The sequence below is a fragment of the Chitinophaga niastensis genome (genome assembly GCF_003014755.1).
Classification (GTDB): domain Bacteria; phylum Bacteroidota; class Bacteroidia; order Chitinophagales; family Chitinophagaceae; genus Chitinophaga; species Chitinophaga niastensis.
Genome location: NZ_PYAW01000001.1, coordinates 1,384,113 through 1,845,485, shown reverse-complemented (window position 1 = coordinate 1,845,485; position 461,373 = coordinate 1,384,113). Strand labels below are relative to the sequence as shown.

The window sequence follows — 461,373 nt, the reverse complement described above, 5'->3', positions numbered from 1 at the left end:
AGTAAAAGTTGTTTATTTCAAATTAAATAATACTTTTGCGGAAAATTAAAAAGTAAAAATTTTAATAAGATGTACTGGACATTAGAATTAGCTTCATACCTGGAGGACGCTCCATGGCCAGCTACTAAAGACGAACTTATCGACTACGCCATTCGTTCCGGTGCACCGATAGAAGTAATCGAGAACCTTCAGGAGCTGGAGGATGAGGGAGAAATTTATGAGGGGATTGAAGATATCTGGTCTGATTATCCGTCGCAGGACGACTTCTTCTTTAATGAGGATGAGTATTAGACACAGCATTCGCTGACCGGACTCCCATCCATACTATGACAAATAACATTTAAGCCGCTCCTGAAAAGGAAGCGGCTTTTTATTTTGTCATTTTTTTAATGCAGCTATTTAGTTCCGGGGCAGCTATGCTACTGAAACTAAATAGCCGGATACAAAAAATTATTTTTCCATTTGATCAATTACCGGTTTGGATACACCGGTAAAGGAGAAACCACCATCGTGGAACAGGTTCTGCATAGTCACCATTTTGGTGAGGTCAGAGAACATAGCCACCGCATAGTTAGCACACTCGTCTGCTGTAGCATTACCCAGCGGACTCATTGCTTCTGCATAAGCCACAAAGCCGTCAAAACCTTTTACACCACTACCTGCAGTTGTTTTTACCGGTGACTGGGAAATAGTGTTTACACGTACTTTCTTGTGTGTACCATAGTGGTAACCGAAGCTGCGGGAAATAGATTCCAGCAACGCTTTGGCATCCGCCATTTCGCCATAGTCAGGGAATACCCGCTGTGACGCGATATAGGACAATGCAATTACAGATGCCCACTCGTTCAGTGCATCCAGCTTGTAAGCAGTTTGCAGCACGCGGTGCAGTGACATCGCAGAGATATCAAATGTTTTATGATTAAAATCGTAATCCAGGTCGGTATAGCTTCTGCCCTTACGGATGTTCATACCCATTGCCACAGAGTGCAGCACGAAGTCGATCTTACCACCAAAATGCTCCATGGATTTGTTAAACAGGTTGGCCAGATCATCCATATTGGTAACATCAGCTGGAATTACAGGTGCTTTGCAGGTTTCCGCCAGTTTGTTGATCTCACCCATACGCAGGGCAATAGGGGCATTGGTAAGCACAATTTCAGCGCCTTCTTCCACACAACGCAGTGCAGTTCTCCATGCAATAGACTTTTCATCCAGCGCACCGAAGATGATACCTTTCTTCCCTTTTAATAAGTTATGAGCCATTTGGTCAAAAATTAATTTCGGCAAAAATAGTCGTTATAGTTGAAAAAAAAAGCTGTTAGGCATCAGCTGTTAGCTATTAGCCCCTTTTCTTTAGTGTTATACCTGGAATGATAGCATTAAAAATGCCAGCAGCTAAATACTAACAGCCAACATTTCGCGTGCATTCTCCAGCGCAGCAGCTGTGGGCTTTTCACCACTCAACATTTGCGCAATCTTATTTACGCGTTCTTCTTTCGATAACAAACGTACGCTGGTCGTCACTTTGTCTGCTTTTGCATCTTTATATACAAAGTAATGTGCATCTGCTTTTCCGGCTATCTGTGGTTGATGTGTGATACAAATGATCTGATGCGCCTTTGCCAGATCTTTCAGAATAACGCCCACCTGACGGGCAGCTTCCCCTGAAATACCGGTATCTATCTCATCAAAAATGAGGGTAGGTAATGCTACGGACTGTGCTACCAGCGACTTAATACATAACATTAAACGGCTTAATTCACCTCCTGATGCTACTTTGCCTACCGGTGCAAACTGGTTACTCTTATTGGCATCAAATAAAAATTCTATGGTATCCTGTCCAAACGGATTCAGTTCCCCCACAGCAATATCTGCTTTCAGGCGCGCATTGGGCATACCCACTTGCGCGAGCAGTGTATTAACATTCTTTTCAAACGGGGCTGCCTGTTCCTGGCGCTGAGCCGTAATAATGGTGGCAGCTTTCAGCAGGGTATCATGCAATTGTGCCTGTTCCCGCTCCATGGTGGCCAGTTGTTCATCCAGATTCAGCACGTTATCTACCTTCCTGGTCAGTTCTTCTTTTATTCTTAATAAGTCATCAGTGGTTTGCACCGCATGTTTTTTGAAGAGGCGGTACCCCAGCGTCATGCGTTCATTCACCAGCTCAATGCGCTGTGCATCGTACTGTACCTGGTCGTTAATACTTTCCACTTCTCCTGCAATGTCCTGCAGTTCCAGGTAGGATGATAACAAACGTGCTGAAACACCCGGCATATCCTTGTGGAAGGCTGCCAGGGATTGCAGAGAGGTATGCAATTGTTTGATCTGCTGTAAAACAGGCTGCTCATCTTCTTTCAGCTGGAAATATACCCGGTTCAGTGTATTCTTAATTTCTTCTGCATGACTCAGGGTTTGCAGTTCACTTTCCAGGTCTTCTATTTCATTAGGGCTGAAATTCGCTTCTGACAGCTCATCCAGCAAAAAGCGGTTATAATCCAGCTCCTTGTTGGCACTGTCGCGATTATCAAAAAGCTGTTTGTATTTTCTTTGCACCTGCACATATTGCAGGAAGATGTGATGGTATTGTTGCAGTTCAACCGGTTTATTTACCAGTGCATCTATTACTTCGCGCTGGAAATCCGAATTGCCCAGATCCAGCGTATCAAACTGCTGGTGAAGGTCTACGAGATAGCTACTTAGTTCCGATAACTGGGAAATATTTACAGGCGTATCATTTACAAAGGCCCTGGATTTACCGGCTGCACTGATCTCCCTGCGGATGATCAGCTGGTCTTCCAGGTCCAGTTCATGCTGCTGGAAAAAAGCAGCTACCTGGGATCTCTTTACTTTAAAGAGTCCTTCAATAATGCACTTACCAGTTTTATCGAACAGCACTCCCGGATCCGCTCTTTCTCCCAGTATCAGGGAAAGTGCACCCAGCAGTATAGATTTACCGGCACCTGTTTCACCGGTGATCACATTCAGATTACCTGAGAAATCCACTTCCAGGTGTTCGATAATTGCGTAATTCTTGATCGTTAGTCGCTGTAACATAAGTAAGGAAATTCCTTTATGATGTTGAAAGCACAATTTTTTAATTACTATCCTTCTCTCAGGTCCCGTTTACGCGCTGAATACCTGCTTTAGCGCGCTGGTCCAGGGAGTTCTTATAATCATGCCCTTTCATGTTCAGACATTGCTGATAACATTCAATGGCTTTGGCTTTTTCATTTCGCTTTTCATAAATGTAACCCATTTGAAGGGAAGCTCTGGCTGCATAATATTCCGGCCTGTTGCTACCCACTTTAATAGTTACTTCATACATGGCAATGGCCTGATCATACTGTCCGCTCTCATCATAGATCCGGCCTAAACGATAGGCATATTCCAGCTTATCTTCCATGGCTGCAAAGTCGGATGCTTTTTTTGTCAGCAGCATGCTGAGTGCTTTATTGAAATAGCCGCCATCACTCAGCAACCGTACCCGTAGTAATAACGGATTAGGCCACCTGCCGTTTTTAGCCTCTTTTAATGCCTGCTTATCAGCATCTGTTTCAGTACCACCTTTGGTCAGAATCATCTGCCGGTATTTATCAGCTGCAGCCTGATTTCCTTCCAGATAATAAAACCAGCTCAATCGCTGCAAACATTCCTTCACATAAAACTTGCCTTTGAAATTATTCACAAACCGCTCCAGGTATATATGTGCATCACTGTCCAGGTGCGTTAATTTCAATAGCCCCACTACATAATTGTAATACTGGATATCGGCATATTCTGCAGTATCATTCCTTTCCTGCAATACTTTCAATCCCACGGCTGCTTTCTGATTATTCAGAGACAGATTAGCCACCATTAAGGCAAAAAGATAATTATTCTTAGTATCCAGCTGCTTCCGGTGTAAAAAATCCCAGGTATCTTCCGGTTTATTTACAATGAAAAGCATCAGGTAACAGTAATAGTAATAGGATTCCTCTTTAAATAACTTAGCCTCCGGTGCATTGCTGTCTATGAACTTATTCACATTGGCCATCCCCTGCTTGATGCTGCCTTTGAGCCCCAAAATATTGGTGATCCATTTATATCCTTCCGGAATGGTTCCAAAAACTGTTTGCATGGCGCCCATTAACAGGTTGTTGGGAACAAAGTCCGGAAACCGTTGCTGGTTATCTTTCAGCATCATATATGCTTTGCGGATTTCCCAGGTAGCGTCCCATTTCTCGTCGAACTTTATTTTTATCATCGCCCACTGAAACTTAATAGCTGCCTGTGTATACAGGTAGTAAGGAGAATCCGGAGATCCTTCTTCCATCTTATTCAACCTGAAAGCCCGCAAACTTCTTTTACGGGAATATTCTGCCGGATCTTCATTAAAAAAGAGCGGAAAAAAATCCGCATAATTATCAAGAAAATAAGGCGCCAGGTTATCCGGGTGCTCTTTCTTTTCTGCTTCCAGCAAGGCCTTCCCGGTGTTCAACCGCAGCTGCATAATGGCATTATATGCCTGCTCACAGCGGGTGTTAAAATCAAATACTTTTTGTCTCGCACTCACATTCAGTCCAACACTCAGCAAAAACAACAAAGAAAAAATAATACGCATACGGGCAAAAATTCCTGAAATTAAAGGCCAAATCTCACATATCATCTCACAAATCCCAAATAACAATTCATAACTTTTAAGGTTGCATGCCCATCCAATTCCCTGCCACAAAATAACAGCACTACTACGCAAACAACCTGCGTATAGGTATCGGAGGCAAAGCTAATATAATTAGTAAAACAAAACTAAATAAATTAGTATATTTTTATACGAACATGCATAAACGAAAAAAGGGCATCCCAAGATGCCCTTTTCCAATTTCATATAACTGATTTGTTAGGATCAGATAGTAATCGTTGCTTCCAGATCATTATCCACCAGGATACGACCACAGTGTTCGCAAACGATAATCTTTTTGTGCTGACGGATTTCCGCCTGACGTTGAGGAGGAATTGCGTTATAGCAACCACCGCATGAATCACGCTCTACTGTTACTACGGCCAGACCGTTACGGTAGTTCTTACGGATTTTCTCGTAAGCCTGCAGTAAACGCGGGTCTACTTTAGTACGGGCTTCTTCACTTTCTTTACGGAAAGCTTTCTCTTCTTTATCAGTTTCGCCAATGATCTTTTCCAGTTCACCTTTCTTGTGCTTCAGGTTGGATTCTTTATCAGCTACTGCTTTCTTAGCTACTTCAAGGACACGGCTCTTCTCTTTTATTTCTTCATTTGCATCCTTGATATGCTTTTCAGCCAGCTTGATTTCCAAAGCCTGCATCTCCATTTCCTTGGTGATCGCTTCAAACTCACGGTTGTTCTTTACGTTATCCTGCTGCTTCTCGTACTTCTTGATCAGTGCTTCTGCCTCTTTGATAGCATTTTTCTTGCTGGCAACGAAGTCCTGGATACCTTTCATCTCATTTTCAATGTGAGACTGACGGGTATTCAATCCTTCTATCTCGTCTTCCAGGTCTTTTACCTCCATCGGCAACTCCCCTTTCAGCACCTGGATCCCATCCAGCTTGGAATCAATCTTCTGTAATCTGAGTACAGACGCTAATTTTTCTTCAACGGAGTATTCTTTTACGGTTGCCATGTATTATAAATAATTTACCGGGTTTGTTTTAATCGTAGATTTAAGAGGCGCAAAATTACGGAATTTTTCAGTCAATATATGATAAAATAATTCCACTGTAAACTGCTCGCTCTCAAAATGTCCAATATCTGCTATAATCAATTGATTATCAGCATCAAAAAATTCATGATATTTAAAATCTGATGATATGTAGACATCTGCTCCGGCACTTATCGCCTTCTTTAACAGAAAACTACCTGCTCCTCCACACAACGCTACCTTTTTTACCCGCCGCCCTCTCAACGGGGTATATTTCACACAACCTGTCTGAAATTGCTGCTTCACATATTGCAAAAATTTCATTTCATCCATGGCTTCCGGCAAGGTACCTATTAATCCTGAACCTACATCCTGGTAAGCATTCTCTAAGCTGATCACATCATAAGCAACCTCCTCATAAGGATGACTGCTCCAGAGCGCCTCTATAATTTTGCCTTCCAAATATACCGGAAAAATTACTTCCAACTTTATTTCTGCCTCAAAATGTCTTTCTCCAACTGTTCCAACATGCGGAACAGCTCCTTCCCCGCCCTTGAAACTCCCCTGCCCGGGCCCGTTAAAGCTAACTTCACTATAGTTGCCAATATGCCCGGCACCAACAGCAAACAAGGCTGCCCGTACCGCTTCAATATCAGCCTCCGGTACAAATGTGTATAACTTTTTCAATAATCCCCGCTTAGGCTGCAGCACCTGGCAATTTTCCAACCCCAGCTTACCGGCCATTTGCTTACAAACACCATTTCGCACATTATCCAGGTTGGTATGCGCAGCATATACCGCGATATCATGCTTAATAGCTTTAATGGCCACCCGCTCTACATAATTGTTCCCATTAATTTTTTTAAGCCCTCCAAAAACTATTGGATGGTGGGCAATCACCAGGTTACACCCACGCGCAATAGCTTCGTCTATCACCTCCTCCGTTGCATCCAGTGTAAGCAGCGCATTGGTCACCTCCTGATCAGCACGACCAAAAATAAGCCCCGCATTGTCGTAGCTCTCCTGGTACTGCAAAGGAGCAAACTGCTCAATGGCCTGTATGATCTCTTTTACTTTCATATCTACAAAAATTAATGGTTCAATCCTGTCAACACCTAAATTTGCAAAAAAAACGCAGTATGCCAGGAAGCAAATCTACAGCAGAACTATATGCCGATTACAAAATAAAGGTGCAAAAAATTGCAGACGTTAGAAATGCCCTGGCGGTTTTAGGCTGGGACCAGGAAACCTACCTGCCCGAAAAAGGCGCCGGATTCCGTGGACAGCAAATTACTACACTCAGCACCATCGCACATGAACTTTTTACTGCACCGGAACTGGACAACATCCTTCAGGCGCTGAAAGGCAATACAGACCTGGACCCTGTGCAACAAAAAAATATCCTCCTCTCCACGGAAGATTATGAAAAGAATAAAAAATATCCGGCCGCTTTCGTGGCAGATATGTCCCGCGTTACCAACGAAAGTTATCATGCCTGGATCAAAGCCCGCAAAGCCAATGACTACAACGTGTTTGCACCGGCACTATCCAAAATGATTGCACTGAAGAAACAGGAAACAGATATACTGGGCTACGAAGGTCATCCTTACAATGCCTTGCTGAATGAATATGAAAAAGGCGCCAACACCGCTATGCTGGATACAATCTTCAACGAAGTGAAGACAGCCCTGTCGCCTTTACTGACACAGATTGAACAACATCCTCCCGTTAATAAAGATTTCCTGCACCTGCATTATAACCGCGACGTGCAATGGCAACTAGGCATTCATCTGCTGAAAGATATGGGATACGATATGCAGGCAGGCCGTCAGGATATTTCTGAACATCCGTTTACTACCAGCTTCAGCCCGCAGGATGTTAGGGTTACTACCCGCATAGATGAAAATGATTTTGGTAACATGACCTGGAGCTGCATCCATGAAGGCGGACACGCATTGTACGAACAGGGACTCCCTACAGAACAATATGGCCTCCCTTGCGGCGAAGCCACCAGTCTTGGTATCCACGAATCACAATCGCGCCTGTGGGAAAATAACGTTGGTCGCAGCCTTCATTTCTGGCAACATCATTATCCGCGTTTACAGCAGCTGTTTCCCGAGAACCTGCGTGCAGTAAGTCTTTCCGATTTCTATAAAGCTATCAACAAAGTACAGCCTTCACTGATCCGCACGGAAGCAGATGAGCTGACTTATCACTTTCATATCATGATCCGCTACGAAATCGAAAAGGGATTAATGGATGGAAGCATTGCGGTGAAAGACCTGCATCATACCTGGAATGAATATTACCGTCAATACCTGCACGTAACAGTTCCGGATGATGTACACGGTGTACTCCAGGATATTCACTGGTCACATGGCAGCTTTGGCTATTTCCCTACCTATTCCCTCGGTAGTTTCTATGCCGCACAGTTCTTTACAGCTGCACAAAAACAAGTACCGGAACTGGATAACAATATTATTGCAGGCAACTATCAACCTTTGCTGGAATGGTTACGTACCAACATCCATCCTTTCGGCAGATACTATACTTCCAATGAATTATGTAAGAAGGTAACAGGGAAAGAACTGGTGTTCGGGGACTTCCTGGACTATGCGAAGAAGAAGTACGGCGGGATATATAACTTTTGATAATTGTCTTTCCCAGGATTAGACTGATTTTTATGATTACCCGATTTTATTTTTTTGATTATAAAAAGATTAGCGAAGATAAGAGCGATATTATTCGCCTCCATCTTCGCTAATCTTTTAAAATCTTTCGAAATCAAAAAAATAAAATCGGGTAATCATAAAAATCAGTCTAATCCTGGGAAAGACAATTTCTCCAGCTCCGCCAATTCCATCACACCCTGTTTTCTTCCAATTTCTTTTCCATCTTTATAAAAAATAAAAGTGGGCAAACCGCTGCTCCGGATGGCTTTCATTACATCCACATCTTTACCGCCATCTACTTTTACTTTTTTTACATTTTTATGTTGCTGAAAGAATTTTTCCAGTATTGGCTCCATTTGTTTGCATGGAGGGCACCAGGTTGCGCCTACATCAGTCAATACCAATCCTTTATTACCAACTGCCTTGTTATACTCTTCTATCGTCAGCTGTACCTCGTTATCGGCAACACCTTGTAATGGTTTACCAGCCTGTTTCCAGGCGTTAATACCTCCCTGTAACTCCACTACATTGGCAAATCCATTTTCCCGCATCCATTTGGCAGCAGCGCTGCTGCGTCCTCCTCCCAAACAATAGATATATACGGGCTTCTGTTTATCGAGGTATTGCACCCGATCTTTAAATTCTTCTTTTTTTGTAAAGTCCGCCTGTAAGGCATCAGGAAGATGACCTGTATTATATTCTCCGGCGGTACGTACATCAAATACCTGGATGCCAGGTCGTTGAATATCTTTCTCAAATGCAGCAGCGTCTTCGGCCTGCTTTTGTTGCGCCATTAGTGAACTGCCCGATAGCATCACTACGACGGCTAATAAAAATTTGCCCATGGCTTTATAAATTTCGGCATAAAGTTAATAAACAACTCACTCCCTTTTCTTGCGGGGTGAGAATTATAACATGCTTGCAATACTTTAAAATCAAAATAAGGAGCAAACAATTCCCGGTATTCAGCTGCTGAACCACCAAACGGAGGGCCGGCCTGCTGAAAAGTACGATCAAATAATACACCTGCCAAATGACCACCGGGCTTAATCAGGGAGTGCATATGTTTTACATAATCTGCTCTGCGTGAAGGATCTATGGCACAAAAGAAAGTTTGCTCCAATACGAGATCATAGCTGCCGGTATGTGAAAAGAAGTCTTCTTCCAGTACTTTCACACGGGTACGGGTAAACGTTTTCTGCAACTGCTCTACCAGCGCCGGTGCAATATCCAATACCGTTACATCACTAAAAGCCTGACCGGCCAGATAAGCTGCCTCATAACTATTGCCTCCACCGGGAATGAGTATACGAAGATCCCGATTATGTACCTGGTCAATATACACCTGTAACGGAGGCGATACACGACCCATATCCCAGCCGGTTTCTCCCTTTATATACCGTTCATTCCAATATTGACTATCCATATTACTAGATTATTTTATGCTAAGTTACGGCCATTCAATCACATAGATAAAACGATTATATTTCCAAACATTATTGCTATTTTTATACTTTGAATGTACCTATGAAACCGGCCTTTACCAGCCATCCTTTGCCATGAAAAGCCTACAAAATTACCTCTTGATTGTCATCAGACGCGCATTTTGCAGTCTGTTCGCTATAATTGTCATGGTCTTTTCTGCCCATGCACAAAACGTAGCTATAAAAGCTGACAAAACCAGCGACTGTCCGCCGTTCCCCGTCAATTTCACCGCTACCCTTGATAATGGATATCAAAGTGTTGTGTGGGATTTTGGAGTAGGCGCCAACGTTACCGGCAATCTTACACCTTCCAAAATTTTTCAGACACCGGGCACTTATCACGTTAAGTTCACTGCTACTTATCCCGGCAATATAATAATCGTCAAACAAATAGACATCACCGTATACAATAAACCCATCGTTAGCTTCACCACCACAGCTACCACGGGATGCATACCTTATACGACCACCTTTACCGATAACTCTAAGCCCGGCGATGGTACCATACAGGATATTACCTGGGACTTCGGCGATGGCGGAGGGGCTACAGGAGCCAATGTTACGCATGTCTATACACAACCGGGCACTTACAATGTGATTAGCGTCGTAACTAACAGCATGAGCCCAACCTGCAAAAGTCCCAGTGAACCATTTCCTGTAAAAGTACAGGACGCTCCACAACCAGGCTTCGCAGCCGACAAAACACAAAGCTGCACGGTGCCATTTGATGTACAGTTTTTTAATACTACGGTTAACAACACCTCAGATGCGCTCACCTATCTCTGGGATTATGGCGACGGTACAACAGGCAGTATTAATACACATACTTATACCAAGGAAGGAAAATATACGGTTATATTAACCGCCATTACTTCCGGTAAATGTCAAAAGCAGGAAATCAAAAAAGATTATATCATTATTCAAAAAATCAAACCTGATTTCACTGCTACCAATCTTTGCGCTGCTCAGAATATTAATTTTAAAAATACCACACAACCCATACCGGATAAGGTTTTATGGACATTCCCGGATGGAAGTACATCAACTAATATAGATGCTGCAAAACAATTTCCTGCTACCGGTGATTATCTTATTAAAATGCAGGCATGGCTGGGCAACTGCACCGCAGAAACACAACAGACCATCCATGTAAATCCAACACCAACAATTGATCTGTCGGCGAACCCGCTAAGTGCCTGTTCGGTGCCGTTTACCACGCAATTCAGCGCCAATACCCAAAATGCATCAACATGGAACTGGAACTTTGGCGATGGCACTAACTCCACGCTGCAAAATCCTTCGCACACTTATACTAACGAAGGCGCCTATACGATTAGTCTTACAGCTTCTAACGCTTTTGGTTGTACCAATACTGAAACCAAACCGAATTATATTAATATCGTTAAGCCTCAGATCAATATCTTCCGCAGCGTGGCATCAGGATGTATACCATTGAGTGTTGATTTTTTTGCTACCATAAACATTGCAGATCCCATCATCAGCTACCAATGGAATTTTGGTGATGGAGGCACAGCCACTACCGCTAAACCGCAATATATTTTTACCAAACAAGGTACTTTTACCGTAACGCTGAATATTACAACAGCATCAGGTTGTACTGCCAGCGCAACTACTATCATTATGGCAGGCACCCTGCCGGTAGTAGATTTTAGTGCTACCCCATTAAAATCATGTGCCAAAGATCCTATTCAATTTACAAACCTTTCCACCCCTCCGGGAACTTCCTGGTTATGGATTTTCCCGCAGGATAACAGTACCAGCACAGATGAAAATCCTAATCATCAGTTTAATCAAATAGGCAGCCATGATGTAACATTACAGGTGAACAACAACGGATGTATAGCGCAGATAACTAAAAAAGATTATATCCAGATTATTCCGCCTATCGCCAAATTCAATACTGTACCGGATTGCATGGACCCTTATCATCGTAAATTCACTGATAATTCTACCTTTGGCCCGATTCCCACCGTCATAAAAACCTGGCTTTGGGATTTTGGCGAAGGAGGTGCTACATCCACATTACAAAGCCCGGATTTTCATTATAAAACAACTGGTATCAAGCAGGTAACACTTATTATTGACAATGGAACCTGTACTTCTACCTCCAAACAATCAGTCAATATTATTGATGAAAAACCGATCATAACAGCAGATAAAACAAGCATCTGCCAGGGTGACAAAATAAACATAACACTCGGTCCGCTGAACCCGGATAATATCAATGAATACTTCTGGGATTGGGGAGATGGCAATACAACTGACCTTGCAGGATTCGCTTTTAATCCGGCCGATGGGATATCCCATCAATATAATCAAATAGGCACCTTTACCATCAAGCTAACTATTACAGATAAAAATGATTGCAAAAGAGACGCTCCTCCCGTAACGATCACAGTATATGGCCACACAGCAGATTTTGATTTTACCGGTAAGAAATGTAAGGGAGAAGAGATCACTTTTACAGATAAATCCACATTCAATGTCGGTAACGAAATCACAAAGTGGAGCTGGGATTTCGGCGATCTGAGCCCTGTAGTAGATTATAGCACACAACCGTTAAATACCAAACACATATATACTAACGTAAACACCTATACGGTAATACTCAATACTATCGACAAATTCGGTTGTAAAGTAAAAGCCTCAAAAGATATCATATTTGAACAGGTTACCGCTGATTTTATGCTACCGGTAAATATTGCCTGTCTGGATAAGGACTTCACATTCGTTGATCAATCTACTCCCAATGCGATCAATTATGCCTGGAATTTTGGAGATAATACCACCGGCACCGGCAAGCAGCCCACCAAAATATATACAACGCCGGGCAATTATAATGTAACGCTGAAAATCACTACCGCAGAAAGTTGTACAGACCAGGTCACCAAAACAAATGTAGTAAAGGTGCCAAATCCAAAAGCATCCTTTACAATCCCTGGTAACCTGGATTTATGTCCGCCTGTGAAGGTGCTGTTTACCAACACCTCTACTGACTTTATAAAGTCTGAATGGAATTTTGGAGATAATGGTTTCTCTGCTAAAAATGATCCGGATGAACATATTTATGCAAGGGCCAAAAAATATGATGTAATACTCACCGTTTATTCGGAAGGTGGCTGCTCCAGTGCCGACACACTGCCACTTACCATCAAAGGCCCCGATGGCACCATGAATACCACTCCCACAACCGGTTGCGTGCCATTGCCTGTAAGTATCAGTGCCACTGCAGTTAAGACAGTCAGCTACATGTGGGATTTTGACGATGGTACTGTTATCACGAGCACGACACCCGTTTCTCCTCCTCATACTTATATACAATCCGGCATTTATTACCCGCGCGTATCACTGACAGATGATCAGGGCTGCGCTGTTAAAGCAGTAGGTAATGATAGGATCATTGTAGATAAAACCATCGCAGATTTTACGGTAGATAATGCCCAGGCCTGCGGCGGCGGCGTGGTAACGTTTCATAACAATAGTAAAACGCTGACGAAAGACTCATTGGCACTGGATTTCACGAATGCCTGGAGTTTTGGTGTGCCTGGTGATCCGAACAATATAGCTGCCAGCTTTGACGGATCATTCAACTACACACAACCAGGAACATCCAATGCAAAACTGGTGGTTACCAGTGCCTATGGCTGCAAAGATGAAAAAACATTGCCCGTTATTATTCCACCAAAGCCACAGCCGGTAATTGCGCCAATTTTACCATTATGTGTATCCGGAAAAATACAGCTGTCCGGCAGTGATGCTAAAAATCTGCCAGGCACAACATGGTTGTGGAAGGTGTCTCCCGACAAGGAGTTCGCGGTACAAACACCACCGGAAATAACCTTAAACAACGTAGGTACTATACCGGTAGAATTAACCATTACCAATGGCGATGGTTCCTGCCCCACTAAGGCCACCACTCAAATAGTGGTGAATCCGTCGCCGGCATTAAATCCATCTCCTGTATTGGCTAATATATGCCGCGGTGCAGCCTTACAGCTGCAAGCCAATACAACGCCCAATGTAATTGTAAACTGGACAAACTATAAGATCTCCGACAACACCAGCCAGTCGCCACAGATAACGCCCAACATGGATACGATATACCAGGTGCTGGCTACTAACGAATTCGGATGTACGAATAAAGGAGAGGTGCGGGTTACAGTTACCCAACCATTCCGCATATTTGCACAGGATGCAGAGATATGCGCAGGTAAAAGCACGCAAATGCTGGCAGGTGGCGCCTTACGTTATCAGTGGATTCCGGCGAGAGGACTCGATCGTACTGATGTGGCGAACCCCATCGCCAATCCCGATGGCAACATCACCTACCAGGTAGTAGGTTACGATAATGGCGGTTGTTTCACAGATACAGCATTGGCCAGGGTATATGTGCGCCCGGCGCCACAGGTAAATGCCGGTCCTGATATAGTGGCTACCACCGGCTCTATCCTGCCGCTGCCGGTAACGGGCAGTAACGATATTACCAACATAGTGTGGACACCGCAAACAGGGCTGAGCTGCTACGACTGTCTAACGCCTACGGCTACTCCAAAAGGGAATATTACTTATCATGTGGCTGTTACCAATCAATTTGGCTGTGTAAGCTCCGCTGCTGTGTCCATCAAACTGGTTTGTAATGAGGGAAATATATTCATTCCCAACTCTTTCTCTCCCAATGGAGATGGGCAGAACGATGTTTTTTATATCCGGGGCAAAGGCATGCAAACCGTGCGCATTTTCAGGATATATAACCGCTGGGGACAAATGGTATTTGAGCGGGCCGGTGTTAATGCAGACGACCCTGCAATGGGGTGGGATGGACGATTTAAGGGGACGCCGCTAAACCCGGATGTATTTGTGTATTACGTGGAAGTAGTGTGCGATGCAGGAGCTGTTTATGTGCTGAAAGGAAATGTAACCCTGATCAGATAGTCTTTCGGGCTTTTCCATAACTATCTGATAGCACCAATAAATGAGAAAATATAAACAATCATAAATTTAATATATATTTTTTTCGTTAATTTGTGGTATCAAATAGTTATGGAAAACCTGTGCAACCTATGAAATACCTACAGGCAAAGTGTTTTAGGGCATTACTGCTCCTGATATTCCTCTTGCAAGCAAACTGGTTACTGGCCCAGCAGGCTAACTTTACCTATACTGCAGCCCCTGCTACATTATGCACACCTGTAACCCTTACTTTTAAGAATACCAGCACAGGAACACCCACCGGTTATAGCTGGGATTTTGGAGATGGCAGAACTTCTCATGATCCGTCACCACAAATTACCTATACTACAGGCGGACCAGTAAAAATAACGCTTACAGTACAATACAGCAATAGCAGCAGCACCTATTGGCGCGACATCGTTATAGGTACTACCCCGCAAATAGCTTTCTCTGCAGATGTTACCAAAAGCTGTAAAATATACACGGCCAACTTTACAGATGCCACGCCCAACGCCGCAAGCCGCGTATGGGACTTTGGCGATGGCACTCCACCGGTAACCACCAGTAATGCCTTCTATCCGCACAACTATACTACAGCAGGAAAATATGATGTCACACTCTCCGTTACTAACATTAACGGCTGTACGGCAATATTAAAAAAACCAGCTTACATAGATGTTTCACTACCGGAAATAACACTAAGTTCCCCGGTATCCGGCTGTGTTCCTTATACAGCAACATTTTCCGCCACTTCCACGAATGGTGTAAACGACCCCGTGACTTCCTGGATCTGGACATTCGGCGACGGCAACACACAAACCACCAATAACGGAAATGCTACCCACGCCTATACGCAAACAGGTACCTACAATGTGGGCGTTACCGTAAACACGCAAAATAGATGTACCACCACCAAATCATTCGATAAATACGTACATACCGGCAATCCTCCTACCAATGTGAGCTTCAGCGTTTCACCTACCAGCACCTGTGTGGGTGATCCGGTAAGATTGCTGGCCAATGCAAATTTTGCGGATACCTATAGCTGGAACTTTGGCGATAGCCAAACAGCAGAAGGCCCCGCCAATGATATCAAACATACTTTTACTGCCAATGGTAACCTCACCGTGCAAATGAAAGCTGGCCTCAACGGCTGCTTTACTACTGCAACACCGGCCACTGTAGCGGTAACCGGCCCTGTATCTCAGTTTGCAGTGGTACGCGACTGTAGCAATAAAAGCAAATTCATCTTTACCAATAACTCCATAGGAATCAACGTCAACTCTACCTTCATATGGGATTTCGGTGATAACTCACCAACCGTAAATACGCAGGATGCGGTACATACTTATACTACACCCGGTAATTATACCGTTCGGCTCACCATCGGAGAAACCGGCAATAACTGCAATAGCAGCAGTTTCCAGACAGTATACAATTTTAAAGCCGACTTCACTACCGGTGTAAGTTCTATCTGTCGCGGCGGAAAGGCCACCTATGAAGTCCTGAACGTGCCACTGGGACTGGTTTCCAGCTATACCTGGCAACTGGGCGATGGAACTGTTTATACCACTACAGATCAAACTTATGTGAAAACATGGGCGATAGCAGGCACCTTCAATGACCAGTTGACAGTCCATTACAAGAACCCCGCCTATTGCGATGATATCGTGTATAAAAGTGCTGATATTAACATCCTGGCACCACAGGCAAATTTTACTACAGGCCCTTCTACCTGCGCAGGACAACCGGTTACATTCATCAATACTACTGTTACCTCTCCTAATATTCCTGTTACCAACTGGAGCTGGGATCTTGGCAACGGACAATTATCCATCTCGCAAACGCCCCCTGCCACCAGGTATTCTACTTCCGGTGGCCAGCTGGTGAAACTGGTGATAACAGATGCCCGCAATTGCCAGGACTCTATTAGCAAAAACATCAACATTAATCCAACACCTTATGTACGTGCTGCTGCACTACAACCTAAAATATGTGAAGGGAACAGTGTAGGTCTCAATGCCTCGTCAGACGGCAATATACAGTGGCTCTCCGCAAACAATATCAGTTGCATTTTTTGCCCGGCCCCCATCGTTTCTCCTGTTAGCAATGCCCGCTACCTGGTACAGGCATCTAACAGTTACGGCTGTACGGTATTTGACTCTGTGGATATTGCAGTGGTACCTAAAGTAAACCTGACGGTTAGTAATGATACCATTGTATGCTATGGCAGCTCTGTAAAAATGCAGGCTTCCGGTGCTGCTATCTACGACTGGACACCGGTTACCGGTTTAACTAATAACACCATCGCCAGCCCGGTATCTACACCTATAGCGGACATCACCTACCAGGTAACTGGTACCAACGATGCCTTGTGCCCAATGAGTGCGCCACTTTCAATTAAAATAGCAGTGAAGCCCGTACCTGATGTCAGCGCGGGAAAAGATCAGACAGTGATGGTAGGCGATATTGTGAAGTTGATGGCCAGTGGCAGTCCGGACATTGTGAAATGGTCGTGGTCCCCCACAGATTACCTGGACAATCCTTCCTCTCCGTTTGTAACGGCGGCTGTGCGCAAACCCATGACCTATAGTGTTACCGCTACTAACCAGTACGGCTGCACGAAAAGTGATGTAATGAACATAGATCTTATTTGCAACACAGACGTGATGTTTATACCAAATACTTTCAGCCCTAATGGCGACGGGCAGAATGATATCTTTTATCCACGTGGTAAAGGAATAAGTTTCATCAAATCATTTCGCATTTTTAACCGCCTGGGGCAAGAAGTATTTCACCGGGAACATATTAACATAGAAGATATCAGCGCAGGATGGAATGGCACCTTCAACGGCAAGCCACAACCTTCAGATGTATATATTTACTTCATTGAAGCATACTGCGATACCAACGAATTTTTTCGGATGAAAGGCAACGTAACATTACTCAGATAATTCTTTTAACCTGGCCAACATGAAAACCGTATACCGCATATTACTGGCGATAGTTTGCCTTACAGGTGCCTCCCGCCTGTATGCACAGGATATACACCTGTCACAGTTCTATGAAACACCTATACTACGCAACCCTGCACTGATAGGCATTTTCAACGGAGATGTGCGCGTTCAGGCGGTATATCGCAACCAATGGAACAGTGTCACCATTCCTTATCAGACAGGTACAGTGAGTGGCGAAATTAAATTTCCGGTGGGCCGTAGCAACGACTACCTGACTACCGGTTTACAACTTACGTATGACAGGGCGGGTACCTCCAAACTACAGTCTACACAGATCTTTCCGGCTATCAACTATCATAAATCCCTCGATGCAGATAAAAGCAGTTTCCTCTCATTAGGTTTCATGGGCGGATTGGTGCAGCGTCAGTTTGATCCTACCAACATGACCTTCAATAACCAATATACCAACGGACGCTTTGACCCGGCATCATCTACCGGAGAAGAAGGTAAACTGGCGCTCAAAGGCTACAGCTACCTGGATGCAGGTGTGGGATTGAGTTATAACGGTGTGATAAGGGAAGATGTGAACTACTTTATCGGGGCAGGATATTTCCATTTCAACAGTCCGAGAATATCTTTCTACAATGATAAAAATATTCAGCTGGAGCCAAAAATCACCTTCAACGCGGGTATTACCATACCTGTGGATGAGAGGGTAAAGGTGATTGCTCATTATAATCAGTTACACCAGGGTACTTATTCAGAATATATTGGCGGCGCTTTGATAGGGTATGGATTAATGAACCAGGGATTGGAATCCACCAGAGCTATTTATGGCGGGCTCTTCCTGCGCTGGAATGATGCCATCATTCCTACTATAAAAATAGATATGGAGAAATATGAGATCGCGATGAGTTATGATACCAATATCTCCCAACTCAGAACAGCCAGCCAAACTTTTGGCGGCTTCGAAATATCATTGGTTTTCAAAGGATTTTTAAACAGCAGGAATACAACGCTGGAAAGCTTGAATTGCCCTCGCTTCTAAAAAGCTGACAATCAATACATTATTAAGTTTATTTATCAAGCGTTAAAATTTACCTAAAATGAGGCGGAATGCTAACAATATGGCTCGTGGTTTGTTATTTTTATGAAGAAATAGGGCCTTTGGAGTGTATGAATTCGTCAAACAAAAATTAGGAAATATTTGAAAAAATCTTTATTTTTATAACACTATGTGGAAAACCTCTACCCTAGTTCTCATAATAGTTTTAAGTCTTTTTTCCTTCATTGGTAAGGCTCAAAGCGACAAATCCCAACCTAATTCGGATGGGGGTAGTAAAATTGTGAAATTATATCCCAACCCTGCTACTACAATTATCAATTTTCAAATTCAACAACATAATAACGACCAGATATACGATCTTATTGTTTATAATTTTCTGGGAAAGAAAATGGAGCAACTGAAAGCGATAAGCGATCGTACTACTGTAAGTCTTGATAATTATTACAACGGAATATACATATTCCAGCTGCGCGATCAGCGGGGAAACCTGATAGAATCAGGGAAATTCAATGTAGTTAAGTAAAAAAACCTCATCTGGTATTCATAAAAAAGTCACGATAAGTATCGTGACTTTTTCTTTTTTTATATAGATAAATTATTCTCAGGAAACTTCTACTATCAGGAATTTCAGATAGGTAGTGTTCTCAATATTTCTCAAAATAGGATGATCCTGTGCCTGTGTCTGAAAAGTAACCTGGCGCAATTTCTTCTTGGCATCTTTGGCAGCTGCGTCTATTGTTTCCAGGAAAAGATTAGGCGATACGAGGTTTGTGCAGGAAGCAGTTACCAGGAATCCACCTGGTTTCAGCAACTTCATACCACGCAGATTAATCTCTTTATAGCCAGTCACTGCTTTCTGAATATTCTCACGGCTTTTGGTGAAAGCCGGCGGATCTAAAATAACCACATCAAACTTCCTTTGTTCGGAAGTCCATTGTTTCAGCTGATCAAAAGCATTAACAGCCTGGAATTGACAGATATCCTGCAGGTTATTCAGCTCCGCATTTTTACGGGCAGTATTTACAGCCGTTTCAGAAATATCCAGTCCCAGTACGCTTTTAGCACCATAAAAACCAGCATGGCAGGAGAAAGTACCGGTATAGCAGAACCCTTCCAATACATCAGCGCCTTTTACAATATGCTTAATCTCACGACGGTTATCCTGCTGATCCAGGAAATAGCCGGTCTTCTGGCCATTTACTATATCCACATGAAATTTAAGGCCATTTTCATTGATGATCAGATTGGTATCGAAAGGAGCACTGAGGAAACCTTTTTGTTGTGCCATACCTTCCAGTTCCCTTACTGGTACGTCATTACGCTCATAGATCCCTTTGGGTGAGAATATACGGTTAAGGGCATCTACGATGGCATCTTTCCATTTCTCCATACCCAGTGCCAGCGTTTGCAGCACAAAGTAATCATTGAATTTATCTATCACCAGGGCCGGCATCTCATCTGCTTCACCGTAAACCAGGCGGCAGTTTTCCACATAGCCGAGTTTCTGGCGGTATTCCCAGCATTTCAACAGGCGGCGATAAAAGAATTCAGGGTTTATCTCTTCATTTTTATCACGGGTAAGCAGTCGTACCAGTATCTGCGATTGCGGATTGATATACCCACGACCAAGGAAAAAGCCTTTGTGTGTGTATACATCCACAATATCACCGGCATTTACGTCTCCCTTAATTTCGGCTACTTCATTGCCAAAAATCCAGGGATGCCCTTGTAATACCCTGTTCTGTATCTGCTTCTTTAAAAAAACTTTAGTCATTTATTGTATTTCGAGGGGCAAAGGTAGTGAATGTTTTATGGGTGGGGGATTCCTGATAGTGGAAATTACGAATTACGAATGGCGAATTACGGTGATCTTCGCTTATAACCGTAATTCGCCATTCGTAATTCGTAATTATTCCCTATTCTGCCTTTTTGTCGCCAAAACCGGTGTTGGCAAAGAAATTGACTGCTTACCGTTGCAGACAATCATTACTATTATGACAGAAAACGAAAAAGACATGCAGACAAACGGACAGGCTAACACTGGTAGCGAAAACGAAAAAAGCATGCCAGATATCAATACTGACGAGAATATAAGCGAAAAATCAGATACGAATAAAGAGTTGGATGAAGAAGGAGAGCTGGAAAAGAAAGAGAGAGAAGTAAGCGAAATACGCGACAAGTACCTCAGACTACAGGCAGAATTCGACAATTACCGCAAACGTACTGCTAAAGAACGTTTGGAGTTGATGCAAACAGCTAGTAAAGAAGTTATCATATCTTTGCTGGATGTGCTGGATGATAGCGACAGAGCTACAAAGCAGCTGGAGAACGCTACAGACTTCAATGCCGCTAAAGACGGTGTTATGCTGGTGTTCAACAAACTGAAAAGTACCCTGCAGGCCAAAGGGCTGAAGCCAATGGAGAGTATACACACCTCATTTGACGCGGATCTGCACGATGCAATTACTGAAATCCCCGCTCCTACACCGGATCTGGAAGGAAAAATAGTAGATGTATTACAACCTGGTTACTACCTGGGTGACAAATTGATCCGTCACGCGAAGGTAATAGTGGGTAAATAAAATGACGATGTGGCATAATCTGCAACAATTACCTATGCTGAAGGCTGACGTAAAACAATATTTTTTACCGAAACAAAAGCTGGTGCCCTGCACTGGCATTAAGTGATTTTTATAATGTCTACCAAGAGAGATTATTACGAGATACTGGTTGTTGCCAAAACTTCTTCCCAGGACGAAATAAAAAAGGCCTACCGCAAGGTGGCCATGCAGTTTCACCCTGACCGCAACCCAAATAACAAAGAGGCAGAAGAAAAATTCAAGGAAGCAGCTGAAGCTTACGAAGTGTTGAGCGACCCTGATAAAAGGGCACAATACGACCGTTTCGGCCACGCAGGCATGAATGGCAACCGCGGTGGCGGCGGATATGGAGGTGGCGGCATGAATATGGACGACATCTTCTCCAATTTCGGTGACATTTTCGGTAACGACGATATTTTCGGAAGTTTCTTCGGTGGCAGTGGCGGCCGTGGTGGCGGCGGAAATCGCCGTGGACGTGGTACCCGTGGTTCTAACCTCCGTGTAAAGATTCGTCTTACCTACGAGGAAATTGCCAAAGGCGCCAACAAGAAAATCAAAGTAAAGAAATACGTTCCCTGCCAGCATTGCGGTGGCCTGGGCGCTAAAGATAAAAATGCCTTTCAATCCTGTAACACTTGCGGTGGCTCCGGCCAGGTAAGGAAAGTAACACAAACTTTCCTCGGACAGATGCAAACAGTTACTACCTGCCCTACCTGTCATGGTGAAGGCCAGATCATCACCAGCAAATGCGGCCACTGTAAAGGGGAAGGTCGTATGTATGGCGAAGAAATGGTAAGTATCGACATCCCGGCTGGTGTACAGGAAGGTATGCAACTGAGCATGAGCGGAAAAGGTAATGCCGGCGAAAGAGGCGGCGCACCCGGCGATCTGCTCATCCTGATTGAAGAAGAACCACATGCAGAACTGCAACGCGACGGCCTGAACGTAGCGTATGACCTGCACATCTCCTTCCCGGATGCGGTATATGGTACCTCACTGGAAGTACCTACCATTGATGGTAAGGCCAAAATAAAGATTCCTGCCGGTACACAAAGTGGCAAGATCTTCCGCCTGAAAGGCAAAGGCTTCCCTTCCGTAAACTCCTATGAAAAAGGCGACCAGCTGATTCATGTGAATGTATGGACCCCTCAAACGGTTACTGCGGAAGAAAAAGACATGCTCGATAAATTACAATCGTCCGATAACTTTAAACCAAACCCTGAAAAATCTGAGAAAGGATTTTTTGAAAAGGTGAGAGATATTTTTAGTTAAGAGATTTTGCAAATCATAAGATAGATGATGTGCCGTTAGATACAGCATATCGGTAACAGAAGAAAATTTTCTACCGATATACTATATCCCTGACGGCACATCTTATTTTTGATATTGTTTGCTATCAATACACTATCCCGGCAGGGCAAATCGTTGCGCTACTTTCATTATATATCATGGATTCCAAACTGCAGATGTTCGAAAACCGGCTTACCAAAGTATTCCGGCATATTGCTAAACTGGCCAGACGGCAAAACATCACCTGCTACCGGGTGTACGATGATGATATTCCCGAATTTCCTTTTAGCATAGAAATGTATGAAGACCATGTATACATCGCGGAATACAACCGCCGGCACGGAATGGAAGAAGATGCCCATGAAGCGTGGCTGGACACCTGCCTGGAGCTGATCAGCAAAGTGCTGGAAGTAGCGCCGGAAAAGATCTGGGTAAAACAACGGCAACGGAAAGAAAACAGGAAAAGCCAGTATGAAAAACTGAGCCTCGAAAGCCATATCATGACGGCATATGAAGCCGGTTTGAAGTTTAAAGTAAACTTATCTGATTACCTGGATACCGGTTTGTTCCTGGATCACCGCATTACACGCGGCATGGTAAGGGAAGAAGTAAAGGATAAAAAAGTGCTGAACCTGTTTTGTTACACCGGTTCCTTTTCTGTGTACGCAGCCGCTGGTGGCGCAGCGGAAGTTACCTCTGTAGATCTTTCCAAAACATACCTGGCCTGGGCGGAAGAAAACATGCGCCTGAACGGATTTGATAATCCCGCACATACTTTTATACATGCAGATGTACTGCAATACCTGGACACCCTTAAATTAAATACTTACGACCTGGTGATCATGGATCCTCCTACCTTCTCCAACAGCAAGCGGATGAAGGATTTCCTGGATATCCAAAGAGATCATGCGGAACTGCTGAATAAAGTTTTACTGGCCACTAAAAAAGATGGTATTGTATATTTCAGTAACAATTACCGCAGATTTGTGCTGGAGGCAGATAAGATCAACGCCGCCAGTATAAAGGATATCACCAATCAAACATTGCCTTTTGATTTTCAACAGAAGATGATCAGGAAATGTTATAGGCTGATTAAGTAAATGGCTTAGCGCTTCGCTTTACGCGTCATTTTTATCATCTTCAAAAACTCCAGGCGATAGCCGCCTTTGTCGGTACCCAGGGCATTACGGGCAATCTCCATCACCATGCCCGTACTGCCGTTACCACAATAGGCTGATTTGCGCAATATCAGCCCCAATAAAGCTACCGAGGCCGCAAAGCGGTAATCATCCGGTGTCTTATCGAAAGTGGTTAAATCAGCAGGAATAATACCAGGTAAGTATCTTACTACAGTATCCTGCGGATCACGATACGATATTTTTACACGTGCCAGCAGACTATCTGTTCCGGCGCTGTTTTCCCGGGGAATGATTTCATACAATGCTACAGAGCAATGCCCGCTGCCGATAATGCCCCCACTATATCCTGCTTCACTCAATGAATCTGCAGGTAATACTTTGTTTTCATAACCTATAAGCCTATACGATTTTACCAATGCAGGATTAAACCATACTTCTGTTTGTACATCCCTTGCAATGGTGAAAAGTGTACTGCCAAATTCACGGGCAAATATTTTGTTGGCTTCTTCCAGGTCATCTATATATGCGAAATTACCATTTCCTTTGCTGGATAAGGATTGCAGCTTGGAGTCTTTATAATTTTTCATACCAAAACCCAAACAGGTCAGCAGTACACCGCTTTCTTTTTTCTGCATAATGAGTTGTTCCATTTCCTCATCGCTGGTAAGCCCTACGTTGAAATCACCGTCTGTAGCCAGGATCACGCGATTGTTACCGCCAGGGATATATTCCTTTACTGCAATCTGATAAGCCATCCTGATGGCAGCTTCGCCGGCAGTGGCGCCGCCTGCGTGGAGGTTATCAATTGCATTAAGTATTTTCTCCTTCTGATCACCAGCAGTGGCGGGCAACACTACACCCGGTTCACCCGCATAGGCTACAATAGCCACTTTATCAGCAGGACGCAGGTTATTAACGAGTATGCGGAAGGCCGCCTGCAGCAAGGGAAGTTTATTGGGTGTATCCATGGAACCGGAAACATCTATCAGGAAAACCAGGTTGCAGGCGGGTAAGCTGTCTGTATCAAGTGCACGGGCCCTCAATGCAATCTGGAGCAGGTTGTGTGCAGGTTCCCAGGGACAATTGGCATAGCGGCTGTAAAGTGCCATGGTATTGCCCGCAGCAGGTAGCGGGTAACTGTAATGAAAATAATTGATCATCTCCTCAATACGTACTGCATCAACTGGTACTTGCGCTTTCTGTCGCAGGAAACGACGTACATTACTATAAGCAGCTCTGTCTACATCTACCGCAAAAGTAGACAGCGGATGGGCCGCTGTCTGCATAAATTTATTTTCGTAGGTAGCGCCGTATGTTTCATTGTAAAAAGAGTGAATGCCCATGCTTACATTACCGTAGTTGGGATTACTGCTATGTATCATCCTTGACCGGGCTTTAGCCATGGCCACAGGGTCTGCAATTATTCGTACAGGCGACAGCGTTATTAACAGGCGGTCATATTTTTTTACAGTTATCTGTTTGGAGAGATAACCGTCCTGCGAGAGCAGCAATCCGGCGGTAGCCGTGGGGAGTACGATTTTAAAGAGACCGAAAGCGTTTGTGATCACACTTGCTGTGTCATGCATTACCTTCACCACCACACCGGAAATAGGGCGATGTGTTACACTGTCTTCTACTGCCCCTGATACCCAGATTGTTTGCGCTTGCAGTCCTCCACCCCAAAATAACAAGAGCCAAAGGAACTTCCGCATGTATTAAGTTAACTATTTTTTTTCACGCAAAGACACAAAGTAGCAAAGGCGCAAAGAGATTTTTAATAATCCTTTTGCGCCTTTGCTACTTTGTGTCTTTGCGTGAAAAACTACTCTACCAGCTGATAAATTTCCGGCAGATTGCGGCCTAAGCCATCATAGTCCAGTCCGTAGCCCAGCAGGAACTTATTGGGTACGGAAAAGCCCAGGTAATCAATTTTAATGGGATATACCATGGCTTCCGGCTTGGTGAGCAGGGAAGCAACCAATAACTTTTTAGGCTGCTGATGGTCCAGCTGTGGCAGGAACTGGCTCAGTGTTTTGCCGGTATCCACAATATCTTCCAGTATTACCACGGTACGGCCAAAGAGGTCTTCGTCCAAACCGATGGCCTGTATTACATTACCGGTAGATTTGGTGCCTTTGTAGGAAGCCAGTTTAATAAATGATATCTCCGCATCTATATTGAGATATTTAAACATATCCGCGGCAAACATAAAGGAGCCGTTGAGGATGGCAATAAACAAAGGGCGCTCTCCCTTCAGATCATTGTTGATTTGATCCGCCATCTCTTTGATTCGCTGCTGCAGCTCTGTTGCACCGATATAGGGCTGGAATCTTTTGTCATGCACCTGAATTACCGACATAATACTTCTTCATTTCCTTATTTAACAATTGTAAGCGCAAAAAAGATCACTGCTTACTTATTCACCAACAGGCGCTGTCCTATTTTAATATCGAAGCCCTGCAAATTATTCCACTCCTGTAACTGAGTGATAGATCTGTTATACATTTTAGCAATGCCATACAGTGTTTCCTTAGGTTGCACATCATGGTACTGCATGCCTGTCTTTTGTACTGGTGCCGGCTGCGTTGCCGGTGGCTGCGCAGCTGGTTGCGGCATGGAAGCTTTGGGTGCAGATGAACCATTGGTAGTGGTTACCTGTCCTGCCTTCTTCAGGTCTTCTATCATGGCCACAGGCACGCCGCCCTGCTGCTGCTGTTGTGTTTGTGGCTGTGGTTTCGCCTCAGGAACAGCGGTACCACCTGCGGGGGTAGCCTTCGCTATCTCTTCTTTCATATTCTCTATTGCCTTACGGGGAGAGAAGTCTTCCGGTGGTTCCTGGTCTTCTTCTTTCAGCACACGGGTACTTTTAGCTAACCGGGGAGCATTGGATGCGAAACCGTCGAGGGTTAAACGCTGGCCTGCAGCGGGTTCTTCGCCTTCATGCATTTTATTGCGGCGGCGTAACCACCTTAGCTGTATGCCTTCGGCCTGGGCGACATCATGTATAGATTCGCCGCTGGCCACATTATGAAATTCTTTACTTCCTCTCTTACTTTTCTTTTGCAGAAAGAGGATCATGTCTTTAGGCAGCGGGCTATCATCTTCCAGGTCATTAAAACGTACCAGCTTACGCAAGCGAATATTACGCTGATCGGCTACCTGGATCAGGGAAGTACCTGCACGTACATACACCGCCTTACGGCCATTGATGTCAAATATACCTTTGGGATAGTTACCGGCAACTGGTTTATTACGTGAATTATAATGTTTTGAAGGAGATGTTTTGTTCTCCTGTTTGCCGGGGGTAACCGCATATATATCCGTTCCATCGCCGGTTTCGGGAGCTGCTTTACCCATTGCAATCAGCGTGTATTGCTGCAGGTTATTATCCTCAATTATTTTAATCAGCTGCTGTGGATAGGTTCTGTTGGTAGCATATCCGGCTTGTTTCAGTCCAAAAGCCCAGGATTTATAATCATCGCCGTTAAACTGAAAAAGAAAAGCATAACGGGGATTATTGTGCAGAAAATCTGAGTGATCCTTATAGGAGTCGCTGGCAGATTCGTATACCCGGAAACATTCCTGGGCAGCATCGTCATCGTATTTGATGGTTTTGCCGGTCCAGGTATTTTTGCATTTAATACCGAAGTGGTTGTTGGATTGTAAACACAGGGTTCCGTTGCCGGACTGTGATTCTACAACACCCTGCGCCAGTGTAATAGCGGCAGGAACGCCTGATCGGCGCATTTCTTCAATAGCTAAGTTCTTATAGGTGGCAATATACTGCTGCGTGGTCATGTTTTGCGCCTGCAGCAGTGTTACGAAGCCAATAAGAAAACTGACTATCAACAAGAATTTTCTTACTTGCATGTATGTTCGAATTTAATGGGCAATGTTTATTTCTTTCGGATCATCAGCACTCCATCGCGGATGGTGAGTAATACCTGCTCGGCACGATCATCTGCCAATACTTTCTCACAAAACCGCACCATGGCCTTTGCCTGACTACCCTGTTCACTTTCCGGTGCCAGTACCTGACCGTGATACAGTACGTTATCTGCCAGGATAAATCCGCCGGGACGCAATTTATCCCATACCTGATCATAATAATGTACATAACCGGCTTTGTCTGCATCTATAAATACCAGGTCAAATACTTCGTCTAATTGTGCGATGATGTCAGCGGCCTTACCAATGTGCATCTTAATTTTATCAGCATTACCGCTTGCCTCAAAGTATTGGTGGCAAAGCGTTTCCAGCTCTTCATTTACATCTATTGTGTGTAATATACCGTCAGTCGTAAGGCCTGCAGCCAGGCATATAGCAGAATATCCGGTGTAAGTGCCCAGTTCCAATACGCGGCGCGGACGAATCATATGACTTACAATACGCAGGAATTCTCCCTGTACCTGACCGCTCAACATATGCGGCAACTCAAATTTCAGGTGTGTTTCCCGGTTCAGTTTGTACATTAATCCGCTTTCCGGACTTGTATATTTTTCTGAAAAGGCCTCCACTGCTGCCGGTATGAGCTCCATATATAAAATTTCTGCAAAGCTAAGGAAAAAGCGTTTAGCTATCAGCAGTTAGCTTTTAGCAATTAGCAGTTAGCCGATCGGAGTGGATATATCCATTAACGTTATTCTTAAAGATTTTATTCTCCCCAAGATTAACATACGGGTATGTCCGCTCCGATCGGCTAACTGCTAATTGCTAAAAGCTAAGTGCTAACGGCTAGAAATTCGGCCTTAGTTTGTTGGTAGTATAAAATACACGGAAATATTCCACCACTTCATCTGCTGTATCAAACAGTTTCAGCAATCCCAGATCCTGTGGATTAATATTATTTTCTTTTTCCATCATTACGGTGCGGATCCAGTCCAGCAACCCGCTCCAATATTCACGACCTACCAGTACCATAGGCGTTTCTTCCATTTTCTTGGTTTGGATGAGGGTGGCTACTTCAAAAAATTCATCCATGGTACCAAAGCCGCCCGGCATCATCACAAAGCCCTGGGAGTATTTGGTGAACATAACTTTGCGCACAAAGAAATAATCGAAGTTGAGGCTTTTCTCAGGATCAATGAAGTGATTGGGGTTTTGCTCATGGGGCAGGGAAATATTGGCGCCTACTGATTTACCATGTGCTGCCTGTGCGCCTTTATTGGCTGCTTCCATTACACCAGGACCGCCACCGGTAATAATACCGAAGCCCTCTTCAGCCAGTCTGGTGGCTATTTCCTGGGCCAGATCATAATAACGGTTGCCGGGTTTTGTACGTGCCGAACCAAATATGGATATACAGGGGCCTATTTTTGCCAGTTTTTCGAAGCCTTCTACAAACTCCGCCATGATCTTGAATATCTGCCAGCTGGAATGCGCTCTCGTCTCCGTCCAGTCTCTTTCTTTGAGGTTTTTTAAACTATCATTCATGCAATTGCTGTTTTTAATGCCTTAAACACTCCCATTATGCAAACATGGGGAACAATGTAATTTATATAATTATTGGCTTACAGCGATCGGTATTCAGACAAAAAAAAGCAGGTAACTATAAAGAAACCTGCTTTACATTTAACACGTTATGAACGTGCAGCGATGCTTATAAGACATCGCTGCAGAAACGTTGCTAATGCTGGCAATTACGAAATAAATATTGTTGAAAAAAGTGTCGAAGGCTATTATCGTTTGAACCGACGGGTATTTGCATAACGTAAAATCTACACTTAATTTATAAATTATTTCCCCAACCACCTAATTTAAATTTATCGTGTTTACACGAAGTCCGTCTATGCACAAAAAAAGCAAGCAGTTAGAAAACCGCTTGCTGTGTATTGTTTATGAAACACCCTTACGGGATTTAGAAATTCTTTGTAATCTCTTCTGCCAGCCCGAATGACAGGGTCATACCAGCGCCGCCCATACCATTCACTACAGTCACATTTTTTTCCGGAGAAAAAACTAAATCCGTTTGCCCGTTGGTTAGTTTAGGATAGATACCATGCCATTGTTCCTGGATGGTATAAGTGGGTGCCTGCAGAAAAGTGTGCATATATTTCAGGATCAGATCATTGATGAATGTTTTATCAAATGGTTCGAAGTCCGGACCATATTCATGTGAATCACCGATAGTCAGTTCTCCTGCGCCGTTTTGCGAGATGAGCAGGTGAATACCCCATTTTACATAATCCGGCATGTCCTGTGCAAAGCGTTCTTTCAGCGGCACCAGTGTTTTACAGCTTTCAAAAGAGCCATAATGCGCCAGCGTTAAACCAGCGCACAGTGCGGGTCCCAGTTGCCAGTTGCCCGGTTGCGGGATGGTACGCATCATCTGCAGTTTGCATTTTTTCAAAGGGGCCGCTGCAAATGCTGCCGGGTAAAGCGTTTCGAAGTCGGCACCACTGCACACAAATACTTCTTCTACTTTCCACTTTTCTTCTTTTGTTTCAATGAACGGCATGTTGATGCCGTTAACAGCGGTACCAAAACGAACCGTTACGTTCATTTTTTCTTCCAGGTGCTTTGCGATGGCAGCACTTGCCTGTCGCGGGTTTACCGTCATTTCCGTATCACTCCACAAGGCACCTTTCAGTCCATTTGTATTGATAGCCTGTGTATATTTTCCTATTTGCGCCGGTGTAATCAGTTCGCATTTGTAACCATTGCCTGGTGCTGCCAATGCAAATTCTTCCAGCACGGCAAGTTCATCTGTTTCATATGCAAGGTGCAATGATCCTGTTTCGTTACATTGCAGTCCAGTAGCGGCAGACAACTCTTTCCAGGTACGGCGGCTACGCATGGCGCGGTCGTACATTTTACCGGCTGTTTGCCCGATGGGCCATATCAGTCCGAAGTTGCGGATAGAAGCACTAATGGCCTTACTGTTCCGTTCAAATAAAACTACCTTTTTTCCTTTGGCAGCCAGGTGATAAGCCATAGCCAAACCTACTATGCCAGCACCTATTACAGCTACATCTGCCTGTTGTTGTTGCATGATATACGAATGTAGAAAAGATTAAAGAATGGAGAGTAATTCATCCAGAGAGGCCACCAGGTGGGTATGCGGACCTTTTTCCAGGTCCTCACGGGAGTACGCACCTGTAGTAACACCTATTACATAACGACAACCTGCGTTAGTACCTTCTTCCAGATCGGAAGTAGTATCACCTATTTTAGCTACGGATTGTATACTGCGGATTTCCAGTTCCTCCATGATACGATAGATCATATATGGGTACGGACGGCCATGAGGTACTTCATCACTGGTAACTACAGCATCAATCAAACCTTTCTGCTGCCAGCCTACTCTTTCTACGATCACGTTGGTGATGGCACGGTCAAAGCCTGTGTCCAGCGCCACTTTGATACCCTTTGCTTTCAGTGCGGCAAATACGGCGGATACGCCTTCCTTTTCGCGAACAGTAGGGTGATTAGCGTAATGTGCTTTCATGTCAGCTACAAAGCGGGTATGCAGCTCCTGGATAAATGCATCTTCACTGTAACGGCTATCCTTTTTTTGTTGTAACAGATAACGGATGGCATATGGCTTGGCATATCCCATTACTTCATTTACTTCCTCCAGCGTTACGGCAACACCTGCCAGCTGTATGGTTTGTTGTAAAACCAATGCTACATTGGATTCATCGTGCAGGGTAGTACCTGCAATATCAAAAACTGCTAACGCTATTCCCATCTTTCCTTATGATTAATATGGCGCAAAGATAAGGACTGAGTAAAATAAAGTTTAGCATTTATAAACATTTAACATGCGGTTAATATTGGCAGCGGCCCGAAGGCCGCTATACCTGCTAAAAACCAAGACCCGCGCCTACTCTATAGATCAGGCTATTACGATAAGGAGATCTGTTATCCTGGATCACATCATATAATACAGAAATACCAATACCCACACGGCCTCCCACACTTTGTGTATAGCCCGCACCTACTAATAAACTAGGCACCCCATAATTGGATTTCAACGTTTGTTTGGGGTCCGTATAATAAGTAGACGTTTGTGAAATGAAGTTATACTCCGGCTGTATATGTACAAACAACATAGGAATAGGATATACACGACCCCAGATGCCACCACCAAAGATGGTATACTTATCACGCTGCAGCGTATTACCATTATAATCCCGTGATCTGAAACTCCCATACTGAGCATTTACATTGATACCGGCAGCAATATAATCGGAAAAGCGATAACCCACCAGCGGAGAAACATCTACGTTGGTATAATCACCAAACACCATTCCCAAAGAACCTCCCAGTATCAGGCGGGAATGATCAAAACCCTTATGGGCGGATGTATCTGTTTTATAATACTGGGCATGTGCCATCTGCATACCTGCCAGAAAGAAAAGACCCAACAATAAGCGTTTCATACTCTGATTTATTAAGTTTAACTATTTACCGGGCCCAAGGTTTAACAATCAAATATTTTACCCCGGTTCAGGATATTTTTCGGATCAAATATCTGCTTTATTTGCTTCATGAGCTTCATGGAAGTTTGGTCAAAAATAATATCCATATAGCTCTTCTGCACCAACCCAATACCATGCTCTCCGGAGATAGTACCTCCCAACTGTTTTACCAGTTCAAATATTTCGCGTATACCTTCCCTGAGTGTACCATTCCATTGTTCTTCCGTGAGGGTGCCCCGGATGATATTTACATGCAGATTTCCATCACCGGCATGCCCATAACATACAGAATGAAAACCATATTTTTTCCCGATATCTTTTACCCCTTTCAGTAATACCGGCAATTCTGCGCGCGGTACCACAGTATCTTCTTCTTTATAAACAGAATTCGCTTTAACGGCTTCGGCTACACGACGACGGAGTTTCCAGAGTTCTTCCTTTTGCTGGGAATCTTCCGCAAACAATATCTCCCCGATATCAAAACCTTCTACCACTGTGGCTATTCCTTCCATTTCCTGCATCAGCACTTCCGGGTAATTACCATCTACTTCTATCAGTAAATGCGCCTGTATATCCTCTTCAATTTTAACTGAACTGCTTTGTACATATTGCGATACCCATTCCAGTGCATCTCTTTCCATAAACTCCATAGCAGAAGGTGTAAACCCTGCGCGGAAAATAGCACTCACTGCAGCGCAGGCGCTTTCAGCAGAACGGAAAGGCACCAGCATCAGCAAATCATTTTTAGGCAAAGGGATTAACCGCAATACTATTTTTGTAACAATGCCCAATGTACCTTCGCTGCCTACTACCAACTGCGTAAGGTTGTAGCCGGTAGCGTTTTTTAATACATTGGCACCGGTCCATATCACTTCCCCGCTGGGTAATACCAACTCCAGGTTCAGGACATAATCCTTTACCACACCATATTTTACGGCTTTGGGACCACCAGAATTTTCAGCAATATTGCCACCTATAAAACAGGTACCCCGGCTACTTGGATCCGGTGGATAAAATAAACCTTTCTCCTTCACTGCATTTTGCAATTCCTCTGTAATCACGCCTGGCTCTGTAGTTACCTGCAAATTTCTTTCATCAATTTGTATGATGCGGTTAAAACGCTCCATGGAAATAAGCACGCCTCCAAATTGGGCCAACGCACCGCCGCTCAGCCCTGTACCGCCACCACGTGGTGTTACAGGCAACAGTTCCTGGCTGCATAACTGCATAATTTTACTTACCTGTGCTGTGGTATTTGGTTTTACAACTACTTCCGGCAGATAGTGCAGGTCTTCCGTTTCATCCTGTGCATAACGGCTCATGCTTTCCTCATCAGCCAATACATATTGCGTTCCCGCTATTTCACGTAATGCCGCTATATGAGCAGCAGTTACCTTATTAAACGTTGTCATGTAACAAAAATAATCATAAAGCCGGTTAGGTGGTAATATCCGGCAGATTAAAAAGAAGGGCAGAGAGTGGCTCGCTTAGCACTATTAAAGCTCCTGTTCTTGTATAAACCTGTGTAAACAATACCTATTTCATAAGCACCACGGCGGCTGTTAGCGGAAGATAACCCTGATGTGGTAATATCGTAATTAAACATCATTTTTATGTTATTCAGCTGATAGCCCACCAGGAATATGGCGGCATCATTTCCCCGGTAGTACAAACCACCGAATACCTGCTTAGCACCGTCGCCGGAGAGATTGTAAGCCGCATTCATGCCAAGCATATATTCCCTTGCACCAGCCTGTGTGGCGTAATATGCACTGGGATTGATGATCACCATATCACTCATTTTGATACTGGCATTCAGGAATCCGATATAACGGCGTGGCACTACGTTGTTACCATCGTAAAAGGTTTCCCTTGGTGTATTGATATGCTGTACAGAGAAACCTGCATTGATGTATATATTTTCTGTTGGAAAGTAAGCGTAATTCATACCCGCCTGTAAATCAAAATAATTAATGCTGGTTTGCGTAATAGGCTCTCCTGTGGGCATTTGTGAGTCAAAGAATTTTCCGTTCCACTGATCACCGAAAGTAAGTTTGGTGATATCTACCCGCTTATTAGCAGATCCTGCATTGAAGCCCAGTGACAACAAACTGCTTTGTCCTAATAACTGATGATATGCAATAGACGCATAACCTTTGGTAGAAGTAAGGTTACCGCTACCCGCCACATCGCGGAGGATTACACCGCCTACACCTACCCATCCGTATTCCAGTTTGTCGCGGAACAGTTGGAAATCGCCGTATACTGACATGGTTTTGTAAGGCACCGGAATGGTAGCCCACTGGTCACGGTAGTTAATACCTATCCGATAATTTCCATCGGGAATAAAACCTGTATTAGCCGGGTTAGTGGTTAACGGCGAATTAAAATACTGCGAAAAGTGCAGATCCTGTGCATACCCACTGATAGCTACGACTATCAGTATAGCCAAACATGCTGAAATTTTAACGATCTGATTCATGGCTCATCATCTTAACAAAGTTACGCTCCCTGATCTATTACCTTTGGTACCATCTGTAAACTCGAGGTTTACGATATAGGCATAAGCATCCATGGGTTGAAGATTACCTTTAAACCGGCCATCCCAGCCGATTCTTGGATCGGAGCTTTCAAAAACCAATTGTCCCCATCTATTAAATATTTTAAGATTGAATTTGGTGGCACCAAATGCTTTCACATAAAAAATCTTATTTAATCCGTTTGGTGCAAAAGCAGTAGGTACGTCAAATAACGGTACTACAATTGCGCTCACCGGACTGCATTTAGTATCTGTACAACCCTCTTTATTAGTAGCAGTAAGACAAACAGAATAAGAATTTGTTTTCAGGTATTGGTGTTGCGGATTCACGGCAGAAGAAGTATCTCCGTCTCCAAAGTTCCACAGGTAATGATCAGCCCCGATAGACGTATTAATAAATGTTACCGGTGTATTTTCTATTGGCTTGGTGGGCGAGTAGTCAAAATCTGCTTTTGGAGGTGGTGCAACCAATATTATTTTGGTAATACTGTCTATTTTATTACAGGTATTCGGATCTACTACAACCAGCTTAATCTTACAAGGGCCGGCCTTACTAAAGGTATGCACCGGATAAGCAGCTGTAGAAGTACTATTATCGTCGCTGAAGCTCCATTGAAAACTTTCACCTCCCAGGGATACGTTGTCCATTTGTAAGGTGGCGCCTACGCAAACCGTATCCGGTACATTAAACAGCGCGGTCACGTTAATGGCTACACGCAGTGGTAATGTTATTGTTTGTGGCGCATTACAGAAGTTGGTATCTATCAGTGTCAGTGTAACATTGTAAGTACCGGCAGTTTTGAAATAATGGATGTAAGGGAATTTAGTTGGCCCCACATATGCCGGCGCTGAGCCATCATCCATATTAAGGATGAATGAGCTGTCGGTAAACTGTCCGGCCGGGGTTGAATTATTTAAAAACAGGTATTTTAAACTGTCGCAAGGTGCCTGCCTGGTGCCTGTAAACTGCAGGTCAGCTCTGTTAGTCCCCAGTTTCACATCAATATAGGCTGTATCTGAAAAATTACAGGTGTTCTGATCAAATTTCACCAGGCGTACGTGGTAGGTACCTACTTTTGTGAAAGTATGCTTAATGGTATCTCTTCCTATTTCCGGTGCGGAGCCATCATCAAAAGTCCATTCCCATTTATCTGCCGGCAAATTGGTGGTATCTACAAAAGTGATCGTTTCCGGTACGCAATAATTTTTTCTGCGGTCGAGGGTTTTTATACCTGCTTTTACACCATCGAGGTTAAAAGCTATTTTCAGGGCACCAAAGTTACATCCTGGTGGTGGTGTGCTGGAATAGGCTCCCGGTGTAGTAGGATATCGTGGTTTAGTACCGTTGGCATTTACATTACACCAGGCACAAATACCCTGATAAATAATACCGTTCCTGTCGAAACGACTGGTACCACCATCCACATGTTCGTATAATCCGGAACCACCAAAATAGCTGCCGTATAACTGACTAATGCCATCGCGTTTCAGCACAAAGAAATAGAAATCCATTCCATCCGTTGTTCGCTGCAATGCATCCGGAGTGATCGGCATCCCTGTAGTACCGGAATTAGGATAATGCAGGGCTGTATTAATACCACCACCCCAGCCGGATACATATACGTTTTCGCAACGATCTACCAGGAAAGCAACAGGTGAAATAGCCGGTGTACCAGCCAGATTCCTGGACTTACCAAATGTGGTAGAATAAACGAGCGAAGAAAGATCCGGTTGTAGTTTAGTGATGAACTGCAGGGAGTTATTATTATATGAATTGGCCGATAATAGCTTAATCGGCCAGGTTCCTTCGGTAGTACCCATTACGTATACATATCCATTTTTATCCAGCTGAATACCATATACCTGATCAGCAGCGGCATCATCAGATCCCAGGTAGGTAGCCTGTAAAATAGCGCTACCGTCATTAGCGATATGTGCAATAAAACCATCGCATACACCACCACGGTAGTTAGGATAAACAACACCTCCTTTTACCGGGAAATCGGTACTGGCTGTACCGCCAGCCACGTACAAGGTATTGAGGCCGTTTAAGGCAATTACATAAGCGGCATCTTCTTTTGAGCCTCCCAGGTAACTGGCCCATACCAGCCCTTTACATAATGGATTTATTTTCAGGACCACACCATCCTGTAAACCGTTATTCTGTCCCTGGAAAACACCGGGTGTTACCGGAAAGTCTTTGGAACGGGTACAGCTGGCTACATAAATATAGCCGGCATTGTCTATCACTACTTCACTACGTGCATCATCGCCATAATTGCGCAAGAGTACCCAATCGCCACCTTCACGGTTTTCTCTCATATTCACGCCATCATCAGCACTGCCTCCGATGACCAGTGAACCAATGATACCGGTACCTGTAGCATTTAATTTTGTTATTGCTATATCCCATCCTCCTCTTGGCCCCAGCAAGGCATCAGCAGGATAGTTAGTAGAAGTAGTTCTTCCGGAAATTACCAGCTCTCCCTGCGGATCTACAAATAAGCTGTGTGGTTGTTCCAGTCCGTTGCCGCCCACATAAGTGGCATAAATAAGACGGTTACCATTTGCAGAAAACTTAGAAATGCCGATATCAAATTTATCCCCGTTAAAAACACTTTGCACTGCTCCGGGTGTAACAGGGTAACCGTTACCAAACACAATACCACCGCCGTAAAAATTACCCGCATCATCATAAGTGGCAGTAAAGCCCCAGTTATCAGAACGGGAGCCGGACACGGTAGAAAAAACATATGCCGGATCAATCACCAACGGATAGGCGGGATTATAATCACCGGATATTTTGAAACCAATTTTATTATCATTTAAACGATAGGATACTTTTACAGTAACGCGCTCATTATTGATAAACTGGTAAGCAAAAGGTAATTGTTCAATTACATCGCCTACAGAAGTATGTATATATAACTGGCCTTTTTTCAATTCCATACCAGTGGGGCCTTCATACGACAACTGGATTTTATCCGGATTAGCACCCGGCTGTATGATCAGATCATATTTCAGCTGAGAAGCGTCAGAATAAATATGTGCATCTATGCCCGGATAAATGGAGTTGTAATTGATACCCTGAAAAGATTTAACATTGGAGGCCCACTTGCTGCGATCGTTACCAATAAAGTAGTTACTGATAGCTTCCTGTGCTTTTTCAGGTACTACTTCCGGATCAGGATTAGCGTTGAGGAAAGTTACATTGTAAGCGTGGCCCCTTACATCGGGTAGCTGCCCTGATGGCCTTGGGGGTGGCTTTTCGCCCTGTTGAGCGGTAGTCTTGTAATTTATATTTCCGGGAATGAATACGGTATCTGCGCGGTGAGAATGACCATGTACGTATTCATTCAATGCGTACATATCTTGCTGACTATACATCAGGAATGTAAATCCTGATTTTTTCAGGTAGATAACAGCCCCATCTAAATCTGTTTTGTATAATACCTCCTTTTCCCACTGACCTTTATTTTCAGTAAAATTCAATGGTGTAAAGTTTGTACTTCGCTGTGCCTGGGCAAACTGTCCGGGTAAGAAAAAGCAAATCATCATTCCAATAAGGCCGGTCGGGAGGGTAAATTTCAACGGGATCAGATTTATTTTAGACTTAAAAACTAATATAATACTATAAACGCAGAAGCCTGTCAATTTGTTACGGGAGCACACATAAAGCCACTGCTGTTATTACGCACCGCCTGTCTTTATACTAAACCTTAGACTGTATAAATTAATAAACGTTAAAACGCTCAGGAAATTTTACTCCAGATAGATTTACTTCGTTGTGCAGCTAAAAAATCTTTTAATGATTGATTTTCAGGTAACACCAGGTCGGTATCATCCTCCAGTATTTTTTCCGCACTGGCGCGGGCGGCATCAAGAATGGCCTTATCGTTGATAATGTCTGCCAGTTTAAAGTCCAGCACTCCACTTTGGCGGGTACCTTCAATATCACCCGGACCACGCAACTCCATATCTTTCTCAGATATGATAAAACCATCATTGGTTTGTACCATTACATTGATACGTTCTTTGGAAACCTGGTTTAACTTGTTGCCAGTCATGAGTATACAAAAAGATTGTTCCGCGCCGCGACCTACCCGGCCGCGCAGCTGGTGCAGTTGTGACAGCCCGAAGCGTTCGGTGCTCTCTATTACCATCACAGAGGCATTGGGTACGTTAACACCGACTTCAATAACAGTAGTCGCTACCATTATGTTTGTATCGCCGGTAACAAAGCGATGCATATTGGTTTGGCGCATTTCTGCCGGCTGACGGCCATGCACCATACTGATATAGTACTGAGGTTCAGGAAAAAAAGCTTTTACCTCTTCATAACCTTTCATCAGGTTTTCATAATCCAGCTTTTCTGAATCTTCAATCAACGGATATACGACGTAAGCCTGACGGCCTTTTTTCACTTCTTCCTTAATAAAATCCATTACCTGCGGTCGCTGATATTCAGTACGATGCACAGTGGTAATAGGTTTACGGCCTGGCGGCATTTCATCGATCACAGAAACATCCAGGTCGCCGTAGATCGTCATCGCTAATGTTCTTGGTATAGGCGTTGCCGTCATGACCAGGATATGCGGTGGTATATTATTTTTTTCCCATAGCCGTGCCCGTTGTGCCACACCAAAACGGTGTTGCTCATCCACAATTGCCAGGCCCAGGTTCTTAAACTGTACTTCTTTTTCCAGCAAAGCATGTGTGCCCACCAGGAAATGAATGCTGCCATCCAGCATTCCAGCCAGTATTTGTTTGCGGGCTTTCCCTTTGATACTGCCGGTGAGGAGCGCTATGTTGACGTCCATTTTTTGCAATAACTCCGAAAGGCCTTTAAAATGTTGCTGCGACAAAATTTCGGTAGGTGCCATCAGGCAAGCCTGAAAGCCATTGTCCTTAGCGAGTAACATAGCCAGCAACGCCACCATTGTTTTACCGCTACCTACATCTCCCTGCAGCAAACGATTCATTTGCCGGCCATGCACAGTGTCCATCCTTATTTCTTTCAGCACCCGCTTTTGCGCACCTGTTAAGGAAAAGGGGAGATGATTATTGTAGAAGTCATTAAATGATTCTCCTACTGCACCAAAAATATAGCCATGCGATTGTTTATGTCTTTTCAGTTTTAATCTGCAGATACGTATTTGTGCGATGAATAGTTCTTCAAATTTTAAGCGTCGTTGCGCCAGGCGGGCCTCGTCTTCATTGCCGGGCAAATGTATCTTAAAATAGGCCAGGGACCTGGGCATGAGCCGGTATTGCTGTAATACTTCCAGTGGAATATTTTCCCTGATCTCTGCAGGGGATAATTGCTCCAGCAATGTTTTGGTAAGTTTTCCTATAGCCTTTGCCGTTAGTCCGCGTGCTTTTAGTTTTTCAGTAGTATAATATACCGGTTCCAGGAATTGTTTTCCGGTGGCAATTTCTTCTGTGAGTAAATCCATTTCAGGATGTGCCAACTGGGTAACACTGTTAAATACAGAGATACGGCCAAACACCAGGTAGGCTACATTTTCGCGCAACGATTTCTGCATCCACTGCCAACCCTGAAACCATACGAGGTCAATAGTGCCGGATTCATCTTTGAAGGTAGCTACCAGTCTTTTAGACCTGTTCTCTCCCATCACTACCATATTGATGATCTTCCCGCGTATCTGCACAAAATCTTCATAACCGCTCAGGGAAGCGATCTTGTCTATCCTGGTACGATCTACATATCTGAAAGGGAAGTATTGTAGCAGGTCGCCAAAAGTATGGATCTGAATTTCTTTGCGCAATAGTTCTCCCTTCTGCGGGCCTACGCCCTTCAGGTATTCTATCGGATTTGATAATATGGGTGTAAAAGTAGAAATAGCTGTTTCGGTTTTTATGAGCACAAAAATAAAAAAGGCAAATGGTAAAATCACCACTTGCCTCTTTTATAAAAAAACAATTATAACTAGTCGGCTATTGCATCTACTTTTCCTTCCACAAATTCTTTCATCCATTCGGTGGTAACAGATTTTGGTCTTTCCAGGGAAAGGCCCAGTGCTCTGTCCCAGCAAAGGGAAGCCAGTACACCCAGTGCACGGGATACACCAAACAATACAGTGTAGAATTCATATTCTACCAGGCCGTAGTGAACGAGTAATGCGCCGGAGTGTGCATCTACGTTAGGCCATGGGTTCTTTACTTTACCCAGGTCTTTCAAAATTGGGGGAACAGTTTCATACACCATCCATACAATTTTCACCAGTTCATCGTTAGGGAGATGTTTTTTAGCAAACTCCATCTGTGCGCTGAAGCGGGGATCTGTTTTACGCAATACAGCGTGACCGTAGCCCGGAACAACTTTACCTTCTGATAAAGTTTTACGAACGTAGGTTTCAATTTGTTCTTTGGTTGGCATACCACCACCCAGTTCTTCGCGCATTTGCAGGATCCACTTGATCACTTCCTGGTTAGCCAGTCCGTGCAACGGACCTGCCAAACCATTCATACCAGCGGCTAATGACAGGTAAGCATCGCTGAGGGCAGAACCTACCAGGTGCGTCGTATGTGCGCTCACGTTACCACCTTCGTGGTCAGCGTGAATCACCATGTACAGGCGCATCAGTTCTCTGAACCCTTCGTCAGAATAACCCAGCATATGTGCAAAGTTACCTGCCCAATCCAGCATGCCATTAGGCTGAATATGCTGGCCACCTTTATATTTGCGACGATAAATGTAAGCGGCAATACGGGGCAGACGCGCAATGAGGTTCATTGTATCCTCATAGGTTTCGCTCCAGTAGTCTTTTTTATTGAGCCCTTCGGAATAAGCATGTGCAAAAGAAGATTCTGTTTGCAATGCCATAATTCCTACGGTAAACATAGTCATTGGGTGTGCAGTAATAGGGAGTGCTTCAATAGCATCAAATACATGGTTAGGTACATGAGAACGGCGTCCCCACATGCTGGAAAGATATTGTACATCCGCTTCAGTAGGCAATTCACCTATTAACATCAGATAAAATAACCCTTCTGGTAATGGTTCTGCACCGTTTGGCGCTTTTGGTAAATGCTCTCTCAGTTCAGGAATTGAATACCCGCGAAAACGAATACCTTCATTAGCATCCAGCAGGGAAGTTTCTGTTACCAGGCCGGTTATACCGCGCATACCCTGGTAAACCTGTGCAATAGTTACGCCCTCATCAATTTTTTTAGTGCCGTAATTCTTTACCAGCTCCTTTACTTCAACGTTAAGTTCATCCGCTTTAACCTTGAACTTTTCTTTTATGTACCCCATTTTACTGCGTTGATATTAAAAATGAAAACAAAATCGATCAATAGTCAAAAGTAATGATTTGTTAACGAAGTTAGTACCATTTCGTGGTATTTAATGCCAAATTAACAACGACAAACACGGCTACCAATCGCAGTATTCATCTCCTAAAAACTAATTTAAAATATTGATTTAAAATACCTTAACTAATATAAATAAATATAATTTATATGGCATTAAAGAAATGTGAAATTTTTCAGAATGAATTGAAAATTGTGAAAGAAGAATACCTTAAAAATTGATTTTTATGAAGGAAAATACCCTGGTTTTTGAATAACAGCAGGAAAATATTTGCGTGTAATTGCATCATTTTGGTGCCCGGCGATATAAATAAAGTGCCAGTCCGCCAAACAGGATATTGGGGATCCACACAGCCAGCAAAGGATTCAGGTCTGCTTTCACAGAAAACACGGTAGCAAACTGCAGAAAAATAATGTAACTGGCGCTGATAACGATACCTACTGCCAGATGCAGGCCACTACCCCCTCTTACTTTTTTGGCAGCAATGATACCGCCAATGAGGGTAAGGATCACCACCGCAAAGGCGGCGGCTGTTCTGCGATAATACTCTACCCAATAGGTATTCAGACCTTCCGATCCCCTGATAGATTCACGGTTGATGTATTTCCTGAGGTCCGGAGTAGTCATGGCTTCCTGGAGATTCTTTTCATCCACCAGGTCTTTTGGTACCAGCGCAATTTTAAGCAGGGTATCCTGCTTGCTGGTCCAATGTTCCTTTAACCCATTCATGGTGCGCATGGAAACATAGTCCAGGCGCCACTTTTTGGTGGTAGAATCCCAGGTAATACGATCTGCCTTCAGCTTAAAAGACATGTTCTGCTTATCAACAGTAGACAAAATAAAATTGCTGCCGCTCTTATAATTAGGATCGTAGGTACCAAAAGTAACGTAGGTAAAGCTGTCGATACGCGTGGTACGGTCGTACTGCGATTTCTCATCATCATGACTATGCAGGTACTTATTCTCAAACGATGTACGGATGCGGTTTGCATTAGGTACTACCCAATAGTTGGCCAGCCATAAAATGCCGCCAAACAGGAAAGCACCTACCCAGTAAGGCCGCAGGAAACGACGGAAACTCACGCCGGCACTCAGGATCGCAATAATCTCTGAGCGATACGCCATTTTGGAAGTGAAAAATATTACCGACAAAAATATAAACAGCGGAAATAGTAAAGCCAGGATATGCGGAATAAAACCGAAATAATAATCCACGATAATTTCATGCAGCGACAGATGATGTTTCATAAAGTCATCCACCTTTTCCGTAGTGTCTATCACCACGGAAATCAATAGGAATATCATCAGGGAATAAATGAAAGTACCTATGAGCTTGCGTAAAATGTACCAGTCAATTTTAGTCATGACCCCAAAGATATTAGTTTATTTTATAGTCCGAACTTTTACAGGCGTGTTTTCAGCTGATTCACCATACCTGTTTTCCAGGTGGCGAAGGTTCCTGCCAGTATCTGACGACGGGCTTCCTGAACCAGCTCCAGGTAAAATGCAAGGTTATGTATACTGGCCAATGTCATGCCTAATATTTCTCCGGCCACAAACAGGTGACGCAGATAAGCCCTGGAATAGTCGCGGGTAGCAAAGCAGGCGCTGTTTCCATCTATCGGATTAAAATCGGTTGCCCATTTTTTATTGCGGATGTTGATAACGCCGTTCCAGGTAAATAACATACCATTACGACCATTACGGGTAGGCATTACGCAGTCGAACATATCCACGCCCAATGCTATATTTTCAAGGATATTCCAAGGTGTGCCCACCCCCATCAGGTAACGGGGCTTGTCTACCGGCAATGATTCACATACCAGTCCGCACATTTCATACATCTCATTTTCCGGTTCTCCCACGCTCAGGCCACCAATGGCATTACCGGCACAGTTGCGGGAAGCAATATATTCAGCCGAAGCCTTGCGGAGGTCTTTATAGGTACTACCCTGCACAATCGGAAACAACGTTTGTTCATGACCGTAGGCAGGCTGGGTATCGCTTAAACGTTGTATGCAGCGGTCCAGCCAGCGGTGCGTGAGGTCCATAGACTTACGCGCATAGCGGTAATCAGACGGATAAGGCGGGCATTCATCAAAAGCCATAATAATATCGGCTCCGATGGTACGCTGGATATCCATTACATTTTCAGGGGTAAAAAGATGACGGGAGCCATCTATATGCGATTGAAACACCACCCCTTCTTCCTTGATCTTACGGTTGGCAGCCAGGGAAAATACCTGGTACCCGCCGCTGTCGGTAAGGATTGGCCGGTCCCAGCCATTAAATTTATGTAAGCCGCCGGCAAGTGACAACACTTCCAGACCAGGTCTTAAATATAAATGATAGGTATTACCAAGAATGATTTGCGCCTGCACAGCATCGCGCAGCTGCTCCTGTGTAACAGCCTTTACGCTGCCCACTGTGCCAACCGGCATAAAAATGGGTGTTTCTATTTCTCCGTGGGCAGTAGTTATTTTTCCGGCCCTGGCATTGCTGCCGCTATCTGTAGTTATCAGTTCAAAATTCACTCTTCAATATTTCAGGCCGCAAAGATATTGAAATGAAAATTACGAATGAGGAATGTGGTGCTGAGCTTATTCAACTTTATCTATATTCACCACAATCAATTCATATTCAATAATTTATAATTTTTATATTAGTTATTTACAGTTAATAGACTATACAATAGCATATTTTGCCAGATTAAGTATATTTATAATATCCCTTCACGCTTTCCAGGAAATGTTCCTTCTTCCTCCTGGAAACTTCCAGCTCTTTATTATTACTCATAATAACGGTCCCTCCTTCTCCTTTCAGGTATTCCTTAATATGCTGCATATTTACCAGGTAAGATTTATGAATACGACAAAAAGAACTATCCTGCAGCAGGAGCTCAAAATCAATGATAGATTTAGACGACACCAGGGATTGACCATTAGCCAGGAAAAAGGTAGTATAGGTATTATTTGCCATGCAATAAATAATATCGGATAACACGACCAATGAAAATCCTTTGGTATGCGGAATACAGAGCTTCATATCCTGTGGATGCTGCACTTGCTTCAGGTTATACTTAAAGGCCTCTATCGCCATCATATTCCGGGCTGTCTTTATTTTCTTTTTCACCCTGTTCACCGCCATGATCAACAGCTCTTCATCTATGGGTTTTAAAATATAATCTATTGCACTGAACCGGAAAGCCTGCAGCATAAACTCATTATGAGCAGTCACAAAAATAATGTCGAAGTGTATGTCATCCAGCTCATCCAGCAGGTCGAAACCACTTTTACCCGGCATGGCAATATCCAGGAATAACAAGTCAGGCTGATATTCCGCTATCAGTTTCCGGGCGGATGTTACATTGCTGCATTCTGCTACAATTTGTACGGAAGGGCAATGCAGTTCCAGTAATTTCCTTAGTGTTTCCACACTACGGGGCTCGTCGTCTGTAATGATGGCTTTAATCATGTTATTTCCCATATTAACGTTACGATAGTACCGCTTTCACCTTGACCTTTATCGCTTTTGTCTGTAAAATTAAGGAGACAGTTTATTTTATACTTCTGGCGAAGCAGTAGTATTCTTTTCCTGATATTATCGACACCCATAGACAAATGAGACGTTTCCTCTTTCGCTGCCGCAGCATTATTGATGCCAACACCATTATCTTCAATACAACAGATCAACTGATTACCACTCCTGGAAAAAGTAATCTGCAATATCTTTTTTTCCTCCAGCGTCTGTAGTCCATGCCAGATAGCATTTTCAACCAGGGGTTGAAGCAGCATCGGCGCTATGTGTATGTTATGGGTGTTTAGCTGCCGGGATACCTTCATCTCATATTCAAAATCAGCAAATCGCAGTTGTTCCATTTTAAGGTAATGGTGCAGGTAACTGATATTCTGTTGCAATGTAATAAACGATCGTCGGCTATGATCCAGATTTTCACGGATCAGATGTGCAAAATGGTTCAAATACCTGGAAGCCTCTGCGTTCCTGTTATACACGATCATCCCCTTAATGCTGTTCAGGCAATTGAAAATAAAATGAGGATTCATCTGCGCATGCAATGCCTTCATTTCCATTTCTGCCAGTTGTTGATTCATCAATGCCAGTTCCAGTTCTTTTTGGCGGGCGTTCAGTTTTTCTTCGTTGACCCTGTTCAATATATGCTCTCTCCATTTTAAGACAATCACAATGCCACCTGTTAACAGTAACAGCGCAAGTATCCTGCACCACCATGTTTGCCAGAATGGAGGACGTATAACGATCAACAATTGTTTGATCTGTTCATCCTGGTACCGGTCTGCAGATCTGATCTGGAACATATACTTACCCGGCGAAAGGCGGTTCATATAGATCGTTCGTTGATTGTCCAGTGGTACCCAGGCAGCATCCTTATTCAATCTGTAGAAAAAATGGTATCCGGCAGTCTTCGTATAACTGATCTGTGTATACCGGATAGCCAGATCGTTTTGATCATAGGACAAGCGGATAGTATCCCCCGGATAATTACATACTATGCCCGACGCCTTTATCTGCTCAATAATGATAGGATGAACCGGTACTTTAACCCTGGCATCGTCCGGTGAAAACACTAACAGGTAATTGCTGGTAAGGGCATAACATTTATTGGCTTCTTCATCATAGTAAATAAAACGGGCCCTGGATATTTCGTCAGGAATCCCATCTGTCTGCCCATAAGTCGTCAGCCGTTTTGTTTGTAGGTTAATGTTGCCAATCCGGGCATTAGTAGTAAAGAACCATATTTTCCCTTTCACTTCAACATTAGATACACTTGCCAGTACGTTGGAGGGAAGCCCCTCTGCCAATGAATAATTTATAAATCTCTTTTCCCCGATTCTATATTCCTGTAGCCCATTTTCTACGCTATGTAACCAAAGTGACCCTCTTTTATCCGCGCTCATGGTGAGGATATTATCTTCCTGCCTGTTTAATCCCTGGTAGGCGGTGATCAATGTATCAAAGCGTTGCTCCCGGTTGTTCCAACGGGCTAAACCATGACCAGAAAACCAGACATTACCATACGCATCATATGCCAGGTGTTTTGCCATATCAAAAGGCAAGGCCGGTTTTGTTCCGGAGGTATAACAGGTAAATGCCCTGGAACGGATATTATAGCGAATAACGATCCCTTCTAACGGGGATACCATCCAGGCATCTCCATTGGACATAACTGGTCCAACGAAAAGGTTTTTTCCTGCCATCACAGGTGGCACCTTCACTTTGCCATAGTGGTAAGTACGGGTATCCAGCCAGAGCAGGCCACCGTTTGTACCGATATACAAAGTATCCGGATAATACTGCTGTATTGAATAAACTTCATTCCAGAGTGCATCTTTGCTGAAAAAAGAAAGGTTCCTCACAATATGCATACCGGCCGTATCAACAATCGTCAGGGATATTTTACGGGAGAAATGTCCGATATAAAGCAGGTTTTTGTAACGAAAAATGCTGTTAAAATGAGCATATCTCACAGCCGTATCGTTATTCAGATAATATGCAGCAAAAAAAGGTGGGGTCTTCTTCTGACATAATAGTCCTATGGAGGTACCTACCCATAAACGCTGTTCTTTATCAGCAAACAGGTAATTACATTTATATTCTTTCAGGTACCTTTCCTTATTAAAAGTAATAGCACCTGTTTTCCTGTTAAGATGAAAAATATAAAAACCTACTACTCCGGAATTAACGGCGAAGGTGCTGTCTGTGAGCCTGAAAATCCTGCTTTCGTACGTGAAGTTATCCAGCATTTTGAAAGGTACAGTTGACACTACTTCCTGCTTCAGCCGATGGTTGTACCAGGTGATGGTGTTATCGCGGAACCTGATCAGTATAAAATGATCCGCATCTACCTGGCCACATGACATGCCACCCTCTTTAGGTCCATAAAAACCAGACCAGGCGGAAGGCAGCTTCATATCAAGCGTTGTATATTTTCCTATAGCCGGTTGATATAAAGCAATCCCATTATCCCGGTAATAGGCCAGTACATTACCATCCGGCAGTGCAAAAACATCCCTTCCATAACCTGTTCCCAGTACATTGCCAGTACTGTTGCCGGGCATAAAATGATCATATCTGAAAATAAGCCGGCCATTCTTATTCATTACATAAAAACCGGTAGCAGTGCTTAATGCCCATGCACTATCTCCCTGTTGTGCTACATCAGCCAGGCTATTCAGGTGCACATCAGATGCGGGGAGAACAGGAACCAGGTAGTTCCTGCTTTTCAGCGTTTGGCTATTCAGACATTGAAAACCTTTACTGGTGAGGATACCGATATTATCAGAATCTACCTTTTTCAGCTCTCTTATAAAATTGGCCGGAATACTATTGCTGTCTGCGTTATGGTAAGAAACGCTGAAAGTATTACCATCAAAGCGGTTCAGTCCATTTTCAGTACCTATCCACATATATCCCAGCTTATCCTGTGTAATGCATAGCACATTATTATCTGAAAGGCCCTCTTGTATCGTATAATGTTCAAAAGAGGGGGCGGTTAACTGGGCAAAAGCGATTGCGCTTTGCAACAGCAGGTATAAATGCAACAAGACATGCCGTACATTTTTCATCATGGGGTGAGCAAATGCTGTAGTAAAGCTACAGTAAATATCCCTATAGGCTGCATGGCATCCGTTTACAAGAAGAGGATAGCCATTAACAGCGGAAATCTGCCGTTACCTGTTTTCTCCTTTATCAAATAAAATAATGCCCTTAATTTCAACAACGAATCAACGAGGCAATGCGCCATACCCCAAAAGAAACAAACCCGAAATAGGCATAACAGTCATGTCACTGTTTAACAACTGTCAGGCAATTAATGTACAAGTAAGCACCCCAATTTTATAATCAACCCTTCAATTATGAACTCAGAAATTTTCAGGTTTTCAGCCATTCGTCCCCCTCAGCAAGTACCTGTTGCTACTGCCACAGATAATAGTATTGCACTACACAAAAACACCAGCCCTTTCCTGGATGCACTGCGGCAACAACGTCTTACTAATTCGAGAAGCGCCATGCTGGCGTTGAAAGATACGTATGTGAAGTCGGTAGATTTTCTGTATACAACGCAACAACTGGATGCCCCTTATGCAGCCTTTTATGTCTTTGCACTCAATGGTCAGAATAAGCTGACCAATGCATTGCTCAATGCTGAGTTTACAAAGGACTTTGGTACTACGCCCAATAAAATCGTGGGCACCGATCCATTTAAAGCCTTGTCCCTGAAAGTAGTTAACAGCCTGGTAGCAGCTATTATGGATGCTTCCATTACACCCGCTAAGAAATTATTTATTACTAAACTGGTATATCTTTTTGAGATCATTCAAAGATTATCTGCTAACGATACCCGTGATCCAAATCTTGCTTTCAAAGCTAAGATCTTATTGCCTGATGGTATATTTCCACTCCCATTAGTCGGCGATAGCCTTGCTGCACAGCGAAAAGATGACGCAGCAAAAAAGAAAGCGGCCGACGACGCCAAACAAAAAAAGACACTTGAACTGGCCACAACATTGAATCGCTATAATGGCGCGGTAAAAGAAATTATTAGCGCCTATGAAAAAAGTAATATCCTGGAATCTCCTTACGGCGGGACTATAACTACCCCTCCTACACCTGCAGCAGCTACTGCAAGCGCTCCGGTAAGGAAATTTACACTGCCGGTTGCTGCATACGCACAATTAAGCAACGATACCAAAGATGTGATAAAAAATATCGGTATAACAGATACGGAGATTGACATCGTAAAATCCACATTCCTGGTACAGAAACAGGCGAGTGAAATAGCCCAGCAACTATATAATAATCCGAGCAACGGGAAAGTAATGGTACGCATTGGCAACAATATTTTACCAGTAGAAAATATAGTGCTGAACGGTAACATACTGATAGATGACGGCACATCCGTACCAACACCCGGCATCTGTCCGCCTGCTACGTTGGCCAGTGACCCAACAATGGGCGATATTACCTTACCATCCGGGCATGGAGAAGCCAGGATATTAGGTATTGCCGACCTGATGATCGTTGAACAGGAATTATTGCGTTACGAACAGGGCGAAATTGCCCATGTTGAAAATGTATTGAAAAGTGAAATGCGGGAACGCAAACTGCGCACTTTAACATCGATAGAAGTAACCAATACCACTGAAACCCAGATAACAGATACAAAAGAAAAAGACCTCAGCTCTACAGAAAGATATGAATTGCAAAGCCAGACACAGCAGGTGATCAGTGACAATAGTAGTAAACAGACGGGCATCACGGTGAATGCTTCCTACGGTCCATCTGTAAGTGTTACCGCCAATTACAATACCAGTAACAGTAGTGCCCAACAGGATTCAAAAACTGCTTCTTCCAATTTTGCCAGGGAAACCACTTCCCGCGCGGTTAGCCGTATTGAACAACGCACACTGGAAAGCCGGGTGTTAAAAACACTCCAGGAAACGGAAGAAACCAACACACATAGCTTTGACAATAAAGCTGGTACAGATAATATATCCGGCGTTTATCGCTGGCTGGATAAATATTATCACGCACAGATCATCAATTATGGCAAACGCCTGATGCTGGAATTTGTAGTACCGGAACCAGCAGCATTCCTGCGTTATGCCCTTGCCAAACAACCGGCGGAAGACATTACGGTGGCTAAACCGGATGCCCCCGGCTACTGTATGCCCGACAGGCAAACTTTTGTTTCTTTGAAAGTACAGGATGTTACAAGGGATAACTATCTCTATTGGGTAAGCAAATATAATGTAGAGGATGTAACCCCTCCGCCTCCTGCTATTTCGATAGCGTCTGTAGCAAAAAACGTAGATGGTATAAGTGCTACCAACCAGGGCGGCACTACGCTGCTCAATTCCAGTATGATTGAAGATGTGGGTATCCAGGAAGGCTATATACCCAAGAGTGCGAATATCAATGTATATGGCGAAAACCAGGTGGATGATTTCAAGCATGTGACCATCCAGATCCAGAATAAACAACTCATCTACCGGAACGCTGTAGATGAATTCGGGTTTATAGAGTTACTACCCATCAAAACCAATAAGCTACCTATAACGATCAATTCAGCAAGTTTCAATAACTACGAAGTGCTGATTACCGTGCTATGCACCCTTTCTCCTGAAAAATTCCAGGAATGGCAGCTAAATACATTCAAGGCCATCATGAATGCCTATAATGACCAGAAAACAAAGTACGATAATGCAATAGCCACACTGAAAATACAGGCAAATATCGGGGTGATACAAGGTACAAACCCTGCCCAGAACCGTGAAACAGAACAAATAGAATTAAAAAGAGGTTGCATTTCTTTGCTCACTGGCCAACGCTTTGAGCTGTTTGATGCAATGAACCGGAATGTAGCGCCATACGGTTATCCTGAAATTGATTTCGCGGAAGCAAAAGCTGAAGGACCTTATATTGAATTCTTTGAACAGGCATGCGAATGGACTAACATAACCTATGTATTTTATCCTTATTTCTGGAGCAAAAAAGATGAATGGATCACACTAATAAAATTAGATGATACGGATCCCCTCTTTGGTAAATTTTTACAGGCAGGTGCTGCCAGGGTACAATTACCAGTGCGGCCGGGTTTCGAAAATAGCATGTTGAATTACCTTACACTGGGGGAAATCTGGAATGGAGAAGCGCCTATGGTTAATACCGATGGAGGTAACGCCGATCCTTTACAACTCTCTATCCTGGACGAACTGAAAGCCCAGCTTGGCAACAGTAATTATGAAGGTAACGGAAAGATCAATGTTAACAACGGCTCAGACGCTATTACTGGTATAAGTACGGAATTCACAGCAGACGACGAAAACAGACGGATCATTATTTCAGGGAAGACTTATATCATTAAAACAGTAGTTAATACGACACAGATCCAGTTAAGGACTGCCTACGCAGATACCTCTACTACTGGTATCGGCTACTCTCTCGGTGCAAAGCTGGTGGGCGAGCCCTGGGAAGTAAAAATACCTACCAGCCTGGTTAGAATTGATCCAAATCCTCAATCCATCATTCTTTAATTATGCAGTTATACACTTTATTATGTGGTCCGGTCCTAAGAAGGGTTGAGCCCTCAAAAGTCTGTATCTGGCTGGCTACGAGCATTCAACCTGAAGAGTGTGATGCCATTATTAATCTGCTTTATAAGAATAAAGGAGATAATAAATGGATAGAAAAATATATTATCACCCATACAAAATACAATGTTCACCAACTGGGCAGTAACCTGTTTGTTATTTTACTGGAAATAACACCCGCCGAAGGAGAAAGTGCATTTAAGCCATTAACACCATATGGGTATGATATTCACTTCCGGTTTAGTGAAACAGATAAAGTAATCCTGAATGACAAAGATATCTACTCAAAAAAGGGTGCAGAAAAAGAAGTGTTCTTTACTAAAATTTATAATACACAAAAACAATATTCTTACGCCGATTTACCCTACCCGGTATTTGTTATCCCTCAACAGGATACTCCCAATACAAGAATTTTTTATGGTTCCTGTAGAAAAACCCACGGACATGGAAGTGATGCGTTAAATACAGCTGCTAAATACCTGGAAGAACAATGGAAGACTTACAGTGGTAATCAAAAAAAAGAGATACCGGATCATGTTATATTCCACCTGGGCGACCAGATATATACAGACGATCTGAATGAAAAAGTTTTTGACGCGGTACAGGATCTTGCCCTTTCGATAATGGGATATGAGGAAATAATTCCTGCCTATGTCAATGCAAAGGAAATAACGAATAAGGGCCTGACTATTTTTTTATATAATTATCTGGACGGAGTAGCAGGTTTTGAAATAGAAGATCTCAATCTTCCGGCTAAAATAACTTATGCTGATAAAAGCATTCCTGGCAATAGAAGGAAAAACATTCATACTTTCGTTGTGGCTTATTTAGGGGTACCGAACTGTAATTTTATTCCCAATATCCTATTAATTAATAGGGGTTTAATATATAATTTAATAGATAAAAGAGCGCCTGATATACTTGAACATTTTCTGGCTCATTCTCCACTGATTGATTTAAATGAAGTGCTCCCCCGTGAATACCTCAGAACGAACTTACCTACTCAACTGGTAAAGGTGAAAGATATAAAATATAAAGACAGAAAAGGTTTTGTGAGAAGAAATAGTTCTATCACTACGGAAGATGATGGTCACCTCATTTCAATGGGTGAATTTGCAGCGTTGTACTTATTAAATTGGGGAAGGTTTAAAGTAGATACCACCGGTTACAAAGTGGAAGCGATACCGGCAACCATAGCAGACCAATTCAGCTCCGTCTGGCTTGAAAAAGAGGAGAATTTAGAAGGCCTCATAAAGATGAATGCAAATGTGATCAGGTTATTTGCCAATGTTCCTTCCTATATGATCTTTGATGACCATGATGTAACGGATGACTGGAATTGTGATATAATATGGAGAAATGCAGTTGAACGTTCAGTAACAGGCAAAAGATTAGTCTCCAATGCATTGGCCGCCTATTGGGCATTCCAGGGCTGGGGAAACAATCCCGGTAATTATCCTGATGATTTTATCAGTGCAATGATAGATCATTTGAAAAATCCACTTTACAACCAGGGTGTTGATGATCAGTCAAAAGCAAAAAAATTTGAAGACAGTTTGTTTGCATTTCAGGACTGGGCTTTTATTGCTCCAACAAATCCCATTGGTATTTTTTTAGATAACAGAACATTAAGAGGTGGGGCAGAAGAGATGGATTATAATACCAGTCTGAATGAAAATAAAATGTATAAAGGAGCCCGTTTAATGTCCCAGGTAGCATTCGACAAAATAGAAGCTTTAATCAAGTCCGTGAACTACAAGAGTGGCACACCCCTTATATGCTGCGCCCCCACTCCCATCATTGGATCTACACTTTTTGAAGCAGGGCAACTTCATATGGTTGATGGTACCTTTAACACTGACACAATCCTTGCCGGTTTCAAGCCCAAATCTACCGGCAGATACGATAATGACTATGAATGTTGGCGTGCCAATCCAAGAGGGAAATATGAGTTCTTTAATTTCATTGATACTAAAATAAAGCCCTCAAAGGTGATCATTCTTTCCGGTGATGTCCATTATGGCTTCCATACAAAATGTATACTCAGCAGTTCACTCACCCGATCAAATTATGATATTGATCAATTCTCTAGTAGCGCATTAAAAAATAATACTTTAGATAAACTGGATAAGATAAACCTGTTAGCGGATCTTTCCTTTTTTGATACAAAAGATGAGAAATACAAACAGGTAAATGAACTTTACCCTTTTCCAAATCCCATTGGTTCGCAGGCGCTTACTCCACATTTTGCACTAAAAGGACATTTAGTAAAATATACTAAAATCATTGATGAAGATACCTGGTTAATCTTTCGAAATAATATTGGATTATTGAATGTATCAGAACTGGGTAAAACATTGATTACATCAAATCTCTTTTTATATGCTGCATATTATGATAGTCCGGTAATCGTATCGGCTCCTGCACCCTTGGCTCATTTTCATCTGCCAAAGGTGAGGACTATGTAGTAACAAAGGCAGATTCAATGCTATTCCAGTAAAACCATCGTGGGGATCCGTTGCGCTATGTGTTTTCTCAGTTCTCCCCGGGAGGTTACGTATAACAAATTGCTTATTACATTAAATGCTCCCGGTTTGTTTTTACCTGGTCGCTGATTCAATGTATCAAGAGCAGTAGCTTTTTTTACTGGTTTCCTGCATGTTACCGCTTGTAATACGGCAGTGATGGTGGGTATGGCAATTTCCGCTTTCAGCATTTTCATCGCTATACCAGTGAGTTTTCTATACAGGACATGTTTCTTTTGTTCCTTCGGCAAGGCCCGGTATACAGCTGCTGCCATACGAGAAGCTGTTGCCAGGATACCGGCATACTTCATCGTATTGCGAAAGACGGGGTCTTTTTTTACGCGCTTGCCGCTAAGCGTGCTTTTTCTTCGCAAATAATATTTGTCGCCCAGTTTGTAAAAACAACATATGCCGATGGTACCTACATATACAACCGGTCCGCTTTGCCATGCCATAACAGGATGATTTTAAATGAATTTAAAGAATATCCAGGTCAGGGGCAAGTGTATTAACAATTTCTTCGATTACCATTAACAAATGATGCACTTCTTAGTGTCTTCCTCCTATCATCCTCCTATTATCAGTCGGAGTAAAAGCGCATATTACCGACATCTGGTGCAAAAGCGCTTGTACTCAATTTAAAAACAGTTTTTTTTAGCCTTAGCCAGGCTCATTATTGCCGGCAACTTTGTAATTCTCATTCTATCATTCGTAATTAATTATTTTACAGATAATAAAAATATTATATTTTTGCCAGCATTATGCTTGACCATCTGGGTGAAATTGCCTTATACTTTTTTGCTGCTGTTGCAGGGATACAAATTATTTATTTCCTTTTTGTGTTTTCCCGGGTAGCTTTTTACAGACGTAAATTTGACCTGGACCACACACCGGACGGGCCTTTTTCCGTTATCATCTGTGCCAAGGATGAAGAATTGAACCTGCAGAAGAATCTGCCGGGGGTATTACAGCAGCGTTATCATCACCACCTGAAACCGGAATACGAGGTAATTGTGGTGAATGATAATTCTGAAGATGATACCAAATACTACCTGCGCTCTATTGAGCCGGGTTATCCACATTACCGTCACATTGAGATAAAACAGGCCGCCAAGTTCATTCCAGGCAAAAAATATCCTTTATCTATTGGCTTAAAAGGCGCTCAGTATGAGCATGTATTGCTCACAGATGCAGATTGCAAACCAGGCAGTACCCACTGGCTTTCCTTAATGAGCCAGGGCTTCAGTGAAAATAAAGAAATTGTACTGGGATACGGTGCTTACCATAAGAAACCGGGCTTTCTGAATAAGATGATCCGGTACGAAACCTTTTTCAGCGCGCTGCAGCACCTGTCCTTTGCCATGAGCGGCATGCCTTACATGGGCGTGGGCCGCAACCTGGCTTATAAAAGGGAGTTATTCTTTAAACATAAAGGCTTCACCGGCCACCAGCATATAGCCAGCGGCGATGATGACCTGTTTGTAAATGCTGCCGCCAATAGAAAAAATGTAGGCGTAGTGATCAACAAGCAGGCCTTTACCTATTCGGAGCCTAAGATCAGCTGGATGAGCTGGTTCCGTCAGAAGACCCGGCACATGTCTACCGGCAAGCATTACCGCTTTGGCCACAAGTTTGTGCTGGGATTATTTTCACTGACACATTTCCTTTTTTACCCTGCCTTTATTCTGGGATTGTTCTTTCCACCACCTATACTTTGGTATGTGCTGGGCATCTTTACCACAAAAGTGATCATACAATCTGTGATTACCTATGCTGCTATGCGTAAACTGGACGAGAGTGATCTGTTTAAATTCAGCTGGCTGATGGATATTTTCATGGTGTTATACTATATCTTATTCACTCCTGCACTGCTGTTCAAGTCTAAAAACAGGTGGTAAATTGTCTTTCTCCCGATTAGGCTGATTATACTGATTACCCCGATTATATTTTTTTGATTATAAAAGAAAGATTAGCGAAGATTAGAGCGGATTTACCTGCTTCGATCTTCGCTAATCTTTTTACATCAAAAACAAAATCAGGGTAATCAGTATAATCAGCCTAATCGGGAGAAAGACAAATTCTCCTTATTTTTGCGGCATGGAAATTATTTTAAAGTATTTCAGCGATTTCACGCCGGAGCAGCTGGCACAGTTTGAGGCACTGAAAGGATTGTATGAAGAATGGAATGAGAAGATCAATGTAATATCCCGGAAAGATATTGAATCCTTATACGAAAAGCATGTATTGCATTCTCTCAGCATAGCCGCCATAGCGGATTTCCAGCCAGGCACACAAATACTGGATCTTGGCACCGGTGGTGGATTTCCTGGTATACCACTGGCCATTTTCTTTCCCGAAGTTAAATTTCACCTGGTAGATTCTATCGGCAAAAAAATAAAAGTAGCGCAGGGCGTAGCTGATGCACTGGAATTAAAGAATGTTACCACCGCCCACAGCCGGGTGGAAGATATCAAGAACCGTAAGTTCGATATTGTAGTATCCCGCGCAGTGGCCCCACTGGGTGATTTATGGCGCTGGAGCAAACCCGTACTGAAAAAATCTGCTGTTCCCGGCAAACAATTCGAAAAAGGTTTGATCTGCCTGAAAGGCGGTGATCTGGCACAGGAAATATCTGACAGTCGTCTAAAACCACGGTTGGTCAACGTTTACGACATCTTCCCGGAAGAAAGTTTTAAAGAGAAATTTGTTGTGCTGGCAAAAAGCTAACACCCTGTTTCCAGTGTAGCATGGGTAATGCCCAGGTGCTCAAGTTCATGACGCAATTCTTTTTTCAATGCTTCTATCCCGGCAGCAGTCATTTGTGCATCTACTTTCACCTGGGCCGTTAATGCATTTTCAGTGGTGCTGATGGCCCATACATGGATATGATAGATGTCTTTCACCCCGTTTACCCCTATAGCAGCGTTTTTCACCTCGTCTATATTAATACCCGGCGGTACCCCGTCCATAGATAAGCGTAAACTATCCCGCAGCAGTCCCCATGTGCTATATACTATTACTACCATTACCACAAGGCTGATCAAAGGATCCAGCCAATACCATTTTGTGTAGATAATCACAATACCGGCCAATACCGTACCGAGAGACACCAGCGTATCTGCCGCCAGGTGCAGGTATGCCCCTTTTACATTGAGGTCGCGATCCTTGTCTTTAAAGAACAGGAAGGCGGTGAAGCCATTTACCAGGATACCAATGCCCGCCACTATAGCAATGAGAACTCCCTGTACTTCATAAGGTTCTGTAAAACGACGCACTGCTTCATATCCTATACCACCTACCACAATCAGTAAAAGCATGGCATTAAACAGGGAAATAAGAATTGTACTTTTGCGATAACCATAAGTATAACTGGTTCTGGATTTAACTTTGGCGAGGCGGAAAGCCAGCAGTGATAGCCCCAGACTGGCCACATCGCTGAGATTATGGCCCGCATCGGCCATCAGGGCAAGGGAATGGGTAACAAAGCCTGCGGTGAACTCGGCCACCACAAAGGCCATGTTTAGTGCCATACCCCAGATAAAAGCCCTGTTAATACTGGCTCCCTGCAGCGTAGGGGTATGGGCATGAGCGTGATCGTGCATAAGACAAATTTCTATCTGCCTAAATTAAGTTGAATTTTTTTCAGCAACCGTAAAATATCTGCAACGTTGTTTCGTCATCCTTATTAAGATGAAACAGCTGGTCCTTACAAATAGCATTATGGCCATAGAGCAAAACGAACGCATACAGGCAACCGTGAAGCAGGAACGCAAGCGATTGCTGCACTTTATCCGGCAGCGGGTAAGTAATGCGTCCGATGCTGAAGATATTTTACAGGACGTTTTTTATCAGTTTACAGAATACCTCCGGCTGGGAAGCCAGATAGATTCTATCACCGGGTGGCTGTTTGCTGTAACGCGTAACAGAATAACAGACTGGTTCCGGAAGAAAAAAGAAACACCCTTTGCCGATTATGCACGTGAAATAGAAGGCGAAGAGGTACTATTCCTTCCTGAAATACTGTCGGATGAAGCGTTACAGGCAGATACCCCTATGGTGCGGAAAATCATGTCGGAAACTATTATGGAGGCAATAGATGAATTACCGGCAGAACAACGACAGGTATTTTTACAACATGAGCTGGAAGGAAGATCTTTTAAAGAAATGAGTGAAGAAACCGGTATCAGCGTAAATACCCTGTTATCGCGCAAACGCTACGCAGTATTATATTTGCGGGAGCGGTTAGCAGACTTGTACAGTGAATTATTAAACAACTAAGTTAATTTATTAAAGATATGAGAAACGAATTTGGCAAACGCAGAGGCTTCCACATAGCAAAGTTCCTGGTAATGGGTGTGGTGTTTATAATAGTAGTTGGATTTGCAACCATGCTGTTGTGGAACTACCTGATCCCCGAACTATTCCATGGTCCGGTGATTACTTACTGGCAGGCGTTAGGGTTACTGTTATTAGGTAAACTTCTCTTTGGCTGGCATAACCACCAGCGCTCATGGGGTGGCGGTGGCCGATGGGGCGGCGGTGGCGATTGGAAAGCCCGCATCAAAGAGAAGATGGCTCATATGACACCAGAGCAGCAGGAAAAAATGAAACAACATTTAAGGAATCGTTGCAGACCAGGCTACGCTTGGGGAGCAGACTGGGACTGGGATGATACTAAAAAGGAAGACGAGGATATTAAAAAGGAAGACAAAGAATCACACTAAAAAACATTGTGCGATGATAGGTATATTCAAAACCAATATAGGCAGCCAGAAAGATCGTCAACACATGATCCAGGCCATAGCATCCAGTTTTCCGGTGGGCTCCTGCCACGTTGACCTCGACGACTGTGATAAAGTACTACGCATTGCTGATTTACAGGTGGAGGAAAATATTATCATAGATTTTGTTAAAAAGCAGGGTTTTGTATGTGAGGTGCTGGAATAATTTTAAGAAATTATTAGCCTATTGATAATATTCCAGCCTAAAAGCCCTTTTAAATACATATACACGTATTTTATATGTTTATTTCCTGTTGGCCGGCTCGTAAATCTGGTGTAACTTCAGAGAGAATGCAATGGCCAGGGTATGTTAATTAAAGCGCCAGGGTTTTGTGTTTTCTGCACCCTCTAAATCTTCCTCCTATGTACCTGAACCAGCATGAGATTCAATCTCTACTGAATAAGACTTTTGACAATTTCGTTGATTTTGTCAATACGTTGCAGGATATACGTTTTACCGCATCACCCTACGGTAAATGGTCAGCAGGTCAACAACTGGATCATCTGACTAAATCCATCCGGCCGGTAAGCAGTGCATTGGGGTTTCCTAAAATAACCCTGCTTTATTTTGGTGTTAATCAACGGCCATCCCGCTCCTACGATACCCTTGTATCTCATTACCAACAAGTATTGACAGCCGGCGCTAAAGCTACCAGGGCATATCAGCCGGGTGTAATTTATCCGGCACAACGCCCGGCACTCATACGGAGCTTTATGAATCAAAAAAATAAACTGGCCACTAAACTATTAACCTGGTCTGAAAATGACCTGGATAGATATCGTTTACCACATCCACTCCTGGGGAAGATTCCCATCCGTGAAATGTTGTATTATACTGCTTATCATAACCAACATCACTTAACCAGACTAAAGGATCAGGAATTACAAGGTCATACCTGGCAAAATCAATTACAACAACTAATTTTTTAATCCTAAATTGGCCCTGGGATACTAAAAAATTACCATGGCTAAAACTGCATTAGTAATTAGCGGCGGTGGCTCCAGAGGTGCCTTTGCTGTTGGCGTACTTAAATATTTATATGCACACCGACGTGATATTCAATTTGATCTCTTTTGTGGTACCAGTACCAGTGCAATCATTGCCCCACTGGCTGCGCTGGGAGAGATTAATTTGTTAGAGAAATTATTCACCAGCAACAGTACAGCGGATATCGTTACTACCGCTAACATGGTACAGCGTTTTACCAATAACAACGCGCTGTATAATGCTACCCCATTGGTACATAAGCTAAACAGTATCTTTACAGATGCCCGGTTTGTAGCACTGGAACAATTAAAAACAGCCGTATTTGTAACGGGTTTGTGCTTACAAACCGGCCGTACTACTTACTTCTCACCTACACGTGATACCATAACAAAAAAAGATTATGATATAGTCAAATTGTCCGATACACAATCGCTCCGGGAAGCTGTGCTGGCCTCCTGCAGTATGCCGGTTTTCATGCCACCAGTAGAGATGTCCTCCCTGCCGGACCAGGTGCAGCAATTCACCAACGGTGGCGGAAGTCACTACGCCCCCATTCAGTTGGCCATTGACCATGGCGCCACTAACATATACACCATTCTGTTGACACAGGAAACACCACCAGAAGATGATATTCAATTCAAGAATGTAATCGATATCCTGGAACGTCATATAGACAATAACACCAACGAACTCGCCGCCACAGACGTGAAGATGACCCTGTTACACAACAAGGCATTAACCTACCTGGATGCTGTAAAAAATAAAATGAAAAAGGCTGGTATTGCTGCTGCAGATATCAAAAAATATTTCGACATCCCTGATGCAGATCCTTTTAAAGAAAAGAAGCTCGTGGAATTGCATGTCATCCGGCCGGATAGAGCCCTGGATGTAGAAATGGGCGGAATGGAATTTACACCGGAAGTGATGAAGGAAATGCTGGCCGCAGGAGAGGAAAAAGCGGCAATGCTATTCGGGTGAAATTGTCTTGCTCCCGATTAGACTGATTATGATGATTACCCTGATTATTTTTTTGATTTTGAAAGATTATAAAAAGATTAGCGAAGATCGAAGCCGGTAAATTGGCTTTAATCTTCGCTAATCTTTTTATAATCAAAAAAATATAATCAGCGTAATCATCATAATCAGTCTAATCGGGAGCAAGACAATTTACGATACTGCTTTATTATTACTTCTGTCTACATCTGCCATACGCTGACTCGGATCTATCTCCATCTCTTTAATATCAGATAACGGAATGTCCAGCTCTATTTCATAAGTAGGATTGGTCCAGTACCATACGGTATCGACTATACGTTTTACGCCTGTATATTCATTAGGCTTTTCACCATACATGATAGACAATGGAATATAGTGCAGTACTTTATTTCCATTCTTATCGGTTACCATAAAGTCAACAGGCATAGGCATATATCCTATGCGGCGCAAACGCACAATAGTTTTGTTACCCTTATCATATACACTATCAATACTGTAATCAATATGCTTGGTGGAATTGATAAAGTATTGTTTGTACCAGTCCAGTGCAATGCCACTTTCTTTCTCCATCACGCGGATAAAATCATTCACGTTAGGGTGTTTAAAACGCCACTCTTTGTAGTAGCGTAACAGGCCATTGTCGCGGTTTTGAGCGCCAATAACATATCCCAACTGCTCCAGGAATACTGCACCTTTGGAATAAGCAGTGAGGCTGTATCCGTAGTTAGTGTTGTAATGATCAGCGTGCGTGGTAGCCGGTTCTTCAAAAGCGCTTCTTGCCAGTGCAAAATAACCTGCATAAGAATCGTCGTGCGGGTTACGGCCTTTCAGGGAATCGACAGTATTATAAATAGTATTGTCCTGTGCGAAAGTGGTAAAACCTTCATCCATCCATGGATACAGGCTTTCATTGGTAGCCAGCATCCCCTGGTACCAGCTATGCATCCATTCGTGTATAGCTACACCATATAAGCCATCCATTTTACCATTGCCCATGATCAGGGTAGCCATTGGATATTCCATACCACCATCGCCACCTTGAATAAAGGAATATTGCTCATAAGGGTAAGCGCCGTAATGTGCTTTGATATAGCTGTATGCTTTAGGGATCATCTTTGCCAGCTGTGGCCAGGTATTGTGAGTATTATCATTATCCAGGTAGAGGAAATGTGCAGTAAAACCGTCTACTTTTTGTGTAATGTGCTTGTATTCAGGATCAGCAGCCCATACAAAATCGTGTACATTGGGTGCAATAAAATGCCAGGTCAGGGTATTACCGGCCGGCCTTGTAACTTTAGCGCCGGGCGCTTCATAGCCATAACCAATCTGGTTGGGATTCTGCAAGTATCCGGAACCGCCCAGCACATATTTTTTATCGATGGTAATTTTCACGTCATAGTCGCCCCATACACCGTAAAATTCGCGGGCAATGTAAGGTGTAGCATGCCATCCTTCGTAATCATACTCACACATTTTAGGATACCACTGCGCCATAGAAAAGTCCACACCTTCAGAATTATTACGACCACTGCGACGAATCTGCACCGGCACCTGTGCCTCAAACTCCATATCAAATGCTGCTTTGGCATGTGGCAGGATAGGCTTATCCAGCGGCACTTCCAGGATGGTTTCTACTACTTTAAAGCGTTGTGGTTTACCATCGCGTTTCAGTGAAATCACTTTCTGGTAGCCTATTTCATCAGGCCCCAGTTTAGAAATACGATCACGTACACGGTTATCCCAGTCCAGGCGATTATTGCCTTTTCTGTCTTTCCCTACGGATATTTTACCCAGCTCACGGCTGCGTACATCCATCATGCTGTTAGGCTGAAATGCGTTCCAGTACAGGTGATAAAAGACTTTCTTTAATGTATCGGGGGAGTTGTTATAATATTCCAGGTGTTGTTTGCCTTTGAATTGGTTGGCAGGTGCATCTACTGCAACATCCATGGTGTATTTTACTCTTTGTTGCCAGCGATCAGACTGTGCCTGAAGTTGTAACCAACTGCCTGCCAGCATAGCAATGGCAAGACAGCTTCCTAATACCCGGTGCTTCATTCCGTAAAAATTTGATTCAGGCAGCTAAAATAAGCATTTAGGGATAGTATCAGGCCATAAAGCCATATAATTACACCAATGGCAATCGGCAGATAATTCTTAAATTTAGTAAAATCATACACCCATGTCATCCAAGAAACTTATTGATGGTTACCCTTTTGTCAGTTATACACACGACACCTACGATGCTCCTGGCATGATTTCGCAGGCAGCATCCTTTCTAACGTGGATGGATAAACGAAGAACAGTCCGCGATTTTTCAGATACACCCGTACCTAAAGAAGTGATCGCAGACATCATCCGCACGGCCAATACAGCACCTTCCGGCGCCCATAAACAACCATGGACTTTTTGCGCGGTGCAGAACCCGGACATAAAAAAAGTGATCCGTGAGGAAGCCGAAAAAGAAGAATACAAAAGCTACAACAGCCGTATGCCAAAAGAATGGCTGGATGATCTGAAACCCTTGCAAACAGACTGGCATAAGCCATTTCTGGAAGTAGCTCCCTGGCTGATCATTCTATTTAAACGCATTTATGAAACAGATGACAACGGCAAAAAAAGGAACAACTACTATGTACAGGAAAGTGCCGGTATCGCTGCGGGCTTCCTTTTAGCAGCTATTCATCATGCAGGACTTGTTGCATTAACACATACACCCAGTCCGATGAATTTTTTAGGAGATATTTTAGGCAGACCAGACAATGAAAAAGCATTTCTGCTGGTGCCTGTTGGTTATCCTGCAGCTGAGTGCTGGGTACCGGATATTCACCGAAAACCATTGGAAGAAGTAGCTGTATTTTATTAATGAAAGCCTGCCAGTTTCAGATCCAGAAACTGTGCATATTGCAGACCGGCGGCTTCTAATGCTTTCTGCTGGGCTTTCTTCAGGGGCTTAAAGGGCGCCGTTTCAATAGTAACGGTATCCTTTTTAAAAGTTCGTTTCCATGTTCCCACTACCTGTCCATTGATAACCATCACCGGGTTAAAGATGCCATTGATAGTCATTACTTTGTTTGCATGAGCCATATCTATCACGTCGCTGCGATCTTTATAAGCGATGAAATATTCATCAAAAGCAGGTAATAAAAAGGCGGTATCATCCGGCACATTAACTTTCCCGGGGGCTGTCCAGTATTCCGCTTCATTGATACGATGCGATACCAGGGATTTTTTTACCATTTCCAAACCGGCCCTGGCATCCGTAACGGATAATCCTGACCACAATGCAAAATCAGCCACCGTAGCGGGTCCATGGCTGGTAAAATAACGTTGCGCGAGGGTTGATAATGATTGCTCTCTGCTAAGTTGTTTCGAAACAGGCAACCATTCATCCAGGAGTGTATGTGTGTGTTGTTTACCTCTCAGCGGACCATTGCAGATAATACCTGTCAATGAAGCCCGGTAAAGGATATGGTTCATTCTGTTCTCTTCTGTATTGATACCTTTTTCCTGCATTAACGCTATCAGCTCTTTGCGAATAAGCTGCTGTCCGCCCTCTAATGCCTTTTTTATCAACTGATTGGTTTTGTCGAACAGATGATCATCCATACCTAACTTCCGTTCTATACTACGCATACGCGTCATCACATTAGGTTGTATGAGTGTAAGTATCCAACGGATATCTTCTGCAGCCATCAGATGTAATGTACCACGCAATGCGGAGGTACGGACAATAGATTTATTGCTGATTGCTTTTTCGATATCTGCATCGGTGCTGCCGGGCAGGCGCACACCTATGCCCCACTTGCTGTTGGCATATTCCTGTGACTGCATAGCGCCAAACCAGGATACCACTTCATGCGGCTGTTTGAAGGAAGTTTGCAATAATTGCTGGTGGAATAAACGTTGTCCGGCAATATCAATAGTGGACATGGGTAAATGATTTGAAATACAAAACAACTACATGCATGTGACAACGGTATGTCAACAGGAAATAACCAGGAGAAAAAATTATTCCACGCCCTGTACCACCAATACTATTTCGCCTTTCACCGGTTTAGCGGCAAAGTGATCATGTACTTCCTGCAAGGTACCGCGTTTGTTTTCTTCAAACATTTTAGTGAGCTCGCGGCTTACGGAGCAGGGGCGTTCAGGTCCGAAGTACTGTATCAGATCAGCCAGGGTTTTGACCAATCGCATAGGTGATTCATAAAAAACGATGGTACGTTCTTCCGTTGCGAGTTGTGTAAACAGGGTATGGCGGCCCTTTTTGAGTGGAGGAAAACCTTCAAAGGCAAAACGGTTCATTGGAATGCCACTATTCACCAGTGCAGGTACAAAGGCGGTAGCACCAGGTAAACATTCTACGGGTACGCCTGCACGATTACATTCACGTACCAGTAAAAAGCCGGGATCAGAAATACCGGGAGTACCGGCATCTGTGAGCATGGCCATCGTTTTGCCACCTTGTAATTGCGACAGCAGGTGCTGCACAATCTTATGTTCGTTATGCTGATGATAGGGCGTAACTGGCTTGTTAATCTGGTAATGCCGTAGCAATACACTGGAAGTACGGGTGTCTTCAGCCAAAATCAAATCTGCTTCCTCCAGTACTTTTACAGCTCTGTAGGTAATATCGGCAAGGTTGCCGATAGGAGATGGAACGAGGTATAATTTCATTAATTACGAATTACGGTTCACGAATTACGGATCGAAGAGGAGAAATCATCGAAGATCTTCGTAAAAATCTCCTCACAACTCCGTAATTCGCAATTCGTAATTCGTAATTATTTATTGTATCTGTACTTCAAAAGATTCCATTACCTGGTTAGCCAACAGCTTCTGGCAGGCACTTTCAGCGATCTGCTGTGCTTCTTCCTTGCTGGCGGCTTCAATTTGCAGGGTAATGTGTTTACCAATCCGTACATCTTGTACCTGGCCCATGCCAAGGTTTTTGAGACCACTCATCACCGCTTTACCTTGCGGATCCAATAATTCTTTCAGTGGCATCACATTGATATGTGCAGTAAAAGTCATTGTGCTAAAAATTTTGCCGCAAACCTACATTAAAATTACGAATTACGAATTGCGAATTACGGCTTTATATGAAGATCTACCCGAAAATCTACTCACCAAACCGTAATTCGCAATTCGTAATTCGTAATTTTATTAGTTTGTTTGCATTTTAGGAGGAACTACTATTGATAATATTACGTAACAAATGAATATCAAAGGTACTGTAGCAAACTTCAACAAAGGTATTCCAACCAGTGTAAGTATAATCAGTAAAAACCGGGTCCAGTTGTCGGCCAGGCTTTTATTTTTAAACTTCAGGCTGATCATCGGGATCTCTGCCACCATGAGGTAACAGAGCACTGCAATGATCACATATAATACCCATATATTCTGGAACCAATGCGCCAGATTAAACGGATTAAACAGTACAATTAATGGAAAAGATGCCACCAGCAAGGCTACTGCCGGGGTTGGTACGCCAATAAAATTTTCTGACTGACGGATGTCCAGGTTAAATTTTGCCAGTCGATAAGCCGCAAAACAAGGCACCAGTAAAGCCGGAGCCAGGTTTACAATAGATACATCAAACACATCCGGTTGCTGAAAGTAGGCGCTGCGGAGGAGTCTGTATAACATCATACCCGGTACCACACCAAACGTTACCATATCTGCCAGTGAATCTAATTCCTTACCCATAGGGGATTGTACGCGCAACAAGCGGGCTGCCAGGCCATCAAAAAAATCGAAGATACCGGCCAGTACTACCAGGGCAGAGGCCCAGTAAACCGGCTCCGGGCTTACAACCGTATAGTCGGTACCGTTAAATTCTGCATGGTATTCCGGCGCATGTAATATGCATATAATCGCCAGTGCCCCGCAAAAGAGGTTACATAGGGTAATAATATTGGGTACTTGTCGCATTCAAATTGGTTTAAAAAAACACAAAATACAAATAGCTTTTAGCTTTTAGTATTTAGCTTTTAGTAAAAAATGCAGCGGAGATCAGTTATAACACTTATTCTCCGCTGCATTTTTTACTAAAAGCTAAATACTAAAAGCTAAAAGCTATTTCATCAGGGCTTCTATTTCATCTGCCGTGATAGGAATATTCTTCATCAGATCTACATTGCCAGCCGCAGTGAGCCAGATATTGTTTTCTATGCGGATACCCATTTTTTCTTCTTCAATATAAATTCCTGGCTCGATAGTCATTACCGCGCCTTCAGGAATTGGTTGATGTAAAGAAGGACCAAGATCATGTACATCCACTCCCAAATGGTGAGAGATGCCATGGTACAGGTATTTGCGGTAAGCTGGTGTTTCAGGATCCTGGTTTTTCACGTCTTCTTCTGTAATTAATCCCAGTTTCACAAATTCTTTAGTTGCTTCCTCTCCTACCATTTCATGGTATTTAGCAATGGTAATACCCGGGCGCAGGATGGATTTAGCGTAGTTATGCAGGTGCAAACAAGCATCATATACCTGGCGCTGGCGTGGTGTAAACTTGCCATTTACGGGTATTGAGCGGGTAAGATCCGCATTGTAACCACCGTATTCCGCACCAAAATCCATAAGGATCACTTCACCATCTTTACATTCCTGATTATTGGAGATATAATGCAGGGTGCGGGCACGATCGCCGGAAGCAATGATAGAGCCATAAGCCTCGCCGGCAGAGCGGTTGCGCAGGAACTCATGCATAATTTCTGCATGAATTTCATGTTCCCATACGCCGGGCTTAATAAATTTAAGTACACGACGGAATGCTTTTTCAGTAATATCCATCGCTTCCTGTATTACCTTAATTTCTTCCGGTGTTTTTACAGCCCGTAATTCTTTAAAGATCACTGCTGCGCGGAGATAATTGTGCAGCGGGTAACGTACTTTCATTTCCTGCGCATAGCGGTAATCTCTTACCGGCACCAGGTTGGATTTACGGTTATTTTCGTTAGAATTCAGGTAGATATTGGCAGCATCGTTGATCCATTGCTGAAGCAATGCGTCCAGGCTATCCAGCCACACTACCGTAGACATTCCGGAAACAGCATATGCTTCCTCTTTGCGTAAGCGGTGTCCGTCCCATTTTTCTTTTAATTCGTTAGGGCGCACTAATACCAGCACTTCGCGGTATTTCGGATCCGGATTATCCGGAAACAATACCACCATTGTATCTTCCTGATCAATACCTGTAAGCCAATACAAATCAGAATTTTGTTTGAACTTAAACAAGGCGTCACCATTGGTGGGCAGTTCATCGTTGGAATTGATAATAGCTATAGACTGTGGCAACATTTTAGCCACAAAACGCTGGCGGTTCTTAACAAACAGCTGCGGATCCAAGGGCAGATTCTTCATATATCCTGATTTTCAAATAAGGCTTCAAACCTAGGTAAATTTTTGGATGTAGAAATGTCAGTTGTAGTTGAATTGTCAAATCGGTTAATATCTGCAACATAAAATGACAAAATCGTACTAATACTTACTTGCAAATACTTAATGTTATATTAACACATCCAATGTTTGATAATCCTACAAGGAAATGAATACATATTGAAGATATTGCAAAATTACGGCCGAGTACCACTACAAACTTCTAAATTTTAATGGTATAACACCGATAAAATTTGACAATATCAAAAAATCGGTAGTTTTGCTTTTACACCAAAACAATCTTCCTTTTATGCAAATGAGTAGCGTAAGGAATCCTGTTGCTGACTTACGGGAATTAGGCATAGAGAACGCAGCGAACGTTTATTACCAACTTTCACCCGAGAAACTGGCAGAGCAAACAATTGCCAGAAAACAAGGGGTATATGCAGACAGCGGCGCACTGGCCGTTAACACCGGTGAATTTACCGGTCGTTCTCCAAAAGACAAGTTTATCGTGAAAGATGCCATCACAGCAGATACGGTAAACTGGAATGATTTTAACATTCCTATTTCTGAAGCAAATTTTGATCGTTTATATAGCAGAATCACCAGCTATTTTTCCGGCAAGGATGTATGGGTACGTGATTGCTATGCCTGTGCAGATGAGGATTTCCGGGTAAACATTAAAGTAATAACAGAACTGCCATGGTCTAGTCTGTTTGCTTATAATATGTTCCTCCGCCCTACTGAAGAAGAGCTGGAATACATGCTTACCGACTGGACGGTGATACAAGCTCCTGGCTGTCTCGCTGATCCTGCCACTGATGGTACCCGTCAACAGAACTTCTCTGTAGTGAATTTCACTAAAAAGATGATCATCATAGGCGGCAGCGCTTATACCGGTGAAATCAAGAAAGGTGTTTTCACTATTCTGAATTATGTTTTACCACACAACAAAAATGTGCTGAGCATGCACTGCTCTGCTAACCAGGGTAGTGATGGCGATACTGCTATATTCTTTGGATTGAGCGGTACCGGAAAAACCACGCTGAGTGCAGATCCTGCACGTAAGCTGATAGGTGATGATGAGCACGGCTGGACATCTACCGGTGTATTTAACTTTGAAGGCGGTTGTTATGCAAAATGTATTGACCTCTCTGAAGAAAAAGAGCCACAGATATTTCATGCGGTACGCAAAGGCGCGCTGCTGGAAAATATCACGTTCTTCCCCGACACTAATACTGTGAATTACGCAGATAAAACCATTACGGAAAATACCCGTGTATCTTATCCGCTGACATACATTGACAATGCCCTGGAACCTTCTGTAGGAGGCATTCCTAAGAATATATTCTTCCTTACCTGCGATGCTTATGGTGTATTACCACCAATATCAAAGTTATCGCCGGGACAGGCCATGTACCAGTTCATTTCCGGTTATACTGCAAAAGTAGCCGGTACAGAAGCGGGTGTTACAGAGCCTAAATCTACCTTCAGCGCATGTTTTGGCGCACCATTCCTGCCGTTGCATCCTGCACAGTACGCGCAGATGCTGGGTGAAAGAATGCGCAAGTATGCAGTAAATGTATGGTTGATCAATACCGGCTGGACTGGTGGTGCTTATGGCACCGGTAACCGTATTAAGCTGAGTTATACACGTGCAATGATTGCTGCGGCACTTAATGGTGGCCTGAATAATGCTACTTTCCAGGCACATCCTGTATTTGGATTTGCAGTTCCTGATGCTTGCCCCGGCGTTCCGGACAACATCCTGGATCCGCGCAATACCTGGGAAGATAAGGCAGCTTATGATGCCAAATCAAAAGACCTTGCTGCCCAGTTTATCCGCAATTTTGAAAAATATGCATCAGCAGCTGAAGCCGAAATACTGGCAGCAGCACCAAAAGCCTGATAATACGATGTGATCTGAGTCTTCCTGTTATTAACATCAACAAGAAGAATTATATTTAAGTTTTGCCTTATAACTTCCACCAATACGCAAGTTCTGACAGGTGCAATGCCTGAGCAAAACAAGTTCCAGCACAGGAACTTGTTTTGCTGGACTTCCGAATAAGCTTTTCACACAAAGACACAAAGGAGCAAAGGCGTAAAGGTTTTTTTATTTAAAAAATGATCTTTGCGCCTTTGCTCCTTGTGTCTTTGCGTGAAATTTCTCCTTTTTCCTTACCTTTGCACATGCAAATTTTAGACGGTAAACTAGTTTCTGAGGCTATCAAGGCCCAATTAGCCATTCAGGTGGCTGAATTAAAAGCCGCTGGTAAAAAAGTTCCTCACCTGGCAGCCATATTGGTGGGTAACAATCCGGCGAGTGAAACCTATGTAGCTTCCAAAGTAAAATCATGTGCAGAGTGCGGGTACAATTCTACCTTACTTCGTTTTGATGCACAAATCTCTGAAAAACATCTGTTGGATCAGATCACATTGCTGAATGAGAATCCGGATGTAGATGGCATATTGGTACAACTGCCTTTACCTAAACATATCAACGAAGAACTGGTCATCAATACCATTGATCCCAGCAAAGATGTAGATGGTTTTCATCCAATGAATGTTGGTAAAATGGTAAGCGGTTTACCTGCTTTCATTCCTGCTACACCATACGGCATTATGCTGATGCTGGAACATTATAACATACCTACCAAAGGCAAACATGCGGTGGTGATTGGCCGCAGTCATATTGTGGGTACACCGATGAGCATTTTGCTGAGCCGTAATACCAATCCAGGTAACTGTACAGTAACACTCACACACTCGCAAACCCATAACCTGCCGGAAATCTGCCGTCAGGCGGATATCATCATCGCTGCCATTGGCAAGCCTGATTTTGTGACCGCTGATATGGTGAAAGAAGGTGCTGTGATTGTGGATGTTGGTATCAACCGTGTGGAAGATGCTACTAAGAAAAGTGGCTTCCGTTTGAAAGGCGATGTGAAATTTGATGAAGTAGCGCCTAAATGCAGTTACATTTCTCCTGTGCCCGGTGGCGTAGGACCAATGACTATTGCGGCTTTACTGAAAAATACCTACCACGCCTCTATTGGTTTGAAAGGAAGTATGAACTAAAAGAAATTCCGGCAATAAAAAACCGGACCTTTGTGAAGTAAGTCATGTCTGTAATAACTACAAATATTAATACCAGTACCCTCCCCGTGATGGAGCGCTTTTACACTATTCAGGGTGAAGGCTATCATCAGGGCAGGGCAGCCTATTTTGTGAGGCTGGGCGGCTGTGATGTTGGCTGTGTATGGTGCGATGTAAAAGATAGCTGGGATGCTGAAAAGCATCCGCAGGTACCCGTAACCGATATCGTAGCGGAGGCCGCGAAGTTTCCCGGTCGCATAGCAGTGATCACCGGTGGTGAACCACTCCTGCATCAACTCGATGTGCTCACAAAAACCTTGCATAAACAAGGTTTTCAAACACATATAGAAACGTCCGGTTCTTCTCCCCTCAGCGGTAGCTGGGACTGGATTACCCTGTCTCCCAAAAAGTTTAAAGCACCTTTACCGGATATCTGTAAAGCAGCACACGAACTGAAGGTGGTTATCTTTAACAAAACTGATTTTGCCTGGGCAGAAAAATATGCTGCACTGGCAGGCAAACACTGCAAACTCTACCTGCAACCGGAATGGGAACGCAGTGCAGAAATGACACCGCTCATCATTGATTATATCAAGGATAATCCGCAATGGACCATGTCTTTGCAGATCCACAAGTATATAAACGTACCGTGAAATTGTCTTTCTCCCGATTAGACTGATGATGCTGATTTTACTGATTTTATTTTTTTGATTTTGAAAGATTTTAAAAGATTAGCGGAGATCGGAACGAATATTATTCGCGCTGATCTCCGCTAATCTTTTTATAATCAAAAAAATAAAATCAGTAAAATCAGCATCATCAGTCTAATCGGGAGAAAGACAAAAGCCGAAGGCTTTCCATTTAATACGTAATCTTTTCATAGTAATTTCGTTAATTACATCAGCGAATATATACTATGAGAAAAACCGCCCTATTATTAGTTACCTTATTTTGTATTGGACTGCAGTTGCAGGCCCAAACGGTTACCTATGAAACAGCACCTAAAAAGGCAAAAGCCAGCTTTGACCGTGCTGTGGAAGCAGTTCGCAATTATCAAAGCCAGGCTGCTATCGGCTTCCTGCAGGAAGCGATAAAGTCGGCGCCTGGTTTTACAGATGCATACGGACAAATGGGCTTATGTTATGTAGAATTAAAAGACTACAAATCAGCAGTGGCCGCCTTTGATAAATTAAAACAGCTGGACAGCAGCGCTTTGCGTCCTATAATGGTATCCTATTCCCGGGCAATGGCCGGAACAGGAAATTTCGTAGGGGCGTTACAGTTAATCAATCAATATCTTTTCATTGCAAAATCAAAAAATCCTGTTGCTGAAAAGTTAAAAGCAAACTATGAATTTGCGGTAAGTAATAGTCAGCATACAGTGCCTTTCCATCCGCAAAATTTAGGTGATCACATTAATACTAAAGACCCGGAATACTTTCCTTCTCTCACTATAGACAGTAAAACCCTCATCTTCACCAGACGCGTAAATAACCGCAATGAAGATTTTTATATCACCTACCGGGACAGCAGTGGCTGGTCGCTTGCACAAAACATGGGCGAACCCGTTAATTCCTCTTTCAATGAAGGCGCGCAAAACATTTCACAAGATGGTACCATGTTGGTATTCACCGGCTGCGAATTTCCGGAAGGCAAAGGCAGCTGTGACCTGTATTACTCGGAGAAAACCCCTAACGGATGGACTGCTCCAAAAAACTTTGGTGCCCCGATCAATACCCGTGATTGGGAATCGCAACCCTGTCTCACAGCAGACAAACAAACACTTTATTTTGCAAGAGAAACACCTGATAACGGTGCAGATATATTTGTAACCAACCATTTGCCAAACGGCCAGTGGAGCGTTCCGCAGAAGCTCGGCCCCAATATCAATACCAGTGGCCGGGAAACCACTCCTTTTATTCATGCTGATGGACAAACACTTTATTTCGCATCTAATGGCCATCCCGGTTATGGCGGACTGGATATATTTTATTCCCGCCGTCAGCCGGATGGCAGCTGGGGACCAGCCACCAATCTGGGCTACCCGATCAACACGATTGATGAAGATGCTTCACTCGTAGTGGATGCCAATGGTAAAACAGCTTACTTTGCATCTGATCGTTCTGATACCCGCGGCGGACTTGACATCTACAGTTTTGAGCTGTACCCGGAAGCAAGACCACTGCAAACATTATATGTAAAAGGTTATGTGTATGATACGCTCACGCATGAACGCTTAACTGCCAGTATAGATGTGATAGATCTGCAGGGTGGTTATAACATTGCTACCGTAAAAACCAATGCCACCGGGGATTATCTGGCACCATTACCTGTAGGAAAAGATTATGCTTTTCACGTAAATAAAAAAGGATATCTCTTTTACTCTGATAATTTTTCTTTGAAAGATCACAATCCAGGTGTGCCTTATGAGAAAAATATTCCCTTGCAACCACTGGCAGCTAACGCAAGTATTGTATTGCACAATATCTTTTTTGATACCAAACAATACAGTCTGAAACCATTGTCGGTAATAGAGTTGAACAAGCTGGTAACCCTGTTACAGGATAATCCGTCTGTAAAGATTGAGATAGCCGGATATACAGATAATGTAGGTAGTGATAAAGACAATCAGCTGTTATCTGAAAACCGTGCAAAAGCAGTTGTTATCTATTTAACTGAAAAAGGTATTGCTGCGAATCGCCTTGCATCCAGGGGTTATGGCAAAACCAATCCCGTTGCCACCAATGATACGGAAGAAGGCCGTGCAGAAAACAGACGCACTGTATTCCGGATTATCAGCCTGTAGATTGTCTTTCTCCCGATTAGGCTGATTACACTGATTACCACGATTTTATTTTTTTGATTTAAAAAGATTGGCGAAGATGATATGCTTTTGTCTGAACCAGGATTAAACAGATTTGAAGGATTACCCTGATGGGTGTTATGTTGTTTTTATCCGAAAATATACGCGGATATCTCCGCTACAATCTTCGGCATCCATCAGGGTAATCCTTCAAATCTGTTTAATCCTGGTTCAGACAATATAATCTTTGCTCATCAGGATAATCACATGAATCACAAAAATCACAGTTAATAATTCTTCAATCTACTCTTTAACACAGAATCTTTTTGTTGAGTATTTAGTTTGTATTGATAATCATACAACGCCCCTTCCCAGTCGCCATACATAGGATTAGGCAATACAATAAAGCGGCTGCCGAAGCTGGCAGCGGATTGCATTGCAGCGGCATTTCTTTCTTCAAAAGGTTTTTTATCAAATATGGCGGCAAAATCGCTCAGGTTATCTCCAAACAACATCACTATCTCAAATTGTTGTAGTACCTGTTGACGGCGGGATTCTTTACCAGATGTTGTTGTTTTCAGTAACAGGTGCTGATCATCTGCATCGGGGAAATTATAACGTTGCAGGTTTTTTAATGTTACTGCTCTTTCTGCTTCCAACCTGTTGGTGATGTAAAATACTTTTACGCCTTTGGATGCTGCATATTTAAAAAAAGCTGGTGCGCCGGGAACCGTATCTGCAACTACTTTTGCAGTCCATTCCATCCAGCTTTTATCATCGTATCCTTTGCCGCTTAATGCCTGGTGTACGGAATATGGGCTGTTATCCAGCACTGTTTCATCGATATCTGTAACCACCGCCAGTGGCTTATTTCCTTTAGTTGCCAGGTATTGATCCAATCGTAATGCTGCCAGTTGATATGCCTGCAAACACAACGCCTTGTACTCACCGGATTGTTGCTGCCACAACGCAGCCCATGCCGGCCCTTCCGGAACCAGTTGTGTATGTTGTGCCTGTTCAGCCAGCGGCTTTGTTGTTTTACATGCAAATAGTCCTACTATCAGCATACCTGTCAATAACCGTTTCATCATCATAAAATTATCTGTTGATAACTGCAAAAATAATTCACGCTCACCACAAAAAGTGACGCAGGAAAATTGTAATTTAAGCTGAAATAAGTTTGTTATGCCCCAGGAATTAATGTATCAGATTGCATTAACCCGGATTCCCCTGATCGGTGATGTAATTATTAAGAAATTGCTGGAACATTTTGGTAGTGCCGGCAATATATTCAAAGCAAAAAGATATGAACTGGAGAGAATCGAAACAGTAGGTACGGTAAGGGCCGCTGCTATCCGTCATTATCACAACTTCTCCGAAGTAGAACAGGAAATTGCTTTCCTGGAAAAATACAGGATACAACCTTTGTTTTGCACAGATCCGGCGTATCCTAAAAGGCTGTTGCATTGCTACGATAGTCCGGCTATGCTGTATTTCAAAGGAAATGCTTCCCTGAATCCACCTCGTATGGTGAGTGTGGTGGGCACCCGGCATCCATCCCCCTATGGTAAAGCAGTGTGTGAAGAACTGGTAAAAGAGCTGGCAGCCGCCAATATCACCATTGTAAGTGGTTTGGCATATGGGATAGACATCATTGCCCATAAGACAGCCCTGGCCCTGCAAACGCCCACTATAGGCGTGCTGGCGCATGGACTGGATCGTATCTATCCTTCTTCGCACAAACAGGTAGCGGTGCAAATGCTGGAACAGGGTGGTTTATTAACTGATTTTATGAGTCAAACAGCGCCTGATAAACAGAACTTCCCTAAGCGCAACCGCATCGTAGCGGGCATTTGCGATGCCACCATTGTAATCGAAAGTGGTATCCGCGGCGGCTCGCTTATTACCGCTGATCTGGCTAATGGCTACAATCGCGATGTATTCTGCATTCCGGGGCGTATCCATGATCCGCTGGCAGCAGGCTGTAATCATCTTATAAAAAATAATAAAGCGATACTACTGAGCAGCGCGGCAGATGTACTGGATATGATGGGTTGGCAGGCACGCGCTACACCCGCGCCAGTAAAGCAACCGGAGCTATTTTTACAATTAACGGACGAAGAGCGGCTCATCATGACTTTATTCCGGGAAAAATCGCAGCGACACCTGGAGGAATTGTACCTGCAAACGAGGTTATCCGGTAGCCAGGTAGCCCTTGCCGTGTTTAATCTGGAGATGCAAAGCATGCTTAGAAGCTTACCAGGACAGCGTTACGAGCTCGTTTAGCTGTTAACAGCTAAATGCTAAAGGCTAACAGCTAAATGCTATTATTTTATTTATTGGGTAATAAGGTGTACATTTGCGTGCAATTATTTTTTAACTGATTAATAGTTGCATCATGCCTGCGGGAAAATCTAAACCCAAATTTGTAGCTGACGGACTTACATTTGATGATGTGCTCCTGGTTCCGGCCTACTCTGAAGTTCTGCCTAAAGAAGTAAATCTCTCTACGCAATTAACAAAAAACATACGTCTGAATATACCGATGGTATCTGCAGCGATGGATACTGTTACAGAAGCCACGCTGGCGATTGCATTGGCGAGAGAAGGCGGAATAGGTATTCTCCACAAAAACATGAGCATCGAACGGCAAGCCGAAATGGTAAGACGGGTGAAGCGTAGTGAAAGCGGAATGATCATAGACCCCGTTACACTGAAAGTTGACGCCACTATCGGTGAGGCTTTGAGGCTGATGAAAGAAAACGGCATTGGTGGTATTCCCATTATTGACGATCACAACAAACTGGTAGGCATCCTGACCAACAGAGATCTGCGGTTTGAAAAAAATAAAAAACGCCTTGTAAAGGAAGTAATGACCAGCGAAAACCTGATCACCGCTCCGGAAGGCACTGACCTGAAGAAGGCAGAAAAAATTCTCCAGCATTACAAAATCGAAAAATTACCGGTTGTTAATAAGCAAGGTAAACTGGCAGGTCTGATCACTTACCGTGACATCCTCCAGCTGACCAGCTATCCTAACGCTGTTAAAGACGAATTTGGACGTTTACTGGTAGGTGCGGCACTCGGTATCACCGCCGACCTCCTGGAGCGCGCACAGGCCCTTATAAACGTAGGAGTGGATGTTGTTTGCCTGGACAGCTCACATGGTCACTCTATTGCCGTATTAAACAACCTCAAGAAATTAAAGAAAGCTTTCCCTAAACTGCAGGTAATTGCCGGTAACGTAGCTACCGCAGAAGGTGCACTGGCACTGGCTCACGCAGGTGCTGATGCAGTTAAAGTAGGTGTAGGCCCTGGTTCTATCTGTACTACCCGTATCGTAACAGGTGCTGGTTTCCCACAACTGTCTGCTGTAATGGAAGCTGCCGATGCATTAAAGAAACTGGGTATCCCGGTAATTGCAGATGGTGGTATCCGTTATACCGGTGATATGGTAAAAGCCCTCGCTGCAGGTGCTTCCACCATCATGGCTGGTTCTATCTTTGCCGGTGTGGAAGAAAGCCCCGGAGAAACAATCATCTACGAAGGACGTAAATTTAAATCCTACCGTGGTATGGGCTCTATTGAAGCCATGCAGGAAGGTAGCAAAGACCGTTACTTCCAGGATGAAGATGATATCAAGAAACTGGTACCGGAAGGTATTGTAGGCCGCGTTCCTTACAAAGGAATGTTATCAGAAATAGTGCAACAGTTTGTTGGTGGCTTACGTGCTGGTATGGGCCTTACTGGTTCCAAAGATATCAAAACCTTACAGGGTGCACAGTTTGTGAAAATTACTGCTGCTACTGTAAAAGAAAACCACCCGCATGATGTGGTCATCACTAAGGAAGCACCAAACTATAGCAGGTAATCAATTACGAATTGCGGATCTGAGCGTAGATCGGCATTTGTAACAGTAAAAAATAATTATAAAATAACGGAACGCCGGGCATTAAAGTGCCGGGCGTTTTTGTTTTCAGACATTCCGCTCTTATCTTCGCTCAGATCCGTAATTCACAATTCGTAATCCGCAATTTTTGAATGAAACTACCTCTTTTTATATATAGTTTGCTTGCTGCCTTACTACTGTGGCTTGCCTGGCCTACTATGCCACTTACTCCGCTCATTTTCATAGGATTTACTCCCCTGCTGTATATCAGCGAAAAAGTACAGCATCGCTGGAAATATTTCGGGCTGATATTCATGGCACTCCTGGTATGGAATGTAGCCACCACCTGGTGGGTGGGCAATACTACCCTGCCACTGAGCGGCGTGTTTGCCAACTGCTTTAACGCGCTGCTGATGAGCATTCCCTGGCTGGCATATAAAAATACCCGCCGGAAATTACCGGAAGTAGTGGCTTATTTCTCGCTCATCGTATATTGGTTAACGTTTGAATACATTCATCAAACCTGGGAATTCAGCTGGCCATGGCTGGTACTCGGCCATGCTTTTGCTTTAAGACCCGGATGGATACAATGGTATGAATATACCGGCACCAGCGGCGGAACCCTCTGGGTGTTATTGTCTAATATCGTTATTTACAACGTGTGGAAACGGGCACGCCTGTACGATTTTTCCTGGAAGCAACTGCTCCGTAATGAAATATGGAAACCGGCAGCAGTGGTATTTCTTCCGATGATATTATCTTCCTTTATCTATCCTTCACCGGATGATCCGGCCCGAAAAACGGAGGTGGTGATTGTTCAACCTAATATTGATCCGTACGATGAAAAATTCAGCAGCGGCTCTGCTATACAGCAACTGGAAAAATTTATTCATCTCACAGAACAAAAAGCAGATAACAATACCCGTTATATCATCTGGCCGGAAACAGCACTGTTTCCGCAGGGTGCATGGGAAAATGAATTGAACTATCAACCCGAAGTAATTGCCATCAGAACAATGCTCCGCAAATACCCAAAAGCTAAACTGATCAGCGGAGCGGCTACACTGAAGCATTACCGCAGTACAGACGAAATACCTGTAACGGCAAGGCAGCTGAACGATGGCAGCAGATGGGATGCCTACAACAGTGCAGTACAGATAGATACTTCACAAAACATCCAGGTTTACCACAAATACGAACTGGTGCCCGGTGCAGAACTGGTGCCCTATGTTCGCTACCTGTCGTTCATGCAAAGCGTGGCACTTGATTTTGGTGGTATTTCCGGCAGCTATGGCCGCACCCCCGGGGTGGAGTTGTTTACCAATCCGGCAGACAGTACCAACATCTTCCCGGTTATCTGCTACGAATCTGTATTTAGTGATTACATTGGTACGCATATTAAGCCTGGCGCTGACTTACTGGTCATTATCACCAATGACGGCTGGTGGGGCAATACGGAAGGACACCGGCAGCACCTGCAATATGCCCGGATACGTGCCATTGAAACCAGGCGCTGGGTAGCCCGCTGCGCTAATACAGGCATCTCTGCAGTGATTGACCCGGCAGGAAATATTTTTCAACCGCAACCTTATTGGAAGGAAGCTGTTATTAAGGCAAATGTAACACCCAGGTCAGGAATTACGTTCTACGTAAGAAATGGCGATCTCCTTTCAAAAGGGGCATTAATATTTTGTATCTTGTTATTGGTACATGCTTTTATTTCACGATTTATTCCCGGGTTAAGACATGCGGAAATCAATCAATAACGGAAACGTCACCTGGCTGGATGAAGGCGAAGGTGCACCGGTAGTACTTATACACGGTTTTTCAGAAAATGCCGGTTTATGGGAGATACAAACAGCATGGCTAAAAGCGCATTACCGTGTCATTATCCCGGATTTACCAGGAACCGCAGCTGCGCCACTTTCTACCCCGCTAACAATTGAATCGATGGCGGAGTACGTGTATGCGATACTGTTAGCTGAAGATATTAAGACAGCAGTGATCATTGGTCACTCTATGGGTGGTTATATTGCACTGGCACTGGCAGAAAAATATCCGCAGCTGCTGAAGGGGCTTGGATTATTTCATTCCACTGCAAAAGCAGACAGTGAAGAGAAAAAAGAAGGCCGTCGCAAGTCCATTAAATTAATGGAAGAATACGGAGGAGAAACATTTTTAAGGCAAACATTACCTAACATGTTTAGTCCTGTTGCCAAAGCCAGTGATCCGGATCTGGTAAATGTGTACATAAAAATGGGCATGGAATGCCAACTGCCGGCCCTGGTGGCTTATTATGAAGCGATGCGGGATCGTCCGGACAGGACAGCCGTATTAAAAAGCATTAACGTACCGGTATTGTTTATAATAGGGAAAGATGATAATGCAGTGCCGTTGGATAACGTGTTGCCGCAAATAACTTTACCACGTATAAGCAGTATACACATTTTTGAAAACGTGGGGCATATGGGGATGTGGGAAATAGTAGCCCCCAGTAATGTGATACTGCAGGATTTTGTAACATTTTGTCAACTATAATCTTCTAAACCACTGTTTTGAAAAAAATCCTTGTCATCCTTTTATGTATGATATGTGCCCAGGTGGCGCATGCCAGCCATATTATAGGCGGACAAGTGTATTATAAATATAAATCCAGAACAGGCAACCTTATCACGTATACGGTATCTATGAAGCTATACCGTATTTGCGGAAGTGGGGCAAGGATAGCAGAGATGCCCACCACTATTTATCTCGCCTCCTTTGATAAAAGTGACAATAGTTTTATAGCCAGTTACAGGATTGACCGCAGCAATTTTCAGATCAAAACCCTCGCGCAGGTTGACCCTTGTATTGTAAATCCTCCTCCCGCTTGTTTCCAGGTTGGTTTGTTTGAAACAGACATTACTTTACCGGTTAACGCCGAAGGCTATACGATTGCTTTTCAGAGTTGTTGCCGTGACCCGTTCATGATGAATATTATTGCAGAGCATATTCCCGGTGGCGGCCCAAATGATCTGGGTACAGGCGCCACTTATTTCACGGAAATACCTGGTAGTAACAGCGGTGCATTAGTTAATTCCAGCCCGGTGTTTAATAAAGAAGAAGCAACCCTGGTATGTGCAGAAAAGAAATTCACCTACGACTTTTCAGCAACAGATCCTGATGGCGATCAGCTCACCTACGAATTTTGCGATGCGTATAAAGGAGGCAGTACTACCGACCAGAGTGGTATTCCGCCACCGGCTGTGAATCCACCTTACAGCTTTGTATCTTATCAGTCTCCTTATAGCGGTCAGCAGCCCCTGGGGCCCAATGTGACCATTGACGCCAAAACAGGGATCATATCCGGCCTTGCCCCTTCAGCAGGTAAATACGTGGTAACAGTATGTGTGAATGAATTCAGGAATGGGGTGAAAATAGGAACACTACGCAAAGATTTCCATGTGAACGTAACCACCTGTGTAAAGCAGGTAAACGCATCTATGCCCGATAAATATGCTGATTGCAGTGGCTTCACCATTACCTTCAGCAATAGCAGTACCCCTGGTAAGCCCTACTACTGGGACTTTGGAGATGGCACAACAACAACAACCAACAGTCTTGCATCATTCCCGCATACTTATACCAAGGAAGGCACCTATACTGTAAAACTGTACGTGGATAAAGACAGTAACTGCGGCGATAGTGCTACTGCCATCGTATATGTGTACCCCGTATTCAAAACAGACTTTAAAGCAGTAGGCTTATGCACGCAAGCCGCAACAAATTTTACAGACCTTACCCGTTCAGATGCAGGCAGCATAGTCTATTATAAGTGGGACTTTGGCAACGGCGATACTTCCAATCTTAAAAATCCTTCTTACCAGTATAAAGTTCCCGGTAATTATACGGTAAAGCTCTATGCCCGTTCTATTAAAGGCTGCGAGCAAACAATACCGCATGACATCACAATTTATGACAAGCCACCTTTTAATGCCACCTCAGATACTTTGTTGTGTGCAAAGGACAGTTTGCATATGTGGGCCAGTAGCAGCCTTCCCGGTAACTATACCTGGACACCCAATAATTATTTCATATTACAACCCAATGCACCGGACCCAATTGTATTTCCACCGAAAAGCGCTACCTACAAGGTTACTTTTCAGGATACACAGGGTTGTACAAATGATAAAAGCATTTTTGTAGATGTAAGAGATACACTCCATGTACATACCATTCCTGACAGTACCGTATGTACCGGTGATACGATTCATTTGCCATCTGTGGCAGATGGTCAATATACTTACCGGTGGACAAATCTGGGCAGCAACCAGGTGGTGAGCACCAGTGCAGGTGCGGATGTAATACCTGCTCCACCCAAACAATCTTATGAAGTACAGGTAGCCCTGGGCAGATGTCGTGCAGCCGATACCGTTAGTTTAAAAGTGGTAGATCCGCCTAAGCCTACAGCTGCACCTGATACTACCATCTGCTTTGGCATCCCCGTAACACTGCGTGCTACTGGCGGGGCCTATTACCGTTGGTCGCCTGCCTACTATGTGGATAATGCTTCTCAGGCAATCAGCGTAGCTCATCCTCCGGACACCACTACCTTTACAGTAACGGTAACGGATACACTGGGATGCCCCAAACCCGCCACCGCCAGCGTATTGGTAAATGTAGTACCACCCGTGCATGCGTTTGCCGGCAATGATACTATTGTGATGCTGAATCAACCTTTTCAGCTAAATGCCACAGGCGGTATACGTTACACCTGGGCGCCACCGGATGGTTTGAATAATCCCAATATCAGCAATCCTGTCACTACTTATAACCACGATATTACCTATACCGTTACCGCCTACACGCAGGAAGGCTGCAGCGGCAAAGATGGTATCTTCGTGCGCTTCATCAAAGGGCCGGATATTTATATACCTAATGCATTCTCTCCCAATGGAGATGGTTTAAACGATATTTTCCGGCCGCTGCCGGTTGGCATTGTAAAGATGGAATTCTTCCGCGTATATGATCGCTGGGGAAAGCTGATGTTCTCCACCACTGCCTATCTCAAAGGTTGGGATGGTACGGTAAACGGACAACCTGCCGCAGTGGGCGCCTATGTTTGGGTAGTACAAGGAAAAGATATCAACAACAAAACAATTCTTCGCAAAGGAACAGTAACGCTTATAAGATAAAGTAACTCCGATTGAACCGGATGTGCTCTTTTTTTGTTAAATTCAGAGAGCAGTACCCCCCATCATGAAGAGAGCTATACTACTGGTATTGAGCTGCTGTTTGTTACACCTCTTTGCAGCTGGATACCACATCATTGGTGGCGAAATATATTATAAGACATTAGGTATGAATGGAGATAACTCCCGCTACCGTTATCTCATCACCCTGAAATTATATCGCGACGCAGACTTCACCTGTGGCGACCGACAAGGTTGTATCGACAGATTTGAAAACCCGGTTTCCGCAAATGTGTTTACTGCAAATGGTACAAAAATTTTAACATCTGTATATCTATATATATCAGCTACACGTCCACTCATAGATACGCTGAAGAACCCTTGCCTCGCGCCACAGGCACAACACCTTGAAGTAGCTTTTTATACCGCTGTCATAGAGCTGGAACCAATACAGGGTGGTTATTATGTGTCGTCACAGCGCTGCTGCCGCGGCGAAAAGCTCACCAATATTTATAATTCAGAACACGAAGGCTCCACTTTTTTCACTGTTATTCCCGGTATAGAATCCAGACCTGGCAATAACAGTGCATACTTCAACAAGGATACCGCTATCGTCATTTGCAATGCAATACCTTTTACGCTGGATTATGCAGCTTATGATGAAGATGGAGACAGCCTGACTTATAACCTTTGCAGCGCACTTACAGACGGTTCTGCCATCAATGAAACCAATTCTACTACACCACCTCCCTATACAGCGACGGTACGCTATATCCCGCCTTATTCAGGCAATAATCCTATGGGAGGCAATCCTTCTATTGCAATATCATCCAAAGGCCTGATCAGCTGTACGCCAGGCAGAGCAGGAAAATATGTGGTGACGGTATGTGTAAATGAATACGACCGTGTTACAAAACAATTCCTGGGTACACATAGCAAGGATATCCTGCTCACTGTATTTGATTGTACGACCAACATCGTTGCAAGTTTTCCATCTGTATTAAATAACTGTTCAGAAGATCCGGGCCTGCAGGTAGCTATTCCCAACTACAGCACTTCCGGCTTTACCTCTACTTACTACTGGACTTTTGGCGATGGCACAGATACCCTTACGCGTAATAAAACATTGTTCATGCATCAATATCCTGACACAGGTATCTATAAGGTGAAGCTGGTAGTGAATCCTACGCTGGCTTGCCGGGACAGTACAGAAGGTGAGGTACATAATTATCCCGGATTAAAAGCAGATTTCACCATCGATGGGTTGTGTAAAGGCAAGCCTATTCAGTTTGAGGATCTCTCTTCCTACAAATATGGGAATATCACCAGTCGCGCCTGGGATTTGGGTGCAGTAGATACTATCGTTACGCCTGCTGCTGTCAGATCATTCAGTTACACTTTTTCCAAAGGAGATATTTATACGATTTCACTGACGTTGCACACTGATAAACAATGCGAAAAAACAGTAACCAAAAACATACACATCTACGAAGTAAATCCATTTGCGGGGAATGATACCATACTGGCCAGAGGACAGCCATTGGTAATGCAGGGCAGCGGCGGCGATATTTATTCCTGGACACCGGCCGACGGGCTGAGTGACCCTACTATTGCTCACCCGGTACTCAATTATAACAAGGACATCTCTTTCATTTTGCGTGTATCCAATGAGCAGGGATGCTTTGGTTACGATACCATTAGTGTAAAGTATTATACCGGCCCCGAAATGTATATTCCCAACGCTTTTACGCCTAACGGTGATGGGCAGAACGATCATTTCCGTTTCATTCCGGTGGGCATCACTAATTATAAATTCTTCCGCATCTATAATCGCTGGGGGGTGGAAATTTATTCTTCCACCGACTTCCGGACCGGCTGGGATGGCAGCTACAGAGGTATGCCGGCGCCCGTAGACACTTACATATGGATCTTGCAGGGCACCGATTTTACCGGTAAAGAGATCATGAAAAAAGGAACCGTGACGTTGATCCGGTGAACCTTAGTAAATTGCACGAAAAATTACATCTCATGGGTATTGTTCTTATTACCGGCGCAACTGCCGGTTTTGGCCAGGCATGTGCAACTACGTATGCCGGTAAGGGTTATGATGTGATTATTACCGGTCGCCGCAAAGACAGGCTGGACGCACTTCAGACACAGTTAACACAGGAATTTGGTATCAATGTACTGGCGTTGAATTTTGATGTACGAAAGGAAGAAGAAGTAAAAGCAGCGCTGGGTGCTATTCCGGAGAAATGGAGAAATATTGATATACTGGTGAACAATGCCGGTCTAGCAGCCGGATTAAACACCATTGACGAAGGTAGTACCGCCGACTGGGATGCTATGATAGATACGAATGTGAAAGGGTTGTTGTATGTATCACGCATGGTTATTCCATGGATGCGTGCACGTACAACCGGGCATATTATTAACATTGGTTCTACTGCTGCCAAACATGTATACGCCAAAGGCAATGTATATTGCGCCACCAAAGCTGCTGTGGATGCTATTTCGCAAGGTATGCGCATTGATCTGTTGCCTTACCGTATTAAGGTAACCGCCATCCATCCCGGTGCTGCCGAAACCGAGTTTTCGCTGGTGCGATTCAAAGGAGATGAGGCAAAGGCGAAAGAGTTCTATAAAGGCTTTATTCCGCTGAGTGCACAGGATGTAGCGGACGTTGTATACTATTGCACCTCCCTTCCACCGCATGTTTGTATTAATGACCTGGTGCTGACACCTTTACAACAAGCCAACGCATATTATATAGATAAAAATTAACACGATGATGTGATTTCATTTTTTGATGATAGTTTATATTTTGTGAAACATTTATATCTTTCTTGCATTAGTATCCCTTCCTGTGCAAAAAATTTATACCAATGCCAACAGACTAACGACTATCCAAATATGAAACCATATCCCTATGCTTACATTTCTAACTATGTACTTGCTGCGCCTGTACTATCCAACATGGAAAGATCAGTGGCGCCTCTATTTCGACAGATCCAGAAAGGGCAACTACGGCCGATGGGCATCGCGTAAAGATTGGGCCGGACAAAAAGGTTATTCTTTCGGTTACAGTTGAAAAAGATTTTACAGACAGACTAAATCCTGTCAACATTATGAATTTTGGGGCATTTCATTGTTGTAATAACAGCAATGAAATGCCCCAAAATATTAGTGACAGTAAGGACCAGCTACTATGGCAGCTGCACTAACTGATACACCACAGCTCCCACATTACCGGTCCTTCTTTTATAAGCAACCAGCGTTTCTTTACTTTTCAGTGCACCTATTACCGGATAATTAGCATAGCTGCTATCAGTGGTGAGCATACCAGCCTGTATCGTCTTACCATCCGCTGCCTTATACTGAAAGCCTATCCTGCTATTGAAGTCCTGTTTCCATTTTACCGGTTCATCCCATACGATCATCACCTGATCACCGGTTGTGGTTACTATTTGCGGATGTTTTGCCATGAGGACCTTACTCAGCAACTCTTTCTGCGTATAGGTGTGCCCGTTATCTATTGAACGGCAGTAAAAAACACCCTGTCCACTCCCCATAGTAAACCAGGCAAAATGTAATCCCTGGCTGTTGGCTGTAAGCGCAGGTCCTGTATGCGGACAACCATTCACTACCCAGTTATCTGCACTGATACGCACCGGTGCGGAAAATGTTTTGCCACCATCAACAGATACCTGGTGTACCATATCACGGATAGAATCATTGATGATATCGCGGTAGGCTACGTGGATATCACCATTGGCAGCTACATACATTTTGGTACGACAACACTGGCACACTGTTCCTGCAACGGGCATTGCCTGCTTAAAACCTGACTTACCAGCTGTTACTGCAAAATACAATGTAGATCCTTCCGCGTTGGTATTCTTGCGGTTGTCGAGCCATATAGCTGCAGCCTCGCCATTGGGCAACAGCGCCATATCAAAATAACGCTGATCATAGCCGGCAGTATCTGTTACCAACGGCACTGCATCCTGCCAGGACCGGCCATTGTCAAATGATTGTGCATACATCACTTTACCGGCATATTTATTACGCGGATCATTTGCTTCTACACCAAAAAGCGCTATCACTTCCCCACCAGGCTTAAACAACAGTTTAGGCAGGTTTTCATCATGTGGATATACGCCCGCTGTAACAGGAATATTTACCGGTGCAGAAAACGTATGCCCGTTATCGTTAGATACTGCGTAATACATCATTCCGGTAGTGGCAGCCGTATCTTTTTCCACCCAACTGATCACCACATTATCTGTGGCGTCCTTTGTAATAAACGGACAGGATGCATCCTTTCCTGCATGTGATAGTACGATCTCCATACCAGGCTGTATATTGCTCCGGTGGCAGCCTAACGTAAATATCATCATCAGTATAACAACTTGCTTCATCCTGTTATTTTTTACCTGTAAATGTATAAGCCACTCCAAAATTGAAAGTCTGACGTGGCCCTACACGATACGTTTTACCATAGGCCGATTTTTCCGCCGTAGTAGCATACAACTGATCGCCTGCATTCATGCAGTTAACCCAGCATTCAACACTTCTAAACGCATAACCAGCCCGCACATTAAATAAATCGTAGCCATTATAAAGCGAGGTATTAGCAGCATCCATATAATATTTACCAATGTGCTGCCACTCTGCTCCGAGCCTGAAACCCTTTAAACATAATGGTTTCCAGGTAACCTCTGTATTGCTGATCCATTTAGGCGCCCCATTCATCTGGTTATTGTTATACACTTTATTGCCATCCGTATAAGCGTTGAAGATATGTTCTGCATAAGTGCCACTGGTGCGGACAAAAATGCTGCGCAATGGTGTATACTTTGCATTCCATTCTACACCACGATGCGTGGTTGCACCGGTATTGCGGTTTTCATATACACCATCTGCATTTCTCACACTCACAATTTCATTGCTTCCTTTCATTTCATAGATACTCATATCTACATAACCATTGTTATGATCAAACCCAAACCAGCCACCGGCTTCATAATTCTGGTACGTAGCCGATTTCAGCACGGGAACCTTTACACCGGTATATAGTTCTGAAATATTAGGTGGTGCAAACCCTACGCTGTAATTGGCATACAAACCACGGTTATTACCCAGGTTGTAAGTAAGGCCCAGCTTAGGTGTGAAAGCATTAAAATTATTTCGTTCACTGGGTGCACCGGTGTAAGCAGAGGGTGTGAGATGATTATCAAAATTATAATCCATCCGGTCGTAGCGCAATGCCGCCACCACTCTTATTTTTTCCAGCGGAGAAAATTCAAATTGCGTGTATACGGCACTGTTAACCAAGCCTACATGATAATCTGTTAAAGTAGAATCTGTTTGCCGGTAGCTGGCATAATAACCAGCTGCATCTTTTGTGATATCAATATAATTAGCAAGATAGCTAGCCGGGCTGTAATCTGCGCTCACACCTGCTATCAGCGCCGCCTGTTTCCAGTTAAACTGCTTTTTATGCTGTACAATAATGCCGTAACTATTAAATCCGTCGCTGTTAATTTGTCCGTTTGCTTTTTGTGTACCCCTGATATCTTTAATGGCATAAAAAGGATTTTGTCCGATGGTATTATTCCGGAAAAATGCCGTAAAAGTAGTGTGGTTACTGCTGTTCCACTCATGGTCCAGCGTACTGCGTACGCGCAGTGCTTTTACTTCCCGGTAGCTGAATGTCTGGAAATTGCGATAGTCTTTAGCGAAGAAGTGCGCACTATCAAGGCCACCGGTTTGATCTGTTTTATAGTTGATCAGCGTAGCAGCGTTGGTCCATTTATTTTTTTCGTTGATCTGATAATCAATTTTGGCGGTAAGTGCCAGTTTGTGAAAATCGCTGTGATCCATGTAGCCATTACTTTGGTTGGCGTAATAACCACTTACTGCAAAACCTACTTTCTTAACGGTGTTGGATACACTGAAATCAGCCCGTTTATATCCCCAATTGCTGCCTTCCAGCTGTACTTTGGCGGTAGGTACCAAGGTAGGAGATGCAGTGATAAAATTCACCGCGCCGCCTACTGCTTCGCTGCCATATAGAGAAGACGCCGGTCCCCGGATCACTTCTATATTTTTCAGGGCGGCCATGTTAATTTCTATCAGCGCATTATGGTTAAAATCACCGATGGTACGGATAGGTATCCCATCTTCCAGGTAAAGAAATAAGCTCTTATAACCAATAGGTTGCCGGATAGCCATAGTATGTTGCTCATTGCCCAGATCAACCATGTACACACCACTTACCTTATTCAGCACCTGGTCCAGTGTAGTGGCTTTGGTATCCTGCAAAGTTTGTGGAGATATCGTACTAATAGCAATGGGCGCCTCTGTGCGGCGCTGCTTATCACGCGAGGAGGATACAATTATTTCATTCAGATTGGTAGCTTTTTGTTGCAGATAGATTACCCGTGTTTTCTCTGCTGCATTTACAGCTATCTGTTTTGTTATATAACCGATATAAGATATTTCTATAGTATCTGTTGCCGTTGCAGATAATTCGTATTTCCCCTGTATATTGGTATTACAGCCGCTTGCTGCATGTAATAATCTCACATTAACGCCTGGCAGGGCTTCTTTTGTTTGGGCATCTGCCACACGCCCATGCATTTGCTGGGCATAACTGTTGCATACAGCCATGCTCGCAATGATGAGTAAACAACATTGTTTCATGTATCATAATGGTTTGCTGCCCACAGTGCGGGCAGGGTTAGTCAGGTAGTATAAGAAGGATAAAACTTAGCTAACCATTGACTGTGGCGGATGGAAGATGGAGAATACGAAAGTATCCAGGTTAGGATCTTTATAAAAAACAGTGAAAGTAATTTGATCAGCAGGGGGTGCAGTGTGGAAAATATGGAGGGCATCTACAAACATTACCTCATATTTATCCTTGCTGGTATTGTTGTTTTTTTCCTGTTGCGCGTCCCGATCCAGTTCTTTTTTGAGGTGACACCTCCCATTACAGTGCATTTCAGGCTTGTTTTTGTTTTCGCAAAGCACTTGTGCAATGTATGATTGGTTGGCGCGAAACTGCATAACAATCAGGCTCCTGCTGAAATTCTGCAGCAAAAGACCTATGAAGATGCATATGATAAGAAAATATTTCACACAACCACTTTTATCGGCGCAAAGGTAAGGAGTTGAAATTATCCTGCGCAAAAAAAATCCCGGATAACTCCGGGATTCATATTGTTTATTGTGATAATACAAATCGGAAAGTAATACCTCCCCGCGTACTCGTAATAGGATACGCTGTGGAGATGACCGGTATCGTCTGCCTTCGGTCATAGAAGAACCGGAGGTTGAGGCGGTTATTAACAACATAGTCAATGGACGGCGCAATGCCCACTACTTTTTGCCCACTGGTAGGAATAACCAGGTCTGCATCCAGTCGGTTATTGGCCGTTTTATCATCCCGGAAGCTCAGGTCCAGCCGGAAGTTCATATCATTCTGTAGTTTTTTGTTGCCGTTTTTATTGAGTGCAAAAGGCAGCTGAATACCTCTTACCCGATAGCCCGCGCCTATAATGATTTCGCTGGAACGTAATTCTGTCAGCTGGTAATCAATAAGGCTCAAACTAAGTGAACGGCTTTTCCTGAATTCTACCCGTGCATTAAAACTATTGACAAATGTCAGATCCACCCCCAGCAGTGGTGAAAACGACTCTGTGAGGGTGAGGTTAGGCACCAGGAAATAAGGGAAATAATTACCGGATACTGTATCTCTGAATGCCGGGAAACCTGTCAGGCGCGGATCTTCAAAATACATAGATGTATTATAAGAGTTCATGCTCAATGTACCGGTATATGCATGTGTAATGGTAAAATTCGTCAGGAAAGAGTGGAACGGCTCCAGTTTGGTTAATCCGTTGTAAGTAAGGCGCCAGTTAGGTTTCGGGATGAAATTACTGAAAGGATTACTTCTTACATTACCATTTCCTTCTTTCAACAATCCTATCTTATCCGGACTCTTACCCGTGTAAGCCGCCAGGAAGGCAGGTATCAGCACGTCCTGTGCATATCGGGTATAACCGTAACGATACGCAGGATCTTTAGGATCATTAACAGGAACGCCTGGCTGATTATTGTATGGGTTGGCGGTTCCCAGTCTTTGAGAAATGGTATTACGATATGCTTCAAAATTGCGGAAGGTCTGAGAAATACCGTCTTTGGTATTAATCTGTCCAAACATTGTTTTGATAGCGATATAAGTAATTTCAAAGCCCCCGGCATCATATGGACTCAGGTGCTGGAAATCCGATGGATCCGTCAGATTTTTAAACAATTCCGTATGTGTTTTGGTAAACGACTTGGTCATGTTCAAATCTATACGCAGATCATTAAACGGCTCCAGCTGGGCTTGTGCATCCCATCTTTGCGTGAACTGCTGTTGCGCCTGTACGTTAAAAAGCGTATCTGGTGTAATCAGGCCTTTTTTGGCAAAATTATCCAACCACTTCCTATCGGGCTGATAGCCAAATACAAAAGGCAGCCCCGGAGCCATAGAAGCCCAGTTCATACCCAAAATCTTGGTACTGTCTATATATCCCGGCAAACGGGTACCTGCATTTTCATTATAGTTAAAACCAACACGTTTCAACATCATGAGCGGCTTCAGTATCCCTTTCACCCACGGTGATATTTCATCTGCTGCGGCCTGGTTTTGTTGCGCCTGATTAGCAGCAGCTGTTTTATTAGCGTTATTATTATTGTTATTATTCTGCGAATTATTATTGTTCTGCGGTTTGCGCGTATTTATCTTTCGCAGATATTTTGATTTATTATATAGCTCTGTAAACTTGAATTCTGCTGTCAGTGTTTTTTGTTGTGAGTTCTCAATCGCATTACCGAGGTATATAGCCAATTGAGATGCACCTGTCCACCGGTATTCCGTGCTGTAACCAAAGGCAATATTGGTCCAGCTTAATGCCGGGAATTTAGCCATAGGTAGTGTATACGTGAAATTGGCGTTATGCATATAGTTGGTGCTACGTCCTCCTTTGAAGAAGTTGTGGCGCACTGTATCCTTCTTGGCAGAATTATCTATACGACCATTCGGTTCATCAATGCGGGCATTGTTAACCGCATTAAATTCAAAGTTGATACTCCTGGTAAAGTCCCATTTTAATGTATAGTAGCGGTCAAACGTAAAGTATTTATTGTACGTTTCCGGTAGCTGGTATTTGACATCACCTCCTACATTCCGGATACGGGTAGCCCCAAACTGCCTGGAAATATCTGCCCGGAAGCTAAGGATAGATGGAACATAGTTGATGTTGAAATCACGTATCAGGTCCAGCCAATGCGTTTTGCTTTTGATCAGTTTTTTAAATGGCTCCAGGTAATGCGGTTGCCCGGCATAGTTATAGCCCATGCCCCCACGGTGTTTGGTAAGCTGATCATTTTTTATCAGTGGGTTATGCCGGAGGATCTGAGAGAAGGAGTAACTGATGTCAAAATTCTCAATATCCCACAAATGGTGCTTTCCGCCCCCACCCAGATTAAGTTTTCGGACGTTCGTAAAGTTCAGACTTTTAATGGAAGTGAAGTCCTGCGCATCTTTCTTGATAGAATCTCTTTCCTGGCGGTTTCTGGCCAGGGCAATCTTATCTTTCAACTTAATATCCAGATCATAAGGATCATATTGCGGATTGCTGGCAGATTGTGAATAACCTGCATATACCGGAATAGAGATACCTGCTTTTTTAGGTAATAGCTTACCCAGATCCAGGTTAGCTGCTGCATCATATTGCAGGAAGTTATCCCTGAAGCGCTCATTCACCCGCTGATCAATATTACCGAAACCGGCTGTGTGCATATTACCCGAAACGGAAATAGTACCCAGATCTGATAGCTGTACATCTACTCTACCCAATGCAGCATAGCCACCTTTTTCATCAAAGTCGGCGAGGCGCAATTCATCCAGCCATACTTCCGCACAACGCGGTTGCCCATCATCTTTAGGATTGAGTATGCCTATCATCATGGTACGTGCATCTCCCAAACTTGGGTTACCAACCACCGACATAAAATTACCATATGCATCTGCAACCGGTACTGCCGGGTAAGGTAACAACGGGGTACAGGAATCGCACATATTACGTTTCTGTTTCAGCGCACTCAATTGTGACATCACCAGATCCAGATTATTACGATCCGGCCAGATATCCGCGGCAGTTTTAGGGCCATTCCAGTCAGTTACTTTCAATGGAATGCGATATTCATAGTAGTTACTAACAAAGTCGCTACCAATACGAATTACTGCCTGTATCTGTCCATCTTTCAATGCAGTGGCAGATCCAGATGCTTCCGCATGGATATACATCTGCAGTTTTTTATACTGACGCATATCCATGTTTAATGTTTTGTAGAGTGCTCGTGTTTCACCGTCCTTGAGGTTACAAACCTGTATAGACAATGATTGCTCATTCAATTGCAGGGTAGTATTATTGGTGCTGATAGTATTCTGTCTTACTACTCCCGGAGGTAACACATACGGAATAGGTGTACGGGAAGAGTTTTCTTCAATATTTACAGCGGAAGAATTAAAGGCCGTTGACTGGTCCAATGGAATAGGATCACCCGGTTTCAGCTCATACATATAACGGCGCCATTGGTTGCGCACCAGTTCCAGCTTCGCGAAACGCACCACCACTGAGTCATTGAAGTTAGTGAGGAACATACGCATGAAACGAATGGATTTAAAATCCGGTATGTTGCCTATCTTATTGTTATACTGGTTCAAAGGCACCTTAAACTGGTACCATGTTTCTGTTGTTTTTTGTCCGTTCGGTAAATCTACTGCCGCATCTATCTTATCCACAATAAAGTTAGATCCCACGGCCATGTTAGGTTTCAGATCCACCCGGTATTGGAAATACTCTTCCGTTTCATTCATGGTACCATCCCTGTTCAGATCTTCAGACTCCGGAATATTGGTGGCAGCTGTAGAGAACTGGGAATTAGGATCAGATACCGGGGAGTTACCTTCAGGGTTGCTATAGTTTTTGTAACGGCCCAGGATATTGGTACGGGCAGCATCATAATCCGCACTGCGATAATGTTTGTAATCATCGTTCGACGGATCTTTAATCGCCTGTGCCATTACGGGTGTTCCACCAAAGAACATGTTCAGCGTATCCATATAGCCTTTGAAGAAAGCCGCCTCATCTTTTGATTTCAAACCATCGTAACCAACGTCCTGGTAGCTGCGGATGTTAGGATCGTTGTCAAACGCCTGGGTAATCTGCTGCTGAAACTTAGGTACACGGCCCCATTTGGAGGAGTCGATCTTGTTAGGGTCCTGGTTGGGATCGGGCATACCATTTTCAAAAAACTTCTTAGAGTCTTTGAGAATATCTTCCGATACGTTTCCAAGGTTAAAGTACAATGATCCACCGCTGCTGGTAGGCTGTTTGATAAAAGGATCCTGTATCCAGAATTCGATGTATTCTATATTAGCTGTTTCAAAATCACTGTTATCAATGGCACGCATGATACCGCCCCATTTGCCCTGCGGTCTGGCTAAACGGCCATTCCGGTCCATCGCCAGGGGGCTGTTGGTAAAGTTATACGGACCTCTTTCTGTAGGATAATAAGCCAAATCAAGTGTACTCAGCTGGCTCTGTCCAAAGTCGGTAGATCTGTTCTTAAAAACTTCTTTCTGATATACCAGCCTTACGCGCGGATCCGACTGATCATCAGCAGAGATACCTGGTGGCAGGTTGGGCGACTTAGGTATTTGCAGCGTAGGTTCAATAATATACCAGGCCAGTTTAGCCCTGTTTTTACCATACTCCAGGACGTTGTTAAGCTCTGCTTCCGGAAAAAGCACCCTTCCACTGGCATCTCTGGCTCCTTTGGGAGTAGATGCCAACGCCCAGCTGGTAGCCGGGAACTTCAGGTCGTACCCGCTTTTCACACCTTCAAAATCATCTATATATGCCGTACCCTGCTTGCTGCCGGGTTCATTAATCAGTTTACTGTGGCCAGGGAATAACCGGGCTACTTCACCAGTGAATAAAATGTGAGAAGGAGAAGTAGAAGTATAGTTAGGCAACTTATCCAGGAACCTGGAGAGTCCTTTCCATTCTGAGGCATAGTTTGCATCCAGACCTACCATGGTGTTTTTGATAGGGTCTTCGCCGTAGTTCACCTTCTGATAATAAGGTCTTTCGCTCATGCGCACAACGGTACCTCCCAAACTTAATTTATCATTAACGATGTAATCCAGTCGCGTACCAAAATAGTTACGTACCTGTTGACCAAACAAAGCATTGTTTTCAAACTGTACATTGATAGGTACACCGGAATTCAATACGCCGCTGTTAATGATTTTGAGCTTACCCAAGTTATAGTCAATGATAAAATCCACGTTTTCACGCAGCTGCTGCCCGCCTGCCGTTACTGTTACAGAGCCTTGCGGAATGGTAATACCGCCACCCAGACTGATTTCGGAGGAGTTAGCTGATTTATAGGAACCACGTATCACGTAGCGGTTTAGTTGCGGGAATTGTTGGGCCACTACTTTGATGGAGTCATACAACACATTGTAGAGGTATTGTTTTTCCAGGCTGGCATCTCCACCGAAGGCCTTTTTAAGTCCGCCTGCAAAGGGTTCCAGCACAGGGAACATAATCTTTCCTGTGAGTGAATTTATCGTATAGCCTTCTACGTAGTCAAACACTCCATCGGGCTGTGGATCCAGTTGATTGTTGAGCCGATCCAGGTTAAGGATAGTAATGATAGGTGCGCCGGCAAAATCTCCCTTGGCATCAGGGATATACCGTTTATCGCTGGGGGGCCTGCCTTCAGCACCCGGATCTTTATAGTATACATCCATCCGGAAATCTTCCTTATTTACCTGGAAGCCGCCGGTGGCGTAAATATTTTTCATCATCAGTTTCCAAATCGGCAGCGTGGGACGTGCGGAAGTAGCTTTCAGCAATTTCAGGAACAGAATAGGCTGATTGGCGCTGTTATTTTGATCCGGTGGTACATCCTGCGAAAATTCCCCTACCTGGTACACCCTTCCATTATAGGTGTATTGATAGGCAACCGCCAATACTTCATCTGGTTGCAGTTGTTGAATCAGGGAGATGTAGCCCAGTTGTTTATTATAAGTATATTCTGTGGAGTCCAGTTTTCTGGCAAATATTTTTTCAAATTCAGATACCGGTTGCAGACCTAATCCCAGCAATCGGCTAACTACTGTCCCAGTGTTACGACTGGCCGGGTCACGGATAAGGTTTGTATAGAGGTCATTGGTCGCCCTGTCCGGCAACTTGGAACTGGATGTTACATGTATACTGGTAGTGTTATAGGGTTCATGTTCTGCCAGGTCCATCAGCCCCACGATATCGCGGGTTTGCGTAGTGGCTCCTGTTTTGTTTGTAACCCAAACTTCCATGCGGGTAATATTCACCAGGGATTTTATTACCGGCAGGTTAGACATGGCATCATTGAACTGATTCCTGAAATACTGTGCCAGCAGGAAGTGACGGTTATCTTCGTATTCATCGGCACGGATATTATAATCCTGTACCTGGGTACCTCCTTTTAACATGAGGTTCTGCTTCTGCGACTTCTGATTAGAAAGTACGCTGGTTACTGTTAAGCGACCAAACTGTAATTGTGTTTTTACCCCGAAGAGTGATTGAATACCTGAAATAAGAGAGCTGCGCAACGGGAAGCTTACGTTACCTGCTTCGATCTTCTTGATAATTTCGTCGTTGTAGCCGGTATATTCCAGTTTTACCTGGTTTTCAAAATCGAATTGAGATTGGGTGTTATAGTTGGTGATAAGTTTTAGCTTATCGCCAATTTTACCTACCACATTCATGTTGATGCCCATATCAAAATTAAATCCGCCGTTCTTACGCGCCTGCTCTACCAGCACGGGATTTTTGATATTTTGTCCCTGGTAACCGAAAGTGAGGTCCAGGCTACCTTGTGGACGTATGTCTACTTTACTGCCACCAAAGATGCGGTCAAAGAGGTTGTTACCATTATATAATGCGGGTCCGTTACTACGTTGGTTCAGGTTACCTAGGGCGCTGGCTCTTTTTTGCCAGTAATCCTGTTCACTCTGTTTGGTTTGTAGTTTATAGAACTCGTCGAAGTTCATGTAGGTAGGGTTACGATAATACTGGCTACCGATTTTTTCGGTAACGGTATATTGTTTGGTAACCGGATCGTATTCTACCGTTTTGTTGATATTAGCGGGGTCCTTAAGGTCAATAGCATTCCTGGACGCAGGATCCGTGATATTGGGGCCGCGTCTGTCCTGAAGGGGGTATTTCAAGGTATCTTTTTTCCCGGTAGTATCGATTTTGGTTTGACCTGTAATGGTGGTATCCGGCTCCCAACTCTTCTTTTTCGATAATTTCAGATTCCCAGAACGATCCCTAGCGGCAGTATCAACAATGATAAAGGACACAATTGCTAAAACTGCAAAAGCACCATAGAATGTTTTTCTTGCCAAGAAAAATAGGTTTTTATAGAGGATTTCATTTAATTATAAACTCTTCAGGGCCTTTTTTATCAGCTCTTCCAAGTTTTGCAATAGTGGTTCATTTTTCATAACTCTCTGGATCGCCGATTCTGCCATATTCCGGGCTATGCCAAGAGTTACCAGAGCATTTAACGCATCTTCGTGAATTGTATTGTTTGTCACGGCAGATAAATGTGTTCCGGTATCCTTATGCTTTGCTAATTTGTCTTTCAGTTCAAGAATAATACGTTTGGCTGTTTTTGCCCCGATACCTTTCACGCCTTCGAGCATCTTTTCATTTTCCATCAGGATAGCACGCTGTACATCTTCCGGTTGCAAAGATGATAACATCATACGTGCAGTACTGGCTCCCACACCTGATACACTGATCAACAAAAGGAAAAGACTTCTTTCTGCCTCTTCAAAAAAACCATATAAAGTATGTGCGTCCTCTTTAATCTGAAGAAAGGTTAACAGCTTACAATTCTCCATATGCTGTATACGGGAATAGGTATTAAGGCTGATCTGCACCTCATATCCAACTCCATTCACATCGATATGAACAAGAGCGGGTGATTTATAGGCCAATTTTCCATTCAGATAAGCGATCATACAAGGTAAAGGTTCGGTAATTTAAGTAAACTTACGGAAAATGAATAAAATGTATTTCGGGTAAATCCGGGCAAAGATGCTAACTTTTAACGGATTGACAATTCTTAATATTTGTCAAATGCGACTTTTTTAGGAAATATTCGTTTATATCGTATTTTTACGCCTCGTTTTAAACACATATTTAGTTTATATGAATAAAATAACGGCCGCTATTACAGCGGTGGGTGGGTATGTTCCCGATTACGTGCTAACCAACCAGGAATTAGAGAAATTAGTAGATACAACAAACGACTGGATATTAACCCGGACAGGCATTTCTGAGAGAAGAATTTTGAAAGGAGAAGGCAAAGGTACATCTGATTTGTGTGTGCCGGTAGCCCTGGAGATCTGCAAAAAAAGAGGTATCTCCCCGGAAGAAATTGATCTGTTGATAGTTGCCACTGTTACCCCGGACATGACTTTCCCGGCAACAGCCAATGTTGTAACCGATAAAATTGGCGCTAAAAACGCTTTTGGCTTTGATATCAGTGCTGCCTGCTCAGGCTTTTTGTATGCACTGGAAACAGGTGCCCGCTTCATTGAAAGTGGTCGTTACAAAAAAGTAATGGTCATCGGCGCCGACAAAATGAGTTCTATTATTGATTATACCGACAGAACTACCTGCATCATCTTTGGCGACGGTGCCGGCGGTGTATTACTGGAGGCTGACACAGAAGGATACGGTTTGATTGACAGCATCCTGAAAAGCGATGGTCATGGCCGCGAATACCTGCACATGAAAGCCGGTGGCTCTGTTAAACCTGCCAGCATTGATACAGTAAACAACCGAGAACACTATGTATACCAGGAAGGTAAAATGGTGTTCAAATATGCAGTAGCCAATATGACGGAAGCTGCTAAAGGTGTCATGGAACGTAATAACCTGACTGCTGAAGATATTGCATGGCTGGTACCTCACCAGGCAAACAAACGTATTATCGCTGCTACTTCCCAATATATCAATGTACCAGATGAAAAAGTAATGATGAATATTCACCGCTATGGTAATACCACTGCGGGTACTATTCCTTTATGCCTGTGGGATTATGAAAAGCACCTGAAAAAAGGCGACAACATCATGATGGCAGCCTTTGGTGGCGGCTTTACCTGGGGCGCCAACTATATCAGGTGGGCTTATGATGGGGATAAAGTAGGTAAATAACAAATAGCTTTTAGCAGTTAGCTTTTAGTGCTTCGGAAAACGATATACTTCTGAAGCACTAAAAGCTAAGGGCTAAGAGCTAATTACTTTTAGTGTATACGTCAACGTAAGATATCTCCCTTCACTCTCCCCCACACTTATCTCTCCGTTCATTTTATCAATAAAATCCCTGGCGATAGCATATCCCAGGGCATACATGTCCTGCTGCCAGTCTGATAATGATTTTACAATGGCCGATACTTCTCCTCCTGTATCCGCTATGACCTGTACATATACGGTTGTATTTTCTTTCCAGGAAATAATGGCCAGCAAACTACTTCCCACTGCATAATTTACCGCTACCTGCAATAACTGAAGGTTCACTAAACGCAACATTTCCACATCTGCGGACACTTCTACATCAGGTGGTATCTTATTCACTACTTCCAGCTTCTTTTGCACTATTACCGGCTGTAATGGCTGTAAAGCCGTCTGCATAGCGTTTTGCAGCTGACAGGGTGCAGGACGGTACACAAAACCTGATAACTGCAGCCGTATCCATTTTAAAATATTATCAAAGACAGTCAGTGTTCTACCGGAAGCACCTGCTATTTCTTTCAGTAAACCCGCCACAACAGCCTGATCCATCTCATTATTTTTTAAATGCACCGCTACTTCAACAATATATTGAAGAGGCGCCCTGAAATCATTGGCTATAATAGCGATCAGCTTATTTTTAAATTCATCATTTGCCCGTAGTGTAACATTTTTCAGAGAGATGTCTTTGTATTTTTTTGACAACAACGCTTCCTGTTGTTGTGAGGTAATGTACTGCCTGTAACGGCTGAAGACTAACGCAATTAATAATATAACAATGGTAAATATACCGGCCATTATAAACTTGTTATGCCTTCTGATCACCCTTTCTTTTTCCAGTTTCTGCTGCTGATCAAAATTTCGCTGCGTTATTTGCTGCAACGCACGTTCCTTCAGAAAATAATTGATATAGTTGATAGGCCCTGACCCCTGTTGGTAGCGGCTCTGCGCAGCCAGTCGCATAATTTCGTTACTGTAGTAACTTATTTTTGAAAGGTCCTTTTTTTGACTGTAATAATCATATAATCCTGCCAATGTGGAAAGATTTAATTCAATGCAACCAGCCTTTTTGGCCAGTTCATAAGACAATGCTCTGTAGCGGGTAGAGTCTATAAAATATCCTTGCTGCAGATAGGCTTCCAACCGGTTATACATATCCATTGCTACATAGGGCAACCCTCTTTTAAGCGCATTATCTGCCAGCATATTAATTTTAGCTTCCGCTTCTTTTCCATGTCCGTGTTTTGCCAGCTCATCTGCTGCATAAGCATCTATATAAAATATCAGCCTGCTGCGGGGATATTTTTCACTAATGTGCCGGGCCTTTTTCAGCGCCCATTGCACAGAATCCCGGTGAATGCTGTCTTTATAAAAACGCATGGCATAATTCACCAGCAATATGCTGTACATAGAATCCTGTGATGGCGGCAATCGGGCAGCCATATAGAATGCTTCATTAAAATAATTATTGGCTTCTACCGGCCGGCCCAGGTTACGGTAGTACAGGTAAATATTACTCAACGTTTTGCTGATGCGCGCAGAATCAGATAACGCCTTATGCAGCTGCAATGCTTTATAGGCATAGACATTAGCGATACTGAAATCAGTTTTCAGTGCGTAGCAAAAACTCATAACGTCATAGGCATCAGCCATGCCCGCTTTATATTGTAAACGGGCGGCCAGCTCTTCTTCTTTTATCGCATACCAAAAACTACTATCAATGTTAATCATCAAATACAGTGCTCCCATCTTTCCCATCACATCTGCATAGCGGGTACTGTCATGTTGCTGCGTCAGCTCCTGCTGCAGTTCAGGTAATTGCGGACTTTGCGCCATTCCTTTTTCCGCCAGGCACAAAAACATAACGACTGCACAAAAAGCAGTTGTTATATGCTTATAACGTATATGACTAAACGTCTTTATCATTAGTGTACATCCGTTGGTTTCCGGACTTCCGGCAAACGGTAAAAGAAAGTACTTCCTTTATCTGCATTATTGCAGGCGCCTGTCTCTCCGTTCATTTTATCAATAAAATCCTTGCAGATGATCAAAGCCAGGCCAGCGTCTTTACCGGAATGTTCCCGCTCATGAACAGCGCTACTGTAGGAGAATAGCCGCGATAATATTACCTCATTAATACCAGGCCCTTCATCAATAAAATATACTTCGATCCATCCATTTTTGCGTATAACCTTCACCGTTATAACTCCATTTTCCGGAGAGAATTTAATGCCATTGTGCAAAAAATTACGATGAATAAATTGCAGCATTTCAAAATCAGCTAACACCATCGTACCTGGTGGAATATCCAGTACCAGCTGCAACTTTTTTTCTGCCAGCAAATGCTGCAAACTCTGTTGCATAACAGCGATCATATCCGCCAGTACAAATGATTTGGGATGATATACAAATCCGGATAACTGGGTATGCATCCATCTCAATATCTCATCAAATACCAACAAAGTTGTAGCCGCTGTTTGTTCTACTTCCAGGATCATTTCAGCCGCATCGGTTACCGTAAGCGTTTCTTCATCTACAAAGCCGGTAATATTAACAATGTTATAAAGAGGTGTTCTGAAATCATGTGCAATCATTGAAATCAACTTATTCTTAAAATCATCATTGGCTTGTAATGCTTCATTTTTTATCCTGATCTCTTCCTGTATCAATGCCAACTGCGCTGCGTTACGCCGGGAAATACCGTAGGCCCGGATAAAATACAGGAGCAATACCAGCAACAGCAGGGCGATGACGGTTATAATGATCAACTGATAATACCAGAAATGATTCGCTTTTTCACTATTCAATAAGCGCTTTGTTTGTGAAATATGTTGCAGCTGCAATGAATCTATGAATTGATCGCCCAATGAATAAGCCAGGTAATCGGCCTCCCCTTCCTGCATATCCTCCTGCTGCTGTTGCATCACCTGGAGTGCAAGACGGCTATACCGCGCCGCATGCGCGCTATCTCCCCGTTGGTGATAATAGGTATATAGTTTTGTTGTTACAGGCAGCATCAGTCCGGTGTAACTACCTGCTACCGCGTACTCCATGGATTTACAATGATATAATAATGAATCCGCCTGCTGCTGCCAAACCATATATCCTGCCAATTGCATACAGGCGTACATAGCCAGATAATTCAACCCGGTACTATCTGCTGTGAATATTACTTTTTTCAAACGGTCTTCTGCGTCTTTTACTTTTCCTGCACGCAATGCTTCATGTGCCAGGAATAATTGCGTATATAACATTTCCCGCTTATCGTGGTACCTGGCGGCCAATACAGCCGATTGTTGCAATGCCTTTTGAGCCAAAGGAAGCATCGCTGTATCTGCTGAATTCATCACATAGTAATTGGCTAAAATCACTGCCCGCAGAGAATCGTTATGCAATTGCCAGGCTAATTGGAGCGCCTTGTTCAGGTAGTTTTGTGCAGTAGTATGTGCTCCCTGGAATTGATAATAAATCCCAATGTTCATCAACAGCGCGGCTACACTGATGGAATCGCCTGCAGCGCGGCTTTCCGTTAAGGCATTATCATAGAAAAGAAAAGAGAGATATTTATGCGGTCTGAATGCATAATAACTGCCCAGGTTCCGTAATGCTATAGCGAGGCCTTTGTTATAATGGATACGGGTAGCCATATCCTTTGCGTTTCTGGCATACAATCCGCAACTATCCAGCTGAGTGGGCTGGTACAATCCCGAAAGTTTGTTCAGCGCATCTACATATTGCGTGCTGTCCCGCAGAGATGACAAGGTATTCTTAATTGCCTTAATATCATTATTTTGGGCAGGCAGGGCCCCACAAATGAAAAGCAGGCAAAAAAGGCCTACCCATCTTGGATATGGAATGGTTGGAATCAACTGTATGTAAAATAATCATAATTGCGGGAAAGGCCGCTAACCATTTTATTCATTTTTTTACTGACATCAATTCCCTAATTTTAAAGAAATCAATTGTTAATTCTTTGTATATGCCTGCAGAAAAAAATGATAAAATACCCGCAAAGCTTTGCTACAACCATCTCGGCGGCAAACTGGGCTCATTGCTGTTAGACAATTTTATAGAGAAAGGATGGATTGCCAGGGATCTCAGCAGCGAAAAACATTACTACATCACCGAAGCCGGTGACAAAGGATTAAAGAAAATGGGAATAGATACAGCGCTCATTAAACCCTAGATTTCGAATACCAGGCCTTTATGTTTCAGTGCGTCATACTTCTTCGGATCAAAGCGATAGAGGTGCGCTCCTTTTTTGGAAGAAGTTTTGTCTTTTTCCTCCAGCTTCTCCATCACATCCAGCGACAATATTTTTTTGCGGAAGTTGCGCTTGTCCAGTGTTTTCTGGTAAATTTCTTCGTAGAGACATCTTAGTTGAGAAAGGGTGAACTTCTCCGGCAATAATTCAAACCCTATAGGATGAAACTGTGCATTATTGCGGAGTGCGGCCATCGCATCTTCAATCATCTTTGTATGATCGAAAATCAGCGCCGGAATTTCATGCAGTTCCAACCAGTGTGCACCATGCTCCCGTGCCAGCGGACGATCATGATCCTTGATGCGGATCAGCGCATAATAAGTGACGGATATTACCCTCGCACCGGAGTCGCGCGCTACCTCACCATAACAATGCAGCTGGTTCATGTAGATATTATCTAAACCTGTAGTGAGTTCCAGTACCCTGGCTGCTGCTTCATCTGTACTTTCGGCCGACTGTACAAAACCACCCACAAGCGACCACTCGCCCGCCATTGGCGCTACTTTACGCTGAATTACCAATAGTTTCAAACGACCCTCATCAAAACCAAAGATGATACAATCTACAGCCACCAGGTGTTTCGGGGCTTTTTCATAAAAAGAAGCGGCAGTCATAAAGGAATTTTAAGGCAAAAAGTATCCAGTAAAAATAACATAAAACAGCCTATTTTTTCGGTTTAAAACGATTATAATCTGTATCAGGTATTTTACTTACCCCCAGCTGTTGAAGCATATATACCAACTGTCCGCGGTAAAATGCAGCGTGATTACATGCATGCATGATCACCTGGTGCACGGCTATTTTATGATGTTCACTTTTTTTCTGTGTATATGCAATAGTGTGATTCAATTTCACAGGGGTAGCCTTTTGCACCCATTCCTGCAGTTGTAACGATTGTCGCACCCAGTGTTCACAAGCTGTGGCAAAGGAGCCGCTGAAATCATTAGTAGGATCTGTGGCTTTCTCCACCAGCTGTAACCGTTGATGCCAAAGACTTTCCTCGCGCCATAAATGGTACACCGTTTTGCGCAGCGAAGATAAACTACCTCCCAGCTCACGGTCCTGCTGTTCATCAGTTAGTTTTAGCAACACCTTCAACAACTGCTGATTAGCCCAGTAGTTGTAAGACGAATAATGCACGAGTATTTCTTTCATGTACAAAAGTGGTTAATGCTATCTCCCAGCAATCATCCTACAAATTACAATATTGTTTTTCATTTTACCTTACGATCTTTGTCCGCTCCTTAACCTATATACTATGCATGCACTACTGCCTGTATTGTAATGCAACATAACCATATCCTGTTTAAGTCTTATTTAAACGCCTGCACACAAAATGATATTAACACTTCCTTTTCAATTGCCAGATCCATGACGTCCACGGGGTATTGCGCAGGAAGAGGGTGCCATTGATAGCATACAGGCCCCTGCAGGCGCTTACATTCCGCAATACAAGGCACCGGGACTGAATAAAATCAGCCACCAATCCGGCTTTACCAAAATGGAGGGTGGCTTTAACGCCCTGGCCGGTAGTCCACATGGATACTACAAATACCTGTGGTGGGGCTACAAAACAGATACGCACAATTTTGATTATTTTGCATTAGGTGTAAAAGAACAGCTGATTTATATTTGTCCCCGCAAACAGGCCGTGATTGTATGTTTTGGCAAACGTTGGGGTAAAATAGACTGGTGGCCCAAATTATTAAAACAAATTGCCGATTCACCGGATTAATACTTACGCATATGGAGGATATAACGTTAAGGGTTGCACGAAAAGAAGATTGTCCGCGTTTACTGGAGCTTATCCGTGAACTGGCTGCATATGAAAAAGCATTACCCGAAGTAACAGTAAGCCTGTCGCATTTTGAAGAGGCCGGATTTGGTGCTAATCCTGTTTGGAAAGCATTCAATGCTATTGCGCAGATAAATGGCAAAGAGGTGATCATAGGTTTTGCATTGTACTATATCCGCTACTCTACCTGGAAAGGTTGCCGTATGTACCTGGAAGATATCATTATAACGGAAAACTGGCGTGGTAAAGGTGCCGGCAAGCTGCTCTTTGATCAGCTGATTATTGAAGCACAGGAAAAGAAATTCAGCGGCATCGTATTCCAGGTACTGGAATGGAATACGCCAGCCATTAATTTCTACAAAAAATATACGGATAAATTTGATCCGGAATGGATTAATGTAAGCATGGAATTGCAATAATTTTTCCGCTCATATAAATCCCGGCGGGTATGTCATCAATCATTATTAATATTGGTGACATACCATTCCACTATGATTTTTCTCAACGATTTCCGCACACTTCACAACGTATCTACAGAGAATATCTGCAACACTTTTAATGCAGCTTTCAGCGATTACATTGTGCCCATGCACCTGACCACCACGATACTGGAGCAAAAGATGAAAGGCGAAAACCTCCAGCGCGATTTTTCTATCGGTGCTTTCACCGGCGACATATTAGGCGCTTTTATCCTGCACGCACCAGACAACAATGAAAAGCCTACTGTACTATACAATGGCGGTACGGGCGTTGTACCAGCTTATCGTGGTCAACACCTTATTCAAAAAATGTACGATCAGTTTATCCCTGTTTATCAACAACAGGGTATTAAAAAGATTATCCTGGAAGTAATCAGCACTAACCTGCCGGCTGTCAAAGCCTATACAAACAGTGGCTTCCATAAAACACGCATTATTCACTCCTTCAAAGGTCATGTAAATACAGGTAAAATCGCGGCAGACATCTCCATAAAAGAAAATACAGCGCCCGACTGGAGCATATTATCTACCTTTCTGGATATGGCGCCTACCTGGTCTAATACTACTAAAAGTATTCAGCGGGAAACGTCCTTCACCGGTACCTGGGAAGCAATGATAAACGGTCAGCTAGCGGGCTTCATCAGTGTACACAGAGATACCCGCAGAATAAGAAGTATAGCTGTACATCCTGACTTCCGCAGAAGAGGCGTAGGCAATGCTTTATTGCAACATGTATCCACCGAGCTGGATGGGCAAATGAGCATTATTAATATTGATGAGAATTTTCCGGAGATAGGGACCTTCCTGAAACAGGCGGGATTCGAACACTATATATCACAGTACGAAATGGCACTGGAGATGTAATTTTTTTCAGATAATAATTTTAAGGGGAGATACAAGCGTAGTTATTCGCTTATATCTCCCCTTAAAATTATTATCTGAAAAAATTAATTGATGCCATTCACAACGGCTTCCTTATTGATCTTCTGCACCAGGCCTTGTAATACTTTACCAGGACCAACTTCAGTGAATTCGGTAGCACCGTCGGCTATCATAGCCTGCACAGATTGCGACCATTTCACCGCACCGGTTAACTGATCAATCAGGTTTTGTTTGATCTGCACCGGGTCTGTTACTGCAACAGCCACTACGTTTTGATAAACGGGGCAGGAAGGTGTATTGAAAGTAGCCGTATCAATGGCTGCCTGTAATTCTTCTTTTGCGGGTGCCATTAACGGAGAGTGGAAAGCACCGCCCACAGGCAGTATCAGCGCTCTTTTAGCACCAGCTGCTTTCATTCTTTCGCAGGCAATTTCTACTCCTTTGATAGTACCTGAAATAACCAGCTGACCAGGACAGTTATAGTTGGCAGGTACCACTACTTCGCCGGTTTCAGCAGTTACTGCCGCACAGATCTCTTCTACCTTTGCATCATCCAGTGCCAATACAGCAGCCATTGTAGAGGGTTGTACCTCACATGCTTTTTGCATGGCATTAGCACGGATCGCTACCAGGCGCAAGGCCACTTCAAATGATAAAGTACCATTTGCCACCAGGGCAGAAAATTCACCTAAAGAGTGACCAGCTACCATATCCGGCTGCGAATGCTCCGTGCAGAGGAATGCTATCACAGCATGCAGAAATACAGCAGGCTGTGTAACGTTTGTTTGTTTCAGATCCTGGTCAGTACCATTAAACATGATATCAGAAATGCGGAAGCCTAAAATATCATTGGCTTGTTCAAAAAGTTCTTTTGCTTTTGCATTGGTGTCATACAGGTTTTTGCCCATACCCGGAAACTGAGAACCTTGTCCGGGAAATACGTATGCATGCTTCATGTGGATATATTGTATTTATCTTATCAAATAAAAAATAATTCAAATATACAATCAATTAATTTTTAAGAAAAAGAGATTGACTATTTTATTTCAACGACATAACGTCCAAACAAAAATGGTCCCGGCTTAGCCTGGACCATTTTTTACGTAAACAGGCAATACCTATTTACCAATCAGTTTCATGAACTCTGCTCTTGTAGTGCCATCTTGAAATTGGCCACTGAATGCAGAGGTGGTGGTAAGGGAATTCTGTTTTTGTACACCCCGCATCATCATACACAGATGCTGCGCCTCTATTACAACTGCAACACCTTCCGGCATCAGGGATTCCTGTATAGCATCCAGGATCTGATGTGTTAAACGTTCCTGTACCTGCAATCTACGCGCATATACATCCACTACACGTGCTATTTTGCTCAAACCGGTGATGTAACCGTTGGGAATATAAGCTACATGCGCTTTTCCGAAGAACGGCAACATATGATGCTCACACATAGAATACAATTCTATATCCTTCACGATCACCATTTCACTATACGCTTCTGTAAATCTGGCACCATTCAGGATTTCGCGTGCATCCTGCTGATAGCCCTGGGTAAGGAACTGCATCGCCTTAGCTATCCGCTCCGGCGTTTTCAAAAGCCCTTCCCTCTCCGAATCTTCTCCCAACAATTCCAGGCATTCTTTGTAATGGTCTACAAGACCGGACGTGACCTTCTCATCGAAGGTTTCAATTTTATTATACGCCATTCTTATATGATTTTAGCAAATTCCAAATGCTGGTGATATATACCTGTCTGCACAGCCCTACATAAGCATTACTTTCCTCCGTAATATTCTACGTATATGCGTGGCGTTTCATACAACTTGATACAATGCAATTGCACATCAGTGGGCAAATGTTTGGCCAGCTGATCCCAGATAGCGATCGACAGATTTTCGGCAGAAGTGAACTTGCCCACCATAAAATCAACATCCATATTCAGGTTGCGATGATCTATCTTCTCAATCACTACGTCCTTGATAATGTCACCTAAAGTCTTGGCATTGAATACAAAACCTGTTTGAGGATCTGGATTTCCTTTTATTGTTACGTGCAGTTCGTAATTATGGCCATGCCAGTTTTCGTTGGCACATTTTCCAAATACTTCTTCGTTCTTTTCTTTACTCCAGCCCGGGTTAGATAACTTATGCGCTGCATTAAAGTTCTCTACTCGCGTTAAATAAATCATTATTGCAAAAAATTTTTGCAAAAATACCACTATTAAGTGAGTAGAGCCAATTTATCCTAATTCTTGTCAATTGTTTTACACTTGGAAGAACCATTTTTGATGTAATTTTGCCCCATGAAAATATTGGTTACCGCGGCTACCACACTGGAAATACAGCCTTTTCTGCACTTCCTGGACCAACATAGCCAAACCGTATCTGCCTATCAATACCGCCTGGCCAACTGCGATATAGAAATTCTGATTGCCGGCATCGGCATGATGCACACTGCCTTCAGCCTGGGCCGCTATCTGGCGGCAAATAAGCCGGATATAGCTATTCAGGCCGGCATAGGCGGCTCTTTCCGCCATGATTGGGAGCTGGGTATGGTGGTACTCGTTGCAAAGGAATACCTGGCCGATGTGGGCGCTGAGGACAATGATCAGTTTAAAGATTTATTTGATATACAACTCTGGCAGCCGTCGCAGCCTCCCTTTACAGGCAACAGCCTGGTAAATACGTTTGCCGGACTATCTTACCTTCCGGCACTGCCCACGGCTACCGGCGTGAGCGTTAACCTGGTAAGCGGAAGCCAGCCTACAATCAGCCGCCTGGAAAACAAATATGCCCCCGACATCGAAAGCATGGAAGGAGCTGCTTTTCACTATGCCTGTCTGCTGGAAAATATTCCATTTATTCAACTCCGCAGCCTCTCTAACTATGTGGAAATAAGGGATAAAAGCAAATGGAAAATTCCCCTGGCCGTGAAAGCATTAAACGATGAACTGGTGAAAACAGTGGAAACACTCTCCGGTCTTTAATTACTGACAATAAAATTTTGATTGTATATGCATTTATCTTTAGGTTTTTCACCTTGCCCAAATGATACTTTCATTTTTGACGCACTGGTAAATAATAAAATAGACACGCAGGGCTTTACATTCGATACGCACCTGGAAGACGTGGAAACACTCAACAACTGGGCAATACAGGGTAAACTGGCCGTTACTAAACTGAGCTTCGCAGTATACCTGAAAGTAAAAGATCAGTATGAACTGCTCAATAGCGGCAGTGCGCTGGGTCGCGGTTGTGGCCCCCTCCTCATTGCTAAAAGAGATATCTCTAAAGAAGAAATCAACAACCTGAAAATCGCTATTCCCGGCGAAAACACCACCGCTAACCTCTTGTTCTCTATCGCTTTCCCGGAAGCTAAGAACAAAAAAGTGATGAAGTTTTCAGAAATAGAAAATGCTGTGCTAAATGGTGATGCAGATGCAGGTGTGATCATCCATGAAAACCGTTTTACCTATCAGCTGAAAGGCCTGGTAAAACTAATGGACATGGGCGAATTCTGGGAACAAACTACCGGCAACCCTATTCCTTTAGGCGGTATTTTTATTCGTAAAGATGTACCGGCAGCTACCCGCGCACAACTGGATACACTCATTCATAAAAGCCTGCAATACAGCTACACTACCTATCCGCAACTCTCTGATTATGTGAAATCACATGCACAGGAAATGGATGAACAGGTGATGCGTCAGCATATTGATTTGTATGTAAATGATTTTAGCCTGGACCTTGGCAAAGAAGGAAAAGCCGCTGTAGAAGCCCTGATGGAAGCAGCAGCGAGCGTTCGCGTGTAAATTGTCTGAACTGTGATTTTTATGATTAATATGATTATCCTGATGAGCGAAGATTAGTGCGGATGTTGTCTGAACCAGGATTTTTAAGATTGAATGGATTACCCTGATGGATGTTATGTTGTTTTGTCCGAAAGATATAAGCAAATATCCTCGCTGAAATCTTCCGCACCCATCAGGGTAATCTGTAGAATCCTAAAAATCCTGGTTCAGACAACATCCGCACTAATCTTCGCTCATCAGGATAATCATATTAATCATAAAAATCACAGTTCAGACTATTGGAAAATGTTTCTCACCTGCTATAAATCCCATCTCTTTTAATTTTAATGAAGGAAATTTTATCGGTGATTATTTATGTAGGTGAGAGGAATATTTTTAATAGCGCTACAACATTCCTTCATGCAGTACTTCATGTAAAATAGCAGCAGTAGCATTTCCATAGCTGCTATCACGGAAAAGGCCCACCCAGCGGATACCATAGATAGCGTTCGTTAAAAATATTTCATCCGCATTTTCCAGGTCTTCAATAGTAATGGGTTTTTCTTCTACTTTAAAAGGCAGTTCTGTTTTGAGCAGGTGTTTACGCATCACGCCGCATACACCGCCATCAGACAAAGGGGGTGTATAAATTACTTTATGATGCACCACAAAAACATTAGCAATGGTACTATCCGCTACACGGCCATATTGATTCAGGAGAATGGCTTCATTCAGGCGATGCTGTTTCGCATACATGGCTGCCATTACGTAAGGGAGACAGTTATTGGATTTGATAGAAGACAACTTATCACAGCTCTTTTTTACATCCGGAAATATATCTATTACCAATCCGTTCTCATTTAATTCCAATACTGTTTTACTCAGCTCCCAGCATTGAATAATGTAGTTGGGTAAATTATTAACAGGGTCGTACAATCCCCCGTCAGAGCGGAATATAGCCAGACGCACACGCGCCAGATGCGTTATGTTATTCTTGTTACAAAGATCAATGATTTGTTTAACAAAAAAGGCTTTGGTAAAATGCGGGGGGATATCAAAATGCAGCAGGTGAAGACTGGCGAGTAATCGCTCAAAGTGAAGATCTGCCAGCATTACATTACCCTGATATACTCTCAGGGTTTCAAAAAATCCATCCCCGTATCTAAATGAACGATTGTCTGCAGTAAAAATCGGGTCAGCTGCGGGAATGTATTTACCGTTATAACATAGAAATCCAACTTGCACCTCGAACTATTTTAGCAAGTTGTAAGATACCGATTATTTAGGGATTTTCGAATGTAGAGATGTAGATATTTTGTTTTCAAAATACATACTTCACTGAAACAAAATATCTACATCTCTACATAAAAAAACTATAAATTATTTACGTTGCTGTAATCCACCAACACGGAAGCCTATAAAGCCATCCAGCTGATGAGAAGAACCAAATAATGCGCTCAATACACTGCCGGAACCCACAAATAATGGACCTACACGGAAGCTCGCACCTGCGTTTAATTTAGACAAAGCATTGTAACTGATTGGCAGGAAGCAACCGAATACTTTGCCATCATAACGCGGCGTAACACTGAAGCCACTGTAATACTGTGTATTATAAGGCTTGTTGTTACCACTTGTCAGCGCCAGTTGTACACCCATATTTACATAAAAAAAGTGGTGAATATGGTAATCGCCATCCAGTTGCAAAGTGGTAGGTAAACTGACAGAATAAGTAGATTTATTATTGTCTGCAGATGGTGTGAAATAAGGATATTTACTCAATTCTGATTTGTAGTTATCCAGTTTTACGCCATCTAAATTTTTAAGGGAAAATTGTTGACCTGCCGGAATACCTATTTCAAAGGCACCACTACGTAGCATATCTCTCTGGTACCTGATTTTACCGAAATCTACCAGTGACAGGCCGAAACGAAATTTGTACTTACCGGAGCCGCTTTCATTAGCCGGACGGTATTCATATACCATGCCCAGGTCAGCACCAAAACCATGACCGGTAGCGTGCATAGCATCACTGGCATTAAAATCAGATAAATTAATACCTGAGAAATTCATGCCTATACGTCCGGAAGCATTGGTCAGATAAGCATCCTGCTTGACTTTATCTACATCCATAGTAGCATGCAGCTTGTCGATGTTCATGCTCCCGTTACCTGCACCCGACAGGTATTTCAGGGTAACCCCTGCTTTCAGGAAGTGTGGTCCTGCGCTGATCACTTCACGTGCAGCAGATACGCCATATTCTGCCCAGGCATTCACCGCCACACGCATATTGTCGTTAGACGCAATGTTATAAGGCAGCGACACATCAGTACCGGAAAAACTGTTCATTACTTTGTCAGCCAGCTTGCCATTGAGATCTGTAACATTGGCTACCGCCCTAACGCGGGTAGATACCGCGAAAGTGAACTTTTTCACATTGAACATAAAGGACGGCAAATGAACACTTGCATTTACTAACGCTTTAGTCAGCCCTGTACTTTGTCCAAACAACTGGTTCCTGATAGTGTCTCCGTTAAATGAAGAACCCACATCTCCCAGCTTATATTTCAGCTGGTTGTTGGAAATACCAACATTCACAGCTACCAGGTTAACGTCCCAGCTATAGCGGCTATTGGCAATGTTAGCAGGGTTGGAATAAACACTGTTCACACCTGCATAATTACTTGTACGAAACCCCGGAAAATCCTGGGCGTGCAAAGAAAGTGTACCGCATGACAGTAACAGGAATGTAGAAATCCTCTTCATAAATCTATTGTAGGTTAAGAATTAATAACAGCATCAATAGTTTAAAGATACAAGAATATAAATATTAAAATTAATATATAAGTATATAAAAGGTCTTTCAGAAAAATAAAATGCCCTACCTCACTATAAGTGAGATAGGGCACGGTAATGTATATACGTAGTTATTTAAAATTTCATTTCCGGGATATCTCCTTCGATGATCAGCTTACCTGCGGTTTTAGATCTGATCTCTTCCACACTTACACCAGGCGCCCGTTCCAGTAGTTTAAATCCTGCCGGTGTAACATCCAGCACAGCGAGATCCGTCACTATTTTTTTCACGCAGTTTACACCTGTAAGCGGGAGCGAACACTGTGGCAGCAATTTGCTTTCGCCTTTGGGATTTGTGTGCATCATTGCTACAATAATATTCTTCGCAGAAGCCACCAGGTCCATAGCGCCACCCATCCCCTTTACCATTTTACCGGGAATTTTCCAGTTGGCGATATCACCATTATCAGATACTTCCATAGCACCTAATACAGTCAGATCTACTTTACCGGCGCGGATCATACCAAAACTTTCGGCAGAATCGAAGAAGCTGCCACCTGCCAACAATGTCACCGTTTCCTTACCGGCATTGATCAGGTCTGCATCTACATCTTCTTCCGCAGGATACGGGCCCATACCCAGTAACCCGTTTTCTGACTGCAGCATAATAGAAATACCGGCAGGGATGTAGTTAGACACAAGTGTAGGAATACCTATACCCAGGTTTACATACATGCCATCCTGCAATTCCTGCGCTATTCTTTTGGCAATGCCATATTTATCGAGAGGCATAAAATTTCAGATTTGAAGAGTGGAAAATTTGATGAACGAAGGGTGAGCACCTACATTTTTACTGTTTTACGTTCAATCCGTTTTTCATAGTTGCCGCCCTGGAAGATGCGGTGCACGTAGATGCCCGCCACATGTATATTATCAGGGTCCAGCTCTCCGGGTTGCACCAGCTGCTCTACTTCGGCAATGGTGATCTGTCCGGCTTTAGCCATAGAAGTGCTGAAATTGCGCGTGGTTTTGCGGAATACCAGGTTACCCAGCGTATCCCCCTTCCAGGCCTTTACGATCGCAAAATCCGCGTGCAGTGCCAATTCCATGAGATGCTGTTTACCATTAAATTCGCGCACTTCTTTGCCTGCGGCAATTTCGGTTCCATAACCGGCGGGGGTAAAAAAAGCGGGAATACCCATACCAGCCATCTGGATGCGGGTGGCTAAAGTACCTTGTGGAATCAGGTCTACTTCCAGCTCACCAGCGAGCAACTGTCTTTCAAATTCTGCGTTTTCGCCTACATAAGATGACATCATTTTCCGGATCTGCCGTGTCTGTAACAGCTGTCCCAGTCCGAAGTCATCTACGCCGGCATTGTTGGAGATACAGGTAAGCTGCTTAATACCCTTGCGTACCAGCGCAGCAATACAATTTTCCGGAATTCCACACAAACCAAATCCTCCCAGCATCATCACCGCGCCATCCCGGATATCATGTATGGCTTCGTCTGCATTTGCTACTACTTTGTTCATGTTTTGGTGTTTTATATATTAGGGCTGCCGTTTCACGAAAGGCCGTATGGTATCGGTTTTCGGCAACAGGATCACGCTATCTGCGTATGGGAAAAGGGCCTTTGCACGAAAACGGATAGGAGCATTTTCATCAATCGGATTACCCAGTTTACTTTTTCTGCCGGAGATATCTGACTGCACCAGCTGGAATACTTCTTTCATCCTGTTAGGATGACTCTCATAGTATTTATAGCTACTCATAAATTCTGTCACGCTAACTTTATGCAGATCCAGTATCTGCTTGTACAGGATCTTTACTTTTTCCTGCCGGAGAGAATCGGATGATGGCAAATGCACGGCTTCCATCTGTACTTCATTACTATAAGCATCTGCCATAGACATATCTGCTAAAATGGCACTCATTTTTTGTTTGGGTATAATATTGCGCGGCACATTATCACCGTCACCGCAGGCGAACAAAAACAATAATAATACTGCCAGGGCAGTGAGTTTCGTAATATTCTTCATTGTAACTTTTAGCTTTTAGCCATCAGTGGTTAGTTAATAGCTAATAGCTAATAGCTAACAGCTAACAGCTGTTACTTCATCTGTTGATATTTCTGCGCATTGGGTATATCCATCTGTGACAACAACTCCGCTGCACGGCTTTTTTCCTGTGGCATCGCTTTGGAAAAAAGCTTCAGCAGTTCATCTGATTTGGCAGTGAAAAATGCCTGTACCAGCATCGTATTGGGCACATCCTGATGAATAGCATACATCAGGTTCAAACAATTCATGATAGCAGCACGACCTTTATTCACATCGTCATACATCACATCCAGTCCCATGCGATGGTATTGGTACATCACATCATGAAAAGGCATGAACTTGGCATTCAGCAGATTATCCTGCAACCAGTACCGGTTACGGTTACCTTCGAAAGCTTTCCATCCGGTGATATCTTTCCCGTCTGGTGCATTATTCACAATATTGAGTGCTTTCTTAAAATACAGATCTCCTCCACGTGGAGAAAAAGAATCATAGTCCAGCCCCAGGATGATATCCACATAATACGCCATAATAGCCGTGAGATTGGAGGCCAGCGGATCATTACCCACCACCCTGTTATCACTGAATTCCAGCGGCTGAAATTCTGCATAACGGAATACGATGTTATTATCCTGCAGGTTAAGAAGACTGGTAACATAACTACTGTTGAAAACCGGTCTGGTAGCCTGTATAGTAAGACTTGCCTTATAAGTATCACTACCGGTGGTACCGGTTACATTCAGCAGAAAATTGCACTCAATGCGCTCTGCCGGTGTAAATGCATCGTTGGCCCAGTGACGGTTATTCAGGAATTCTTTGAGGGCAGTTTGCAGCGTAACAAATATTTTTTTGTCGACGCCCTGTACCTGGTTGGCTACTACCGTTACGTTGGCCCTGATTTCCTGTGCATGAACAGGACGGCAGAAGGATAAAACCAGTGCGCCGGTGAGGAGCACGGTGTAAAAAAAACGATTAGGCATGTTGCAGTTCGATTATAGCGGAAACAATATCCTGTGCCACGGCTTGTTTTGACTTCAATGGAAAATTGCTTTCTTTTCCATCGCGGTCAAACAGCGTTACCTTATTGGTATCATAATTAAAGCCAGCACCCGCATCTGCCAGGGAATTCATCACAATCATGTCCAGGTGCTTTTCACGTAATTTCTTCAGTGCATATTCCTTTTCATTGTTCGTTTCCAGGGAGAAGCCGATCAGCAATTGCTGTGGTCCTTTACTGTCGCCCAATGTACGCAGGATATCAGGTGTTTTTTCGAGATCAATATGCAGCTGTGCTTCGCCCTTCTTGATCTTTTTGCCGGCCACATTTACTGGCCGGTAATCCGCCACAGCGGCGGCGGCCACCACAATATTAGCTATCGGATAGATCTTCATTACCTGGTCAAACATTTCCTGGGCAGTTTGTACCCGGATCGTTTCAATACCTGTATGTGTTGTTTGCCGGGAAGTGGGTCCCAGTATCAGTTTCACCCGGGCGCCGGCATCTGCGAGGGCTTCCGCCACTGCGATGCCCATCTTTCCACTGGAGTGGTTACTGATGTATCTTACGGGATCAATATGTTCAATAGTAGGTCCGGCTGTAACTACCACAATTTTATCGTGTAGTGGCTGTGGCGCGGCTGTTTGACTGAAATGACGTTGCAGCCAGGCAACCATTTGTTCAGGTTCTGCCATACGGCCTTCTCCAAACAGGCCACTGGCCAGTTCTCCCGTGGCTATTGGTATCTGCTGATGTCCATAGGACTGCAGTTTTTCCACATTGCTGCGGGTAGCCGGATGATGCCACATATCTTCATCCATGGCCGGTGCAAACATAACCGGGCAGGTAGCAGAGAGGTAGGTAGCCAGCAACAGGTTATCACATAATCCCAGCGCCATTTTAGCGATGGTATTGGCAGAAGCAGGGGCGATGAGCATTACATCCGCCCAGCGGCCGAGCATTACATGGTTATTCCAGCTGTTATGATCACTGATATGGAGTGGCACCTCATTTTTTGAGAGTGTAGCCAGGGTAAGTGGTGTGATGAAATCAGCCGCAGCGGGCGTCATCACTACTTTTACAATAGCACCTTCCTTCACCAGCAGGCGGATGAGGGTAGCGGCTTTGTAGGCAGCAATACTGCCGGAAACACCCAGGAGGATCTTTTTTCCTTGTAGCATCTTGGTAGCGTCCATGGATATATAAAAACAAAAGCGGCAGAAATCATTCTGCCGCCATGAAATTAATATTTTTATTTTTCGCAATCGCGCACCTCACAAAATAATGTGTGGCGGATTAGCTAAACAAATCGTCGTCGTTCTTGCGGAAATAAATTTTGTTATCCAGAAATTCCTGTGTTGCCTGGATAGCAGGATTTGCCAGTCTTTCGTAAAAACGGGAAATCTCAATCTGCTCCTTGTTCTCATGCACTTCCTCGAGATTGTCAGTATGGCTGGCAAACTCTTCCAGTTTGGAATGGAGCTCCTCTTTCACGGAAATATTGATCTGATTGGCGCGTTTGGCTATCACGGCAATAGACTCATATAAATTACCAGTCCTGTTCTTAATATCGGTAGTATTTTTAGTTTCTACCATTGGATTAAGACTACTGGTTAGACTTCGCTTTAATTTGCTCATTATCCAGTGATTTTATGTTGTTTTGTGCTAAGGTATAAAATTTTTCGGCATCCGGCTTCAATTTGCTGTTCGGATAGTGGTCTGCAAAGTCCAGGTATTCGCCCAAAACTGTTTCGTAGCGCTCCTTTTGCTTCTCCGGAATACTATTTTTAGCATAATTGTAGTAAGCCCTGATGGCCATTATCTTGTACCCATCGCTTTTATCAGAGTCTGGGTAGTTGCGCATCAGGTTTTTGAAGGCAATACCGGCTGCTTTGAAAAAGCCCAGGTTATAGTATAATTCAGCACTGGAATACTCTTTCTTTTCCAGCTTGCGGCGGCACAATTCGATTACCAGGTTAGCTTCTGCCACTTTTTCTGCGGTGGGATAGTTGTTAATGAAGGTTTGCATTGCCGCAATAGCCTTCATGGTATTGGTTTGATCCAATGCTACCTTGGGTGATTGTTTATAATAGCAATAAGCCTGCATATAATCTATTTCCACGGCTCTGGGGCTGTTTGGGAAGATATCCAGGTAATTCTTAAACTGAAATGCGGCCTGAACATAATCCTTTACATAATAAGAGCAATATGCGAAATTATAATACAGCGGCTCAAACTTTTCTGTTCCCTTATACACCTGTATGAGGTCAGTGTAGAGTGTTATCGCCGTATTGTATTTTTTCTTCTGGTACAACTTGTCGGCATACGCCAGCTTCTTTTCAAAGTTGTTGCTTTTCTCTATCCTCCGTAATTCTGTATTACAGGATGTAGATACTATAAGCGCAAGAACACTAATGTACAATAAAAATTTCCGCATAAAAGAGTGGCAAAATTAAGAATTAAATGTAAATGTAAGGCAGAGAGATTTTCAATGCTGTTAAAATTTTGCAAAAGACCGAATTAAATCGTCGAAACAAGAGTTTTCCACCGTCGTTGCGTTTTTGACATTTCTCCCACTGAAAATAAAAAAAGGCGGTTTTTGATCGGAAAAAGGCGCAAAAAAGGCTTCAAATTAAAATTTTTCTTCACGCATAAATATTTCAACGCGCTTTTTTCCCACCCGGGTGCATTTCGCGAACAGCAAGAGGAGTCGATGATCCGATGGATATGAACATCTCAATTAAACATATTAACACATTATCCACATGTATTAATATACAATGCACATAACTGGTGAATAAATGATAGCAGAAGGCCATCTATGGCAGCAATCCCTCCTGTGGAAAAAATTTATAAAGTATTTTTTCGTTAAAAAGTGGGAAAAAGTGTTATTTTGTGTTAGAAAATGGATTTTCAAGGACTTTGCCCCATGGTATGACAGGATTTCTCGGCGAATATGAATCGACGCTGGACGCAAAAGGACGCTTTCTTTTACCTGCTGGATTTAAAAAGCAGCTATCAGACGGGGCCGGAGGACAGTTTGTGATTAACCGAGGGTTTGAAAAATGCTTGTCCCTGTATCCCATGAATGAATGGCAGCCTATTTTTGAGCGTATTAGCAAACTGAATGACTTTGACCCAAAAGTAAGGGAATTCAGGCGCTACTTCTTAAACGGAGCCACCATTCTGGAGTTAGATAGCGCCGGAAGACTGCTGGTACCGAAAAACCTGCTGTCGTACGCCAATCTGGAAAAAGATATTGTGCTGGCAGCAGCATCCAATAAAATCGAGATCTGGGATAAAGGTAAATACCAGGAGTTCTTTGAAAATTTCTCACCAGGGGCGTTCAGTGATCTGGCACAACAGGTAATGGGAGGAGGAGACAACAATATTTCAATTTAAAGGTAGCATATGGGCGAACAAGAATATCACTTACCCGTTCTGCTGCAGGAAACAACGGAGCTTTTACAGATCAATCCCGAAGGGACATATGTAGATGCTACGTTTGGAGGCGGAGGACACGCAAGAGCAATACTGGAGAAACTGGGTGATAAAGGACGGCTGATCGTATTTGATCAGGATGAAGATGCTTACCGCAACAGGATCATAGATGAGCGCGTAACGTTTGTACAACAAAACTTCCGGCATCTGCAACGCTTTCTGAAATTACACAAAGCAGAACAGGTGGATGGAGTACTGGCCGATCTGGGCGTTTCATCGCACCAGTTTGATACAGCAGAAAGAGGATTCAGTACCCGCTTCGAAGGCGATCTGGATATGCGGATGGACACACGAACAACATTTACTGCTGCACAATTGCTGGCCACATGGGGAGAAGCAAGGTTACAACTGATTTTCCAGGAATATGGAGAAGTAACTAACGCCAAAACCCTGGCACAAACAATTGTGAAGCAGCGGAAAACACACCCCATGCGCACTATCACAGAATTTAAATCCGTGATACAGCCCATCGTAAAAGGCAATCCGCAAAAATACCTGGCACAGGTTTTCCAGGCATTACGTATAGCCGTTAACGATGAACTGGGCGCTTTGAAAGATTTACTGGAACAAGCCACCAGTGTATTAAAACCAGGAGGCAGGCTCGCCGTCATTACCTTCCACTCGCTGGAAGACAGGATGGTGAAAAATTTTATGAAGACAGGAAGTTTTGAGATAGCACAGGAAGATCCGTTTGCAAAGGAAACACCCCCTAAATTGTTCAGATTAATCACAAAAAAACCGGTTACCGCCAGCGATGCAGAATTGAAGCTCAATGGTAGATCCAGAAGTGCAAAACTGCGGGTGGCCGAAAAAACATCGTGACACGGTAGTACACCGGCTCACAAGATCCTACCTATCCTATACACATCTGTTTTGATTTGCGTTCAATTTTATATTGTCAATTTTTAAAAAGGCATAGAGCGTGTTGCAGGAAGAAGATATAGATACAAACCAGGGCATTCCGGCTGAAGAAAATACGATTCCCCCGGAACAGCGAAGAGAATGGCGTTTACGCATCAACTATAAAGCGTTGGTGCAAAACATGCCCTTCATTGGCTTCCTGTCCATTCTGGCCCTGATCTATATTGCCAACAGTCACCTCGCTGAAAAAAAAATCCGGCGTATAAATCAACTTGGAAAAGAAATAAAAGAGCTGAAGTGGGAATATATCAATGTGAAAAGTGAGCTCATGTTTCGAAGCAAAATGAGTGAAGTCAGTAAATCTGTAGAGCCGCTGGGACTTAAAGAACTCAGCTCCCCTCCACAAAAGATTGTGCTGAAAAAGGATACAGAAAAATGATTTTAACATTGATACCTGACGCTGCCCGCCTGACATGACCTCAGGTCGGGGATGCTGGTAAATCAAATAATGGCAAGCATCTCAAATACAAATGCAGCCAGTGTCAGGTATCTTCTCAAAATAGCCTTTAGCTGTTAACCGGCCACTTTTAGTAACATAAAAGGACCGGCTAACAGCTAAAGGCGAATAAATTAACAGGTAACTGCTAAAAAACATCGTGGATGTAAAAAAGGACATATTGTGGCGAGTGTATCTGTGCCTGATCGGCATGGCACTGTTTGGCGTGGCCATCCTGGTGAAGATATTCTATATCCAGAATGTACAGGGCACCTACTGGCGTAGCATGGCAGATAGCCTGCACACCGGATACGTAGCGCTGGACGCTGAAAGAGGCACTATCTACTCTGAGGAAGGCAGAATGCTGTCTACCTCTATTCCCTATTTCGACATCCGTATTGACTTTGCAGCGGAAGGACTACGTGATAAAGGTGGTAAAGCATTTAAAGATAATGTAGACTCCCTCGCATACAGGATGTCTGAAGTATTTGGCGACCGTAGCAAAGCTTCCTACAAACAAATGCTGCAGGAAGGATACAAATCAAAAGACCGTTACTTTTTACTGAAAAGAGACGTGCCTTTTAATCAATATCAGGAAATGCGCACCTTCCCGATGTTCCGTCTCGGCAAGAATAAAGGTGGCATGATCGCAGAAACAAAAAGTAAGCGCATCAACCCTTTTAAACTGCTGGCTAACAGAACAATCGGACTGGCCCGCGAAAATTCACAAAGCGTAGGACTGGAAAGAACCTACAACGAATACCTGAAAGGGGTTACGGGTAAAAGACTCATGCGCCGCATTGCTGGTGGCACCTATGTTCCTGTAGATGGCTACGATATTGAACCGGAAAACGGTCGCGATATCATCACCACCATTGATGTAAACATGCAGGACATTGTGGAAACAGCACTCATGAACATGATGGTGCAAAATGAAGCAGATCACGGTACCTGCATCCTCATGGAAGTAAAAACAGGTAAGATCAAAGCCGTAGCTAACCTGGGCCGTCAGCCTGATGGCAGCTACTGGGAAAATATGAACTATGCACTGCAGGTAGGTGAGCCGGGATCAACATTTAAACTGGCGACCGTTATTGCAGTACTGGAAGATAAATACGCTACCATGAATTCCATGGTAAACATGGATGGTGGCCGCTGGCAGGTAGGACGCAGAACGGTATTCGATTCCGAACCGCATCCGGGCCCGCAGAATGTTACCATTAAACATGCATTTGAACTGAGTTCAAATGTAGGTATGGCCAAACTGGCCTACCAGTTTTATAGCAGGCAGCCGAACAACTTTGTAGCACATCTGAAAAGATTAAAGCTGGATCAAAGTACCGGTATCGACCTGGTAGGTGAAGGAAGACCGGTAATTAAAACCACCGCCTCCAAAACCTGGAGCAACACTACCCTGCCATGGATGGCCTTTGGGTACGAAGTGCTGATTAGTCCGCTGCAAACATGTATGCTGTACAATGCAGTGGCTAACAATGGTAAAATGATGAAACCCTACCTCGTCAATTCCGTACAGGAGTATGGCCAGGTAGTTAAACAGTTTGAGCCCACTGTAATGCTGGACAGTATCTGTTCGCAAAGCACACTCAAACAATTACAGGCAATGCTGGAAGGCGTAACAATAGATGGTACCGCAAAAAAATTGCATAACCCATACTACAACTTCGCCGCTAAAACCGGTACTGCACTGGTAGCCAACGGTAACCGCGGCTATGCAGACAAAATCTACCAATCCTCATTTGCCGGTTATTTTCCGGCCAATGATCCGCAGTATACCTGCGTGGTGGTGATCAAAAATAAGCCGCATGCACTGCGTTTTTACGGCGCTGCCATAGCAGGTCCTGTATTCAGGGAAGTAGCAGATAAACTGTTTGCTATCGCTGTAGAAAGACAAAAGCCCATGCAGGCTACCATGCAACTGGATACCCTGCTGGCACTGAAGAACGGTAAAGGTGCAGAATGGAAACAAATACTCAGTACCCTGCAACTGCCTATCCGCGGAGCATTAGCGAATAACAGCTGGGTAAGTGCTAAAGTAACCGATCGGAAAATTACTTTCCAACAGGTAGCACAAACCAAAGGCGCGGTACCTGATGTAACCGGAATGGGATTAAAAGATGCACTGTACCTGCTGGAAAATGCCGGGCTGCGCGTAGTGGTAAAGGGTGCAGGCAAAGTGAAATTACAATCACTTCCGGGTGGAACTAAAATAGGAAACGAACAAACAATCGTAATAGAACTGAGCTAGATGAAGACGCTGAGCGACATATTGTATAATGTAAGCATCCAGGCGGTGCATGGTAATACAGATATTACCGTGAACACGCTCACTACCGACTCCAGGTCCGTTGGATCCGGAGATGCTTTCATTGCGGTGAAAGGCGTACACGTAGATGGACACGTGTACATTGAAAAAGCTATTGCACAAGGAGCCACAGCGGTGATATGTGAAACATTACCAGCACAACTGGCAGATAATGTATGTTATGTACAGGTAACCAACAGCGCTAATACCAGCGGTATCATGGCAGGCAACTTCTATGGCAACCCATCGCATAAGCTGCAACTGGTAGGCGTTACAGGTACCAATGGTAAAACAACGATCGCTACATTGTTATTTCGTTTGTTTACCAAACTGGGATATCACTGTGGGTTATTGTCTACCATACAAAATCAGATAGGCGATACCGTTATACCAGCCACACATACTACACCTGACCCCATCAATTTGAATGCGCTACTCGCAAAAATGTTGGAAGATGGTTGTCTGTATGTATTTATGGAAGTAAGCTCCCACGCTATCCATCAGCAACGCATTGCCGGGCTGAAATTCGCGGGAGGCATCTTCAGTAATATCACCCATGATCACCTGGATTACCACAAAACATTTGATGAATATATCAAGGTGAAGAAATCATTCTTTGATAACCTGCCAGCCGGCACTTTTGCACTCACCAATCTCGATGATAAAAGAGGTACCGTGATACTGCAAAATACAAAGGCCAAAAAAGCAACATATAGTTTGCGCACACTGGCGGATTTCAAAGGAAAGATCCTGGAGAACAATCTTACAGGCCTCGTAATGCTGGTAGGTGAAACAGAAGTACATTTTCGGCTGATTGGTGAATTCAATGCCTATAACCTGCTGGCTGTTTATGGTGCAGCCGTGTTACTGGGTATTGATAAAGCAAAAGTATTACAAGCCCTCAGCGATACGCAAGGCGCTGAAGGCCGGTTTGACTATATCATATCTGACAAGGAACAAATCATTGCTATCGTAGATTATGCACATACACCGGATGCATTAAAAAATGTACTGGCCACTATCAAAAATCTCCGTAAAGGCAATGAGCAGGTGATTACCGTAGTTGGTTGCGGCGGCGACAGAGATACCACCAAACGCCCGGTGATGGGTGATGTAGCAGCAGAAAACAGTGACCGTGTAATCCTTACTTCAGATAATCCCCGCTCGGAAGACCCGGCAGCGATTATTCATGAAATGGAAACAGGTGTACCCGTTCATCTGAAGAAAAAAGTTATTTCCATTACCGACAGGAAAGAAGCCATTAAAACCGCTATCACCCTGGCTAACAGAGAAGACATTATTCTCGTGGCTGGTAAAGGACATGAAAAATACCAGGAAATAAAAGGGGTGAAACATCACTTTGATGATAAAGAAGTGCTGCTGGAAATGTTGAAGATGATGGAGAAATAATTTTTTTAGAAGAGATAAGATACTTAATAATCCAATGACTTAACAGCTTGCCCTCCGCCAGTGGTGGATGACAGGTTACGACTAAAACATATGTTATATTATTTTTTAAATTACCTAAAAACAGAATTTAAGATCAGCGTCATCGGCGGTGGTATGTTTCAGTATATCACTTTCCGTGTAACGATGGCATTATTGCTGTCGCTGATTATTTCTTTGCTGTTTGGTAAACGTATTATTAAGTTCCTGCAACACAAACAAATCGGTGAAACCATCCGTGAACTGGGTCTGCAGGGTGAAAACACCAAAAAAGGAACCCCTACTATGGGTGGTCTGATCATTTTATCAGCCATCGTTATACCTACTTTACTCTTTGCACAAATAGCAAATGTATATATCTGGCTCATCCTGCTCTGCACCGTATGGCTAGGCCTGATAGGCTTCGTGGACGATTACATCAAAGTATTTAAAAAGAATAAAGAAGGACTGGCTGGAAGATTTAAGATCATGGGGCAGGTAGGACTTGGATTGATTGTTGGCTGTACTCTTTACTTTAACAACGATGTAGTAGTATCCCGTGAGGTAATGGGCGCAAAAAAACTGGCACCATATGAAAGACAGATCGTTACCCACCCCGAACGTGTAACCCGCGATGGTCACAGGTTTGTGGATGTTAAAACGCCCATCACCACTATTCCGTTTGTAAAGAATCATGAATTCAATTACTCCAAACTCATCTCCTGGATTCCGGGAGCAGAGAAGTACACATTCATTCTTTACATTTTCATTGTCACCTTTATTATTACAGCCGTTTCTAACGGTGCTAATATAACAGATGGTCTGGATGGCCTGGCAACAGGGGTTTCAGGGATCATAGGTGTTTGTCTTGGCATCTTTGCCTATGTATCCGGTAACATACAGTTTGCAGAATACCTGAACATCATGTATATCCCTAACCTGGGAGAACTGTCCATATTTATTGCTGCTTTTGTAGGTGCCTGTATCGGCTTCCTCTGGTACAATGCTTATCCGGCGCAGGTTTTCATGGGAGATACAGGTAGCCTCGCTTTGGGCGGCATCATTGCTTCCCTGGCGTTCATTGTACGCAAAGAATTACTGATACCCATCTTCTGTGGTGTATTCCTGATAGAGCTTTTATCTGTGATGATACAGGTATCCTACTTCAAATACACTAAGAAAAAATATGGTGAAGGCAGACGCATTTTGAAAATGTCGCCGCTGCACCACCACTATCAGAAAATAGGGTACCACGAAAGCAAAATATCTGTCCGCTTCTGGATCATCACCATCATGTGTGTGGTAGTGGCCATTGCAACATTAAAAATGAGATAACAATTAAAACTAACGTAGAAGAATATACGAATGAAACATAAACTCATCATATTAGGAGCTGGTGAAAGCGGAATAGGTGCGGCCTTGCTGGGAAAACAGCAGGGGTATGATGTATTTGTTTCTGACGGAGGCACAATAACAGATAATTATAAACAGGAACTGGCGGTAAACCACATCTCTTTTGAAGAAGGTCATCATTCCTGGGATATCATTCTCGGCGCAAACGAAATAGTAAAAAGCCCGGGTATCCCTGAAAAATCGGAACTGATGAAAAAGGTACGCGAAAAAGGCATACCTGTAATCTCCGAAATAGAGTTGGCCTACCGTTTCTCGACAGGTAAAAAGATCATTGCCATCACCGGCAGCAACGGCAAAAGCACTACTACAGCCCTCACCTATCACATCTTTAAAACCGCAGGGTTGGATGTGGCCATGGTTGGCAATATTGGTGTAAGCTATGCAAGGCAGGTGGCGACCGCACCGGCGGAGTATTATGTGATTGAAATCAGCAGCTTCCAGCTGGATGACATTAAGGACTTCAAACCCCATGTGGCCATCCTGCTGAACATTACGCCTGATCACCTGGATCGCTACGAATACAAAATGGAAAACTACGTAGCATCCAAATTCAGAATTGCCATGAATCAGACAGAAGAAGATTTCTTCATCTATTGCATGGATGATCCTGAGATCATGCAACATTTAGCGCAGCAACCCATTTATTCAGCATCAATACCTTTTACCATCATGAAACCACTGAAAGAAGGCGGCTTTATTGCCAACGACCAGTTGAACATCGATGTCAACGGAGATCCGGTTATCATGTCCATGTATGACCTGTCACTAAAGGGAAAACACAATTTATATAATTCGATGGCAGCAGGAATTGCAGGCAGAACCATGGATATAAGAAAAGAAAAAATCCGCGAGAGCCTAACCTCATTTGAAAGCCTCGAACACCGGATGGAATATGTGACAACAGTGAAAGGAATAGATTTTATTAACGATAGCAAAGCCACCAACGTGAATTCCGTATGGTTTGCCCTGGAGAGTTTTGACAAACCCATTGTACTGATCATGGGTGGTGTAGACAAAGGCAACAACTACGACGCTATCCGCGACCTGGTGAAAGAAAAAGTGAAAGCAATTATTTGTATGGGTGTAGACAACACGCCTATTGTAGCTGCGTTATCAAAAGATACACCGCTGATGGTTAACACCACCAGCATGCACGATGCAGTGCAGGCTGCATTTAAAGCTGCTACAAAAGGAGATATCGTCATGCTGTCTCCCGCTTGCGCCAGCTTTGATCTGTTCAAAAATTATGAAGACAGAGGACGCCAATTCAAAGAAGAAGTAAAAGCATTATAGCTATTAGCCCTTAGCTATTAGCTGTTAGCTGTTAGAATAAATAGAAGAAGAAGAAGTAGTAGTAGTAGTAGAAAAATAACAACAAAAATAAACAACAAAAAGCAGGCAGCTAAATGCTAACTGCTAAAAGCTACAAATGATAGGTTTGCTCTATAGAACTAAAGGCGATAAGGTTATCTGGACGATAGTGTTTTTTCTATCGCTGGTTAGCTTGTTGGCTGTATATAGCGCTACCGGCTCACTCGCTTACCGCGAAAGGGGCGGCCATACGGAGTACTATCTCCTGAAGCAGCTCACTGTACTGGTAATGGGTTTGCTGATCATCTACTTTGCTCACCGTGTGAATTACACCATTTATTCCCGCGTGGCACAAATTGGCTTCCTGATATCTATACCATTGCTGATGTATACACTGGCCTTTGGTTCACATATCAACGATGCCAGCAGATGGATCAGGCTACCGATCATTAACCTCACCTTTCAAACATCGGATGTAGCCAAACTGGCAATATTCATGTATGTAAGCAGGCAGCTGTCCAGAAGACAGCATATGATCAACGATTTTAAAAAAGGATTTCTGCCTATCATTATTCCGGTGGGTATTATCTGTATACTGATTATGCCTGCCAACATGAGTACAGCCCTGTTATTGGGCGCCAGCTGCATGTTGCTGTGTTTTATAGGCAGGGTGCCGGTAAGGTTCCTCGCTTCTATGGTAGCAGCAGGTGCGGTATTGGTAATGCTCCTGTTTTTTGTGGCAAAAATTACCGGTATGGAAATGCGTACCAAAACATGGGAAAAGCGTATCGACAATTTCATGCATGGTGATCATACAGAAACACCTTACCAGGTACAACAGGCCAACATCGCTATTGCAGGTGGGGGTATTATTGGTAAGGGCCCTGGCAACAGTACACAACGTAACTTTTTACCACATGCCTATTCTGATTATATCTATGCAACGATTATAGAAGAATACGGTATGTTCGGTGCCTTCCTTATACTGGCAGCATATATGATTTTGCTGCTGCGCAGTATCAGGATTTATAAAAGATGTCCGTATGCTTTTGGTGCATTCCTGGCAGTAGGACTAAGTGTAACACTGGTGATACAGGCGTTGACCAACATGGCGGTAAACGTACAACTGTTCCCGGTTACAGGAGTTACCCTCCCATTGGTAAGTATGGGTGGTTCTTCTGTTTTGTTTACCAGTATGGCCATCGGTATCATCCTGAGCGTATCCAGAAATGTGGAAGAGATGGAAGGTAAACAGGCAGAAAAAGAACGTTTGGAAAAAGTAATGGCAAATGCAGAAAACGCTGCAGTGGCTTAATTCGTATTTATAAAGCATTAATAGCAATTAGTATAACATGCAACGCAAAGTGATCATAGCAGGTGGTGGTACCGGAGGACATATCTTCCCGGCGATAGCGATCGCGAATGCGTTGAAAAAAATTCAACCGGATATTGATATTCTTTTTGTTGGCGCAACAGGAAAAATGGAAATGGAGAAAGTACCGCAGGCAGGTTATCCCATCGAAGGATTGGAAATAGCTGGCTTCAATCGCAGTAATATCTTCAAAAATATCCTGCTGCCTTTCAAAATATGGAAAAGCCTGCGCCAGGCAAAGGCCATCCTGCAAAGGTTTCAGCCGGATGTGGTAGTAGGTGTAGGTGGTTATGCCAGTTTCCCGATGCTCAACAGGGCACAAAAGAATGACATTCCTACACTGATACAGGAACAAAATTCATTTGCTGGTAAAACCAATAAGATCTTAGGTAAGAAAGCAAAAAAGATTTGTGTGGCCTACGATGGCATGGAGACATTTTTTCCGAAAGATAAGCTGGTGATGACCGGTAACCCGGTAAGGAACAACATCTCACAATCTGCTGTAACAAGGGAAGATGCACTGCAACACTTTGGTTTGCGTACAGACAAACAAACCATATTTGCTGTTGGTGGCAGTTTGGGTGCTAAATCCATTAACGAAGGATTACAACCGCTACTGGAGAGCATGGTGGCAAAAGACATACAACTGATCTGGCAAACAGGTAAGCCTTATTACGAAACCGCTAAAGCAGCAGCTGCACCATATGCATCGCATATAAAAGTATACGACTTCATCAACGTGATGGACTTTGCATATAAAGCGGCAGATGTAGTGCTATCAAGGGCCGGCGCATTAGCTATTGCTGAATTATGTGTGGTAAAAAAGCCGGTGATATTTGTGCCTTACCCCTTTGCAGCAGAAGATCATCAGACTTCCAATGCAATGAACCTGGTAAACAAAAAAGCTGGTTTAATCATTAAGGATGAGGAAGTAAAAGTGCAATTGAGTAATGTATTATTCAGCCTCCTGCAAAACAGGGCGCTGATGGAACAACTGGAAAACAACATCGGCGGACTGGGAAATCCAAATGCTGACATGGTAATAGCGAAACAAGTACTGGCAATCATTTAAAGCATCAGAGATTCAGAAGAAAATATGGATTTGAATAACATACAACGGGTTTATTTCATCGGTATCGGTGGTATTGGCATGAGCGCCATTGCACGCTTTTTCAACGAAAAAGGTGTGAAGGTAAGTGGCTATGACCGTACCGCTACAGCGCTCACAAAGCAGCTGGAGGCAGAAGGTATGCAGATCCATTACACAGATGATATACATGCAGTAGACGCACAAACTAACCTGGTGGTATATACGCCGGCAATACCGGCGACACATACTGAGTTGCAATGGTACCGTGATAATGGCTATGAAGTGGTAAAACGCAGCGATGTATTGCAGGAAATTACGCGTTCACTGTTTGCTATTACAGTAGCAGGCACGCATGGAAAGACAACCGTTTCTACCATGATCGCGCACCTGCTTACAGATAGCGGATATGGCTGTAACGCTTTCCTGGGAGGCATCAGCGTGAACTATAATAAAAATTTCTGGAGCAGCGATAGAGCAGTTGCAGTTATTGAGGCAGATGAATATGACCGCTCTTTCCTGAAATTAAACCCTGACATAGCGGTGCTGACTTCCATGGATGCAGATCACCTGGATATTTATGGTACACCGGAAGCTATGGAAGATGCTTTTATTGAGTACACACATAATATTAAACCCAATGGCACGCTGATTGCCAGGTTCGGCCTGCATCGCGACAAAGAGCTCAATGCAACAAACAAGTTGTTGTACAGTTTACAAAACGATGTTGCCAACGCTTATGCTACCAATATCCGCATGATCAACGGTGGATATGAGTTTGACATAAAACAGCAGAACTGGGCGATTGATAACATCCGGATGTACATAGGTGGTATGCACAATGTGGAAAACGCAGTCGCAGCTATCACCGTAGCACAACTGCTGGGAATCAGCGCCGATAAGATTAAAGCCGCCATAGGCAGTTTCAAAGGCATCAAACGCAGATTTGAGTACATCATCAAAAATGATCAGCAGGTTTATATAGATGATTATGCACACCATCCGGAAGAACTGCGCGCACTGATCAGCAGCGCGAAAGCATTATTCCCCGGTAAAAAATGCACGGTTATTTTTCAACCGCATTTATTTACCCGCACCCGTGATCTGGCAGATGGCTTCGCAGCAAGCCTTTCACTGGCGGATGAAGTTATCTTACTCCCTATCTACCCGGCACGCGAACTACCGATTGAAGGTGTAACCAGCGAAATGATTGCAAATAAAATTACAGTACCGGTGCAGATACTGCCGAAAGAAGCAATAACAGAATGGCTGCAAAAAACAACCGTTCCGTTACTGATCACTGCAGGCGCCGGAGATATAGATCAGTTAAGAGAACCAATTGGTCATCTGCTTAAATAAAAAATTAAAAATAGATAATGTCCAAAACCAGTAAAATATTAAAAAGACTAGGCATCGTTGTCCTCTGGACAATGGCGCTGGCAGGCTTTGTAGTATTGCTGGCAGCGGCTATACAGGATAAAGATGCAGGAAAATGCAAAAGTATCCAGGTGAAATTTGAAGGGAAAGATGACAACTTTTTCATTGAAACGAAGGATATAAAATCTTTGATTACGAAAGATAAAAACCTGAACCCGGTAGGCAAACCAATTGGTACGATCAACATCGGGCAGCTGGAAAACATTGTAGACCAGGACCCCTGGGTCAAAAATGCGGAAATTTATTTTGATAACCGGCAACAGCTGAATATCAAAGTAACACAACGCGAACCAGTAGCACGGGTGTTCACCTTTTCCGGCAACAGTTTTTATCTCGATGAAGCAGGGGAACATATCCCGGTATCCAATCGCTACGCCGCAAGGGTGCCCGTTTTCACCGGCTTTCCTACGGATGCTGATAAGTTGCAGAAACCAGACAGCCTGTTAACTGCACAGATTGTAGACATGGGAACTTTCATTGGTAATGACCCTTTCTGGATGGCACAGGTAGAACAGCTAATGATCACGGGCGACCGCAGATTTGAGTTTATACCTAAACTTGGCGACCAGGTTATTGCTTTTGGAGAAGGCGTGGACATAGAAAAAAAATTCACCAAACTGCTGGCTTTTTACAAAGAAGGATTGAACAAAGTAGGCTGGAATAATTATACGCGCATCAACATCGCATTTGAAAACGAAGTGGTGTGCACCCGTAAAGATGGCGCAGCTCCGCTGCAACCCGTTATCAAAACTGATAGCTTGAAACTGGGTGGCCCGGATGAACCGCCAATCGCGGACAGCGAAGACTCAACAGCGAATGTATCGGCTGTAAAACCGACACATTCCGAAGCTGCAAAACCGGTGGTAAAACCGGCACCCGCAGCTAAAGCAAAGGCTAAAACGCATACAGAGAAAGTAGTGAAGAAAGCAAAAGCAGCAGCAAAGCCTAAGCAACAACCTAAAGCAGTGTATAAGCCAGGGAATAAATCTGTTAACACATCAAAAAAACAAAAAACGCCATGAATCAGGAAGCTCCCATCATTGTAGGCCTCGACATAGGAACTACGAAGATTGCTGCCATTGCAGGACGGAAGAATGAATACGGGAAACTGGAAATCCTGGGATTCGGTAAAGCTACATCGTTTGGTGTGCAGCACGGTATGGTGCTAAACATTGACCAAACTATAAAGGCTATCAGGCAAGCACTCGAAAATTGTTATGCATCCAACCCCAATCTGGAGATTAACGAAGTATACGTAGGCATAGCCGGTCATCATATAAAAAGTTTGCAAACCCGCGGCGATATTGTACGCAACGACACCGATGCGGAAATATCACAAAAAGATATTGATCAGCTCATCAACGATCAGTACAAAACAGTTATTCCTGCGAATGATCAGATCATTGATGTGATTCCGCAGCAATACATTGTGGACAGTTTGCAGAATATCACCTACCCCATTGGTATGTCGGGGGTGAAGGTGGGTGCAAACTTCCATATCATTACCGGTGATAAAAATGCTATCCGCAACATTAACCGCAGCGTGGAAAAATCAGGTCTGAAAATTCGTGACCTGGTACTCCAGCCCCTCGCTTCTGCTGCTGCTGTTATGTGCGATATGGACTTTGAAGCTGGTGTAGCCATTGTGGATATTGGCGGTGGTACTACCGACCTGGCAGTGTTTTACGAAGGTATTCTCAAACATACCGCAGTAATTCCCTACGGTGGTGAAAACATTACCAACGACATCAAAAACGGCCTCGGTGTATTAAAAACACAGGCGGAGCAGATGAAGGTGCAGTTTGGTTACGCACTGGCTGATGAAGCCAAAAGCAACGCCTATATCACCATTCCCGGCTTAAGAGGTCAGAGCCCCAAAGAAATTTCAGTGAAGAACCTGGCACATATCATCCAGGCGCGCATGAGTGAAATACTTGATTTCGTAGTATACCATCTCAAACAAATCGGTATGGATAATAAAATGCTGAATGGCGGTATTATCCTTACTGGTGGCGGATCACAACTGAAACACCTCATACAGCTGACAGAATATACTACCGGCGCCAGTGCCCGTATAGGTTTCCCCAACGAGCACCTCGCAAGTGGTCACATAGATGAATTAACCAAACCTATGTACGCTACCTGTGTGGGACTCATCCTGAAAGGTTACAATGATTTTGAAAATGATCGTAAAGCATTAGAAGAAAATTATGTAAAAATTAATACAAGCTATCTGGCCAAAGAACAGGCTGCGCAGTCACTTACTCCACAGGACGACTGGATAGAAGAAGCTGCCCCCACCAGCCAGGAAATACAGGACAGGAAAGCAAAAGAAAGAAATGCATCGCTCAAAAACTTCTTAGACAAAATGAAAACAAAGATCATTGACATGTTTACAGAAGAAGAAGATGCTAAACTTTAAAAGGTAAATGGCGCAATTGTTGCAACCAGCAAACGTTTATTAAAATAAGAATTAAGATACGATAATTAATAATGATAGGACCAATGAACCATAGTAACAGTAAAGCATATACGCACTTAATTCTTAATAGTTCATTATTAATTATTCGTACTAACCCATAAAAGTATAGAGTCATGATACATTTTGATCTTCCTAAGGAAAAATCTTCTATCATCAAAGTTATCGGCATTGGTGGCGGTGGAAGTAATGCGGTGAATCATATGTATAGCCAGCGCATTGAAGGTGTAAATTTCATTATCTGCAATACTGATGCTCAAGCTATTGCAAACAGCCCTGTGCCCAATAAAATACAGTTGGGACCACACCTCACACAGGGGCTGGGGGCGGGTGCTAACCCCGAAATCGGTAAACAGGCGACAGAAGAATCCTTTGAAGAAATCAAAAAAATACTGGAGGTGAATACCAAAATGGCCTTCATTACTGCCGGTATGGGCGGTGGCACCGGAACAGGTGGCGCTCCTATTATCGCCAAAATATGTAAGGAATTGGGTATTCTGACCGTTGGTATTGTTACCACCCCGTTTTCTTACGAAGGCAAAAAAAGAATGTTGCAGGCAGATGAAGGCGTTTCCCGCCTGAAAGAATATGTGGATACACTGCTCATCATCTCCAATGATAAATTACGCCAGAAATTCGGCGATCTGAAGTTTAAGGCTGCCTTTGAAAAAGCAGATAACGTACTTGCTACGGCCGCCAAATGTATTACCGATGTGATCAACTCTACCGGTCAGATCAACGTGGATTTTGCCGACGTTTGTACCGTTATGCGTAACGGTGGCGTGGCTATCCTCGGTGCTTCCCTGGCAGAAGGTGAAAACCGCGCACAGAGAGCCATTGAAGATGCATTGACTTCACCACTGCTGAATGATAACGATATCCGCGGTGCTAAATGGATACTGATCAACATCTCTTCTTCTGAAGGCGAATTTGAACACACACTGGATGAAATGGATATCATTCAGGCCTATGTTCAAAGCCAGGCAGGTGAAGATTGCGATGTGATCCTCGGTGTGGGCTACGATCAAACGCTGGACAGACAGCTGGGCGTTACCATCATTGCTACCGGTTTTGAACAAAAACCAATCACACAACAAAAGATCACACCCTCCAACACAGAGCGTGTAGAACCTAAAATTGTGATGCAATTAGGTAAGGACGGTGACGAAAAAAAAATGAGCATGCAACAGGCACAGGGACTTTTGTTCCAGGAGCCGCAAGACCTGATGGCACCACGCCTGATGGAACCAGTAATTGTTCATCCTGAGCCTGGTATGGGCTACACACCATCACAGCCACAGCAGCAGGCGCCCATTGCACCTGCCCGCCAAAACTATGTGCTGAATGTGCAACAGGTACCAGCACAACCGCAGCCGCAGCCACAACCTGATCAACAGCAGATACAACAACAAATACAGCAACAGATACAACAAGCGCAGCAACAGGCGCAACATCAGGCACAACAACTGCAGCTACAGCAATTGCAACAACAACAGCAGCAAATGCAGCAGCAGCAACAAATGCAGCCTGTTCAACAAATACCGCCCGCACACACGCAACAACCGAATGTGAACGTCATTCAGCCACAAGCGGGTAACAGTGCAGGAGGATATTTAAGCAGACCGGCACACATTTATGTTGAACCTGGTAATACACCACCTCCGGAAATGAAGATGGTGTATAAAGAAGATGATGAAGCTGTTAATATACCGCCCGCTCCTCCTGAAGTGCCTATGCAACAAGCATATGAAGACCTGGAAGAACAGAAGCGCAAACAGGCAGAAAGAGTAGCCAAATTACGCAGCATCAGTTTCAATGTGAAGAACATGGACAATAACGCGGAACTGGAAAACGTACCTGCTTACCTGCGTCGCAATGTAAACCTGGATAACAGTGCAGGCTCTGCTGAGCACTTCTACTCCAACTATACAGTAAGTGATCCGGGGCAGAACAACCATACAGAAATCAATACTATCAATACCTTTTTAGATGGGAAAAAGCCTGATTGATGAACACATTTGATTGTTTTTTAGTTGTGTTAAAAAAAATCCTCCGGTTCTCCGGAGGATTTTTTTATTTAGAATTCGTTCAATCCATTTTTTGCTGTTTGCAGTATTGCTGCTGCCGGCGTGATTTTCAGCGCGTCTATTTCAAAAGGCTGTAATAATTTATCCAGCTTTTGCAATGCAGCAGTATTGTTAGTTTTTGAGAATTCTGCGCGCAGCAATCTTATTTTTTCATAATCCTGTATCCCCTCTACCATTCTTTCAAAACGAATAGAAGATCTCGGTCCCGGATATACGAAATAAGTATCTCCTGCAGCCCAGGCACGGAAACGCGAGTCCTGCAAAGGGGCCTTCACCCAGCAGTTATATGCCCAGCGCAAATAACCGGTATAACCTTTATGTGCAGCATGCCAACCCATCCAGGCTGATTCTGCGGGCGGTGAAAAGGTGAACGTATTCGGAAAACCTTCTGTACAACAAGTGTAAAAAGTAGTAGGCAATCCTTTTGTCAAACGTGCCTTCATTACATCAGCAGGGAATGCTTCTTTAGAAGCAATACAATAGTCATAAATTTCGTTGGCAAGCGGTGCATGGTAGCTACCAGCCAGTGATACTTTAAAGTCTTTATCTGCCTTCCTGATTACAGCCAGCGCCTGTTGCATATCTTCCATAGGTCTTTCATCCATAGCAATAGCGGTGATGTTAAACCAGCCTTTGGTTTTCAGGTGTTTCACAAAATCATTCAACATAGGCTGCCAGTGCGCAGTGTATTCCGGTGATCCTGGTTTGGCTACAATGAAAGTATCTTTTGCAGCTGCTTCATCATAATAATAAAATTTCAGGTTCCATGGAATCATGCTGTAGCAGTTGATTTCTTTACGAATACCCAGGTCCATCATGAATTGCACCCATTTATCAAAAATGGTATAGTCGTATGTCCAGCTACCATTTTTCTTCTTCGTCCATTTCACCATCGTGCCATATACATCTTGTGTTTGACTATTCCATGGATCATAGATGATTGTTGTCGTGATTACCTTCTGACCTGCATCTGCCAACATTTTCATGTAAGGCTTCATCGCCTTGAAGTGTGCATCGCTCCAGGGTTTCACACCATATACACGTGCTATCGCATCCGGACTTTGCCACAGATCCAGGTGGAATTGCCAGTCCTTTGGTGCGAGAAGTATGTGATTCAATACTTCCACTTCATATGGCATGCGCACTACAGTGGTACCTGCTTTTACAGTTACAGCACCTTTATACACACCTGCGGGCGTATTGGCCGGCACCTGTATACTCAACCAAACCGGTTGTGTTGTACGCGCTGCTATTTCTTTTTTGTTGATGATATCAATGCCATCGGCCGACAGCGAAGAATCGAAATCTACGGTTTTACGATAACCGCAACCGCTGCCATCTTTGTTTAGTTCATCTGTCATTACATACCTTACAAAACCCGTAGTTATTGCAGTGGCAGCAATCTTATTGCCTTTGCTGTCTTGCAGTGCAGTGGCTTGCATACTCACTGCCGGCTGCGCGGAAGTTGTCCAGATAACCAATTGGGTATGTATCCGTTCTCCTTTCCAGGCTTTGGCATTCCACGTTGGTGCGAGACCGTTATTATCCGGCGCATTCCTTTTTTCATAGCGGGTGTCAGCAGTACCAAAGGCTACGTGGAGTTGATTGCCTTTCACAGCTTCCCAGGAAGTATTATTAACAGATTTAGGATCGGGCAATTCCCTGTAATCACCGGCAGGAGCCGTTTGCGCCCATACGTTTTGTTGCAGTGCCAGCATTACCAGCACGCCAAAAAATTTGTTCACCATATAACATTTAGCATTTTCGGATGTGAAGATTTTTCAGATGTTATATCCGATCTGAAAAGTCTTAAACCTAAATATCTATAAAAAAAATGGGATTTTCAGATTTGAAAACAAATCTGAAAATCCCAAAAAAATGTGGTGTATCTAAATTAACGTACTATTCTTTTCAACTGCAAATTAGTCACAGGTGCCACTACCAGCGGATATTTCTCAATAGTCACATAGCTGGAATCCAGCCCGAAACCTCTTTCTTCTGACAAGCTCACTTTTTTCAGGAAGAAATACATCTTCATGATCATGCGCTCATATAAAGGCAGGTCATTATCATGTGACAGGAATTTTTCCATTACAATAAACTGGAAATCACCTACCACATTATTTTTACTCAACGATTCGTAACGGCTGGTAATATTCACTTCCTTGTTGCGTACCATATCTTCCACTACCATTCTGAACATCAGGTTAATGCGTTGTTCCACTCTGAAACCAAGACGGAACTCAACACGTATCACTTCGTTAGGGATAATTGTTTGTACAGAATATTCACTCAGATAAGGTTCATCTACCACATCTACGTGCACAAACCAGTAGATATCCGCACGTTTTGGTTTTTTATTAAGAATAGAATAGATGATCTTATGTTCTATTTCTTTTGGGTTATCTGCACTACTCATATACACCAGGTGGGTAGCATATTTAGGAATAGTGGTATCATTACTCAGTTCCTGTATGATGGGCAAATAATCTTCCAGGCGCACAAATTCCACATAGCGGTTTTTGATCTTCCGGGATTTAAACCAAACGATCATCACAATGAAAAGGGCACCTGCCACAATCACAGTTACATAACCGCCGTGCATAAATTTCACCATATTGGCAAAGAGGAAGGAGAACTCTATCGTGAAATAGACGACCAGGTAAAGTAAGATCCACCCTATCCATACCCGCTTGGTATATAAATAGAAGGCAAACAAACACGAGGTCATAAGCATACAGATAGTGATAGACAATCCATAGGCTGCTTCCATATTCGACGATTCCTGGAAGAAGAGCACGATGGCAGAACATCCTACAAACAACATGGTGTTAAGTCCGGGAATGTATAGCTGTCCACGCATTTCTGTCGGATAATTCACACGCATCTTAGGCCACAGGTTCAGGCGCATAGCTTCTGCGATGAGCGTAAACGAACCGGATATTAGCGCCTGACTGGCAATTACAGAGGCCAGTGTAGCTATCAATACACCAAAAATGATAAACCATTCCGGCATAATGGTAAAGAATGGATTTTGATCTTTTGGTAAGATTTGTCCTTTTTGAGTGAGCAACCAGGCACCTTGCCCCAGATAGTTCAAAATAAGGCAGGATTTAACGAATATCCAGGATATCCTGATGTTACCCCTACCGCAGTGACCGAGGTCAGAATAGAGTGCCTCAGCCCCCGTAGTACACAAAAATACCGCTCCCAGGATCAGGAATCCTTTTGGGTAAGTAGTTAAGAGTTCAATAGCGTAATGTGGACTGAATGCTTTAAAAATGCTAAGGTCATCAGCAATGTGTGAAATACCGAGGATGCCCAGCATAGAGAACCATAGCACCATGATAGGCCCAAACATGCGCCCGATGGATACTGTACCAAACTGTTGCATTACAAACAGGCCGGTAATAATGGTCAGTACTATTTTTACGATGGTCATCTGCCCAAGGTCTTTAAACACTCCCAGGGTACGTAAACCTTCGATGGCGGAAGTTACAGTAATAGGTGGTGTGATAATACCATCTGCCAGTAAGGCTGCACCGCCGATCATGCCGAAAACAACGGCCCATCTGGCGTGGCGACGTACGAGTGCGTACAGGGAAAAGATACCTCCTTCCCCTTTATTGTCTGCCCGAAGGGTTAAAATCACGTATTTAACAGTGGTTTGTAGAGTTAACGTCCATATGATACAGGAAATACCACCAATAACCAGTAGATCGCTAATGGGGTTGCCGCCTACGATGGCCTTGAAAACATATAGCGGAGAGGTTCCGATGTCGCCGTAGATAATGCCGAGCGCTACTACCAGACCTGCCAGGGATACCTTGTTAATGTTTATTCCCACGTAATAATAAGTTGGTTAAAAAAGCCTTCAAAATTAGGGGTAAATATTGAGACTCCAACAATAATTCGTAATGGAGTCATTTTCCATATATAAAAAATCCTCTCCCGAATGAACGGGAGAGGACTCTTAATTATCATCTCAATGAGTGATACTGATTAGTTAGCAGGAGCTAAATCAACAGTGCCAGACTCACCAGGAGTGTTTTGTTTGATGAAACGACCGCGGTCGATTCCTTGTTTGTCAGCCAAGTAGTCGATAACTGAATCAACACGACGGCTGCTCAGATCAACACCACCTTTCTTACCTTTCGCACCTGCGTGACCGGTAACCAGTACGTTGCAGGAAGGATTAGATTTCATGGTAGCTGCAACAGAAGCCAGGATAGCTTCCTGATCTTTACCAACTTTGGTAGAGCTGCCTTTGAAAGAACAGCTAGGCAGAACCAGGCTGGAGCAAGTTGCTTCAGGCTTGATGTTCTTGCAGCATTCTGGATCCGGGCATTTACCAACGCCATCAGCATCAACTGGTTGGCAATAAGTAGGCGTGATCAGTTGTTTGTCTTTGTAATCAGGAACACCATCACCATCAGTATCTTTCGCTACACCGTGAGAATCAACAGGAGCACCTGCTGGTGTGTTAGGCTCGCGATCAAACTGGTCAGTAACACCATCACCATCAGCATCAGGCAGAATTGGAGTTGGCAGTTTCATGTGACGTGGGTTGCTCAGCTCGCTGTAAGCATATTCCAGTGGGTTGATCCACCATAATGGCTGTACGCGTTTAGCAGGGTTACCCAGGTTGAAGTTCAGACGAACGCTGGTGTAAGAGTAGAAATCTTTAGATGATCCACCAGGGCCAGGATATCCGTCCAGGTAAGCATCGAAAGGCATAGTAATTTTTTCTTCCAGACCGATATTGAATCTTTTAGAAACTTTGAAAGCTACACCAGTACCGAGATCCAGTGCGTGACGGATCAGTTGGTTGTCTTTGTGACGACCGATAGAAACTCTGTTACCCTGAGAAGGAGCATTTTGCTCATACTTCTTATCTCTCAGGTTGTTCAGTTGTTTTCTGATGTCGCTGCGTTTAGCGTTAAAGTTAATGGAAGAATAATCGTAACCATTACCGTTAGCATCCAATGCATCAACATCTACATCAGCCATTACAATTGAGTAACCAGCCAGTAAGTACCAGTTAGTTTTAGGTTCTGCTCTGTAGAACAGGATGTTGCTCAAAGAAGCAATAACGTCCAAAGACAGTTGATGATTCTGTGATTTGTAGTTAGGTACAATCATACCATGGTTTAAAGCAGCTGTTTTAGCCCATGGATTGATACCACCTGCTGGCATATTAGGGCGCAGCTTGTAGTCCTGTCCTTTATCAATGGAACCGATGTACTCAGCTCTCAAGGAGAAGGTATGACCCAGTGCTTTTCTCAGGGAGATACCACCACCGAAACCTGGTTGAGCAGGAACGGTTCCGTCGATCAGGTGTAAACCACCACTTAAACCCAGTTCCCACATATCTCTCGGTTTCGCCGGGAAATTTGATTGGTGGTTCGTGAAGTTATTTTGTTGTACCATACGCTTGCTAGACACTTTGGATGAATCCAGAGCATCGTAGCCGGTTGGTTGAACCTGTGCAAAACTAGAAGATGCTGCTAGTAAACCCACAGCGCCTGCCAGTAATAAGTACTTTTTGCTTGCCATAATTGTTTTTTTTATTAAAAACTGTTAAAAATTTACTAATAACCCGTTTTTTACCTAGCAAAGGTAAATATCATAAATGAATATACAAATTTTTCTTGCAATATTATTTTCATTGATAAGTCCCTCAATATTAGAGCTTAAATGAAACTATTTATATACCTTAATTACAGTTAAGTTAAAGATCTGTATATGTCATGTTAATGGAATCCTTAACTCTTGTTAAAGGAATGTTATACTCCTTATACAAATTAGAGGCCAAAATGTTAAAATGTGGTATTTAAAACCTAGCTTAGCAATCCTTTTTTATTTAATACATGGACGATATTAAACACCTGATAGGTAAAGAATTACAGGATTTTGAAAGTAAGTTTGCGGATTCAGTAAAAAGTCATGTGCCTCTGCTGGATAGGATCATGCATTATATTGTGAAGCGCAAAGGGAAGCAGATCAGGCCCATGTTTGTTTTGTTATCAGCTAAACTTTTCAGTGACAACATCCAGGAAAGCACTTACCGCGCTGCTGCACTGGTAGAACTATTGCATACTGCTACCCTGGTGCATGATGATGTAGTGGATGATGCCAACCAACGCCGTGGCCTGTTTTCTATTAATGCATTATGGAAAAACAAAATAGCCGTACTCGTAGGCGATTATCTATTGTCCAAAGGATTACTGCTATCACTTAATAATAATGACTTCCGGACTTTACAGATATTATCCGAAGCGGTAAAGGAAATGAGTGAGGGAGAACTACTGCAGATCGAAAAAACCCGTAAGCTGAATATCAAAGAAGATATCTACTTTGAAATTATCCGTCGCAAAACAGCCTCCTTACTCGCTTCTGCCTGCGCCGCAGGCGCATGGAGCTCCAGCAATGATGAACATACTACGGAACAAATGCGCCTTTTCGGTGAAAAAGTAGGCGTGGCCTTTCAAATCAAAGATGACCTGTTCGATTACGGGGCTGCTAAAATCGGCAAACCAACCGGCATAGATATCCGTGAGAAAAAAATGACCCTGCCACTTATTTATACACTGGAACATGCCTCTGCAGAAACCCGGAGAAAAATTATTAATATTGTAAAAAATCATAATACAGAAAAAGACCGGGTGGAAGAAGTGATCAATTTAGTAAAGGCTTCCGGAGGAATTGACTACACCCAACAAAAAATGTTTGAATACCGCGACGAAGCATTGGCAATCCTGAACAGTTTCCCGGAAAATGCTATCAGAAACGGGCTGGAATCGCTGGTGCGGTTTACGACTGACAGAACGTTTTAGAAAGAAAAAAATATAAAATGTAAAATAATAAATGTAAAATGCAGAAGGCGAAAAAGCAGAAAGCTTTCTGCTTTTTCGCCTTTTAAATTTACCTGAAAATATAATGCAAAAACGCTGGACAGTAAAAGCATATCAACCAAATCAGGAACAGTTACTACAGTCATCATTGCGTATACATCCGCTGTTATGCCGACTGCTGGTACAACGTAATGTTACCAACTTTGAGGCTGCCCGGCAGTTTTTTCGCCCCACCCTTGCTGATCTGCATGATCCCTGGCAGATGAAAGACATGGACAAGGCTATCTCCCGTATAGAACTGGCTTTTTTTCAACATGAAAAAATACTGATATATGGCGACTATGATGTGGATGGTACCACCGCGGTAGCTACTGTGTACGCTTTTCTACATAACCTCTACAGTAATATTGAGTTCTATATTCCCCATCGTTACCGCGAAGGATACGGCATTTCTGTACAAGGCATCGAATATGCCCGCGCAAATGATTTTAGCCTGGTAATAGCACTGGACTGTGGTATAAAATCTATAGAACATATTACCCATGCAAAAGAATTGGGAATAGACTTCATCATCTGTGACCACCATCTACCGGATACAGAATTACCACCTGCTGTGGCTATCCTGAATCCAAAACAATACGATTGCCCTTATCCTTATAAAGAACTGAGTGGCTGCGGCATAGGCTACAAGCTCATCTGCGCTTTTGCACAAAAAAGAGGTCTTCCACAAAAAGAAGCCAACAAATTCCTGGACCTGGTAGCTACCAGTATTGCAGCTGACATTGTACCAATGACCGGCGAAAACCGGATACTGGCCTTTCACGGTTTGATAAAAGTAAATGAAGACCCATTACCTGGCATCAAAGCATTGATTACACTCAGCGCTTTAAAAGAACAGCTCACTATCGCCAACCTGGTATTTGTAATTGCACCTCGTGTAAATGCTGCCGGCAGAATGGATGATGCCAGAAAAGCAGTGAATCTTTTCATTGAACATGATGTAGAGAAAGCCGCAGCTATTGCGGAAGTATTGCATGCTGATAACTTCGACAGAAAAGAAATTGACAGTACCATCACGCAGGAAGCCATACAGCTCCTGCAAAATGATGTCAACATAGCGGACAGAAAATCCACCGTACTATACCAGGCGCACTGGCACAAAGGTGTTGTGGGCATTGTAGCGTCCAGACTGATAGATAAACACTATTATCGCCCAACCATCATTCTAACGCAATCAAATGATAAAGTAGCAGGATCCGCACGTTCTGTAATGGGATTTAACGTGTACGAAGCTATCCATCAGTGCAAAGACCTCCTGGAAAATTATGGAGGACACTTTTATGCTGCCGGCATGACACTGAAAACTGAAAATGTGAAAGCATTCCAGGAACGCTTTGAAGAAGTGGTAGCCAGAACAATACATCCGGATCAACTGGTACCTGAAATAGTAATTGATTCAGAAATTCACTTTTCAGATATCACGGCTGCCTTCTACAATATCCTGAAACAATTTGAACCACTGGGACCAGAAAACCTTCGTCCTGTTTTTCTCGCCAGAAACCTCACTGACAACGGGTTTTCCCGCATCGTAAAAGATGATCACATCAAGTTTTCAGTTAAACAGGGCAGGTCCGGGCCAACCATGTCCGGTATCGGCTTTTACATGGCTGAAAAATTTCCGATCGTGACCAGCAAAAAACCATTTGATATGGTTTTTACTATCGATGAAAATGAATGGAATGGCCAGACTACCCTGCAACTGAAAGTAATTGACGTAAGAGCCGTTAGCCGTTAGACATTAGCTTTTAGCTAAAAGCTTTATTTATGTTGTTTTAACATCCACGTATATACCTCTGCATTGGCATAAGTACGCGTCCAGGCATCATGGCCACCAGTAGGATATTCAGTGTACTGCACATTGCCTCCCATATCCTTTAAAGCCTTTACCAGTGTACGGGAATTAGTCACATTTACAGTAGGATCATCCGTACAATGGAACACCCACACCGACATCGTTTTAAGCTTCACCATTGTATTTACATTACCACCACCGCAAATAGGAACAATAGCAGCAAATCTTTCAGGGTGAGCGGAACTCCAGTCCCATGTACCAAATCCTCCCATGCTTAAACCAGTCAGGTATACGCGGCTGGGATCCACATGATATTTATTGATCACTTCTTTATAAACTGCCTCCAGGTATTCTGTATTCCACCAGCCGCTCAAACATTGCGGTGCTACCATTACAAAGGGTTTTCCGCTAACAACCTTAACCAGTCCAACATTCCTGAGTACATTGATATTATTCCCAATTTCACCAAGACCGTGTAGGAAAATTACAACAGGCCATTTGTAATCTTTCTTTTCATTGTATCCATCAGGAACGTACAACAGGTAATCACTGATATTCCCCCCTTTGATAGCTATTTTTTGAGCAGTAATACCTGGTGTTTGCCGCGCAAAAGAATCGCCCACCGGTGGCGGTATAACAGGTGGTGTAGTGACCGGGGGCTTTGTTTCAACCGGTGTAGTTGTTTCCTTTTTAGAACAGGCAAAAAGTGTGAGCGCACTCAACACAAAGACATGGCTTAAAATTTTAATTACTCTTTTTTTCATATAACAGCTATAAACTAAAAATCCCCCGGTATATGGCCGGGGGATAGGTTTTACAATATTTTTCTCCTGCTTTATTTCAATGTTGCAGTTTGTGGGGTAGCTGCAAATAAAAACTAAAAACCGGAAATGAAATACTTTTTTTTATTGTATAGCTATACTATTTTTTTTCGCCCATCAATTCCACACTTCTGTTTACAAATGCTGTAAGATCCGCACCAGTCAACAGATTCTGGGATAACAATGCCAGATCTGCCAGATTCTTTATCTGCTTTTGTTGCAATGTGTTATCATTTTCTTTCAGTATCTGCACATACACCGGATGATTGGCATTTACTGTCATATTAATTTCATCAGGCAAACCAGCGTACCAGTTCATGCCACCACCCCCACCCATAGCAGCCATATCTTTCATACGACGCATGAGTTCCGGACGGGTAACAATTACTGGCTGTGCATCTGCACTCAGGCCTTTCATCTCTACCTTAATATTAGGTTGATTAACCTGTGCGCCAAATAATTCCTTCAGTGTGCCTTCCTGCTCCTGTGATAATACAGTAGTAGCATTTTCATCCTTATCTATCAGGTTATCGGCAATGTCTGCATCTACACGGGTGAAGGAAACCTTATCCCATTTTATTTCGATATTATTGATGAAAGCTGCATCTACCAGCGTTTCCATCTTCACTACTTTGTATCCTTTATTTTTGGCAGCCTGTACATAACTATCCTGCTGTACCGGATTGGTAGCATACAAGATCACCAGCTTCTCTTCCTTATTGGTTTGCAGTGCTGCAGCCTCGACGCGGTATTCTTCCTGTGTATAAAATTTACCTCCGTCTACATCTTCCATTAGCAGGAATTTGTTGGCCTTCTCCATGAACTTGTCGTCGGTCATCATACCGTACTTCACAAACAGTCCGATGGAATCCCATTTCTCTTCAAAAGCTTTACGGTCATTGCGGAATATTTCATCCAGTTTATCCGCTACTTTTTTAGTGATATGCGCATTGATTTTTTTCACATTCGGATCGCCCTGCAGATAGCTGCGGCTTACGTTGAGCGGAATATCCGGGCTATCGATCACACCATGCAGTAACATCAGGAATTCCGGAACAATGTCCTTTACTTCATCTGTTACGTATACCTGGTTGGAATACAGATTGATCTTATCCTTCTGCATTTCGTAACTCTTGTTGATCTTCGGAAAATACAGGATACCTGTGAGGCTGAAAGGATAATCCACATTCAGGTGAATCCAGAATAATGGCGCTTCTGCAAAAGGATATAATTCTTTGTAAAAATTCTGATAGTCTTCTGTAGTTAACTCGCTCGGCTTTTTAGTCCATGCCGGGTTAGTATTGTTGATCTGATTACCTTCAAATGTAACCGGTACAGGCAGGAACTTACAGAATTTTTCGAGGATAGAACGGATGCGGCCTTCATCCAGGAATTCTTCACTTTCTTCGTTGATATGCATCACGATTTCAGTGCCTCTGTCTTCCTTGCTTACTTCCTCCAGTTCGTATTCCGGACTACCATCACATTCCCAGCGAACAGCAGCTGCATCCTCTTTCCAGGATTTTGAGAAGATTTCTACTTTGCTGCTCACCATAAAAGAAGAATAGAAACCAAGACCAAAATGCCCGATGATGTTGGTACCGTTTTCCTGTCCTTTATATTTTTTCAGGAATTCTTCTGCGCCTGAAAAAGCTACCTGATTAATGTATTTATCCACTTCTTCCGCCGTCATACCCACGCCATGATCAGCAATGGTGATGGTCTTTTTCTCTTTATCCAGTCTTACATCAATCGCTATATCACCCAGTTCGCCTTTGAATTCTCCTACACTAACTAATGTTTTCAGCTTCTGTGTAGCATCCACGGCATTACTTACCAGCTCACGGATAAAGATTTCATGATCTGAATACAGGAACTTTTTGATAATAGGAAATATGTTCTCTGTCTGAACACGTATTGCGCCTTTTTGCATTGGTTATCTGATTTTTTTCGTGTACTTTTTTCAAAGTGTGTGCCAGTAGGGTTATAGCTGACAAGATGACAAGACACGACTTTTAAAAATATGAAATATAAAATTACCGCTTAAACTGTTATAATAATATTTTGTTTTAAACTAATATTAGTATACGTCTCAAATTAACAAAAAAATCATATTAAAATTAATAAGATCGATTGTAATTCAGTAGATTTATATCTACCTAAATTCTGTATCCCCCCTCACATAAAATCAGTCTATGAACAAGCCTTTACGCGCTATTTTATTTCTTTATCTGATAGCTTGCGGCACTGTAGCAGCACAAACTAATCCCGCCGCACAACTACTACCCTATCAGCAAAACTTTGATGCGTTGCCCGCTACTTCCACTGCTTTTCCTGATGGATGGCAAGGATGGTTACTCTCCGGCGCTCCCTCCGGCAACTTCAATACTGCAGCGGCTTCCGGCGATAAACCCCTGATTGCCAGTGGTAGCGCATCTGCTACTGGTAATGGTGTTTACAACTACACCGGTAAGCTCGGTTTTTTAAACACCGGTACCGTAGATAATGCATTGGTAGTGGCGCTCAATACAAGCGGACAAAATAACGTGACTGTCAGCTTCGATGTGATGACAATCAGGAATCCTTATGATGGTGCATCCAACACACGGATCAATGAAGTAATATTGCAGTATCGTATAGGCGACACCGGTAGTTTCACCAACATCAGCGGAACGGAATACCAAAATAATACTACCACACAAACTGCCTCCGGTATTACGCTTCCACAGAACGTTGTAAATAAATCTACCCCGTTACCCGCAGCCTGTAATAATCAATTACGGGTACAACTGCGGTGGGTAAGCAGGCAGATTGGCGGTGGTGGCTCCAGACCCGGCTTTGCCATTGATAACATACAGGCAGGTGGATCGGGAGGAGATGTAACGCCCCCGGTTATCAGCAACCTATTTCCTGTCAACAGCACTACGGATGTATCTCCTGTAACACCGCTGGTAGCCACCTTCAGCGAAAATATACAGGCGGGTAATGGTTATATACTGCTTCATAACAGCAGCACCGGTATAACTGACAGCTTCGCTGTAAACAACCCGGCAGTGGTGATCAGTAATAATACACTTACTATTAAAAAGATAGGGAAGCCCCATCAACATTATTACATTACAGCAGATAGCGGTGTAGTGAAAGACTTGTCAGATAACGCTTTTGGAGGTATTGCTGATAGTACGCAATGGAGCTTTACCACCGGCAGCCAGGAACTGAACTATAACTTCAACGACTGCACCCCTAGTGGCAGTAGCCAGCTGAGTAGTGGTTTCACGCAGTATAGTGTAAGTGGTGCACAATTATGGGGTTGTACCACCTTCGGACAAAATAACAGCAATGGCGTACAGATAAACGGTTACAGTGGCGGAGCCGTTGAAAATGAGGACTGGCTGATCTCTCCCGCTTTTGACCTGACTGGTTTACAGTTCCCGTTGCTGCATTTTAGCAGTCGCACTGCCTTTGCCGGTCCCGGGCTCGCTTTGCGCGTATCCACCAATTATAGCGGCAGCGGAGATCCGCGGCTGGCTACCTGGACCACGCTCAACGGTCGTTTTCCGGATACGGGCAGTGACGCCTGGAAATTATCTTCCGGTATTAATCTTACGTCCTGCAAACAAACCAGCGTGTATATAGCCTTTGTGTATACATCTGGTCCGGCAGTACAAGCCGCCCGCTGGACCGTTGATGACTTCAGAATAATGGACACTACAGCTGCACCGGCGCCTACATTGAGCAGCAGTCCTGCTTCGCTGGACTTTGATTATGTAAAATCCGGCCAATTATCCACTGCACAAAGCATTACTTTCTGGGCCAATGATTTCACCGGTGACCTGAAAATCAATGCTCCGGCAGGTTTCCAGGTATCAGGTGACAACAGCAGTTTTGGCAGCCAGGCAATTTTTACGCAGACAGCAATAAATGCAGGTCCGCTGGAGGTATGGGTAAAATTTGGCCCTACGGCCGCCAATCAGGCATATAATGGCGCCCTGACTTTTAGCGCACCGGGCTTCATGGATAATCATATCCTGCTGACAGGTACTTCCCTTCGTTCTTTAAAGGTGGTGAACTGGAATATTGAATGGTTTGGGAGTCCTGTTCAAAACCCCGCCAATGACAGCCTGCAACAGGCCAATGTAACCACCATACTCCAAAAGCTGGATGCAGATATATTTGCGCTGGCAGAAGTGGTGGATACTGCACGTTTCCGCGCAGTGGTGAACCAGCTGCCTGGCTACAGCTATGTATTGTCGGACTTTGGCTCATATGCAGACAGCTTAACCGATGTGGATTATGTAAGTGCACAGAAGCTGGCTTTTGTATACAAAACGTCTGTGATCCGGAAGATCCGGACCTATGGTGTACTTCGGCAGGGAGGCAGCAGTACGGCTTATTACAACTGGTCGTCCGGCCGCTTCCCATACCTGATGGAAGCTACCGCCAAACTGGATAATGACTCCGCACGTATACAGTTTGTACTGTTACATGCAAAAGCCAATACCGGTACCAAATCTGATAAGATCACTTCCTGGAACCGGCGAAAGAACGGTTTAAAAGAGCTGAAAGACACGCTGGATCTACAATATCACTACAGTAATATTATTATGTTGGGAGATTTTAATGATGATCTATCCAAAACCATTACCACGGAACTGGCGCCGGATACGACTACCTCCTACATAGATTTTATGAATGACAGTGCAGATTATAAGCCACTGACTTTGCCATTGAGCCTGACAGGTCAGCGTTCTACGATCAGTTTCCCTTCTGTTATCGACAATGTAATTGCTTCCAATGAAGTGGGCGTGGCTTATGTGCCCGCTTCTGCGAGGATACAAACACAGGTAGAGAAACTGGTGAGCAGCTATGGCACCACCACTACGGACCACTACCCGGTAATGAGTTGCTACAACCTGCAGATATTGGGGAATCCTTTACCGTTGCAGGGTTTCAATGCCAAAGCCGATGGTAGTAAGGTATTGCTTACCTGGAATACGCCATACGAGATCAACAGTGCCTACTTTGTGATAGAGCGTTCCCGTAATTTCCGCACTTTTGAGCCGGTAGATACAATAGCAGCTCATGGTAGTACCAGCATAGCTTCCAGCTATCTGGCATATGATGAAAAGCCATGGCCGGGGTTTGTACAGTACCGGTTGAAGCTGGTTGGGCTGGATAGCAGCATTAAATACAGCCCTGGTAAAACTGTATTTTTGACAGATAAAGATCTTTGGCTGAAACTTTTATGGTGTATATTTGGCCACCAGTTACAATACTGGCTGGATTGGACCAGGAGTGGACCGGCCAGTGTGCAGTTGATCGATTTACAGGGGCGTATACGCTTCCAGGGTAGAACAGACCTGGTGAAGGGTAGAAATTACAGGGCAATTGATATAGATAACCTGCCGGCAGGTGTTTATTTCCTGAGAGTGCAGTCGGGCGAGCAGGTGCAGGTTAGCAAGATTCTCGTTAACCACTGATCTTTTTGAAAAAACCATGCAACGAGACGCCGTCCTGGAGAAACCGGGACGGCTTTTTATATTATATCTCTCTGATTAATAATATCATACACATTAATCCATATAAAAGGCAATATATTTAAGGATTTAGGTCGGTTTCACGTGGAAATACAGAATAGTTCTGTATCTTTGCGGTCCTAATTTTTTAATTAAACCATTTAAAACAGGGAATTATGAACTACGAATTGATGGTGATCTTTACCCCTGTGCTTTCTGAGGACGACTACAAAGCCGCCCAAAAGAAATTCGCTGATATCATTAAAGATAACGGCGGAGAAATCACGCACGAAAATCCCTGGGGATTAAGATCACTGGCGTATCCTATCCGGAAGAAAACTACAGGAATGTATGTTGTTCTGGAGTACAATGCGCCATCCGACCTCAATGAGAAGCTGAAAATCCAGCTTAATCGCGATGAAAATGTATTACGCCACATGGTTACTGCGCTGGATAAGCATGCTGTAACGTACAACGGCCGCAAGAGACATGGCGTAAATGCTGAATCTAAAACCACTGAAGCTTAAAATTATGGCAGTTAAACCGAAACAAGAAATCAAATACTTAACGGCCGTAAAAACCGAGAAACGCCAGAAGAAATACTGTCGTTTTAAGAAAATGGGCATCAGGTATGTAGATTACAAAGACGCGGAGTTTTTGAAGAAATTTTTGAACGATCAAGGCAAGATGTTGCCACGTCGTATTACGGGTAACTCCCTGAAATTTCAGCGTAAAGTAGCCCAGGCTATTAAGAAAGCTCGTCAAATGGCTTTATTGCCTTATGTTACTGACCTTTTAAAGTAAGAAGTTATGCAAATTATCTTAATACAAGACGTAGATAACCTGGGTCAGAAGAATGAACTGGTTAACGTAAAAAATGGTTACGCCAGGAATTTTCTGATTCCTCAGAAATTTGCAGTGGAAGCAAGCCCTTCTAACATGAAGCAACTGCAGGAACGCCTGAAGGTGCAGAAAGTTAAAGAAGAGAAACTGCTGGCAGAAATTGCGAAAGTGGTTGAAGTGCTGAAAGCTTCTCCTGTTAAAATTGGCGCTAAAACCGGTACATCCGGTAAGATCTTCGGTAGCGTAACCGGTGTTCAGATTGCACGTGCAATTAAAGAACAGAAAGGTTACGAAATTGACCGTCGCCGCATCCACATCCTGGATGATGTAAAAGAATTGGGTACATACAAAGCTCGCCTCGATTTCGGTAAAGGCAACGAAACCGAACTGGAATTTGAAGTAGTAGCTGAGTAATATTCCAACTTTGTTGGAAAAAGAACTTCCCGGACTGAATCAGTCCGGGATTTTTTTTTGTGTCAGAATGAGAGCGTTTGAATTTGATTAACAAACGGAGATGAGGAAGCTGGTATATTTGGTTATATTTGTAATGTAATAACAATGAAACCAGAAAAAAACATATCAAAACCTGAACCCAGGATCATCACTGTTCTCAAAAAAATGATTGAGGACAAAAAGGTGATTCATGAACATCTTTCAAAAGGTGGAAAGCTATCTGAATTAGAGGCTAAAGGGTTCAAGTTTGTTAAATTCCTATAACATATCCCAATTACAAGAAGGGGGCTACTTTTTCACAACCACATCCGGCGTTATATACAATGTGTATCTACTGGATGACTCATTATATTTTGATGATTTCCCTGAATTTTCAGGAGATGTATCTACTTTCGGTTTTGATATTGTATCTAATCCTTTAATGAAAACACCCTTTGATACTAGGGTGAGAATAACTATTTCCAATATTATAATTGATTATCTTTCTGCACAGCCAGAGAAAATTCTTTTTTTCGTTTGTGACAGTGCTGACACCAGGCAAAAAGGTAGAATGAGAATATTTGAACAATGGTATAATTACCTGAAAGTAGATTATATAGAGAAATATAATGAATCTATTCAGGCTGCAGACATGGACATCTATTGTTCCATCATCCTCCATACCAACAACAGCCTCAAAAACCACATCATTTCTTCTTTCCGGAATCTTAGTCACACCACCAGCGAAAAACTCAAATCTTATTAGTATTTTCATACCCTTATTCCGCCATGAGTATGAAAAATGTTATTTATTGTTTGCTCATTACAGTGTTCGTTTCCGCCTGTAGTACCAACAGATGCAAAAGCACTATCCCGCGCCTGACAAGTATCGGCATTCACGGGGATACTATTCCGCAATACAGCTTCCGCTATAATATCGCCGGCAACCTCGTGGAGGTGGTAAAACATAACTGGCCAGCCGATACCAATGTAACCGTCTTCTCTTACGATAGTTCCAACAGGCTCACAGGTATGGTAACATCTACCCGGGAGATCAACACCACCAGGGTGTATGAAAGTGCTACCGTAAAATCCTGGGATGAAGATGGCAATATTGCAGCAATACAATATTTTGATGATGCGCAAAAACCTACCCGCATTGCCCGGATACGCTGGAAAAAAGGGCTGCCCGCTGTGATGAAATACTCTGACTCCACAAAAGCCATCAGCTGGAATTATAATACCGGTACCCCTAACCGGAAAGATATTTGTGTAGATACTTCCTCAGGAAATTACAAAGATACCCTCATCACTTTCCGGACTACCAATTATGAATGGGATGATTCTATTAATCCATTGCGTCCCATGGTAAATCAGCTCCTGATGTGCGGTGGCATATCACCCGTAGACCACATTTCACCTTTCGGCAGTTTATCACAAATATTGATGCATTACAGCGCCAACAATCCGTTTCTCATTAAGATTAAAGAAAAAGAAAAATCAATTTTCAAGCAACATTTCCAGGAATATGAACGGTATACTACTGTCCAATATTCCTACGCCTATAATGGTAACGGTTTTCCGTCAAAGGCAAATGTACACCTGCACAGTGAAGGCTATACCAAATTGGGATCTGATACACAATTTGTGCTCGATTACCGGTATGAGTAAAGTTATTGGTGATTTTTCACTAACTTTTAGGAGATGGAAATCACAGCCCGACTTAAAGCAATGCCGGTTACCTTATTGCTGATCGGTTTAAATCTACTGGTGTTTCTGTTCACCGCACTAACGGGTATGGATATATGGTGGGGCAATGGTTTGCAGCTGCTACACCTGGGCGCTAATTACTGGCCACTGACCGTGCAGCAGCAAGAGTATTGGAGACTCTTTACCAGTATGTTTCTGCATGCCGGATTATGGCATATTATTACCAATATGCTGGGATTATTTATAGCTGGTATGTTCCTGGAACCGGTATTACGCAGTGTTAAATACAGTACTGCTTACATTATTACGGGCATCATAGCAGACTATGCAAGCATCTGGTATCATAAAAGTGCAGTAGGTGTAGGTGCTTCCGGTGCCATCTTTGGCATTTACGGCGTGTTTCTGGCCCTGCTCACCACTCCCCTGTTCCATAGGGAAGCCCGCAAAACTTTCCTCGTATATATAAGTCTGTTTATAGGATTAAATATAATAACCGCACTATTTTCACCTGGTGTTGACAATGCAGCACATCTGTCAGGATTTTTTAGTGGCCTCATTACCGGGTATATATTCTACTTTACACTAACAAAAGCAGACGGAGAAAGATTATCCGGTTAATCCTCTCCTGAAATTCTAAATACTTACATTTGTACACTTAAATGCCAATAAAGATGACGAATAAAATATTGTTCCTGCTGTGTGCAAGTGCCCTCCTGATATGGGGATGCAATAACAAACCTGCTACAGTGGCTACAGCAAAGGATTCCACTCCTCCTGCCATTAATAAGACCCCGGAAGATACCGTTCAAATAGGCGATAAAACATTCTTCGTGTATTTTATTGAGAAAGCTGATTTTGATAAATACCCGCTTACACCAACAGATTCCAGTGAAGCAGATGCATTGAAAAAAGATACGCTGGTGAAACGCAACGGTGATAAACTAACCTTTCAGCTGGGAAATGGTAAACAACGGGTATTTACCAACAATTTCAATGACGACAACTATATTGGCTACGCTTACGCTGCCAACTACCCTACCATTAAGCGAAAAGGCGCCATCATCAGTTATTATGAAGGTAGTGGCTATCAGCTGATAAATCCACAAAATGGGGATACATTGATGACATGGTCTGCTCCTGCCATCTCCCCTGATAAAAAATATATCCTCTGCGCGTCTATGGACCTCGTGGCAGCCTTTGATCCAAACGGATTCCAGCTGTTTTCTGTGAATAATAATGATATTAAACCCATCGGTGAAAATAACCTGGAAGACTGGGGCCCCGGTATGATCCACTGGATTAACAACAAAACGGTACTGTCTGAATATATTACAATTGATGAAGAAGGAAATACACAGGTACGCTACATAAAAATGGTGATGCAATAACAACTATTTAGTATATTTAAAATAGTAATTGACCAAAATCCAATCCACGCTGTACATGAAAAAACTGATCATCTCAGGCTTCATGCTGTTGTGCACTTGTTGCTATACAGCCTTTGCCTCCATGTTACCTGCAAACACCCTGTTTCAGGCACCCACCATGAATGTTGAGGGTACAGCCAATTCCATCGTAAGCAAACTGGATAAGTCGCTTTTTCTGACAAATGCACAGAAACCTAAATTGCTTACTATTGTCACTAACTATTTAAAACAAAAATTAATTGTACAGCCATTACAGCAAAGTAATTTAGCTGCCTACAATACCAAATTAAACAGCATGCAGCATGGATTACAGATAAAGCTGAAACCATTGCTTACCCTTACACAGTATACAGAGTATATGGGGCTAAAACCTAAGTCATACGATGAAACAAATATTTTATCGCAACTGTATTATTAAGTCGTCTTATGCCTGTAAACAGGCGCCAGGGACATTTACAACAGATTAGCATTTACTGCCCATTCCAAAAGATGAATTACAAAACAAAAACATGACGCAGCATAAACCTTGGTAAACTGCTACTCAATATCTATTTTAGTAGTTATAATGAAAACCCTTCGCGCATATTGCACGAAGGGTTTTCCATAAATAAAGTGAACAATGAAATATATCATCAGTAGTGTCTTGGCAGCAACTGCTTTTTTGCATGCCCAACACCTATCTGCTCAACAATCTGCAGATTCAGTGGCCTTTGCAAAAGCAATAGCAGCAATAGCACCTATGCCGGCCATCAAAAAAGATGCGCAACAAATTACACCACCCACTGCACCTCCAGGTTATAAATTACTGCTCAGGGGCACTGACCGGCTACCGGTAATTGACCGCGAAGGCCACATCAGCACACCATTAACGGATGCAGCGGTGAGTTTATATTTTGTTTTACAACGTACGCAGGACAGCGCAGTAATGGATGTACCAAATATAAATGTAACAGTGCCCGGCAAATATGCAATGAATAATGCCGGTAATCCTGCACCATTTGTAATTCCTGCGCTACGCGAATGGTACGGCGAAAAAGGAAATTTTATGTTACCCGATAAAGCAGGGATTGTAATAGATCCCGTATATGCATTACAGTTACTTCCTATTGCTACCACCTTCCTGCATGATCTCCGCACACTCACCGGAAAAAATAATTATACAATCAGAAAAGGTAAGCCTGCAAAAGGAGATATTTATTTCACCTTACAACCTACCGATAAAAGTTTAGGGGAAGAAGGATACCTGATGAAGATCGGCGGGTATATTAATATTGATGCAATACAACCCCGTGGCGCATTTTGGGCTACCAGAACTATATTACAGATACTTGAACAGGATAAGCAGCATCAAACCATTCCACAAGGTATTACACGTGATTATCCTAAATATGCTGTACGTGGCTTTGTATTGGATGTAGGCAGAAAATTTTTCACATTGGAATTCCTGCGGCACTATGTAAAATTTATGTCGTACTACAAGATGAATGATTTTCATATTCATCTCAACGATAACGGTTTTGAAAAATTCTTTGGTAATAACTGGGACAGCACCTATTCCGCTTTCCGCTTAGAAAATGATACCTATCCCGGTTTAACAGCCAAAGATGGTTCCTACACAAAAAAAGAATTTATTGCATTACAACAACTGGCCGGTAACTACGCTGTAACCATTATTCCGGAAATTGATATTCCTGCGCATTCCCTGGCATTCACCAAAGCGGTACCACAAACCGCAAGTCTGAAATACGGCCGCGATCACCTCAATTTAGACAGCGCCTCCTACGCCATGGTGGACAATGTATTTAAAGAGTACCTGCAAGGCCCGGATCCGGTGTTTAAAGGCGACGAAGTACACATCGGGACAGATGAGTACGCAAAGAAAGAATCGGAGAAATTCAGGACATTTGCGGACCATTATATCCGTTATGTAGAAAGTTTTGGCAAAAAGGTACGCATGTGGGGCTCACTCACACATGCACAAGGGAAAACGCCGGTGAAATCAGCCGGTGTAACCATGAATGCCTGGTATAACGGTTATGCAGATCCAAAAGAAATGATGCGCCTGGGCTATGACCTTATCAGCACACCAGATGGAGAACTTTATATTGTACCCGCTGCCGGCTATTACTGGGACTACCTGGATACCGATAACCTGTATCAGAAATGGGAACCAAACATGATAGGCAATGTGGTATTTCCTATGGGGCATCCGCAAATCCGAGGTGGCTCATTTGCTGTATGGAATGATCATGTAGGTAATGGTATTACTGAAAAAGATGTACATGACCGCGTGTTTCCAGCCATGCAAACGCTGGCAGAAAAAATGTGGAACGGCCATACGGCGCAAAGTGATTACTTCCGCTTCTTAAAAGGAAGTGAAAATATTGGAGAAGGGCCAGGTCTGAATATGCGCGCTAAAGTAACAGGTACAGATTCCGTAGTATTAGCGTACGATTTTTCAGCAGAAAAAATTACAGACAAGAGTGGTAATAAGAGAAATGTACAACGGGAAGAAAACGTACGCATCACTGCTGCTAAAACTTTACAGCTGAAAGGTAATAACAGCTTTATTACTACACCACTCACAGAAATCGGATATAATTATACCGTACAATTTGATATCAAACCTGCTGCCGATAACAAACCCAATGCAGTGATCTTTTCATCACCTAATGCCACCGTTACTTTATTGCAGCAGCAAACAGGAAAGTTAGGTTTTACAAGAGAAGCTTATCATTATCATTTTAACTATGTCGTACCGGCTGAAACATGGACACACATTGCCATTACAGGCAATAATCTGGGCACTGCATTATATGTAAATGGTAAGTTGATTGAACGTTTGCAGGGAACCAAAATTTCTTTCCCCAATACAAAAGATAGTATTGCCAAAATACAAACACTGGTATTTCCGCTACAGATAATTGGTGATCAGGAAAACGGATTTAAAGGAGAAATAGATAATCTGAAAGTGTGGAATGTGGAGATGAAATAAATTTATCTTCCCGAAATTATATAAGCCCCGTAGGAGCAGGACACTGCTTCAACGGGGCTTATTATTTTTCGTCAGCATATTCAGTGATCAGATAATAATTTGTCTGTCACGGGCAATAACACGCCAGTTGGCCACAACGGAATTATTCTCCACTACATATGCTTTTTCATATAACGCGATAGTAGGACAAATATGTAATGGCACACCATAGAGCACAGTGCCCACAGGATACGCCTCTGTGTCTTCCACTTTCAGCACCAGGTGTTCTTCACTTTGTGACACCGGCTCTGCATCAGGTGCATTCAGAAAGGAAACACGTGGCTGCGGGTTTTCAGCAGCTACAGATTTATGTCCGAGGTCAAGACAAATATGATATTCATCAATTACTGATACTACCCTACTAATGACCAATGCGGCCCACTTAAAAGTTTGTTCCGGTAAATTATTAGCATAACCCCAATCCCAGAATACAAAGGTGCCCGGACTACACTGTATATCCTTTCTTTTTGCGTGAACAGGAAAAGTAGGTGAGCCACCCGCCACAATTAACGGCTGCGGCAGGCCACTGTCAACAATCTCCTGCGACAACATTATTACCGGAGCATACGCTTCATCACAACGCTCTTTTCGTATAGTCATCTCCGTATCATGCAGATGACCATCGTAAGCGTGCAGTCCTACCGGTGAAATACCTGGCAAAGTATGCAGGTATTGATATAATTCCAATGCAGTTTTGCCGGGTTTAATACCCGTACGGTTCATGCCCACATTGAGATCCAGGTAAACAGGCAATCGGCGCTGTTGCGCTGCAAACGCTACACTGATAGCAGCGGCAGCCTGGTGGTTATCTACTATGCAGGAGAAAGTAGTGTGAAGATACTTTTGCACCAACTCCAGCAAACGCACTATTTTAGGACCTACCGGCTGATAGGCGAGCAGTACATCTTTGGCAGCAACCATCCCCAGCATTTCTGCTTCAGCAATAGTAGCGCATTTATAATTTTGAATACCTGCATCCAGCATGAGTTGCACTACTTCTGCAATCTTGTTGGTTTTTACGTGTGGGCGTAAACGTTGTACATCATCGATCATTGTTTTTACCAACGCAATATTATCTGTTACCCTGTCCTTATAAATAAGAATAGCCGGAGAATCAATCTGGTCTGCGTTTGTAAGTTCGTACCAATTCATGTAACATTTTTTTATCTGTTCATTTATAAATGCGCAGAGATGATCAGTGGATGATTACACTAATTCAAACAATGCTTCTATTTCTACGGGAATATTGTCTGGCAATGATCCAAATCCTACTGCGCTGCGCACGCCAATGCCATTCTCCTCTCCCCAAACTTTTGCAAACAATTCACTGCAACCATTAATCACATAAGGATGACGTGTAAAGTCGGGCGTACAATTTACCATGCCCAACACTTTGATCACACGCTTTACTTTATCCAGGCTACCGAGGTTAGCTACTAATGTAGATAAGATAGCCAGCCCTACTTGTCTCGCTGCCAGCTTACCGGCTTCTATATCCATATCCTGCCCGATGCGGCCAATGATCAGGCTTCTATCGTCTTGTACAGTACCGTGTCCTGATACATACACATGTTTTCCGTCTATCAATAATGGTTTATATACGCCCAGTGGTGTTGGTGCCGGTGGAAGATGTAATCCTAATGTGTTAAAGTTTTCAGTAGGTGTCATTTTCGTTTATTCATTTACGTTATACAATGAGGCTTAGTAACAAACAACCAATCAAACCTGTTACAGAAACAATTGTTTCCATCACTGACCATGTTTTGATGGTATCTTTTACTGACAAGTTAAAGTATTCTTTGAACATCCAGAAACCAGCATCATTTACATGCGAAAACATAAGGCTACCGGCGCCGGTGGCCAGTACCATCAGATTGGGATTTACACCCGAAGTGGCTATCAGTGGCGCTACAATACCGGCAGTAGTTAAACCGGCTACCGTAGCCGATCCTATGCATATCCTGATAATAGCAGCAATGCCCCAGGCCAGCAACAATGGATGCAGGTGCATGTTCTGCAAAGTAGTAGCAATGTAATCACTTACTTTACTATCATGCAGCAACTGTGTGAGTGCACCGGAACCACCTATAACAAGAATGATCACTGCTACATCACGTACGGCATCATCCATTATGCTCATCACTTTTTTCACCGGCATCTTTCTTCTTAAACCTAAGAGATACATACCGTTTAATACCGCCAGCAACATCACTATCAGCGGCTCTCCCAGCCAGGAGGCAATATGATAAAGGATATTATCTTCCGAAACACATAATTTAACCAATGCTGTAACAGCCAGTAAAAATACCGGTAACAGCGCTGCAAACAGACTCGCCATCATGCCTGGCAACTGATCTTCCGGTATAGGTGCTGTTACAAACATTTGTCCCGGAGGTGTAGTGTAATGTTTTAGAAAACGTGAAAACACAGGCCCTGCCAGGATAATAGCCGGGATGGCCACCATAATACCAAAGAGTAAGGTTAATCCCATATTGGCATGAAACTGCTGTACCAATGCAGTAGGTGAAGGATGTGGCGGCAAATAACCATGTGTAACTGACAGCGATGCCAGCATAGGAATACCCAGGTATACCACCGGCAATTTGGTACGTGCTGCTACCGTGAAGATCAAAGGCACCATCAGTACAAATCCGATATTATAAAACAGCGGAATACCTACAATGAAACCTGTCAACATCAGCGACCATTGTACATATTTTGGTCCGAACATATTCATTAGTCCGCCTGCAATCTTTTGCCCTGCCCCGCTTTCGGCCACCAGCTTGCCTAACATGCTGCCAAAAACAATGATCACTATCAACGAGCCCAATGTTTTACCAATGCCTGTCTGGATGGACTGTGTAATATCAGTCACCTTCATATGCAGCGCCAAACCCATCAGCAACGACACTATCAGGAAGGACAGGAAAGTATTTAAGCGACACCAGGTAACAAGTATCACCAACAAAATAATGGCTGCTATAACAATTAATAAGGGCATACGACTTGCTGTTTTACATAACCATGGAAAACAACAAGATAATAAATTGATGTTGAGATTACTCGTATCTCAGCGCAATAATTGGATCCAGTTTAGATGCCTTGTAAGCCGGGTAAATGCCGGAAATCAGTCCCACTATGGCACACAGGCTTACGCCGATGAATATCCATAACCATGGAATGATAAAAGAAGAAGATAAAAGAGCGGATACAATGTTGCCCAGCAACATACCCATAATTACACCAATAACACCGCCCATTACACTGATAATAATGGCCTCGTATAAGAATTGGGTACGTACTACATGGCTGGTGGCGCCTAAGGCTTTGGTAACGCCTATTTCGCGGGTTCGCTCTGCCACAGACACCAACATGATGTTCATGAGGCCGATGGCGGAACCAAAGAGTGTAATAAATGCGATAGCTATAGCAAAGAGATTTACTTTACTCAAACTGGCGAAGAGCATCTCAGCGATTTTGTCACTTTTGGTGACAACAAAATTATCTTCCTCATTAATTGCCAGTCCGCGGATAATCCGAAAGAGCCCTGTAGCTTCTCCCTGCGCAGCCTCCATTTGTTTAATATCCTTTACTGCCACACCTACCTGGTAGCTGGCACCAGGGCGGTCGAAAACTCTTCGTGTATTGTTGACCGTAGTAATGACCACATTATCTGCACTCATCATTTTACTGCTGCCTTTTGCGGACAGCACACCTATTACGCGATAACGGATATCACCTACCCGCACCGTATTATTCACGACGTTTTTCAGTTTCTTGCCAAATAGTTTTACAGCTACATCATTGCCCAGAATGGCTACATTTCGGCCCGACTGCACATCCAGCTGATTAAAATCGCGTCCCTGCAGCACTTCATAGTTGGAGATATTCAGGTAGAACTCATCACCACCAATTACCTGCACATTGGGATTCGTTTTCTTCTCATCCTTATACACAGTAGCAATACCACTGGCCCTGAAGGAAATACTGACGATTGCCGGGAAATGATACCGGTCCCGGAAGGCAACAGCTTCCTGGTAACGAATAGGCTTATTACTATTGGATTTTTTTACTTTTTTGATATTCTTATTCCCTTTGGAGGCCTTCTCACTATCATCTCCTATATGTATCTGCATATCCCGGCTACGAAGCGAAAAGCTATTGGCGCCCATACTGGCAAAGCTGCTATAGATACTGCTTTTCATGCTGTCGATAGCGGTAAGTATACCTACCAGCACTGTAATGCCTAATGCAATAATTGACACAGTAAGACCTGTGCGCAATTTGTTGCCAGTTACAGAACGGTATGCCAGGGAAAAAATATCTCGTGATTGCATAATAACGGGTTACCTATAAAGTTAATATAATAAAGCTATTTCACCCATTCAATTTGGGATGAACGGCTGGAATAGCTTTTAGCATTTAGCTATTAGCATTTAAGGCGAAGACCGAAGCGGATTATGTTAAATAATCAATCGCTTCGGTCTTCGCCTTAAATGCTAATAGCTAAATACCAATGGCTAGAGCCAGCACAACAACAGGTTAGGGAACAATCCCAATACCAATACCAGTGCAATGGCCAAAATCAGTGCAGCTTTAAAGCCGCCGGTAATATTTTCCACACCGGGATCACCTTGTTTGAAATACATGGCGATGATCACGCGGAAGTAGTAGTACACGCTGATAGCAGCACACAACACCGCCAGGATCACCAGCCACAGTAAGTGACCATGCTGGATAGCTGCAGACAGTACAAAGTATTTGGCAAAGAAACCAGCTGTGATGGGAATACCTGCCAATGAAAACAGGAAGATAGTTACCGCTACCGCCAGCAAAGGCTGCTTGCGGGCCAACCCATTGAATCCTTCGAAAGTATAGTCTTTCAGTTTCATCAGTACCGCAAATACCCCGATGGTAGCGATACTATATGCAGCGGAATACAGGATTACACCCTGCGTTCCCATATTATTCATGGCAATTACAGCAAACAACATAAAACCTGCCTGGGCAATACTGGAGTAAGCCAGCATACGCTTCACACTCTGCTGGAATACTGCACTAAAGTTACCAAGGATCAGCGTGGCCGCAGTGATGATAGACAGGATGAGTGTCCAGTGTTCGCTGATGGTTCCACCGGCAAAGCTGGTATGGAACATCCGCAGGAACGCTATAAAACCACCCGCTTTTACTACTGTAGACATGAAAGAGGTAAATACGGTAGGAGAACCATCGTATACATCCGGTGTCCAGAAATGGAATGGAACAGCAGATACTTTGAAGGAGAGTGCAAATACCATCAGGATGATACCACACAACGCCAACGGATGTACGCTTTCTGCACCGAGCCCTAATTCTGTAATATTAAATGTACCGGCAGCTCCATAAATCAGGGTTATACCCATGAGCAGGATACCGGTAGAGAAAGCCCCCATCAGGAAATACTTCAGGGATGCTTCATTACTTTTCAGGTTCTTTTTATCTGCTCCTGCAAGGATGTACTGCGGAATAGACATGATTTCTATTGCCAGGAACAACATCAGCAGGTTGCTGAAAGAGGCTGCCAGCGAAATACCTGCCAGGATGAAGAATATCAGGGCAAAATAATCCGCCACATGTTCTCCCACTTTTTCAAATTCACTGCCTGATAACAGGAAATATAATAAGGTGGCACCCAGTGCTACTGCATTGAACAGCACGCCAAATTTGGTCACTTCAATCATGCCATACATAACATAACCGCCAAGCTCCACAGATGGATACTGTGCGAGGTTAGCAATAAATGCTATAATGACGGCCGCGATGGCGAAAAATTTAATATGCTGCTTATTGCGTACAAATAAACCAACAAACATCAGTACAACGCCCGATAAAGCAGTAGAAATTAGTGCATTCATATTTTTGCGTTACAAAACCCCATTAAAAATTCTCGATTTTGCTATTTTGTTATTCAGATAATAAAATGTTCAACACCAAATGTCAATCTATCTAAATGACTAAATATCAAAATAATTTATTTACCACTTCAGAAGTGCTGCTCACCAAATCCAGCATTGGTTTTGGATAAACACCCAACACCAGGATCATGATCACCACCAGGCTTAATGCCAGCGTTTCACCAGGCTGAAGGTCTGTAGTAGTATCTGTTAATGTATTTCCCTGACCGAATATTATTTTCTGTATCATACCCAGTGTATACACCGCGGCCAGGATAATACCCAATCCGGCAAATGCCATAAACCAATGGTTGTATTGGAACAATCCGCTGAACATCAGGAACTCACCAATGAAACCATTCGTAAGCGGTAATCCGATATTAGCCAGACTGATGATAACCAGGAAGATAGCCATGCGTGGTGCTTTCTGCGCCATGCCACCCATCTGATCCAGGTTCTTCACACCCAAACGTTGCTGAATGATTTCTACAATGATCCACAAACCAATGATGTTGATACCATGGTTAAACATCTGTATCATCACGCCTTGCAGGCTTTGTTCGTTATTAGCAAAGATAGCCGCGCACATCAGGCCAATGTGGGCAATAGAAGAGTAAGCGATCAAACGTTTCAGATCATTCTGTACCATAGCAATGCAGGATGCATAGATGATACCGATGATACATAATACGATGGCCACATCAGACCACATAGCAGCGCCCTGTGGTATTACCGGCAGCAACCAGCGGAGCACAGCAAATAAACCCATTTTCACCATTACACCGGAAAGGATCATGGTAACGGGTGTGGGTGATTGTTCGTAAGTATCGGGCTGCCAGGTGTGGAAAGGGAAGACCGGCATCTTGATGGCAAATGCCACAAAGAACAGCCAGAACAGCCATTTCTGATCTTCCGGATTCAGGTGCATACTGGTAAAAGATGCCCAGCTGAAAGAATGATCAGGTGTCTGGAAATACAGGTAGATAATACCTACCAGCATTAACAGCGAACCCAGGAAAGTATATATGAAGAACTTAAAGGTAACGGCTATACGTTTTTCTCCTCCCCACAGTGAGCAGAGGAAATAAACAGGTATCAGGGCCAGTTCCCAGAATATGTAAAACTGCAGGGCATCAAAAGCGGTGAATACACCCATTAAGCCAGCCTGCGATAATAACATCAAACCATAAAAGCTGTTAGACCTTTCGTAGTTGCGGTTATAAATGGTGATGAAAACAAGCAGAAAAGCAATCGCTGTGAGTAAGCAAAGCATTACACCCATTCCATCTAACCCTACACGGAATTGACTTCCTAATTGCGGAATCCAGTTGGCAACAAAGTTCAGACTGTCAGGGGCGGTACCAAAACGGCCCCACGCTCCTATTGCGATCACCACTGTTGCCAGCGACGAAATCATGCCCAGCACTTTTGGCCCGGACCCCTTCAGACCAAATGCAATAAGGCCCGCTATGAAAGGAATCAATATTAATAAAACTGTCAACATAATTTATCTGCGCTTGTAACTTCTGCTATTGGTTTATAATAAGAATCCGATCACAAATAATAAGATCATACCGATCACCATGGCGAAGATGTAAAATCCTACCTGGCCGTTCTGTACAAGGCGGATCTGCTGACCACCCCATTGTACACCGCGTCCTACGCCATTCACCAGCCTGTCTATACCTGCTTTTTCCACAGTATCGCGGAAGAAACGGGACAGCTCATAGAGTGGTTTTACGATGATAGCATCATACAGCTCATCTATATACCATTTGTTTTCGAGCACTTTTGCAAAACCTGTGCTTTCCTTGCCGGCATCTTCATAGTTCGCAAATTTCTGACGTGCGAACAGGATGAATACAATCACCAGTACACTGCTCACGCCCATCAGTAACCATTCTGTGCTGTGTGCCAGGTGATGTTCTACCGCGAAAGGCGCAGAAGGAGCGAAGATGGGTGACAGGTAATCTGCCAGCAAATTTTTCGCACCAAATACTTCCGGTAATCCGATGTAACCACCAAAGATGGACAATACCGCCAGTATTATCAAAGGAATGGTAATAGCAGCGGGACTTTCATGCAGATGATGTTCCTGGTCGTGTGTACCGCGGAACTTACCGGAGAAAGTAATGTAGTATAAACGGAACATGTAGAAGGCGGTCATCAGTGCACCGAGGAGGCCCAATACATATAATACAGGATTGTTTGCGTATGCCTGCGCCAGGATCTCATCTTTGGAGAAGAACCCGGAGAAGCCCGGTATGCCTGCAATAGCAAGGCAACCTACGAGGAATGTCCAGCTGGTGGTAGGCATGAATTTTTTCAGTCCGCCCATTTTACGGATATCCTGTTCTCCGCCCATAGCGTGAATAACAGAGCCGGAACCGAGGAACAGTAAGGCTTTGAAGAAGGCATGCGTCATTACGTGAAACACCGCCGCACCATAAGCACCTACGCCCAGCGCCAGGAACATATAACCTAACTGGCTCACAGTTGAATAAGCCAGTACTTTCTTAATATCATTTTGTTTTAAAGCGATAGAAGCCGCAAACAGCGCCGTAGCCAGACCGATGATAGCAATCAGGGTTTGGATATGCGGTGCCAGTGTATAAATTACGTTGCTGCGTGCAATCATGTAGATACCGGCAGTAACCATGGTAGCCGCGTGGATCAGCGCCGATACAGGTGTAGGACCCGCCATCGCATCCGGTAACCAGGTATATAAAGGAATCTGCGCCGATTTACCCATTGCACCAACAAACATCAGCAACGCAATAGCGGTGATGACGGAGTTGTTCATGCCCAGCGGTCCTGCTTTTGCAAACACTTCCGGGAAAGTAACCGTACCAAATTGCATAATCATGAAGAATATAGCGATCAGGAAACCAAGATCACCAATACGGTTCATAATAAATGCTTTCTTAGCAGCATTGTTATAGCTATCGTTTTTAAACCAGAAACCGATGAGGAGATAAGAACATAAACCTACTCCTTCCCAACCAATGAACATCATTACGTAGTTGGCGCCCAGTACCAGTATCAGCATGGAAAAGATAAAGAGGTTCAGGTAAGCAAAATACCTGGCGAAGCTCTCATCACTTTCTTCATGCATGTAAGAAGTGGAATAAATATGAATCAGTGCACCTACGCCGGTGATAACCAGCAGGAACAAGGTACTCAGCTGATCTACCTGGAAGGCAAAAGGAATGTGCAGGGTACCTACGGAAATGAAATCAAACAGGGGTACTACCTGTGCAGAAAATCCCGGAGCTTTTACTTCCAGAAATATCAATACGCTTATTACGAAGGAAGCCAGCACTGTGCCGCTGCCAACAAATCCTACCAGGGACTTGGATAAAAATCTGCGTCCCAATCCATTCACCAGGAAACCCAATAATGGTAAAAATGGTACCAGCCAAACTAGATTAATCATTTATCAATTCTATTTACGACGTCGAAAAATTTAATAATTATGAAAGCAGAATTATTAATTTTTCAGCCTGTTAAGAATGTTAATATCTACTGAGTGTGTATTTCTGTAGACCATTGTAATTATAGCCAGGCCTACTGCTACTTCCGCAGCTGCCACCACCATAATAAAGAATACAAACAACTGTGCAGATCCGGCATCTACTCTTCCTGCATCTGCCCACATTTTGGAAAATGCCACCATAAGCAGGTTCACCGCATTCAGCATCAGCTCTATGCACATAAAAATAATGATCGCATTTCTGCGCATCAGTACACCCATCACACCTATGCAAAACAAGGCGATACTCAGGAATATGTAATATTGAACAGGCATAAAATAAATTACGAATTACAAATTGCGAATTACGATAAACGATTCACGTTATTCACTTACTGTTAGTCCTTTTTACCAATCACTACTGCACCTACCATAGCGCTGAGGAACAGGATACTGCTCACTTCAAATGGCACTACGTATTGCTTGAATAATGTTTGACCCAGATTTTTGATCAATCCGATATCGGTAGACTGAGGGCTTAATGCCGGCATACTGGCGTCGCGCAAAGCGGCTACCAATACTACCAGTAATGCACCTCCGCTGATAGCACCCGCATATTTCAACCAGTTACGCTTTTGCGGTTCCAGGTCGGCGTTCATGTTCATCAGCATCATCACATAAAGGAACAATACCATGATGGCACCTGCATATACTATAATATGCACTACTGCCAGGAACTGGGCATTCATCATGATATAATGCCCTGCTATGGTAAAGAAGGTTACGATCAGGCACAATACGCTCGTCACGGGATTCTTGCTCAATACCACGCCCAACGCTGATACCAGCGCGATGACCGACAGCACCATGAAAATTATTTGTTGTATACTCATTCCCATCTCTGCTATGTTTGACTATTGTATTTTTAGCTTAATGTGCGCTGTGAATAATATTATTTGCCCTGCTCTTTCGGATCAGGAATCAGTAAATCATCTTTTCCGTAGATGAATCCTTTACGCTCATAGTTAGAAGGAGCAAAGGTTTCAGACATGTATATGGCATCCTTCGGACAAGCTTCTTCACAAAATCCACAGAAGATGCAACGCAGCATATTGATCTCATATTTTGCTGCATATTTTTCTTCTCTGTAAAGATTTTCTTCCCCGGGCTTTCTTTCTGCTGCCTCCATGGTAATGGCTTCAGCCGGACAAGCTACTGCGCATAATCCGCAGGCAGTACATCTTTCGCGTCCTTCTTCATCACGGTTCAATACATGTAAACCACGAAATACCGGGCTAAAATCGCGTTTCTGCTCAGGAAAACTAACGGTGGCCTTACGTTTGAAGATATGTTTGAAAGTAATGCCCATCCCTTTGGCAATAGCCGGGATGTACATTTTTTCCATGAAGGTCATCGGACTGCGATCTACTGCTTTTGCCCTGTTTGTTAGTGCTTGCATAATAAATGCTTTATTTAATCCACACAGTCAGGTGTGTATTTAATTAGATGATTATTTAGTGTTGACGCGCCAGTATCACAGCTCCTGTGATCAGCATATTCGCCAATGCCAGCGGAATCAATACTTTCCAACCCAAACGCATCAGCTGATCATAACGGAATCTCGGTATGGTCCAGCGTACCCACATAAAAAAGAATATGAAGAACAATGTTTTCAGGAACAATGCCAGGAAACCTAAAATGGTTACCATGTTCGGATTCAAGCCAAGGCTGTCCATATACGGGAAGGCATAACCGCCAAAGTACATGGTAGCTATCAGGGCAGAACTGATAAACATGTTGATATATTCTGCGAAAAGGAAAAATCCAAGCTTCATAGAAGAATACTCCAGGTGATAACCACCATTCAATTCATTCTCTGCTTCCGGCAAGTCAAACGGTGTACGGTTACACTCTGCAAAAGCACAGATCAGGAAGATGAAGAAACCGAGCGGTTGATATACCACATTCCATAAACCATGACGTTGCTGCTCTACTATCTCTTTCAAACTCAATGTACCTGTGAGCATCAGCAATGCTATCAAAGCCAGGCCCATAGGGAGTTCGTAGGAGATGATCTGAGAAGCCGCACGCACAGAGGCCATCAGGGAATATTTGTTATTGGAAGCCCAGCCACCAATCATGATACCGTAAACGCCCATGCTTACTACTCCGAAAATGAAAAGGACACCAATGTTTACGTCAGCCACCTGCAATGAAACAGGATGTCCGGCAATAACAAGTGTATCTCCCCACGGAATAACAGCGCTGGTCATACAGGCTACCATCATGGCAATAGAAGGGCCCAGGATAAAGAGGAACTTGTTGGCATTTGTAGGAATAATTTCTTCTTTAAAGAAGAGTTTACCACCATCTGCCAGGGGTTGCAACAATCCCATCGGGCCGGCACGGTTAGGACCTAAGCGGTCCTGTATCCACGCGGCTACCTTTCTTTCACCCCAGGTAGAATACATTGCCACTACCAGTGAAAGTACCAGTACCACTGAAATCAGCAATACTTTTTCAATAATAAAAAACCAGTCTATGCTTAATAACGTCATACTTACACGTAATTACGATTGTTACTTCTTAAAATCATCTGAATGTGCGGGTCCGTCGATCTTAGACAGATCAACATCCGGCCTGTTTACCTGACTTTCTGAGTGAATATCAAACAGCAGTTTAGGCTGTCTTCCACTCAAAACTTCCACCAGCGGATCTTTAGGTGTCACGGTATTTACGTAATGTCCCTGAGAGATAACGCTGTGGCGGTCTATTTTACGCGGACCTTCTATTACCCAATCTTTCGCTTCTTTTTTATCAAAGCGGCAGGTATCGCAGATAAAATCTTCCACTTCACCGTATTTATCTTTACGGGCAGTTACACGGAATACTTCATCACCACGCATCCACAGCACCGTTTTACCACAACATTTTTCGTTTTCACAGTTACGGTGTGCATCTACCGGTTTCAGGAACCATACACGATTTTTGAAACGGAAAGTCTGATCTGTTAAAGCACCTACCGGGCAAACATCGATCACATTTCCGATAAAATCGTTATCAAGCGACTGAGAGATATAAGTACTGATTTCAGAAGCATCACCACGGCCAAGGATACCGTGTTCTCGTTTGTTGGTGAGCTGATCGGCAGTGTACACGCAGCGGTAGCAAAGGATGCAGCGCGTCATGTGTAATTTGATCTTATCTCCTATATCTATCTTATCGAAAGTTCTGCGTTTGAATTCGTAGCGGGTGCTGTCTGCGCCATGTTCGTAGCTCAGATCCTGCAAATGACATTCACCGGCCTGATCGCATACCGGGCAATCCAGCGGGTGGTTAAGCAATAAAAATTCTACTACTCCTTTACGTGCTTCCAATACTTCCGGAGAAGTGATGTTGGCGACTTCCATACCATCCATTACAGTAGTACGGCAGCTGGCCACCAGTTTAGGCATAGGGCGCGGATCGGCTTCGGAACCTTTGGATACTTTTACCAGACAGGTACGGCATTTACCACCACTGCCCTGTAATTTGGAATAGTAGCACATGGCCGGTGGCACAACATCTCCTCCTATCTTCCGGGCCGCGTTCAGTATGGTTGTACCGGGTTCCACCTCCACGGAGATGTTATCGATTTTAACCTTAAATAATTTTTTTTCCTCCGCCATCTTAATATCTTTTGTGCTCTTAGGAAGAGCAACGTTTATTTATATATTGATTCCTTATTTCAGTATATGCATGCCCGTTATACAGCCGCTGGTTCAGGCACCGGCAGCGGATCTGCGTAATGTGCCAGACCAAAGTTGCGCGTCAGCGCTTCATCTGAATGCGTTATATGCCATTCAAATTCGTCGCGGAAGTGACGGATAGCTGCTGCTACCGGCCATGCTGCGGCGTCGCCGAGTGGACAAATGGTATTACCTTCTATTTTACGTTGTATATCCCACAGTAAATCAATGTCACTCATTTTACCTTTACCGTTCTCAATGTTCTGCAACACTTTTTTCATCCAGCCGGTACCTTCACGGCAAGGGCTGCACTGGCCACAGCTTTCGTGGTGGTAGAAGCGGGCAAAAGTGAGTGTGTTACGCACAATGCACTGGTCTTCATCCATCACAATAAATCCGCCGGAACCTAACATAGAACCGGTGGCAAAGCCGCCATCAGCAAGACTTTCGTAAGTCATCATGCGGGCTTCTCCTTTGGCAGTTTTCAGCAGTAGGTTGGCCGGTAACACAGGAACGGAAGAACCGCCAGGGATACAGGCTTTCAGGCGTTTGCCATTTTTGATACCACCGCAATATTCATCGGAGTAAATAAATTCTTCTACAGAGATGTTCATCTCGATCTCGTAAACACCGGGCTTGTTGATATTTCCACAGGCAGAGATGAGTTTGGTACCGGTAGATTTACCGGTGCCATATTTAATATATTCGTCGCCGCCGATGTTTATGATAGGTACTACCGCCGCGAGGGTTTCTACGTTGTTAACAACAGTAGGGCACATCCATAATCCTTTTACCGCCGGGAATGGTGGCTTGATACGTGGGTTACCACGTTTACCTTCCAATGATTCAATGAGGGCAGTTTCTTCTCCACAGATATAAGCACCCGCACCGCGTTGTACATATATTTCCAGGTCAAAGCCGGTACCCATAATGTTTTTTCCGAGCCAGCCTTTATTCTTTGCTTCTGCGATGGCCTGTTCCAGGATATCCGGAATCCAGGCATATTCACCACGGATATAGATATATGCACTGTTAGCACCCAAGGCAAAGCTGGAGATCAGCAAACCTTCTATCAGCAGGTGAGGAATGAATTCCATCAGGTAGCGGTCTTTGAACGTACCTGGTTCAGATTCATCCGCATTGCAAACGAGGTAACGGGGAACGCCTTCAGGTTTAGCAATGAAGCTCCATTTCAAACCGGTAGGAAAACCCGCACCACCGCGACCTCTCAGGCCACTCTTCTTCACTTCTTCCAGTACGCCTTCGGGGCCCATGCTTTTCAGCGCTTTTTCAGCTGCAGCATAACCGCCGTTACTCCGGTAGGTGTCATAATACCGGATACCTTCTATATGTGCTTTGTCTAACAGTAATTTGCGTCCCATTTTCTTCCTTATGGTGTAACGGTGCCGGGAAATCCAGGCGCCATCAACAGTTTTTGTATATATCTTTTATGCCTTACGTATGCCGTGTTGTGAAATGCGGTCTGCCATTCTGTAAAACAGCAGCCCGGCGCTAAGACCACAAATGATGGAAACAAACCAGTTATCGATTCGCCATAATGCAGTGAGTAAGCCCATCAGCAGTAATGCTTCCACGAATTGTAATTTGTGTCGCTGATACATTTCCTTTATACGCATGGATATGTTGTTTTTTGGATGCATCAGTTTGCGTTTGCGTTAGCTTTGCATTCTGCAATGATTTCATCTACTTTAGCTGGTGTCAGGTGTTCGCGGTAATGTTTACCCAATTGCATCATGGGCGCATATCCGCAGGCACCGAGGCATTCTACCGTTTTAAGGGTAAACAGCCCATCAGACGTAGTTTCACCTACACCGATACCCAGCTTATTTTTAATGTAGTCAATGATCTGATCGGAACCACTTACCATGCATGGTCCTGTTTGGCATACCTCAAAAAGATATGTGCCTACCGGCTTCAGGTTAAACATACTATAGAAAGTTGCTACTTCGTACACTTCAATTGATTGCAGTTGCAATAAAGATGCAACGTAGTCCATTGTTTCAGCACTCAGCCATCCACCAAATGCTTCCTGAGCCAGGTGCAGCACCGGTATCAGTGCACTTTTCTGCTTCCCTTCCGGGTAGCGTGCAATGATTTCTTTTACTTTATTCAGTTTCTCTTCCGAAAATTGAACCACAGCCATTATTTTAATCAGCTTTAATCTTCAAAATATTCAATAGGGCCTGTTACGCATCCAACTCACCCGCAATCAGGTTCAGGCTACTCATACAAACGATCGCATCGCTCAGCATGGAACCCTGTACCAGTTCGGCATACGCCTGATAGTAAATGAAACATGGACGGCGGAAATGCAGTCTGTAAGGACTACGGCCACCATCACTGATCAGGTAAAAACCTAACTCCCCATTAGCTCCTTCTACCGCATTATATACCTCACCAGGTAACATGTCTGCTTCACCCATCACAATTTTAAAGTGGTAGATGAGCGCTTCCATTTTCGTATATACATCTTGTTTATCCGGCAGATAATAAGCAGGTACATCTGCATGATATACGTCGGATGGTAAATCTTTCAATTTATCCATCGCCTGACGAATGATGCTTAAACTTTCCCACATTTCTGCATTACGTACCAGGTAACGATCGTAGCTGTCGCCGGTAGTACCTACAGGCACTGCAAAATCAAAATCCTGGTAAGAGCAGTAAGGATTTGCAACACGTACATCGTAATCCACACCTGCTGCACGTAAGTTAGGACCGGTAAAGCCATAACTCATTGCTCTTTCTGCACTGATACCACCAACACCCTGCGTACGTTCCATGAAGATACGGTTACGGGTAAGCATGGTTTCAAATTCTTTCAGTACGGCAGGATACTCTGCCAGGAAACGTTCTATTTTCTGGAATGCTACCGGTGTGAAATTTCTTTCAAAACCGCCGATACGACCAATGTTAGTGGTCAAACGGGAGCCGCATATTTCCTCGTAAATTTCGTATATGAGTTCACGGTAGGTCATCAGGTATACGAAACCTGTTAACGCACCGGTATCAACACCCATTACAGAACTACAGATCAGGTGATCTGCAATACGCGCCAGCTCCATGATAATCACACGCAGGTAATCCACCCGCTTAGGCATTTCAAGGCCCAGCAGTTTTTCTACGGTGAGTATCCAGCCCATATTATTAATAGGGGCAGAGCAATAATTAAGACGATCTGTAAGTGGTGTAACCTGGTAATAAGGACGGCGTTCTGCGATCTTCTCAAATGCACGGTGAATATACCCTACGGTAGATACAGCGCTGACAATGCGTTCGCCATCGATTTCCAGAATATTCTGAAATACGCCATGTGTAGCCGGGTGTGTAGGACCCAGGTTCAGTGTGGTCGTATTTTTTTCTATGGAGCCTTCCGGCAGCTTTATATGTTGTTTCTGATCTAACATATCCTAATTGAATTAAATGTTTCCGCCCCGACCAAACATCTCGTCGTCTTTATCTATTCGCATAGAGTCTTCCAGCGGGAATTCCTTTCTCATGGGGAAATAGTTCATTTCGTCCACGTTCAGGATACGTATCAGGTTGGGATGTCCTACAAAGTCGATCCCGTAAAAATCATATGTCTCACGCTCCATCCAGTTGGCAGATGCATACAGTTGTGTAGCTGTAAAAACCTGCGGTGCTGCTACGGGCGCAAATACTTTCAAGCGGAGCCTGATATTATCCTGAAAATTGTGCAGATGATAAACTACTGCCAGCTCTTCGTTTTTTCTGTCAGGATAATGCACAGCAGTGATATCTGTCAGAAAACGAAAACGCAACTCCTCGTCGTCAAACAGGAATTGCATTACTTTCAGGTTATAATCTTTCTGTGCGGTGAGGGTAAGCATCCCAAACGGCTCTTCAAAGCCGGTGAGCACATCTCCAAACTTCTCCGTCAGGCGTTGCTGTATGCGTTCGTTTGTTAAAGACATTAACAATTTGAAATTTACGATTTACAATTAACCATTCACCCTTGTTTACTTAATACCGTAGGATTCCATCAGTTCTTGGTATCTGTCGGAGTTACGGCGGCGCAAACTTTCCTGACCCACGAGGTCCTGTATTCTCATGAAACCATCAATGATGCCTTCTGGTCTTGGAGGACATCCTGGCACATATACATCAACCGGTATTACCTGGTCAATGCCCTGTAATACAGAATAGGTATCAAAAATACCACCGCTGCAGGCGCAGGCACCTACGGCCATCACCCAGCGTGGTTCAGCCATTTGCAGGTACACCTGGCGCACAATAGGGCCCATCTTTTTAGAGATAGTTCCCATTACCATGAGCAAATCGCACTGGCGGGGCGTAAAAGCCATACGTTCCGCACCAAAACGAGACATGTCATAGGTAGCTGCCATAGTAGCCATGAACTCAATACCGCAACAGGATGTTGCGAATGGTAAAGGCCAGATGGAGTTTTTACGCGCCAGACCTATTACCTTATCAAAAGACGTGGCATAAAATCCTTCACCAGAATATCCCTCAGGGATTTCCACCGTCTTCACCTTGTTATTATATTGAACCGGACGAGCCATTGAATTTAATTTAGAGATTTAAGATTAGTCTTCCCACTTCAGTGCTCCTTTCTTTGTGATGTAGATAAATCCACATAAAAAGAAAGCTACAAACATCAGCATAGCCATAAAACCATCCCATCCAAGGTCTTTAAAGTTAACAGCATAAGGATAGAAAAAGATTACTTCCACATCAAACAACACAAAAAGGATGGCAGTCAGGAAGTACTTAATGGCCATCGGCTGCCGGGCGTTGCCCTTTTGCTCGATTCCACTCTCAAAGTTAATAAGCTTATCGCTGGTTTTGCGCTTGGGACCTAAAAAGTGAGTAGCTAACATCGTGATCCCGACGAAACCTAAAGCAGCAATTAATTGCAATACAATAGGGAAATAGCTAAAAGGAGTAGTCGTTGCTGACAAAAATTCAGTATCTGTATACATAAGCTTCCCGATAAAACATTGTCCGAATGCGCAAAAATACTGCAAGTAAACCAAATATCAAATCTATTAGGATTTAAAATATTATCTTTTTTTAACAACCGGAAACTAAAAAACCTCCTGGAGTACAGGAGGTTTTAGCTATTATAACAATAAATGTTTACTTATTTTTTATTCTGGCCTTGTTTTGCGGCTGGTTTACCAGCAGGTTTATTAGGCTGTTTTTCACGTGCATTCATGTTATCCTGGATCTGTTTAACAGCCTGATTAGTAGGATCTACTACCAGCAGCTTATCTGAATACAGTTTCACGTTTGCTTTATCTTCCTTAAAATAGTAGTACAACAGCTCATAAGTATAAGCGTTTGTTAAGGTACCCTTATTTCTATCCAGGTTAGATTCAGACATTTCTATGTATTTATCAAAGTAAGGCTTTGCAAGACCAGCCTGTGCCTGTTGATCCTTGGCATAGTTAGTCATCCCTCTCTGATAATAACCAACAGCCAGATCAGGCTTTACTTCTGTTACTTTCTGGAAAGCAGCATCTGCTTTATTCAGCAACATGGTATCAATTGGTTTCATATTTACAGCACCGGAGTAATAGTTAATACCAACGTTGTAGTAATCAATCGCCTGCAGTGTTTCTTTGTTAGCTACTTTCAGGTCATTTGCTTTTGCATACCATTCAGCAGCCGGCACAAATTTTCTGGCTCCTTTAAGTGCATCCGCGATCTGTGTGTAAGTGTCAGGATCTTTTGCGGTGGTAGCATTGGCATATTTTTCCAGGTAAACCAGCGCTTTATCTGTGTATTGATTCTGCGTAGCAGTATCAGATGATCTCAGTTTAATGTAGATAGCGCTCAACAGTTTGTAGTCAGCAGAATCTAATTTGCTATCACCTACAGCCTGTGCATAGTTATCCATTACTTTCTTCGCATTCAGTGAATCTCCTTTCTGCAAATAAGAATCACCCACCAGCAATGTTAACCTGTTTTTTGTAGCTTCAGTGGCAGTAGGCAAAGCAGCCTGACCTTTACTGATAGCTGCATCATAATCTTTCTTGAAGAAAGCGATGGAAGCCGCCAGCAATTGGTTTTTGCTATTATCAGCAGGATCTGCTACCGCCATATATTTTTCCAGGTACTGTGCTGCATTTTCCCAGGAAAGCTGATCTTTCTTAGGTGTAGTGTAAAACAGGAACAGTTCGTAAAGCGCAGGACCGTATTTAGGATCCATGTTGACAGCCTTGGTGTAGTCTGCTACTGCTTCTGCTTTCAGTCTGGCGTTGTAATTCACCAAACCTTCTTTCATTACTGCTTCCGCATTATTAGGATCTAACTCCAGTGCTTTTTCATAGGTAGAAACAGCTTTACCACCATTTTCACCACCCAGGTAACGGTAAGCATCTCCTAATTCAATATAATCAGCTGCAGTTGCAGTGTATTGTTTTTTCTTACTGCGACCTTCATTGTTCAACAGTTTTTCCATTACTGTTAAAGCATAAGGACGGTCACCACCTTTTACTTCTGTGTTAGCATCAGCAACAGCACGTGCTACATCACCATCACGGCCTTCTGTAGCCGCAATTGCAGCATCAAACTTCTGTTTGGCCGCAGCTGCATTACCATTGAGCAGATCAATACGACCCATACCCGCCTGCAGTAAAGCAGAAGTAGGAACAGCTGCTAATCCTTTCTGGAAGGTAGCGGCAGCGCCAGCGTTGTCTGAAAGTCCGAGTTGTGCTATACCAAGGTAATAATAAGCTTTGTCCTCCGTAGGTTTTGCTGCGATCACTTTCTCTAAATTCTGCTTTGCAGACAGATACTTACCATAATACAGGTCTTTTAATCCATCCTCCACAGATTGGGCCATCACACTACCTGAGGCAGCGCATAGCAATGCTACGATTAAACTTTTCCGTTTGTTCATGCAATCTGGTTTTTTAGTTTTAGTTGTGTTGTTTTATTATTTAAGATTGGCTTCCCTGAATACTACATTCAATCTCGCCGGAAATAATCTGAACTGCTTGATAACGAGCTGTCCTTCATAACTACCAAGGAAAGTTGCAAATCCTGTGCCTAAGCCATGGTGAGGCTCTTTCAGGCAATAAAAGAAACCACGCTTTAATGGATAGGAACCAATACCAATATACGCCTGGTATGGTTTCACAAAATCTGATCCGCCGTCTGCTCTTAATCTTACTACCGATACTTTATTCGTAAAAGCCATAGACGTTGAATCATTAGGATCAGAGATCCAGCTTACACCTATCACACCAATAGCGTCTTTGTTTTTTGATACGTAATCCACTACTTCAGGATTTGTTTTTGCTGCCATGGTATTGGCTGGCAAAGGTTTACCTTTATTGATGGAGTCCATTATATAACGAACGGTGCTTGAGTTGGCATTATCAAACACCAGTTGCCATTTCTTCTCTGTATTGGTACCGTCCATAATACCACGCACCTGTTCCATATTCAAAATAGAATCAGGATTGTTGCGATTAACTACCAGTGCAAGTGCATCCCATGCTAATAACAGGCTATTGGGCACTATCCTGGAATGTTTGATATAATCAAGCTCCTGTTGATTCAGATCGCGGGTAACGATCACCAGGCGGGCACTATCATTTAAAAGATCTTTAAAGCAATCAGCCTCCGGTTTATAGGAAGGAATGATGTGTGCTTTGGGATACAGCGATTCAAAAACTTTTATTTCAGAATCTATCAGTGGTCTGTATGTTTCATCCACGCTAATGTGAATCGTGCCTTCTGTAGCTGTATCTAATTTCTTCGCATTGGGATTAGGGCCACAAGCCACCAGCAAAGTTACTGCCGCTAAATATACGGCATTCATTTTTGTAAAACTGAAAAACATATCACATTCCCTTTAGTTCCTGTTAAAAAAAAGCTTTCTTATCCCATTGTAGACTCTGAAGAGGCCATACAGTAATAATACTGCACCTACTACGCTCATTGATGTTGGGGATATACGGAACTCTCCCATACCCAGTTTTTCCGCAAAAATTGCGAACAGGCCAAAGAGAATAAAAATAATACCTCTGATCAGCTCACCCATGGGCCGATACTTATTTTCCTGTCGACTGTTTGTTTGTTCTTCTTGTCTTTCCATGTTGCGAATTACAATTATACAAAAAAATATTTTTTAATCGGGCATTGAGAATTTTAGAGAAATGTTAAAAAAATATGTTAAAACCTATCTCATTTGCTTTATCAGTCGCAATTTGAGGCATTTTTCCAACATGTTGTAATTTTTTGATTTAAAATTTCATCATTTCCCGGGAATTACAATTGACATAAGATGAAGTTTTGTCGTAAAGGGATGTTACTGCTATCCTCGCTATTTCGAGGCAACCAACATTATAAAGATGCAAATGGATGCAGATTTCCATAATATCTTGTAGGTTTGCGGGCTGATATTCAAATATTCGTCACCATGAAGATATTGATGGTATGCCTGGGTAATATTTGTCGTTCTCCACTGGCAGAAGGCATTATGAGACACCTGGCAACAGTGCGGGGACTAGGCTGGGAGATTGATTCAGCCGGCACCGGTGACTGGCACGTGGGCGATCCACCAGACCACAGGGCCATAAAAGAAGCCAGGAGACAGGGTGTAGACATTTCCGGCTTACGCGGCCGCCAGTTTAAGACAAGTGATTTTGATTCATTTGACCGCATATACGTGATGGACCGCAGCAATTACACCAATGTGCTCCGCCAGGCCCGCAACGAATCTGATAAAGCAAAGGTCCATTTCCTGTTGCCGGAACAACAGGATGTACCGGATCCGTGGTTTGATGAGGCTTTGTTTGCACCGGTATATAAAATGATTTATGAGGCCTGCGAAAACATTGCAGACCAGGAACAATAACTTTTTTAATAATTTTTTGAGATGATAAAACCCGGCATTCCTAAAGGTACCCGTGATTTTGGTCCGGTGGTAGTAAGAAAACGTAATTATATTTTCCAGACCATCCGCGAAACCTTTGAGGTATTCGGTTTCCAGCCGCTGGAAACTCCTGCAATGGAGAATTTATCTACCCTCACCGGTAAATACGGAGAAGAAGGAGATAAACTGATGTTCAAAGTATTGAACAACGGAGATATTTATAACGAAGCCCAACAAGCAATAGATAACAAAGAACTGGTATCTGCTATCACTGAAAAGGCATTACGTTATGACCTTACGATTCCTTTTGCCCGTTATGTGGTAATGAACCAAAATGAACTGGCGCTTCCATTCAAACGCTACCAGATGCAACCGGTATGGCGCGCAGACAGGCCGCAAAGAGGCCGCTATCGCGAGTTTTACCAATGTGATGCCGATGTGGTAGGTAGCAATTCCCTGCTAAATGAAGTAGAACTCCTGCTGATTTACGATACGGTATTAACCAAACTAGGCTTGCAAGGCTATGAATTACGCATCAACAACCGCAAAATATTGTTCGGTTTAGCAGAAGTAATTGGCAAGCAAGAACTATTAACAGATATTACCATCTCCATCGATAAGCTGGATAAGATAGGCGCAGAAGGTGTTAGAAAGGAATTACAGGAACGTGGTTTAACAGATGCAGACATTACTACCATTGAAAAATTCCTGGCTATTGAGGGTACAAGTGACGAAAAGCTGGCGAAGCTTACAGACTTGCTGCAATCCTCTCCCACTGCCCTGAAAGGTATTGAAGAACTATCTTTTGTAATTAATTCCGGCTACGGCAATTTCACTACTACTCCCATCATTGATGTAACACTCGCGCGTGGTCTTAACTACTACACCGGGTTAATCGTGGAAGTGAAAGCACCTGCTACCGTAAAAATGGGCAGCATAGGGGGCGGAGGCCGATATGATGATCTGACGGGCCTCTTCGGCTTACCCGGCATTTCCGGCGTTGGTATTTCCTTTGGCGTAGACCGCATCTACGATGTACTGGAAGAACTGCAGTTATTCCCGCAAACCGCACAACAATCTACCCGTGTGTTATTCCTGAACCTCGGAGAAGCCAGCGCCCGCGCTGCTTTCAGCTATATGATGCAACTCCGTGGCAAAGGTATTGCCGCTGAATTGTTCCACGAAAATGCAAAGATGGATAAGCAGATGAAATATGCAGATAAAAGAAGTATCCCTTATGTAATTATCCTGGGAGAATCTGAACTGCAGGAGAACCTGGTAAGCGTGAAGAACCTTACCAATGGCAAGCAGGAGAAGATCCCCGCAGGTGAATTGCTGTCATACGTGTTTTAATCATCTACCTAAAAAAATAAACGAGAAGGGCTATACAAATCGTATAGCCCTTCTCGTTATATAAAAACAGCGTTATTATTTAGCGCTCTTAAATGCTTCCAGACCACATTTCAGCCAGTCAGCATATGCTTTTGCATCCGGTGTATAACCAACAGGATGTGTCAGCAGTTTTTCATCAGGGCTGATCAACACATAAAAAGGCTGGGAGTTATTGGTGAAATTTTCTGTTTGCATAGTAGCAAACTTATCCCCAATCGTTTTGATTTCCTTCTTATGCCCATTGCTGGTAGTGAACAGGAACTGCTGATCTTCCGGCAATAATTTCCGGTCATCCACATACAGGGAAACCAGGATATAATCCTTCTGGATCAATACTTTTACTTCATCATTCGGCCACACGTTTTCTTCCATTTTACGGCAGTTTACGCATGCCCAGCCGGTAAAGTCGAGCAGGATCGGTTTGTTTTGTTCTTTAGCCAGTTTCAGCGCTTTCTCATAATCATTTACCACATTGGCTTCTACCCCTTTCGCTGCATCTTCTCCATAAATGCTGTAACTCAATGGTGGCGGGAATCCGCTGATCAATGAACGGTTAGCATATTTGGTATTGGTAACGCCCGGCACCAGGTAAATGGTAAATGCCAGGAAAACCAATGCCAGCGTAATTCTTCCTTTACTCAGTTTTTTGATAGGAGAATCATGCGGGAAGCGGATCTTACCAAACAGGTATAATACAATACAAACACCAATGATGATCCAGATAGCAAAAAATACTTCACGTTTCAGGATACCCCAATGTTTTACCAGATCAGCATTTGACAGGAACTTGATAGCCATTGCCAACTCCAGGAAGCCCAATACTACCTTTACAGAAGTAAGCCATCCACCGGATTTTGGCAGTGAATTCAGCCATCCCGGGAATAAAGCAAACAGCGCAAAAGGCAGTGCCAGCGCAAATCCAAAGCCACCCATACCTACAGAAAGCTGAATAGCTCCACCATCTGTAGACAGGGAGCCTGCCAGTAATGAACCAAGAATGGGGCCTGTACAGGAGAATGATACCAGTGCCAGGGTCAATGCCATAAAGAAAATACCTACAAGGCCACCCACACTGCTTTTTGCATCTACTTTGTTTGCCAGACTGCTTGGCATACTGATTTCAAAGTATCCAAAGAAAGAAATAGCAAATACAATGAAGATGACAAAAAAGGTCAGGTTCAACCAGATATTGGTAGAGATATTATTCAGTATTTCCGGATTTAATGAATCCAGGAAGTGGAACGGTAAACTCAACAGCACATATATCAGGAAGATGAAGAAACCATAGATGATAGCATTCATCACCCCTTTTTTCTTATCCTGCGATTGTTTTGTGAAGAAAGAAACCGTTAACGGAATCATAGGAAATACGCATGGTGTAAATAAGGCAATGAAACCGCCCAGCATACCCAGGATAAATAAACCCCAGAGGCTTTTTTTACCACCGCCTTCCTGTCCGGTACCGCCGCAGGCCTTTACAGGATGCTGCAAATCAATAGCGGTGCGCTTGAGCGTTTGCGCGTTATCCGCAGATTCCTTTAATCCGGCTGCAACGTTGGTCAGATTTCCGGAGGCATCTTTAGTAAACTTAAACGCTTCTTCCTCAGGTCCTACAGCTTCGTCTCCTTTCAGTGCCATGTAATTAACACTTCCTTTAAAAACGTTGGGAACAGCGCCGGTAAATTTCACCGTTGTTTCCAGGTCAACTGTATTTTCAAAGTATTTGATCTCTAAATTATCAAAGAGTGGTTCCTTACGGGTATTCAGTTTACCAGCTTCTTTAATGGCTGAAATACCGGCTACTGATGCTGCTACGCTATCCAGTACCACTCTCGTATTAGGATCATCATTTCCCATAGTAGTGGAAAAAAGCAGCCAGCCTTTTTCTACGGTGCCTTTCAGGTGCAACACATATTCCTGGTCATTTTTCTTTTCTGCAGAAAACTGCCATTTCACAGGCTTCGGGCTTTGTTCCTGCGCATTTGCGCTGAGCGCAAAAAGGGCAAAAACAGGTATCAAAAATGAAAGCAAATGCTTCATAAAGTCAATAGGCTTTAAATAATATAGATCTGAAAAAAACAACAAACGAGTTCCCCGGACAGGAACTCGCTTGATGATTATCTTTATCAGTTACCGGATACAATTTATTTTCCTCCTACACTAACCGCAAATTCCACTTCTTTTGGAGGCAAGCATTGATGGTCATCACAAACCATGAACTCTACAGAACCTTTCACCTTAGTAGCAGCTTTACCTTTTACAGTAACTTTCTGTACAAAATCAACTGTGCTTTCGTAATATTTCAGCTCTGAGTTGAAGTTTTTATCAAATGATTTATGCAGTTTACCCACTTCTTCTACTTTACCAGCTAAGGCAGTCAGCGGATTTTTAGTGAATTTGAAGGTAGTAGGTACCGGGCCTTCTCCGGCTACCTGCGCGTATACATGCCAGCCAGCATCAATAGTAGCGGTAGCGTGTACTTCGTAAGTAGTGGCATTAACCTTTTTAGCAGTGAAATTCCATTTTACCGGATTCTCTATTTGTGCACTTGCCAGAATGGGCAAGGCGAACAAAGCCAGTGCTGTTAATAATTTTTTCATGCTTTTCTTTTTAATTGGTTGGTTGGTTTGGTTTGACGTATTCGTATTATTAATTATTATTGATCAGACTCTGTAAAATCAGCTGCCCGTCTGTATTACCCAAGGCCAGGCTGGTAGCCCTTTCCGGGTGAGGCATCATACCAAACACATTTCTTTCTTTATTACAGATACCTGCGATATTACGGATGGCACCGTTATGGTTAGCCGTTTCAATAATATTGCCAAATTCATCGCAGTAGCGGAACAATACCTGGTTGTTTCTGAACAGTTCATCCAGGGTTGTATCATCCGCATAGTAACGGCCTTCTCCGTGTGCAATAGGGATCATCAGCGGTCTGCCGGTAACGTCTTTGGTAAGGGAAGTAGCTGCATTTTCACTTTTCAGGAATATATTCTTGCAAATGAACTGCTGATTTTGATTCTGTAATAATACACCTGGCAACAGGCCGGCTTCACACAATACCTGGAAACCATTGCAAATACCTATTACACGACCACCTTTGTTGGCAAACTCAATCACACTCTGCATCATAGGGCTGAACTTCGCAATAGCACCACAACGCAGGTAATCTCCAAATGAAAAACCACCCGGTAATACAATACAATCTGTTGTGCTGAATGCGCTCAGGTCTCTATCCTTATGCCACAGCTCTATTACTTCTTGTCCCAGATCATTACGCAGGGAATCAATCATATCATGATCACAGTTAGAACCCGGAAAGGTGACAACGCCAAATTTCATCTGAAAATGTTTTGTGTTTATGTGTAAATAATGCTTTTAAAAGTTTCTTTTTCCCCGCGTTTTTATCACATTATTCATGATTGACAAAACTAACGGGAAAGGACAAAATTACTTCGCCGCTCGCAATTTTCCATTGCCGTTTATCCTGATTTAACAAATTACTGGAAATCAAGCTCTTAAAAAGAGGATTTAGCTGAAATATTGCATAACAATCACATATGCCAGCACAATAAAGTGGATAATATTGGCAAAAGTGTCGTTGGTAACGGACCAGAATACATTGCCGGCAAACATGGCTACCGGCAATACTGCCAGTACCCAATAAGCAGCAGAAAAGTGCGCGTTAAAGAACGGCACAAACATGGCTACCAATACATATATGATTAATACCGCCCATATTTTACGGCCCTGTATCAACATTTTTTTCAGCGGTCGTTGTAATAATAACCAGCCTATTATAAAAAAGAATAAACAGGCGACCATTGCTCCCCATACCTTATAATCCTTAATCATGGGCAATGACAACCCTATGTTTGGGATCTTTCGCAATAAAGTCATTTGGTTAGTAAGGAATAAATAAGTGCCTATCAGATACAGTGGGCAAATCAACCCCAGCAACGCAATAATCCATTCTGCCAGCCGAAAAGCGCGCATAATCAGCATGCTCGCCAGTAACAGCACACATAAAATAACGGACGGGAAATAAAACAGTCCACATACGCCCAATGCAAAACCTATATTAAATACCACATCACGCGCAGATGTACGTGTATACAACTCCGTTATACTGGAAAATACCCAGAGCATAATCAGGTTGACGATTAAAGCAGGTGAAAATATATTCCAGCTTTGCAACATAGACGTGAAAAGCAGGAAACACATAGCCGGCAAATATGTAGGCCTGGCAAACAACCGGTGATGGTTGATAATTTTGGTAAACAACAGTGATTGCAACAATAACAGCAATACCGCCAGGGATGTAAAAAACAAGGGGCTGCTCCCCACCAGGCTTTGCATCCACTTTACCAGCAGATGATATAAAAGCCCTTCTGATCCGTCGGCCATAAAGGTAGACGGATGAATCAGATAGTAAAACTTAACAAGCAGTGTATATAATAACAACAGCAATACCGTTAGTGGATTGCCTGAACGGAAAAATCTTATCACAATACAAAGGTGTGATTAAAAGTCAATTTTAGCAAAGCAAATATAATTCCTGTAGATACATGGTATTACTACAGTACGGCCGCTGATTTGTTTACCATATCTGGGCATCCAGGTGAAACCTTTGTCCAGGTTGCGCAGCGTAGGCATACGGTTTACTTTTCCTCCGGGCGCCAGGCTCACATCTGTCAGCAAATAATTTCTTCTGTCTAATTCATTATAAAGGAAACGCAACTCACTGCCAACGTTTACCATCAGGTAAGACAAATACAGATCAGCATTATCATCAAACTGGCTCTTATGCAGAAAATTATTCCATTGCATATTTCCCTCTTCATCAAAAGACAATACCACTACATTATCATAATGATACCGCAAACCCTGTGAATTATTCCAGTTCAAAGGATTATAATACATGGGAGAATAAGGAGAATAATAATAAGGTGCATACATGCCGCCATAAGGGCTGCCATACATGTAATTCCAGCGGTTCCAGGGTTGGTAGCGGGAAGATGTATAAAAAGATTCTGCGGTAAGCAGGAATCCACCATTATTGGTATTGATGATCTTCCTGATGAAATAATCGTTGAAAGCACTGTTGGTACTGGATTCTCCACGGGCATTCGTTTTCAGGTCTTCCGGAAAGACCGTTGATTTTTCATACAGAGTTTTATTATTACTCAAATCATACTTATACAGATACATACCTTCCACATTGCCTCGCTTCTGTTTGTAATAAAAAGCGGTTACCAGGGCAGTATGCCTGTTGTTATCCAGTTTCATCTTCACTTCATCGAGCAGCTGGGCTTTAAACTGCATGGCCGATGTCTCGAAACTATCCACCAGCGTACGTTTCATTACCATACTACCGCTAATTACATAATCCCGGTTGGAGGTACGTTCCAGTTTATTGAAGATAAAATCACCTGTATTAGTAAGATTGAAATTACTGAGGAACTGCTTTTTTGTTTGCATCGGAAGCGACAACCGGCTGTTGTTTACCAGGCTCATGGCGCTGTCGTACAGGAAAGTATAAAAAACATTATTATCTTCCTTATCCTGGTTAATCTTATACACCATAATGCGGTGCTTATCTTCCGACACTTCTACTGAATACACTTTGTTCTCTTTGGAATAAAGTCCTATGCGGGTAGAATCAATCATCAGCGGCGCATCGTTGAACTTAGCGTCCGGCGTCATAGTAGCGCAGAAGCTGTATACCGCATCCTTGTGCTGAAACTGATAGATCATGAGCACTTTATCAGGATAGGCCACAAAGTCCATGCTGATCACTTTGCGGGGAAGGAAATCCAGCTTCACCCTATCTTTCAGCTGCATAGCATTATCGTAAACAGATACGGAATAATCTCCACGATCTGTTTTATAAACGAGCATATTTCCTCCTACCTTACCAATGATTTCAAACTCAGTGCTTTTGTAATCATCTTTTTCAGGTTCGGAATAGGATATTTTCTGAGCCATTGCTGCAGTGCCGGCGAAAAGCAGCAACAATAACAACTGTATGCGGTATAGCGTTTGCATGCGATAGATAGATTTCAAATATTGTGGTGATAAAGCAGTAGGCACATTTGTATGCACCATTTTCAAACTTACATTAAAATTCAGAAATAATCTGTCAATTTCAGTCCGGTACGCTTTGCTTTTACTTAAATTCCAAAAGGGGCAATTTATTGTGTATTTTTAATAAATTATTTTAAAAAAGCAGCTATACTGAATGGAGACCGTTATTATAACCGGTGGCACAGGACTGGTAGGTACGGCGTTAACCCGGCTGCTGCTGGAGCGCGGCTACAAAGTGATCATTCTTAGCAGACGCCCCGGGGAAGGCAGCAACGAAGCAGTTACATATGCCCACTGGAACATTGATACGCAAACAATAGATAAAGATGCCCTGCTAAAGGCGGACTATATTGTACATCTGGCAGGCGCCAATGTAGCAGAAAAACGCTGGACAGCCGCCCGTAAACAGGAAATCATCGACAGCCGCACAAAGAGTGGCGAACTCATTTTCAAAACACTTCAATCCTATCCCAATAAGGTTAAAAAAGTGATCAGTGCCTCGGCAACGGGCTACTATGGCGAATTTAAAAACCATACTTTCATAGAAACAGATCCTGCGGCAACAGATTACCTGGGTACCACCACGGCTGCCTGGGAACAAAGTATTTCGCAGGTAACTACACTTGACAAGAAACTGGTTATTTTCCGTACAGGCATTGCGCTGAGCAGAGATGGCGGGGCTTTGCAGGAATTCTACAAACCACTCCGGTTTGGATTTGCCACTATTTTAGGTTCCGGTGATCAGCTTATCAGCTGGATACACCTGCAGGATCTGGTACGGTTGTATTTCAACGCTATCGTAAATGATAAGCTGGAAGGCATCTATAATGCGGTTGCGCCTAATCCGGTTACCAACCGGGAACTGATACTCACCATGGCACGCGTAGCCAAAGGACGTAGCTTTATGACTACCTATGTACCGGCCTTTGCCCTGAAACTGGCGCTGGGAGAGATGAGTGTGGAAGTATTAAAAAGCATGAAGGTCTCATCCGATAAAATACAGCAAACGGGATTTCAGTTTTCCTATCCTACTATCGGAGAAGCGATGGAGCAGTTATTCAGCCGGTAATGGTTTTTTCCATGGCAGCAGCTTTCAGTAAACATTCTTCCCATTCTTTTTCCGGATCACTATAGAAGGTGATGGCGGAACCTGTCTGGAAGGAAAGATATTGATCAGCTGCATTATACAGCATACTGCGAATCACCACATTAAAATCAAAATCACCTGTTGGCGTGATGTAGCCTACCGCACCGGAGTAAAGTCCGCGGCGGGTTTGCTCATATTGCTCTATCAGTTGCATTACCCTGATCTTAGGCGCTCCTGTCATAGAGCCCATAGGAAAGGCGGTGCGCAGCACTTCCGTTACAGGTAGTTGGGGAGATAATTGTGCGGAGATGGTAGATATCATGTGATGCACATGTGCAAAGGAATAGATGCCAAAGAGTTCTGTTACTTTAACGGTGCCTTTCAACGCGGTGTGAGACAAATCATTTCTGACCAGGTCTACTACCATTACATTTTCCGCGCGCTCTTTTGCGCTTTGATACAGCTGTTGCTGTAATTGCTGATCTATAACAGGATCAGGATCTTTTCTGCTGGTACCCTTGATAGGTTGAGAGATAACAGTATTCCCTTTTTTCTGTATAAAACGCTCCGGGCTGGAACATACCAGGTATTTATCATGCAGCCGATAATAGGCAGCAAAAGGTGCCGGCGACAAGGCATTCAGCTGTGCGAATAACGCCGGCGGGTATACGTTTACCTGTTCCATGTAATTTTCGCGGCAGAAATTCACCTCATAACAATCGCCATGCAGAATATGCTGCTGCAGGTCTTTTACGGCACTGATATATTGCTGATGATCCAAGCGAGCCTGTAGTGGCTGCGTGTGCAGCACAGTAGCGGGGGCCACGTTAACGGGCATACGTAAACAGGCAGTATATACGGCGTGTGCATCCTGTTCACTGAATGCTTCTCCTCCTATGTGTACCAGTCCTTTCTGCAATTGCATGACCACACGTGGGCGAAAAAAGCACATGTCAGGAAAACCAATACCATCGTAGTTATTAGACTGCAAGCCTGGTACGACTTCATTTTTCAGATCGTATGCAAGATGTCCGAAAAGCCAGTCCTGGTGTGTATCATAAAAATCCTGCAAAGCAGGGAAGGCATTACCGGCGTTTACTTCCAACGTTTGCAGCGCATCTGCAGCCAGTAAAGCTTCGAATTGATGATAAGGAGAGGGATAATTATTATTGTCCAATAAACAACAAATGTTGAACTGGTTTCCCCAATCCAACATTTGTTGCTTAAATATGTTTTGATTATCAACCGGAAAAGTGTGGAATATCCTGATAACAATCGCTTTTATTGCTTAAAAATCATCATCCTCATCATCAAAACGATCATTGAAAAGATCCATGTCTTTGAATTCATCGTCTATGCCCAAATCGTCATCGTCATCAGCTTTCTTACCGACGCCAGTACTTGGACGACCGCGTTTACCCTTTGACTTAGGCAAGTCGAATTCTTCAAAATCAGGATCGTAATCCTCATCTTCTCCCTTCTCCCAGGCATCATCTGCATCTTCGCTATCATCATCTCCGTCATCATCATCCTCATCGTCGTCTTTACGCTTGGATTTTGACGCGGACTTATCTGATTTCTTTGAGGCAGATTTAGAAGTCGTTTCCTCCTCTTCATCACCCTCCTCATCATCATCATCCACCTCTTTCTTAGGCTTGGCCGCAGCTTTAGGAGCGTCTTTTGCAGTCTTAGGAGAAGTAGTTTTTTTGGTCTCTTTCTCTTTATCAGATTTTGATTTCATAATAGGTTACCTTAATTTCTTTGCCGTAAAGTTTTAATAGTTTTTTTTATTCGCCAAATTTTTTTTGCCGTTTTTTTTCCTTACTTTTTTGCTTCTACTTTTCCAGTATCTGATCGCGTCCCGGTCCGTTGGAAACATATTTCACAGGAACGCCCAGATAAGTATCCACAGTTGCTACCAATGCTTTCATCTCAGCCGGTAACTCGTTGAACTGCTTGCAGGTAGAAGTTTTATCACTCCAGCCTTTAAATGTCTCCCATACAGGTTTAATGTCCAGGCCGTTTAACTGAAAAGGTAACTCTTTCGTTTGCTTACCATTTATTTCGTAAGCAGTACAAGCTAATATTTCGTCAAATTCATCCAGCACATCACTTTTTGTCATAACCAGTTGAGTAACGCCACTCAGCATACAGGTGTAATTTAGTGCTACCAGGTCAATCCAGCCACAACGGCGTGGACGGCCGGTAACCGCACCAAATTCGTGACCTGCAGCGCGCAGTTTTTCACCGGTTGCATCATGCAGTTCAGTAGGGAATGGTCCGCTACCAACGCGGGTACAGTAAGCTTTGGTAACACCTATCACTTCTTTGATCCACTGCGGGGCAATACCTAAACCAGTACATACACCGGCAGAGATAGTGTTAGAAGAAGTAACAAAAGGATAAGTACCAAAATCCACGTCCAGCATACTTCCCTGCGCACCTTCCGCCAATACTTTTTTACCGGCTTTTAGTTTTTCATTCAGGAAATATTCGCCGCTTACAACATTCATCGTTTTCAGGAAAGGAATAGCTGCGAAAAACTCAGCTTCCCAGTTGGCAATATCTTCAGTGAATTCATTTACATCATATTGAGACAACAGTTGCAGATGTTTCTGTTTCAGTTTCTCATACTGATTTTTAAAATCAGGAGATAATACATCACCTACGCGCAAACCGTTTCTACCGGTTTTATCCATGTAAGCAGGGCCTATACCTTTTAAAGTAGAGCCAATCTTATCATTTCCCTTTGCTATTTCGGAAGCCTTGTCCAGCGCACGATGTGTAGGAACAATAATATGCGTTTTTTCCGCTATAAAAAGATTTTTTGTCAGATCCACTCCCAATGCTGAAATGTCTTCGCTCTCTTTCTTGAAAGCTACAGGGTCCAGCACCACACCGTTACCGATAAGATTGATGGTCTTTTCATGGAAAACACCGGAAGGAATAGTACGCAGTACTACTTTCTGTCCATTTACATATAAGGTGTGACCAGCGTTCGGTCCACCCTGAAAACGGGCAATCACGTCGTACCTGCCGGCAAAATAGTCCACAATCTTACCTTTACCTTCGTCGCCCCATTGCAGGCCTAACAAAACGTCTACCATAATGATTTAATTAATTATCGGAGGTTGTTGCTTTAAAAGAAGTCGCAAAATTAAGGCGAATTATAAGAAATACAAATTACGAATTGCGAATTACGGCGTTGTAGGTAGATATACACGAAAATATTCGAAAATATCTATACAACGCCGTAATTCGTAATTAATAATTCGTAATTCTTTTATGATTCCTCCAGTCTTTGTATAGATTGAATACCATCGAGCTTTTTAAGCCTCTCCACGAGTTCATCCAACTCTTCCTTATCATGCACATATACTTTGATCAGCCCTTCAAATAACCCCTCTTTAGACTCAATGCTAAGGGCGGAGATATTTATTTTCAGCTCACCGGAAATGATATTGGTAATCTTATGAATAACGCCTACATCATCCATTCCGATAATACGCAAACCTGTCAGGAAAGAGATTTCACGGTTCTTCACCCACTTGGTTTTTACCACCCGGTGCCCATAATTAGCCAATAGCTGTGCGGCATTGGGGCAATTGGTCCGGTGAATCTTCAACCCTTCACTGGCAGTAATGAAGCCAAAAACGTCATCACCGGGAATGGGGCGGCAACAATTAGCCAGTTTATAGGCAATTTTGTCTGAGCTTTCTCCGAAAATGATTAGTTCCGCATCTTTTTTAGATGGCAACGAGTGTTTGACATGTTCTTCCGGCACATGTTCCGGTATTTTCACCGGCTTGGGCGGTTCCAGCTTATCACCCAATATAGAAAACTGCTTGAGCTCTTTCAGGTCAATATTCTTTACCGCTATCTGATAATACAGGTCCAGCGGTGAAGGTTGTTTATAGAACTGTACCAGTTCACTGATATTATGCTGACTGGTAGAAATTTTCATGTGATCCAGCTTACGCTCCAGCGTAGCTTTCCCGTCCATGGCCACTTTACGCTTCTCTTCCTTCAGCGCATCCTTGATCTTGGATTTTGCTTTGGCAGTAAGCACAAAGTTCAGCCAGTCTTCCGAAGGCTTCTGTTTATTGGAGGTAATGATCTCAACCTGGTCGCCACTGCGCAGTTTATGGCTCAGCGGTACCAGTTTGTAATTCACCTTTGCCCCAATACACTTGTTACCTACCGCACTGTGAATAGAATATGCAAAGTCAAGCGCAGTGGAGTTTACCGGTAATATTTTCAGATCCCCCTTGGGAGTATACACATAGATTTCTTCTGTAAAAAGGTTGCTTTTGAAATCGGCCAGGAAGTCCAGTGTGTTGGAATCGGGATTGTTCAGGATTTCACGTATCTGGGTAAACCACTGATCAAACTTGGATTCCTGCTGCGGATTGGGACTGCCTTCTTTATAGCGCCAATGTGCCGCCACACCTTTTTCCGCATAGTCGTTCATTCGTTTGGAGCGGATCTGCACTTCCACCCATTTACCACTGGGGCCCATCACGGTTACGTGCAAAGCCTCGTAACCATTGGATTTAGGGTTACTGAGCCAGTCGCGCGTTCTTTCGGGGCTGGGATGATAAAAATCCGTTATAATGGAATACACCTTCCAACAATCCGCCTTTTCCTTGTCCAATGCGGAGTCCAGGATAATACGGATAGCAAAAAGATCATATACTTCCTCAAAGGCGACGCCTTTGGTTTTGATTTTATTGTGAATAGAATGGATAGATTTCGGGCGGCCATAGATCTCGAATTCAAATCCTTCTTCCTGCAGCACCTCTTTGATAGGTTTGATAAACTCGTTGATATAGCGGGTACGCTCACGTTTGGTTTCCTTGAGGCGCCGGGCTATTTCGCGATAGGTTTGCTGCTCGGTATATTTCATGGCCAGGTCTTCCATTTCGGATTTGATGTTATACAAACCGAGACGATGGGCCAGTGGCGCATAGATAAATACTGTTTCAGAAGCTATTTTCAGCTGTTTTTCACGGCTCATGCTATCGAGGGTACGCATGTTATGGAGCCTGTCTGCCAGCTTAATCAGTATCACCCTTGGATCATCTGCCAGGGTGAGTAATATCTTTTTGAAATTTTCTGCCTGTGCGGTACTTGTACTGGAATCTATGACAGTAGATATCTTGGTGAGCCCGTCCACAATATGTGCGATCTCACTACCAAATTCCCTGGCAACGTCTTCCAGTGTCACTTCCGTATCTTCCACGGTATCATGCAGTAATGCGCATATAGCAGAGCGCACACCTAATCCGATTTCTTCCACACATATCTGTGACACCGCCAGCGGGTGCAGGATATAAGGTTCACCGGATTTGCGCCGCATTTCCTTATGTGCATCCGCTGCCATTTCAAAAGCAGTACGTACCAGCTCCCTGTCGCCTTTTTTTAAACGGGGTTTCAGCGCCCTTAATAAAGCACGGTAATGCCGAACGATCTCTTTCTTTTCCTGCTCTTCGTCTAAATTATATTTTTGAACTACCACTGTTTCCATTGGATTAAAGTTACGATTTAATATAATCTGAAAGAAAAGCGGGATACTAAAAAGCGGCATTCAATAGAAAACGGCCTGCAGCACCTGATTTATAGTGCGCAGTAAAGGCAGTGAGCAGTAAATATCCGGAGAGGGAAAGGATTAACAGCAATCAGTAATGCTAGTCTTTTTTAATAGGAACACAAATTTTTTGCAGCTCCAGTGTTTTGGGGACATTCAATCGCAGGCCTACGTTATAGACCGTTTCCAGTTCGAGGCACGGATCTATTTTCAATTGCCGGCGTACGCGGCCTATAAACACATCCATACTACGACTGGTATGAAAATCTTCTTTTCCCCAGACCCGCAGCAGCACTTCATCCTTTTTTACAATGATGTTGGGGCGATTAAAGAAATACCGCAGCATTTTTGCCTCTATGGGCGAGAGTTTCCCCAACACCACCTTGGTTTCGGTATTATACACCTTCAGTTTCCTGTAGTGATAGGTATTAACGCCGGCAGTATGCCCCACCAGCAATTCGGATTTCTCTGGCCGGGTCCATTTCAGGATAACACGCATGCGTTTCAGCAATTCGTTAAAACTAAATGGCTTGACCATATACCCATCGCCACCCAGCTGAAAACCATTGATGCGGTCTTCATCCAATGTTCTTTCAGAAGAAAGGAAAAAAATAGGTGTCAGCATACTTTCTTTGCGGATGGCAGCAGCCAGTTCAAACCCGCTCATCCTGGGAATTACAATATCCACCAGGCAGATGTCGTAGCGGCTCCGCTGATAATGATGTAAGGCATCAATGCCATCAAAACATTGTTCTACGGTAAACCCGGCTTCTTCCAGATGTTGCTTAACAATACTGCTGAATGCCTTATCATCTTCGACAAGTAAGACTCTTGGATTTCTGTTCATAAAACTATCTTTTGTGAAAAATGTCAACTATAAAACAAGAAAGAGGTTGCCGCGGGTAAGCGACAACCTCTTCTTTGTTTATTAACACTGTAATCACATTAAATTAACATCATATCAACATTTTTTCCACACTTGAAATTCTGATAGCCACAGCATGCTGAAATCCTTTCTGTTGAATAGTTTCAGGTATTTTTATTTCTACACCGGCAGCAGTAGTTTTCCACATCAGCTTAACAGTGGTTCCTAACAATTGCAAACGGGCACCTTTAGCGGGTGTGAGTCCTTTGAAAGTAATTACGGCTGGTACCTTCTCATTTTGATCCAGCAAATAAATGGCATATACGCTACCATCTTTTTTACGCGTAAAACACACTTTACCATCTTTATATGGCGCCACTGCGCGGGTGCCATAAATCGCCTCCCCATTTATATGCATCCATTCACCGATACCTTTCATGGTAGTATAAGCTGCTTCATGCAACTCGCCATCAGGCCCTGGTCCTACATTCAGCAGGTAGTTGCCGCCTTTGGCTACAATATCCACCAGGTTATGAATAATGGTAGTAACTGATTTGTATTTATCGTCCGGTACATAAGACCAGGAATTACCCATCGTCATACAGGTTTCCCATGGATAGCTCAAAGGCTTCTCAGGAATCTGTTGTTCCGGCGTACGATAATTTTCATACGGACCATGTACACTGCGATCTACCACTATCAATCCGGGCTGATGACTGCGGGCCATCGCTGTAATTTTACCCATATCAATATCCTGATCCTGTGGCGCTGTCTGACTCCAGGAAAGCGATTCCTTACTCTGTTGTTTCAGAGGACGCACCCAGCCTCCATCCAGCCAAAGAATATCCAGCTTACCGTAACCGGTCATCAGTTCTTCGATCTGATTATAAGTATACTGCTTAAACTGATTCCATCTTTCGGGATACTTCTTCACATCATAGTTCACATTTCTGTCGCGCGGCGGAAAATAGTTCCACCAGTAGGAATCCGTGTGCCAGTCTGGTTTTGAGAAGTAGGCACCAGCATGAATCCCTTCCTGACGGAAAGCTTCAAACACTTCCTTTGCAATATTAGCGCGGGGATTTTTGCTGAAAGCGCCATCCGGTGCGGTTACTTTATAATCCGTTTGTTTGGTATCAAACATACAGAAGCCATCATGATGTTTGGTGGTAAATACCAAATACTTCATGCCTGCGTCTTTAGCCGCTTTAGCCCATTTTTCAGGATTAAAATGAACAGGGTTAAATGATTTACCCAGTGCTTCGTATTTTTTCAGATAGTCGTAATAAGGAATACCGGCAGGTTTACGCTGCGTCCAACCTTCATCTTCCGGACAAATACTCCAGGACTCTACCACACCCCATTGAGCGTAAGGCCCCCAGTGCATGATCAATCCAAATTTCCAGTCCTGCCACTCATCCAGCTTTTGGATGACTGCTTTGTCAGTTTCCGGAACATAAGGCGGCTCTTCGTTTTGCGCATTAGCAAAGCCAATGCCCATCAACCCGCAACCCAATAACATCCAAAATTTCTTCATTGTCATTATTTATAAGAATCAAACAAAGTTGTTATTTTCAGGGCCTGATGGATGATTACAGGCGAGCGTTTCGTTTGCAGCCTGATCGTTTTAGTTTCTCCCGGTAACAGGTCAAAATAATTTTCCTCAAAATGTTCTGATGGCTGGGAATTGTCAAGTGTCAGACAAACACTTCTCGCCAGCTTATCAGATCTCAGGCGGATATATACAACATCGTTATTCTGCTCCACTTTACTGGTTACAATATCCAATTGCGGGGCTTCAAGGTTCATATCTTTCGCCGGAGCAAAGTAAAAGATATTCCGCTCCATATTCTTATTGTCTATTCGCAGTTGCGCATAGAATATTACCATTGCCGGGTTTCTGCCCTGTAATAATTTAGCTGTATCAATGGCATGGAACCTTTCGCTCGTATTGTTTTTTAATCTTATTTCATTTAATTCCTTGTGCCAGATCACATTGCCCTGAAGATCAGTCACCATCAGGTGCAGATCTACCAACCCCTGGTATTCATCTGTAACAATATAAGTATTCAGATTTCCATTTTCTATTACATTAGATACCAAACGGGGTTTAAAAGCCTCTTTAACATGGTATTGCAGTGCTTTCCAGCGACCATAATAATCCATACCAGACCAGGAAGCACCCGGCCAGCAATCGTTGAGCTGCCAGTATAAGGTACCCATGCAATAAGGCATTGCCCTGCGATGTGTTTCTATAGCCACTTTCATGCCCTCTGCCTGCAATACCTGGCTGAGATACACGAAGGAAGGAAAATCCTTTGGCGCCTTATAATAGTGCAACATATAGGTTTTGATAGCCGTATTTCCTTTAGCAGGGCTCTTCTGATGCGATTGCATCACATTGGAGAAAATATCATAGTCGTCTTTGGTAGCAAAAGTGTTGATGGTTTCCATAGCAGGAAACGACTGAAAACCATACTCACTCATGAAGCGCGGTATATGCGTATTAAATGCTTCAAACCATTCCATACCATGCCATACGCCCCAGTAGTGGTTATCTCCTTTCGTAAAATCTTCTTTGGTACCCCAGTTACTGATTGGAGAAGAATGAAAATAAAAAGTACCCGGATTGAGCTCCTGCACCTGTTTGGGCAAAACCTCTTTAAACAACAGCTCATACCCTTTCAATAAGCGTTGCCACTGTGTTGCTGTATAAGCATAGCCACTTTGCCAGCCCCAGTTCTTAATGGCTACCGCCACTTCGTTGTTGCCACACCACAGCGCCAGCGACGGATGATTACGCAGGCGTTTGATATTATCGGCAGCTTCCTGTTTTACATTCTCTATAAAAGCGGTATCAGATGGATACAAGGTACAGGCAAACATAAAATCCTGCCATACCAGTATTCCTTTCTCATCTGCCAGTGAATAAAAATTATCATCTTCATAAATACCACCACCCCAAACGCGGACCATATTAAAATGCGATTCCACCATATCATTAAACAACTTCTCCTGTTTTTTGGTGGTTACGCGTGGCAGAAAATTATCCTGCGGAATATAGTTGGCCCCTTTCATAAACACGGGTCTGCCATTCACTTTCACGAAGAAAGATTCCCCCAGGCTGTCGGGTTTATTTACCACTTCTATGGTACGTAATCCAACAGCATCTTTACGTACATCTATTGGTTTTTTATTGCTCAACAAAGTGGTACGCAGCGTATAAAGGGTTTGTGTGCCCATACCTGCCGGCCACCACAACATTGGTTTTTTAATAGAAAAAGGCACATTCACTGTATTGGCGCCGGCGTTTAAAGTAACCGGCAATGTTGCCAGTTGCAATTGTTTACCGCCGGCCTGCTGTTCCTGTACCTGTAACGTGTAAGCGCCTGCTACAGCGGCTTCCACAGTCACCACAGCCTGCATATCTGCCTTCAGTGAATCCAGTTGTTGTTGTTGCCACCATATATTACGGATGCTGGCTTTGTTCCACATACGCAGGTGAATCGGGCGCCAGATACCGGAGGTCACCAAACGCGGGCCCCAATCCCAGCCATAATGATAAGGCGCTTTACGGGCATAAATACTTAATGGAATATCGCTGGCATCATTGCCGGCAGGGTAGATAATACTATCCCGTAAAAATTGAGGCATGTCCTGTTTAACAGGACTCCTAAACAAAATACGCAATTCGTTATCGCCGGCTACCAGCCACTCTTTTACATTTATAGTATGCGATACAAACATATTCACAGATTGTAATACCAGGTGATTATTCAGGTATACATCTGCATAAGTATCCAATCCCTGGAACTCCAGTTCGATCACATCAAAATTCAGGTCCTGCTTTCTCTGTTTCCACCTTTTGCGATATTGCCAGTCTTTTTTATCAACCCATTGCACCGCTTTTTCATTGGTACCTACAAAAGGGTCGGGGATTAATTTCTGGGCTAACAGATCTGTATGGACCGTGCCGGGTACTGTGGCAGGGCGCCAGATACCTTCATCAACACGGGAAAACTCCCACCCGGTAAGCATGGGATTAGCAGCATTTTCCTGTGCATATACATGGATAGTAAAACAGGATAAAAAAATGGTTACGGTTAACAGTAGATATCTCATCATGTCCTTATTTTTCAGAAGTGCCAAAAATAGTACTGATTTACGATCTTTGGATCATGAAAAGTATCTGGAAACAAATATTAAGGTATCTGTATATTGGCAAAAAGGATCCCAATGCACCTAAGACCCGCTATGTGGCTATGATGCATGGGATGAACAGGATATCCATCTTACTGTTTTTGATAGCCCTGATTATACTTGTAATCAGGTTAATAAGAAGACATTAAGCGAGACGTGCGTAGTCATAAATCACTTCTGCTGCGCGCCGGGAAGCATCTTTCTCTCCCAGCTTATGCCATAGCTCTGCATAATCCTTCATTACACGGTTTCGTGCAGCGTCATCTTTTAATAAACCGGTCAATTCTTTTAACAGATTTTCTTCTGTCAGATCATGCTGAATAAGCTCTTTCACTACCAGCTTATCCATGACCAGATTTACAAGAGAGATATATTTTACTTTGATCAGCTTTTTAGCAAAAAAATAAGAGATGGGATTGCCTTTGTAACATACTACCTCCGGAACGCCGAACAGCGCGGTTTCCAGCGTAGCAGTACCGGACGTTACGAGGGCGGCTTTGGCCTGACGCAACAATTTATACGTTTGTCCTTTTACCATAGACACGTTCGCATGTTGGCCGGTAAGGCTCTCCAGGAAATGATCATCCAGGCTGGGGGCCTGTGCTACCACAAACTGGTACTCCGGAAAGTGTTTAGCCATGGTTAACATAATAGGCAGCTTTACACTTACTTCCTGTTTACGGCTACCAGGTAATACAGCAATAACCGGCTTATCAGATAAAGGTGTGTCCGCGGCTTGTTCTTTGGCAGCTTTAATTACTTCTACCAAGGGATGCCCTACATATTCTACTTCATAATTCCATTTATGGTAAAACTCCTGTTCAAAAGGCAGGATACACAACATTTTATCCACGCATTCCTTAATCTTTTTTACCCTGTTTTCTTTCCAGGCCCATACCTGCGGAGAGATATAATAAACTATTTTATAACCCTGCTGTTTACCCCATTCTGCAATACGCATGTTAAACCCTGGGTAATCTACGAGCACCAATACATCGGGCTGAAATGCAGCGATATCTTTTTTGCAAAGATCCATATTGCGTAAAATGGTGCGCAGGTTCATCACCACTTCCACAAAACCCATAAAAGCCAGTTCCTTGTAATGCTTTACCACGTGGGCACCTGCCGCTTCCATCAGATCACCACCCCAGCTACGTATATCCGCAGCCGTATCCATCTTTTTTAATTGTTTTACAAGGTTACTGCCATGCAAATCCCCTGACGCTTCTCCCGCAATAATGTAATATTTCAATATAGTGTTGTATTAAGAATTATCTGATCAGTTTGAGCAATAGTATACCAATAGCATACAGCATTGTCATCAGGAAAATACCTTTGGCGGTGATATCTCTCCGCTTCCTGGTATACAGAAAAAATACCAGCCCGTTCAGTAATAAACAGATGCTGGTGAGCTTCGGAATCATTTGTTTGTTATCTTTTAAGATACCTAAAAATTGTCCCAGCCCAACATTATTATGTGGTCTGATCACAAACAAATAGTAGAGGAAAAATGCTGCTACCGGTGTCAGAAACCCCAGTAAAATCCCTAATGGAAGATTGTCTTTTTTTAACATAGTGTTATTATAGTAGCTTTTAGCGGTTAGCGGTTAGCTTTTAGTAAATGCAGCGGATAAAATACCATATTATTTTTGCTGCATTTACTAAAAGCTAAATGCTAAAGATTAAAAGCTGTTTAAAACGATTTATTACAGGTCTTTCCAATCCTCTTCCAGCTTCTTCTTCAGTGTGTAGTTAGTCAGATCAAACTGCACAGGTACCAGCGATGCATAATGATTATCCAGCGCCCACACATCTGTATCCTCACCTGTATCCCGGTTTTTAAACTCACCGGTGAGCCAATAGTATTTTTTACCATGCGGATCTCTGCGCTCATCAAACTCCTCTACCCATTTGGCATCTGCCTGACGGCTGATCTTAAGTCCTTTATAGTCCTGTTCACTCACTACCGGAATGTTTACATTAAACAAGGTCCCCGCCGGCAAATCCGAAGCCAGCATTTTTTGTGTTACCTCAAATGCTACTTTTTTAGGCAACGTAAAATCAGCATCGTAGCTATACTCCAGAAAAGAGAACCCTACTGAAGGAATACCTTCAATAGCTGCTTCCATAGCAGCAGACATGGTACCGGAATAGATAACATTAATAGAATGGTTTGCACCATGATTGATACCACTTACGCAGATATCCGGTTTACCGTGCAGGATCTTATCACGGGCCAGCTTTACACAATCTACCGGTGTGCCGGAGCATTGCCATGCTTCAATGCCTTCAAAAATATCTACCTGGTTTAAACGTAAAGGAGTACCAATAGTGATGGCATGCCCTTTACCAGACTGCGGACTATCCGGCGCTACCACTACTACTTTGCCCAGCGGCCTCACTGCTTCAATTAATGCACGTATGCCTGGTGCTGTTATACCATCATCATTCGTTACTAATATTACACGCTCCTGTTTTTCCATAATTCACATTTTAACTTTGCACAACAAATTTAAGTTGTCTGCTAAACATTTCGCTTTAAAAGAATGTGAAATATATAGATAATTTTAAAGATCCGATTTTAATACTTTCCTGAAAACCAGGAAGATACCGGCAGCAACGTAAACAAACATAGCCGTTACGTACACGTAAGTATCATACTGATTGCCGGATGGCAGCATTTTTCCTATCAATGGAAACGGCAGCAATTCATCACCGCTTTGCAACGGCAACAAGCCGCCAATATTACCCACATATCTTTTAAGTATAAATGACAACAACTGATCAAGCATCATGTTATAAGCCATAAACAGCACAATTGCCAGCCCTGCACGCTTTGCCAGCACACTTATCAATAAGGCGATAGTGAGCATCACAGTAAGCTGCATAAAATAGTACACCATATAACTGTACCCCTCCAGGCTAAAAGGTTTGTTGCCATAGATAGCCCCTAACACAGCAGCGCTGAGTGTGGCCACAGCCAAAGCTGTCAGCGATAACGCCACCAGCCAGAATAACTTGGCATATACAAACTGTTTTCTCTCCCAGCCGTCAATTACGTTCTGCCTGTTGGTACGGTAAGTATATTCATTGGTAACGAGAATGATCAGCAGTGGTCCAAATAAAACAGAAATATAACTGTTTAAAGAGGCCATGGTAAGCCATATGTCCGGGAAACTGAAGGGATTACCCATCAGTTTACTCACATTTTGAAAATCGGGAGAGCTGAACCTGTCTGCCACCATCAGGTTACCAGCGAGGATAATGATGAGTGCCAGCAGTAACATTACCCAAAACGTGCGGTAGTTCTTCACTTTCAGCCACTCTGTATGTATTATTTGTTTCATGAGGCAGGGTTGTTAGTAATTTCCAGGAAGGCGGTTTCCAAACTTTTCTTACGTAGTTGCAGGTGATTTAACCAGATACCCTGCTGCGAGCAATAGCTGTTGATAGCAGCGGCATCAGGTTGTGTGGTAAAGAAGGTTTTTACCAGTGACCCGGTAATGTCAGCACTGGTACAGGAAGGGTATTGCAGCAAAGCTACCCGCAATGCATTATTATCTGCGGCAGACAGCTCCAGGTAATCGTTTCGGCTGATCACTTCATTTACCGCACCGGATAATAGTAATTTTCCTGACCGCAGTATAGCCACATGCGTACATACTTTTTCCACTTCATCCAGCAGGTGACTCGCCAGAATAATAGTTTTCCCTGTATTGGCCAGCTGACGCACCAGGTCGCGCACTTCTGCTATACCGGAGGGGTCCAGCCCGTTGGTAGGTTCATCCAGGATCAATACTGCGGGATCGCCCAATAATACGGCAGCAATGGCTAACCGCTGTTTCATTCCCAGTGAATAAGTTTTGAAAACAGAGTGTTGACGCTGGGTAAGTCCGCAGATCTCCAGTACGCGGGCAATATCATCTTTGCCACGTTGTTTGATGGTAGCAGATATTTCCAGGTTTTTATACCCGCTGAGATAATGATAGAAATTAGGTGTTTCCAGCAAAGTCCCTATCTGCCGGCGTTCGTGGGCAGTAGCAGGTTTATCGAAAAGCGTAAAGCTACCGCTATCTGCTTTCAGCACGTCGGTTACAATGCCCAGCAGCGTGGTTTTACCGCTACCATTAGGCCCCAGCACACCAAAAACACTGCCTGACGGCACCTCAAACGATACACCAGACAATGCCTGAACAGTTCCATATTTTTTGGAAATATTTTGTAAGGATAGAATTGGCACGTGGATAATATGAAAGATGAAAAATAAAAGGGAAATGCAGCGAATGATCTTATGGCTAATCTTCACTACATTTCCCAGAATTAAAATAACAGTTTTTAGTTTCGTACCGGCTTACCCGTCTTTATCACACTCTGCAGACGTTCCAACGTTTTGCGCTCACCACATAAACTCAGGAAAGCTTCGCGTTCCAGGTCCAGCAGGTATTGTTCGCTCACGAAAGAAGCCTCTGATAAATCGCCACCACACATTACATAAGCCAGTTTATTAGCTACTTTCTGGTCGTGTTCTGAAATGTAATTACCGAACTTCATGGCGTAAACGCCGGCCAGCAAGGCTCCCAGCGCACCACGACCCATTACTTTGATATCGGTTCTTTCCACAGGTTTCGTATACCCTTCGTCTGCGAGTGCTATCACACTGCGTTTTGCATCGGCTATGAGGCGGCTCAGGTTCATGGTTACTTCATCATGTCCTTTGCGCAACACACCCATATCAAAACCTTCAAAACCAGAAGTGGCAACCTTGGCAGTAGCTACGGTCATGAAGTAATCTTTCAATGGTTCTTCTTCAATGCGACCATCTTTATATTCCAGGCTGGCGCGGAGTGCCATTTCTTTAGTACCGCCACCGCCGGGAATTAGGCCCACGCCCAGTTCTACCAGACCAATATATGTTTCGGCTGCTGCCTGTACTTTATCCGCATGTAAACACATTTCACAACCACCACCCAACGTGAGTGCATGTGGCGCTACTACCACCGGAATGGAGGAATAACGTAAACGCATGGTGCTTCGCTGGAACAGGCGCACCGCCATATCCAGTTCATCAAATTCCTGCTCTGCGGCCAGCATGAAGATCATACCCACATTAGCGCCGGCAGAAAAATTGGTACCTTCGTTTCCTACTACCAATCCGCGGAAGTCTTTCTCGGCGCGGTCTACCGCCTTATTTAATCCTTCCAGCACTTCTCCGCCAATAGTATTCATCTTTGTTTTCCAGTCAAAACACACCACCCCGTCTCCTATATCAATAAGATTGCAGGCACTATTTTTCCAGACAATATTGTTGGAGAAATTTTCGAGGATGATGAATTCACCTTCTCCCGGTAATGGTTTATAAGCTTGTGTAGCTACATCGTAATACAATTTTTTACCATTCTCTACTTTGTAGAAGCTCTTAATACCCTTTGCCAGCATATCTTTCACCCACTGTGCAACCGTAAGCCCTTTTTCTTCCACTAATTTTACAGATGCTTCCACACCCAGCAGATCCCATGTTTCGAAAGGGCCTATTTCCCAGCCGAATCCGGCTTTCATGGCATCATCTACTTTATATAAATCATCTGCTATTTCCGGAATGCGATGGGATACGTAAGAGAATAAATACGCATGGAATTGCTGATAGAACTGACCAGCTTTATCAGTGGCAGCTGTTAGCATTTTTATGCGTTGTTTCAGGTCCTCCACGGGTTTGGCGGCTTCAATGCTGCCAAACTTAGGTTTCTGTTTAGGACCATATTCCATGGTTTGCAGGTTCATGGTAAGGATTTCCTTACCACCCTCACCTTTTGTTTTCTTATAGAAGCCTTGTCCTGTCTTGTCTCCCAGCCAATTGTTCTCTACTACTTTCTGCAGGAATCCGGGTATTTTGAAGATGCCGATAGCCTCGTCATTGGGGCAGTTATCCATTACACCTTTGGCTACTTTCACCAAAGTGTCTATGCCCACCACATCGGCAGTGCGGAAGGTGGCGGACTTAGGGCGACCAATCACCGGACCGGTTAAGGCATCTATTTCATCAATACCCAATCCCATTTCCTGCATGATGTGGAAAATGGCCATGATAGAAAATACACCTACCCTATTGGCAATAAACGCAGGCGTGTCTTTACACAATACTGTTGTTTTGCCGAGAAACAGGTCACCATAATTCATCAGGAAATCAATGATAGCCGGATCTGTATGTGGTGTAGGAATTATTTCGAGTAAGCGTAAATAACGGGGCGGGTTAAAGAAGTGGGTACCACAGAAATGTTTTTGAAAATCTTCACTGCGGCCTTCCGTCATCAGGTGAATAGGAATACCGGAGGTGTTGGAAGTGATGAGGGTACCGGGTTTACGGAACTTTTCCACTTGTTCAAACACTGTTTTTTTCACATCCAGGTTTTCCACCACTACTTCAATGATCCAATCCATTTCACTGATGCGTTTCATATCATCCGTGAAGTTGCCTGTTTTAATGCGTTTGATGACATCTTTGGTAAATACAGGCGATGGATTTGATTTGATAGCAGCCTGCAAAGCATCATTCACAATCCGGTTCTTCACAGCGGGACTATCCAGCGGCAGGTTCTTCTTTTTTTCTGCATCGTTTAATTCCCTGGGCGCTATATCCAGCAGTAAAACCTGTACGCCAATGCCCGCAAAATGACAGGCAATCCTTGATCCCATTACTCCCGAGCCTAATACGGCTACTTTATTGATGTGTCTTTGCATAGCTTTTAGCGTTTAGCTGTTAGCTGTTAGTCTTTAGCGGAGCTTCCAGCGATTGTGACTTAAGTTTACCGATCATTGAATTTAGCATTTTTTGGACTTCAATCATCAAGGGAAATAGTATTTCTGTGATACTTTTTTCCAAATCCGGGTAAATTTTGCAGGAGATTAACAATTGCGACTCCATTTCAAATGCTGACCCGATAGCATCTTCCAAAAACTTCTTAAAATATAAATCTGAAGATTTAGCAGCACCTTCTGCAATATTACTGGTTATAGAAACTGCTGCTCTTCTGAGTTGGCTTATCAAACCAAATTTCTCTTCTGAAGGAAACAACTTTGTAAGTTCATAAACTTTGACAGAGAGCTCTAATGACTTCTGCCATACAACAAGGCTCCTAAAATTTCTCATGGGTTAACTTTTATTAACCTAAATATAAAAATAAAGCCGATACAAAATTGTATCGGCTAAATGCTAATCGCTAAAAGCTAAAAGCTATTATCAGCTAACACCGCTACCGGGTTTCACGGCTTCAGCGGGGTTTACGAAAATAAGTTTGCCGTTATCTTCTGCCATCAGGATCATACCCTGACTTTCAATACCACGCATTTTGCGGGGAGCCAGGTTAGCCACCAGTGTTACCTGTTTGCCTACGATATCTTCCGGTTTAAAGTGCATAGCAATGCCGGATACCACCGTACGTTGTTCTGTACCGATATCTACCAGCAGTTTCAGTAATTTATCTGCTTTCTCTACTTTTTCTGCCTGTAAGATAGTGCCTACACGCAGGTCCAGCTTTGCAAAATCATCATATTGGATTTCGGGTTTTGCAGGTGCAGCAGGTGCTTCTTCCACAACCGGCACTGTAGTCGCCGCCGCAGTAGCTGCAGCAGATTGTTTCAAACCGGCATGCAGTTTTTCTACCTGTGCTACTATCTGCTCATTTTCTACTTTTTTGAACAGTAGTTCCGGTGCACGCAATGTATAACCTACTTTCAGCAATTCTACACTACCAGCGTTTTCCCAATCCAGCATACGGTCTACCACTTTCAACATGTGACAGATCTTTTTGGATGTGAAAGGCAGGAAAGGATGTAAGAAGATAGCCAGGTTTGCCGTTAGTTGTAAGGAAACATGCAAACAGTTATCAATGCGGGCCTGCAGCATTGGAACATCCTTCAGTTCGTACTTAGCATGCGGCTGTCCGCTATTCAGTTTCTCTATAGCACTTGCCAGTATCCAGGGTTCACTTTTTTGCAGGTACTGATTTCCTTTTCTGGAAAATTCTATTACCTCTGACAGTGCTTCCCTGAAGCGGTAGTTCTCAATGCTGTTTTCTATTTTCTCTTTTGCAACACTGAATTCCTTTAAGAGTTCACGATCTGTATCATCCAGGAACTCATCGTGCAAACGCGGCACTTTCCCGCCACATAACTTATGCATCAGCACCATAGCGCGATTCACAAAGTTACCGAGGATAGCTACCAGTTCATTGTTATTACGGTCCTGAAAATCTTTCCAGGTAAAGTCGTTGTCTTTGGTTTCCGGTGCTGTAGCACAGAGTACATAACGCAATACGTCCTGCTGATCAGGGAAATCCTGGATATAATCATTTACCCATACTGCCCAGTTACGGGAAGTAGAAACTTTTTCTCCTTCAATATTCAGGAACTCGTTTGCAGGTACATTTTCAGGTACAACAAAGCCACCGTGGGCTTTCAGCATGGCCGGGAAAATGATACAATGGAAAACGATATTATCTTTTCCGATAAAATGTACCAGTTTGGTATCCTCTTTACACCAATAGTCTGACCAGTTATTGGTAAGCTCTTTAGTAGCAGAGATGTACCCGATAGGCGCATCAAACCACACGTAGAGTACTTTTCCTTCGGCATCAGGTAAAGGCACCTTAATTCCCCAGTTGCTGTCGCGCGTCATGGCACGACTCTGCAAACCATTGTCCAGCCAGCTTTTGCACTGACCGTATACATTATTTTTCCATTCTTTATGTCCTTCCAGTATCCATTCTTTCAGCCATGGTTCGTAGTTCTGGAGGGGCATGTACCAGTGCTTTGTTTTCTTTTTCACCGGCACTGCATCGCTGAGGGCAGAATGCGGGTTAATCAGTTCGTCCGGGCTTAATGAGCTGCCGCAACGTTCACACTGATCACCATAAGCCTTGTCATTGCCACATTTGGGGCAGGTACCAATTATATATCTGTCTGCCAGAAAAACATTTTTCTCCGGATCAAAATATTGCTCACTTTCTTTTACTTCAAACAAGCCGTCGTTATACATCTTCAGAAAAAAGTCTGAAGCTGTTTCGTGATGTATGGGATCACTGGTACGGGCAAAGATGTCGAAAGAGATACCCATTGCCGCAAAGCTGTCGCCAATGATTTTGTGGTATTTATCCACTACATCCTGCGGAGACACTTCTTCCTTCATCGCTTTGATGGTGATAGGTACACCATGTTCATCTGTTCCGCAAACAAATTTTACATCAGCTTTTTTTGCGCGCAGGTATCGCACGTAAATATCTGCAGGCAGGTAGCAGCCGGCAAGGTGTCCAATATGCACCGGGCCATTGGCATACGGTAATGCCGCAGTTATTAAATATCTATTAAATTTTCCCATATTATCTTGAAGAATGCTTAAATAAACTTTAAATCAGATGATTGTTTTTGGAATCACCATAACAATTTATCACCTTAGTCAGCGAATAAAAAATGAATTTACGCTAACTAATCTGCAAAGGTAAACAAAAGGTACAATGGTAAAAATTCCGCCATATTTGAAAAAAGGTGATCTGATCGGAGTTACCTGTTCCAGCAGCAAAATGGAGCTGCCCGTAGCAGAGTATGCAGCCGCGGTGTTGAACTCCTGGGGATACCGGGTGCACATGGGTATCACGGTAGGCACCAGCTTCCATAATTTCTCCGCACCGGATGAACTGAGACTGGAAGAATTGCAGGACATGCTGGATGATCCCGAAATAAAGGCGATTTTATTTGGCCGTGGTGGTTATGGCATGGTATGCATCCTTGATAAACTGGATTTCACGCGCTTCCGCAAGCATCCCAAGTGGTTGTGCGGCTACAGTGATGTTACAGCACTACACGCCCATGTGCAACAGCATTACGGCATTCCAACCATACATTCCATGATGTGCAGCGGCATTACTGCCGACACTTTTGAGGATGAATACGTACATAGTTTGTCTGCTGCGCTGAAAGGCAAGGCATACCGCTATACTACTGCAGCGCATCCTTTAAACAAAGAAGGCAAGGCCACCGGTGAATTGGTAGGCGGCAATTTATCAATGCTGGCCAATCTCTCCGGCACCTCGTCACAAATAGATACTAAAGGAAAAATTCTGCTGCTGGAAGATATAGGCGAATACCGGTATAATGTGGACCGTATGATGTATAACCTGAAACGTGCGGGCTGGCTGGACAAACTAGCAGGATTAGTAGTAGGCGGCTTCTCCGATGGAAAAGAAACGGATACTCCTTTTGGACAAACAGAATATGAAATTATTCTCAACCTGGTGAAAGACTATAAATATCCGGTTTGCTTTGGCTTTCCGAGTGGGCACGGTGCAGCTAACTATGCATTGAAGCTGGGGCTAAAACATGAACTGAGGGTTGGGGCGAAGAGTATATTGTCTGAACTGTGATTTTTATGATTTTTTTGATTATCCTGATGAGCGGAGATTAAAGTAATGATATACGCGAATATCTCCGCTCATCAGGATAATCAAAAAAATCATAAAAATCACAGTTAATCTTCTACATCCGGTACAATCTCCAATCCATACTCATCTGCTGTTAAAATACCTGCTGCACAGGTATTTGCCAGGACTTCCGCATCCGGCTGCAGTTCATGTACCTGGGTTTGATTATGCAGATAATCAATACCATAGAGTTTTCCGGCAATACCTCCCGGAACATCCATCAGATATTTTAATATTTCACATACCATATGCATGCCGGTAGCGCCGTGTGTAGCGCCGATTGCGCCAGCATCAAAGTTGCGATATTCTTCTGTTAATGGTAAAGAACAGCGATAGGAAGCAGAAGTAGTACCATCCGGCATTGGCATATTAAAGCCTGCCCACCAGGCCATCCAGTTATGTACTTCTCCTGTTATAAATGGTTTGTTGTGTACGATGCAGGCATCATTGATAACCAGGTGTGTAGGCAGATGCTGGGAACAATCTATTACCAGGTCAAATCCTACCAGCATCAGTCCTATTGTTTCCGGCTTTACCTGTACTAAAATAGGGTAATGCTTTGTATATGGATTCACCGCCCATAGACGGCTGGCAGCCATTTTAGCTTTATGCTTGCGAATATCCTGCATCTGGTATACAGGCTGGCGGTGCATATCATCATCATTGATCACGCCATAGTCTGCAATGCCCAGCACACCAACCCCGCTGGCGCTAAGATATTGCAATACAGGGCTTCCCAAACCACCGGCACCTACTACCAGTACGCGGGCTTCTTTCAATTTTTCCTGCATAGAAACACCTATACCGGGAACGGCTATAGGATTTTTGAAATGCAGTATTTCTTTTTCACTAAGTATCATACGCTTTATCCTTTATCTATTCCTGTGGGAATTCCAGAGTAAACTTACTGCCTTTACCGATGGTGCTTTCCACTTTAATTTTTCCTTTATGTGCATCCACGATCGCCTTTACATAGGTAAGTCCGAGGCCAAAACCTTTTACATTATGAACATTACCGGTATGTGCGCGATAGAACTTTTCAAATATACGTGAAATAGTATCGCGGCTCATCCCGATACCATTGTCTGCAATCACTATGAACAAGCTTTTACGGGTATTATAGGTTTGTATTTTTATTTCCAGGTTGTCGTTGGAGTATTTGATGGCATTGTCCATCAGGTTGAAGATCAGGTTGGAAAAATGTACATCATCCGCCATAATTACCGGATTGATAGCGTCCAGTTGCAGGTCTACCACCCCATTTTTGGCAGCCAGCTGCAATTGCAGGTTATCAGTAGTACTCTGAATCACAGCATGTGCATCTGTCGCCTGCAGTTTAAGACCAATTTCATCTTTTTCCAGCAGCGCAGATTGCAGGATACTTTCCACCTGTTTATTCATGCGTTTGTTCTCTTCCTTAATGATACCGGAGAAGTAATGGATCTTTTCCGGTTTCGACATCACTTTTTCATTTCTGATAGCATCAATGGCCAGGGAAATTGTGGCCAGCGGCGTTTTCAGTTCATGGGTCATGTTGTTGATGAAATCCGATTTTATTTCCGATAGTTTTTTCTGATTCAGCAGGGTGCGGATGGTGAGTGCAAAAGCCGTAATGATGATCATTGTAAACAATACTCCCCCGGTAATCATAAGGCCTAATTGTTTAGCCACTGAATCATCGGTGGGTATAATAACCATCAGGCTTTCAGCTTGTTGATTAAGATCATTTGGCTCTACCAGCGGAATCAACTGCACTTTGTACTTGTTGTTATTGGCAAGATTGCTGTCTGTAGCAGCGTGGTACATCTTTTCAAAACCGGCAGATTGTTTTTTTATGCTGGCTGAGTACCCTGTAGATGGTACCAGCACGGCAAACTCGAAATGTGTAGAATCGAGGTGATTTTTCCTCATATTGGTCTGGATGCACTTTCTCAGATCCTGGACACTGTAAAAGTCGCTCAGGGGAGTTGGCGTATAAGGCAGCGCATTTACGTCTATCGTAAACCCTTTGGGACTGGGGGTTACCCTGCCATCCAGTTTAAACATCAGGGCCGTTTGCCGGGTAGACAACATATCGTTGAGTACATCCCTGATCATACCTACTGACCTTTGAAAAAGCTGTTCTTTTTTTATCTGCACGGCACTTCTGATCCAACTAACCTGGATATAGATAATGCCCATCAGGGATAGTGTGATCAGAATTACAATTACAGGGAAAATTCGCTTCAGTGGTATCATGAAAAATATGTCAGGCTTAAATATACTTCAAAGATAAGCGCGATGAAAAATTAAAAATTGTTAAAAAAGATATTTGCTATAGCAACTATGATACAAAATTAGAAGCTTAATATAGCATCCTTGCTTCCCTTCTGCAATACAATATCACTTTAACGTAATTTTAACTGGCTACTGCTGATTTTATTAATACTTCTTTCCTTACCTTTGCTTCATAATCTTGGTACTAAATTTGATTAGTTCAAGATCATAACAAAGTAATTAAACTTTCTACATACATCGATGTGGATTCGTTCCATAAGCGATTTAGATTTTGGTTGATAAAATGGTAAGGAGGCTTTCTAGCCTCCTTTTTTATTTATACCTATTTGGGAGGGACTCCTTTCTTTTTCCCTTTATATCAATCATTTAATTAAATTTGAGCAAGCGATAAAATTTGTAAGCATATGGTAACCTTGTCGCCCGGCATTTTGCTGATAGCTGATCCTTTTTTAAAAGATCCGAACTTCGCACGTACTGTGATACTGCTCTGTGAGCACAAGGATAAAGGTAGTTTTGGTTTTGTAATCAATAAGTTATTTGATCAATCATTGGACAACCTTGTTCCGGAAGTATTGCTCAGCAACATTCCTGTGTATTATGGTGGTCCGGTGCAGATGGATACCATTCATTTTGTGCACCAGCAGCCTGAACTGATAACAGGTGGATTGGAAATCCTGCCAGGCACCTACTGGGGTGGCAAATTTGACAGCGTGGTAGCTGCCCTGAATAACGGGCTGCTGAACCTCGACAAAATCAAATTCTTTATAGGTTATTCCGGGTGGACCGACGGACAACTGGAGGGTGAGGTAAAGGATAAATCCTGGATACTTTCTAACACCGATGCGGCCATAATATTTGAACCCAAAGAGCAACAAATCTGGCAACAATCCCTCAAAAATCTCGGTAGTACCTTTGCCATGATGGCAAACTTCCCGATTGACCCATCCTTAAATTAATGGTAATATTCTGAGTTAGAAGGACATCGGAGCAGCACGCTCCCGGAAGTGAAAAATGAACAGAATGAATGCTGTTTATTTAAAACAAATTAAATATCTTGCTAAAGTAATTGCTAATAAAAAACGATAGCATAACCCGTTTTCAGGTAAGCATAACCGATAAGAATACACCTATGAAGGCAAAACCTATGAAAAACATTTTGCTTCTTCTATAGACCGATACCAGATTTTTTACCTGATCACTCATTTTAATTATTATCGAAAATTATCATCAAAGGCATATTCATTAGGTAATATACATAGCCCTTGATAAGGCTGTCTATTGATGTACATGCATGACTGCGGATTATCTCGTATAACCCGTGCAGGTAATGTATTGTGCATAGATGAATAGAGCGGAAATCCCGGTGGGTAATCTTACGCATTACCGGGTCATCTAAGATTGGAATAGTTAGGACAAAACAAAGGCCGGGTAATCTTACCCGGCCTGGCTTTTATTATCTTTTACTGTTGGTATGCTTATTTTCCCACTGCTACAGCGCCTTCTACGAGTACGGTAGCCTTATTGCGCAACACTTCTACAAATCCACCGCTGATAGTAAAAAACTCAGCATGCGTTTTATCTTTCAGCACTTTCATTTTACCATTTCCGAGAGCTGCAATTAATGGCGCATGTTTATCCAGTATTTCAAAAGAACCGTCAATGCCCGGCAGTTGTACTCCGTACACTTCGCCAGCATATAATTTTCTTTCTGGTGTTAATACTTCTAATAGCATGTTATAATCGTAAATGGTGAAGGGTGAATGATCCCGGCAAAACCGGGATCATTGACTTAATTAGTTATTCGCTGCTTCCAGTAATTTCTTACCTTTTTCAATAGCTGCTTCGATGTTACCTACCAGGTTAAAAGCTGCTTCAGGATACTCATCTACTTCACCGTCCATGATCATGTTAAAACCACGGATAGTTTCTTCGATAGGTACCAGTACACCTTTCAGACCGGTAAACTGTTCTGCTACGTGGAAAGGCTGTGACAAGAAACGTTGTACACGGCGGGCACGGGATACAGTCAGTTTATCTTCGTCGCTCAATTCATCCAGACCGAGGATCGCGATGATATCTTGCAGTTCTTTATAACGTTGCAGGATCATTTTCACACGCTGAGCACAGTTGTAGTGTGCTTCACCTACGATAGAAGGAGACAGGATACGGGAGGTGGATTCCAGCGGGCTCACAGCAGGGTAGATACCAAGATCGGAGATCTTACGATCCAATACCGTGGTAGCATCCAGGTGGGAGAACGTTGTAGCCGGAGCCGGATCTGTCAAGTCATCCGCAGGTACATAAACCGCCTGTACGGATGTGATGGAACCATTTTTAGTAGAGGTGATACGTTCCTGCATCAGACCCATTTCAGTAGCCAGTGTAGGCTGGTAACCCACCGCAGAAGGCATACGACCTAACAGCGCGGATACTTCAGAACCTGCCTGGGTGAAACGGAAGATGTTATCTACGAAGAACAGGATATCTTTACCACCACCTGCAGTACCATCTCCATCACGGAAATATTCTGCCAGTGTTAAACCGGACAAAGCCACACGTGCACGGGCACCAGGAGGTTCGTTCATCTGACCAAACACAAACGTAGCCTGTGATTGTTTCAGTAATTCTTTATCTACAGCGGTAACATCCCAGTCACCGTGTTCCATGGATTCTTTAAATTTATCACCGTATTTAACGATGTTTGCTTCAATCATCTCACGCATCAGATCGTTCCCTTCACGGGTACGCTCACCAACACCGGCAAATACAGACAAACCTTCGTAGCCTTTTGCAATGTTGTTGATCAATTCCTGAATCAATACAGTTTTACCTACACCGGCACCACCGAACAAACCAATTTTACCACCTTTTGCGTATGGCTCAATCAGGTCAATTACTTTGATACCAGTAAACAATACTTCTGTGTCAGTAGCCAGATCCTCAAATTTAGGAGGATCGCGGTGAATAGGATAACCGTCTGTATTGTCGACATCGCCCAAACCGTCAATAGCTTCACCTATCACATTGAACAAACGTCCTTTAACCTGGTCGCCAACTGGCATTTTAATAGGCGCGCCTTTATCAACTACAGCCATGCCACGAACCATACCGTCTGTGGAGTCCATTGCCACGCAACGTACACTGTCTTCACCCAGGTGTTGTTGTACTTCTAATACTACCTTCTGACCATTTTCGCGGGTAATTTCCAATGCGCTGTAGATTTCGGGCAATTTGTCATCAAAGTGCACGTCCACCACGGGACCGATAATTTGTTTGATCTTACCTGTGTTAGGCATATTTTTAAAGAGGTTTATAAAATACTAAAATGTTACTTCCTCAAAAACTGAAAGCACTCGCAAACAGTTTCTAAAATTTGCCGCAAAGGTAATAGTTAATGGGTGAAAATCAAAACGCTATTGCCGAAAAAAATCCTTTTCCCGTCGCATTCCTGACCAGTTTTACCATTAATAAACTTTTATGTCCCGCCAATGTAAAGCGCAGCCTATCAAATTATTAATTTTTACTATTTATAAATAACATTAAAATAGCTGGCCCCATTCATATAAAAATAACTCCCTTTTATCCTTTGCATATTATTTTTAGCCCCTATCCACATATAGTTAATATATAAATATGAAAAAAGTCAACAGTGAACAATCCCGCAGGTCATTCCTCAGTAATCTTTCTAAAGCAGGATTATTGGGCGTAACCGGACTGGCTCCTGCTGTAGCCAAAGCCGGTATCCTGTCCAAACATGAAAAACAAAACGATACAGCACATGCATTCCTCTGTAAACCCTATCTGCAATATCCCGGTCCGCATACCATTTCCGTGATGTGGCTCACGGCACGCCCCTGTTACAGCTGGATACAATTCGGTACAGACGGACAACTGAACCAGAAAGCACATCATGTGAGTGATGGCCTGGTAGACGCCAACAACCGCCTGCACCGTATCGAACTGGATAACTTGCAGCCCGGAAAAAAATATAGCTACAAGGTGTACTCAAAAGATATCTTATCCTTTGAGCCTTACAAGCTCACCTACGGCACTATTATAGAAAGTGATACCTACACCTTCACTGCACCTGATCCGCAGGCTAAAGAAGTCTCCTGGGTTATTATTAATGATATCCATGATCACCCGGCATCGATTCCTCATCTCCTGAAAATGAACGGCAACGACCCGTATGATTTTGTATTTTTCAATGGAGATGTATTTGACTATCAGTCGGACGAGCAGCAGATCATAGACCATATGCTCACGCCCTGTGGCGATACTTTTTCCACACAAACCCCTTTCCTGTACGTACGCGGCAACCACGAAACCCGCGGTAAGTACGCCCGTGAATGGCATCAGTATTTCGACAATCCTGGCCATGCCAATTACTTTTCCTTTACCTGGGGACCTGTATTCGCTATTGTACTGGACACAGGAGAAGATAAAGAAGATGAACACCCTGTATATGGCGGCATTGTTGACTTTGACGCCTATCGCGCGCAGCAGGCCAGGTGGCTGGAACAGCAACTGCAAAGCACCGCCTTTAAAAAAGCAAAGCACAAAGTGGTGATGATGCATATCCCGCATTATCATTCCGGCGAATGGCATGGCTCAACACATTGCCGCGAAATGTTCGGTGAACTCTTTAACAAACATAAAATCGATATCCTTATTTGCGGCCACACGCACCAATACGGCGTGTACGCTCCTGTTGCAGGACAACATGAATATCCGCTGATCATTGGTGGTGGCCCTAAAGAAGGCTACCGGACCCTGATAAAAATAAAGGCTGATCAAAAAAAGCTGGTCCTGACCATGCTGAAAGATGACGGTACCAAAGTAGGAGAATACATGGTGTAAATATAAGGTAAATAGGGAGTAAACAGGGAGTAAGTACAAAGTGCCGGAGTGGTACTCCGGCACTTATATTAATCTTTTTTATTAGTAGCAGCGATAAATGCATTACCCAATGCCAACAATTTCAACAGCACCCAGGCAGCAGCGGCGGCAAAAAACACACTTGCCACAAAAACAGCAAAGTACCTGATCGTCCACTCCAGCGATACTTTCAACCTGGTAACAAAACTGATGGTCTTCTCTGCCGCTCCTTCGTACATAGAAAATTGTACTGTACAGAATTCATTCTCCGAATCAAAATCTCCCAGCTCTACACCCAGATCCTGCAGTTGCGTTTCTACCTCAAAGATCTTATCATGTAACGCTATAAAGTCTTCAATCTTCCCGTCTTTTGCCTTCAGGTCATTGAAAGAAGCGAGTGTTTTTTCGAGAGATATTTTCCTGGCATTGAGCTTACGGTATTCATTAGTCTTATCAACTTTGGTGATCTCCGTAGATTTGGTGATCCCAATACCCTGCGTGGCCGTATAAAAAGAATCAAATTTCTCCGGCAATACGCCCAGCAGCAGCTGTAATTTGCGATTGCCTTTATTCCCGGATTCCTGCTGGTATTGTACAATCGCATCAAATTTTCTGATAGTGTTATGCAACAACTTTTCATCCTCCGGAAAATGCGTGGACTTTGATCGTACATTGGCTACTTTCTCATATTTCTGATTGCTGGAAACATTGACAGGTGCTGTATTTGTGGTGCTAAAGGATTTCATTTTTTCAGAAGCATAATTCCTTCTGTACTTCATACCGGATAAAAAATTATCGCTTCCCAACTCATCATACTGGTGGCCTTTGTAGCAGTACCCATAGAGGATCCGGAAAAGAAACATTAAAATAAAAATAGCAGCAAATATCAGGGCGATGCGCCTGAATTTTTGTTTTACAACAGAGAACATAGGAGGTATTTAGGATTTTAAAGATTGTTGTTTATATTCTTTTAACCATTTTATCAGCCCCATGGCGGCTATGATCAGTAAAATAAAGTATTCTATCCCCAGAAACTTTACATCTTTCAGAAAATAAATGAAGGTGGCAATCACGTTTACAACAACCCACAGCAGCCAGTTTTCCCATATTCTTTTAGCCAGCAGGATGTTTGCAATAACGCTTAATACCGCCACCAATGAATCTGTATAGGGATACGCCGCCGGATGTACGAAAATATCCGGCCACCAAAGATGCAACCGGCTAATGATCCAGCCGGTGAGGCCAGACAGCAGTAGCGCTAATGTTCCCAGTAACCACCGGTGATGGCGGCTTAAAGCGTATACCGGCTCATTTTGTGGTTGTTTTCTATACCAGAAGATCCAACCGTATATTCCGGTAGCAAAGAAATAGATCTGCAGGAACATATCTGCATATAACTGTAATTGCCAGAATAAAATAAAAAAACAGCTTACATTCACCAAACCCACCGGCCAGGTAAAAATATGGTCTCTGGCGGCGAGCCATACACAAAGCAAGCCTGTTATAGTACCAATAAATTCCACATAACTAACGGAATATCCAAGTGCAGTGAAAAAGTGATGATGGATACTGAAAAATGTAGTCATCTTATATAAATGAATCAATCCGCACAATATTACAGGAATGTTTTATTATTTACCTATCGATTCTATTAAATGCTGTACCACAGGCAATTGCAGGGACAAAATTTATTTGGAATCATTTTTGTCATATAGATAATAACGCCCGAACTGCAGCAAAAGCGTTATAAAAATTTTAACAAAATCCTTTAACAATTAAAACAATACTGCCTTTAAAGATTATTTATAAAGCAGCAAAAAAAACAACAGTCATTGAACCTCCATAGTCTAAATAACTATACCAATCAAGACTTAAAAACAGGAGTATGAAAACATTAATAAAACACACAGGATTATCTCTCTTACTTATATCCTTTTTTCTGGGCAGTTGCGCATCTACTTATTACACTCCGTATTCCTCAGATGTTCCCCAGCAGCAAGTACAGGTAAGTGGCTCCATTTCTTTCTATGATGAATTGAGCCCTTATGGCCGATGGGTAAATTACCCTGGCTATGACAGAGTTTGGATACCAAATGCCGGTAGTGATTTCAGACCTTACTATAGTAATGGTCACTGGGTTTATACAGATTATGGATGGACCTGGATGTCTGATTATTCATGGGGATGGGCACCATTCCACTACGGCCGCTGGTTGTATGACGATTTTCAGGGCTGGATGTGGGTTCCTGGTAATGATTGGGGACCAGCATGGGTTAACTGGAGAACTGGTGGCGACTACTACGGATGGGCCCCAATGGGACCACAGTATGATTACGGTTACAATGCGCCGGCTCCATATTGGGCATTTGTTCCAAGACAATATATCAACAGTCCACGTATCAATAACTACTACGTAAATAATAGCCGCAATGTGACGATTATCAACAACACTACGGTTATCAACAATACCAACACTTACAACAGGAACAGGATCTATACCGGTCCCAGTGCCAACGAAGTGCAGCGTTATGCCGGTCAGCCAATAAGACCAGTAAGAGTTACTGACACCAACAGGCCAGGCGCCGGACGGGTAGACAATAACCAGCTGCGTATTTATCGTCCAGATGCTACTGCCATTCAAAGAGGCCGTGAGGCAGACAGGGCAAGGCCGGTACAAAACATAGACAACAGTCGCCCTTCCCGCATAGATAATGGTAATAGTAATAATACCAACAACGGCAGGATCACACCAAATCAGCCTGGAAATAATAATAATAATCCCAGCAACAGGCCTAATCAGCCAGTGGACAATAACAACCGTCCATCAAGGATTACACCCGGAACAACAACTGATCAGTCACAACAACAGCAACGTATACAAAGGGATCAACAAGTACAACAGCAACAACAGATTCAAAGACAACAACAGCAACAACAACAGCGTATACAAAGGGATCAGCAGGTACAACAGCAGGCTCAAAGACAACAACAGCAACAGCAACAACAACAGGAGCAACAGCGGATACAAAGGGCACAGCAACAACAACAGCAGCAGCAGCAGCAACAACAAGAACAACAGCGGGTACAAAGGGCACAACAGGAACAACAACAGCAGCAAAAACAACAACAGGAACAACAGCGTATACAAAGAGATCAACAGCAGCAACAACAACAGCCACAGCAACAGCAACAATCAGAACGTCCGTCACGTGTAGGTTAATTGCCCGGAATATAAAAGTATAAGCACATAAATTAATTGATAAAGTACGAATGATGATGAGATGGTTGGTGAGATGATATCACCTTCACACCTGATTATCATTCGTACTTTTTTTATTTGTTATAGACAGACTTATACAACTGATCTTTTATCTGTGCAAAAGCAGTAGCTGTATGTGGCATACCTTTCTGCATCAAACGCAATTCCAGCGGAGGATAATCCGGATAGTACGGAGGTTGCTGGTAAGACTGAGAGAAAGTCTGATAACCCAGGCGTTCATAAAATTTAATACGTCGTATAGCCTGTTCCGTTAGTGGCGGTTCCACTTCCAGTACAATGGTCCCAAGCTGCGCTTCCAGCAACTGCATTACTTGTGTACCGGCACCACCACCGCGTGTATCCGGGTGAATAGCAAAATGTTCTATAAAGCTGAATGCCGGCAATTGCCAATAGCATACAAATCCCGCAAAAGCAGCTTCCTTTGCCAGGGTTAATAACCGGATTTTCCCAGTGGCTATCAACTGCAATTCCTGCTCCCACGGCCTCCTTTCTTCTTTCGGGAAAGCCGCTTCGTACAAGCTTTTTACTGCATCCTCTGCAATATTAGTTGGTATCATACTGATCATGCGACGAAGTTAGTGATTATCGGGAGTGGAGGGTACACACTCAAAGGGGTCCGGATTACCGGCAGGGGCGGGCTTATTCACTGACCAGCAAAAGTTCATAGGCTGACTGGTGATGCTGATCAGTTTCACATTTATCTTGCTTCCTTTACGGCTATTAGATGCAGCGATAGAACGGGTCCCCTTTTCAGGGATATTGTTAATAGTATATTGCTCTGTTTTAAAAACATCGTTATTATTACGCATATATTCTACCGTTACTACCACATTATCCAAAGGATATTCAGTTTGATTACGCACGGTAATGCTGAGATCTTTTATACCACCGAGAAAGCCTGTACGGTAATCCCCGGCTGTTACGGCAATAAATTGCTGCCAGTTGCGGCGATAATAAGCCCGGCGTTCAATGAACTGTCCGGCTACCCGTTGTTGTACATCCTGGTGATTAGTAATTTGCCGGTCAATATTCCCGGATTGTTCCACACTTTTACGCAGATCACGGTTCTCATTCCACAAGCGTTCATTTTCTGACAGGATCTTTCGTGAATGCCGTTGTTCCTGACAGTAGCCCAATCCGAAGATGACAGTAACGAGCAGCAGTATGATAGGATAAATATAATTCCGTTTCATAAGGTAGGTAACAGAAAAAATAATGCCAATGCAGTTTTTATTACATTTGTACAAATGGTCCCAATGCAACTGATTATTGTAGATAATGAACAAACAGCAAGGCAATTTCTGGAAGTACATGTAACATTAAATAAAGATGTACCGGGATGGATAAGGCCACTGGACAAGGATATCAACGAAGTATTTGATCCGGCAAAAAACAAGGCGTTCCGCCATGGAGAATGTGTGAGATGGTTGCTGAAAGATGATCAGGGTAAACTAATAGGCCGGATAGCGGCATTTGTAAATAAGAAGTATAAGTCCAAAGGAGATGAATGCCCTGTTGGCGGTGTGGGTTTCTTTGATTGCATCAATAACCAGGAAGCAGCTGACCTGCTTTTTAATACCGGTAAACAATGGTTACAGGAAAGGGGTATGGGTGCAATGGATGGCCCTATCAACTTTGGAGAGCGTAATAACTGGTGGGGGCTGCTCACGGAAGGTTTTTTCGAACCCTTGTACTGCATGAACTTTAACCCTCCTTACTATATTCAATTATTTGAACAATATGGGTTTCAGCTTTTCTTTAACCAGATATGCTACGGCATGAAGGTGAGTGACCAACTGCAACCTAAATTCTATGAACGGCATGAAACCATTGCCAGTGATCCTGCTTTTAAGGCAGTACACATAAAGAAAAATGAACTGCCAAAATTTGCAGAAGCATTCAGTACTGTGTACAACAAAGCCTGGTCTCAACATGCCGGAGGCAAGGAAATGAGCAAAGGTCAGGCCCTGGCCATCTTTAAACAGATGAAGCCATTGATGGATGAAAAAATCGCCTGGTTTGCTTACCACAACGAGGAACCTATTGCTATCTGGCTCAATCTGCCAGACCTGAATCAGTATACCAAACATATGAATGGTAAATTTGGTTTGTTACAGAAATTGCAGTTTGTTTGGTTAAAAATGACAGGGCGCTGCAAAAAAATGGTAGGGATCATATTTGGCATTGTTCCTGAATACCAGGGTAAGGGCGTTGATGCTTATATGATTGTGGAAGGTGCCAAAATAATTCAAAGCGATCTTGCCCACTATATAGATTACGAAATGCAATGGATTGGAGATTTTAATCCGCGGATGCAAAATGTTGCTGAAAGCCTTGGTGCACATCCATCCAGGCAATTAACTACCTATCGTTATTTATTTGATCGCACTATTCCATATAAAAGACATCCGATGGTAGGATAATAAAATATCATCAATATCAAGATAATATTAATCGGCGCATGTTTGTATCAGACTATGCGCCGATCCTGTATTGTACTTTTGAAAACCCTTGCAAAAAAACGTACTTATCATGTATAATGATTAAAAATATAAGAAAATTAATTCCTGTAAAAGCCGCTACAGCAGGGTAATCAGTGGCCTCATATGAATATCCTATACAACGTTGAAAGCTAATAAGTTAATATTATATACTTTTAAATCCCTTTTGAAGTTACTATCGTATCTAATCTGATGTATCGTTATGACCAACTTATATCCTGTGAGCCCGGGGAATGCTGACCCTGTGCTTATACAACCCACGCTATTGTTTAAACAACGGATAATAAAAGTGATCAGCTGCGTTGTGTTGTTCTTTCTGTTGTACATAGTGCTGTTATTAACAGCTGTCGCATTGGCTATATCCGGCATAGCAGGAGGTATTGTGCTTTTTCGTGCTTATCCCACATGGATAACCGGTATCATAAGTTTAAGTCTTATGTTGCTGGGAGGAATGGTATTGTTTTTTCTGATTAAGTTTCTTTTTAATAAACGTCAACCCACAAATCCTTATCGCACGCAAATTCACGCCAATAGTCATCCGCAATTGTTCGACTTTATCACACAGCTGGTAAAAGATACAAGGATCAGTTTTCCGAAGAAAATATTTGTTGTACCTGACGTGAGCGCAACGGTATTTTATAATTCCAGCTTTTTAAGCTTGTTCTGGCCGGTGCGCAAGAACCTGGAAATTGGGCTGGGACTTGTAAACAGCGTAAACATCAGCGAGTTTAAGATGGCACTGGCAAATGAGTTCGGACATTTTTCGCAGCGGAGCATGAAACTGGGTAGCTATGTGTACGCATTAAACAAGATGCTTTACAACATGCTGTATGAAAATGATAACTGGAATGAGCTGGTGATACGCTGGGGCAGTGCCGGAAGTTTGTTCAGTTTTTTTGCGCATGTAACCACCAGAGTTGTTAATGTGATGCAATTTCTATTGAGAAAAATATATCATCTTATTAACCGTCAATACCTGGAATTAAGCCGGGAAATGGAATTTCACGCTGATGCGCTGGCAGTATCACTGTCAGGTACAGCGGCGGCTATGAGCAGTATGCGCCGGGCAGAAATCGGTAGTTATTGCCTGGATCATTGTCTGCATAAATTACCTGAACTGGCAGAAAAAGCTTTGCGTTTCCGCAATATTTTTAAGGTGCAACGTGCGCTGATCCAATACTACGCAGCCCAGCATCATGCAGTATTGGATGATGCAGCACTGCCTGTTATTCCGGACACCTACTTCCATACCTTTCTCAAAAGCCGTGTGCAGCTGCGTGATCAGTGGACCTCACATCCCACGCGTGAAGCGAGGGAAGCACGTTATTTACTGGCAAATGTGTCCTGCGAACAGATCAATACCAGTGCCTGGGACCTATTTAATGAACCAGAAAGTTTACAGGAACATGTTACAGCGCTGATATATGATTTTACAACACCTGCTGATGAAACTTTCAACTGGATAACACCTGCCGGTTTTATAGAAGAGCTCACCCAACGCCACCGGCTATACGAATATCCCAAGTCATTTAACGATTATTACGACAACCGGACCTTTGCCAGCATGGATGCGGCTTCCACGCAACTGCTAATGCCGGAGGAAGCGCATTCCTGTACTTTGCGAACTATTTATCATCCGGATATCATTACGCGGATGCGCTCCTTTTATCGCGATCAGCAAGACGTAGAAACACTGCAGGCCATTGGTACAGGACAGTTTCAGACACGGTATTTTGAATTTGACGGGCAAAAGTACAGGGCAGGCAAAGCTCCGCGGCTGGCAAATAAGTTATCCGCACGGGTGCAGGAAGAACTGGCATGGCTGCTGGCACATGATCGGCTGGCCTACAGGTATCATTATACCATGGCCATGCGCAGGAGCCCCGCCATGGCCATTGCGCTGACAGACAAATACCAGGAAATATTACAGCATCAGCAAACCAGCAACCGGCTTAGCGACCAGGTTATCCGGATTATTCATTGTATCAGCCAGTTATTTAATACCAACGGGTGTACTATTGAAGCACTGGCGCCTTCTTTAGATGAACTGTCTGCTGAATGCTGGAATTTCCGGAAGCTGGTACAGGATATCACCACCAGCTCCAATGTATCCCGCACCCTGCTTCCGGTTATGGAAGAGAAATTAAAAAGATTCAGGCTGCATGATTGTGTATTTATAAAAGATATGGTGCCGGATTACATGGCCATAAAAGAACTACATGAGATCAGTTCTGCTATGATGGAGCATTATAACAACAGTATCATATTATTAAAAAAGTCATATTTAGAATTTATTTTAACTTTAGAATCAGCAGGATAAGACCCTGGGAAAGCGACGCCTATGCTCCGCATTTTTCTCTTACTGAATTTGTGCGTATTTTCGGCGCTCGCGAAAGCGTAGCAGTCATATGGAGAATTTTATCGTTTCAGCCCGTAAATACCGTCCACAAAACTTTTCAACGGTTGTAGGACAAGCACATATTACCACCACTCTTAAAAATGCCATCCGCAATAACCAGCTGGCGCATGCCTTTCTGTTTTGCGGGCCGCGTGGGGTAGGGAAAACTACCTGTGCGCGCATCCTGGCTAAAACCATTAACTGCGAAAATCTGCAGCCGGATGGGGAAGCCTGTAATGAATGTCATTCCTGTAAATCATTTAATGAAGGCAGTTCTTTTAACATTCATGAGCTGGATGCGGCTTCCAACAACTCAGTGGATGATATCCGTACCCTGGTAGAGCAGGTACGTTTTGCTCCACAGGCAGGAAAATACAAGATCTATATTATAGATGAGGTACACATGCTTAGTTCCTCAGCTTTCAATGCTTTCCTAAAAACGCTGGAAGAACCGCCATCATATGCGATCTTCATTCTGGCCACCACAGAAAAGCATAAGATATTGCCTACCATCCTGAGCCGGTGCCAGATATTTGATTTCAAACGCATTACTATACAGGATACCGTAGATCATCTGCAGGAGATATGTACCAAAGAAAATATTGAAGCAGAAGCAGATGCCCTGCACCTGGTTGCGCAAAAGACCGATGGGTGTATGCGCGACTCGCTGAGTACACTGGACAAAATAGTAAGTTTTACCAGTGGGCATCTTACCTATCAGAATACATTGGAGCACCTCAATATCCTGGATTACGATTATTTTTTCCGGGTGATGGAAACTGTATTACAACAGGACATTGCTACTGCCCTGCTGATATTTGATGAAATTTTACAGAAAGGTTTTGAGGGAGATAATTTCCTGAACGGCTGGGCAGAATTTTTACGCAACCTGTTACTGTGTAAAGAAGACAAAGCCCTTCATCTTGTGGAAGTATCGGGTAATCTGAAAGAACGCTATAAACAGTTATCCGGACAGATAAGTCCTGCTTACCTGATCACAGCACTGCATCTGCTTAATGAAACAGAGATCCATTACCGTATGGCACGCAACAAGCGCTTACATGTGGAAATGGCGCTGATAAAGCTGTGTTACCTGCAGCAGGCCGTAACCCTGGTGAGCGATGACAGTAATGGGGAGGTATCAAAAAAAAAGTTAGTAGCTGACGGATCTGTGCCGCAAAAGCTGCGTGCCCCAGCCGCACAGCCGGTAACGGCTAAAACTATTACTGAACGCCCGGCTACAGCAGAAAGTATTACGCCTCCGCCGGCAGCCCGTTTAACAGTAGATACCGTAACCGCACCTCCTGCGCCGCCCGTAAGCGAAAATGCACCTGCACCCGCTGCAGTGGCTCCTGTTGCGCCCACACCAGCACCAGCAGCTCCGGTAAATATACCTGCGCCGGCAACCGATACAACCACTGCTGCACCAGCAGCTACCAAAGCTGCACCAGCCCCGGCGAATAAATTAACAGGGCTTGCCGCCATGAAAGAAGCCATGGCAGCCAAACAACAGGACACTACCCAGATACAGATCATTCCGCTTACGATGGGTGCCATCCATGTGTACTGGGAAGAATTTATTGATCTGTACCGACAGGCCAATAAAATGACGGTGGTAAGCAATCTTCAGCTGGCACAGCTGAAGTTACTGGCTCCTGCCGAAGTGGGTATTGTGAGCCGGAACATTGTACAATTCCGGTTTATGGAGGAAGAAAAACTGGTGATTGCTGATTTTCTGAAACAGAAATTTAACAATCCGGCGATCGTTCTCACCCTGCAACTGGATGAAAGCCAGCAAACGCAGGACATAGGACCAGCACCGCTTTCCAGCAGAGAGCAGTTTCAACAAATGTCAGAAAAATACCCACTGGTAAAGGAGCTGAAAGACAGACTTAATATGGAGCTGGATTTTTAATCATATGTTCTCTGATTAAATATTAACGATAGATAGTCATTTTTAAACAGTTTACAATTCCTTCTTTGCGTTTTTGCGCAAAAACATGTAGGTTTGAACAAAATTTTGAATAAAACACTATGGCAGAAGTTATCAGAATGCCCCTTTTGAGTGATACGATGACGGAAGGGGTGATTGCGGAATGGCATAAAAAGGTGGGCGATACAGTAAAGGCAGACGATGTTATAGCTGAAGTAGAGACCGACAAGGCAACAATGGAAGTAATGGGTTATGTAGAAGGAACCCTGTTGTATATTGGTGTGGAGAAAGGGAAAGCAGCTAAAGTAAACGGAATTATTGCCATTGTAGGTAAACCGGGAGAAGATTACAAATCTTTACTGGAAGATAATAAAAGCGCCGCTCCTGCTGCGCCGGCTCAGTCAGCCGCTGCTCCTGCACCACAGGCCGCTCCCGCTGCTGCACCTGCCGTTGATGATGCTGCGTTAAAAGAAGCACTGAAAAATGCGACTGTTATACGTATGCCGCTGTTAAGCGATACTATGACAGAAGGTAAGATAGTAGCCTGGCATAAGAAAACAGGTGATGTAGTGAAGAATGACGATGTACTGGCAGAAGTGGAAACTGATAAAGCGACCATGGAAGTAATGGGCTATGCCGACGGTACTTTATTATATGTAGGTGTAAAAGAAGGTGAAGCTGCTAAAATAAACGGCATCATCGCTATTGTAGGTAAACAGGGTACTAATATAGATGCAATCCTGGCGGCTGAAAATGCTGCGCCGGCGGCAAAAGCAGCTCCTGCTGCTGAAAGTGCTGCTCCGGCATCTACTGTAACTACTGCAGCAGCTACAGGTTCTAATAATAATACAGATGGTCGTATCAAAGCTTCCCCACTGGCTAAAAAGCTGGCGGAAGAAAAAGGTATCGACATTCACCAGGTAACCGGTTCCGGTGATGGTGGCCGTATTATTAAGAAAGATGTAGATAGCTTTGTTCCTGCTGTTGCCGCCACTGCGGCTCCTGCTGCACAAAATGGTGTAGCTCCTGCTGCTCCTGTTTTTGTACCAGCCGGACAGGAAGGTTATACCGATACACCGCTCTCTAAAATGCGCCAGGTAATTGCCAAGCGTTTGAGCGAAAGCAAATTTACTGCTCCTCACTTCTATCTGAAGATAGATGTGAATATGGATAAGGCGATGGATGCACGTAAAGCCATCAACGAAATTTCTCCGGTTAAAATTTCCTTCAATGACATGGTGATCAAGGCTTCTGCCCTGGCGCTGCGTCTGCACCCTGAAGTAAACAGCAGCTGGATGGGCGACTTTATCCGTCATAATCAACATGTACATATTGGTTCTGCTGTAGCAATAGAAGATGGCCTGATAGTTCCGGTGATCCGCTTTGCTGATCAAAAGACACTGAGCCAGATTGCTGGTGAAGCAAAAGGATTGTACGAAAAAGCAAAAAACAAGAAACTGCAACCACAGGAATTCAGCGGCAATACTTTCAGCATTTCCAACCTTGGTATGCTGGGTATCGACGAATTCACTGCTATCATTAACCCGCCGGATTCAGCGATCCTGGCAGTAGGTGGTATCAAAGAAACTGCGATTGTGGAAAAAGGTCAGGTGAAAATAGCCAATATCATGAAACTGACCCTGAGCTGCGACCACAGAAGTGTGGATGGCGCTGTAGGCGCACGTTTCCTGGCTACCCTGAAAGGTTACCTGGAAAATCCGGTGACTATGCTGGTTTAAACTAACGATAATAGCTATACGAAAGGCGGAGTGAATACTCCGCCTTTTTTTGTGCCTGTATGAAAGTGTTTCATTAGATTTTGAAAGTTCAAAAACTTGATATACATTTGGTCTTATAAATAGTACACGCTATAAAACTACGACCTACATGAACTTAGTGGAAGCAAAAGCACAGTTTATTCAAACATGGGGATCTTTAGGAGCTCAATGGGGCATTAACCGCACCATGGCTCAGATTCACGCGTTGCTGCTGGTGATGCCCGATCCCTTGAGTGCAGATGATATCATGGAGCAACTGAACATTTCCCGTGGTAATACTAATATGAATGTAAGGGAGCTGATTAACTGGGGCCTGGTAGAGCGTATCCTCATTCCCGGCGAAAGGAAAGAGTTTTTTGTAGCAGAAAAAGATATCTGGAAAGTGGCTACCTATATTGCCCGCGAAAGAAAGAAACGTGAACTGGACCCTATTATGAAAGTGCTGCTGCAACTCCAGCAGGCAGAAGGTGACCCTAAAGACAAAGAACTGAAAGCGTTCAAAGATTCCATCTCCAACATCAACAAGTTTGCACAACAAACTGATAGAACTATCAGTGCCTTTATTAAATCAGAAGAAAACTGGTTTTACAGCAGCTTGCTAAAACTCATCAAGTAATTTTTTTTTGTTAATACATTTCAATACTTACTGAAAATTTTGAATTGACAAAAATTTAAAACCGAAACTGCTAACGATAGCGGATGGTTTTATACAGCCTTTCTGGAAAATGCAGACCTGCTCATTAACCTGACCGGCAAGCGTGCGAACTGCCGTTATACAGACAAAAATAAACAGGCCATATTTGACAGCAGAATCAATGCCACCAAGGTGCTCGGGGCTGCCATTCACACTTTAAAAACGCCACCAGCATTATGGATCAATGCCACCAGCGCTACCATATACCGACATGCAGAAGACCGTCCCATGGATGAATTTACCGGAGAAATACAAAACGATTTTTCTGTGCAGGTTTGTAAACTGTGGGAGAAAACTTTTAATGATATAACGCTAACACATACACGAAAAATAATACTACGTATAGGCGTTACGTTAGGATGGCAAACAGGTGGTGTAATGCAGCCTTATATGAACCTCATCAAATTCGGACTGGGCGGCTACCAGGGCAATGGTAAACAAATGTTTACCTGGATTCATATCACCGATGTTTGCCGGATGATGGAATGGATGATGGTAAACGAAGCGCTTACCGGAGTGTATAATTGTACTGCACCAAACCCTGTTTCCAACCAGGCATTTATGAAAGCATTACGCAATACGGCAGGTCACCATTTCGGAATTCCGGCACCTGCCCCTTTATTAAAGATGGGCGCATTATTAATTGGTACCGAAACAGAATTATTGCTAAAAAGCAGATGGGTAGTGCCTGCAAGGGCTTTACAGGACGGTTTTACATTTAAGTATCCGGTGGTGAATGAAGCCTTTAAAGATATCCTGGCTCACTTGCCCCGCAGCGTTTATCACTTGTTCTGAATTTCGTAATTTTGATACATGGAAACCAATAACAATAAAAAACTCACCGTTGTGCTGGGTGCATCACCCAACCCGGAAAGATATAGCAATATGGCTGTTACCAGGCTTACTGGCAAAGGGCATCCGGTGGTGGCCATCGGAAAACGTGCTGCCACTATCGGAGACACACCTGTGATTACAGAACATCCGGCACTGGAGCAGGTAGATACTGTGAGCATTTACCTGAATCCTGTTTTGCAGAAGGAATATTACGACTATATCCTGCAGTTGCAACCCCGCCGCATTATATTTAATCCCGGTGCAGAAAATGAAGAACTGGAAGATATTGCCAGGCAACATAATATTCAGCCAGTGGAAGCCTGTACGCTGGTATTGCTGAGTACTGGTCAGTTCTAGCCGGTCATCTCCTCCAAATATTAATGCTTTTTTAATAATGAGCTGTTAGTGAATGCTAACAGCTTTTTCGTATATTCGTAATGTATCGATGTTATCCCCCCATGAATACATCCCATATTGTTGACCCATTAAGCGCATGGTATTACTTCATCAGGCAGGCATTATAACGGACCCAATACGCATGTTCACCCTTTAATTATAATTTTTATGCAATGGAGAAGATTTAATGGAGAGGTTATTCACCTTCCGGTTAAAGACGAAGTTCGTCAGGCCATTATTCGCGAAACAGGTAACGGCTTTCGGCTGAAAGTGTGCATTGGTACTGATTCCCAGGTAAAAGGATTGGATACTGAATTTGCTACCGTAATCGTTTTCCTGCGGGAAGGTCATGGCGGATTTATGTTTATCCATAATGAAAAAACGAAAGACCGCTATTCTATCAAAGAACGTATGCTGGTAGAAGTAGCCAAAAGTATTGAGATTGCGTATGAACTGTGCGACCTGTTTACTGAATATGATGTAGACATGGAAGTACACGCAGACATCAATACCAACCCTCAATTTAAAAGTAACCTGGCACTCCGTGAAGCCATGGGTTATATCCTGGGTATGGGTTTTGCCTTCAAAGCCAAGCCAGAAGCCTTTGCCAGCAGTAGCTGCGCTAATAAGGTAGTTAATTAAGCCTCCTAAGGCACCTGAATATTGTACCTCTCCCAAATATTATAATGATGTGATCCTCACGTCAGGTGATTTTTTCTCCCCTTATCAAGCTATTTTGTTTATTTACGGTCTGTAACTTTTCCTTTCTTTCCCCGCTATACATACAGTTAAATTATCTCAATACACAAACCTTTATTATGATATCAGCCAAATCAACTGTAGCGGCATTGCTATGCCTAAGCCTATTTTCTATAGCCTGCAAAAAAGATAAAGGAGCTCAGGTGAAAAGTGATTACCTGGATATTACAACCGGGGGATTTAGCGTAATGAAATCTAATCCGGGTGTTTACAGAATTACGGCCAGCGCCGCCTATAAAGTACAAGACAATGGCCATCTTACCCAGCTTTCGGATGCTTTATCAGACAGCTTAATACCTTACTTTAAAATATTTCCGCTGCAACAATTAATTGCCGAGGGAGGTAAAAGCTTCAGTCTCGGAGGCGCTGCAGATATGCCTTTCTGGACCTTTACATCAAAGGGTTCAGCGAATGATACTGCCAGGGTATTTTATATAGATTTTGGTGGCGGACCAGTTTACATGAAAGGCTATCTGGAAAAAATAAACCAAACCTTCATCAATTGTAAATTATAATACTACAAATACGTTATGAAAAAAAATTACTTTCTTATTTTCCTCCTTGCCGTCACTGTATTTATGGCCTGCAAAAAAAGTCACCCTAATACAATACCACAAGGTATTGAAGGCGGATGGCAGCTATTTTCCTACACGGGTGGTATCAGTGTTGAAACAGTTATTGTTAATTACACGGAGATACTAACGATTAAGAATGGTACGTACAAGAGAGTAAAGAATGGTGTGCTGCAGGATTCTTTAACCTACCGCCTGATAAAGGTAGACAGTAATTTTATTATGCAGCCGGAATGGGTGCTGGAGTTAAGTAACCAGGAAATACTAGGCGCAAAGCAGTCTCATGACTCTCTGATATTATGGGAGAAGAATGTAAGTGATGGTTACTTTTGGTTTTATCGCAGGTTAAAATCAATTGATTAATATTAGGTTAAGACATAAGAGGCCGCCCGAAAGCATATCAGCACTTTTCGGGTCGGCCTCTCTTTATGCTACTAGTCTTTTAATAACCACATCACGGCATTCACATTATCGCTTCCTCCGAATTGGCTTTGAATGGCAGCATCCAGGTTAGCATTATTGTAGCTTAATTCATTTGATGGATAAAGCCATCTCACAGGAAACTGTGTAGTAGGTGTATTCAGGTTGGTAGCTGAATTCAGCACAAATACAGGGTATCCGGTACGCCTTTGTTCATACCACGCATTATAATTGCAACCCTGCAGGAAACCAGCGAGATATTTCTGCGTAATAATCTGCGATAACTGATTTTGTACACTGCCCGTCAACGCTACAGCAGTGATGTACGTTTGAATATAGTTGTCATCTATTTTCATGTTGTGATGATAATCTTCCAGATCGGGCGTAAAGGCCGCAGTAAACTTCATTGCGTTAGTGATACCTGCTGCATAGTAGGATTGCGCCGGTGCACCGGAGATCCATCCCCTGAGCGTGGCTTCGGCAAGTACAAACTGTAGTTCCTGATAACTGAAAACGCTTACCGGCTCTGCATTTACGAGATTTACATAACGGTTATTAAGATCAGCATAATCTTTAGACAAACGCATCGTTTGCAGATCGGGGAACGAATTAGATGGCTCAGCTCCTACATAAGCATCCCAGTCGGAAGCCAGTTTACCTGCTGCTATCTTCACCTGGGAAGGCTTTGCATAATAAAACAAGCGACGATCCTGTAACGACTTCAATGGGTTTATCAACGTAGCGGAGAGCATGGTGTAATTAGATTTTACGAAGGAATTACCTGAACCTGCCGGCACATCTGACCAGGGATAGTTTTGTCCTGCCGCTGATGTATAGGTAAGTGCAAAGTTATCTGCGTAAGTACGCATCAGCGGCCTGTTGGCAACGATATCTTTAAAACGTTCCACTACTTTCAGATCTCCATCACTCGTTTTTTTATACAAGTTCATCAACACATGTAGTTGAAAACTGTTTGTAAGCCTGCGCCAGTTATCCACCTTACCACCATAGATGGGATCTCCGCTAAAATCTGTTCCCTGTGCGAAAAGAAGGTTAGCACTATCCAGCTCATTCAACACTCCCATGAAAACGTTTTTCTGTGTATCATAAGCCGGTTGGATGATATTCTCTGATTCCCCTTTTACTGCCTGCGCATAAGGGATATCGCCCACGCGCATCGTCACCTGAAAAAATTGCCAGGCCCTGATGAAGTGCCCCAATGCGCTATATGATTTCCTAAGACCATCATCCGGCGCATTGGCAATCATGGGCGGTATGTTGCGCAACAGCGTAATCCGGTCAAAGTTGGCTCTTCCGAATTTATTATACTGAAAACCTTCCTGTCCTTCTCCCCAGGTAAGATATTTACTGAGCAGAAAAGGCTGCATAAATCCTTTGGTTGAACTGATATCACTCCGGGTAATGTTCAGGATCATGTTGGTAGCCAGCATGGCAGCACTCACCTGTGTAGTTCTGTTTGGATTGGTATTGATCGTATCAAACTTGGAGCATCCGGCACTCATAACCATTACCAGCGGTATCGATAATATATATTTCAGTGTGTTATTTTTCATGAGATTTTTCTTTGATGATGGAAGATATTAGAACCCTACTTTGAAGTTAACCCCTACCATACGCTGCGATGGCGCATTCAGGTTTTCATTATCCACATCAGGATCTGAAAATTTGAATTTTGTAAAAAGGAATAGGTTTTGTGCAGTTAATGAAACAGAAGCATTCTTTATACCGCCCTTTGCCAGCATAGCAGCCGGAAACCGGTAACCGACAGATATTTCACGCACTTTTACAAATGTTTTCTTTTGTGCGCCGTGATCTCCACCTCTGAAATTCTGCGCATAATTCTGGTAAGAAACTTTGGTATCATTCACTGCATACTGACGGGTATCGCTGGTGATTTTTCCGAAGTTGTCGTAAGCTACACTTCCGGAAATTACTTTCACGCCTTTACCTACGTAATTGGTTAATCCGTTCACCACTTCATCATAACGATATTGGTTATCAGATTCAGGATTGGTACCGGAATCCCACATCTTATCATAAATATAGTTATACAACAGGCCTCCGATACGTCCGTCTATATTAAGACCTACGGTAAAATTCCTGATGTTGACACTGTTGATAAACCCAAAACTGAAAGCAGGATCGCTGTAACCATATTTTTGTACATAATCACTTTCTACCGGATAACCGTTGTTATGAATAACATTTCCATTGGGATCTCTCAGCCAGTAGTTATCTGTATAGGTATCCATTCTTTCGTTTTTCTTTACCCATGGGCTTTGAGCAGAATATACAGCATCGAGGTTCACGTAGTAACGGTGTTGATTAGACCAGTTAATAGTTGACATCCATTCGAATCCTTTCTTTTTGATCACAGTACCACTGAGCGTTATTTCCATTCCTTTTCTCACGTATGTTTCGCCGGTATTCACCAGTGTAGAAGAGAATCCTGAGGAGCCGGGAATATTAACGGAAGTTTGCTGGTTATAGTAGTATTTATTGAAGTACGCAACATCTACATTCAGGCGTTTTTTAAACAGGTAGGCAGCGGTACCTATTTCCCAGGTACGCTGTGAACTGGGTAACAGGTTGGCGCCAAGCAAGCCGCTGGGGTAACTTGCGGCGTTTAAAGTATTCCATGCGGATGTGGTGGTGCTATACAGGCGGTTAATAGCATATACATCTGCCGGTGTTTTAAAGGTAGCCCAGGAACCGCGGATCTTCCACATATCAGTAAAAGCAGGCATCTTTATTAATTCTGACAAAACTATACTTGATCCGATAGAAGGATAAAAGTAAGCCCTGTTATTTTTGGGTTGTGCAGAATTCCAGTCATTACGGCCGGTAGCATCAATAAACACTGTATTTCTCCAGCTGATAGCTCCTCTTCCGTACAAGCTGTTTACTTGTCTGCTGCCATAGGAAGGTGAAAAGGCAGGCGGCTCTACAGATCCGTTCAGTGAAAAGAAGGTAGGGGAAGTTAGTCCGTTTTTGGTGCTGGCTTTAAGACCTTCATCTACCCAGTAGTAAATAGTTCCACCAACCATGGCATCAAAGCTCCAGTCACCCACTTTTTTATTATAGCTCAGCATTGCATCATCATTTGTGCTCCAGCCCCAGGTATTATTGATGCTATATAAACCTTTTGCATTCCAGCCGCCTCTTGTTGAATAGATATTTGCAGTGGGATTGGTGAGTGTTTCTTTATTACTGTACATATCATAACCAATACGTACCAGCAAATTAAGATCGGATGAGAACTTATAGTTGGCCGTCATGCTGGCATTGGTTGTATTTTGTTGTATGCCGTCCAGTTTTTCATTGGCAATAAGGTAAGGGTTATCATACCAGTTGGTGTACATCCAGTTCTGTGTTTGGTTGGGTGTTTTCCAGTAATCGCGGTACTGACGGATATCGTATTCGGCGCCTGTCCACATAGTCAGCTGGTAAATATATCCCTGGTTGCCATAGCCGGTGCCCCATATCTGCGGAGCCATTCTTTTACTCACACCCATGTGGCCTTCGAGATTAAATTTATCGCTTGCTTTTAATTCACCGCCCAAGGTGAAATTGTACATATTTAATTTGGCGTTGGGAAATTGTCCTTTGTTATAAATGTGGTTCATGGAAGCGCGGAAGCTGCCATATTTTCCACTCTGTGATACGTTGATATTGTTGTTGGTGACAACACCCGGTTCCATGAAATTTTTAAGGTTATTTTTGCCCACGGAATTAAGTGGTCTGTTGTCTTCAAACTGTTTGGTGACAGGGTTCCAGTCTCTTGCTGTATTGCCGGCATCCAGTTTTGGTCCCCAAACATAATCGTTATCTATTTTTCCGTTTTGTCCGCGGCCATAAGAGCGCTGTGTTTTAGGGATGGCGAGGAAGCCGCTCTGGACCATTGTATTGCTGTTGATATTCACAGACAGGCCGGTACCATTTCCTTTTTTAGTAGTAACGAGGATCACACCACCGGAAGCCCGGGAGCCATACAATGCAGATGCAGTGGGTCCTTTCAGTACATCCAGGCTTTCGATATCATCTGTAGGAACATCACGCAGGGTCATGTTACCATAAGGCACACCGTCAATTACCAGCAGCGCACCTTCGCCTCTTAATTCAATAGTAGGTTTTGCAAAAAACTCCGTAGAGTTTTTAATCACAAGCCCTGAAACCTGGCCGGTCAGCGAGGTAACCATGTCTACTCCTTTCACCGTTTGTACCGCTTCTCCTTTCACTTTCTGTACGGCATAACCGAGTGCCTTTTCCTGTCTTTTGATACCGAGGGCTGTTACTATTACCTGGTCCAGGGAGGTGGTTAATTCAGTTAATACCACATCAAATGACAGCTGTCCTTTTACAGTGTATTCAGATGGTCTATAGCCTATCAGGCTAAATACCAATACGTCGCCATCGTTTACATTATCGATGGAAAAATGCCCGTCTTTATTTGTAGTTACCCCTCTGGAAGCGCCTTTCAACTGAACGGTAACTCCAGGAAGTACGTTGCCTGCGGTGTCTTTTACGGTGCCTTTTATATTTTGTTTTGGCGCAACCGCTGCCGGCGATTGCGATATGATCAGGTCCGTTGTTTTATCAGCTTTTACTACATAAAGTTTTCCTCCTATTTTTTTGCAAATAAGATCCAGTGGGGAGATATACTTATTCAGGGTGGCTTCAATATTATCCGCCTGGAAGATAGTGGTGCCCGGAATGACCACCGTTTTTTCTTTCAGCAGATTGGTATTGTAACTAAAGCGGATATCGAATTTACCTTCGAGCTCATTGATTACTGAGATGAGTGATACTGCAGGTGGGCGGCCATCGCGGTTGGTGGCCATTAAATTTTGTGCGGCTGACCATTGCAGGCAGCATAGCAAAGCAGTAACCATTATCAGTTTGGAACTGATTGATTTGACTTTTTTCATAATGTAATTTTGGTTGTTGCCTAAGCAGACTATTTATTGTTCACGTGTATAAGCTTATCCTTTAAAAAGATTTTTATAGCGAAAGTTTGTTCTAATGTTAGCAGTGCCTGTTGCAGGTTGTCGGATGCCAGGTACCCGGTAAAAACAAGATTGTCAATATTACGGCTGTCAAATACAATATCATATCCATATTGTTCTTTCAGTTTCAGCATTACTTCTTTCAATGGCTGGCCTCTGAATGCTATCAGGTTATATTTCCAGGAGGTGTGGAATAAGGTATCCACCTTTTGCATGGACAATGTTTTGGTGGCAGCATTGAAACTAGCCATCTCACCGGGTTTCAGCAGTATCGCTGCGGCATCAGGGATGTCATTGGCATTTATCTTTACACTCCCTTCGTTCAATACTACTTTTGTATTTCCGTTAAATGTGTTCACATTAAATGCTGTTCCCAGTACATTCACATCTATTGTATTGGCAGCATGAACGATGAATGGTTTTACAGCCTGGTATTTTACAGCAAAGAAGGCTTCCCCTTCCAGCCACACTTCGCGGCGCTTACCGGCAGTGAAAGTTTTACTTACGGATAAGCTGGTTCGTTGATTCAGCCTGATCACTGTTCCATCTTCCAGTTGTATGGTTTGTACTTTCCGGGTATTATTCACATAATGTCTGAATTCAGCTTTCTGTGTATACTGTAATATAAAAAATGAAGCCAGGCCAATAACGGGTATCAATGCCGCTGCAATCCTTATCCAGCTTCTTTTCCATAAAGGAATCAGTTGTTTAACAGGCGTATGCTGTATAATATTTTCAAATACAGCTTCCGCTGCTGCTGCTGGCATAACAGGCCATTCTCCGGTAGATGCCAGTTCTTCCACAGACGGAAGCGCTTCCCGGGAAGGGTCCTTTTCCAGATACGCAATGATCTGTAAACGCTCTTCCGGCGTACATTTCCCTTCGGCAAGCTTTATAAAAAGTGATTTGATCCTATTGTTATATTCATCCATTGATTACCGTTGACATACCAGTAATACGATCGGGAGGGATCCAAAGACGATCCGCAGGGAAAATTTTTTTTCAGGATGATAAGATATGACAGAAAGCAGTGGCTACGATGGCTATATCGGCATGCTGATGCAGGTAGTGTCGTACAAAACGGGAAGCCTTTACCAGCTGGTCCCTTACCGTATTGATAGAGATACCCAGGTGATCCGCAATTTCCTGGTTGGTCCATCCTTCTATCTTACTCATTTTAAATATCAGCTGGCGCTGTAGCGGCAAACGGGAGATGGCGTTCATCTTAATGACCTCCAGTTGCCTGGTATAAAGAAGATTGTCTAACGTACCATCATCCTCTACATATGTTTCCAGAAAATATTTGCGGAATTTTTCTTCATGCACTGCTTTTTTCAGATAGTCGAATACGTAGTTCCTGGCGCTGCTGAACAGGTAAGCTTTTAACGACAGGAAAGGATTTAGTGTATCATACTTTATCCAGATCTTCATAAATACTTCCTGCACTGCATCCAACGCCACATCCGGCAATCCGCATAGTTTCAGCGTATATCCATATATCTGGTTTCTGTATCTTTCATATAATACGTGAAAGGCCTCCTTATCTCTCTCCATTATCTTTTTACACAGCTCTTCATCAGTAGCATCCAACATGACAACAAAGATTTTGGTAATACAATGCCATATTTAAAACAGGATAAGGATCAAATATAAATAAATATTTATCCCCTGCTACCAGGATTATAAAGCCCCGGAAAAATCACACAGATGTTGGAGAGAGGAGGATTGTTTATTAAATTTCATCAGGCAATTGCCCGGAACTGTGCATTCATTTCATCAATATAATTCAGTATCGCATCTCTGCCGGTTTTCTTTACTGTAGATGTAACGAAGTTAGGAGGCAGGAATTGCCAGGTTTCGCGCATTTTATTCAGAAATGTTTTCACATTCTTACTTACTATTGCCTGGGTACTTTTATCTGCTTTGGTAAATACCAGACTAAAGGGGATATTCCATCCTCCCAGCTGATTAACAAATTCCAGATCTATTTTTTGTGGTTCATGGCGGCTGTCGATTAGCACAAATACGCTTACCAGGTTGGTACGTTTACGGAGATAATTTTCTATCATCTGTTCCCACTGTCTGCGTTGTGATAAGCTCCTTTTGGCAAAACCGTATCCTGGTAAATCCACCAGGTACCAGGCATTATTTATAGCGAAATGGTTAATCAGCTGTGTTTTACCGGGTGTACCGGATGTTTTGGCCAATCTTTCGTTGTTAGCCAATATATTGATCAATGAAGATTTTCCCACGTTGGAACGGCCTATAAATGCGTATTCCGGCCATACCGGTGTAGGGCATTGTTCCCAATCGGGGCTGCTGATAAGATATTCTGCTGTTTTGATAACCATAGTAATATTGCTTTGTTCCATTAAAAATCCCGCATCCCTGTATTTGCATTCTGTCACATGACTACATTTCTTTAACTTTGCGGACTATGTCAGAAAATGCAAATGTTCAGAAGATCGTTCCCTTTGAAGGGTCAAAATTAAGCAAGAAGGAGCAGATAGCGACCATGTTTGATGATATTGCTTATCGTTATGACTTCCTTAACCACTTTATGTCGCTCGGAATCGACATCATCTGGCGGAAAAAAGCACTGCGTTATTTAAAGTCGCTTCAGCCCAAACATATGCTGGACGTAGCTACCGGTACCGGTGACTTTGCTATTATGGCAGAAAAGCGGCTGCATGCTGATAAAATTGTAGGCATTGATATTTCCGAAGGAATGTTGACCCATGGCCGGGAAAAGATAAAAAAACTGGGCCTGGGCGATAAAATTACGCTGCAACTGGGTGATAGTGAAACAATAAGTTTTCCGGACCAGACGTTTGATGCCATAACGGTGGCCTTTGGCGTGCGTAATTTTGAAAACCTGGAAAAAGGGCTGTCTGAAATGAGACGTGTACTGAAGCCAGGAGGTAAATTAGTGATCCTTGAATTTTCCAATCCCACAGTTTTTCCTATTAAACAATTATATAATTCGTATTTTCGTTACATAACACCGCTGATCGGGAAATGGATAGCCAAAAGCCAGGCGGCCTACAGCTATCTGCCAGAATCTGTGAAAGCGTTCCCACAGGGAGAAGCAATGCGAATTATTTTAACTAACACAGGATTCCAGGCCGTTACATGCAAAACGCTATCATTCGGCATATGTTCTATTTACTGCGCTACGCGCTGATATTTTTGTTATTAATGATTGTGCTACCGGCAAAAGCACAAACTAACATGAATATGCTGGAACATGATGCAAAACCCTATTACTTTGGAATAACCCTGGCTGCCAACCAGTCCAATTTTAAATTGACGCACTCCACTGCCTTCCTGGCTAGTGATTCCATTACGATTGCAGAACCCCTGAAATCAATGGGCTTCAATCTTGGATTACTGGCCAATGCCAGGCTGAGCGAGCACTTTGATCTACGCTTTAACCCGCAGCTCATCTTTGCCTCTAAAAATCTGTACTACCGGGAAACCTATCCCAAGCCACAGGATACCGACAAAAAGATAGAATCTATCTTATTAAGTTTCCCGCTACAAATTAAATTTAAGTCGGACCGCATAGGCAATATGCGTGTATATACTATCGCCGGACTTAAATACGATTACGATCTGGCCTCCAATGCCCGTGCCCGTAAAGCTGACGATCTCGTGAAAATCAAAAAAAGCGACTACGGCTATGAAGTAGGCGCCGGTTTTGAATTTTATTTCGAGAGCTTCATTTTTTCACCCGAATTTAAGATCAGTAACGGCTTTGGCAACGTGCATATAAAAGATCCTAATCTGCGCTTCTCCAATGTGGTAGAGAAGCTGCAATCCAGAATGGTGGTGTTTTCCATTCATCTGGAAGGATAAATGCTGAAGAATTACGAATTACGAATTGCGAATTACGTTGATCATAGCGGATGATCTTTGCGGATGATCAACGTAATTCGCAATTCGTAATTCGTAATTCCAATTTTTCTACCTTTGCGGAATGCAAAACTACCTCATCAGGAATATAGCCGTGGTAAACGAAGGCCATACCACGGTACAGGATGTATGGATCAAGGATAACCGCATTGAAAAGATAGCGCCTCATATCACTCCCAGCGGTAATTACACGGAAATTAACGGAGAAGGGAAACACCTGCTGCCGGGCATTATAGACGACCAGGTGCATTTCCGCGAGCCAGGCTTAACACAAAAAGCCACCATTTACACAGAAGCACGTGCAGCCGTTGCCGGTGGCACTACCAGCTTCATGGAAATGCCTAATACCAAGCCCGCAGCACTTACACAGGAATTACTGGAAGATAAATACACCATCGGGAAACAACATTCCCTGGCTAACTACTCCTTTTTCATGGGTGCTTCCAACGATAATGTGGAAGAAATCCTGAAAACAAATGCTAAAAAAGAAAGCGTTTGCGGTGTCAAAATATTCATGGGGTCTTCTACCGGCAATATGTTGGTAGATAATTATCTTACCCTGGAAAAAGTATTTTCTACCAGCGAACTCCTGATTGCTACCCATTGTGAAGATGAAAAGATCATCCGCAGCAATATGGAAGCATTTCAGCGCGAAAAAGGCGACCAGCTTACTGCTGCGGACCATCCGCTGATACGCAATGTGGAAGCCTGCTTTGAGTCGTCTTTGGTAGCCATTCAATTTGCTCAGAAACATGATGCCCGCCTGCATATCCTGCATATTTCCACGGCTAAAGAATTGCAACTGTTCAGTAACATGATGCCACTGGCAGACAAGCGCATCACCGCAGAGGTTTGTGTGCATCACCTGCATTATACCGCAGATGATTATGCACAGTACGGCAATCTGATTAAATGTAATCCGGCCATCAAATCTCCGGAGAACAAAACAGCGCTATGGCAGGCCCTTCTGGACGATCGTCTGGATATCATTGCTACAGACCATGCGCCACATACCTGGGAGGAAAAACAGCAGCCTTATCTGCAGGCGCCATCAGGCGTACCATTGGTACAACACAGCTTGTTGCTGATGCTGGAACATGCCAGACAGGGTGATATCTCCATAGAAAAAGTGGTAGAAAAAATGAGCCATGCACCTGCGGTCTGCTTCCAGATAAAAGAAAGAGGATTTCTGAGAGAAGGATATTTTGCTGACTGCGTAATAGTGGACCTACAGAGCCATACCGCTGTTAACAAACAAAACATTTACTACAAGTGCGCCTGGAGCCCGTTTGAAGGACATACCTTCCCGGCTGCCATCACACATACTTTTGTAAACGGTCACCTGGCATATGCAAATGGAACATTTGATGAATCAGTAATGGGAGAGCGATTAGCGTTTAGCCGTTAGCTTTTAGCCGTTAGCTTTTAGCTTTTAGGAAAATGCAGCGAAGGTTAAACAGGAAGTGCCATCTCCGCTGCATTTTCCTAAAAGCTAATGACTAAAAGCTAAAAGCTTATGGATTTTTTCCTTCCTTGCATCTTCCACTTTATATTCACTAAAAAGACGCTGCATGCAACTGGACAAAACTTCCTATTACGACCTGTCTATTTTTAACCGCGACGAAGAGTATTCCCTATTCCACCGACTCGACTTCACTACAACTTCCGGCGGACGCGATTATTTGCGTCAATTGTTCAGTAATCCGCTACCCGATATCAACACCATTGAGAACCGGCAGAAAGCATTACAGTATATCCTGGAACAGGAAAGCAACTGGCCTACTATTATTTCCAACGGTACCATTGTAGTAGTGGAAAACTATATGGAAGCGCAGATTGAGCCGATCTCCAATACAGAAGGCATTCCTTTGCATATACAGGCGTTGATCAATAAAACACTGTATGCGCCTGACTATGGTTATATCAAATTCGCTTTTACGCAGCTGGTGAATTTGCTTCAGGGCTTCCGTACGTTTATTAATGTATTTAATTCCGACGAAACACCTAAAGTGCTGAAAATATTGCTGGACAGGGCACAGCACCTGTTAAGCAAGCGCGATTTTTTTGAAATCCTGAAAACAGAAGAAGAAGGAAAATTAAATTATGTACAGATCCTGCGCTATGATAATTATATCAGGAAAAGACATAAAAAAGTAATTGTGGAACTGGTAACCCTTTATCAGCAACTGGATGCTTACTATGCCATGGCCAAAGCCATTAAGCATTATAACCTGCAATTTCCCCGTTTTTCCAACAGCACACGTCCGCAGATAAAAGCATCTCAACTATATCATATTATTCTTGACGAGCCTGTAGCCTATGATCTTTCCCTGGATGAAGCCTCGCATTTTATGTTCCTCACAGGCGCTAATATGGCTGGTAAAACCACCTTCATCAGAGCGGTAGGTATAGCAGTATTCCTGGCGCATATTGGCATGGGCGTACCTGCAAAAAATATGGAGCTGAGCTTCTTTCATGGTATCGTCAGTAACATACAGGTACAGGATAATATTTTTAAAGGAGAGAGTTATTTTTACAGCGAAGTACTGCGCATTAAGAATACTATCCTGCAGATTAACAATGGTCAAAACTGGCTGGTGCTGATAGATGAAATGTTTAAAGGCACCAATGTAGAAGACGCCAGAAACTGTTCCCTGGCTGTTATCAGGGGATTGCTGCGGAGTACAAATTGTTTGTTTATCCTCTCTACACATCTGTACGAAATAGTAGATGGATTAGATAAGGAAGACCGTATTCAATTCAAATATTTTGAATCAGAAGTAATAGATGATAACCTGCGGTTTACCTATCTTTTGAAAGATGGTATTGCAAAAGAAAAAATCGGTTATCTGATACTGAAACGTGAGAAGGTATTGGATCTGTTGCAACAGATCCGATAGCTTTTAGCCGTTAGGTTTTAGCTTTTAGCTTTTAGAGAAATGCAGCGAAGATTACAGTTGATCTTTGCTGCATTTCTCTAAAAGCTAAAACCTAACGGCTAAAAGCTTATCTTAGTGAATACACGTTAACCCAATATCCATATGATTGTTAAAACCTTCGGCAGCGCCATTCAGGGCGTTAATGCCATTACCATCACTATTGAAGTAAATGTTTCTTCACAGGGGAATCGATTGTTTATTGTAGGTCTGCCAGACAACGCCGTGAAAGAAAGTGAACGGCGCATTGAATCTACCATTCAAAGTTTGGGATTACATATGCCCAGAACCAGGACTGTAGTAAATATGGCGCCGGCTGATATCCGCAAAGTTGGTGCAGCCTATGATCTTCCTATTGCCATTGGTATCATTGCCGCATCCGGTAATATGGCTGCCACCTCCTGTGCGCAATACCTGATGATGGGAGAGCTCTCGCTGGATGGTACTGTGTTACCTGTTAAAGGTGCTTTGCCTATGGCCATACAAGCACTGAAAGATGGTTTCAAAGGATTTATCCTGCCCAAACAAAATGCGCGGGAAGCCGCTATGGTAAAGCAACTGGATGTATACGGCATTTCACACATCTCTGAGGTATTACGTTTCTTTGAGCAACCGGATAGTTTGCCGCCGGTAAAAACAGATGAGGATGATTTTTATACGGCGCAAGCTATTTTTGATGTAGACTTCAGCGATGTAAAAGGACAACATCAAATTAAACGAGCCCTGGAAATAGCCGCAGCAGGCGGTCACAACGCTATATTGATTGGTCCGCCGGGAGCGGGCAAAACCATGCTGGCAAAAAGATTGCCTACCATATTGCCGCCACTCACGCTACAGGAAGCATTGGAAACAACCAAGATACATTCTGTTGCCGGTAAGCTGCCGGAACATTCCTCTCTTATTGCAAAGCGGCCTTTCCGCTCACCGCACCACACTATCAGCGATGCTGCATTAGTGGGTGGTGGCGGCATTCCACAGCCTGGCGAAATTTCGCTGGCACATAACGGGGTGTTGTTCCTGGACGAATTACCAGAGTTTAAACGCAAAGTGCTGGAAGTAATGCGACAACCGGTGGAAGAAAGGAAAGTCACCATTTCCCGCGCCAGAACAGCCATTGATTTCCCTGCCAGCTTTATGTTGCTGGCTTCCATGAATCCCTGTCCCTGCGGGTATTTCAATCATCCGGAGAAAGATTGTACCTGTGCACCCGGACAAGTACAAAAGTACCTGAATAAAGTATCCGGTCCTTTGCTGGATCGCATAGATTTACATGTGGAAGTTACACCGGTATTATTTTCAGATCTGTCTGTTCCGCAGGCCACTGAAAAAAGTACGTGTATCCGTGACCGTGTGATGGCTGCGCGCGCGATACAGGCCCGTCGCTTTGCCGGCCATGAAGGGATTTACTGCAATGCGCAAATGCATAGCCAGTTACTGGGAACCGTATGTGTGGTGAGTGACAGTTGCCGGGAACAACTCAGGCATGCTATGCAAAAGCTCAAATTATCTGCCAGGGCTTATGACAGGATACTGAAGGTAAGCAGGACCATTGCAGACCTGGATGGCAGTGAAAGCGTAGAGCCCCCGCACATGGCGGAAGCGATACAATTCAGGAATCTTGACAGAGAAGGATGGGGTAATTAAATGCTCAGATCTTCCTTATAGCTGTCGCTTAATTTCTTTTGTAATTCTGGTGGCACAGGCGCATATTCTGCAAACTGGGATTTCAGCTTTGCTTTACCCTGCGTAACGTTTCGCAGCGCAGCGAAGAGTTTGTCGAGTTCCGCTTGGGGTGTGCGTGCTTTTATTACCTGGTAGCCGTTTATTGTATCCATGCCTGTTATAACGCTGCGGCGACTTTGTAATTCGCTCATAATATCGCCCATCATTACATCGGGGGCTATGGCTTCGAGGTCAAATACCGGTTCCAGCAGCTGTGGCGCTGCCTGGTGGAAAGCATCGCGGAAAGCCATCATACCGGCTATTTTGAAAGAAATATCGTTACTGTCTACCGGGTGCATTTTACCATCGTATACGCTTACCCGTATATCGCGTACATACGATCCCGTTAGCGGGCCTTCCTGCATTTTTTCCATCACTCCTTTCAGGATAGATGGCAGGAAACGATTGTCTATAGCACCTCCTACGATACAATTGTTGAAAACCAGCTTACCGCCCCAGTTAAGTGCTATTTCTTCCGTATCGCGCACAGTATGTTCTTTATAGGGTGGCATGCCTTCGTACCAGGGCTCTATCCGCATAAATACTTCTCCAAACTGTCCTGCGCCGCCGGATTGTTTCTTATGCCGGTAAGATGCCAGTGCAGGTTTTTGAATCGTTTCGCGGTAGGGTATTTTTGCAGCGTGAAAATCTACCTGCATCTTATAAATATTTTCCAGTCGCCATTTGGTAACGAGTAAATGCAGGTCGCCTTGTCCGTGCAGGATCACCTGTTTCAGTTCGCGGTTAAATTCCACTTCGAGTGTAGGATCTTCCATGTGGATTTCTGCCAGTACTTCGCTGAGTTTTTCATCATCACCTTTATTTTTCGCTTCAATGGCTACACGTACTTTAGATCCGGGAAAATCGATAGGGACTATTTCTCCGGGGAAATTTTTCTCTGCTAAAGTATGATTGGTAAGGGTGTTCTTCATTTTAAGGGTACAGCCGATGTCTCCTGCGCGCAAGCGTTCCACATTATTGCGGTTTTTTCCATCTGCAATGAATAACTGGCTGATACGTTCTGTGGTATTACCTTTTTCATTGATCAGTTCCATTCCTCCCCTTACTTCTCCGGACATTACTTTAAAATAGGTGAGGCGGCCTATATGTGGTTCCTGTAGGGTTTTGAATATAAACAATCCGGTGGAGCCAGCGGCATCGCAGGGTACCTTTTTGCCATCTTCTGTAATTTCCGGCGGCATTTCCACGGCAGAAGGAACTACATTGTCTATAAAGCCCATAAGACGGCCGCTGCCCATATTATTTTTAGCTGATAAACAAAATAGCGGGAACACCTGGTGGTTAAGCATGCCTGTTTTAATGCCTTGCCGCAGTTCATCTTCATCCAGGCTGCCTTTTTCGAAATAAAGTTCCATGAGGGTATCATCATTTTCGGCTGCTTTCTCTACCAGCTCGTTGTGTAGTTGGTCGGCACGTTCCTTTTCATTATCGGGGATGGGAAGTTTTTCGGGTTTTCCGCCATTTTCGGGGAAGCGGTACATGGTCATTTTGAGGAGATCGATGATAGCATTGAATCCGGTGCCCTGGTTAACAGGATATTGCATCACTGTTACCGGGCGCCCTAGTATGCGCGTAGCCTCCTCTACTGTTTTGTTGAAGTTAGCCAGCTCTGCATCCAGTTGATTGATAGCCAGGATAGTAGGTTTACGATACTTATCTACATAATCCCATATCAGTTCTGTACCTATTTCCACCCCATATTGCGCATTCAGCAGCAGAATAGCGGTATCGGCTACACGAATAGCGGCAATTACTTCGCCTATGAAGTCTTCCAGGCCGGGGGTATCGATAATATTGATCTTATAGTCTTTCCATTCCGTGTGCAACAGGGTAGCATATACGGAGTTACCTCGTTCATGCTCAATTTCGTGGTAGTCAGATATAGTGTTTTTTTCTTCTACTGTTCCGCGCTTGCCAATGATGCCGGCTTCGAACAACATAGTTTCGGAGAGGGTAGTTTTGCCGCTTTTGGGAGCCCCTAACAGTACGATGTTTTTGATATGTTTTTCATCATACGTCTTCATATGTGGAGATTTATGTAGATAATCCTTAATCACCGATGCCTTTAAAAAGAACTTACTATTAAGTTAACCTTTTTTGACCAAAATAGCCAGGACTTTTACTCATAATATGTGGCAACATACAGTAACTTTGCACCTCAGGAAATTGGACTTATGAAATTATTACTGCATTATTTAAAGAGATATAAATGGCTGGTAGTGTTAGCAATGGCGTTAGCCAGTATAAACCAGCTGTTTTCCTTGATGGACCCGATGATTTTCGGGTGGATTGTAGACAGATTTGCTTCTCATCCACACACAACCCTCAAAGGAGGAATTATTTTCCGGCCGGAAAATAATTATTTATGGGGCGTATTGCTCCTGGTAGGCGCCGCAGTGGGCGTAGCCATGGTATCCAGGATTGCCAAAGCCTTCCAGGATTACTTTGTAAATGTAATTGTGCAGAAATTTGGGGCACAGGTGTATACCGATGGCTTGAAACACTCACTCAGACTGCCGTACCAGCAATTTGAAGATCAGCGTAGCGGAGAAACACTGGCTATTTTACAAAAAGTGAGAATAGACTGTGAAAAGTTTATCACCGCCTTTGTGAACGTACTCTTTGTATCGTTGATAGGCGTGCTGTTTGTGATGGTGTACGCAGCAGCAGTGCACTGGACTTTGCCTTTTGTGTATTTAATCGGCTGTATTTTACTGACGATCCTGATGAGTTTATTGAGCAGGAAGATTAAGGTTATCCAGAAAACAATTGTAAAGGAAACCACTGCACTGGCGGGTTCTACTACCGAATCGCTTCGTAACATAGAGCTGGTAAAGAGTTTAGGGTTAACCAACCAGGAAATCAGGCGTTTAAATTCTACTACGCTGAAAATTTTACTGCTGGAGCTAAAGAAAGTGAGGAGCATTCGCAGTATCAGCTTTGTGCAGGGTACTTTTGTGAACCTGATGCGTCAAAGCATTTTATTCCTGCTCCTGTTTTATGTTTACCGCGATGTAGTAACCATGGGACAACTGATGACCTTACAGCTTTATTCCTTCTTCATTTTTGGCCCGCTGCAGGAATTGGGCAACATCATTCTTAACTATCGCGAAGCGCAGGTATCCCTGTTAAATTTCCAGGGTATTATGAGTACACCGGTAGAGGAAATGCCCGCCAATCCTGTTAAAATCAGGCATATCGACGAGTTGTTGTTTGAGCGGGTAGGTTTCAAACACCTGACGGCTGCTACCAAAGCATTGGATCATGTAAACTTTTCTGTTAAAGTAGGAGAAACCATTGCGTTTGTAGGGCCTTCCGGTTCCGGCAAAACCACGCTGGTGAAACTATTAGTAGGACTATACAAACCTAACGAAGGCCATATTTTATACAATGGCGTAGATGCCAATGCGGTGGATATGGAAGAATTGCGGCACCAGGTAGGTTTTGTAACGCAGGATACGCAACTGTTTGCGGGTACTATTAAAGAGAATCTGCTCTTTGTAAATCCTGGTGCTACAGATGCAGAAGTGATGGCAGCACTGGATAAGGCATCCTGTTATTCGTTGCTGGCGCGGGCAGACAAAGGCCTGGAGACAGTGATTGGTGAAGGAGGTATTAAGATTTCCGGTGGTGAAAAACAACGTTTATCTATTGCCCGTGCGTTGCTGCGTAAGCCACGCCTGCTGGTATTTGATGAAGCTACATCTGCGCTTGATTCTATTACGGAAGAAGAAATCACTTCTACCGTACGCCAGGTAACAGCCAGCAAACAACATATTACTGTAATGATTGCGCATCGTTTGAGTACTATCATGCATGCAGATCGTATTTATGTACTGGAAAAAGGACGCATTGTAGAAACAGGCAGACATGAAGACCTCGTGGAAGAGAAAGGATTATACTATGCCATGTGGCGCCAGCAGATTGGTGAGCGTAAAGTAGAAGCAGTATAAAGCCGCCATTGTTTCCGCTTAAACCGCCTCTTCTAATCCCTAATTGACTATTTTCGCACAATGAGTACAAAACAGCCAGGACGTCCGAATTATTTTGTCAGCATGCTGACAATGAAATGCCCGAGATGCAGGAAGGGAGATATGTTCAGAGATCAAAACCCGTTTCATGTAAGGTTTTCAAAGATCTTTAACATGTACGACAACTGCCCTGTATGCGGACAGAAATATGAGCTGGAAACTGGCTTCTGGTTTGGAACAGGCTATGTTAGCTATGCATTATCAGTAGCTTTTAGCGTGTTTAATCTTATCTGGTTTTGGTTGTTTTTTGGCTTAACGTGGAGAGATAACAGCATATTTGTATGGCTGGGTGTGAACGGGGTGTTGCTTGTACTTATTCAGCCCTGGCTAATGCGGATATCAAGGGCTATTTACCTTTATTTCTTTGTGTATTACGATGAGGATACCGCGAAACTGGAAAAACCGGTGCATCAGCACTAAAAAATAGTTGGAAAAAATTTGGGGCTGTAAAAACAGCCCCTTTCTTTTTCAACCAAAATCTGAACCAATGGTGGTCAGAAAATCTTTACTCGGGCAAAAACCAATAATTGAAAAATGAGGGAAAACTGCTCTTGCAAATCGTGGCAGGAAGATCTATCGAACACTTTCCATTAAGTTTCGCAAAACTACAAAATCTATCAGTATAATATTTATTTAATTACATCAGCGGTAGCAAACAATAGTAACAATGGTTTGCAATCCTAAAAAACCTATAAAATTATCAAGCCCGCCAGTATTCACTTTCATGGCAGCAGTACAAATTTTTAAATACTGTATAATTATTATATAACAACTATAATACATGTGTATGCAAAATAATCCCTACTTTACATTTATGTTACTTTTTATTAAAAAATGTTTCCGTTCCCGGATTTTACTTTTAAGCTTTGTACACTTTTAATCAGTCGGATTGTATCCATCAAAATGGTTTTATCCCCATAAGAAATGATCATCGTGCATACCGGATACATCTCCTGACTATCTTTTTCTATCTTCACCAAATCCACAAAAAAATAATAGCTTTATCTGCAAAACAGTAACTATATCGTGCATAAATCCTTACTCCTATTAGCGTTCACATTTCTTGCCTGTAACAATCCTGAAAAAAACGGGGCACCTAAAAAAATAAATTCTCCGGCTGCTGCACATGCAACAACGAAAGCATTCAAACTGGTTAGTGGCAATACAGATAGTGCTGTGGCTGTATTTGAAATGGCTGGCATCAGTGTTTCTTTCAGCAATGCTGCTGATTCCATGCAAACCATTCGTATCAGTCAGCATGGAAAACAATTGATAAATTATATACGGGGAATGGATACCATCGCCGCTACGATACCTGTACCTCAATTAATTACGGAAGGCCGGGATACTGTTGTTGGATTTAATATTTCCCATCAGCATACATCCAGTAACTTATTTTTTAAGATAAAAAATAACAAAGCTACCTATACCAAAACCATTGATACCATTCCTGCTACATTGAAATAGCAAAGATGGCCCTACCACCGTCTTTTTATATTTTCATAGTTTTGGGTTAAAAGTTTATATTTGCAACAATAGTGCATTTACCGGAATGCCGTTTTTTGCTAACAGGATATAATTAATGCCAGCAAAGCCTTTAAACACTAATGATTACCAGTTATCCCGGAATTGGTCCTGGCAAGAAATATAATAAGATCCTTAAATATTGTATTTTACTTTTATAAGCAAAGTGTAACGTTATTAAACAGCTAAAAAAAATATGCTCCTTATTAATGCTGGTAGTGCTGATTTTCAGTACTACACCGCATGATTTTGTGCACTTGTTTGCCAACCACAAGGATACGGTGGATGTTCAGCGTCCTGATTCTCCGTTGGTTATCAGTGAAAAACATACACACTGCGATTTTTTAAACATCAGTTTAGCACCTTTCCTTGCTACATTTTCACCATTGCTGCAAATGCAGGTGATTGTATTTGAAGCCCGGATTATTACTATTCCTGATAGTTTTCATAACGTCATCGCCCTACACCCTTCTCTGCGCGCACCTCCTGTCGCCTGTTGATTATTTTAGTGTCATTATTGTTGAGTAACAATCATGAACAACCTTATTTTTTAATCATTTTATGTTACAAGTTTCTGTATGAACTTAAAATTAAGTTTATTGGCATGCCTGTCATGGCTGTTGCTAAACCATTTACCAGCGCGCGCAAATGATATTGACAATAATTCATTATCGGGTAATATTATTGATGCCAACTCACATCAGCCATTAATCGGGGCTACCATTTACATTCCGGATCTGCATGCAGGAGCGGCTTCCGACGCTAAAGGTCATTTTCGTTTAAACAACCTTCCATCCGGTAAATATCTGCTGGAAGTAAAATTTATGGGGTATAAAAATATTTCACAAACGATTGTTATCAAAGGCGATGTTAAACAGGATTTCATCCTGTACACCTCAGCAGTAGAACAAAATGAGATTGTAGTAACCGGTCAGTCGAAAGCTACTGAAATACGCAGAAGCCCGGTGCCATTGGTGGCTGTGAACACTAAATACCTGAAAGAAAACTTCAGCACCAACATCATTGATGCCATTGCTAAAGTGCCTGGCGTATCAGGTGTAACAACAGGACCTAACGTATCCAAACCATTTATCAGGGGATTAGGTTATAACCGTGTACTCACGCTATTTAATGGTATGCGGCAGGAAGGCCAGCAGTGGGGAGATGAGCATGGTATTGAAGTAGATCAATACGGTATTGACCGTGTGGAAATAGTGAAAGGCCCTGCAAGTCTTACCTATGGCTCAGATGCCATGGCGGGTGTAGTGAACCTGATTCCTACCGCTCCTGCTCCGGAAGGAAAAATAATTGGTAATGTGATGGCAGAATACCAGACCAACAACGGGCTGGCAGGTGGATCAGCTATGATGTCCGGCAACAACAAGGGGTTTACATGGTTGGCCAGGTTGTCGCGTAAAGAAGCAAAGAACTATCAGAATAAAATAGACGGACGTGTTTACGGTACCAACTTTAAAGAAACTGATGCAAGCGCTTCTTTAGGTATTAACAGGGGATGGGGTTTCTCTCATCTTGATTTATCTATGTACGATGACCTGCAAGCTATTCCCGATGGCAGCCGTGATTCTGCTTCCCGCAAGTTTACCAAACGGATTACAGAAGATGATACAGAACGTCCTATTGTTTCCGATAAGGAATTAAACAGTTATGGATTGCCTGTTTTGCATCAGCATGTACAGCATTACCGCGCATTTTCGTCCAATAGTTTTAATCTGGGTGAAAGCAGCCTGTCTGTAGGATTGGGTTTTGAAAAAAGCGTAAGACGGGAATTCAGTCATCCTGAACAAGGTGATGTCCCTGGTCTTTATCTCAAATTAAACACGCTTACTTACGATATAAAATACTATTTCCCTGAGTGGGGTGGCTGGGATCTGACAGCGGGTGTTAATGGTATGTACCAGTCTAACAATGTTACATCAGGTACTGAATTCGTGATACCGTCCTATCATCAGTTTGATGCCGGTCCTTTTGTAATGGCAAAAAAATCGTTTGGTAAACTGGATATATCCGGTGGCGCGCGATATGATATCCGTTCATTCAATAATGATGCACTGTTGGTACGCACCAATCCGAAAACAGGCTTTGACATGCCTGTAACTGATACTGCTGGTGCTTCTCAGCCGTTCAATAAATACAGTCATACCTTCTCCGGCTTTACCGGAAGTTTAGGTTTAACTTATAATTTCTCAGAACACTTCTCTGTGAAGGCGAATATTGCCCGTGGATTCCGTTCACCAAATATTGCTGAAATATCTGCCAATGGTGTACATCCGGGTACTAATATTTACCAGCTGGGCAACTCCAACTTTAAACCGGAGTTCAGCCTGCAGGAAGATATCGGGGCAGACTTCATCTCAGATCACATTTCAGCGAGCCTGAGTTTATTCAACAACGATATCCAGCATTATATCTTTAACCAGAAGGTATTAAACGGTGCCGGACAGGATTCTGTCATTGTACCGGGTAATCAAACGTTCCAGTACCAGGCTGCACATGCACGTTTGTATGGTGGCGAGTTTAGTCTTGATATTCATCCTCATCCGCTGGATTGGTTACACTTTGAAAATTCTGTTTCCGTGGTGTATGCAGAAAACAAAGGACAAAGTGGTAAGGCTGTAAACGATAGTGCAAAGTATCTGCCGTTTATCCCTCCCGTACATGGTGTTTCCGAACTGAGAGCTGAATTCAAAAAACCGGCTACGCATATACGTAATATGTTTGTGAAAGTGCAGATGGCATGGTATGCAAAACAAGACAGGGCTTATCTGGCCTATAATACAGAAACGGCTACACCGGGTTATACTTTGTTCAATGCAGGTATTGGTACTGATATAACAGACCATGCAGGTAAAACATTATTTACCGTATCTGTATTTGGCAACAACCTGTTTGATATAGGCTACCAGGATCACCTGAGCCGTCTTAAATATTTTGAGCAATATCCTAATGATCCGAGAGGCAGATCAGGCATTTACAATATGGGGCGGAATGTGGGCGTACGCATATCTGTACCGTTTAATCTTAGATAAAGCCTTCATTATAATATAAAAAAGCTTTTAGTAGTTAGCGATTAGCTTTTAGCAAAATGCAGCGGAGATAGACATATACACTATCATCTCCGCTGCATTTTGCTAAAAGCTAATCGCTAACTACTAAAAGCTTAATTCACCTTCAGCATAGGACGCACCTGTTGTATAGGGCCATTCTGGAAGCGGGCATAATAGATACCGCTGGGCAGATTGTGTGCATCAAAAACAAAAGTATAAGTGCCGGGTGTATGAACTTTATTAATGGGCACACTTACCAACCGTCCGGTAGTATCAAAAATCTGGATCATGGTATTACCGCTGCCGGTGATATAAGTGATAGATGTGGCTGTGGTGAACGGATTGGGACTATTAACGATGAGATGTTTACCATCTGTATTAAGATCCGGTAAACCTGTGATCACGCCGCAAGCCACGCCACTGATGAGTGGCAGGCGCTGGTAGTCTTTTTGCAATACTTTCTGCAGTACTGTCTGGTCTACACAAAACCACTGTTCCAGCAGAGAAGCGTATATAGAGCGAAAATCGTACTGCATGGGAATATTATCGATCACGGAAGAGGCATCCGGTAAGGATGGTGAATTTCCCAACACACCCTGGTTTACATAATCGCCGAAAATGATCATGGGTGCGGCCGCGCCGTGATCAGTACCCATGCTGTAATTAGATTTGATACGGCGGCCGAATTCGGAGAATGTCATGCCCACTACTCTACGGGAGGCATGCAATCCTTTGAGGTCATCCATAAATGCTTTGATAGCGTCGGATACGCCGCCCAACAGGCCGGCATGTCCTCCTTTGCTGGTATCGCTACCATCCGTTTGATTTGCATGCGTATCAAAACCGCCCGTACTAACCATATAGAGGCGCGTTTTAAGGCCTCCTGCCACAAGGCGGGCAACTATCTTCAATTGCTCCGCGAGGCCGTTATTGGCAGGATAAGCCCCTTGCGACATCACTTTCGCAGCTGCTGCCTTAATTGTTTTTTCGTAGCTGTTGGTTTGTTTGGCAATGAGCCGGATATATGCCAGTTCTTTTCCCGATTTGGTATTAGGAACGGGGTCTGTAACGCCGTCTATCAGGTTATAAAAATCTGTAGCACTGGTAATGGCAATACCCATGCTTGCATTGGGTCCCTGAAAGGCAGGGGATACAATAGAACCTATTTGTATCGCCAGTGGATCAGGATTATCTGCATTGGGATAATTATCCGGGAAACCGGGATATTGTGTATCCAGGTAGCGTCCGCCCCAGCCGTCATTGAGTACTTCGTTGGAGTCGGAGCCGGTTAGCCATATATCGGTAGCGCGGAAATGTGAGAAGTTGGGCGATGGATAACCCACGCTTTGAATGATGCTTACTTTTCCGTCGTTGTATAATTGCTGTATGCCTGTCATAGCCGGATGCAGACCGGATTTCAGGTAGTTATCCAGCTTCAGCACTTTACTTTGCGCGATAGCGATGTTATTACGTGCCGCCTGGTATTTGCCGTATACATCCAGTGGTACCACCATATTCAGCCCATCATTACCACCCGTTAGCTGTATCATAACCAGTACATGGTCGTTATCAGCCGGGACGCTGTTTAATGCATCCAGCATGGGAGAGGTCCCGAAAGCTTTAATAGAAAAGCCGTTGATTAATGTTGGCAGGATGGCAGCCGGCGCTGTATATTTAAGGAAATCTCTTCTTTTCATAAAAGGTTTTTCTGCTATCAGGATAATTGATATTCCGACAGGTCCATGATATATTTATACAGCGCTTGTAAGCGGCTTTCTACGTCGTTTTTCAGTGCAGCATCTCCTGGCGAAGCTTTGTAGGCAGTCCATGCATTGGTCCAGTAGAAATTACTGTTGGGGCTCTGTCCACTCAGCAGGATGGTATTTTTAAGAAAATCCTTCAGGTTAACGGAAACGCCTACACGATAAAGTATATCCAGTGAATCATTTACCAGTGCAACGGGATCTCCGGGGTTGGAGAGTTTATCTGCAAAAGCGATAACATCTATGCGCAGGTTATTAAAACCTGCAGCGCTGATGAGTGCATCGCTCAGCTTATTACGTTTGGGTAATGTGTCTGTATTAATCCACAGTTCATGGAAGGACGGCACCTGGTAGTAGGCTTCCCATCCGGCCACCAGTGGTGGATCGCCGATATTTTGCAGCATAGCAGCAGCATGGTCATGAATACTGCCCCAGGCTGTGTACTGACCGGGATAATCGGGAGGGAATGTGACACCGAATTCGCGGCAAAGTCCCACACAAAAATCAACCGGGCTTTTAATCAGGCAGGCCATATTCAGCGGATCAAAAAAATGTTCGCTGATAAAGAGGGCATTGAGCGTGGTTTTAATGTCGTAGCCACTGCTGCGGAAAATGTTTGCCAGCGGGGTGATTACATTTTGTTCTGTGGCTGCATCAATATCATAGTATACAAAGAACCGGTATAATTTCCGGCAGATAAATTTCGCCACTTCCGGTTGTCCGAAAATAATATTGAGGAGGTCATCTACTTCAGTAGCGCCATCTGTGCCTGTTTTCCCGGATATTACTTTATTCAGATAGAAACCGGAAAACAGTTTATTGGTGATATCGTGTTGTGTAGTATCGAAGAGGCTGACGATGTTTGTTCTATCTACTCTAAATCCTGTGAGTACGCGTGCCGTGGCTCTTACATCCTCTTCCGTATAATGGGAATCGGGTCCTTTACCTACCGTAAAAAGCTCGTGTAGTTCTCTTGCATAGTTTTCATCCGCAGCACCTTTGGAGTTGAGGTAACCGTTGAGATACACCAGCATTGCGGGATCCAGGGTTATTGCTTTGGTGAGTGCCTTAAAGTTTCCTAAAGCATTTTGTCGCAGGGTAAGATTATACTGGTAGATGAAGCGGCTGTCATTTACCGTTTTTGTTTCCGTAACAAAATGATTATGCCAGAAGAGCACCATTTTTTCGTGTATGCTTGCCTGTTGGTTCACCATTTGTCCTGTCCACCATGCTTTATAGGAGTTCATCCGCTTTCTTTCCAGCATTTCATCTCCCTGTGGTGCTTTTATCCAGGTAGCGCCGGGTGTAACGCCGGTGGTATCTATGCCATAGTTATTTACCGGTGGCAAAGGATCTGGCTGAGCTGTCAGCAGTGTATCTACTACCTGTTGCATCGTCATGCTTTTGAGTGCATTGATATTAGCAGGTGTAGCACCGAAGAGGGTGCGTTTCAGCAGGTGAATAAGCTGTAAGGTTCCCCAGTTGCCGGTATAGGGGGCCATACCTGTATCTGTGCGGGCAAAAGCGGTACTTGTCCGCGTATTGCGGTCAGGCGATAAGGTTAGGAATTGTCTACGATCCATAAAGTGATATGGTTGAGTGGCTAGGGGGCCGATTATGAGGCCAAATTAATAAAAAATTTAATCTATTTAAAAGAAATGTGATATTAAATTATAAACAAGTAGATCAAAATAGCATTTTATGCGCCATAATGAGAATTAAATTATCAATCTGATACTATCTGTATTAAATTGATAATCAATAAGTTACATCCAAAATTATTTGCTGGAATTCGATAAAACACTTACATTTGGCAAGTCAGTCAAAATACAGAAATGCCAAAGGGATCTGCCCCTTCCTTGCATAGAAAGGCAGTCCCTTTGGATTTCGAATGTTGAGCATTCAAAAACTATTTTATGAATTCAAATCAATGTTACACCCGCCATTTAAGAGGCAGTTCTATTTATTTGTCATCCCAGGCAAAGCTGCCCTATTTCATTTTTCTTGTAAGAGATCAGTAGCCTTCTAATTACATGCACAAGCCCCAAAGCTTAAAAGCTGCTTCCTGCACTTCCTTACCGGTGATCCGGCAAGCGGATATCTGCGCTCTTTAGTATTGAATTGACAGTTTGATTCTCAATTTTATAATATGAAAATCAGCTGATTACATATTACAATACAAACATAATCAATAATGATTACAAAAAGACATTTTTGTAACATTTTTAATTACATAATATCTAACCTACTATAACATGCAAACTAAAACTGAAAGACTTATTAAAACAATCAGGATAATAGTGGGATTAACCCAGGAGGAAATGGCAAATGCAATTGGTATCAAACGTGTTACGTTTCGTACTTATGAGAAAGGAAGAAAAGGGAGTCATTTCTTTTACGAAAGATTTAAAAAGTTATACGGCATTGATCTTCATCAATCAACTGAAATGCATAAAATTATATTTGTAGATACTACATTGCTATCGGCCGACAAAGTTGCTTATTTAATTGCACGGGACTTCAATACCGATACGGTTCCGGTAAAGAAAGCAAAAGCAATAAGAAAAAGAAGCGTAATAAGAAAGGAGCCATAAGGCTCCTTTCTTTAATCATTAATCATTATGAGTTGACCGCGTTAATTAATATTTTCTATGATGCCGGCAATGCCTTGTCCACCGCCCACGCAGGCAGTTACTATACCGTACTTTTTATTGAGTCGTTTTAAATCACCCAACACCTGTACGGTTAGTTTAGCACCGGTACATCCCAGCGGATGGCCCAGTGCAATGGCGCCCCCATTAATATTCACGATATCCGGGTTTATGCCCAGTTCGCGGATAACAGCAATAGATTGAGAGGCAAAAGCTTCATTCAGCTCCATCAGGTCAATGTCCTGCAGTATTTTACCGGCCCGCTGTAATACTTTAGGCACAGCAGCAACAGGCCCTATTCCCATGATGCGCGGATGTACACCTGCAGATACACATGCCACCAAACGACCGATAGGCTTGAGCCCCAGCTCATTCACCATCCTTTCACTCATCACAATTACGAAGGCAGCACCATCGGAAGTTTGTGAAGAGTTACCGGCAGTAACAGAGCCTCCGGCCGCAAATACAGGCTTCAGTTTACCTAATGCTTCCAAAGAAGTATCTGCACGCGGACCTTCATCTGTATCAATAGTGAAGCTGCGCTTTTGTTTCTTTCCATTTCCATCTACGTATACTTCTTCTACATTAATGGGCAGAATACCTGACTTGAAATAGCCGTTCTGTATAGCGTTTAATGCTTTCTGGTGTGATTTATAAGAGAACTCATCCTGGTCCTGGCGGCTTACTTTGAATTCATTAGCCACTGCTTCAGCGGTGAGTCCCATACCTATATAATAATCGGGTGTAGTACTGGCTACGGTGTAATTAGGAACCGTTTTCCAGCCGGCAACAGGCACCAGACTCATACTTTCAGTTCCTCCTGCAATAATACAATCGGCCATACCGGTTTGTATTTTTGCAGTTGCAATAGCGATTGTTTCCAATCCTGATGCACAATACCGGTTGACCGTCATGCCCGGTACATCAATGCCTAATGCTCTCACAGAAATCATACGACCAATCTGTAAACCCTGTTCTGCTTCCGGTACTGCATTACCTACAATGAGATCGTCCACCCGCTTAGGATCCAGCTGTGGCACGGATTTCAGCAACCCTGTGATGACATCTACAGCCAGATCATCCGGTCTGTAAAAGCGAAATCCCCCTCTTTTAGATTTACCCACCGCGGTGCGGTATCCGGCTACTATATACGCTTCTTGCATGAAAAAAATTTTATAATGAGCTAACGGTTAGATTATCAACATAATGGGTATTTATCCACATTTCGTCCTTCTTCCCAAATTTAATCAAATAAAGTATAGGAATATTCAACAGAACCGTTAAATTTGCGCTCACGTTTTTAAAGAATGTGCGACTCCCTAGCTCAGTTGGTTAGAGCTACTGACTCTTAATCAGTAGGTCCTGGGTTCGAGCCCCAGGGGGGTCACTGAAAAAATAAAATGCTCTACTGGATACAAGTCTGGTAGGGCGTTTTTGTTTTTAGTACTTTCCTATTTTATATGTTTTTTCATCTCTCTGGTGGGAAACTGGTGGACTCACCTAAAATCTCTGGTGGACTTTTCTCTTACTGAAATTGCTGAATTATGTGGAATCTCAAAGAAAACCACTACCCACGTTGGCAGGAGAACCTTTGCTATTACTGTAACATTAAGCAATGGTGTGCCCATTGAAACAGTGAGTAGAATGCTGGGAGATACAAACTTAGCTACTACACAGATATATGCTAATGTCGTGGATACTAAGATTAGTGAGGATATGAAAGGGCTATTTGAGAAGTATAAGGGGAAATAGGATGGCATATATGCAGAAAATGAGAGAGTAATATTGTAAAATATAGTCAATCAATTCCCAGTCAAAATTGGAGTTGACTGATTATTTAGTTATTTTATATATTTGATATAATAACCCCAGCACTATGAATATTCTACAGACCCCAGTCTTCAATCCTGTATGGCAAGAAATAGCTAAAAATCTCCCAAGCTTAATATTGATTTTGTTCCTGATAATTATAGTTCTATCTTTTAGGAAGCAATTTATAGTATTATTAAATTCACTTGCTTTGAGAATAAAATCAGGGGTCCAAGTAAAATTTGGTTCAGTAGAAATAGGAGCACTTGATGTTCAAAAGTAGATGGCTTGCATAGCAGTTCTGTTTACGAAATAACAGTTGATACCAATAGGAATCAAATTAGAAATCAATATTACAATGATTGCAGGGGAGTAATGCTTGTTCATAAAATTTTTAAATCTACTTCTGATGGCCAGCATTACGATTTACTAATTTATGTCATTCCTCACAATGAGGCTAGTCTTATCCAGGTAAAATCTGTTGAATACTTTCTAGGGCCATTCTGGGGCAATCAAGTATTCAAGACAAAAAATAGAAGTAAAGGGTTTGCTGTAAAGACTTCTGCCTATGGGGAATTTCTATGCACTGCGAAGATCACTTTTACAGACAACCAAGAGATGTTTGTTCACAGATATATTGATTTTGAAATGGGAGGCTATGCCCCATTTATAAAAGAGGAATTAAAATAAATAATATACAGGCATAAAACACGCTCCCAAACGGATGTGTACATTGAGAGGTTGAATATCTATACAATAGACGAATCACAATACAATTTCACACAGCTGCCTGTCATTGAAGCAGCTTAAAATTTATCGGTTTCAAATTTATATATCAGTCCATACCACTATCGATCAATCTAAATTAGTTAATACATAATTTACCTGATGCCCCACAGCTAGACTACGAGGTAGCCACTTTTCTTAAATTATGTTAGTTATTTGTAATTCTCCTTGATGCAGTAGCATCTAATGGGATACGTTATTGGTTAAATTAGAACCTAGTGGTTTAACCAAAACTTGAAATGGTGGTAATTTGTTATTATCCAATTCCTTTAAAATTGCATCCTTTTGCTCAGATTCCATATTAAAAATAGCATTATATAACTTCACCCGATGTAGAAAGCTGTACCTAATTAACGGCTACTTTCAACATCGGGAAGCTATACAGGGGTATTATGATAAACAGATAGAATCAAAGAAAATGCGCTACCTGGATAAAGTATATGGGCCTAAGTTCAAAACGGATGAACTGTATGAAGAGGCACTTCAGGAAGTTTTATAATAGTAAGCCTACTAAGCGTTATGCGAAGATATTAAGCCAGTTAAAAGCGGCAGAGAGAGTTGATGAAAGAGATTTTGCTAATGTGATGGTAAAGAGGCAAAAAGCAAGTAATTATATCTTCTTTCGTTTCTTCTTCAATACTTTGGCCTCTTTTCTTGCTAAGCTATTGAGTATTTCATCATCAACACCTATCAAATCTGCCAGAGTATTTAACTCATCAATTGTAAATAAACCGGGATTGTCAAGTTTTTTAAGAAATGTTAGGTAGCCTGTTCCTAGTAATTTATAAACATTTGTTTTAGGGATATACTCAAATATATCAGCAATCCGGGCTATACCCCCAGCTTCCAATAAAGCCTTAATAGCTGCATATTTCTTTTCTTGGGCCATTACTGAAAAGTAATAACATATTTATTGCATGAAACAATAAATACCTATATAACAACATAATATTCATCAATAGCAATATTATATTTTCAAATGAGAATTTTATTTAAACATTTTTATTAACTTAGAGCTACAATAGTTATTTTGCGGCTTCTAAAATATTGAAGCTATCACGCTTTCAAATGGTCCATGGTCGGGAAAACTAAAGGATACAGATGTTAGGTGGTGCTCACGCTACGGCGTGGGTGCTCGCTTTTACCATCCGGTTTCCCGACCATAGGGCGGCAAGTAGAGGTCCACGCTTTTTCTATTCCTAAAAGCCCCGGTTCTTCACTTACATAATCCAATTTTATTAAACCCATTTTCCGGGATCATAACTTTCATATCCATATGAAAGCGCGCTCCTTATTCTGTCAATCGTAACCAAGTCAATAAATATGGAACAAACACCATCCAGAAAAAGAATACCAAGGGTTTTCCGTGAAGCTATCTGCGCTCATTTTAATTGGAGTATTCCCACATACTACCGGAGAACAAAACAAATTGACCTAACAGCGCCACCAGCTGAAAGACTTAAAGGATTCACCTATAATGAAAGAAGAGCGATACAAAAAGTAATTAAAACTGAGGTACTCAGCTTATATAAGCTATACAGAAGTATGCTTTGAAAAGGATAACCCTATCAAATATTCATATGTACTACATAAAGAAATATTCAAATTGTTGGGCTATTCATAATGATGATAACGGTCAAAGCAGGGAATTAACAGCAGTCGAAGTGGAAACTGTAGCAAATGAATTGCTGGCACTCAATGACGCTAATACCCTTACTGTATATGCAGACCGGATAAGCAGCATACAAGGCAAGCCCTGAGTACTCAACCCATTTTCAGGAATCATTACCTCATCTCAAAATATTCCCATATGGAAACTTGCAACACCACTGAAGCAATCCGACCGGTTGAGGGCATTTTCAACCTAATACATGAAATCGGCACCCCTGTAAATGGCATTATTTCAGCTAGTCGATTTCTTAAAGATGCAATAGACAGCAATGACTTTGCTAGTATTCCATCAATAATGAGCATTATAAAGGCAGCGGAAGAAAACCTGCTGGATATCTTTCTACGGGCGAAAATGTGTATCCTGGAAAACACAGACGAATACCTCTTTGTACAAAAAGATTTCAATCCGGGAAGTGTAGTACAAAAAGTACTGAAGTCTTTGGAAGCGCTGATGTTGACTAAATCTATCACTTGTAATACATCTCTATCCGCTGATTTCCCGACAACTACAAAGGGAGATCCAACCTACCTGACGCAGATCATGAATAACCTGATCAGCAACGCTATAAACTATAGCCCTAAGGGTAGCAAACTATCAGTAGCCGGCTTTACAATGGAAAATGCAAAGCTTTACTGTATTGCCCTAACAGATGAAGGACCAGGCATTCCGAAGGAAAAGCAGATAACCATCTTTGATAAATACAAGCGCAACACGATTGAAGAAATGAATTTAGGCAATATGGGGCTAGGGCTTCATACAGTAAAACAACTTATTAACCTTATGGGAGGCTGTATAAAACTAGATAGCACCATTCGTAAGGGTAGCCGGTTCACAATTACATTACCCATAAAAAATGCATAAAATAATGAGCATATCTACATCGGAAACACAGCTTAAAGCAGAACTACGCGTATATAAGAACATTACCAGGTTCCTTATTATAGTACTGGAATTAATTACGTTATGCTCTGTTTTTACTAACAGTGATGTATATCTATCGTGACAATATTGCTATACCAATGTCAGATTTAAATGTATTGTCTGTTCTTGTGTGAGGCAAGAGTATAAGCAGATTAAATAAGGGATAGCCGCCGTTTTCCGGCTTATAAAAAGGGGATATTACCCAATGTATAAATGTATAACCAATCATAACCACCGGCTAAAAATGATTAATGAAAAATTCATTAATATGAATCACCCTGGCTTTTTCTGGCCGGGGTTTTATTAGACCTATACGCGCGTGAGTTTCATGTTTTATCAAGTTTGGGGTAAGAGTATTTCGGCATATAAAAAAGGCTACCTGTTAGCTTTTGTCAAGGTTAAAACAGAAATATACATGGAAAACTTAATATTCCAAATCAAAACTATGAAAAGCGAAATCACTGTGTTAATCCTTGGTGTAGTTTCACCTTTTTAATAACCGCTGCTGTATAATCTTCATGACCATTTCCCTATAATTACGGCTTATCGGCAATGACCTGCTTCCGATCTTAATTTCATTACCTTCTATTGCATCGATCTTTGAACAGTTTACCAGATAAGATTGATGTATTTTGATAAAATCGTTTGACGGCAGTTGACTTTCCAGGCTTTTCATAGTGAGGTAGGCCATGATCTTTTTACGTTCCGTATAAACGGTCACATAGTTTCCTACGCTTTCTGCATAAAGAATATCGTTCAGCTCAATCTTTTCTATTCGTTTTTCACTTTTAATGAAGATATAGGAAGGTGGCAAAGTGCCGGTTGTCCTTGTCTTCATTTCAAAATAGTCCTTCGCCTTGTGCACGGCTTTCAGGAACCGGCTTAAAGCAAAAGGTTTTAGAAGATAATCGATGATATCCAGTTCATAACCATCAAGGGCATATTGGGGGAAAGCAGTAGTTATGATGACCATCGATTCGACGTTCATTTTTTGCAACAACTGTAAGCCTGAAACCTTAGGCATTTCGATATCCAGGAATATGATATCGGTCGTATTATTTTTCAAAAATTCTTCCGTCTTCATGGCATTTTCAAATTTCCCCTGCAGGTCTATAAAAGGTACCTGTTCCACAAATTCCTGGAGGATCTTTCTTGCAACGGGCTCATCATCCACAATGATACAGCTGAGTTTCTTCATAGCGTGAGCGTTAAATGCACCTTATAAATATTTTGTTCCTTTTTGATATCGAGTTGATATTTATCTTTATATAATAACTCCAATCTTCGGACCGTGTTATTCAGGCCGATCCCGCCCGCTGAAGGTTCTGCTTCGTCAAAGGAATTATCACAGGTGAAATCGATCCGGCCTGCTTCCTCCGCCAAACCAATCTCTATACTATTGACGGCATTATCGTCTCTTGAAACATATTTAAAAGCGTTTTCTACAAAAGCCATGAAGATCAGCGGAGCAACTTTAACAGTTCCATTTTGGTAGTGTACATTTAGGGTTACCCGCATATTTTCGTTGCTCCTGGCTTTTTGCAGGGCCACATAATTTTGCAGGTATTTGATCTCCTTTTCCAGCACGATCATATCTACATCTGCTTCATACAAATTGTACCTCAGCAGGTCTGAAAATTGCACCATCATGTCCCTTGCCTGGCTATTACTCACGTCAATATAACCATATACGGTATTCAGGCCGTTAAACAGGAAGTGCGGATTGATTTGAGAGCGCAGGTATTTCAATTCTGTCTGCAACTGGTTGATCTGGCTGTTTTTAACCTGTTCCTGTTGTTCGGACCATTTCTGCGTAATATACAGCATTGATGCGATAACGGTACAGCAGAGGGCATATACAAAATTGTCCCAGAACCCGGCGCTTGTCCTGATACTTTGATCATGAAAAAGAACGTCATGAATAAACCTGTTATAACGGCTCGTCAGAAAGGTATACAATGAAATTAAAACGATGAGGCCTGAGGCATACCGGCCGAAATGTTTCTTTTCCAGCAGGTAGGGTATTAAAAGCGAATTATTGGCCAATATCATTAACGCAAACAGGGAAAAGTGTATGATGACGGTAAACAGGTAAGAAAAACAGGATATAACGGTATCGCCCGAATAAATCGGTTTCTCGATGGTCAGCGCCCCGATATATGCGATAAAAAAAAGTAAATAAGCTGTGCGTTTTTTTAAAAACATGGCCGGATATCCGTCTTTTAACAAGTATAAATATATCCCATTGATTTGATACCCGGAAATGTTCCTTTCGCCCTGAAACCGGTTTTCACGGGAAATGGTATAGTTATCCTATAAATTGTGCGTCATGTCACATAAATTTTGATTTGGCTACTAATATTGTGATGATTTTTAAGTTCCCGAAACTTTAAAAAGGCTTGCGTAGCGTGTTCCTACGGATTTCATGTGCAATTGTCCGATTGCGTAGAATATACCGGCAGCTGTCACATAATTTTTATTAATGCATGCGTCTCCAGTACTTTTATGAAAAGATAACAGGTAATGCTATAACAAAGCCCCTGCAAATCATTTAATTATTCACAACAATCCATATGAAAAAAGTTATACAATTTGGCGAAACCGTAGCAGGATATGACATTCCTGTTTTAAATGAACGAGAGATAAGAGCTGCGGCAGGGATATTATTTCTGGTCATATACACCTCTTTAATGCTCATCCTGTTTAATAATGATTTTTTACTGGCAAAGTATTCGATAACTATATTCCTTCTTGATTTTATTATACGGGTATTTGTTAATCCTAAATTCTCTCCCTCTCTGATTATCGGACGTTTGATCGTTAGGAACCAGGTTCCGGAATACGTTGGGGCTAAACAAAAAAAGTTTGCCTGGATTATCGGTGTAATGCTATCGGCCACCATGTTCATTTTCCTGGTAATCGTAAATGCGTACAGCCCGATAACAGGTATTATCTGTTTGATGTGCCTGATCTTTTTATTTTTTGAATCAGTGTTTGGTATTTGTTTAGCCTGTAAATTTTACCGGGTGATTTATGGAGAAAAAGCGCAATACTGCCCGGGTGAAGTTTGTGATATAAAATCAAAACAAGCTATTCAAAAAACATCGAAAGCACAGCTGCTGATTGTCTTTGCATTTATAGCTTATATTTTTCTTATGACCTATTTCTTCAAGGATCAACTAAGTATAACGCCACACAACCTGTTTGGAACTAGTGCTGCAAAGTCTAAGTAAAAGTCTGAAAAATGTCCTCAAAAAGTGCTTTAGAAAATTTCTTTTCTGCGTTCCGAAGAAATATCATCGGCCGCGGGCAAACTTTTGATTCTCCTTTTGGGAAAAAAGAAATCGTTTATGCAGACTGGACCGCAAGCGGCCAGGCTTACAGGCCTATTGAAGCATGTCTGCAAAATGACATCATGCCATTTTTGGCCAATACCCATACGGAGACCACCATCACAGGGACTTTGATGACCAAAGCTTACGAAGAGGCCAAGGTTATTATTAAAGAGCACGTTCATGCAAACGGCGATGATGTACTGATCTTTTGCGGTAGCGGAATGACCAGCGCTGTAAATAAGCTGCAAAGGATATTAGGTCTGCGGATACCAAAACGGGTAATGGATTATGTGGGAAGAGAAAATGAATTTCCGCAAATCGATGAAGACGCAAGGCCCATTGTTTTTGTGACCCATATGGAACACCACAGCAACCAGGTTAGCTGGCTGGAGACCATCGCAACAGTGGAAATAATTAATAGCAGCGAAAACGGTAATGTTGATCTGGAACACTTCAATAGTTTATTGAAACAATTTAAACACAGGAAAAATAAAATAGCTGCGGTTACCGCTTGTTCCAATGTAACCGGGATACAAACACCCTATCATGAAATTGCCAAAATGATCCATGAGCATGACGGTTTATGCTTTGTTGATTTTGCCTGCGCGGCCCCGTATATTCACATGGATATGCACCCGAAAGAGAAAGGTGCATACCTGGATGCCATTTATTTTTCGCCACATAAATTTTTAGGTGGCCCGGGTACACCGGGCGTGTTAATTTTTAATAAAAAGATTTATAGCAATACGGTGCCTGATCAGCCGGGAGGCGGCACCATCCTGTACAGTAACCCCTGGAAGGTGCATGAATATATCACCAATATTGAATTACGGGAAGATGGCGGCACTCCTCCTCTTTTGCAAGGGATAAAAGCGGCCATGTGTATCCGGCTGAAGGAAGAGATGGGCGTTGAAAACATATTACACCGGGAAGAAGAACTGCTGCAGATCATTTTTGACAGGCTCTCAAAAATGAAAAATATTGAAATATTGGAGGGGGATATTAAAAAAAGATTGGGCATCGTTTCATTTATTGTAAATGGTGCGCATCATAATGTGATCGTTAAAATGCTGAATGACCGATTCGGCATACAGACGAGAGGAGGATGCTCTTGTGCCGGCACATATGGGCACAGGCTATTGCATGTTGATGAAAAACGGTCTTATGAAATATTGGATTTGATCCGTGCAGGAAACATGTTATTCAAACCAGGATGGATCAGGTTATCTGTTCATCCAACCATGACCAATACGGAAATTGATTTTATAATGGATGCGATTGAATTGACGGCATCCCGTTTTAAGGAATGGATGAAAGATTATACCTATAAGGCTAATTCCAATGAATATACATTCAAAGGGATGGAGCCAAATGAACAGCGCAAGATCGAAGATTGGTTCAAAGCCTGTCTCTGGGCAAATTCCCCGGCTATTACCTGCAACAATCCCAGGGCGGGGCTTGAACCGGCAGCCCTCTGCAAAAAAGAATAGCAGCGTTAAAAGACTGGAAGAAAAAAGTAGATGTAAAATAAGCATACAAAACACCTCAAAAATATTTGAGGTGTTTTGTATACAAGTGAATTATATTCTTAACTATTTTCAGTGTAAAATCCGAAGGGGATGGCTTTTATTACTCACCAATAACAATATCACAAAGATGCCCGGGTGTTCCAATAGGATAACAAGTTCCGTTTGAGCAACATTGCCCTGCGCCGCATCCACCATTGGGACCTACTGCACAACGTGGCCTAAAGTAAGTACTGGCGCCACCAGTAATACTTTTTGATTCTTCGCGGGTAATCGCTTTTCCAAATTTTTCAAAGTTTTTTAATTGATTATTCTTTTTCATAACAAAAGTGGTTAAATTTTAGAATTGTGGTAGAATTATAGACTAATCAACAGTAAATTATGGTATGTTACTGCTATAGCATAACATAGTTGTTTACATGGAAATTACACGATAAAATAAAATGGTAAATGAGCAATTCCCAAAGAGGGTGCTGCTGTTGTCATCACGCAGTATTCTTACTCATCGATCATTAGATCGTCCAGGGTTGTCAATTTTTTTTGGATGGTCTGCTTGTCTGACTGCGTCTTTGCGAGGGAGAGGGCCTTTTGAAAATTTTGTTTTGCTTTTTTGTTATCTATGTCTGTGTAAAGTTCGCCCAGCAAAGTAAAGTAATAATGATTGTCTGCTAAATTCAGCTTTTCTGCTTCTATGATAGCAGCTGCTTTTCCGTTTGCCTTAGCCAGTACATAGGTTCTGTTGAGGGCTGCAATGGGCGAATATTCAATTTGCAATAATTGATTAAAGAGATGCAAAATCTTTTCCCACTTTTTCCGGGTATCTGCTTTGATGGTATGCCAATAGGCAATACTTGCCTCTAAATGATATTTTGAAATTTTATCTCCTTGTGATGCCTGATGAAGAAAATAAACTCCTTTAGAAATCAATTCGTAATTCCAAAGACTTTCATCCTGATCATTATATAAAATGATCTCTCCATTTTCATTCTTCCTTGCTTCAAATCGCGATGAGTGAAAACACATTAAAGAAAGCAAGGCATTTACAGCAGGTTTATTTGTTTGTTCGTTTTCTATGAGCAGGTAGGTTAATCGGGTAGCTTCCAAACAAAGATCTTCCCGCAACACGGCATCCTGGCTTTCGGAATAATACCCTTCGTTGAAGAGTAAATACAATGTGGTAAGCACTGTTTCCAATCGCATATTTATTTCGGCTTCCCCAGGGACTTCAATTTTTACGTTTTCAAGCCGTAATTTTTCCTTGGCCCGGTACAACCGTTTATTGATCGTTTCTTTATTGGTTAATAAAGCGTTGGCAATTTCGTCGATACCAAAGCCACAAAGAATGCGCAGGGATAATCCTATCTGTGCTTCGGTTGAAATGGAGGGGTGACAAATGGCAAATAACATTTGTAATTGACTGTCTGCAATATTTTTATCAGATAGATCAATTTCAATTTCCTCTCCTTCGGATAAGGAATATTTTATTTGCCTGGCAATTTTGTTTGTAAAAACAGCATTGCGGCTGATATAATTTTTGGCTTTGTTTTTCGCCACCGCATAGAGCCAGGCTGTCGGGTTTTCAGGAATGCCTTTATAAGTCCAGGTTTCCAGTGCCGCTAAAAAAGTTTCACTGGCAATGTCTTCTGCGACTTCTACATGTTCAATTCCAAATAAATTACTAAGTACAGTCGCTATCTTCCTGAATTCCGTCCTGAATAAGTGCGGTATCAATGCTTGCTGCTCCATAAATAATAAAAGTCTCTGTAAAGATACAGAGACTTTTATCTCTTTTAAGCCTTCCCGTCTTTGGCAATTTTCCGTACTTCCACACTATTTCCTTCACCCTGCAAAACAGGGCAACCCTTTGCAAATTCAACCGCTTCCTCCACTGAGTCGGCTTTAACAATAATGTAGCCACCAATTGTTTCTTTGATTTCTCCAAAAGGACCATTTGTAACTACATTATTCGATCTTACAACCCTGCTTTCATCGAAAGGCAAACCATTGCCAAGTACAAATTTGTTTTGGGCAGCGATGCTACCTATCCAATCCATCGTTTGTTTCATCCAAATTTGTATTTGGTCTGGCGAAGCGACCTTATTACCGTCTTCGTGTCTGAAAATTAACATGAACTCTTTCATCTTGTCTGAATTTTATCGTTACTGAATATTTGAATTATACCTACTTATCAAATGAGATGACTTCAATTGGACATCAGCCGAAATTTTTTTATATCCATGCCATACGCATTCTCAACTTTTGAATGTTGATACTATTTTAACAAAAAAATTAATATAAGGTTGGCCGCTGGCTTGTACTTTAATGGCACACAACAAACACGACATATGCAGGTTAATATAATATCAGGTTTCCCAGAAGGTTTTTACAATGATTAAAAATCAAACAATGTATTTACTTTAGCATACAAAATCAGCTGCTGCTAAATGGAGAAGTACAATTTAATAAGTATTATCAGCCTAATCGCGTTTTTTATCACCTTACTTTTAAACCTTTTCTTATTAACTGTAAAAACAAAGAATAGATTAAGTAATGCATTGCTTGCATTCTGTTTCCTGTCTAATGCAATAGACATGAGCATATACTTCGTATATAAATTCGCCGACCAATACCCCAATCTGGCCATGTTGAGGGGCAACATGGGACTATTAGGTGCTCCGCTACTCTATCTGTATATGGTGTCTGTTTGTTATTCAGACTTCAAACTAAAACCTAAGCATTTATTGCATGCCATTCCTTTTTTGCTGGGCATATTAGTTGTAACCCCCAGATATTATCTGGCAGATCTTCCCGCCAAGGATGTCTTTTTAGCACATTTTTCAGAGATGCCTGAGATTAAATTCACCTACTTATTAGGCCATGCACAGACCATCAGTTATAGTATTGCCATGTTTGTTTTACTAAGAAAGTATAAAAAAATATTTTTAGAAAATTATGCCAATATAGCTATGTATAGCTATCACTGGCTATTTCAGCTGGCACTGGTAACCGCTATCATTCATGGAATTGTTATCCTGCAAAGTACTTTTATGTTTGCTGGTTATAAGCATACTTTTACTATCGTCCAGATAATAGTGACACTGACGTTTTTAAGCCTTTTATGCTGGATAGTATTAAAAACCATGTACAATCCTGATCTTTTCAGGGGAATTGATTCCAGGTTACCCTTAGTCAAAGAGATAGTGCCTGAACCTGCCGCCAATAATATTCAGGAGAAAACAGAGAAAGAGCCGGAGACAAATGTTAAAGCGCAGATAGATGAACTCAAAAAACATATGGCTGAGGAGGAACCTTATCTTGAACCATCCTTAACGGTTCAAGATCTTGCAAAGCAAATAAAAATGCCTGTGCGTGATTTGTCCATCTTAATAAATCACCATATGAATCAACATTTTTTTGACTTTATAAATGAATACCGCATTAAAAGAGCCATGAAAATGTTGAGAGATTCAACAAAAAACGAATTAAATATCCAGGAGATTTTATACGAAGTGGGCTTTAATTCAAAATCATCTTTCAATACAGCATTTAAAAAACACGCTAACTCAACACCTACACAGTACAGAAACAGCTCATTATGAGTCATTTGTAAAAAGTCGTACTACGATATTAAAAGTCGGACCATTTTCTGCCAGGAAAATTAGTCCGACTTTTTTTTGTCGGTCGTGTCTCTTCCTTTTCTACTTCACTTTTGTATCAGTTTAATTTTTCAGCCATTGAAAAAAATTGATATGAACAAGAGATTTATGAATAGAATGATCGCAATTGTCTTTTTAATATTACCGTTATGGGCTAATTCGCAGGTACTGCTAAAAGGAAATGTAAAGACGAATGCGGCACCACAAGCCTGGGCAAATGTGATTTTAACAGATCAGGAAGGGAAAGTTGTTACTGGAGCCCTGACCAAAGAAGATGGCACTTTTGAGATAAGGATTAAAGGTGGTGCCTACAAAATTAAAGTTAGCTTTTTAGGGTTTACAGATTGGGGAAAAGATATTTTGCTGGAAAAGGATACCGATTTAGGTACAATTCTATTGAAAGAAAAAGCAGGCAATCTTAACGAAGTTGTAATTGTAGCAAGAAAAAAGCTGATAGCATATAAAACAGACCGTTTAGTATTTAATGTAGAAAATAGTATTACAGCTATCGGAGGCAGTGCGGTAAGTGCCATCAGTGCAGCACCTGGGGTTATGGTGCAAAACAACGCCATCAGCATACTGGGCAAAGGAGCCTCACGTGTTATGATAGACGGGCGTATTATTGAGTTATCAGGGCAGGATCTTATAAACTACTTAAGTTCGATAGCTGCGAGTGATATTTTAAATATTGAAATTATCACCAATCCTCCTGCAAAATATGAAGCTGCCGGAGATGGAGGCCTGATCAATATAAATCTTAAAAAAGGGGCCAGGAATTCCTGGAAAAACGCAACCACCTTATCCTATGATCAAAGTGCTTATAACTTCTTCACACTAAGAAACAATTTCTTCTATAACAAAAACAAAGTCAGATTTTCTTTTAATGCGGGTGGCAGATCAGGATATATCAAAACAAGAGAGGATCTGACTACTTACTATCCAGGTGGTCCATGGGAGCTGAAAAGCGAGGGAAAACAAAAAGAAGATAATATATCCGGCGCGATTGCATTTGATTATGATGTTTCAGATAACACCACAATCGGCGTTCAATATGCAGGAAATTACGATAATCCGGACAGGGTAGATCATACCAGTATTAAAATCCGCAATGCCAATAACATTATAGACTCCTTATTAACTAATACCGGCGTCAATGATCTGAACACAGGCAATCATACCTATAATGCGCACATGATATCAAAGTTAGATACCCTGGGCAGAAAGATCTCATTTGATCTTGATTACTTTACCTATGATTCAAAAACTGACAACAGATTTGTGGCGGAGACTTTCCTGGCTAATATGAAATACTTAAATACTAACCAGGCTGCAAGAAATGTTTCAACACAAGACATCGGTAACGTGAGTGTAAAAGTGGATATGGAACATCCATTAAAATTTTTAAACCTGTCTTATGGGATTAAAGTAAGTTCAATCAGTAGTAAGGGTAATGTACAATATTATAATACGATTACAGGAACGCCGGTATTAGATCCGGGGCGATCCAACAGATTTGAATACAAAGAAAACAACCAGGCAATCTATGTAAATGGAACTAAGGACATTAACAACACTATAAGTTTACAATTAGGTTTGAGGCTTGAAAATACTGGCACACAGGGGTATTCCAGAACTCTGGGTAAAACAAATACCAATAACTACCTGAAACTATTTCCAACATTATATTTCTCGTATAAGAAAAATGAAAACAATACTTTTTTATTTAATTATGGAAGGAGAATAAACCGTCCTGGTTTTAGAAATTTGAATCCATTTCGTTCATATATAAATAGCAATAGTTATTCAGAAGGAAATCCGTTTCTACAACCTTCTTTTAATGACAACTTTGACTTCACACATATTTATAAGGAAAAATTAAGAACCAACGTGTTCTTTAATGTTACTACCAATGGATTTGGCGTTGTATTCACATCAAACCCTATCACTAATACACAAATTATAAGCAGGCAAAATTATTTTAAAGAATACTATTATGGCATAGGAGAAAATTATGCTACTGATATCACGCCATGGTGGCAGAGTCAAAATTCGCTTTATCTTTTAGGATCAAAAAGCGTATTTGTTAATCATATTAATGCTACACCTAAAAATAATATTCAGTTATACTTATCTACAAACAATACTTTCTCTTTAAGTAAATCTACCAAGCTACAGGTGGACTATTTTTACAGCTCTCCTTTGAAAAGAGGATTATATGAACTTGCAGCTCAGTCAGGATTAAACATTGGTCTGAAACAAAGTTTGCTTAAAAATAATTTACAGCTATCGTTACTCCTGAATGATATATTTAATACAGCCTATTTGAGAGATTACACTTCTGTAGTAAATGGAATAAAGCAAGTGTATGGTCAAAATAATAGCAGCAGGTTTGTCAGACTTTCTTTGATATATAACCTGGGTAATAATAAAATAAACGTCAAAAAAAGAAATTTTGGCAATGATGATGAAAGGAAAAGAACTGAGTAAGATTTTCAAAGGAAGATTACAAACCTCAAGCGTAGCGTGAGGTAGTACAAAAATGATAAAGGTTTTCAGCGACATTGCTAAAAACCTTTATCATAGCCTATTCATCTCCCCAAAAAATCATACAATTAAAACGCCGGATCTAATGGTGTATTCGGATTATCATTGCGTTCCACAAACGGATAAGGGAAATAATTTCTCTTCCGTTCTGTTACCGGCCGTGCAAACCGACGGCTATCTTCCAGTTCCTGTGCACCCATAAAAAGTTCTATACGACGGTGCTGATAAATCAATGTCAGCAACTGATCCTGTGTGATAGCAGCTACTGGCGGTAAAGCCGCGCCTACACCAAAAGGATCCTGGGATGGTAATTGGGTAACTACTTTATTCAATTCTATTAAGCCGGCCGGAATATTATTCTGACGTGCATAACATTCGGCTTTTATCAATATCATTTCTCCCGGCAGATAAATAGGAACAGATACTAAATTGCCGCTGAAAAAACCGTTGATATTAAAACGTGGTCCCTTAGCTGGTCTGGCAATATAAAACGGTACACGCTTATCTGACAGATCAGGCTGCAAGCCTACCGGCAAACCCATACTGGAGTCAACTACGTTAAAAATATTATTGGTAGCTGTTGCCAGTGCAAAAATAGGATTGGTAATTTGTGCATTAAAATCCAGTGTAGACGTCACCGTTAGATCTACCTTGCCTGCAGCAGCGAGTGCAGTAGCATAATCACCTGCATACAAAGCGTAGCGGGCTTTCAGGGCATACAACGTATTAACGATATTAACGTTCTTTGGTACATTGGCAGCAAAATTTACACCTATAGGCGTTGCCGTTACAGTATTAATGGCATTATCCAGCACTGTCACAGCCATCGCATACCCCTGTTTACCAGGGATGAATTTTACATCTGTAGTTACAGTATCCGGCTTTCCGCTGATATCAGGTACCTGCTCCCAGAAGGTAGCCTGCACACCAATAGCCAGCGCTTTAAAAATAGATGCGTAAGCTATTAACCCACTGGCAAAACCTTTGTCAGTAACAATAATATTAGTACGGCGCAGTACACTGTCGGCCTCAAATCTGATTTTATTGGTTACCGCCCACATACCGGTAACAACAGAATTGGTAGTGAGAATAGCATTGCCGCCGGTGGCTATCTGCGCCTCATCAGTGTTACCGGGATTAGTTACGTATGTTTCGCCGGTGAGCAAACTTCCTGATGCAGTAGTGGTATATAACAAGCCTACCCTGTCGCGGGCATACCAGGCTTGTAAGCCAACAGCTACATTAGCCAATGCGGTAGGTGAGCTGTAAGCCTGTTCTGACGAGGGGCCTGAAGGATCCGGATAATCTTTTTTGCATGCAGCGCCGGTTATCAGTAACGTGGCTACCAGCAGGCAATATTTGTATGATGGAATATATCGTTTCATGATCTTTTTTTTTTGAAGATTTAAAATTTTGCACGCAAAGCCAGGTTATAAGTTCTCGGTATAGGTACTGCTCCAAAATCAATTCCACGTAATACAGAACTTTGTCCGGCAGCATTTATTTCAGGATCATATCCTTTGTAGTTATCCCATGAAATAAGATTTCTGCCACCCAGGCTGATCGTGAGATCACTTAAACCTTTCAGCTTACCTACATTGTAACTGAATGCTACTTCACGTAGCTTTACAAAAGAACCGTTATCGATTCTCCATTCCTGGATGTTATAGTTGCCTGCAATAAAACCACGGGGCAACAGTCCCCTGTCTTCCTGCTCTGCAATTTTACCGTTATCCACACCTTGTCTTGTTCTCCAGTCTGCGTTAAATACATCTACGCCCTGTACGGCATCGATCTGTATATGCAGCCCCAGTTTTTTATAACGGAAATCGTTTGTGAGCGTAGCAGTATACTTAGGATTAGGGTCGCCTATTTTTTTGTTCAGGGTAGTAGCTCCTTTTGCAGGAGGAAGCCCCGTTGCCGGATCACGTTGAGTCGTGTACGTTAGTGGCCCTGTTTGTATGCCTGCTTCTGTAACTGGTATGCCGGCGGGGTTTTTCAATATATTTCCATTGGCATCACGTGCAAAGAAAGTACCGTAGAAGAAACCAATAGGTTCTCCGTTGGCAATGCCTACCGGCGCACCTCCTACCGTGTTGTACAGGATCAGCGACTGACCAATATTCACTGCTTTATTATGGTTCTGGTTATAGATAGCGGTAAGATCCCAGTTGAAATTAGCTGTCTTTACAGGTGTTAGATTTAACACTACTTCCACACCAGTATTTTGTAACGTACCGATGTTATTCAGGTAAAAAGAGTAACCATTGGTAGGCGCAATAGCGCGACTGATCAACAGGTCTTCTACACGTTTGTGGTAATAGTTAACGGATAAGCCTATACGGTTATCCAGGAAAGCCATATCTGTACCTATTTCCAGCTCTTTCTGCTTTTCAGGTTTTACATGTGGGTCGGTATAGGTGCCGGGCGACTGAAATGCCGAAGCACCAATAAAAGCAGTGGCATTATAAGTATTATAACGTCCGTAAGCGGGTATACCGGTAAGGTTACCGGATTCGCCATAAGCGGCACGCAACTTCAACAGGTTCCACCATTTGGCTACGCTGGATTTCTCCCAGAAATCTGTTCCGGATATTACATAACTGCCGCTCAACTTGGTATACAGCTGATTTCTTTCATTTGCTCCAAATACAGAAGAGCCATCTACACGAAGGGCGCCTGTAAGGAATAATTGATTGCGGTATTTAAAATTCTGTTGGATAAATTCTCCTGAAATAGATAACTGTGTTCGCTGATCAGCACCGGGTATAATGGTGGTGGCTTTATCTGCCGTTTGCACAAAAGGTGGCAAGCCTCTGCCTTCTTCCAGTGTATAATGCATACGCTGGTATTGCAGCGAATAACCCACCTGTGTAACTGAAGTAAACTTATCGTTGATATCCCAGTTATAAGTTGCATTCAGATCGTGGTTAATCATGAAAGAGGTATTGTTACCGGCGCTGGCATAACCATTCTGTGCAGGATCAAGCGTGGGACCACCGCCATAAAAGCCCTGGCTCACGCTATAAGCGTAGGCCGGCATAAACGTAGTACCATCCTGGTTATAATTATCTATACCCAGCCGGTAATCCACTGTTAAGTTTTTAATTGGCCGCAACTTAATACCGGCGCCTGCAATCACTCTGCCTACGTGTTGCTGTTGTTTAAAATCCTGTATGACAGATATCGGGTTCACACGTCCGCGTTCACCTACTTTCATCAATTGACCGAATGCGTTCCGTTGATTTATATCATAATAATTACCGATGATAGTAACGGAGTTCATGGGAGAGAAGAACGTGTTGCCATCAGGTTTTTCATTAGATGAGCTGTAAACGTAGTTCAGACTTGCAGTGAAACTGATCCATTTGTTCAGCTCCTGATCGAGGTTCAGGCGAAAACTGTAACGGCTGAAGTCTGTATTCCTGATGATGCCCTGATTATAAAGGTAACTGGCAGATGCGTAATACTTTGTTTTGTCTTTACCTCCTGCCACAGAAATATTATTATCAGTACCCACACCAGTGCGGAAAATATCGTCCTGGTAATCATATCGTTTTACAGGCGTAATACTTGTTACTTTAGGTGTAAGTATATTTTGTGTAGAATCATCCGGAGAGCCACCAAACTTAGTAGGCGCCTGGTTTACATCCAGTTTTTTACGCAGTTGATTCATAGAAAAACTGGTAGAGAAATTTACCACGGGAGCACCTGCACTGCCTCTTTTGGTAAAGATCTGTACTACACCGGCATTGGCACGTGATCCGTAAATAGCCGCAGCAGCAGCGCCGTTCAGCACTTCTATTCTTTCAATATCTGCCGGGTTGATATCTGACATACGGCTTTGTCCTACGCTACCTACAAAATTATCTCCGTTAGCACCACTGCCATAACTGGGATCTGCGTTGGTAACGCGGGTGGTGGAGTTATCAATGATCACCCCGTCGATGATATACAGCGGTTCTGTAGAGCCGGAGATGGTGCTGATACCACGAAGTTTTACGGAGATGCCACCAGCAGGGTCACCGGAATTTTGTGAGATCTGTGCGCCGGCTGTCTTGCCCTGTAGTGCTGCCAGTACATTGCCGGTAGCGCCCTTGTTTAACTCATCGGCTTTCACTGTACTGATGTAATTACCTAATTGTCTGCGGGTAGTTCCTTCTGAAGTACCGGTTACTACTATTTCATCCAGTTTAGATACGGAGGTAGCTAACCGCATATCCTGTGTGTAGGTGCTAACACTGGTGCTAACCGCCAGCACACTTTCCCTTGATATAAAACCAATACCGGAATAAGCCAGTGTATAATTACCAGGTTGCAGATTTACGTTTAAAGTATAATGTCCATCAGCATCTGTTTGTGTACCCAGTTTTGTATTCCTGATGGTCACCGTAATGCCGGGTAGTGGCGAGCCGCCATCATCTGTTACCCGACCGGCTACTTTTACCTGCGCAAAGGCAGTCGCTGCCAGGCAGGTCATGAACAGGAATAGTAAAAAAGATCTACCCCTTACCATCCTCATAAATTGAAGCATTCTCATAAAAAAATTTTAAACGTGATTTTTTTTGTTGGTTGATTACAGCGGTGGGGTAACATTCGCGGATGTTACTATTCACAACTCCTGCAATTGCAAAATTGTTTCGAGCGCGATTAGCATGATTTCCGTTTTACTATGGTTGACAAGCCTGTTTATTCATCTTTTCGGCTATTTGCATTTTTAAGCACAGGAAATTCGGCAAAAAAACGCAAGACACCAAAAAATAAAAACACCCCTCTTTCAGAAAAGGGTTCCTGCAGGCGTAGAATCAGCTCACCTGCTCATTTCTATCTTGTTATGATTTATTTCATTACTTCCGGAGGGCTTAAAATGGCAGCTACCTGCTTTTCTTGTGGAGACTTATCTGTAAGGCGGAGCCTCGTTAATCAGGAATATATTGCTCAATAATCCAGCAAATTAGCCAGCGACTTCAATTGTATTTCTGCTGCCTTTGCAGCATAGGTAAGATTTACCAGCAGGTAACCGGAATTTTCAAAACTTTGCTGGGCAGTTTTAACGTCTATAATAGTAGCCTGCCCTAACTGAAAACGCTGTAAAACCAGGTTGAGCAAACGATAAGACAGGTCATAGTTACTAACCGCTGTGGTTACCTGCTGCAGATTGACGGTATATGCCTGCCACAACTTTACTGTATTGGCAGTGTAGTTTCGGGTAAAAATATCCTTTTCAATTTTGGCGTTGTAAGTAGCAATACGGGCTACCTGTTGCTGTCGCTTATAAATAGTTCCGTTAAAAATCGGAATGGTTAAACCCGCACCAACGTATGGTCCGTTGTTTTGGTTAAACAACACATTACCCGCACCAGCTTCTGTGCGATTATAATCGTATCCGGCATTTACACTGAGGGAAGGATAACGCTGCGCAGCAGTTTGCCGCTCTGTTAACTCATTCACCTTTATTTGCAGATCGGCTGCCAGCATACGTGGATTACGCAGCAGCAGCGAGTTAAGCACCGTATCCAGGTTTAATTTCGTATCTACAATAATAGTATCGCTCACCTGAATAACGGAATCTGCTTTGAGCGTAAGCAGGCGGAGTAAGGCTGTTTTATCCTGACTAATAACCAACAACTGCGACTGCAACGCCTGCTGCTGTGTATTAATATCTACCTGCGCCTGAAACAGATCCGCATCATTAGACATACCCACCTCTCTTTTGGCTTTCACAATATCCAGTTTCTGTTGTGATACATCAATTGATTTTTGCAGGGTGGCAGCATAACTTTGCTGACGCACAATATCGTAGTATGTCAGCTGCACATTAGCCACTACATTGATGATCATTGAGTCCAGATCTGTGCGGCTCATTTGCTCCAGGGTAGCCAGCCGCTTTTTATTAGCCACAATCCGACGGCCGTTATATACCAGTACACTGGCACCCAACCCGGTATTTAAGGTATTGGAGGAAGAACCATTTCGCTTTATAACAGTACCGCTACTCAACTTTTGATTTACGTTAATGTTCTGCGCATTATCAGTGCCGGTAGCCTGTATCAGCGGGAGGCCACCAGCTACACCGTAGTTATTATTGATGGTACTGGCCTGCAGGTCATTCTTCACCATCTGCAGATCCAGGCTGTTTTTCAACGCAATATTAATGGCCTGTTGCAGGTCCAGTTTTTGTTGCGCTATCCCCGGTACAGGCAGCAACAGCAAAACAAGGCTATATCGTAAATTTTTTATGATCATAACTAAAATAGTTGCAGTTAATCTGTCACGGTTGCAGGTACTGCTTTATGCTTACCCGAAATGAAAGTATATACTGCAGGTATCACCAATAGTGTTAATATCAAAGAAAATAAAATACCGCCAACAACTACAATACCTAGTGGAACGCGACTGGTAGCCGCAGCGCCCAAACTCAATGCAATAGGCAATGCACCCAGGGATGTAGCAAAACTGGTCATTAAGATAGGCCGTAAACGCTGCGCTGCTGCTTCTATCACTGCCTCCCTTTTAGCCATCCCCTGTTCTCTTTTCTGATTGGTAAATTCCACAATTAAAATACCGTTTTTAGTCACCAGCCCAATCAGCATAATCATACCTATCTCTGAAAAAATATTTAATGTCTGACCAAATGCCCACAGGCTCAGTAATGCACCAGCCAACGCCAGCGGCACGGTGAACATAATAGTGAGCGGGTCAATAAAGCTCTCAAACTGCGCAGCCAGAATGAGGTAAATTAAAATAAGTGCCAGGCCAAAAGCAAAAGCCGTATTGGAAGAACTTTCTGCATAATCTCTGGAAGAACCAGCCAGCGACGTATGGAAGGTAGGATCCAGTACACTTGTGGCTATTTTTTGCATGGATTTAATACCGTCACCAATTGTATTACCCGGTGCCAATGCTGCAGAAATAGTGGCAGACTTATACCTGTTGTAATGATAAAGAATAGCCGGGCTACTGCTGGGCTGCAGGTGGACCACAGCATCCAGGGGAATACTGTTACCGCTCTTACTTCTTACATATAGTTTGTCGATATCCGCAGGTGTGCTCCTATCCACTCTTTCCACCTGCCCGATTACCTGGTACTGATATCCATTCATGATAAAATAAGCCAGCCTGCCGCCGCTAAAGGCCGACTGTGCGGCACCTATCACATCGGCAGTAGAGAGTCCCAGGTCTTTTGCCTTTGTTCTGTCTACAGATAATTGTACTTCAGGCTTATTAAATTTTAAATCTACATCTACGTTGGAAAATGTTTTGTCGCCCCGTGCTTCTTCCAAAAATTTTGGAATAGCCGCTTTCAACTTACTCAGGTCAAGGGTTTGCAATACAAACTGCACCGGTGCGGAAGATTTTGATCCGGAACCTACTGAAATGGTTTGTTCCTGGATAGCAAACACTCTTCCATCGTTAAAGTTGGTTAATTTCTTTTGCAGGTCATTGGCAATATCATTTTGTGTGCGGCTGCGCAGGGAAGGATCAATTAAACCAATCCTGGGCTGGGCCACGTTTACAGCGCCTCCCGATCCACTGGGCGTTCTGCAGAAAACAAAATCTCTTTCAGGTACAGAATCATACAGATAAGCAGCTACCCTGTCGGTATAGTTTTGCATATAACCAAAACTGGTACCTTCCGCAGCAGTCACAGTAAAACGAATATTATTCCTGTCTTCCAGCGGCGCAATTTCACTTTTCAGGTTCAACATCGTTAAGCCGATCAATACACCGCAAATAGCGATGATCAGCCATGCCACCCATCTTATCTCCATAAAACTTTCCAGCAAACGTTTATAACCGCTTTCCATGCCAACAAAAAAGGGTTCTGTTTTCACGTAAAACCAGCCATGTTGTGCATTTTTTCTGTTCAGTACTACGTTTAGTACCGGTGTAATAGTGAGCGATACAAAGGCAGATATTAATACCGCTGAAGCCAGCACTACGCCGAACTCCCGAAACAAACGGCCCACAAATCCCTGTAAAAATATCACTGGTAAAAACACAACGGCCAGTGTAACAGAGGTAGAGATAACAGCAAAAAATATCTCCTTACTACCTTCCAGTGCAGCTTTGTGGATAGGCATGCCTTCTTCCAGTTTACGGAAAATATTTTCCGTTACCACAATTCCATCATCCACCACCAACCCGGTAGCCAACACAATACCCAGTAAGGTTAATATGTTGATAGTAAATCCGGCTACATACATCACAAAAAAAGTAGCTGTCAGGGAAATAGGAATGTCAATCAATGGCCGTAAGGCGATAAGCCAGTTGCGGAAGAAAAGAAAAATCACCAGTACTACCAGTCCGAAGGCTATCATCAATGTTTCCTGTACTTCTTTCAGCGACAGGCGGATGTTGCGGGTATTATCTATCAACACATGAAACTGTATATCTTCTTTATTTGATTTTTCAATTTCCTGTAAACGTTTATTAAAATCATCTGCAATCTGGATATTGTTGGCACTGGGTTGCGGAATGAGGGCAATGCCTACAGCGTTTACGCCGTTGTATTTCCAGCTTTGTTCATAGATCTCCGGGCCTAGTTCCACGCGGGCAACATCAGACAGACGTACAATACCGGTACTGTCTTCCCGGATGATCAGATCACGGAATTGTTTTTCGGTTGTTAACCGGCCCAGGGTACGGATAGTTAACTCCGTATTATTACCATAGATTTTACCGGGTGGCAAATCAACATTTTCAGTTTGAAGAGAAGTGCGGATATCTGTAAAATCAACATTATGCATGCTCATTTTATCGGGGTTAAACCATAAACGCATCGCGTAACGTTTTTGCCCGAGAATAGTGATAGCGCTTACATTGTTGATTGTCTGAAACTGTTGCTGCAATACATTTTCAGCGTAATCACTCAGTTGCATGAGACTTTTGGTACGACTCTGTACCGCCATAATCACAATAAAATCTGCACTTGCATCTGCCTTTGTTACTACGGGTGGTGCATCAATATCCTGCGGCAAATTGCGGGTAGCCTGACTTACCTTATCCCGTACATCGCTGGCAGCGGCTTCCAGGTCAATACCCAGATTAAATTCTACTGATATACTGCTGCTGCCTAATGAACTGGAAGAGGTAATAGTACGGATGCCAGGTACTCCATTGATCTGTTTTTCCAGCGGTTCGGTGATCTGGCTTTCAATGATATCTGCGTTGGCGCCGGTATATGCAGTGGTAACGGTAATCACAGGCGGATCAATAGCAGGGTAATCCCTCACGGCCAGGAAGGTATATCCTACCAAACCGAAAAGGATCAATGCCAGATTCATGACTGTTGCCAGTACCGGCCGTTTAAGCGACAACTCAGATATATTCATGCGATACGATCTATTTCAGATCCGATAGCTGCTTTACACTTCTTATCTTCATCGGGCCATTAGGTTTTGCAAACAATACGCCTGTTACCACAACAGTATCTCCGGGATTTAATCCCTGGGTAATTTCCACATTCGTCGCTTGTCTTACACCGGTTTCCACACTTATAAAACTGGCTTTACCATTTTTTATTACAACTACCTGGTTGCGCCGGTCGTTAGGAATCAATACATTGCTGGGCACCATGATAGCGTGCTTATTTTGACCTGCATCTACATATACTTTTACAAAACTACCGGGATGGGCTTGTGTAGCCGGCAACATGGCCCTCACTTTGATGTTCCGGGTAACCGTATTGGCCTGTGGTTCTACTGCTATTACTACTGCACGTTGTCTGGCAGTATCGGCAGCGTCTTTTTCCACAGATACTGTACTACCCTTGCGCACCAACGGACTGTATTCTTCCGGTAGTGTAAAATCTATCTTTAGTGTATTGAGTTGCTGAATAGAGGCAATTACATCTGCCGGGGTAACGTAAGCGCCTATACTAACCAGGCGCAGACCAATAGTACCGGAGAAAGGAGCTTTCACCACTGTTTTATCTATCAATGCCTGGTAATAGGCAATATCTGTTTGTATACTTTGTAACTGACTTAGCGCGCTGTCGTAATCCGACTGGTTAATACCATTGATGGCCAGCAATTTTTTCAAACGGGCTTCTGTCTTGATGGCGAGCTCCAGTTGTACTTTTGATTTGCTGAGTTGCGCCTGCAGATCGGCATCATTGATACGGGCGATAACAGTGCCCTGGTTAACAAAAACGCCTTCAGGTACATTCAGGTATACGATACGGCCACTGGCTTCGGGATGCAGCTGCACAGACTCGTTGGAAACTACTGTACCATTGGCTTCTATAATATTGGAAATAGACTGTTGGGAAACAACAACTACATCTACAACTACAGTGGCATCCTGTTTAACAACGGGTGCTTTTTTACTATGGCAGGCACCGAGTAAAACACCTGTACAAGTGATTAAAACAGACAATGAGATACGTACCATTCAGAACGAATAATTTAAAAACAACTTCTTTCTATATCTACATTCAAAAACGAGTGATGATTATATTAATTGAAGAGTATTCAAACACTTACCTCAAAGTCACAGGATATTATGACAGTAAAAATACCTTTTTGTTTAATAGTCCATGAAAATACTTTCTGGAAACGTTTTATTCTGCACGCAGGCTTTTCACAGGATTAGCCATAGCCGCTTTGATAGCCTGGTAACTAACTGTGAGCAATGCTATCAACAATGCGCCTGCACCAACTACTGCAAAAATTTCCCATACAATGGTGGTATGATAGTTATATCGTTGCAGCCAGTTAGCCAGGAAATACCATGCTACGGGGACAGCAATACAACAGGAGATACTTACCAATACCACAAAATCTTTAGACAACATTTGCCACAGCTGAAATACGGAGGCGCCCATTACTTTGCGGATACCAATTTCCTTGGTGCGTTGTTCCGCTAAAAAAGAGGCCAGGCCAAACAATCCCAAACAACTGATCAGGATAGCCAGGATAGCAAAGAAGGTAGCCAGTTTACCAATACGTTCTTCCTCACTGAATTTTTTTGCATACTCCTGGTCAATAAATTTATATTCAAACGGAGCACCCGGATTATATTTTTGGAATACAGCCCCAATGGTTACCAAAGCCTTGCTGGTACTAATATTCGGGTTAATTCTAAGATTTATAAAATTACCCGGTTCTTTCAGGAGGTAATAAATAGCCTGCTGTACTGGTTCGTAGGGAGAAGTCATGATCATGTTTTCTACTACCCCCAATACATGATAGCTTTGCCCGTTCCATTTGATAGTTTCACCTACAGGATTTTTTAGTCCCATGTATTTCACTGATGCCTCATTCAATATTAATCCCATTGAGTCAGTGGCGAAGTCCTGCGAAAAATCGCGTCCTGCCTTAAAGTGCCAGCCAATTGTTTTCCCATATCCAAATTTGCCGCCAATGGTGGCAAAGCTTTCCTGCTGATCAGCCACTTTTCCCTGCCATTCAAAACCACTTTCGTCGCTCCAGATATCTGTCAGTGGCCCTTGTGATTCTGCCATTGCAGTGATGGTGCCAGTGCTCATCAATTCATTTTGTATAGGATTATAATTCTGATATATTTCGGGTGTGGTCATTTGTATAGCCAGTAATCCTTCGCGCGTATATCCTACCGGGCGGTCTTTAGCAAACTGAATCTGGCGATACACGATAACAGTACCAATAATTAATAATATAGAAACGCTAAACTGTACTACTATCAATGCTTTGCGGGGAACAGCAGCAAAACGGCCTGCCTTAAAGGTTCCTTTCAATACTTTCAACGGCTGGAAAGATGACAGGTAAAGGGCCGGGTAACTGCCTGCAATAAAACCGGTAAAAAGGCTGAAACCAATTCCTGCCAGCCAGAACCAGCCACTGGTCCACAGCACATGGATATCTTTATCCGCTACTTTATTAAACCATGGTAATATCAGTATCACCAATAACAGGGAAAGCACAAAAGAGAAAACTGCGACCAATATAGATTCACTCAAAAACTGCCAGATAAGCTGACTTCTTACAGATCCTATTGCCTTACGGATGCCCACTTCTTTGGCGCGTTTTTCTGAACGGGCAGTACTCAGGTTCATGAAATTGATGCATGCCAGCAACAATACAAAAATGCCTATTAGACCAAACAGGCGCACATATTGAATTTGGCCACCTACATTCACGCCGTTCACAAAAGAAGAATACAAATGCCATTTGTTCATGGGGTGCAGAAAGAGTGCTGTTTTAACACCTGATGCATCATGGGAATGACGGGCTTTAACGTCTTTTATTTTTTGCGAAACTTTATTAAAATCGGTGTTGTCCGCAAGCTGTACATATATATGCATAGCGTTGGCGTCCCATATATCTTTTATATTCTTCACCCAGTCCCAGGATGATACAAACAGCTCCCATGGCGCTATGTAAGCCATGGTACTTAAAGTAGTATTATTGGGTAAGTCTTCATACACACCAGTTACTTTCACCGTTAGCTTATTGTTATTATCCAGTTTCACGAACTGATCCATCGGGTCTTTATCACCGAAGAGAGATGTAGCCAGAGAGGCGGACAACAAAACGGATGATGGTTCTTTTAATCCGGTGCGGCTGCCTTTCAGCATTTTTAAAGAGAGCAGGTCAGGTCCGCCGGGTTCCATGAAACAGCCTGATTTGGTAAATTTTTTCTCTCCGGCAGCAATGGTGTGCTGCCCTCCTGTTACAATCACTACCTGTTTAAAATCATCGGGATAAGAAGCCCGTAATTCCGCTGCCAGCGGGATTGGCATTGCATTAAATGCGCTGGCCTGGTTGCCAAGGGATTGCCGCTGCCATACAGTTGCTATGCGATCATAATTTTGGTGGTATTTATCAAACGATAATTCACTCCATATCCATAAGCCAATCAACATTGTTACTGCCATGCCCATAGACAGACCGAAAACGTTGATAAAGGAAATACCTTTATTTTTCAGGAGATTTCTGAATGCGACCTTTAAGTAATTTTTTAGCATGACTGTGGCATTTTAGGTGACCGTTCCCCAATGACACAATAAGACTGCCATAGTTGCATATAGCGCAGGGCGTAGCGTTCCCGGGCGGCAACACCTTATATTTGTTCAGATATGAACGGACAATGCCCGAAAATGAACAGTAGTCCCATTTTTATGCAGGTTGCTGCACCACCACGCAAACATCTTCTGTATCTTTTAGCGCAAATTCCAGCGACCCCCATGGTTGCAGATGGATCTCCGGTGCATTGGGATGCAACAGTTCCGGGTGGCTACCTTTTACCAGCGCATGTACCGCCTCAATATCATCTGTTTCCAATCTTAATTCGGGCCTGTCTTTAATGGCCCACTCATGGCTCTCAATCAAATGAATCACGAGCGTATCCCGCTTGATAATACAAAACGGCTGCTCTCCGCTGTCATCGCGATATGCCACCTCGAAACCCAGTGTGTCCACAAAAAGCTGCAAACCCACTTTCATATCCGAATAAAAAACATTCGGGATCAGTTTGGTTAATTGCATAAGACCAAATTTTATAGAAAAGTAAATAATAATTCATCAATTCAGTAGCTTTGAAACCATGAAAGATTACAAAAAGCATTATATACTCTCTGCAGCACCTGAAGAAGTATACGCCGCACTCACCAATCCGGCCACCATTCAGCTATGGACGGGCGAAGTAGCGGAAATGTCTACTGAACCAGGTTCAGAATTCGCTTTATGGGAAGAAAGCATTGTAGGGAAAAATCTGGAATTTGAGCAGGACAAGAAAATTGTCCAGCAATGGTATTTCGGGGAAGATGAAGAAGAAAATCCTTCAATTGTTACCATAAAACTGCATCCTTCTCCCAAAGGTACAGATGTGGAATTAAAGCATACCAACATCCCGGATGAAGCTTATGATGACATCGTGGATGGCTGGAATGACCAGTATTTCGGATCACTGATCGATTTCTATAAAGACTAACAAGGATTCAAGGATTGAATGAATTACCCTATATACATCAGGGCAATTCATTCAATCCTTGAACCATGATCTATATCTTATCCCTTGTCTGATAAGGGAAACTACTATCCAGCCATTCAAAATTCATTTCCTTTTCCACTATTTCGTGCAAAGCTACATTGGTTAACCTGCCAAAGTCATATACAGCAGCCACAATATTTGCCTGATGTGGTGTTATATAAGGTGCATGCGTGCGTAGGAAATTGCGGCAATTCTCTTTCATATCACCATGCATGATCAGTGCAGGGTGTTGAGGATCCAGGTCTGTAACCGCTTCCAGCATCTGTAGAAAAATAAAATCCTGTAAATTTTTAGCGAGAATACAAGCTTCATTTACATCATGAAACACCTGTACAATAGGCACATCATCCCCGTTCTGCAAATTATAATAAAACGCATACCAGTCGCCGGCACCACTTTGCGCAAATGGTACAAACTGATGTACCGGATCCGCAAACAGCAAACCTTCCTCCATCTCTTCCTCTACCGTTGCCAGATTCAATATTTCCAGGTCATTGGCGTATAATAATAATGGTGGTGCAGATTTAATTCCGGGATATACATCGTTTAGCCAATCCTCTCCAAACTCGCCCCAGTTAAGCATTCCATCTTTGTATAATTGTTTATAGAGAGATGGATAGGTAAATTCATATTCTTTTTCAATTTCCTCCAGCATGATTATTCCATTTAGAACCCCGAATGTATCTATAAAATTGTTAAGCTTTGGCAAAAAGTCGTTCTCCCTGTTTGGAGAGGGAGGGCCTTCGGCCCTTGTCTTTTCTTTACCATGATTAAACTGATTAAGATGATTATGCTGATTATATTTTGATTATGTAAGATTTAAAAGATTGGCGAAGATCTAAGCGGGTATTTTATTTTTTTGATTTAAAAAGATTAGCGAAGATCTCAGCGGATATTGTCTGAACCAGGATTTAACGGATTGAATGGATTACCCTGATGGATGTTATATTGTTTTATCTGGAAGATATATGCGAATATCTCCGCTATGATCTTCGGCATCCATCAGGGTAATCCATTCAATCCGTTAAATCCTGGTTCAGACAAATACCCGCTTAGATCTTCGCTAATCTTTTAAATCTTACATAATCAAAATATAATCAGCATAATCATCTTAATCAGTCTAATCATGGTAAAGAAAAGACAAAGACCGAAGGTCTCCATACATAACAATTACTTATCATGACTTCAAAACTTTCAATCCATTCTGAAAGAATTGTAATGAGATTGTTAATTGTGCCCTAAACCTTCAATTTATTCTCACGCGTAAATGTTTTGATTGTAACTTTGCACCTCGAATAAAAATGGGGTTATGTTTAGAAGCAAGAGTACGGCTGAAACAGGTCCGGATGTGGTTTTAATCGGCGCCGGCATCATGAGCGCCACACTGGGAATGCTCCTGAAAGAGCTGGAACCTGAGTTAACCATTGCGATTTTTGAACGACTGGATGTGGCTGCCGCAGAGAGTTCCGACGCATGGAACAATGCAGGCACCGGTCACTCCGCATTTTGTGAGTTGAATTACACACCACAAAAGCAGGACGGATCAGTAGATATCAAGAAAGCAGTGAACATTGCAGAGCAATTTGAAGTGTCCCGGCAGTTCTGGTCGTACCTGGTAGAAAACAACATCATTTCCAATCCACACAAGTTTATACAGAGCATTCCTCATATGAGTTTTGTTTGGGGAGAAGAGAATGTAGATTATCTGAAAAAAAGATACAAAGCGTTGCAGCAGTGTCATCTTTTTAAAAGCATGGAGTATTCTGAGGACCAGGAACAACTGAGGTCCTGGATGCCGCTGGTAATGGATGGCCGCGATACTACACAGAAGGTTGCCGCTACGCACATGGAATTAGGTACAGATGTAAACTTTGGGGCTTTAAGCCGCGCATTGTTCAATCACCTGGAAAAATTGGATGGCATTAGCTTGCATTTCAACCATGATGTACGCGACCTCAAAAAGGCTGAAGACGGCAGCTGGCTGATCAAAGTAAAGAACCGCGATACCCGCGAAAAACAACTCATCAAAACAAAATTCGTATTCATTGGCGCTGGTGGCGGATCTCTGCCCCTGCTGGAAAAATCCGATATTCCGGAAGGAAAAGGTTTCGGCGGTTTCCCGGTAAGCGGACAATGGCTGCGTTGCAATAATCCGGAAATAATTGCGCAACACCAGGCAAAGGTATATGGCAAAGCCTCTGTAGGCGCGCCTCCTATGTCGGTGCCGCACCTGGACGCCCGCATGATAGACGGACAAAAAGCATTGCTGTTTGGCCCCTATGCAGGTTTCTCCACTAAATTCCTGAAAAACGGCTCCATCTTCGATCTGCCTTTATCTATCAAAGCCAATAACATTCACCCGATGGTGTCTGCCGGCCTGGATAATATTCCGCTGACCAAATACCTGATTGCACAGGTAAGACAGAAGCCGGAAGACAGAATGGATGCTTTACGTGAATATTTTCCTGAAGCTAAAATGGAAGACTGGGAACTGGAAATTGCCGGTCAGCGTGTACAGGTAATCAAAAAAGATCCTGAACATGGTGGTATCCTGGAATTCGGTACAGAAGTAGTAAGTGCAGCAGACGGTTCTATCGCTGCCCTGCTGGGTGCTTCTCCGGGCGCTTCCACAGCGGTTTCCATCATGCTCAACCTGCTGAAACGCTGCTTCAAAGAAGAAGTGGAAACTGAAGCATGGCAGATCAAACTGAAAAAAATGATTCCTTCCTATGGCCAGTCACTGCTCAATAATCCTGCGCTCTGTGATGAGTTGCGGTTATGGACAACAAGTGTATTGGAATTACGGGAAATGGAAATGGCTTAAAATATTTGAAGTATAAAATGACTGAAGCGAAGACCAGAGCGGATAATACCCGCTTTCGTCTTCGCTTCAATCGTTTTAACAGCTGAATGTTATTTACTCCTGCCTGCGTCTTTCAGGGCTTTCAGCCTCGCAGCAAGGTCTTTCACTATTTCCGGATGTTGTACAGCCACATTGTTTTTTTCTCCCAGGTCTTTATTGAGATCATATAATTGCGGTGCCGGATCATTTCCCAATTCAATGTTTACTGCCTTGTCGTAACGCTCACCATTACCGGGTTCAATATATTTCCAGTTGCCTTTGATAATACCCAGGGAACCTGCGTATTCAACAACTGTTTCACGACCTTTTTTGTCTTTACCGGTGAAGGCAGCCAGCATATCAAAGCTATCCGGACCATCGTTAATGCCTGGTTGCTGCCCTGTTAAAGCCCCAAATGTGGCCAGGAAGTCCAGTTGACTTACCAGGGCAGCCGAAGTGCCTGTTTTGACCTTTCCAGGCCAGCGGATAATGAGCGGCACGCGGGTACCTGCATCAAAATTGCTGTACTTACCGCCACGAAGCGGGCCGGAAGGCGTATGTCCATTGAGCAACTCCACTGCCTGATCTGCATAACCATCGTCTATTACAGGACCATTATCACTGCTTACAATAAGGATCGTATTATCTGTGAGGTGTAGGCTATCCAGCGTATGCATGATTTGTCCTACCGTCCAATCCAGCTGCAGGATAGCATCTCCGCGTACACCCAATCCGCTTTTACCGACGAAGTTGGCGCCTGGCACACGTGGTACGTGGATATCATGGGTAGCAAAGTAGAGGAAGAATGGTTGCTGGCGGTGCTCAATAATAAAACGTTGAGCCTTATCCGTTAGCGTGGCAGCAATCAGATCATCTTTCCACAAAGCCGATTTGCCGCCCTGCATAAAACCAATGCGGCCAATACCATTTACAATGGCGTTATTATGACCTTGTGAAGATTTCATCACCAATAGCTCCGGATTGTTCTTCCCGGTAGGCTCGTTGCCTATAGGCGCCGTATAGCTTACTTTAATAGGATCATTGGGGTCCAGGTTGGCCACGCGGTGGTTTTCCACGTATACACAAGGTACCCTGTCGGCTGTAGCCGGCATGATCCAGCAGTAGTTAAATCCTATTTCCAGCGGGCCAGGCTTCAGCTCGCCGTTCCAGTCCGGGCCTTTTTCATTTCCTATGCCCAGGTGCCATTTGCCTACTGCACCGGTGATATAACCAGCGCGCTGTAATATAGATGGTAAGGTAGTACGGGCTGTATCAATGATCAGGGACGCATTGCCGGGGGCAATACCGGTGCCCTTTTTACGCCAGGCATATTGCCCGGTGAGGATAGAATAACGGGAAGGGGTACACGTAGCAGAAGAAGCATGTGCGTTGGTAAACCGGATGCCCTGTGATGCCAGCCGGTCGATATTAGGTGTGTGTATTTTTGTAGCGCCATTGCAGCTGATATCGCCATAGCCCAGGTCATCTGCGTAAATGAGTACAATATTAGGACGCTGTGGCGCGCTTTTCTTTTGCGCCTGTGCCGTGCCAGCCAGACTGATACCTATCAGCAGTGTCAGCCCGAGTTTCATGTTCACCATACTTATATCCGTTTTGATCTTTGTAGATAAATGCAAGATAATATCTGCACACCTAAAATGGTAAACGTTTACACGATAAACAGATAATGCGAAAAAAACATAATCATCAGGTAAAATCAAATCATTTTTAAGTCTATCTTTTACGGATATTAGTATTATCAATTCCCACCAGCGCATCAAAAACACTGGCAATTGATTATCAGCACGTTTTGAAAAACACAGCAGCGCATCGCGCTTATTTTTTACAAAAGTTATGCAAACGATTGCAATAAAACACTTAATATAACATTCAATATATCTCCGATATTATACTGACAGCATCTATCAATAATGAAATCATTTGCATAACTGTAGGTTACAACACGAACTAAATTCAATAAATTATCAAACTATCAACTTCCACTGCATGAAAAAACTGGCCTTATTTCTGTTTACGCTCGTCTGCACAGCGCAAACTATTTCCGCACAAACCTCCTCAGCACTTGATCAGCATATGAAATGGTGGCGGGAGGCGCGCTTCGGTATGTTTATCCACTGGGGCGACTATGCTGTACTCGCAGGTAATTATAAAGGCCAGCAGGTAGGCCGCGGCGGCGAATGGATCATGAACCGCGCTAAAATACCCGTAGGGGAATACCAGCAGTTTGCCAAACAATTTAATCCCGTTAAATATGATGCAGATGCATGGGTGAAAACAGCCAAAGATGCAGGCATGAAATATATCGTGATCACTGCCAAACACCATGATGGATTTGCCATGTTTAAATCCGCCGCCAGCAAATGGAATATAGTGGACGCTACACCATATGGTAAAGATATACTTGCCCCACTGGCAGCAGCCTGCAAAAAATATGGTATCAAACTGGGCTTCTACTATTCTCAGGCGCAGGACTGGAACAACCCCGGCGGTGCAGCTGCACGCAAAATAGCTACTGAAGGCTGGCCTAATCCGGATTCTGCTAAAATAGATGCTTATACACAGGCTAATACCGGCCATTGGGACCCGGCTCAAACCACTGCTACTATGTCTGAATACATTGATAAAGTAGCAGTACCACAGGTAAAAGAACTGCTCACCAACTACGGCGATGTAGCAGTACTCTGGTGGGATACACCTACCAACATGACAGACGAGTATGCAAAGAAGCTACAGAACGTACTGGCATTGCAGCCTGACATCATTACCAACGATCGTCTCAAACGTCCCGATTTCCCCGGCGATTATAAAACACCGGAACAAAAAATTCCGGGTCAGTCAGAACTGGATGGCCGCGACTGGGAAACCTGCATGACAATGAACGGTACCTGGGGTTATAAAAGCTACGATCAGAAATGGAAAAGCACAGAAACACTTATCCATAACCTCGTAGACATCGCCTCCAAAAACGGTAACTATCTGCTGAATGTAGGTCCCGATGCCACTGGTCAATTTCCACAGGGCAGCATAGAAGGACTCAAAGGTATCGGCAAATGGATGAAAGTAAATGGTGAAGCTATTTACGCTACACAGGGAAGTCCGCTCCCCGCCTTGCCATGGGGCCGCTGCACTAAAAAAGTAAACGGCAACACTACCACTTTATATCTGCATGTATTCAACTGGCCCACAGATGGGAAACTGTTGGTACCAGGTTTAAAAAACAAAGTAAACAATGCCCAATTACTGGCCGGCGGTAAAACATTAACTACCACTCCCGGACAGGATGGCCTGGTCATCAATGTTCCAGCCCAGGCACCGGATGCAATTACTACTGTTATTAAAATTGAAGCAGCAGGTATTCTATAAAAAAATAACGGGTGACAAATGATGAGATATCGTTGTCACCCGTCTCTATCAAAACAGGTTATGATCTACACAAAATTACTTTTTTCGATCTGCCTGTTGCTGACAGGTTTTTTCGCGTATACGGGTGAAAAAGAACATGTGATAGATAAACTGCCGGTAACAGCACCATTATGGGAAGATTTTGTTACTGCAAAAAAGAACAATACCATTCCGGTACTACCAGATTTCTCTTATGCAGGTTATCATTTTTCAGAACAATCGCTCCCTGATATCAGCAGCAAAAAGAAATTTGATGTAACACAATATGGTGCCATCCCAAACGATGAGCAGTATGATGATGAAGCCATACAACGTACAGTAGATGCGGCTTCGGCCAATCCCGGTGGTGGTATTGTTTTTTTCCCGCCCGGCAAATTTTTGCTGGCTGCTGATGAAGATAATAAAAAACAAATCCGGATTGCTGCCAGTAACATTATCCTGCAAGGCAGTGGCAGCGGTAAAGGTGGTACAGAAATTTACCAGGATAAAAAACGCATCAACGACAGACAAATTCTTTTTAAACCTAATGAAGATAAGCAACCCCGTTTAACCTATATAACTAAAGATGCCCCCCGCGAAACCTTTTGGGTAGAAGTAGCAGATGCCAGCAAATTGCGCGCGGGGGATGACGTCATCATTAAACATCACAGCGAAGCCTATACGAAATGGTATTTTGCACCACTATCTTTAAAACCGCAATGGACAAGGCTCTTTGGCGATGACGGTGGTATGCAGATCAGCGAGATCCATACCATTAAAAAGATAGATGGTAACCGTGTACAATTTATCAATCCCTTGCACCTGGATATTCACCTGGTGGCAGATAAACCTTTTGAACTGGTGCCTTACAACTGCTTGCAGGAATGCGGTATCACCGGCATTTTATTCAGCAGCAACTGGAAAAATTATCCGGAAGAATTTGTGCATCATAAAAATGAAATTCATGACTATGCCTGGGAAGCCGTTGGCATGGAATACGTGAAAAACAGCTGGATAAGCGATTGTGTTTTCCACGACTGGAATGAAGGCATTTTTATCCGCGCGGGCTACCAGGTAACTGTGCAGCACGTAACCTTTACAGGTAAAAAAGGGCACGCTTCCGTACATGCCAGAACAGGTTATGGCGTGTTAATAAAACAATGTCATTTCAACGGAGCACAGCACCACGGGCCCGGAACAGGTTACAGTGCTGCGGGCACCGTGATTACACAATGTGATCTGGGTACTGATCAGAATTTCGATAGTCATTCCGGGCAGCCTTATGCTACCCTCTTCGATGATATTAAAGGCGGTGTATTTTACAACCTGGGTGGCCCGGAACCTGGCCACCCGCATCATGGCAAACAACTGGTGCTCTGGAACTTTCAACATAGTTCAGAAAAAGAGCAACATTATAATTTCTGGGATACAGCACGCAGACGTAATTACACTATTGCATCACCTATACTGGCAGGTTTCCAATCTGACAAAGCTGTAGAAATAGAAAACGCAGGCATTAATCAACTACAGGGACAGGCAGTATTACCCGTTTCATTATTTGAAGCGCAGCTGGCATTGCGGCTAACGGGAAAGGATATATCAAAATGTCTTTCACAGGATTAGACTGATTATACTGGGAAAGACAATCTATCCAGCCAGTCCTCCCAGCATACTAAACATAATAACCCCCAATACTATCAGGGTGATGACCACATACAGGTAATCTTTCTCTATCAGGAATGCAACTACGGAGAAGGCTATACGAATAATGGGAGTAGCAATTAATAATACAACGCCGAGTTGAATAATATTCATGCCTTTGTTATCGAGTACACCCTGCCAGATGCCCGGCAGATTATTCAACCCCTCCCGCACACCTGTAAATTCTTTATAAGACGGCAGTTCGTGACCATGACGACTGAGGTAGATAATTCCTCCTATAAGCACTACTAAGCTGGAGGTAATCACACCTAAACGCAGTTGTTTACCGATGAGCAGCTGGATATCTTTGTCTGCCAGGAAATGTTTTGAAAAGAACTGTTTCATCATTTATAATTTTCCGGTACAACCATTATAGATCATCTGCAGCGCGAGAAAAGTTATTACTACGCTAAAGACTATACGTAACCATTTTACATTGGCGCGTACCAGCAGTTTGGAACCGCCAAAAGCACCTGCCAGTACACCTAATACCACCGGCATACATAAGCCGGGAGAGATATACCCGCGTTGGAGATACACCACTGCACTGGCCGCGGCAGTAACGCCGATCATGAAATTACTGGTAGTGGTAGATACTTTAAACGGAATACGCATGATATTATCCATCGCCAGCACCTTTAATGCGCCCGAGCCAATGCCCAGCAAACCAGACATTACGCCGGCAAACATCATCATAAAATAACCACCCGGTACGTGATGTACTTTGTAGTTAACTATATCTCCGTTAACCGGATAAGCACTGTTGAGCCGCAGTTGCCGCGCCAGCTTACTGGAATCTACATCTGTAGCATATTCCATTTTTTTCCGGAAAGACATCAGTGCAGAAAAAATAAGTACACAGCCAAAGATGATGGCCACAACGTTAGTGGGCAGGTATACGGCTATCACCGCGCCCACCACAGCCCCGGTAGTGGTGGCAATTTCCAGGAACATGCCCAGCCGGATGTTCGTAATCCCTTCTTTTACGTAAGCAGATGCAGAGCCGGAAGAAGTAGCTATAGAGGCTACCAATGCGGTACCAATAGCATAACGAATGTCCACATGAAATACAAGGGTTAGCAGGGGAATGATCACAACGCCGCCTCCCAAACCGGTCAGCGATCCCAGTAGGCCCGCCAGGAAGGCCCCGCAGAGGAGGATCAGGGTGAATGATAAAATCGTCATAAGAATGGTTTGGTTGGTTTAGATCAGCCATTTATAGCGTACAGTACACCTGGTAAATACCTGATGTTTGCAAAAGTAAGCAGAATATGATTCCAACAATCCGGCAATCTATAAGTAACTTGCACCCTGAGAATTAATTGATTTTTATGATAAATGTGGGTGCATATAACCTCTTAAGGGTAAAAAAAGAAGCTGATTTTGGTGTGTATCTTGAAGGAATAGATCAGGAAATCCTGCTTCCGACAAGGTTTGTACCGGCAGGTACACGTGTGGGTGATGAGCTGGAAGTATTCCTGTATCATGATTCAGAAAATCGCCTCATTGCCACCACCCAACGTCCCTTTGGCATTGTGGGGGATATTGTTCTCCTCAAAGCCGTAAGTGTAACCCCGCAGGGTGCCTTTCTGGACTGGGGCCTGATGAAGGATTTGTTTGTGGCACAGTCCCAACAGCTGACCCGCATGGCACCCGGACAGGAATACCTCGTAAAAATATATATCGATGAAATGACAGGCCGCATTGCTGCTACAGAAAAACTGGATAGTTTTCTGAGCAATGAAAACCTGACAGTGAAAGAAATGGACCAGGTAGATATGATTGTATATCGCCGCACTGATATAGGTTATGCAGTGATCATTAATAACCAGCATACAGGTATCCTCCACCATAACGAGCTTTTCCGCAGTATAGATATTGGCGATAAACTGAAAGGTTTTATCAGGCAGATTAAAGAAGATAAGATTGATGTCATCATCGGTAAACCCGGATTTAACCGTGTGGAAGATGAAGGCGAAAAAATATTAAGATTGCTGCAGGAAAACAATGGCTACCTGCCATACCATGATAAATCTTCTCCGGAAGAGATCCAGGCGTTCTTTGGTATGAGCAAAAAAACCTTCAAAATGACCATCGGCAGCCTGTATAAGCAACGTAAGCTCACCTTTACCCAAACCGGTATTAAAGCCGCAGAAGAAGAATAATCAGCAATAACTTATTTCGTATCCAACTTGCAGTTGTAACACATAAGTGTTATCTTTAAAAGATAAGCACCAACCTTGTCTTTTATGAAGGAACCTACACACACTGTTATAACTGCAGGTATTCCTGTGCGCAGGAAATTGTACACTTTACGCAATCCCGTCAGATTCTTACCATAGTGTGAGCCTTTTCCACTACAAAGGAAATACAGATCCTTTATGTACAATAAATATTAGTATTATTATACTATATTTATAATTAACTAATTATCAGATAATAAATAATGGAAAATAACGATAATATAGAAATCATTTTGAGAAGATTTTTACAGGAACTGGCATCCCTGGAGAACAAGCCGGTGGAATTATTAACGATTACCTTAACAGTAGATAGTGCTCATTTTCCGAAAAGAGGGAATACCCAAAGCATCATTGTAAAAGGGCAACGGAAACGAATAAACGAACAGCGGGGCTCCGATCCGCTACATTATCATATCACCTGTTACGAGAAATAAAATGACCATCCTGTTTTAACTTTTAACATCATTAAACAGGATGGTCACTAACATCAAATATTCCTATCTGAATAAATGCAATATCAGCCCCAGCTCAAAGATACCGTTGGAATAATTCTGTAAGCCACAATGGTTGCAATGGGGAAGTTGCCTTAGACCAGCTCTGTGCGGACACAGAAAAAAACAAAGGCAATATGAGTACTGTGATAAACAGGCTGCGTCTTACTTGTTGATATATGTGAAACATCCTGATCGTTTTTGGGAAATTAGAAACTTATTGTTCGTTGATGATGGTGATAAAACCCTTGTATACTTTTTTACCGGTGCCGAGATCAATGATATAATAGTAGGTTCCTTCTGCCAGCGCATGGCCATTTACACGCCCATCCCAGTTATTCGTATATCCTTTTACGTTATAAACCAATCTGCCGGCCCTGTCAAATACTTTTACTTCATTTTGTGGATAGCTGTCGATATTCTGTATCACCCAGTAATCATTTTTCCCATCCCCATTAGGTGTGAGAATATTAGTGGCAGCTACTTTATAATCGTCTGTTACCGCCAGCGAAAAGCCAGTGCTGGCACTGCATCCGGCTACGTTGGTAACAGTTACCTGGTAAGTAGATGGCTGCATAGGTCTTACTGTTAATTCAGCAGCATGCTGCCCGTTTATAATGCCGGGTGCAGCCGCCCATTCATATACCAGTCCACCGGAGGCCGTAAGATGTACTACGGTTCCTTTGGATATACTTGCCCCGGCATCACACCTGATAACCGGAACAGGCAATTCATTAACAGTAAGTATAAAAGTATTCGTTACCTTATCCACACCTCCGTTGGCGGTACCGCCGTTATCTTTCACTGTTACAGTTACCCGTGTACTACCTTTAACACCGGGCTTCAGCAGCAACTGAATGCTGGCGTTTCCGTTACCGTTATCATTGATGGATAAATTATCGAAATAAGGTTGATCTGCATTTACAGACAAAGTATAAGTCTGGTTCTTTTCAGGTCCCGGACCGATACCACTAACAGCAATGCTTTGCGCTGTTCCCGTATTACAAAAAGCCTGATCAGCAATAGCGGCTATCACCGGTGGTTCATTTACATCTGTTATATTAATACTAAATGTTTGCTCAAACCATAATCCGCCTTTATCGGTAACGCGTATACGAATATTATACAATTGTTTTGTTTCATAATCGAAGACGGCATTGGATGCTAATTTGTCACCGGTCAACTTAAACTGACTATTATCTGTGCTACCAGCACCACTTACAAGGGTATATGCAAATGTTTCGTTAGCATCGGGGTCAGTGGCAGACAACATACCAATTTGTGCAGCAACAGGACTATTTTCAGCAATGCTGTTGTTATCCAGTGCTATAGCTGTAGGAGGACGGTTGAGCGCTATTAAGTTGATAGTAATGTTTGTTGCTGCGCTGGTATTTAATCCGTCACTAACGCTAACGCCTATACTAACATGGCTGGTCTTATGAGCATCCAGTGCCGGATCATTAATAGTTAATTGCCCTGTTGCAGCGTTGATAGCAAAATCAGGAACGCCGTTACCATTCTGATCTGTATTGGTAGTAATATTCCAGTCTTGAATAATGTTGGAGGCGTCTGTAGCTATTAATATACCGAGTACTGTACCGGCAGGGCTTTTCTCCAACACGTTAAAAGGCGGAACGGTAGCGATTAACGGAGGCGTTTTATCGTATACTACAGTTAGCGGTACAGCTGCTTTGTTGCCATTGCCTGCTACATCTGCAACAATATTGTCTTTTATAATAACAGTTACATTGCCTTCTGTTAATGGCGTTATATCTGCGGTGTACGCTGTAACACTGGAGGGCACATTTGCTATAGCAGCAGAAGATCCGCCATTAACAATAACATTAGTAGCAAAAAAGTTACTAATAGGCTCGCTCCAGGTGTAAGTAACCCGGAACGGTTTATTAACACGCGTTGCAGCCGTAGTGAGGGTTACCACCGGGCGTGTAATATCATATGTTTTGGTGATCGTATTAGAAGGCGGGAAACCGTTGCCAAGCGGGTCATGAAACACGTTGAGCGGCACAGAAATATTTACCAGGCCTTCATGATCCGGAGTAACCAAAACAATATAGGCACCTGGATTGGGGTCATTGGGATCTTTAAGCATAGTACCTACGGGACCATTATCAATACTGACTTTAGTGTTATCTGCATCTTTGATCGGCGCGCTGGCTTTGAGGTATAATAAAAACGGAGCGTTCACCACAGCCGCTGCATTTGTACTCAATGCAATAGACAACGGATTGTTATTATACAAAACAGTCAATACAGGAGACCCTGTATTTTGATTGCCTGCCACATCAGTAGCTATACCGGGCATCAGGGAAAGCATTACCGGGCCATTGGTACCAGGGTTTACCGTCACCTGCCAGGTAGTAGACGTGATGTTGGTGAGGTTAGTCACTGTAGCATTAGCAGTTATACCACTGACAAAGAATGCGGATACTGGTTCACTGAAAACGATGGTAACCACAAAAGAACCGGTTACATAAGTTGATGGGGTAGTAAGCGTTGCCGTTGGGGCAACAGCATCTATATTAATTGCCCCGGCCGCTGCAATAGGTGCATTTTGTAATGTCGGGTTTGCATCGTTACCAGTCGGATCCTTAATTGCAGCTCCTCCATCAAAATTCATATTAGTCCCAAAGGTTAAACCCATGCTCTGTTGCCCCGCTTTCACTGTATATGTAAAAGTAAGTGTGGTGGTACCGCTTCCACTGGTATAATCTGCATAATCGACAGCGCCATTACTCAGCACCAATAACAGCCTGGGTGTACCTGTTACCGAGATATTTGCTGTATACGCAGCAGCGAAAGTAATCTGACTACCTGCTGTGTAAAAGGGTACGGGAGGAGAGGTTATCGTCAGATTTACCATTTCTGCGGGAAACAACATACCCGCCGGGTTGTCCGGATGATGGTTATTAACTGAAGCTGCAAATGAATAATTTAGCAATACTATTAACAGGATGGTCAACAGACCTTTCTTCCTCCATTGATTGATATAAAACTGGTACATAAAACGGATAAATAGTCATTCACCGGTGTCCTTCACAGCCGGTAAACATTAATGTTTAGCAATTTCACGAGAACGGATATACGTAGACCCATCATATTTTAATATGAGGAGTATCAGGGTTTTCTGATAGGGATGGTTAAAATGAAATAGAAATACGCAATAAAATTAATATTAAATTAATTGATAACGGAGAAAAAAATAGCGACTATGCGGTGGGGAAACTGATAAGGAAGCTGGTTCCAGCTCCCGGCGTACTTTCTACGGAAATATTACCTTTATGATGCAGGATAATATTTTGTGTAGCGGTAAGTCCAAGCCCGGTACCTTTTGTTTTGCTGGTAAAAAAGGGTTCAAATAATTTAACCATGTTTTGCTCCGGAATGCCACTACCGTTATCGGTTATACGAATAAATACCCTGTCCTGTTCCTGGTAAGTTTGAATTCCTAACCGGCCTTCTCCGGCTTTCATTGCTTCAATGCCATTGATGATAATATTCAGGAAGGCAATCAGGATCTTATCTTCATCTGCCATCATCAGGCAATCGGGTTCACAAAGTGCTTTTACCACGTTAATATTGTTGAGCTGTAACCTGTCAGCAGCCAGCTGCAAAGCTTTTTCTGTCAGCACATTCAGGCCCATTGGCAACATATTCAACTCAGACATGCGGGTAGACTGCAGCAACTCCGTTACCAGGTGGTTAATGCGGTGACAATTACGTTCCATGATATCAAGGTACAGCTGCCCGTCTTCTGTTGTCGATACCTCGTCCATTTTAAGCTGCGACACTGCCAGTAAAATGTTGGTCAGCGGGTTACGTACTTCGTGCGCAATTAAACGGGCTATACGGCCTGTAATGGCAAATTTCTCCTGCTGCTGTTTCTCACGCTCCTTACGTTTACGCTCTGTAATATCCTGGATGATACACAAAAACAATTGCTTTTTTTCATCGAGCAGGGAGGCATTCATCATTACGTCCAGCAGCTGCCCGGATTTATTACGAAATATATACTCCTGTTGCACTACACCGTGTTCACTACAAAGCTGGTCCAGGAAATCGGGGATCACTTTTTCTTCCGCAAACAGGTTTTGCAGGTGATGATTGTACAGATCATCTTCGGCGTACTTTAACACGTTGAGAGCAGCCGGATTAGCAGCCACTATTTTTTGTTCGCAGTCGGCCAGGATGATGATATCATTGGATTTTTCGAAGATGCTGAAGTAACGCTTTTCACTTTTTTCAATGGTATACAGGTGACTGAACTTATCAAGGGTATAACGAATGGCGCGCTCCAGTAACGCTGCATTGATTTCACTTTTCACCAGGTAGTCGGCAGCGCCGGCCATCATGGCTTCTTTATCTATGTGATAATCTCCTTTCCCCGTGAATAATATAACCGGGGCTTTATATCCCAGGTTGCGGAAATGATGCAACACATCTATACCCGTATGAGCACCCAACCGGTAATCTACCAGGTAAAGATCATGCGCTCTTGTTTCAATTGCCAGCAACCCTTCTTTATAGGAAGATACCCACTGTAAAATATACTGATCAGGCGAAATGTCCTGTAGTAAAGAATTTACCAGGAAAAAATCGTCCTCATCATCATCAATCATCAGGATATGCTTCTTACCATTTACAGCCATAAGTATTAAAAGAATTCTCCGATATCACCCAATAATCATGCATTTTTTTGAAAATCATGTGTCAATATGCGACTCTCCATCTTTTAACACCACATTTTTACGGGGTAAAAACCAGGCAGGGATTAATGTTACCACCAATATGATCAGGGAAATCTGAAAACCTTCTTTCAGTGCAAAATGGTGCGCAGTAAGATTTGAGACACCCGCAAGCACATGTTTATTATACGTAGCCTGTGTAACAATGGCCAGTACAGCGATTCCTATAGCACCGCCTACCTGTTGCATCAATGTACTAACGGAAGAGGCCATGGTTACTTCACTGGGCCTTACTGCACTCAGCGTGGCCGCATTCAGCGGCGCCAGCAATAGTCCCATTCCCAGCCCCCTTACGGTCATAGCAGTAATTACCGCCGTCAAACTACTGCCTTTATCCAGCAGTGAAAAAAGGTACATAGAGGCAGCCAGCAGCGCTATACCCAACAGCGAAATCTGCCTGGACCCATGTTTATCGGACCATCGGCCGGCAAAAGGCATTAAAGCCGCCATACAAACCGAGTTAGGCAAAATCAGTAATCCGGACACCCCTTCTGAAAATCCCATCTGCTCCTGCAACAGGAACGGCATGAGAAATAAGCCCCCAAACAACGCAGCAGCGCGGGATATAGTAACGAGGATACAACTTACAAAAGAGTAGTTGGTAAACAAATGAAGATCAATGATAGGACTCTTTTTATGACTATCTATCCAAATAAAAAATGCAAATGCAATGAGCGCAATTGTTAGTGTAACCAATATTTCAGGAGAAGTGATACCCACTGCTTCTGCCTTGGCAATACCAAATTGCAGGCATACCAGGAAGATGGTAAGCGCCACAAAGCCGGTCAGATCAAATGGCAGCTTTAGTTTGGGCTGCTTCCGCAATACATCCAGGTACTTGAAGGCCATTACCACCGTGAGTATGCCAATAGGGAGATTGATATAGAAGATAGAAGGCCATCCGAATTTCTCGGTGAGTATACCTCCCAAAGTAGGTCCCATAGCCGGTCCTATCAGGTTGCCCAATCCCCACCACCCTAATACGGTACCACGCACCCGCGCAGGAAATATATAGGAAATGATGGCCATAGAAGTAGGCGCCATAGCACCACCACCCAATGCCTGTATCACGCGCGCTGTCAGCAATGAATCCAGGTTGGTGGATAATGCGCATAACAGGGAACCTATCGTAAAAAGGGAAATAGCGCCGATATAAAGATTAAAGAATCCGATCCTGTTCTTCAACCAGCTGGTAAGTGGCATCAATACTGAAAAGCTCAGCATGTATACTGTAATTACCCATTCAATTTCGTCCAGCGTGCAGTTAAACTGCTTGCTCATAACGGGCAGGGATATATTAACAATGCTCGAGTCAATGCCGGCCATGGTAGTGCCCATAATGACCACTATCAGTATGCCGGTCCTGTTGATATCTCTCATACCCGGTCTTTCATCATAAATATCAGCTGCGCTTTTGCTACAAACGGATTCAGTGGATTACAATTGATCATGAACAAATAAGTAGCCAGTTCAGACAACTGCCAGTCGGTGATCATTTCTCCGTCTTTAAAGCAGTATACTTTTTTGAAATTATAATCAACCGGGATCTGCAGCGCTGCACAGGCATGCATGGCCCTGTCCAGTGGTTCCTGCTCCATACCGGTTTGGCCATAACCAAGTTCCTGCATTATTTCGCTGGCAGTATACAACAGTTGCGGGTTATTCAATTGCGATATTCTTTCTGTTGCAATCACTTCTTCCAGATAATCAAAAAGTTTAAGCATGACCATTCTCATTTAGTTGTGATAGTTGCTGAAACAATTCTTTTTCCTTGTCGGAAAGTTTTTTTGGTAGGTGTATCATTGCCTTGATGTACAAGTCACCGGCAGCGCCATTGTTATCGTATGCAGGAAGACCTTTACCTTTTAAACGAAACACCTTACCACTGTCGGTTCCTGCCGGGATGTTCATATTCAGCGAGGCGCCTGGTGTAGGCACTGTCAGTTTTCCTCCCAGCACAGCGGTATATAAAGGCACCGCCAGATCCGTATAAATATCCTGTCCTTTCAGTTCATACTGCGGATGTGGTGCCAGGTGTACGGAGATGAGCAGGTCGCCGTTTTCTCCTCCTTTACGCCCCGGAGCACCTTTTCCTTTTAACCGGATCACCTGTCCCTCATACAGACCGGGTTTCAATTTAATATTCAGTCTGCCGCCACTCACTTCTACCTGCCGGGTGGCACCTGTGTAAGCATCTTCCAAAGATACTTCCATGGTGGCCTGTATATCGCGTCCACGGCCAGGACCCTGCTGTTGCTGCCTACGGCCACCACCAGAAAAGCGACTACCAAAAAGCTGTTCAAAGAAATCAGAGAAATTACCCTCTCCGCCTGCACCACCAAAAATATCATCCATATTACCACCCTGGTAGGAATAACCGCCGCCCCGTTGACCGCCACCACCGCCAAATTGCGACCAATCATAATCTTCCGGCCGGCCACCATGCTGCTCGTAATATTTATAATTTTCCCCAAACTGATCGTATTTTTTGCGCTTCTCTACATCGCTCAGCACTTCATACGCTTCGTTTATCTCTTTAAATTTTTCTTCTGAGGCTTTATCACCGGGGTTCTTATCCGGATGATACTTCACCGCCAGTTTACGGTAGGCTTTCTTAATCTGTTCAGCTGTTGCAGTTTTCTCTACTCCTAATACCTTGTAGTAATCCTTGACGTCCATAGCTCTAAAACATGTTAATGTGATAACTTGTTTTATGAATTTACGAATTAACAGTGAAAAATAATGGTGAATAGCTAGCGGAGCCCTCTGGTGCTATTCACCAATTACGCCTGCCTGTCAAAAGAATTATCTTCCTGAATAAATATTCGCTGCTAATTTATCTGAAATATATTTGATGGCTTCCTGCGCACGTACGCTATTACCGGCTTTGTCTAATGGCGGTGAAAAAACAGCGATGGCAAATCTGCCCGGAACAACTGAGATAATACCACCACCAACACCGCTTTTACCAGGCAATCCAACTTTAAACATCCAGTCTCCTGTTGTTTCATACAGCCCGGTTGTACCCATAATAGCCAACACTTTAGGCACATATTTTTCTTTTATCAGTCTTTCTTTTGTGATAGGATTCACACCACCATTGGCTAAAGTACCCGCCATAATTGCCAGATCACGGGTATTTACACCATAGGAACATTGTTTTGTATAAAAATCGCAGGCATATAAAGGATCATCATACATGTATCCGTAAGATTTTAATAGCATGGCTATTGCCTGGTTATGCTGATTGGTGGCTGCTTCCGATTTATATAACTCATCCAGGACAGGTAGTTCTCTGCCCGCGAATTTTGCAAAGTAAGCATTCACTTTACTCCATGCATCAGCTTTGCCAAAATAGCTGGTAAGTAAGCTGGTAGTGGCCATCGCACCTGCATTAACAAGCGGATTGGAAGGTTTCTGCCCGTTTAGTTCTATAGCCGGCACTGAGTTAAAAGGCAATCCTGTTTGATCAGCACCAATTTTTTGTAATATCACGGAATCACCGAACAATTCCATCGCCATACAAAGCGTAAAAACTTTTTCAATGGACTCAATACCAAATTCAAATTTGGTTTCGCCTACCTGGAATATTTTACCTTCTTTGGTAATAATCACAATACCATACATATCAGAATTTACTTTCGCCAGAAAAGGAATATAATCTGCATTTTTACCACCTGGTTCATTCTTATATAATCTGTAAGCCTCATTGATAACGGCGCCATAGTCCGGGGTGCTGCCACGCTGCCGGGAATAGGTATCAGTTACGCCAAGCGTGAGCAACAACAGTAGTGTAACAAAAACTTTCATGATATTTTATATTTATGGAGATGATCAGAATTTGAAGAATGCACTGAATTGACCCCGCAAATTATCACCGGTTTTATTATCGGTATCTTTCCGGATACCGTATAATACTTCTCCGGCAATTTTAAAGTAATTGGTGAAGTAATAAGTAGTATTAAAAGAACCATAATTAGTGGACTTAATTGTTCCCACTGCCGGCATGGAAAACTGCGGTGTGTTCAATTGCAGGTAACCCCATCCTATGGTAGATCCCAGGCTTTTTGTCCAGAAGTGATCATAATACAACCAGGTAGCCAGCATGCTTATATTTTTTACACTTTTATCATTTACACCACCATATGCATCATATCCTTCTCCACTGATATCTTCACTATATTTCGCATAGCCGCTACCGTAAGCAAACTGAAACTTGATATCGTTATCTTTTTGCACATTAATATTTCCGGAGAGATTAAATGCACCACCTATACTTGTTTTCTTCTCTTTATCGCCATTCTTATAATCCATAGGATGTAATAATCCCGCTAAACGAACATGACTCTCATTCTTGTCTCCAAAATCCTTTTGAAAAGCAGCTGTTACATCCGGATAAATTGTTCTGTTGCTCCAGGTATCAGGGATAGAAAGATCGCCACCAGGTTGTTCTGCAGAAACAGAAAATGTCATGGAGGAAGATAACTGCTGTGTAAATCGTAGCTGCACCTGCCTGGTCCATACGTAAGCATTAGGTCCCCAATAGTCCATGATATTAGGCCAGTTATCTCCATCCATAAAGTTGCTCCAGTATTGCCCGAATGTCCATTTACCATGCTGTATATAAGCATGGCGCAAACGCGGCGCTCCTGAAAGGCTTCCCCACAAATCAAATTCCAGTACCGCTTTTAATGCACGTCCGCGCGCATCCGGCGCACCATATGCCGTAAAAGCAAAACGGGATTGACGGATGGAAAAAGCCGTATTCCCTTCAGCAGAAGATGGTACCGGAATAGTAGACGGCTGGAAAGCATGGATGTTAGTCATCTCCATAAAATCATGTATAAAATCTACCTGCACATATCCGTTGAATTGCAGGCGGATTCCTTTTACATCTGTAAAAAGAAAGCCCTGATATTTACCCCCTTCAATCATGTTACGGGTAAGCCCCTTACCATACTGAGAGGTATCCGTTTGTGCATGGGCATGTATACTAACAAACATAATAACGCAAACGGCTAAACGTGTATACATATGGAGATAGTGGATAGATTTGGCTTTCACGATGGATCTGATTTATAATGAAATATTTCTGATAGGGTATGTTAGGTCATCAGCAAAACAATCACTACTCCCCAGATAATCAATAAGGTATTTCCTACTGCATAAGTAATAGTATAGCCCAATGCAGGCAATTTGCTTTGTACTTCCTCCTGAATAGCAGAAAGTGCAGCAGTGGTGGTTCTGGCGCCTGCAGTGCAGCCCAGTATAAGCGCCGGATGGAACTTGAATATATATTTACCCATTAATACACCAACCAGCAACGGCAAGGTAGTAGCTGCAATGCCCACCACGAAAAGGCTCCAGCCGACTTCTTTGAATCCGGCCACAAAGCTTGGCCCGGCAGTGATACCCACCACTGCGATGAAAGTATTTAACCCAACATTATTCATGACCCACAATGCTGGTTCAGGGATTCTGCCAAACGTAGGATGTACAGCGCGTAACCAGCCAAATACCAGTCCCATGATCAGCGCGCCGCCACTGGTACTTAAGCTGAGCGGAACACCACCTACTTTCATGCTCATAGCACCTACCAAGCCACCTAATACAATACCCGCGCCCACAAATACCATATCTGTTTTATCTGTTGGAATATCACCATAACCAATTTGTGCCATGGCTCTTTCCATATCTTTTTTATAGCCTACCAACTCCATATAATCGCCTTTTTCCAATATGGTATCCGGATAAACAGGCATAAAAATGCCGGCACGCTTGATACTTTGTATTGGTATGCCATGCATAAATTCTTTTGTGCGCAGGTCTCTTATTGTTTTACCAACCACATTTTTATTCGTCACAAATACCATTACATTTTCCACTGGAAAATTCAGCAGGTCAACATCTGCAATCTCCGCGCCGATACCCTGTTCTTCTCCTAAAATAAATTCTCTCCGGCCGCTCAGCACAATTTCATCTCCGCGCTGAATGATATAATCAGGTGTAGCCTCTATAATTTTCTTATCTGTTTTACGGATACGTTCCACAAATAAACGATGATCCCGTTGCAGTAATTCTGCTTCCAGTTGCTGAACAGATTTACCTGTAGCAATAGATTGCGGGCCTATCATATAAGCTCTGAATGTAACCTGGATAAAAGCAGAACGCATACCAGGGTCCTGTGTCGGATCTCCGGCTCCCATGGTTTTTTCCAGCTCTTTACAGGCAGCTCTCACTTTATCAATACCACCCAGCATAAGTGGCGCCATACTGGATAACAGCCATGCTGAACCTGCCGTACCAAATATATAAGACACCGCATAACATACCGGCATAGAATTAATCAGCATTTGTTTCTGATCTGCGGATATATTCACCTGGTTAATAGTATCTGCTGCTACTCCCATCACAGCGGAAATAGTTTGGGAGCCGGCAATCAAACCTGCAGCCTGGCCTACGTTATAGCCCATCATCAACGACAATAACCAGGGCGCTACCAAACACACCAGGCACATTAATACGGCAAATAACACCTGCGGCAATCCATCTTTTTTGAGTCCGCGGAAAAACTGTGGCCCCACACTATAGCCTACGGCGAACAAAAATAGCAGGAAAAAAACAGCTTTTACGTTAGCGGAAATAGCAATGTTCATTTGCCCCACCAATACCCCCATTAACAACACACCAGTTACGGATCCTAACGAAAATTTACCCACCCGGATATTACCAATATAAAAACCTGCTGCCAGTGTAAGAAAGATGGCTAACTCAGGGTATTCCTGGAATGTATGGTGTAACCAGTTCATTTATATTAAGATTATGAGAGGAAGAAAAAAGCAATAATCATGGTTGTTATAGGTAACACGGGCAATTCCTGATTTGTTCAGATATAGTCAATTTACATAGGTCATTATGAATTTCAGGAGATAGCCGAACAAGTATCTACTCCATTTGTTAACCATCAAAAGAATTTCCTCACATTTAAGCCCTTTTTGTTATGCCATTATTTATCAAAAAGAAAGAAAATGATAATTCCCGTTTAGGTTTGTATGCTTCCGCCGACAGTACCGAAAGTATTCCTAAATACAAGATGCCGGCCGATGCGCAGGACATGCGCACAGTGTATCACCTGGTACATGATGAATTAATGCTGGATGGTAATTCCAGAATGAACCTGGCCACTTTTTGTCAAACATGGCTGGATGAATATGTACACAAATTAATGGATGAATGCCTTGATAAAAATATGATCGACAAGGATGAATATCCTCAAACAGCGGAGATTGAAAACCGGTGCGTACATATCCTCGCCCATTTGTTTAACTCGCCGGAGAGTGCCAGCACCATAGGTTGCAGCACTACAGGATCCAGCGAAGCAGCGATGCTGGGAGGCCTCGCATTAAAATGGCAGTGGCGCAAAAGAAGACAGAAAGAAGGTAAATCAACAGATAAACCCAATCTTATTTGTGGTGCAGTGCAGGTTTGCTGGCATAAATTTGCCAGGTACTTCGATGTGGAATTACGAGAAGTAGGGATGGAGCATGGCCGTTATGAATTAACACCGGAAAAAGTACTGGAACTAGCTGATGAAAATACTATCGGTGTAGTACCAACGCTGGGGGTTACTTTCACATTGAGATATGAACCGGTAGCAGCCATTGCACATGCATTGGATAAATTGCAAAAAGAAAAAGGATGGGACATTCCTATCCACGTAGATGCCGCCAGTGGCGGGTTTATAGCACCCTTTATTACTCCTGGGCTGGAATGGGATTTTCGCATTCCACGTGTAAAATCCATCAATGCATCCGGCCACAAATATGGTCTGAGTCCACTTGGTGTGGGTTGGGTTATCTGGCGTGAAAAAGAAGATCTGCCGGAAGAACTGGTTTTCAGGGTAGATTATTTAGGTGGAGATATGCCCACCTTTGCACTGAATTTCTCCCGTCCCGGCGGACAAATTGTAGCGCAATATTACAACCTGCTTCGTCACGGAAAAGATGGATATACGAAATTGCAACAAGCCTGCCTGGATCATGCTGCTTACATTGCAGCAGCCATTAAAAAACTGGGGCATTTCGACATCCTGTACGGTGGCCATGGTGGCTTACCGGGAGCATGCTGGACTTTAAAACCAGGCGAACACGGTTTCTCACTATATGATATTACAGATAAGATCCGTTCCCGTGGATGGCAGATTGCTTCTTATCCACTCACCGGTGATGCTAAAGATATTGTAGTACAACGTGTATTGATCCGTCATGGATTTAGCAGGGATATGGCAGATCTGCTCATCGATGATTACACCCGTTGCGTAAAACACTTTGAAGAAAATCCTGTAAACAAATCCCTTACACAGACTGAGGGTGGCGGATTCCATCATTAATCCGCCCTGAAGGAACCGGAAGGCATTTCCAGGATGTCGTATGCATCAAGCAATGCCTGGACTTCTGAAGTCATACGGGCGAGTGTTGTTAATTCTTTGGGAGTAAGCAACATCATCACATGATCAGCTGGTAAAGGCAAACAAATTAATTTTTCATTTTCTGTTGAGTTGTAATGGTCATCCGCCAGCCGGGTGACCATTTTTTTAAAGCACTCAAATTCAGCATGGGCGAGATTAACAACCGAAGTTCCAAAAGCAAGTTGCACGCCTTTACAATGCGGACAGCGGATTACATATCCGGCTGCGCCGTGATATAATGTCTGGTAATTACACATAGTTTATGGATTGGTGGGTTAGTGCCTTCAGCGGCCGGTGTGCGGCCGCTGTCAGGACTTATTTTCATCACTCTTTACACTAAAATGGTAGTTGCAAACAACAGATGCTTTATGTATAGCTATATACGCCGGGGTATCAAATACATACCACAAATGTAAAGGGAGAAATATTACGGGAAAGATCGGATCAGGAAAACGACTTACGCAAAAGGGAAAAGATGTTGTTTACCTATATCCGGAAGAGGATTCGGAAAATCTTAAAAAAAATTAGTTCGTAGTGCAACTAATTTATCAATTATGTGTTAAGGGGAAAACTAAAACCATTACTCATGGACTGGGATGAACTACTGGATCCTTTGTCGCCATTGTATCAGGAAACTATGCAGGAACAGATTAAAATTGTAAACATGCAGGACGGGCTCATAGCCGCTGCCCGTCAACTGGCGGAGGAACATTATCCCGTTATAAACAACATGGAAGCAAAGTTCCACAAAGAACTCAACAGCGTAATTATCAAGCATGCCGTTAAAATGGCCATTGATATTAACAGCGCTATTTATGGCAGGGATGCGGATGATTATCTATAGAAAAACCGGCTATTCAACTTTAAACGTCATTCTTTTTGTATTTATGCCGGCAACTATGCCATAACCATTAGACACATTTGTAAACACACGCACGGGCTCTGTTATAATAGTACCACCATTCCTCTCTTGTGCTGATACCGCTTTAAAATACTGGTAAGCATCGTTGGTAAGCGTACTTACTTCTACCATCAGCTGAGTGGTGTTGGCAATTGGGTCCTGTGTCTGTAACACAAAATTTACTTCTTTACCATTGAAGCGGGCATCATTCATAATGAGGCTGCTATTGCTGCCACTGGTAAAGAAGTCTACCATGTTGTTATTAAAGGAGGGGTCCAGGCGGAAAAGCCGCAACGTATCCGGCTGCCCATCCGGGCCATAGGCGAAAATGCGGATACGATAAAAATCGGCTGCATCCGGACGGTCTTTAAGCGTAAACCGCACCCTGCTACTGTTGCGCTGTGCAGCGGCCATGCTTACATCCGGTGCCGCAGGCAGGGTATCAGTAGCCATTACCGGCTGCATCCCTGCAGCAGCAACACGGACAGTATACTGTTTGCCCAGTATGGCCTTTTGTGTAGAAACAAAATACCCATGCCCCTTAATCTCCTGCCATTGCAACGGAGTAAGGACTACGCCATTTTCCTCCAGCGTTACCGCAGCATTCGTGATTTCTGTAAAACCGTTATCATCATATACATTGGAAGGCACGCTCCGCGTAACTCTTATATAGATCACACTGTCCGGCTGAATAAGGCTGTTCACCACTATCTTATCTCCATCATATGGTAGCTTTATATCTACCCGTTTTTCACAACTACAGAAAAATAATACTAACAATGCCGCATATACGAAAACATTCTGCATATATCTCTCTTTAAAATTTTATCGAATAAGTGATACTGGGTAATATAGGTAGTATCGTTACTTTAGTCAGATAACGCTGTTGATCAGCCACATCCTTTTTCATATAATAGAAGAAAGGATTTTGCTGATTATACACGTTAAATACACTCAGGTTCCAGCTTTTACGGTAGCGTTTCTTCTGCTTGCTATAGGTGATCCCGGCATCCAGCCGGTGCACATCTGCGGTTCTGTAATTATAGCGTTTATCAAATCTGTCAATAGAACCGGTATTTGTACCCGGGTCCCATGGAGAGGCATTATCGATGCCATGGTAGCTGGCCACCGGCAGGGTAATGGGCGATCCGGTAGTATAATGCCAGGAAGCAGACAGCTCCCAGTGCTTACCCAGCTTTTGTATCAGCACCACTTCAATATCGTGCCGGTGATCGTATTTATATGGGAAGATCTCACCATTATTGATATCCGGGAAACGACGTGTAGACCATGCCAGCGTATAGCCAATCCACCCGGTGGTATTTCCTTTTTTCTTTTGTATCATCACCTCGCCACCATAGCTCCAGCCTTTCCCGATAGTTACATTTTCATCCCATCTTACTACATCCTGGTACACAACATCCGTACTCTTATTTTCAATCATGTTATGCATAGATTTGAAATAGCCTTCCAGCGAAAACTCAAACTTCATATTAGCAGAAGTTTTAGCTACACCAATAGCCAGCTGTGTGGAAAACATAGGCGCTACCCGCTGGGTGGAAGGCACCCAGATATCAGTGGGTAAAGTGGTACCGTTGTTGGACAACAGATGAATGTATTGGTTCATGTGCGTATAGGCAGCCTTTACAGCCCAATTGCGGGGCAACATATACCGTATGCCCATCCGTGGCTGCAGGGAATGATAAAAACGTCCTTCCACCAGGAATCCGGAAGCATGTACACCTAAATTGGCATACAGGCCTGGCCGCACTTCCCAGTCATCTTCTACATACAAAGACATTTCCATTCCTGTAACGCGCATGGCAAGATCTGCGGTATCGAGCGGTTTCACCACACTATTCTTATCTTCAAAAAATGACATCCCCGGCTTAAAATAATGCATGGTAGCGGTGGCACCAAAGCGTATCCCATGATGCGGCGCAGGACGATAATCAAAATCTATTTTAGCACCACCGTTCTCCATACGGGAGTAATACTTACCGTAGATATCCGACCGCTCACCATAAGCGGGAATAGTATACTTATATGCATACTCCGTAGAAAATGCATATTGCGAATAATTCAACGTTACATTGGAAAATAACTGTGGTCCGTAAATATGGTTCCAACGCAATGCTGCAACGGTGTTGCCCCATCCCAGCTGAAATTTACTGCTTTCAGCCTGCAACTTCGTAGGATCGTTAACGTTAGTAGTGTCGCCGCTTGTTTGTTTAAGCAGTATATTATCTTCTCCTTTATAAAAGCTCAGAAAGAGACGGTCTTTAGGCGAAAAAATATGATTGATCTTGGCATTAAAATCATAAAAAAAGGCTTTGAAAGCACCATTGTTGCCCAGTGATTTTTCCGATTGCAACATGGCATTAAAAATCAAATCCGGATAGGAACGGCGGGCCGATACCAGGAAAGAGGTTTTATCCTTTACAATAGGCCCCTCCAGGTTGAATTTAGCTGCAATGAGGCCAATAGACACATCACCATGATAAGCTTTCATATCACCATCTTTCGTAGCAATATCCACGATAGAGGATAGTCTTCCGCCAAAACGCGCCGGGAAAGCGCCTTTATAGAGATCCGTTGTTTTTACCACATCGGCATTCAGCAAAGAATACACACCGAAAAAATGAGAGAAATTAAATACAGGTGTACCATCCATGAGGATCAGGTTCTGATCCGGACTACCACCACGCACATGCATACCACCTGCGCCATCCATGCCACTGCTTACACCTGGCAAGGATTGCAGCGTGCGCATCACATCAGACTCTCCCAATAATTTGGGCATGGACTGTACTTCCGACATGGCAAGATTTACCTTACTCATTTGCGTTTGATCCTGCAGTTTACTTTTTTCTGTGGCACTGATCACCACTTCTTTTAAACTGCCCAGCGGCTGCAATGAGGTAGTAATCATTTTATCTCCCGAACAGGAAACCGTTTGGAATAAAGGGCTATAGCCTATGTAAGAGATGATCAGGCTACTGGTATCTTTTACGGTGGTTAAGCTAAAGTAACCGTATTGATTGCTGGTAGTGCCCTGTTTTAATACAGGGGAATAGATGGTAGCCCCGATAAGGCGTTCACCACTAACAGCATCCTGTACATAGCCGCTGATAGTGTGTGTATTACGTTTTGCGGGCAACAATACTATTTGCTCTCCTACGCGGGTATAACGAATATCATCTGGCGCAAACAATTCTTCCAGCACTTTTCTGAGGCGCTGATGATAGGCTGTTACCGTAACTCTCCGGGACAAGTTGACAAGTTCTCTGCTATATGAAAAATGGATACCGTATTCCTTTTCCAGTAATTCACATACAGCCTGCATGGGCTGATCCTTCACTACTACCGTTACCCTTGTTTGCCAGTCCCACCCTAAAACGCGAAGTGGGAAACATAGTATAAATATTCCCGTCAGCATTTTTCCAGCTAACGACATAAAATAGTCAAATTGAAAGTGTGATAAGTTATGGGGGAAGCATAAATAGCTTTTAGCAGTTAGCCTTTAGCAGTTAATAAAACTACTAAAGGCTAACTGCTAAAAGCTAAAAGCTTACTTCAGTTTATATTGTCTTTCTCCAGTCTTTTCGTATCCGGCATTTAACATCAGCGCCAGTGATTTAATTACATCATCTGTTGATTCACTGGTGAAATTTGCACGTACAGGTAATTTCAACAAATCCGTATTGACTACTTCTACTTTTACATCATATACTTCTGTAATAGTATGTAATACTTCTTCCAGCGGTGTATCATTAAAAGCCAATGATCTTGTTACCATATCAGTAACGTGTGTGGCTACACGAAAAACAGGGCGGCTGTTATCCTGTTGCAACAGCATCCCTTCCGTGAGTAGCACACTATCTGCTTTGTCATGATCTATTACCATCACTTTACCACTGCTTACATGCACCTTTAGCACGGCTCTTCCGGGCTCATAGCTGATCGTGAAGCGGGTACCCAATACCTTTACTTCGGTATGCCCGAGTGTAATAATAAACGGGTTGGCCGCATTACCAGTTACGTCAAAGCTGGCCATACCGGTGAGGCTCACCTTTCTGTTACGGGCAAAGCCCCTGGCTACTTCCAGCCTGGAAGCAGCCAATAACTGCACACTACTGCCATCCTGTAGTGTTGCCTTTACAGGGCCTGAATATGTTTGTTGCGGCTGACTACCTATCATAAACCACCAACCTGCACTTAAAGCGATCAGCAACACGGCGGCTATCTTTAGCCACATAAAGCGGACTTTGGGCCTGATGGCTGTGAATACTGGGTTATCATCTATTTTTCCATGGAGCTGCAACCACGAATGCTGTGTATGCGCTACTACTATTTTTTCATTGGCAGCTGCCATATCCAGCACTTTACGCAAAGACATTAACAGCGCCATATTACCTGGATCCTCCAGTTGCCATGCTTCCACCCATGCACGTTCCTCCCCGTCTGCTTCATTTAGCAGATACTTGCAGAGCAAGGTGTACAGTGCCTCATCAGGCATTGCCTCTTCGGGAAAAGATGGTGTCATCAGTCGTTGTTGATTTTACAGTCATCGCCCGCAGGGCGGTAATATAATGATAGACGCATGGAAAATTATAATTCCCCTACGCCTCCTGAAATATTTTTAAAAAAGCAGCCCTGTCAGCAAAGGCAGGTATTCTTTCAATTCCTTATGCAGGATCTTCAATGCTTTACCCATCTGGTTCTCCACCGTTTTTACGGAAATATTCATGGCCGTGGCAATTTCTGCATATTTCAGATTTTGCTGCCGGCTGAGTACAAACACTTCCCTGCAACGTTCCGGTAATCGCTCCAGCGCCTGCCGGTATAATAATTCCAGCTCCCTCACCTCTTCCCCTGCCTGAACAGAGGCTTCCTTACTACTACCATAGCCATTTTCCTTTTCCGAGCGCACCGTATCCTTGCGCCATTGACTAATGGCGGTATTACGAATGGCGGAAAACAAATATGCTTTTACAGGACCGTTGATAGTAATGCTATCCCGCTTCTCCCATAACCGTAGAAATACCTGTTGCACGATCTCTTCTCCTACGTGGGGATCGCCCGTATAGTGAGTGGCAAAGGCCAGGCAGTGCGCATGGTTTTCCCTAAATAATGCTTCAAATGTTTGGAGCTCCAGCATGATGAAGCGCAAATATAACTATGATTTATGTGATTTATATGATTCTCCTGATGAGCGAATATTAAGATTCGGTTAGTGATATTGAATCATTATCCTACCTCATTTTCGCAAATCAGGAGAATCATATAAATCACATAAATCATAGTTATCTTTGTTGCCGCAATGTACAACCTGATAAAAAATTTCCTTTTCCGCTATCCGCCGGAAAACATTCACCACAGCGTAATGCGTGGTATGAAGACAATATACGCGCTGCCTTTGGGCAAGACAATTTTAAATGCCTTTTGCGGCGTAAAAACCAAGGGACTGGAACGGGAGCTGTTTGGGCTTCATTTTTCCAACCCGGTAGGGCTGGCAGCCGGTTTTGACAAAGATGCAAAGTACATCGATGAACTGGCCTGTCTTGGTTTTGGATTTGTGGAGATAGGTACCGTTACCCCAATGCCACAGCCAGGAAACGAGCAGCCACGCCTGTTTCGCCTGCCTGCCGACAAAGCGCTGATTAACCGCATGGGTTTTAACAACGAAGGGGCAACAGCTGCTGCCAAACGCCTGCAACGTAAAAAATCCAACATCATAGTAGGTGGGAACATCGGAAAAAACAAAGTAACCTCTAATGAAGAAGCTGTCAGCGACTACGAAAAATGTTTTCATGCGCTCTATGAGGTAGTAGATTATTTTGTAGTAAATGTAAGCTCTCCCAATACGCCCAACCTCCGGGCATTACAGGAAAAAGAGCCGTTAAAGCAACTCCTTAATCACCTGCAAATACTGAATACTCAAAAACCTAAACAGAAACCGATCTTACTTAAAATAGCGCCGGACCTCACCACTGAACAACTCGATGATATCATCGAAATTGTTCAGGAAACAAAGCTGGCTGGGATTGTAGCCACCAATACCACTATCAGCCGGGAAGGGTTAAAAACGCCTGTGACAGAAGTGAATGACATTGGTGCCGGCGGTTTGAGCGGCCTTCCCGTAAAACGAAAAGCAACCGAAGTAATTCGTTATATCCACACCCATAGCAAAGGCAGCATTCCAATTATTGCTGTAGGCGGCATTTTTACAGCAGCTGATGCACAGGAAAAACTGGATGCAGGCGCTTCACTGGTACAGGTATACACCGGTTTTATTTACGAAGGGCCTACTATTGTGAAGCAAATTTGCGCAGGGTTGCGGCAGTAATTGTCTTTCTCCCGATTAGACTGATTATGCTGATTACCCTGATTTTATTTTTTTGATTATAAAAAGATTAGCGAAGATTAATATTATCTGAACCAGGATTTTTAGGATTGAATGGATTACCCTGATGGGTGTTATGTTATCCAATATTGTAAATAAGAAGAGAAAGTCAGGAATCTTCTGACTTTCTCTTCTTATTTTTATTTTATATGATGTAATGAAATGTTTCAAACAACATAACACCCATCAGGGTAATCCATTCAATCCTAAAAATCCTGGTTCAGATAATATTAATCTTCGCTAATCTTTTTATAATCAAAAAAATAAAATCAGGGTAATCAGCATAATCAGTCTAATCGGGAGAAAGACAATTATTGCACCATATTCATAATCGTCACCGCCACCATTCCGGCGGTTTCTGTACGCAAACGGGTATTGCCCAGCGACACAGGCTCAAAACCCTGATCCAGCGCCAGTTTGATCTCTTCCGGTGTAAAATCCCCTTCAGGACCTATCAATATCAAAGTATCTTTTCCGCCCTGCATTGTATGTTGCAGTTCCTTTTTCTGTTCCGGCAAACAGTGCGCAATTAATTGCTGCGCGTCCTTATTATTTTTCACCAACTTATCAAATGCCTGTGGTTCCTGTAGTTCCGGCAAATAAAACTGCTGTGATTGTAACATGGCCGACACGAGTATATTTTGTAGCCGCTCTGCCTTTATCTTTTCTTTTTCCGTGCGCTGACTCACCAATGGGATAATGGTTTGTATCCCGATTTCAGTAGCTTTTTCCAGAAACCATTCTATCCGCGAAGCATTTTTTGTAAAAGAGATGGCTATACGAAGTGCCCGCGAAGGCGGCGGCACTGTTTCGCATTGCGTAATCTTTACCACACATTTTTTGCGGTTATCATCTGTAATTTCAGCAGTAAACTTATGCCCACGGCCATCTGCCAGCAACACCTGGTCGCCTTTTTCATGGCGAAGTACCTGGATACAATATTTAGACGTATCCTCATTCATGGTATATGTAGCCGCAGCTGGCTGTATGTCCGGAGCGTAAAAAACAGGCAAGTCCATAAGGCGCAAAGTTAACGGTGATTTTTATGATTTTACAACGCCAGTTTCTTTGTTTTGATATGAAACCTGATAAACAATAACACCGATGCTACCAGCAAACCTAATAGCAGCGCCCACCACACGCCCTGTACGCCATAACCCATTTTTATACCCAACAGATAACCCAATGGAATACCAATTATCCAATAGGCCACCATTGTAATCATGGTAGGTACACGTACATCCCCGAGGCCACGAAGAATACCTAATCCTACTACCTGCATGCCATCAAATAACTGGAAGAAAGCAGCAATGATCAGCAGCTGTGAAGCTATCTGTATCACCTGCGGGTCCTGGATATAAAAGGATGGGAGCAGGTGATTGCCCACCGTGAATAACAAGGCAGCACCGCCCATCAGCAACAGCACCATGTGGTAACTCGCAATGGCTGATAAACGTAATTCTCTAAAATCTTTCTTACCAAAATTATTACCGCTTTTAATACCTGCAGCTGCAGAAATTCCGCTCGCCATCATATAAGTCATGGCGGCTAAACTCAGTGCAATCTGATGTGCGGCTAACTCCGCAGCGCCCATCCAGCCTACCATGATAGCAGCTCCACTAAAGGCACTTACTTCAAAAAGATATTGCATAGCTACCGGCGTACCGATACCCAGTATCTTTTTTATAGCCGATGCTTTCAGCTCTTTAAACCCAAATGATTGCAGATAAGGCTTAAAACGCGGGGCACGTAATACATAAAAAGCCATGGTAATACCCATGATCAACCGATCGATAAAAGTGGCAATACCCACGCCTATCACGCCCATACGCGGAAAGCCGAACAGGCCGTATACCAGCGTAATACCAATCAGAATATTGATCACATTACCTATAATACTGATGTTCATGGCCTGCCGTGTGAAGCCCAGGCCTTCGGCAAATTGTTTGAAAGACAGGAACAGCATCAGTGGAATAAAAGAGAAGCCCAGGTAACGAAGAAAAGGGATCGCTTTTTCCACTACATCCCCTTCCTGCCGGAGCAGCGATAAATGGCTGCTACCCCAATAAATAAAGGCAGATAACAATACGCCCACCACCATATTGATAATGAGACTATGACTCAATAAATGTCCGATCGCGTTTTTATTACCCCGGCCATTTTCCTGTGCGATGAGTGGGGTAAGTCCGTATGACATACCTATACCTGCTACCATAAAAACGGTAAACAGGCTATTGCCCAGCGAAACCGCAGCCAGCGGCACTTTGCCGGTATGTCCTATAATAATACTATCTGATAATCCCACCAGGGTATGTCCTAACTGGGAAATGACTACGGGGTAGGCTAAACTAAAGTTGTCTTTATAATGACCTTTGTATTTTACGTACAGCTGTTTCATTGATTGTTCTGTTAGAATTTTCTTGCTCCCGATTAGACTGATTATGCTGATTACCCCGATTCTATTTTTTATCCTTTTAAAATCTTTCAAAATAAAATCGGGGTAATCAGCATAATCAGTCTAATCGGGAGTAAAACAAAAAAAGCCGGCGATCATTCGATGCCGGCTTTTAGGTGCAATATTTTTATGCGCTAAAATGGTGCATCTTCAAATCCCTCGTCGAAGTTCATATCATTCATCTTGGACCCTTTCTGGATGTACAGCTTCGCTTCGTCGTTACCACCGCCGCCTTGCTGCGGACGATTGATACCTGCGAAAGGACTGCCACCACCAGGGTTTTCGAGGCTGCCATCATCTTCGAAGCGCTGGTATTCCAATACAGCTCTGAGTTTGATGGTATCCAGCTGACCATTACGGTGTTTGGCTATACGAACGTGGGTTTCACCTTTATTGGATTCGCCCATTTCATTGGTGTTAATTTCATAATATTCCGGACGATAGAGGAACATTACCATGTCCGCATCCTGCTCAATGGCACCCGATTCACGGAGATCACTCAGCTGCGGCATCTTGTTACCATCTTTACGTTTTTCCACATCACGACTCAACTGCGACAGGGCGATCACCGGTACCTGCAACTCTTTTGCAAGCCCTTTCAGATCACGGGAAATTTTACTGATCTCCTGTTCACGGTTCGTTCCGCGACCATCACCACTGCCACTCATCAGCTGCAGGTAGTCAATGATGATAACACCTACACCGTGATTGTGCACCAGCCGGCGGCACTTGGCACGAAGTTCAAAAATGTTGAGTGCCGGGGTATCATCAATGAAGATAGGCGCTTTCGCCAGGCGTTCAATACCATGCGTCATCAGCTTCTTCATTTCATATTCTTCCAGCTTACCGCGGGAAATCTTTTCCAGCTTTATTTCTGACTCGGCGGAGAGTATACGTTGTACAATCTGGCCGGAGGACATTTCCAATGAGAATACCGCTGCTCCTTTCGGGAAGCGGGGGTGAAGTGCCGCATTACGCGCCAGGTTCAGCGCAAAGGCGGTTTTACCCACAGAAGGACGTGCTGCTATGATGATCAGATCCGTAGACTGCCAGCCATAGGTAACCCTGTCCAGTGAAGGGAATCCGGAAGGCACCCCGGTAATATCATCTCCCTTGTTACGCAGGTCTTCGATACGTTTCATGGTATTTACCAATATGCGATCGATAGAGTCGTAGTTTTTACGAAGGTGATTATTGGTTACCTCAAACAATTTGGATTCAGCACTATCCAGCAGATCAAATACATCGGCCGTGTCTTCGTAAGAATCCGTGAGGATTTCACCGGAGATACGAATCAGTTCACGCTGAATAAATTTCTGCAGGATAATACGTGCATGTGCTTCAATATTAGCTGAAGACACCACCATGTTAGTAAGCTTCATGACGGTAAATGGACCACCAATCTGTTCAAGAGAACCCATAGATTTGAGTTCTTCTGTAACAGTGAGGATATCTACCGGCATTGACTTTGCCGCCAGTCTTGTCATGGCGCCAAAAATAATCTGGTGTGCTTCTACATAAAAACACTCTCCTTTCAATATCTCAATTACGGAGTCAAAAGCTCCTTTTTCAAGCATTACGGCTCCCAAAACAGCTTCTTCCAATTCTTTAGCCTGTGGTGGTATCTTGCCATACACCAAGGACGACACCTCAATGGACGGTTTTCTACGCACATTGCGGTCCTTCTTAAGATTGAGATCCATTTATGGTTAGTGTATTAAAAAAAGTTAATAAAAGGTTACTGTCAATGGGCCTTTTCAGTTGTTTTTACAATCGATATCTGCATTTATTCCCGAATTCTGTAGGTGATAGCTACTTTAAGAAATTGTAAACTTTTGCAAGCCGTACAAACTAAGGTAAAGGCATTTTTTTAATTAACCTCCCTCCTTTGCTCACTAAATTTATTAAGCTTCATACACAGGTTATCCACCAGCAAAATGTCAGTTATCCACTGACTGTGCTATGGTTATCCACTAAAATATCAGAAAATCCCTTGCGAAGGTCCGATTATTCACACACATTGTGCAAAAAGATTTTCCACATACTGCGAAAAGGGCGCACCATGGCGGTTTTGAGATATTTTTAAACACAAAGATCCAAAGTGGATAAGCCGCAAAGCCTGAAAATCAATTCTAGTTGTTAACTTTACGCCACTTATATAAACCGAGCAGACAAATGACGATTTCATACAACTGGCTATGTGATTATTTACCGGTGAAGCCTACACCGGAGGAGCTGTCCACCATTTTAACCAGAATAGGCCTGGAAGTGGAAAGCCTGGAGAAATTTGAAGCAGTAAAAGGAAGTCTGGCCGGGTTGGTGATCGGAGAAGTACTGACAGCAGAGAAACATCCCAATGCAGATAAACTGAGACTCACCACCGTGAACACCGGCAACGGTGAACCACTCCATATTGTATGTGGCGCACCTAATGTAGCCATTGGCCAGAAAGTAGTGGTAGCCCCTATTGGCGCAACCATCTACCCGCTCAGTGGTGAACCGCTCACCATGAAAAAAGCAAAGATCCGTGGAGAAGAAAGCCAGGGTATGATTTGCGCCGAAGATGAAATTGGCCTGGGCAACAGCCATGACGGCATCATGGTACTGGATGCTGCCCTGCAGCCCGGAACTCCTGCCAGTGAAGTATTTAAACCCGCACAGGACTTCATCTACGAAATAGGTCTGACACCAAACCGCATGGACGCGATGAGCCACATCGGTGTAGCCAAAGATGTATGCGCCTTCCTTAATAACATTGAACATACTCATAAATACACCGTACAACTGCCGGAAATAAAGGCCCTGCCAAAAGCAGACACCCCTTTACCCATCAGCGTTACCATCGAAAACACCGACGCATGCCCACGTTACAGTGGTATCAGCATCACCGGTGTACAGGTGGCTCCATCTCCGGAATGGTTAAAAACCAAGCTGGTAGCCATTGGTGTTCGTCCTATCAACAACATCGTGGATATCACCAACTTCATCCTGCATGAAACAGGTCAACCCCTGCATGCATTTGATACTACTGCGATAAAAGGCAATGCGGTAGTCGTAAAAAATCTCCCACAGGGTACTCCCTTTGTAACATTAGATGACAAAGAAAGAAAACTGGACGCTACAGACCTGATGATCTGTAACGGCGCCGGTGAAGGCATGTGCATAGCCGGTGTATTTGGCGGCCTGCATTCCGGTGTATCCGATACTACACAAAACATCTTCCTGGAAAGTGCGCTCTTCAGCGCCGGCGGTATCCGTACCACCTCTTTCCGCCATGGTTTGCGTACCGATGCGGCTTCCCGCTTTGAAAAAGGCGTCGATATCTCCAATGTGGTAATTGCCCTGCAACGCGCGGCAGTACTCATTTGTGAGCTCACCGGCGGTAAAGCAGCATCAGATATTATTGATGTATACCCCTCTGTAAAAATAAAAACGCAGGTAGAAACTACGTATAGCTATATCCGTAAACTCAGTGGTGCAAACTACCCTACCGACAAAATCAAGAATATTCTGCGCAGCCTGGGCTTCGACATCCTGACTGAATCCACTGAAGGACTGCGTGTAGCCGTTCCATACAGCAAACCGGACATCAGCCTGCCGGCCGACCTGGTAGAAGAAGTAATGCGCATAGATGGACTGGATAATATCGAGATCCCCTCCAGGGTGATGATTTCTCCGGCCCTATCCGCACAACCGGATGCCGAAAGAGTAAAGGAAAAAACAGCCGACTACCTCGCTGCCAACGGCTTCAATGAAATTTTCACCAACTCCATCACCAACAGCAAATACTTTACGCCGGAAGTACTGGAACATACGGTGAAAATGATTAACAGCCTGACCGTGGAACTGGATGTAATGCGTCCATCCATGCTGGAAACAGGGCTGGAAAGCATTTCGTATAACCTCAACCGTAAAAACGAGGACCTTTTCTTCTTTGAATACGGTAAAACATACTCTGTAAAAGAAAAAGGCTATGGTGAAACCAATCACCTGGTACTTTATCTTACTGGTAAAAAAACAGCCGAGACCTGGATGCATAAAGTCAGTCCGGTTGATTTCTATTTCCTGAAAGGTTTTGTGATCAATATCCTGAAACAGCTGGGATACAATAATCTCACCTGGGCAGAAAGCACTGAACCGGGGTTACAACCGGCATGGGAAATCAAGGTAAAAAACCAGGTGGTAGTAACCCTTGGCGGCGTTACGCCACAGAAACTCAAGCAGTTTGATATTAAACAACCGGTATGGTTTGCTACCTTCAATTGGGATAAAATACTGGGACTCTTGCAAAAAAGTGATAACTTTTACAAAGAAATACCCCGCTTCCCGGCAGTACGTCGCGATTTGGCACTCGTGTTGGACAAGCAGGTGAAGTTTGCAGCAGTAGAAGGCGCAGCACGCAGCGTTAAATCTGCCTTGTTGCAAAATGTGAATCTCTTCGATGTATTTGAAAGCGAAAAACTGGGCACCAATAAGAAATCTTACGCCGTGAGCTTTACTTTCCTGGATACCCAGAAAACACTTACTGACAAGGAGATTGACGGGGTAATGGACAAACTGGTTAAAACATTTGAAACGCAATTACAGGCAGAAATCAGAAAATAATTGCGAATTACGAAAGTACTATGGTCTTAGAGCAATACATTCAACGCGTAGAAGAGAAATTGCTGCTACTGGTAAAAAAACACCAGCAGTTGCAGGCGGAGAATGTATTGCTGAAAGAAGAAGTTAAAATACAACAACAGGAGCTGCAACAGCAGCAACAGGGATTACAGGGGTTGGAAGACCGGTTGCAGTTAATGAAGATTGCGTCTACCGCCCAGGGAGGAACCTCCATAGCAACAGAAGATGAGGCTTTCAAAAAGGAGATCCGCAGCAAGATCAATGATTATATCAAAGAAATTGATCGCTGCATCGCTTTGCTGAACAGCTGATAAAAAATTATACATCATGGAACTACTCATTCCTATTAACATAGTCGTATCAGATCGCTCTTACCGGATCAAGATCAAACCGGAAGAAGAGGAAGAAGTACGACGTATTATGAAAGAAGTGAATGAGAAGATCGTGGATTTTAAGACTTCTTATGCTGGCAAAGACCAGCAGGATTATATTGCTATGGCCCTCATTATGTACGCTACTCACCCTGTTACCAGCGGCGGCAAGGCACAGGCTATCACTGCGCCCTTTTTGCAGGAGAAGCTCGAAAAGCTGGAAGAAATCATCAACCAGGCATTGGGTTAGTTACCTTACCCCTTGCTAAACAATGAATTAGCTAATTGGCTAATTATCACGTATCAAAGACGCTTTAACTGCTATTTTTTTGTATTTTCGCGGGTCAGTTCTCGCCCCTGTTGTGTTTTAGCAGCAACCTGGGTATGAGAATACTACATAAATCAAGTATAAATAATTCATATGGATGTTACACTTATCACGACAATAGCTGCAGTAGTAGCATTGATCATTGGGATTGTGCTAGGTAAGGTGATTTTTGCCAAAAATACACAGCATAAGATAGATGAAGCTGAGACACAGGCTAAAAAAATCATCGCAGAGGCACAAATCAGTGCAGAGAACCTGAAGAAAGACAAGTTACTGGAGGCTAAGGAAAAATACCTGCAATTAAAGAGCGAGTACGAAAAGGATGTACTGCAACGTAACCAGAAACTGGGCGAATCAGAAAACCGGATAAAACAGAAAGAACAGGGTATTAACCAGAAGAATGAGCAACTCCAGAAACAATTAAACGAAAATGATGCCATCAAGGAAACGCTGAACCGCCAGATGGAACTGGTAACCATTAAGCGTACCGAACTGGAAAAACACCAGGAAGAGCATATCCGCCGCCTCGAAAAAGTAGCCGGTTTAACCGCCGAAGAGGCCAAACATCAGCTGGTAGAGAGTTTGAAAGAAGAAGCCCGCTCACAGGCCCTTTCTCACATCCAGGAAATCATCGAAGACGCCAAAGCAAAAGCAAATAAAGAAGCCAAAAAAATCATCATACAATCTATTCAGCGTACAGCTGCTGAACAAACCATTGAAAATACCATCACCGTATTTACCCTGGAAAGTGATGAAATTAAAGGTCAGATCATTGGTCGTGAAGGCCGTAACATCCGTGCCATTGAAGCGGCTACCGGTGTGGATCTGATTGTTGATGACACCCCTGAAGCAATAGTATTGTCTTCTTTCGACCCATTACGCCGTGAAATTGCACGTTTATCGCTGCAACGCCTCGTACAGGATGGACGTATCCACCCTGCCCGTATCGAAGAAGTAGTAGAAAAAACCAAGAAACAACTGGAAGAACAGGTAATGGACATCGGTGAGAGAACCGTGATAGAACTGGGTATCCATGGCCTGCATAAAGAACTGGTACGTTTGGTAGGTAAGATGCGTTTCCGCTCTTCCTACGGACAAAACCTGCTCATGCACTCCAAAGAAACAGCTAACCTTTGCGCTGTGATGGCTGCTGAGCTGGGCTTAAATCCAAAGCTGGCCAAACGTGCAGGTTTACTGCATGATATTGGTAAAGTACCTGATGAAGAAACTGAATTGAGCCACGCCCTCCTTGGTGCTAAACTCGCAGAGAAATATGGTGAACACGCAGCGGTAGTAAATGCTATTGGTGCGCACCATGATGAAATGGAAATGCAGTACGTTATTTCTCCCATCGTACAGGCTTGTGATGCGATCAGTGGTGCACGTCCTGGTGCACGCCGCGAAATTATGCAGAGCTACCTGCAACGTATTAAAGATCTGGAAAATCTGGCCCTGGCACATGAAGGTGTGGAAAAGGCTTACGCTATCCAGGCTGGTAGAGAGTTGCGTATCATTGTAGAAAGTGATAAAGTTTCTGATGGCGACGCAGATCGTTTGTCATTTGAAATTGCCAATAAGATCCAAACTGAAATGCAATATCCCGGTCAGATCAAAGTAACGGTGATCCGTGAAAAGAGAGCCGTAAACATTGCGAGATAATTTTCAGGCATAGAAATATAGAATTTTGACATTATATTGGAGTCCTCTGGTTTTACCAGGGGACTTTTTTTATAGGTCAATTGTTGTTTTCACGCAACAAATTTGTAACTCAATAAATTTCTCTCCGTGTTATGAAAAAAACCATGTTTAAATTTCTGTTAGGTACCACCCTCATACTGGGTACCGGTAGCGCATTTGCTCAAAAGGCACAATCATTATTCAATGGAAAGAACCTCGATGGATGGAAAATCTACGGTACCGAAAAATGGTACGTGGAGAAAGGTGAATTAATATGTGAAAGCGGCCCCGATAAAGAATACGGCTACCTGGGCACCGACAATCAATACAAGGATTTTGAACTCACCGTACAATTCAAACAGGAAGCCAATGGCAACAGTGGCGTGTTTTTTCACTCTTCGCTGGAGGGCACCAAAATCACCGGCTGGCAGGCAGAAGTAGCACCTCCTGGTTTACATACCGGCGGTATCTACGAGTCTTATGGCCGCGGATGGCTGATACAACCAGCTAAAGAAAAAGAGCAATACCTGAAAATGGGTGAATGGAATACGATGAAAGTGCGTGTAGTAGGCGATAGCGTAACTACCTGGCTTAATGGTCATGAAATGATTACCCTGAAAGACGATAAAATAGGTGCAGCAAATGGCCAGATAGCACTGCAAATTCACGCTGGCGGCGGCATTAAAGTCAGGTGGAAAAACATCAAACTGGTACCGGTTAAATCATAATGCCTTTTAATGATTATTTTTAAGGATGTCTTTTACAGATAAAGTTATTCTCATTACAGGCGCCAGCTCTGGTATAGGCCATGAGCTGGCACTTTTACTGGCAAAAGAAAAAGCCAGACTTATACTTGCTGCCCGCAACCAGGCCGCCCTGGAAAGTGTGCGCAACGAGTGCCTGCAGTATACCCCTCATTGCGAGATCCTGGTAATGGATGTAACCGATGAAACCCAGGTAAATGAAGGCGCTCAGCATGCATTACTTTTTTTTGGGAAGATAGATGTGCTGGTCAATAATGCCGGTGTAACACAACGTTCCAAACTCATTGATACGCCCGTTGCTGCTGTAAGGCAGCTCATGGAGGTCAACTTTTTTGGTCCGGTAATGCTAACCAAAGCCCTGCTGCCGCATTTCAGAGAGCAGCAGTCCGGCCAGATCATTGTGATCAGCAGCATGGCCGGCCTGATGGGTTATCCCTGGCGTTCCGGTTATAATGCTGCCAAACATGCCCTGCAAGGGTATTTTGAAACCCTGCAAACAGAGCAGCCCATTCCGCATTTATACACCACGCTGGTGTGTCCGGGCCGTATTCATACACCAATTACCTATTCCGCCATCACCGCCAGCGGCGAGCCATATGGAAAAATGGATCCTGGTCAGGCCAAAGGCATACCAGTAACCGTTTGTGCAAAACGTATCCTAAAGGCCATGCATAAACGAAAAAAATTAGTGCTGGTAGCCAGGGAAGAAAGATTACTCTTATGGTTTAAAAGATATTTTCCACCCTTGTTTTATGTGATTGCGCGCAAAGGGAATTAATTTGCAGCAAATTCAACAATGTATGGATCTGTTACTTCAACAAATAGCTACAGCTACTACCTATCTGCAATCCTTTCCCTTTGAGCAGCCACGTGTAGGCGTAGTACTGGGAACCGGCCTGGGAGAACTGGTAAACCACCTTAAAATAGCGCATACCATTCCGTATCAGCAAATACCACATTTTCCTGAATCCACTGTAGAATTCCATAAAGGCAATCTCATATTGGGACATATTGGTAATACACCGGTTATAGCCATGCAGGGCCGTTTTCATTATTATGAAGGTTATACCATGCAGCAAATAACTTTTCCGATACGTGTCATGAAAGCCCTGGGCATTGAACAACTCCTGCTCAGTAATGCTGCCGGTGGTATGAATCCTTCCTATAAAAAGGGTGACCTCATTTTGCTGGAAGATCATATCAATATGCAGCCGGAGAATCCACTGCGTGGCCTTAATTCAGCCGCTTACGGCCCCCGTTTCCCGGATATGAGCTGTCCGTACAATCCGGCGCTGGGTGAGAAATTACAGGCCGTAGCTACTGCGCTGGGGGCGCCGTTAAAATCCGGTGTATACGTATCCGTTATGGGACCTAACCTGGAAACCAGGGCAGAATATCGTTTCCTTCGTATGATGGGTGCAGACCTGGTAGGAATGAGCACCGTACCGGAGGTAATTGTGGCTAATCAGCTGCAACTCCCTTGTGCAGCGGTTTCTGTAGTAACAGATGAATGTGATCCTGATAACCTGCACCCGGTATCTATTGAAGAAATTATTGCAGTTGCCGGTAAAGCGGATAAATTATTAAGCAGTGTATTCGCAGGCGTGATAGCAGGGTTGTAAACTAAATAATAAAAGGGCCGGCAAATTGCCGGCCCTTTTATTATTTAGTTTTAGAAGTATCTTCGTCGTTGCTGTTTTCTTCATCGTCTTCATCGTCTTCATCGTCTTCATCGTCTTCATCGTCTTCATCGTCTTCATCGTCTTCATCATCACCTTCTTCCGTTTTACCCATCAGTGCATCTTCTACCATACCGTCCGGGTCTTCATCACCAGCCGGATAGGCTTCTTTCACCGGCTCTTCCTCTTCTTCCTTAGTGGTAGCTTCTTCTTCACTGGCATCAGGTAGCGTTGTGGCTTCCGTTTCACTTTCTCCCGCTTCCGTATCTTCGTTTGCTGCTTCTATAATATCTTCAAAGCGAACTATTTCGTCATCCGGTTCCACATCTTCATCTTCTGAGGCAGGCTGCTCTTCTTCTTCTTCTTCGGGCAAGCCATAGGCGGATGATTCAACCGTATCAAGCTTATGATCGGGGTCCAGCAATTCGCCTTCTTCAGACACCATCATGGTAAGCGCATTTTCAGTATCAGTAGCAGGAGCACTATGCTCACCACGACCGATGGTAGCTGTTTCGTCGTTGATGAGGGTAGGTTGCACCAGATCTTCATCAAAGAGTTCTTTGAGTTTGGGCAGATCTGCTGCTGAATTGATGCCGAAGTAATCCATGAAAGCACGGGAAACCGCGTATAGCAGAGGCTTTCCGGGCTGATCTTCACTACGGCCGGTAATCACAATCAGTTCTTTTTCCAGGAGTTTCTGAATGGAATAGTCTGTACTCACGCCACGGATATATTCAATTTCACCCTTGGAAATAGGCTGCCGGTAAGCGATGATAGCCAGCGTTTCCAAAGCTGCGGTAGATAAACGTTTGAGGAATTTATCACCATTGAGTTGGGCTACTGTCTGATAATATTCTTTTTTGGTCAGGAACTGATAACCACCTCCACTGCTGCGTACTTCAAAAGAATAAAACTCTGAGCTATATTTCTCTTTGATGGCTTCCATGGCTGCCTCTACCTGGTCCAGGTTAGTGCGGTCTTCCAGAAAGGCCAGTGCATTATTCAGTAGATCCACTATTTCCAACAGGGGTAATGGCCTGTCGGCTGCAAAAATCAATGCTTCCACGTGCGGGATGATCTGTGATATTTCCATACGTTAACTGGAGTGTGGCTTACAAAAAAGGTCAAAGACCGAAAATACAGTCTTTGACCCTAATCTGAAAATATAATTCAGTTGTTGACTTAGTGCGAAAAAGTTACTTACAATGCTTAATTAGCCAATGCTGCTGCACCGCTCACAATTTCTGTCAGTTCTGTAGTAATCGCAGCCTGACGGGCACGGTTGTAAGAAATTTTCAGGGAACGCAGCATTTCGCTGGCGTTTTCTGTAGCCTTATCCATCGCAGTCATACGGGCACCATGCTCGGAAGCATGAGAATCCAGGATGGCTTTGAAGAACTGTGTGTTCAGGATCTTAGGCATCAGTTCTGTAATCAGGGTATCTTTTTCCGGCTCAAAAATGAAGTCCGCTTTCATACCACTCTTATCCTTGCTTTCTACCTTCGCGATAGGCAGGAACTGCTCAGATACGAAGATCTGGGTAGCTGCGTTTTTAAATTCGCTGTAGATAATTTCAACTGCATCGTAAGTACCATCAACAAATCCGTTCATGGCTAGTCCTGCTGCTTCTTTCACGTGTTCAAAAGTAAGGTTGGCGAAGATCTGCCAGAATTTATCGTTTACTTTATAACCATTCTGTAAGAAGTGTTCGTAGCCTTTTTTACCTACCGGCAGTATTTCTACATTACCTTTCTCAAACTGTTCAGCATACTTTTCGCGGATAACGCGTTTAGCCGTTTTGATCAGATTGGAGTTGAAGGCGCCACATAAGCCCCTGTCTGAAGTAATTACCACGATCAGTACTTTTTCAACCTGACGTTGTGCAGCCAGCGGAGTGTCGATATTGTCTTCACTGTTGGAGACAATATTCTGTAACATTTCCTGGAGTTTCACCGCATAAGGGCGCATCAGCATGATAGCATCCTGTGCACGTCTTAATTTAGCAGCACTCACCATTTTCATGGCTTTAGTGATCTGCTGACCAGATTGAATAGATTTGATTCGGTTACGAACTTCTTTAAGCTGTCCGGACATATGTAAAAATCAATTACGAATTACGAATATCAATGCTAAAATACAGGAATCCCCCCCTGAATTTGGCTGCAAAGGTAAGCAATGACAGTTTAATTTGAAAATCCGTAGAGAGATAATTTAAAGTTTCTTTATATCTATATAAATCAATTATTTACAGATATATAAAAATTATAGCGTAATAGTTGTTCCCAATACCTGTAAAAAAGCCGCTATCCATTGTGGATGGGCAGGCCATGCTGGTGCAGTCACCAGTTTACCATCTACCACTGCTTCATATACGTTTACGGAAACATAAGTTCCACCCGCAGCCGTTACTTCCGGCGCCACCGCAGGATAAGCTGTCAGTTTTTTACCGCGTACCACGTCTGCTGCTGTAAGGATTTGAATACCATGACAAACAGCGGCTACCGGCTTATTTTCTGTGAAAAAATGTTTTACCAGCTCCAGCACATTCTTATTTAAACGCAGGTATTCCGGCGCACGGCCACCAGCAATCACCAGCGCATCATAGTCAGCGCCAGACACATCATTGAAAGTGGCATTGAGTACAAAACTATGACCAGGCTTTTCACTGTAGGTCTGATCTCCCTCAAAATCATGGATCGCTGTTTTTATTTTATCGCCGGCCGCTTTATCCGGGCATACCGCATGTACATCATGGCCAATCATCTGCAGCATCTGGAAAGGAACCATGGTTTCATAGTCTTCCGCGTAATCTCCTGTAAGTAGTAAGATCTTCTTTTGTGCCATAGCATTAAATATTTTTAGCGTTAAGAATTAACAAAGGCCTATGAAGATAAGAAATTGATCTTAGCGAAGTATGTCAGAACTGTGATTTTTTATGATTAGTATGATTATCCTGATGAGCGAAGATCTCAGCGGGTATTGTCTGAACCAGGATTTTCAGGATTGAATGGATTATCATGATGGGTGCCGAAGATCTTAGCGGAGATATTCGCTTATATCTTTCAAACGAAATAACATAACGCCCATCAGGGTAATCCATTCAATCCTGAAAATCCTGGTTCAGACAATACCCGCTGAGATCTTCGCTCATCAGGATAATCATACTAATCATAAAAATCATAGTTCTGACACTCAATATCCCGGATTCTGCAGAAATATATTGGAAGAACGATCTATCTGATCCTGCGGAATAGGCCGAAGCATATGCTTCGGAAGAATATTCGCAGCTGCTTCCGGGTTATGCAGCCGTACTCTTTCCAACAATTTGCCGGTACGTTTCAGATCAAACCAGGCAAATTGTTCTCCGATCAGCTCACGGCCTCTTTCGTCCAGGATAAAATCAATTGTCATATCACTGGCAGTCACCTTCATAGCGTCCTGGTTAGCTTGCGTTTCTGCCGGGGTAGCACCCGGACGGGCAGCTCTGATACGTACCACATTTACCAGGTTAGCAGCACCTGGTTTGTCGCCGCTCATCATCAGCGCTTCTGCTGCTATCAGGTAAGTTTCTGCGAGTCGAAAAGCAATAAAAGGTCGTACGCCGGAAGCCTGATTATCCGGGCGCAGGGCATCCTGGAATTTATTCAGGGAAGGATATAATTTCTCTGTGTAATTACGGGGCGGCACCAGTAAATATTTTTTACTTTTTATCTGCGCATCCGTAACGTCAACACCCGGAAGATAAATAGCAGTATCCCCCATATTCAACGTAGCGGTAGGCGCATTGGTAAACCAGGTGGTAGTAAAAAACTTCTCATAACGTACATCATGTGTACGGTCTTTATACAAGGTATCAATCAGGAACTTTGTAGGTCTGAAACGTTTCCAGGGCGTGCCATTGGGCAGATCGCGCTTCATGCCGGCCAATACATCATATTGCATCAGGAAAAAACGGCAGGCATTATTATCCGCAGAACTATACAGCGGATCAGTTGTATACTGCACTGCCCAGATGGTTTCCGCATTATTTTCCTTACCCTGTGCCCAAATCTGGCCCGGGTCCGGTAGCAATGCAAAACCATAGTTTTTTATTACCATGTTAGCATACTTTGCAGCGTTGGCATAGTCTGTAGGCTGTGCCTGTGGCGAGGAAGCGCGGGTAAGATAAACACGGGCAAGCAGATGCTCTGCAGCTGGTTTGGTGACACGGCCCCAATCAGACTGCGTTACAGGAAGATTTTGTTCTGCTGCCAGCAGGTCATTGATAACGGCATCATAAATTAAGCTAACAGAATCCCGGTTAGCTGTTGTTACGATTTGTGTGTTTTCGTGTAGCCGTAAGGGTATGGCGCCAAATAATTCCATCAGCACAAAATGATAATGCGCCCGGCAAAACATAGCTTCTGCTACACCTGTTTTTTTAGTAGCATCATCAAGGTCAGGAATTTTATCTGCCCTGTCAACCACCACATTGCAGGTATTGATGGTTTGATAGAAACTGTTCCATACTTCTCTGACGTGATCATAGCGGCCATCCAGCTGGGCAGTATATTGATTGGCAAATTTATAATTACCATCAGAACCATTGGTATAAGTATCAGTACCTGGTGCTGTCAGCGTCATACCACGTTCTGTGCTGTAAAAATTGCGCATAGACACGTAAGACCCTGTTACAGCAGTTTGAAAGCCGCTTTTAGTATTGTAGAAAGCATCAGTCACATTAGTTACTACGTCTTCTTTCAACATCTTGTTACAAGAAGTTGTAGCCAGACCGAGTAGCGTTATTCCGAGAACTATATTTTTCATAACGTTTACTTTTAAAGATTTTAAATCAGATCACATTGATTACTAAAACTTCGCATTAACGCCAATCTGCAGCATCCAGGTAGCTGGTGCATCCACGCCGATCACGTTCACATCTTCCGGATCAACGCCTTTCCATTTCTGGCGGTAGGGTGCTATGATCATCGGTTGTTTTACACCTACATTAAAACGAAGTTCCTGCATCTGCATCCGTTTTACCATTGCATCCGGCAGGGAATAAGACAGTGTGATATTTCTGATCTTGAAGAAGGAGCCATCAAAATAGCTGAGCGACTGATAGTTGCTGGGTCTTTCCTGGTTGGCATTGGGTCTTGGGAAATCATTGGAAGGATTATTAGGCGTGAAATAATCAATATTGAGATTATTATAACGACCAAAAAGTGTATTATAGTTTTGATAGAAATCACTTTTTATCATGCTACCTATGCGGGCAAAAGCTACTATTGACAGTTCAAATCCTTTATAGGAAAAACGTTGCGTGGTTCCACCGGACCATTTAGGTTCAGGAGAGCCTAAAATTTGCCTGTCGCTTGCATCAATCTTTTTATCGCTATTCACATCTTCCAGCCTGATCTCTCCCGGTTTCACATTATACAGTGCTGCTTCCTGTGCATCTTTGGTTTGCCAGATACCAATCTTTTTATAATCGTAGTACACATAAGTAGGGTGGCCTACAAACCAGGCGTTACCAACATCTGCTGTTCTGCCGCCACCAATGGCCAGGATCTTTGAGCGGTTGCGGAAATAGTTTACATCCATTTTCCAGCTAAAGCCTTTGGGATTATCTATTACGGTACCGGATAAACCAATTTCAATACCTCTGTTTTGAGATGTTCCCACATTTTCCAGCACACTGTTAAAACCATTGCTGAAAGGCAGCAGATGTGGCATCAACAGATCTGTTGTCCGCTGGTTGTACCATTCCACTACACCCGTAATACGACCATTAAAAAATCCAAAATCAACTCCTATATCTGCAGAGGTAGTAGTTTCCCAGGTAAGGTTTGGATTACGCAGTTCGGTAGGTACGAAACCAAGCGCTCCTTTTCCGGCAAATGAATAAGGAATCCTTCCAAGTTGTCCTTGTGTTGCATAAGGGTTAATACCGGTGTTGCCTATACGTCCGTAGCTCGCCCGCAGTTTTAAGTTATCCAGTATGTTTTGTCCTTTCAGGAATTTTTCGTTGATGATGTTCCATGCTGCCGCTACAGAAGGGAAATATCCCCACTGCTTGCCTGGTGCAAAACGGGATGATCCATCTGCACGGAGTGTGAGTGTTAAGAGATAGCGGTTATCATAACCATAGTTTAAACGGCCCATATAAGATAAGATAGTCCAGCTGCTCAGGCTACTGTTGGCGCCCGTTACACTCAGTGCCTGTCCCAGGTTATAATACTGCTGTGTTTCAACAGGGATACCTCTTACATTGGTAGAAGTAATATCCGCATTCTGGCGTTGTACACTATATAAACCGGTAAAACCGAAATTATTTTTTTTGATAGCCTTGTTATAAGTCAACACATTTTCTATGGTATAAGCCATTGTAGTTGCATACCCCTTGGTGGCAGTTGCATCTCCACCACCTATCAGCAGGTTGGTATTATTTTTACCCTGAAAAAGGCCATAGTTATAAGTCTGAATATCAGGACCCACATTCAGTCTGTATTTTAAACCATCTATTATTTCTACTTCACCGTATAAGCTGGTGAAGATGCGGAAGCGGCTCATTTTTTCGACCCTGTTATTATTGGTATAATCGAGCAGCGGATTGGGTTGCTGACTATCTCCCGTAGGATAGGTAATGAGCTTGCCGGCAGAATCATATGGCGATGCAATAGGCAACATTTTCAACGCATTGTCAATACCGTTATAGGTTTCACCCTGACGTAAACTGTAAGAACCTAACAGTGACGCACCTACTCTAACACGACTGCCTATTTGTTGATCTATACCCACATTGAGGTTATAGCGTTCATAACTCTGTAATTTCAGTACACCCTGGTCTTTAAAGTATCCTATACCAACGGTGTACTTGGTTTTTTCGTTACCACCAGATACGCTCACTGCATGATTAGTTTGATAACCCGGAGAGATCATTAATTTTTGCCAGTCTACATTGGTGCCTTTCTTAATATTCGCCAGCTCTACGGCGTTAAATATTTTTGCATCAGATGCATCAGGATTGGCGTCATCGTACTTACCTATAGTACGGTAGGCTTCCCGGCGCATGTCAATAAACCTGGAGGCATTCATCATATCTGTTTCGCTCAGTTGCTTTACATAACCGTATGAACCACTGTAGGACACCACCGGTTTGCTGTTCTTACCCCGTTGTGTAGTAATCAGTACCACACCATTAGCACCACGGGAACCATAAATGGCGGTAGCAGAGGCATCTTTCAAAATATCCATCGATTGTATTACTCCTGTACCGATATCGCTGAGGCTTCCGGCGTAAGGAATACCATCTACCACATATAATGGGTCGTTGCCGGCAGAGAGGGAGCGACTACCGCGGATACGCACCTGTGGCTCATCTCCAGGCTTACTGCTGTTATTGATTACTTCCACGCCAGGTGCACGGCCTTGCAGGGCCTGTTGAGGGTTGGTTACTGGTACATCCTGAATCGCCTTTGTGCTTACGGTTGAGATGGAACCTGTTATATCTTTTTTCTTCTGTGAACCGTAACCCACGACTACTATTTCATCCAGTTTTTTACGATCTTCTTCCAGCACAATAGAAATGACATTACGCCCGTTTATTGGTTCTTCATGTGTGGTAAAGCCAATAAAAGTGAATACCAGCATGGCATTGGCAGGATCTTTCACTTGTAAGCGGTAATGTCCTTTCTGATCTGTTTGCGTTCCGGTGTTTTTTCCTTTCAGGGAAACAGTCACGCCCATGAGGGGTGTCTTGTCCGTTGCCAGTACATTTCCCTCTACGGAAATACTCTGGGCTTGCGATAGCTGATGAAATAGCAGGCATAGTGCTATACAGCAAAGACGTGGAAAGATCTTTTTCATAACGTTGTTTAATCAGATTTCGGAATTAATTACTTAATTGGAAATAGCTTTTTAGATATTGGAATTTGGTTGTATCAGTTAATTCACAGCCAAAATAAGATAATTTTGAATTATTGCAATCGTTTGCAGAAAATAAATTAATCTTCTAAAAGCGTATATAATACATTTAATAAACGGTGGATTTATATAAAAAAGAAAAATACTTACAAATCTTATGCAATCGGTTGTAAAAATCATTTTCATTGTTTACTTTGGTCACCTTATTCCGTTTTAGTTATGAAAAAAACGATCCTTTTATGTGGCAGCTTACTATGTTTGTATAGCGGCCTGTTTGCTCAGAAAGCCCAGTGGCAGCAACTTTTTAATGGTAAAGATCTGAAAGGCTGGAAGCAGCTGGGAGGAGCCGCTCACTATGATGCGCAGAACGGCGAAATTGTAGGCACGACCGTTATGAATACGCCGAACTCTTTCCTGGCTACAGAAAAAGAGTATGGCGACTTTATCCTGGAGCTGGAATTTAAACTGGGTAAAGAATTCAACTCAGGGATACAATTCCGCAGCCAGAGCAGACCTGATTATCAAAATGGTCGTGTATTTGGTTACCAGATGGAAATTGACCCGTCTGACAGAAAGTGGAGTGGTGGTATATATGAAGAAGGCCGGAGAGGCTGGCAATACCCAATGGAACTGAATCCTGCCGGACAAAGCGCCTTTAAAAAGGATGGCTGGAACAAATACCGCATTGAATGCCGTGGTAATGAAATGCGTACCTGGGTAAATGGCGTACCTACTGCCCACCTGGTTGATACCTCATTGCCAAAGGGTTTCATTGCACTGCAGGTACATGGCATCGGCAAAACTGCAGCAGATGAAAACAAAAATATCTACTGGAAAAACATCCGTATCCAGGAAAATCCGGCTGCATCCCAATATTCTCCTTACGATAATATCTACGTAGTTAATAATGTGGATAACACTATTTCCGGCCAGGAAAAGAAAAATGGCTACCAGCTCCTGTGGGATGGTAAAACGTCTAAAGGGTGGAGAGGAGTATACAAAACAACCTTCCCTGGTAAAGGCTGGAAAATGCATGATGGGGTACTAACGATTGAGTCCTCCAATGGGGGTGAAGAAGGCAGCGGTGGCGACATTGTTACTACGCAGCAATACGGCGCTTTTGAGGTGGAATTTATGTTCAAACTCACGCCAGGAGCGAATAGTGGTGTAAAATACTTTGTGAGCGAAACCTACGAAACCGGTGGAAAATCTGCTATCGGGCTGGAATACCAGGTGCTGGATGATGAAAAACACCCGGATGCCAAGCTGGGCCGCGATGGAGACCGTACGCTGGCGAGTCTTTACGATCTCATGACAAGAAAACAAGAAAAACGTGCCATCAATCCTATTGGAGAATGGAACAAAGGTCGTATTATTGTGTATCCAAATAACCACGTCGAGCACTGGTTAAACGGATTTAAAGTGCTGGAATATGAGCGGGGCTCCCAAGCCTTCAAAGACCTGGTGGCGATCAGCAAGTATAAAAACTGGAAGAATTTTGGTTTGTGGCCCGAAGGGCACATCCTTTTACAGGATCATGGTAATGAGGTTTCTTTCAAAAGTATTCGCATAAAAATCTTGAAATAATATTATTTATCTTTTTTTTCATTGTTCACTGTTCTAAATAAGCATTCCGATTCTTCGGAATGCTTTTTTAATTTAGAGAGATGTAATTTCAATTGCGAATTACGAATTGCGAATTACGTATCGAAGCGATCTTCGCTTATATACGTAATTCGCAATTCGTAATTCGTCATTCTAAACTATTCATATGCATAAACTACAACAAAAAGGCTACCTGTTCCTATTGGGAACCCTGCTGCTTGGCGCTTGTCAGCAAAAAAGCAGTCATAGCAGTCCGCAGGCCATGCAGGATTCCCTGCATCACCTTGCCGACCGCTATTATAATGAGAGCATGGCCCTCAACCCTATCCAGGCCACCTTCAATGGCGAAAATCAATACAATGATCAGTTGCCCATTGATATCAGTGCTGGTTACCGCGCAAAAGCAGATTCCTTCTACGCCAGCTACCAGCAAGCCATTAAAGGCATTGATACATCGGCGCTGTCGAGCAATGACCGTATTACTTACGACATGCTGCAGCGGGAATTTGATATGAGCCGGGAAGCACTCACCTTTCATGATCAATTAATGCCGGTGCAGCAGTTTGGCTGTTTGCCCATTACAATGGCCCAATTAGGCTCTGGTGCCAGCGCCCAGCCATTTAAGACATTGAAGGATTATGAAAACTTCATGCATCGTATGGAACGCTTTGCCATATGGGCAGATACCGCTATTGCCAACATGCGGGTAGGAATGGCTACCGGCTATGTATTACCCCAAACACTGGTGGTAAAGGTGATTCCGCAAATGAGGGATCTGGCTAAGAAAGATACAGGTAACGTTTTTTATGCACCACTGAAAACAATCCCCGACTCACTCGATGCTGCCACAAAAGCTAAGCTGACAAAGGATTACACAGCTGCTATTGAAAATTATATCCTTCCATCCTTTGCTAAACTGCAACAGTTCCTACAAAATGAATACCTGCCCAAAGCACGTACCAGCAGCGGTATTGGCAGTATTCCGGATGGCAAGGCATATTATACCTATCTCATAAGATTCTGGACAACCACCTCCAAATCGCCGGAAGAAATTTTTGCGCTGGGAGAAAAAGAAGTTGCCAGGATACGCGGAGAAATGGAAACCGTTAAAAACAGCACCGGCTTCAAAGGTGATCTGCCGGCCTTCTTTGCGTCTATTCGTACAGATAAAAAGCTGCGGATTTTTAAAACCCCTGCTGCTATCCTGGATTCGTTCAAAGCGATCGAAAACAAGATCATGCCAGGTGTTAAAAAAATGTATGGTCATCTCCCTAAAACAAAATTCGAGATCAGACAAACGGAAGCCTATCGTGCTGCCTCTGCTTCTGCAGAATATCAGCAAGGTAGCGCCGATGGTACCCGTCCGGGCGTATTCTACGTTCCTATCCTGGATGCCACCACCTTTAGTTATACCGGTATGGAATGCTTGTTCCTGCACGAAGCCATTCCGGGTCATCATTTCCAGATATCACTGCAACAGGAAAATGACTCCCTGCCTAAGTTCCGCCGCTTCTCCTGGATTGGCGCCTATGGCGAAGGTTATGCACTGTACTGCGAAAGTTTAGGTAAAGAACTGGGCCTGTATACCGACCCATATATGTACTTTGGTCGCCTGACAGATGAAATGCACCGCGCCATTCGTTTAGTCGTAGACGTAAGTTTACATACCAAAGGCTGGACCCGCGAACAAGCCATCAAATATATGATGGACAACGAGCCGTTATCCGAACAGGAAGCAACCGCTGAAATTGAGCGCTACATGGCCATTCCGGCACAGGCTCTTTCTTATAAAATAGGTGAGCTGAAGATCCGTGAACTGCGGAATAAATACAGCAAGGAGCAAGGCAGCAAGTTTAGTTTGTCTTCTTTCCATGATGAGTTGCTGAAGGATGGTTGTGTACCACTTTCTGTTTTAGAACAAAAAATGGCCCGCTGGGCTAAATAAGCAGCGCTGCTGCTATAAATCTGTCTTTCTCCGGATTAGGCTGATTATACTGATTATGCTGATTAAATTTCCATTAATAAAAAATCAGGATAATCAGTATAATCAGCCTAATCGGGAGAAAGACAATTTTTGCTGCTTCTTTTTAACATTCGCTTTTGCGTTTTATTTCCTACTTTTATACAGCAGTTTCATTCACTATTTACAGCAAACATTGCGTTAACCACATATGTAGCATATATTAATATGTTAGCATATGCTTGTAAGCTATTGAGGTAAATCGTTCTAAAAAAACGGTAAGTATATATTATTCTTTAAAACCTGCTGCTATGTTTGATCACACCCTTGATTTATGCCGGTCACTTCCGGCTGTCAGCACTGAAAAAAAGTGGGACAATGAAATGCGCTTTTTTGTAGGCGAGAAATTATTCTGCATGATATCTATGGAGCCTCCTCACAGGATATCATTTAAGTGCAGTCCGGCACAGTTTCATCAATTGATATCAAGGCCCGGAATTGTACCTGCACCTCATCTGGCGCGGTATCATTGGGTACAGGTAAAACAGGAAGACATGCTCCCTGAGCCGGAACTGGAAACATTCCTGCATAATGCTTATGAAATTATAGTTAGCAGCCTGCCCCCATTTGAGCAGGAAGCTATCCATAAGATGAAAGCGCATGCCTGATCTATTTCCAGATAGTAAAGAAGATATCGTATACCCCAAATACGATAAGGGTAAGTGCAAATAATTTTTCGAGGGTAGGTGTTTTCATTTTCACCGCCGTTTTAGCACCGAGGTAAGAAGCCGGGAATGCCGTGAGTGATAGCAGCAGCGCGATGTTCCAGTCTATATGCCCCAACCACCAATGTGTTAATGCACCCGGCACCGATAAAATAGCCGATAACACCACTGCACAAGCCAGCGCCTGTTTGATAGGCATCTTTAAACGTTTGATAAAAAAGGAACTGAATAAGATCCCCCCTGCATTAGCCAGCAATCCGGATAAGAAACCAATGAACAAGGCCGCCATCATGAGTTTGTTGGCAGGCACCTGCTGACTGTCTACCAATACCTCTCCAACCGCTTCTTTGCGACGCATGAAAGAATATAGCAGCGATAAGCCAATAGATACAATAAACAGCGCAGTCATGATCATAAGCGATTTACCCGGCAAATAACTACTGAGCCAGGAACCCACCACTGTAGCGGGTACGCCAAAAGCCGCCCCCAGGAGGATGACGCGTTTGTTAAATAATTTTTCCTTGCTGTATACTGCCGTAGCAGACAACGTACTGGTAATAGACGCCGGTAATGGCGATGCCAGTGCAAAAAAAGGATTAACGCCGGCAAATATCTGCAATGCAGGTGTGCTGATAGCGCTGCCACCTTTGCCAAGTAATCCTGATAAATAGCCTACGACTAAACCTATCAGCAATACTGACAGATAGTTAGATTGTTGTAAAAAATCCATTCAATTATCCCTCCGGGAATGCACAAACTTCGTGGTTGGTGTGGTTGGTTATAAAAAATTACAGGTTATTCAAATTTAGGGGAACCTCATTCCGCAGACAAATAATGGCGATAACTAAAAGTTATGGGAGATAACAAGTTATTATATTTATTGCTAGTCTATAAAGCTACTGAAATAAGGCATAGAGCGGCTACCAGAAAGAGATTATAATAATTATGTGATAGCATATATTTTAAAAGAAGGGAATTCACGCAAAAAAAGAAAATTGGCTGACATAAAAATGCCCCCGCTTGCGCGGGAGCTGCTTATAATAAACGGGTGATAGTGTTTACACTTTGGGCTCCCAGCCTTTTTCATATTCCCTTTCCCACATTTTCATAGCTTCTTTATCATTCAGGATATGTCCGTTACTGGGGTCTGTATGCAAAATGCGGCCGGTACGTTGCGAGATGTTACCTAACAGGCATAACAACGTGCTACGATAACCGATATTGATTTCAGAATTGAGGGTAGCGTTGCCACGGATGCTTTCCAGGAAGTTATTGATATGGATAGCGTCGTAAAATTCGCCGGCAGGACTAACGGTGTTGGTTACACTCTGATTAGGGTTGGCGGCTTGTTTCACGTCTTTGATTACTTTGCCTTTCAGGTCGAGGATTTTGTAGCTGTCACCACCAGAGTTATAGAGACTACCATTTTCGCCGAAGAGGGCAAATCCGCGGCCACTGCCTTCCAGGTTAAAAGGGCTGCAGCTGCGGCCTTCCCAGGCAATGGCTTTGCCACCTTCAAATTCAAAATTGAGGGTTTGTGTATCCGGGGTTTCCCAATCGTCTTTAGGATAAGCATAGCGGCCGCCTGCGGAAGTAACTTTGGTAGGAAATTCCACATCCATAAACCAACGTAAACAATCCAGTTCATGTGTAGCGTTGTTACAGGTTTCAGAAGTACCCCAGTTCCAGCGCCAATGCCAGTTGTAGTGTACAATGTTATCCAGGTAATCGCGGCGTGGTGCAGGGCCCTGCCATAAGTTCCAGTCCAGTGTATCCGGTACTGGAATCTTTTTACCGATGCCTATAGGTTGACGGTCATTTACATACCACCCTCTTCCATAGTACACTTTACCGATTATATGCTCTTCTTTTACTTCCTTTACTGCCTGTTGCAGGTTAGGCCAGGAACGGCGCTGGTTACCCATTTGAACATGCCGGTCGTATTTTTTGGCAGCAGCCAGTAATAGTTCTCCTTCATGTGGATTGTGTGCACAAGGTTTTTCCACATATACATGTTTACCCGCCGCAGTAGCCATAATGGCTGCCGGTGCATGCCAGTGATCCGGTGTGGCTACAAACAGTGCATCAAAATCTTTACGTTCCAGTAATTTGCGGATGTCTTTGATAACAGTAGGTTTGCGCTCCTGGGCGCTGCCAATGGCTTTCAGCCCTTTGGCAATCGCACCGTCTTCCACATCACAAACGTAGCCTATTTCAGCTCCCGGCAGTTTAGCCGCGCATTGCGCCAGCCAGTTACCACGGGAGTTTACACCCATTACTCCCAGCACCAATTTATTACTAGGTGCATTTTTTCCGAAAACCGGGAAATTGAGAATGGTTAATCCTGCCCCCAAACCAGCCATAGAACCGGTTTTTAGAAAATCTCTTCTTTTCATAACGGACTTCTTGATTTACTATTTTTAATGATGATAATCGAAAAAACAATCGGTTGCATGAAAGTAGAGAAATAATTCAGCGTTTTTTATATTTTTTGATGAAGGGCGGAAAACAGCTTTTAGTTTTTAGCAGTTAGCTATTAGAACTAAAAGCTGATGGAGGCAGCTATATTACCGGGAGAAAATGCGATCTGCATGCCATCGAATTTTTTGTAGAGTGCTTTGCCATGGCGGTGATGAACAGAGATGTTTACCACATCATATAATAACAGGAAACCGCCTTGCAATATAATGGAAGAACCGTACCCTTTCCAGCGATCCTGTTCTTTGCCGGTTTGATTTTTCCCGTATTCTCTTGCGTATAAACCACCTAGTATGTAAGCCACGTCCAGCGCGCCGTTTACGAGGTAGATCTTGTCTATCTTATTTTGTTCTTTAATACTTCCCTGCATATTATAGGAAGATGGATTGAGTTTACGGTTACCCAAATAACCAGCGGTAGCAATACCCAGGTTCACCACATTCCAGATCGCATTCATCTGGTGAAAATACTTTGCTTCTCCACTGGTTTGTCCCATAGCAATAAGGCCCGTGGTAATATTAACTACCGACCAGCCTCCCAATACTACCATGGCTGTTTTGGTGGTGTGGATACGTTCCTGGTTAAATGTTTTCAGGTAAGCGGTATCCTGCGCTAACAGTTTCAATGCCAGCAGCAGCGCAAATATCAGGGCACAACCAAATTTATACATGAAGGATTATTTATTCACTAAATGATTCCATATCACCTCATATACGTCAGTGGCCTGTAATTGGGTTTTGTGAAAAGGTTCCGGGCTAATAACTACCGGGTGGTAAGCAGGATTTTCTTCCAGTCGCCCATGAGAACCCTTTATCAGCGTGGCATCCAGCGGAATAACATTCATCAGGTAGCGGAAGCCAAGCTTCTTTTTCAGCAGTTTGCCCGCTGCCTTCAGCTTAATCAGCGGATCAGCAGGATTCATAAACATCTCCACCGGATCATAACCCGGCTTACGGAAGATATCCACTATGCGTGCAAAATCAGGTGCTTTGTTATCATCCAGCCAGTAGTAGTAAGTAAACCAGCTGTTGGCATCTGCCACAGCAATCAGATCGCCGCTGCGCTCATGATGCAAATGATGCTGACGTTTGCCTTCTCTATCCAGTACCAGCTGCACACCAGGCACATTTTCCAGTATGCTACGTACTTTTTTGTAGCAGGCAGGATCATTGATGTAGATGTGTGCTATCTGATGATCGGCTACAGCAAAGGCTTTGGAGGCACCTGGATCCAGCAGCTCCAATCCGTTTTCTATCCGTACAGATAGCAGTCCTTCCTGTCTTAATGCACGATTCAGGTGAACCGGGTTATTAACATTCGTAATCCCGTATTCAGATAATACGATAGGATTACAATTTTTTTGCTGGTAGTAAGTGATCAGCTGTTTACATACCTCATCAATTTCGCTGATCTCCTTTGCATTGCGGATAGGATCCTGTCCAAATTTCTGCAGGCAGTAATCCAGGTGCGGCAGATAAATAAAAGTGAGGGTAGGATTGTATAATTTATCGGTAAGGATAGACGCGTCTGCTATCCATTGAGAAGATTTAATGCTGGCGGTAGGCCCCCAGTAATTGAACAGCGGGAACCGTCCCAGTTCTTTGGTCAGATAATCGCGCAGGGTGTCCGGAGAAGTGTAACAATCCGGCACTTTGCGGCCATCTGAAAGATAGTTTGGTCTTGGTGTGAGGGAGTAATCCACATTGGCATACATGTTATACCACCAGCACATTTGCGAGCAGGTAAAGGAGGGGTCCAGTTTGCGGGCCTTATCCCATATTTTGGGAGCATCTACCAGCTTGTTGGATTGTTTCCAAAACTTTACTTCTGCATCTGTACGGTCGTACCAGCCATTGCCTACAATTCCATGCTCACTGGGCCATTTGCCTGTAAGGTAAGTGCTTTGCACCGTTGTAGTGACTGCCGGCAACATAGGTGTTACTGTGGTCAGGTGCTGCTGTTGTGTGTAAGCCTTTAAAAAAGGCATATGCTCCAACAAAGAGGCCGAGAGCCCTACTACATCAATTACTACTGTCTTTCTCATAGATTCTATCGCCGTTACAATTCCGTCATAAAGCTATACTTCCGAAGGGACAATTCCAATAGTAGCTGTTAGCTTTTAGTAGTTAGCTATTAGTTTAAATGCAATTGAAACAACAGCTGTTTATTCTTTGACTAAAAGCTACATGCTAATCGCTAACAGCTGCCGCAGGCACCAGTTCAGCTCGCGGGAAACAGACAAAGACATTTCCTGCTTTAATGCAGGCGGCAATACATCCCAGGTGTAAGTTTCCACTTCGAGGTGGGCCGTAAAAGGTTGTTGCCGTTGTAATGCCAATACCTGTTTAATATCTTCCTGTGTAGATTGCAGTACGCCAAATTTGTCCAGAAATACCGGCACATGAAAATGTGAGCGCCACTCTATCACAGCAGTATTATCTGCATCTGCCAGGGCTTCCGGCAGATCAGGATAATGAATGAGATCTCCGTTATCTTTTCTGCCTATCACCTGGTGCAGGTAAGTGGGCTCGTTGAATTTACGGAAGGCATTCATTACTTCATTTCGTGTAGTCGTATCCGTTGGAATGTCTGCTTTTAATGCAGCACTGATCTGTAGCTTACCCACCTTTAAGCCGTGATGTTGCAGGCGTTCCAGCACACGCTCCGGCGCTTCATACTCCAATGCAAAATGACAAACATCATAGCAGAGTTGTACATGTGATTTAATGATATCGGCTGCTGCCTGATCATCTACGTTAAATTTATCTTTAATAAAAGGAATCCCTTTGGGTAATAAATCTTCAAAATACCAACTGATATATTCACTGGTATTTTCGAGTAAACCATCGGGTTCCGGCTCTACATCCAGGTGCATCAAAGGACCGCCACTACGGTGAATACGGGCCAATTGTTCCACTACCAGTAACATGTTTAAAGTTGCACTTTCTGTCGCTGCATTTTTTTCTTCTTCGCAGCGGTTGCACCAGTATTTATAAGAGAGCGGTGAAGTAGAAATGCCACCTTCCATTCCTGCCGGCAGCAAAGCTGCCAGTATCCTGAACAGGCGAATCGTGTAAGCAACACGATCGGCGCTGGTCCAGTCTGGCGCATGCACCTGGTCTTTTACCACTACATCATGAAAGCCACCATAAGGAAAACCATTCATGGTAAATACATAACAATTTTCCTGTTGCAGCCATTGCCGGAATGCCTGTAAACTGGCTTCTTTACTCAGTTCCAGGCTGGCTGTATTTGCCAGCCGCAATCCAATACCAAATGGTTGATCAGGGGCCACCTGTTGTTTAATGGCAGGAATATATTTTTTGAGCTGTGCGAAATGATCGCCCCAGCTTTCACCGGGATGAATATTTGTACAGTAGGTGAGATGACCAACAGGAGTGTGCATCATTGATTATTTTTGCAGATAGTTACTGCCTTGTATAATAAATCCAGGTCTATGTGATGAACTTCTTCTCCTTTACCAATGGCGCGTAACAGGGAGATAGTCAATTGTCCGCCAAGATGTTCACGGAATTCTTCCAGTCCGACGATCACCGGAGATGGTTTACCATCCTGCATTTCCAGCAAGGGGTGCCAGATGGGCAACTGCATATTTTTTAATACGGTAAGAATTCTCTGCATCGCGGATTCATCTATCCAGCCTAACAGGAACGAATACACGCTATCCAGCGCAATACCGATAGACACTGCTTCTCCATGACGCAGTTCAAAATTGGTTAATTGCTCCAGCTTATGCGCGCTCCAATGGCCAAAATCCAGCGGACGGGAAGAGCCACTTTCAAAAGGATCGCCGCCACCACCAATATGTTGCATATGCAATGCTGCACAGCGATAGATCAGTTCTTTCATTGCGGGCATATCACCTGCAGTGAGCGTTACCGCTTTTTCTTCCATCCAGGTAAAAAAAGGTGCATCTTTTATCAATGCCACCTTCACCGCTTCCACCATACCAGAGCGCCAATCGCGGGTATCCAGCGTAGTTAAAAATACCGCATCATTAAACACGGCAGCAGGTGGTGCAAAAGAACCCAGGAAATTTTTCTTTCCTTTATAATTCACACCATTTTTAACACCTACACCAGAATCGTTTTGCGACAACACGGTAGTAGGTATACGAATATGTTTTACACCCCGGTGTGAAACAGCAGCTGCAAACCCTACCAGGTCCAGCAGAGAGCCGCCGCCAATACCAATTACGTAGGAATGACGATCGATCCCATATTTATCTATTGCATCTACCAGGCTGAAAAGCAGTGGCAGATCATTCTTCACACTTTCTCCACCGCTGATAGTGATGATTTCAGGCGCCAGTTGAAAGCCGCGTACTGTTTGGAGATAACTGGTTATTTGTTGTGGCAGGTTTGTATGATGTGCTACCACACCACCATCCAATATTACCAGTAACTTCTTCTGAAATGCGGGCTCCGCTTTGGATTCCAGAAAAGAAGATAAACAGGTATTGGCAGGATCAAATAAATTACTGCTAAAGAAAACTCCGTAAGAGAAGTTGACGTTGAAGTTTTGTTGAATATATTCCATGGCTTATTCCGCAATCATCTGGCTTAAAAAAAACTATAGCCTTTAAAAGTACATAGAAAAAATGAAAATTTAATTTCACGCAAAGGAGCAAAGCCCCAAAGATTTTTAGTTTTTAATAATCTTTGGGGCTTTGCTCCTTTGCGACTTTGCGTGAACCATTCCTCTCAGGTAACTGCAAAGAGCTTTCCGAGAATGAGTGATATTGGTAATAACAGTAATACTGCCAATGCAAAAGGTAGTGTAGCAAAAGCTGCTACCCAGGCGGCATTCATTGCTATCAGTGCAATAATGCCTCCTTTTACTGCTTTCCCGATATTAGGACCGGATGGATCTTTTATCACTTTGAACAGTGGGATGTTAATCATCAGTGCAAACAACATGATGAAGGGCAGGGCTGTCCAGATGCGATGATGCAAAGCAGCCAGGATGCCCATAGTAATGTATACGGTTGCATAACAAAAGGCCGTGAGGCGGGCACTTTTTACACTGCCCCCATGTACTTCACCACGACTGATATTGGTCACTGCTGCAATGTATACCACTGGTATAATGCCCATCCACCAATAGGTTTCAAGTGCATCCGGAACAATGCTCAGACCCAGCAGCAGATTAAGTCCGCGGCAAAGGCCCATATTAACAGGGCCGAGAAAGTTGTGATGTTTTCCCCATTTATTATACACAATGGCACTAACGGCCACGCCTATAGCGAGCCAGCCCGAATAACCATTCAGGCGGCCTACAGAAAAAGCAGCCAGTATACCAACGAGCAGCAGGTAGCTGCCCAGAATAATTGCCTGTGTTTTGGATATAATACCGCTTGGAATCGGTCTTTCCGGGCGTTCTATACTGTCCAGTGCAGCATCAAATACATCATTGAATATAACGCCACCGCCGTATAACCCGATGGTGGCCAAACATAAGCATACCACCGGTAAGGTGAAATCCAATGTAGTAGTACTGAATGTTACATTTATAAAATAGCCTGAAATAGCAACTCCCGCCAATATATCTGCTATTGCAGTGATAATATTGGCCGGTCGCGTCAGGCGCAGATATCCTATCAATTTGCTAACAATATAACTCACCGCGTATTTAGGTTTTCATGGTTTATTGCCAGCAGAAACGAAACTGTCTGGCCTTTACCGGATGATGGTTGTACTTTTATCAATTCGAGGTTGCTGACCTCCACGCAGAACAGTGCTTCCGTTAAATTTCTCACTTTGATCGATATTTCCGACGATGTTAAAGTCTGCTTCATTTATCTGGCCGCTCTGCGCAAAAGCTTTTACAGCGTTGGTGTAAGTTACCGAATGAATGTCATTCAAGTCAATACCACTTTCGTGCATTAAGGCTGCTGTTTTGGGAACAGCCAGCGGATCGCTGATACCCCAGTCGGCAGCGGAATTAACCATAATACGTTCACTTCCATACTGTTTTACCACGGCAACCATGCGTTCATTGCCCATTTTGGTAAAAGGATAGATGGTAAACGCGGCCCAGAAGCCACGATCCAGCACTTCTTTAACGGTTTCCTCGTTGTTATGGTCTACAATGATCATGTGAGGTTCAAGGCCATGTTCCAGCGCAATGTCCATGCTACGTTGGGTGCCCTTCTTTTTATCGCGGTGAGGGGTATGTATTTGCACTGGTAAACCGGCCTCCCTGGCCAGTTCCAGCTGAGCACGATAATATTTTTCTTCCAATGGTGTCTGATCATCAAAGCCTATCTCACCGATCCCTACCACACCTTCTTTATAGATAAACAGGGGCAGTATTTCCATTACTGCTTCCGCCAGTTTTTCGTTATTGGCTTCTTTAGAATTCAGGCCAATGGTGCAGTAGTGCTTAATCCCAAACTGCGAAGCGCGGAAACGTTCCCATCCTACCAGGCTGCTGAAGTAATCGCGAAAAGTATCTACGCTGGTACGTGGCTGTCCCAGCCAGAAGGCAGGTTCTATAATAGCCACTACGCCGGCATCTGCCATTGCCTGATAATCGTCTGTTGTACGGGCAGTCATGTGTACATGCGGATCAAAGAAACGCATGCCTTTTATTTTATCGAGATAAGCGGGTGTATACGTAAGTGGTTGAAGGTCTTTTTCTGTTAAATCGTGGATTCCGCACATAACATTTCAATTTAAAGCGTTGTTATTTTGTAATTTTTTTGGCGATGGTGTCCCAGGAAAGGCTACCGGCCTGTATTTCAGCGGCAAGTGCCGGCGATTGTGCCAGCAACTGTTGTGCAGGGAGGTAGTCAGATTGTGCGCAAACCAGCGCTGCTGCTTCTTTTTCCACGTTATCAATACTATGCCAGATGCGGGTAATATCCTGTATATTATCTGCATTGACAAAATGCATCAATAACCGCCATTGCATTGGGTTTACTGTTCTTCCTGCTGCCCAGCGCTCATGCGCAAAGTCGGTAAGAATACCAGCCAGGGCTGCATTGGCCCGTTCATCTAATCCTGTTATATAATGAATGGGTTTATCTGTGAAGATGGCTTTCATCACCAGCTGATTCCAGGCCGGCTCTGCCAGATATTTTGCCGGCCATGGGTTATGCAGCATGATAGCATCCTGCACGATACCTATGTTTGAACGGATTCCTTCGGAAGCGCGTGCAATCAATGCTTCCGGCCATGCCAACAGCGGTAGTGCACTGTACAAAGCGGCCAGCTCGTTCATTTCGGCGATGCTGAACAATTGCTCCAACGTTTCAATATAAATCGTTTTATCTGTGGTGGGTAATTGTAGTAACCACCATACCCGTACGAGGCGGTCTAACGTCCAACCCTGTACGAAAAACGAAGGCAGCAGCTCCTGCAGTAAGCGGCCTTCTTCCGGCATTACTGTAATAATCTCTTTTCCCGTAAAACGGGGAATAGCAGTAAAAGTTTGATTGAACTGCGGGATGGCACGGGTTTGCTGCTGTAGCTGCAAACGCTGGAGTAACCATACGTTTGCTTTTTCATTACTATTATTATGAATGATCGTACGAAGCAGTGCGCTCACTTTATCCTGATCGTATACATATTCAGCCACTGACATATCCTGTTTAAAACAATAATGCTGATTTCCGACTAAAAATACCCCGTAATAATGGGATTTTCAGGATTCGTTTGTTTTTTTATGATAGATGGCAAAAAAGGAATATTAAACAGGGAGCAAAGAATGTTGAGTGACAAGTATATATAAATAAAAGAGAGGCATTACTGCCTCTCCTTCCGCCATTCTAAAACCTGATTATGCATCAGGATATCTTTATATCACCGGGCCATAGACGGGTGGCGCTGTGCAATAAGGTATACGATGGGAAAACTGCAATTAAGAACAATAAGAACATTAAAGACCGAGAACAATTGAGTGCTCATATCTCAATAAGTGGTGACTTACTTGTGCGATAATGTACGCAGAATAAATATGGCCGTAAGATACATATTTCTGCTTTCTTTCCAAATAAACAACTGATTTTATCGTTATACTTAATGCTTCGTATTATTCTGTAACACTATAAAAGGTTGATACTCTTTCCAGTTGGGCTTATAATCATCCAGTATCAGGAACCCCCTGGCATAGTTTCCTAGTACGATATCCAGATCCCCGTCGTGGTCATAATCCTTTACATCCATACAAATCCAGCGGCCTTCTTTCTCAACAGGTGGTGAATGTGGCGTAAATGTGAGTGGTTTATTACCGCCTTCAAAGAAAATAAATTTCTCCCCGGGATTATGCTGAAAATCGGCAAAGAAGGCAATGGCTGCAATATCTAATTTGCCATCCTGGTTAAAATCTGCCGCTACGGCTTTTGTACAGCCATTTACCGGATAAAACCATGCCTGCCGGTAATTATTATCTCCTTCGTTCAGATAGACATATAAACCATGGTAAGGTTTAAGGATCATAGAATAGTCGGCATTATCTCCACAGGTATATAAGATATCCGGTTTGCCATCTCCGTTAAAATCTGCCAGCTGAAAACTGGTAGAACCATTGAGTGGCGGGAAACGCAGCAGGTTAGATGATTTGAATCCGCCTTTTTTATCATTTTCAAATAGCCATATCCCTTCATTACCGGCAGCAAAGAGTACCATGATATCCGTATAGCCATCGTGGTTAAAATCGCCTGTTTCCGCATGAATAGCGCCGGGTACTTCCCAGATTGATTCCTGCTTATAACTATGATCCGGTAATTGTTTGAGCCAGTACAATCCACCCTGGTTATGGCCAAAAGCACATACCAGCAAGTCCATAAGGCCATCTTTATCAAAATCTGCTTCCAGTGTTTGTACAGGACGTTTCAGGAAGGGCATCAGATCGGATTGCCTGCTTTTGGGATCGTCCAGGTTCAGGCGGGAGATGATGCCTGCAGGAGCATCCACTGCCCGCATGTTACCAATTTCAGTGAGTATTGCCTGTTGTTTGCCGGTACTATCGGCTGTATATAGCACGTTTACGGCAGGTGATGGCAGCATCCACGAATTTATTATATGCAGGTTCTTATCCCAGCGGACCAGTTTACTGCTTAGGCCATCGCTGGTCAGGAGGCCGCCATCAGCAGGATGGAAGGACACCATGGTGGTAGCGGAGACAATATTTGTATCTGTAATTTCCGGGGATTTAAGGGAGAAAATGGACCAGTCGTGCTGCAACGGAACAGGTGGTTTGACCGGTGTCAGTTTTTCCGGGGCAAACTGCTGATAGTACGCTACCAGCTCTGTCCATTCATTGATAGATATAACCCCTGGTTTGTCGCCAGACATAGGCGGGTAGTATTGGTCTACACTCCAGACTTTAATGCCCAATTTGGGCGCCATAGCGGGCAATACGTGCTTCGTCCATGTTTCTTTATCCAATAAAGCCGGAGATACAGGCAAATGACAGCTGGAACAATATTTATCAGCCAGTGCTTTTCCTTTTTCTTCTTTGGTGGGTGTATGGCAACTGCTATTGATAACAATGCAGGTAATGATTGCAAATAAAGCCGCCATGCCGTAGCGCTTCATCATTGGTTGATCTGTCATCAGGAATAATTTTAACGGCACATGTAAAATACTAAAATGATCTATAAAAACGAATGCAGCGAAATGATTCGCTGCATTCGTTTTTATGGCAAAGCTAAATTGGGTTATTAATAATTTGGGTTTTGGACAAGCACTTTTTGTCCTCCCTGAATGGTCAGATCTATCTGTCGTTGTGGTATCGGGAAATATTCGTTCTTCCCTTTTGTGAACAGACCACCTTTAAGATCACCTGTAATGGCCGACTCATAGGTAAGATAAGCATTCAATGCCTGATCAGCTATACCCCAGCGTACCAGGTCAAAGAAGCGATGTCCTTCTGTAGCCAGTTCCAGTTTGCGTTCAAAGTAGATAGCTTTTAACGCGAAAGTGGCATCCGGGAAAGTAGGATACACGCTTATTTTGTAATTAGCAGCCATCTTAGTTGGATCAAAGCCTGCTAAAGGCAGGGTATCAACATTGTATTTATGCAACCAGGAAGCCGGGTGATTTATTATCCTGTTACGTATCTGATTTACATAATTAGTAGCGCCGAGCAGATCGCCGGTTTGGGCGTGACATTCAGCCGCCATCAGTATTACATCAGCCAGACGGATAAGCAGCACATTAATAGCAGATCCCGGTGCCCAGGAGTGTGCATCCTTGTATTTATCCTGGTTATACTGCCAGTAAATTGTTTTTTTAGGCGCATAAGGGCCGGCATATGCCTGGTCACGGATCCATCTTGCGCCCGGATGATTTCCCCAATCGTGATAAGGTAATCCGCGACGGCCAACAGTCCAGTCGAGGCGTGGGTCAAGCGTACCTGTTTCCGGTGTAAATGGAGTTGTTGACAAAATACCCTGGTCATTTTTAACCGGTTTTGAATTGTAGTTATCCAAATCAGGCAAGCCGGTAACGGGATCTGTACGATAAGAGTTTACAAGATCCTGAGAGGGCTGATAAAAGCCACAGCAGCCAAAAGGACTGTTATACGGGAAATTCAGCATTTCGCCCTGGTTAGCATTAGCGATGGTATTAGTTCCATCATTGGCAGTCATCTGGATAGCAAATACAGACTCCGAATTATTTTTCTTAGCTGCATCAAAATTATCCTCAAAGGCATCTGTCAGCGCATAACCAATTCCATTGGATGTTTTGCCCACCAGGATAGCCTGATCGAATAATGGTAACGCTTCCGTAAATTTTTTCTGGAAGAGAAATGTTTTAGCCAGATAGATCTGCGCAGCCCATTTATTCACACGCGCTACATCGGCTTGTGTTTCGGGCAAATTATCTGCTGCAAACTTAAAGTCGGCTTCAATAAAAGGCCAGATTTCCTTATCATTTTTAACACGCACCAGTGTAGTGGTATCGCTGATATAAGGTACTCTGCTAAACAATTTTCTCAGCTCAAAATAAAAGTGACCACGGAGGAACCTTGCCTGCGCTTCTACCTGCGTTTTTTCCGCAGCACTCATATCAGTAGCAAGCTTAAGTTTCTGCAATACTGTATTGGCGCGGATAATACCTTCGTAAACCGCTTTCCATTTAGTATTAAAGAAACCATTACTGGGATCTACTGTGAATTTAGCGATAGGATCAATCGCGGGCTGGTCACCGCTGAAACTGCCTTTGTGCGCATCTCCGCCTGCCACGCTGCCATAGATCCAGTTTGTAGGAGAAGACTCCCACGGACCACCGCCACCAAGTGCTGCGTTACCTGTTTGCTGGCCATCCAGCGCTGCATAGGTACCAACCAGCAGATAATTTACACCCGCTTTATTTGCCACAATTTCATCACTGAGGGATCCTAAAGGTCCCCGTTCAAGGAAGCTTTTTTTACAAGCCCCCATTCCTATAGCCGCTGCCAGGGCAATAATTATACTTGAATATCGTAATGTTTTCATTTTTCTCAGTTTTACTTTTCAGGAAAAAAATCAGAAGCTAACATTTACACCTACCAGGTACTGACGTTGATTGGGATAAGCACCTTCATCTACGCCGAAGTTGGATGTTCCGCCGGTAACTTCCGGGTCAACACCTGAGTATTTGGTGATTGTAAACAAATTAGCCGCCTGCACATAAACTCTGAATTTCTCAATACCTGCTTTTCTCGATACAGATTTTGGCAGTGTATAGCCCAGCAGGATGTTCTTTGCACGCAGGTAGGAGCCATTTTCAACGAAATACGAGTTAGGCACATTAGAGGTGCTGAAAGATGGTGATGTTTCCTGGATCGGAGCTTTAGCATTCTGGCGGGTTGGCAACCAGGAATCATACAGTGCTGTTTTGCTTTTTGCACCTTCAAAAGAAGGGTAGAAGTCTGTCCACCATTTTACCTGGTTCCAGATCTTATTTCCCTGCACGCCATAAACGAACATGCTGAAATCCCAGCTTTTGTAGGTAAGACCAATATTCAGACCGTATGTAAATTTAGGGTTAGGATTACCCAGGTAAGTACGATCTGCTTCTGTGATCCTGCCATCACCGTTTACGTCCGCATATTTGAAACGACCAGGCTTTACGTCTGTCTGATAAACTAGGGAGTTATCTTTGTATTTATCCTGTGTAGATTTGTTGGCAGCATCTATTTCAGCCTGGCTGTTCCAGAACCCATCTACTTTATAACCGTAGAATTCACTGATAGAATGTCCGACAGCATTACGGATAATAAAAGTACCGTTGAAACGACGCTGTTCCTGATCAAAGTAAGGAGCTGCATCTGATATTTTAACGATCGTATTATTGTACGTTGTGAAGTTACCGGTAACATCAAGTTTAAGATCCTTGGTAATATTGATATTTCCGGTAGCAGAGAAATCAAAACCTTTATTCTTCATTTGTGCAATGTTCACATAAGGCGCACTGGCTATACCGTATACACCTGGCAGTTCCGGGTTATACAATAAGTCTTTAACATCCTTGCGATAATAATCCGCTGTAATTTCCAGGGCACCTTTGAAGAACGTTGCATCAACACCAATATTGGCGTTAATATTACTCTCCCATTTTGCATCAGGGTTACCGATCTGTTTGCGGTTAAAGCCCTGAGAGATAGTGTTACTGGTACCTTTTATATCATAGAAGGAATTCCCTTTATCAAATCCGTAAGAAGTGAACTGATTACTTGGTGTTACGTTGATCTGGTTACCCATAATACCATAACCACCACGGATCTTCAGATCTGAAATCCATCCCAGGTTTTTCATGAATTCTTCCTGTGAAATACGCCATGCAGCACTTACTGCGGGGAAGTTACCATACCTGTTACTGGCACCGAAGCGGGAAGAACCATCACGACGAATTAAGGCACCCAGCAAGTAGCGGTCCTTGTAGGAATAATCCACTCTTCCAAACAGAGAGAATAACCCGTCCGTGAAATTATTGCTATAATTGGTAGGTGTACCGGTACCGGTGCTGAGGTTGGTAAAATCAGGATTAAATGTGAAATAGTCTGTAGAAGTACCACCCACATTGCGTCCCTTGTTATCATAAGCCTCCGTTCCTATCATTACTTTCAGGTCATGTACCTGGTTAAAGTTTTTATGATAGGCCAGGGTGTTGGTCCAGGTCCAGTCATATCCGCTTCCTGCATTTTCCGTGTACGAATTTACTTTGTTATTTTCTGCATTTTCGTATTCAGGCCGTGTAAAGCTGTGGTTATTGAAAGAATATATTTCACCACCAAAGCTGGTACGCAGGGTAAGATTTTTAAGGATGTCTGCTTCAGCGTATACATTGCCCAATAAGCGGTTAGCCAGTGTTTTAGTGGAACCAAAACGGTCCTGTATGGCTACCGGGTTACGGGCATTACCCAAACCTTTACCAAAGCTACCGGCATAATTGCCTTTTATATCATGTACAGGGATAATAGGCATTTCACGGAAAGACATACCAATACCACTACCTTCAGTAAGGATACTGATCTGTGGACTGTTGATAATAGAATACTCCATGTTTTCACCTATCCGTATATGATCCGTAACATTATAGGTGCTGTTGGCACGTACTGCGTAACGTTTGTTATAGGTGTTGGTTAATGTACCCTGCTGATTGAAATAATAGAAGGAGAAGAAATAGCTGCCTATATCGCTACCACCGCCTACTGATATATTATGGCTGGTAATAGGTGCCGGCTTAAATATTTCATGAAACCAGTCAGTACCCGCTTTATTCGCTTTTACAATACGATAAAAACCATCCGGGTCACTGGCATTTTTATAGTTCGGATCCACAAAATACTTAGCAGGATCTACGGCAGGATCGCCTTCCATAGTACCTACAGGAGCGATGTAATCTGGCAAACGCGGTGTGGCACCGGAGCCATATTGTTCATCCGCATAAACAGGGTTTGGTTTAGTATTGGCGATAGCCATCCATTTCAGGTTGGCCTGTTCCTGGGGGCTAAGTATATTATATACATTACCACCTTTGGGTCGTTGTGTACCATAGTAACCATCATAAGTTACTTTTACTTTACCTGAGCCTCTTTTTGTTGTAATGATGATTACACCATTTGCTGCACGTGCGCCATATATAGAGGCTGCACCTGCATCTTTGAGTACCTGCATAGAGGCTACGTCATTGGGGTTTACATCCGCCAGGTTAGAAACAGGTACCCCATCTACTACATAAAGCGGGGTATTATTCTGAAAGGTATTGGATCCTCTGATCTTTACCTGCGGCTCCTGGCCGGGTTGTCCGGTACCAAGAATAGTAATCCCTGAAACCTGGCCCTGTAGCTGGTTAGCGATTTGCGCCGTTGGTTGTTTTACAAGGTTTTCTACTTTCACTACAGATACAGCACCTGTCAGATCTTTCTTTTTCTGACTGGCATAGCCGGTCACTACAACTTCTTCCAGTGAACCTACTTTTTCTGCGAGTGAAACATTAATAGGACCGCTGCTTATAACAGCTTCCTGTGGGTCGTAGCCAACAAAAGAAAACACAAGTGTTTCGCCTGATTTAGCGACAAGGGAAAATGCACCGGCGGGATCTGTAGCTGTACCGCGATTGGTACCTTTTACATACACTGTAACGCCCGGCAGCGCATTGCCTGATGCCTTATCAGACACTTTTCCCGTAACTTTTGTTTGTGCTGAAACGTTGCTACTGGCAAGCAACAGCAATATGCCGCATAGCACGGCAAGTGCCTGGTAAAAATGTTTTTTCATAACGTGGTTTAAGGGTAACGTTTAAGAAAAATTGTTAGAAAATAAAGTACCTGTCATTTATACTTTTCGCTGTTGAGTCAGGCACTACTTTGCATACAATTCCCATTCCGTGCTGCATCGATTTTGCAACAAGGCATTTTAGTTCAAAATATGTAAAGCATTAATTATTCACCCAATGCATGATGCGCTACATTTTGTGAATAAAATAATAAGTGTTAACTCAACAGTTAAACTATAACTATTGCAAAAAAGATGTGTACATCATCAACCTGATGTATACGGCACAAGAAAGTGTTATCTCATAACGATAATTAATTTAGATCGTTTGCGGATAAGGGTTCTAAGCCAATAAATAGTGAGAAACGTTGTTAGTTTTTCTTCTTCTCTTCTACCAGATTTTGGTTCTCACGTGGAATTATAATTACTTTGAACCGAATATATAACATTATTTTAGCCCAAACAAGTGCTCTTTTAACATTCTTTTAAAAAGTGCCAAATTTGCAGCCAGTTATTGCACTATTCCGCACTGTTAGGATAAAATAATACAAGCTGATATGCAATTGAAATTCTTTTGTGTATGTTTAAACCCTAATTTTTACGTTCATGAAAGTGTTAAATATTTTCCTTTGTGTAATGTTCATCGTATTTGCAGGGTTACAGTATAATGATCCTGATCCTTACATATGGATGCCCATTTATTTGTATGCTGCTACCTTTTGCTGGCTGGCCTCCCGTGGCCGCTTTTATCGCAAGTGGTATATTGCCGGCATGCTTGTTTACCTGGTTTACGCCACTTATAAATTTTTTGATCAGAATGGTGTAGAAGATTGGTTTACGCTACATCATGCAGAAAATCTCGCGGAAACTATGAAGGCCACCAAACCCTGGATAGAAGAAACGCGCGAGTTCTTCGGATTGTTCATTTGTATAGGTGCACTGGGGATAAACTATATTTATTCAAAGTGGAAAAAGGCTTAGCAGCGGAGTGAAGGCCTTCGGCCTTTGTCTTTTCTTTAGCATGATTAGACTGATTTAGATGATTACCCTGATTTTATTTTCTTTAAAAAGATAACTATACTATTTTATAATATGCTTTTAGAAAATCAGTATAAATATTGATTAGCAAGAAATAAAATCAGGGTAATCATCTAAATCAGTCTAATCATGCTAAAGAAAAGACAAAGGCCGAAGGCCTTAAATCAATTTGTTTGTATCTTCATTTCCCATAAAATTCCTTATATGAAAAAAGATGCTATTTATCCGGCAGCACAATATTATGACCGCTATATTAATCTCGTACCGGATGTAGATCTGCAAACCGCGCTGGATCAATCTTTAGAAACCTTGCATGCATTAGATACCCCCCAACTGGAACTGCGTGGCAACTATGCTTATGCGCCTGGTAAATGGACATTAAAAAATGTATTTCAGCATATTACAGATACAGAGCGGGTGTTTGCTTACCGCGCTATGATGTATGCACGCAATGATAAACAGATTCCACCCAGCATGGATCAGGATGAATATGCCGCCAACACGCTTATTGACAACAGAAGCCTGGAGGATGTAATAGCAGAACTGAAAGCCGTACGATCAGCTACCATCGCTATGTTCAGGAGTTTTCCAGATGAGGTACTGTTAAAAACAGGTATCTGCTGGAAATATGAAATGTCGGTACTGGCCATGGGATTCACCGCTATGGGACATCAGATCCATCACCTTAATATTATCCGCGAAAAGTACCTGTGAGTGCATACTAACATTTAGGTTAGTAGTTAACAATTAACACTCCTCTTCTTTAAACCAGGCTACCAGCATAGCTTTGCTGGCATAAAATATTACTTTATGAAACGCTTGGAAAATAAAATAGCCCTGGTAACAGGTGGTAGTCGCGGTATGGGTGCGGCCATTGTAAAACGTTTGGCTGATGAAGGCGCCACAGTAGCCTTTACCTATGTAAAAGGCGCCACACAGGCCGCTGCACTGGTAGCTGAATTAAAACAGAAAGGACAACAGGCAACAGCCATCGCAGCCGACAGTGCTGATCCCAAAGCGGTGATAGCAGCAGTAGATCAGACTATCGCCACCTTTGGCCGTATAGACATACTCGTTAACAATGCCGGTGCCGCTGTCATGAAAGAATTTTCCGATTATACACTGGAAGATTATGACTATATAATGGCTGTTAATACACGCGCTGTATTTGTGGCTACACAGGCCGCCGCCAAACAAATGGTCAGCGGCGGAAGGATTATTACAATTGGTAGTTGTATGGCAGACAGAGTGGTTGGTGCGACAGGCACCTTGTACAGTATGAGTAAATCAGCGCTGACTGCTTTCAACAAAGGGCTTGCACGTGATCTGGGCGCCCGCGGCATCACCACTAACCTGGTACAACCTGGTCCGGTAGACACCGACATGAATCCGGCTGATGGCCCTCACGCTGATTATCAGCGGCAGCACATTGCACTGGGTCATTATGGTAAAGTGGAAGATATAGCTTCATTGGTAGCATTTCTGGCAGGGCCAGAAAGTGGCTATATCAACGGATCTGCCCTTACTATTGATGGTGGACTGAATAGCTAATCAGTTTACCTGGCAAGCAGGTTCCAGTACATGTAATCCGTATTGGTTGCATCTGTAATACCAACATGACGACCTATAGTAACTACCTGTCCGCGATGATAGGTAGCATGATATGCCATCTGCTGGACCATTTCAAAACGGGGAATATTAAAATCGCCGGTGAAAGGAATAGGCACTTCGCAGGTTGCCTGCAATTCTGCATCAGACAAGGACATTACGTAATCAGCAAAATGTGCTGATGCAGTAACAATATCTTCCAGTAAATCACTCACTGACCCCGTATATACTTCACCGTAAGTAAATGCGGGGTTAGTTTGTTGCAGGTTATCCAACCACCAGTTCTGACAGGTCAATATATGATGGAGTGTAGATTTGATGCTGGAAAAACTGGAAGCTACTTCTGTTTCAAACTGTTCAGGGGCTTTGCTTTTCAGCCATTCCACCATTGTTTTATTTGCCCAGAGATTATAGGCGGCAGTTCCTTTTACGAGGTCTGACAATGCGGAGCGGGTAGCGGGTGTTGCTGTTTGTATCATAGTAGCCTTGTTTTGTAATACAAAGAAACAACCGGTAAGTGACAGCGGTATGTCAGTTGGGTGCAGAAAAATTTCAACTATTTTTCTGAGAGATAAAAAAGCAGTGTTTTATTTAATCCAGTGAGCGAGGGCGATGCCTGTATTGATCAGGTTATGAAACAGAACAGGTAGCAGCAGGCTACCACTTTTGATTCGTATCCAGGTATATACAAAACCACTGATGGATGCCATTGCAAAAACGGATATATCCAGGTGGATTTGTGCCTTATAGTTCATGGCAAGACCATGTCCCAGTCCGAACAACAGGGAGATAAATATCATCTCAAAAACGGGGCGCTCTGTCCCATCCGGATCATGTTTCCTCAGGGCCGATTGTATCAGCCAGAGATAAACACCACGGTACAACAGTTCTTCCTGCAAACCGGGCAGGGATGCCTGGTACAGGAACCTTTCCACTGTTACATGTTCTGATGTGGCTTGTGCATAATTAATATAGGCTTTGATCAGTAACAAAGCACCGCCCATGATCAGGCAAAGCAACAGATACCTGGGGATCACCGTCATACGCATACCTATGGCCGTGTATGGGCGCTCCGTTCTTATGATAACCGGAAGAATTGCCAAAGTCACCACCAGGCTGAATATCTTCCCCAACCAGTTATAATTCAGTAAAGGCCAGTACAGTAGCTGCAACCCGCCCCCCAGCGAGAGTAGTCCTTCATTAAGCAGATAAACAATAGCAAAGAGTAAGATGGTGGTGCGGGAAACATGCTTCCTGAAAAATATCCAGGGAAGCATTATCACAAGGGTGAGAAGGGCTGTATATAAGGTATTCTGCAAGGGATGAATGTCCATAGGGCGGTTTGATACTTAAATATATTATAATTATTTTACTATTGTTGTAGCTGTTTTACAAAAAGATTTGGCGGAATGAAAAATACATCTACCTTTGTTGTATAGACAACAGTTGTAATTGTAATTATGAAACTGGAAGACGAAATAAAACAAAAGAAGTTCAAAAGTGAGTATCAGCGTGCTAAGTTGAACATTGTGTATACAGGCAGCTGGCTGGAGGTGAACATTGCACATGTGTTGAAGCAGTATGATCTATCTTCCCAGCAATACAATGTACTTCGGATACTTCGCGGTAGTAAACCCAACCCGTTAAACCTGCTGGACATCCAGGAGCGGATGATGGATAAGATGAGCAATACTACCCGTTTGGTGGAAAAGCTACGTCAGAAAGGGTTGCTTACACGTAACCAATGTGAGTCTAACCGCCGCAAAGTAGACATTGAGATTACCGGCAAAGGAATCAACCTGCTGAAGGAACTGGACCCGATAATGGATAGAAATGACGAGCTGCTATCGAAAAAGATTACCAAAGAAGAAGCGGTGCTGCTGAATGATTTACTGGACCGGATACGTGATTGATTTTTTTTGCCCTAACTGTTGTATATACAATAAACGTATAAACCCTTATAATTATAAACACACACTACAATGTTCAAAAAATTGTTATTTAACACAGACGACAACCTTACTTCCTTTATTGTGCGCGCAACCTTAGCGCTGATCATGTTACCACACGGTGCTCAAAAACTACTGGGTATGTTTGGTGGTTATGGTTTCAAAGGAACGATGAATTACTTTACCAGCAACGGCACACCTACCATACTAGCATTTCTTGTGATCTTCACGGAAAGCATTGGCTCTCTGCTCATCCTCTTTGGATTTACTACCCGTATCTGGGCGGCTATGCTTACGGTAATTATGATGGTAGCTATTTCCATACATGGTGCCAACGGGTTCTTTATGAACTGGACCGGTACACAGGCAGGTGAAGGAATTGAGTATCATTTACTGGTGATTGGTATCAACATCGCCCTGCTCATTAAAGGCGCCGGACGCTGGTCTGTAGATCGTCAGCTCTCTAAATAAATAATTAATTACAATCAATAAAATTATAAACAAGATGAAAGGTTTCTTTTTCACCACTCTCCTGTTATTAGCCGGCATCGCCACTTTTGCCCAGGTAAAATGGAATGCCGATCCTGCACACTCCAGCATTATTTTTGGCGTAAAGCACTTAGGCCTCAGCTATGTTCAGGGTCATTTCACCAAATTCAGCGGCACCGTTGAAACTGCAGACAGCACCAACTTTCAGCATGCAAAAGTAGATTTCACTGTTGATGCCAACAGCATCTCTACCGGTGTAGATCAGCGTGATGGTCACCTGAAAACAGATGATTTCTTTAATGTGGCTGAATATCCGGCTATCACCCTGAAAAGTGTTTCTTTTAAGAAAGTAGCTGGTGACAAATATGTGTTGTTAGCAGATCTTACCATCCGTAACACTACAAAACGTGTAGCCTTTGACGTTATTTACAATGGCGTTATCAAAGATCCATGGGGTTTGAGAAGAGCTGGTTTTACTGCAAAAGCTACCATCAACCGTCTTGATTTTGGTGTAAAATACGCAGACAAATTACCTTCCGGTGTATATGCAGTAGCACCTACTGTTGATATCACTGTGAATGTAGAAGCCGTAAAGCAATAATTTACAGATGATATTGTGTTTTTGAGTGCGGTTCCGGCTTATGCCGGGGCCGTTTTTTATTTAGATATTGGCAAAATTTGCCAATTAAATTTCAAGCAAAAAAATAGCTGCTGCCAGTAAGGCAGCAGCTATCCATAAATTATAAATAACATTTATTTCTTCTTCTTCACGGTTTTCTTAGCAGCTGATTTCCTGGCGGCTGATTTTTTCTTTGCCTTCTTCAGCTCCACCTTGGCCATTTCCTTGTTATGCTCATCCAGTAGTAACTGCCAGTTGTCGTTAGGGATATCTTCGGAGAAACTGATGGTTTCACGGTAATCATCTTTATTGATTTTCATTTCCGTGATTTCCTTACCCAGGAACGCCTGTATTTCATCCAATACAGGTTTCTCTTCGGTGCTGCAGAATGATACGGCTTGTCCCTTCTGCACACCGCGACCAGTACGGCCTACCCGGTGCACATAGTTTTCAGGCACATCAGGTAAATCGTAATTCACTACGTAGTCGACATTGGGAATATCAATACCACGCGCATTTACATCTGTTGTGAGCAATACTTTAATATCGCCTTTCTTGAACTCATCCATTACCTGCAAACGATCATCCTGCACTTTACCACCATGCATGGTAAGGGTTTTGATACCGATACGCTCCATAGCCGCCATTACACGTTCTGCACGCACCTTGGTACGAACAAACACCAGGATCTTACTTTCCGGAAACTCCTTTATCAGGCGTTCCAGGAAGAAACGTTTATCATCCATTTCCACGTAGGCCACCGCGTGACTAACATTCTTAGCCACCGGATCTTTTGGAGAAATCTGGATACGAATGGGATTTCTTACCACGGAGTAGGCCAGGTCCTTAATATCTGTGTTCAGTGTAGCGGAGAAGAACAGGGTCTGGTGTTCACGGGGAATATGTTTGATCACATCACGTATGTCACGGATGAAACCCAGGTCCAGCATATGATCCGCTTCATCAAGAATGAGGGTTTGTACCTGGCTGAGATCAATATGTCCCTGGTTGATCTGGTCAAACATACGACCAGGCGTGGCGATGAGCACATCTACGCCCTTTTCCAGTACTTTGATCTGCGGACCCTGATCTACCCCACCTACGAGCGCAAGAATGCTGAGATCAGTATATTGGGCGATTGATTGAAAAACTTCTGCAATTTGTATGGCCAGCTCACGGGTAGGCACCATTACCAGGCACTTTACTTCATATTTGGCTTTGCGGTATTTACGGTCCTGCTGTTGCAGGCGGTGCAGGACGGGGATGGCAAAAGCTGCTGTTTTCCCTGTTCCTGTTTGTGCCACAGCCATAACATCATCCCCATTGAGGATAGATGGAATAGCCTTGAATTGTATGTCTGTAGGACGTTTAAAGCCCATTTCAGCCAAACTATCCTTTATTTCGGAAGAAATATTATACTGTTCAAATTTCATGTTCTGTCATTAATCTACCGGCTACGTGCCGGGGTACAAAGATAGCTTTTAGCAGTTAGCTTTTAGCTTTTAGCAAAAATGCAGCGGAGTGGAAGTATGATACTTCTTCTCCGCTGCATTTTTGCTAAAAGCTAAAAGCTTCGCTATGACTTCACCAGCTGGATCTCCATATTCAACTTCACTTCGTCGCTGAGAACGATGCCGCCGGCTTCGGTGGTGGCATTCCAGCGCAGGCCATAGTCTGCACGATGCAAACGGCCTTTTAATGCAAAGCCCGCTTTGCTTTGCCCGTATGGATCTATTGTAACACCAGCATGGGTAACTTCCAGTTCAATAGGATGTGTTTCTCCCTTAATGGTCAGATCTCCCAACAGCTTGTACTGTTCATCATCTATTTTCTTCACCTTCCTGGATACAAAACTGATCTTAGGATGATTAATTGCATCAAAGAAATCGCCGTTCCTTAAATGTTCGTCCCGTTGTTTGTTTTGCGTATCAATACTATCCGCCGCCGCTTCAAAGGTGATAGTAGCATCGTGAAAATCATCACTGTTCGTTTGAATACTTCCGGTGAAACGCGTAAAAAAGCCACTCACATTCGTAATCATGAGATGTTTTACTTTGAATCCTATCTCGCTGTGTGATTCATCAATTTTCCAGTTTGTCATAGCACATTGTTTTTATGTTCCAAAGATTCTCTAAAAGTATTTGTTATAACATTGACAGCGGTTGGATAAATTGCCGGAAATGATGGACTATTTGAACATTAACATTTCCTTGCATTTCCAGGCGCAACTTTATTGATTATAAATAAATTAAATTAGATTTATACTCAATTCTGAGGAGATGCCATTTACGATTTCACATGCAGCGATAGTAGTTCCATTTACTTACCTACCCCGTAAATACCTTTCTGCCACTGGTTTAATCATTGGTAGTATGGTACCGGATTTTCTATATTTTACCTTACTGGACCCTTATTTCAACGCGGGACATTTATGGTGGGGTATTTTCGTATATGATATACCGTTATCCCTGCTATTAGCTTTTTTATATCACAATGTAGTGAGGCAAGCCCTGATTGCCTACTCACCAAAGTGGATATCCGGCAGGTTACGTTTGTTTGGCAACTTCAACTGGAATACTTATTTCCGTCAGCATTACCTAGTGGTCATCTCTTCCGTCATTATCGGTGTACTTTCCCATTTATTCCTGGATGCATTTACGCATGGGGAAGGAGTTTTTGTGGAGCTATTACCAGCATTACAGGGGGATGTAACGGTATTGCATCACCAAATGAAAATGTGGTACCTGATGCAATATATCAGCTCTATAGTGGGGTTGCCCTTATTATTATATTTCTTCCTGAAAATACCAATGACCAAAAAAGTGAGCCGTATGGTCACGCAGCAAAAAGCCGGGTTCTGGCTATTGGTAGTGGTAGCAAGTATCATGATATTACTGGGCAATGAATACCTGCATCATATCAACTGTAAAGGCCTGGATTACCTGGCGGTTGCTATGGGTGGCCTGTTTTATGGATTGATAGTGGTAGTGTTGTGGTATTACCGCTATTCATCACGATCTACGCGATAGCACCATTCCAAATGTAAGGTACTCATGACGGCTTTGTATTTCCCTTCGTCGTTAGTACCCACGTAAAGACCATTAACAGCCCCATCCTCCGCGGTTGTAAGCACAATAATATCCAGGTAATCATTGGTGAAAAATCTTAACAATTGATTGGATATCCCTTGCTGCTCCTGCCAGTTTTTTGTTACCAGCTGAATAACGGCGGGTGTCAGATCCTCCTCCAGGTCCGTGAATGCGGTATAGGTAAGTCCGCCTAAAGCACCGTTCCACCAGGCCATAGACAATAAAAAATGCTCCGTGGTATATGAATCTACAAACCATTCACTGCGTTGGCTATCATAGGTACCATATACAGCAGGGTTATCTGCAGATAAATCTTCCTTCGCAATTCCCCATAACACAACAGCCTGATTTTCTTCATAAAAAACAAGGTGTTCATCTTCCGAAAATCCTACTTCCGCTAAAGATGTTAAACGGTTAAAGGTATCATTCACCGCTTTGTTCTTTCCCAGCGAAAGATAGTAGTGTCGTAATGCTGCCGGCAGGCGGATTTGCAAACGATTTTCCAATGCTGCTATTTCAGCTTCTGAATATCCGAGGTTTGCATCTTCAGATAAGTTGTATAATTTGCTGATGATTTGCTGATAGTACATGATCTGACAAACTTACAAAGTAAAGTTGAAAACAACATGGCCAAATACATTGCATTTTTAAGAGCTATTAATGTAGGTGGTAACAGGATCGTAAAAATGGAAAGTTTACGGCAGCTACTAACCGAAGCCGGATTAAAAAACGTAAGCACCTACATACAAAGTGGGAATGTAATATTTGAATCCGGCAGTACCAATACTACTGCACTCACCGAAAAGATAGAAAAACTCCTGCATAAAACTTATGGATTTGAAGTGCCCACTATTATAAGATCGGTAGCAGAAATGCAAACGGTTATAAAGCAAAACCCTTTCCCCGGCGTTATACCCGACAAAGAAGTACAAATATATGTAGCGTTCCTCGCCAGGGCTGCCGGCCCCGATGCAGCAAAAATTATAGCCTCCCTGCAAACCGAAGCGGAAACACTTCATATTACAGAACGGGAGGTATATTGCCTTGTCAAAAAAAAGCTGGAACTAAAACCACTCGGTGCAATTACGCAGATAGAAAAAAAACTGGGCATCCCCTGTACGGCCAGAAACTGGGCTACAGTGAATAAAGTAACGGAGTAATTACAACACTCCCACCAACTGTTTTAAATGATGCTCCAGGGGTGTCACATAAATATAATAGGCGTTCTATTACGGGAGCTACTGTCATAGTGCTTAATTTCTATTTTCCGCCAACATATTTCGCTGCTTCTTTAGTAAATTTTGCCCACTTATCCTTGTAATCAAAAGATACCTGCACCCATTCCTTCATCGGTCTTTTTTTCCCTGAAGGATCAAAGAGTTGCGCCCCATCTAAACTTAAGGCATCCTGGTGTACATCCCCATTCAACTTAAAAACCATTTCGTTCTGAAAAAAACATATAAAAGCTTTTCCGTTAATTTTAAAACAAGGTGTTCCGAACATCTGACTTTGTTCTGCGTCTTTAATTTTTTGTCCTGTTGATATGTAAAATGATTCTTCGGCTGTCATGCTTCTTTTAGGATTTTAAAAAACTTTATGAAGTTATTAAAATTAGCTGATGCTATTCAAAATAGATTTTCTAAACAAAAATATCGCTCTTTTCAATAGCTTTATAAGCGTTAAAACAAACCTATGCACCATGTGAGGAAAATCTGCGTTACGTTATTGCTGTTGGTGATCATTACAAAAAAACTATCTGCCATCAACTATCCTGTTAAATACCTGGGTATAGAAGACGGCTTGTCTAACAATGCAGTGACCAACGTATATCAGGACTACAAAGGATTTATGTGGTTTGGTACTTACGACGGACTGAACCGGTATGATGGCTATAAATTTAAAATTTACAGGAATAAAATAGGCGACAGCACTTCCCTGATTGACAATGGCATTTACACCATCGCAGGTGATGCGCATCATCAGCTGTGGATAGGAGGACGCAAAGGGGTGAGCATTTTTAATCCTGCCAATGAAAAATTTACAGTTCCCGTTTACCTCCCGGCGAATGGTGGAGCGGCAAAAAAAACAAGTGAAAATATTCATATTATAAAGACAAATGAAGCAGGGGTTATTTTAATAGGCACAGAAAAAAACGGGTTATTGGTATATGAAGGCAATACGCTTACCGGCCGGCAGGTTCCATTAAATAACGCCCGTTCCGGTGTAGCCGGTTATGAAGTTACCGCAGTTGAATTTGACCGGAAAGGGCAGTATGCCTGGGTGTTTGTGCAAAATATGGGGTTGTGCAAATATGATGTCAAAAATAAAACACTCAGCATCATCTGCAGGGATATTGACAGGGGAAACTGTTTAACTGTTGACAACAGCGGTAATATATGGCTGGGTACAGATAATAATATCTTCCGTTACAACACAATTAACCAAACTTTTTCAGGTAGTCAACTCACAGAGAACAGTAAGATAGTAAATCTTTATGTAGATAAAACCGGTGTGATGTGGATTGCTTCAGATGGCAATGGCATCTTCCTGAAATCTACGCCGGATGCGGCGGCCGTACCATTTTCAACAGCAGACAGTAAACAAAAACTAAGCAGCAATGCAGTATATTCTATCTATGAAGACAGAGAAGGCAGAAAATGGATCGGCACTTTGCGCGGTGGCATTAATATAGTAGAATCAAAACAAAATCCATTTGAATTAAATGTTTTCAACAGAAATAATACGGATGGCCCGATCAACAATTTTATTTTTTCTTTTTGTGAAGATACCGGGAAAAATATCTGGATAGGCACAGACGGAAGCGGGCTGAAATACTGGAACCGGGATAACAATACCTACAAAGCATATAAACACGATGCCAATAATAAACACACTATCAGCAGCAATTTCGTTACCTCTATTATCCATGATAATAAAAATGATTTGTGGATCTCTACCTGGTTTGGTGGGGTAAACCGCTTTTCCGCTGCCACACAATCTTTTGAACACTATATTTGTTTTAATCCATATACACAGGCCGCAGAAAATAATGTGTGGATTATTTATGAAGATCAACAACAACAGCTGTGGGCCAGCACTACCAACAACGGCACGTTGTATCGCTTTAACCGGGAACTGAACCGTTTTGATTTATTTGATAGTAGCCTTGTGAATATGCAATGTTTGGCCGAAGACAGGAACGGTGTTTTTTGGGGTGGCAATTATTCTTCTTTAATAAAAATAGACAGGACAAATAAACAACACCAGCGGTTTAATATAGGCTACACCGTACGCTCCATACATGAAGATAAAAAAGGTAACTTTTGGGTAGGTACCGACGGCGGCGGGTTATTGCAACTCGACAGGAAAACAGGCCACTATACCCGGTTTACTACCTCAGCAGGTTTACCCAGCAATTCTATACTACGTATTTTGGAAGATGATAAAGGCGATTTATGGATCAGCACTTTCAACGGATTATCCAGATTTGATCAGGAGAAAAAAAACTTCAGAAATTTTTCTTCTTCAGATGGCTTACAAAGCAATCAGTTTAGTTTCAACGCGGCTTTGCGTTTAAGATCAGGAGAGTTCCTTTTTGGCGGCATTAAAGGATTTAATATTTTTTATCCGGATAGTGTTGATACACAAACAAACATACCACCTGTTTTATTGACGGCTATCAAAATAAATAATATCCCTGTAGAACAACAAGATGCCTATGTATCTAAAAGAACAATGGGAGATGTGCAGGAACTGACGATCCCTTTTGATAAAGCAGCCATTGCATTTGATTTTGTGGCATTGGAATATACCTCTCCTGACCAGATCAATTATGCATATCGTTTACTGGACTGGGATAACAACTGGAACTATGTAGGCGCCGTCAGAACGGCCAACTACACCCACTTACAGGAAGGCACCTATACTTTTGAAATAAAAGCTACCAATGCAGCAGGTAATTGGAGCAACCCTGTCCGGACAGTGAAGGTAATTGTACTGCCGCCATGGTACAGAACCTGGTGGGCCTACCTGTTATATATCTCCAGCACCCTGGTTGCTATTTACCTGTATATCCGTTATAAATCGAGAGAAGAACGATTGAAGTATGAAATAAAACTGGCCCACCTGGAAAATGAAAAAGAGAAGGAACTCAACGAAAAGAAATTATCCTTCTTTACCAATATCTCTCACGAATTCAGGACGCCGCTGACTTTAATTATCAATCCGCTAAAAGAATTAATACAAGGAAAAGATAATCGCGACCTTAGCGTGGTATACCGCAATGCCAGACGGCTATTGAGCCTTGTTGACCAGCTGCTGCTTTTCCGCAAGGCAGACAGAGACGGCGATAAACTTAAAATTTCCAGGATCGATATTGTGGAACTATGCTATGAAGTATACCAGTGTTTCTCCCAACAAGCCAAAACAAAAAATATAAACTACCTCTTCCCCGGGCAGCAACAAATCATTGAAATTTACGGCGACAGCGAAAAGATTGAAATCGCGGTGTTCAACCTGTTATCCAACGCATTTAAGTTTACCCCGGAAGGTGGCACCATTATTTTTGATGTACAGGAAAAAGAAAAACTGGTATCCATCACTATCAAAGACAGTGGCTGTGGTATTGAAGACAGCGTAGGCAACAAGATATTTGAAAAATTCCAACAGGCACACGTAAAGCAGGAGTCGCTCCAAACCGGTTTTGGCATCGGTTTATATCTTGTGAAACATTTTATTGAAAGTCACCATGGAACAATTTCTTACGAAAGCCATGTGAATGAAGGCACTACTTTTCTTATCCACCTGATGAAAGGGAAAGCTCATTTTTCAGGCGCCCATTTTGTAGAGAACACCGGTTATAAATCGGCCATCCTGGAAGAGCTGGCCGAAGAAACAACTTTATCATCTCCCGAAAATATACCCGCTACACAAGTAATCCCGATAACAGCCGGGACAACCATCACAGAAAAAAAATCCATTCTGCTCATAGACGATAATGCCGAAATAAGACAATACCTGCAACAACTTTTCAAAGACAAATTCATCGTTTATGAGGCAGACAACGGCACCAACGGCTTTGCCGCCGTGCAAAAATATATGCCGGACCTGGTGATCAGCGACATCCAAATGCAGGGAATGGATGGCGTGGAATTATGTGCCAAAATCAAACAAACAGATACCCTGAGCCATATCCCGGTGATTTTACTCACTGCCTCTTCCTCTTCCGACACCCGGATCAAAGGAATTGAAGGCGGGGCAGATGATTATATTACCAAACCTTTTGAAAAGGACTTCCTGATGGTAAAGGTGGATAACATCATTAAAAACAGGAACCTGCTGCAACAGTACTTTTTTGATCGCATCACCCTCAAAAACAGTAATATCAAGGTGCCGGCAGAGTACCAGGACTTCCTGAAAAAATGTATTGAAATTATTGAAGACAACCTCGAAAATGAAGATTTCTCCATTAAAAAGTTCACCCTGGAAATAGGGATGAGCCATTCCAGTTTATATAAAAAGGTAAAGTCTATCTCCGGACAAACCATTAATTCCTTTATTCGTTCTATTCGTTTGAGGAAGGCAGCCGTTCTTCTCCTGAAGGAAAATTACACCATTACCCAGGCAGCCATGCAGGTAGGCATTGGTGACATTAAGTACTTCCGGGAGCAGTTTTTTAAGTTGTTCGGGATGAATCCATCAGACTATGTGAAGAAATACCGGCATTCGTTTAACCAGGATTTTAATGTAACGGAAGGCTAAGCCGCCAACGATTTATTCCCCCTTTGGGAGATATTGTGTTTTGTTGATCCTTAATAAGTTACCTCCTTCGCGATTTACGATTTTACCCCCTTTTTTAAATGATTTACCCCCTCTGGCATCTCTGCCCCTCATAGTACATTGCGTACAACATGGTGCCGGATGCTTCCTGCCTATGCAACCAGAATCGGATATTCCACTATTCCACTTTTTTAAATTATTGCGTTATGAAAAAATTTCTATCCGGGACGGATCGCGTTATGTATGTCCACGTGCGGAGCCACGCTGTTTTCAACATTCTCCTGTTCCTGATGCTATTGTTATCTGCAACATCCCTATGGGCGCAGCAAGCGGTCATCACAGGAAAGGTAACATCAGAAACAACCGCTATCCCCGGTGTTACGGTGCGGGTAAAAAACAAATCAGCCGGCACCTTAACAGATAACAACGGACGATTTTCCATTGCTGCTGCTAAAGGCGATACATTGCTCTTTAATCATCTTTCGTATAATGCATTGGAGCTGCCTGTAGAAAATCTAACGGCACTGAAAGTATCTCTGGAGCCACTCTCTAAAAATGTGACCGAGGTAGTGGTAGTAGGATATGGCACACAAAAGAAAGCCACACTTACCGGCTCCATTTCTGTTATAAAAGGTGCGGATATTGTAAAAAGTCCGCAGCCCAATTTATCCAACGCCCTTGCCGGGCGCTTTTCCGGCCTTATCGCCAATAACAGGTCCGGCGAACCGGGGTATGATGGCTCCAGCTTCTCTATCCGCGGACTGGCCACCACCGGCAATAATGACGTATTGATAGTGGTGGATGGCGTACCCGGACAAATAGGTGGGCTGGACCGGCTGGACCCCAACGATATCGAAAGTGTGTCTATCCTGAAAGATGCCTCTGCCGCGGTATATGGGAGCAGAGCGGCTAATGGCGTAATGCTGGTAACCACTAAAAGAGGTAAAACCGGTAAACCGGTCATCAATTATAGTTTCAACCAGGGATTTTCTTCCCCTACACGGTTGCCTAAAATGGCCAATGCGGCTACTTATGCAGCCCTTATGAATGAAATTCAATATTATTCCAATCCTGCCGGAGGCCTGAATCAATTCTATACACCGGCACAGATTCAAAAATTCAGCGATGGTTCTGATCCGTTAAATTATCCCAACACCGATTGGCAGGCAGCTACACTAAAGAAAACAGCTACACAAAATCAGCATAGCCTGTCTGTAAATGGTGGCGGCGAAAATGTGAGATACTATGTATCGCTAGGTATGATCAGTCAGGATGGACTGTATAAAAACAGTGCCACCAGCTATCATCAATATAACTTCAGATCTAATATTGATGCAGATGTAACCAAAAGATTAAAGGTGAGTTTGTATGTATCCGGTCGTCAGGAAGACCGCCAATATCCGACCACCGGCGCCGGAAATATTTTCCGCTCCCTCTACCGTGCTTATCCTACGGCACTGGACAGATACCCCAATGGATTACCTACTTCCGGTATTGAAAATAATAACCCAGTGATGCAGGTAACAGATATTGGCGGTACTACCAGGAATCCTACACAGGTGTTCAATGGCATCCTGAAAGGAGTATATGCTATTCCGGGTGTGGAAGGATTATCTGTTGACGGATATTTTTCAGCAGATAAATCCTGGAGCTTTAGTAAAACATTCAATACGCCCTATACCTTATACAACTATGACCCGGCATCTACTTCCTACAAAAAGGTAGTGGTAGGCGGCTCCGGCGGTCTGGCCTCTTTGAGTGAGCAGCAACAGAACCAGGCATTACTGACCTCCAACATCAAACTGAATTACGTTCGTCATATTGGTAATCATAATCTGAATGCCTTTGTCGGTTATGAACAAAGTAAAACGACACAGGATATTTTAGGTGCTTCCAGACTAAATTTCCCGACAGCCCTTACACCAGAATTATCACAGGGAGGATCTGCTGCTACCGATAAAAACAATTCCGGCAGCAGCTACAATTTTACCAGGAAAAGTTATTTCGGAAGAATCGCGTATGACTACATGGAAAAATACCTTGTAGAAGTACAGGCACGCGAAGATGGATCTTCCACCTTTCCAAAAGGCAAACAATACGGCTTCTTCCCTTCTGTATCCGCCGGATGGCGCATCTCCAAAGAAGAATGGTTTAAACCGGTTGCTTTTATCAACGACATGAAACTGCGTGGTTCCTACGGTTCCCTGGGTAACGACAATGTGGGATTATTCCAGTATGCCGACAACTATTCACTTACCAGTCAATACGTAATAGGTGGACAAATTCATCCGGGGCTGGACTTAACCAAACTCGCCAATCCTAATATTACCTGGGAAATCGCTAAGAAAATGGATTTGGGTATGAATATGATTTTCCTGCATCACTTCTCCCTGGAGTTCATTTATTTTGAACAAAAGAGATCCAAAATCCTTACCCAGCGCAATGCCTCCATTCCACAGGTATCTGGTATTGTAAATCCTTATGGATCAGATCCGCTGGTACCGGCTGAAAACATTGGTAAGGTGAACAGCAAAGGGATAGAAGCTGCGCTTGGGTATAATAACAGCACCCACAGCGGGATTCATTACAGCATTGCCGGCAACGTGACCCTCGCAAAAAGTAAAATTATTTTTATTGATGAAGCAGCGGGCACCTTGCCTTATCAGCGTCAAACCGGCGGACCGCTTAATACTTACCTGCTATATAATACGATCGGCATTTTCAGAACAGCAGACGACCTGAACAAACACCCACATTTACCTGGTGCCCAATTAGGAGATCTGATTTATGAAGATTATAACCAGGATGGCAAGATTACCGCGGATGATGCCATCAGAACAAAGTATGGCAACATCCCTGAAATCACGTATGGTGTGGTACTGGGAGCAGATTACAAAGGTTTTGATCTATCTATTGTATTATCAGGCCAAACACATGTGAGCCAGTATGTGCTGCCGGAATCCGGTACCATCGGCAATTTTTACAGCAGCTGGGCAGATAACCGCTGGAGCCCAACCAACACTGGTGGCACCTATCCAAGGGCGGATGACCGTGCCTCCTCTTCCATCAATGGAGGCCTTTACAGCAATAGTTTCTGGCTCAATAATGCTTCTTTCCTGCGATTAAAAAATGTGGAACTGGGCTATAACATTAATGCCAGCTTTATGTCGCGGATGAAAATTGGGGGACTGCGTGTGTACGCCAATGCATTTAATCTTTTCACCATCACCAAAGTAAAAGATTACGATCCGGAAGGCAGCAGTGGCAGCGGACAGTTTTATCCGCAGCAACGTATCATCAATGTTGGTGTAAATGTTAAGTTCTAAACCTGTAAAAACCAAGCAATGAAAACTACAAATATTATATACAGCCTGGCGTTGTTATCTGCTGTGCTGTTATCTTCCTGCAAAAAAAATTACCTGGATGTTGTGCCCACAGATCGCATATTTGGGAATGCTGTGCTGGCTGATTCTTTACTTTTCCAGGATTATGTGATCAACCGTTACCTGAGTATCAAATTACAGGATAAAGAAGGCGAAGGCAGCTCTCCCGGCTTTGGCAGAGGCTTTGAATATGGTTTATGGAGTTCTGTAACAGATGAATCTATCTATAACAATGATGATAATACCTGGTTGATCCAACGCGGGCAATTAGCACCTGAAAATACCGGTATTGCAGGTACTATCTGGGGAAGGAGCTATCGTAGTATCCGTGAATGTAACTATGCACTGAATAATATTGACAGTGTGCAGATGAGTACATCGCTCCATAAAAGGCTCACTGCTGAACTGCGTTTTATCCGTGCCTTCCGGTATCATGACCTGATCCGCAACTACGGTGGCGTGATAATGGTGGGGAATAAAGAATATAACATGAGTGAAAATCTGACAGATCCGGCGGTATTTAAAAGAGCTACCATAAAAGAATCCCTGGATTATACCATAGGAGAACTGGATGCAGCTGCACAGGATCTCCCACTGACCAATGATAACAGCTGGCAAACAGGAAGAGCCACCAAAGGGGCTGCGCTGGCATTAAAGGCCCGTTTATTATTATATGCTGCCAGTCCTTTGTATAATGCAGGTACCTGGCAGGCCGCTGCTGATGCTGCCAAAGCAGTGATGCTATTATCTCAATATTCACTGGCACCTGATTACAGTAAATTATTTCTGAAAGCAGATAATAACGAAATTATTTTTGCGAGACAATTTGCTGTTGGTGCGCGTCATGTGTGCCTGGAAATATCCAATGGCGCCAATGGTTACGGCGGATGGGCGGGCAATACGCCTTTACAGAATATGGTAGATGCCTATGAAATGAATAATGGTAAACTCATTACAGATCCAACTTCCGGATATGATCCGCAAAATCCGTATGTCAACAGAGATGCCCGCTTGTATGCTACTATCCTGTACAATGGTGCTTCTTACAGAGGCAGCACCGTACAAACATTTTCGCCTGGCGGCAAGGATAGTAAAGATGGTCCGTCTAACTGGAATACTTCTAAAACAGGTTATTATCTGCGTAAGTTTATGGATGATAATAATCCGATAGATAATCCCTGGGATATAGCTGGTTTGCAGCCATGGATCTATTTACGTTATGCAGAAGTATTGCTGAATTATGCAGAAGCGCAAAACGAAGCTGCAGGCCCGGATGGCAGTGTATACAGTGCTGTTAACCTTATCAGGCAACGGTCCGGTGTTAATCAGCCTGGATTAACAGCAGGGTTATCACAATCACAAATGCGTGATGCCATTCGCCGGGAACGGCAGGTGGAACTGGCTTTTGAAGAACATCGCTTTTATGATGTACGCAGATGGAAGATTGCAAACGTAACAGAAAATGTACCTGCTTATGGTATCAACGTAACTATTGGCAATGGCGGTGTATTTACATATACCCAAAAGGTAGCGTTAAGTGGCCGGTTATTCAGTGATAAAAACTACTGGTTGCCTATTCCAAGATCAGAAATACAGGCTTCCAATAATCAGTTGTTACAGAATACTGGATATTAATTTTTTCACTGAGGGATTGTTTCACGGCAAAGCGTTTTGCATCTTTACGTGAAACAATCCTTTCTTCTTTTACGCGCATGAAAATTTTACGCTGCTTACTATTACTTTTCTTATGGCTGCAAACCGCTGCAGCACAGGGTTCCGGCAGTGCCCCCATGCGTGTTTCTATCGATATTCACCAAACCGCTCAAACCATCCGCAACTTTGCCGCTTCAGACGCATGGTCCTGTCAGTTTGTTGGCAACTGGCCTGAGCAAAAAAAGAATCAGCTGGCCGATTGGCTGTTTAGCACTGATACTACGGCTAACGGTCAGCCTAAAGGTATTGGGCTATCGATGTGGCGATTTAACATAGGTGCCGGCAGCACCAGACAAGGCGATAGCAGCGGTATCAAAGATGAATGGCGCAGGGCTGCCGACTGGGAAAAACAGGCAGGGCAATTATGGTTTTTACAGGCAGCTAAAAAAAGAGGTGTCCCACAATTCCTTGGATTCCTGAATAGCCCGCCGGTACAGTTCACCAGCAATGGCAAAGCATTTGCGTCAAAAGGACAATGCAATATCAACCCGGATAAATATACTGCAGTAGCAGATTTTTTGAGAGCAGTGATTACCGGTGTACGCAAAATCACTGGCGTTACTTTTAATTATATCAGCCCTGTAAATGAGCCGCAGTGGGACTGGAGCGACGGCGGCCAGGAAGGATGCCCGTATAACAATGAGCAGATCTATGGTCTCACAAAAAAAATAAGTGAAACATTTACAGCTGCCAAACTCCCCACCAAAATACTGATAGCCGAAGCCGGTAAGATAAATTACCTGTATGCTAAAGAAGACAAGCCGGAGAAAGGAATGCAGATAAATGCTTTTTTTGATGTACACAGCCCTACTTACCTGGGGCACCTGCCAGCGGTTTATCATGGTATTGCCGCACATAGTTATTTCACGACTTCTCCTGCTGACACAGCTGTAGCCATACGTAAAAGATTAGCGGCAGCACTGAATGGGCTGGAATTCTGGCAATCAGAATATTGTATATTGGGGGGCAATGAGGGGGAAATAAACGGCGACAAAGTAGATACCGGTATGGATGCAGCCTTATATATGGCCCATGTTATTCATCATGACCTGACTGTGGCCAACGCTGTCGCATGGCAATGGTGGCTGGCAATTTCGCCCTATAATTATAAAGATGGATTAATTTATATCGACAAAAATAAAACAGACGGCAGCTACCAGGACACTAAAATGCTTTGGGTGCTCGGCAATTACAGCCGGTTTGTAAGGCCCGGCGCACAAAGGGTTGCGGTAAAAATTACAGATGGTATGGAGAAGAAAAAAGTATACATATCTGCTTTTAAAAATATCAACCATACATTGAATATAATTATAGTAAACAGTGATCAAACAGCGGTAGATATTAATTTTGATTGTGCTGCACTACAATCCGGCAGCATCCGCAGCTATACAACATCTGCAAAAGAAAGTCTGCAACCTGCTAGTGTTTCTTCTGGCAGGATCAGCATTCCGGCACGTGCAGTAGTAACATTAACAGGCAACATACAGAACAAATAAATCAGTAAATAATGAAAAAAGTAAGTACAACTATTTTAATCCTGCTATTATTTATCCTGCGGGTAAATGGTCAGCAGGGTCATCATACTTTTGAATTAGGGGATTCGGCCTTCCTGCTGGATGGCAAACCATTCCAGATGATTTCCGGGGAAATGCACAGCGCGCGTATACCGCGTGAAAGCTGGCGTGACAGGATGAAGATGGCCAAAGCAATGGGACTGAATACAGTAGGCACTTACATGTTCTGGAATATGCATGAACCGGAAAAAGGACACTATGACTTTTCCGGCAATAACGATATTGCAGCCTTTGTAAAGATAGCACAGGAAGAAGGACTATGGGTAGTACTGCGCCCCAGTCCGTACGCTTGTGCAGAATGGGAATTTGGCGGATATCCTTACTGGCTGCAAAAAGAAGCAGGGCTGGTAGTGCGTAGCAAAGAGCCTAAATACCTTGCAGCGTATCGTAATTATATCAATGCAGTAGGTAAACAATTAGCGCCTTTACAGGTAAATCATGGCGGCAACATCTTAATGGTGCAGATAGAAAATGAATATGGTTCCTATTCCAATGACAAAGATTACCTGGAGGTTAACCGCAAAATGTTTGTAGATGCGGGTTTTGATGGATTACTCTATACCTGCGATCCTGCCGGAGATGTATCTAACGGACATTTACCAGGTTTGTTACCCGCCGTTAACGGCATAGATGATCCTGTGAAAGTGAAGCAACTGATCCGCGACAATCACAACGGCAAAGGACCTTTCTACATTGCAGAGTGGTATCCCGCCTGGTTTGACTCCTGGGGTGCCAAACATCACACGGTACCCTACGAACATTATCTCAAAAAATTAGATGGTGTACTGGCAGCAGGGATCTCTATCAATATGTACATGTTTCATGGTGGCACAACCAGGGGATTTATGAATGGCGCCAACTATGATGATAATAGTGCTTATGAACCACAAATAAGCAGCTATGACTATGATGCGCCGCTGGATGAAGCAGGTAATGCCACGCCAAAGTTTATGAAGTTCAGAGAGGTGATCGGCCGGCATTTACCTGCAGGACAATCGCTGCCTGATGTTCCGGCTAAAAAACCGGTGATCACAATACCGGCAATTAAATTTAGCCAGACAAGCCCTTTATTCAGCCTTTTACCGCTTCCTGTATCCAGCAACACCCCTTTAACATTTGAGGACCTCGGACAGGCTTATGGATGGGTTTTATACCGCACTACGTTAACAGGCGGCAACACTGCCTGGTTACAAATCAAAGATCTGCGCGATTATTGCCTGGTATTTGTAAACGGTAAAAGAGTCGCTATACTGGACAGGAGATTAAAACAAGATAGTGTGCAGATAACGCTCCCTCCGGGCAAAGTGAAACTGGAATTACTGGTAGAAAATCTGGGCCGTGTTAACTTCGGTCCTTATCTGCTGAAAAATAAAAAAGGAATTACTGAAAAGGTGGTATTCAACAACCAGGAATTACATAACTGGCAGCAATACAAATTACCTTTTGATAAACTCCCTGCATTAAAACAAACAACCGCCAGTATCCAAACAGCCAATGCGCCGGTATTGAAAGAAGGTACTTTTGTTTTATCTGCCACCGGAGATACTTATCTGGACATGAGTAACTGGGGAAAAGGCGCCGTATGGATAAATGGTCATCATTTAGGCAGATATTGGGAAATTGGCCCGCAGCAAACCTTGTACGTTCCTGCAGCATGGCTGAAGAAAGGTGTTAATAAAATAGCAGTGCTGGAGTTAATAAAGCCGGCAGCAAATGAAATAAGCGGGCTTGATCACCCGATATTGGATGTATTGAAATAGGAAGGAATTTTATATTTAAGAAAGCCTTGCAAATGTGATGTTTGTAAGGCTTTCCTATTGGTAGAAAAAGCGGCTTATACAGCCATTCAAAATTATCATGTAACCATACAACCCGCGCCGACACAGCATCACACGTAGATGTCATTTTCCTTCTATCTCTTTAACTTATAAAATAATCATTTTACATTTGCCTTACCTATTACTGTAACCTAAAGCATAACAATCTGTCATTATAAGCACAACCCATTTAAAATCCCTAATTCTTTACCGATGAAAAAAATTATTTTGTTGGCCGTCGCATGTTTTGCGGGTCTTGGTTCCTTTTCCCAGAGCTTTATGCACGGCGCGGGTGTTGTAATTTTTGTTGACAAGGCTGCTAATACAGATGCCAACATTATTGGTGGTCTTACTTATTCACCCCGTTTCAATTTTATGGAACAGGAAAACCTGTCTTTATCCATTGGTGTTCCTTTAAGCGTAGGCCTTTCCGGTAGCTATAATAGCCGCTCTGACAATGGTTACTACAGCGAACAAAATACGCTTAAATTTATGTTTGATGCACCATTGATACTCAATCTGAACTTTGGCTGCGGATCTTCAAAAGCTAATGAAAGCCGCTTTGGTTTCTTTGTAGGCGGAGGCTTTGGTTATCATTATGGCACCATGAATGAAACACTGAAAGATGGTTCCGGTTACGATTACACCATTGCTACCACCGGCAGCACCAGCGGCCCTGTAGGTAATCTCGGCGTTCGTATTGGCGTAGGCAAAAATGCACGCAGAAACATTGAGATTAAAACTTCCTACATGAAAGGAATGAACAATAATAAACCCAGTATTTTCAGCTTAGGTACATTGTTTAATTTCTAGTATTATAACAACATAAATATAAAAGCCCTGCAATATAGCATTGCAGGGCTTTTATATTTATAATGATTGAACTCTTCTGAAATTATTTACAGATTCTTTTTTGATAAGATGAATAGGTTTTGTAAATTACTTTAGTGTCTAGATATTACTACATCTACACTTTCCTCAAATCTTTCCCACTCAATTGTGCTCATAGAAAGCGAGCCACTTTCTCCTGAAAAAATAATACATCAACCGCAAATCCAAAATTGAAATAATGAGCAAACCCCTCATGGATAAAGCCTATAAGGATTGGCTTTTAGCGTTAAAAAATAAAGTACAGCAGGCGCAGTTAAAAGCGGCGGCAAGTGTAAATAGTATCCTGATTGAAATATACTGGGATCTGGGTAAAGAAATAACTTCAAGGGAGAAGGATTTTAATTATGGAGAAAATTTTATTGGAAAGGTAGCTGCTGATTTAAAACATGCATTTCCAGAAATAAAAGGGTTTTCCCGCAGAAACCTTTACGCAATAAGGCAATGGTACTTATTCTTCTCAAGTCATGGTGAAGTTGTGCACCAGCCCGTTGCACAACTTCCATGGAGGCACCAACTTCTGCTGATTCAAAAAATTAAGGACTTGAAAATCATACTGTTATACGCCAATGCAACGCATAAAAACAATTGGTCAAGGGATACGTTGGAAGCTAATATTAAAAGCGATTATCATCTACGGGCCGGCAATGCAGATCATAATTTTCACCATACTTTACCAAAGCCATTATCTGATTTAGCCTTAGAAACTATTAAAGATCCTTATCATTTTGATTTCCTTGGTCTGGAAAACGATGCTCAAGAACGTGAAATAGAAAATGTATTAATCAAAAAGATCACAACTTTTATGTTAGAACTTGGAAAAGGATTTGCATTTGTTGGTAGACAATATAAACTGGAAATAAGTGAATCAGATTACTATCTTGACTTGTTATTTTATCATCTGCACTTGCGTTGCTTTGTGGTTGTTGAACTAAAAGCAGGCAAATTTAAACCCGAATATGCAGGTAAACTAAACTTTTATCTCTCCGCTGTAGATACTCAATTGAAACATTCATTAGATAACCCTTCTATAGGCATTCTGCTTTGTCGTTCCAAAGATAAAATAGAAGTAGAATACGCACTCCGTGATGTGAATAAACCTATGGGCATAAGTGCTTTTGAATTATCACAAATCATTCCTGATAATTTGAAAACTCAGCTTCCTACTGTAGAGGAAGTGGAAGATAAATTAATAGATAAGTAACCCCTTAACTACATATTCAGCAAAAGAACAACAACAGCATCCCTAAAAACCCGCATCATAACTGATGCGGGCTTTTAAATTATTTCTTACCCGTTGGTATATTAAATGTTACCCGTGCAAAGTAAAAAGAGCCGAGTGTGCCCATTTGTACAGATGCGTATTTAAAAACATCAAAATAGCTGTTGCCATAAATTTGTTTGTCAGGAAAAACATCGAGTAAATTATTAGCGCCGATAGTAAATACAACTGGTTTAACCGCATAGCTGAAAGACAAGTCTGTTACTACTTTCCCCTTATGTACCTGCACTTCGCCAAAAGGGAAACTGTTGCGTGCCACTTCTCCAAAATATACATTCCTGAGTAACACACTGAACTTTTTGTAGCCATAGGTAAGCGATAAATTTATCTTCACCCTGGGGGTTCCTTCAGTGATCAATACACTATCATTGGGAGAGAAATAAATCTGTTCCTGTCCTTTTAGCTGATCGGGGATATGCAGGTTGCCGGTAATTTTATTCTTGTTATAATTAAATCCCAATGAAGCATTAAAGCTATTATCGCCGGATTTAATGTTATAATCCGCTACCACATCTACTCCCACGGTCCGGGTATCTACGGCATTGCTGAAGAAGCGCGCAGACCGGGCGCCCAACGGATTAATGATCTTTTGTATAGCGTCTACCGGATTGCCATTGGGGTCAAAACCAAAACTACCGGTTAACACAATCCTGTTTTTGATATCCGTCAGGTAACCATCTACAGAAATATTAAAATTCCTGGCAGCTTGTGCAGTAAAGCCCAGGCTATAATTGAGAGATGTTTCCTGCTTTAGTTTAGGAATCCCTAATGCTTTCGCTATTTTACTTTGATTTGTGAAAAAGCCTGACTGGCCCAGGGTGTTATCCGGTAATATGTCTGTACTCACATAGCTGAAATATTGCTGGTGCAGGGAAGGCGCCCTGAAACCATTGCTGACAGCCCCACGTACATTGAATACAGGAGATAATTTATACCGGGTAGCAAATTTACCGCTAAGCGCTGTTCCGAAATCGCTGTAATGTTCCAGTCGCGAAGCCGCGCTGATTAACCATTTCTGCGTAACATCCAATTCTCCGTCTATATAAATACCTGTATTATTCCTGCTTTTATGAATGGCATTCTCAGGTGAAAAACCAGTGAAGGATTGTGAGCCTCCGGCCAATCCGGATGGATTGGAAACAGTACCATCATTGTTGATCACCAGCGCATAATTTTTCCAAGAAGCTTCTTCGCCGGAGCGGATGCGGTAATCATCTACCCTGAACTCACCGCCAAATGCGAGGTTCAAACCAGCAGCGACACCTGCAAAGCGGCGACTAAAATCCAGGTTGGTTGTGTTTTGCAAAAACTCGTGTCCGCCGGCTTTAAAGCTGGTAGGTGAAGCCGCTTTCAGGGAAGCATTTACAGTATGATCCACCTGGTAATCAAAACGGTTATCACCGAGTGCATTGCTCAGATCTGCCTGCCAGTTACCCAGCTTATGTTTCAGGCCAACAGCAATAGAGCGGTCGTGAATACGTGAATCTGTATTGGGCTGATAACCATCCGGATAAATACTGTATACATTTACAGTAGGATCGGAGGGCAAACGACGGAAACCAAAGCCTTCTCCCTGTCTGTAGCTATAACCGCCAAAGGAATAGAACTCGCTCCTGCCGCTATTAAAAGGCAGTGACAAATTAAAAAAGGTAGCGACATTCTTAATTTTTGCGTCCCCTATCTGGAAATTAAAATCATCTCTTTTCAATCCTTTCTGCTTCAACATATCATCATCATATTTCCTGGATGCTGCCGGATCATTGGCGAAGTCGTATGCAAAAAAATTATTGAGGGCAGATTGATCAAAGATGATGAGGTTATTGTTTTGTGCCCGGGTGGTTTTATCTCTGTAATAAGCCTCTCCTGTAAGATTTATATAACCACCCTGTTTACCGATACCTGTACCATAATTCAGATTAAGCTGTCCCAAGCCGCCATCTCCCCTGGATGTAATACCACCGGTAGTAGAAGCAAAGAGCTGATGTGTATTTTGTTTCAGTACAATATTTACCACACCGGCAATAGCATCCGAGCCGTATTGCGCAGAAGCCCCGTCCCGCAATACTTCTATACGTTCAATAGCGGAAGAGGGAATCGCATTTAGGTCGGTACCTACGGAGCCATTACCTACTGTACCCTGGTTATTGACCAGTGAAGTGGTATGTCTGCGTTTACCATTAATTAAAACAAGCAACTGATCAGGTCCCAATCCGCGGATGCTGGCAGGGTCAATATGTTCGCTTCCATCGGAAGACGACTGTCGGTTAGAATTGAACGAAGGCGATACATACTGTAGCAACTGATTAAGGTCGTTCTGCGGTGCCAGCGTTTGTAGCTTTGCAATATTAAAAACATCTACCGGTGCTACCGTATTCAGCCTTGTACGGCCACTGCTGCGTGTGCCCACCATCACTACTTCATTCAGGTTGCGCAACGCCGGTTGCAGGGTAATGTTATAATTGTTTCCCGCATGACGTATTTGCGTATAGGATTCAAAGCCGATGGCGGTAACGGTGAATTGTTTATCCTTATCGGCCAGCTGTAATTCGAATGAGCCGTCATTATCGCTCTTAGTACCATTGCCGGATGCCTGTACAAATATACTGGCAGCGGCTACCGGCTGATTGTTAATATCGGTGATTCTCCCTGTAATGCGCTGACTTTGTGCACCGGCGATGGTGCACATAAGTAAAAAAAACAGGGTAGGGATGAGTTGTTTTATCATTATAACGGCATTAATTATTTTTTATGAGACAAGGTTACCTGCACACTCCATTCGCTGCCGCTACCAATATGATAAGTATTGGCAAAGCTGCCTTCGTTAAGGGCAAAGGACAATTGCAGTAAACTATTCAGATAGCCCAGTGGCTTGCCTTTGGGCACAGCACCAAAGGTTTGGCTATAAGGGGCATCTCCCTGGTATACTTTTTTACCGTTATGAAAAAAAGTAACGTGTAATATATCGCCATACTGCGGATGCAGCTGGTTAAACAGCTCTGCGCTGATGTTAGTCCATATATTACCATACTGTATATCCAGGATGGAGATATTACCTTTCAGCGTTCCTCCTTCCAGCACAGCCTGTTGATAGGGGATACTCACTACCTTCTTTGGTAACACCGGACCAACCTGTTCAAAGCTGATGGCGCCTGCTGCCAGTCTTGCGCCGGTATAGGCATACACGTCTCTGCCGTGAAAGGTGTAGGATTGCTGCGAGTCTTTCCGGCGGTTTACAGCTTCATCTATTTCCCGTATTTCTGCGATACCCAGTGATGCCGCCACGAGTGTAAGTGTTCCGTTATCCGGTGTAACAATGAACTGCCCGGTGTTTGTTTTCAACACCACAGACTTCCGGCTGGTACCAACACCCGGATCTACCACCGATACAAACACAGTACCGGCAGGCCAGTAAGGAACGGTTTGTTGCAGGCGGAATGCTGCTTCCCATATATTATAGGCAGGTATTTCATGGGTAAGATCATATAATTTAAGATCAGGGGAAACACCTGTAGCAACGCCTTTCATCGCGGATACAGCACCATCTTTCAAGCCAAAATCTGATTGAAAGACGACTATCTTATTTTGCGAAAAAGCATAATGGGTACTAAGTAGTAGTAAAACGATGCCGATAACTTTTTGTATTTTTTTTCTCATAGTGTGACTTTAAAATATAATTAGTCTATAAAATTAGTAGATTAATAGATACCCGGCTATATTTTTTTTAACAAAAGGGGAAGTGCGTTTGCATTCATCGATTCCAGAAGCTTACACCTGTTTATGACCGGGCAGCTATCTTTATTATCCAGTATAAATTTATGCTATTAAAGTAATATGCAATGCCGTATCTTCTTTGGCTATCTAAATTACCTTATGTGCCCATTTATGCTGCCTGCAATGCTTTCCGTAGCGTCACCTGTTTCTGCATAACAAACGAGTCTAAAAGAGTAAAATAAAAGGCAATTATGGCAATATTTATCTATCTTAAAAATGATAATTGAAAAAATGAATTTGGTTCAAATTCAAAAGAGCAGTAATTTATTGGGGCGAATAAATATCTTCCTTATGGCTGAACAAAAAACAAAACCAACCGAACAATCTGTCGAAAGTTTTTTGAAGAATGTTACGGACGAAAAAGTCCGTGAAGATTGTTTTGCACTTATCGGGTTAATGCAAAAAGTAACCGGTGCTACGCCCAAAATGTGGGGATCAGGCATTATTGCTTTTGGTAAGTATCATTACAAATATGACAGCGGCCATGAGGGCGACACTTGTTTAACAGGTTTTTCTCCGAGAAAGCAGCATATTGTATTGTACATTATGTCAGACCTTAGCAGCTACACAGCATTGCTGGAAAAATTAGGGAAATACAAAGCCGGAAAAGGATGCCTGTATATCAAGAAACTGGCAGACGTGGACAGGAATGTGCTGGAAAGCCTGATTACGCAATCTGTTGATTCGCTGAAAAAGAAATATCCGGATAAATAACAAACCTGCCTTAAAAATTACTCTTTTCTCAGGCTTTTAACCGGGTTAGCCATCGCCGATCTGATAGATTGGAAGCTTACTGTTATCAATGCAATGGCAATAGCTAATAATCCTGCTATCAGAAATATTGCCCAGCTCAGGTGTATCCTGTAACTGTAATCCTGCAGCCATTTGTTCATGGCATACCATGCCACCGGTGTGGCAATGACGATGGATACAAATACCAGCTTAATAAAATCGAGTGATAATAATTTAGCGATATTCAATACAGATGCACCCAGCACTTTACGTACGCCGATCTCTTTCACCCTGCTTTCCGCCATATAAGCAGATAAACCAAACAGCCCGAGACAGGAAATAAATATGGCAAGGGTAGCAAATAACCCTGCTAACGTTTTAGTGCGTTGCTCATTATCAAATCGCTTCGCATATTCCTGGTCAACAAACTGGTAATTGAATGGATAGTCCTGATTATATTTTTTAAATACCTGTTCAGCTTTTGCAAGGTTGTCTGAAGTTGAATGCGCCGGGTTGAATTTTATGTGCATGGTGTTAAAAAAACTTCCTGGTCCTTCAATAACCACCGGAGGTATTTCACCATAAGGTGAGCCTGCAATATAATCTTTCACTACACCTACCACATGCCAGCTTAATTTCCCTCCTGATGATGTTATAATCCGGCCGATCGGTTTTTTAAAGCCCATTGTTTTTACAGCCGTTTCATTTAAAACAACAGAGAAGCTATCTGCAGGATATTTATTAATATCAATATCTCTTCCATCAAGTAATTGCATGCCGGTAGTTTTTACAAGATCGGCATCAGCGCTAAAAAAAGTGATGGCTACATTGGTATCTTTGGGGCTTTCACCCTGCCATCTAAGGCCCCATGTATGCCCTCCGCCCTGCGTTATACCGATGATAGTTTTGGTAACTGAAGCGGCAACGCCTGCATTGATCAAGTCCTGCTTTATCAGCGGATAATTCTTTTCAATATCGCCAACAAAATCTACGTGGATTAAATTACGCTTTGAGTAACCGGTTTCCCTATCCTGTGCATATTGTATCTGATTCCGAACAACAATTGTTGATATGATAAGAATGATGGCAAATGTAAACTGCAGCACTACCAGTGCTTTTCGCGGAGCGATAAGGCTCTGGCTATTTTTGAATTTTTTTTGAAAAATACTTACTGGTTTAAAAGAAGAAAGATAAAATGCAGGATAACTACCTGCCAGTAAACCGGTAAAAAGTATAAATCCTGCAGCAGAAAGCCAGAAGTACAAACTGTTATAAGGAACAAACAGTACCGTATTGATAAGTGTACCAAATGAAGGCAGTGCAAGTTGAGTTATTAATAAAGCAATGCCTCCCGAAACACAGGCAATTAAAATAGATTCTACAATAAACTGCCCTATCAACAATCCTTTGCCGGCACCTGCTACTTTGCGGATACCAACTTCTTTTGCACGTTTTTCGCTGCTGGCAGTACTCAGGTTCATGAAATTTATGCAGGCAATCAATAAAATAACAGCTGCAATAAGGCCAAATAAACGAACGGTTTCTATGCGACCACCGGATGGTTTTCCATTTTCAAATCCAGCATATAAATGCCATTGGCTAAGCGGAAAAAGAAAATGTGTCCATATATCATTACGACCAGCATTAAGTCTTGCAATGTCTTTAATTTTATTATTAAAGGCAGTCAGATCTGTGCCTGGCTGTAGCAATACAAAAGTTGATATATTGTTGCTAAGCCAGCTATCATTGTTCCAATTTATTTTTTTTAAATAATCCCAGGGTAATAAATATTCAAAATCAAAACGGGTATCAGATGGCAGATCTTTTAAAACACCTGTTACGGTAAAATTATCAATGCTATCTATCTTAATAATTTTCCCGATCGCATCTTCGTTACCAAACATTTTTTTCGCCAGCTTTTCAGTAATAGTAATTGAATAAACATTTTTTAACTGCTCATTCTTGTTACCGGCTATTAGTGGAAAACTAAACATCTGCAGGAAAGAAGGATCAACAAAAGCACCTGCAATGCCTGTAAAGCTTGCATTGTTGGCTGTAAAAAGAAAACTATTGACATCTTTCACATGGGAAGCAGCGGCTACTTCCGGGTAATTTTGTTTTAAAGCCGGCGCCAACGGCTGTTCTGTTAAAGGGATCGCGAAAGATTTCCCTTCTGAATTATTTGTCAGGCCATACACCTCATAAAGCCGGTCCTTATTTTCATGGAATTTATCAAAGCTTATTTCATTATGTAGCCACAATAAAATGAGCATGGCGCCAGCCATGCCAATACTAAGACCCAAAATATTAATGACGGAGAAACTTTTTCCGCCAATTAAATTCCGCCAGGCTGTTTTGAAATAATTCATTAACACAAAAATGTTTGGGCTAAAAAAATGCCGGGTTTATATACCCATATTAATCAATTAGTTACTATTGAAAAAATCTATTTAACTGTCCGATAATGGTACAACAACTGTTCGCTTTTAATAGAAATTGACTCGTCCTAAAATAACTATAAGACAGGTGAATAACTGAACAACACGGTTGTTTACAGGGGCGGTAATCCAGTTATGAAAAACGCCTGCCATAGCAAGGATTTTCCATAACTGAGCACCATCCGGTATTTTGTCAATATCCTATGAGGTGGAATTACGCTTTTTTAGTGGATGCCAGCACATCCAGGTAGTGCGGGTTGGACATGACACCCAGTACGTTCCCGAAGGGATCAACGACGGAAGCGGTGACGAACCCATGGCTACGGTCAGTGATTGGCTCGTATACTTTGGCTCCCATAGACAGCAGCCGCTCGAAAGTGGCTGTTACATCATCAACGTGCCAGTATATAATAGCACCGCCCGTGCCTGTAGCTGAACCATTGGGACTATAGCGGCTATCAATCAGGCCCAGCTCATGCTGGTAGTCTCCGATACGAAATTCTGCATACCCTGGGAGTTCAAAGTATGGAGCGATGCCCAACAGTTCGGAGTACCATTTCTTTGCTGCTTCGTGGTCAGCCGCGAAAAAACTGATAGTAGAAAGTCCTCTTAATGTTTGTGTGGTAGCCATTTTGCTTTTTTTAAAGGTTAAAACGTTATTGTTCTTTACAAAAGTAAAATGGCCTTGTGACAGCCCTATGTCAGGGGTATGGATTTTTTTTCCGGGAGCGTTCAAAATATTCCTGTAAGGTCATTTTATGGGGCTCAAATTGCTCATTGAGTATGTTCAGCTGCTGAATCCTGTCAAGCCGGAATGTGCGGTAATCTTTTCGTAAACGGCACCAGGCAACCAGTAACCAATTTTCCTGCGTGCTTAATAATGCAAAAGGTTCAATTGTCCTTTTGGATGTTTCGTTATTATCGGGGGAGTGATAGTCAATTTTTATGAGATTAAAATTGGTGAGTGCCAACTGCAAAGCCGATAAATAATTACTCGTTCTATCATTTTCCGTATTGTGACCAAATATAATGCGATCAGAAAGCAGGTTTGCTTTGTCTTTTGTGTTGTATCGCAAAACTGATTTTATCTTATTGATTGCCTCTCTGTATTCTCTCACAAATGAAGCATCTTTATTTTTCAGGACAAGTTGTTCAGCTGTAATTAAAGCATTTGCTTCGCTTTCAGAAAACATAATAGGCGGAAGCCGGTATCCTTCCATTAAAGAGTACCCTTTCCCTTCTTCAGTCAGGATGGGGACGCCCGCTTGTTCTAATGCCTTTATGTCCCTGTAAATTGTCCGGACACTGACTGAAAATTTATTTGCAAGTTCCGGGGCTGTCAAAAGTCGTTTTGTTTGCAATTGGGTCTGAATTGCAGTTAGTCGTGAAAGCCGTTTTGTATCATTGTCTTTCATAGCTTATTAACTGTCGGATAGTTGTACGTAGCACATCAAAAATGCCACTCACACAAATATAACCGAAAAGCCTAAGAAATATGCGATGAAGGTAATCCGATAAGTGGTAAATTGCCCCGATTCCTGATCTTAAAATTCGGAACAACTTAATAGTGGGTATGGATAATGTAATTAGCATTGATGATACCATCAATTTAATTGATAAAAAATATTTAAAGCTTAAGCCTGAAAGTAGAAAGGCCTTAAAAGAATGTGCAAGGATGGAGGTTTTTGATAAACATGCAATAATCGCCAGAGAGAACCAATACTCAGAAATATTAATATTCATCGTAACAGGGGTTTTAAGAGCATACTATCTGAAAGATGGAAAAGACGTAAGCGATTGGTTTTCTTTTGAGGGTGATTTTACCTGTGAAATAAACAGCTTCTTTCTTGATACGCCCAGCTCTCATTATATAGAAACATTGGAAAAGACTATACTCATGATCATTCCCAAAAAAGCAATATTGGAACTTTGTGATCAGCATCATGATATTGAAAAGCTAGCCAGATATGCTATCACGCAAACCATGATCAAACTTCAGCGTAGATTAGTTTCCTTGCAGTTCGAAACAGCCTTACAAAAATACACAAACCTTATTGCTGTTCGTCCGGATATTACGCAACGGGTTTCATTAGGACATATTGCATCTTTCCTGGGAATTACATTAGAAACATTAAGTAGAATTAGAAATCCAAAAAATGGAATTTGATCTATGTCAAATGGATTAAAGATGATTAAGATGACCTTTGGGCAAAAATAGTTTAATGAAAACCTTAATAGTTATTTGTGGCATCCACAGCCTGATTTTCGCTTTGTTTCACTGCTTATTCTGGAATAGGCTAAACTGGAAAAGTGACCTCAAAAAAATAAGTCCTGGTAATCAGGCTGTAATGCAAATCTTAAATCTCAGGATCATTTACATTTTCTTTTTCCATGCTTTCCTTTGCATCTTTTTTTCATCTGAACTGCTTCACACCACTTTAGGAAATGTCATTCTTATAGGATCCTCCTTATTCTGGATAGGAAGAACTATTGAGCAATTTTTCTTTAAGAAATTATTGCCCTTTAAGAACCCTATAAGTATAATACTGACTATTTTATTTGTAATAGGATCAGTTATCTATCTGATACCATTCGCAAACTTAAATTAAAACTGATGTTACGATTAGGTGGATATATAAATATAATAATCGCGTTAGCTCATATAACAGGGCTATTTTGGGCAGATAAAATGTTTGAAGTAACAGGGATCGGGCATCAAATGAAAGCACTATCTGCAATACACCCTATTTTGCCATACTTATTAACAGTTGTTGTTGCAATCATATTCTTCGTTTTTGGTTTATACGGACTTTCAGCAACTTATCTACCTATAAAACTACCTTTTCAAAAAACGGGGGTTTTCACAATCGCCGGGATCTATCTATTGCGTGGACTTGGGGAGTTAATAGCTAATGCATTGAATGGCACAAATACAGCCCTGGGAACACTTTATTCGGTCATCGCAGTCATTATTGGAGGGTTATATTTATTTGGGGGATTAAAAATCAGTAAAGTTTAAAGTCGTCGTTAAACTCTGCAGATTTTTTTATTAACTCAGGGGAGATGATTAATATAAATCTATTTAAAATTCAGGGCAATAGTAAATAATTATTTCAGAAGATTATTATCTTTTCAAAAGAGAGGTAACCGAAACAATATATATCCGTTTTAACTTTTACTGGAACACTGTTCTTTAATTAATGAAAAAGTTAAACAAGCACTAACCGCAGCTTTTTATTTACAACAATAAAAATACACTGAACAGTTCGTGCTTACAGGGAGCAAAATTCGTTCGAAACAAAGAAAGGCTTCAAGTCCAACGACTTAAAGCCTTTCTTTGTTCTGTCGGGGCAGCAACACTGGAATTAAGCAGTGATAATTTTCAGATTTTCACTACAATTTTACCATTCAGATTATCACTTTCCATTAGTTGGTGAGCCGCGGTGATTTGCGTAAAATCAAAAGTTTTTGCAAGAATATTGGGAATTTTATTTTGTTCAATGTCGAATATTATTTTTTGAACGGGTATTTCAGCATATGGAAATTCCATATTCCCAAAAGTAAAAGCACTGGCAAATGAAGTTAATTTTACACTACTTGGGATCTGCAAAAGTGGCATGAAATTCTCAAGGGGTATTAAACCTCCCAAAAAGCCTGCTATACAAACAGTTCCATTGGTTTGGGTACAGGCTAAGCTGTCTGTCAAAGTGGTGGTTCCTATTAGCTCTGCAACGCTGGTTACACCCTTTGGAATGATTCGTCTTATTTTTTCAGCTATTTTTCCCTCATCTAGGATTACATGATCGGCACCATATTTTTTGAGTAAAGTGTGTTTTTCTGCGGAACGACTTGTAGCTATTACAGTTAAACCCATTTGCCTGGCCAGAATGATTAGGGCTAATCCAAGGGTTGAAGTTCCGCCCCTTACCAAAATGGACTGCCCGGCCTTTACCTCAATTCCCCAATTTAACACAGCCCATGCAGTGGCGAAAGTTTCAGGGATTGCAGCCAGTTCATCCCATGGCAACGCTGTTTCGACGGGAATAATGTTTTGCAATGGAACACTGATATATTCAGCGTAACTACCGCCAAAATCTCTGGCCAGCCCACCAACGAACGAAACCACTTTTTGTCCCTTTTTTATTGTACCTGATGGATCATTTTCCACGATCCCGGCAAATTCAATGCCTATAATGTCGTGCGTTTCCCCCCATTCTCCTTTTCGCATATAGATCTCTGCACGGTTTATTCCGAAGGCCTTGTTTCTGACTAACACAAAGCCTGGCTGAGGTTCAGGAATAGGGTACTCGGTAATTATAAGATTTTCGGCATTCCCTTTTTCTTTAATTAAAATAGCTTTCATAATTTATAAATTTTGTTGTTATTCAGCTTTTAGACAATTGGCTAAGCCCCTTGTAACAACTTTTATAAATATTGGTCACTAATTCAAATTAAAGAGTGCCTTTACTTTTGGGGAGGTTAGTATTTGGTCAAGTTCTTCTGAAAACGCCTTATTGGACAGGAAAGTTAATTTTTGGAATAATTCACGGTAATCAGCATAAAAATGATCTTCCATTTCCTCTTGTTTTTTAGCAGCTGCTTCTTCAATGAAAATTTTATACTTAGGATAAAACAAAAGCTTTTCAGGGTTGACATATCCGGCTTTGATAAATGATTTTGTTTTTTTTGAGCATCTGCAGGAATTATTTTTATTGATTAATCCACATTTATCATTCATAAAATTATAAAGGTCTTTCTTCGCTCTTGACAGCATCATTCTGAAGTTTTCAGGTGTGATCGCTAAAATTTCACAGCCGATCTTATCATTAAATCCCAGAATCTCTCCTATAATAAATACCATTCTATATTGCTCATCGAGGCACATTAACATGCCTGTCATACAAGTTTGTTTTACTTCTTCAAAAAGGATTTCGTTATCAATATTGTTATAGGCTTCTTCCGGTAAGATAAAATCCGGTGTTTTATCCAGATTATTACCATACTCTTCAAATGAAAATAACTTATGCCTGCGGCTTGATTTAATAAAATTTAAGGTATGGTTGGTTGCTATTCGGTAAGTCCAGGTTTTAAAACTACTATTGAATTTAAACGTGTCTAACTTAGTGATGATAGCAATTAAAATTTCCTGTGTCAGGTCCCTGGCGTCGTTAACATTCCATAACATTTTGTAACACACATTGAAAATGTAGTTATTATACCTTTCGATCAGCATTCCAAGATGATCCTTGTTTCCATTGATGCTGTTTTTTACAAGTTCATTATCTGACAGTATTGCTTTTTCCATTATTTTGTCTTTTTGATTTAGACAAATCTATCATCATCTTGTAACAGTTACTTCATTTTGCGGGGAGCCCACTACAATAACCCTAATATATTAGTCAAATTTTTAAAGAAGTATTGTCCGGGGAAACAATTCGGGGTGACTAAAATTAGCCTGAAAATGCAGGCTTTCAATTTATGGCAATCAGTCAGCCGTTGAAATGACGGCCTCCCGGAAAGTTGATTGCATAAAAAAAGAGGCCAGAAGCCTCTTTTTTATTTGATGTCGGGGCGGCAGGATTCGAACCTGCGACCTCCTGCTCCCAAAGCAGGCGCGATACCGGGCTACGCTACGCCCCGTTTCCAACGTTTTCACTGATTATTCTGTGAAGCGGGATGCAAATGTAGGAAATTATATTTCATAAAAACAAATATCCACAGAATTTTTCTGCTATATTTTTAGAAAGATGCATGCTGAAGCAGCAATAACAATAAGATGAGGGTGAGTTCGTCGTTGAAGGAAGCACGTAGTATCCGTAAGGCTTTGCGCATGTGTTGCTCCACAGTATTTACGGAAATATTCATTCGTTCTGCTACTTCCTTATTGGATAGCTGCTCTTCCCGGCTAAGGAGGAAAACAGTACGACACTGCGGCGGCAGTGCCTGAATTTTGGCCCGCAGCCTTATTTCCAGCTCTTTTAATTCCAGCGCCTCCTGGCTATCCCCGGAATTAACGGGTAGATGATTGCGCAGTACCGCTTCTTTTTTTAATTGTAGCAGCAGTTGCCGGTGGTAGTTGAAGATCCTGTTCCTGGTAGCAATAAACAGATAGTTTTCCAATACTGTTTGCTCCTGCAAAGAAGACAATTGCCTGTAGAGCGATAAAAACACATCTTGTACCAGCTCCTGCGAGGCTTCCATGTTGCCTGTTTTTTTATGTGCCAGGTTCAGCAGCCGGATATAATGACGTGTATAGATCATATCGAAAGCCTTTTCATCTCCGTTTCTCCATAGTCTGAGCAGGGCTGAATCAGTATTTTCCGTGTATCGTTCGATTGGAATAATTTTTATCAAATCTAATAATAATTCATTTTTTTCTATAGTTGTGTAGAATCCTCACTATTTCCCCGCTAAAAAAATTTTTCACCGGGATAACGGTAACGCATTAAATTGGTGTTTTTAAATGTAGCTATCCACGTTTTTTGAATTTATGGACCAACAATATTTATATGTACTGTTAGCAAAATATAGCCAGGGCACTTGCACAGCGGAGGAATTGGCAATGCTGGAGACCTGGTATACCGGGCTTGGACAGCACCTGCCGGATCAGGTGATTGATCCCGAAAATGAGATGGCCAGGCAACTAACACAGGCAAAGCTGAAAGAGCTAAGGGCGCAGGTGAATAAAGATAAAGAGCCCCCTGTGCTGTATATTCCTTTATGGAAGAAAGCAGCCCGGATGGCTGCTATATGGGGAGGGCTCCTTTTATTGGCAGGTGCCGGCTATTATTTAATTAAACAGGATCAATCAAAACAGGTTAAATATAGTGGTTTTAATACCGGAGAAAAACAGAACTACAGTCGTTACATTACTTTGCCAGATGGAAGTACCGTGATATTACATGCCGGCAGCAAACTGGATTTTCCTGTAGCATTTACCGGCAAAACCAGGGAAGTGGAGCTCTCGGGAGAGGCCTATTTTGATATCCGGCGGGATAGCGCAAGACCTTTCATTATTAATACCGGCCGTTTAAAGACTACCGTGCTGGGGACAGCTTTTAACATCCGGGCGTATCCGGACCTGCCCGATATAACGGTATCGGTTACACGCGGAAAGGTGAAAGTGGAAGACGATAAAAAAGTATTGGCAGTACTTACTCCTGATCAGCAAATTGTTTACAATATTCAAAAGGCTACTGCAGCACAGCAAAAAGTAAATGCCATAGCCAAAATCAGTTGGACAACAGAAGATATGGTGTTTGAAAATACCACCTTTGAATCTATTGTAGCCACATTAAATAAGCGTTACCAGGTAAATATACAGTTCAGCAATGAAGCGTTAAAGTCTTGCCAGATTAGAGCTTCTTTCAGTGGAACAGAATCACTCGAACAAGTATTGGATGTATTGTGCGGTGTCAGAAATGCGACTTATACCATAGAAAACGGGCGCAATATTCTAATAAACGGCAAAGGTTGCGGACTATAATAAAAATAACCTGCATCGCTTACAAAAGATAATGTGAAGCCTTTTTAAATCAAATTTGCTAAATCAATTTAGCGATTCAGGGCAGGCTATTTATACTATGCTATTTTATTAAAAACCACGAAAATCTATCAGGATGAAACCAAAATTATCGCTTAAACAAACATCATCATTCCATCTTTAATTTAAAATAAAAAACAACTGAAAAGGGAAACATTTTAGCAGCACACTAGGCTGCTACAGGCACCCTCATTTCTAACATTTCTTAAATTATTGCCCGTTATGCAAAAGTTATTAGCTGTGAAAACACAGCTTGGTGACAATCTATTGTCCTATACAAACCGCCACACCAGGCGCCTGGTAAAAACCACCACCTTACTCATTTTGAGCCTGCTATTACTAACACCCGTATTGTGGGCATCGGCAGGAAGCGCTCAGGATATCTCTACAAAAAAAATCACGCTCACACTGAAAAATGAAACACTGAAAGGCGCATTGGGAAAAGTGGAAAACCTTTCCGGCTTCCGCCTGGCTTATCCTCCGGAGCAAATAAACAGATTCAAAAATATCAGTCTGGAGAAAGCCACCAGGAGTGTAAAAGAAACACTGGAATTATTACTGGCCGATACACATCTCAGTTTCAAACAAGAAGATAACATCATCGTTATCTTTCGCGCTTCCGAACTATCCAATGCGGCAGACACCGTGGTTAATCCTGCCGCTAAAACCGGCACCGGACAACAGTTGCGCACCATTATCGGCTCGGTGGTGGAAAACAAAACCAACACTGTATTACCAGGCGTTTCTGTACTGGTAAAAGGAACCAACAGGGGCACACAAACACAAACAGATGGTACCTACAGCATACAGGTACCTGTGAGCACAAAATCATTGGTTTTCTCTTTTATCGGCTATGAAACAAAAGAAGTAGAAATTACCCTCTCCAACCAAACAGATGTAACACTGATCCCCTCCAGCTTTGGATTAAAAGATGTGGTGGTAGTAGCTTACGGCGAACAAAAGAAAGCGACTGTTACCGGGGCTATTGCTTCTATCAGTACCAAGGAATTAGTACAAAGCCCTGTATCCAATCTTACCAATGCGTTGGCAGGCAGGCTCCCCGGACTTATTACCACTCAACGCAGTGGTGAGCCCGGGGTAGATGGCAGCTCTCTCTACATTCGTGGAGTAGCTACCCTCAATAATGCCTCACCCATTGTAATGGTAGACGGCATAGAACGCAGCATGAGCTATCTCGATCCCAACGATATTGAAAGTCTTACTATCCTGAAAGATGCCGCGGCCACCGCTGTACTAGGTATGCGTGGCGCCAACGGTGCGGTGCTCGTTACTACAAAACGCGGCAAGGCCGGCGCACCATCGGTAAGCTTCCGCGCCTCTACCGGTGTACAGGAAGCCACCCGGCTGCCTAAATACCTGGGCTCTTACGATTATGCCAGGCTGTTTAACGAAGCACTCGCCAACGACGGTGCGCAACCCGCCTTTACACCGGAACAACTGGAAGGATACAAAAGCGGAAAACTACCCAACACGGATTATTATAAGTTCATCATGAAGCCCTCTATGGTGGCGCAGGGGAACCTCAATGTGAGCGGCGGTAACAATATAGCCCGCTACTTCATTTCGGCCGGCTATAACCTCCAGCAAGGGAATTACGCACATACCAAAGAAAACAAGGACGGATATAATTCCAACAACGTCATGAAGCGGTATAATCTGCGGGCTAACGTGGATGTGGATATAACGCCTACCCTGACTGCCCGCGTAGACCTCGCCGGCACTATGACAGATCGCACAGATGGTAATAATTCCGCGGCTAATATTATGAATCTCGCCAATCGTATGGCGCCTATTTATCCTATTTTCAATCCGGATGGTTCTATGTGGGGCAACGGTACTTTTAGTTCCAATATCTTTGGTGAACTCTCCCAAAAGGGCTATCAGCACTGGTATAACAATACGGTACAAGGAACATTTGCCCTTACCCGCAAGCTGGATTTCCTCACTAAAAACCTGAGTGCTAAAGTATCTTTCTCCTATGATAACACCAATACTCCTTACACTTCCTACGGCCGCAACTATGCTGTATATGAGCCCATTTATGATGCACAGGGAAATATAACAGATTATAAACAGTCTGGTCAGGATACTAAAATAGATCCCAATGGTGGCTTTAATGGAGGCAGCGCCCTGCGCAATACTTACCTGGAAGCAACGATGAACTGGAACCGTAAATTCGGTAATCATGAAGCTACCGGCATCGTATTATGGAACCGTCGTTTGCAGGAAAATGGCTCCCAGATTCCTTTTGCCTATCAATCATTATTATTCCGCGGCACTTATAACTACCTTCAAAAATATTTACTGGAACTAAGTGCTTCTTATCAGGGTTCTGAAAACTTCCCCAAAGAAGGCCGCTATGGCTTCTTCCCATCTATTTCTGCCGGCTGGATATTATCTGAAGAAAATTTTATCAAAGACAATATTTCCGCACTCAGCTTCCTGAAAATAAGAGGCTCTTATGGAGAAGTAGGCAATGACAGAAGTGGAAATGACCGCTTTTTGTGGTTCACCTCCTGGGGTGGAGGCGATCCATATTATTTTGGCACCAATGCCAACCAGGCTAATGGCTGGAAACAAGGTGCAATTGGCAATCCGGGTGTAACCTGGGAGCGTGGCCGTCAGGCAAACCTCGGACTGGAAGCACGCCTGTGGAAAGATAAACTGGGCATCACGCTGGATGTTTTCAAACAAAGAAGAAGTCAGATCCTCATCAGACGTAACACCCTTTCTGATGTATTCGGTCAGGATATCAAAGCACAGAACATTGGCATTGTAGACAATAAAGGTTTTGAACTGGAATTAAGTCACGATAATACGATTGGCAAAGTGCACTATTTCGTTAAACCCAACATCACTTTTGCCCGGAACAAAATCATATACCAGGATGAAGTGCCGCAGGCATATCCATGGATGAAAGGCACCGGACACCCCATCGGCACCAAGTTTGGCCTGGTAGCAGAAGGTTTCTTCCACGATCAGAATGAAGTGGATAATAGTCCGCGTCAGAATTTTTCTGACTATGGTCCCGGTGATATAAAATATAAAAAACTGACGGGTAAAGAATACGATTTCATTCAGTCGAATTTTGATGAAACAGCCATCGGCTACGCCCGCACACCGGAAATTATGTATGGTGCTACATTGGGTGCAGATTACAAGGGCTTTGATTTCACCATGCTGTTTCAGGGCGCTGCACACTCAGATCTGATGTTGAATAATGAAGCAGTATATGAATTTTTTCAGGGTGGTAAAGTGAAACCTTTTCACCTCGGCCGCTGGACACCGGAAACAGCTAATACCGCTACCTACCCACGTTTGCACAGCAATACAAATGGCAACAATCACCGTGCCTCATCGTTCTGGCTCCGCTCCGCCGACTATCTGCGACTCAAAAATGCAGAGATAGGTTATCAGCTGCCAAAGCGCTGGATCAAACCATTGGGCCTCTCTTATTTTCGTATATACGCCAACGGTATGAATCTTATTACCTGGGATAAGCTGAAAGATTACCAGGTAGACCCTGAAATAGGCGATGGCAACGGTGCTATGTACCCGATTCAGAAGATCTGGAATTTTGGTATTGATGTAAGATTTTAACAGCGTGCTGCGCATGGAAAATGTTTCCTGATATTTTAAATTAAAAGTTATGCAACGAATCATATTATCCAATAGCTATTACAAAAAGATGTCTGGCATGAGGAAATTGTTATTGGGTTTATTCATACTGCTGTCGTTCAACGCCTGTAAGAAAGGCTTTCTGGACAGGGCTTCCACTACACAACAACAGGATGTGGACATCTTCACCAATTTTGCAATGACCGACCAGGTGGTTAATAATTTATATTCCCATTTACGCGGAAATTATACTTACCTCGGTGGCTACTCTATGTCTTCCGGCACAGATGAAGCTAAAGATGCTTCTAACTGGATGCCCTCTATGAGCTTTAATAACGGCTCCTGGTCCGGCAATAATAATCCCATCGGCAATACCTGGCGTGATAATTACGTAGCTATCAGGCAAGCCAATGCTATCCTGGAAGGGGTAGCAAAATATAAAACCCCGGATGATGCCAACAACAAAGGCGCATTACAAAATCGTATCGGAGAAGTATATTTTCTGCGCGCCTATTATCTCGCAGAGTTGCTTCGTCAATTTGGTGGCGCCATCATTATTACAAAAACCATTGATCAAAGCGATGTGAAAGCGCTGAATCAGCCACGCAGCACCTACGATGCATGTGTAGCACAGATCATTGCCGACTGTAACGAAGCTATTAAGCGGCTGCCGGTACTTTATCCTACTACACAAACCGGAAGGGTAACACAAGGTACTTGCCTGGCTTTAAAGGCACGTATGCTGCTTTACAGTGCCAGTCCGCTGTGGGCAATTGCCGGCAAAACAAGTTTTCAGGGAGATATCAGCAGCGGTACCGCCGCCACCGATCCGGAGAAATGGCGCGCCGCAGCCGCAGCTGCCAAAGCTGTCATCGATCTCAAATCTGCACAGGGCGGACCGGCATATCAACTGGAAAATACGTTGTCCGACAGATTGAATATGTTTACCAACAACACACTGCTTAGCAAAGAAGTGATCTGGGTAAGAATGAAAGAAACCAATGAGAGCTACGACCGGTATATCTTTCCTTATGGCAGTAATGGATGGTCTGGTTGTTCCCCTACACAAAACCTCGTAGACGATTATGAAATGGCCAATGGTTTGTCAATCAGCAACCCTGCATCCGGTTATAACCCTGCAAAGCCATATGATAACCGTGATCCCAGATTTTATACAGATATCACTTACAATGGCGCTTCCTGGAAAGGCCGTAAAATTGAAACGTTTCCGGGCGGGAGAGATGAACAGAGTACACAAACAGATCACAGCAGAACAGGCTACAGCTGCCGGAAGCTGGCAGATGAAAACATTACCGTTAACCAGGGACCGGGAAGAGATATACACGGCATCATTTTCCGGCTGGCAGAATTTTATCTTAGTTATGCCGAAGCATTGAATGAATACGATCCTGGTAATGCAGACATTGCAACTTATATCAACCTTATCCGTACACGTGCAGGCCAGCCATCATTGCCCGCCGGATTAAGCCAGGCTGCAATGCGGCAGCGCATTCACAATGAAAGAAGAATAGAGCTGTCATTCGAAAACCAACGCTTCTGGGATGTCCGTCGCTGGAAGATCGCTGAAAATACAGAAAAGGAAATATGGGGTATGCGGTTAATAAAAGACGCCACTACACCGGAAGGTTACCATTATGAAAAATTCAAAGTAGAAGACCGTTTATGGCGCAATGCTATGTACCTGATTCCTATCACTACAGATGAAACATTGCGTAATACGGAACTAAAACAAAATGAAGGATGGTAATGCTACTAATGATAAATACTGATAGCTGGTAATTTCAAAGGGCTGACCGGATGGTCAGCCTTTTTTATAAAGAAAGAGTAATATGGATATTTCAAATTTTCAGTATTAAAAATGTTATGCAGATAAAACAAAAATCAGGTAATTAATGTTTATTATTCACGTGCATCTCAAAATAACTGCTACACAAAATGGCTAATAACAACACAAAGAATATCCATATAGCAAATCATCCTTCAAATAACCTTAAACTTCATTGTCTATGAGCACTCCCGGGAATTTACGTTATACAAGAGACCATTCATGGGTCCTTCTAAACGGCAATAAAGCCACTATTGGTCTTACAGATCATGCACAAAAACAATTAGGTGAGATTGTTTTTGTAGAGCTACCTTATAAGGTAGGAGATACGCTGGGAAAAGACGAAGCATTCGGTACTGTTGAATCTGTTAAAGCTGTAACTGAACTCTTTAGCCCCTTAAATGGGAAAGTGGCAGAAATAAATGAAACGGTATTAGACTCACCAGACTTAGTCAATGATGAACCGTATGCAGGCGGATGGTTTCTTAAGATAACAGTCGCTAATCCCAAAGAAGTTGGGGAGCTATTAGATGCTGCTGCTTATGACAAGTATTGTAGCACAGAAGAATAACGGGATTTTCAGACCTGGTCAATTCCCCATTGTTGCATAGCGTCATTGCTGAAAGTACGGATCATAGCCGGATCTACTATTCTTGCACGCGCCGCCAGGAATTGGTCCAGGCTTGTTCCGTACATGCTATGTATACGATCAGGTGTTAGCACATTCATCTTTCCCCAGTGAAAAGTAAAAGGAATATTAAGCTGATCCAGCTTATTCCATACCGCTTCATAGAAGCCTACTGTTTCCGGAGAAAGCACCCCATCCAGTTCCAGTACACAGGTAACCGGTGCGAAACGGGTAAACGCCATAGTAGCTTTGGAGGCTTTCACGAACCGGAAAGCGAATAAACCTATAAAGGGGCCGGCTTGTGTATTCACCTGAAGCAGTGCGTCTATCACCTGTCCTACCGCTGTAACAGGCAGTCCTACAGCAGCACTGGCTACCTTGCCGCGCAAAGTAGTATTGTTGAATATTTCTCCGAGTCTGCCGAATTGTTGTTCATAGGGAGTAAGACTGGATGCCAGCACTTTGTTTACCAACAGCGGCACTGCAGCAGGGATTGCACCGGCCAGCGTACCAATAAAACAAGGGGCATCGTCGCCCGGCCCTATGCCGGCACCATTAGGCTTTGGCCTCGTGTAGTCGTTGCGGTAAGGACGCTTATACATCGTAGTCATATAGGCGCCGTTGGCCAGATCATAAGGATTGATAAGCGACTGAAAATGAAAAGGCATTACACCCGGATAGGGCAAATGCGGATATACAAAATCGAGTGTGGTAAGCTGGTGAATCAGCGCATCATCATAGGGCACGCGGCGCAGGTAACACTCCAGCAGATAATCATCTTCTGCTTCTATCATTACACCATGTACAAAACCGAAGGCACCAAAGCTCACCACTGCGGCATTAAAGGCATCATCATCACGCACCAGTACCGCTCCCAGCTTATCTGTTAAAGTATTAGACACTACCGGATAAGACGCTCGCTCCAACCAGATATGTTTATCGGCACCTGTAATGATATGCAAACCAACTACACCTTCCTGCACCGCGCCAAAGCCAATAGCAGCACCATGTGTGCCTGTAGCCAGGGCTCCTGCAATGGTTTGCCCGTTACTGGCACCGCAGGCCGACAGCGACAATCCACGCTGATGCAGGAAGTCGTTCAGCTCCCAGATGCCGTTGCCGCATTGAGCCAGGCAAAGTTTTTTGGGATCACCGTTATAAGCAGCGTCTATACTGTTGCTGGTGATAGTAAAACGAATATTCAGCGGTTTGGTATTGAGTAAGATACCGTTGGTAGCCGCTATGGGAGAAAATGACCAGCTTCCGCCAAGCGTACGCAGTGACGTACCGTTTTGTATAGCGTCTTTTATTATTTGTTGTATGCCACTGGTGGTATCATTATAATTTTGAAGTACAGTGCCGGCTACTTCATTGGCAAGGTCATACAGATCAGTTACTTGCTGCGTAAATGTATTATGCAAATTACTCCAGGAGAAGCCGCCGTGCTTAATAATTTTCATGCGGACGAATATTGGGGTGAAGAAAACAATATGCTGTTTTATAACGAATCTACCTGCGCACATGGTTTGGCGCATTTCCATTCTATTGTAACGGGGCAATAAATACCAAGTGTACAAAAGGTTAATACCGTATTGCCGAAATTAGTTTTGACCCTTACTTCCGCCACACCGTTTACTCCCAGTGAGTCGCATACCGGGGTGCTGATCACCTGTGGTTTGTTGAGGAGTCCCCAAAACAGGCTGTAGGCTCTTACTCTGTTGACGGGTGCAGCATCAGTAGCAGGCTGCGCATGTGTTGCAATGCGATAGGAGTAACAACTACTGGTGCACAGGATGCAGGCAAGCAATAAACCATGCATACCGGGTCTGCGGAAAGAGGGGCTACACATAGATTTCTTTTACTAAATATACAATTTGTAAGAGGAATTTCCACAGCAATTCTTCAGGTATCCATGCCGGCAAATATTGTGTGCTTCAAAACTATGTTGCATTTCTACAAAATGATTGATGAGCATTATTTGTGCAAACCCTGCAAAAAATGAAATACCCTTACCAAAATGATATACTTTTTTCTTAAAGAGATATGCGCTAATTTTCCGGATCTAAGGTTGTTGTAATCACTCCCAATTACCAATACCGGCCAGGTATTTATTATTTTTATCATACCAATTAACCATCCTAATATTTTCTTTTTTAATAAGTTATATATTATTTTTAACATCATTTAAAAAATCTTATGAAAAAATTCAAGTCCTTAATTTCCATTCTCCGGCCCCTGAAGGATCAACATTTTTTTAATACGGTCTGGAATTTGGCTAATAGCTATAGCAAGGTTGCAATGCATTAAGATGCAAAAATTAATTCCGGTAATAAAATTAAAAAAACGATGCGCAAAATTTTAACAGGAGCAGTTCTACTTATGACAATCCCGGCTGCTGTCTTTTCTCAGGACACCACAACAGCCTCAAAAATCCCATTTGATGGAATAGAAACCAACTGGCAAAATGGAAGTGACCGAAGAGACTCCTCTATTTTTCATGGTAAGTATTTTATACCCTCCGTGATGGTTGATGTCAACTACACTCATTCATTCAACAACCCGAATGACAATACGGTAGTGGGTTCTACAGCACTGGCACGTAACAACGAAGTACAACTCTCTCATTTAAGCCTTGGCGGAGATTTTACCTATGAGAATGCAAGGGCCAGGGTAATGCTGCAATACGGCACCCGTTCTGTTGTTGTTCCAAGAAACGATGGTAGTCCCTACAGGGGGCAATATAAATTGGCCGATGTATATCGTTACCTGAGCGAAGCATATGTTGGTTATCATTTCAATAAGTGGTATGGCATCAATGTGGACGCAGGGTTATTTATGTCTTACATTGGTCTTAATTCCTACTACCAGGTAGAGAACTGGGAGTATCAGGCTTCTTTTACTTCTGATAATACTCCCTGGTTTTTTAATGGTGTACGTGTCCAGATCTATCCATCAAAATATCTAAAGATCGAACCCTGGATTATTAATGGATGGCAAAGCTATGGCAGGTTTAACAAAATGCCCGGTGTTGGCGCCAATATAACCTGGAACCCAAGCAGCAGGTTTAAAATACTCACCAATGATTATTATGGTAGTGATGCGGCAGGAATTCCTAAAAGAAAAAGATTCCACTCGGATAATAGTATGCTGGTGAGATATTACAATAAGCCAAATTCCCATGGTATCAACAGGATGGCGTTTTCATTAACCGGTGATCTGGGTTTTGAAAAAGGCGGCGGAGTAAGTGGATTCAAAAAAGGCACAACTGATGAACCTGAACAATACTTTTTAAGTGCTATGTTCTACAATCGTATCTGGTTTGCTAACAACAAATTTGCGTGGACAATGGGAGGTGGCATAATGACTAACCCTGGACGTTACCTGGTGCTGTTGCCAACCGGACAGGCAAGTGCATTGCCTAATCCAAACAACCCTACACAAACGGAAGGCGCTTTCCCTTTCACTGCCAATCCGGGAGATCAGTTTAAAGGCTGGGATTGTTCTACAAACTTTGACTGGATGCCAAATCAAAGCCTGACCTTTCGTATAGAGTATGTCCACAGACATTCAAATGTTCCATACTTTGCAGGAAAAGGTGGAGTAACTTCTCCTGATGGATATACCACAACACCACTGCCAGCTGATTGGCGCCCTGATCTGGTTAAATCAGAAGACAGGATAATTTGTGCATTGCTTTTCAGGTTATAAGCTGATTAAGTATAACAGTGTGGTATTATCTCTTTTAAAATAGCGGAGGGAGTTCTTAAATAGCAATATTTAAGAACTCCTTTTTTATGAAAATATCATAGCGACTGATGAAACCTTTAACAAAATGGCGCTCTTGTTACATCCACAATACTGATCTCAGATAACTGCTCAAGGCTGTCAAAAAACTCAATCCCATTTTCTGTAATAGATTTATACTCTGATTCATGTATTGGTACAGCCCATATAAATTTGGTATTAAATAAATCCCCATAAGGTATCGTTGAAAAATTTTCGTCCTCACCTCTTAATTCATCAAATAAAATGGCTTTTGTTTTCCATGCCGCAGGAGCCAATTTACTTTCACCCATAACTCTTGGTGTGGAAATATCTTCTATATTAATAACAGTGTGTGCTGAAATATCTAAAAGATAATTATAAACCGATTCAATATCAGCACCACCTAAATCACAAGGCAACACAAATATATATTCGCACCCAACTTTCCCATTTCTTCCTGTTTGTTGTGATGTTCCTATAGTTGCGACATGAGCAATTGGTTTTTCCTTGTTACAAGGAAAATAGTAAACAGCTATCCTTTCATCAAACCCTTGGCGCTTTGATACAACCCTGCTTTCCGGCATACCCCAATGTTTTATATAATGGCTTAAAACCAGGCTATTATATATTTCGGATACAAATTCCGTCTGCTTTACCAGGTCATTATTCATATTTATTATTTTTTCCCGATGGTCTTGTAGCATGGTGTTTTCCCACTTTTAATAAACAGGACTTAAGGGAAAGGTGTAAATTAATAATATTCCTTCAATGCCGGATCAGGCAACAACTGTTACAAGCTATTTAGCTTGTGATTTAGTTTGCATCGTTATAAAAAGTACTAAATAGTGCATCAGATTTCCTCTTGATAATTGAAACCCAAACATTTAAATAACCCGTTAAAATAAAGCAACATATCATTCAATAAACATGTAAATTCAGGTTCAATTCTTAATTCCTTATGAATAAAATTCTCTGGCTACTCTTACTGCCTGTTACGATTCACGCGCAACAAAAAAATACCGCTTTGCTAAATACCTATATGCAGTCACAGTCTAAAATTTGTCAATTTAGCGGAACTGTGTTGCTGGTGGAAAAAGGGAAAGTAGTTTATGAAAATTCTTTCGGTGAAGCTGATAGGGAATGGCATACGATAAACACAAGAGATTCAAAATACAGGATAGGCTCCCTCACCAAACAGTTTACAGCAGCATGTATTTTACTGCTGGAGGAAAAAGGAAAGTTAAGTCTGGATGATAAACTCAATAAGTATATCCCTGACTATCCTCAGGGTGATGTAGTCACTATTCATATGTTGCTAAATCAAACTTCAGGGATTAAAGATTATACCCAACTCCCGGATAACGGGTCTCATGCTGATGTAGTACCACTTGCACCGTTACAAATGATCAATGAATTTAAAAACGAACCCTATAATTTTCCTCCGGGAACACAATGGGCTTACAGTAATTCTAACTATTTCCTGTTAGGATATATTATTGAAATGGTCAGTGGAGAAAAATATAATGATTATTTGCTGAACAATATCATTTCAAAGGCGAAGATTAAAAATACCGGCGTGGATAAAATTGATTCCATACTAAAGTATCGTGTTAAAGGATACGAGGATCCTGGCAACGGATACATCAATGCCCCTTATTATGTTATGGAAGGCCCTTTTAGTGCAGGCGCAATGTATTCAACTGTAAATGATCTGTATCAATGGGACGTAGCATTGATGAACAATAAGATACTCTTACCCCGCAGTATAAAAAAAATGACAACGCCATATCAGGGGCGATATGGATATGGCCTATGGATTGACAGCCTGGGAAATCATAAAAGAATCTGGCATAATGGAGGTATTCCTGGTTTCAATTCTTGTCTGGCATATTATCCAACAGATGATCTTTATGTGGTAGTAATATCCAATGACGAAGCCAACACTACTGCTATTTCCAATGCTTTAGCCAGCATCCTTTTCAACTTTCCGGTTATAAATCCTTATAAACATAAGGAAATAGCTATTAACAGCGCCATTCTGGACAATTATGTTGGAAAATATTTAGCAACAAATACGCTTGAATTAATTAAAAAAGATAATAAGCTGTATCGCCGTGGAAATGGTAGCGATGATATGGAGTTAAAGCCGGAATCGAATACTAAATTCTTCTATGCTGATGGCTCAGACAGGCAGATCGAATTTGAGGTAAATAAAACAGGAAAAATACTGAACGCATTTATTATTGTTAGCGGCCTTAAAACTGATTTGAAAAAGCAATAAGACGGTAGCGTTTGAATAAAGAGGGAGTACTACAGATCGGAAAAGTTTGTTTAATCATCGCAACAATACACATAAAAAAAGCCTTACAGTATCTCTACTGTAAGGCTTCTAAGTCGGGGCGGCAGGATTCGAACCTGCGACCTCCTGCTCCCAAAGCAGGCGCGATACCGGGCTACGCTACGCCCCGAAAACCCTTCTTAGTCCACTTCTTCAGCTTTATCGGTTGCCCTTGTGGCGTGACCATTGCTTCAATTGTGGAGTGCAAATGTAGGAAAATGTTTAGCATAAAAACAAATTCCATCGATATTTTTTTCGATTAAATATCGAAAAATGAACAAAATAAGCCACCACAGGGCATTTACCAGTTTAACAATTTCCTGAAAAATAGAATTTACGGTAACTAAAAAGAGGAATCAGCGCCAGGTGATTCCTCTTTTTATGCTGACTGCACCTGTTGCTATATATCCATTCGCACCACAATTTTCCCCCTGGTAGTCCCCTTTTTCATCTCCTCAAAAGCGGCTTTCATATCAGTAAAAGCAAATGTCTTGTCTATATATGACTTTACTTTCCCTTCTTTTAACAAGGTGGCAATATCATCTATAGCGCGTTCTTCTGTGAACACACCGGTAAAGCGCACATCAAATCCTTTGGATTTATAATACTGCATCTTTTCCCCGGGCAGTTGATGCGGCAGGTAAAACAAGGCCGCGCCAGGTGCAAAGTGCTTTTCATACAGCGATGCCGGATACCGGCCACCAGCGTCCAACACGAGGTTTAATTGCAGACTGCTTGCCTCGTTAAAATCAAAGGTGTTATAATCAATGATTTCATCAGCGCCTAAATTGGTTACCCAGCCTGCATTGGCAGCTGATTTGAGTGCTATCACATAGGCACCTGTTGCTTTGGCCATTTGCACAGCATAATGCCCCACACCACCTGCACGCAGAATCATGCAAGGCATAATGGTGGCAATTCTCGAACTCATTGCCCGGACAACAAGGTTATGAAGGCAAACGCTTTGCTGATTTATTATTGCATGTTCAATATCATCCGCTGGACGAAGAAATAATAACACTACAATATCTCTCTCATCATTTCAATATTTCGGCTACTTACTTTAGCGAATATTTTAAGCGTAATGCCAATGAAACTTACCAGGAATTTGTGCTGCGTTCCAAACTGAAGTTAGCAGAAGCAAAAGCAATGTATACCGATATCCCTTTCAAGGAAATCGTCTACAACCTGGGTTTTACAGATAGCAGTCATTTGAATAAGATGATGAAACGGTTTTATAAAAAGGGGATGAGTGATATCAGGAAAGGGGTTATGGCAGCATAAATTTCATAAGATGTTTTACATAAAAAAAGGAACCAGTATGCACTGATTCCTTTTTATATAAAAACGTTGATAACTACTCAGTCACCTTAGCTCCTTTCTTTTGTCCGTTCTGCGCATTGATCGCCTTTAACTGTGCTTGCTGATCTGGTGTGAGAATGGTTTGATACTGTTGCTTGCGATAGGTAGAAATATCTTTTGCTCCTTGTCCGCCTTTTTGACCATTTGCTTTCAATGCATCTTTACGACGAATGCATTCTGCGTTTACAGCCAGTACTTTGTTGTATTGATCATCAGTGAGATGCAGCTTGGTTTTGAGTTCATTAGAGTACTCAACAGCGCGTTTCTCAGGTGATGGCAATGTCTGTGTAGCAGCAGTTGCTTTTGTTTGTGCTGCGGCAGCTGCCTTAGCAGGAACTTGCTTTGGGGCTGTAGGGGTAGCTGTTTGAGCAACAGCAGGGAGTACAGCCATCATAACGGCAATAGCGATAATGAAGTTTTTCATGTTTGTTGTTAGTTTTAATAGTTAGTAATTATTCAATTTCCCTGCCAGCTAATAAGAACAGGGGCTGCTGGTGAATAAGTATCGTTCCAAAAGCTCAAAAGAGAGGTCGTATAACAAAATGTTGCTTTTCCAAAACGAGCCATGGTACGGCATTTTGCCAAACGGAACAGTTAGTAAAAACGCGAGCTTAAGATTTCATTAAAAAACTATTGACGGCTATCCGGAGCTTTACCTTGCGGAAGGAAGGGGACAGGTATACGTCTACCCCCTTGCATCATCTCACCCTATCCGTATTTAAAGCGGCGGGTGCCTGAATAAGTTTTTGTGTAGCGAATCAGCAGTTATTATAAACCAACTGTATCACACCAGAATGTGCGGGGAGGAATAGTGGCCGCCTGTATTTTTTTCTGATTCTCTTCGCTCAGTTTAGCAATTTTGATTTTGCTGATGTCCAGTTTCTTCTTGTTTTTCTTTTTCATAAAAATGGTTTTCATCAAGAATACTTCCCGCCTACTCTTTTCTACAGGTTTTCGGCTTCCCCTTTTATTTACGTGGTAGTAAGTTCGTAAGTTGCTGATAGGTGGGATATATAATACGCTGTAACTAATTTACGTAAAAAAAATATGACTGCCCGGAGATTTTGTCAGGATCAGATACAGTACACTGCTGCAGGCTGCTGCATAAACTAAGCCCTATACGCCATATTCAAAAGGATTAAAAGCAGCATGCACAAAGGGATAAAAGTTAACCATACATAAGTCATCCGCTGGGCCTCCACTTTGCATACTTTCCCAATCATAAAAAGCAATGCTGAAAAAAATGACATGAGCAAAACGGTTATGGCCAAACAAATGAAAACATACATTCGCGGATGCTGCTCCCGCCAGATAAATGCATCTATTTCGCTTCCCGGAGAATAGGTGAGTGCAACCATAGAAATGGGAATGGATATAATAAAAAGCAGGAATCTCAGCGTACGATAAATTAATTTCTGACGTGTTTTATCTGAAAACATGGTATCGGTATTTATCTTTTAGAAAAACAACAGTGCCTCGTAAGGAAGCTTTTTGAATATTGCATATGCTGCTGATGTACAAAATAGCGGAGTACATAACAGCACATTTCCGGGAAACAAAAAAGGAACAGACAAAAGTCTGTTCCTTTAAAGCTGCGGAGAGAGAGGGATTCGAACCCTCGGTACAGTTTAACCCGTACGACGGTTTAGCAAACCGTTCCTTTCGGCCACTCAGGCATCTCTCCGTATTTCCCTGAAGGGGTTGCAAAAATAGGAAAAGTTTTATATTCTCCAAAAGCATTTTCATTTTTTTATAAAAAAAGATGAAAATATGTTTACATCCCTATATGTAGACTGTAAGGTAGTAAGCGTCGTCAGGGTTATTTCATTAGTGCTACATCCCTTTACCATAGCGCTTTTCACTGTCGGAAGCATCACATCAAAACTGTTGCTGTTCGTCTATATCATGATACTTTTACTTGTTTCCTTTTCCCAATGATAGCCAATGCGGTTAAGCATTATTCCGGGGCTATCTTGGCTCTTCGCCATGACCAGCGTGGTTCAGGGCCTCTCCATGCAAGTGCATTGCTTTTGATACCTGTAAATGCAGCTGATACAGGATCATCATATATCAGTATGACAACGCAGGATCTTCCGGATAATAATTCCCATCTGATGACGGGTAACAAAACTGTAAAGAAACAGAAGTGAGGTTGATAAAACACGCCGGATAATTCCTGACAGCAAAAATATACATATGTTTTAAAGAGATACATAAGAGCGCTAAAAATAAAGAAGCCACTCTTCACAGAGCGGCTTCTTTAAAATAGGTTATAAGGGGTAAGGCATTACATTGCCGCTAATTGTACTTTTTGTTGCAATTCGATTACACTGTCACGGAAATTATTGTCTGTATCCATCAGGTCTTTCACTGTCTGACAGCTATGTATCACTGTTGTGTGGTCACGACCACCAAAATGTTCACCGATTGTTTTTAAAGAATTCTTTGTAAATGATTTAGCTAGGTACATGGTAATTTGGCGGGCCTGTACTATTTCGCGTTTACGGGTCTTTTGCAGCAACTTATCATAAGGCACATCAAAATATTCGCAAACCATTTTTTGTATACTCTCGATGGTGATTTCTTTGGAAGATGTTTTTACAAAAGACTTCAGCACACGTTTGGCCAGCTCCAGATCAATTTCCTTGCGGTTCAGCGAGGACTGTGCCAGCAATGAAATCAGGGCACCTTCCAGTTCGCGTACATTTGTCTGAATATTGTATGCCACATACTTCACTACTTCTTTCGGCATCTCCAAACCATCGTTCCGCATTTTCATCTCCAGAATTTCCATCCTGGTTTCAAAATCCGGAATCTGTATATCAGCACTCAATCCCCAACGAAAACGACTGAGCAACCTTTCCTGTACACCATCCAGGTCTTTAGGCGCCTTATCTGATGTTAAGATCAACTGTTTGCCTGACTGGTGCAAATGGTTAAAGATAGCGAAGAAGGCATCCTGTGTTTTCTCTGCACGGGCAAAGAATTGTATATCATCTACAATCAATACATCTATCAACTGATAAAAGTGGATAAAGTCGTTGATTATATTATTCTTGGAGTGATCAATAAACTGATTGATAAACTTCTCTGCACTCACATACAACACCGCTTTATTCGGATGTATGCGTTTCACATCATTGCCTACAGCCTGCGCCAGATGCGTTTTGCCGAGGCCTACACCTCCGTAGATCACCAGCGGATTAAAAGAAGTACCACCGGGCTTTTCCGCCACAGTTTTACCTGCGCGTCTGGCTACACGGTTACAGTCTCCCTCGATATACGCGTCAAACGTATAATTAGGATTGAGCTGTGAATCAATCTGTACCCTTTTGATGCCCGGAATAACGAAGGGATTCTTAACCGGATTGTGAATCGTTAAAGGAAAATCTACTTCATTGTCTTTCTGAGGTTTTGTAAACTGCGTAGGCATGTTTACTGTTCTGGGATGCTGATGTGGCGTACCGTTCTCTACTACAATGCGGTATTCCAGCCGGGCTTCTTTACCTAATTCTCTTTTAATTGTTTTCCCTAACAATCCCACATAATGCTCCTCAAGGTATTCATAAAAGAATTGGCTGGGGACCTGGATGGTTAAAACATTGTTTTCAAGTTTAATGGGTTTTATTGGTTCAAACCAAGTCTTAAACGGCTGCCATTCCACTATATCCCTAATTATATTAAGACACTTTTCCCAAACTTGTTCGCAAGTTTTATTCATTGAGATAAAAAAAATTAGTTGTTTCTTAATTAAGGATGCTTAGTTCTCGAATTCGAAATTCCCCAACGCAGGATGTTGAAAAATTTTCAGACAGGATGACGAATATCTGTAGAAAATGTTGAAAAAAAAAATTTATCTACCCTTGTTTATATTCTCCTGATTACAATGTACCAAAACTTGTGTTTCCCCTGCTACAGTGGCTTTACAGCCCAGACGTGACACGGTTTTCAATACTATAAACCCGCTTGATTAACAGCACCTTTACCTTTGTCATTCTCCTTTTTATCATAAATATGGATATATAACTGATAAAATAATATTGTACCTCTTCTCTCAAAAAAAATCCTTCACTCAAAAACCATGAGATATTCACAATTTTTTTAGAGAGGGTGCAAAACTATGTTAGTATCTCCATTTAAAAAAATGTGTTTGCTACTAGTAATTACCGAACTAATTATTTATATATCCGCGCGCACTGTATTAATAAAAAATATTTGCACGCACTTATACGAATACCTTATCTTTGACCCTTCTGAATTTAAAATAATTTTTCTATGAGTTTTGAAATTACCGGAAAGCTGATTGTGAAGTACAACACGGTACAACGTAGCGAAACTTTTAAGACAAGAGAGTTCGTTATAGAGAAGTCTGATGACATCAATGGCCGTGTTATCAACAACTACATTAAATTTCAGTCGGTGCAAGACCGCACTGGTATTGTTGACCGGTTTAATGAAGGTGAAAATGTTAAAGTTTATTTCAATATCAAAGGTACCAGATGGGAAAAAGATGGTAAGGTAAATTACATCACCAACCTGGACGCCTGGCGTATGGAATCTGTAATGGCTGCACCTGCTCCAGGCTCAGATCCTCAACCTAACTACAATACACCGCAAATGCCTGCTGGTGGTACCGATGGCGGAGACGATCTGCCATTCTAGCCATTAGCAGTCAGCTTTTAGCACTTAGTAAAAAATGCAGCGAAGATGAAGTACATACTTTACCTTCGCTGCATTTTTTACTAAGCGCTAAAAGCTAATAGCTTACTGCTCGTTTTAGGATAACCACCTAACCGCTAATATGATACAACAAATATCTCTCAAATTACTGCCGGCAGATGCGGCAAATCATACACATATCATTCAGCACGCCGCTGCTGCACTAAGTATTAAACCAGCAGACATTACTGGTTTCCATCTGCTCAAACGCTCTATAGACGCACGTTCCAGGCAAGTATACTTTATACTGACAATTCAGGTATTTATCAACGAACCCTTCTTCGAAAGACAACATACACATCCGGTATACCTGGAACTCCCCGCCAATGCACCACGGGTACTCATTGCAGGTGCCGGTCCTGCCGGCCTCTTTGCAGCACTACGCCTCATAGAAGCCGGTATAAAACCCATTATACTGGAACGTGGTAAAGATGTACGCGCACGCCGCCGTGATCTGGCCACCCTCAATAAAACAGGTGTGGTAAACCCCGATTCCAACTACTGCTTCGGTGAAGGTGGCGCCGGTACCTACTCCGATGGGAAACTATACACAAGATCCAACAAACGTGGAGATATTAACCGCATACTCAACATATTTGTTCATTTCGGCGCAGACGAAAAAATTATGATCGATGCGCACCCGCACATCGGCACCAACAAACTCCCGCATATCATTACGGCTATGCGTGAACAAATCATCGCCAGCGGCGGAGAAGTACACTTTGAACAAAAAGTAAGTGCCATCAAAATACAGAAAGGCGCTATTGCTGGCGTGCAAACCGCTACAGGACAGCTTTTCGAAGGCAAACAACTGATCCTTGCTACCGGCCACTCTGCCCGCGATATATTTGTGATGCTTCATCAGCAAAACATTTTACTGGAAGCAAAACCTTTTGCACTGGGCGTTCGTGTGGAACATCCACAAGAGCTGATAGACAGCGCTCAATATCATTGCGACATCCGCGGTGAATACCTCCCGCCAGCCAGCTATAGCCTGGTAGAGCAAGTGGAAGGCCGCGGCGTATTCTCTTTCTGTATGTGCCCCGGTGGTATCATTGCGCCCGCTGCTACTGATCCGGGAGAACTGGTGGTAAATGGCTGGTCGCCCTCCAAACGCAACAACCCCTTTGCCAATTCCGGCATGGTGGTAACAGTAGATGAATCAGATTTCACACCATTTGCCCACCACGGCCCGCTCGCAGCCATGTATTTCCAACAGGCGGTAGAACAACAGGCATACATCGCCGGAGGCGGAAACTTTGTAGCACCTGCACAAAGAATGACCGATTTTGTAAATAAAAAAATTTCCACTTCATTACCGGAATGCTCCTATGTACCCGGACTACATTCCACAGATCTGCGCACAGTATTACCAGCTGTTGTACATCAACGACTGGCAGGTGCTTTCAAAGCATTTGGCCGCAAAATGAAAGGATATTATACAGAAAACGCTGTACTGGTGGCTACTGAATCACGTACCTCTTCTCCCGTACGTATTCCCCGCAACAGCGACACCCTCGAACATCCGCAGGTAACAGGTCTTTACCCCTGCGCAGAAGGTTCCGGGTATGCCGGAGGCATCGTATCAGCAGCAATGGATGGCGAACGCATAGCAGCCATCATCGCGGCTAAACTGCAGTAGAATTTTCCTGTGATATATTATGATTAATTATTCCAGATTAATCATTAAATTTTCATCATGAATCTACTCGAAGTTAAACACCTGAAAAAACATTACGATACCCACAAAGCGGTAGATGATGTAAGCTTTGATATTCAGCAGGGCAGCATCTTCGGACTACTGGGGCCTAATGGTGCCGGTAAAACCACCTTACTGCGCATGATTACCGGTATCTTTTATCCGGATGAAGGCCAGATCCTCCTCAATGGCAAAAAGTTTGATCCTGAAAATGATGCGCAACTGATCGGCTACATGCCGGAAGAAAGAGGATTGTACAAAAAAATGGCTGTAGGTGAACAAACACTTTACCTGGCACGCCTCAAAGGCCTGAGCAAACAGGAAGCCATGCGGAAAATCAATTACTGGTTTGATAAATTTGAAATCAGCTCCTGGTGGAATAAGAGGATCGATGAACTCAGTAAAGGAATGCAGCAAAAAGTGCAGTTCATTGCTACTATCATGCACGATCCCAAACTATTAATACTGGACGAACCCTTTTCCGGCCTCGATCCCATCAACTCCAACCTGATCAAACAGGAAATCTTTAATCTCAGCCAACAAGGCACCACCATCATTTTTTCTACCCACCGCATGGAACAGGTAGAAGAAATATGTGATCATATCATGCTGATGAATAAAGGCCTCAAAATACTGGATGGCAGCGTAAAACAGATCAAACAGGATTTCAAACAGGGACTTTTTCGTATAGGCCTTGGCGTAATGCCCAACCCTGCACAAATGGCTACTTATCATTTTAATATTGTGCAAACACACGATCATGCCTTTACGGTAAAAATGAATGAAGACAGCAACACCAACGATATCCTGATGCACTTCATCCGGCAGGATATACCAGTCACTTATTTTGAAGAAATCCTTCCTTCTATCAACGATGTATTTATCACCCAGGTTCAGCAAACCGAAAGCAGTACTGCCAACGCACCTGCACAACAGCTGGCCTGATCACCCCACCTTGCTTTATGGAAAAAATATGGCTTATTATAAAAAGAGAATTTTTTACCCGTGTTCGTAAAAAATCTTTCCTGATCACCACCTTACTGGTGCCACTGGCATTTGCGGCTATGATCATAGTGCCCATCCTGCTGGCCACCAGTTCCAGCGAGAATAAACGCATTGCAGTAGTAGACAAAAGCAGTTTATTTATAAACAAATTCCCCGATTCAAAGGGTGTTTATTTCAAATACCTGCAAAATCAAAATATAGACAGCCTCAAACAACATTACGAAGAACAAGGCTACGCAGGCGTCCTGTATATTCCGGACATCGATATTAACCGTCCTTCCGGCATCGAATATTACAGCAGCGGCCAGGCCAGCGTTACACTGGAATCCGGCATCAATAAGGATATTAACAATATCATTGAAAAGAAACGTATGGAGCTGCAAGGCATCGATCAATCCAAACTCGATGGGATCAAATCCGATGTGGAAGCCGAATTTAAAAATGGTAAAGATGAAAAGAAAGGCAGCTCCTGGGTGGCTTACGGTGTAGGCTATGCCAGCGGATTCATTATTTATATCGTGCTGTTGTTGTTTGGCACCTCTGTAATGAGAGGCGTCATGGAAGAAAAAGTAAGTCGCATTGCTGAAGTGATGATATCCAGTGTAAAACCCTTTCAGCTCATGATGGGCAAAATCATTGGTATTGCAGCGGTAGGCCTGTTACAGTTCTTCATCTGGGGCATTCTCATCACAGTGATCTATACCATTATTCCATTATTCATCTCTCCTGAAAGTATGCAGGCAGCTGCACAGGGCGGCGCTATGCCACAAGGTAATCATGCCGACGCGATGGAAGCATTCAGCAAAATCAGCGAAGTAATGAACAGTATCCACTGGTCCTTACTGATCCCTTGTTTTATATTTTATTTCCTCGGTGGTTATCTCTTTTATTCTTCCCTGTATGCAGCAGTGGGTAGTTTGGCGAATGAAGATGCGGCTGATGTACAGCAACTCACGCTCCCTATTACCATGCCTATTATTATCGGAATTATTATCATGATGAAGGCAGTGCATGACCCTACCAGCCCGTTGGCTGTATGGGCCAGTATTATCCCCTTTACATCGCCCATGGTAATGATGGCCAGGTTGCCCTATGGTGTGCCGGGAACGGTACCCTATTGGCAACTGGGGCTCTCTTTTGTTTGTTTGATCGGAGGATTTATTGGTACTACCTGGGCAGCAGGCAGAATATACCGTACCGGTATATTGATGTATGGTAAAAAAATTACGCTGAAAGAAGCCGTGAAGTGGATTGCGAAGAAATCATAGTGATATGGGGATATTATTATTCAGATATTTAGTTGCTGCATTCCCGGCAACTAAATATCTGAATTTCTCCAGCCGTAAATAACATTCCTGAAGTCCGTCCATATTTCTTCCAGCACTTGCGCAGCGGGCTTTATATCGTGTATCAGCGCACTCACCTGACCTATTTCCAGTTCTCCTTCCTCTATATTGCCTTCAAACATACCGGCTTTGGCGCGTGCACGGCCCAGCAACGCTTTTAAAGCATCTACATCTGCGCCGCTATCTTCTGCTGCCTTGATAGCACTATAGAAATTATTTTTGATCATACGTACGGGTGTAATCTTCTTTAAACTCAGCATGGTATCGCCTTCTTTAGCGTTCACGATAACTTGCTTAAAGTTAATATGAGAAGATGCTTCTGGTGTAGCTACAAACCTGCTGCCCACCTGCACACCTTCGGCACCAAGCGCAAAAGCTGCTGCCATAGCCCTTCCGGAAGCAATACCGCCTGCAGCAATCACAGGTATTTTCACTTGTTCACATACGCCCGGAATAAGTACCATGGTAGTGGTTTCCTCGCGGCCATTATGTCCGCCGGCTTCAAATCCTTCCGCTACAACCGCATCTGCACCGGCAGCTTCGCTTTTCAATGCAAATGCCGCACTGGATACTACATGTACTACCTTTATCCCGGCTGCTTTCAGCACAGGCGTCCATGTTTTAGGATTACCGGCAGAAGTAAATACCACCTGCACGCCTTCTTCCAGAATAATATTTATCAGCTGATCAATATCAGGATACAACAACGGTACATTCACACCAAAAGGCTTATCAGTAGCCTGTTTACACTTTTGTATATGTTCACGCAACACCGCAGGGTACATACTACCCGAACCTATCAGCCCCAATCCGCCGGCATTGCTAACGGCGCTGGCTAAACGCCATCCACTCGCCCAGATCATGCCTGCCTGGATGATAGGATACTCAATATTGAATAAGGAAGTGATACGATTCATAACAACGAATATAAGAATAAAGCAGATTGTCTTTCCCTTGTCTTACTCCCTTGTCTTTCCCAGGATTAGGCTGATTATACTGATTACCATGATTTTTTTCTTTTGATTTTGAAAGATTTAAGAAGATTAGCGGAGATTAAAGCGGAGTTTATCTGAACTGTGATTATTATGATTCATATGATTATCATGATGTAAGAAGATCTTAGCGAAGAATAAGCTACTAATTATATAAAACATTAAAACGGCCCGGTATAACCAGGCCGTTTTTCATTTAACTATTTCGCTAAAATCTTCGCTAAGATCTTCTTACATCATGATAATCATATGAATCATAATAATCACAGTTCAGATAAACTCCGCTTTAATCTCCGCTAATCTTCTTAAATCTTTCAAAATCAAAAGAAAAAAATCATGGTAATCAGTATAATCAGCCTAATCGGGAGAAAGACAAAACTCACCCCAGATCAATCTCTGTATTATCCCCGATATTCAGGCTCTGGCTGAGCCCGCGGATATTGGCATCACTGCCTATCAAGGAAGCCTTTAATACTACTTCATACAGGTTACTGAAAGAACCGATAATAGAATCTTTCACAATAGAATAGTTGATTACGGTATTGTCGCCCACCGCCACATTGGGGCCGATGATGGAGTTTTTAATATTACAGCCTTCGCCAATACTCACCGGTGGAATGATGATGGTATTTTCGTACGGTAACACCGGGTTGTTGGCGAGTTTATATTTTTTAAGAAGAATCGCATTTGTTTCGAGCAGGGTGTCTTTACGGCCGCAGTCGAACCAGTTGGATACTTTGAATGCATTAAATTGTACACCGTGTTCTATCATGCATTCCAGCGCATCGGTGAGCTGAAACTCATCATGTGATTTTACCTTGTTGTCTATATTACTCTGCAGACAATCAAACAGTTGTTCTGTTTCCTTGATTTTGTATAGTCCTACCAGTGCGAGATTTGACTTAGGTATCTGTGGTTTTTCCACTACCCGGGTAATTTTACCATGCTCATCTAGCTCGGCTACACCAAAGTTGCGTGGATCATCCACCTTCTTCAGGCCAAGCATCGAATAAGGAGAGTTGATCACTTCTTTAAAGTCACATTCGCAGATAGTATCTCCCAAAACAATTAATATCTCATCATTACCTACCACCTCACGCGTGAGTAACATAGCATGACCGGTTCCTTCGCGGCTGTTCTGCTGCACAAAGTGACAGGTGAGCTGCGGGTATTTTTTTTCAACATAATGTTGGATTTTCTCCCCCAGGTAACCTACCACAAATACAAATTCTGTGATCCCGGCGTCCACCAGTTGATCCACAATAATACTGAGGATGGTTCTACCGGCTAAAGGTATTAATGCTTTGGGCTGTGTATATGTATGTGGACGAAGCTTGGTGCCCGCCCCTGCCACTGGTATTATTGCCTTCATTTTAACGATGTAGTTAGGATTAGCTATTGCTGCTCGAATGCCGCGAAAATAGCACAATTTTGGGGAAGAACGGCGAATTACGAATTGCAGATTACAGATCGCAGTGATAGTGATCTTCGGATATATCTGTAATTCGCAATTGCATTTGATCCAGCTTTATTTTATTTTTGCACCAAATTTTAAGGCATCATGCAAAGAGACCAGCAAATATTTGATTTAATAGGCCAGGAATTGGAGCGTCAGCGCCATGGCATTGAATTGATCGCATCTGAAAACTTTACCAGCTTACAGGTAATGCAGGCGATGGGACATGTGATGACGAATAAATACGCCGAAGGCTACCCTGGCAGAAGGTATTATGCCGGCTGCGAAATAGTGGACCAGAGCGAACAACTGGCTATCGACAGGGCTAAACAAATATTTGGTGCGGCTTATGTCAACGTGCAGCCTCACTCCGGCGCACAGGCCAATGCTGCAGTAATGCTGGCTATCCTGCAACCCGGTGATAAAATCCTGGGCCTGGACCTGAGCATGGGCGGTCACCTTACCCATGGCTCTTCTGTGAACTACTCCGGAAAGCTCTATCAACCTCATTTCTACGGCGTTAACAGAGAAACCGGCCTGGTAGAATATGATAAGATGGAAGAAATTGCCAACCGCGAGAAACCAAAACTGATCATTTGTGGTGCTTCTGCATACAGCCGCGACTGGGACTACAAACGCATCCGCGAAATTGCTGACCAGATAGGCGCTTTTGTACTGGCTGATATTGCACATCCTGCAGGTCTTATTGCAAAAGGATTGCTCAATTCACCATTTGCACATTGCCATTTTGTTACGACTACTACCCATAAAACACTACGTGGACCACGTGGCGGTATGATCATGATGGGTCAGGATTTCGAAAATCCATTTGGTCTTAAAACACCAAAAGGTGAAACCCGCCTGATGAGCTCTCTCATTGACACTGCTGTATTCCCTGGTATCCAGGGCGGCCCGCTGGAACACGTGATTGCTGCCAAAGCAATATCTTTCTTTGAGATCCTCTCCGACGAATACGATGTATACGCCAAACAGATCCTGAAAAATGCACAGTCTATGGCCAAAAGCTTTGTAGGCAAAGGCTATCAGATCATTTCCGGCGGTACAGATAATCACCTGATGCTGATCGATCTCCGTAATAAAAATATTTCCGGTAAAAAAGCAGAACAAACACTCGTTAAAGCAGATATCACTGTTAATAAGAACATGGTACCTTTTGACGATAAATCTGCATTCGTTACTTCCGGTATCCGTATCGGTGTTCCGGCTATCACTACCCGTGGTATGAACGAAGGCCATATGGGCCAGATCGTTGACTGGATAGATCAACTGCTGATGGATGCTGATAACGAAGGACTGATCCTCAAGGTAAGAGGCGAAGTAAATACGTTTATGCAGCAGTTTACACTGTATCCTGAACTGTAGGTTTGTCTTTCCCAGGATTAGGCTGATTATACTGATTATGCTGATTTTATTTTTTTAGATTTTTTTAGATTTAAAAAGATTTGGGGAGATTAAAGCTGAGGTTATCTGAACCAGGATTAAACAGATTGAATGGATTACCCTGATGAGTGTTCTGTTACCCGATATTAAAATAAAAAGAGAAAGTCCGGTACTTCCGGACTTTCTCTTTTTATTTTATACAACTTGTACACCCTAATAATATATTTCAAACAACAAAACGCCCATCAGGGTAATCCATTCAATCTGTTTAATCCTGGTTCAGATAACCTCCGCTCTGATCTTCGCCAATCTTTTTAAATCTAAAAAAATAAAATCAGCCTAATCAGCCTAATCGGGAGCAAGACAACCTCCGCTAAAATATTTTTTTGAATTATAAAAAATACGCCTACATTTACAGTGTACTAGTTTAGTAGTACACTAAATCACACGATATGATTAACATCCAATCCCTGACATTTAGTTATCGAAAAAACAGGCCCTTATTTGAAAGCCTCAACCTACGCCTGGAAGCAGGCCACATCTATGGCTTACTGGGGAAAAACGGCGCCGGTAAATCTACTTTACTGAAACAAATGGCCGGCTTATTATTCCCCGATGGCGGCTCCTGTGAGGTAATGGGTTACCACTCGGCAAAGCGGCAACCTGCCTTTTTGCGGGAAATATTCCTGGTACCGGAAGAATTTTACCTGCCTAAAATAAGTGTAAGGCGTTATGTAAATACCTATGCACCTTTTTATCCCAACTTCGACGAACAAGCTTTCTTCAGCTACCTGAAAGAATTTGATATCCCACGTGACCAGCAACTCACGGAAATGTCTTACGGACAAAAGAAAAAAGTGTTGATCAGTTTTGCATTATCCACCAACACCAAAGTGCTGATCATGGATGAACCTACCAATGGACTGGACATCCCCTCCAAGAGCCAGTTCCGTAAGGTGATTGCAGCTGCGGTAAGCGAGGAAAAATGTATTGTGATATCCACCCACCAGGTACGTGACCTCGATAACCTCATCGACAGCATCGTGATCATCGATGAACATAAAATAATTTTCCGGGAAGATGTACAAACGGTAACGGATAAACTGAGTTTCAAAACAGTCAGCCGGATAGAAGAAGCAACGGGTGTACTGTTTGCAGACAGCAACCTGCGCGGACACACTATCATTACCAAAAATGCAGGCAGCGAGCATAGTAAAATAGATATGGAACTGCTCTTCAACGCTGTACTGACCAATCACAAACCTATTCAGGAAATATTTAATTAAATCTTACTCATGCAACCAAATAACTTTTTTGCGCTCCGTCGCTGGCAATTTTATCTGCAGAAGCATTTTACAGATAGCTTCCGCTTTTACCTGATGGCACTATTAACAGTATTTGGCCTGATGACTGCCATTCCCATTTTTTTTATATTAACCAGCAGTGCATTCGGCCGCCTGAGTAACCTCGCCCCATTCTACTACATCGGTTTGTTCTTCGGTGGGTTACTGTTTACCAGCTGGTCATTCAATGAACTCGGACACAAAGAAAAAGGCGTTGATTTCCTGATGCTGCCTGCTTCTAAATTTGAAAAATTTATTACAATATTCCTGGTAAGCACCATTGGTTTCTTCTTATTATATCACCTCAGCTTTTATACCAGTTATAAAATCATTGACAGCGCAAGAGTTGCCAAATATGGGCAACATATAGTCAACGATTATAGCTTCCTGGATGATCCCAAAGAAAAAATATATATCTACTATGCTTACATGGCATTGCAAGCAGTGTTCTTACTGGGAGCCACCTACTATCATAAATACAGCTTTATTAAAACGGTACTCTCCCTGTTTATTTTCATATTGGGGTTGTATATTATAAACGCCATATTCATTCTTTTCCTCTTTGGAAATGAAGGCGACTTCTGGAAAAGTTCTATGCCATTTGTGATGGTAAATAAATTGGAAATGACAGCACCAAACAGTTGGCACCCCACCCTATACGTTATTCCCGAGTGGTTGCAGAAAAGCTACCTGTTTGCAGCTAAATTTCTGATAGCTCCTACCTTATGGACCATTGCTTATTTCCGGTTACAGGATAAAGAAATTTAAAACTTTGTAAGATGGAATTCAAAGATACACAGGCAATATATGTACAGATTGCTGATTACATCAGCGAACAGGTATTGCTTAACAAATGGCAACCGGAAGAGCGCATTCCTTCTGTAAGAGAACTGGCGGTATCGCTGGAAGTAAATCCCAATACGGTGATGCGCACCTGTGAGCTACTGCAGCAACAGGAAATCATCTACAACAAAAGAGGCATCGGTTATTTTATCAGTCCGGATGCGGTAAAGAAAATAAAGCAATTCAAAAAAGAAGCCTTCATCCATAACGAATTGCCCAGCCTTTTCCGCAATATGTACCTGCTGGACGTAGACCTCGATGAACTGAAACCTCATTTTGAAAAATTCAAAAAATCTAATTTCAATTAACATGAAAACGAGTAATAAATTATTAATCGGTTTTTCCGGAACACTCGTGTTATTGATGCTGTTTTCTGCTATTATTCTAAGGGCTGATTATAGTAAAGGGATCACGAACGTAGAGAACCGTCAATCATCACAGGGACCTGACTTTAAAAAGGAAACAATCCGGCCGTTTAAAGTATTGGTGCTCACCAGGAACCCAACTTTTGCAACCATCAATAAGGCTCAGGTAAAAATAGAGATAGGTCCGGATGATAAATCTGAAACCAGGGAAGAGGTACAATATATCAACCCGGTATCTGTAAACAGCGGCGATAGTTATTCACTGGAACATCATAGTAATATCACCTTTACTCAATCAGGCGACACGCTGCACATATTCATTAACAAACCCGGTGATATCAATATTACCTGCCCTGCATTGGAAGCAATCAGCAGTAATTATTGTGACCTGAATGTAAATGGTTTGAAAGTGCCGCAACTGAATGTGTATGCCGGCCCCAAAACAGCTACTTACTTTAGCGGAAATAAAGTGACTGCTCTTTCCTTTACAGGTGAAGCTGCCAGTACATTGTCGCTGGAAGACCAGAATATAATAGATACGGTGAGAATTAAATTAGGCAAAGGAAGTTCACTGACATTCGGTGATGTACCATATCGTTTTTCGGATATTAAAGTAGACAGCTTACGCGAATTGAATATTTCCGGAAAAGGATTGAATAGTATTACACAGATTAAATAACTATAATGACTATACGCTTAAACAATTTTCTGTAAGTACGGGGACGGTTTTTCAACCAACCTCCATCACTAAAAGTTTATAACAAGTAATAAAAAAACGTCCCGATTTTCATCGGGACGTTCGTATAATATACCATCAATTATATTAGAATTGCGTAGCTAAATAGGCCATGGTACCCATGCCCACTTCTATAGCCTGTTCATCTACATCAAAAGTAGGTGTATGTACGCCGGAAGTGATCCCTCTGGCTACATTACCGGTGCCTAATCTGAAAAAGCAGGCCGGTACTACCTGTGAGTAAAAAGCAAAATCTTCTGCTCCCATACGGATCTCTGTATCACCTACAAAGGCGGTACCCAGGTAGTCTGTGGCAAAGCCTTCTGCTTTGGCAGTTACTTCCTCATTGTTATACAGTGTTGGATAACCTACCAGTATTTCAATATCTATTTCAGCCCCCATTGCTTCAGCAACTCCAATAGCCTGTTTGCGGATCAGCTCATGTGCTTTAAAACGCCACGTTTCGTCCATTGCCCTGAAAGTACCCATCAGCTTCACTTCGCTGGGGATCACATTTGTAGTGAAACCTCCATTGAAAGCACAGATAGATAATACAGAGGGAGAAAACGGATTGTTATTACGGGAGATGATCTGCTGGAGACTTACCACCAGCTGGGAGGCTACCAGGATCGTATCTACGGTGAGATGCGGTTGTGCCGCATGGCCGCCTTTACCTTTGATGGTGATGTAAATTTCATCTGCACTGGCCATATATTTTCCGGCATGGAATCCCAGCTTTCCTGCTTCCATTGTAGGATGCACATGCAAACCCAGGATAGCATCAGGGCGTGGATTATCCAGGGCGCCTTCTTCAATCATGATGCTGGCACCGCCGGGATGTTTTTCTTCTCCGGGCTGAAACAGTACTTTGATAGTACCTTCAAACTGGTCTTTTAACTCATTCAGTATTTTAGTGGCCCCCAATACACAGGAAGTGTGTACATCATGTCCACAGGCGTGCATAACACCTGGATTTGTTGACTTATAAGATACCTCGTTAGCTTCTGTAATAGGCAATGCATCCATGTCTGCACGCAGTGCAATCGTTTTGGAGGTGGGATTTTTTCCTGCTATCAATGCAATGATACCAGTACCGGCAATACCAGCCTGAAAAGGCACACCAAATTCCGTCAGTTTTTGCTGAATGAAAGCGGATGTTTCAAATTCCTGAAATGATAATTCGGGATGGGAATGTAAATGACGCCTGATGGCGGTAAAGTCCGGGGCATAAGCTTTTGCCAGCGCTTTAATACGGTTCTTCATTCGATAGTTCTTTATCCGGTGACACGTTAATGATAGCTGGTACTACAAATACACCACCTGAAAACAGGTTGGATAATTTGTCGCGCAGCTCCGTGGCCTCTTCACGGCTCTTAAAATCGCCCACGCGTACTTTAAAATAGGGGGCCTGGAAATCCAGATAAGTACGATAATCGCCGTAGAGTTGCATTACTCTTGCTTTGGCTTCGTTAGCGTCGCCGCGTTTGTTGGTAGAAATAACCTGCACCCGGAAACCGGATTGGTTGCGGATGGCGAGCGTGTTAATGTAGGTCTGCTTTTTAATCAGCACATCCACACGACTATCTTTTATCACCTTCACATTTCCATTGGGAGCCGTCGCAATGTCCTGTGCCATAGCCCAACCACTCCCCAACAGACAGCAAACCAGGATGAATAATTTTTGCATGAATACTGTATAATTAACTATTAATAATCATTATTGTACACCCGCTTCCCTGCTTTCTTTCACAATGTTGATACTGGCGCTGGCGCCAATACGGGTAGCACCCGCCGCTATCAACTCCTTGGCAAAAGCAAAGGTACGAATACCACCGGAAGCTTTTATTTGTATGTTAGCTGGTAAATTTGCCCGCATCAGCTTTACGGCTTCCACAGTAGCGCCTTTTTCTGCATACCCGGTGGATGTTTTCATGAAATCTACACCGTACTTACTGTAAAGCTGGCAACATTTCACGATCTCTTCTTCCAATAATATGCCACTTTCAATAATGATCTTGATCACTTTCTTTTGCTCACGGATAATATACATGATATTGGCGATCTCTTTCTCCAGGTATTCCCAGTCATTATTTTTGATCGCTGAAATATTGATCACCAGGTCCAGCTCATCGGCCCCGTCTACAATAGCCAGCACCGTTTCTGCTACTTTAGCTTCTATAGCAGAATAGCCAAAAGGGAAACCTACTACGGTAGCTACTTTGGTATTGGTAGCTCCCAGGAATTGTTTGGTCGTTTTCACATACAGTGGCGGTACACAGGCAGCGGCAAAATCATACTCCACACATTGCATACACAATTGTTTGATATCTTCCAGCGTAGTGGTAGGTTTCAATACTGTATGGTCTATATAGCGGTTAATCTCCATCATTCTTTTACTGATTACTAAGCGAAATTAATGCAAAACGGATTACGTTGCCGTAATCCGTTCTGATATCCTCTCACAAATAATGACGTTTATGCGTCTTTACCGTGACATTGTTTGTATTTTTTACCGCTACCACAAGGGCAAAGATCATTACGACCTATTCTTGGACCCTGATGACGTACCGGCTCAGCTTTTACCTCTTCGCCTATATGATAATCAGGAGTAGCGCTCTGCTGGCCATTATGCTGTTCTCCGATTTCTTCGTGAGAAGCACGCATACGGCTCATATCGGTCTTTTCTTCGTGGCCTTCACGGATCTCAGGTGCCTGATTCTCTTCACGGCTACTTACGGGGATACCGCATTTAGATAGGAAAGAAACGATATCACGACTGGTTTCACCGTCCATTTGTTTGAACAGGTTGAATGCCTCAAATTTATAAATCAGCAACGGATCTTTTTGTTCATATACAGCACTCTGTACAGATTGTTTCAGATCATCCATTGCGCGTAGGTGCTCTTTCCAGGATTCATCAATCAACGCCAGTGTAATACTACGTTCCAGCGCATTCATGGTTTCGTGCCCCTTCGTTTCTACTACCTTCTGCAGGTTAGCCAACACATTTACACCTTTTTTACCATCGGTAAACGGTATGGAGATATTCTCAATCTGGTGACCCTGCTCATTATGAATACGCTCAATTACCGGGAATGTGTTACCGATCAATTCAGTTACTTTACGAACGTAGTTATCTTTAGCCTCGTGATACAGCTTGGATGACAGGTTAGGAATATCTGTTTTTGCCAGTTCTTCTTTGGTAATCTCTGTATCAATAGAGAAGTTCATGATAGCATCCAGTTTGAAAGCTTCGTAGTCGCCGCTTTCTTTGTGGGTGGTTACCATATTCTGCGCTACATCATAAAATGCATTGTCAATATCAATAGCCAGACGTTCGCCAAACAGGGCGTGATTACGTTTTGAGTAAATCACGGTACGCTGCTTGTTCATCACATCATCATATTCCAGCAAACGCTTACGGATACCGAAGTTATTTTCTTCTACTTTTTTCTGTGCTCTTTCAATGGAGCGGGTGATCATACTGTGCTGAATCACTTCGCCTTCTTTGTAGCCCATACGATCCATCAGACCTGCAATACGCTCTGAACCGAACATACGCATCAGATCATCTTCCAGGGATACAAAGAACTGGGAAGTTCCCGGATCACCCTGACGACCCGCACGACCACGCAACTGTCTGTCTACACGACGGCTTTCATGCCTTTCAGTACCGATGATCGCCAAACCACCCGCTTCTTTCACGCCGGGTCCAAGCTTGATATCCGTACCACGACCAGCCATGTTGGTAGCAATGGTGACAGCAGCCGGTAAACCTGCTTCTGCAACGATTTGTGCTTCACGGGCGTGTTGTTTCGCATTCAATACATTATGTTGTACTTTATCAAAGGTGAGCATCTTGCTCAACAACTCAGATACTTCCACAGAGGTAGTACCTACCAGCACAGGACGTCCCTTTGCCTGCAGTTGTTTTATTTCTTCGATAACAGCTTTGTATTTATCTCTTTTGGTTTTGTATACCAGGTCTTCTGTATCCAAACGGGAGATAGGAACGTTGGTAGGAACGGTTACCACATCCAGTTTGTAAATTTCCCAGAGCTCACCGGCTTCTGTAGATGCTGTACCAGTCATACCGGCCAGCTTGTGATACATACGGAAGAAATTTTGCAGGGTGATGGTAGCAAATGTTTGGGTGGCAGCTTCCACTTTCACATTTTCTTTTGCTTCGATCGCCTGGTGTAAACCGTCTGAGTAACGGCGTCCATCAAGGATACGACCAGTTTGCTCATCTACGATCTTCACTTTTTCATCCATTACCACGTACTCTACATCTTTATCAAATAAAGTATAGGCTTTTAATAATTGCTGTACGGAGTGGATACGATCTGACTTAGAGGCAAAGTCTTGCAGTAATACATCTTTACGCTGCAGTTTTTCTTCAGGGGAGACTGACAATTTTTCAATTTCCGCCAATTCTGACCCAACATCTGGCAGAATAAAGAAGCTTGCATCTTCACCACCCTGGGTGATGAGTGCAATACCTTTATCAGTAAGATCTACGCTGTTTTGTTTTTCTTCAATAACGAAGTACAGACCTTCATCTACTTTTGGCATTTCGCGTTGCTGATCTGCCAGGTAGTAGTTTTCTGCTTTCTGTAATAATACCCTGTTACCTGGTTCACTGAGATATTTGATCAGTGCACTGCTTTTGGGCAAACCTCTCCAGGCGCGCATTAAAGCCAGTCCACCGGTTTTAGGATCATCTTTACCTTCCGCAATCAGTTTCTTTGCTTCTATCAGGTATTGGTTCACCACTTTTTTCTGCATTTCCACCAGGTATTCGATACGTGGTTTTAATGCGTGGAATTCCTGCTCTTCACCGCGTGGGATAGGGCCGGAAATGATCAGCGGAGTACGTGCATCATCTACCAGTACGCTATCCACCTCATCCACCATGGCGTAATGGTGTTTACGTTGTACCATTTCATCCGGGCTGTGTACCATGTTATCGCGCAGGTAGTCAAAACCGAATTCGTTGTTGGTACCGTACGTAATATCCGCCAGGTAAGCGCTACGGCGTTCCGGTGTATTAGGTTGATGTTTATCTATACAGTCAACAGTAATGTCGAGGAATTCGAAGAGTGGACCATTCCACTCGGAGTCACGACGAGCCAGGTAATCATTCACGGTTACGATGTGAACACCCTGACCAGCCAGTGCATTGAGATATGCGGGAAGGGTAGATACGAGTGTTTTACCTTCACCCGTTGCCATTTCGGCAATTTTACCCTGATGCAGTACCATACCACCAATCAGCTGTACATCATAGTGTACCATGTTCCAGGTAACCATGCTTCCGGCTGCATTCCAGCTGTTTTTCCAGATGGCCTTGTCGCCCTCAATGGTCACGTAATCCCTTTTCACCGCCAGCTGCCGGTCCAGTTCAGTAGCAGTAACTGTAAGCGTTAGATTGCTGGTGAAACGATGCGCGGCTTCTTTTACTACAGCAAAGGCCTGTGGCAGCAATTCTTTCAGTACTACTTCCAGTTGTTTGTCGCGATCTTTCTTCAGAATATCTATTTCCTGATATATGGTATCTTTCGCTGTTACATCCTCCTCAGTATCTGCAGCCTCCTGTTTATCCGCTATTTCTTTATCAATAGTGGCCAGATGAGCGGCGATGCGTGCACGGAACTCCTGCGTTTTATGACGCAGATCATCGATGGACAGGGACTGAAGTTTTTCGTATTCCTCCTTAACCTGCTGTACCACCGGAGAGATGGATTTAATATCTCTTTCTGATTTATTCCCTCCAAATAGCTTTGATAAAAAACCTAACATGTTGAATGTTTAATTACGAATTACGATTTCTATTTATTGTAACCTACTCCCCTCCAGGCTGAGTTAATGTCAGTTGGTTATTTCCTGGCTTCGCCAGCCTGTGGCACTGCGGCTGCGGGCTTAGCTTAGTTGGGATAGACGGCGCTCAAGTTACTCAAATATTGTGCTTGTAAAGACAGACTGTCAAGGTGTCAGTTTGCAGCTATTTCACAAGGCCTGTAAAAGTAGGAATAAATTCGGTGATTTAGCGGGGATTTTGGGGGGATTTTGAACGATCCCTGACAACCACAATAATGCCATCAGCTACCGGGAAGTTACTGGTATAGCTGTTTTCACTATAAAACTTTAGTCAAAAAAAGTATATTCACACCATGATTGACGAGGTTTTGTTATTACAGCAACTGGCAGCGGGCGACCGTGAAGCCTATACTGCGCTGTATAAATACTATCAACCCAAGCTATGCCGATATCTGTTGCCGTTCACCGGCAACACTTCTGATATGGCAGATGAGATAACGCAGGATATATTTGTGAAAGTGTGGCTGAAAAAGGAAACCTTCATTGGTTTACAAGCCTTTGAGTACTATTTGTACCGCATGGCCAGAAACCGTTTGATGGATATATTTCGCAGTGAAAAAAAGCGGAAACAACAGGATGCCCGTTTACAGGAACAGGAACAACCCGATTATCAACTGGAAGATGAATTAAAATACCGTGAATATCATCAGCTGGCTCAAACGGCCATCTCCCGGTTACCCGAAAGAAGAAAACTTATTTTTGAATTGAGTACGCAGCAAGACCTATCCTGGGCTGAAATAGCCACCCAGCTTGATCTGTCTGTAGCCGTTGTAAAAAAACAGCTCCATCTTGCCAGCAGATTTATTAAAGATTATATGCGCAAACACGGAGATATTGTCATCTCCCTGCTGCTGTTTATTGCTTTAAAGTGGTAAACAAATATTTCTCAAAAAAAATAAATTTTATAGCACCCGTCCCCTTTGTCTTTTCCCAAACGTGTATATAGCAACGCGATGAACCACCACCAGGAATTATTACAAAAAATTGCTGCCGGCAACAGTACACCGGAAGAAAGGGCCGCACTGAGCGAATGGCTCAAAACCCTTTCTGAGCAAGTATATCACCAGGTACTGCTGGATTATGCGGAAATAATGTCGCAGCAGACAGTCAGCGATTTTCACAACGCTGCCCTGCTGGAAAAGGTGAATGCGGATATTGCCCGGGCAGAACAGGTAACACTGGCTGTACCAGTATATCGCAGGATGTGGTTCAGGTATAGTGCCGCTGCGTCGATATTGGTTGCCGCGCTTTTGTCGTGGTACATTTTCAGCCCCTTTAAGGCAGCTGTTCCTGTTGCCACTACTAATATACCACCCGGCAGCAATAAAGCTGTTCTGACGCTTGCAAATGGCCGGCAAATTGTACTGAACAGTGCGCAGAACGGGCTGCTGGGAAAACAGGGAACTGTACAGATCATTAAGCTGGATAGCGGTTTATTATCTTATCAGGGCGCTACAACAACAGGAGAGGTGCTGTATAATACCATCGCTACCCCTCGTGGCGGCCAGTTCCAGGTATTATTACCGGATGGCTCCAGGGTGTGGCTGAATGCTGCCTCTTCCCTGCGGTTTCCCACTGCTTTTACGGGTGCAGACAGGGCAGTGACACTGACTGGAGAAGCATATTTTGAAGTTGCGCAAAATCAGGCAAAACCCTTTGCTGTAACAGTAAACAATATGAAAGTGCAGGTATTGGGTACTTCCTTCAATATTATGGCTTACGAAGAAGAGGGGGCAGTAAATACCACATTGGTATCTGGTGCGGTGAAAGTGAACTGTGAAAATAACCAGGCAGTTATTGCACCGGGGCAACAAGCGGTACTGCCAACAGGAAAATCACAGTTTGAAATAGGTGCTGCAAATATTGAAGCCGCAGTAGCCTGGAAAGAAGGGCATTTTTTATTCGATAACAATGACATCTATACTATTATGCGGCAGGTAGGCCGTTGGTATGATGTGGAGATCAGCTACCAGGGAGATCTTTCAGGAATCACCCTTTCAGGGGCCATCTCCAGAAAAAAATATGTATCGCAGGTACTCGACATTCTTGCAACAACCGGAAGAGTGCAGTTTGAAATGAAGGACAACCGGATCATAGTAATGGCAAAACAACAGTGAACAAACAACTATAAACTTTTCAGTAATCAAAAACCAATCATTACCAACCAAACATCAACCAACCAACCAAACATCAACACAACATGAGTAAGTAAAACCAATTTACGAATGAGGGTAAAAACAAAAACCGGAAGTGGTTCGAAGCACTTCCGGCGGATGTTTGGGCCCATACATTAACGAAAAAGGCATCCGTTCAAAAATGCTGTCATTAACCAAACCCAAACAATACGAAAGTATGAAAGTATTTCTATGCAACAAAGTCAGGCAAAGATACTGGCTCTCATCAACCAAAATGTTGCTAACAATGAAACTAACATCAGTGTTGCTACTTGCAGCGTCATTGCAGGTAAGTGCTGTCGCTTATTCTCAGTCGGTGTCCATTTCAGGGAAGGGGCTTTCTTTGAAAACAATATTTAATAGCATTCGCAGTCAATCAGGTTTTGAGTTTATCTATGATCCTCAACTCATCAAAGCAGCCGGCACAGTAGATATCGACTTAAAAAATGTACCGTTGACAAATGCATTAAATGAATGTTTTAGTCATACGCAGCTTGATTACGAGATCAAGTATAATACCATTATTGTAAAGGAGAAACCGGTACACAAAAAGATAATACCGGAAGAAATAATTGCAACGTTCTCCAATACTTCTCCGCCGCTGCAAATACGTGGTGTAGTACTGGATGCTCAAACCGGCGCTCCTGTTGCCGGCGCCAGTATCGTTGTAAAAGAATCTTCCCAGGGAACAGTGACTGATCTGGAAGGAAAATTCTCTTTAACAGTAAATAACAACACCGCTACATTACTGATCAAACATATTGCGTACGAAAACAATATCGTTACTGTTGCACTCAGCAGCAATATAACCATAAAGCTCAAACCCAGGGCTATTCAACTGGAAGGCCATATGGTTACAACAGGGATGTTCAAACGTCCGAAGGAGAGTTTCACCGGTGCTGCTACAGTGATTTCCGGTGAGCAACTGCGCAGTGTAAGTATGCTCAATGCTTTACAGGCCATGAAAGTTTTTGATCCTTCTATCCGTATACCTGATAATATGCAGTTCGGCAGCGATCCTAACAAACTGCCGAACATTAATTTACGGGGTACCAATAACTTTCCGCAACAACTATCCGGAAAAACAGGCGCTACTTCAGGCGCAGATTTTATGGCTACCTACGCCACCAATCCTAATCAGCCGTTATTCATACTGGATGGCTTTGAGGTAAGCCTGCAAAAGTTGTACGACCTGGATATAAACCGTATCGCCAGTTTTACTATCCTGAAAGACGCCGCTGCCACTTCCCTCTATGGTTCACGCGCTGCTAACGGTGTAATTGTGGTAGATACCAAACAACCACTCCCGGGTAAACTGCAGGTAAGCTACAGTGGCATGATGCAGGTAACTGCACCGGATCTTACGGTATACCACCTGCTGAATGCAAGCGATAAACTTGAAGTGGAAAGACTGGCAGGCTTGTACAGTCAATATAGCACAGGCATCAGACCAGATGCAGATGCGTTTTACAGGCAATTATATGCCTCACGCAAAGCAGCTGTAGAACGTGGCGTTAACACCTACTGGCTGGCACAACCTGTGAGAACAGGCACCGGACAAAGACATTCCCTCTACCTGGAAGGCGGCGACCAATACATCCGGTATGGACTGAACCTGGGCTATAACAATGAAGCAGGTGTCATGAAAAACAGTAATCGTAATAATTACAATGTAGACATGAACCTCAGTTATCGTTTCAAAGGTTTCTTATTTAAAAACGTGCTGTCTGTCAATTATAACAAAGCTAATAATTCCAACTATGGCAATTTCAGCGAGTATAGCCGGTTAAACCAGTATTGGACACCCTACGATTCAAGTGGAAAGATAAAACCAATACTGGAATCCTATACCGACCCACTATCATACCAGGATTATATCTATACCAATCCACTCTATAATTCCACTTTGCATACCATCAATAACAGTGAGTATACAAACATCATGAATCAATCCATGGCGGAATGGAATATGGGTAAAGGTTTCAGGCTGAGTGGCCGCCTTGCCATTACTAAACAAACAGATGAAAGCAGTCTGTTTCTTCCGGCTAACCATACTTCTTTTCTTGCTGAAACTGATTTTACCAAAAAAGGAAGTTATACAAGGGGCAATAATAAGTTCCTTTCCTTTGATGGCAGTTTGAACCTTGACTATACAAAGCAAACAGGCCGCCATATATTTTTTAATACAACCAGCATCAGCTCTGCACAAACATCCAGCGATGCTACCAGCATCCAGGTGATCGGATTCCCTACAGACCGGCTGGATCAGTTGCAGTTTGGAAATGGGTATGCTCCTAATACCCGTCCTGATGGCAGTTCCAATGTAACCAGGCGTATTTCCGGCTTCACAAATTTCAACTATAGTTATGATAACCGTTATTCCGCTGACTTTGGTGTAAGCGCCGATGGTTCTTCGCAATTTGGTATCAATAAAAGATTTGCACCCTTCTGGAGTGCAGGCGCCGGGTGGAATTTATCCAAAGAAAAATTCCTGAAATTCACTAAAAAACAGATTGACCTCCTGCGTATCCGCGCTACTATCGGCACTACCGGAAGTAATAATTTCCCTCCGTACATGGGTATTACTACTTACGGTTATTATACTGATCAAAGCTATCGTGGCCAGGTAGGAGCTTCCCTGATGGGCTATGGCAATACCGATTTACAATGGCAGCAAACGCTGAAGAAAAACCTCGGTGTAGATCTCAATATGTTCCATAGCCGTTTGGTAATGCGCTTCGATCTTTACAGAGAAAATACCAACAGCCTGATACTGGATGTTAATACTCCTCCATCCTCAGGTGTAACCAGCTATAAACAAAACGTGGGAGAACTGGAAAATACCGGATATGAATTCAATGCTACTTACTTTGCCATCAAGCAGGATACAAAGGGCATCTACTGGAGCTTCTTTGTAAATGGATTGCATAACAACACTTATATCAAACATATTTCCAATTCCCTCAAAAAGTTGAATGATAAAAATGATGCAGGTCAGCAAACATCCCCACAGCTCCGCTTTGAAGAAGGGCAAAGTCCCAATGCTATATGGGCCGTACGTTCCAAAGGCATAGATCCTTCTACAGGAAGAGAATTATATATTAAAAAAGATGGTACACTTACCTACGACTGGAGTGCGAATGATAAAGTAGTAGTAGGCGATGTGATTCCTTCCTTACAGGGCAACTTCGGATCAAATACTACCTATAAAGGCATCACACTGGGCATATATTTCAACTACCAGTACAAAGGACAAATGTATAATCAGACACTGGCCGACCGTGTAGAGAATGCAGACCTTCACTACCAGGTAGATGAAAGAGTATTGTTGGGAAGATGGAAACAGCCTGGTGACCAAACCTTCTTCAAAGGACTGATCAGCGAAGCCGGATACCCTATCTACAACGCCACCAATGCAACTTCGCGCTTTGTACAGGTAAACAATTTCGTGAACCTCCAAAGTGTCTCATTGACCTATGTTCTACCGGAAAAGTATACACGAAAATGGAAGTTACAGAATACACGTATAGGTTTTATTGCCAATGACATTGCACGCTGGTCGTCTATTACCATTGAGCGCGGACTGGATTATCCTTTCGCACGCAACTTCACGATGAATATCAGTACTTCCTTTTAATCAGCAAATAAACAAACAATGAAAGCTAAATATATTTTATTCACCCTACTGGCAGGATGCTTAACAGCTTCCAGTGGCTGCAAAAAATGGCTGGACGTAAGTCCTAAAACCCAGGTGAGGGAAAGCGAAATGCTAAAGGATGAACAAGGGTTTAAAGATGCCATCACCGGTACTTATATCCAACTGTCCGATGCCCCCTTATATGGACAAACACTCACCATGTCTTTTATGGATGTATTGGGGCAACGTTACAATGTAACAAACAGCACCAGTCCTTTCTACCAGACAGCCATTTATAATTACCTCAATGACGGAACAAAAGGTACCATTGCCAGTATATGGACCAATATGTATGGTGCTATCGGCAATGTAAATAACATACTCACCATTATTGATGGCAAAAAAGAGCTGTTTTCAGGTAATAACTATGGCCGGATAAAAGGCGAGGCATTAGGTTTACGGGCATTGCTCCATTTTGATCTGTTACGCATGTTTGGTGCAGCTCCTATAGTAGATGCCCAGAGAAAAGCGATCCCATATGTTACCGGTTTTGGTGTGAAAGTAACGCCTTTGCTGACAGTGCAAAATGTAATTGACAGCTGCTTAAACGACCTCCGGGCAGCAGAAGGATTGTTGGCAGCGGATAAAATAATCAGAGAAGATTATAACACGGATCCGTTTCAATCCTTCACCAGGAATCATATCAATTACTGGGCAGTAAAAGGGCTGGAAGCACGTATCCTGCTTTATGGGAATGATAAAATAAATGCACTGGCAGCTGCGCTGGAAGTAATCAACAATCATCAAAGTAATTTCCCGTTTGTTACTGGTCCTGCCGCATCAGCCAGTTATAATCGCGATCGCGCTTATGCCAGGGAACAACTGTTTGCATTGAATGTGTATAAAATGAAAGCATATTCAGATGAATACTTTACAACTACCAGCACAGGTGCACCGCCATTGTCTGTAACCAGTAAAGCACTCAACACATTATATGAAACCGCCGCCGGCGGTAGTTCTGACATTCGCTTCAACTACCAGTTTAATGCTAATGCCGGTGCATTTGCAACTGCTAAATATACTATTGATAATATCAACACACCTTATCTTCTCAATAATGTACCTGTGATCAGGTTATCTGAAATGTATTACATCGCTGCAGAATGCGCAACGCTGCCTGCAGATGGAGTAGCTTATCTGAATGAAGTACGTGCGCATCGTGGCCTTGTTGCACTACCGCTTAATATCTCAGCAGCCAATTTGCAGACAGCCATATTGAAAGAATACAAAAAAGAATTTTATGCAGAAGGCCAGTTGTTTTATTATTTCAAAAGATTAAATGCCCCAAAAATAGATGGTAGCTCAATATTGACCAGCGATGCGGTATATATCTTTCCATTACCGGACAATGAAACAGAATTTGGAAATCGTTAATTACTAAACTACCTGCAATGAAACAATTACGTAAATATATCTGGCTATTTCTTTTACCGGCATGTTATTGCTTACCCGCCTGCAAAAAAAGCAACCCGCTCGCTTTCCAGGCACCCGCAATGGTGTATATCTATAAAGCTCCTTATGCACTTAATACGGATAGCGTTATCTATTCCTTTGCCATTCATCCGGATTCTGTAATGATGGATACGATAAAAATACCGGTACGTATCATCGGCATGGCTGCCGCACAAGACAGGGAAGTTATACTCAAAGCAGTGGCAGACAGCACTACTGCTACTGCCGGTACTGACTATACCCTGCTTCCTTATCAGATCCCGGCAGGTGCTTATACGGCCAATCTGCCGGTAGTGATCAAGCGTACCACCACCATGAAAAAACAGACATTGCGCTTATTACTGGAAGTGGAACCTTCTAAAGATTTCTTACCCGGTGTACCCAATTCCAAAGGCAGTTCTGTAGTAGCCGGTGGCACTGTCAGATATCTTATCAAACTAAATGATTACCTCACAAAGCCCGCTAACTGGGATACCTGGCTGGTATACTTTTTTGGTAGTTACAGTGCCACTAAATATAAATTTGTCATTCAGACTACCGGCATTGCCACATTTTCTACCGATATGCCTTATGGTGTTTTTTCTGTTTACAGTACGCTCTGCAAACAGAAACTGGCCGAATATGAAGCCGCCAATGGCCCACTGATCGATGAAAACGGAGACCAGGTTTCTTTTGACTAGCCTAATTTATTTCTTCTCTACAAAACAGATTTATGCGTATAATAATACTACCGGTATTCCTGCTAACCACCTGTTGGCTGTTATTCACAGGTTGTTATAAAGACAAAGGAAATTATCAGTATCATGATATAAATAAAATAACAACAGGTCTTACTGACAGCACAATAACTGTATTCCAGTTTGACACGCTACATATCAATACCAGCGTACTGCAAACCATACCTGATGCAGCAGGTTTATCGTATGAATGGGTGATGTACCCGGATAACGGAGTGCCGCTTACCAGGCGCACGCTGGACACTACCCGTAATCTGAATGCCTTAATTTCAGAAGGTCCTGGCGCTTACGTACTGAATCTGTTTATAACAGATAAAAAAACAGGCGTTACTACCACAAAAAAACTGAGCATCAGAGTAGTAAGTGCGCTGAATGAAGGATGGCTGGTATTAGAAGATGGTAATACAAATGCAGATGTATCCATCATTACACCGGTAGATTCCGTATTTCACCATATATACTCCAAAGCCAATCCCAAATTACCATTGCCTGCCGGAACACATCATGTGTATGTAACCAACAGAAGAGGAGCGCAAAATATTTATTTCCTTTCACCTCTCTCTGGTACCCAGGTAGACTATTCTACCTTTATGGCCTTTGCCAGCTTCAAGGATTGGTTCTTTATAGCACCGGCTCCCAAACCCCAGATATACATGACATTTAATGGTGGAGAGGCAATGATTAATGACGGAAAACCATATGGGTTATCGGTAATGGTACCCCCTCCCTATAAGTTTAGCCTGGCACCTGTTGGTAACTACTATATGGCACCTTTTGATATGTCATCTATTTTTGGGCCTACATTATATGATACTATTTCACAGCGCTTCCTGGGTCAGGATCCTTACTCATTTGATCTGATTGATTTTAGCAATGCACAGCCCGGAGATGCTTTTAATATGAATAATGTGGGTAAACATTTACAGTATGCCGAAGGCGGTCCGAGAAGTGACCAGACGTACTGCCTGTTCAGGAATAACAAAAATGATTCGTTATTTATTTATTCGTTTTCAAATGCTGGCCCATACAGCACTCCGACCGCAGTTGACACAGTATCAACAGCGCCGGGAATGAGTACTGCCGGCATTTTTAGGATGTCTGCATTGCTGCCCCATTTGTATTACGCCAGCGGCAACAAATTATACCTGTATGATATTCTGGCAGGGAAAGCACGACTGGTTTATTCCTTCGCTGCAGGAACAGATGTACGGTGTATGAAACTGCTCACATCGGATTATCGTACACTCGCAGTAGCCACCTCTGAATCTGGTGAAGGAAAAGTATATTACTTCCCGATTGCTGCTACCGGCGACTTTCAGGGGAATACTTACAGCAAGGTATTCGGCGGATTCGGAAAGATCAATGACATTGCCTACAAAAAGGCGCCCTGAGAAAGATGATCATTTTATAACATTATAAAATGAGAGACAGGCTATGCCTGCAACTGATGATGTTTTGCTGATTTGCAACACATCATCAGTCGCAGGCATAGCCATTTTATTGACCGGCCAACTGGTATAACCGCCTTTACTTTACCTCCGGCCACATTTCTTCAGCAACCGTTTATCATAAAATTTTGCCGCCCAGACAGGTCTGCTATTGCCTACATGCCGGCTAAGACAGTCAATTACAGCGCAAAAAGAGATTTTTCAGGAAAATTGGGGATCGCCCATACAAAAAGATGGAAATATGTAAATACTTTTTATAAATTTAAAGGTTTAATATAGGTGTTCAACTTTTACACAAATCTCCACGTTTATGGCAAAGGCAATTCAGCCACAGAAATTATTTGTAGCCAGTTGTATGGCACTCCTGGTAACGTCGTTATCATTTGGTATCCGCGCAGGCATCTTAGGCGGCCTTGGCGTTGAATTCCATCTGGATGCGAAACAATTGGGCATTATTACCGGTACTGCTTTCTGGGGCTTCCCGCTGGCAGTTGTAATAGGAGGTTTTGTGGTAGATGTAATAGGCATGAAACGGTTATTGCTGGCAGCTTTCATCCTCCATTTACTGGGGATAGTGCTGACCATCTTCGCTACCGGCTTCTGGACGCTGTTCATCTCTACCCTGTTTATCGGTATGGCAAACGGCACCGTGGAAGCGGCTTGTAATCCACTGGTAGCCACCATTTTCCCTACCGACAAAACCACCAAACTAAACCACTTCCACTTATGGTTCCCGGGTGGTATTGTAGTGGGTACCCTGCTGGTGTTCCTGCTTTCCAAACTTCATCTTAGCTGGCAGCTGCAGGTAGGCACCATGATCATTCCTACATTAATTTATGGTTACCTCTTCCTGAAACTTGATTTCCCTGTTACCGAAAGAGTAGCGTCCGGGGTTTCTTCTTCCCAGATGTATAAATCACTATTAAACCCTTTGTTTATTGTGATATTCATCCTCATGTTTGGTACAGCCATCACAGAACTCTTTACCGGCCAATGGATTGACGTACTGTTAAAGAATGTAACGGAAAATGCTATCCTCATCCTGGCATTAACAGCCGGTGTACAAACATTGGGCAGGGGTATTGCCGGACCGGTAGTGCATAAAATATCGCCCACTGGCGTTTTGCTTTTATCTGCTATATTTTCTGCTTTGGGCTTATATTTACTTTCCCATGTATCCGGTGATATGATCTTTGTAGCGGCCTTTATTTTTGGTATCGGCGTTACTTATTTCTGGCCTACCATGCTCGGATTTGTGTCTGAAAACATTCCTGAATCCGGTGCATTGGGCATGAACCTGGTGGGCGGTGCCGGTATGTTAGCGGTATCTGTATACATGTTTTTTATGGGTGGTTTCTATGATAGCATCATTGGAAAACAGCTCCCAGCCGGTGCTTCACTGGATGCCTATCGCTCTGCAGGAGCCGGCACAGCAGAAGCCACTGCATTCACCCAGGCAACAGCTGTAGCAGGTCCTGAAATTATTAAAGTCACACTTATTATACCTATCATACTGATTGTTGCATTTGCAGGTCTTTTCCTTTACATGCGCAGCCGTAAAAAAGCACAGGTTCAAATAGTATAATTAAACGATAATTGTAAATATGACACGGAAACTAAGAATGGGAATGATAGGAGGCGGTAAAGATGCCTTCATTGGCGCAATTCACCGTATTGCCGCTAATATGGACGGACTGATTGAACTGGCTGCCGGTGCACTCAGTATCAATAACGAAATTGCTATTGAATCAGGTAAGATGTTGTTCCTGGATCCGGAACGCACCTACACCGATTTCAAAACCATGTTGGAAAAAGAAGCGATTATGCCGGCAGATAAACGACTGGACTTCGTGACCATCGTTACGCCTAACTTCGCCCACTTCGAACCCGCTATGATGGCGCTGGACCTGGGTTTCAATGTGGTAGTAGAAAAACCGATCACTTTTTCCCTGGAAGAAGCCAAATTATTAAAAGCAAAAGTGGAAGCCACCGGTTTAATCCTGTTGCTCACACATACCTACACCGGTTACCCGATGGTGAAACAGGCACGTCAGATGGTAAAAGATGGCGTACTTGGAAAAATCCGTAAGGTATGGGTAGAATATCCACAGGGCTGGCTCAGCAGACTGAGTGAGCGCGAAGGCAATGCACAGGCAGCCTGGAGAACAGATCCAAAAAAATCAGGTAAAAGTGGCTGTATGGGCGACATTGGTACCCACGCAGCAAACCTGGCAGAATATATCAGCGGTGCTAAAATTGAAAAGCTGTGTGCCGATCTGAACATCATGGTACCCGGTCGTGCACTGGATGATGATGGTGCAGTACTGCTGCGTTTCGATAACGGCGCTGCAGGTGTGCTGATGGCATCACAGGTAGCTGCCGGCGAAGAAAATGCTTTAAAGATCAGGGTATACGGAGAAAAAGGCGGCCTGGAATGGGCACAGCACGAACCTAATACACTGCTGGTAAAATGGCTGGATAAACCAACAGAGATCTACCGCGCAGGTGGTGGCTACAGTTTCCAGTCCGGCTACATGACGCATAATACCCGCACACCGGGTGGTCATCCGGAAGGATACCTGGAAGCATTCGGTAACCTGTACCGTAATTTTGCCCAAACATTATCAGCAAAAATAGATGGGGTACAACCTTCTCCCGAATCCCTGGATTTCCCCGGCACAGAAGAAGGCGTACGTGGTATGGCGTTTATCGATAACGTAGTACGTTCTTCGCAAAGCGAAGCTAAATGGACCACCTTTGAGATTTAGTAACCTTCATCACTAGAACGACTATATGAAAACGATAAAAGGGCCTGGTATATTTCTGGCGCAGTTCATGGGAGATGAAGCGCCTTTTAATAACCTGAAATCCATCTGCGAATGGGCAGCTTCCATAGGGTTTAAAGGAGTACAGATCCCTTCCTGGGATACGCGCCTGATTGACCTCCAAAAGGCTGCCGAAAGCAAAACCTACGCAGATGAAATCAAAGGCATTGTGAACGCGGCAGGGATGGAAATTACAGAACTGAGCACCCACTTACAAGGGCAGCTGGTTGCTGTAAATCCGGCATTTACAGAAATGTTCGACGGCTTTGCGCCGGCACAATATCATCATAACATCAACGCACGTACGGAGTGGGCAGTTAATCAGCTGAAATATGCTGCTAAAGCAAGCCGTAACCTGGGACTCAATGCACACGCCACTTTCAGCGGTGCGCTGCTGTGGGCGCCAGCCATGTATCCGTGGCCGCAACGTCCGGCGGGACTGGTAGAAGCAGGTTTTGCAGAACTGGCAAAACGCTGGTTACCTATCCTCAACGAATTTGATGCAAACGGTGTAGATGTATGCTACGAGATCCATCCGGGTGAAGACCTCCATGATGGTGCGAGCTACGAACGTTTCCTCGAAGCCACAGGCAATCACTCACGTGCTAATCTGCTCTATGATCCAAGTCATTTCGTATTGCAATGCCTCGATTACCTGGAGTACATCGATATCTACCACGAAAGAATAAAAGCTTTTCACGTAAAAGACGCTGAATTTAATCCTACTGGTCGTTCCGGCGTATATGGCGGCTACCAGGGGTGGATTGACCGCCCGGGCAGGTTCCGCTCTCTCGGCGACGGACAGGTAGATTTCAAATCCATCTTCAGCAAACTCACACAATACAATTTTACGGGATGGGCAGTAATGGAATGGGAATGTTGTATTAAACATCCGGAAGATGGTGCAAAAGAAGGTGCACCTTTTATCAAGGATCATATCATCCGTGTAACAGAAAAAGCATTTGATGATTTCGCCGGAGCAGGCACTGACGAGGCTTTCAACAAACGTGTATTAGGTATTTAAAACAGGATTGATGCATCATTTCAGTAAAAATAATCATCATCTTCCTCAACAAAAAAGTACGATCAACTATCATTAATAAAAAAATCAACAATCAAATTATGAGAAAGAGATATCTGGCGCCGCTCGTATTAAGTGCTTTGTTCTTTGCAGCTTGCGGAGGTGAAAAAAAACAGGATCAGAAAGCGAGTGACAGCACTCATGAAAGCCCAGCAGCAGATAATTCCATGGTTTCTCCAAATGCCGGCAAACCTGTCAGCAAAGGCGAAAACCTGATGGCACAAAGTGATTGCAAAACATGCCATAAAGAAGAAATGAAAGTGGTAGGACCTGCGTTAAAAGATATTGCAGCTAAATATCCTAACACACCGGAAAATGTGGATAAGCTGGCTGATAAAGTAATCAAAGGTGGTTCCGGCAACTGGGGCGATGTAGCCATGCTGCCGCATTCTAATGTATCTAAAGAAGATGCAAAAGAAATGGTGAGTTATATTTTGTCATTATCCGGCAAGTAATTTTCTATTCTATCATAAACACAATTAGTAAGAATGAAAAAAATAATCATGGGAGCACTCCTGCTTGGTGCCGTTATCGGAACCTCTGCTGTGAAAGCCCAGAAATTAAATAGCCTGTCTGCTAAAGAGAAGAAAGAAGGATGGCAACTGCTGTTCGACGGCACTTCTACCACTGGCTGGCATACTTACCTGAAAACCACTGCCAGCCCGGCATGGAGCGCATCTAATGGCGCCATTGGCCTGGACCAGGCAGCCAAAAAGAGCGGCGCACCAGGCGGCGATCTCGTTACCAACGACGAATATGAAAACTACGAACTGAGCATCGACTGGAAAATTTCAGAAGGTGGCAACAGTGGTGTGATATTCGGTGTACACGAAGATCCTGCCTTCGGAGCAACCTACCAGACCGGCCCTGAAATGCAGGTACTGGATGATGATAAACATCCGGATGGTAAAATCCCTAAACACAATGCCGGCGATTTATACGACCTGATCAAAGCTCCTAAAAGAGCAGCAAAACCGGTAGGTCAGTGGAATACCGCCAAAATCGTAAAAAAAGATGGTCACCTGACCCTCTGGCTCAATGGCGTAAAAACTGCTGAAACTACCATGGGTACTCCTGAATGGGATGCACTGGTTGCTGGTAGTAAATTCAAAGACTGGAAAGGATTCGGTAAATATCCCAAAGGCCATATAGCGCTGCAGGATCATGGTAACGATGTTTGGTACCGCAATATTAAAATCCGCGTGTTGTAATTTTAACGCAGAGGAAATTATATACTTGGCAGCAAGCTACCGAAATTTTCTTTCCCAGGATTTTGATGATTAATCATGATTGTACTGATTTTTTTAATTTTTAAAATAAGATTTAATCAGAAAAATCACGGTTAATCATCAAAATCCTGGGAAAGAAAATTTCGGCAGCTTGCTGCCAAATTCGTAATTATCAATTTAGTCATTTCTAACTCCCACGTATACACGATGAAAACATTCACCGCTTTTATTACACTGCTGCTCCTTGCCGGCACGATGTCCGTGCAGGCTAAGCACAAACCCAAACCCAAGCGGGTATTGGTATTTTCCAAAACAATGGGCTTCCGACATGATTGTATTCCCGCTGCTAAAATAGCGATCATTGAACTGGGTAAAGAAAATGGCTTTGGTGTAGATACTACAGAAGATGCCAGCGCTTTTACGCCTTCCAACCTGAAAAAATATGCAGCTGTTATTTTCAGCTGTACTACCGGCGATGTGCTGGATAGCACACAACAGGTAGCTTTCCAGGACTATATCCACAAAGGTGGCGCCTGGATGGGTATTCACTCAGCTACAGATACGGAATACGACTGGCCATGGTATAACAAACTCGCCGGTGCATGGTTCCTCAGCCATCCGCAACAGCAACAGGCTACTTTGAAAGTAGTAGACCATAATCATCCTGCTACCAAAGACCTCCCGGATGAATGGATACGCAAAGATGAATGGTACAATTTCAAAGACCTGAACCCGGATGTACATGTGCTGATCAAAATTGATGAATCCAGCTATACAGGCGGTAAAAACGGCGATAACCATCCTATGTGCTGGTACCACGATTTTGAAGGCGGCCGTGCCTTTTATACAGAAATGGGGCATATCAAAGAATCTTATCAGGATCCCGTATACCTTAAACATTTGTTAGGTGGCATTGAATATGCCATCGGCAACTGGAAACCCAAAAACTAATTCGCAACAATGAAACACGCTATTAAAATCATCTTATTACTTGCGCTGGTAGGTTTTGCGGGTTGCAAAAAATCACGCCCGGGTAAACCAAAAGTGCTGGTATTTACCAAAACCACCGCCTTCCGCCACTCGTCAATACCAGTGGGCATTGCAGCTATTCAAAAGCTCGGTAAAGAAAACGGATTTGAGGTAGATACCACAGAAAATGCCAACAAGTTTAATGAAGATACCCTCCAGCAATATTCCGCGGTCATCTTCCTGAATACAACCGGTGATGTACTCAATAATTACCAGGAAGCAGACTTTGAAAGATACATCCAGGCCGGCGGCGGCTTTGCAGGCATACACGCTGCTACCGACACGGAATATGAGTGGGGCTGGTACAATCACCTCGCTGGTGCTTATTTCCAGAGTCATCCTCCCGGTGTGCATAAAGCAATAGTGGAAGTAGTTAATAAATCATTCCCTGCAACAGTTGGTTTACCAGAAAAATGGGAGCATACCGACGAATGGTACAATTTCAAAAAACTGGATACAACTGTAACCACACTGTTGAAAGTAGATGAAAAGTCCTACGAGGGCGGTAATATGGGCAACCATCCTATCAGCTGGTATCACGATTATGATGGTGGCCGCTCTTTTTACACTGCGCTTGGACATACAGAAGAGTGTTACACTGACACTTTATTCCTGAAACACCTCCTGGGTGGTATTCAATATGCTATCGGTAAAAACCAGGTACTGGATTATAGCCAGGCTAAAACACTCCGTGTACCTGATGAAGATCGTTTCACTAAAAATGTACTCACTTCCGGAGAGTTCTTTGAACCAACAGAAATGACGATCCTCCCTAACCTGGATATCCTTGTAGCACAGCGCCGTGGCGAATTGTTGCTCTATAACCAGGCGGAGAAAAAAATATCACAGGTGGGTTTCCTGAAAGTATATTATAAAACAAATGTGCCCAATGTGAATGCGGAAGAAGGGTTCCTCGGATTAGCAGCGGACCCCGACTTCAAAGACAATCACTACATCTACGCTATGTATTCACCGATAGATACTTCGGTAAATCGTTTATCACGTTTCAAATTTGAAAATAATAAACTGGATATGTCATCTGAAAAAGTGATCATCCAGTTTTATTCTCAACGTGATATCTGCTGCCATACCGGTGGCTCCGTTGCATTTGGGCCGGATAAACTGCTGTATGTTTCTACCGGTGACAACTCCACACCATTTGATGAACCAGGACAGAAATATGTAAGTAAAGGTTATGGTCCTACAGATGACCGTCCCGGTCACCTGCAGTATGATGGCCGCCGTACTTCCGCTAACACCAACGATCTGCGCGGAAAGATCCTGCGTATAAAAGTACAGGAAGATGGCTCTTACACTATTCCTGAAGGAAATCTCTTCCCTAAAGGCACCAAAGGTACACGTCCTGAAATTTTTGCAATGGGTACCCGTAACCCGTATCGTATTTCTCTGGATAGAAAAACAGGATATGTGTATTGGGGAGAAGTAGGACCGGACGCCAACAACGACGACTCTACCCGTGGACCTCGTGGTTATGATGAAGTTAACCAGGCTAAAAAAGCCGGTAACTATGGCTATCCGATGTTCATCGCCAACAACAAACCCTATCATGCCTATAATTATGAAAACGGCGAAAGCGGCCCTGCATATGATCCGCTGAAGCCCATTAATAATTCACGCAACAATACCGGTTTAAAAGAATTGCCTCCGGCTGTTCCGGCTATGATCTGGTATCCATATGGCAAATCAGAAGAATTTCCGATTGTAGGTAGCGGTGGCCGTAATGCAGAAGCTGGCCCTGTTTACTACAGCGAATTCTATCCGAAAGAAACACGTTTCCCGGATTATTATAATGGTAAACTGTTTATTTATGATTGGATGCGCGGCTGGATTATGGCAGTAACGCTTGATAAAGACGCGAACTTCTCCAAAATGGAAAAGTTCATGCCAACCACTAAACTGAATGCGCCTATCGACATGGAAATGGGCCCTGATGGCCGTCTCTATGTACTGGAGTATGGTAATGGCTGGTTCAGCAAAAATGTGGATGCAGCACTTTCACGCATCGATTACAACGGTGGTAACCGTGCTCCCAGAGCCAACATCCACGTAGATCGTCTTACCGGCGGATTGCCCTTTAAAGTGAAATTAACAGCAGAAGGTTCTGTAGATCCTGATGGCGATAAACTCACCTACCTCTGGAATTTTGGTAATGGTAATAAGAAAGAAACCACTGAACCGTCTGTGGAATATACCTATACAACTGCAGGTGAATACCAGGCATATGTAGAAGTAGCAGATGATAAGGGCGCTAAAACAAAGAGTAAGTCAATAGAATTGTATGCTGGTAATGAAACACCGGAAGTAAAGATTGATATTGCCGGAAACAAAATGTTCTACTTCCCTGGCAAACAAATCAGTTATACCGTTAACGTTAGTGATAAAGAAGATGGTAACTCCGCTGATGGTAAGCTGGATGTAAACAACATCTTTGTAAAAGCCGATTACGTGCAGGGCCGCGATAAAGCTGCTGCTCCACAGGGTCATCAGATTATCACCGGTGCTATTGCAGGTAAAAACATCATGGAAGTTTCCGACTGTAAAACCTGTCATAAACCTGATGAAAAATCAATAGGACCATCCTTTAAACAGGTAGCAGAAAAGTATAAAAACGATCCTGCCGCACCGGATGTATTGGCTAAAAAGATCATCAATGGTGGTGGCGGTGTTTGGGGTGAAACGGCGATGGCTGCACACCCTACACTCTCTGTAGGTGAAGCAAAACAACTGGTGGAATACATCTATTCTGTCGGTGGTGGTGTGCCAAAAGTAATTTCATTGCCACTTACCGGCAGCATTAACCCAACTATGGGTAATGAGCCGAAAGACAATGGCGTACTGTTTATGCTGGCCAGCTATACAGATAAAGGTGCACCCGGCATTAAGCCAATCACCGGTACAGCTACTGTTGAACTGATCAGCCCTGTATTATCAGCAGCTGATTACAGCAAAGCAGATGGTGTATCAGTATTCCAGGCAGATGGCATGAAGTTCCTCATCCCTGCTACCACCGAAGGTTGGGCAAGTTATAACAAGCTCGATCTCACCGGCGTAAGTGGTGTAGAACTCACCTACATGGTTCAGGAAACACCGCAACAGGGCTACATAGTAGAAGCCTTTGCGGATGATGCTAACGGAACCCGTTTGGGTGAAGTAACCATTGGACCGGGTGCTGCCCCTAAGACAGCCAACAAGGTCAATTTCAACTTCGCACCAATTGCTGACGGAAAGAAACATAACCTTTATTTCCGCTTCAAGGCTACAGACGCTACACAGAAAGTACCGTTAGGTATCCTTTCGTTTACTTTACGCGGATAAATAACGATAGATATAAAAGAAAGGCCCGGGCACTACAATGCGCCCGGGCCTTTCTTTTTATATACAAACATTCACATGAAAAACTACTTCTTAGGTTTTGCACTCATATAAAAAGTAAGTGTGCCGCCATTCATAATATCCTCATGTGTAATGTACAAACGGTTAAGCGGCGAACCATTCAATAATACTTTTTGTACATACACATTTTTATCTCCCTGATTTTTTACATCTACCACAAATGTTTTTCCATTCTCCAACTGCATAGTGGCTTTATCAATAGCGGGGCTGCCCAACGCGTACTCGTCAGCACCCGGACAAACAGGATAGAAGCCCAGTGTACTGAAAATGTACCAGGCGCTCATCTGCCCGCAGTCGTCATTACCCCCCAGGCCATCAGGACCGGGATGATACATTTTTTTCAGGATCATGCGCACACGTTCCTGCGTTTTCCACGGATTGCCGGTCCAGTTATACAGGTAGGCTACGTGGTGCGATGGTTCATTACCATGCACATAATTACCGATGATACCATCGCGGGTAATATCTTCTGTTTCAGCAAAATATTTATCCGGCAGCTCCATGGTAAATAAAGAATCCAGGTGCGAAGTGAATTGTTTTTTGCCTCCCATCATCGCAATCATTTCATTTGGATATTGCGGTACATACAAACTGTAGTTCCAGGCATTACCTTCAATGAAGCCCTGGTCGTGCGTTTGCAACGCATCAAAGCTGGCTTTGAAAGTACCGTCATTCAGCCTGGGACGCATAAATCCAGTGCTGTCATCATATACGTTTTTGTAGTTGGTAGAGCGTTTTATGAATTCATCATAGATGTCTGTTCTGCCTAATTTCTTAGCCACCTGCGCAATACACCAGTCGTCGTAAGCATATTCCAGTGTTTTGGAAACGGAAGAACCGTTTTTGTCTTCCGGTATGTAACCCATGTCCATGTAATATCCCAGCCCATCGTAAGTACGATGACGCGCAGTAGTTACACAGGCATCCAATGCTTTATTCACATCAAAAGGCGCGTTGCCTTTCATGATAGCATCTGCAATCACCGACACACTATGATAACCAATCATACACCAGTTTTCATTAGCGTAATGCGCCCATATAGGCAACATATGCTGTGCACTTTGTTCATAATGGTTCAGCATAGATTGGATCATGTCTGCATTGCGTTTAGGCTGTATCACGTTAAACAGCGGATGCAGTGCACGGTAGGTATCCCATAAAGAGAAAGTAGTATAATTCGTATATCCGTCAGCGATATGAATATTCATATCCAGGCCGCGGTAAGCGCCATCCACATCCATGTAGGTAGTAGGATTAATGAAGGCGTGATACATGGCTGTATAGAAGTTTTCTTTCTCTTCTTTACTAGTGGATGCTATCTGTATTTTATTTAGTTCTTTTGCCCACAACGCTTGTCCGGCTTGCTTTACCTGTTCAAAGTCCCATCCCGGAATTTCTGCACGCAGATTTTTTAATGCACCAACGGTACTTACAGGAGATAATGCAAATTTGATTTTAATTTTTTCTCCGGGAGATGTTTTAAAATCGAAGTAAGCGCGAATCTGTTTACCTGCCATCTCCGGAAAATTCTTTGTCTGATCAAACTTACGCCAGAAGCCTTTGTACACATCTTTTGCATAATTCTGGTGACCATACTGCACAAATGGTTTAGAGAAAACCATTGCAAAGTATTCTATTCTCGTACGCGCCCAACCGTTAGTTTGGCGGAAACCGGTGATCAGCGTATCATTTTCTACCCTGATGAAGGTCCATACGTCTTTGTTATCGTAGTTATAGATACCGGACATCATATCCAGTATGATATGCGCCTGATCTGTACCCGGAAATGTATATTGATGAAAACCCACGCGGTTAGTAGCGGTGAGCTCAGCTAATATATTATCATCTTCGAGTTTCACTTTATAATACGCCGGTTCTGCCACTTCTGTACTGTGCGAAAACCTGGAGCGGTAGCCACTCTCCGGGTGATCAGCAGCACCTGGGTTTAGTTGCAGGTTGCCCACAGTAGGCATAATTAAAAAATCGCCCAGGTCGGAGTGACCGGTACCACTGAAATGCGTGTGACTGAAACCTACAATGGTTTTATCTTCATATTGATAACCCGCGCAATACTTATACACATCCGGATTATACTTGCCATTCATTTCATAAGGGATCGTATCTGTATCCGGACTGAGTTGCACCATTCCAAAAGGTACTGTAGCGCCGGGATACGTGTGTCCCATCTTTTGTGTGCCGGTAATCGGTTTCACATATTGCAGTACATTTTCCTGCGCAAACACCGACAGTGAAGAGAAGAAGAGTATGGGTAAAAGAATTTTTCTCATAGTGGTTGATTTAGAGATTTTTTGTCTTTCCCGGGATTAGACTGATTATACTGATTTTTTTGGATTTTTTTAGATGATTTAGCGAAGATAAACTTTGCTTTATCTTCGCTAAATCATCTAAAATCAGAAAAATAAAATCAGTATAATCATCTTAATCAGTCTAATCCTGTGTAAGATAAATGTACATCCCGAAGAGTCGGGATGAATTATTTCAGTGAACAATGAAATCGTTTACGAGACCATTTATTATTCTATTTATTGACTGCAGAATAAGAATATGGATAAGCCGAAGGCTGCGTTCCTCTTGACTTCTCAGGAGTAGCACCCATTTTAAATACCAGGTGACCGCCTTTTTGCAGTTCCTGGTGGCTGATCCAGTTTTTCGAATAAGCTTGTCCGTTTAAAGACGCGCTCTGTACATACAGATTTTTTTCACTGTTGCCCGGTGCATCAATCACCATTTTCTTGCCGTCTTCCATTGTTACAGTGAGTTTTGAAAACAGCGGTGTACCCAACACATATTGTTGTGTACCCGGACAAACAGGATAGAATCCCATGGCTGAAAATACGTACCACGCGCTGGTTTGACCGTTATCTTCATCACCACAATATCCATCCGGAGTGGCTTTGTATAAACGGCTCATTACCTGGCGTATCCAGTATTGTGTTTTCCATGGCTGGCCCGCATAGTTATATAAATAGATCATGTGTTGAATGGGCTGGTTGCCGTGTGCATACTGGCCCATGTTCATGATCTGCATTTCGCGTATTTCGTGGATAACTGTTCCGTAATAGCTTTCATCAAATACCGGTGGCATGTTGAAAACGGAATCCAGCATCTGTGTAAACATTTCTTTGCCGCCCATTAAGGTTGACAAGCCTTGTACATCGTGGAATACAGACCAGGTATAGTGCCAGCTGTTTCCTTCGGTAAAGGCATCGCCCCATTTAAACGGATTAAAAGGTGTCTGGAATTTACCATCCTTATTTTTGCCGCGCATCAGTTTGGTTTCCGGATCAAAGAGGTTGCGGTAGTTCTGCGAACGTTTTTCAAAGCGTGCAATCTCTTCTTTCGGACGGTTCAATGCTTTCGCCAGTTGATAAATAGTGAAATCATCGTAGGCATATTCCAGCGTACGTGCTGCGTTTTCATTCACTTCTACATCATAAGGTACATAACCCAATGTGTTGTAATATTTTACCCCCAACCGGCCTACAGAGCTGAGTGGACCTTCATTTTCGGTATTCTTTAAAATAGCCTGGTACAGGTTATTGATGTCATATCCGTGTATGCCTTTTAAGTAAGCATCAGCGATGAGAGATGCTGAGTTAGAACCCACCATACAGTCACGATGACCGGGGCTGGCCCACTCCGGCAACCATCCGCTTTCTTTGTAAGCGTTGGACAAACCTTCCATAATATGTGCACTC

General features: G+C 43.0%; 365 protein-coding genes and 4 tRNA genes (1 of these 369 cut by a window edge). 167 read left to right on the top strand and 202 right to left on the bottom strand.

All coding sequences use genetic code 11. The features are described from left to right. Positions 1 to 69: 69 nt before the first annotated feature. Positions 70 to 291 (top strand): DUF2795 domain-containing protein, encoded by a 222-nt coding sequence (locus CLV51_RS07685; RefSeq protein WP_012794455.1) that lies wholly within the window; start codon positions 70 to 72, stop codon positions 289 to 291. 159 nt (positions 292 to 450) lie between these two features. Here CLV51_RS07685 and CLV51_RS07680 read toward each other — a convergent pair whose 3' ends face one another. The 5 genes from CLV51_RS07680 to CLV51_RS07660 form a co-directional block, all read right to left on the bottom strand. Continuing rightward, the gene (locus CLV51_RS07680; protein ID WP_106527378.1) at positions 451 to 1,263 is read right to left on the bottom strand and encodes an enoyl-ACP reductase FabI; all 813 of its coding nucleotides are present in this window, start codon (positions 1,261 to 1,263) and stop codon (positions 451 to 453) included. A 132-nt stretch (positions 1,264 to 1,395) separates the two neighbouring features. After that, positions 1,396 to 3,054 carry a DNA repair protein RecN gene (gene recN / locus CLV51_RS07675; RefSeq protein ID WP_106527377.1) on the bottom strand — a complete coding sequence of 553 codons (1,659 nt, stop codon included), beginning with the start codon at positions 3,052 to 3,054 and terminating at the stop codon, positions 1,396 to 1,398. 58 nt (positions 3,055 to 3,112) lie between these two features. Then, positions 3,113 to 4,600 carry a tetratricopeptide repeat protein gene (locus CLV51_RS07670; protein WP_158266949.1) on the bottom strand — a complete coding sequence of 496 codons (1,488 nt, stop codon included), beginning with the start codon at positions 4,598 to 4,600 and terminating at the stop codon, positions 3,113 to 3,115. Positions 4,601 to 4,882: 282 nt separating this feature from the next. Further along, on the bottom strand, positions 4,883 to 5,635 hold the full coding sequence (locus CLV51_RS07665; RefSeq protein ID WP_106527375.1) for a zinc ribbon domain-containing protein: 753 nt from the start codon (positions 5,633 to 5,635) through the stop codon (positions 4,883 to 4,885). 3 nt (positions 5,636 to 5,638) lie between these two features. Beyond that, complete coding sequence (locus tag CLV51_RS07660; RefSeq protein WP_106527374.1) at positions 5,639 to 6,733, bottom strand: Nif3-like dinuclear metal center hexameric protein; 1,095 nt, start codon at positions 6,731 to 6,733, stop codon at positions 5,639 to 5,641. A 59-nt stretch (positions 6,734 to 6,792) separates the two neighbouring features. Here CLV51_RS07660 and CLV51_RS07655 point away from each other — a divergent pair, with 59 nt between their 5' ends. Beyond that, positions 6,793 to 8,304 (top strand): carboxypeptidase M32, encoded by a 1,512-nt coding sequence (locus CLV51_RS07655; RefSeq protein WP_106527373.1) that lies wholly within the window; start codon positions 6,793 to 6,795, stop codon positions 8,302 to 8,304. 164 nt (positions 8,305 to 8,468) lie between these two features. Here the strand turns inward: CLV51_RS07655 and CLV51_RS07650 are convergent, their stop codons facing one another. Both CLV51_RS07650 and CLV51_RS07645 read right to left on the bottom strand, forming a co-directional pair. Next, positions 8,469 to 9,170, bottom strand: a complete 702-nt coding sequence (locus CLV51_RS07650; RefSeq protein WP_106527372.1) for a rhodanese-like domain-containing protein — start codon at positions 9,168 to 9,170, stop codon at positions 8,469 to 8,471. Then, positions 9,152 to 9,751: a methyltransferase domain-containing protein gene (locus tag CLV51_RS07645; protein ID WP_106527371.1), complete on the bottom strand. Its 600-nt coding sequence runs from the start codon at positions 9,749 to 9,751 to the stop codon at positions 9,152 to 9,154. Before CLV51_RS07645 ends, CLV51_RS07650 begins: the two co-directional genes overlap by 19 nt. Positions 9,752 to 9,956: 205 nt before the next feature. Between CLV51_RS07645 and CLV51_RS07640 the strand changes: the two genes are divergently transcribed. From CLV51_RS07640 to CLV51_RS07625, 4 genes are all read left to right on the top strand, one after another. Beyond that, a complete protein-coding gene (locus CLV51_RS07640; protein WP_158266948.1) occupies positions 9,957 to 14,762 on the top strand; it encodes a PKD domain-containing protein in 4,806 nt (1,601 codons plus the stop codon). A gap of 128 nt (positions 14,763 to 14,890) precedes the next feature. Then, complete coding sequence (locus CLV51_RS07635; RefSeq protein WP_106527369.1) at positions 14,891 to 17,734, top strand: PKD domain-containing protein; 2,844 nt, start codon at positions 14,891 to 14,893, stop codon at positions 17,732 to 17,734. Positions 17,735 to 17,753: 19 nt separating this feature from the next. Beyond that, positions 17,754 to 18,785: a PorP/SprF family type IX secretion system membrane protein gene (locus CLV51_RS07630; protein WP_106527368.1), complete on the top strand. Its 1,032-nt coding sequence runs from the start codon at positions 17,754 to 17,756 to the stop codon at positions 18,783 to 18,785. A gap of 298 nt (positions 18,786 to 19,083) precedes the next feature. Continuing rightward, positions 19,084 to 19,326: a T9SS type A sorting domain-containing protein gene (locus CLV51_RS07625; RefSeq protein WP_158266947.1), complete on the top strand. Its 243-nt coding sequence runs from the start codon at positions 19,084 to 19,086 to the stop codon at positions 19,324 to 19,326. 78 nt (positions 19,327 to 19,404) lie between these two features. Here the strand turns inward: CLV51_RS07625 and CLV51_RS07620 are convergent, their stop codons facing one another. Further along, entirely contained in the window at positions 19,405 to 20,577 is a 1,173-nt protein-coding gene (locus CLV51_RS07620) for a class I SAM-dependent rRNA methyltransferase (RefSeq protein WP_106527366.1), read from the bottom strand. Positions 20,578 to 20,797: 220 nt separating this feature from the next. Here CLV51_RS07620 and CLV51_RS07615 point away from each other — a divergent pair, with 220 nt between their 5' ends. The 3 genes from CLV51_RS07615 (at position 20,798) to CLV51_RS07605 (ending at position 23,793) form a co-directional block, all read left to right on the top strand. Continuing rightward, the gene (locus CLV51_RS07615) at positions 20,798 to 21,385 is read left to right on the top strand and encodes a nucleotide exchange factor GrpE (protein ID WP_245898650.1); all 588 of its coding nucleotides are present in this window, start codon (positions 20,798 to 20,800) and stop codon (positions 21,383 to 21,385) included. Positions 21,386 to 21,499: 114 nt separating this feature from the next. Further along, on the top strand, positions 21,500 to 22,675 hold the full coding sequence (dnaJ, locus tag CLV51_RS07610; protein ID WP_106527626.1) for a molecular chaperone DnaJ: 1,176 nt from the start codon (positions 21,500 to 21,502) through the stop codon (positions 22,673 to 22,675). A 176-nt stretch (positions 22,676 to 22,851) separates the two neighbouring features. Continuing rightward, positions 22,852 to 23,793 (top strand): class I SAM-dependent methyltransferase, encoded by a 942-nt coding sequence (locus CLV51_RS07605; RefSeq protein ID WP_245898649.1) that lies wholly within the window; start codon positions 22,852 to 22,854, stop codon positions 23,791 to 23,793. 5 nt (positions 23,794 to 23,798) lie between these two features. On the opposite strand, the gene CLV51_RS07600 is transcribed toward CLV51_RS07605, so the two are convergent. From CLV51_RS07600 to CLV51_RS07520, 17 genes are all read right to left on the bottom strand, one after another. Then, a complete protein-coding gene (locus CLV51_RS07600) occupies positions 23,799 to 25,544 on the bottom strand; it encodes a YfbK domain-containing protein (protein ID WP_106527364.1) in 1,746 nt (581 codons plus the stop codon). A gap of 110 nt (positions 25,545 to 25,654) precedes the next feature. Continuing rightward, complete coding sequence (gene hpt / locus CLV51_RS07595; protein WP_106527363.1) at positions 25,655 to 26,191, bottom strand: hypoxanthine phosphoribosyltransferase; 537 nt, start codon at positions 26,189 to 26,191, stop codon at positions 25,655 to 25,657. Positions 26,192 to 26,244: 53 nt separating this feature from the next. Beyond that, a complete protein-coding gene (locus tag CLV51_RS07590; RefSeq protein WP_106527362.1) occupies positions 26,245 to 27,702 on the bottom strand; it encodes a glucosaminidase domain-containing protein in 1,458 nt (485 codons plus the stop codon). A 26-nt stretch (positions 27,703 to 27,728) separates the two neighbouring features. Beyond that, positions 27,729 to 28,370, bottom strand: coding sequence for an O-methyltransferase (locus tag CLV51_RS07585; protein ID WP_106527361.1), 642 nt, complete (start codon positions 28,368 to 28,370; stop codon positions 27,729 to 27,731). A 196-nt stretch (positions 28,371 to 28,566) separates the two neighbouring features. Next, positions 28,567 to 29,265 carry an LOG family protein gene (locus CLV51_RS07580; RefSeq protein WP_106527360.1) on the bottom strand — a complete coding sequence of 233 codons (699 nt, stop codon included), beginning with the start codon at positions 29,263 to 29,265 and terminating at the stop codon, positions 28,567 to 28,569. Positions 29,266 to 29,689: 424 nt separating this feature from the next. Further along, positions 29,690 to 30,823: a TIGR03364 family FAD-dependent oxidoreductase gene (locus CLV51_RS07575; protein WP_106527359.1), complete on the bottom strand. Its 1,134-nt coding sequence runs from the start codon at positions 30,821 to 30,823 to the stop codon at positions 29,690 to 29,692. Between the two features lie 21 nt (positions 30,824 to 30,844). Continuing rightward, positions 30,845 to 31,522 carry a phosphonatase-like hydrolase gene (locus CLV51_RS07570; protein WP_106527358.1) on the bottom strand — a complete coding sequence of 226 codons (678 nt, stop codon included), beginning with the start codon at positions 31,520 to 31,522 and terminating at the stop codon, positions 30,845 to 30,847. Between the two features lie 115 nt (positions 31,523 to 31,637). Then, positions 31,638 to 32,216 carry a hypothetical protein gene (locus CLV51_RS07565; RefSeq protein ID WP_106527357.1) on the bottom strand — a complete coding sequence of 193 codons (579 nt, stop codon included), beginning with the start codon at positions 32,214 to 32,216 and terminating at the stop codon, positions 31,638 to 31,640. A gap of 41 nt (positions 32,217 to 32,257) precedes the next feature. Then, entirely contained in the window at positions 32,258 to 33,667 is a 1,410-nt protein-coding gene (locus CLV51_RS07560) for an FAD-binding oxidoreductase (protein ID WP_106527356.1), read from the bottom strand. Between the two features lie 47 nt (positions 33,668 to 33,714). Continuing rightward, complete coding sequence (locus tag CLV51_RS07555; RefSeq protein WP_245898648.1) at positions 33,715 to 34,707, bottom strand: PorP/SprF family type IX secretion system membrane protein; 993 nt, start codon at positions 34,705 to 34,707, stop codon at positions 33,715 to 33,717. A gap of 36 nt (positions 34,708 to 34,743) precedes the next feature. Next, entirely contained in the window at positions 34,744 to 38,385 is a 3,642-nt protein-coding gene (locus tag CLV51_RS07550) for a DUF7948 domain-containing protein (protein ID WP_106527354.1), read from the bottom strand. A gap of 161 nt (positions 38,386 to 38,546) precedes the next feature. Next, positions 38,547 to 40,715, bottom strand: coding sequence for an ATP-dependent DNA helicase RecG (gene recG, locus CLV51_RS07545; protein ID WP_281261515.1), 2,169 nt, complete (start codon positions 40,713 to 40,715; stop codon positions 38,547 to 38,549). A gap of 29 nt (positions 40,716 to 40,744) precedes the next feature. Then, positions 40,745 to 42,073 carry a citrate (Si)-synthase, eukaryotic gene (locus CLV51_RS07540; RefSeq protein WP_106527353.1) on the bottom strand — a complete coding sequence of 443 codons (1,329 nt, stop codon included), beginning with the start codon at positions 42,071 to 42,073 and terminating at the stop codon, positions 40,745 to 40,747. A 342-nt stretch (positions 42,074 to 42,415) separates the two neighbouring features. Continuing rightward, positions 42,416 to 43,495: an LptF/LptG family permease gene (locus tag CLV51_RS07535; protein WP_106527352.1), complete on the bottom strand. Its 1,080-nt coding sequence runs from the start codon at positions 43,493 to 43,495 to the stop codon at positions 42,416 to 42,418. A gap of 38 nt (positions 43,496 to 43,533) precedes the next feature. Further along, positions 43,534 to 44,664, bottom strand: a complete 1,131-nt coding sequence (tgt, locus tag CLV51_RS07530) for a tRNA guanosine(34) transglycosylase Tgt (RefSeq protein WP_106527351.1) — start codon at positions 44,662 to 44,664, stop codon at positions 43,534 to 43,536. 175 nt (positions 44,665 to 44,839) lie between these two features. Next, complete coding sequence (locus CLV51_RS07525) at positions 44,840 to 45,604, bottom strand: LytR/AlgR family response regulator transcription factor (RefSeq protein WP_158266946.1); 765 nt, start codon at positions 45,602 to 45,604, stop codon at positions 44,840 to 44,842. Continuing rightward, positions 45,601 to 48,735 (bottom strand): sensor histidine kinase, encoded by a 3,135-nt coding sequence (locus CLV51_RS07520; protein WP_106527349.1) that lies wholly within the window; start codon positions 48,733 to 48,735, stop codon positions 45,601 to 45,603. Before CLV51_RS07520 ends, CLV51_RS07525 begins: the two co-directional genes overlap by 4 nt. A gap of 288 nt (positions 48,736 to 49,023) precedes the next feature. On the opposite strand from CLV51_RS07520, the gene CLV51_RS07515 reads away from it, so the two are divergent. Both CLV51_RS07515 and CLV51_RS07510 read left to right on the top strand, forming a co-directional pair. After that, the gene (locus CLV51_RS07515; RefSeq protein ID WP_106527348.1) at positions 49,024 to 52,203 is read left to right on the top strand and encodes a hypothetical protein; all 3,180 of its coding nucleotides are present in this window, start codon (positions 49,024 to 49,026) and stop codon (positions 52,201 to 52,203) included. A 2-nt stretch (positions 52,204 to 52,205) separates the two neighbouring features. After that, entirely contained in the window at positions 52,206 to 54,728 is a 2,523-nt protein-coding gene (locus tag CLV51_RS07510; RefSeq protein WP_106527347.1) for a metallophosphoesterase family protein, read from the top strand. Positions 54,729 to 54,748: 20 nt separating this feature from the next. Here the strand turns inward: CLV51_RS07510 and CLV51_RS07505 are convergent, their stop codons facing one another. Further along, a complete protein-coding gene (locus tag CLV51_RS07505) occupies positions 54,749 to 55,240 on the bottom strand; it encodes a hypothetical protein (protein WP_106527346.1) in 492 nt (163 codons plus the stop codon). Positions 55,241 to 55,546: 306 nt separating this feature from the next. Here CLV51_RS07505 and CLV51_RS07500 point away from each other — a divergent pair, with 306 nt between their 5' ends. Together CLV51_RS07500 and rsmG are read left to right on the top strand one after the other, a co-directional pair. Further along, a complete protein-coding gene (locus CLV51_RS07500; protein WP_106527345.1) occupies positions 55,547 to 56,683 on the top strand; it encodes a glycosyltransferase in 1,137 nt (378 codons plus the stop codon). A 199-nt stretch (positions 56,684 to 56,882) separates the two neighbouring features. Then, on the top strand, positions 56,883 to 57,512 hold the full coding sequence (rsmG, locus tag CLV51_RS07495; protein WP_106527344.1) for a 16S rRNA (guanine(527)-N(7))-methyltransferase RsmG: 630 nt from the start codon (positions 56,883 to 56,885) through the stop codon (positions 57,510 to 57,512). Here rsmG and CLV51_RS07490 read toward each other — a convergent pair. After that, positions 57,509 to 58,387 carry a cation diffusion facilitator family transporter gene (locus CLV51_RS07490; protein ID WP_106527343.1) on the bottom strand — a complete coding sequence of 293 codons (879 nt, stop codon included), beginning with the start codon at positions 58,385 to 58,387 and terminating at the stop codon, positions 57,509 to 57,511. The two genes, rsmG and CLV51_RS07490, sit on opposite strands and share 4 nt — an antisense overlap. Before the next feature lie 88 nt (positions 58,388 to 58,475). Here CLV51_RS07490 and CLV51_RS07485 point away from each other — a divergent pair, with 88 nt between their 5' ends. The 5 genes from CLV51_RS07485 to CLV51_RS07465 all read left to right on the top strand — a co-directional run bounded on the left by CLV51_RS07485 (position 58,476) and on the right by CLV51_RS07465 (position 61,532). Next, positions 58,476 to 59,063: an RNA polymerase sigma factor gene (locus CLV51_RS07485; RefSeq protein WP_245898647.1), complete on the top strand. Its 588-nt coding sequence runs from the start codon at positions 58,476 to 58,478 to the stop codon at positions 59,061 to 59,063. Positions 59,064 to 59,080: 17 nt separating this feature from the next. Continuing rightward, positions 59,081 to 59,509 (top strand): hypothetical protein, encoded by a 429-nt coding sequence (locus CLV51_RS07480; RefSeq protein ID WP_106527342.1) that lies wholly within the window; start codon positions 59,081 to 59,083, stop codon positions 59,507 to 59,509. 13 nt (positions 59,510 to 59,522) lie between these two features. Next, positions 59,523 to 59,732 carry a hypothetical protein gene (locus CLV51_RS07475; RefSeq protein ID WP_106527341.1) on the top strand — a complete coding sequence of 70 codons (210 nt, stop codon included), beginning with the start codon at positions 59,523 to 59,525 and terminating at the stop codon, positions 59,730 to 59,732. Between the two features lie 197 nt (positions 59,733 to 59,929). Next, positions 59,930 to 60,496 (top strand): DinB family protein, encoded by a 567-nt coding sequence (locus CLV51_RS07470; protein ID WP_106527340.1) that lies wholly within the window; start codon positions 59,930 to 59,932, stop codon positions 60,494 to 60,496. A gap of 34 nt (positions 60,497 to 60,530) precedes the next feature. After that, complete coding sequence (locus tag CLV51_RS07465; RefSeq protein WP_106527339.1) at positions 60,531 to 61,532, top strand: patatin-like phospholipase family protein; 1,002 nt, start codon at positions 60,531 to 60,533, stop codon at positions 61,530 to 61,532. A gap of 189 nt (positions 61,533 to 61,721) precedes the next feature. On the opposite strand, the gene CLV51_RS07460 is transcribed toward CLV51_RS07465, so the two are convergent. After that, positions 61,722 to 63,608, bottom strand: coding sequence for a M1 family metallopeptidase (locus CLV51_RS07460; protein WP_158266945.1), 1,887 nt, complete (start codon positions 63,606 to 63,608; stop codon positions 61,722 to 61,724). Between the two features lie 124 nt (positions 63,609 to 63,732). Here CLV51_RS07460 and CLV51_RS07455 point away from each other — a divergent pair, with 124 nt between their 5' ends. Then, positions 63,733 to 64,416, top strand: a complete 684-nt coding sequence (locus CLV51_RS07455; RefSeq protein ID WP_106527338.1) for a nitroreductase family protein — start codon at positions 63,733 to 63,735, stop codon at positions 64,414 to 64,416. Here CLV51_RS07455 and CLV51_RS07450 read toward each other — a convergent pair. The 5 genes from CLV51_RS07450 to CLV51_RS07430 all read right to left on the bottom strand — a co-directional run bounded on the left by CLV51_RS07450 (position 64,413) and on the right by CLV51_RS07430 (position 68,921). Continuing rightward, positions 64,413 to 65,483: a winged helix DNA-binding domain-containing protein gene (locus CLV51_RS07450; protein WP_106527337.1), complete on the bottom strand. Its 1,071-nt coding sequence runs from the start codon at positions 65,481 to 65,483 to the stop codon at positions 64,413 to 64,415. The genes CLV51_RS07455 and CLV51_RS07450 overlap by 4 nt on opposite strands. A gap of 78 nt (positions 65,484 to 65,561) precedes the next feature. Beyond that, positions 65,562 to 66,230 (bottom strand): 16S rRNA (cytidine(1402)-2'-O)-methyltransferase, encoded by a 669-nt coding sequence (gene rsmI, locus CLV51_RS07445; RefSeq protein ID WP_106527336.1) that lies wholly within the window; start codon positions 66,228 to 66,230, stop codon positions 65,562 to 65,564. A 111-nt stretch (positions 66,231 to 66,341) separates the two neighbouring features. After that, complete coding sequence (gene purS / locus CLV51_RS07440) at positions 66,342 to 66,587, bottom strand: phosphoribosylformylglycinamidine synthase subunit PurS (protein ID WP_106527335.1); 246 nt, start codon at positions 66,585 to 66,587, stop codon at positions 66,342 to 66,344. Between the two features lie 132 nt (positions 66,588 to 66,719). Beyond that, the gene (locus CLV51_RS07435; protein WP_106527334.1) at positions 66,720 to 67,487 is read right to left on the bottom strand and encodes a CDP-alcohol phosphatidyltransferase family protein; all 768 of its coding nucleotides are present in this window, start codon (positions 67,485 to 67,487) and stop codon (positions 66,720 to 66,722) included. 144 nt (positions 67,488 to 67,631) lie between these two features. Continuing rightward, the gene (locus CLV51_RS07430) at positions 67,632 to 68,921 is read right to left on the bottom strand and encodes an aminopeptidase P N-terminal domain-containing protein (RefSeq protein WP_106527333.1); all 1,290 of its coding nucleotides are present in this window, start codon (positions 68,919 to 68,921) and stop codon (positions 67,632 to 67,634) included. A gap of 325 nt (positions 68,922 to 69,246) precedes the next feature. Between CLV51_RS07430 and pckA the strand changes: the two genes are divergently transcribed. The 4 genes from pckA (at position 69,247) to CLV51_RS07410 (ending at position 74,844) form a co-directional block, all read left to right on the top strand. Further along, positions 69,247 to 70,848, top strand: a complete 1,602-nt coding sequence (gene pckA / locus CLV51_RS07425; RefSeq protein ID WP_106527332.1) for a phosphoenolpyruvate carboxykinase (ATP) — start codon at positions 69,247 to 69,249, stop codon at positions 70,846 to 70,848. Positions 70,849 to 71,132: 284 nt separating this feature from the next. After that, positions 71,133 to 72,020: a bifunctional methylenetetrahydrofolate dehydrogenase/methenyltetrahydrofolate cyclohydrolase FolD gene (gene folD / locus CLV51_RS07420; RefSeq protein WP_106527622.1), complete on the top strand. Its 888-nt coding sequence runs from the start codon at positions 71,133 to 71,135 to the stop codon at positions 72,018 to 72,020. Between the two features lie 44 nt (positions 72,021 to 72,064). Next, positions 72,065 to 72,691 (top strand): 7-carboxy-7-deazaguanine synthase QueE, encoded by a 627-nt coding sequence (locus CLV51_RS07415; protein WP_106527331.1) that lies wholly within the window; start codon positions 72,065 to 72,067, stop codon positions 72,689 to 72,691. A gap of 263 nt (positions 72,692 to 72,954) precedes the next feature. Next, on the top strand, positions 72,955 to 74,844 hold the full coding sequence (locus CLV51_RS07410) for an OmpA family protein (protein WP_106527330.1): 1,890 nt from the start codon (positions 72,955 to 72,957) through the stop codon (positions 74,842 to 74,844). 284 nt (positions 74,845 to 75,128) lie between these two features. Here the strand turns inward: CLV51_RS07410 and CLV51_RS07405 are convergent, their stop codons facing one another. Further along, positions 75,129 to 75,935: a 5'-nucleotidase, lipoprotein e(P4) family gene (locus tag CLV51_RS07405; protein WP_211301946.1), complete on the bottom strand. Its 807-nt coding sequence runs from the start codon at positions 75,933 to 75,935 to the stop codon at positions 75,129 to 75,131. A 91-nt stretch (positions 75,936 to 76,026) separates the two neighbouring features. On the opposite strand from CLV51_RS07405, the gene dprA reads away from it, so the two are divergent. From dprA to CLV51_RS29040, 8 genes are all read left to right on the top strand, one after another. Further along, on the top strand, positions 76,027 to 77,127 hold the full coding sequence (gene dprA, locus CLV51_RS07400) for a DNA-processing protein DprA (protein WP_106527329.1): 1,101 nt from the start codon (positions 76,027 to 76,029) through the stop codon (positions 77,125 to 77,127). A gap of 112 nt (positions 77,128 to 77,239) precedes the next feature. Next, on the top strand, positions 77,240 to 78,712 hold the full coding sequence (gene guaB / locus CLV51_RS07395) for an IMP dehydrogenase (protein WP_106527328.1): 1,473 nt from the start codon (positions 77,240 to 77,242) through the stop codon (positions 78,710 to 78,712). A gap of 170 nt (positions 78,713 to 78,882) precedes the next feature. Then, on the top strand, positions 78,883 to 80,496 hold the full coding sequence (gene lnt / locus CLV51_RS07390) for an apolipoprotein N-acyltransferase (RefSeq protein ID WP_106527327.1): 1,614 nt from the start codon (positions 78,883 to 78,885) through the stop codon (positions 80,494 to 80,496). After that, entirely contained in the window at positions 80,477 to 81,268 is a 792-nt protein-coding gene (locus CLV51_RS07385) for an alpha/beta fold hydrolase (protein ID WP_106527326.1), read from the top strand. Before lnt ends, CLV51_RS07385 begins: the two co-directional genes overlap by 20 nt. 17 nt (positions 81,269 to 81,285) lie before the next feature. Next, a complete protein-coding gene (locus CLV51_RS07380) occupies positions 81,286 to 83,904 on the top strand; it encodes a PKD domain-containing protein (RefSeq protein WP_146151243.1) in 2,619 nt (872 codons plus the stop codon). Between the two features lie 64 nt (positions 83,905 to 83,968). Next, positions 83,969 to 85,897 carry a T9SS type B sorting domain-containing protein gene (locus CLV51_RS07375; protein ID WP_106527324.1) on the top strand — a complete coding sequence of 643 codons (1,929 nt, stop codon included), beginning with the start codon at positions 83,969 to 83,971 and terminating at the stop codon, positions 85,895 to 85,897. Positions 85,898 to 85,929: 32 nt separating this feature from the next. Continuing rightward, positions 85,930 to 86,685, top strand: coding sequence for an SDR family NAD(P)-dependent oxidoreductase (locus CLV51_RS07370; RefSeq protein ID WP_106527323.1), 756 nt, complete (start codon positions 85,930 to 85,932; stop codon positions 86,683 to 86,685). 145 nt (positions 86,686 to 86,830) lie between these two features. Next, on the top strand, positions 86,831 to 86,992 hold the full coding sequence (locus CLV51_RS29040; RefSeq protein ID WP_158266944.1) for a hypothetical protein: 162 nt from the start codon (positions 86,831 to 86,833) through the stop codon (positions 86,990 to 86,992). Between the two features lie 115 nt (positions 86,993 to 87,107). On the opposite strand, the gene CLV51_RS07365 is transcribed toward CLV51_RS29040, so the two are convergent. From CLV51_RS07365 to ruvA, 5 genes are all read right to left on the bottom strand, one after another. Continuing rightward, complete coding sequence (locus tag CLV51_RS07365) at positions 87,108 to 88,322, bottom strand: sialidase family protein (RefSeq protein ID WP_106527322.1); 1,215 nt, start codon at positions 88,320 to 88,322, stop codon at positions 87,108 to 87,110. A gap of 4 nt (positions 88,323 to 88,326) precedes the next feature. Further along, positions 88,327 to 90,609 carry a TonB-dependent receptor gene (locus CLV51_RS07360; RefSeq protein ID WP_106527321.1) on the bottom strand — a complete coding sequence of 761 codons (2,283 nt, stop codon included), beginning with the start codon at positions 90,607 to 90,609 and terminating at the stop codon, positions 88,327 to 88,329. Positions 90,610 to 90,675: 66 nt separating this feature from the next. Further along, a complete protein-coding gene (locus CLV51_RS07355) occupies positions 90,676 to 91,047 on the bottom strand; it encodes a hypothetical protein (RefSeq protein ID WP_106527320.1) in 372 nt (123 codons plus the stop codon). 85 nt (positions 91,048 to 91,132) lie between these two features. After that, positions 91,133 to 98,422, bottom strand: coding sequence for a T9SS outer membrane translocon Sov/SprA (sov, locus tag CLV51_RS07350; protein ID WP_106527319.1), 7,290 nt, complete (start codon positions 98,420 to 98,422; stop codon positions 91,133 to 91,135). Positions 98,423 to 98,455: 33 nt separating this feature from the next. Further along, positions 98,456 to 99,043 carry a Holliday junction branch migration protein RuvA gene (ruvA, locus tag CLV51_RS07345; protein ID WP_106527318.1) on the bottom strand — a complete coding sequence of 196 codons (588 nt, stop codon included), beginning with the start codon at positions 99,041 to 99,043 and terminating at the stop codon, positions 98,456 to 98,458. A 190-nt stretch (positions 99,044 to 99,233) separates the two neighbouring features. Here ruvA and CLV51_RS07340 point away from each other — a divergent pair, with 190 nt between their 5' ends. Next, positions 99,234 to 100,244: a beta-ketoacyl-ACP synthase III gene (locus CLV51_RS07340; RefSeq protein ID WP_106527317.1), complete on the top strand. Its 1,011-nt coding sequence runs from the start codon at positions 99,234 to 99,236 to the stop codon at positions 100,242 to 100,244. Between the two features lie 72 nt (positions 100,245 to 100,316). Here CLV51_RS07340 and CLV51_RS07335 read toward each other — a convergent pair whose 3' ends face one another. Together CLV51_RS07335 and CLV51_RS07330 are read right to left on the bottom strand one after the other, a co-directional pair. Beyond that, positions 100,317 to 102,245, bottom strand: coding sequence for a sensor histidine kinase (locus CLV51_RS07335; RefSeq protein WP_146151242.1), 1,929 nt, complete (start codon positions 102,243 to 102,245; stop codon positions 100,317 to 100,319). Then, positions 102,245 to 104,080, bottom strand: a complete 1,836-nt coding sequence (locus CLV51_RS07330; RefSeq protein ID WP_106527315.1) for an ATP-binding protein — start codon at positions 104,078 to 104,080, stop codon at positions 102,245 to 102,247. The genes CLV51_RS07335 and CLV51_RS07330 overlap by 1 nt, the downstream gene beginning before the upstream one ends. Positions 104,081 to 104,298: 218 nt before the next feature. Here CLV51_RS07330 and CLV51_RS07325 point away from each other — a divergent pair, with 218 nt between their 5' ends. Continuing rightward, on the top strand, positions 104,299 to 104,505 hold the full coding sequence (locus CLV51_RS07325) for an ArsR family transcriptional regulator (RefSeq protein WP_106527620.1): 207 nt from the start codon (positions 104,299 to 104,301) through the stop codon (positions 104,503 to 104,505). Here the strand turns inward: CLV51_RS07325 and CLV51_RS07320 are convergent. The 3 genes from CLV51_RS07320 to CLV51_RS28875 all read right to left on the bottom strand — a co-directional run bounded on the left by CLV51_RS07320 (position 104,502) and on the right by CLV51_RS28875 (position 106,168). After that, positions 104,502 to 105,197 (bottom strand): NUDIX hydrolase, encoded by a 696-nt coding sequence (locus CLV51_RS07320; RefSeq protein ID WP_106527314.1) that lies wholly within the window; start codon positions 105,195 to 105,197, stop codon positions 104,502 to 104,504. The two genes, CLV51_RS07325 and CLV51_RS07320, sit on opposite strands and share 4 nt — an antisense overlap. A gap of 49 nt (positions 105,198 to 105,246) precedes the next feature. Next, on the bottom strand, positions 105,247 to 105,738 hold the full coding sequence (locus tag CLV51_RS07315) for a DinB family protein (protein ID WP_106527313.1): 492 nt from the start codon (positions 105,736 to 105,738) through the stop codon (positions 105,247 to 105,249). A 187-nt stretch (positions 105,739 to 105,925) separates the two neighbouring features. Beyond that, positions 105,926 to 106,168 carry a hypothetical protein gene (locus CLV51_RS28875; protein WP_146151241.1) on the bottom strand — a complete coding sequence of 81 codons (243 nt, stop codon included), beginning with the start codon at positions 106,166 to 106,168 and terminating at the stop codon, positions 105,926 to 105,928. Positions 106,169 to 106,329: 161 nt separating this feature from the next. Here CLV51_RS28875 and CLV51_RS07305 point away from each other — a divergent pair, with 161 nt between their 5' ends. Beyond that, the gene (locus CLV51_RS07305; protein ID WP_106527311.1) at positions 106,330 to 106,797 is read left to right on the top strand and encodes a GNAT family N-acetyltransferase; all 468 of its coding nucleotides are present in this window, start codon (positions 106,330 to 106,332) and stop codon (positions 106,795 to 106,797) included. 72 nt (positions 106,798 to 106,869) lie between these two features. Continuing rightward, a complete protein-coding gene (locus tag CLV51_RS07300; RefSeq protein ID WP_106527310.1) occupies positions 106,870 to 107,721 on the top strand; it encodes a GNAT family N-acetyltransferase in 852 nt (283 codons plus the stop codon). 83 nt (positions 107,722 to 107,804) lie between these two features. On the opposite strand, the gene fabD is transcribed toward CLV51_RS07300, so the two are convergent. The 3 genes from fabD to CLV51_RS07285 all read right to left on the bottom strand — a co-directional run bounded on the left by fabD (position 107,805) and on the right by CLV51_RS07285 (position 109,927). Continuing rightward, on the bottom strand, positions 107,805 to 108,695 hold the full coding sequence (gene fabD / locus CLV51_RS07295) for an ACP S-malonyltransferase (RefSeq protein WP_106527309.1): 891 nt from the start codon (positions 108,693 to 108,695) through the stop codon (positions 107,805 to 107,807). Positions 108,696 to 108,857: 162 nt separating this feature from the next. Further along, on the bottom strand, positions 108,858 to 109,445 hold the full coding sequence (folE, locus tag CLV51_RS07290; RefSeq protein WP_106527308.1) for a GTP cyclohydrolase I FolE: 588 nt from the start codon (positions 109,443 to 109,445) through the stop codon (positions 108,858 to 108,860). Between the two features lie 68 nt (positions 109,446 to 109,513). Continuing rightward, entirely contained in the window at positions 109,514 to 109,927 is a 414-nt protein-coding gene (locus CLV51_RS07285; protein ID WP_106527307.1) for a 6-pyruvoyl trahydropterin synthase family protein, read from the bottom strand. A 114-nt stretch (positions 109,928 to 110,041) separates the two neighbouring features. On the opposite strand from CLV51_RS07285, the gene mqnB reads away from it, so the two are divergent. After that, positions 110,042 to 110,725 carry a futalosine hydrolase gene (gene mqnB, locus CLV51_RS07280; protein ID WP_106527306.1) on the top strand — a complete coding sequence of 228 codons (684 nt, stop codon included), beginning with the start codon at positions 110,042 to 110,044 and terminating at the stop codon, positions 110,723 to 110,725. Between the two features lie 27 nt (positions 110,726 to 110,752). Then, positions 110,753 to 111,550 (top strand): 1,4-dihydroxy-6-naphtoate synthase, encoded by a 798-nt coding sequence (locus tag CLV51_RS07275; protein WP_106527305.1) that lies wholly within the window; start codon positions 110,753 to 110,755, stop codon positions 111,548 to 111,550. Positions 111,551 to 111,934: 384 nt separating this feature from the next. Here the strand turns inward: CLV51_RS07275 and CLV51_RS07270 are convergent, their stop codons facing one another. From CLV51_RS07270 to CLV51_RS07230, 9 genes are all read right to left on the bottom strand, one after another. Then, on the bottom strand, positions 111,935 to 112,774 hold the full coding sequence (locus CLV51_RS07270; RefSeq protein WP_106527304.1) for an aminotransferase class IV: 840 nt from the start codon (positions 112,772 to 112,774) through the stop codon (positions 111,935 to 111,937). 135 nt (positions 112,775 to 112,909) lie between these two features. Then, entirely contained in the window at positions 112,910 to 114,295 is a 1,386-nt protein-coding gene (locus CLV51_RS07265; RefSeq protein ID WP_106527303.1) for a DUF5723 family protein, read from the bottom strand. A gap of 165 nt (positions 114,296 to 114,460) precedes the next feature. After that, positions 114,461 to 115,117, bottom strand: coding sequence for a 3-oxoacid CoA-transferase subunit B (locus CLV51_RS07260; RefSeq protein WP_106527302.1), 657 nt, complete (start codon positions 115,115 to 115,117; stop codon positions 114,461 to 114,463). 50 nt (positions 115,118 to 115,167) lie between these two features. Then, entirely contained in the window at positions 115,168 to 115,860 is a 693-nt protein-coding gene (locus tag CLV51_RS07255) for a CoA transferase subunit A (RefSeq protein ID WP_106527301.1), read from the bottom strand. Between the two features lie 18 nt (positions 115,861 to 115,878). Beyond that, positions 115,879 to 116,367 carry a DUF4296 domain-containing protein gene (locus tag CLV51_RS07250; RefSeq protein WP_106527300.1) on the bottom strand — a complete coding sequence of 163 codons (489 nt, stop codon included), beginning with the start codon at positions 116,365 to 116,367 and terminating at the stop codon, positions 115,879 to 115,881. A gap of 71 nt (positions 116,368 to 116,438) precedes the next feature. Next, positions 116,439 to 117,368 (bottom strand): type IX secretion system protein PorD, encoded by a 930-nt coding sequence (porD, locus tag CLV51_RS07245; protein WP_106527299.1) that lies wholly within the window; start codon positions 117,366 to 117,368, stop codon positions 116,439 to 116,441. Then, positions 117,361 to 118,581 (bottom strand): bifunctional phosphopantothenoylcysteine decarboxylase/phosphopantothenate--cysteine ligase CoaBC, encoded by a 1,221-nt coding sequence (gene coaBC, locus CLV51_RS07240; RefSeq protein ID WP_245898646.1) that lies wholly within the window; start codon positions 118,579 to 118,581, stop codon positions 117,361 to 117,363. The genes porD and coaBC overlap by 8 nt, the downstream gene beginning before the upstream one ends. 100 nt (positions 118,582 to 118,681) lie before the next feature. Continuing rightward, a complete protein-coding gene (locus CLV51_RS07235) occupies positions 118,682 to 119,023 on the bottom strand; it encodes a DNA-directed RNA polymerase subunit omega (RefSeq protein ID WP_106527298.1) in 342 nt (113 codons plus the stop codon). Then, positions 118,992 to 119,822, bottom strand: a complete 831-nt coding sequence (locus CLV51_RS07230; RefSeq protein ID WP_106527297.1) for an outer membrane protein assembly factor BamD — start codon at positions 119,820 to 119,822, stop codon at positions 118,992 to 118,994. The genes CLV51_RS07235 and CLV51_RS07230 overlap by 32 nt, the downstream gene beginning before the upstream one ends. A 458-nt stretch (positions 119,823 to 120,280) precedes the next feature. Between CLV51_RS07230 and mraZ the strand changes: the two genes are divergently transcribed. The 13 genes from mraZ (at position 120,281) to ftsZ (ending at position 137,099) form a co-directional block, all read left to right on the top strand. Beyond that, positions 120,281 to 120,787, top strand: coding sequence for a division/cell wall cluster transcriptional repressor MraZ (gene mraZ, locus CLV51_RS07225; protein ID WP_245898645.1), 507 nt, complete (start codon positions 120,281 to 120,283; stop codon positions 120,785 to 120,787). 9 nt (positions 120,788 to 120,796) lie between these two features. Beyond that, positions 120,797 to 121,708, top strand: coding sequence for a 16S rRNA (cytosine(1402)-N(4))-methyltransferase RsmH (gene rsmH, locus CLV51_RS07220; RefSeq protein WP_106527295.1), 912 nt, complete (start codon positions 120,797 to 120,799; stop codon positions 121,706 to 121,708). A gap of 100 nt (positions 121,709 to 121,808) precedes the next feature. Continuing rightward, the gene (locus tag CLV51_RS07215; protein ID WP_245898644.1) at positions 121,809 to 122,186 is read left to right on the top strand and encodes an FtsL-like putative cell division protein; all 378 of its coding nucleotides are present in this window, start codon (positions 121,809 to 121,811) and stop codon (positions 122,184 to 122,186) included. Positions 122,187 to 122,433: 247 nt separating this feature from the next. Continuing rightward, positions 122,434 to 124,509 carry a penicillin-binding protein gene (locus CLV51_RS07210; RefSeq protein WP_245898668.1) on the top strand — a complete coding sequence of 692 codons (2,076 nt, stop codon included), beginning with the start codon at positions 122,434 to 122,436 and terminating at the stop codon, positions 124,507 to 124,509. Further along, positions 124,510 to 125,976 carry a UDP-N-acetylmuramoyl-L-alanyl-D-glutamate--2,6-diaminopimelate ligase gene (locus CLV51_RS07205; RefSeq protein WP_106527293.1) on the top strand — a complete coding sequence of 489 codons (1,467 nt, stop codon included), beginning with the start codon at positions 124,510 to 124,512 and terminating at the stop codon, positions 125,974 to 125,976. A 90-nt stretch (positions 125,977 to 126,066) separates the two neighbouring features. Then, on the top strand, positions 126,067 to 127,326 hold the full coding sequence (gene mraY, locus CLV51_RS07200) for a phospho-N-acetylmuramoyl-pentapeptide-transferase (RefSeq protein WP_106527292.1): 1,260 nt from the start codon (positions 126,067 to 126,069) through the stop codon (positions 127,324 to 127,326). A gap of 30 nt (positions 127,327 to 127,356) precedes the next feature. Next, positions 127,357 to 128,697 (top strand): UDP-N-acetylmuramoyl-L-alanine--D-glutamate ligase, encoded by a 1,341-nt coding sequence (gene murD, locus CLV51_RS07195; protein WP_106527291.1) that lies wholly within the window; start codon positions 127,357 to 127,359, stop codon positions 128,695 to 128,697. Between the two features lie 136 nt (positions 128,698 to 128,833). After that, on the top strand, positions 128,834 to 130,030 hold the full coding sequence (locus tag CLV51_RS07190; RefSeq protein WP_170115323.1) for an FtsW/RodA/SpoVE family cell cycle protein: 1,197 nt from the start codon (positions 128,834 to 128,836) through the stop codon (positions 130,028 to 130,030). A 37-nt stretch (positions 130,031 to 130,067) separates the two neighbouring features. Continuing rightward, the gene (gene murG / locus CLV51_RS07185; RefSeq protein WP_106527290.1) at positions 130,068 to 131,159 is read left to right on the top strand and encodes an undecaprenyldiphospho-muramoylpentapeptide beta-N-acetylglucosaminyltransferase; all 1,092 of its coding nucleotides are present in this window, start codon (positions 130,068 to 130,070) and stop codon (positions 131,157 to 131,159) included. Between the two features lie 24 nt (positions 131,160 to 131,183). Continuing rightward, positions 131,184 to 132,533: a UDP-N-acetylmuramate--L-alanine ligase gene (gene murC / locus CLV51_RS07180; RefSeq protein WP_106527289.1), complete on the top strand. Its 1,350-nt coding sequence runs from the start codon at positions 131,184 to 131,186 to the stop codon at positions 132,531 to 132,533. Between the two features lie 17 nt (positions 132,534 to 132,550). Further along, positions 132,551 to 133,633 carry a cell division protein FtsQ/DivIB gene (locus CLV51_RS07175; protein ID WP_146151240.1) on the top strand — a complete coding sequence of 361 codons (1,083 nt, stop codon included), beginning with the start codon at positions 132,551 to 132,553 and terminating at the stop codon, positions 133,631 to 133,633. Then, positions 133,630 to 135,033 carry a cell division protein FtsA gene (ftsA, locus tag CLV51_RS07170; protein ID WP_106527287.1) on the top strand — a complete coding sequence of 468 codons (1,404 nt, stop codon included), beginning with the start codon at positions 133,630 to 133,632 and terminating at the stop codon, positions 135,031 to 135,033. Before CLV51_RS07175 ends, ftsA begins: the two co-directional genes overlap by 4 nt. Before the next feature lie 173 nt (positions 135,034 to 135,206). Then, positions 135,207 to 137,099 (top strand): cell division protein FtsZ, encoded by a 1,893-nt coding sequence (gene ftsZ, locus CLV51_RS07165; protein ID WP_106527286.1) that lies wholly within the window; start codon positions 135,207 to 135,209, stop codon positions 137,097 to 137,099. A 68-nt stretch (positions 137,100 to 137,167) separates the two neighbouring features. Here ftsZ and CLV51_RS07160 read toward each other — a convergent pair whose 3' ends face one another. The 3 genes from CLV51_RS07160 to CLV51_RS07150 all read right to left on the bottom strand — a co-directional run bounded on the left by CLV51_RS07160 (position 137,168) and on the right by CLV51_RS07150 (position 142,733). Further along, a complete protein-coding gene (locus CLV51_RS07160) occupies positions 137,168 to 138,925 on the bottom strand; it encodes a DUF4091 domain-containing protein (RefSeq protein ID WP_106527285.1) in 1,758 nt (585 codons plus the stop codon). 146 nt (positions 138,926 to 139,071) lie between these two features. Next, positions 139,072 to 141,024 (bottom strand): KUP/HAK/KT family potassium transporter, encoded by a 1,953-nt coding sequence (locus tag CLV51_RS07155; RefSeq protein WP_106527284.1) that lies wholly within the window; start codon positions 141,022 to 141,024, stop codon positions 139,072 to 139,074. A gap of 155 nt (positions 141,025 to 141,179) precedes the next feature. Then, positions 141,180 to 142,733 carry an OmpA family protein gene (locus CLV51_RS07150; protein ID WP_106527283.1) on the bottom strand — a complete coding sequence of 518 codons (1,554 nt, stop codon included), beginning with the start codon at positions 142,731 to 142,733 and terminating at the stop codon, positions 141,180 to 141,182. A gap of 314 nt (positions 142,734 to 143,047) precedes the next feature. On the opposite strand from CLV51_RS07150, the gene CLV51_RS07145 reads away from it, so the two are divergent. Together CLV51_RS07145 and recJ are read left to right on the top strand one after the other, a co-directional pair. Then, positions 143,048 to 144,013, top strand: coding sequence for a polyprenyl synthetase family protein (locus tag CLV51_RS07145; RefSeq protein ID WP_106527282.1), 966 nt, complete (start codon positions 143,048 to 143,050; stop codon positions 144,011 to 144,013). A 103-nt stretch (positions 144,014 to 144,116) separates the two neighbouring features. Continuing rightward, positions 144,117 to 145,826 carry a single-stranded-DNA-specific exonuclease RecJ gene (recJ, locus tag CLV51_RS07140; RefSeq protein ID WP_106527281.1) on the top strand — a complete coding sequence of 570 codons (1,710 nt, stop codon included), beginning with the start codon at positions 144,117 to 144,119 and terminating at the stop codon, positions 145,824 to 145,826. A gap of 23 nt (positions 145,827 to 145,849) precedes the next feature. Here the strand turns inward: recJ and CLV51_RS07135 are convergent, their stop codons facing one another. Both CLV51_RS07135 and htpG read right to left on the bottom strand, forming a co-directional pair. Continuing rightward, positions 145,850 to 146,647, bottom strand: coding sequence for a carboxylesterase family protein (locus CLV51_RS07135; protein ID WP_106527280.1), 798 nt, complete (start codon positions 146,645 to 146,647; stop codon positions 145,850 to 145,852). A gap of 157 nt (positions 146,648 to 146,804) precedes the next feature. Continuing rightward, entirely contained in the window at positions 146,805 to 148,637 is a 1,833-nt protein-coding gene (gene htpG / locus CLV51_RS07130; RefSeq protein WP_106527279.1) for a molecular chaperone HtpG, read from the bottom strand. A 262-nt stretch (positions 148,638 to 148,899) separates the two neighbouring features. Here htpG and CLV51_RS07125 point away from each other — a divergent pair, with 262 nt between their 5' ends. The 11 genes from CLV51_RS07125 (at position 148,900) to CLV51_RS07080 (ending at position 159,627) form a co-directional block, all read left to right on the top strand. Next, entirely contained in the window at positions 148,900 to 152,184 is a 3,285-nt protein-coding gene (locus tag CLV51_RS07125) for a T9SS-dependent choice-of-anchor J family protein (RefSeq protein ID WP_106527278.1), read from the top strand. Between the two features lie 212 nt (positions 152,185 to 152,396). Beyond that, positions 152,397 to 152,747, top strand: a complete 351-nt coding sequence (gene rpsF, locus CLV51_RS07120) for a 30S ribosomal protein S6 (RefSeq protein ID WP_245898643.1) — start codon at positions 152,397 to 152,399, stop codon at positions 152,745 to 152,747. Between the two features lie 4 nt (positions 152,748 to 152,751). Continuing rightward, positions 152,752 to 153,024 carry a 30S ribosomal protein S18 gene (gene rpsR / locus CLV51_RS07115; RefSeq protein ID WP_106527276.1) on the top strand — a complete coding sequence of 91 codons (273 nt, stop codon included), beginning with the start codon at positions 152,752 to 152,754 and terminating at the stop codon, positions 153,022 to 153,024. 6 nt (positions 153,025 to 153,030) lie between these two features. Beyond that, entirely contained in the window at positions 153,031 to 153,477 is a 447-nt protein-coding gene (gene rplI, locus CLV51_RS07110; protein WP_106527275.1) for a 50S ribosomal protein L9, read from the top strand. A gap of 144 nt (positions 153,478 to 153,621) precedes the next feature. Next, a complete protein-coding gene (locus CLV51_RS29035; protein WP_158266943.1) occupies positions 153,622 to 153,780 on the top strand; it encodes a hypothetical protein in 159 nt (52 codons plus the stop codon). A 157-nt stretch (positions 153,781 to 153,937) separates the two neighbouring features. Continuing rightward, complete coding sequence (locus tag CLV51_RS29585) at positions 153,938 to 154,261, top strand: DUF6169 family protein (protein WP_245898667.1); 324 nt, start codon at positions 153,938 to 153,940, stop codon at positions 154,259 to 154,261. 29 nt (positions 154,262 to 154,290) lie between these two features. Next, positions 154,291 to 155,166, top strand: coding sequence for a hypothetical protein (locus CLV51_RS07100; protein ID WP_146151238.1), 876 nt, complete (start codon positions 154,291 to 154,293; stop codon positions 155,164 to 155,166). 33 nt (positions 155,167 to 155,199) lie between these two features. Next, positions 155,200 to 155,823, top strand: coding sequence for a rhomboid family intramembrane serine protease (locus CLV51_RS07095; protein WP_106527272.1), 624 nt, complete (start codon positions 155,200 to 155,202; stop codon positions 155,821 to 155,823). A gap of 53 nt (positions 155,824 to 155,876) precedes the next feature. Then, positions 155,877 to 156,593, top strand: coding sequence for a hypothetical protein (locus CLV51_RS07090; RefSeq protein ID WP_106527271.1), 717 nt, complete (start codon positions 155,877 to 155,879; stop codon positions 156,591 to 156,593). A 55-nt stretch (positions 156,594 to 156,648) separates the two neighbouring features. Then, positions 156,649 to 157,050 (top strand): hypothetical protein, encoded by a 402-nt coding sequence (locus CLV51_RS07085; protein WP_106527270.1) that lies wholly within the window; start codon positions 156,649 to 156,651, stop codon positions 157,048 to 157,050. A 201-nt stretch (positions 157,051 to 157,251) separates the two neighbouring features. Beyond that, a complete protein-coding gene (locus tag CLV51_RS07080) occupies positions 157,252 to 159,627 on the top strand; it encodes a family 20 glycosylhydrolase (RefSeq protein ID WP_211301945.1) in 2,376 nt (791 codons plus the stop codon). An 87-nt stretch (positions 159,628 to 159,714) separates the two neighbouring features. Here CLV51_RS07080 and CLV51_RS07075 read toward each other — a convergent pair whose 3' ends face one another. The 22 genes from CLV51_RS07075 to CLV51_RS06970 form a co-directional block, all read right to left on the bottom strand. Next, a complete protein-coding gene (locus CLV51_RS07075) occupies positions 159,715 to 160,818 on the bottom strand; it encodes a D-TA family PLP-dependent enzyme (protein ID WP_106527269.1) in 1,104 nt (367 codons plus the stop codon). Positions 160,819 to 160,872: 54 nt separating this feature from the next. Next, on the bottom strand, positions 160,873 to 161,334 hold the full coding sequence (locus tag CLV51_RS07070; protein ID WP_106527268.1) for a RidA family protein: 462 nt from the start codon (positions 161,332 to 161,334) through the stop codon (positions 160,873 to 160,875). Positions 161,335 to 161,353: 19 nt separating this feature from the next. After that, positions 161,354 to 162,667, bottom strand: a complete 1,314-nt coding sequence (locus CLV51_RS07065; protein ID WP_106527267.1) for a gluconate:H+ symporter — start codon at positions 162,665 to 162,667, stop codon at positions 161,354 to 161,356. Positions 162,668 to 162,725: 58 nt separating this feature from the next. Further along, positions 162,726 to 164,003 carry an ABC transporter permease gene (locus tag CLV51_RS07060; RefSeq protein WP_106527266.1) on the bottom strand — a complete coding sequence of 426 codons (1,278 nt, stop codon included), beginning with the start codon at positions 164,001 to 164,003 and terminating at the stop codon, positions 162,726 to 162,728. A 183-nt stretch (positions 164,004 to 164,186) separates the two neighbouring features. Continuing rightward, entirely contained in the window at positions 164,187 to 165,560 is a 1,374-nt protein-coding gene (locus CLV51_RS07055) for an NADH-quinone oxidoreductase subunit N (RefSeq protein WP_106527265.1), read from the bottom strand. A 106-nt stretch (positions 165,561 to 165,666) separates the two neighbouring features. After that, entirely contained in the window at positions 165,667 to 167,103 is a 1,437-nt protein-coding gene (locus CLV51_RS07050; protein WP_106527264.1) for a complex I subunit 4 family protein, read from the bottom strand. Positions 167,104 to 167,136: 33 nt separating this feature from the next. After that, on the bottom strand, positions 167,137 to 169,035 hold the full coding sequence (nuoL, locus tag CLV51_RS07045; protein WP_106527263.1) for an NADH-quinone oxidoreductase subunit L: 1,899 nt from the start codon (positions 169,033 to 169,035) through the stop codon (positions 167,137 to 167,139). Between the two features lie 54 nt (positions 169,036 to 169,089). Further along, on the bottom strand, positions 169,090 to 169,407 hold the full coding sequence (gene nuoK / locus CLV51_RS07040) for an NADH-quinone oxidoreductase subunit NuoK (protein WP_106527262.1): 318 nt from the start codon (positions 169,405 to 169,407) through the stop codon (positions 169,090 to 169,092). 62 nt (positions 169,408 to 169,469) lie between these two features. Continuing rightward, complete coding sequence (locus CLV51_RS07035) at positions 169,470 to 169,964, bottom strand: NADH-quinone oxidoreductase subunit J family protein (protein WP_106527261.1); 495 nt, start codon at positions 169,962 to 169,964, stop codon at positions 169,470 to 169,472. 59 nt (positions 169,965 to 170,023) lie between these two features. After that, the gene (gene nuoI / locus CLV51_RS07030; protein ID WP_106527260.1) at positions 170,024 to 170,530 is read right to left on the bottom strand and encodes an NADH-quinone oxidoreductase subunit NuoI; all 507 of its coding nucleotides are present in this window, start codon (positions 170,528 to 170,530) and stop codon (positions 170,024 to 170,026) included. A gap of 55 nt (positions 170,531 to 170,585) precedes the next feature. Next, positions 170,586 to 171,629 (bottom strand): NADH-quinone oxidoreductase subunit NuoH, encoded by a 1,044-nt coding sequence (nuoH, locus tag CLV51_RS07025; protein WP_211301944.1) that lies wholly within the window; start codon positions 171,627 to 171,629, stop codon positions 170,586 to 170,588. A 21-nt stretch (positions 171,630 to 171,650) separates the two neighbouring features. Beyond that, entirely contained in the window at positions 171,651 to 172,739 is a 1,089-nt protein-coding gene (locus tag CLV51_RS07020) for an NADH-quinone oxidoreductase subunit G (RefSeq protein WP_106527259.1), read from the bottom strand. A 77-nt stretch (positions 172,740 to 172,816) separates the two neighbouring features. Then, positions 172,817 to 174,181 carry an NADH-quinone oxidoreductase subunit NuoF gene (gene nuoF / locus CLV51_RS07015; RefSeq protein WP_106527258.1) on the bottom strand — a complete coding sequence of 455 codons (1,365 nt, stop codon included), beginning with the start codon at positions 174,179 to 174,181 and terminating at the stop codon, positions 172,817 to 172,819. A 66-nt stretch (positions 174,182 to 174,247) separates the two neighbouring features. Beyond that, positions 174,248 to 174,436, bottom strand: coding sequence for a hypothetical protein (locus tag CLV51_RS07010; RefSeq protein WP_146151237.1), 189 nt, complete (start codon positions 174,434 to 174,436; stop codon positions 174,248 to 174,250). A gap of 23 nt (positions 174,437 to 174,459) precedes the next feature. Beyond that, complete coding sequence (locus CLV51_RS07005; protein ID WP_106527256.1) at positions 174,460 to 174,963, bottom strand: NADH-quinone oxidoreductase subunit NuoE family protein; 504 nt, start codon at positions 174,961 to 174,963, stop codon at positions 174,460 to 174,462. Positions 174,964 to 175,006: 43 nt separating this feature from the next. Further along, on the bottom strand, positions 175,007 to 176,227 hold the full coding sequence (locus tag CLV51_RS07000; protein WP_106527255.1) for an NADH-quinone oxidoreductase subunit D: 1,221 nt from the start codon (positions 176,225 to 176,227) through the stop codon (positions 175,007 to 175,009). Between the two features lie 12 nt (positions 176,228 to 176,239). Then, complete coding sequence (locus CLV51_RS06995) at positions 176,240 to 176,755, bottom strand: NADH-quinone oxidoreductase subunit C (protein WP_106527254.1); 516 nt, start codon at positions 176,753 to 176,755, stop codon at positions 176,240 to 176,242. 45 nt (positions 176,756 to 176,800) lie between these two features. Then, complete coding sequence (locus CLV51_RS06990; RefSeq protein ID WP_106527253.1) at positions 176,801 to 177,364, bottom strand: NADH-quinone oxidoreductase subunit B; 564 nt, start codon at positions 177,362 to 177,364, stop codon at positions 176,801 to 176,803. 24 nt (positions 177,365 to 177,388) lie between these two features. After that, positions 177,389 to 177,784, bottom strand: coding sequence for an NADH-quinone oxidoreductase subunit A (locus CLV51_RS06985; RefSeq protein ID WP_106527614.1), 396 nt, complete (start codon positions 177,782 to 177,784; stop codon positions 177,389 to 177,391). Between the two features lie 161 nt (positions 177,785 to 177,945). Next, positions 177,946 to 179,709 (bottom strand): tetratricopeptide repeat protein, encoded by a 1,764-nt coding sequence (locus CLV51_RS06980; RefSeq protein WP_106527252.1) that lies wholly within the window; start codon positions 179,707 to 179,709, stop codon positions 177,946 to 177,948. Between the two features lie 36 nt (positions 179,710 to 179,745). After that, the gene (locus tag CLV51_RS06975; RefSeq protein WP_106527251.1) at positions 179,746 to 180,657 is read right to left on the bottom strand and encodes a substrate-binding domain-containing protein; all 912 of its coding nucleotides are present in this window, start codon (positions 180,655 to 180,657) and stop codon (positions 179,746 to 179,748) included. A gap of 12 nt (positions 180,658 to 180,669) precedes the next feature. Next, positions 180,670 to 180,912 (bottom strand): hypothetical protein, encoded by a 243-nt coding sequence (locus CLV51_RS06970; protein WP_106527250.1) that lies wholly within the window; start codon positions 180,910 to 180,912, stop codon positions 180,670 to 180,672. A gap of 324 nt (positions 180,913 to 181,236) precedes the next feature. Here CLV51_RS06970 and CLV51_RS06965 point away from each other — a divergent pair, with 324 nt between their 5' ends. Both CLV51_RS06965 and hisS read left to right on the top strand, forming a co-directional pair. After that, entirely contained in the window at positions 181,237 to 181,674 is a 438-nt protein-coding gene (locus CLV51_RS06965) for a low molecular weight protein-tyrosine-phosphatase (RefSeq protein ID WP_106527249.1), read from the top strand. A gap of 21 nt (positions 181,675 to 181,695) precedes the next feature. Further along, positions 181,696 to 183,045, top strand: coding sequence for a histidine--tRNA ligase (gene hisS, locus CLV51_RS06960; RefSeq protein ID WP_106527248.1), 1,350 nt, complete (start codon positions 181,696 to 181,698; stop codon positions 183,043 to 183,045). A gap of 75 nt (positions 183,046 to 183,120) precedes the next feature. Here hisS and CLV51_RS06955 read toward each other — a convergent pair whose 3' ends face one another. The 5 genes from CLV51_RS06955 to CLV51_RS06935 all read right to left on the bottom strand — a co-directional run bounded on the left by CLV51_RS06955 (position 183,121) and on the right by CLV51_RS06935 (position 189,192). After that, complete coding sequence (locus CLV51_RS06955; protein WP_106527247.1) at positions 183,121 to 185,124, bottom strand: protein-disulfide reductase DsbD family protein; 2,004 nt, start codon at positions 185,122 to 185,124, stop codon at positions 183,121 to 183,123. A gap of 104 nt (positions 185,125 to 185,228) precedes the next feature. Then, on the bottom strand, positions 185,229 to 185,684 hold the full coding sequence (locus CLV51_RS06950) for a protein-disulfide reductase DsbD domain-containing protein (RefSeq protein ID WP_106527246.1): 456 nt from the start codon (positions 185,682 to 185,684) through the stop codon (positions 185,229 to 185,231). A gap of 49 nt (positions 185,685 to 185,733) precedes the next feature. Continuing rightward, a complete protein-coding gene (gene purQ, locus CLV51_RS06945) occupies positions 185,734 to 186,426 on the bottom strand; it encodes a phosphoribosylformylglycinamidine synthase subunit PurQ (protein ID WP_106527245.1) in 693 nt (230 codons plus the stop codon). A gap of 189 nt (positions 186,427 to 186,615) precedes the next feature. Beyond that, positions 186,616 to 187,593 (bottom strand): hypothetical protein, encoded by a 978-nt coding sequence (locus CLV51_RS06940; protein WP_106527244.1) that lies wholly within the window; start codon positions 187,591 to 187,593, stop codon positions 186,616 to 186,618. 15 nt (positions 187,594 to 187,608) lie between these two features. Next, entirely contained in the window at positions 187,609 to 189,192 is a 1,584-nt protein-coding gene (locus CLV51_RS06935; RefSeq protein ID WP_106527243.1) for a hypothetical protein, read from the bottom strand. Between the two features lie 133 nt (positions 189,193 to 189,325). Between CLV51_RS06935 and CLV51_RS06930 the strand changes: the two genes are divergently transcribed. Beyond that, a complete protein-coding gene (locus CLV51_RS06930) occupies positions 189,326 to 190,240 on the top strand; it encodes a TIGR01777 family oxidoreductase (RefSeq protein ID WP_106527242.1) in 915 nt (304 codons plus the stop codon). Here CLV51_RS06930 and CLV51_RS06925 read toward each other — a convergent pair. From CLV51_RS06925 to CLV51_RS06895, 7 genes are all read right to left on the bottom strand, one after another. Beyond that, on the bottom strand, positions 190,230 to 191,474 hold the full coding sequence (locus tag CLV51_RS06925; RefSeq protein ID WP_106527241.1) for an anthranilate synthase component I family protein: 1,245 nt from the start codon (positions 191,472 to 191,474) through the stop codon (positions 190,230 to 190,232). The two genes, CLV51_RS06930 and CLV51_RS06925, sit on opposite strands and share 11 nt — an antisense overlap. A gap of 72 nt (positions 191,475 to 191,546) precedes the next feature. Then, positions 191,547 to 191,999, bottom strand: a complete 453-nt coding sequence (locus CLV51_RS29030) for a hypothetical protein (RefSeq protein ID WP_158266942.1) — start codon at positions 191,997 to 191,999, stop codon at positions 191,547 to 191,549. A gap of 94 nt (positions 192,000 to 192,093) precedes the next feature. After that, a complete protein-coding gene (locus tag CLV51_RS06915) occupies positions 192,094 to 193,365 on the bottom strand; it encodes an adenylosuccinate synthase (protein ID WP_106527240.1) in 1,272 nt (423 codons plus the stop codon). A gap of 176 nt (positions 193,366 to 193,541) precedes the next feature. Then, positions 193,542 to 195,785 (bottom strand): RelA/SpoT family protein, encoded by a 2,244-nt coding sequence (locus tag CLV51_RS06910; RefSeq protein WP_106527613.1) that lies wholly within the window; start codon positions 195,783 to 195,785, stop codon positions 193,542 to 193,544. 160 nt (positions 195,786 to 195,945) lie between these two features. Further along, positions 195,946 to 196,692, bottom strand: a complete 747-nt coding sequence (locus CLV51_RS06905) for a response regulator transcription factor (RefSeq protein ID WP_106527239.1) — start codon at positions 196,690 to 196,692, stop codon at positions 195,946 to 195,948. A 109-nt stretch (positions 196,693 to 196,801) separates the two neighbouring features. Further along, positions 196,802 to 198,247: an alpha-L-fucosidase gene (locus CLV51_RS06900; protein WP_106527238.1), complete on the bottom strand. Its 1,446-nt coding sequence runs from the start codon at positions 198,245 to 198,247 to the stop codon at positions 196,802 to 196,804. 5 nt (positions 198,248 to 198,252) lie between these two features. Continuing rightward, positions 198,253 to 200,835: a beta-mannosidase gene (locus tag CLV51_RS06895; RefSeq protein WP_245898642.1), complete on the bottom strand. Its 2,583-nt coding sequence runs from the start codon at positions 200,833 to 200,835 to the stop codon at positions 198,253 to 198,255. A 53-nt stretch (positions 200,836 to 200,888) separates the two neighbouring features. Between CLV51_RS06895 and CLV51_RS29860 the strand changes: the two genes are divergently transcribed. Continuing rightward, on the top strand, positions 200,889 to 201,059 hold the full coding sequence (locus tag CLV51_RS29860) for a DUF6728 family protein (RefSeq protein ID WP_342748448.1): 171 nt from the start codon (positions 200,889 to 200,891) through the stop codon (positions 201,057 to 201,059). Here CLV51_RS29860 and lpxB read toward each other — a convergent pair. From lpxB to metG, 8 genes are all read right to left on the bottom strand, one after another. Continuing rightward, a complete protein-coding gene (gene lpxB / locus CLV51_RS06890) occupies positions 201,056 to 202,162 on the bottom strand; it encodes a lipid-A-disaccharide synthase (RefSeq protein WP_106527237.1) in 1,107 nt (368 codons plus the stop codon). The genes CLV51_RS29860 and lpxB overlap by 4 nt on opposite strands. A gap of 19 nt (positions 202,163 to 202,181) precedes the next feature. Continuing rightward, positions 202,182 to 202,484, bottom strand: coding sequence for a hypothetical protein (locus CLV51_RS06885; RefSeq protein ID WP_106527236.1), 303 nt, complete (start codon positions 202,482 to 202,484; stop codon positions 202,182 to 202,184). Positions 202,485 to 202,616: 132 nt separating this feature from the next. Next, positions 202,617 to 203,393 (bottom strand): 5'/3'-nucleotidase SurE, encoded by a 777-nt coding sequence (surE, locus tag CLV51_RS06880; protein ID WP_106527235.1) that lies wholly within the window; start codon positions 203,391 to 203,393, stop codon positions 202,617 to 202,619. 84 nt (positions 203,394 to 203,477) lie between these two features. Then, a complete protein-coding gene (locus CLV51_RS06875; RefSeq protein ID WP_106527234.1) occupies positions 203,478 to 204,257 on the bottom strand; it encodes an ABC transporter permease in 780 nt (259 codons plus the stop codon). Next, positions 204,254 to 205,150 (bottom strand): ABC transporter ATP-binding protein, encoded by an 897-nt coding sequence (locus CLV51_RS06870; protein ID WP_106527611.1) that lies wholly within the window; start codon positions 205,148 to 205,150, stop codon positions 204,254 to 204,256. The genes CLV51_RS06875 and CLV51_RS06870 overlap by 4 nt, the downstream gene beginning before the upstream one ends. A 95-nt stretch (positions 205,151 to 205,245) precedes the next feature. Continuing rightward, positions 205,246 to 207,645 (bottom strand): 3-hydroxyacyl-CoA dehydrogenase/enoyl-CoA hydratase family protein, encoded by a 2,400-nt coding sequence (locus CLV51_RS06865; RefSeq protein ID WP_106527233.1) that lies wholly within the window; start codon positions 207,643 to 207,645, stop codon positions 205,246 to 205,248. 19 nt (positions 207,646 to 207,664) lie between these two features. Continuing rightward, positions 207,665 to 208,054, bottom strand: coding sequence for a four helix bundle protein (locus tag CLV51_RS06860; RefSeq protein WP_106527232.1), 390 nt, complete (start codon positions 208,052 to 208,054; stop codon positions 207,665 to 207,667). Between the two features lie 90 nt (positions 208,055 to 208,144). Next, positions 208,145 to 210,280 (bottom strand): methionine--tRNA ligase, encoded by a 2,136-nt coding sequence (gene metG, locus CLV51_RS06855; RefSeq protein WP_106527231.1) that lies wholly within the window; start codon positions 210,278 to 210,280, stop codon positions 208,145 to 208,147. A 157-nt stretch (positions 210,281 to 210,437) separates the two neighbouring features. Here metG and CLV51_RS06850 point away from each other — a divergent pair, with 157 nt between their 5' ends. After that, on the top strand, positions 210,438 to 211,322 hold the full coding sequence (locus CLV51_RS06850) for a S66 peptidase family protein (protein ID WP_245898641.1): 885 nt from the start codon (positions 210,438 to 210,440) through the stop codon (positions 211,320 to 211,322). A 104-nt stretch (positions 211,323 to 211,426) separates the two neighbouring features. Here CLV51_RS06850 and CLV51_RS06845 read toward each other — a convergent pair whose 3' ends face one another. Both CLV51_RS06845 and CLV51_RS06840 read right to left on the bottom strand, forming a co-directional pair. After that, entirely contained in the window at positions 211,427 to 212,239 is an 813-nt protein-coding gene (locus CLV51_RS06845) for a HesA/MoeB/ThiF family protein (protein WP_106527229.1), read from the bottom strand. A gap of 16 nt (positions 212,240 to 212,255) precedes the next feature. Beyond that, positions 212,256 to 213,617, bottom strand: coding sequence for a sensor histidine kinase (locus CLV51_RS06840; protein ID WP_245898640.1), 1,362 nt, complete (start codon positions 213,615 to 213,617; stop codon positions 212,256 to 212,258). A 443-nt stretch (positions 213,618 to 214,060) separates the two neighbouring features. Between CLV51_RS06840 and CLV51_RS06835 the strand changes: the two genes are divergently transcribed. After that, complete coding sequence (locus tag CLV51_RS06835; protein WP_106527228.1) at positions 214,061 to 214,612, top strand: YqgE/AlgH family protein; 552 nt, start codon at positions 214,061 to 214,063, stop codon at positions 214,610 to 214,612. 519 nt (positions 214,613 to 215,131) lie between these two features. Here CLV51_RS06835 and atpC read toward each other — a convergent pair. After that, positions 215,132 to 215,389, bottom strand: a complete 258-nt coding sequence (gene atpC / locus CLV51_RS06830; RefSeq protein WP_106527227.1) for an ATP synthase F1 subunit epsilon — start codon at positions 215,387 to 215,389, stop codon at positions 215,132 to 215,134. A 60-nt stretch (positions 215,390 to 215,449) separates the two neighbouring features. After that, positions 215,450 to 216,952, bottom strand: a complete 1,503-nt coding sequence (gene atpD, locus CLV51_RS06825) for a F0F1 ATP synthase subunit beta (RefSeq protein WP_106527226.1) — start codon at positions 216,950 to 216,952, stop codon at positions 215,450 to 215,452. Positions 216,953 to 217,289: 337 nt separating this feature from the next. Here atpD and CLV51_RS06820 point away from each other — a divergent pair, with 337 nt between their 5' ends. Next, positions 217,290 to 218,516: a purple acid phosphatase family protein gene (locus CLV51_RS06820; RefSeq protein ID WP_106527225.1), complete on the top strand. Its 1,227-nt coding sequence runs from the start codon at positions 217,290 to 217,292 to the stop codon at positions 218,514 to 218,516. Between the two features lie 68 nt (positions 218,517 to 218,584). On the opposite strand, the gene CLV51_RS06815 is transcribed toward CLV51_RS06820, so the two are convergent. Together CLV51_RS06815 and pnuC are read right to left on the bottom strand one after the other, a co-directional pair. Then, positions 218,585 to 219,463, bottom strand: coding sequence for a DUF4349 domain-containing protein (locus tag CLV51_RS06815; protein ID WP_106527224.1), 879 nt, complete (start codon positions 219,461 to 219,463; stop codon positions 218,585 to 218,587). 9 nt (positions 219,464 to 219,472) lie between these two features. Next, complete coding sequence (gene pnuC / locus CLV51_RS06810; protein WP_106527223.1) at positions 219,473 to 220,120, bottom strand: nicotinamide riboside transporter PnuC; 648 nt, start codon at positions 220,118 to 220,120, stop codon at positions 219,473 to 219,475. Between the two features lie 299 nt (positions 220,121 to 220,419). Here pnuC and CLV51_RS28865 point away from each other — a divergent pair, with 299 nt between their 5' ends. Further along, the gene (locus CLV51_RS28865; RefSeq protein WP_146151236.1) at positions 220,420 to 221,754 is read left to right on the top strand and encodes a DUF6600 domain-containing protein; all 1,335 of its coding nucleotides are present in this window, start codon (positions 220,420 to 220,422) and stop codon (positions 221,752 to 221,754) included. Between the two features lie 113 nt (positions 221,755 to 221,867). Here CLV51_RS28865 and CLV51_RS06795 read toward each other — a convergent pair whose 3' ends face one another. Both CLV51_RS06795 and CLV51_RS06790 read right to left on the bottom strand, forming a co-directional pair. After that, positions 221,868 to 222,380, bottom strand: a complete 513-nt coding sequence (locus CLV51_RS06795; RefSeq protein ID WP_106527220.1) for a GNAT family N-acetyltransferase — start codon at positions 222,378 to 222,380, stop codon at positions 221,868 to 221,870. Between the two features lie 9 nt (positions 222,381 to 222,389). Continuing rightward, complete coding sequence (locus CLV51_RS06790) at positions 222,390 to 223,007, bottom strand: hypothetical protein (protein ID WP_106527219.1); 618 nt, start codon at positions 223,005 to 223,007, stop codon at positions 222,390 to 222,392. A gap of 63 nt (positions 223,008 to 223,070) precedes the next feature. Between CLV51_RS06790 and CLV51_RS06785 the strand changes: the two genes are divergently transcribed. From CLV51_RS06785 to CLV51_RS06740, 10 genes are all read left to right on the top strand, one after another. Beyond that, positions 223,071 to 224,237, top strand: coding sequence for a hypothetical protein (locus tag CLV51_RS06785; RefSeq protein WP_106527218.1), 1,167 nt, complete (start codon positions 223,071 to 223,073; stop codon positions 224,235 to 224,237). A 280-nt stretch (positions 224,238 to 224,517) separates the two neighbouring features. Next, positions 224,518 to 226,635 carry a M48 family metallopeptidase gene (locus tag CLV51_RS06780; RefSeq protein WP_106527217.1) on the top strand — a complete coding sequence of 706 codons (2,118 nt, stop codon included), beginning with the start codon at positions 224,518 to 224,520 and terminating at the stop codon, positions 226,633 to 226,635. 88 nt (positions 226,636 to 226,723) lie between these two features. Beyond that, the gene (locus CLV51_RS06775; protein WP_106527216.1) at positions 226,724 to 228,628 is read left to right on the top strand and encodes a DNA polymerase III subunit gamma/tau; all 1,905 of its coding nucleotides are present in this window, start codon (positions 226,724 to 226,726) and stop codon (positions 228,626 to 228,628) included. A gap of 119 nt (positions 228,629 to 228,747) precedes the next feature. Next, on the top strand, positions 228,748 to 230,385 hold the full coding sequence (locus CLV51_RS06770) for a pyruvate dehydrogenase complex dihydrolipoamide acetyltransferase (protein ID WP_106527215.1): 1,638 nt from the start codon (positions 228,748 to 228,750) through the stop codon (positions 230,383 to 230,385). A 148-nt stretch (positions 230,386 to 230,533) separates the two neighbouring features. Continuing rightward, positions 230,534 to 231,040, top strand: a complete 507-nt coding sequence (locus tag CLV51_RS06765; RefSeq protein WP_106527214.1) for a GbsR/MarR family transcriptional regulator — start codon at positions 230,534 to 230,536, stop codon at positions 231,038 to 231,040. Positions 231,041 to 231,142: 102 nt separating this feature from the next. Next, a complete protein-coding gene (locus CLV51_RS06760; RefSeq protein ID WP_106527213.1) occupies positions 231,143 to 231,913 on the top strand; it encodes a TIGR01777 family oxidoreductase in 771 nt (256 codons plus the stop codon). 18 nt (positions 231,914 to 231,931) lie between these two features. Then, complete coding sequence (locus CLV51_RS06755; protein ID WP_106527212.1) at positions 231,932 to 232,309, top strand: CoA-binding protein; 378 nt, start codon at positions 231,932 to 231,934, stop codon at positions 232,307 to 232,309. A gap of 207 nt (positions 232,310 to 232,516) precedes the next feature. Then, positions 232,517 to 232,990, top strand: a complete 474-nt coding sequence (locus tag CLV51_RS06750) for a ribonuclease H-like YkuK family protein (protein WP_106527211.1) — start codon at positions 232,517 to 232,519, stop codon at positions 232,988 to 232,990. 176 nt (positions 232,991 to 233,166) lie between these two features. Continuing rightward, positions 233,167 to 233,622, top strand: coding sequence for a hypothetical protein (locus CLV51_RS06745; RefSeq protein ID WP_106527210.1), 456 nt, complete (start codon positions 233,167 to 233,169; stop codon positions 233,620 to 233,622). A 15-nt stretch (positions 233,623 to 233,637) separates the two neighbouring features. Beyond that, positions 233,638 to 234,042 carry a hypothetical protein gene (locus tag CLV51_RS06740; protein ID WP_106527209.1) on the top strand — a complete coding sequence of 135 codons (405 nt, stop codon included), beginning with the start codon at positions 233,638 to 233,640 and terminating at the stop codon, positions 234,040 to 234,042. Between the two features lie 71 nt (positions 234,043 to 234,113). Here the strand turns inward: CLV51_RS06740 and CLV51_RS06735 are convergent, their stop codons facing one another. From CLV51_RS06735 to yihA, 5 genes are all read right to left on the bottom strand, one after another. Further along, positions 234,114 to 235,673, bottom strand: coding sequence for a SusD/RagB family nutrient-binding outer membrane lipoprotein (locus CLV51_RS06735; protein ID WP_106527208.1), 1,560 nt, complete (start codon positions 235,671 to 235,673; stop codon positions 234,114 to 234,116). A 27-nt stretch (positions 235,674 to 235,700) separates the two neighbouring features. Next, the gene (locus CLV51_RS06730) at positions 235,701 to 239,048 is read right to left on the bottom strand and encodes a SusC/RagA family TonB-linked outer membrane protein (RefSeq protein ID WP_106527207.1); all 3,348 of its coding nucleotides are present in this window, start codon (positions 239,046 to 239,048) and stop codon (positions 235,701 to 235,703) included. A gap of 29 nt (positions 239,049 to 239,077) precedes the next feature. Beyond that, positions 239,078 to 240,058: a FecR family protein gene (locus CLV51_RS06725; RefSeq protein ID WP_106527206.1), complete on the bottom strand. Its 981-nt coding sequence runs from the start codon at positions 240,056 to 240,058 to the stop codon at positions 239,078 to 239,080. A gap of 70 nt (positions 240,059 to 240,128) precedes the next feature. Then, positions 240,129 to 240,719 (bottom strand): RNA polymerase sigma factor, encoded by a 591-nt coding sequence (locus tag CLV51_RS06720; RefSeq protein ID WP_106527205.1) that lies wholly within the window; start codon positions 240,717 to 240,719, stop codon positions 240,129 to 240,131. Between the two features lie 149 nt (positions 240,720 to 240,868). Next, positions 240,869 to 241,477, bottom strand: a complete 609-nt coding sequence (gene yihA, locus CLV51_RS06715) for a ribosome biogenesis GTP-binding protein YihA/YsxC (protein ID WP_106527609.1) — start codon at positions 241,475 to 241,477, stop codon at positions 240,869 to 240,871. Positions 241,478 to 241,563: 86 nt separating this feature from the next. Here yihA and ubiE point away from each other — a divergent pair, with 86 nt between their 5' ends. The 5 genes from ubiE (at position 241,564) to CLV51_RS06690 (ending at position 247,621) form a co-directional block, all read left to right on the top strand. Next, a complete protein-coding gene (gene ubiE, locus CLV51_RS06710) occupies positions 241,564 to 242,310 on the top strand; it encodes a bifunctional demethylmenaquinone methyltransferase/2-methoxy-6-polyprenyl-1,4-benzoquinol methylase UbiE (RefSeq protein ID WP_106527204.1) in 747 nt (248 codons plus the stop codon). Continuing rightward, complete coding sequence (gene porT / locus CLV51_RS06705; RefSeq protein ID WP_245898639.1) at positions 242,283 to 242,984, top strand: type IX secretion/gliding motility protein PorT/SprT; 702 nt, start codon at positions 242,283 to 242,285, stop codon at positions 242,982 to 242,984. The genes ubiE and porT overlap by 28 nt, the downstream gene beginning before the upstream one ends. A 121-nt stretch (positions 242,985 to 243,105) precedes the next feature. Further along, positions 243,106 to 244,449 (top strand): dihydroorotase, encoded by a 1,344-nt coding sequence (locus tag CLV51_RS06700; RefSeq protein WP_106527203.1) that lies wholly within the window; start codon positions 243,106 to 243,108, stop codon positions 244,447 to 244,449. Between the two features lie 163 nt (positions 244,450 to 244,612). After that, complete coding sequence (locus CLV51_RS06695; RefSeq protein ID WP_106527202.1) at positions 244,613 to 245,941, top strand: MutS-related protein; 1,329 nt, start codon at positions 244,613 to 244,615, stop codon at positions 245,939 to 245,941. A gap of 141 nt (positions 245,942 to 246,082) precedes the next feature. After that, positions 246,083 to 247,621 carry a YifB family Mg chelatase-like AAA ATPase gene (locus CLV51_RS06690; RefSeq protein ID WP_106527201.1) on the top strand — a complete coding sequence of 513 codons (1,539 nt, stop codon included), beginning with the start codon at positions 246,083 to 246,085 and terminating at the stop codon, positions 247,619 to 247,621. Here the strand turns inward: CLV51_RS06690 and CLV51_RS06685 are convergent. Continuing rightward, the gene (locus CLV51_RS06685) at positions 247,618 to 249,744 is read right to left on the bottom strand and encodes an elongation factor G (RefSeq protein ID WP_106527200.1); all 2,127 of its coding nucleotides are present in this window, start codon (positions 249,742 to 249,744) and stop codon (positions 247,618 to 247,620) included. The genes CLV51_RS06690 and CLV51_RS06685 overlap by 4 nt on opposite strands. 150 nt (positions 249,745 to 249,894) lie before the next feature. Between CLV51_RS06685 and CLV51_RS06680 the strand changes: the two genes are divergently transcribed. From CLV51_RS06680 to CLV51_RS06660, 5 genes are all read left to right on the top strand, one after another. Next, positions 249,895 to 251,673 carry an ABC transporter ATP-binding protein gene (locus CLV51_RS06680; protein ID WP_106527199.1) on the top strand — a complete coding sequence of 593 codons (1,779 nt, stop codon included), beginning with the start codon at positions 249,895 to 249,897 and terminating at the stop codon, positions 251,671 to 251,673. Between the two features lie 60 nt (positions 251,674 to 251,733). Next, entirely contained in the window at positions 251,734 to 252,171 is a 438-nt protein-coding gene (locus CLV51_RS06675; RefSeq protein WP_106527198.1) for a DUF983 domain-containing protein, read from the top strand. 606 nt (positions 252,172 to 252,777) lie between these two features. After that, the gene (locus CLV51_RS06670; protein WP_106527197.1) at positions 252,778 to 253,218 is read left to right on the top strand and encodes a hypothetical protein; all 441 of its coding nucleotides are present in this window, start codon (positions 252,778 to 252,780) and stop codon (positions 253,216 to 253,218) included. A gap of 266 nt (positions 253,219 to 253,484) precedes the next feature. Continuing rightward, on the top strand, positions 253,485 to 253,775 hold the full coding sequence (locus CLV51_RS06665) for a hypothetical protein (protein WP_106527196.1): 291 nt from the start codon (positions 253,485 to 253,487) through the stop codon (positions 253,773 to 253,775). Between the two features lie 78 nt (positions 253,776 to 253,853). Next, on the top strand, positions 253,854 to 256,322 hold the full coding sequence (locus CLV51_RS06660) for a TonB-dependent receptor (protein WP_106527195.1): 2,469 nt from the start codon (positions 253,854 to 253,856) through the stop codon (positions 256,320 to 256,322). Positions 256,323 to 256,453: 131 nt separating this feature from the next. On the opposite strand, the gene CLV51_RS06655 is transcribed toward CLV51_RS06660, so the two are convergent. Both CLV51_RS06655 and CLV51_RS06650 read right to left on the bottom strand, forming a co-directional pair. Next, positions 256,454 to 258,037, bottom strand: coding sequence for a DUF1501 domain-containing protein (locus tag CLV51_RS06655; RefSeq protein ID WP_106527194.1), 1,584 nt, complete (start codon positions 258,035 to 258,037; stop codon positions 256,454 to 256,456). A 17-nt stretch (positions 258,038 to 258,054) separates the two neighbouring features. Continuing rightward, positions 258,055 to 259,686: a DUF1800 domain-containing protein gene (locus tag CLV51_RS06650; RefSeq protein ID WP_106527193.1), complete on the bottom strand. Its 1,632-nt coding sequence runs from the start codon at positions 259,684 to 259,686 to the stop codon at positions 258,055 to 258,057. A gap of 672 nt (positions 259,687 to 260,358) precedes the next feature. Here CLV51_RS06650 and CLV51_RS06645 point away from each other — a divergent pair. Then, positions 260,359 to 260,697, top strand: a complete 339-nt coding sequence (locus CLV51_RS06645; protein ID WP_106527192.1) for a helix-turn-helix transcriptional regulator — start codon at positions 260,359 to 260,361, stop codon at positions 260,695 to 260,697. Positions 260,698 to 260,738: 41 nt separating this feature from the next. On the opposite strand, the gene CLV51_RS06640 is transcribed toward CLV51_RS06645, so the two are convergent. Beyond that, entirely contained in the window at positions 260,739 to 261,917 is a 1,179-nt protein-coding gene (locus tag CLV51_RS06640) for an acetyl-CoA C-acyltransferase (protein ID WP_106527191.1), read from the bottom strand. Between the two features lie 150 nt (positions 261,918 to 262,067). On the opposite strand from CLV51_RS06640, the gene CLV51_RS06635 reads away from it, so the two are divergent. From CLV51_RS06635 to CLV51_RS06620, 3 genes are all read left to right on the top strand, one after another. Further along, positions 262,068 to 262,141: transfer RNA gene (locus CLV51_RS06635), tRNA-Lys, on the top strand. Between the two features lie 92 nt (positions 262,142 to 262,233). After that, entirely contained in the window at positions 262,234 to 262,506 is a 273-nt protein-coding gene (locus CLV51_RS29580; RefSeq protein ID WP_342748458.1) for a tyrosine-type recombinase/integrase, read from the top strand. Between the two features lie 345 nt (positions 262,507 to 262,851). Beyond that, positions 262,852 to 263,253 carry a pYEATS domain-containing protein gene (locus tag CLV51_RS06620; RefSeq protein ID WP_146151235.1) on the top strand — a complete coding sequence of 134 codons (402 nt, stop codon included), beginning with the start codon at positions 262,852 to 262,854 and terminating at the stop codon, positions 263,251 to 263,253. Between the two features lie 706 nt (positions 263,254 to 263,959). Here the strand turns inward: CLV51_RS06620 and CLV51_RS06615 are convergent. Next, positions 263,960 to 264,238: a hypothetical protein gene (locus CLV51_RS06615; RefSeq protein ID WP_106527187.1), complete on the bottom strand. Its 279-nt coding sequence runs from the start codon at positions 264,236 to 264,238 to the stop codon at positions 263,960 to 263,962. 691 nt (positions 264,239 to 264,929) lie between these two features. Here CLV51_RS06615 and CLV51_RS06610 point away from each other — a divergent pair. Further along, on the top strand, positions 264,930 to 265,109 hold the full coding sequence (locus CLV51_RS06610) for a hypothetical protein (protein WP_106527186.1): 180 nt from the start codon (positions 264,930 to 264,932) through the stop codon (positions 265,107 to 265,109). A 50-nt stretch (positions 265,110 to 265,159) separates the two neighbouring features. Then, on the top strand, positions 265,160 to 265,882 hold the full coding sequence (locus CLV51_RS06605; protein WP_106527185.1) for a sensor histidine kinase: 723 nt from the start codon (positions 265,160 to 265,162) through the stop codon (positions 265,880 to 265,882). A gap of 544 nt (positions 265,883 to 266,426) precedes the next feature. On the opposite strand, the gene CLV51_RS06600 is transcribed toward CLV51_RS06605, so the two are convergent. Next, positions 266,427 to 267,140: a LytR/AlgR family response regulator transcription factor gene (locus tag CLV51_RS06600; protein WP_106527184.1), complete on the bottom strand. Its 714-nt coding sequence runs from the start codon at positions 267,138 to 267,140 to the stop codon at positions 266,427 to 266,429. Then, a complete protein-coding gene (locus CLV51_RS06595; RefSeq protein WP_106527183.1) occupies positions 267,137 to 268,147 on the bottom strand; it encodes a sensor histidine kinase in 1,011 nt (336 codons plus the stop codon). Before CLV51_RS06595 ends, CLV51_RS06600 begins: the two co-directional genes overlap by 4 nt. A 368-nt stretch (positions 268,148 to 268,515) precedes the next feature. Here CLV51_RS06595 and CLV51_RS06590 point away from each other — a divergent pair, with 368 nt between their 5' ends. Further along, positions 268,516 to 269,175 (top strand): DUF4395 domain-containing protein, encoded by a 660-nt coding sequence (locus tag CLV51_RS06590; RefSeq protein ID WP_106527182.1) that lies wholly within the window; start codon positions 268,516 to 268,518, stop codon positions 269,173 to 269,175. Between the two features lie 11 nt (positions 269,176 to 269,186). After that, positions 269,187 to 270,767: an aminotransferase class V-fold PLP-dependent enzyme gene (locus CLV51_RS06585; RefSeq protein ID WP_106527181.1), complete on the top strand. Its 1,581-nt coding sequence runs from the start codon at positions 269,187 to 269,189 to the stop codon at positions 270,765 to 270,767. Between the two features lie 139 nt (positions 270,768 to 270,906). Here CLV51_RS06585 and CLV51_RS28860 read toward each other — a convergent pair whose 3' ends face one another. From CLV51_RS28860 to CLV51_RS06575, 3 genes are all read right to left on the bottom strand, one after another. After that, positions 270,907 to 271,125 carry a hypothetical protein gene (locus tag CLV51_RS28860; RefSeq protein WP_146151234.1) on the bottom strand — a complete coding sequence of 73 codons (219 nt, stop codon included), beginning with the start codon at positions 271,123 to 271,125 and terminating at the stop codon, positions 270,907 to 270,909. Positions 271,126 to 271,301: 176 nt separating this feature from the next. Continuing rightward, the gene (locus tag CLV51_RS06580; protein WP_106527180.1) at positions 271,302 to 272,549 is read right to left on the bottom strand and encodes an RNA polymerase sigma factor; all 1,248 of its coding nucleotides are present in this window, start codon (positions 272,547 to 272,549) and stop codon (positions 271,302 to 271,304) included. A 44-nt stretch (positions 272,550 to 272,593) separates the two neighbouring features. Next, positions 272,594 to 272,944, bottom strand: coding sequence for a YciI family protein (locus tag CLV51_RS06575; RefSeq protein ID WP_106527179.1), 351 nt, complete (start codon positions 272,942 to 272,944; stop codon positions 272,594 to 272,596). Between the two features lie 303 nt (positions 272,945 to 273,247). On the opposite strand from CLV51_RS06575, the gene CLV51_RS06570 reads away from it, so the two are divergent. Next, the gene (locus CLV51_RS06570; RefSeq protein WP_106527178.1) at positions 273,248 to 274,402 is read left to right on the top strand and encodes a helix-turn-helix domain-containing protein; all 1,155 of its coding nucleotides are present in this window, start codon (positions 273,248 to 273,250) and stop codon (positions 274,400 to 274,402) included. A gap of 150 nt (positions 274,403 to 274,552) precedes the next feature. After that, positions 274,553 to 276,946 carry a TonB-dependent receptor gene (locus tag CLV51_RS06565; protein ID WP_211301942.1) on the top strand — a complete coding sequence of 798 codons (2,394 nt, stop codon included), beginning with the start codon at positions 274,553 to 274,555 and terminating at the stop codon, positions 276,944 to 276,946. A 125-nt stretch (positions 276,947 to 277,071) separates the two neighbouring features. Here the strand turns inward: CLV51_RS06565 and CLV51_RS06560 are convergent, their stop codons facing one another. From CLV51_RS06560 to CLV51_RS06530, 7 genes are all read right to left on the bottom strand, one after another. Continuing rightward, positions 277,072 to 278,388, bottom strand: coding sequence for a RagB/SusD family nutrient uptake outer membrane protein (locus CLV51_RS06560; protein WP_106527177.1), 1,317 nt, complete (start codon positions 278,386 to 278,388; stop codon positions 277,072 to 277,074). Positions 278,389 to 278,408: 20 nt separating this feature from the next. Then, entirely contained in the window at positions 278,409 to 281,543 is a 3,135-nt protein-coding gene (locus CLV51_RS06555) for a SusC/RagA family TonB-linked outer membrane protein (RefSeq protein WP_106527176.1), read from the bottom strand. 398 nt (positions 281,544 to 281,941) lie between these two features. Beyond that, positions 281,942 to 283,249, bottom strand: a complete 1,308-nt coding sequence (locus CLV51_RS06550; protein ID WP_106527175.1) for a TolC family protein — start codon at positions 283,247 to 283,249, stop codon at positions 281,942 to 281,944. A gap of 17 nt (positions 283,250 to 283,266) precedes the next feature. Beyond that, entirely contained in the window at positions 283,267 to 286,338 is a 3,072-nt protein-coding gene (locus tag CLV51_RS06545) for an efflux RND transporter permease subunit (RefSeq protein WP_106527174.1), read from the bottom strand. Between the two features lie 10 nt (positions 286,339 to 286,348). After that, positions 286,349 to 287,398: an efflux RND transporter periplasmic adaptor subunit gene (locus tag CLV51_RS06540; protein WP_245898636.1), complete on the bottom strand. Its 1,050-nt coding sequence runs from the start codon at positions 287,396 to 287,398 to the stop codon at positions 286,349 to 286,351. A 169-nt stretch (positions 287,399 to 287,567) separates the two neighbouring features. Further along, positions 287,568 to 289,952 carry an ABC transporter permease gene (locus CLV51_RS06535; protein WP_106527173.1) on the bottom strand — a complete coding sequence of 795 codons (2,385 nt, stop codon included), beginning with the start codon at positions 289,950 to 289,952 and terminating at the stop codon, positions 287,568 to 287,570. Positions 289,953 to 290,103: 151 nt separating this feature from the next. After that, positions 290,104 to 290,472 carry a VOC family protein gene (locus CLV51_RS06530; RefSeq protein ID WP_106527172.1) on the bottom strand — a complete coding sequence of 123 codons (369 nt, stop codon included), beginning with the start codon at positions 290,470 to 290,472 and terminating at the stop codon, positions 290,104 to 290,106. Positions 290,473 to 290,530: 58 nt separating this feature from the next. On the opposite strand from CLV51_RS06530, the gene CLV51_RS06525 reads away from it, so the two are divergent. Further along, positions 290,531 to 290,917: an SRPBCC domain-containing protein gene (locus CLV51_RS06525; protein ID WP_106527171.1), complete on the top strand. Its 387-nt coding sequence runs from the start codon at positions 290,531 to 290,533 to the stop codon at positions 290,915 to 290,917. Positions 290,918 to 290,987: 70 nt separating this feature from the next. Here CLV51_RS06525 and CLV51_RS06520 read toward each other — a convergent pair whose 3' ends face one another. Further along, positions 290,988 to 291,632, bottom strand: coding sequence for an SMI1/KNR4 family protein (locus CLV51_RS06520; protein WP_106527170.1), 645 nt, complete (start codon positions 291,630 to 291,632; stop codon positions 290,988 to 290,990). 654 nt (positions 291,633 to 292,286) lie between these two features. On the opposite strand from CLV51_RS06520, the gene CLV51_RS06515 reads away from it, so the two are divergent. Then, on the top strand, positions 292,287 to 293,801 hold the full coding sequence (locus CLV51_RS06515; protein ID WP_106527169.1) for a malate:quinone oxidoreductase: 1,515 nt from the start codon (positions 292,287 to 292,289) through the stop codon (positions 293,799 to 293,801). An 89-nt stretch (positions 293,802 to 293,890) separates the two neighbouring features. Here CLV51_RS06515 and CLV51_RS06510 read toward each other — a convergent pair whose 3' ends face one another. After that, entirely contained in the window at positions 293,891 to 295,420 is a 1,530-nt protein-coding gene (locus CLV51_RS06510) for a sulfatase family protein (RefSeq protein WP_106527605.1), read from the bottom strand. A 406-nt stretch (positions 295,421 to 295,826) separates the two neighbouring features. Here CLV51_RS06510 and CLV51_RS06505 point away from each other — a divergent pair, with 406 nt between their 5' ends. Together CLV51_RS06505 and CLV51_RS06500 are read left to right on the top strand one after the other, a co-directional pair. Next, complete coding sequence (locus CLV51_RS06505) at positions 295,827 to 297,203, top strand: alpha-L-fucosidase (protein WP_106527168.1); 1,377 nt, start codon at positions 295,827 to 295,829, stop codon at positions 297,201 to 297,203. A 60-nt stretch (positions 297,204 to 297,263) separates the two neighbouring features. Further along, positions 297,264 to 298,844: a DUF4955 domain-containing protein gene (locus tag CLV51_RS06500; protein WP_106527167.1), complete on the top strand. Its 1,581-nt coding sequence runs from the start codon at positions 297,264 to 297,266 to the stop codon at positions 298,842 to 298,844. Positions 298,845 to 298,868: 24 nt separating this feature from the next. Here the strand turns inward: CLV51_RS06500 and CLV51_RS06495 are convergent, their stop codons facing one another. Both CLV51_RS06495 and CLV51_RS06490 read right to left on the bottom strand, forming a co-directional pair. Further along, positions 298,869 to 299,267 carry a DUF1634 domain-containing protein gene (locus CLV51_RS06495; protein WP_106527604.1) on the bottom strand — a complete coding sequence of 133 codons (399 nt, stop codon included), beginning with the start codon at positions 299,265 to 299,267 and terminating at the stop codon, positions 298,869 to 298,871. 3 nt (positions 299,268 to 299,270) lie between these two features. Beyond that, complete coding sequence (locus tag CLV51_RS06490; protein ID WP_106527166.1) at positions 299,271 to 300,107, bottom strand: sulfite exporter TauE/SafE family protein; 837 nt, start codon at positions 300,105 to 300,107, stop codon at positions 299,271 to 299,273. A 146-nt stretch (positions 300,108 to 300,253) separates the two neighbouring features. Between CLV51_RS06490 and CLV51_RS06485 the strand changes: the two genes are divergently transcribed. Continuing rightward, positions 300,254 to 301,087 carry a CvfB family protein gene (locus CLV51_RS06485; protein WP_106527165.1) on the top strand — a complete coding sequence of 278 codons (834 nt, stop codon included), beginning with the start codon at positions 300,254 to 300,256 and terminating at the stop codon, positions 301,085 to 301,087. Positions 301,088 to 301,368: 281 nt separating this feature from the next. After that, a complete protein-coding gene (locus tag CLV51_RS06480; RefSeq protein WP_106527164.1) occupies positions 301,369 to 301,599 on the top strand; it encodes a hypothetical protein in 231 nt (76 codons plus the stop codon). 274 nt (positions 301,600 to 301,873) lie between these two features. Here the strand turns inward: CLV51_RS06480 and CLV51_RS06475 are convergent, their stop codons facing one another. The 8 genes from CLV51_RS06475 to aspT form a co-directional block, all read right to left on the bottom strand. After that, positions 301,874 to 304,678 carry a T9SS type B sorting domain-containing protein gene (locus CLV51_RS06475; protein ID WP_106527163.1) on the bottom strand — a complete coding sequence of 935 codons (2,805 nt, stop codon included), beginning with the start codon at positions 304,676 to 304,678 and terminating at the stop codon, positions 301,874 to 301,876. Between the two features lie 205 nt (positions 304,679 to 304,883). Continuing rightward, positions 304,884 to 306,323, bottom strand: coding sequence for a hybrid sensor histidine kinase/response regulator (locus CLV51_RS06470; RefSeq protein WP_106527162.1), 1,440 nt, complete (start codon positions 306,321 to 306,323; stop codon positions 304,884 to 304,886). A gap of 54 nt (positions 306,324 to 306,377) precedes the next feature. Then, complete coding sequence (locus CLV51_RS06465; RefSeq protein WP_106527161.1) at positions 306,378 to 307,799, bottom strand: DHA2 family efflux MFS transporter permease subunit; 1,422 nt, start codon at positions 307,797 to 307,799, stop codon at positions 306,378 to 306,380. Next, positions 307,796 to 308,143 carry a damage-inducible protein D gene (locus tag CLV51_RS06460; RefSeq protein ID WP_106527160.1) on the bottom strand — a complete coding sequence of 116 codons (348 nt, stop codon included), beginning with the start codon at positions 308,141 to 308,143 and terminating at the stop codon, positions 307,796 to 307,798. Before CLV51_RS06460 ends, CLV51_RS06465 begins: the two co-directional genes overlap by 4 nt. Further along, positions 308,136 to 309,098, bottom strand: coding sequence for a DnaJ C-terminal domain-containing protein (locus tag CLV51_RS06455; RefSeq protein ID WP_106527159.1), 963 nt, complete (start codon positions 309,096 to 309,098; stop codon positions 308,136 to 308,138). The genes CLV51_RS06460 and CLV51_RS06455 overlap by 8 nt, the downstream gene beginning before the upstream one ends. A 126-nt stretch (positions 309,099 to 309,224) precedes the next feature. Continuing rightward, complete coding sequence (glsA, locus tag CLV51_RS06450; RefSeq protein WP_106527158.1) at positions 309,225 to 310,229, bottom strand: glutaminase A; 1,005 nt, start codon at positions 310,227 to 310,229, stop codon at positions 309,225 to 309,227. A 24-nt stretch (positions 310,230 to 310,253) separates the two neighbouring features. After that, positions 310,254 to 311,483, bottom strand: coding sequence for a DcaP family trimeric outer membrane transporter (locus tag CLV51_RS06445; protein WP_146151233.1), 1,230 nt, complete (start codon positions 311,481 to 311,483; stop codon positions 310,254 to 310,256). A 41-nt stretch (positions 311,484 to 311,524) separates the two neighbouring features. Further along, positions 311,525 to 313,228, bottom strand: coding sequence for an aspartate-alanine antiporter (gene aspT / locus CLV51_RS06440; protein ID WP_106527156.1), 1,704 nt, complete (start codon positions 313,226 to 313,228; stop codon positions 311,525 to 311,527). 191 nt (positions 313,229 to 313,419) lie between these two features. Between aspT and gad the strand changes: the two genes are divergently transcribed. After that, positions 313,420 to 314,808 (top strand): glutamate decarboxylase, encoded by a 1,389-nt coding sequence (gene gad / locus CLV51_RS06435; RefSeq protein WP_106527155.1) that lies wholly within the window; start codon positions 313,420 to 313,422, stop codon positions 314,806 to 314,808. Here the strand turns inward: gad and CLV51_RS06430 are convergent. Then, positions 314,805 to 315,143, bottom strand: coding sequence for a DUF6686 family protein (locus CLV51_RS06430; protein WP_106527154.1), 339 nt, complete (start codon positions 315,141 to 315,143; stop codon positions 314,805 to 314,807). The genes gad and CLV51_RS06430 overlap by 4 nt on opposite strands. Positions 315,144 to 315,472: 329 nt before the next feature. Here CLV51_RS06430 and CLV51_RS06425 point away from each other — a divergent pair, with 329 nt between their 5' ends. After that, positions 315,473 to 315,730, top strand: coding sequence for a hypothetical protein (locus tag CLV51_RS06425; RefSeq protein ID WP_106527153.1), 258 nt, complete (start codon positions 315,473 to 315,475; stop codon positions 315,728 to 315,730). Between the two features lie 9 nt (positions 315,731 to 315,739). Here the strand turns inward: CLV51_RS06425 and CLV51_RS06420 are convergent, their stop codons facing one another. From CLV51_RS06420 to CLV51_RS06405, 4 genes are all read right to left on the bottom strand, one after another. Further along, positions 315,740 to 316,594, bottom strand: a complete 855-nt coding sequence (locus CLV51_RS06420; RefSeq protein ID WP_106527152.1) for a DUF4249 domain-containing protein — start codon at positions 316,592 to 316,594, stop codon at positions 315,740 to 315,742. Between the two features lie 10 nt (positions 316,595 to 316,604). After that, positions 316,605 to 319,244, bottom strand: coding sequence for a TonB-dependent receptor (locus CLV51_RS06415; protein ID WP_106527151.1), 2,640 nt, complete (start codon positions 319,242 to 319,244; stop codon positions 316,605 to 316,607). A 114-nt stretch (positions 319,245 to 319,358) separates the two neighbouring features. Beyond that, entirely contained in the window at positions 319,359 to 320,333 is a 975-nt protein-coding gene (locus CLV51_RS06410; protein WP_106527150.1) for a FecR family protein, read from the bottom strand. 96 nt (positions 320,334 to 320,429) lie between these two features. Next, on the bottom strand, positions 320,430 to 320,960 hold the full coding sequence (locus tag CLV51_RS06405; RefSeq protein WP_146151232.1) for an RNA polymerase sigma-70 factor: 531 nt from the start codon (positions 320,958 to 320,960) through the stop codon (positions 320,430 to 320,432). A gap of 150 nt (positions 320,961 to 321,110) precedes the next feature. Here CLV51_RS06405 and CLV51_RS06400 point away from each other — a divergent pair, with 150 nt between their 5' ends. Then, entirely contained in the window at positions 321,111 to 322,136 is a 1,026-nt protein-coding gene (locus CLV51_RS06400) for a quinone-dependent dihydroorotate dehydrogenase (protein WP_106527148.1), read from the top strand. Positions 322,137 to 322,504: 368 nt separating this feature from the next. Here CLV51_RS06400 and CLV51_RS06395 read toward each other — a convergent pair whose 3' ends face one another. From CLV51_RS06395 to dnaB, 3 genes are all read right to left on the bottom strand, one after another. Then, complete coding sequence (locus CLV51_RS06395) at positions 322,505 to 323,212, bottom strand: 16S rRNA (uracil(1498)-N(3))-methyltransferase (protein WP_106527147.1); 708 nt, start codon at positions 323,210 to 323,212, stop codon at positions 322,505 to 322,507. 32 nt (positions 323,213 to 323,244) lie between these two features. Further along, complete coding sequence (locus CLV51_RS06390) at positions 323,245 to 324,591, bottom strand: MATE family efflux transporter (RefSeq protein ID WP_106527146.1); 1,347 nt, start codon at positions 324,589 to 324,591, stop codon at positions 323,245 to 323,247. Positions 324,592 to 324,782: 191 nt separating this feature from the next. After that, positions 324,783 to 326,351 (bottom strand): replicative DNA helicase, encoded by a 1,569-nt coding sequence (gene dnaB / locus CLV51_RS06385; RefSeq protein ID WP_106527145.1) that lies wholly within the window; start codon positions 326,349 to 326,351, stop codon positions 324,783 to 324,785. A 472-nt stretch (positions 326,352 to 326,823) separates the two neighbouring features. Between dnaB and pheT the strand changes: the two genes are divergently transcribed. The 7 genes from pheT to CLV51_RS06350 all read left to right on the top strand — a co-directional run bounded on the left by pheT (position 326,824) and on the right by CLV51_RS06350 (position 334,033). After that, positions 326,824 to 329,253 carry a phenylalanine--tRNA ligase subunit beta gene (gene pheT, locus CLV51_RS06380; RefSeq protein ID WP_106527144.1) on the top strand — a complete coding sequence of 810 codons (2,430 nt, stop codon included), beginning with the start codon at positions 326,824 to 326,826 and terminating at the stop codon, positions 329,251 to 329,253. A 20-nt stretch (positions 329,254 to 329,273) separates the two neighbouring features. Beyond that, positions 329,274 to 329,582, top strand: a complete 309-nt coding sequence (locus tag CLV51_RS06375; protein ID WP_106527143.1) for a hypothetical protein — start codon at positions 329,274 to 329,276, stop codon at positions 329,580 to 329,582. Positions 329,583 to 329,598: 16 nt separating this feature from the next. Further along, positions 329,599 to 329,892 carry a cell division protein ZapA gene (locus tag CLV51_RS06370; protein WP_106527142.1) on the top strand — a complete coding sequence of 98 codons (294 nt, stop codon included), beginning with the start codon at positions 329,599 to 329,601 and terminating at the stop codon, positions 329,890 to 329,892. A 171-nt stretch (positions 329,893 to 330,063) separates the two neighbouring features. Beyond that, entirely contained in the window at positions 330,064 to 331,629 is a 1,566-nt protein-coding gene (rny, locus tag CLV51_RS06365) for a ribonuclease Y (RefSeq protein ID WP_106527141.1), read from the top strand. A 131-nt stretch (positions 331,630 to 331,760) separates the two neighbouring features. Continuing rightward, positions 331,761 to 332,375, top strand: coding sequence for a 3-keto-disaccharide hydrolase (locus CLV51_RS06360; protein WP_106527140.1), 615 nt, complete (start codon positions 331,761 to 331,763; stop codon positions 332,373 to 332,375). Positions 332,376 to 332,400: 25 nt separating this feature from the next. Beyond that, complete coding sequence (locus CLV51_RS06355) at positions 332,401 to 333,189, top strand: SDR family oxidoreductase (protein WP_106527139.1); 789 nt, start codon at positions 332,401 to 332,403, stop codon at positions 333,187 to 333,189. A gap of 22 nt (positions 333,190 to 333,211) precedes the next feature. Further along, on the top strand, positions 333,212 to 334,033 hold the full coding sequence (locus CLV51_RS06350) for a purine-nucleoside phosphorylase (RefSeq protein WP_106527138.1): 822 nt from the start codon (positions 333,212 to 333,214) through the stop codon (positions 334,031 to 334,033). Between the two features lie 40 nt (positions 334,034 to 334,073). On the opposite strand, the gene scpB is transcribed toward CLV51_RS06350, so the two are convergent. The 5 genes from scpB to CLV51_RS06325 all read right to left on the bottom strand — a co-directional run bounded on the left by scpB (position 334,074) and on the right by CLV51_RS06325 (position 341,938). Beyond that, on the bottom strand, positions 334,074 to 335,183 hold the full coding sequence (gene scpB, locus CLV51_RS06345) for an SMC-Scp complex subunit ScpB (RefSeq protein WP_106527137.1): 1,110 nt from the start codon (positions 335,181 to 335,183) through the stop codon (positions 334,074 to 334,076). Positions 335,184 to 335,299: 116 nt separating this feature from the next. Beyond that, positions 335,300 to 336,184 (bottom strand): ATP synthase F1 subunit gamma, encoded by an 885-nt coding sequence (gene atpG / locus CLV51_RS06340; protein ID WP_106527136.1) that lies wholly within the window; start codon positions 336,182 to 336,184, stop codon positions 335,300 to 335,302. Positions 336,185 to 336,352: 168 nt separating this feature from the next. Beyond that, positions 336,353 to 336,934, bottom strand: a complete 582-nt coding sequence (locus CLV51_RS06335; RefSeq protein ID WP_106527135.1) for a DJ-1/PfpI family protein — start codon at positions 336,932 to 336,934, stop codon at positions 336,353 to 336,355. A 348-nt stretch (positions 336,935 to 337,282) separates the two neighbouring features. Further along, complete coding sequence (locus CLV51_RS06330; protein ID WP_106527134.1) at positions 337,283 to 338,896, bottom strand: RagB/SusD family nutrient uptake outer membrane protein; 1,614 nt, start codon at positions 338,894 to 338,896, stop codon at positions 337,283 to 337,285. Between the two features lie 42 nt (positions 338,897 to 338,938). Next, positions 338,939 to 341,938, bottom strand: coding sequence for a SusC/RagA family TonB-linked outer membrane protein (locus CLV51_RS06325; protein ID WP_106527133.1), 3,000 nt, complete (start codon positions 341,936 to 341,938; stop codon positions 338,939 to 338,941). 276 nt (positions 341,939 to 342,214) lie between these two features. On the opposite strand from CLV51_RS06325, the gene CLV51_RS06320 reads away from it, so the two are divergent. From CLV51_RS06320 to CLV51_RS06310, 3 genes are all read left to right on the top strand, one after another. After that, positions 342,215 to 343,582, top strand: a complete 1,368-nt coding sequence (locus tag CLV51_RS06320; RefSeq protein WP_106527132.1) for a 3-keto-disaccharide hydrolase — start codon at positions 342,215 to 342,217, stop codon at positions 343,580 to 343,582. Positions 343,583 to 343,766: 184 nt separating this feature from the next. Next, on the top strand, positions 343,767 to 345,545 hold the full coding sequence (locus CLV51_RS06315) for a DUF885 domain-containing protein (RefSeq protein ID WP_106527131.1): 1,779 nt from the start codon (positions 343,767 to 343,769) through the stop codon (positions 345,543 to 345,545). A 326-nt stretch (positions 345,546 to 345,871) separates the two neighbouring features. Further along, positions 345,872 to 346,228, top strand: coding sequence for an MmcQ/YjbR family DNA-binding protein (locus CLV51_RS06310; protein WP_106527130.1), 357 nt, complete (start codon positions 345,872 to 345,874; stop codon positions 346,226 to 346,228). Position 346,229: 1 nt separating this feature from the next. On the opposite strand, the gene CLV51_RS06305 is transcribed toward CLV51_RS06310, so the two are convergent. The 12 genes from CLV51_RS06305 to CLV51_RS06250 form a co-directional block, all read right to left on the bottom strand. Further along, positions 346,230 to 347,015 carry a sulfite exporter TauE/SafE family protein gene (locus tag CLV51_RS06305; RefSeq protein ID WP_106527129.1) on the bottom strand — a complete coding sequence of 262 codons (786 nt, stop codon included), beginning with the start codon at positions 347,013 to 347,015 and terminating at the stop codon, positions 346,230 to 346,232. A 328-nt stretch (positions 347,016 to 347,343) separates the two neighbouring features. Continuing rightward, positions 347,344 to 348,681, bottom strand: coding sequence for a Gfo/Idh/MocA family protein (locus CLV51_RS06300; RefSeq protein WP_106527128.1), 1,338 nt, complete (start codon positions 348,679 to 348,681; stop codon positions 347,344 to 347,346). 146 nt (positions 348,682 to 348,827) lie between these two features. Further along, complete coding sequence (locus CLV51_RS06295; protein ID WP_106527127.1) at positions 348,828 to 349,433, bottom strand: DUF6992 family protein; 606 nt, start codon at positions 349,431 to 349,433, stop codon at positions 348,828 to 348,830. A 6-nt stretch (positions 349,434 to 349,439) separates the two neighbouring features. After that, a complete protein-coding gene (locus CLV51_RS06290; protein ID WP_106527126.1) occupies positions 349,440 to 350,807 on the bottom strand; it encodes an alkaline phosphatase family protein in 1,368 nt (455 codons plus the stop codon). 138 nt (positions 350,808 to 350,945) lie between these two features. Beyond that, positions 350,946 to 352,172, bottom strand: a complete 1,227-nt coding sequence (eboE, locus tag CLV51_RS06285) for a metabolite traffic protein EboE (RefSeq protein ID WP_245898635.1) — start codon at positions 352,170 to 352,172, stop codon at positions 350,946 to 350,948. Further along, positions 352,169 to 353,323 carry a 3-dehydroquinate synthase gene (locus CLV51_RS06280; RefSeq protein ID WP_106527125.1) on the bottom strand — a complete coding sequence of 385 codons (1,155 nt, stop codon included), beginning with the start codon at positions 353,321 to 353,323 and terminating at the stop codon, positions 352,169 to 352,171. Before CLV51_RS06280 ends, eboE begins: the two co-directional genes overlap by 4 nt. A gap of 164 nt (positions 353,324 to 353,487) precedes the next feature. Then, positions 353,488 to 354,408 carry a UbiA-like protein EboC gene (eboC, locus tag CLV51_RS06275; protein WP_106527124.1) on the bottom strand — a complete coding sequence of 307 codons (921 nt, stop codon included), beginning with the start codon at positions 354,406 to 354,408 and terminating at the stop codon, positions 353,488 to 353,490. Positions 354,409 to 354,462: 54 nt separating this feature from the next. After that, the gene (locus tag CLV51_RS06270; protein ID WP_106527123.1) at positions 354,463 to 355,449 is read right to left on the bottom strand and encodes a TatD family hydrolase; all 987 of its coding nucleotides are present in this window, start codon (positions 355,447 to 355,449) and stop codon (positions 354,463 to 354,465) included. Between the two features lie 22 nt (positions 355,450 to 355,471). Next, the gene (locus tag CLV51_RS06265; protein ID WP_106527122.1) at positions 355,472 to 356,371 is read right to left on the bottom strand and encodes an EboA domain-containing protein; all 900 of its coding nucleotides are present in this window, start codon (positions 356,369 to 356,371) and stop codon (positions 355,472 to 355,474) included. Between the two features lie 434 nt (positions 356,372 to 356,805). Further along, complete coding sequence (locus CLV51_RS06260; protein ID WP_211301941.1) at positions 356,806 to 358,344, bottom strand: FG-GAP repeat domain-containing protein; 1,539 nt, start codon at positions 358,342 to 358,344, stop codon at positions 356,806 to 356,808. A 107-nt stretch (positions 358,345 to 358,451) separates the two neighbouring features. Then, entirely contained in the window at positions 358,452 to 360,230 is a 1,779-nt protein-coding gene (locus CLV51_RS06255; RefSeq protein ID WP_106527121.1) for a RagB/SusD family nutrient uptake outer membrane protein, read from the bottom strand. Between the two features lie 30 nt (positions 360,231 to 360,260). Beyond that, a complete protein-coding gene (locus CLV51_RS06250) occupies positions 360,261 to 363,497 on the bottom strand; it encodes a SusC/RagA family TonB-linked outer membrane protein (RefSeq protein ID WP_106527120.1) in 3,237 nt (1,078 codons plus the stop codon). A gap of 603 nt (positions 363,498 to 364,100) precedes the next feature. Here CLV51_RS06250 and CLV51_RS06245 point away from each other — a divergent pair. The 3 genes from CLV51_RS06245 to CLV51_RS06235 all read left to right on the top strand — a co-directional run bounded on the left by CLV51_RS06245 (position 364,101) and on the right by CLV51_RS06235 (position 366,083). After that, on the top strand, positions 364,101 to 364,475 hold the full coding sequence (locus CLV51_RS06245) for a transmembrane 220 family protein (RefSeq protein ID WP_106527119.1): 375 nt from the start codon (positions 364,101 to 364,103) through the stop codon (positions 364,473 to 364,475). A gap of 261 nt (positions 364,476 to 364,736) precedes the next feature. Continuing rightward, positions 364,737 to 365,246, top strand: a complete 510-nt coding sequence (locus CLV51_RS06240; protein WP_106527118.1) for a DinB family protein — start codon at positions 364,737 to 364,739, stop codon at positions 365,244 to 365,246. A 96-nt stretch (positions 365,247 to 365,342) separates the two neighbouring features. Beyond that, on the top strand, positions 365,343 to 366,083 hold the full coding sequence (locus tag CLV51_RS06235; protein ID WP_106527117.1) for a 3-oxoacyl-ACP reductase family protein: 741 nt from the start codon (positions 365,343 to 365,345) through the stop codon (positions 366,081 to 366,083). A gap of 5 nt (positions 366,084 to 366,088) precedes the next feature. Here the strand turns inward: CLV51_RS06235 and CLV51_RS06230 are convergent, their stop codons facing one another. Next, positions 366,089 to 366,619: a DinB family protein gene (locus CLV51_RS06230; RefSeq protein ID WP_106527116.1), complete on the bottom strand. Its 531-nt coding sequence runs from the start codon at positions 366,617 to 366,619 to the stop codon at positions 366,089 to 366,091. 108 nt (positions 366,620 to 366,727) lie between these two features. Continuing rightward, complete coding sequence (locus tag CLV51_RS06225) at positions 366,728 to 367,474, bottom strand: CPBP family intramembrane glutamic endopeptidase (protein WP_106527115.1); 747 nt, start codon at positions 367,472 to 367,474, stop codon at positions 366,728 to 366,730. A 126-nt stretch (positions 367,475 to 367,600) separates the two neighbouring features. On the opposite strand from CLV51_RS06225, the gene CLV51_RS06220 reads away from it, so the two are divergent. The 3 genes from CLV51_RS06220 to CLV51_RS06210 all read left to right on the top strand — a co-directional run bounded on the left by CLV51_RS06220 (position 367,601) and on the right by CLV51_RS06210 (position 369,179). Further along, the gene (locus tag CLV51_RS06220) at positions 367,601 to 368,053 is read left to right on the top strand and encodes a MarR family winged helix-turn-helix transcriptional regulator (protein ID WP_106527114.1); all 453 of its coding nucleotides are present in this window, start codon (positions 367,601 to 367,603) and stop codon (positions 368,051 to 368,053) included. 69 nt (positions 368,054 to 368,122) lie between these two features. Next, positions 368,123 to 368,560 (top strand): DoxX family protein, encoded by a 438-nt coding sequence (locus CLV51_RS06215; protein ID WP_106527113.1) that lies wholly within the window; start codon positions 368,123 to 368,125, stop codon positions 368,558 to 368,560. A gap of 34 nt (positions 368,561 to 368,594) precedes the next feature. Further along, positions 368,595 to 369,179, top strand: coding sequence for a YceI family protein (locus CLV51_RS06210; protein ID WP_106527112.1), 585 nt, complete (start codon positions 368,595 to 368,597; stop codon positions 369,177 to 369,179). 152 nt (positions 369,180 to 369,331) lie between these two features. On the opposite strand, the gene CLV51_RS06205 is transcribed toward CLV51_RS06210, so the two are convergent. Then, entirely contained in the window at positions 369,332 to 370,630 is a 1,299-nt protein-coding gene (locus CLV51_RS06205; RefSeq protein ID WP_106527111.1) for a DEAD/DEAH box helicase, read from the bottom strand. A 143-nt stretch (positions 370,631 to 370,773) separates the two neighbouring features. Then, positions 370,774 to 371,298, bottom strand: a complete 525-nt coding sequence (locus tag CLV51_RS06200) for a YceI family protein (RefSeq protein WP_106527110.1) — start codon at positions 371,296 to 371,298, stop codon at positions 370,774 to 370,776. A 178-nt stretch (positions 371,299 to 371,476) separates the two neighbouring features. Between CLV51_RS06200 and CLV51_RS06195 the strand changes: the two genes are divergently transcribed. Beyond that, positions 371,477 to 372,226: a DUF4184 family protein gene (locus tag CLV51_RS06195; protein WP_106527109.1), complete on the top strand. Its 750-nt coding sequence runs from the start codon at positions 371,477 to 371,479 to the stop codon at positions 372,224 to 372,226. Here CLV51_RS06195 and CLV51_RS06190 read toward each other — a convergent pair. After that, complete coding sequence (locus tag CLV51_RS06190; RefSeq protein ID WP_106527108.1) at positions 372,202 to 372,876, bottom strand: SMI1/KNR4 family protein; 675 nt, start codon at positions 372,874 to 372,876, stop codon at positions 372,202 to 372,204. The genes CLV51_RS06195 and CLV51_RS06190 overlap by 25 nt on opposite strands. A 36-nt stretch (positions 372,877 to 372,912) precedes the next feature. Between CLV51_RS06190 and CLV51_RS06185 the strand changes: the two genes are divergently transcribed. Continuing rightward, the gene (locus tag CLV51_RS06185; protein ID WP_106527107.1) at positions 372,913 to 373,446 is read left to right on the top strand and encodes a DUF1697 domain-containing protein; all 534 of its coding nucleotides are present in this window, start codon (positions 372,913 to 372,915) and stop codon (positions 373,444 to 373,446) included. A 100-nt stretch (positions 373,447 to 373,546) separates the two neighbouring features. On the opposite strand, the gene CLV51_RS06180 is transcribed toward CLV51_RS06185, so the two are convergent. Beyond that, the gene (locus CLV51_RS06180; protein ID WP_106527106.1) at positions 373,547 to 373,855 is read right to left on the bottom strand and encodes a hypothetical protein; all 309 of its coding nucleotides are present in this window, start codon (positions 373,853 to 373,855) and stop codon (positions 373,547 to 373,549) included. Positions 373,856 to 373,987: 132 nt separating this feature from the next. Here CLV51_RS06180 and CLV51_RS06175 point away from each other — a divergent pair, with 132 nt between their 5' ends. The 7 genes from CLV51_RS06175 to CLV51_RS06145 all read left to right on the top strand — a co-directional run bounded on the left by CLV51_RS06175 (position 373,988) and on the right by CLV51_RS06145 (position 388,643). Then, positions 373,988 to 378,046 carry a hybrid sensor histidine kinase/response regulator gene (locus CLV51_RS06175; protein ID WP_245898634.1) on the top strand — a complete coding sequence of 1,353 codons (4,059 nt, stop codon included), beginning with the start codon at positions 373,988 to 373,990 and terminating at the stop codon, positions 378,044 to 378,046. 224 nt (positions 378,047 to 378,270) lie between these two features. Beyond that, entirely contained in the window at positions 378,271 to 381,390 is a 3,120-nt protein-coding gene (locus CLV51_RS06170; RefSeq protein WP_106527104.1) for a SusC/RagA family TonB-linked outer membrane protein, read from the top strand. 18 nt (positions 381,391 to 381,408) lie between these two features. Further along, a complete protein-coding gene (locus CLV51_RS06165) occupies positions 381,409 to 383,082 on the top strand; it encodes a RagB/SusD family nutrient uptake outer membrane protein (protein ID WP_106527103.1) in 1,674 nt (557 codons plus the stop codon). Positions 383,083 to 383,159: 77 nt separating this feature from the next. Beyond that, the gene (locus tag CLV51_RS06160) at positions 383,160 to 384,656 is read left to right on the top strand and encodes a glycoside hydrolase (protein ID WP_106527102.1); all 1,497 of its coding nucleotides are present in this window, start codon (positions 383,160 to 383,162) and stop codon (positions 384,654 to 384,656) included. Between the two features lie 11 nt (positions 384,657 to 384,667). Beyond that, positions 384,668 to 386,494 carry a glycoside hydrolase family 35 protein gene (locus CLV51_RS06155; protein ID WP_106527101.1) on the top strand — a complete coding sequence of 609 codons (1,827 nt, stop codon included), beginning with the start codon at positions 384,668 to 384,670 and terminating at the stop codon, positions 386,492 to 386,494. 270 nt (positions 386,495 to 386,764) lie between these two features. Continuing rightward, positions 386,765 to 387,364 carry a hypothetical protein gene (locus tag CLV51_RS06150; protein WP_106527100.1) on the top strand — a complete coding sequence of 200 codons (600 nt, stop codon included), beginning with the start codon at positions 386,765 to 386,767 and terminating at the stop codon, positions 387,362 to 387,364. A gap of 256 nt (positions 387,365 to 387,620) precedes the next feature. Then, on the top strand, positions 387,621 to 388,643 hold the full coding sequence (locus tag CLV51_RS06145) for a PDDEXK nuclease domain-containing protein (protein WP_245898633.1): 1,023 nt from the start codon (positions 387,621 to 387,623) through the stop codon (positions 388,641 to 388,643). A 79-nt stretch (positions 388,644 to 388,722) separates the two neighbouring features. Here CLV51_RS06145 and CLV51_RS06140 read toward each other — a convergent pair whose 3' ends face one another. After that, positions 388,723 to 391,446: a TonB-dependent receptor gene (locus CLV51_RS06140; RefSeq protein WP_211301940.1), complete on the bottom strand. Its 2,724-nt coding sequence runs from the start codon at positions 391,444 to 391,446 to the stop codon at positions 388,723 to 388,725. A 14-nt stretch (positions 391,447 to 391,460) separates the two neighbouring features. After that, on the bottom strand, positions 391,461 to 392,375 hold the full coding sequence (locus CLV51_RS06135; protein ID WP_106527099.1) for an SAM hydrolase/SAM-dependent halogenase family protein: 915 nt from the start codon (positions 392,373 to 392,375) through the stop codon (positions 391,461 to 391,463). 408 nt (positions 392,376 to 392,783) lie between these two features. Here CLV51_RS06135 and CLV51_RS06130 point away from each other — a divergent pair, with 408 nt between their 5' ends. Continuing rightward, positions 392,784 to 393,206 carry a DUF1801 domain-containing protein gene (locus CLV51_RS06130; RefSeq protein ID WP_106527098.1) on the top strand — a complete coding sequence of 141 codons (423 nt, stop codon included), beginning with the start codon at positions 392,784 to 392,786 and terminating at the stop codon, positions 393,204 to 393,206. Positions 393,207 to 393,223: 17 nt separating this feature from the next. On the opposite strand, the gene CLV51_RS06125 is transcribed toward CLV51_RS06130, so the two are convergent. The 3 genes from CLV51_RS06125 to CLV51_RS06115 form a co-directional block, all read right to left on the bottom strand. Continuing rightward, complete coding sequence (locus CLV51_RS06125; RefSeq protein ID WP_245898632.1) at positions 393,224 to 395,593, bottom strand: ABC transporter permease; 2,370 nt, start codon at positions 395,591 to 395,593, stop codon at positions 393,224 to 393,226. Between the two features lie 283 nt (positions 395,594 to 395,876). Continuing rightward, positions 395,877 to 396,293 (bottom strand): VOC family protein, encoded by a 417-nt coding sequence (locus tag CLV51_RS06120; RefSeq protein ID WP_106527096.1) that lies wholly within the window; start codon positions 396,291 to 396,293, stop codon positions 395,877 to 395,879. Between the two features lie 70 nt (positions 396,294 to 396,363). Continuing rightward, positions 396,364 to 397,077: a helix-turn-helix transcriptional regulator gene (locus tag CLV51_RS06115; protein WP_106527095.1), complete on the bottom strand. Its 714-nt coding sequence runs from the start codon at positions 397,075 to 397,077 to the stop codon at positions 396,364 to 396,366. 158 nt (positions 397,078 to 397,235) lie between these two features. Here CLV51_RS06115 and CLV51_RS06110 point away from each other — a divergent pair, with 158 nt between their 5' ends. Next, positions 397,236 to 397,829 (top strand): Crp/Fnr family transcriptional regulator, encoded by a 594-nt coding sequence (locus CLV51_RS06110; protein ID WP_106527094.1) that lies wholly within the window; start codon positions 397,236 to 397,238, stop codon positions 397,827 to 397,829. A 447-nt stretch (positions 397,830 to 398,276) separates the two neighbouring features. Then, the gene (locus CLV51_RS06100; protein ID WP_106527092.1) at positions 398,277 to 398,681 is read left to right on the top strand and encodes a hypothetical protein; all 405 of its coding nucleotides are present in this window, start codon (positions 398,277 to 398,279) and stop codon (positions 398,679 to 398,681) included. Between the two features lie 363 nt (positions 398,682 to 399,044). Here CLV51_RS06100 and CLV51_RS06095 read toward each other — a convergent pair whose 3' ends face one another. The 4 genes from CLV51_RS06095 to CLV51_RS06080 all read right to left on the bottom strand — a co-directional run bounded on the left by CLV51_RS06095 (position 399,045) and on the right by CLV51_RS06080 (position 402,016). Next, a complete protein-coding gene (locus CLV51_RS06095; RefSeq protein ID WP_106527091.1) occupies positions 399,045 to 400,025 on the bottom strand; it encodes a zinc-binding dehydrogenase in 981 nt (326 codons plus the stop codon). A gap of 78 nt (positions 400,026 to 400,103) precedes the next feature. Then, positions 400,104 to 400,967 carry an RNA polymerase sigma factor gene (locus CLV51_RS06090; RefSeq protein ID WP_106527090.1) on the bottom strand — a complete coding sequence of 288 codons (864 nt, stop codon included), beginning with the start codon at positions 400,965 to 400,967 and terminating at the stop codon, positions 400,104 to 400,106. A gap of 261 nt (positions 400,968 to 401,228) precedes the next feature. Then, a tRNA-Pro gene (locus tag CLV51_RS06085) sits at positions 401,229 to 401,302 on the bottom strand. A 99-nt stretch (positions 401,303 to 401,401) separates the two neighbouring features. Next, positions 401,402 to 402,016, bottom strand: coding sequence for an RNA polymerase sigma-70 factor (locus CLV51_RS06080; protein WP_158266941.1), 615 nt, complete (start codon positions 402,014 to 402,016; stop codon positions 401,402 to 401,404). Between the two features lie 136 nt (positions 402,017 to 402,152). Between CLV51_RS06080 and CLV51_RS06075 the strand changes: the two genes are divergently transcribed. From CLV51_RS06075 to gcvH, 4 genes are all read left to right on the top strand, one after another. Next, positions 402,153 to 403,148 carry a FecR family protein gene (locus CLV51_RS06075; RefSeq protein ID WP_106527088.1) on the top strand — a complete coding sequence of 332 codons (996 nt, stop codon included), beginning with the start codon at positions 402,153 to 402,155 and terminating at the stop codon, positions 403,146 to 403,148. A 279-nt stretch (positions 403,149 to 403,427) separates the two neighbouring features. Then, positions 403,428 to 406,826, top strand: coding sequence for a TonB-dependent receptor (locus CLV51_RS06070; RefSeq protein WP_106527087.1), 3,399 nt, complete (start codon positions 403,428 to 403,430; stop codon positions 406,824 to 406,826). 49 nt (positions 406,827 to 406,875) lie between these two features. Further along, positions 406,876 to 408,612, top strand: coding sequence for a RagB/SusD family nutrient uptake outer membrane protein (locus tag CLV51_RS06065; protein WP_106527086.1), 1,737 nt, complete (start codon positions 406,876 to 406,878; stop codon positions 408,610 to 408,612). A gap of 259 nt (positions 408,613 to 408,871) precedes the next feature. Beyond that, the gene (gene gcvH, locus CLV51_RS06060; protein WP_106527085.1) at positions 408,872 to 409,261 is read left to right on the top strand and encodes a glycine cleavage system protein GcvH; all 390 of its coding nucleotides are present in this window, start codon (positions 408,872 to 408,874) and stop codon (positions 409,259 to 409,261) included. Positions 409,262 to 409,269: 8 nt separating this feature from the next. Here gcvH and CLV51_RS06055 read toward each other — a convergent pair whose 3' ends face one another. Continuing rightward, positions 409,270 to 410,778, bottom strand: a complete 1,509-nt coding sequence (locus CLV51_RS06055) for an FAD-binding protein (protein ID WP_106527084.1) — start codon at positions 410,776 to 410,778, stop codon at positions 409,270 to 409,272. Between the two features lie 38 nt (positions 410,779 to 410,816). Beyond that, complete coding sequence (locus tag CLV51_RS06050) at positions 410,817 to 411,167, bottom strand: Bor family protein (RefSeq protein WP_146151231.1); 351 nt, start codon at positions 411,165 to 411,167, stop codon at positions 410,817 to 410,819. Positions 411,168 to 411,664: 497 nt separating this feature from the next. Here CLV51_RS06050 and CLV51_RS06040 point away from each other — a divergent pair, with 497 nt between their 5' ends. Beyond that, positions 411,665 to 413,026 (top strand): porin, encoded by a 1,362-nt coding sequence (locus CLV51_RS06040; RefSeq protein ID WP_106527082.1) that lies wholly within the window; start codon positions 411,665 to 411,667, stop codon positions 413,024 to 413,026. Between the two features lie 116 nt (positions 413,027 to 413,142). Here CLV51_RS06040 and CLV51_RS06035 read toward each other — a convergent pair whose 3' ends face one another. Then, a complete protein-coding gene (locus CLV51_RS06035; protein WP_158266940.1) occupies positions 413,143 to 413,754 on the bottom strand; it encodes a suppressor of fused domain protein in 612 nt (203 codons plus the stop codon). 287 nt (positions 413,755 to 414,041) lie between these two features. Between CLV51_RS06035 and CLV51_RS06030 the strand changes: the two genes are divergently transcribed. Then, a complete protein-coding gene (locus CLV51_RS06030; protein ID WP_106527080.1) occupies positions 414,042 to 415,364 on the top strand; it encodes a serine hydrolase in 1,323 nt (440 codons plus the stop codon). Positions 415,365 to 415,477: 113 nt separating this feature from the next. Here the strand turns inward: CLV51_RS06030 and CLV51_RS06025 are convergent. Beyond that, positions 415,478 to 415,551, bottom strand: a tRNA-Pro gene (locus CLV51_RS06025). A gap of 270 nt (positions 415,552 to 415,821) precedes the next feature. Further along, positions 415,822 to 416,352, bottom strand: coding sequence for a zinc-binding dehydrogenase (locus CLV51_RS06020; RefSeq protein WP_106527079.1), 531 nt, complete (start codon positions 416,350 to 416,352; stop codon positions 415,822 to 415,824). On the opposite strand from CLV51_RS06020, the gene CLV51_RS06015 reads away from it, so the two are divergent. After that, positions 416,352 to 416,705 carry a helix-turn-helix domain-containing protein gene (locus CLV51_RS06015; RefSeq protein WP_106527078.1) on the top strand — a complete coding sequence of 118 codons (354 nt, stop codon included), beginning with the start codon at positions 416,352 to 416,354 and terminating at the stop codon, positions 416,703 to 416,705. The genes CLV51_RS06020 and CLV51_RS06015 overlap by 1 nt on opposite strands. Before the next feature lie 73 nt (positions 416,706 to 416,778). Here the strand turns inward: CLV51_RS06015 and CLV51_RS06010 are convergent, their stop codons facing one another. The 4 genes from CLV51_RS06010 to dnaA form a co-directional block, all read right to left on the bottom strand. Next, positions 416,779 to 417,207, bottom strand: a complete 429-nt coding sequence (locus CLV51_RS06010) for a hypothetical protein (protein ID WP_106527077.1) — start codon at positions 417,205 to 417,207, stop codon at positions 416,779 to 416,781. 344 nt (positions 417,208 to 417,551) lie between these two features. Continuing rightward, positions 417,552 to 417,686, bottom strand: coding sequence for a hypothetical protein (locus CLV51_RS29755; protein ID WP_281261514.1), 135 nt, complete (start codon positions 417,684 to 417,686; stop codon positions 417,552 to 417,554). A 692-nt stretch (positions 417,687 to 418,378) separates the two neighbouring features. Further along, positions 418,379 to 418,467: transfer RNA gene (locus CLV51_RS06000), tRNA-Ser, on the bottom strand. Positions 418,468 to 419,070: 603 nt separating this feature from the next. After that, positions 419,071 to 420,504 (bottom strand): chromosomal replication initiator protein DnaA, encoded by a 1,434-nt coding sequence (gene dnaA, locus CLV51_RS05990; RefSeq protein ID WP_106527074.1) that lies wholly within the window; start codon positions 420,502 to 420,504, stop codon positions 419,071 to 419,073. Positions 420,505 to 421,058: 554 nt separating this feature from the next. Between dnaA and CLV51_RS05985 the strand changes: the two genes are divergently transcribed. The 4 genes from CLV51_RS05985 to CLV51_RS05970 all read left to right on the top strand — a co-directional run bounded on the left by CLV51_RS05985 (position 421,059) and on the right by CLV51_RS05970 (position 425,474). Beyond that, positions 421,059 to 421,445, top strand: a complete 387-nt coding sequence (locus CLV51_RS05985; protein ID WP_106527073.1) for a DUF3127 domain-containing protein — start codon at positions 421,059 to 421,061, stop codon at positions 421,443 to 421,445. Positions 421,446 to 421,584: 139 nt separating this feature from the next. Next, a complete protein-coding gene (locus tag CLV51_RS05980; protein WP_106527072.1) occupies positions 421,585 to 423,144 on the top strand; it encodes an NAD(P)/FAD-dependent oxidoreductase in 1,560 nt (519 codons plus the stop codon). A gap of 57 nt (positions 423,145 to 423,201) precedes the next feature. Beyond that, positions 423,202 to 424,146 (top strand): ABC transporter ATP-binding protein, encoded by a 945-nt coding sequence (locus CLV51_RS05975; RefSeq protein ID WP_106527071.1) that lies wholly within the window; start codon positions 423,202 to 423,204, stop codon positions 424,144 to 424,146. Positions 424,147 to 424,163: 17 nt separating this feature from the next. Next, complete coding sequence (locus tag CLV51_RS05970; protein WP_106527070.1) at positions 424,164 to 425,474, top strand: ABC transporter permease; 1,311 nt, start codon at positions 424,164 to 424,166, stop codon at positions 425,472 to 425,474. Between the two features lie 50 nt (positions 425,475 to 425,524). On the opposite strand, the gene CLV51_RS05965 is transcribed toward CLV51_RS05970, so the two are convergent. Both CLV51_RS05965 and CLV51_RS05960 read right to left on the bottom strand, forming a co-directional pair. Beyond that, entirely contained in the window at positions 425,525 to 426,469 is a 945-nt protein-coding gene (locus CLV51_RS05965) for an NAD(P)H-dependent flavin oxidoreductase (protein ID WP_106527069.1), read from the bottom strand. Positions 426,470 to 426,923: 454 nt separating this feature from the next. Beyond that, positions 426,924 to 427,916, bottom strand: coding sequence for a sugar phosphate nucleotidyltransferase (locus CLV51_RS05960; protein ID WP_106527068.1), 993 nt, complete (start codon positions 427,914 to 427,916; stop codon positions 426,924 to 426,926). 189 nt (positions 427,917 to 428,105) lie between these two features. Between CLV51_RS05960 and CLV51_RS05955 the strand changes: the two genes are divergently transcribed. The 5 genes from CLV51_RS05955 to CLV51_RS05935 all read left to right on the top strand — a co-directional run bounded on the left by CLV51_RS05955 (position 428,106) and on the right by CLV51_RS05935 (position 432,631). Continuing rightward, a complete protein-coding gene (locus tag CLV51_RS05955; RefSeq protein ID WP_106527067.1) occupies positions 428,106 to 429,383 on the top strand; it encodes a serine hydroxymethyltransferase in 1,278 nt (425 codons plus the stop codon). Between the two features lie 470 nt (positions 429,384 to 429,853). Then, positions 429,854 to 430,687: an ABC transporter ATP-binding protein gene (locus CLV51_RS05950; protein WP_106527066.1), complete on the top strand. Its 834-nt coding sequence runs from the start codon at positions 429,854 to 429,856 to the stop codon at positions 430,685 to 430,687. A gap of 9 nt (positions 430,688 to 430,696) precedes the next feature. After that, entirely contained in the window at positions 430,697 to 431,512 is an 816-nt protein-coding gene (locus tag CLV51_RS05945) for a hypothetical protein (protein ID WP_106527065.1), read from the top strand. Between the two features lie 11 nt (positions 431,513 to 431,523). Further along, positions 431,524 to 431,895: a GntR family transcriptional regulator gene (locus tag CLV51_RS05940; RefSeq protein ID WP_106527064.1), complete on the top strand. Its 372-nt coding sequence runs from the start codon at positions 431,524 to 431,526 to the stop codon at positions 431,893 to 431,895. 1 nt (position 431,896) lies between these two features. Continuing rightward, positions 431,897 to 432,631 (top strand): hypothetical protein, encoded by a 735-nt coding sequence (locus CLV51_RS05935; protein WP_106527063.1) that lies wholly within the window; start codon positions 431,897 to 431,899, stop codon positions 432,629 to 432,631. 144 nt (positions 432,632 to 432,775) lie between these two features. Here the strand turns inward: CLV51_RS05935 and CLV51_RS05930 are convergent, their stop codons facing one another. The 4 genes from CLV51_RS05930 to secA form a co-directional block, all read right to left on the bottom strand. Then, positions 432,776 to 433,951 carry a M20 metallopeptidase family protein gene (locus CLV51_RS05930; RefSeq protein WP_106527062.1) on the bottom strand — a complete coding sequence of 392 codons (1,176 nt, stop codon included), beginning with the start codon at positions 433,949 to 433,951 and terminating at the stop codon, positions 432,776 to 432,778. Next, positions 433,935 to 434,375, bottom strand: a complete 441-nt coding sequence (locus CLV51_RS05925; protein ID WP_106527061.1) for an SPOR domain-containing protein — start codon at positions 434,373 to 434,375, stop codon at positions 433,935 to 433,937. The genes CLV51_RS05930 and CLV51_RS05925 overlap by 17 nt, the downstream gene beginning before the upstream one ends. Positions 434,376 to 434,405: 30 nt before the next feature. Beyond that, positions 434,406 to 435,077 carry a deoxyribose-phosphate aldolase gene (gene deoC / locus CLV51_RS05920; protein WP_245898629.1) on the bottom strand — a complete coding sequence of 224 codons (672 nt, stop codon included), beginning with the start codon at positions 435,075 to 435,077 and terminating at the stop codon, positions 434,406 to 434,408. A gap of 86 nt (positions 435,078 to 435,163) precedes the next feature. Continuing rightward, positions 435,164 to 438,490: a preprotein translocase subunit SecA gene (gene secA / locus CLV51_RS05915; protein WP_106527060.1), complete on the bottom strand. Its 3,327-nt coding sequence runs from the start codon at positions 438,488 to 438,490 to the stop codon at positions 435,164 to 435,166. A 371-nt stretch (positions 438,491 to 438,861) separates the two neighbouring features. Here secA and CLV51_RS05910 point away from each other — a divergent pair, with 371 nt between their 5' ends. The 13 genes from CLV51_RS05910 (at position 438,862) to CLV51_RS05850 (ending at position 457,576) form a co-directional block, all read left to right on the top strand. Then, positions 438,862 to 439,443, top strand: a complete 582-nt coding sequence (locus tag CLV51_RS05910) for an RNA polymerase sigma factor (protein WP_106527059.1) — start codon at positions 438,862 to 438,864, stop codon at positions 439,441 to 439,443. Positions 439,444 to 439,488: 45 nt separating this feature from the next. Then, complete coding sequence (locus CLV51_RS05905; RefSeq protein WP_146151230.1) at positions 439,489 to 440,685, top strand: FecR family protein; 1,197 nt, start codon at positions 439,489 to 439,491, stop codon at positions 440,683 to 440,685. A 304-nt stretch (positions 440,686 to 440,989) separates the two neighbouring features. Next, positions 440,990 to 444,379 carry a SusC/RagA family TonB-linked outer membrane protein gene (locus CLV51_RS05900; RefSeq protein WP_170115322.1) on the top strand — a complete coding sequence of 1,130 codons (3,390 nt, stop codon included), beginning with the start codon at positions 440,990 to 440,992 and terminating at the stop codon, positions 444,377 to 444,379. A gap of 18 nt (positions 444,380 to 444,397) precedes the next feature. Next, positions 444,398 to 445,813, top strand: coding sequence for a RagB/SusD family nutrient uptake outer membrane protein (locus CLV51_RS05895; RefSeq protein WP_106527057.1), 1,416 nt, complete (start codon positions 444,398 to 444,400; stop codon positions 445,811 to 445,813). A gap of 17 nt (positions 445,814 to 445,830) precedes the next feature. After that, entirely contained in the window at positions 445,831 to 446,571 is a 741-nt protein-coding gene (locus CLV51_RS05890) for a DUF4843 domain-containing protein (RefSeq protein WP_106527056.1), read from the top strand. A gap of 32 nt (positions 446,572 to 446,603) precedes the next feature. Continuing rightward, positions 446,604 to 448,019 (top strand): PKD-like family lipoprotein, encoded by a 1,416-nt coding sequence (locus CLV51_RS05885; protein ID WP_106527055.1) that lies wholly within the window; start codon positions 446,604 to 446,606, stop codon positions 448,017 to 448,019. Between the two features lie 367 nt (positions 448,020 to 448,386). Next, the gene (locus CLV51_RS05880; protein WP_106527054.1) at positions 448,387 to 449,661 is read left to right on the top strand and encodes an MFS transporter; all 1,275 of its coding nucleotides are present in this window, start codon (positions 448,387 to 448,389) and stop codon (positions 449,659 to 449,661) included. Positions 449,662 to 449,680: 19 nt separating this feature from the next. Further along, complete coding sequence (locus CLV51_RS05875; protein WP_106527053.1) at positions 449,681 to 450,844, top strand: Gfo/Idh/MocA family protein; 1,164 nt, start codon at positions 449,681 to 449,683, stop codon at positions 450,842 to 450,844. A 25-nt stretch (positions 450,845 to 450,869) separates the two neighbouring features. Beyond that, entirely contained in the window at positions 450,870 to 451,925 is a 1,056-nt protein-coding gene (locus CLV51_RS05870) for a sugar phosphate isomerase/epimerase family protein (RefSeq protein WP_106527052.1), read from the top strand. 98 nt (positions 451,926 to 452,023) lie between these two features. Then, positions 452,024 to 452,437 (top strand): c-type cytochrome, encoded by a 414-nt coding sequence (locus CLV51_RS05865; protein ID WP_106527051.1) that lies wholly within the window; start codon positions 452,024 to 452,026, stop codon positions 452,435 to 452,437. Positions 452,438 to 452,470: 33 nt separating this feature from the next. Beyond that, the gene (locus tag CLV51_RS05860) at positions 452,471 to 453,193 is read left to right on the top strand and encodes a 3-keto-disaccharide hydrolase (protein ID WP_106527050.1); all 723 of its coding nucleotides are present in this window, start codon (positions 452,471 to 452,473) and stop codon (positions 453,191 to 453,193) included. A gap of 225 nt (positions 453,194 to 453,418) precedes the next feature. Then, complete coding sequence (locus tag CLV51_RS05855) at positions 453,419 to 454,162, top strand: ThuA domain-containing protein (RefSeq protein ID WP_106527049.1); 744 nt, start codon at positions 453,419 to 453,421, stop codon at positions 454,160 to 454,162. A gap of 9 nt (positions 454,163 to 454,171) precedes the next feature. After that, entirely contained in the window at positions 454,172 to 457,576 is a 3,405-nt protein-coding gene (locus CLV51_RS05850) for a ThuA domain-containing protein (RefSeq protein ID WP_106527048.1), read from the top strand. 83 nt (positions 457,577 to 457,659) lie between these two features. On the opposite strand, the gene CLV51_RS05845 is transcribed toward CLV51_RS05850, so the two are convergent. Next, positions 457,660 to 459,942 carry a GH92 family glycosyl hydrolase gene (locus CLV51_RS05845; protein ID WP_106527047.1) on the bottom strand — a complete coding sequence of 761 codons (2,283 nt, stop codon included), beginning with the start codon at positions 459,940 to 459,942 and terminating at the stop codon, positions 457,660 to 457,662. 251 nt (positions 459,943 to 460,193) lie between these two features. After that, on the bottom strand, positions 460,194 to 461,373 hold the 3' portion of the coding sequence (locus tag CLV51_RS05840; protein WP_106527046.1) for a GH92 family glycosyl hydrolase. The gene runs 1,112 nt beyond the window's last position; 1,180 of the gene's 2,292 nt are visible here — the last part of the coding sequence; the start codon falls outside the window, past its right edge; it ends in the stop codon at positions 460,194 to 460,196.

What these genes read in the sequence shown, in the direction of transcription:
- CLV51_RS06615 (WP_106527187.1), bottom strand. Translation starts at nt 264,238, where the DNA reads ATGGCCCAAGAAAAGAAATATGCAGCTATTAAGGCTTTATTGGAAGCT.
- CLV51_RS06395 (WP_106527147.1), bottom strand. Translation starts at nt 323,212, where the DNA reads ATGGACTTGCCTGTTTTTTACGCTCCGGACATACAGCCAGCTGCGGCT.
- CLV51_RS07490 (WP_106527343.1), bottom strand. Translation starts at nt 58,387, where the DNA reads ATGCACGATCACGCTCATGCCCATACCCCTACGCTGCAGGGAGCCAGT.
- CLV51_RS07320 (WP_106527314.1), bottom strand. Translation starts at nt 105,197, where the DNA reads ATGACTGCCGCTTCTTTTTATGAAAAAGCCCCGAAACACCTGGTGGCT.
- CLV51_RS06660 (WP_106527195.1), top strand. Translation starts at nt 253,854, where the DNA reads ATGAACTTAAAATTAAGTTTATTGGCATGCCTGTCATGGCTGTTGCTA.
- CLV51_RS06400 (WP_106527148.1), top strand. Translation starts at nt 321,111, where the DNA reads ATGTACAACCTGATAAAAAATTTCCTTTTCCGCTATCCGCCGGAAAAC.
- CLV51_RS06655 (WP_106527194.1), bottom strand. Translation starts at nt 258,037, where the DNA reads ATGAAAAGAAGAGATTTCCTTAAATATACAGCGCCGGCTGCCATCCTG.
- CLV51_RS06325 (WP_106527133.1), bottom strand. Translation starts at nt 341,938, where the DNA reads ATGAAAAAGATCTTTCCACGTCTTTGCTGTATAGCACTATGCCTGCTA.
- CLV51_RS07305 (WP_106527311.1), top strand. Translation starts at nt 106,330, where the DNA reads ATGGAGGATATAACGTTAAGGGTTGCACGAAAAGAAGATTGTCCGCGT.
- dnaJ (WP_106527626.1), top strand. Translation starts at nt 21,500, where the DNA reads ATGTCTACCAAGAGAGATTATTACGAGATACTGGTTGTTGCCAAAACT.
- eboE (WP_245898635.1), bottom strand. Translation starts at nt 352,172, where the DNA reads ATGATGCACACTCCTGTTGGTCATCTCACCTACTGTACAAATATTCAT.
- CLV51_RS05880 (WP_106527054.1), top strand. Translation starts at nt 448,387, where the DNA reads ATGGCAAAGGCAATTCAGCCACAGAAATTATTTGTAGCCAGTTGTATG.
- CLV51_RS06795 (WP_106527220.1), bottom strand. Translation starts at nt 222,380, where the DNA reads ATGATCAGTATGATACCAACTAATATTGCAGAGGATGCAGTAAAAAGC.
- rsmH (WP_106527295.1), top strand. Translation starts at nt 120,797, where the DNA reads ATGGGCGAACAAGAATATCACTTACCCGTTCTGCTGCAGGAAACAACG.
- CLV51_RS07525 (WP_158266946.1), bottom strand. Translation starts at nt 45,604, where the DNA reads ATGATTAAAGCCATCATTACAGACGACGAGCCCCGTAGTGTGGAAACA.
- CLV51_RS06335 (WP_106527135.1), bottom strand. Translation starts at nt 336,934, where the DNA reads ATGGCACAAAAGAAGATCTTACTACTTACAGGAGATTACGCGGAAGAC.
- CLV51_RS06300 (WP_106527128.1), bottom strand. Translation starts at nt 348,681, where the DNA reads ATGAAAAGAAGAGATTTTCTAAAAACCGGTTCTATGGCTGGTTTGGGG.
- CLV51_RS06460 (WP_106527160.1), bottom strand. Translation starts at nt 308,143, where the DNA reads ATGCTTAAACTTTTTGATTATCTGGAAGAAGTGATTGCAACAGAAAGA.
- CLV51_RS07460 (WP_158266945.1), bottom strand. Translation starts at nt 63,608, where the DNA reads ATGAAGCACCGGGTATTAGGAAGCTGTCTTGCCATTGCTATGCTGGCA.
- CLV51_RS07275 (WP_106527305.1), top strand. Translation starts at nt 110,753, where the DNA reads ATGCATTTATCTTTAGGTTTTTCACCTTGCCCAAATGATACTTTCATT.
- folE (WP_106527308.1), bottom strand. Translation starts at nt 109,445, where the DNA reads ATGGCGTATAATAAAATTGAAACCTTCGATGAGAAGGTCACGTCCGGT.
- CLV51_RS06310 (WP_106527130.1), top strand. Translation starts at nt 345,872, where the DNA reads ATGTTTGATCACACCCTTGATTTATGCCGGTCACTTCCGGCTGTCAGC.
- CLV51_RS07050 (WP_106527264.1), bottom strand. Translation starts at nt 167,103, where the DNA reads ATGTTGACAGTTTTATTAATATTGATTCCTTTCATAGCGGGCCTTATT.
- CLV51_RS07505 (WP_106527346.1), bottom strand. Translation starts at nt 55,240, where the DNA reads ATGGCATGGCAAAGCGGACCGGTTGTATATGTAGGTACCATCGGCATA.
- hpt (WP_106527363.1), bottom strand. Translation starts at nt 26,191, where the DNA reads ATGTCGGTAATTCAGGTGCATGACAAAAGATTCCAGCCCTATATCGGT.
- CLV51_RS06215 (WP_106527113.1), top strand. Translation starts at nt 368,123, where the DNA reads ATGTTCAAAAAATTGTTATTTAACACAGACGACAACCTTACTTCCTTT.
- CLV51_RS07055 (WP_106527265.1), bottom strand. Translation starts at nt 165,560, where the DNA reads ATGAATGCACTAATTTCTACTGCTTTATCGGGCGTTGTACTGATGTTT.
- CLV51_RS06965 (WP_106527249.1), top strand. Translation starts at nt 181,237, where the DNA reads ATGAAGATATTGATGGTATGCCTGGGTAATATTTGTCGTTCTCCACTG.
- CLV51_RS07680 (WP_106527378.1), bottom strand. Translation starts at nt 1,263, where the DNA reads ATGGCTCATAACTTATTAAAAGGGAAGAAAGGTATCATCTTCGGTGCG.
- CLV51_RS06100 (WP_106527092.1), top strand. Translation starts at nt 398,277, where the DNA reads ATGTTACGATTAGGTGGATATATAAATATAATAATCGCGTTAGCTCAT.
- CLV51_RS06235 (WP_106527117.1), top strand. Translation starts at nt 365,343, where the DNA reads ATGAAACGCTTGGAAAATAAAATAGCCCTGGTAACAGGTGGTAGTCGC.
- CLV51_RS06815 (WP_106527224.1), bottom strand. Translation starts at nt 219,463, where the DNA reads ATGTTCTCTGTTGTAAAACAAAAATTCAGGCGCATCGCCCTGATATTT.
- CLV51_RS06550 (WP_106527175.1), bottom strand. Translation starts at nt 283,249, where the DNA reads ATGATCATAAAAAATTTACGATATAGCCTTGTTTTGCTGTTGCTGCCT.
- CLV51_RS06645 (WP_106527192.1), top strand. Translation starts at nt 260,359, where the DNA reads ATGCAAACTAAAACTGAAAGACTTATTAAAACAATCAGGATAATAGTG.
- CLV51_RS07300 (WP_106527310.1), top strand. Translation starts at nt 106,870, where the DNA reads ATGATTTTTCTCAACGATTTCCGCACACTTCACAACGTATCTACAGAG.
- CLV51_RS05930 (WP_106527062.1), bottom strand. Translation starts at nt 433,951, where the DNA reads ATGAAGAACCGTATTAAAGCGCTGGCAAAAGCTTATGCCCCGGACTTT.
- CLV51_RS07325 (WP_106527620.1), top strand. Translation starts at nt 104,299, where the DNA reads ATGCCTGCAGAAAAAAATGATAAAATACCCGCAAAGCTTTGCTACAAC.
- CLV51_RS07605 (WP_245898649.1), top strand. Translation starts at nt 22,852, where the DNA reads ATGGATTCCAAACTGCAGATGTTCGAAAACCGGCTTACCAAAGTATTC.
- CLV51_RS06360 (WP_106527140.1), top strand. Translation starts at nt 331,761, where the DNA reads ATGAAAAAAACCATGTTTAAATTTCTGTTAGGTACCACCCTCATACTG.
- CLV51_RS07360 (WP_106527321.1), bottom strand. Translation starts at nt 90,609, where the DNA reads ATGAAACAATGTTGTTTACTCATCATTGCGAGCATGGCTGTATGCAAC.
- CLV51_RS06465 (WP_106527161.1), bottom strand. Translation starts at nt 307,799, where the DNA reads ATGAGAGATATCAACAGGACCGGCATACTGATAGTGGTCATTATGGGC.
- CLV51_RS07135 (WP_106527280.1), bottom strand. Translation starts at nt 146,647, where the DNA reads ATGAAAAAAAGAGTAATTAAAATTTTAAGCCATGTCTTTGTGTTGAGT.
- CLV51_RS06570 (WP_106527178.1), top strand. Translation starts at nt 273,248, where the DNA reads ATGGAGAAGTACAATTTAATAAGTATTATCAGCCTAATCGCGTTTTTT.
- CLV51_RS06915 (WP_106527240.1), bottom strand. Translation starts at nt 193,365, where the DNA reads ATGGTAGACGTTTTGTTAGGCCTGCAATGGGGCGACGAAGGTAAAGGT.
- CLV51_RS06110 (WP_106527094.1), top strand. Translation starts at nt 397,236, where the DNA reads ATGGATAATGTAATTAGCATTGATGATACCATCAATTTAATTGATAAA.
- CLV51_RS06115 (WP_106527095.1), bottom strand. Translation starts at nt 397,077, where the DNA reads ATGAAAGACAATGATACAAAACGGCTTTCACGACTAACTGCAATTCAG.
- CLV51_RS06820 (WP_106527225.1), top strand. Translation starts at nt 217,290, where the DNA reads ATGAAAAAAGTCAACAGTGAACAATCCCGCAGGTCATTCCTCAGTAAT.
- pnuC (WP_106527223.1), bottom strand. Translation starts at nt 220,120, where the DNA reads ATGACTACATTTTTCAGTATCCATCATCACTTTTTCACTGCACTTGGA.
- CLV51_RS06675 (WP_106527198.1), top strand. Translation starts at nt 251,734, where the DNA reads ATGAGTACAAAACAGCCAGGACGTCCGAATTATTTTGTCAGCATGCTG.
- purQ (WP_106527245.1), bottom strand. Translation starts at nt 186,426, where the DNA reads ATGAAATTTGGCGTTGTCACCTTTCCGGGTTCTAACTGTGATCATGAT.
- CLV51_RS06225 (WP_106527115.1), bottom strand. Translation starts at nt 367,474, where the DNA reads ATGGACATTCATCCCTTGCAGAATACCTTATATACAGCCCTTCTCACC.
- CLV51_RS06415 (WP_106527151.1), bottom strand. Translation starts at nt 319,244, where the DNA reads ATGTCGTTAGCTGGAAAAATGCTGACGGGAATATTTATACTATGTTTC.
- CLV51_RS07430 (WP_106527333.1), bottom strand. Translation starts at nt 68,921, where the DNA reads ATGAAGAATCTGCCCTTGGATCCGCAGCTGTTTGTTAAGAACCGCCAG.
- CLV51_RS06125 (WP_245898632.1), bottom strand. Translation starts at nt 395,593, where the DNA reads ATGAATTATTTCAAAACAGCCTGGCGGAATTTAATTGGCGGAAAAAGT.
- recN (WP_106527377.1), bottom strand. Translation starts at nt 3,054, where the DNA reads ATGTTACAGCGACTAACGATCAAGAATTACGCAATTATCGAACACCTG.
- CLV51_RS06265 (WP_106527122.1), bottom strand. Translation starts at nt 356,371, where the DNA reads ATGTCAGTGGCTGAATATGTATACGATCAGGATAAAGTGAGCGCACTG.
- CLV51_RS06420 (WP_106527152.1), bottom strand. Translation starts at nt 316,594, where the DNA reads ATGCAGAATGTTTTCGTATATGCGGCATTGTTAGTATTATTTTTCTGT.
- CLV51_RS06020 (WP_106527079.1), bottom strand. Translation starts at nt 416,352, where the DNA reads ATGAGTTCGAGAATTGCCACCATTATGCCTTGCATGATTCTGCGTGCA.
- purS (WP_106527335.1), bottom strand. Translation starts at nt 66,587, where the DNA reads ATGACTTTTACTGCACATATCAATGTGATGCCACTGAAAGAATTATTG.
- metG (WP_106527231.1), bottom strand. Translation starts at nt 210,280, where the DNA reads ATGGGAAAATTTAATAGATATTTAATAACTGCGGCATTACCGTATGCC.
- CLV51_RS06185 (WP_106527107.1), top strand. Translation starts at nt 372,913, where the DNA reads ATGGCCAAATACATTGCATTTTTAAGAGCTATTAATGTAGGTGGTAAC.
- atpC (WP_106527227.1), bottom strand. Translation starts at nt 215,389, where the DNA reads ATGCTATTAGAAGTATTAACACCAGAAAGAAAATTATATGCTGGCGAA.
- CLV51_RS06040 (WP_106527082.1), top strand. Translation starts at nt 411,665, where the DNA reads ATGCGCAAAATTTTAACAGGAGCAGTTCTACTTATGACAATCCCGGCT.
- CLV51_RS06370 (WP_106527142.1), top strand. Translation starts at nt 329,599, where the DNA reads ATGGAACTACTCATTCCTATTAACATAGTCGTATCAGATCGCTCTTAC.
- CLV51_RS06985 (WP_106527614.1), bottom strand. Translation starts at nt 177,784, where the DNA reads ATGTATACAGATACTGAATTTTTGTCAGCAACGACTACTCCTTTTAGC.
- CLV51_RS07335 (WP_146151242.1), bottom strand. Translation starts at nt 102,245, where the DNA reads ATGATAAAGACGTTTAGTCATATACGTTATAAGCATATAACAACTGCT.
- CLV51_RS06520 (WP_106527170.1), bottom strand. Translation starts at nt 291,632, where the DNA reads ATGCTGGAGGAAATTGAAAAAGAATATGAATTTACCTATCCATCTCTC.
- CLV51_RS07265 (WP_106527303.1), bottom strand. Translation starts at nt 114,295, where the DNA reads ATGAAGAGGATTTCTACATTCCTGTTACTGTCATGCGGTACACTTTCT.
- CLV51_RS05870 (WP_106527052.1), top strand. Translation starts at nt 450,870, where the DNA reads ATGAAAACGATAAAAGGGCCTGGTATATTTCTGGCGCAGTTCATGGGA.
- CLV51_RS06295 (WP_106527127.1), bottom strand. Translation starts at nt 349,433, where the DNA reads ATGTATAAATTTGGTTGTGCCCTGATATTTGCGCTGCTGCTGGCATTG.
- ftsA (WP_106527287.1), top strand. Translation starts at nt 133,630, where the DNA reads ATGAATCAGGAAGCTCCCATCATTGTAGGCCTCGACATAGGAACTACG.
- CLV51_RS06925 (WP_106527241.1), bottom strand. Translation starts at nt 191,474, where the DNA reads ATGTTGGATTGGGGAAACCAGTTCAACATTTGTTGTTTATTGGACAAT.
- CLV51_RS07415 (WP_106527331.1), top strand. Translation starts at nt 72,065, where the DNA reads ATGTCTGTAATAACTACAAATATTAATACCAGTACCCTCCCCGTGATG.
- rplI (WP_106527275.1), top strand. Translation starts at nt 153,031, where the DNA reads ATGCAAATTATCTTAATACAAGACGTAGATAACCTGGGTCAGAAGAAT.
- CLV51_RS06070 (WP_106527087.1), top strand. Translation starts at nt 403,428, where the DNA reads ATGCAAAAGTTATTAGCTGTGAAAACACAGCTTGGTGACAATCTATTG.
- CLV51_RS06835 (WP_106527228.1), top strand. Translation starts at nt 214,061, where the DNA reads ATGGTAACCTTGTCGCCCGGCATTTTGCTGATAGCTGATCCTTTTTTA.
- CLV51_RS07470 (WP_106527340.1), top strand. Translation starts at nt 59,930, where the DNA reads ATGTACCTGAACCAGCATGAGATTCAATCTCTACTGAATAAGACTTTT.
- porD (WP_106527299.1), bottom strand. Translation starts at nt 117,368, where the DNA reads ATGCCTAATCGTTTTTTTTACACCGTGCTCCTCACCGGCGCACTGGTT.
- CLV51_RS07520 (WP_106527349.1), bottom strand. Translation starts at nt 48,735, where the DNA reads ATGATGAAAAATGTACGGCATGTCTTGTTGCATTTATACCTGCTGTTG.
- CLV51_RS06505 (WP_106527168.1), top strand. Translation starts at nt 295,827, where the DNA reads ATGAAAAAACTGGCCTTATTTCTGTTTACGCTCGTCTGCACAGCGCAA.
- CLV51_RS28865 (WP_146151236.1), top strand. Translation starts at nt 220,420, where the DNA reads ATGAAAACATTAATAAAACACACAGGATTATCTCTCTTACTTATATCC.
- CLV51_RS06845 (WP_106527229.1), bottom strand. Translation starts at nt 212,239, where the DNA reads ATGATACTTAGTGAAAAAGAAATACTGCATTTCAAAAATCCTATAGCC.
- hisS (WP_106527248.1), top strand. Translation starts at nt 181,696, where the DNA reads ATGATAAAACCCGGCATTCCTAAAGGTACCCGTGATTTTGGTCCGGTG.
- CLV51_RS07570 (WP_106527358.1), bottom strand. Translation starts at nt 31,522, where the DNA reads ATGGGAATAGCGTTAGCAGTTTTTGATATTGCAGGTACTACCCTGCAC.
- CLV51_RS06990 (WP_106527253.1), bottom strand. Translation starts at nt 177,364, where the DNA reads ATGGCTCGTCCGGTTCAATATAATAACAAGGTGAAGACGGTGGAAATC.
- murD (WP_106527291.1), top strand. Translation starts at nt 127,357, where the DNA reads ATGAAACATAAACTCATCATATTAGGAGCTGGTGAAAGCGGAATAGGT.
- CLV51_RS06305 (WP_106527129.1), bottom strand. Translation starts at nt 347,015, where the DNA reads ATGGATTTTTTACAACAATCTAACTATCTGTCAGTATTGCTGATAGGT.
- ubiE (WP_106527204.1), top strand. Translation starts at nt 241,564, where the DNA reads ATGTCAGAAAATGCAAATGTTCAGAAGATCGTTCCCTTTGAAGGGTCA.
- rpsF (WP_245898643.1), top strand. Translation starts at nt 152,397, where the DNA reads ATGAACTACGAATTGATGGTGATCTTTACCCCTGTGCTTTCTGAGGAC.
- CLV51_RS07000 (WP_106527255.1), bottom strand. Translation starts at nt 176,227, where the DNA reads ATGTTAGATCAGAAACAACATATAAAGCTGCCGGAAGGCTCCATAGAA.
- CLV51_RS05910 (WP_106527059.1), top strand. Translation starts at nt 438,862, where the DNA reads ATGATTGACGAGGTTTTGTTATTACAGCAACTGGCAGCGGGCGACCGT.
- ftsZ (WP_106527286.1), top strand. Translation starts at nt 135,207, where the DNA reads ATGATACATTTTGATCTTCCTAAGGAAAAATCTTCTATCATCAAAGTT.
- CLV51_RS06910 (WP_106527613.1), bottom strand. Translation starts at nt 195,785, where the DNA reads ATGGAAACAGTGGTAGTTCAAAAATATAATTTAGACGAAGAGCAGGAA.
- CLV51_RS06355 (WP_106527139.1), top strand. Translation starts at nt 332,401, where the DNA reads ATGTCTTTTACAGATAAAGTTATTCTCATTACAGGCGCCAGCTCTGGT.
- dnaA (WP_106527074.1), bottom strand. Translation starts at nt 420,504, where the DNA reads ATGAATAAAACTTGCGAACAAGTTTGGGAAAAGTGTCTTAATATAATT.
- CLV51_RS07340 (WP_106527317.1), top strand. Translation starts at nt 99,234, where the DNA reads ATGAATAAAATAACGGCCGCTATTACAGCGGTGGGTGGGTATGTTCCC.
- CLV51_RS06700 (WP_106527203.1), top strand. Translation starts at nt 243,106, where the DNA reads ATGCAAAACTACCTCATCAGGAATATAGCCGTGGTAAACGAAGGCCAT.
- CLV51_RS06575 (WP_106527179.1), bottom strand. Translation starts at nt 272,944, where the DNA reads ATGAAAGAGTTCATGTTAATTTTCAGACACGAAGACGGTAATAAGGTC.
- CLV51_RS29860 (WP_342748448.1), top strand. Translation starts at nt 200,889, where the DNA reads ATGAAAAGTATCTGGAAACAAATATTAAGGTATCTGTATATTGGCAAA.
- CLV51_RS06740 (WP_106527209.1), top strand. Translation starts at nt 233,638, where the DNA reads ATGAAAAAAAATTACTTTCTTATTTTCCTCCTTGCCGTCACTGTATTT.
- CLV51_RS05900 (WP_170115322.1), top strand. Translation starts at nt 440,990, where the DNA reads ATGAAACTAACATCAGTGTTGCTACTTGCAGCGTCATTGCAGGTAAGT.
- CLV51_RS05940 (WP_106527064.1), top strand. Translation starts at nt 431,524, where the DNA reads ATGGAATTCAAAGATACACAGGCAATATATGTACAGATTGCTGATTAC.
- CLV51_RS06425 (WP_106527153.1), top strand. Translation starts at nt 315,473, where the DNA reads ATGGACTGGGATGAACTACTGGATCCTTTGTCGCCATTGTATCAGGAA.
- CLV51_RS07480 (WP_106527342.1), top strand. Translation starts at nt 59,081, where the DNA reads ATGAGAAACGAATTTGGCAAACGCAGAGGCTTCCACATAGCAAAGTTC.
- gad (WP_106527155.1), top strand. Translation starts at nt 313,420, where the DNA reads ATGCCATTATTTATCAAAAAGAAAGAAAATGATAATTCCCGTTTAGGT.
- CLV51_RS06545 (WP_106527174.1), bottom strand. Translation starts at nt 286,338, where the DNA reads ATGAATATATCTGAGTTGTCGCTTAAACGGCCGGTACTGGCAACAGTC.
- CLV51_RS07450 (WP_106527337.1), bottom strand. Translation starts at nt 65,483, where the DNA reads ATGTCCACTATTGATATTGCCGGACAACGTTTATTCCACCAGCAATTA.
- CLV51_RS07095 (WP_106527272.1), top strand. Translation starts at nt 155,200, where the DNA reads ATGGAAATCACAGCCCGACTTAAAGCAATGCCGGTTACCTTATTGCTG.
- CLV51_RS07230 (WP_106527297.1), bottom strand. Translation starts at nt 119,822, where the DNA reads ATGCGGAAATTTTTATTGTACATTAGTGTTCTTGCGCTTATAGTATCT.
- CLV51_RS06955 (WP_106527247.1), bottom strand. Translation starts at nt 185,124, where the DNA reads ATGAAGCATTTGCTTTCATTTTTGATACCTGTTTTTGCCCTTTTTGCG.
- CLV51_RS06135 (WP_106527099.1), bottom strand. Translation starts at nt 392,375, where the DNA reads ATGAGAAAAAAAATACAAAAAGTTATCGGCATCGTTTTACTACTACTT.
- CLV51_RS06120 (WP_106527096.1), bottom strand. Translation starts at nt 396,293, where the DNA reads ATGGCTACCACACAAACATTAAGAGGACTTTCTACTATCAGTTTTTTC.
- CLV51_RS05960 (WP_106527068.1), bottom strand. Translation starts at nt 427,916, where the DNA reads ATGAAGGCAATAATACCAGTGGCAGGGGCGGGCACCAAGCTTCGTCCA.
- CLV51_RS07585 (WP_106527361.1), bottom strand. Translation starts at nt 28,370, where the DNA reads ATGGAGCTCATACCGGCAGCAGTGGAGGCCTTTTCAGAAAAATATACA.
- CLV51_RS07070 (WP_106527268.1), bottom strand. Translation starts at nt 161,334, where the DNA reads ATGACACCTACTGAAAACTTTAACACATTAGGATTACATCTTCCACCG.
- CLV51_RS07085 (WP_106527270.1), top strand. Translation starts at nt 156,649, where the DNA reads ATGAAAAAACTGATCATCTCAGGCTTCATGCTGTTGTGCACTTGTTGC.
- CLV51_RS07565 (WP_106527357.1), bottom strand. Translation starts at nt 32,216, where the DNA reads ATGAAACGCTTATTGTTGGGTCTTTTCTTTCTGGCAGGTATGCAGATG.
- CLV51_RS07405 (WP_211301946.1), bottom strand. Translation starts at nt 75,935, where the DNA reads ATGATGATGAAACGGTTATTGACAGGTATGCTGATAGTAGGACTATTT.
- CLV51_RS05935 (WP_106527063.1), top strand. Translation starts at nt 431,897, where the DNA reads ATGAAAACGAGTAATAAATTATTAATCGGTTTTTCCGGAACACTCGTG.
- CLV51_RS07005 (WP_106527256.1), bottom strand. Translation starts at nt 174,963, where the DNA reads ATGGCTGTGGTTCAATTTTCGGAAGAGAAACTGAATAAAGTAAAAGAA.
- rny (WP_106527141.1), top strand. Translation starts at nt 330,064, where the DNA reads ATGGATGTTACACTTATCACGACAATAGCTGCAGTAGTAGCATTGATC.
- CLV51_RS07080 (WP_211301945.1), top strand. Translation starts at nt 157,252, where the DNA reads ATGAAATATATCATCAGTAGTGTCTTGGCAGCAACTGCTTTTTTGCAT.
- surE (WP_106527235.1), bottom strand. Translation starts at nt 203,393, where the DNA reads ATGGAAAAACAGGAGCGTGTAATATTAGTAACGAATGATGATGGTATA.
- aspT (WP_106527156.1), bottom strand. Translation starts at nt 313,228, where the DNA reads ATGAACTGGTTACACCATACATTCCAGGAATACCCTGAGTTAGCCATC.
- CLV51_RS06210 (WP_106527112.1), top strand. Translation starts at nt 368,595, where the DNA reads ATGAAAGGTTTCTTTTTCACCACTCTCCTGTTATTAGCCGGCATCGCC.
- CLV51_RS06975 (WP_106527251.1), bottom strand. Translation starts at nt 180,657, where the DNA reads ATGTTTTTCAGTTTTACAAAAATGAATGCCGTATATTTAGCGGCAGTA.
- CLV51_RS06030 (WP_106527080.1), top strand. Translation starts at nt 414,042, where the DNA reads ATGAATAAAATTCTCTGGCTACTCTTACTGCCTGTTACGATTCACGCG.
- nuoF (WP_106527258.1), bottom strand. Translation starts at nt 174,181, where the DNA reads ATGGGACGCAAATTACTGTTAGACAAAGCACATATAGAAGGTATCCGG.
- CLV51_RS06515 (WP_106527169.1), top strand. Translation starts at nt 292,287, where the DNA reads ATGTTTAGAAGCAAGAGTACGGCTGAAACAGGTCCGGATGTGGTTTTA.
- CLV51_RS05850 (WP_106527048.1), top strand. Translation starts at nt 454,172, where the DNA reads ATGAAACACGCTATTAAAATCATCTTATTACTTGCGCTGGTAGGTTTT.
- CLV51_RS06535 (WP_106527173.1), bottom strand. Translation starts at nt 289,952, where the DNA reads ATGCTAAAAAATTACTTAAAGGTCGCATTCAGAAATCTCCTGAAAAAT.
- CLV51_RS06455 (WP_106527159.1), bottom strand. Translation starts at nt 309,098, where the DNA reads ATGGACGTCAAGGATTACTACAAGGTATTAGGAGTAGAGAAAACTGCA.
- CLV51_RS06155 (WP_106527101.1), top strand. Translation starts at nt 384,668, where the DNA reads ATGAAAAAAGTAAGTACAACTATTTTAATCCTGCTATTATTTATCCTG.
- CLV51_RS07590 (WP_106527362.1), bottom strand. Translation starts at nt 27,702, where the DNA reads ATGCAAGTAAGAAAATTCTTGTTGATAGTCAGTTTTCTTATTGGCTTC.
- CLV51_RS07435 (WP_106527334.1), bottom strand. Translation starts at nt 67,487, where the DNA reads ATGCGACAAGTACCCAATATTATTACCCTATGTAACCTCTTTTGCGGG.
- CLV51_RS06735 (WP_106527208.1), bottom strand. Translation starts at nt 235,673, where the DNA reads ATGAAAAATAACACACTGAAATATATATTATCGATACCGCTGGTAATG.
- CLV51_RS06525 (WP_106527171.1), top strand. Translation starts at nt 290,531, where the DNA reads ATGAAAGATTACAAAAAGCATTATATACTCTCTGCAGCACCTGAAGAA.
- CLV51_RS06165 (WP_106527103.1), top strand. Translation starts at nt 381,409, where the DNA reads ATGAAAACTACAAATATTATATACAGCCTGGCGTTGTTATCTGCTGTG.
- CLV51_RS06320 (WP_106527132.1), top strand. Translation starts at nt 342,215, where the DNA reads ATGAAAAAAACGATCCTTTTATGTGGCAGCTTACTATGTTTGTATAGC.
- CLV51_RS06600 (WP_106527184.1), bottom strand. Translation starts at nt 267,140, where the DNA reads ATGAAGAAACTCAGCTGTATCATTGTGGATGATGAGCCCGTTGCAAGA.
- CLV51_RS06350 (WP_106527138.1), top strand. Translation starts at nt 333,212, where the DNA reads ATGGATCTGTTACTTCAACAAATAGCTACAGCTACTACCTATCTGCAA.
- CLV51_RS06640 (WP_106527191.1), bottom strand. Translation starts at nt 261,917, where the DNA reads ATGCAAGAAGCGTATATAGTAGCCGGATACCGCACCGCGGTGGGTAAA.
- CLV51_RS06255 (WP_106527121.1), bottom strand. Translation starts at nt 360,230, where the DNA reads ATGAAAACATTACGATATTCAAGTATAATTATTGCCCTGGCAGCGGCT.
- CLV51_RS06745 (WP_106527210.1), top strand. Translation starts at nt 233,167, where the DNA reads ATGATATCAGCCAAATCAACTGTAGCGGCATTGCTATGCCTAAGCCTA.
- CLV51_RS07145 (WP_106527282.1), top strand. Translation starts at nt 143,048, where the DNA reads ATGGACGATATTAAACACCTGATAGGTAAAGAATTACAGGATTTTGAA.
- CLV51_RS06840 (WP_245898640.1), bottom strand. Translation starts at nt 213,617, where the DNA reads ATGATACCACTGAAGCGAATTTTCCCTGTAATTGTAATTCTGATCACA.
- CLV51_RS07100 (WP_146151238.1), top strand. Translation starts at nt 154,291, where the DNA reads ATGAAAAATGTTATTTATTGTTTGCTCATTACAGTGTTCGTTTCCGCC.
- CLV51_RS07365 (WP_106527322.1), bottom strand. Translation starts at nt 88,322, where the DNA reads ATGAAGCAAGTTGTTATACTGATGATGATATTTACGTTAGGCTGCCAC.
- CLV51_RS06860 (WP_106527232.1), bottom strand. Translation starts at nt 208,054, where the DNA reads ATGAGAAATTTTAGGAGCCTTGTTGTATGGCAGAAGTCATTAGAGCTC.
- CLV51_RS06585 (WP_106527181.1), top strand. Translation starts at nt 269,187, where the DNA reads ATGTCCTCAAAAAGTGCTTTAGAAAATTTCTTTTCTGCGTTCCGAAGA.
- CLV51_RS07510 (WP_106527347.1), top strand. Translation starts at nt 52,206, where the DNA reads ATGCAGTTATACACTTTATTATGTGGTCCGGTCCTAAGAAGGGTTGAG.
- CLV51_RS06530 (WP_106527172.1), bottom strand. Translation starts at nt 290,472, where the DNA reads ATGCAATTAACCAAACTGATCCCGAATGTTTTTTATTCGGATATGAAA.
- yihA (WP_106527609.1), bottom strand. Translation starts at nt 241,477, where the DNA reads ATGGTTATCAAAACAGCAGAATATCTTATCAGCAGCCCCGATTGGGAA.
- CLV51_RS06750 (WP_106527211.1), top strand. Translation starts at nt 232,517, where the DNA reads ATGCAATGGAGAAGATTTAATGGAGAGGTTATTCACCTTCCGGTTAAA.
- dnaB (WP_106527145.1), bottom strand. Translation starts at nt 326,351, where the DNA reads ATGGATCTCAATCTTAAGAAGGACCGCAATGTGCGTAGAAAACCGTCC.
- atpD (WP_106527226.1), bottom strand. Translation starts at nt 216,952, where the DNA reads ATGCCTAACACAGGTAAGATCAAACAAATTATCGGTCCCGTGGTGGAC.
- CLV51_RS06695 (WP_106527202.1), top strand. Translation starts at nt 244,613, where the DNA reads ATGCAACTGGACAAAACTTCCTATTACGACCTGTCTATTTTTAACCGC.
- glsA (WP_106527158.1), bottom strand. Translation starts at nt 310,229, where the DNA reads ATGAAAGTTTTTGTTACACTACTGTTGTTGCTCACGCTTGGCGTAACT.
- CLV51_RS06595 (WP_106527183.1), bottom strand. Translation starts at nt 268,147, where the DNA reads ATGTTTTTAAAAAAACGCACAGCTTATTTACTTTTTTTTATCGCATAT.
- CLV51_RS06330 (WP_106527134.1), bottom strand. Translation starts at nt 338,896, where the DNA reads ATGAAAAATATAGTTCTCGGAATAACGCTACTCGGTCTGGCTACAACT.
- CLV51_RS07615 (WP_245898650.1), top strand. Translation starts at nt 20,798, where the DNA reads ATGACAGAAAACGAAAAAGACATGCAGACAAACGGACAGGCTAACACT.
- CLV51_RS07620 (WP_106527366.1), bottom strand. Translation starts at nt 20,577, where the DNA reads ATGACTAAAGTTTTTTTAAAGAAGCAGATACAGAACAGGGTATTACAA.
- CLV51_RS06665 (WP_106527196.1), top strand. Translation starts at nt 253,485, where the DNA reads ATGCTGGTAGTGCTGATTTTCAGTACTACACCGCATGATTTTGTGCAC.
- CLV51_RS05865 (WP_106527051.1), top strand. Translation starts at nt 452,024, where the DNA reads ATGAGAAAGAGATATCTGGCGCCGCTCGTATTAAGTGCTTTGTTCTTT.
- CLV51_RS06075 (WP_106527088.1), top strand. Translation starts at nt 402,153, where the DNA reads ATGGACCAACAATATTTATATGTACTGTTAGCAAAATATAGCCAGGGC.
- CLV51_RS06980 (WP_106527252.1), bottom strand. Translation starts at nt 179,709, where the DNA reads ATGAACAAACGGAAAAGTTTAATCGTAGCATTGCTATGCGCTGCCTCA.
- CLV51_RS05955 (WP_106527067.1), top strand. Translation starts at nt 428,106, where the DNA reads ATGCAAAGAGACCAGCAAATATTTGATTTAATAGGCCAGGAATTGGAG.
- CLV51_RS07010 (WP_146151237.1), bottom strand. Translation starts at nt 174,436, where the DNA reads ATGCGTATAAAGGAAATGTATCAGCGACACAAATTACAATTCGTGGAA.
- CLV51_RS06895 (WP_245898642.1), bottom strand. Translation starts at nt 200,835, where the DNA reads ATGATGAGATATCTACTGTTAACCGTAACCATTTTTTTATCCTGTTTT.
- CLV51_RS07285 (WP_106527307.1), bottom strand. Translation starts at nt 109,927, where the DNA reads ATGATTTATTTAACGCGAGTAGAGAACTTTAATGCAGCGCATAAGTTA.
- CLV51_RS06725 (WP_106527206.1), bottom strand. Translation starts at nt 240,058, where the DNA reads ATGGATGAATATAACAATAGGATCAAATCACTTTTTATAAAGCTTGCC.
- CLV51_RS06250 (WP_106527120.1), bottom strand. Translation starts at nt 363,497, where the DNA reads ATGAAAAAACATTTTTACCAGGCACTTGCCGTGCTATGCGGCATATTG.
- CLV51_RS07315 (WP_106527313.1), bottom strand. Translation starts at nt 105,738, where the DNA reads ATGAAAGAAATACTCGTGCATTATTCGTCTTACAACTACTGGGCTAAT.
- CLV51_RS06500 (WP_106527167.1), top strand. Translation starts at nt 297,264, where the DNA reads ATGATCTACACAAAATTACTTTTTTCGATCTGCCTGTTGCTGACAGGT.
- CLV51_RS06775 (WP_106527216.1), top strand. Translation starts at nt 226,724, where the DNA reads ATGGAGAATTTTATCGTTTCAGCCCGTAAATACCGTCCACAAAACTTT.
- CLV51_RS05965 (WP_106527069.1), bottom strand. Translation starts at nt 426,469, where the DNA reads ATGAATCGTATCACTTCCTTATTCAATATTGAGTATCCTATCATCCAG.
- CLV51_RS07640 (WP_158266948.1), top strand. Translation starts at nt 9,957, where the DNA reads ATGGTCTTTTCTGCCCATGCACAAAACGTAGCTATAAAAGCTGACAAA.
- CLV51_RS06145 (WP_245898633.1), top strand. Translation starts at nt 387,621, where the DNA reads ATGAGCAAACCCCTCATGGATAAAGCCTATAAGGATTGGCTTTTAGCG.
- deoC (WP_245898629.1), bottom strand. Translation starts at nt 435,077, where the DNA reads ATGATGGAGATTAACCGCTATATAGACCATACAGTATTGAAACCTACC.
- CLV51_RS06035 (WP_158266940.1), bottom strand. Translation starts at nt 413,754, where the DNA reads ATGAATAATGACCTGGTAAAGCAGACGGAATTTGTATCCGAAATATAT.
- CLV51_RS05950 (WP_106527066.1), top strand. Translation starts at nt 429,854, where the DNA reads ATGATTAACATCCAATCCCTGACATTTAGTTATCGAAAAAACAGGCCC.
- CLV51_RS07370 (WP_106527323.1), top strand. Translation starts at nt 85,930, where the DNA reads ATGGGTATTGTTCTTATTACCGGCGCAACTGCCGGTTTTGGCCAGGCA.
- CLV51_RS06690 (WP_106527201.1), top strand. Translation starts at nt 246,083, where the DNA reads ATGATTGTTAAAACCTTCGGCAGCGCCATTCAGGGCGTTAATGCCATT.
- CLV51_RS07190 (WP_170115323.1), top strand. Translation starts at nt 128,834, where the DNA reads ATGATAGGTTTGCTCTATAGAACTAAAGGCGATAAGGTTATCTGGACG.
- CLV51_RS07060 (WP_106527266.1), bottom strand. Translation starts at nt 164,003, where the DNA reads ATGCAATCACGAGATATTTTTTCCCTGGCATACCGTTCTGTAACTGGC.
- CLV51_RS07645 (WP_106527371.1), bottom strand. Translation starts at nt 9,751, where the DNA reads ATGGATAGTCAATATTGGAATGAACGGTATATAAAGGGAGAAACCGGC.
- rpsR (WP_106527276.1), top strand. Translation starts at nt 152,752, where the DNA reads ATGGCAGTTAAACCGAAACAAGAAATCAAATACTTAACGGCCGTAAAA.
- htpG (WP_106527279.1), bottom strand. Translation starts at nt 148,637, where the DNA reads ATGCAAAAAGGCGCAATACGTGTTCAGACAGAGAACATATTTCCTATT.
- mraY (WP_106527292.1), top strand. Translation starts at nt 126,067, where the DNA reads ATGTTATATTATTTTTTAAATTACCTAAAAACAGAATTTAAGATCAGC.
- CLV51_RS07410 (WP_106527330.1), top strand. Translation starts at nt 72,955, where the DNA reads ATGAGAAAAACCGCCCTATTATTAGTTACCTTATTTTGTATTGGACTG.
- pheT (WP_106527144.1), top strand. Translation starts at nt 326,824, where the DNA reads ATGACGATTTCATACAACTGGCTATGTGATTATTTACCGGTGAAGCCT.
- CLV51_RS06290 (WP_106527126.1), bottom strand. Translation starts at nt 350,807, where the DNA reads ATGAGAAAGACAGTAGTAATTGATGTAGTAGGGCTCTCGGCCTCTTTG.
- recJ (WP_106527281.1), top strand. Translation starts at nt 144,117, where the DNA reads ATGCAAAAACGCTGGACAGTAAAAGCATATCAACCAAATCAGGAACAG.
- CLV51_RS05985 (WP_106527073.1), top strand. Translation starts at nt 421,059, where the DNA reads ATGAGTTTTGAAATTACCGGAAAGCTGATTGTGAAGTACAACACGGTA.
- CLV51_RS06170 (WP_106527104.1), top strand. Translation starts at nt 378,271, where the DNA reads ATGAAAAAATTTCTATCCGGGACGGATCGCGTTATGTATGTCCACGTG.
- CLV51_RS07260 (WP_106527302.1), bottom strand. Translation starts at nt 115,117, where the DNA reads ATGCCTCTCGATAAATATGGCATTGCCAAAAGAATAGCGCAGGAATTG.
- CLV51_RS06480 (WP_106527164.1), top strand. Translation starts at nt 301,369, where the DNA reads ATGGAAAATAACGATAATATAGAAATCATTTTGAGAAGATTTTTACAG.
- nuoH (WP_211301944.1), bottom strand. Translation starts at nt 171,629, where the DNA reads ATGACGTTATTAAGCATAGACTGGTTTTTTATTATTGAAAAAGTATTG.
- CLV51_RS07075 (WP_106527269.1), bottom strand. Translation starts at nt 160,818, where the DNA reads ATGAATTGGTACGAACTTACAAACGCAGACCAGATTGATTCTCCGGCT.
- CLV51_RS06580 (WP_106527180.1), bottom strand. Translation starts at nt 272,549, where the DNA reads ATGGAGCAGCAAGCATTGATACCGCACTTATTCAGGACGGAATTCAGG.
- CLV51_RS06010 (WP_106527077.1), bottom strand. Translation starts at nt 417,207, where the DNA reads ATGAAAAACTTCATTATCGCTATTGCCGTTATGATGGCTGTACTCCCT.
- CLV51_RS06730 (WP_106527207.1), bottom strand. Translation starts at nt 239,048, where the DNA reads ATGAAAAAAGTCAAATCAATCAGTTCCAAACTGATAATGGTTACTGCT.
- CLV51_RS06200 (WP_106527110.1), bottom strand. Translation starts at nt 371,298, where the DNA reads ATGACAAACTGGAAAATTGATGAATCACACAGCGAGATAGGATTCAAA.
- CLV51_RS07250 (WP_106527300.1), bottom strand. Translation starts at nt 116,367, where the DNA reads ATGAAGAATATTACGAAACTCACTGCCCTGGCAGTATTATTATTGTTT.
- mqnB (WP_106527306.1), top strand. Translation starts at nt 110,042, where the DNA reads ATGAAAATATTGGTTACCGCGGCTACCACACTGGAAATACAGCCTTTT.
- CLV51_RS05945 (WP_106527065.1), top strand. Translation starts at nt 430,697, where the DNA reads ATGCAACCAAATAACTTTTTTGCGCTCCGTCGCTGGCAATTTTATCTG.
- CLV51_RS06410 (WP_106527150.1), bottom strand. Translation starts at nt 320,333, where the DNA reads ATGACACCATCTTTTCCCGAAGAGGCAATGCCTGATGAGGCACTGTAC.
- CLV51_RS06560 (WP_106527177.1), bottom strand. Translation starts at nt 278,388, where the DNA reads ATGAAACGATATATTCCATCATACAAATATTGCCTGCTGGTAGCCACG.
- CLV51_RS07580 (WP_106527360.1), bottom strand. Translation starts at nt 29,265, where the DNA reads ATGAATGATAGTTTAAAAAACCTCAAAGAAAGAGACTGGACGGAGACG.
- CLV51_RS06230 (WP_106527116.1), bottom strand. Translation starts at nt 366,619, where the DNA reads ATGATACAAACAGCAACACCCGCTACCCGCTCCGCATTGTCAGACCTC.
- murG (WP_106527290.1), top strand. Translation starts at nt 130,068, where the DNA reads ATGCAACGCAAAGTGATCATAGCAGGTGGTGGTACCGGAGGACATATC.
- CLV51_RS06095 (WP_106527091.1), bottom strand. Translation starts at nt 400,025, where the DNA reads ATGAAAGCTATTTTAATTAAAGAAAAAGGGAATGCCGAAAATCTTATA.
- CLV51_RS07665 (WP_106527375.1), bottom strand. Translation starts at nt 5,635, where the DNA reads ATGGCAACCGTAAAAGAATACTCCGTTGAAGAAAAATTAGCGTCTGTA.
- CLV51_RS06905 (WP_106527239.1), bottom strand. Translation starts at nt 196,692, where the DNA reads ATGAACAGAAATCCAAGAGTCTTACTTGTCGAAGATGATAAGGCATTC.
- CLV51_RS07500 (WP_106527345.1), top strand. Translation starts at nt 55,547, where the DNA reads ATGCTTGACCATCTGGGTGAAATTGCCTTATACTTTTTTGCTGCTGTT.
- CLV51_RS06790 (WP_106527219.1), bottom strand. Translation starts at nt 223,007, where the DNA reads ATGAAACGGAATTATATTTATCCTATCATACTGCTGCTCGTTACTGTC.
- CLV51_RS07150 (WP_106527283.1), bottom strand. Translation starts at nt 142,733, where the DNA reads ATGGCAAGCAAAAAGTACTTATTACTGGCAGGCGCTGTGGGTTTACTA.
- CLV51_RS07540 (WP_106527353.1), bottom strand. Translation starts at nt 42,073, where the DNA reads ATGGGGTACATAAAAGAAAAGTTCAAGGTTAAAGCGGATGAACTTAAC.
- CLV51_RS06950 (WP_106527246.1), bottom strand. Translation starts at nt 185,684, where the DNA reads ATGAAAAAATTATTAACAGCACTGGCTTTGTTCGCCTTGCCCATTCTG.
- CLV51_RS06055 (WP_106527084.1), bottom strand. Translation starts at nt 410,778, where the DNA reads ATGAAAATTATTAAGCACGGCGGCTTCTCCTGGAGTAATTTGCATAAT.
- CLV51_RS06245 (WP_106527119.1), top strand. Translation starts at nt 364,101, where the DNA reads ATGAAAGTGTTAAATATTTTCCTTTGTGTAATGTTCATCGTATTTGCA.
- CLV51_RS07455 (WP_106527338.1), top strand. Translation starts at nt 63,733, where the DNA reads ATGTCATCCAAGAAACTTATTGATGGTTACCCTTTTGTCAGTTATACA.
- CLV51_RS06485 (WP_106527165.1), top strand. Translation starts at nt 300,254, where the DNA reads ATGATAAATGTGGGTGCATATAACCTCTTAAGGGTAAAAAAAGAAGCT.
- CLV51_RS06220 (WP_106527114.1), top strand. Translation starts at nt 367,601, where the DNA reads ATGAAACTGGAAGACGAAATAAAACAAAAGAAGTTCAAAAGTGAGTAT.
- CLV51_RS05845 (WP_106527047.1), bottom strand. Translation starts at nt 459,942, where the DNA reads ATGAGAAAAATTCTTTTACCCATACTCTTCTTCTCTTCACTGTCGGTG.
- CLV51_RS07600 (WP_106527364.1), bottom strand. Translation starts at nt 25,544, where the DNA reads ATGCGGAAGTTCCTTTGGCTCTTGTTATTTTGGGGTGGAGGACTGCAA.
- CLV51_RS07515 (WP_106527348.1), top strand. Translation starts at nt 49,024, where the DNA reads ATGAACTCAGAAATTTTCAGGTTTTCAGCCATTCGTCCCCCTCAGCAA.
- CLV51_RS06785 (WP_106527218.1), top strand. Translation starts at nt 223,071, where the DNA reads ATGCAACTGATTATTGTAGATAATGAACAAACAGCAAGGCAATTTCTG.
- CLV51_RS07160 (WP_106527285.1), bottom strand. Translation starts at nt 138,925, where the DNA reads ATGGTGAACAAATTTTTTGGCGTGCTGGTAATGCTGGCACTGCAACAA.
- CLV51_RS07255 (WP_106527301.1), bottom strand. Translation starts at nt 115,860, where the DNA reads ATGAACAAAGTAGTAGCAAATGCAGACGAAGCCATACATGATATCCGG.
- rsmG (WP_106527344.1), top strand. Translation starts at nt 56,883, where the DNA reads ATGGAAATTATTTTAAAGTATTTCAGCGATTTCACGCCGGAGCAGCTG.
- CLV51_RS06610 (WP_106527186.1), top strand. Translation starts at nt 264,930, where the DNA reads ATGTACTACATAAAGAAATATTCAAATTGTTGGGCTATTCATAATGAT.
- CLV51_RS06720 (WP_106527205.1), bottom strand. Translation starts at nt 240,719, where the DNA reads ATGTTGGATGCTACTGATGAAGAGCTGTGTAAAAAGATAATGGAGAGA.
- CLV51_RS05975 (WP_106527071.1), top strand. Translation starts at nt 423,202, where the DNA reads ATGAATCTACTCGAAGTTAAACACCTGAAAAAACATTACGATACCCAC.
- porT (WP_245898639.1), top strand. Translation starts at nt 242,283, where the DNA reads ATGTTCTATTTACTGCGCTACGCGCTGATATTTTTGTTATTAATGATT.
- gcvH (WP_106527085.1), top strand. Translation starts at nt 408,872, where the DNA reads ATGAGCACTCCCGGGAATTTACGTTATACAAGAGACCATTCATGGGTC.
- CLV51_RS06510 (WP_106527605.1), bottom strand. Translation starts at nt 295,420, where the DNA reads ATGGTGAACATGAAACTCGGGCTGACACTGCTGATAGGTATCAGTCTG.
- CLV51_RS07485 (WP_245898647.1), top strand. Translation starts at nt 58,476, where the DNA reads ATGAAACAGCTGGTCCTTACAAATAGCATTATGGCCATAGAGCAAAAC.
- CLV51_RS05890 (WP_106527056.1), top strand. Translation starts at nt 445,831, where the DNA reads ATGAAACAATTACGTAAATATATCTGGCTATTTCTTTTACCGGCATGT.
- CLV51_RS05895 (WP_106527057.1), top strand. Translation starts at nt 444,398, where the DNA reads ATGAAAGCTAAATATATTTTATTCACCCTACTGGCAGGATGCTTAACA.
- CLV51_RS07650 (WP_106527372.1), bottom strand. Translation starts at nt 9,170, where the DNA reads ATGGGCAAATTTTTATTAGCCGTCGTAGTGATGCTATCGGGCAGTTCA.
- CLV51_RS05875 (WP_106527053.1), top strand. Translation starts at nt 449,681, where the DNA reads ATGACACGGAAACTAAGAATGGGAATGATAGGAGGCGGTAAAGATGCC.
- CLV51_RS06680 (WP_106527199.1), top strand. Translation starts at nt 249,895, where the DNA reads ATGAAATTATTACTGCATTATTTAAAGAGATATAAATGGCTGGTAGTG.
- CLV51_RS06260 (WP_211301941.1), bottom strand. Translation starts at nt 358,344, where the DNA reads ATGACAGATCAACCAATGATGAAGCGCTACGGCATGGCGGCTTTATTT.
- CLV51_RS05970 (WP_106527070.1), top strand. Translation starts at nt 424,164, where the DNA reads ATGGAAAAAATATGGCTTATTATAAAAAGAGAATTTTTTACCCGTGTT.
- nuoK (WP_106527262.1), bottom strand. Translation starts at nt 169,407, where the DNA reads ATGCCTGTTCAATATTACATATTCCTGAGTATCGCCTTGTTTTGCATA.
- CLV51_RS05860 (WP_106527050.1), top strand. Translation starts at nt 452,471, where the DNA reads ATGAAAAAAATAATCATGGGAGCACTCCTGCTTGGTGCCGTTATCGGA.
- CLV51_RS06430 (WP_106527154.1), bottom strand. Translation starts at nt 315,143, where the DNA reads ATGTGTAATTACCAGACATTATATCACGGCGCAGCCGGATATGTAATC.
- CLV51_RS06930 (WP_106527242.1), top strand. Translation starts at nt 189,326, where the DNA reads ATGGAGACCGTTATTATAACCGGTGGCACAGGACTGGTAGGTACGGCG.
- ruvA (WP_106527318.1), bottom strand. Translation starts at nt 99,043, where the DNA reads ATGATCGCTTATCTGAATGGAAAATTGGCCTATAAATCACCCGCTCTT.
- CLV51_RS07475 (WP_106527341.1), top strand. Translation starts at nt 59,523, where the DNA reads ATGATAGGTATATTCAAAACCAATATAGGCAGCCAGAAAGATCGTCAA.
- secA (WP_106527060.1), bottom strand. Translation starts at nt 438,490, where the DNA reads ATGTTAGGTTTTTTATCAAAGCTATTTGGAGGGAATAAATCAGAAAGA.
- CLV51_RS06090 (WP_106527090.1), bottom strand. Translation starts at nt 400,967, where the DNA reads ATGGAAAAAGCAATACTGTCAGATAATGAACTTGTAAAAAACAGCATC.
- CLV51_RS06935 (WP_106527243.1), bottom strand. Translation starts at nt 189,192, where the DNA reads ATGGTGCATACAAATGTGCCTACTGCTTTATCACCACAATATTTGAAA.
- CLV51_RS06555 (WP_106527176.1), bottom strand. Translation starts at nt 281,543, where the DNA reads ATGAGAATGCTTCAATTTATGAGGATGGTAAGGGGTAGATCTTTTTTA.
- CLV51_RS06280 (WP_106527125.1), bottom strand. Translation starts at nt 353,323, where the DNA reads ATGGAATATATTCAACAAAACTTCAACGTCAACTTCTCTTACGGAGTT.
- CLV51_RS06685 (WP_106527200.1), bottom strand. Translation starts at nt 249,744, where the DNA reads ATGAAGACGTATGATGAAAAACATATCAAAAACATCGTACTGTTAGGG.
- CLV51_RS29040 (WP_158266944.1), top strand. Translation starts at nt 86,831, where the DNA reads ATGCTTACATTTCTAACTATGTACTTGCTGCGCCTGTACTATCCAACA.
- CLV51_RS05980 (WP_106527072.1), top strand. Translation starts at nt 421,585, where the DNA reads ATGATACAACAAATATCTCTCAAATTACTGCCGGCAGATGCGGCAAAT.
- CLV51_RS06240 (WP_106527118.1), top strand. Translation starts at nt 364,737, where the DNA reads ATGAAAAAAGATGCTATTTATCCGGCAGCACAATATTATGACCGCTAT.
- CLV51_RS07090 (WP_106527271.1), top strand. Translation starts at nt 155,877, where the DNA reads ATGACGAATAAAATATTGTTCCTGCTGTGTGCAAGTGCCCTCCTGATA.
- CLV51_RS05885 (WP_106527055.1), top strand. Translation starts at nt 446,604, where the DNA reads ATGCGTATAATAATACTACCGGTATTCCTGCTAACCACCTGTTGGCTG.
- CLV51_RS06470 (WP_106527162.1), bottom strand. Translation starts at nt 306,323, where the DNA reads ATGGCTGTAAATGGTAAGAAGCATATCCTGATGATTGATGATGATGAG.
- CLV51_RS06875 (WP_106527234.1), bottom strand. Translation starts at nt 204,257, where the DNA reads ATGAAACAAATAATACATACAGAGTGGCTGAAAGTGAAGAACTACCGC.
- CLV51_RS07685 (WP_012794455.1), top strand. Translation starts at nt 70, where the DNA reads ATGTACTGGACATTAGAATTAGCTTCATACCTGGAGGACGCTCCATGG.
- CLV51_RS07535 (WP_106527352.1), bottom strand. Translation starts at nt 43,495, where the DNA reads ATGACTAAAATTGACTGGTACATTTTACGCAAGCTCATAGGTACTTTC.
- CLV51_RS06065 (WP_106527086.1), top strand. Translation starts at nt 406,876, where the DNA reads ATGCAACGAATCATATTATCCAATAGCTATTACAAAAAGATGTCTGGC.
- CLV51_RS06190 (WP_106527108.1), bottom strand. Translation starts at nt 372,876, where the DNA reads ATGTACTATCAGCAAATCATCAGCAAATTATACAACTTATCTGAAGAT.
- CLV51_RS06390 (WP_106527146.1), bottom strand. Translation starts at nt 324,591, where the DNA reads ATGAAACAGCTGTACGTAAAATACAAAGGTCATTATAAAGACAACTTT.
- dprA (WP_106527329.1), top strand. Translation starts at nt 76,027, where the DNA reads ATGCCCCAGGAATTAATGTATCAGATTGCATTAACCCGGATTCCCCTG.
- rsmI (WP_106527336.1), bottom strand. Translation starts at nt 66,230, where the DNA reads ATGAAATTATACCTCGTTCCATCTCCTATCGGCAACCTTGCCGATATT.
- CLV51_RS06130 (WP_106527098.1), top strand. Translation starts at nt 392,784, where the DNA reads ATGGCTGAACAAAAAACAAAACCAACCGAACAATCTGTCGAAAGTTTT.
- CLV51_RS06160 (WP_106527102.1), top strand. Translation starts at nt 383,160, where the DNA reads ATGAAAATTTTACGCTGCTTACTATTACTTTTCTTATGGCTGCAAACC.
- CLV51_RS07655 (WP_106527373.1), top strand. Translation starts at nt 6,793, where the DNA reads ATGCCAGGAAGCAAATCTACAGCAGAACTATATGCCGATTACAAAATA.
- CLV51_RS29585 (WP_245898667.1), top strand. Translation starts at nt 153,938, where the DNA reads ATGAAAACACCCTTTGATACTAGGGTGAGAATAACTATTTCCAATATT.
- CLV51_RS07375 (WP_106527324.1), top strand. Translation starts at nt 83,969, where the DNA reads ATGAAGAGAGCTATACTACTGGTATTGAGCTGCTGTTTGTTACACCTC.
- CLV51_RS07205 (WP_106527293.1), top strand. Translation starts at nt 124,510, where the DNA reads ATGAAGACGCTGAGCGACATATTGTATAATGTAAGCATCCAGGCGGTG.
- CLV51_RS06490 (WP_106527166.1), bottom strand. Translation starts at nt 300,107, where the DNA reads ATGACGATTTTATCATTCACCCTGATCCTCCTCTGCGGGGCCTTCCTG.
- CLV51_RS06495 (WP_106527604.1), bottom strand. Translation starts at nt 299,267, where the DNA reads ATGAAACAGTTCTTTTCAAAACATTTCCTGGCAGACAAAGATATCCAG.
- CLV51_RS07630 (WP_106527368.1), top strand. Translation starts at nt 17,754, where the DNA reads ATGAAAACCGTATACCGCATATTACTGGCGATAGTTTGCCTTACAGGT.
- CLV51_RS07465 (WP_106527339.1), top strand. Translation starts at nt 60,531, where the DNA reads ATGGCTAAAACTGCATTAGTAATTAGCGGCGGTGGCTCCAGAGGTGCC.
- CLV51_RS06540 (WP_245898636.1), bottom strand. Translation starts at nt 287,398, where the DNA reads ATGGTACGTATCTCATTGTCTGTTTTAATCACTTGTACAGGTGTTTTA.
- CLV51_RS07575 (WP_106527359.1), bottom strand. Translation starts at nt 30,823, where the DNA reads ATGCAACAACAACAGGCAGATGTAGCTGTAATAGGTGCTGGCATAGTA.
- CLV51_RS06755 (WP_106527212.1), top strand. Translation starts at nt 231,932, where the DNA reads ATGGAAACCAATAACAATAAAAAACTCACCGTTGTGCTGGGTGCATCA.
- CLV51_RS07175 (WP_146151240.1), top strand. Translation starts at nt 132,551, where the DNA reads ATGTCCAAAACCAGTAAAATATTAAAAAGACTAGGCATCGTTGTCCTC.
- folD (WP_106527622.1), top strand. Translation starts at nt 71,133, where the DNA reads ATGCAAATTTTAGACGGTAAACTAGTTTCTGAGGCTATCAAGGCCCAA.
- CLV51_RS29755 (WP_281261514.1), bottom strand. Translation starts at nt 417,686, where the DNA reads ATGAAAAAGAAAAACAAGAAGAAACTGGACATCAGCAAAATCAAAATT.
- CLV51_RS06780 (WP_106527217.1), top strand. Translation starts at nt 224,518, where the DNA reads ATGACCAACTTATATCCTGTGAGCCCGGGGAATGCTGACCCTGTGCTT.
- CLV51_RS06195 (WP_106527109.1), top strand. Translation starts at nt 371,477, where the DNA reads ATGCCATTTACGATTTCACATGCAGCGATAGTAGTTCCATTTACTTAC.
- CLV51_RS07235 (WP_106527298.1), bottom strand. Translation starts at nt 119,023, where the DNA reads ATGAGCAAATTAAAGCGAAGTCTAACCAGTAGTCTTAATCCAATGGTA.
- murC (WP_106527289.1), top strand. Translation starts at nt 131,184, where the DNA reads ATGGATTTGAATAACATACAACGGGTTTATTTCATCGGTATCGGTGGT.
- CLV51_RS06375 (WP_106527143.1), top strand. Translation starts at nt 329,274, where the DNA reads ATGGTCTTAGAGCAATACATTCAACGCGTAGAAGAGAAATTGCTGCTA.
- CLV51_RS07660 (WP_106527374.1), bottom strand. Translation starts at nt 6,733, where the DNA reads ATGAAAGTAAAAGAGATCATACAGGCCATTGAGCAGTTTGCTCCTTTG.
- CLV51_RS06995 (WP_106527254.1), bottom strand. Translation starts at nt 176,755, where the DNA reads ATGTCTTTAACAAACGAACGCATACAGCAACGCCTGACGGAGAAGTTT.
- CLV51_RS06605 (WP_106527185.1), top strand. Translation starts at nt 265,160, where the DNA reads ATGGAAACTTGCAACACCACTGAAGCAATCCGACCGGTTGAGGGCATT.
- CLV51_RS06205 (WP_106527111.1), bottom strand. Translation starts at nt 370,630, where the DNA reads ATGAAATTTGAACAGTATAATATTTCTTCCGAAATAAAGGATAGTTTG.
- fabD (WP_106527309.1), bottom strand. Translation starts at nt 108,695, where the DNA reads ATGAAGCATGCATACGTATTTCCCGGACAAGGTTCTCAGTTTCCGGGT.
- CLV51_RS29030 (WP_158266942.1), bottom strand. Translation starts at nt 191,999, where the DNA reads ATGAAATCAAAATCTGATAAAGAGAAAGAGACCAAAAAAACTACTTCT.
- CLV51_RS06315 (WP_106527131.1), top strand. Translation starts at nt 343,767, where the DNA reads ATGCATAAACTACAACAAAAAGGCTACCTGTTCCTATTGGGAACCCTG.
- CLV51_RS06900 (WP_106527238.1), bottom strand. Translation starts at nt 198,247, where the DNA reads ATGAAGAAATTTTGGATGTTATTGGGTTGCGGGTTGATGGGCATTGGC.
- CLV51_RS05925 (WP_106527061.1), bottom strand. Translation starts at nt 434,375, where the DNA reads ATGCAAAAATTATTCATCCTGGTTTGCTGTCTGTTGGGGAGTGGTTGG.
- pckA (WP_106527332.1), top strand. Translation starts at nt 69,247, where the DNA reads ATGCAAATGAGTAGCGTAAGGAATCCTGTTGCTGACTTACGGGAATTA.
- CLV51_RS07670 (WP_158266949.1), bottom strand. Translation starts at nt 4,600, where the DNA reads ATGCGTATTATTTTTTCTTTGTTGTTTTTGCTGAGTGTTGGACTGAAT.
- CLV51_RS06885 (WP_106527236.1), bottom strand. Translation starts at nt 202,484, where the DNA reads ATGTTAAAAAAAGACAATCTTCCATTAGGGATTTTACTGGGGTTTCTG.
- CLV51_RS06180 (WP_106527106.1), bottom strand. Translation starts at nt 373,855, where the DNA reads ATGACAGCCGAAGAATCATTTTACATATCAACAGGACAAAAAATTAAA.
- CLV51_RS29035 (WP_158266943.1), top strand. Translation starts at nt 153,622, where the DNA reads ATGAAACCAGAAAAAAACATATCAAAACCTGAACCCAGGATCATCACT.
- scpB (WP_106527137.1), bottom strand. Translation starts at nt 335,183, where the DNA reads ATGGAAATATCACAGATCATCCCGCACGTGGAAGCATTGATTTTTGCA.
- CLV51_RS06150 (WP_106527100.1), top strand. Translation starts at nt 386,765, where the DNA reads ATGAAAAAAATTATTTTGTTGGCCGTCGCATGTTTTGCGGGTCTTGGT.
- CLV51_RS06565 (WP_211301942.1), top strand. Translation starts at nt 274,553, where the DNA reads ATGAACAAGAGATTTATGAATAGAATGATCGCAATTGTCTTTTTAATA.
- CLV51_RS05855 (WP_106527049.1), top strand. Translation starts at nt 453,419, where the DNA reads ATGAAAACATTCACCGCTTTTATTACACTGCTGCTCCTTGCCGGCACG.
- CLV51_RS06475 (WP_106527163.1), bottom strand. Translation starts at nt 304,678, where the DNA reads ATGTACCAGTTTTATATCAATCAATGGAGGAAGAAAGGTCTGTTGACC.
- nuoL (WP_106527263.1), bottom strand. Translation starts at nt 169,035, where the DNA reads ATGATTAATCTAGTTTGGCTGGTACCATTTTTACCATTATTGGGTTTC.
- CLV51_RS06650 (WP_106527193.1), bottom strand. Translation starts at nt 259,686, where the DNA reads ATGGATCGTAGACAATTCCTAACCTTATCGCCTGACCGCAATACGCGG.
- CLV51_RS06140 (WP_211301940.1), bottom strand. Translation starts at nt 391,446, where the DNA reads ATGATAAAACAACTCATCCCTACCCTGTTTTTTTTACTTATGTGCACC.
- CLV51_RS28860 (WP_146151234.1), bottom strand. Translation starts at nt 271,125, where the DNA reads ATGAAAAAGAATAATCAATTAAAAAACTTTGAAAAATTTGGAAAAGCG.
- CLV51_RS07035 (WP_106527261.1), bottom strand. Translation starts at nt 169,964, where the DNA reads ATGAGTATACAACAAATAATTTTCATGGTGCTGTCGGTCATCGCGCTG.
- CLV51_RS07635 (WP_106527369.1), top strand. Translation starts at nt 14,891, where the DNA reads ATGAAATACCTACAGGCAAAGTGTTTTAGGGCATTACTGCTCCTGATA.
- CLV51_RS07560 (WP_106527356.1), bottom strand. Translation starts at nt 33,667, where the DNA reads ATGACAACGTTTAATAAGGTAACTGCTGCTCATATAGCGGCATTACGT.
- CLV51_RS06765 (WP_106527214.1), top strand. Translation starts at nt 230,534, where the DNA reads ATGAACTTAGTGGAAGCAAAAGCACAGTTTATTCAAACATGGGGATCT.
- CLV51_RS07065 (WP_106527267.1), bottom strand. Translation starts at nt 162,667, where the DNA reads ATGCCCTTATTAATTGTTATAGCAGCCATTATTTTGTTGGTGATACTT.
- CLV51_RS06590 (WP_106527182.1), top strand. Translation starts at nt 268,516, where the DNA reads ATGAAAAAAGTTATACAATTTGGCGAAACCGTAGCAGGATATGACATT.
- CLV51_RS06865 (WP_106527233.1), bottom strand. Translation starts at nt 207,645, where the DNA reads ATGCAAAGACACATCAATAAAGTAGCCGTATTAGGCTCGGGAGTAATG.
- nuoI (WP_106527260.1), bottom strand. Translation starts at nt 170,530, where the DNA reads ATGCAAGCACTAACAAACAGGGCAAAAGCAGTAGATCGCAGTCCGATG.
- coaBC (WP_245898646.1), bottom strand. Translation starts at nt 118,581, where the DNA reads ATGGACGCTACCAAGATGCTACAAGGAAAAAAGATCCTCCTGGGTGTT.
- CLV51_RS06270 (WP_106527123.1), bottom strand. Translation starts at nt 355,449, where the DNA reads ATGTGCGGAATCCACGATTTAACAGAAAAAGACCTTCAACCACTTACG.
- CLV51_RS06770 (WP_106527215.1), top strand. Translation starts at nt 228,748, where the DNA reads ATGGCAGAAGTTATCAGAATGCCCCTTTTGAGTGATACGATGACGGAA.
- guaB (WP_106527328.1), top strand. Translation starts at nt 77,240, where the DNA reads ATGCCTGCGGGAAAATCTAAACCCAAATTTGTAGCTGACGGACTTACA.
- CLV51_RS06050 (WP_146151231.1), bottom strand. Translation starts at nt 411,167, where the DNA reads ATGTGTAGCCCCTCTTTCCGCAGACCCGGTATGCATGGTTTATTGCTT.
- CLV51_RS07385 (WP_106527326.1), top strand. Translation starts at nt 80,477, where the DNA reads ATGCGGAAATCAATCAATAACGGAAACGTCACCTGGCTGGATGAAGGC.
- lnt (WP_106527327.1), top strand. Translation starts at nt 78,883, where the DNA reads ATGAAACTACCTCTTTTTATATATAGTTTGCTTGCTGCCTTACTACTG.
- CLV51_RS07020 (WP_106527259.1), bottom strand. Translation starts at nt 172,739, where the DNA reads ATGGCGGAGGAAAAAAAATTATTTAAGGTTAAAATCGATAACATCTCC.
- CLV51_RS07125 (WP_106527278.1), top strand. Translation starts at nt 148,900, where the DNA reads ATGAACAAGCCTTTACGCGCTATTTTATTTCTTTATCTGATAGCTTGC.
- CLV51_RS06970 (WP_106527250.1), bottom strand. Translation starts at nt 180,912, where the DNA reads ATGGAAAGACAAGAAGAACAAACAAACAGTCGACAGGAAAATAAGTAT.
- atpG (WP_106527136.1), bottom strand. Translation starts at nt 336,184, where the DNA reads ATGTCCGGACAGCTTAAAGAAGTTCGTAACCGAATCAAATCTATTCAA.